This is a genomic window from Paraburkholderia sp. MM6662-R1 (genome assembly GCF_050436245.1).
Classification (GTDB): domain Bacteria; phylum Pseudomonadota; class Gammaproteobacteria; order Burkholderiales; family Burkholderiaceae; genus Paraburkholderia; species Paraburkholderia tuberum.
Genome location: NZ_JBNDLV010000001.1, coordinates 3,197,935 through 3,652,627 on the forward strand (window position 1 = coordinate 3,197,935; position 454,693 = coordinate 3,652,627).

Genomic DNA, 454,693 nt, shown 5'->3' on the forward strand with positions numbered 1-454,693 from the left:
AAAATACTATTAATAGTACTATTTGCCACATAGTGGTGAGATCTGCCGACTTACCGCCGCGTTGCGCGACGGGATCATCAACCGCGAGGAGAAAACCATTACGCACGATCTGCACGGGCGAGTCGTCCAACTGCTGGCGACCGCGATTCTGCGCGGCGACTATGCGCCGGAGTCGATCCTGCCTCGTGAAGCCGAGTTAATGGAGATGTTCGGCGTGAGCCGCACGGTGCTGCGCGAGGCGCTGCGCACGTTGACGTCGAAAGGGCTGATCGAATCGCGGCCGCGCGTGGGTACGCGCGTGCGGGTCAAGTCCGCGTGGAATCTGCTCGATGCCGATCTGCTCGACTGGTATTCACGCGTCGCCGAGCCGATGGCGTTCGCGCTCAAGCTGCAGGAAATGCGCGAGATGATCGAGCCTTATGCCGCCGGCCTCGCGGCCGCCGCGCACACCGACGATACGTTGGGTGCGCTTGCGGCCGCGCATACCGCGATGGTGGCGGCGCGCAACGTCGACGAATGGGTGCGCGCGGATCTGCAGTTCCACCTGCGCGTGCTCACCGCGTGCAGCAACGAACTGCTGATCCCGCTTGGCGCGCTGATCGAGCGCACGCTCGAGGCACAATTGCGGCTCAATGCGAAACGCGCCGATGTGTTCAACGCGTCGCTCGCCGAGCACACGGCGGTGTTCGAGGCGATCCGCGCCCGCGATGCCGCCGCGGCGTATGCGGCGATGGCGTCATTGCTCGGCGTGACGCGCGGGCGAATCGAAGGCTGAGGCGGACGTCGGCGCATTCGGTCTCAATCCATCGCCGCATGCGCGATCGACGCATCCGGTGCCTTGTGCGACGGCCGGATCAGCAGCAACAGCGGGATGACCAGCAGCGTCGCCACGAACATCAGCTTGAAGTCGTTCAGATACGCGACCATCGCCGCCTGCTGCGTGATCGACGCGTTCAGCGCCGCGATGTCATAGTTCGAGCCGCTGTTGAGCATCGACTGGAACGCCGGATTGAACGCGGTGACGTTCGCAGCGAGGTCCGCGTGCGAGATCTGCGTGTTGCGCGTCATCAGCGTCTGCACGATCGAAATGCCGATACTGCTGCCGATGTTGCGCATCAGGCTATAAGTCGCGGTGCCGTCCGCGCGCAGCTCCGGCGACAGCGTCGAGAACGTCAGCGTGGACAGCGGCACGAACACGAGGCCGAGTCCGAAGCCCTGGATCACGCCGGGCCACACGATGTCCGATGCCGATAGCACGATCGTGTACTGCATCATCTGCCACAGCGCGAACGCCGATATCAGGAAACCGCAGAGCAGCAACAGCCGCGCATCGACGCGCTTGAGCAGCCGGCCGGCGATCAGCATCGCGACCATCGTGCCGGCGCCGCTCGGTGCGGTGACGAGGCCCGTGGTCGCGACCGGATAGCCCATCAGGTTTTGCAGCATCGGCGGCAGCAGCGCGCGGGTCGCGTACATCACCGCGCCGATCACGAAGATGAACAACGTGCCGGTCGCGAAGTTCGGGTCCTTCAATAACTTGTACTTGAAAAACGAGCGCTCGCCGATCGTCGCCGTGTGCACGAGAAAAAACGCGAAGCTGATTGCCGCGACGAGCGCCTCGATCACGATCTCGGTCGACGAAAACCAGTCGAGCTGCTCGCCGCGATCGAGCATCGCCTGCAATGCGCCGATCGCGAGGCCGAGCGTGATGAAGCCGAACGCGTCGAACTTCACGTCGTGTTTCGGCGCGCGCGTCGGCAGGAAGCTCGCGACGCCGAACAGCGCGATCGCGCCGATCGGCACGTTGATGAAGAACACCCAGCGCCAGTTGTAGCTATCGGTGAGCCAGCCGCCGAGCGTCGGACCGAGGATCGGCCCGACCATCACGCCCATGCCCCACACGGCCATCGCCTGGCCCTGCTTTTCGCGCGGGTTGATGTCGAGCAGGATCGACTGCGACAGCGGCACCAGCGACGCGCCGAAGATCCCTTGCAACAGACGCGACACGACGATCTGCGACAGCGTCTCGGAGAGTCCGCACAACGCGGACGACACGGTGAAGCCGCCGATCGCGATCAGCAGCAGCCGCTTGACGCTGAGGCGATCCGCCAGCCAGCCGGTGAGCGGCGTGGCGATCGCGGCGGCGACGATATAGGAGGTCAGCACCCACGTGATCTCGTCCTGCGACGCGGACAGCGTGCCTTGCATATGCGGCAGCGCCACGTTGGCGATCGTGCTGTCGAGCGTCTGGATCAGCGTCGCAAGCATGATCGAGATCGTGATCATCGGCCGGTTGAGCAGCTCGGTGGCGCTCGCCGACGTGGAGGCGGAAGACATGGACGGTGGGGAGGCTCGATATAGTAAGCATGCTTAGTATATCGACGATACGGGTTGGCGCTATCGGGAGTTGTGCTGAGAATAGAACGCACACGCAGTCGCGCTGTACGCCGAAGTGCTTCCGTATAATCCGCGCATGAAAACCCAATTCGAAGAGCGCTTCGGCTTTCTGATCTACGACGTCGGCCGGCTGGCGGGCAAGCGGTTCGACGATCTCGCGAGGTCGTCGGTCGATCTGACGCGCGCGCAGTGTCGCGTGCTGGCCTATCTCGGCCACTACGGCGACATCAATCAGGCCCGGCTGGCGGATCTGCTCGAGGTCGCGCCGATCTCGGCGGGCCGGCTGCTCGACCGGATGGAGGAGGGCGGCTGGATCGAGCGGACCGCGAATCCGCAGGATCGCCGCGAGCGCCAGGTGCGCATGACGCCGAAGGCTGAGCGCACGCTCGGCAAGGCGCGTAAGGTCGGCGACGAGGTCGCGCTCGAAGCGCTCAATGGTTTCAGCGATGAAGAAGCGGCGCGGTTGATCGCGCTGCTGCAGCGGGTGCGCGGCAATCTGAGCCGGCTCGTGGATCGCTGAAGCGTCGCGGTGTTGGCGCGACGCCGAAGTCTTTCGCGCGAGCCGGGGTTACGTTGAGCTCGCGCTTCAAATCACGTTATCTGGATTCCGACGCCGGCGTGGCGCCGCTCGGCGGTACCAGCTCGTAACAGCCCGGCGCCACCGACGTTTTTGCTTTTGCATCCGGATGCTGCGTATCGATGCATTTGAACGCGCTCTGATCGCGCTGCACGAAGATCGTGTCGGCGGGACCGTTGTTGACCACGGCGACGATCTTGTAGCCGTCCTGCAGCAGCGTCGCGAGCATGGTGGAACTGGCGCGCCATTGACTGTCGGCGGTGCTCGGCGTTTGAGCTTGTGCGATGAGGGCGGCGGTCGTGCCGGCGAGCGTGAGCGCAGCGGTGGTTGCGGCGAGCGCGACGGTGCGGAGCGTCATTAAGGAACCTCTCGAAGTTGCGACGGAATTGCGGAAGGAAGCCGGAGGTGCCAACCAAACCCGCGGCGCTTCACTGCCCATACCCTGCGACGCCGCTGCTCATCGTTCGTTCCATCAGAAACTCGCGCAATGCTCGCTGGCAAGCCATGCTCGCCATCCGCCAAACTCCGAGATATCGGTTCCCGACTGCACGCCATACGGCTCGCAGAGGAAACCGGTAACCCACGAACCGTCGACGAGTTCGACCTTCCCCAGAACCAGCGGAGACGGAACGGTCGAAATAAACGAGCCGAACTCCGCGCTCGGCATTTCCCACACTTCGACAGCAATTTTTGCGCCGCCATCGGTGACGCGCCACAGGCCTGGACGCCTCGTGCCGTCCGCCGACGCAGGCAGCGCCGACAACCGGTATTGCGCGGCAGTCTGAGTGGCCTGCAAGAGCCGCCCGCGTCGGGCAAGCAGATCGCGGTTGAGGGGCAAACCTTGCATGTGTGCGCCGCAGACCGCGATCCGCATGCGATCGTGGCTCGCCGCGCATCGTTCGCCGCGCGGCTCCGGCTCGACGGTTAGACCTCCGACGCAGTGCACGCCGCTCTTTCGTTGCAGCAGGTCGGCCACACCCAACAGATACTGGTCGGTGAACGCGCGGCCAAAGACGGTCACGCCCCAGGGCAGACCATTCTTCGTGAAACCGGTCGGCGTAGCGACGGCGGCATAGTCCAGCAGATTCATGAAATTCGTGTAATAGCCGAGCAGGGAGTTCGGACCAATGGGGTCGCGCTCCAACTCGTCGAGCGTCACGGCACGCGGATACGTCGGCGTCAGAACGAAATCGAGTGAATCGATCGACGCATCGCAGAGGGCCTTCAATTCCTGCAAGCGGTACTGCGCGCGAAACAGTTCGACCGCGCTCGCGCCGGGTGCCTTCGCCAACACATCGCGAATGACGGGCAAAACCGCGGCGGGTTTCTCCGTCATCAACTCGCCCGCCACGCTGTAACGCTCGGCCACCCACGGCCCCTGATAGAGCAGATTGGCGGTTTCGACAAACGGCGTGAAGTCGATTTCGACAGCTTCACCACCTGCTTCTTCGAGCAACGCGCGCACCTTCGCGAACAGCCCGGGGCTCTCGGAACAGCCGGCGAATTCCAGTTGCGCCGGCACGCCGAACTTGAACGCCGTGGGCTCGCCAAACGCGCGTGCCGTATTCCATTGCGGATTCGCGCGGCTGTATGCATCGCGAGGATCGGGGCGCGCGCTCAACGCAAGCAACTCGCTCGCTTCTTGCGCCGTCGCCGTGAAGAACGTGACGCAATCGAGCGTGCGGCACGCGGGCACCACACCCGCGGTGGACAGCAGGCCTTTAGTCGGCTTGAGACCGACGAGATTGTTCAGCGCGGCAGGCACGCGACCGGAACCGGCCGTGTCGGTCCCGAGCGCGAAACTGGCGACGCCGAGCGCGACCGCGAGTGACGACCCCGCGCTCGAGCCGCCCGACGGATAGTCGGGATGCACGCTATTGCGACACTTGCCATACGGCGACCGGGTGCCGTTCAGACCGGTCGCAAACTGGTCGAGATTGGCTTTGCCGAGCGGCACAGCGCCGAGCGCGATCAATTGCGCAACGACACTCGCCGATCGCGACGGCGTGTACGCGAACGCGGGGCACGCGGCGGTCGTCTGAATGCCGGCGAGATCGATGTTGTCCTTGATCACGAACGGAACGCCATAGAGCGGCAGGCTTTCGACGTCCTGGGTGTCGAGCCAGTCGAGGTAGGGCGCGACTTCATCTTCGGTCAGAAGATGGATGAACAGATTGAACGATGGATTGAGCGCCGCAGCTTTTTCGAGCAGTTCAGCGACGAGCCTGCGCGGCGTGAGCGTTCCATCACGGTATGCGGAGCGAAGTGTCGGGAGGCGAAGATCGAATGACGAGAATGAAGACATGGTTTGCGTCCAGATAATTAGTGACGTTCGACGACGGCGACGCGTTGCCCCGCGCGCACGGGCGAACCCGGCGCCACGTAGATCTCGCCGACCGTTCCGGCGCACGGCGCACACACCGGGATTTCCATCTTCATCGACTCGATGATGAGCAGCACGTCGCCCGCGTCGACCGCGTCGCCGGTTTTCACCTTGACTTGCCAGAGGCTGCCGGCGATCTCGCTGTCCACGGCGACTTCGCCGTCGTGAAGCGGAGCTAACTGAGTGTCTTCGGTGACCGGCGTCTCGAACGTGATTTCCGAGGTGCCCGCTTCACGCCACCGCTCGCGCTCGGCCTGGAAGGCCGCCTGCTGCCTTGAACGGAACTGCTCGATGCTGGCGGATTCGCTAGCGAGAAACGCCTGATAGTCCGGCAACGAAAGCTCGGACTCTTCAATCCGCAACGGAAAACGCCCAAGCGGAAAGTCCGCGCGGATGCGCAACAGTTCGTCGGCCGATACTTCGTAGAAACGAATCTGGTCGAAGAAGCGCAGCAAATAATGCTGGCCGGCGAAATCCGCGACTTCGCGGTAGCGATTCCACATCTGCAACGTGCGGCCGACGAATTGATAGCCGCCAGGCCCTTCCATGCCATACACGCACAGATACGCGCCGCCGATGCCGACCGAGTTCTCCGCGGTCCACGTACGGGCCGGGTTGTATTTCGTCGTGACCAGCCGGTGACGAGGGTCGAGCGGTGTCGCGACGGGTGCGCCGAGGTACACGTCGCCGAGGCCCATCACCAGATAGCTCGCATCGAAGACGATTTGCCTGACCGCGTCGATGGAGTCGAGGTCGTTGATGCGGCGAATGAATTCGAGGTTGCTCGGGCACCACGGCGCGTTCTTGCGCACGGTGGTCATATATTTTTCGATCGCGAGCTGGCACGCGGGGTCGTCCCATGACAGCGGCAGATGAACGACGCGCGACGGCACGCGCAGATCCTTCTGCAACAGGACCTCGTCCCACGCCCGCGCGACGATGTCGAGCAACCTGGCGAGCGGCAGATCCTCGGGCCGGTAGTGGATCTGCAGCGAACGGATGCCCGGCGTGAGATCGATGACGCCAGTCAGATGCTGCGCTTCGAGGGACTGCATCAGCGCATGTCCGCGAAACCGTGCCACGAGGTCGAGCTCCGCTGGACCGATTTCGAGCAGCAGATGTGTGTCGCCGGATACACGCGCGACGAGTCTGTCGCGGTCCGCCCCGGTATCGAGCACGATCGGCGACGTCAGCGATGCTCTTGTTTCGCTCGGCGCACCCGGTGCAATCTCGAGGCTCTCCAGTTCCCGACGACGCTCACGCGCAGCCTCACGCGCTTCGTCGACTTCGACGGGCGCGAAGCGGATCTTGTCGCCTGCTTTCAGCTGGCCGATCTGCCAGAGGTCCGCCTCGATGATCGTCACCGGACAGACGAAGCCGCCGAGACTCGGGCCGTCGGGTCCGAGAATCACGGGCATGTCGCCGGTGAAGTCGACGGCGCCGACCGCGTACGGATTATCGTGAATGTTCGACGGATGCAGTCCAGCCTCGCCGCCGTCCTCGCGCGCCCACTCGGGTTTCGGTCCGATCAGGCGCACGCCGGTACGGCTGGAGTTGAAGTGAACCTCCCACTCGGTGTCGAGCAGCTGCGCGATATAGCGGGCGCTGAAGTATTCGGGTGCGCCGTGCGGACCATAGATCACGCGAACGGTGCGCACGCCGTCGAGCGTCGGCGCGTCGACGAGCGCCGCGCCGGCTTGCGCATCGCCGCGCGGATAAAGATGCAGCACGTCGCCCGCGCGGATCGCGCGGCCGCCATGTCCGCCGAACTGGCCGAGCGTAAAGGTGCTGCGGCTGCCGAGATACAGTGCGACGTCGAAGCCGCCGCGCACGCACAGATAAGCGCGCGCGCCCGCGCCGCGTATCGTGCCGAGCGCAAGCGTCGAACCCGCCGGCACATGGAGGCTCGTGTTCAGCGGCTGAGCGACATCGTCGAGCAGCACCGGAATCTGCGCGCCGGTGATGGCGACCACGGCATCCGTGTTGAAGCGCAGCGTCGGCCCGCTCATCGTGACTTCGAGAGCGGCGGCGTCGGCCGCATTGCCGAGCAGGCGATTGCCGAGCCGCATCGCCCGGTCATCCATCGGCCCCGACGGCGGGATGCCGACTGCCCAGTAGCCCAGGCGGCCGGGATAGTCCTGCACCGTCGTCTGCGTGCCGCCGCTGACGACTTCGACCGTGCTGGCCTGATACCTGAGCCCTTCGAGACATCGAGTCCACGGTTCGCCCGACGCGAACGGCCGGTCGCGCAGAATCTGGCGCAGATAGTCGCGATTCGTCTCGACGCCGTAGAGTCGGGTGTTGCGCAGCGCATCGTCGAGCGCATCGCGCGCTTCATCGCGAGTCGGCGACCACGCGATCACTTTCGCGAGCATCGGGTCGAAGTAAGGCGGCACTTCGCAACCGGCCTCGATCCATGTATCGATGCGCAATGCGCGCCCGTCAGCGTGCGGGAACTCGACCTCGGTCAAGAGGCCCGGACTCGGTTTGAAATCACGCCCCGGATCTTCCGCGTAGAGTCGCGCCTGGATCGCGTGCCCTCGCGGCGTTAGACTCGCCGCCAGGTGCTTCAGCGGCGCGAGCGTGCCGGCCGCCAGTTCGATCATCCAACGCACGAGGTCGACGCCCCACACCTGTTCGGTGACGCCGTGCTCGACCTGCAGACGCGTATTGACTTCGAGGAAGTAGAACTGTTCGGCGGCGCTGTCGTACACGAATTCGACGGTGCCGGCGGAGCGATAGTCGACGGCTTTCGCGAGCTTGACCGCTGCCTCGCAGAGCGCGGCCTGAATGCCGTTCGGCAGGCAGGGGGCGGGCGTTTCCTCGAGCACCTTCTGATTGCGCCGCTGCACCGAGCAGTCACGCACGCCAAGCGCGAGCGCGTCGCCTTTGCCGTCGCCGAATACCTGCACTTCCAGATGCCGCGCCCGTTCGATGTACTTCTCCAGAAACACGCCGGCATCGCTGAAATTGTTTTCGCCGAGGCGCTTCACGGCATCGAAATGGGCGCCGAGTTCGTCGGCGTTCCAGCACACCCGCATGCCGATGCCGCCGCCGCCCGCGGTGCTCTTCAGCATCACCGGATAGCCGATGGCCTGTGCCGCCGCGAGCGCCGCCGGCAAGTCCGCGAGCAGCCCGGTGCCTTCGAGCATCGGCACCCCTTCGTTGGCCGCGATTTCGCGGGCCGTGTGCTTGAGGCCGAACGCGCGAAGCTGCGCGGGTGTCGGTCCGATGAACGCGATGCCGGCCGCTTCGCAGGCTTCGCCGAACGCCGCGTTCTCCGATAAGAAGCCGTAGCCGGGATGGATCGCCTGCACGCCTTCGCGACGCGCAATCGCGAGGATCTTGGCCACGTCGAGATAAGTCAGCGCGGCCGGACCCTCGCCGAGCGCATGCGCGACAGGCGCTTCGCTGACGTGGCGGCTCGCTCGGTCGGCTTCCGCATAGATGGCGACGCCGGTGACGTCGAGTTCGCGCAACGTCCTGAGAATGCGGCACGCGATAGCGCCGCGATTGGCGATCAGAATCTTCTCGAACATGGAAGGTGTGTTGATTCGAAGGCGGGCCGTCCCGCCGTGGGAATGGCCGGCCGTGGTCGTCCACGGCCGAAGTCGCGTCAGCGATGCGTCTGGATCAGTTCTTCGCGCGTACGGCTGAAGTACCGGCCCGAGCGAACCAGCATGAGGAGAAAAAGCCAGTGGCGGATGCGCTTCAATTCCATATCAGCAGCTCCGCGGGCGTCGGGTTGTAGGCGTTGCACGGATTGTTCAGCTGCGGGCAGTTGGAGATCAGTACGATCACGTCCATCTCCGCGCGCAATTCGACGTATTTGCCCGGCGCGGAAATGCCGTCTTCGAAGCTGAGCCCGCCCGTGGCCGTGACCGGCACGTTCATGAAGAAGTTGACGTTCGCGCCGATGTCCTGCTTCGACAGGCGGCCGTCATGTGCGCAGGCACGCAGGAAGTTGTCGCGGCAGCTGTGCATGTAGCGCTTCTCCAGTGCGTAGCGCACCGTGTTGCTTTCCTGCGCGCAGGCGCCGCCGAGCGTATCGTGGCGGCCGCACGTGTCGGCGACGATCGTCAGCATCGGCTTGCCGAGGTTCGAGTACAGCACCGAGCCCGTCGTCAGGTAGAGGCTTTTTTGCCGGCGCAACGTGCGTTGCGGGTCGAAGCGCTCGCGCGGATCGGCGAGGCTGTAGAACAGCGTGTCGACCGCCTGGTTGCCTTCGAGATCGACGATGCGCAGCGTTTGCCCGGCCTTCACCTCGTGAAGCCACGGCTCGCCGGCGGCGAGTGTCTCGCGATAGACCGCGGTTTCCGGACGTTTGTCGCTGACGATAAGCGTGCTGGTCATAAGCGTGGCCTTCGCTCAAAGAAAGAAGCGTTCTGTGTTGATGAAACCGCGTGCGTTCTCTTCGCATGCGGTGCGGCAAACTTCGGCGACCTCGGGCCGCGCGTCGCTCAACTCGAGCTTGACGGGCCTCGGCGCGTACTCGGGGTTCGGGTCGAGCGGGTGCTGGATCGCGGTGAGCACGACGAGCGTGTTCATCGGTGCGTAGAGCTCGACGTAGTTGCCCGCTTTTGAGTTTCCTGGCACGAAACTGAGAACGCCGTCGTCGCTGACATCGACACGGCTAAACAGATTGAGCGTCATCAGCAGGTCAGTGATGCCGAGCCCCCACTTGCCCATTTCGACGAGCAGGTTGTCCGTGCCGTTGCGATAGAACGCGTTGCGCAGCTCCTGGTAGCGGCCCGCGCCGTATCGTTCGCGAACCTCGTCGGCATTCGAAGCTCCACCGATGCTGTCGTGCCAGCCACAGGTATCCGCGACGATCGCGGCAAGCACGCGGCCCATGTCGGAGTACAGGCAGTGCCCGACCGTGAGCCTGGCCGTGTGCTGGCACTTCAACGAATCCGGCAGATTGAGCCGTTCGCTCTTTTCCGTCGCGTTGACCATCATCACGCTGACGTTCGCACCGCCACGCAGGTCGGTAATGCGCAGTGATCGACCACGCTTGACGATCAGCGACGTATGGCCGCCGCCTGGGACGGTTTCTTCAAGCAATAAGGTCGTATCTGAGTTCATACCTGAGTTCCCTTCAGTCGGAGACCAGTTCGATATGCGATGCGCCTCGCACGGCAGCCTCGGCGATCTGCACGGCGGACATGGAATCGCGGCTACGGTCGAGCGCAATGTTGTAGGTGATGCGCGCGCCATAGGCGCCCGGCGCCTGCGGGTCGACGCGCACCTTGTCGAAAACCAGCACGCGGCTTCCCAACGTGAAGCCTTCTTTCAGGTCATGCGTGACCATGAAGATCGTGAGCTTCGCTTCGCGCCACAGGTCGGAGAGCAGCTCATGCATGTCCTTGCGGATGCCGGGGTCGAGCGCGCCGAATGGTTCGTCGAGCAGCAGCACGCGAGGCTTCATCATCAGCGCCTGCGCGATCGCGAGGCGTTGCTGCATGCCGCCCGACAGCTGCTGCGGAAACTTGTTCAAGGCCGCGCCCAGCCCGACGCGCTCGAGCATGGCCGCTGCCTCGTCTTGCGCCACGCGCCGACGGACACCGAATAGCCGGCCGGTGAACTTCGCCTGTGGAAGCTCCAGCCCCAGCATCACGTTGCGCAACACACTCAGATGGTCGAACACCGAGTAGCGTTGAAACACGACGCCGCGATGCCGGTCCGGTTCGCCGGGCAGCGGCTTGCCGTCCAGCAGGATCTCGCCGCGCGTCGCGCGCTCCTGACCCAGCAGCAGGCGCAGAAACGTCGACTTGCCGCAGCCGGACGCGCCGACCATCGAACAGAACTCGCCTTCCTTGACGGTCAGATTCAAACGCTCGAGCACGACCTGGTCGCCGTACTCTTTCCAGACGTTGCGGACCTCGATCATCGCGCGCCTCCGTACCACGGGAAGCACCATTGCGTGATCCGGCGCAGCAGCTCGTCGGTGAGCCATGCGAGCAGCGTGATCCACGCGACGTACGGCAGGATCAGATCCATCGACAGATAGCGGCGCACGAGAAAGATGCGGTAGCCGAGGCCATCGGTCGACGCGATCGCTTCGGCTGCGATCAGAAAGAGCCACGCCGCGCCGAGAGAAAGACGCGTCGCCGCCAGCAGACGCGGCAGCAGTTGCGGCAGCACCAGACGCAGAATCAGCGTCCAGCTGGTGGCGCCGAGCGTCTGCGCCTTGACCCACAGCTCGACCGGAATCTCGCGGGCGCGAGCATGCAGATCGCGAATGATCACCGGCGTGATGCCGACGACGATCAGCACGACCTTCGACAACTCGTCGAGCCCGAACACGATGAACAGGACCGGCAGCACCGCCAGCGGCGGCACCATTGAGATCACGGTGATGAAAGGCGACAGCGTCGCGCTGACGAGCGGAAACGAACCGGTCGCGATCGCGGCCACCAGTGCGATCACGGCACTGACGACAAGGCCGATGCCGAGCCGCCGCAAGCTCGACAGCGTGTCGGTCCACAACAGGTACTCGCCGGTGCGCTTGTCCTCGGTGAAGGCGGCCGACTTCACCGCGTCGCTCATTTGCGCCGCGCTCGGCAGCAGCTTGTCATCGGGATTGAGCGAGAGTCGCATCGAGGACCCGGTGAAGTAGACCGCGAACAGCACGACGAACGGCAGCAGAAGCAGCATCAAGCCGCCGATCCGGCTCGGATGTCGATTGATGAGTCGCATGGTGAGCGCCTGGTTGGAAAGCTGGGATGCGAGCCCGCCATGGCGAGCCCCCGGCGAGTGCCTGGACGGTCCGTGTCAGAGCTTGCCCGCGGCCGCCATCGCGACGTAGGTCGGATCGAAACGCAGCTTGACGTTGTTCTTGTTGCCGACCACGACGCCCTTGTCGAACGCCATGCCGACCGCGTCCGCGCTCTTCGCGTCCTGTCCGAGCAGGCCGTGATCGAAAGAGAACTTCGCGACGCGCGTCATGATCTTCGGCATGTCGGCGCTGGTGACGAAGTCGAGCGCGGCTTGCGGCGAATAGAAGAGGGCGGTCGTCGCCAGTTGGCCCTTGAAGTTGGCGAGATCGGTGCCCGAGGCCTTCGCCATCGCGCTCAGCGCGGACGTGCTGGCCGCGGAGTCGGTGTGCATCAGCGCGACCATTTCGAACCATGCACCGGTCAGCGCTTTGCCGAGGGCGGGGTTCTGCTGCAACGTCTTCGTGTTGACGACCATCATGTCCATGATTTCGCCGGGGATCTTGCTGGAGTCGAAGACTTCGCTGACGTTCGGCTGCGACTTCAGATCGGCGAGCATCGGATTCCAGGTGACCGCGTTGTGAACCGTGGGGGTCGCGAATGCGCCCGAGATGTCGGCATCCGAGGTGTTCACGACCTTGAGGTCGCGCTCGCTCATGTGAGCGCTTTCGAGCGCGCGTGCGAGCAGGTAGTGGGAGACGGAAAACTGCACGAGGTTGACCTGCTGCCCCTTCAGGTCGGCGATCTGCTTGCCCTTGCCCTTCATCAGCACGCCGTCGTTGCCGTTCGAATAGTCGCTGACGATCAGTGCCGTCGAATCCACGCCGCCGGAGGCGGGAATCGTGAGCGCGTCCATGTTGGTCATCGCGCAGCCGTCGAACTTGCCGGCCGTGTACTGATTGATGGACTCGACGTAGTCGTTCAGCTGCACGACGTCGACATTGATGCCGTATTTCCTGGCCCATTTGGACACGATGCCCTGGGTTTTCGCCTCACCCCATGGCATCCAGCCGGCGTAGATGGTCCAGCAGACCTTGAAGTCGTTGCGGCCCGCGGCGAACGTGGGGCTCGAGGCGAAGGTGGCGAGGGAGACGGCGGCAATACCAAGACAGCGAACGAGCTTGAACATGGGTTGACCTCGGAGGGGACGGTTAGCGACGGCAGGGAGCAGCGCAAACATCGCGTTCTCTCCCGGGCTTTTGTCCCGCCGTGTAACCTCGCCTGAGGTCGACAGCTCTCGGACCAGCACCTGCGTGAAGCAGGCCGGAACCCTAGCCGTCCATTTCCAGATTGTCTGTCGAACCGGAGGTTGCGCCGGCTCCTTGCGCGCTCTTTAAAGCGGGAAGTGTGCCAGGGGCCATACCGCGGGTTGGTCGCTAGGTTTGTGCGGAGAAGGGCAAGTTTTTGCCCCGGGGCGGGGAAGGTGTGCACTGATGTGTGTCAGGGAGTGCACTCGATTCGGGCGTGAGAGGACGGGTATGCGCATCTTGCTCCAGAGCATTTGCAGGAGGCTAAACGCTTAAATCCCTACGCCAATTGGAAGAAATAGATTGTTGAGAGATATCGCTACGCGAACCTCATGCTTCTCAGTTTCTGGCTGCCCACCCGAACGAAGCCTGAAGTTGACGCAAAACATCAAACGTATCGCGGCTAGCTACGCCAAAATTTCGGCAAACGTTGGGAATTTTTACTTTTGTCGAGTTCTCACTGAATTGCTCATGAGTTGCAATACCCCATCCCATTGTTCTGGCCTTCGCGATGAGCCAAGGATCTGCTCCACCAAGGAAAAGATCTTTATTCGGGCGGCTGTAGCGCGCGACCGATTCAACGTGTTGAACAACCTCACCAAATGCGGCTTGGGTCGGCACATCGGCAACGTCGAGAAACCAACCGGTACCACGTCGGGCTTCTATCCACTGTGCAAGGTGATCGCCACGACCCGCGAGTTCGTCGTACACCTCTCCGATACTCGCGATAACCCCTTGCGCATTAGCGTTATCCAGCCAGTCCCAAAAGCCCGGGCAAATATCGTTTGCATAGTAACGATTTTGCGCCTCAATAAAGATGTTGGTATCCAGCAGGTACATTCTTATTATTCCCCGTACACGCTACTTGCGAGCTTCTTCAAGTTTGCAGGGGCGACTCCGAGCAAGCTGCCCGCATCACGCAGCAGCATTCGGCCCTCAAATGCGGTTTCTAGAACGGCCTTCGTCAGCAGCTTTCCGTTCCTCACCGCCGAAGTTTTATATGGATTTCCACCACTAGATTGCCGCGCAGCGGCCGCAGCCCATGCCTCGCGTTCAGCTTGATAGAAAGCGGCGAACTCATTCCAGGGCGCGAGTCTGAGTTCCACGGCCCGTCTGCCGACAACGACGCCACTAACCTTAAAGGTACGAGCGAGTTCGCGGACTTGCGCCACGAACCCAGCTCGATCGTTCCACCGAGCTCGAAACTCCGCCGCCGGAACCAAAAACTCTGCTGCCGTGGCATTGCACAGCCGCTCGACGTCGCCGCCGTGCTGCTGAGCGATACCAATCCTCTCGTTAGAGACTCCGCTCTCACCAAGCCACAAGTGCGCGATCTCGTGAATCAGCGTGAAAATCTGTGCGGCCTTCGCATCCTTGCCATTAAGAAATACGACCGGAGCATATTGATCTGCGACCACGAAACCCCGAAACTCATCGACCGACAACGGACGATGAGTATTGTTGCCCACGATTCCAGATCGCATTACTAGAATCCCCGCGTCCTCGATCCGAGCGATCAACAGTCGAAGGTAGTCCTCCCAGTTGGCGCAGTTAATGCGGTCCTCTGCCGTGACTTGTAACGTGCGACCAATATCAGCCGCAATGTCGGTTGGCGCACCGCGAACGTTAAATCGTCCGATAAACGCCAACGGCTCTTGGCCCTGCAGCCGTCGATATTCTCTGAACCAAGTTTGCTTCCGCATAACATCGTTGAATATGTCGCGGAAGTCGGCACTCAGCGGACGCACTGGATCGTCCCCCACCGTTCGGAAATCGGCAATCGGTAGGGCTTCCTCGGGCGGCTCAGGGAGGTAGAAGTAGCCGAAGGGAATGTGAGTGATCTCGGCAATGCGCTTAGCCTGGCGGAAGGTTGGCTTCCGTTCGCCAGTTTCCCAAGATACCACCCGCGCAGTGGCTGTTCCCAACTTGTCGGCCAACGCGAGTGCGTCTATACCGGAGCGCTGGAGCGCCCAAGTCAGTATCGCGGGATTGATCTGTGCCTCGGCCATGATTCGTATCGGTCGCTTCGACTCGGTCTTGTTCTCGTCTTGGGCTTGTGCGGGCCAGACGACGCTTCGGGTCCGGTACGAAATCATACCGGACGGCGACTACGAACGGCTTGTGCTCAAAACCCTAGCAGGAGACGAAAACGCCGTTGACACTGTCGTTGACAGAGCGCAGAAATGACAAAGGGTTAGCCGAAGCTAACCCTTTGATTTTACTGGTGGCGAATCAGGGACTCGAACCCCGGACCTGCGGATTATGATTCCGTCGCTCTAACCGACTGAGCTAATTCGCCGAAAGAAGCGAAATTATGCAGGGGCCACCGGAGGCTGTCAACCCCCGGCTCACAACTTTTTCAGATAGCTCCGGCTGTCGGTCCACTCAATCCTTCGCGTAGATATCCGAGTCCTTGGTTTCGCGCACGAACAGCATGCCGATCACGAAGGTGACCACCGCGATGACGATCGGATACCAGAGCCCCGAGTAGATGTTGCCCTTCGCCGCGACGATCGCGAACGCGGTGGCCGGCAGGAAGCCGCCGAACCAGCCATTGCCGACGTGATACGGCAGCGACATCGACGTATAACGGATGCGCGTCGGGAACATCTCGACCAGCATCGCCGCGATCGGCCCGTAGACCATCGTCACGTAGATCACGAGGATCGTCAGGATCACGATGCTCATCGGCCAGTTGATCTGAGCCGGATCGGCCTTCGGCGGGTAGCCGGCGGCCTTCAGCGTCGCGGCGAGCGTCTTCTCGAACGTCTTGGCTTGCTCCTTCGCGTCGCCGGCGCGGCCGTCGAACGTGTTGACGACCGTATCGCCCACGCGGATCTGCGCGATCGTGCCGGCAGGCGCCGCGACGTTGTCGTAGTTCAGGCCGGCTCGCGACAGCGCGCCCTTCGCGATGTCGCATGAGCTCGTGAACTTCGCCGTGCCCACCGGGTTGAACTGGAACGAGCACTCGGCCGGATCGGCGATCACGACGATCGGCGACTTCGCGGTTGCCGCTTCGAGCGCCGGGTTCGTGTAGTGTGTGAGCGCCTTGAACAGCGGGAAGTAGGTGAGTGCGGCGATCAGCAGGCCGGCCATGATGATCGGCTTGCGGCCGATGCGATCCGACAGCGAGCCGAAGAACAGGAAGAACGGCGTGCCGATCAGCAGCGCGAGCGCGATCATGATGTTGGCGCTCGAACCGTCGACCCTCAGCGTCTGCGTGAGGAAGAACAGCGTGTAGAACTGGCCCGTGTACCAGACGACAGCCTGGCCGGCCGTCAGGCCGAGCAGCGCGATAATCACGACCTTCAGGTTCTTCCATTGGCCGAACGCTTCGGAAAGCGGCGCCTTCGAGGTCTTGCCCTCGGCCTTGATGCGCGCGAACACCGGCGACTCATGCAGTTGCAGGCGAATCCACACCGACACCGCGAGCAGCAGGATCGACACGACGAACGGAATGCGCCAGCCCCAGGCGCCGAAGGCGTCTTCGCCCATGAACGTGCGAATGCCGAGAATCACGAGCAGCGACAGAAACAGACCGAGCGTGGCGGTGGTCTGGATCCATGCGGTGTAGAAGCCGCGGCGGTTCGCTGGCGCGTGTTCGGCCACGTAGGTTGCGGCGCCGCCATACTCGCCGCCGAGCGCGAGACCCTGCAGCAGGCGCATCGCGATGAAGAGCACCGGCGAAGCGATGCCGATCGCCGCGTAGCCCGGCAGGAAGCCGACGAGGAACGTCGACAGGCCCATGATGATGATCGTGATCAGGAAAGTGTACTTGCGCCCGACCATGTCGCCGAGCCGCCCGAATACGATCGCGCCGAACGGCCGCACCGCGAAGCCCGCCGCGAAGCTGAGCAGCGTGAAGATGAACGCCGCGGTCGGATTGACGCCGGAAAAGAAGCTCTTGCTGATGAAGGCCGCAAGCGAGCCGGCCAGATAAAAGTCGTACCACTCGAAAACCGTACCCAGCGACGATGCGAAGATCACCCGCTTCTCATCGCGCGTCATCGGCACGTGCGAGATTTGCCCGCCAACGGTAGCCATATTGTCGTCTCCAATATTGATATACACGCGGATCGCCGGCACAGGCGTTCCCGTGCAACCGATTATTGGAGTGGAAACTTACGGCGTTCTGACTCGGCGCTGAACCTGGGGGTAGTCCGGTAAGCCGACGAATAGGCGTTCAATTTCCGTCAATGTGCTGGGATGTTCCCGCAATCCACGCTGAAATATCTCAAAAAACGCTGACCGTCACGCTGACGATAGAGGCGCGTTAGGGTAAGTCCCGCCCCGTTCGAGCACGTGCAAGCTGACGCGCACCAGTGTGCCGGCGAGCCGCGGTGACTCCTGGTAGACGTTGTCGTCGATGGCGAGCTCGCCGCCGTGCATTGCCGCAATCTCGCGCACGATCGCGAGGCCGAGGCCGCTGCCGTCGCCCTCGCGGCCCAGAATCCGGTAAAAGCGCTCGACCACACGAGAGCGCTCGCTGGCCGGAATGCCGAGCCCGGTGTCCTCGACTTCCAGGTGCACGAGCCGCGCGGGGGCGTCGTGCCGCACGCGCACGGTGATGCGGCCGCCCGCCGGCGTATAGCGGATCGCGTTGTCGATCAGGTTCGACAGCATTTCACGCAGCATCACCGGATTGCCGGCGACTTCGACCGGCTCGTCGGGCGCTTCGTAGCCGATGTCCATCTGCTTCGCGAGCGCGGCCTGCACCCATTCGCGCACCGCGCTGCGCGCGAGTTCGCCGAGTTCGAGCGGCGTGAAGATCTGCCCCGACCGACGGTTTTCCGCGCGCGCCAGCGCGAGCAATTGCGTGACGAGCCGCGCGGCCTGCTCGGAGCTCGTCGCGATCTGTTCGAGCGAGCGACGAACCTCGGCCGACGCGTTCTGGCGCAGCGCGAGCTCGGCCTGGGTGCGCAGGCCGGCCAGCGGCGTTTTCATCTGATGCGCGGCGTCGGCGATGAAGCGCTTCTGTAGCTCCATGTTCTGTTCGAGGCGCGTGAGCAGATCGTTGAACGACGTGACGAGCGGCTCGATTTCCGGCGGCGCGCGGCGCGCTTCGAGCGGCGACAGATCGTCCGGCCGGCGCGCGCGGATATGCGCCTGCAGCGCATGCAGCGGCTCGAGCCCGCGCGACAGCCCGAACCACACGAGCAGGATCGCGAGCGGCAGGATCACGAACTGCGGCAGGATCACGCCCTTGATGATGTCGTTGGCGAGCTGGCTGCGCTTGTCGAGCGTTTCGGCGACCTGCACGAGCACGGCCTGCGCGCGCCCGGCGTCTGCGGAAACTCGACGGTCGTGTAGGCGACGCGGATGTCGTTGCCGCGCAGCACGTCGTCGCGGAATTCGACGAGGCCCGGTGGCGGGCGGTCTTCCTCGTGCGGCAGTGGCATGTCACGCTCGCCGGCCACGAGCTCGCCGCGCGTGCCGAGCACCTGAAAGAACACGCTGTCGACGTTGTCGGCACGCAGGAAATCGCGCGTCGACTCGGGCAGCGACAGCTCCGCGACGCCGTTGACCGGATGGATCTGGCGCGCGAGGACGTAGGCATCGGTTTCGAGCGCGCGGTCGAACGGCCCGTTCGCGATCGACTTCGCGACCAGATAGGTGACCGCGAGGCTCATCGGCCACAGCAGCAGCAGCGGCGCGAGCATCCAGTCGAGAATTTCGCCGAACAGCGAGCGCGGACGCGCTTCGGCGGCGGCTTCGGTTTCGTCGGGCGCGGCGAACGGATTGGCGTAGCGCGCGTCGCGCGCCTCGTCGAGGTCCGCAGCGTGCGCCGTGGCGCGATCAGCGCGTGCGGACATCGCTGGCCTCTATTTGTAGTGGTGGCTCGCCGGCATCGCGGTGGACGACGGCGCGGTGGACGATTGTGCCGCTTGTGCCGTCTGCGGCTCGGAGCCGGCCGGGGTGGCGGGCGCGCTCGCATTCGCCGGCGGCGCCGCTTTTTCGAGACAGTAGCCGAGCCCGCGCACGGTGATGATGCGCACGCCGCTCGGTTCGATCTTCTTGCGCAGCCGGTGCACGTAGACTTCGATCGCGTTGTTGCTGACTTCCTCGCCCCATTCGCATAGATGGTCGACGAGCTGCTCTTTCGAGACCAGCCGGCCGATCCGTTGCAGCAGCACTTCGAGCAGCCCGAGTTCGCGCGCGGACAGATCGATCGCCTGGTCGTTGACGTAGGCGATGCGGCCCACCTGATCGAACGACAGCGAGCCATGCCGCACGACGGTCGGGCCGCCGCCCGCGCCGCGCCGTGTCAGCGCGCGCACGCGCGCTTCGAGTTCGTTCAGCGCGAAGGGCTTGGCCATGTAATCGTCGGCGCCGAGGTCGAGGCCTTTGACGCGTTCGTCGACGCTATCGGCGGCGGTCAGGATCAGCACGGGCAGGTTCGAATTGCGCGCGCGCAGGCGGCGCAGCACCTCGAGCCCGGACATGCGCGGCAGGCCCAGATCGAGGATCAATAGGTCGAACGTCTGCATTGACAACGCGGTATCGGCTTCTACGCCGCTTTTCACGTGATCGACCGCATAGGCCGATTGGCGGAGTGATCGAACCAGACCATCCGCGAGTATGCTGTCGTCTTCGGCAATCAGAATTCGCATGATGCGCCAGCCTGGCTTTGCCGGCACCGTGGGGGGGGGCCCCGGCGCGCAGCGGTCTCCGAACATTTTGTGGGTAGTTGGGGCGATGCGACAGTAAAAGATGCGCGTTCGCATCACAATCGCGCTTGCCAAAACTACTGTTTTTTTATACAGTGTCTGCGTTTCGTGTGATGTCCTGGAGACTCCGCTCAATTCGAGTGGAACCGCGGGTGCACACCTGCCTCAGACGCCGTTCATCATAGCAAAGGACGATTCATGGAAGAAAGCAAGAAAGGCTCGGCTGGACTGACTGCTGAAAAGAGCAAGGCTCTCGCCGCCGCGCTCGCGCAGATCGAAAAGCAGTTCGGCAAAGGGTCGGTCATGCGGCTCGGCGCAGGTGAGGCAGTCGAAGACATCCAGGTGGTCTCCACCGGATCGCTCGGCCTCGACATCGCACTGGGCGTAGGCGGTTTGCCGCGCGGCCGCGTGGTCGAAATCTACGGTCCGGAATCGTCCGGTAAAACCACGCTGACGCTGCAGGTCGTCGCCGAAATGCAGAAGCTCGGCGGCACCGCGGCGTTCATCGACGCGGAACACGCGCTGGACATTCAATACGCGGGCAAGCTCGGCGTGAACGTCGCCGACCTGCTGGTCTCGCAGCCGGACACCGGCGAACAGGCGCTCGAAATCGCCGACGCGCTGGTGCGCTCGGGCTCGATCGACATGATCGTGATCGACTCGGTCGCGGCGCTGGTGCCGAAGGCGGAAATCGAAGGCGAAATGGGCGACTCGCTGCCGGGTCTGCAGGCGCGTCTGATGTCGCAGGCGCTGCGCAAGCTGACCGGCACGATCAAGCGCACGAACTGCCTCGTGATCTTCATCAACCAGATCCGCATGAAGATCGGCGTGATGTTCGGCAACCCGGAAACCACCACGGGCGGTAATGCGCTGAAGTTCTACGCGTCGGTGCGTCTGGACATTCGCCGCATCGGCTCGATCAAGAAGAACGACGAAGTGATCGGCAACGAAACCCGCGTGAAGGTCGTCAAGAACAAGGTGGCGCCGCCGTTCCGTGAAGCGATTTTCGACATCCTGTACGGCGAGGGCATCTCGCGTCAGGGCGAAATCATCGACCTCGGCGTGCAGGCGAAGATCGTCGACAAGGCTGGCGCATGGTACAGCTACAGCGGCGAGCGGATCGGTCAGGGCAAGGACAACGCGCGTGAATTCCTGCGCGAAAATCCGGATATCGCTCGCGAAATCGAGAACCGTATCCGCGAATCGCTGGGCGTCACCGCGATGGCGAACGCCGTGACCGGCGCGGACGCTGAAGTCGCGGGCGAAGAAGAGTAAGCATCAAGTGATACGCAAAGGCCGGCCGCTGTCCGGTTTCGACTCCGGACGCTATCCGGACGGCCCGCGCGACGAGGCGGACGGATCGCCTGAGTCCGGCGACCCGTTCGAACCGTTCGACGCACATGACCGCGCCGCGGGCCGCGGCCCGCAGCGTACGCGGTCTGCACCCGCTGCAGCGTCGTCCAGCCGGGATTCCTCCGGACTCGATTCCCCAATCCCCTCCGAAGTCACCTACACCCGCTCGCGTCGCCAACCCGGCGAAGAGAAGCCGGGCCAGTCCGACAAAGACGACAGCAGAAAATCCCAACGCCCCGCCCGTTCGTTGAAAGCGCGCGCGCTCGGCTATCTGTCGCGCCGCGAATATAGCCGCGCCGACCTCGCCCGCAAGCTGAAGCCTTACGTCGAGGAAACCGATTCGCTCGACACGGTGCTCGACGCGCTGCAGGCCGAAAACTGGCTATCCGACTCGCGCTTCGCGGAAAGCCTGATCCATCGGCGCGCATCGCGGCTCGGCACGAGCCGCATTCTCGGCGAACTGAAGCAACACGCGCTCAACCCGGCGCTCGTCGAAGAGGCGAGCGCGCAATTGCGCGAAACCGAACTCGCGCGCGCCCAGGCGGTCTGGCGCAAGAAGTTCGGCCAGTTGCCGCAAACGCCGGCCGAGCGCGCGAAGCAGGCGCGCTTTCTCGCGTCGCGCGGCTTCTCCGGCGCGACGATCGGCAAGATCCTGAAGGGTATCGACGAGATCGGGGACGGCGACTAACACGCCAGTCTCGACGGGTAGGGCAATTACCGCGCCGTAACCTGGCGCCAGGCCGTGCGCAATCGGGGCTGTCCCAAATACCCGTTATGCTAAACTCCAGAAGTTTTCCCAATCCGGCCTTTCCTTCCCGCATGTCGCTCTCCCCGCCAGTGTCCCGTCAGTTGCGCCATCGTCGCGCAATCAGAGCGGAAGCTTACGAGCGAGCCGATGGCCTGTGGGATGTGGAAGCGTGCCTGACCGACGAAAAGCCACGCGATGTGGCGCTTGCGTCGGGTGTCCGGCCCAATGGTCAGCCGATCCATGAACTCTGGCTTCGCATCACCATCGATCGCAAGCTCAATGTCGTCAACGCCGAGGCGTCGTCCGACTGGGTCCCCTATCCAGGGTTGTGCCAGGCCAGCAATCCCGCCTACCGTGCCCTCATCGGGCTCAATCTGTTCCACAACTTCCGTCGCGATGCTGCCCGTTTGCTGGCCGGCACGGCCGGTTGCACGCATCTCACCGAGCTGTGCGCGATCCTGCCGACCGCCGCGATCCAGGCGTTCGCCGGCGACGTATGGAACACCGATGACGGCACGCCGGGCGCGAACGCGGGTTCGGGAGACGAATCGTCCAACGGCACAGGCGAGCATTCCAACGACAAACCGCCATTCCAGCTGGGACGCTGCCACGCGCTGCGTTTCGACGGCGAGGCGGTGAAACAGTTTTATCCGCGCTGGTATGGTCATGCACCGCGTCCGGCGGAACGCGCGGCCTCGTCGGACGGCGCGGCGGCCCGCGAACGAAGCGGCGACGCGTCGGCCTGAACGGCGGCAACGGAATCGAAGTTCTATCCAACTCTCAGACTGAAGGGAATCACGCATGAAGATTCACGAGTACCAGGGTAAGGAAATCCTGCGGAAATTCGGCGTCGCGGTACCGCGCGGCAAGCCGGTCTTCTCGGTGGATGATGCGGTCAAGGCCGCGGAAGAGCTGGGCGGCCCGGTGTGGGTCGTGAAGGCTCAGATCCACGCGGGTGGCCGTGGCAAGGGCGGCGGCGTCAAGGTCGCCAAGTCGCTGGAACAGGTTCGCGAGTACTCGAACCAGATCCTCGGCATGCAGCTCGTCACGCACCAGACCGGTCCGGAAGGCCAGAAGGTGAACCGCCTGCTGATCGAAGAAGGCGCCGACATCAAGAAGGAACTGTATGTCGGTCTCGTGATCGATCGCGTTTCGCAGAAGATCGTCGTGATGGCGTCGAGCGAAGGCGGCATGGACGTCGAAGAAGTCGCGGAAAAGACGCCTGAGCTGATCCACAAGGTTGCCGTCGATCCGTCGACCGGCCTGAAGGACTCGGAAGCAGACGACCTCGCGAAGAAGATCGGCGTGCCCGACGCTTCGATCCCGCAAGCTCGCGCGATCCTGCAAGGCCTGTACAAGGCATTCTGGGAAACCGACGCATCGCTCGCCGAAATCAACCCGCTGATCCTGACCGGCGACGGCAAGGTCATCGCACTCGACGCGAAGTTCAACTTCGACTCGAATGCGCTGTTCCGTCACCCGGAAATCGTCGCGTACCGCGATCTGGACGAGGAAGATCCGGCTGAAATCGAAGCGTCGAAGTTCGACCTCGCGTACATCTCGCTCGACGGCAACATCGGCTGTCTGGTGAACGGCGCCGGCCTCGCAATGGCAACGATGGACACCATCAAGCTGTTCGGCGGCGAACCGGCGAACTTCCTCGACGTCGGCGGAGGAGCTACGACCGAGAAGGTCACCGAAGCGTTCAAGATCATGCTGAAGAACCCGAACCTGACCGCGATTCTGGTCAACATCTTCGGTGGCATCATGCGCTGCGACGTGATCGCGGAAGGCGTGATCGCGGCCTCGAAGGCCGTGTCGCTGAAGGTGCCGCTCGTGGTCCGCATGAAGGGCACGAACGAAGACCTGGGCAAGAAGATGCTCGCCGAATCCGGCCTGCCGATCATCTCGGCGGACAGCATGGAAGAGGCGGCTCAGAAGGTCGTCGCGGCTGCTTCGGGCAAGGCGTAAGCCAGCTGTCCACGGCGCATTTACCAGCTCATTTGCCAGGTTTACGAGTGGCGGCGCGCAAGCGACACAGGCGTGAAGCATCGCGCCGAGTGGCGCTACCGCGCGACGCCAAACGAACAGAGGTCAATACATGTCGATTCTGATCAACAAAGACACCAAGGTCATCACGCAGGGCATCACCGGCAAGACCGGTCAGTTCCACACGCGTGCTTGCCGTGAATACGCAAACGGCCGCGAAGCGTACGTCGCGGGCGTGAACCCGAAGCGCGCCGGCGAAGATTTCGAAGGCATCCCCATCTACGCGAGCGTCGCTGAAGCCAAGGCTGAGACGGGCGCGACCGTGTCGGTGATTTACGTTCCGCCGGCAGGCGCTGCCGCCGCAATCTGGGAAGCAGTCGAAGCCGACCTGGATCTCGCAATCTGTATCACGGAAGGCATTCCCGTCCGCGACATGATCGAGATCAAGGACCGTATGCGTCGCGAAAACCGCAAGACGCTGCTGCTCGGACCGAACTGCCCGGGCACGATCACGCCGGACGAGCTGAAGATCGGCATCATGCCGGGTCACATCCATCGCAAGGGCCGCATCGGCGTCGTGTCGCGTTCGGGCACGCTGACGTATGAAGCAGTCGGCCAGCTGACCGCGATCGGCCTCGGCCAGTCGTCGGCAGTCGGCATCGGCGGCGACCCCATCAACGGTCTGAAGCACATCGACGTGATGAAGATGTTCAACGACGATCCGGATACGGACGCCGTCATCATGATCGGCGAAATCGGCGGTCCGGACGAGGCGAACGCCGCGCACTGGATCAAGGACAACATGAAGAAGCCGGTGGTTGGCTTCATCGCTGGCGTCACGGCGCCTCCGGGCAAGCGCATGGGCCACGCCGGCGCGCTGATCTCGGGCGGTGCGGACACCGCCGAAGCGAAGCTGGAAATCATGGACGCGTGCGGTATCAAGGTCACGAAGAACCCGTCGGAAATGGCGCGTCTTCTGAAGGCGATGCTGTAAATCGAATTCGCGTGCCGTTGGCGCGCGATTTTGATACGCTTACGAACTCCTTTCGTGAGTGGGCGGTCCCGAAAAGCGGGGGAGTGCAGACTCCCCCGCTTTTTTTTGGTGCGCCAGGCATGGCGCGTAGCGCCGTGACTGGCGCTGTCCGACCCGCTGTGGTGGCGAGCCGGATGACTTGGGGGTGAAAGTCCTCTGCACACCCGGCAAGGGGAAGTGCTAGCTGAACGGCAAGGGTGTCCGTCGTAAGGCGGAATCTGAAGGAAGCCGCAGGCAAAATGCTGGCCTGACGAACAGGAAGCGGATATCAGGCGGTGTGGCGGGGTGAGCAGTCCAAGATCTGTAAAGCCCAATACTTGCACGGAACGCCACGACGTAGATCCGACAGGCATAAGCAGGAAGGTCGCGCGCATTACCCTGGGAGCCCCGTCAGTCTGCCTTGTGCTACTGGCATCGCAAGGTGCCGGGATGGGCTGGCGGGAGTCAGCAGAGGCCATAGTAGCGGCTCGGAACCGGAGCAGTGAAGGGCCGAACCTGACGAGAGTGGATAGTCACGCATGCTCTCTGAGCGTTTGGGCACAAGTCTCGGCACAGCCGGGAGCCTGCGATCAAACTTGACGGCCGGAAGCCTGAGAGAGGTTGGGGTGTCCATTGAACGACAGGCGACACGACGAACGAAACGAAGCTCGCTGGAGCAATCCAGTCGTCAGGAAACGCCGGATACGTGATCCGTACGTCCGGTGTTGTGGGAGGACGGCGGGGGCAACCCCGCCTCCTACCCGATTCCGCGCTTGCGCCGCGGTTCTGCCCGCGCGGTCGATTTTTTCTTATGCTTTTTTCCATGCTCGAATTCTTCACGACCCTCCATTGGGGCTCGGTCTTTCAGATCATCGTCATCGACGTTCTGCTCGGCGGCGACAACGCGGTCGTGATCGCGCTCGCCTGCCGCAACCTGCCGCAGTCGCAGCGCGTGCGTGGGATCGTGTGGGGGACCGCCGGCGCGATCGCGCTGCGCGTCGTGCTGATCGCGTTCGCGGTCGTGCTGCTCGACGTGCCGTTCCTGAAGTTCGCGGGCGGCTTGCTGCTGCTGTGGATCGGCGTGCGCCTGCTCGCGCCGGCGCACGACGCTCACGACAACGTGAAGCCGGCCGACAAGCTGATCTCGGCGGTGAAGACGATCATCATCGCGGATGCGGTGATGAGCGTCGACAACGTGATCGCGATCGCGGGCGCGGCCGAAGCCGCGGAGCACGAGCACCGGTTGGCTTTGGTGATCTTTGGCCTCATCGTGAGCATTCCGCTGATCGTGTGGGGCAGCCAGCTGATTCTGAAGCTGCTCGATCGCTTTCCGGGCATCGTACTGTTCGGCGCGGGCCTGCTCGGCTGGATCGCGGGTGGTCTGATGGTCAACGACCCGGCCGGCGACCGCTGGCCGATCCTCGACACGCCAGTCGCCGAATACGGGATGAGCATCGCGGGCGCGCTGTTCGTCGTGATCGTCGGCTATCTGTTGAAGCGCCGTAACGCGAAACGCGCGGCGGTGTGAGCATGGCGTTGACGGTGCATCGCTGCCTGATTCGTGATGCCGTCCGAATGCAAGCCTGGCCATCCGGCTGACTGTGACGCGCGAGCTTCGCTCGCTACGATTGAAACGCCTGTTCCCGATCCACGGGCCAGGCGTTTCTCGTATCAGGAGTCTGCCGATGATCGTTACCCTGCCATATTCCCCTTACTCTCAATCGACGCAATCCCCGCGTAGGTCGCGCCGCGCACGCTGGCGCGCGAGCTGGTTCGCGCGCATCTGCCGCCGCTGCGGCGTCGGCTTCACGCTGATCGAGTTGATGATCGTGCTCGCGATCGTCGGCGTGATCGCGGCCTACGCGATTCCCGCGTATCAGGACTATCTGGCGCGCAGCCGGGTCGGCGAGGGCTTGTCGCTCGCGGCGTCGGCGCGGCTCGCGGTGGCCGAAAACGCCGCGAGCGGCAACGCGTTCAGCGGCGGTTATGCGTCGCCGCCCGCCACGCGCAACGTCGAGTCCATCCAGATCGACGACGACACTGGTCAGATCACGATCACGTACTCGACGCGTGTCGCGCAGGCCGGCGCAAACACCATGACGCTGGTGCCGTCGGTCCCGGACAACGTCGATGCGCCGAGCGCGCGCGTCGCGTTGAGCAAGGACGCGGTGCAGACCGGCGCGCTGACGTGGGAATGCTTTGCGAGCGGCAAGAGCGCGTCGTCGTTGCCGGCGCCGGGTTCGGGGCCGATGCCAGGCGAAGCGCCGACGCTCGCCGCGAATCTGGCGCCGCCCGAATGCCGTTCATAAGGGGCAAATGAGTGAGTGAACGAGACAGCAGCCGAGCGCTGACTGGATGAGTCGAAGCCACAACGTAAAAGGCTGATTTTCAGCCTATTTCGGCCGGACCGGCGCACAGTGCAACGAAATTTTTGTATAGTGCGCCGGTTGCTGACGCCCACCGTTGATTCGATGCCCACCCCTTTCGCACGCTACCTATCTCTCGTACTGCTGGCTCTTGCGTTGATCCTGCCCTACGCGGTTGCCAACCATACGTATCCGATCCCAACCTTCTACGCCGAATTCACCTCGCTCGCGCTGTTTCTGCTGACCGGGGCGGCCGTCGTGCTGCTGGTCGCGACCACCCGGCCGCGCGTGAGCTTCGCGTCGCCCACGGTCGCGCTCGTACCCTTGCTGTTCGGCCTCGTGCTGGTCGTGCAGACGCTGGTGCTGCCGGTCGCGGAGCCATCGATGAACTGGCTCGGCGCGGGCTTCCTGCTCGCTGCGTGGATGGCCGTGCATGTGGGCTACGGCTTCACGCGCGTGAAGCTCGACGAGACCGCGTTGCGCTGGGCGGCGGGGGCGTTGATCGTCGGCGGTCTGTTCGCAGTGTTCAGTCAGGTGATCCAGCTGTTTCACCTCGAGGCGCGCGTGGCTCCGCTCGTCGTCGCGTACAACATAACCGTCGAGCGCCGGCCGTTCGGCAACATGGCGCAGGCGAACCACCTCGCGACGTATATCGCGTTCGCGATGGCGGGCGCACTGTACCTCGTGCAGACGCGACGCATCGCGGTGCCCATCTGGCTGCTCGTGTCGACGATTTTCTCGGTCGGCCTCGCGCTGACCGTGTCGCGGGGTCCATGGCTGCAGATGGGCGTGATCGTCGTGGCCGGCTTCTGGATGGCCTTCGCGCAGACTCGCAACGAAGCGCAATTGCGCCGTAGCAACCGTGAATGGCTGGTGCCGATCGCGCTCGCGGTGCTGTTTTTCGTGGTCAATGCGCTGATCCGCTGGGCCAACGTGCGCTATCACCTCGAACTCGGGCAGTCGGCGGCCGAGCGCTTCCAGGATGCCGGCCAGATCGCGCCGCGCCTCGCGCTGTTGAAATACGGCTGGACGATGTTCAAGCAGCATCCGCTGCTCGGCGTCGGCTGGGGCGAATTTCCGAGCCATCAGTTCGAGCTTGTCAAGCAGCTGGGCGGCGTCGAAATCGCCAACAACTCGCACGACATTTTCGTCGACCTGCTCGCGAAAACCGGTCTGATCGGTCTCGCGATCGTGCTCGTGGGTCTCGTCGCGTGGCTCGTGCGCGTCGTGCGTGCGCCGCAAAGCGCCGCGCGCGTGTTCGGCATCGCGCTGATCGGCGTGCTGACGATGCATGCGCTCGTCGAGTATCCGCAGCAGTACATGTTCTTCCTGTTGCTCGCGATGTTCGTGTTCGGCCTGCTCGAAACGCGGCCGTTGCGCGCGGTGCCGGCGAATCTGTCGCTCGGTGCGTTCGCGGTGGTGGTGTTCGGCGGACTCGCCGCGCTGTATCCGGTGTATCGCGACTATGCGCGCGCCGAGGTGCTCTACTACGGCGCGCGTCCGGCCGAGCAGTACAGCGCCGATCCGTCGTTCCTGTTCGGCGCGTGGGGCGAATACGGTCTTGCGACGCTGCAGCCGATGAATCCGCTGAACCTGCAGCGCAAGCTCGCGATGCACAAGCAGGCGATCGCGCTGTTGCCGGGCGAGACGGTGCTGCGTCGCTACGCGGTGCTGCAGGCGCTGAGCGGCGATACCGCGGCGGCGCTCGATACGGTCGAGCGCTTGCGGATCTTCGCCGAGGAATTGAAAGACTGGCCGGCGCAGCTCGGTTATCTCTACCAGCTCGTCGACGAGCAGAAGTCGCTCGCGGGCTTCAAGCAGCAGTTGGTGAAGCGCTACGGCACACCGGCGGCCGATGCGACGCCGGATGACGACAGCGACGACGATTGATCGGACCGCGGAAGCTTAGGCGTGCTGGCGCCGCGGCTTCCTCCCTTCAAAGTTCAAAGCTCGGAATACTTCGCGGCCGTGCCTTTCGCCTTGTCGACGGGGTAGCGCGCTTCGTTCAGCTTCAGTTTTTCCGCTGCCGCGTCGACGAGATCGAAGCCGGCGGTATGGGCGACCAGCAGCAGATACATGAACACGTCGGCGCACTCGTGCCTGAGGTTCGTCGATTGCGCGGGATCGCCAAGCAGCGCGTCGATCTGCGCATCGGTCTTCCACTGAATCGTCTCCAACAGCTCACCGGCTTCGATGCCGGTGGAGACGATCAGGTTGCGCAGCGTGTGAAACTGCCGCCAGTCGCGCGCGTCGCGAAACGCCAGTAGCTGCTCGAGCAGTTCGTCGATGGTCATGTTGCTATCCGGATAGTTGTCGAACCGCACGTCAAGCTTGCGCCACCCAATCCCCCGATTTCCCGCCATGCTTTTCCATCACCTTCACATCGGTGATGGTCATCCCGCGATCCACCGCCTTGCACATGTCGTACACGGTCAGCAGCCCGATCTGCACGGCGGTAAGCGCCTCCATTTCGACGCCCGTGCGTCCAAACGTCTCGACCTGGACCGTGCAATGCACGCCGGGCATCTGCTCGTCGAGTTCGAAATCGGCCTTCACGCGTGTCAGCGCGAGCGGATGACAGAGCGGAATCAGATCGGCGGTGCGCTTCGAGGCCTGGATCGCCGCGATCCGCGCGATGCCGATCACGTCCCCCTTTTTGGCGTTGCCGTCGCGGATCAGCGCGAACGTGTCGGGCAGCATGCGGATCGAGCCACGCGCGATCGCGATGCGCCTGGTCTCCTGCTTGCCGCCGACGTCCACCATATGCGCGTCACCGGCCGCATCGAAATGAGTGAGTTCAGGCATGGTTGACTCCTTCAGAGGGCGCCTATCATAGCAGTGCGGCGCGGCCTCGAATCGTCGCGGCGACTGATTACATTTGCGCTGTGTCGTGCTCTGAGTTTTGCCTCGTACGCGTCCTGCGACGCCCCTGCCCATTATCTTAGTCCGGGCCACGGGCGGCGTTTTTCGACTTCGTCAGACCGGCTTCGCATTGCATCGAAAACGATTCCTCGCTGCGTCGCTATCCGTCGCGCATCGTCCGAGGCGCCGCTCGTGAGCGGCCCGAGCGACGCGCATGCCGATCCGATCCTGCCGCCCGACATCGCGCGCGGCGTGTTCGGCACCTACGGCGGCGCGCAGAGCCGCTTTTCCAATGGCGGCGGTAGCGGTCGCACTGGAAGCCGCGCGTCTCGCCGAGCTCGCGCAGAAGCGCTGGCCGCAATCGAACGCGGCGATCGACATGCATATCCGCACGCTGTTGACGCTGCATCGCTTCACCGACGCGCAGGCGCTCGCGAAGCAGGAGACCCGGGCGCATCCCGATCAACCCGCGTGGTGGCTCTATCTCGCGCAGGCGAGCGCGGGCAGTGGCGATGCATTGACGCAGCATCGCGCGATGGCGGAGAAGTTCGCGCTGGAGGGCGCGTGGCCATCGGCGATCCGGCAGCTGAAGGACGCGCGCGACCTGAAGACGATCGGCTATTACGACCTCGCGACCGTCGACGCGCGCCTGCACGAGATGGAGAGCCGCTACAAGGAGGAGCGGCTCGACGAGAAAGGGTAGGGTGGACGTGAACGCGCGCCACTGCGCGCGTCAGACCTGCGCCGCCGGGCTCGCAACGAAGCCAAAGCGGGCGGCCACCTGATCGCGTCGCACGCTTTGCAGCGGCAAGGTGCGCTGAACATTCCAGTGGAACGCACCGCTCAATGAGCCATCGTCGGCGAGCGTCGCGTGATCGGAGAAGATCTCGAGGTCGTGGTCGTGCAGCACCGCGATACGTGCTGGCTGCGAGCGATCGGCAAACAGAATGCCGCCGTCTTCATCCGCGAACACCGCCGCCGGCTCGAACGCGCCGCCGCCCTGGTCGTGCAGCGCCAGCGTTCCATCCGCGTGCGCGGACAATCTGACCACCCACGGCGTATAAGCCAGCTCGACATACACGCGCTGTGGTCCGTTCTGAAAAAACCACTGTCCGCGCTCATCGGCCTCATAGTTCCGGTTGATGAAGCCAAGCAGCGCCTCATGCCGGATCGGCACGCCGGGCGTGCCGCTCGCCTGGGCCGCTTCGTCGCGCATGCGCCAGTTGCCGCGCCGGTCGAGCATCAGCCAGCCGGTGCAGCTCGGCACGTTCGGCCATTTGGCGAGCGCCTGTTTGACGATGTCATCCATGATCGACGTGTCGCTCCAGATAGCCGAACACGCGCCGCGACAGCCAGTCGATGCGGCCCGGGAACGGCCCGGTCATGAAGCCCGCGTGGCCGCCGTGCTCAGGCTGATAAAGCTCGACCGCCGCCGACACCTCGTGCCGCGACGGCAGCGCTTCGGCCGGCAGGAACGGGTCGTTGCGCGCGTTGAGCACGAGCGTCGGCACCTGAATGTGCGGCAGCAGCGGGCGGGTGGTTGCGGTGCTCCAGTAGTCGTCGGTATCGCGAAAGCCGTGCAGCGGCGCGGTCACGACGTTGTCGAACTCGTACATCGTGCGGCTCGCGAGCATCGCGTCGCGATCGAACAGGCCCGGGAACTGCTCGAGCTTCTGGTTGGCCTTGTGCTTCAGCGTCTTCAGGAAGCTGCGCGTGTAGACGAGGCCGAAGCCCTGCGACAGCGCACGGCCGCCCGCATGGACGTCGATCGGTGTCGAAATCGCGGCAGCGGCGGCTACCACCCGCGCCGCATCGGCCTGCCGCTCACCGAGCCAGCGCAGCAGCACGTTGCCGCCGAGCGACACGCCCGCCGCGACCACCGGCCCGCGATGCGCGGCGCGCAGGCGGCGCAGGATCCAGTCGACCTCGTTGCTGTCGGCGAGATGGTAGAAGCGCGGCAGCCGGTTCAGCGGGCCGCTGCAACTGCGAAAGTGCGGCACCACGCCGTGCCAGCCGTATTCGCGCGCGGCGGCCATCAGCGCGACCGCGTAGTGCGACGACGAGCTGCCTTCCAGGCCGTGAAACAGCACGAAGAGCGGCGCGGCGTCGGTGGGCGGAGTATCGTGCGCGACCCAGTCGAGATCGATGAAATCGCCGTCCGGGGTGTCCCAGCGCTCACGGCGAAACGATACTGCGGGGCGGCGCGCGAACAGCGACGGGACGATCGTCTGCACATGCCGGTTCGGCAGCCAGAGCGGCGCGCGGTACAGCAGCTCGACGGTCGCCTCGACGGCGGCCGCCACCTTGGCGGGGGCCGTACCGGAGGAAGCGGGTTTATGTGGCGTCGAACTCATACCGGCGGAAGAGCGAGAAAACGTGATTCTGAATCTGTCGTGGTGCCGCGCGTCAGTGCAGCGGGCCCTGGCCATGCCGCATCTTCGTTGCGAACTGGCTGGCGGTCTCGTTCGGCATCGGGCTTGCGTGAATATGCGCAATGCGCCATTCGCCGCGTTCATGGACCATCACGTAGGTGGTGAAAACCATCGCGGGCGTGGCGGTCGGGTCGGCCGGACGATGTGCTTCGGCAATCGCATAGACGACGGTGCCGAGGCTGTCGTAGACGCGGATGTCGAGCGGCTCGATCGACACCGGCAGCGCTTCGAGCTGGACCTGCAAGCCATTGCGGATGCTCTCGAGGCCGTGCAGATGCGAGCCGTCCGCGCAGATGCAGCTGACGAACTCCTCGTCGATCCACAAGCCCATCAAGCTGTCGATATTGACCTCGGCGACGGCCTGATAGTAGGCGTTCAGGGTATCGGCGGCGGCTTCGAAGATATGGGCAAAACGTGGCATGGCTTGTCAGTCTCTTGTGCGCGGCGCGCGGTTGCGGGTCTGCGGTAGCGGGACGGTCCAGAGCGCCGGACCATCGCCCCCGGCGTCAGCTTGCCCGTGCCGCAAGGCGCGAACATGACGCGACGCGCTCGGGGCGTGCGGTGTTGCGTGCAAGTACCAGTCGGCTCAGCGCTGCGCGAGCAGCATGCCGCGCAAATCGCCGAAAACCTGCTCGGCGCTCAGCTGCTTCAGACAGTTCAGATGACCGAGCGGGCACTCGCGCTCAAAACAGGGGCTGCATTCGAGATGAAGCCATTGTACCTTCGCGAGCTCGGACAAGGGCGGGGTGTGGCGCGGATCGGTCGAACCGTAGACGGCCACGAGCGGGCGGCGCAGCGCGGCGGCGACGTGCATCAGTCCGGAGTCGTTGGTGACGACCGCGTTGGCCCGCGAGATCAGCGCGCAAGCCTCGCCCAGTGCGGTCTGGCCGCACAGGTTGCGCACGTTCGGCGCTTTCTCGGCGATCGCCTGCGCGAGCGGCGCGTCTTTCGGCGAGCCGAGCGCGACGATTTGCGTGTACGGGAACGACTGGCCGACCATCTGCGCGAGCGACGCGAAGTGCTCGGGCGGCCAGCGCTTCGCAGGACCGTATTCGGCGCCGGGGCAGAACACCAGCAGCGGCACGCGCGTATCGAGATTGAAGCGCGCCGACACGCGCGAGGCCTCGTTCAGGTCCGTGTCGAGGCGCGGCATCGGCAGATCTTCGGGGACCTTGGCGCCTGGCGCATAGGCGAGGGCGGCGTAGTGGCCGACCATCGGCGGGCGGGCGTCCTTGCGCGGATTCGCGTGACGCACGTTCAGCACGCCGTAGCGACTCTCACCGGTGTAGCCGATGCGCAGCGGAATGCCCGCCAGCCACGGAATCAGCGCCGACTTGAACGAATTCGGCAGCACGTAGGCCGCGTCGTAGCCGACGTCGCGCAGATCGCTCGACAGCTGCCAGCGGCGCAGCATCTGCAGCTTGCCGTGGGCGAGATCGGTCGCGTAGACGTCGCGGATTTCCGGCATGCGTTCAAGCACGGGGGCGACCCAGCTGGGCGCGACCGCGTCGATGACGATGCGCGGATGCAATTTCACGAGGCGCGCAAACAGCGGCTGCGCCATCAATGCGTCACCGATCCAGTTCGGTGCGATAACCAACGCGCGACGCATCAGAGTGAGTGTCCGGTGTCGATAACAAGGGCCGCGCGCGATGCGCGCGGCACTCGGATAGGTAAATGGGGAAAGCGGAGAGCCGCACGGCGCGATGCCGTTTGGCCACACGCGCCGCGATGGCGGCGCGGCGAGCGCGTGATTCAAAACGCGCGCCTCGTGCCGTGCAAGCTGGCTCAGAACCGCTCGATGCGTTGGATCAATGGCCCTTGATCACTTCGCCGTCGCGCAGCTTGTAACGCGTGCTGCAATACGGGCAACGCGCTTCGCCGTGCGACACGTCGATGAAGACGCGCGGATGCGCGCTCCAGCGCGGCATGGCCGGGTTCGGACAATACGCCGGCAGATCTTTTGCCGACAGTTCGACCAGCGGCATTTCCTTGATTTCGCTCATGAGACTTTCTCGTTGTATACGGGGTGCTTGCAGTGCGCCGCCGTTGGGCTGCGCGGGGCGTCTCGAAACGTCGCTCAGATCTTCGTGAGCCAGTGCGCGTATTTCGCGCTCCTGCCGTTCACGACGTCGAAGAAAGCCGACTGCAGCTTTTCGGTGATCGGGCCGCGTGCGCCAGCGCCGATCGTGCGGTTATCGAGCTCGCGGATCGGCGTGACTTCAGCCGCCGTGCCGGTGAAGAACGCTTCGTCGCAGGTATAGACTTCGTCGCGCGTGATGCGCTTTTCGATTACCTGCAGACCCATGTCGCGCGCGAGCGTGATGACGGTGTCGCGCGTGATGCCGTCGAGGCACGACGACAGATCAGGCGTGTACAGCTTGCCGTTGTTGACGAGGAAGAAGTTCTCGCCCGAGCCTTCTGACACGTAGCCGTCGACGTCGAGCAATAGCGCTTCGTCGTAGCCGTCGGTGATCGCTTCCTGGTTCGCGAGGATCGAGTTCACGTACCAGCCCGACGCCTTCGCGCGCACCATCGACACGTTCACGTGATGGCGCGTGAACGACGACGTCTTTACGCGGATGCCCTTGGTGATGCCGTCTTCGCCAAGGTATGCGCCCCACGGCCACGCGGCGATCGCGACGTGAATCGTGTTGCCCTTGGCCGACACGCCGAGCTTTTCCGAGCCGACCCAGATGATCGGGCGCAGATAGCATGAATCGAGCTTGTTCTGGCGGACCACTTCGCGCTGCGCGGCGGCGAGCGTTTCATGGTCGAACGGCACGGCCATCTGGAAGATCTTCGCCGAGTTCAGCAGGCGCTTGGTGTGCTCCTGCAGGCGGAAAATCGCGGTGGCGCCGTCGGCGGTCTTGTAAGCGCGCACGCCCTCGAACACGCCCATGCCGTAGTGCAGCGTATGGGTGAGCACGTGGATTTTGGCATCACGCCACTCGATGAGCTTGCCATCCATCCAGATCTTGCCGTCGCGGTCGGCCATTGACATACGGTTCTCCAGCAGGTGCGTTATGAGGTGCGGCCATGAGCGCAGGACATAGCCGGGAGCGCTATTTTAGCGTCTTTTGCACACACCACGGGCATTTGGGCGCACCCCGGACGCTATAATCCAGCGCACGCATAAATCAAATCCGGATGCGCCAGCGGGTGGTCTCGCAAGCTGGCGCCGACCTGGCCTTCTTGACGGCGTTTCCTGCGCCCGCACCCTTCGCCCGATGCTCGCTCGACTGTCCGACACCGATCGCCGCGCTTTTCGTGAAGGCGCGCGCGCCTACGCCCCCACGCTGATGGCGATTTTTTCCTGGGGCCTCGTGACCGGCATCGCGATGAGCAAGTCCGTGCTCACGCTGCCGCAGGCGCTCACGATGTCGCTGCTGTGCTACGCCGGATCGTCGCAGCTGGCAGTGTTGCCGCTCCTCGCCGCGAAGCTGCCGGTGTGGACGGTGCTGCTGACCGCGGCGATGGTCAACACCCGCTTCGTGATCTTCAGCGCCGGCCTCGCGCCGCACTTCTCGTATCTGTCGATGTGGCGGCGCATCGTGCTGGGCTATTTCAACGGCGACGTGATCTATCTGCTATTCGTCAAGAAGAGCTTTCCGACCGGCTACGTGCCGGGCAAGGAGGCGTACTTCTGGGGCATGGCGGTATCGAGCTGGCTGTCGTGGCAGGTGTCGTCGATCATCGGCATCCTGCTCGCGAGCCTGATTCCGGACAACTGGGGGCTCGCGCTGGCCGGCACGCTCGCGCTGCTGCCGGTGATGGTGTCGGCGATCGCCACCCGCTCGACGCTGGTCGCGGTCAGCGTGGCCGGCATCGTGTCGCTGCTCGCGCTCGATCTGCCGTACCGGCTGGCGTTGCTGCTCGCGGTGATCGCGGCGATCGCGGCCGGCAGCGCGGCCGACCTGATGATCGAGCGCGCCGACCTGCGCCGCATTCGTGGCGTGAACGATCGCGCCGGAGACTCCCGATGACCTCCACGCAAATCTGGCTCGCCATTTTCGGCATGACCTTCGTCACCGCGCTCACGCGCGCGATGTTCCTGATCGGCGGCGAGCGCACGGTACTGCCGGCGCGCGTGCAGAAGATGCTGCGCTACGCGCCGGCCGCCGCGCTCGCCGCGGTGGTGGTGCCCGACGTGCTGACGACGTCCGATGGGCTGTCGTTCGCGCCTTCCAACCATGAGCTTTACGCGACGCTCGCCGGCCTCGGCTGGTTTTTGTGGCGGCGCACCATGCTCGGCACGATCGTGACCGGCATGGTCGTATTCACGCTGATGCGCGTCTTCCTGTGAGGGCCGGGCCCGGGGTGCGGCGATGAATGCTCCGCCGCGGCATCTGCGGCCTTGCGATCAAATGCGCGACATTCGCCGTGTCGCGGATCAGAAGGCCGTTGGGATCAGTTAAAATGCCTTTTCCGGGTTGAGCGCGCCGCGGCAAGGCGCCTGGTGCCGCGGCCGGCCGCCGGCGCCCGATCCCGCGGAGCCGTTGTGCCGAAGCGCTGGAGTTCGCTGCGCCTCGTCCCCGCGCGCTGTCCGTCACCGCCTTCTCATCAACTCGCATACTCAAGCCCATGAACAAGGTATTGCGTCTCTCCGACCTGATCGCCGAAGGCAAGCTGTCCGGCAAACGCGTGTTCATCCGCGCCGATCTGAACGTGCCGCAGGACGATCAAGGCAACATCACCGAAGACACCCGCATCCGCGCTTCCGTGCCGGCCATCAAGGCCGCGCTCGACGCCGGCGCCGCGGTAATGGTCACCTCGCACCTTGGCCGTCCGACCGAAGGCGACTTCAAGCCGGAAGATTCGCTCGCACCGGTGGCGAAGCGTCTCGCGGAGCTGCTCGGCCGCGACGTGCCGCTCGTCGCGAATTGGGTCGAAAACGGCGTGAGCGTCGCGCCGGGCTCGGTCGTGCTGCTCGAAAACTGCCGCGTCAACAAGGGCGAAAAGAAAGATTCCGACGAGCTCGCGCAGAAAATGGCCAAGCTCTGCGATATCTACGTGAACGACGCGTTCGGCACCGCCCACCGCGCCGAAGCGACTACGCACGGCATCGCGAAGTACGCGCCGGTTGCCTGCGCGGGTCCGCTGCTCGCCGCTGAGCTCGAAGCGCTCGGCAAGGCGCTCGGCGCACCGAAGCGTCCGCTCGTGGCGATCGTCGCGGGCTCCAAGGTGTCGACCAAGCTGACCATCCTGAAGTCGTTCGCGGAGAAGGTCGACCAGCTGATCGTCGGCGGCGGCATCGCCAATACGTTCATGCTCGCGGCCGGCCTGAAGATCGGCAAGTCGCTCGCCGAAGCCGATCTGCTCGACGAAGCGAAGGCGATCATCGACGCGGCCAAGGGCCGCGGCGCCTCGGTGCCGATCCCGACCGACGTCGTCACGGCCAAGGAGTTCTCGCCGACCGCGAAGGCAGAAGTAAAGGCCGTCGCCGATGTGCAGGACGACGACATGATCCTCGACATCGGCCCGGAAACGGCCAAGGTGCTCGCCGCGCAACTCGAGAAGGCCGGCACGATCGTGTGGAACGGCCCGGTCGGCGTGTTCGAGTTCGACCAGTTCGGCAACGGCACGAAGACGCTCGCGGACGCGATCGCGCGCTCGGCGGCGTTCTCGATCGCAGGCGGCGGCGATACGCTCGCGGCAATCGCCAAGTACGGCATCCACGACCAGGTGAGCTACATTTCCACGGGCGGCGGCGCATTCCTCGAGTTCCTCGAGGGCAAGAAGCTGCCGGCGGTAGAAGTTCTGGAATCGCGGGCTTAACGTGGCGACGCGCTCCCCGGCGGCGAAGTCGACCAAGGCGCGTGGCGTGAAAGCGCAGCGCGGTAACGCGGCAACGCCGGCAGGGGAGCGCGCGACACGCGCGGCCGCTGCGTCGGCAGCGGCCGGACAGGACGTGGTTGCCGAAGCGCCGATAGCGCCCGCGGCCACCGAACCGGCGCTAGCCGCCGGAGCGCCCGCGGAACCGGTTGCAGCGCAAGCTCCGACCGGCGACGCGGAGCAGCCCCCAACGGCACAGGTCGAAGCTGCTCAACACGATTCGGCCCAGCCGGAACAGCCTTCCGGCAAGCAGGGCAGCAAATCTCAGGCGCGCGAGGCGCCGCTCTCGAATGCCGCATCACCCGCATCACCCGCATCACTCCACAAAGCGACACCGGCCACAACCGGCGCGCGACCCCAGGCAGCATCTTTCGATGCGCGAACTCCGCAGCAGCCCCGCAGCGCTCTTACCAGCGATCCTATCCAGACGAGGAGACTCATGCATCGCGCCACCAAGATTGTCGCTACTATCGGTCCGGCTTCCAGCACGCCGGAAATCCTGCTGCAAATGATTCAGGCGGGATTGGACGTGGTGCGGCTCAATTTCTCACATGGCACCGCGGACGACCATCGCCAGCGCGCCGAATTCGTGCGCGAGGCGGCCCGCCAGGCCGGCCGCGAAGTCGCCATCATGGCTGACCTGCAAGGCCCGAAAATCCGCGTCGGCAAATTCGAGAACGGCCGCACGACGCTCGTCACCGGCAATCCGTTCGTCCTCGATGCCGACTGCGAGCTCGGCAACGACGAGCGCGTCGGCCTCGACTACAAGGATCTGCCGCGCGACCTGAAGCCGGGCGACGTACTGCTGCTCAACGACGGCCTGATCGTGCTGAACGTGCAGCGCCTGATCGGCAACGAGATCCACACGGTCGTGAAGATCGGCGGCGAGCTGTCGAACAACAAGGGCATCAACCGCCAGGGCGGCGGTCTGTCGGCGCCCGCGCTGACCGCGAAAGACATGGAGGACATCCGCACGGCGATGTCGCTCGGCGTCGATTTCGTCGCGGTGTCGTTCCCGAAAAACGCGACCGACATGGAAATGGCCCGCCAGCTCGCGAACATCGCCGGCGCGCCGTACGGCATCAAGCCGAAGATGATCGCGAAGATCGAGCGCGCGGAAGCGATTCCGGCGCTGCAAGGCATCCTCGACGCGTCGGACGGCATCATGGTCGCGCGTGGCGATCTGGCCGTGGAAGTGGGCAATGCCGCGGTGCCGGCGCTGCAAAAGCGCATGATCCGGATGGCGCGCGAATCGAACAAGTTCGTGATCACCGCGACCCAGATGATGGAGTCGATGATCCACGCGCCGGTGCCGACCCGCGCGGAAGTGTCGGACGTCGCCAACGCGGTGCTCGACGGCACGGACGCGGTGATGCTGTCGGCGGAATCGGCGGCGGGCAAGTACCCGGTGCAGACCATCGAGACGATGGCCGCGATTTGCGTCGAAGCGGAAAAGTCCGAGCAGTCGGAGCTCGACAAGGACTTCCTCGACCGCACGTTCACGCGGATCGACCAGTCGATCGCGATGGGCGCGCTGTTCACCGCCTATCACCTGGGCGCCAAGGCCATCGTCGCGCTGACCGAATCGGGCTCGACCGCGCTGTGGATGTCGCGTCACTGGACCCACGTGCCGATCTTCGCGCTGACGCCGCGCGTCGGCAGCGAACGGGCGATGGCGCTGTACCGCAACGTGACTTCGCTGCATCTGGACACCAACACCGACCGCGACACGGCGCTGCAGCAGGCGCTCGAAACGGTGGTCGGCAAGGGCTACGCGTCGCACGGCGACATGGTCGTGCTGACGGTCGGCGAGCCGATGGGTCAGGCGGGCGGCACCAACACGTTGAAGATCGTGCGGGTCGGTGAACCGTACTGATCAGGCAGGACTGCTCGATCGGCACAGGCTCGATTGAGCGAAGCAGCGCGGCGAAACCCGCACGGTCCATGTGCGACGGCGCACCAAAGCGCCGGTGTCATCGCGGGAACGCCGCCTGCTTCGCGATAAAATCGCCGCAAAAGATGCCGACGGCAAAAGAATTCGTTTCAATCTAAGGAGTTTCAGCATGCCTCTCGTATCAATGCGTCAACTGCTGGACCATGCTGCGGAAAACGGCTATGGCCTTCCGGCATTCAACGTGAACAACCTGGAGCAGGTGCAGGCGATCATGGCCGCGGCCGACAAGGTCAACGCCCCGGTCATCATGCAGGCGTCGGCCGGCGCGCGTAAGTACGCGGGCGAGCCGTTCCTGCGTCATCTGATCGAAGCGGCGGTCGAGTCGTATCCGCACATTCCGGTGGTGATGCACCAGGACCACGGTCAGTCGCCGGCGGTGTGCATGGCGGCGATTCGCAGCGGCTTCACCAGCGTGATGATGGACGGTTCGCTCGAAGCCGACGGCAAGACGGTCGCATCGTACGAGTACAACGTCGAAGTGTCGCGCAAGGTCGTCGAGGCGGCGCACTCGATCGGCGTCACCGTGGAAGCGGAGCTGGGCGTGCTCGGTTCGCTCGAAACGATGAAGGGCGACAAGGAAGACGGCCACGGCGCCGAAGGCACGATGACGCGTGAACAACTGCTGACCGATCCGGAGCAGGCCGCCGACTTCGTCAAGCTGACCCAGTGCGACGCGCTGGCCATCGCGATCGGCACCTCGCACGGCGCCTACAAGTTCAGCAAGAAGCCGACGGGCGATATTCTCTCGATCCAGCGCATCAAGGAAATCCATCAGCGCATTCCGAACACGCACCTCGTGATGCACGGCTCGTCGTCGGTGCCGCAGGAGCTGCTCGCGGAAATCCGCGAATTCGGCGGCGACATGAAGGAAACCTACGGCGTGCCGGTCGAAGAAATCCAGGAAGGCATCCGTCACGGCGTGCGCAAGGTCAATATCGATACCGACCTGCGTCTGGCGATCACGGGCGCGATCCGTCGCTACATGGCGACCAACCCGGGCAAGTTCGATCCGCGCGATTACCTGAAGCCGGCGCGCGAAGCGGCGATGAAGATCTGTATCGACCGTTACATGCAATTCGGCTGCGAAGGCCAGGCTGGCAAGATCAAGCCGGTTTCGCTTGATAAAATTGCGGAGAAGTACAAGTCGGGCGAGCTCGCGCAAGTCGTCCGTTAAGCTGTAGTTTTGGCTCCGCGCCTGGCCGTTTGGCCAGGTTGTCGTCCGATCGCCGTTCCCGCATCATCGGGGGAACGGCGTTTCCCTTTTGTTCCGGTCACATTTTTTGCACCACTTTTAGCGAACCACGACGATGTCTACCCTCTACGAATCCACGCTCCGCTCGCTGCCGCTGCTCGGCCGCGGCAAAGTCCGCGACAACTATGCGGTGGGCAACGACCAGTTGCTGATCGTCACGACCGACCGTCTGTCGGCGTTCGACGTGATCATGGGCGAGCCGATTCCGAACAAGGGTCGCGTGCTCAACGCGATGGCGAACTTCTGGTTCGAGAAACTGAAGCACGTGGTGCCGAACCACCTGACGGGCGTCGCGCCGGAGTCGGTGGTCGCGCCGGACGAAGTCGAGCAGGTCAAGGGGCGCGCGGTGGTCGTCAAGCGTCTCGAGCCGATCCTCGTCGAAGCGGTGGTGCGCGGCTATCTGGCCGGCAGTGGCTGGAAAGATTACCAGGCCACCGGTTCGGTCTGCGGCGTGCAACTGCCGCCGGGTCTGCTGAACGCGCAGAAGCTGCCCGAGCCGATCTTCACGCCGGCCGCCAAGGCCGAGATGGGCCACCACGACGAAAACATCACCTACGACGAGATGGAGCGCCGCATCGGCACCGAACTGTCGGCCACGATCCGCGACATTTCGATCCGTCTGTATAAGGAAGCCGCTGATTACGCGGCCACGCGCGGCATCATCATTGCGGACACGAAGTTCGAATTCGGTCTGGACAACCACGGCAAGCTGTATCTGATGGACGAGGCGCTGACCGCCGATTCGTCGCGCTTCTGGCCGGCGGACCAGTACCAGGTCGGCACGAACCCGCCGTCGTTCGACAAGCAGTTCGTGCGCGACTGGCTCGAAACCCAGCCGTGGAAGAAAGAGCCGCCGGCGCCGAAGCTGCCGGACGACGTGGTCGCGAAAACGGGCGAGAAGTACCGGGAAGCGCTTGAGCGTCTGACGGGCCACAAGCTCGACTGATCTGATCGCGCGCGCCGTGTCAGGCGCGCATCGCCGGGAAACAAGGAAGCCGTAAGATGAGTGAAGCACAAACCGCCCATACGCATGATGCGCCGGTCGTCGGCGTATTGATGGGCTCCAGTTCCGACTGGGAAGTGATGAAAAACGCCGTCGCGATTCTGCAGGAATTCGGCGTGCCGTACGAAGCGAAGGTCGTGTCCGCGCACCGCATGCCCGACGAAATGTTCGCCTATGCTGAAAGCGCGCGCGAGCGCGGCATTCGCGCGATCATCGCGGGTGCGGGCGGCGCTGCGCATCTGCCGGGCATGCTGGCCGCGAAGACCACGGTGCCGGTGCTTGGCGTGCCGGTCGCGAGCAAGTATCTGAAGGGCGTCGATTCGCTGCATTCGATCGTGCAGATGCCCAAGGGTGTGCCGGTCGCGACGTTTGCGATCGGCGAGGCGGGTGCCGCGAACGCGGCGCTGTTTGCGGTGTCCCTGCTCTCCGGCACCAGCGCCGAATACGCGGACAAGCTCGCTGCATTCCGTGTGCGCCAGAACGAAGCGGCTCACGCGATGGTATTGCCGGCGCTGTAAGCGCGCTGGTTGTTTTATAAGACGTCTCCTGTCCGACCCCCGGCCGGATGCCCGCCGCTCGATGCATGAGCGCGACGCGTATCCGGCCGCGACCGACCACCAAGATGAACCCTGACAACACACCGGTTTCACCGATTCTGCCCGGCGCATGGCTTGGCATGGTCGGTGGCGGCCAGCTCGGCCGCATGTTCTGTTTTGCCGCCCAGGCGATGGGCTATCGCGTCGCCGTGCTCGACCCGGACGAAACCAGCCCGGCCGGCGCGGTCGCCGACCGCCACCTGCGCGCGGCCTACGGCGACGAAGCGGCGCTGACCGAACTCGCGCGGTTGTGCGCGGCGGTGTCGACCGAATTCGAGAACGTGCCGTCCGCGAGCCTCGACTTTCTCGGCAAGTCCACCTTCGTGAGCCCGGCGGGGCGTTGCGTCGCCGTCGCGCAGGACCGGATCGCCGAGAAGCGCTTTATCGCGTCGTCGGGTGTGACGGTTGCGCCGCACGTCGTAATCGAGTCGTCGGATGCGCTTGCGGCGCTGGGCGATGGCGCGCTCGAAGCGGTGCTGCCCGGCATCCTGAAAACGGCGCGCATGGGTTACGACGGCAAAGGCCAGATCCGCGTGCGCAACGCCGAGGAAGTGCGCGAGGCGCATGCGTCGCTTGGCGGCGTGCCGTGTGTGCTCGAGAAGCGCCTGCCGCTGAAGTTCGAGGTGTCGGCGCTGATCGCGCGCGCGGCGAGCGGGGCGTCGGTCGTCTATCCGCTCGCGCAGAACACCCATCGCGACGGCGTGCTGTCGCACACCATCGTCCCCGCGCCGGACGCGTCGCCGGCGCTCGTGCAGCAGGCTCAACAGGCCGCGCTGCAGATCGCCGAGAAGCTCGGCTACGTCGGCGTGCTGTGCGTCGAATTCTTCATTCTCGAAGACGGCTCGCTGGTCGCCAACGAAATGGCGCCGCGCCCGCATAACTCCGGCCACTACACGGTCGACGCGTGCGCGACGAGCCAGTTCGAGCAGCAGGTGCGCGCGATGACCAGCATGCCGCTCGGCGACACGCGCCAGCATTCGCCGGCGGTGATGCTGAACATCCTCGGCGACGTGTGGTTTCCGGACGGTCCGAAGCGCGCGGCGGTCACGCCGCCCTGGCAGGAAGTCGCCGCGATGCCGTCAGCGCGCCTGCATCTGTACGGCAAGGAAGAGGCGCGTTGCGGCCGCAAGATGGGCCACGTGAACTTCACCGCGCCGACCCTCGAAGAAGCCCGCACCGCGGCGCGCGATTGCGCGCGGCTGCTGCACATCGCTACCAGCTGACGCGCGCGCCATGCCGGATCAACAGAAACCCGCCAAGGACGCTACCAACGCGTTGCCGGTCAGCGCCGCGCAGATCGAGCACGCGGCGGCCTTGCTCGACGCGGGGGGGCTCGTCGCGTTTCCGACGGAAACCGTGTACGGCCTCGGCGGCGATGCCGAGAACCCGGACGCGGTCGCGCGCATTTACGCGGCGAAGGGGCGGCCGGCCAATCATCCGGTGATCGTGCATCTCGCGCCGCATGGCGATCCGAACTACTGGGTCGAGTATTTGCCGGCGGATGCGCAGCGCCTGATCGACGCGTTCTGGCCGGGACCGCTCACGCTGATCCTCAAGCGCGCTGCGCGCATTCCGGCGGCGGTCAGCGGCGGGCAGGACTCGGTGGGACTGCGCTGCCCGTCGCATCCGGTTGCGCAGGCGTTGCTCGATGCATTCAGCGCGTTGCGCGGCGGGCATGGCGGCGTCGCCGCGCCGTCGGCGAACCGCTTCGGGCATGTGAGCCCGACCACCGCGCAGCATGTGCGCGACGAGTTCGGCAGCGCGATTCATGTGCTCGATGGCGGCGCGTCGGATGTCGGTATCGAGTCGACGATTCTCGATCTGTCGCGCGGCTTTCCGGCGCTGCTGAGGCCCGGTCGCGTGACGCCGCAGGATATCGCCGACGTGCTCGGCGAGGCGCCGCGTCTGCCCGACGGGTCGGACGCGACCGCGCCGCGCGCGTCGGGCACGTTGAAAGCGCATTACGCGCCGCGCACGCCGCTCGTGCTGCTGCCGTTCGGCGAGCTCGAGCCGCTGCTCGCGGTGCGCGAGCCGGGCGAGCGGGTCGCGCTGGTCGCGCGCGCGTCGCGTGCGGGACAGTGGGCCGATGTCGACGGCGTGCATTTCGTCGCCGCGCCGGAAGATCCGCACGTCTATGCACGCGAGCTCTACGGCTTGCTGCGCGCGCTCGATCGCGCGAACGTCACGCGGATTCTGATCGAGAAGCTGCCGGACACGATCGAATGGATCGCGGTCAACGATCGGCTCGGGCGCGCGGCGGCGGCATTCGAAGCGCAGCACTGATGCAATCGGCTCGCTGCGCTGCATGGCACGGCCACCGGAAAAGGCAAAGGCCCGGCTCGTTCAACGAGCCGGGCCTTTTGCCATCTAGCCAGCCTTAGCGACGCCGGTTAGCTGTCATGTCAATACCGCTAACCCCACGGCCAACGCCGCGTTACTTGCCAAGCCCGCTAGCAGCGACCTGCGTCTCCACCTGCTGTGCGAACAGCGCTTGCAGATGTGTGGTCGGATGCACGAGGTCGGCGAACATGTAGGTCTGGTCCGCGCCGGCCACCGTGTAGGTTTGCGGCGAGCAGAACAGCGACGACGCAAGCGCGCTGCCGAAGTCCGCCGCCGTCTGGCCGGAGGCGAGCACGCTCGGATTGTTCGTCGCGTACGTGGTCGCGCTTTGGGCCATCGACGTCAGGTTACACGCGGTGCCCGTATTCGACACGGTGAAACCGAGCGACTGATAGTTCTGCAACGTCTGGTCGATCCACGCGAATGCGCTCACGTAGATGACCTGCTTGGTCGACGCGAGGCCTTGCTGCAGCACGCCGTTGTAGGTCTTGACGAGCGCGTTGATGAGCGCCTGGCCTTGCGCGCCCGCGGCGAGACCTTGCGGCGTCTGCGCGATGTCCGGCACGTCCGACACCACCACGTGCGTCGCGCCCGACGCGACGACCTTCTGCACCGTGCCGACGAACGTGGTCGCCGCGGTGGTGATGTCCTGCAGCGCGGCCAGCGTGGCCGTCTGCGACGCGGCGGCTGCCGCCGTCTGCGCGTCGGCCGGGGTACCGCCGTTCAGGAGCGCCTGCGTCGCCGCTGCCGTACCGGCAGCCGAGACCGCTTGGACCGCGACGAAGATGTCGTTCGCGCCGCCGTTCATCAGCACGAGCTGGTTCGAATTGAAGCTGTTATTGTGCCCGGCCAGATACTCGGCGACCTGCGTCGTGACCGGCACCGTCGTCGCGGCCATGTTGTTCGGCGCGTAGCCTTCGCCCGGCTGCAGATCGACACGCGAGCCGCCCTGCGCGTAACCGAGGCCGCCCGTCGCGGTGAGCGGCATGCCGAAGCCGCCGACGTAGGCGGCGGTGAGCGTGCCGCCGTAGTACTCGGCGACCTTCTGCGTCCAGACCTCACCCGGATTCGTCGTGAAGCGGCCGCCGCCCGTGCCAACGTTCGCCTGGACCGCCGGCATGTATGTGCCGACATCCGACAGGCTGTCGCCGAATGACACGACCTGCAGCGTGACGCCCCCCGGCGGCGTGTTGCTGCTGCTCGAACTATTGTTGTCGCTGCCACCGCCGCATGCCGCGAGCGCGGCGAACGCTGCGCTCGCCACTGCGATCTGCGTGACGCGCAACCATTGCGGTTTCTTCGAAGCGGTTTGATTCATGTTGACTGCATCTCCTCGTATGTGTGGCCCTTGATGCCATGTGTTGCAGGCGGCGTCCACCGCGTTTGGCGGCGTGACGACAGCTTACAGAATCTTCTACGGCCTGCGCGATGTCCGAAGCGCGACCGTATGGTTTGAGTTCAAGCCGGCTCCCTGCGCGTGCTGCGCATGATGAGCGGCGGCCCAGGCGGGCGGCGCGAACAGCGCACGCCATTTGTTGCGCCAGCCGCGCACGCTCGCGAAGTCTGCGGCCGTCGATGCCCATTCGTGAAACGTCGCCTTCAGCGGGTTGTACGTGTGCAGCGGCTCGACGATGCCGTACCGCGGCGCCTCGTGCGGATCTTCTTCGACGTAGCTGCCGAGCAGGCGATTCCAGATCACCAGTACACCTGCGTAATTGCGATCGATGTAGCGATCGTTGCGCGCATGATGCACGCGATGGATCGACGGCGTATTGAACACGTATTCGAGCCAGCCGAGCTTGCCGATCGCCTGCGTGTGCACGAAGAACTGGAAGCCGAGATTGATCAGCACGATCGCGACGATCTGCTTCGGAGCAAAGCCAGGAATGACGAGCGGAATCCAGAACACCCACATGCCGGCGATCGGGTACAGCAGGCTCTGGCGGAACGCGGTCGAAAAATTCATCCGCTCCGACGAGTGATGCACGACGTGGGCGGCCCACAGCCAGCGCACGCGATGACTGCAGCGATGAAAGACGTAATAGAGCAGGTCCTGCGCGACGAACAGCACGACGAACGACAGCCACGTCGCCGGCCATGTATGAATGCGGTGATGCTCGTAGAAAAACGCGTAGACAGGGATGATCGCGAGCCACGCGAGCTTGTCGGCGGCCTGCTGCAGCAGCGCGAGCGCGGCGTTGCACAGCGTGTCGCGCCAGCTGTAGAGCCGCTCGGCCGGGCGCGTGCGGCTCACGTGCCACGCCTCCGAGCCGATGCAGGCAAGAAAGACGGGCGCCATGGCGAGCAGCAGCAATTCGGCATCGAATTGCATCTTGTCTCCCTTCCTGGTCCCTGACCGCCTCGCGGTACGCGGCGGGTGGTGTCGTTATCGTTCGTGAGGCCGCGCGGTCTGCACGACCGGCGCCCGACGCGGCAAGCCCGTGATGTCGCGCGCCGCATGCTGCCCGACAGCGTACACGGTTAGGAGCTTGCCGCGCGCGGCATCGCTAGAAGGAATACTCAGTGGCCGCCGCGCTTGCGCGGGTTTTTCCTGGGCTTCTCGCGCGCTTCCTCGATGGGCGCGGAAACCTTCGTAAAGCCCTGCGACGGGCCTTCGTACACCCATTCGAGCAGCGCGTCGTGCGCGGCGCGCGCCGCTTCCGAATGCGGATCGTTGATCAGGCTGACGACGACATAGCTGTTGCCGTCGGCCGACGCGACGTAGCCGGCGATCGCGCGTACGTCGCGCAGCGTGCCGGTCTTGATGTGCGCGTTGCCGCCCGCGCCCTGGCTGGTCAGGCGATTGCGCATCGTGCCGTCGACACCGGCGATCGGCAGCGAGTCGACGAACACCTGCGCGACTGGGCTCGCGTTCGCGCGTTGCAGGACATCGGCGAGCGCGAGCGCGGTGATGTGTTCGTCGCGCGACAGGCCCGAGCCGTTATCGAGCGACAGGTATTCGGTGTTCAGGCTGTCGCGCGTCAGGAAAGCTTCGACCGCGTGCGCGGCTTTCGCGGGCGTGGCGGGCGGCCCTTCCTCGGCGGCGCCGATTGTCAGGAACAGGTTGCGCGCCATCGTGTTGTTGCTGAACTTGTTGATGTCGCGAACGATGTCCGACAGCATCGGCCCCTCGTGCCTGGCGACGAGCTTCGCGCCGGCGGGCACCGCGCCTTCGCGGGTCGCGCCCGTGAATGTGCCGCCGGTTTGCTGCCACAGCGCGAGGAAGCCGCGCGCGAAGAACGTCGAGTGATCGAGCACGGCGACGTTGATCGTGCGCGCGTCGCAGCGCACCGGAAAGTCGCCGATGAACGACGCGACGAGAGTGCCGTCAGGCTCCGGCGTGACGGTCGGCGTCGGCAGCTCGCCCCGGCATGGGCCGCTCGTCGCACGCAGCTGGTTGTCGATGCGCAGTTGCGCGAGCGCGGGCAGCACGTCGATCGCCACCGTGCCATCGGGCGACGGCGTCAGCGTGAACGACAGCGATTTGAACGCGTACAGCAGCGGATCGGGGCCGACGTTGTACGGCGCGTTCACGTCGTCGTCGAACGCGGGCAGGTCGCGAGTCGACGGATCGAAGTAGCGCTTGTCGAGCACCAGCGCGCCGTCGATACCGTTGATGCCCGCCTTGTGAATCTTCTGCACGAGGTCGATCAGTTCTTCGGGCACGAGCTTCGGGTCGCCGGTGCCCTGGATGTACAGATTGCCGTGCAGCACGCCGCTCGCGTCGAGCGGGCCGTCCGCGTACGCGCTGGTGCGCCAGCGGTAACCGGGACCGAGGATCGACAGGCCCGAGTAGGTGGTGACGAGCTTCATCGTCGAGGCGGGCATCATCGGCTTGCCGGCGTTCAGCGCGAGGATCGGCGTGCGATCGCCGACCTTTTCGACGACCACGCTGATCGACGACAACGGCACGTGCGCGCGCTGCAGACCGACCATCACCGGCTGCGGCAGTACCGTCGTGACGTTGACGCTCGGATGCGTGGCCTTGACGCGGGCCTCCCCGGTCAGCGGCAGCAGGGTGCCTGCGCCGAGCGCGGCGGCGCAGAGCCAGACGGCCGCGCGCGGCCCGACACGGTTAGGCATGAAGGCTGCGCGATCGAACATACGGCGCGAGTGCACCGCCATACGGCGTGCGACGGAAGACAGAAAAGGGTGCGTCATGAACGGGTAAACGGGCAAACGGACGAGCAGGATTTCAAGGTGTGCGGCGAGCGGCGAGCGGCGTGCGGCGTGCGCGGGACGATGGAACGGCAAGCTGGGCGCCTTGACGGCGCGGTAGCGCGCCGCGGTCTACCCGACGGCCGTCGCGCGACGCAAAGCGCCCATTGTAGTGACATCCCGCGAGGCTGCGGTGAAAAAAGCGCCACACGCCGCACGGGTCGGAAGCGGGCGCTAGAATGCGGCATCATCAAATGTTTTGGAACGGACAACCATGCGCATCCTGCTAGTCGAAGATGACCGGATGATCGCCGAAGGCGTGCGCAAGGCGCTGCGCGGCGAAGGCTTCGCCGTCGATTGGGTCGAGGACGGCGAAGCGGCGCTGCGAGCGGCTGCGGCCCAGCCTTACGACCTCGCGTTGCTCGACCTCGGTCTGCCCAAGCGCGACGGTCTCGAGGTGCTGCGCGCACTGCGTGCGCGCGGCCATGCGCTGCCGGTGCTGATCGTCACCGCGCGCGACGCGGTCGCCGATCGTGTCAAGGGCCTCGACGCCGGCGCCGACGATTACCTTGTCAAACCTTTCGATCTCGACGAACTCGCTGCGCGGATGCGCGCGCTGATCCGGCGCCAGTCCGGCCGCAGCGATTCGACGATTCGCCACGGCAATTTGACCCTCGATCCCGCGTCGCACCAGGTGACGCTCGATGGCGCCCTGGTCGCGCTATCCGCGCGCGAATTCGCGCTGCTCGAGGCGCTGCTCGCGCGACCCGGTGCGGTGCTGTCCAAGAGCCAGCTAGAGGAAAAGATGTATGGCTGGGGCGAGGAGATCGGCAGCAATACCGTCGAGGTCTATATCCACGCGCTGCGCAAGAAGCTCGGCGCCGATCTGATCCGCAACGTCCGCGGGCTTGGCTACATGATCGCGAAGGACGCCTGAGCCGATGCGCTCGATTCGCCGACAACTGTTGTTCTGGCTGCTCGCGCTCGTGCTGCTCGGCGTCGGCATCGCGGGCTGGCTGATCTACCGGCAGGCACTCGCCGAAGCGAACGAGCTGTTCGACTACCAGCTCGAGCAGATCGCCGCGGCGTTGCCGGCGGAACCGTTCTCGCAGGTGCTCGGCCGCGATACCGGCGACGAGGGCATCGTGCTGCAGATCTGGAACCGCAACGGCATGCTGATGTATTACTCGCGGCCGCGTGCGCCGCTCGCGCCGCGCGCCGAACTCGGTTTTTCGACCGAGCGCACCGACCGCGGCGAATGGCGCGTATATGGCGCGATCGTCGGCGACAACGTCGTGCAGCTCGCGCAGCCGCTGTCGGTGCGCAACCGGCTCGCCGCCGATGTCGCGCTGCGCACGCTGTGGCCGCTGATCGTGCTGCTGCCGCTGCTCGGACTCGCGGTATGGGTGATCGTCGGTCGCGGGCTGCGGCCGCTGCGGCGCGTGACGAGCGCGCTCGACACCCGTCATCCCGAAGCGCTGGATCCATTGCCTGATAAGCGCCTGCCGCTCGAAGTGCGGCCGCTCGTGCGTGCGCTGAACGGGCTGCTGCAGCGGCTCGCGACCGCGCTCGATATCCAGAAGGCGTTCGTCGCCGATGCCGCGCACGAATTGCGCACGCCGCTTGCCGCGGTACAGATTCAGGCGCAACTGGTCGCGCGCGCGAAGGACGACACAGCCCGCAGCGAGGCGCTCGCCGATCTGCAGGCGGGTGTCACGCGCGCGACGCGCCTCGCCGAGCAACTGCTCGCGCTCGCGCGCGCCGAGCCGGACGGCGCCGCCGGCGCAGTGATGCTCGATCTGCGCGAGCTGCTGCAGGAGTGCGTCGCGACCTACGCGCCGCTCGCGATGAATCGCGGCGTCGACCTCGGCATCGAGGCGAGCGAGGCCGCCAGCGTGACCGGCGACGCCGAAGCGCTGCGCGTGATGTTCAACAACCTCGTCGACAACGCGACCAAGTACACGCCGCGTGGCGGCCGCGTCGACGTCAGCCTGCGTGTCGAGGACGGCCGTCCGGTCGTGCGGATCGCCGATAGCGGCCCCGGTATCGATCCCGCCGATCGCGAGCGCGTGTTCGACCGGTTCTATCGCGCGGGAGCGGGCGCGAATCGCGCGCGCACCGACGTGGCGGGCAGCGGCCTCGGTCTCGCGATCGTGCGTCGGATCGCCACCCAACATCATGCGCAAGTGTCGCTCGACGACTCGCCGGCCGGTGGTTTGCAGGTCATCGTACGCTTCTGATCATGGTGATTTACTGTTCGGCCAACGCCGGCGTTCGTGCTGGCGCGGCGGTCCGTAGCGGCCGGTCCAATAAGGTTCCCATGATCTGGCGCTGCTTAAGACTCTTTTAAGTGATGCCCTTTACGCTCGTCGACATCCAAAGTCACTTTCTCCAGTCAGGAGCTCATGATGAACGCGAAAACCTTGTCCCGCGGCGCCGTTGCGGTAGCTGTGGCCGCTGCGCTTTCAGCCGGCTATGTGGCGGGCCATCGCGATGTGCCAGCACCGCAGATCATCTCGCCGGCGCAAGCCGCCGCGATGATGCCAGCCGAAGCAGCCGCCAAAACCGGTATCCCCGATTTCTCCGGTCTCGTCGAGACCTACGGTCCGGCCGTCGTCAACATCAGCGCGAAGCACGTGGTCAAGCAAACCGCGATGCGTGGTAATGGCGGCAACCTCAACGGCAACCAGCTGCCGATCGATCCGAACGATCCGTTCTATCAGTTCTACAAGCGGTTCTTCGGCGGCGTGCCCGGCATGGAGGGCGGCGATGGCGGAGACGCGCCCGACCAGCCGAGCGTGAGCCTCGGCTCGGGCTTCATCATCAGCAACGACGGCTACATTCTGACGAACGCGCACGTGGTCGATGGCGCGAACGTCGTCACCGTGAAGCTCACCGACAAGCGCGAATTCAAGGCGAAGGTGGTCGGTGCCGACAAGCAGTCCGACGTCGCCGTGCTGAAGATCAACGCGAGCGATCTGCCGACGGTGAAGATTGGCGATCCGCGCCAAAGCAAGGTTGGTCAGTGGGTCGTCGCGATCGGTTCACCGTACGGCTTCGACAACACCGTGACCTCGGGCATCATCAGCGCGAAGTCGCGTTCGCTGCCCAATGAGAACTACACGCCGTTCATCCAGACCGATGTGCCGGTGAACCCTGGCAACTCGGGCGGTCCGCTCTTTAATCTGCAAGGCGAAGTGATCGGCATCAACTCGATGATCTACTCGCAGACGGGCGGCTTCCAGGGCCTGTCGTTCGCGATCCCGATCAACGAGGCGATCAAGGTCAAAGACGATCTCGTCAAGACCGGTCACGTGAGCCGCGGCCGCCTCGGCGTCGCGGTACAGGGCTTGAACCAGACGCTCGCCGAGTCGTTCGGCATGCAGAAGCCGCAAGGCGCGCTGGTCAGCTCGGTCGACGCCAACGGGCCGGCGGCCAAGGCTGGCTTGCAGCCGGGCGACGTGATCCTGTCGGTGAATGGCGACGAAGTGAGCGATTCGACGGATCTGCCGGCGAAGATCGCAGGTCTCGCGCCGGGCAGCTCGGCGACGCTGAAAGTGTGGCGTGATAAGGCCAGCAAGGACGTGAAGGTGACGATCGGCTCGTTCTCGGACGCAAAGGTTGCGTCGGCGAACAAGACCGATCAGCAGACCCAGTTGCAAGGCCGTCTCGGCGTCGCGGTGCGGCCGCTGACGCCGGAAGAGAAGAGCAGCGCGTCGGTGTCGCACGGCCTGCTCGTGCAGCAGGCAGGCGGCGCGGCGGCGAGTGCCGGCATCCAGGCGGGCGACGTGATTCTCGCGGTCAATGGCCGTCCCGTCACGAACATCGATCAGCTGAAGCAGATGATTTCGGGTGCAGGCAACAGCATTGCGCTGCTGATCCAGCGGGACAACGCGCAGATTTTCGTGCCCGTAGATCTCGGCTGATCCAGTATCCGGGCGGTTCGAACGGATCGCCCATCCCAGTTTGAGCTGTAGTAGCGATTGCCGGTCCTTTGCATTTACTGCAAGGACCGGTTTTTTTTCGCCTGTCCGCACCGTGCTACGGCGAGCAGCGCGGGCAGGGCGAAACGCGCCACGCGGCTTGGTGCCACGGTCGCGCATGTCTAGTCGACGCAACCGGATGGTTGGCACGCAGGTTGCTTCGGCCTTCATTTGGGCCTGTTCGGGGACTGGGCAAGGACTGCAACAAGGAGAGCGAACCAATGAAAACCCAACGCAATCAGCAAAGGATCGTAGCCGTCGCGCTGTGCGCGGCGCTCGCGCTCGGACTGGCGGGCGGTGCGTACGCGCAGCAGGCGGGCGTGACCGGTGGCTCGACGACCGACAACACCAGCGCGGGCAACACCAACGGCGGCGGTCTGCCGCAAGTCCAGCAGCAGGGCGACGTGTCGTACGTATCGGGCGGCGTCGGCCTCGACGAATCGCGGGCGTTGCGACAAGCGCAAAGCCAGTGGCCACTGACGTTGCGCTTCACCGGACCCAACGCCGAGTTTCTCGCGGATGTGCACGTGCGTATCGTCGATGCCCATAACGGCGAAGTGCTGAACACGACGTCGCGCGGACCGTTCATGCTGGTGCGCTTGAGCCCCGGCCGCTATACGGTGCACGCGAAATACAACGACAGCGAGCAAACCCGCTCGGTTAGCGTGCCGGCGCACGGCAACGTCAAATCCGCGTTCATCTGGAACGCGAAGTAACGGGTCGATCGGTCCGCCGCCGCGCAGCAAGCTTGCGCAATCGGCCGAAGTTTGGCCGATAATGAAGCCACGGGCAGCTCCCGTGGCTTTGCCGTTCCGGCGGCAACAGCCGGCAGTGCAGCACCCACCCCATCACGGAGCCTGGACATGAGCGATGCGTCGACATCTGCGGGACGGCTGGACGGCCATACCATCGTGATCCGCGACAACGGTCACCGCGTGCGCGTGATTCACGGCGGCGTGACGATGGCCGACACCAAGGCCGCGCTGACGCTATCGGAGACCGGCCTCGCCGACGTGTTCTATTTCCCGCGCGAGCACGTGAACATGGCCCGGCTCGAACGCTCGACGCACACGTCGCATTGTCCGTTCAAGGGCGACGCGTCGTACTTCCATCTGCGCACCGAAGATGGCGTGATCGAGAACGCGGTGTGGTGCTACGAGGCGCCGTTCGAGCAGGTCAGTCGCATCAAGGGCTATCTCGCTTTTTACGCATCGCGCGTCGACCGCATCGATCAGACGTCCTGATCCCGCAGTCGGCGCGTTCATCGGGGAGGTTGTCATGGAACTGAACGACGCGTTACGGATTCCGCTGGCGCCGTCCGAGGTCTGGGACGCGTTGCAGGACCTCGCGCTGTTGCGTGCCAGCCTCGACAACTGCGAGTCGTTCGTGCGTCTCGACCACGGCGAATACGCGCTGACGATGACCGTGCCGCTCGGCCCGTTGCGCGCGCATTATCAGGCGCGCGCGCACGTCGCCGGCCAGGATTCCGGCCCGGCGGACGCGCAGCGCCGCACCATCAACTTCAAGGCCCGGGCCGAGGGCATCGGCGCATTGCGCGGTCAGATCGAAGTGCGTTTGCGCGCGGACGAGGGGCGGGAGCCGGGCACGCGCATCGACTACACACTGTGGGCGACGTCGTCGGGACCGCTCGCCGAGCTGCCGACGCGCCAGCTCGAGAACGCCTTGCGTCAGATCGCCGACGATTTTTTCGCCGAGTTCGACGCCGTCGTGCGCGCCAAGCACGGCAAAGGGCCGAACCGCGCGCGTGGCACGGCGCCGCGTCGCCAGTACGTGTTTTTGCGGCCGATCACGCTCGGCGGCATCGCGCGGCGAGCGCGCATCGAGCACAGCCATGCGCTGTCGGGGCGCGCGGCGAGCGCGTCGCATAGCTGGTCGCATCACGAGCCCGGTCAGCATGTCGTGCCGTACTGGGCGTGGGCCGGGATGATCTTTCTGGTCGCACTATTGTTGTATGTCGCGCGCTGGTTCAGCGAGCATTGAGGCCGCGAGCCGCGCGCAGCCCCTGATGGAACGCGCGACAAACATCCCGCGCGACTACGAAATCCCGGTGACGCACTACGAAATAGCGGTGCTCCCGCCGCCTTCATCTAATCCCCGCGAAACTCCCGCCGCCACGCGCTCGGCGACGTGCGAAACGCGTCCGCGAAATGCTGCCGCAGCGATGCGGCCGAGCCGAATCCGGCGCTCGCCGCGATCGCTTCGACCGACCCGTCGGTGCTTTCCAGCAGCTGTTGCGCACGCGCGAGCCGCTGCGCGAGGAGCCACGCGCCGAGGGTGGTGCCGGTCGCGAGCCGGAAGCGCCGCGTGAAGGTGCGGCGGCTCATCAACGCGCGCGCGGCGAGCGTGTCGAGCGTATGCGGCGTGGCCAGGTTGCCGCTCACCCAGTCGAGCAGGCCGGACAGGCGATCGCCGCGCGGGTTCGGCGGCATCGGCTGCTGCACGTATTGCGCCTGGCCGCCCTGGCGATGCGGCGACACGACGAGCCGGCGCGCGACGTGGTTCGCCACCCGCGCGCCGCAGATCTTGCGCAGCACGTGCAGGCAGCAGTCGAGGCCGGCGGCGGTGCCGGCCGAGGTCAGCACGTTGCCGTCGTCGACGTACAGCACGTCGGCGTCGAGCCGCACGCGCGGGTAGCGGCGCGCGAACTCGTCGGCCCAGGCCCAGTGCGTCGAGGCGGGCCGTCCATCGAGGATGCCCGCGGCGGCCAGCACGAAAGCGCCGAGGCACAGGCCGACGAGCAGCGCGCCGCGCGCATGCGCGGCCCTCAGCGCGTCGAGCAGCGCGGCGGGCGGGGTTTCGGCGGGATCGCGCCAGCTCGGCACGATGATCGTCTGCGCGTCGGCAAGCGCTTCGAGTCCGTGTATGACCGCGATCGAGAAGCCCGCGGTCGTCGCCAGCGCGCCTGTCTCCGCGGCGCAGACGCGGAAGTCGAAGTCGGGAACACCGCCGGCGCGACGGTCCTCGCCGAACACGACGCACGGCACCGACAGATGGAACGGGCTAATGCGGTCGAACGCGACGACGGCGACGATGTGGCGCGGCGCCTGATCGGAGACGTCGTCGGAAGATGCGAGGGTGGTCATGCCGGGCGCCTCATGAAAGCCATAAGTATGGCCCGATTCTAGCGAAGGTTGTCATTCGGGCCGCTGTCGACGGGCGGGCAGCGGAGCAACAATGCCGTCATTGCCGTTGCGCCGCGGCCACCGCGCTGGGCGCGCGCCATCGACCGCTTTTTCTGACCAGGAGCCTTGCCATGAGCACACCCGCGCCGCGCCGTGCGCTGATCGTCATCGACGTGCAGAACGAATACGTGAGCGGCGACCTGCCGATCGAATTTCCGGACGTGCGCACGTCGCTCGCCAACATCGGTCGCGCGATCGATGCAGCGCGCGCCGCCAGCGTGCCGGTCGTGATCGTGAAGAACGTCGCGCCCGCCACCTCGCCGCTGTTCGCGCGCGGCAGCGCGGGCGCGGAACTGCACACGGTCGTGAGCTCGCGCGCTCATGATCATTTCGTCGAGAAGTCTCTGCCGAGCGCATTCGCTGGGACCGATCTGGCCGACTGGCTCGCCGCCCGGCAGATCGATACGCTGAGCGTCACCGGCTACATGACCCACAATTGCGATGCCTCGACGATCAACCACGCGGTGCATGCTGGCCTCGCCGTCGAGTTCCTGCACGACGCAACCGGCTCGGTGCCGTATGAAAACAGCGCGGGCTTCGCGAGCGCGGAGGAGATTCATCGCGTGTTCAGCGTGGTGCTGCAGTCGCGCTTCGCGGCGGTCGCGAGCACCGATCAATGGATCGCGGCGCTAAAGAGCGGCGCGCCGCTCGAGCGCGGCAACATCTATGCGTCGAATCAGGCGGCGCGAGCGCGCCGGGCGGTTGCCTGAACCCGGCGCAGGGGCGGTGGTCCGGTCCAAAAACAGAAACGGGCGGTCCACCGAACCGCCCGCTGTTCCAATCCGTCACCCTGGCGCGCCTTCTACGCCGCCTTCCTGCGCAACGCCGGACTCAGGCGCAAGCCGTCGAACATCGCTTCCACCATCTGCTGCGCTTGCGCGCCGAAGTCGGTCGCGTCGGGCAAAAACAGCATGTCGCGCAAAGAACCGCCGACGAACGCGTGGACCATCGCCGCGGCAAGCTTCGTGTCGAGGTCGGCGGGCATCTGGCCTTTGGAGATCGCATTGCGCAGACCGCCCTCGATCTTCGCGAGCCCCTCGCGCATATTGGTCTGATACCGTTCCATCACCGGCCCCATATCTTCGACCAGCTCGCACTTCAGAAACAGAATGTCGAACACGCGGCGGCGGCGGGGATCGTTGGCAGTGTCGCGCAGGCAGACCACGCAGATTTCAATCAGGCGCCCGAGCGGATCAGCTTCGTTGGGATCGAGCGACGCCGCCTTCAGTTCGTCGAGCGGCAGCAGCACGCGGTCGAACATTTCGGTGAACAGCTCGCTCTTATGCGCGAAATGCCAATAAATGGCGCCGCGCGTGACGCCCGCGGCCTGGGCGATATCGGCCAGCGACGTGCGCGATACACCCTTCTCGAAGAAGACCTGTTCGGCCGCGTCGAGAATCCGGTTGCGCGTCTCCAGCGCCTCTTCTTTGGTTCTTCTGACCATATTGGTGTAGCCTGCGCTGATCCTGGGGTTTATGCGGACAGTTTTAAGTCAGTCTGATGACGCTTTGACTACTTGCTGAAGCGAATTGCGACGCGAATCTGCGGTACCCCAGCCTCGGAAGATATAAATGCACTTTTACATGCATTCATGAATGTATATATAATAGCACCCCACGATCGCATAGCCCCAGCCGTGACGAGCAGTTAATATCCGTCACTGTTGCCTTTCGAAAGCGCTTTCGCGGCCGCCAAACGGCGGCGCTGCGCGGCATTCCCCGGTATGGCGCATTCGTAGCAGGGTGCCCTGCAGGCGCAGGTTTGCATCCATGGGCTTCCGGTCGAGCGTCGCGAGACGCTTGTGTGCGCTGTCGTCCCCGGGGTAGGGATGCGCGCACTTTTTCATTACTCAGTCTTTGACAGAGGTCGCTCCATGCGCGTCGAACGGGTTCCATTCCGCTTAATCAGTGCCGCGACGGCTGCCATCTTGCTGGCGGCGTGCGGACCAAAACAATCTGCCCCGCCGCCACAGACGCCCGAAGTCGGCGTCGTCACCCTCCAGCCGACGACCGTGCCCGTCGTCACCGAACTTCCCGGCCGTACCAGTGCCTTCCTCGTCGCGCAGGTGCGCGCGCGGGTCGACGGCATCGTGCTGCGCCGTGAGTTCACCGAGGGTAGTGAGGTCAAGGCCGGCCAGCGTCTGTACAAGATCGATCCGGCGCCGTACATCGCGTCGTTGAACAACGCGAAGGCATCGCTCGCGAAGGCGCAGGCGAACCTGGTGACGACCACCGCGCAGGCCAATCGCTACAAGGTGCTGGTCGCGGCGAACGCGGTCAGCAAGCAGGATTACGACAACGCGGTCGCCGCCGAAGGCCAGGCCGCCGCCGACGTCGCCGCGGGCAAGGCCGCGGTCGATACCGCGCAGATCAACCTCGGCTATACCGACGTGACCTCGCCCGTGACCGGCCGGATCGGCGTGTCGCAGGTCACGGCGGGCGCATTCGTGCAGCAGAGTGCGGCCACGCTGATGGCCACGGTCCAGCAACTCGATCCAGTCTACGCCGACCTCACGCAATCGAGCCTCGATGGTCTGAAGCTGCGCCGCGAGGTCCAGGAAGGGCGTCTCAAGACGACCGGTCCGGGCGCCGCGCAGGTCACGCTGGTGCTGGAAGACGGCCGCGTCTACTCCGAGAAGGGCAAGCTGCAGTTCACCGACGTGACCGTCGACCAGGGCACCGGCTCGGTCACGGTGCGCGCGATCTTCAAGAACCCGAACCACGTGCTGCTGCCGGGCATGTTCGTGCGCGCGAAGATCGACGAGGGCGTCAACCAGAACGCGCTGATCGTGCCGCAAGTCGGCGTCACGCACGACCAGAAGGGTCAGCCCACCGCGCTCGTCGTCGGCAACGACAACAAGGTCGAGCTGCGTCAGCTCGTCACCTCGGGCACCTTCGGCTCGTACTGGGTGGTCTCGGACGGCCTGAAGGCGGGTGACCGCGTGATCGTCCAGGGCACCGACAAGGCGCATCCCGGCCAGCAGGTCAAGCCCGTGCCGGCGCAGCTGCCCGGCAACCCGGCTTCCGAGGCCGCCGCAAACGGCGCCCAGACAGGTCAACCCGCGGCTCAGCCTGCCTCCGCCGCTTCGGGCGCGTAATAACAGGGAGCCCGCCTCATGGCAAAGTTCTTTATTGATCGCCCGATTTTTGCATGGGTGATCGCCATCATCCTGATGCTCGCGGGTATCGCGTCGGTGTTCACGCTGCCGATCGCGCAATACCCGACCATCGCGCCGCCGTCCATCCAGATCAGCGCAACCTATCCGGGTGCTTCGGCGAAGACGGTGGAAAACACCGTTACGCAGGTGATCGAGCAGCAGATGAGTGGTCTGGACCACCTGCTGTACCTCGCGTCGACCTCGGACGACTCGGGCACGGCCACCATCACGCTGACGTTCGCGGCCGGCACCAACCCTGACATCGCGCAGGTGCAGGTGCAAAACAAGCTGCAGCTCGCCACGCCGCTGCTGCCGCAAGCGGTGCAGCAGCTCGGCACCAAGGTCACGAAGTCGAGCAGCAGCTTCCTGCTGGTGATGGCGTTCGTGTCGACCGACGGCAGCATGAACAAGTACGACCTCGCGAACTACGTCGCGTCGAACATTCAGGATCCGATCAGCCGTATCGACGGCGTGGGCACGGTGACGCTGTTCGGCTCGCAGTACGCGATGCGCATCTGGCTCGACGCGAACAAGCTGAATAACTTCGGTCTGACGCCGCTCGATGTCGAAACCGCGCTGCAGGCGCAGAACGTGCAGGTCGCGGGCGGCTCGCTCGGCGGCACGCCGTCGGTGCCGGGCCAGGTGCTGCAGGCCACGATCACGCAGGCCACGCTGCTCAATACTCCCGAGCAGTTCGGCAACATCCTGCTGAAGGTGAATCAGGACGGCTCGCAGGTGCGTCTGCGCGACGTGTCGCGCGTCGAGCTCGGCGGCGAAAATTACAACTTCGACACCAAGTACAACGGTCAGCCGACGGCAGGCTTCGGTATCCAGCTCGCCACGGGCGCGAACGCGCTCGCCACCGCGAAGGCGGTGCGCACGAAGATCGCCGAACTGTCGAAGTACTTCCCGCACGGCCTGGTGGTGCAGTACCCGTACGACACGACGCCGTTCGTGCGCCTGTCGATCGAGGAAGTGGTCAAGACGCTGCTCGAAGGTATCGTGCTGGTGTTCCTCGTCATGTACCTGTTCCTGCAGAACCTGCGCGCCACGCTGATTCCGACGATCGCGGTGCCGGTGGTGCTGCTCGGTACGTTCGCGATCATGAGCGCGGTCGGTTTCTCGATCAACGTGCTGTCGATGTTCGGTCTCGTGCTCGCAATCGGCCTGCTGGTGGACGACGCGATCGTGGTGGTGGAAAACGTCGAGCGGGTGATGCAGGAGGAGGGCTTATCGCCTCGCGAGGCAACCCGCAAGGCGATGGACCAGATCACCGGCGCGCTCGTCGGCGTGGCGCTCGTGCTGTCGGCGGTGTTCGTGCCGGTGGCATTCTCGGGCGGCTCGGTCGGCGCGATCTACCGGCAGTTCTCGCTGACGATCGTCGCGGCGATGGTGCTGTCCGTGCTCGTCGCGTTGGTTCTGACGCCGGCGCTGTGCGCGACGATCCTGAAGCCGATTCCGAAGGGTCATCACGAAAAAGCGACCGGCTTCTTCGGCTGGTTCAACCGTACCTTCAACACGAGCCGCGACAAGTACCACTCGGGCGTGCACCACGTGATCAAGCGCTCGGGCCGCTGGCTCATCATCTACATGGTGGTGATCTTCGCGGTGGGGCTGCTGTTCGTGCGTCTGCCGAAGTCGTTCCTGCCTGACGAAGACCAGGGCACGATGTTCGTGCTGGTGCAAACGCCGTCGGGTTCCACGCAGGAAACCACCGCGCGCGCCCTCAAGGACGTGTCGGACTACCTGCTGAACGACGAAAAGGCGATCGTCGAATCGACCTTCACGGTGAACGGCTTCAGCTTCGCGGGTCGTGGCCAGAACGCGGGTCTCGTGTTCGTGCGGATGAAGGACTACGCGCAGCGCCAGCACCCGGACCAGAAGGTGCAGGCACTGGTTGGGCGTCTGTTCATGCACTTCAGCAGCTACAAGAACGCGCTCGTGTATCCGGTCAATCCGCCGTCGATTCCTGAACTCGGCACCGCGGCGGGCTTCGACTTCCAGCTGCAGGACCGCGCGGGTATCGGTCACGCGAAGCTGATGGAAGCGCGCAACATGCTGCTTGGCCTGGCGGCGAAAGATCCGACGCTCGCGCAGGTGCGTCCGAACGGCCTGAACGATACGCCGCAGTTCAAGGTGAACATCGACCACGAGAAGGCTTCGGCGCTCGGCGTGTCGCTCGCCTCGATCGACCAGACGTTCTCGATCGCATGGGCCTCGGCGTACGTGAACAACTTCCTCGACACCGACGGCCGGATCAAGAAGGTCTACCTGCAGGGCGACGCGCCGTTCCGGATGAAACCGGAAGACGTGAATGCCTGGTTCGTGCGCAACGGCGCGGGCGCGATGGTGCCGTTCTCGGCCTTCGCGAGCACCGAGTGGACCTACGGTTCGCCGAAGCTCGAGCGCTACAACGGTATTTCGTCGGTGGAAATCCAGGGTGCGGCCGCGCCGGGCAAGTCGACCGGTCAGGCGATGGCGGCGATGGAACAGATCGTCACCAAGCTGCCGGCGGGAGTCGGCTACGAGTGGACGGGTCTGTCGCTGCAAGAGCGTCAGTCGGGTTCGCAGGCGCCAATCCTGTACGGCATCTCGATTCTCGTCGTGTTCCTGTGTCTCGCGGCGCTGTATGAAAGCTGGTCGATCCCGTTCTCGGTGATCATGGTGGTGCCGCTCGGCGTGATCGGCGCACTGCTGGCCGCGACGCTGCGCGGGCTCGAGAACGACGTGTTCTTCCAGGTGGGTCTGCTGACCACCGTGGGTCTGTCGGCGAAGAACGCGATTCTGATCGTGGAATTCGCGCGAGAACTGCAGCAGGGTGGAGGCATGGGACCGATCGAAGCCGCGCTCGAAGCGGCGCGTCTGCGGTTGCGTCCAATCCTGATGACCTCGCTCGCGTTCATTCTCGGCGTGCTGCCGCTCGCGATCAGTAACGGCGCGGGCTCGGCCAGCCAGCACGCGATCGGTACCGGCGTGATCGGCGGCATGTTGACGGCGACCTTCCTCGCGATCTTCATGATCCCGATGTTCTTCGTCGTGATTCGCGCGAAGTTCGGCGGTGAGAAGGAAGACCCGGATGAGGCGCTGCGCCACTATGAACAGCACCATCCGCACGATCCGCAAGGCGGCGCGGCGGGTGGCACGACCGACGGGTCGGATGGCAATGGCTCGGGCAAGGATGGGCATTGAGATGCAAAAACACTCTTTGATTGCAGTGGCGGTCGCGCTGCTCGCCACGGGTTGCACGCTGGCGCCGCACTACCAGCGGCCCGCCGCGCCCGTGACGGCGACTTTCCCGACGGGCGGCGTGTACGACCAGCAGCCGGGCGCGCAAGGCGCGCGCGGCGCGAACGGCCTGGCTGCCGGCGACATCGGCTGGCGCGACTTCTTCGTCGATCCGCGTCTGCAGCAGCTGATCGAAATCGCGCTGAAGAACAACCGTGATCTGCGTGTGTCGGTGCTGAACATGCAGGCGTCGGCGGCGCAGTACCGTATCGTGCGCGCGGGCCTGTTCCCGACGCTCGACGCCGCGGCTTCGCAAAGCCGGCAGCGCACGCCGCGCGATCTGCTGGCGTTGCCCAACGGCCCGACGATTAGCAACACGTATTCGGTGGGCTTGAACGCGTCGTGGGAAATCGACTTCTTCGGGCGCGTGCAGAGCCTGAAGGATCAGGCGTTGGCCACGTACCTCGGCACCGCGCAGGCGCGCAAGTCCGCGGAAATCGCGCTGGTGTCGCAGGTGGCGAACCAGTACATGACGGTGCTCGAACTGGACGATCTGCTGAAGGTCACGCAGAACACGCTGAAGACGGCGCAGGAGTCGTTTCGGATCACCAAGCTGCAGTTCGACAACGGCACCGGTTCGGAACTCGATCTGCGCCAGTCGCAAACGGTTGTCGAAACCGCGAGCGCGGACCTGCAGGCGCAGATGCGTTTGCGGGCTCAGGCTGACAACGCGCTGGTGCTGCTGATCGGCGAGCCGTTGCCGGCTGATCTTGCGCCAGGCCTGCCGCTGAGCGACCAGAGCCTGCTCACGGATATTCCGGCGGGCCTGCCGTCCGATCTGCTGACGCGCCGTCCCGACATCATGGAGGCCGAGGAAAATCTGCTCGCGGCCAACGCGAACATCGGCGCGGCGCGCGCCGCGTTCTTCCCGAAGGTCACGCTGACCGGCAGCGCCGGCACGCTGAGCCCGACGCTCGGCGGGCTGTTCAAGCCGGGTTCGGCGGCGTGGAGCTTCGCGCCGTCGATCACGCTGCCGATCTTCGAGGGCGGTCAGAACATGGCCAACCTCGATCTCGCCAACATCGAGAAGAACGTGCAGATCGCCACGTATGAAAAGGCGATCCAGACGGCCTTCCGTGAAGTGGCGGATGGACTGGCCGCGCGCGGCACGTACGACCAGCAGATCGCGGCGCTCGAGCGGGATGTCGCGGCCGAGCAGCGCCGGCTGGATCTGTCGACCCTCCGTTATACGAGCGGTGTCGACAGCTATCTTTCGGTGCTGACCGCGCAGACCTCGTTGTACGTGGCTCAGCAGGCGCTGGTCACCGCGCGCATGGAACGTCTGCAGAACCTGGTCACGCTGTACCAGGCGCTCGGCGGCGGCTGGATCGAGCACAACGGCGACCAGCCGCGTCCCGCCGACGCGCCGGTCGACTACGGTGCGGCGAGCGCACCGGTCGCGGCTTCGGCGGCGACGGCAGGCTAAGCGCTGCGGCTCGACGAACCGCTGAAGTAAAGCAAAAACGCCACGGCATGCCGTGGCGTTTTTGTTGATTCGCGGCGTTCGGTGCCGCTCGCCGCATCATCGCTGCATCAAAAGCTCAATGCAGATCCGCCGCCCGCAGCATCTCGTTGCTCTGCGGTGCGCCGCCCGCGCTGGCGTCGAGATCGTGCCCGGCGCGGCGAAGCTCGCTCTTCGCCATCTTCTCGCCCTTCACGCCGTTGAAGATCAGGTTCAGCGCGACCGCCGACACCGAGGCGAGCAGAATCCCGCTATGTAGCAGCGGCGACAACGCCGGCGGCAGTTGCGAGAAGAAGTGCGGCGAGACGACCGGCACGAGGCCGAGCCCGATGCTGACCGCGACGATGAAGAGGTTGTGCTGATTCCTCACGAAGTCGACGCGCGACAGCACCTTGATGCCATTCGCCGCGACCATGCCGAACATCACGATGCCCGCGCCGCCGAGCACGAACGCCGGCACCGACGCGACCACCTGCGCCATCTTCGGGAAGAGGCCGAGCAGCACGAGGATCACGCCGCCCATCGCGCAGACGAAGCGGCTCTTCACGCCGGTCACGCCGATCAACCCGACGTTCTGCGAGAACGACGTATGCGGGAACGAGTTGAAGATGCCACCGATCAGCGTGCCGAGACCGTCGACGCGCAAGCCACGCACCAGCGTTTTCTGATCGACCGGACGATCGACCATGTCGCCGACCGCGAGAAACATGCCGGTCGATTCGATGAACGTGACGAACATCACGGTGACCATCGTCGCGATCGACAGCGCATCGAAGTGTGGCAGACCGAAGTGGAACGGCATCACGAAGCCGACCCACGGCGCGTGCATGACGCCGTCCAGGTTGACGCGGCCGAGCATCAGCGCGATCGCGAAGCCCGCGACGATGCCGAGCAGCACCGAGATATTGGCGACGAACCCCCTGGCAAACTTGTTGATCAGCAGGATCAGCGTCAGCACGAGCAGCGCCAGGCCGAGATATATCGGATTGCCGTAGTCGGGATTGCCGACACCGCCGGCCGCCCAGTTGATGCCGACCTCCATCAGCGACAGGCCGATCACCGAAATCACGACGCCGATCACGACCGGCGGGAAGAACCGCAACAGCTTGCCGACCGCGGGCGCGAGCAGAATGCCGATCACGCCGGCCGCGATCGTCGAGCCGAAGATGTCGAGGATGCCGAGCGAAGGATTGGTGCCGATGGCGACCATCGGGCCGACGGCCGCGAATGTGCAGCCCATGATGACCGGCAGGCGGATGCCGAAGATCCACAGTCCGAGCGTCTGGATCAGCGTGGCGATGCCGCAGGAAAACAGATCGGCGCTGATCAGGAAGGCGACCTGGTCTTTAGGCAGCTTCAGCGCCGCGCCGATGATCAGCGGCACCGCGACCGCGCCAGCGTACATGACCAGCACGTGCTGGATGCCGAGAGTGAGCAACTGGCCCGCCGGTAGGCGCTCGTCGCACGGGTGAACCGTGTTCGCTTGCATATCGTCTGTCTCCACCATCTCGTTTTGGGATGACTCCAAGGTATCGGGGACGAAAAGTCGCAACAAGACCATACGTGGCTATTCCGGCATTCCCGGCGGCGATATGCAGAGACCTGTTTTGAAAGGCAAATTAAAGCCACGCGTGGGACGGATCGGCCGTCGGACGCCAGAGAACCCTGTGCAGTGGGGGCCGCGGGCGGTGCATGGCGTGCGCGGCGCGGGTTCGTCGCGCGAGGGGATATGTGTGAGAATCAATGACGTATATCACGCTTCACGCATAGTCCTGTTTTGATGACGCTCGCAGCACGGCGGGGTTAACCCGCGAATGGTTTTTTTTCGCGTGTTTTCCGAGCTGTTTGTTCAACGTTCGCGGCGTCTGTGCAGCTTCGCCTTTGAGCTTCGCTTTCCCACTTCGTCGCCAGTCTCGCTGGCTCCTTCGTCACCTCGTTTCAACGTCCCTGCGCTCATGAGTTTTCTCGGCATCGACCTCGGCACCGGCTCCCTGAAAGCGGCAATCGTCGACGAACATGGACGCGAGCAGGCGGTATCGAGCGTCGCTTATGCGCTCGTTACGCCGCACGCGGGTTGGGCCGAAATCGACGTCGAGACCTGGTGGAACGCGCTCGTCCATGCAATGGCGGGCCTGCCGCGCGAGCTGCGTGACGGCGTGCGCGCGATTGGCTTCTCTGGTCAGATGCACGGCGTCGTGCTGCTCGATGCAAACGGCGCAGCGGTGCGGCGCGCCATGCTGTGGCCCGACTCGCGCGCGCTCGCCATGCTCGACGCGTGGCCCGAGCCGCAACCGAATCCGGTCGCGCCCGGCATGGCCGGACCGCTGCTGCGCTGGTTCGTGCTGCAAGAACCGGATGCCGCGCGCCGCACGCGCTGGGCGCTGCAGCCGAAGGACTGGCTGCGCGTCGCGCTCGGCGGCGCGTGCATGACCGATGCGTCCGACGCATGCGCGACCGCGCTCGCCGATCCCGCCGGCGCGTGGGACACGGCGCTGCTGCAACGCCTCGAGATTCCGTCTGAGTGGTTCGCGCCTGTGGCGCTGTCGTATGCGGCGGCGGGCGCGCTGTCGCCGCAGGCCGCGCAGGCACTTGGCTTACGGGCCGGTATCGTGCTCGCAACCGGCGCCGCGGATACGCCGTGCGCGGCGCTCGGCAGCGGACTCGTGCGTGACGGCGACGCGCTGCTGACGACCGGCACCGGCGGACAGATCGTCGTGCTCGCGAACGACGAGCCTGCGCCGCTGAAGGGCTTGCATCGCTATCGCGCGGCGAGCGATCACTGGTATCGGATGGCGGCGATGCAGAACGTCGGCATCGCGCTGGAGCGGGTGCGCGGGTGGCTGTCGTTTCGGTGGGCGGAGGCTTACCGAGAGGCATTTGACGATGCGGCTGATGCAAGCGCTCATGCCGCCGCCGATGCGGCGTCGACGCTGAGCTTCCTGCCGTACCTGACGGGCGAGCGCACACCGTGGCTGAACCCGCAGGCGCGCGGCGGCTGGCTCGGTTTGTCGCTCGAGCATACGCGCGGCGCGATGATGCGTGCCGCGTTCGAGGGCGTCGCGTTCTCGTTGCGCGCGGGGCTCGACGCGATTCGCGCGAGCGGCGCGCCGGTGACGGCGCTCAAGCTCGCGGGCGGCGGCTCCGTCGATGCGCGCTGGCGACAACTGCTCGCCGATGCGCTCGACGTCGACCTGCATGCGGTCGATTGCCCGAACGCGGCGCCGCGCGGCGCGGCGATCCTCGGCGGCCTCGCGTGCGGCCACTGGCAGACGCGCGATCTCGCCGCGCTCGCGCCGGGCGCGACGCGCGTCGCGGGTCCACGAGGCGATGCGGCGCTTGCTGAACGCTATGCGCGCTTCGTCGATCTGTATGGCCGGGTCGAGCCGTGGTTCGGTGGTCGCGCGCCGGGCGAAGCGAAGTGACAGCGACGGCGTTGAACACGGTGCCGAGCGCAGCCATCGGCGAGGCAACCTTCACGCACTATGCAATACCATGACGCTTTTCGCGCGCCACCTAGTCGCCGGCACGCGATGCCATTTCGCATTCACGCACTCACGGACTCACGCACTCACGGACTCACAGGAGCATTGACGATGAAGACCAAAGCAGCAATCGCATGGAAAGCCGGCGCCCCGTTGACGATCGAGGAAGTCGATCTCGAAGGTCCGCGCGCCGGTGAAGTCCTGATCGAAGTGAAGGCGACGGGCATCTGCCACACCGACTACTACACGCTGTCGGGCGCCGATCCCGAAGGCATCTTCCCGGCGATTCTCGGCCACGAAGGCGCGGGCGTGATCGTCGATGTCGGGCCGGGCGTCGGCACGCTGAAGAAGGGCGATCACGTGATTCCGCTCTACACGCCCGAATGCCGTCAGTGCAAGTTCTGCCTGTCGCGCAAAACGAATCTCTGCCAGGCGATCCGCGCGACGCAGGGCAAAGGCCTGATGCCCGACGCGACCTCGCGCTTCTCGCTCGATGGCAAGCCGCTGTTCCACTACATGGGCACGTCGACGTTCTCGAACTACATCGTCGTGCCGGAGATCGCGGTCGCGAAGGTGCGTGAAGACGCGCCGTTCGACAAGATCTGCTACATCGGCTGCGGCGTGACGACCGGCGTCGGCGCGGTCGTGTATTCGGCGAAGGTCGAGGCGGGTGCGAACGTGGTGGTGTTCGGGCTCGGCGGTATCGGGCTGAACGTGATTCAAGGCGCGAAGATGGTCGGCGCGGACAAGATCATCGGTGTCGATCTCAACCCGGGCCGCGTCGAACTCGCGAAGAAGTTCGGCATGACGCACTTCATCAACCCGAACGAAGTCGAGAACGTCGTCGATCACATCGTGCAGTTGACCGACGGCGGCGCCGACTACTCGTTCGAATGCATCGGCAACGTGAAGGTGATGCGCCAGGCGCTCGAATGCACGCACAAGGGTTGGGGGCAGTCGTTCATCATCGGCGTCGCGGCGGCGGGCGAGGAGATCAGCACGCGGCCGTTCCAGCTGGTGACGGGCCGCGAGTGGAAGGGCTCGGCATTCGGCGGCGCGCGAGGCCGCACCGACGTGCCGAAGATCGTCGACTGGTACATGGAAGGCAAGATCAATATCGACGATCTGATTACGCACCGTCTGCCGCTCGAGCGCATCAACGAGGGCTTCGACCTGATGAAGAAGGGCGAGTCGATCCGCTCGGTCGTGCTCTACTAAGCGAGGAGCGTCGCGATGCTCGAACTACTATCGTCGCACGCCTGCCACGGCGGCGAGCAGCGCTTTTACCGGCACGAGTCGCGCACCATCGGTCTGCCGATGCGCTTCTCGGTCTATCTGCCGCCGCAGGCGTTGCGGGGCAATGCGAAGGTGCCCGCGCTGTTCTACCTCGCGGGGCTGACCTGCACAGAAGAGACGTTCGCGATCAAGGCCGGCGCGCAGCGCTTCGCGGCCCGGCACGGCATCGCGCTGATCGCGCCGGATACGAGCCCTCGCGGCGCGGGCGTGCCAGGCGAGAGCGATGCGTGGGACTTCGGCGTCGGCGCGGGCTTTTATGTCGACGCGACCGCGGAGCCGTGGGCGCGGAACTACCGCATGTACTCGTACGTGCGCGACGAGCTGCGCGAAACGGCGCTTGCGAACCTGCCGATCGATGGCGCGCGTCTCGGCATCTTCGGTCATTCGATGGGCGGGCACGGCGCGCTGATGCTCGCGCTGCGCAATCCGGACATTTATCGGTCGGTGTCGGCGTTCGCGCCGATCGCGGCGCCGATGCGTTGTCCCTGGGGCGAGAAGGCGTTTAGCGGTTATCTCGGCGAGAACCGTGAAGCGTGGAAGCAGTACGACGCGAGCGAGCTGGTTTCGCACGCGACGCACAAGTTCGCGGAAGGGATTCTCGTCGATCAGGGGCTCGCGGATCAGTTCCTGCCCAGGCAGCTCAATCCCGACGTGTTCGAAGCGGCGTGCAAGGCCGCGGGTCAGCCACTGACGTTGCGCCGGCATGCGGGTTACGACCACGGCTACTACTTCATCTCGACGTTCGTCGAGGATCATCTCGCGCATCACGCGAAGGCGTTGCTCGGCTGAACAACGTTGTAAAACGCGGGGCAAAAAAAACGGCGGCACTTCATGTGCCGCCGTTTTTTCATTTGATCGGCGTAAGCGCCGCTCAATGCCGCTTCAACAGACTCCCGCCATACACCACCGCCGACAACGCGGTGATCCAGAAGCTCGTCGGGCAATCGGTATAGAACGCGAGCGTCAGCCCGAGCCACGCCTGCGCGAGCGCGAACACGGCCGCGAGCACGAGACCCGTCGACAGCCGCGTGCTCAGGTTCTGCGCGGCGGCGGCCGGCCCCACCATCAGCGTGAACACGAGCAGCACGCCGACGATCTGCGTGCAAGCGGCGACGGCCAGCGCGGCGATCGCGAGAAACAGCACCGACACGCGGCGCAGCGACACGCCCTTCGCTTCGGCCAGTTCCGGTTGCAGCGACGCGAACAGCAGCGGCCGCATGATGGCCGCGAGCGCGGCCAGACTGACGACGCCCAACGCCGCGAGCACACCGAGCGTCGCTGCATTGACGCCTAGCACGTTGCCGAACAGCAGCGCCGTCACCTGCGTCGCGTAGGCGGTGAAGAAATGCAGAAACAGCAGCCCAAAGCCGAGCGACAAGGAAAGGATTACGCCGATCGCGACGTCGCGGCCGGCGAGCCGCTCGCCGAGCGCGCCCATGCCCACACCGGCCGCGAGCGTGAAGCCGATCATCCCCCAGATAGGCGGGATGCCGATCAGCACCGCGCCGGTCGCGCCGGTGAAGCCGACGTGCGACAGCGCGTGGCCCGCGAACGTCTGTCCGCGCATCACGAGAAAATAGCCGACCACGCCGGCCAGCACCGCGACGATCCCCGAGGCCGCGAATGCGTTCACCATGAAATCGTATTCAAACATCGTGCGTGTGTCCGTCGCGTGAGTCGTGCGGGTCTGGGTGACTGTGTGAGTGGCTGTGCGAATGCGTATGTCCGCCGTCCTCGTCGTGTTCGTGCCCGTGATCGTGCTTCTCGACTTCGACGCCGCCCGACATCACGAAGATGCGGCCGTTCACGCGCATCACGTCGATCGGCGAACCGTACAGACGCGACAGCACCGGCCGCGTGATCACTTCGTCGACGGTGCCGAGCGCCGCGACGCCGCTGCCGAGATACAGCACGCGATCGATCGAGTTCAGCAGCGGATTGAGTTCGTGCGCGGAGAACAGCACCGCGATGCCGAGCTCCTGCTGCACGCGCCGCACCAGTTCGACGACGCTCTTCTGGTGATGCGGATCGAGACTGATCAACGGTTCATCGAGCAGCAGCAGTTTCGGATTGCCGAGCAGGCATTGCGCGAGCAGGAGCCGCTGCCGTTCGCCGCCCGACAACTCCGACAGTGGCCGCTTCGACAGAGTCGTCCCGCCGACGAGCTCGAGCACCCGATCGACGTCCGCGCGCGTTTTTGCATCCGCATGCGGCAAGCCCCAGCGATGACCATCGGCTGCCATCGCGACCAGATCGCGGCCGCGCACGCGACGGCCGGCGAGCGCGCTGCGCGTCTGCGGCATATAGCCGATCGACGCGTTGCCGCGCTCGACCGTCTGCCCGAGCACGCGGATCGCGCCGCCCACGGCCGGCACGAGGCCGAGCACCGCGCGCATCAGCGTCGTCTTGCCCGCGCCGTTGGGCCCGAGTACGCCGATGAACTCGCCCTGGTTCACGACGAAGCTGGTGTCGCGCAGGATCGTGCGGCCGCCCAGATCGAGCGTCACGTTGTCGAGTTCGAGCACGGGCCGGTCGCCGCGCGCGGTGGGTGCGCCTGATTGCGCACCTGCTGGCGTTTGATGGCCAGTCGGAATCATGGAGCCTTGCCTTTCGCGCTCGCGCTGGTCGCGCCGATCGCGCCGTTCGTGTCACCCGCCGCGAGCGCTTTCTGCAACGCATCGAGCTGCGTCAGCATCCACGTCTGATAGGTCTTGCCGGCCGGCAGGGTTTCGGTGACGCTCATCGTCGGTACCTTCGATTGTTGCGCGAGCTTCAGCATGCGTTTGGTCAGCGCCTCGGTGGCCTGGCTGTTATAGATCAGCACGCGCACGCGCCGCTCGCGCAGATCGCGTTCGAACGCGGCGATATCGGCCGCGCTCGCTTCGGTGTCGTTCATCGTGGCGAGCTGGAAGCGCTGGTTGCGCATGGCGAGGCCAATCGCGTCAGACATATAGCCGAACACCGGCTCCGTCGCCGTGACCGGCAAGCCCGCATAGCGGCCGTGCAGCTCGGCGACCTTCGCGTCGATCGGCTTCAGCGAATCGAGAAACTTCGCGAGGTTCGCATCGTACGCCGGCTTGTGCGCCGGGTCAGCAGCGCTGAGTGCGTCGCAGACCGCGCGCGCGACTTTCGGCATCGTCGCCGGGTCGTACCACAGGTGCGGATTGTCGCCGCCTTTTTTGCCGACGAGGTCGGCCGCGATGATCACCGTGCGATGCGCGCCTTTCGACGCGGCCAGCAGCTTCACCATCCACGGATCGTAGTCGGCGCCGTTGTAGACGACGAGGCTCGCATGCTGCAACGCGCGCGCGGTGGCCGGGCTCGCTTCGAACAGATGCGGGTCCTGGTCCGGGTTGCTGAGGATGCTGGTCACGTCGACGCGATCGCCGCCGAGTTGCCGGACCACGTCGCCATAAAAGTTCTCCGCGGCGACGACCGGAATTTTCGCGTCGGCGGCGAACGCGTTGTGGCCGAAGCCGAGCGCCGCGATCGCGAGCAGGCAGGTGCACAGATGGGTGCGCACAGACGTCGAACGCTTCAGCGCGCGGTGCGCTCTGGACAACATCGAACCGATTGTTTTCATCGTTGTTTCCTGCTGGGTGAGAGTTGAATCAGCCACTCGCGGTGGCAAGGCCAAATACGGGGTGGCACGGGGTGGCGCTTAGCGCGGCGCCGCGCATCTGATCACGACGAATTGCCTGCTGCGCCGCCGGCGCCGTCAGGCTTCGCCGCTCGCGCACATGGCCCGCACAGTCCACTTAGCTCGATCACCTGACGATGCTCCTCGAAGCCATGCGCGGGTGCGCTGTGCGACAGGCGGTCGGCGAGCTCGTCGCCGGGAATCTCGACGGTCGCGCCGCAACCGTCGCACATCAGGAACTGGCTGCGATGCGGCACGCCGATTTCGCAGCAGGCGACGAACGCGTTCTTCGATTCGATCCGGTGCACGAAGCCGTGCGCGACGAGGAAGTCGAGCGCGCGATAGACGGTGGTCGGCGGCATGCGACCGCGCTCGGGGGCGAGCGCGTCGAGCAACTCGTACGCGCCGACCGGCCGCTCGCTCGCGACGATCGCCGCGTACACCTGGCGGCGCAGCGGCGTCAGCGCGAGCCCCTGCGCCGCGGCGTGCGCGTCCGCATGCGCGAGCCGCATGGCGTGCTGTTCGGCGAGCGAGGTAGTCATCGGCGTGAATCTCCTGACATGGCGGCCCCCGAGCGGGCTGCAAGGTCGAAATGATATAACGTAGCGCGATTTTTTGTCAGCGGTGCGAATCTTTGCACGGCGGCACGCAGCGAACGCGTCGTGGCGACCCATGGCGCAATGGGCTTGCTCCTGCCGCGCTGCACCATCGAAATTCGTCCGCGTGCCTTGACATGATCCGGTCCGTATCCGATCATTCGATCACCAGCCGAGCAATTGTTCGCGTGACGAGCGTTCGCTCACCGCGCGCCAAAATGTAAAAACGAAGCGGAGACAGGCAGTGGCACGATTGCAGGACAAAGTCGCCATTCTGACGGGCGCGGCCAGCGGTATCGGTGAAGCGGTAGCCCTGCGCTATCTCGACGAGGGCGCGCGCTGCGTGCTGGTCGACGTGAAGCCGACCGACAGCATCGGCGGCGCGCTGCGCGGCATCTACGGCGAGCGCGTGTTGAGCGTCAGCGCCGACGTCCGGCGCCGCGAGGACATCGAGCGCATCGTCACGAGCACGCTCGGCTGCTTCGGCCAGATCGACATCCTGTTCAATAATGCGGCGCTGTTCGACATGCGTCCGCTCCTCGACGAATCCTGGGACGTGTTCGACCGCCTGTTCGCGGTCAACGTGAAGGGCATGTTCTTCCTGATGCAGGCGGTCGCGCGGCAGATGGTCGAGCAGGGCCGCGGCGGCAAGATCATCAATATGTCGTCGCAGGCCGGGCGGCGCGGCGAGGCGCTCGTGTCGCACTACTGCGCGACCAAGGCGGCGGTGTTGAGCTATACGCAGTCCGCGGCGCTCGCGCTCGCGCCGCATAAGATCAATGTGAACGGCATCGCGCCGGGCGTCGTCGACACGCCGATGTGGAACGAGGTCGACGCGCTGTTCGCGCGCTACGAGAACCGGCCGCTCGGCGAGAAGAAGCGCCTCGTCGGCGAGGCCGTGCCGCTCGGCCGCATGGGCGTGCCCGACGACCTGACCGGCGCCGCGCTGTTCCTCGCGTCGGCCGATGCCGACTACATCACCGCGCAGACGCTGAACGTCGACGGCGGCAACTGGATGAGCTGAATAAAGAGCAGGGAGCGGGCACGTTGACTGCTCTGAGCGGCGCGTCATTCCGTCAAACGAACGCAGCATCACATAACGTACGAGAAAGGAGACAACGATGAAACCAGCTTTCAAATTCGCGCTGAAGGCGGCCGGTGCCGGCGCTGCCACCTGCTTCGCGCTGAGCGCATCGGCGGCGACGGTGACGATCGCGACGCTGAACAATCCGGACATGATCGAGTTGAAGAAGCTGTCGCCCGCGTTCGAAAAAGCGAATCCGGACATCAAGCTGAACTGGGTGATCCTCGAGGAAAACGTGCTGCGTCAGCGCGCGACGACCGACATCACGACCGGCAGCGGCCAGTTCGACGTAATGACGATCGGCGCGTATGAAACCCCGCAATGGGGCAAGCGCGGCTGGCTCGCGCCGATCACCAACCTGCCGGCGAGCTATGACCTCAACGACGTCGTGAAGACGGCCCGCGACGGCCTGTCCGCGAACGGCCAGCTGTACGCGCTGCCGTTCTACGTCGAAAGCTCGATGACCTATTACCGCAAGGATCTGTTCGACAAGGCCGGTCTGAAGATGCCCGACCAGCCGACCTACGACCAGATCGCCCAATTCGCCGACAAGCTCACCGACAAGTCCAAGGAGCAATACGGCATCTGCCTGCGCGGCAAGGCGGGCTGGGGCGAGAACATGGCGTACGCCACGACGGTCGTGAACACCTTCGGCGGCCGCTGGTTCGACGAGAAGTGGCACGCGCAGCTGACGTCGCCGGAATGGAAGAAGGCGATAACGTTCTACGTCGATCTGCTGAGGAAGGACGGTCCTCCGGGAGCGAGCTCGAACGGCTTCAACGAAAACCTGACGCTGATGTCGTCGGGCAAGTGCGCGATGTGGATCGACGCGACGGTCGCGGCCGGCATGCTGTACAACAAGCAGCAGTCGCAGATCGCCGACAAGGTCGGCTTCGCGGCCGCGCCGATCGAGGTCACGCCGAAGGGCTCGCACTGGCTGTGGGCGTGGGCGCTCGCGATTCCGAAGTCGTCGAAGCAGCAAGATGCGGCGAAGAAGTTCATCGAGTGGTCGACCTCGAAGGAGTACATTGAAATGGTCGCGAAGGATGAGGGCTGGGCCTCGGTGCCGCCGGGCACGCGCGAGTCCACCTACGCGCGCCCCGAGTACAAGCAGGCCGCGCCGTTCGGCGACTTCGTGCTAAAGGCGATCCAGACCGCCGACCCGGATCATCCGACCTTGAAGCCGGTCCCGTACACGGGTGTGCAGTTCGTCGGAATTCCCGAATTCCAGTCGTTCGGCACGGTGGTCGGGCAGAGCATCTCCGGCGCGATCGCCGGTCAGATGACGGTCGACCAGGCACTCGAGGCCGGCAACGCGGCCGCGAATCGCGCGGTCAAGCAGGCGGGTTATCAGAAGTAACCCGGCAGGCCCGCCGCATCGACCGATGCGGCTCATGCAGCGGGGCGGCCGTTCGTCTGCGCCCGATGCGATGCGGCGCGTGTCGTGCGCCATTCAGGCACGGCACGCCGCGTCGCACATACGCGGCTCCGGCGAACGCTCCGCGCGTTACCGAACAGGTGGTCCATCATGCGTCCTTTGCGCCTACCTCTGATGCAAACCCATCCCCAGACAGAAAAAGAACGCGAGGAGCGTAAGGCCAATTCGGCCCGCTGGCTCGTGGCGCCGTCGGTCGGCGTGCTCGTGCTGTGGATGGTCATTCCGCTCGCGATGACGATCTGGTTCTCGTTCTCGCACTACAACCTGCTCAATCCCGATCTGCGCGGCTTCGCAGGTCTCGACAACTACCGCTATCTCGCGACCGATCCGTCGTTCGGTCCGTCGATCGCGCATACGATCGAGCTGATCGTATGGGTGCTCGTGATCACCGTGGGCGGCGGCGTGCTGATGGCGATCCTGTTCGACCGCAAGTTCTACGGGCAGGGTGTGGCCCGCCTGCTCGCGATCGGCCCGTTCTTCGTGATGCCGACGGTCAGTGCGCTGATCTGGAAGAACATGATCCTGCACCCGGTGTACGGGCTCGTCGCGCAGGGCATGCGCGCGCTCGGCATGCAGCCGATCGACTGGTTCGCCGACTATCCGCTCACCGCGGTGATCATGATCGTCGCGTGGCAGTGGCTGCCGTTCGCGTTCCTGATCCTGTTCACGTCGATCCAGTCGCTCGATCAGGAGCAGAAGGAAGCCGCGAAGATCGACGGCGCCGGTCCGTTCTCGATGTTCTTCTACATCACGCTGCCGCACCTGCGACGTGCGATCGCGGTCGTCGTGATGATGGAGACGATTTTCCTGCTGTCGATCTTCGCCGAGATCTATACGACCACGGGCGGCGGTCCGGGCAACGCGACCACCACCCTGTCGTACCTGATCTTTGCGCTGGGCCTGCAACAGTTCGACGTCGGTCTCGCCTCGGCGGGCGGTATTCTCGCGGTCGTGCTGGCCAATATCGTGTCGATCTTCCTCGTGCGGATGCTCGCGAAGAACCTGAAAGGGGAGTACGAAAAATGAGCCACGTTGCCTCCACTACGGCATCGACGACGCAGCCGGTCGCGGTGCCGACCAAATCGCCGTTCGACACGATTCGTCGCGGCATTCCCGGCGTGATCGCGTGGCTCGTCGCGCTGCTGCTGTTCTTCCCGATCTTCTGGATGACGATCACCGCGTTCAAGACCGAGCAGCAGGCCTATGCGTCGTCGCTGTTTTTCGTGCCGACGCTCGACAGCTTCCGCGAGGTGTTCGCGCGCAGCAATTACTTCGCGTTCGCGTGGAACTCGATACTGATCTCGGTCGGCGTCACACTGCTGTGCCTGATCCTCGCGGTGCCGTGCGCGTACGCGATGGCGTTCTTCCCGACGCGCCGCACGCAGAAGGTGCTGCTATGGATGCTGTCGACGAAGATGATGCCGTCGGTCGGCGTGCTGGTGCCGATCTATCTGCTGTGGAAAAACACCGGCCTTCTGGATACCGTGTCGGGCCTGATCATTGTCTACACGCTGATCAATCTGCCGATCGCGGTCTGGATGGCGTTCACCTACTTCGCCGAGATTCCGCGCGACATTCTCGAAGCCGGGCGCATCGACGGCGCGGCGACGTGGCAGGAGATCGTCTATCTGCTGATGCCGATGGCGCTGCCCGGGCTCGCGTCGACCGCGCTGCTGCTCGTGATCCTGTCGTGGAACGAGGCGTTCTGGAGCATCAACCTGTCGAGCTCGAACGCGGCGCCGCTGACCGTGTTCATCGCGTCGTATTCGAGTCCTGAAGGTTTGTTCTGGGCCAAGTTGTCGGCCGCTTCGTTGCTGGCGGTCGCGCCGATTCTGATCGTCGGCTGGCTGTCGCAGAAGCAGTTGGTGCGCGGGCTCACGTTCGGGGCCGTCAAATGACGGCTGGCCCGGGCATCGTGCGCTATGCGTTGATCTGCGATTGCGACGGCGTGCTGATCGACAGCGAAGCGGTGGCCGCGCGCATGCTGGTGCGCGAACTCGAGGCGCGCTGGCCCGGCATCGATGCCGCGCCGGTCGTGCTGCCGCTGCTCGGGCTGCGCATCGAGCGCGTGTTGCAGGACACCGCGACTCAGCTCGGCAAACAACTCGGCGCCGACGATATCGATGCGATCCGCCGCGCGGTCGAAGCGGCGGCGATCGAGGCGCCCGCCGTCGACGGCATCGAGATGGCGCTGACCCAGGTGCCGCTCGTCAAAGGCTGCGCGAGCAATAGCTTCCGGCCCTACGTCGAGACGGTGCTGGCGCGCACGGGCCTGAAGCGTTTCTTCGGCGAGCGGCTGTTCTGCGCCGACGCGGTGCCGAATCCGAAGCCCGCGCCGGACGTGTATCTGGCGGCGGCGCAAGGCTTCGGGCTCGCGCCGGGTGCGTGCCTCGTCGTCGAGGACAGCGTGACCGGCGTCACGGCGGCGGCCACGGCGGGCATGGCGGTGCTGGGGTTTATCGGCGGCGGTCATGCGAGCGATGCGCAGATCGATCGATTGCACGCGGCGGGCGCGCGTCATGTGTTCGAGGACATGCGGCAGTTGCCCGACCTCGTCGCGCAATGGACGCTCTCCGCGACGGCCGCGGCGCCATGAGCGCACGAATGCACGCGACGTGACACGGCATCAGGTAGCAGCATGAAGTAATGAGCAGCATCGAACAGCATTACACGGAGACACATCATGGCAAGCGTAACCTTGCGCAACATCAGAAAGGCCTACGACGAAAACGAAGTGATGCGCGACATCAATCTCGACATCGCCGATGGCGAGTTCGTCGTGTTCGTCGGGCCGAGCGGTTGCGGCAAATCGACCCTGATGCGGATGATCGCGGGCCTCGAGGACATCACGGGCGGCGATCTGAACATCGACGCCGTGCGCATGAACGACGTGCCGCCGGCCAAGCGCGGCATCGCAATGGTGTTCCAGTCGTACGCGCTGTATCCGCACATGACGCTGTACGACAACATGGCGTTCGGCCTGAAGCTCGCCGGCGCGAAGAAGCCGGAGATCGACTCAGCCGTGCGCAACGCGGCGAAGATCCTGCACATCGACCATCTGCTCGATCGCAAGCCGAAGCAGCTGTCGGGCGGGCAGCGTCAGCGCGTCGCGATCGGCCGCGCGATCACGCGCAAGCCGAAGGTGTTTCTGTTCGACGAGCCGCTGTCGAATCTCGACGCCGCGCTGCGCGTGAAGATGCGCCTCGAGTTCGCGCGCCTGCACGACGAGCTGAAGACGACGATGATCTACGTGACGCACGACCAGGTCGAGGCGATGACTTTGGCCGACAAGATCGTCGTGTTGTCGGCGGGCAATCTGGAGCAGGTCGGCAGTCCGACGATGCTGTATCACGCGCCGGCGAATCGCTTCGTCGCCGGCTTCATCGGCTCGCCGAAGATGAACTTCATGGAAGGCGTCGTGCAGTCGGTGTCGCATGACGGCGTCTCGGTGCGTTACGAGACCGGCGAGACGCAGCGCGTGTTGGTCGAGCCGGGCGCGGCCAAGCAGGGCGACAAGGTGACGGTCGGCATCCGCCCCGAGCATCTGCACGTCAGCACGACCGAGGATGGTATCGAGGCACGCACGATGACGGTCGAATCGCTCGGCGATGCCGCGTATCTGTACGCGGAGTCGAGCGTCGCGCCCGAGGGTTTGATCGCGCGGATTCCGCCGCTCGAACGGCATGCGAAGGGCAATACGCAGAAGCTGGGCGCGACGCCCGAGCATTGCCATCTGTTTGATAGCGAAGGCAAGGCGTTCCAGCGCAAGATTGTTGAGGTGCTGGCGGCGTGATCGCGCGATGACGGATTGCATAAGCAGGCGGCGCACGCGCCGTCTGTTGCGGGCAAGGTTTGCCCTTTCAGGATGGCGGGCGGCGAGCCCGCACGCGCGTTGGCGCGCCTTGGCGGTGCGCGAGGCGCACGCAAAGCGCTGTCGCTAGAGGGCGTTACGCGCTTTGGGTTGCCAGGTGAAATGAAAGCGCGGAAAACCTACCGGACGGCGGGGAGCCCTCCGGTGCGAGGAAGCGCAGGCTACTCACTCAGAAGAAGACGCTTAAGCTTGTCAAGGAAAGCCTCAGTGGTCCGCTCCCACGCCGTCGGATCGCACTGGTAGCCAAATTCCTCCTCGAAGGCCGCGTCAAGATTTCCCGCATGATCGCTCTTGAACCGGTCTATGTCGGCCACCGTCGCGTTGATCATGTCTGGCGTGCATCCGCTTGCACAAGCCCGGACCAACTCTTCAATTGTGTTTCCCCAGTAGTCGAAATCTTCATTGAAGTAGCCAAGGATCAATTGCCCCAGATCGTAATATTTCATGCATCAATACCCACCAATCACTTATCGAGCATAGCTGTGAGGATGTAGTACGGCATCCCGTTATACGCCCCGTACTTCAAAACAACCTCCACTTTACTGCTATCTACCAACCTGTCGGTCTTCCTGACCAATGCGTATCCAACTTTTCTTGCAACGTCCTTTCTCAGCGTCAAAACCCGGTTTGGTGCTGCTTTTGTCCATGTGTGAATCTGCAAGGCATTTGCGCGCATTGTTTCCGATATAGCCCACTCCGCCTCCTCAAGATTTACGAAAGACGAAACTACTTTCTTTTCCGGCTCCAGCCTGAGCCTCTCCCGCAACTGCGCTTCAGTCCTCCCGACATGTTTCAAAAGCGTATGTCCACCGATCCGGCTGCCCGCTTTTGCCTCGTGCATTTGCAGGTTAACCCGGCCCATCGTGACGCGCGCAGCGCGTGCCGCCCTGATCGAGCCAGCAAAGCCGAATGGCACGGCGATATCGAGGGACAGGCCGATATTGTTCGCCATGTCGGGGCTCGCCTTCATCGCTTCAGCGAGTTTCGTCGCGCCCTGCTGGGTCAGCGTGACCGTGTCCTGACCAGTCCAGACCTGCCGCAGGCCCGCCGCCGCCGAGTCCGAACCATGTACCCCGAACACGACACACCCGGCTTTGCTCGCCATCGTCGGGTCGGGCAAGACGCATAGCGCACCCGCACCAACCATTTCCAGCACGCCGCCGACGACCTGCAACCCGCCCCAAAGCCGGTTGGAAAGCATCTCGGTCTGGCTGATCGACTGGCGGGATAGCACGGCCGCGAGTTGCGGAGCACTCAGTACAACCTTCACTCCTTCGGCGTTATCGGCACCGGGCATATCGAAACCCTCTTATGTTTTTATGGGGTTCCGATGCTGCCGTGCTGACCGTCTCTCAAGATTCGGACGACTCCGAATTTTCCGTAGCCCGATGCACGGTGCCTGTTCTGCATCGGGCCGGACCAGGCGCAACATCACGCACGCCGCGATTTTCCGGTCATATCCTGTCCTGCATCACTCCAGCGGGCCGCTACACCAGACTTTCCCCTTCTCTCCGAATCATCCTTCGCCCATAGCCGGACAGTGAATCCACCGGTTAATGTGAAAGTCCGAGAAAAAAGAGAAGGGGACTTTTTGCATGTCACAGGTGAATGAGTCAGACGGCGTCCGCGTCGTACTGAGCGCCCCGCAAATGGCGGCCGTTCTGGTTCGTCAGTCGATTAGCCAGACTGAGATGCTTTCGAACCGTTTAGGGGGCGGTTTGCAGGTTGTCGGCGGAGTATTGGAAATGGTCGGCGCGGGTGCGTTATGCGTGCTGCCAGAGCCGACGATGGCAAGCAAGGCCGGGTGCATTGTGTTTGGCGTGCATGGCTCGGATACCGCAGCAGCAGGTCTGCGACAGGTTTGGACCGGGCGAGATTCCTCCACGCTGATCCAACGCGGTACGGCGAAGTTGGCCGAAACTATGAAGGCCAGCCCCGACATGGCCAACAATATCGGCCTGTCGCTCGATATCGCAGTGTCGGCAGGCGTGGCGGGATCGATCAAGGCAGTGCGGGCGTCCGAGATCACATTGGGCCGGATCAACTTGATGATGCACGAAGCGAAGGCGGGCAGCGGGATTGGCGGGCACACGCTGCTGAAACATGTGGGGCGCACTGAGGCACAATTGTCAGAGAGATTGTTGAAGGAACCGTGGCGAGATCGGGTCTCGTCATTTGCGAATATTGCTGCGGCGGAATGGGCCATCTCGGAGACGATGCAGGCGAACGCCATTGCGATAAAGTCGTGGGTTGCTTCACCATCACGAGATTTGGCTTTAAAGAAAGATGTCGGGAAAAATGTCGGCTACACCTTGTTCAAAAAATCAGAAAACTTGATAAGTTCGAGCAAGGTCACTGTTATTCTTCGGCATCAGGCATACAATGGAATGCCATACTATATTCTCACCGCTTATCTGGATGCCTAATTTGGGAGGTGAAAATGAGTTTAATCGCGGATATCCTCGCGGCGAGAGGCCCAACGATGGTTAGAATTTCCAATGTACTGGACTATTCAAATGACCTGTCCCTGGTACTGTCCAAATTCGGCCTGACTCAAGATGAGGCGATGCTTGTGCGCCATGATAGAGCCGGGGCCATTGCTATTCTCACGAACCTGCTATGGAAAGGGCAGGCTTATGATTGTGAATGCATGGGCAGGAGTAAAGCGGAAGAGCTTGCTGAAAAAATAATTTCTGAAAATGAATCTAAAGAAAGTAGGTATTTTTCAAACAAGGAATCACCGTCATCGGATTCGTGGAATGGTCTTACGGGCTCGACCTTTGACTCAGGTATTGTGATAAGTAGTGGGGATGGGCGATATTTCTGTATCTGGCTTGAAGATGAAGATTAATTTGACGTCTTCAGTTAAGTCATGAAACCAGTCAACTTATCCACTGCGGGCACCGTTTCACGCCTCCAACGCCGCCCGCGCACACACCTCGTCGGTCACGAGCCCCGACAACCACCCCCCCTTGAGCACCGCGATCAGCGCCTCGCGCTTGCGCAGCCCGCCCGCGAAGCCGATGGTCGGCCGGCGTGGCGGCGTGTCGAGCGCGATGCTCGTCACGCGTCGGCCGGTCGGCGATTCGACGTGCGCGCCGGCCGCATCGATCGGCAGGCCGAGCATTTCGGCGACCGCGCCGTTCTGCATCAACTCCTTCACCTCGCCTTCCGTGATGAAGCCGTCCTCGTGCAACGGACAGGTCATCCCAATGTTGCCGATGCCGACGAACGCGACATCGGCCTGCGCCGACAGCGATTCGACGATCCGATAGAGACGGTGATTGCACCACTGCGCGCGCTCGGCCTCGCTGTCGGCGAGCAGCGGCGCGGGCAGCAGAAAATACTTGCCCCCGGTCTTTTCCGAAATGTGCAGCGCGACGTCGTAACGGTTCGAGGAGCCGTCCTGCGCGATCGCGCCGACCATCGATACCAGCCGATGCTGCGGACGGTCTAGCTGCGCGATCTGATCGACCGCGGCCTTCAGGGTGCGGCCGCTGCTGACCGCGACGACCATCGGCTTTTCCTCGCTCAGATAGCGTTCCATTACCTGCGCGCCGGCCACCGCAAGCTTGCGGTCGACTTCCTCGGGCGTATCGCCGTCGATCGGCACGATCTCGCATAGGCTGAGGCCATAGCGCTTCGACAACTGATCGGCGAGCGACAGGCAATCAGCGAGCTTGTGATCGACCCGCACGCGGATCAGGTTCTTTTCGACCGCGAACGCGACGAGCCGCTGCGCGACCGGCCGCGATACCTGCAGCTTCTCGGCGATTTCGTTCTGGGTATTGCCCGCGACGTAATAGAGCCACGCGGCGCGTGTGGCGAGATCGAGTTTTTCTGTGGACCTGGGCACGATGAGGTTTCGGTTGAAGTGCGCCGATGATAGCGGCCGGCGGCGCGTCTGTCGCGCGGGCCGGCCGCGGTTGACGCTCAGGCGAGCGGTGCGCGCGCGGGATCGAACAGCGGCCGTACGTGGCGATACAGCGCGCGATACGCTTCGAGCCGCGTGCGCAATTGCGCGTGGCGGCGCGGATTCGGTGTGAACTCCTTTTCGACAGGCGGCTTGGTCAGCACGGTGGCCGGCTCGCCACCGGCGGCGAGCCAGCCGAGACGCGCCGCGCCGAGCGCCGCGCCGGTTTCGCCGCCGCCGTGCTTGACGGTGACGGTGTCGAGCGCATCGGCGAGCAACTGGGCCCAGTAGTCGCTGCGTGCGCCGCCGCCGAGCAGCGACAACACCTTCGCCTCGGTGCCGGCCGCGCGCAGCGCGTCGAGGCCGTCGGTCAGCGCGAGCGTCACGCCTTCGAGCACCGCGTAGCCGAGCAGCGCGCGGTCGGTTGCGTGAGTCATGCCGAAGAATACGCCTTGCGCATAGGGGTCGTTGTGCGGCGTGCGCTCGCCCGACAGATACGGCAAAAAGAGCGGCGCGGTGGTCAAGGCCTCGGCGGGCAGCGCCTCGATTTCGGCGAGCAGCGTCGGCTCGTCGGTCGACGTCAGCTTGCAGACCCAGCGCAAACAGCTCGCCGCCGACAGCACCACGCTCATCTGATGCCAGCGGTCCGGGATCGCATGACAGAACGCGTGCACGGCGGAGGCCGGGTTCGGGCGGAAGCTGTCGCCGACCACGCACAGCACGCCCGAGGTGCCCAACGACACGAAGCCGTCGCCCGGTTGCGTCGCGCCGATGCCGATCGCGCTGGTCGCGTTGTCGCCGCCGCCGGCCGCGACGATCACGTCGTCGCGCAGGCCGAATTCGCGCGCGAGTTCCGGCAGCAGCGTGCCGGCCGGCGCGCTGCCTTCGCGCAGCGCCGGCATCTGCGCGCGCGTCATGTTGCAGGCAGCGAGCAGCGAATCGGACCAATCGCGTTTCGCGACGTCGAGCCACAATGTGCCGGCCGCGTCCGATGGATCGGACACCTTGCCGCCCGTCAGTTGCAGGCGCAGATAGTCTTTCGGCAGCAGCACGCAGGCAGTCCTCGCGAAAATCTCCGGCTCGTGACGCGCGACCCACAGCAGCTTCGGCGCCGTGAAACCGGGCATCGCCAGATTGCCGGCGACGCTGTGCAGTTCCGGCGCGCGCTCGGTCAGCTCCGCGCACTCCTTGTCGCTGCGCATGTCGTTCCACAGGATCGCGGGCCGCAGCACGCGGTTTTCCGCGTCGAGCAGCACCGCGCCGTGCATCTGCCCCGACAGGCCGATGCCGCGAATCTGCGCGAATTCGTCGGGATGACGCGCGCGCAACGCGGCGAGCGCCGTGCGCGTGCCGGCCCACCAGTCTTCGGGATTCTGCTCGGCCCAGCGCTGGTGCGGACGCGAAACGGTGAACGGCGAGCCTGCGGTGCCGATCACGCGGCCGTCGGAGGCGAGCAGCAGAACTTTCACTTCGGACGTGCCGAGGTCGATGCCTAGGTACATGGGAGCGAAACCTTCGTCGTTGGGGATGCGCTACTTTAGCGGTTCATCGCGCGCGCTGTCATGCGCATTAAGCCTGGCTAGTCGCGCCGCGTTCGACGAGCCATGCGTCGACCCGCGCGAGCGCGCCCGCGAGCGCCGCTTCGAGCTCGCGCGTCTGCGCCATGCCGCCCCACAGCAGCCGGTCGGCCGCGAACGCGCGCAGCGGATCGGGTGCCGTGAAAAAGGCGTGCGCGACGCGCTCTTCCATCACGCCGTCCTGATACGCGTAGGGCAGCTTGCCCGTGTGCCAGCGTTCCAGAAAGCGGAAGAACAACGCGGGCAGCATCGCGCTCGCCGCCGGCGTGACGCCGCGCTCGAAGCATTCGGCGAGTGTCGGCGCGATGAAGCCGGGCAACTTCGAGAAGCCATCGGCGGCGACGCGCTGGTTCGTGTCGAGGATATGCGGGTTGCTGAAGCGCTCGAGCACGACGTCGCGATAGCGTTCGAGATCGAGCGGACTCGGTGTCAGACACGGGATCACGTCCTCGGTCACGTAGTCGTACGCGAACTGGCGGATGTCGGCGTCGAGCGTGCCTTCGTGGATGTAGTTCAGGCCGACCAGCGTGCCCGCCCACGCGATGCAGCTATGCGTCGCGTTGAGAATGCGGATCTTCGCTTCCTCGTACGGCAGCACCGAATCGACGAGTTCCGCGCCGACCTTCTCCCAGGCGGGCCGTCCCGCGATGAAGCGGTCTTCGATCACCCACTGGATGAACGCCTCGCCCATCACCGGACTCGCATCGTCGACGCCGGTCGCGGCCTTCACGCGCTCGCGCACGTCGGGCGTCGGACGCGGCGTGATGCGATCGACCATCGAACACGGGCATGACGTGTTGTCGTCGAACCATTGCGCCAGTTCGTTCGCGCCGCGTCGTTCGAGAAACTCGCTCATGCCCGCATGAAAGCGCTCGCCGTTGCTGCGCAGGTTGTCGCAGGTCTGCAGCGTGACGGGTCCCGCGCCGCGCTTCACGCGCGCGTCGAGAATCGCCGCGAGCGCGCCGTAGATCGTCGTGTGGCCGCCGGCCAGGTCGGCGGCGAGATCGGCATTCGCGGTGTCGAGCCGGTCGTGTTCGTCGAGGTAATAGCCGCCTTCGGTCACGGTGAACGCGATGATCTTGCAAGCCGGATCGGCGCCCGCTTCGATCAGTCCGTCGAGGCTTTCGCTCCATGGCAGCACGCGCTCGATCGAGCGGATCGTCTCGTAGGCGCGCTCGCCTTGCGGCGTGACGGTTTCGAGCGTGTAGACGCCGTTCTGCGCGGCGAGCGCTTCGAGCACCGGGTTCATGTCGCCGCGGATATTGCCCACGCTCAGCGACCAGCGCGGCTCGCCGGCCGTGCTCGCTTCGTTCAGCCGGTGCAGATACCACGCCTGATGCGCGCGATGAAACGATCCCGCGCCGATGTGCAGGATCACGTGTGCGGCCGCGCCGCTGCCTTGCCCGCTGTTCATGTTGTGTCTCCAAAAACTTGTCCGCGGCGCTCGCGGCGCGCGTTCTGTGCGTGCAGAGCATTTGCTCCGTATGTGAGCGAATGATCGTACCCGGAGAAACGAAAGTCAAGGCAAGGGGGCGGGCTTTTGATGGCGCAGCGCGGCATGGGCGATGCGCCGGCGGCAGCGACGAGCACCGAGGCGAGAAAACGAGTCGCGCCGCTCATATTGCATTGCATCAAATTTGACCGCGCACGCGTCGGGGCTAACCCGAATACAAAAAAGTATCGGTCCGCGGTTTCTTTTAAAGTGGTTGCCAACGCGTTTGGCGGTTACTTTTCGCTTTACAAGATCAAGATCGGCGGCGTCTCCCGCGCGCCGCTTCATGGAGGCAGACAGTGCAACCTGATCTCGAAATCGTGGCCGTACGCCACGACGAATCGTTCAAAGTGTGGTCGCATGGCTATCCGTATCGCACGGTGCGCTGGCACTTTCATCCGGAGTACGAAATCCATCTGATCGTCGCGACGACCGGCAAGATGTTCGTCGGCGATCACATCGGCAGCTTCGCGCCCGGCAACCTCGTGCTGATGGGGCCGAACCTGCCGCACAACTGGGTCAGCGACGTGCCCGAAGGCGAGAGCGTCGCGCAGCGCAATCTGGTCGTGCAATTCGGCCAGGAGTTCGTATCGAACTGTCTCGAGAGTTTTCCGGAGTGGCGTCAGGTCGAGGCGCTGCTCGCCGATGCGCGTCGCGGCCTGTCGTTCGGTCTGGAGACGTCCGCGCAGATCAAGCCGCTCTTTCTCGAACTGCTCGCGGCGCGCGGGCTGCGCCGGCTCGTGCTGTTCATGTCGATGCTCGAGATCCTGATCAACGCGCCGGATCGCGACACGCTCGCGAGTCCCGCTTATCAGGCCGATCCGACCAGCTTCGCGGCGACCCGCATCAATCACGTGCTCGCGTATATCGGCAAGAACCTCGCGAACGAGTTGCGCGAGTCGGAGCTTGCGCAACTCGCCGGCCAGAGCGTCAGCGCGTTTTCGCGTTATTTCCGTCGCCATACCGGGCTGCCGTTCGTGCAGTACGTGAACCGCATGCGCATCAATCTCGCGTGCCAGTTGCTGACCGATGGCGAACTGAGCGTGACCGACATCTGCTTCAAGGCGGGCTTCAACAACCTGTCGAATTTCAACCGGCAGTTTCTTGCGATGAAGGGCATGGCGCCGTCGACGTTTCGCCGTTATCAGCAACTGAACGATGCGAGCCGCGATGCTTCCGAGCAGGCGGCCGCGCATGGCAGGGGCATCGACAACGCGCCGGCGATCGTGCTCGCGCCGGGCTTGTCGCGTAGCGGTGTTGCGTACCCGGTCACATAGTGCCCATCCGGTAGTTCACAGCTTTATTCCACTCGCGTTTCAACACGCATCGATCGCGCTGTGCGCCCACAGCGCGAGGGGGCGTGCTCACTTCAAAAAATGGAGACAACCATGAAGCCGTCTACTCTTTCACTTAACCCTTCGATGATGTTCGCGCGCCGTGTCGCCGCGCTCGCGTTCGGTCTGTCGCTAGTCGCTGTGTCGGCCGCGCAGACCGCGCAGGCCGCGCCGCTCAAAATCGGCATGACGTTCCAGGAACTGAACAACCCGTACTTCGTGACGATGCAGAAAGCGCTGAACGACGCGGCCGCGTCGACCGGCGCGACGGTCCTCGTCACCGACGCGCATCACGACGTCAGCAAGCAGGTCAGCGACGTCGAAGACATGCTGCAAAAGAAGATCGACATCCTGCTCGTCAATCCGACCGACTCGACCGGCATCCAGTCGGCGGTCATGTCGGCGAAGAAGGCGGGCGTCGTCGTGGTCGCGGTCGATGCGAACGCGAACGGTCCGGTCGATTCGTTCGTCGGCTCGAAGAACTACGACGCGGGCGTGATGGCGTGCGACTACCTCGCGAAGTCGATCGGCGGCAGCGGCGAAGTGGCGATTCTCGACGGCATTCCGGTCGTGCCGATTCTCGAACGCGTGCGCGGCTGCAAGGCGGCGCTCGCGAAATCGCCGGGCGTGAAGCTCGTCGATACGCAGAACGGTAAGCAGGAACGCGCGACCGCGTTGTCCGTCACCGAGAACATGATCCAGGCGCACCCGAACCTGAAGGGCGTGTTCAGCGTGAACGACGGCGGCTCGATGGGCGCGCTGTCGGCGATCGAATCGTCGGGCAAGGACATCAAGCTGACGAGCGTCGACGGCGCACCGGAAGCGATCGCCGCGATCCAGAAGCCGAATTCGAAATTCGTCGAGACGTCCGCGCAATTCCCGGCCGACCAGGTGCGCATCGCGCTCGGCATCGCGCTCGCGAAGAAGTGGGGCGCCAATGTGCCGAAAGCGATTCCGGTCGACGTGAAGATGATCGACAAGAGCAACGCTAAGGGCTTCAGCTGGTAACGCAAGCGCAGGCTGCCGCGCGTGCGGATCATGCGCGGCGGCGCGCGGCACAGGAACATGCGATGGACACGATTCTGAAGCTCGACAACATCAGCAAGAGCTTTCCCGGCGTGAAGGCGCTGCAAGGCATTCACCTCGAGATCGCGCGCGGCGAGATTCACGCGCTGCTCGGCGAGAACGGCGCGGGCAAGTCGACGCTGATGAAGATTCTGTGCGGTATCTACCAGCCCGACGAAGGCACGATCACGCTCGACGGCGAGCAACGCCACTTCGCGAACTATCACGACGCGGTGGCCGCGGGCGTCGGTATCGTGTTTCAGGAGTTCAGCCTGATTCCGTATCTGAACGCGGTGGAGAACATGTTTCTCGGCCGTGAATTGCGCAACCGCTTCGGTCTGCTCGAACGCGGCAGCATGCGGCGCGCGGCGGCGCGGATTTTCGAGCGGCTTGGCGTAGCGATCGATCTGTCGGTGCAGATCCGGGAACTGTCGGTAGCGCAGCAGCAGTTCGTCGAAATCGGCAAGGCGTTGTCGCTCGATGCGCGCGTGCTGATTCTCGACGAACCGACCGCGACGCTGACGCCCGCCGAGGCCGCGCATCTGTTCGCGATCATGCGCGAGCTGAAGCAGCAGGGCGTCGCGATGATCTTCATCTCGCACCACCTCGAAGAGATTTTCGAGGTGTGCGACCGCATCACGGTGCTGCGCGACGGCCAGTACGTCGGCACGACCGAGGTCGCGCAATCCGACGTGAGCCGGCTCGTGCAGATGATGGTGGGACGCCGCATCGAAAGCAGCTTTCCGCCGAAGCCGACGCCGCGCGCCGACGCGAAGGTCGTGCTCGACGTCGTGCGCTTGCAGCTGTTCAAAGACAGCCCCGAGCTGAGCTTCACGCTGCGCGAGGGCGAGATTCTCGGCTTCGCGGGACTCGTCGGTTCGGGGCGCACCGAGACCGCCCTCGCGGTGATCGGCGCGGACCGTGCATACGCGAAGGAAATTCGCGTCAACGGCGCGGCCGCGAAGCTCGCCGACCCGGCCGATGCGCTGCGCGCGGGCGTCGGCATTCTGCCCGAGAGCCGCAAGACCGAAGGGCTCATTACCGAGTTCTCGATCAAGCAGAACATCTCGATCAACAACCTCGGCAAGTACCGGTCGCTACGTTTCTTCATCGACCAACGTAGCGAAGCGCGCGCGACCGCCGACATCATGAAGCGCGTCGGCGTGAAGGCCCCAACGATGCACACCGAAGTCGCGACGCTGTCGGGCGGCAATCAGCAGAAGGTCGTGATCGCGCGCTGGCTCAATCACCACACCAACATCCTGATCTTCGACGAACCGACACGCGGCATCGACGTCGGCGCGAAGGCCGAAATCTATCTGCTGATGCGCGAACTGACCGCGCGCGGCTACTCGATCATCATGATCTCGTCCGAGTTGCCGGAGATCGTCGGCATGTGCGACCGCGTCGCCGTATTCCGGCAGGGCCGCATCGAAGCGCTGCTCGAAGGCGACGCGATCGAATCGAACGCCGTGATGACCTATGCGACCGCCGGTTCGCTCGGAGCCTCTCATGAACATGCCTAATCCTTCCTCTTCGCCGAAAACATCGAGTGTCAACAGCGACACGCCGGGCGCGCCGGTGCGCTTCACGTGGGCCGCGCTTAAGCGCTCGACGCTGTTCTATCCGTTCATCGGCCTGCTGGTCGTCTGCATCGTAATGGTGTTCGCGAGCGACAGCTTTCTCTCGGCCGCGAACATCGAGAACGTCCTGCGCCAGGTGTCGATCAACGCGATCATCGCGGTCGGCATGACCTGCGTGATCCTGACGGGCGGCATCGATCTGTCGGTCGGCTCGGTGATGGCGCTCTCGGGCACGCTGTCGGCCGGGCTGATGGTCGCCGGCATGAATGGGGTGGCCGCGCTTGCGGTCGGCCTCGCGGTCGGTCTCGGCTTCGGCGCGGCCAACGGCTTTTTCGTCGCGTTCGCCGGCATGCCGCCGATCATCGTCACACTCGCAACGATGGGTATCGCGCGCGGCCTCGCACTGATCTACACGGGCGGCTACCCGATCGACGGTCTGCCCGACTGGGTCAGCTTCTTCGGCAGCGGCAAGATTCTCGGCGTCCAGGCGCCGGTCGTGATCATGGCGGTGATCTATCTGATCGCGTGGGTGCTGCTCGAACGGATGCCGTTTGGCCGCTATGTGTATGCGATCGGCGGTAACGAGCAGGCGACGCGACTGTCCGGCGTGCGCGTCGCGCGCGTGAAGCTGATCGTCTACACGATCGCGGGTTTGACGTCCGCGTTTGCCGCGATCGTGCTGACCGCGCGCCTGATGAGCGGCCAGCCGAACGCGGGCGTCGGTTTCGAACTCGACGCGATCGCCGCCGTCGTGATGGGCGGCACGTCGATCTCCGGTGGGCGCGGCTCGATCATCGGCACGCTGATCGGCGCGCTGTTACTCGGCGTCCTGAATAACGGCCTGAACATGGTCGGCGTGAATCCGTACGTGCAGAACGTGATCAAGGGCGGAATCATTCTGCTCGCAATCTATATCAGCCGCGACCGCAGAAAGTAACGCTCGCTTCCCCACATCCCTCTTTTCGCAGGACCATGCAATGACGACTCAATCCGACCAGCAGAACATGACCGCCATCGTCTGTCATGCACCGAAAGACTATCGAGTCGAGCAGGTACAGAAACCACGCGCGCGCGCGCACGAACTCGTGATCCGCATCGCCGCGTGCGGCATCTGCGCGAGCGACTGCAAATGCCATTCGGGCGCGAAGATGTTCTGGGGCGGCCCGAGCCCATGGGTCAAGGCACCGGTGATTCCGGGCCACGAGTTCTTCGGCTATGTCGAGGAACTGGGCGAGGGCGCGGCCGAGCATTTCGGCGTGCAGAAGGGCGAGCGCGTGATCGCCGAGCAGATCGTGCCGTGCGGCAAGTGCCGCTACTGCAAATCCGGCCAGTACTGGATGTGCGAAGTGCACAACATCTTCGGCTTTCAGCGCGAGGTGGCGGACGGCGGCATGGCCGAGTACATGCGCATTCCGCCGACCGCGATCGTCCACAAGATTCCCGACGGCATCTCGCTCGAAGACGCCGCGATCATCGAGCCGCTCGCGTGTGCGATTCACACGGTCAATCGCGGCGATCTGCAACTCGACGACGTGGTCGTGATCGCGGGCGCGGGGCCGCTCGGTCTGATGATGACGCAGGTCGCGCATCTGAAGACGCCGAAGCGGCTCGTCGTGATCGATCTCGTCGAAGAACGGCTCGCACTCGCGCGCGAATATGGCGCGGACGTGACGATCAATCCTCGGAAGGACGACGCGCTCGCGATCATCCATTCACTGACGGACGGCTACGGCTGCGACGTCTATATCGAAACGACGGGTGCGCCGATTGGGGTGAATCAGGGGATGGACCTGATCCGCAAGCTCGGGCGCTTCGTCGAATTCTCGGTGTTCGGCGCGGATACGACGCTCGACTGGTCGGTGATCGGCGATCGCAAGGAACTCGACGTGCGCGGCGCGCATCTTGGGCCCTATTGCTATCCGATCGCAATCGATCTGCTCGCGCGCGGACTCGTTACGTCGAAGGGCATCGTCACGCACGGCTTTTCGTTGGAAGAATGGGACGAAGCGATCAGGATCGCGAACTCGCTCGATTCGATCAAGGTGCTGATGAAGCCGCGCGCGTGAATCTGGGGCGCGGCGTTTCAACGGAGACTCTATGAACTACGTCATCGGCGTCGATATCGGCACGCAGAGCACGAAGGCGCTGCTGGTCGACGAGCACGGCGCGATCGTCGCGCAGCATGCGTCGAGCTATCAGCCCGATACGCCGAAGCCATTGTGGGCCGAGCAGTGGCCCGCGGTGTGGCTGAAGGCCGCGGTCGAATGCGTGGCCGCGTGCGTCAGCGAGGCGAAGGCGGCCGGCATCGCGCCGGGCGCGATCAAGGCACTGTGCGTGAGTAGCCTGTACGGCGGCTCGGGCATTGCGGTCGACAACGACATGCGGCCGCTCGCGCCGTGCCTGATCTGGATGGACCGGCGCGCGACCGCTCAGGTCGACTGGGTGCGCGAGAACGTCGATCTCGAACGGCTCTACACGATCACCGGCAACGGCGTCGATAGCTACTACGGTTACACGAAGATGTTGTGGCTGCGCGAAAACGAGCCGGACGTGTGGGCGCATACGCGCTATTTTTTGCCGCCGAACGCATACGTGATCTACATGCTGACCGGCGAGGTCGCCGTCGATCACAGCTCGGCCGGCAATATCGGCGGCGTCTACGATATCGCGCGGCGCGACTGGTCGGACGAAGCGCTCGACATGCTCGGCATTCCCGCGACGATGATGCCGGAGCGGCTGGTCGAATCGTCGGAGGTGGTGGGCGGGCTGTTGTCGCAATGGACCGCGCAGCTCGGGCTCGACGCGGGCACGGCGATCGTCGCGGGTGGCGTCGATGCGGCGACGGCGACGTTCGCGGCCGGCGTCACGCGCGCGGGGCAGCACGTCGCGATGATCGGCACCAGCATGTGCTGGGGTTACCTCAATCAGCGTGTCGACGCACGGCACGGTTTGATCAGCATGCCGCACGTTTTCAACGGGCAGCACGACATCTACGTATTCGGCGGCGCGATTACCGCGGGCGCGTCGGTCACCTGGTATCGCGAGCAGTTCTGTCACGCGGAGATCGAGGCCGCGCGCGCGACACCGCATGGCGATCCGCATCGGCTGCTCGAAGAGAGCGCCGCGCAAGTGCCGGCCGGCGCCGACGGCGTGCTGTTCCTGCCGTATCTGATGGGCGAGCGCAGCCCGGTGTGGGATGCGAAGGCGAGCGGCGCGTTCGTCGGGCTGTCGCTGTTTCATACGCGCGCGCATCTGTATCGCGCCGTGCTCGAAGGCGTGTCGTTCGCGCTGAAGCACAACATCGAGGCGGGGCGCAAAGGCGCGCAATCGCTCGATGACAAGCTGATCGTGGTCGGCGGCGCCGCGCATTCGGACCTGTGGATGCAGATCATCGCCGACGTCACCGGCTATCCGGTCTACACGATCGAGCAGGACGTCGAAGCCGCGATGGGCGCCGCGCTGCTCGCCGCGCTCGGCGTCGGCCTCGTGTCGCGCGAAGCGGCGCAAGGCGGCTGGGTCACGCTGATCGAGCGCGCGCAGCCCGAGGCACGGCGCATGGCGCTATACAAAGAGCGCTTCGGCGTGTACACGGACCTCTATCCGGCGTTGAAGCCGGTCATGCATCGCTTGCAATCATCATGAACGCTACTTTCGATTTTTCCGGCCGCTCGATTCTGGTGACGGGCGCCTCCAGCGGCATCGGCCGCGCGACGGTCGAGGCGCTGTGCGCGAGCGGCGCGTCGGTCATCGCGGCCGCGCGCAACGTGAATGAGCTCGCGCGGCTCGCCGAGGAAACCGGCTGCGAGCCGTTGAGGCTCGACATCAGCGACGAAGCCGTGATCGACGAAGCAATGGCCTCGCTCGAACCGTTCGACGGTCTGGTGAATTGCGCGGGCATCGCGTTGCTCGAACGCGCGGTGGAAACGACGGCCGCAAGCTTCGATCGCGTGATGGCGGTGAATGCGCGCGGGGCGGTGCTGGTCGCGAAGCACGTCGCGCGTGGCATGCTCGACGCGGGGCGCGCGGGCAGCATCGTCAACGTGTCGAGCCAGGCCGCGCTCGTCGCGCTCGACGATCATCTGAGCTATTCGGCGTCGAAGGCCGCGCTCGATGCGGTCACGCGCGCGTTGTGCATCGAACTGGGGCCGTACGGAATTCGCGTGAACAGCGTGAACCCGACGGTCACGCTGACGCCGATGGCGGTGCTGGCGTGGAGCGATCCTGTCAAACGCGATCCCGCTTTGCAGGCGATTCCGCTCAGGCGCTTTGCCGAATCCGACGAAGTTGCCGCGCCGATTCTGTTTCTGTTGAGCGACGCGGCGTCGATGATCAGCGGGGTGTGTTTGCCGATCGATGGTGGTTACACGGCGCGCTAGCGGGTGTCAGGCATTGTCGGTTGCCGGGTGAAATGGAAGTAGGCGGAGGCCCTACCAGACGGTGTGGGGCCGTCCGGTGGTTGGAAGTGCGGGCTACTCGCTCAGAAGAAGACGCTTAAGCTTGTCGAGAAAAGCCTCGGTGGTCTGCTCCCACACGGTCGGATTGCACTGGTAGCCAAAATTTTCCTCAAATGCTGCGTCAAGGTTCCCCGCATGATCGCTCTTGAATCGGTCTATCTCGGCCACCGTCGCGTTTATCTCTTCCGGTGTGCATTCGCATGTAAAAGACAAAACCAATTCCTCAATTGTGTTTCCGAACAAGTCGAAATCTTCATGGAAGCGGCCACCAATCAATTGATACAAATTTTCGTATCTCAGATTGATCGACTGGCCGGATAGCACAGCCGCGAGTTGCTGAGCACTCAGTACAACCTTCAGTCCTTCGTCGTCATCGGCACCGGGCATATCGAAACCCTCTGATGTTTTTATGGGGTTCCGATGCTGCCATGCTGACCATCTCTCAAGATTCGGATAACTCCGAACTTGCGTAATAGTGTTGGCTTGCTCTTTGTTCTCCGCCAGGATCCCAGGTTTGCCCGGGAAGTGCCTTACGCGCGCTAACCGCTACAGCATCGTCCGCACGTGCCACAGCTCGGGAAACAGCACCACGTCGAGCATCTTGCGCAGATACTGCGCGCCGCTCGTGCCGCCGGTGCCCTGCTTGAAGCCGATGATGCGCTCGACCGTCGTCACGTGGCGGAAGCGCCACTGGCGAAACGCATCCTCCAGATCGACGAGTTCCTCGGCCATCTCGTACAGCTCCCAATGCTCGGACGGATTGCGATACACCTCGAGCCACGCCGCTTCGACCGATGCATCATGTTCGGTCGGCCTCGTCCAGTCGCGTTCGAGCCGCGCGGGCGAAATCCTGAAGCCGCGGCGCGCGAGCAGCCTCACCACTTCGTCGTAGAACGACGGCGCTTCGAGTGATGCCTTCACTTGCGCGTACACGTCGGCGCGATGCTCGTGCGGCTTCAGCATCTGCTCGTTCTTGTTGCCGAGCAGGAATTCGATCTGCCGGTACTGATACGACTGAAAGCCCGACGAACTGCCGAGGTACGGCCGCATCGCCGTGTATTCGGACGGCGTCATCGTCGCGAGCACGCTCCACGCCTGCACCAGCTGCTCCATGATTCGCGACACGCGCGCAAGCATCTTGAACGCGGGCGGCAGGTCGTCGCGATGCACGGCCGCGAGCGCCGCGCGCAGTTCGTACAGCGCGAGCTTCATCCATAGCTCGCTCGTCTGATGCTGGATGATGAACAGCATCTCGTTGTGATCCGGCGACAACGGATGCTGCGCGTCCAGCACCGTGCCGAGCGACAGATAATCGCCGTAGCTCATCGAGTCCGAGAAGTCGAGCTGCGCGTCGTGCCAGCCGCTGTCGGCCGCGCTCGCGGACGGCGCCGACGCCGTCCGTCCGTGCCCGAACGGGCAGCCTTGTGCCGCCGGTTCTTCTGGCAAGCCCGGCGTGTGCATGTGATCGGTCATTCTGTCGTCCTCAGGTAACGGCGCCGCGCTGGGCGAATTCAGGGGCCCGCCAGGCCTCGCGGGTGAGCACGTCGCGCAAGATTTCGACGGCGTCCCATACGTCGACGAAGCGCGTGTACAGCGGCGTGAAGCCGAAGCGCAGCACGTGCGGCTCGCGATAGTCGCCGATCACGCCGTGCGAGATCAGCGCCTGCATCACCTCGTAGCCGTGCGGATGTTCGAAGCTCGCGTGCGAGCCGCGCTGCGCATGCTCACGCGGCGTCACGAGCTTCAGTGGAAATTCGCTGCAACGTGTCTCGACGAGTTCGATGAACAGATCGGTCAGCGCGAGCGACTTCTGGCGGACCGCCTGCATCGACGTTTGCAGGAACACGTCGAGCCCGCATTCGACGAGCGCCATCGACACCATCGGCTGCGTGCCGCACAGGTAGCGGCCCACGCCGTTGTCGGGCTGATACGTCGGGTTCATCTCGAACGGCGCGCGATGCCCCCACCAGCCCGACAGCGGTTGCGCAAACCCGTTCTGGTGACGCCTGGGCACCCACACGAACGCGGGCGAACCGGGACCGCCGTTCAGGTACTTGTACGTGCAGCCGACCGCGTAGTCGGCACCGACGCCGTTCAGATCGACCTGCACCGCGCCCGCCGAATGCGCGAGATCCCACAGCGCGAGCGCGCCCCTGTCGTGTATCAGCTTCGTCAGCGCGGCCATGTCGTGCATGTAGCCGGTGCGGTAGTTCACGTGCGTGATCATCGCGATCGCGGTGTCCTCGCCGATCGCGCCGGGCAGTTCGGATGGATCGTCGACGAGGCGCAGCTCGTAGCCGCGATCGAGCTGCTCGATCAGGCCCTGCGCGATATACAGATCGCTCGGGAAGTTCGAGCGCTCGGACACGATCACGCGACGCTTCGGATCGCGCGCATTGGCGAGCCGCACGGCGGCCGACAGCAGCTTGAACAGGTTGATCGAGATCGTGTCGGTAATCACGACTTCGTCTTCGGCCGCGCCGATCAGCGGCGCGAGCTTGTTGCCGAGTCGGCGCGGCAGCGCAAACCAGCCGGCATTGTTCCAGCTGCGGATCAGTCCTTCGCCCCATTCGGCGGCGATCACGGTCTGCGCGCGCTGCGCGGCGGCGGCCGGCGGCACGCCGAGCGAGTTGCCGTCGAGATAGATGGTCGTCGGCGACAGCGCGAACTGTTCGCGCAGCGCTGCGAGCGGGTCGGCGCTGTCGAGCGCCACGGCTTCATCACGATGGTTCATGGTGGTTCGATGGGTTGGGTTGTCGGGTTGATCGCTCGCCGGGGAGCGTGGCTGAGCGCGAGCCGGGCAGTGCACGCAGCACCGCGCGCACCGGGCTCGCGTCGAGCGTGGTCAGCTTCAGCGGCAGCGCGATCAGCTCGTAGTCGCCGGGTTCGACCGCGTCGAGCACGATGCCCTCGAGAATCGCCATCCGGTGCGCGCGAATGCGGTGATGCGCATCCATCGTCTTCGATTCCTGCGGATCGAGCGACGGCGTATCGATGCCGAGCAGCGTCACGCCGCGCGCGGCCAGCAGGTCGACGGTCTCGGGCGCGACCGCGCAGAACGCACTATCCCACTCGCGCGTCGGCGCTTTTCTGTAAGTGCGCAGTAAGACTCGCGGCGGCAAGTCGTCGAGCGAGCCGGCCAGATGTTGTGGCGTCACAACAGGCGACGCGCCGATACAGTCAATCACTCTGCATAAACCGAGATATGCGTCGAGCGGCACGTTGCCGATCGCGGCGCCGTCGACGTCGTAGTGCAGCGGCGCATCGGTATGCGCGCCGGTGTGCGGCGAGATCGTCAGACGCGCGACATTGACCGGCGAGCCAGCCTCCATGCGCCAGACGCGCTCGATGCCGACCGGCGTGTCGCCCGGCCAGACGGGCGTGGCGGTATCGACGGCGGGGGTGATGTCCCAGAGTGCTCGCATGGCGGTGTCGGCGGTTGGTAGCGATCTCTAAATGATAGAGGTCAAGCTGTGAAATGTGATTGCGAAAAAATCTCCTTACCAGCCGTGTCTTGGAACATAATTTGAGTCAAACAGGAAAGGGAGACCGAATATGAACGCGATCTCGCTCGACGCCACCGATTGCCGTATCTTGACGGTGCTTCAGCAGGAAGGACGGATCAGCAATCTCGACCTGGCGGAGCGCATCTCGCTCTCGCCATCGGCCTGTCTGCGACGCCTGCGTCTGCTGGAAGAGCAGGGCGTCATCGAACACTACCGAGCGTGCCTGAACCGCGAAGTTTTGGGGTTCGAGCTGGAAGCGTTCGTGCAGGTATCGATGCGCAACGATCAGCAGAACTGGCACGAGAGTTTTGCCGAAGCGCTGCGCGACTGGCCCGAAGTGGTCGGCGCTTTCGTCGTGACCGGCGAAACCCACTATCTGCTGCGCGTGCTCGCGCACAACCTCAAGCACTATTCGGACTTCGTGCTCAATCGCCTGTACAAGGCGCCGGGGGTGATGGACATCCGCTCGAACATCGTGCTCGAAACGCTGAAGGAAGATTCGGGCGTGCCGGTGTCGCTCGTGAAGAAGAACAGCGGGCACGGAGCCACGCATAGCGACCGTTCAGGATGATGAGGGCGGGGCGCGCCGTTTTCGACGCGTCCGAGCGACAGGCGCTACAGACGCCAGGGAAGCGCCGCGCCGCTCAAAGCGGCTTCAGGCCGTGGAACTGCGCGCTCTGGAACACGAGCGGCAGCATGTCCGCGGCATTTTCGTGCACACCGCAGCGCTCCACTTCGCCGACGAAAATCACGTGGTCGCCTTCCTCGTAGCGGCTGCGGTTATGGCATTCGAACCACGCGAGTGCGCCGTCGAGCACCGGCATGCCGCTGTCGCCCGCCGCGTGCGACACGCCCTCGAAGCGGTCGCCCTTCACGGTCGCGAAGCGCTTGCACAGATCGAGCTGGGTCGAGGCCAACACATTGATCACGTAGTGACTGTTGGCGCGGAACACCGGCATCGACGCGGAGCGCGTCGCCAGACTCCACAGCACGAGCGGCGGAGAAAGCGACACCGAGTTGAACGAACTGGCCGTGATGCCGATCAGTTGGCCGGACGCGGCGCGCGTCGTGATCACGGTGACGCCGGTCGCGAACTGGCTGAGCGCCTGTTTGAACGCGGACGGGTCGAAGTTGGGTGGGCTCGCGCGCTTCATCGGGGCGAGGCCCCCGTCGCGCGCCGTGTGAAAGACCGACTGCAGCGCGAATCAAGGCGCGAATTGAAGCGCGAATTGAAGCGTATACCCGCGCGGCGGGAAGCGGATGTTTCGAAAGTCATGGTGAAAATCGTTGATTTCCGCCAATTTTAACTGCAATCGCCGCGCGCGCCGCACCACGATGCGTGCGGCGCGTGGCAGCCGGGCGGTTGCAGCGACGATCGCCTCGAAAGGCTGCACCCGAAAATTTGCCGATCGTGCTGGATCGAGGCGCGGGTGCGGCGCTTGCGTGTGTGAGGCACGGTTATTCACACGTCGCGTGCCGGCGTTTCTATACTCGATATCTGCACGGCCGGATTTGCGGTCATTGCGCGACGGGTGCCTGACTCGTGCCTGACTGCGCCTTTCAGAACGCGTGTTCGGCCATATATTCGGATGCGGTGGCAGATACGGCGGCGCTACGCAGGCCGGCTGCCGATCATTGTGTGAATCTGATCCTGGGGTGAAGCTTATGAACGAGATAGCAACGCTCGGCGGTGGATGTTTCTGGTGCCTCGAAGCGGTGTATCTGGGCGTCGAGGGCGTCAATGCGGTGGAGTCGGGTTATGCGGGCGGTCACGCGCGCCATCCGAGCTACGAGCAGGTCTGCGACGGCGACACCGGTCACGCGGAAGTGGTCAAGGTCGACTTCGATCCGGCCAAGATCAGCTATCGCGAGATTCTCGACATCTTTTTCGCGATCCACGATCCGACCCAGCTGAACAGGCAGGGCAACGACGTCGGCACGCAATACCGCTCGGTGATCTTCACGCATTCCGACGCGCAGCACGAAACCGCGCTGCAGGCGATTCGCGAGATCGGCGAACAGCGCATCTACGACGGCAAGCTCGTGACCGAGGTGCTGCCGCTCGGCGACAACTACTGGCCCGCCGAGGCTTATCACCAGAACTATTTCGCGCAGCATCCGAATCAGGGTTACTGCTCGTTCGTGGTAGCGCCGAAAGTCGCGAAATTCCGCCAGAAGTTCGCGCATCGGATCAAGGGGGGGTAGCGGCGCAGCGCGGGGATTGGAGTCGGCAACGGGCGGATGCGTAAGACCGCCCGCTGCTGTTCGTCACTGCGGTTCCTGTGCTCGCGATGGCACCTCGTCGCCGTTATCGCCGCGTCCCTGCGTGACACGCACGCAGGCTTCGACGATTTCTTCGGCCAGTTTCACGCAGCTGAGCGGCGCCGATCCCTCCGCCTTGTTGTTGACCGCGATCACGACCGGCTGACCAGCGAGCGCGTAGCGCGCGGCCAGTTCGGCGAGCGACGCGCGCGTCGCCGGATCTTCGTCGACGAGCCGGTTGAACGGCTCGTACTTCGCCTTCGCCTGTTCGTACTTGAAACCGCCGTGCAGGCTCCAGCGCACGATCAGCGGACCGGCCGGCTCGCCATCGAGCAGCGCGAGCGCCGCGGCCTGGCGCAGCGGATCGGGCATCCGCGCATGAACGCCGACGCAGTAGCGCACGCGAGCCGTCTTCAGCATGCGGATGAAGCGCGGCGTGAGCAGGCTCGCGTCGCGAATCTCGACCGCGTAGCAACTGCCGTCGGGCAGCCCGGGCAGCGCGTCGAAAAACTCTCCCAGTCGTTCGATGAATACCGCCGGCTGCGCGAGCATCTGGTCCGGCAGCGGCGAGAACTGGAACACCAGCGCGCCGGCCTTTGCGCCGAGGCCTTCGAGGCAGGGCGTGACGAAATCGTCGATCGCCATCCGCGCGTTCAGGAAGCACGGGTTCAGCGACACCGGCTCGCCGCGCTCGGCGCGCACGGTGGCGTCGGTGATCGTCATCGGCGCCTTGACGATGAAGCGGAAGTGCTCGGGCACCTGCTGCGCGTAGCGCAGGTATTCGGTGACCGTCAACGCCTGGTAGAACGAGCGGTCGATGCTGACCGTCTTCAGCAGCGGATGTGCGCCGTACGCACTCAAGCCCTCGCGCGACAGTTTGCTGTTGCTGTAGTCGTCGCCGTAGACGATGCCTGTCCAACCCGGGAACGACCATGTCGACGTGCCGAGGTGGATCTGCGGCGGCAATTGCGCCGCTAGCGCGAGCAGCTCCGGCGACGGCGGTGCAGCGAGCACCTCGCGGCTGCGGCGCTTTTTCGGAGCGTCGGCGGAGGCCGGGGCGCAGTCTGGTTCAGGAGCGGGGCTGTCGGGCGGGGTGTCGTCTTCGAACAGCGACGCGGGGGTGTTGGAAATTGCGGTCTTCGGCGTGGTGCGCTTGTGCTCTGGCTGCGCGGCAGCGCTTGCGGCCGAATCGGCTTCACGTGCGGACATGGCCGGCGCTTCTGCCGCGGCCTCCACCGGCATCCCGAACAGATCGAACTGCTGCGCGGCCTGATGCGTCGCATCGTCCGCGCTGCCGTCCTTGCCGTTCAACGGCTCTTCAACGTCACTCGTCCTGCTCTGGTCCATCAATGTCCGGCCTGCTGTTCATCAGAATTGCGCCGCGGCGCGCGCTCCATGCACGCCGCCGCGGCGCGACCGGTCACAAACCGGGTCACAAACCGGGTCACAGCCGGGTCACAGCGGTTTTTCGTACATGTAGCGGCGCGACCACAGCAGGGTTTTCGCGCTGCGGCCGGCTTTGCGGCACACCACCTGGAAAATCGACACGTCGTCGTTTTCGAACGCATACGCGCAGCCGGCCAGATACACGCGCCAGATGCGGAATTTTTCGTCGTCGACGAGCTTGCGCGCCTGGTCTGCGTGGGCTTCGAAATTTTCCGCCCAGATGTCGAGCGTGTGCGCATAGTGACGGCGCAGGCTTTCGACGTCAACCGGTTCGAGCCCGCCGCGCTGCATCGATTCGAGCGCGAGGCTGATGTGAGGCAGCTCGCCGTCCGGGAACACGAAGCGGTCGATGAACTCACCGCCGCCGAGCGCGGTTTCGCCGCTATCGGCGTCGCTCGACGTGATGCCGTGGTTCATCGCGATGCCGTCGTCGGCGAGCAGGTCGTGCATCTTCTGGAAATAGCCGGGCAGGTTTTTGCGGCCGACGTGCTCGAACATGCCGACGCTCGTGATGCGGTCGAACTGCCCCTTGACGTCGCGATAGTCCTGCAGGCGGATATCGATCTGGTTTTCGAGGCCCGCCGCTTTCACGCGCGCGGTGGCGAGATCGAACTGGTTCTGCGACAGCGTGACGCCGACGCACTTCGCGCCGAACTTCTGCGCGGCGCGCAGCACGAGCGCGCCCCAGCCGCAGCCGATGTCGAGCAGACGCTGCCCGGGCTGCAGCTGGATTTTGGTGAGAATGTGATCGATTTTCTTCAGTTGCGCGGTCGCGAGGTCTTCGGTGCCGGTCTCGAAGTACGCGCACGAGTAGACCATGTTCTCGTCGAGCCACAACCTGTAGAACTCGTTCGACACGTCGTAGTGATACTGGATCGCTTTCTTATCCGACGTCTTCGAGTGATTGAAGTAGCGCCGCACGCGCGCGAGCTTGCCGGCGCTCGTCACGGTGCTGCGCGCGAGCTGATAGCCGATATTGATGATGTCCGACAGCTTGCCCTCGATGTCGATCTTGCCTTTGACATAGGCTTCGCCAAGATTGTCGAGGCTCGGTTCGAGCAGATAGGGCAGCGCGGTTGCGCTCTTCACGTGTAGCGTGACCCGGGGCGCGGCGAACTGCCCGAAGTCGTGTTGCTGACCGTCCCACAGCACGAGGCGTGCGGGCAGGTTAGCTGTGGTTTTGACATCTTCAACCCACTGCGCCAGCTTTTTCTCCCAGAACATGTGATCTCTCCGTGTTCGTTGATTTAAAGCAAAGCTATGTGGATCGCGACATGGTGCGGCGCATTCCGCGGGCCGCGCAACGCAATCCCGCCGACGCGCGCCGCTACGTTGGCGCCGCCGCCGGCCTCATTCGTCCGGTCATCGACCGGTCAGGGCGACAGGCGTGCGATCAGCCAGTTGGCGCTTTCTTCCGCGCGCGTGTAAAGCAGACGATCGTGCAGCCGAGACGGCCGCCCCTGCCAGAATTCGATCGCGTCGGGCACCAGACGGTAGCCACCCCAGTGCGGCGGACGCGGAGGATTTTCGCCGTATTGCAGGCTGATTTCGCGTTCGCGTACTTCGAGCTGCGAACGGCTTTCAATCACCTGACTCTGATTCGATGCCCATGCGCCGATCCGCGAGCCGAGCGGACGAGACGCGAAATACGCGTCACTGTCTGCCTCGCTCGTTTTGACGACGCGGCCCTCGATGCGCACCTGCCGTTCCAGTTCGATCCAGTGAAACAGCAGGCTCGCGTAGGGGTTCACGTTCAGTTCGCGGCCCTTGCGGCTTTCATAGTTGGTGAAGAATACGAAACCGCGCTCGTCGACGCCCTTGATGAGCACGATGCGTGCCGAAGGCCGGCCGCGCGCGTCGACCGTGGCCAGCGTCATTGCATTCGGCTCGGGCAGCTTGGCGTCGATGGCCTGCTGGAACCACGTGTCGAATTGACGGAACGGATCGTGGTTGACGTCGGCAACGTCCAGTGAGCCCAGCGAGTAGTTTTTTCGAAGCTCGGCGAGTGAGATCATTTTCTTATGCGAACGCTACAGTGTGGGCCAAGTATAGCTAAGGCGTCAGGTTTTTGCGCGCGAGCGGAGCAACGTATGGCGCGGCGCATGTTGCGCCGGCGCAAGCCTGCAACATTGCGTCGCTGCTCGTGGTCCTGCGCGGCTGTTTTCACGTGTTCAGGCAAAATACGGGCTGCGCGCCCAATTTGCCAAAGCAATTTGCCCAGGCGATTTCCCAAAGCGCCGCCGCCTGCTTTGTTCCGCCTGTGTTTTCGAGCCCTGCCATCATGTCCAGCACCGCCGCGCAATCCGATCTTACTACCAGCCTCGACGCGAACGAAACCGCCGACCGCGCGCGCCGTTTCGGCGGCATCGCCCGTCTGTATGGCGCGCCCGCGCTCGCCGCATTCGAGGGTGCGCACGTCGCGGTGATCGGCATCGGCGGGGTGGGGTCGTGGGTCGCGGAGGCGCTTGCGCGTAGCGCGCTCGGCACGCTGACGCTGATCGATCTCGACAACGTCGCGGAAAGCAACACGAACCGGCAGATTCACGCGCTCGACGGCAACTACGGAAAACCGAAGGTCGAAGCGATGGCCGAACGCATCGCGGCAATCAATCCGTGCTGCGAGGTGCGGCTGATCGAGGACTTCGTCGAGCCGGACAATTTCGCGGCCACGCTCGGCGGCGGCTTCGACTATGTGATCGACGCGATCGACAGCGTGCGCACGAAGACCGCGCTGATCGCATGGTGCGTCGAGCGCAAGCAGCCGCTGATCACGGTCGGCGGCGCGGGCGGTCAGCTTGACCCGACGCGGATCCGCATCGACGATCTCGCGCTGACGATCCAGGACCCGCTGCTGTCGAAGGTGCGCGGGCAGTTGCGCAAGCAGCATGGCTTTCCGCGCGGGCCGAAGGCGAAGTTCAAGGTGAACGCCGTGTATTCCGACGAGCCGCTGATCTATCCGGAAGCGGCCGTCTGCGATATCGATGAAGAAGCCGAGCACGTGAGCACGTCGCCGGGGCATACGGGGCCGGTCGGCTTGAACTGCGCGGGGTTTGGCTCCAGCGTGTGCGTGACCGCGAGCTTTGGTTTTGCGGCCGCGGCGTACGTGTTGCGGGAGTTGGCGAAGAAGGCGACGGTTTAGGTGGCAGCCCGGGCGGCGGTTTCAACCGCGCTGACCCAGGCTGCCATCGGGCAAAACATCACAATCGATCAATACAACGACGCGCTCAGCCTGCGCCGCCACTGCGACACCAGCTCCGGCTGATGCGCGGCCAGATCGAACACCGACAACATCGTCTTGCGGCCGATATCGTCGCGGAACGCGCGGTCGCGTTGCACGATCGCGAGCAGATGTTCGAGCGCCTGCGCGTATTTGCGTCGCGCGATAAACGCATTCGCGAGATCGAAGCGTGCTTCGAGATCGTCGGGGTGGCCGGCGACGCGCGCTTCGAGCGCATCGGTGGGCGGCAGGTCCGCGGCGGCGTCCACCGCGTCGAGCCGCGTCTTGATCGCGTTGAAACGCGCGTCGATGCCTTGCGTGGTTTTCGGCGACAGCAGATCGACTTCGTTGCGGGCCTCATCGATGCGGTTGTCTTCGAGCAGTAACTCGATGCGGTCCATGCGCGCGTCGTCGAAGCCCGGGTCGTAAGCGAGCGCCGCTTGCAGCAGGTCGTAGGCGTCGTCGCGGCGGCCTTCGGCGAGCGCGGTCTGCGCTTCGATGCGCGCGGCCGGCGCCCCTTGCGGCACCAGCCGGTCGAGGAACTCGCGCAGCTGTCCTTCCGTCAGCACGCCGACGAACTGATCGACGGCCTGGCCGTCGGCGAACGCGATCACGTGCGGAATGCTGCGCACCTGGAAGTGCGCGGCCAGCTCGTGGTTCTCGTCCACGTTGACCTTCACGAGCTTCCATTTGCCGGCGGCTTCGGCTTCGAGCTTTTCGAGCATCGGGCCGAGACTCTTGCAGGGGCCGCACCACGGCGCCCAGAAATCGACCAGCACGGGGGCCAGCATCGACGCCTTGATGACGTCCTGTTCGAAAGTGGCCAGAGTGGTGTCCATTGCGTCCTCGTCGATAGAAACGGTTTGTGAACAGGCGCTAGGTGGGGCCGAATCGCGCGAATTCAATGCGGTGATTCGCGCCCGGCCCAGCGCCGTCACTTGCGCTGCGGCAGCGGAATCCATTCGGTTTCGCCGGGCACGTGGCCCATTTCCTGATTGGTCCACGCGAGCTTCGCGGCTTCGATTTTCTCGCGCGAGCTCGCGACGAAATTCCATTCGATGAAGCGCTCGCCGTCGAGCTTCTCGCCGCCGAGCAGCATCGCGCGCGCGCCGTGCGTGCTCGCGAGCGTGACGGTTTCGTCGAGCGCGAGCACGGCCATCTGGCCCGCTTCGAGCGGCGCGCCGTCGATCTCCAGATCGCCCTCCACCAGATATACACCGCGCTCCTCGTGCTCCGGTTCGAGCGCGAACGCGCTGCCCGGCGTGAAGTCGGCGGCGACGTACAGCGTGCCCGAAAACGTCGCGACCGGCGACACCGCGCCGAACGCGGTGCCCGCGATCACGCGCAGCGTCACGCCGTTGCGCTCGACGACCGGCAAGGTCGCCGCCGCATGATGCGCGAACGACGGCTCGGCGTCTTCATCGGCGAGCGGCAGCGCGACCCAGGTCTGGATGCCGTGAATCGTCTGGCCACGCGCGCGGTCTTCCGGCGGCGTTCGCTCCGAATGGACGATGCCGCGCCCGGCCGTCATCCAGTTGACGTCGCCGGGGACGATCTTCTGCTCGGAGCCGAGGCTGTCGCGATGCATGATCGCGCCGTCGAACAGATAGGTGACGGTCGCGAGGCCGATATGCGGATGCGGGCGCACGTCGAGGCCGCTGCCGGGTTCGAGGGTCGCGGGGCCCATGTGGTCGAAGAAAATGAACGGGCCGACGAGGCGCGCCGCCATCGCGGGCAGGACACGCCGCACGGTCAGATTGCCGATGTCGCGTAAGTGCGGTTTGAGGACGGCTTTGATCGAGGAAGTCATGGGCAGGCTCGACGGGAAAGTGGAAGGAGAAGACTCGAATGGTCGATTCTACTGCGCGTCGCGCGCTGCCGACGGCATCGGCGCACGCTCGCCATGAGCGGGCGCACCGAAGCGAATTTGCGGCCTCCGTTACACTGCCAGATCGAACCATTTCTTTGGAGACCCGGATGTCGCCCAGGGACTTGCTGCTCGCGCTGATCGTCGTGCTCGCGTGGGGCGTCAATTTCGTCGTGATCAAGGTCGGCCTGCACGGCGTGCCGCCGATGCTGCTCGGCGCGCTGCGCTTTACGCTCGCTGCGGTGCCGGCGGTGTTTTTCGTCAAGCGGCCGCAGATGCCGTGGCGGTGGCTGTTCGCCTACGGCGCGACGATCTCGTTCGGGCAATTCGCGTTCCTGTTCTCGGCGATGTACGTCGGCATGCCGGCGGGGCTTGCATCGCTGGTGCTTCAGGCGCAGGCGTTTTTCACGCTGATCTTCGCGGCGCTGTTTCTGCACGAGCGCTTCCGTTTGCCGAACGTCGCGGGTCTGCTGGTCGCCGCGGCGGGGCTCGCGGTGATCGGCCTGCAAGGCGGCCACACGATGTCCGTCGCTGGTTTCCTGCTGACGCTGTGCGCCGCGTGCATGTGGGCACTCGGCAACATCGTTACGAAGAAGGTCGGCAAGGTCGATCTGGTCGGACTCGTCGTGTGGGGGAGCCTGATTCCGCCGCTGCCGTTTTTCGCGGCGTCGTTCGTGTTCGAAGGGCCGCGCGAGATCGCCGCCGCGCTGACCGGTATCAGCGCGCTGTCGATCTTCGCGATCGTCTATCTGGCGTTTATCGCGACGCTGCTCGGCTATGGCTTGTGGAGCCGTCTGCTGTCGCGCTATCCGGCGAGCCAGGTCGCGCCGTTCTCGCTGCTGGTGCCAATCGTCGGACTCGCGTCGGCGTCGCTGCTGCTCGGCGAGCAACTGTCTGCGATGCAGGTGGCGGGCGCGTTGCTCGTGATGGCGGGGCTCGCGGTCAACGTGTTCGGCGGCTGGGTCGTGCAGCGCTTGATACCGGCACGCTGAGCAACCGTTGCGCCACGGGTTGCGAGCGTGAATAACAAAACGGCCGGAGGGCCGTTTTGTGATTGCTTCGCGTGTGCCGACATCACGTCATGCGGCTCTTTGCGAGCGGCGGATTCGCCGCGAAATAGCGCTTGATGCCGGTCAGGATCGCGCTGGCCATCTTGTCGCGATACGCGTCGTCGTTCAGGCGGCGCTCTTCGTCCGGATTGCTGATGAACGCGGTCTCGACGAGGATCGACGGAATGTCCGGCGCCTTCAGCACCGCGAAGCCGGCCTGCTCGACCGAGCCCTTGTGCAGCTTGTTGATGTCGCCGATCTCTTTGAGCACGAAGTTGCCGTAGCGCATCGAGTCGCGAATCTGCGCGGTGGTCGACATGTCGAACAGTGCGCGGTTCACGGTGGCGTCGTCGGACTTGATGTTGATGCCGCCGATCAGATCCGACGAGTTCTCCTTGTTCGCCATCCAGCGCGCGGCCGCGCTCGACGCGCCGTGCTCCGACAGCGCGAACACCGAGGAGCCCTTCGCCTCGGGCGTCGTGAACGCGTCCGCGTGGATCGACACGAACAGGTCCGCGCCGACGCGGCGCGCTTTCTGCACGCGCACGTTCAGCGGCACGAAGAAGTCGGCGTCGCGCGTCATCATCGCGCGCATGTTCGGCTGCGCGTCGATCTTCGCGCGCAGCTTCTTCGCGATGTCGAGCGCGACGTGCTTCTCGTAGGTGCCTGCGCCGCCGATCGCGCCCGGGTCCTCGCCGCCATGACCCGGATCGATTGCGACGGTGAGCAGTCGCACGGTGTTGCTGCGGCTCGACTTCGGAGTGGTAAATGCGTAGGTGTCGCCGCTGTCGCCGAGGTTGTCGTCGTTGCTGTCGAGACCGCGTGCGGTGCTGTTGCTGTTGGCGTTGCCACCCTTGTTGCGCGCCAGTGCGGCAGGCGGCGCGGAGGGCGCGGACGGCGCCGCCTGCCTGCCGGCAATGACCGGCGCGGACGGCGCCGTCGTGCCATGCGTGGGCGGATGCGGTACGCCCGCGGCGCCATTGCCGGCGCCACCATTCTGCGCGTAGTGCTCGAAGAACGCTTCGCTGTTGTCGACCGGCGGCGCCGTGCCGGGCCCGGCAAGCGTCGCGGGCGGCGCGCTGTTTTCTTCGTTGAGCGCCTGCTGCTTGCGCTCGGTCTGCGCGAGCAGGTCCATCAACGGATCGGGCGCGACAGCCGGATACAGGTCGAACACGAGCCGGTACTTGTACGCGCCGACCGGCGGCAGCGCGAACACCTGCGGCTTCACCGAGCCCTTCAGGTCGAACACCATGCGCACCACGTGCGGCTGATACTGCCCGACCCGCACCGACGAAATCTGCGGATCGTTCGGCGTGATCTTCGAGACCAGCTCCTTCAGCGCCTGATCGAGGTCGAGGCCGTTCAGATCGACGACGAGCCGGTCCGGTCCCTGCAGCAGTTGCTGCGTGTTCTGCAGCGGCTGATCGGATTCGATCGTCACGCGCGTGTAGTCGCGCGCGGGCCACACGCGCACGCCGAGCACCGAGCTCGCAAACGCGAGACGCGGAGCGACGAGGCCGAGCACCAGCGTCGACGCACCGGCGCGCAGGATCTGCCGGCGCCGCCAGTTATGCGTTGCGCCCGCCGCCGATTCGATCGAATGGAATGGTTTGATTAACATCTTTCGAGACATGCCTTTCCTGATTCGCTATAAGCGCGTGCGACTAGTACGCGTGCGTCCGCGTTTGCGTCTGTGTTGCCGACGAGCCCGAGCGAGAAGACGAGATCCGGCACGCCGAGCAGCGCTCCCGCGCGTTGCGGCCATTCGACGAGGCAGACCGCGCCGCTGTCGAAATATTCGCGAAAGCCCGCGTCGGCCCATTCGGCCGGATCGGTGAATCTGTACAGATCGAAGTGATAGAGCGCGAGTTCCCCGGCGGGCCGCTCGAGCACATACGGTTCGACGAGCGTGTAGGTCGGACTGCGCACGCGGCCGGTGTGGCCGAGGCCGCGCAAGGTCGCGCGCACGAGCGTGGTTTTGCCGGCGCCGAGGTCGCCGACCAGTTGGACTTGCAGGCCGTGGAACGCGGGGCCGCTTGCGGTGCCAGGCTGGGCTGGCTGTGCCTGATGCGAGGCCGCGCGCACGCTTTCGATCGCCTGTGCGAAGCGCGCGCCGAACGCCTGCGTGGCGGCTTCGTCCGCGAGCGCGACAGAGCGTTCGAGCAGCACGGGAGCGGACGGTAGGGGCGCGTGATCGGGATTGACAGGCATTCTCGTAAAATGGCGTGATGAACCGAAGTCCGAAGTCCCCTGTTTTCTGCACGCCCGCATCGGCCGATGATGCCGCGCGAGCTTCTGGCGCAACGTCCCGTTTCGACGAGGCGGCGCTTCGTGCGCTCGCGCTCGACGTCAAGACGTGGGGCCGTGAACTCGGTTTCGGGGCGATCGGCATTAGCGATACCGATCTGTCGGCCGCCGAAGCGCCGCTTGCAGCGTGGCTCGAAGCGGGTTGCCACGGCGAGATGGATTATATGGCCAAACACGGCATGAAACGCGCGCGGCCGGCCGAGCTTGTGGCTGGCACGCGACGTGTGATCACCGCGCGCATCGCCTATTTGCCTGCGCAGACGCTGGAAGCAGAGGCGGCTGAAGGGGCGCATGAAGAGGGACATGAAAGCGCGCCTGAAAGCATGCCGCAAGACGTAACGCAACCCGCCTCACGCGCGACACCCCGCGCGCGCGACTGGCGCGCGGCCGAGCACGCGCGGCTCGCGGACCCGTCGACGGCGGTCGTGTCGATCTATGCGCGCGGCCGCGACTATCACAAGGTGATGCGTCAGCGCCTGCAACAACTGGCCGACCGGATCGAAGCGGCGATCGGGCCGTTCGGCTATCGCGTGTTCACCGATTCGGCGCCGGTGCTCGAAGTCGAGCTTGCGCAGAAGGCCGGCATCGGCTGGCGCGGCAAGCACACATTGCTGCTGCAGCGCGACGCCGGCTCGCTGTTTTTCCTCGGCGAGATCTATGTCGACGTGCCGCTGCCGACCGACGCCGAAACCTCACCCGAGGCCGCGCCCGAAACGCCGGGCTCGCATTGCGGCAGCTGCGCGCGCTGCATCGGCGCCTGTCCGACCGGCGCGATCGTCGCGCCGTACAAGGTCGACGCGCGGCGTTGCATCTCGTATCTGACGATCGAGCTGAAGGGCAGTATTCCGCTCGACCTGCGGCCGCTGATCGGCAATCGGGTGTACGGCTGTGACGATTGCCAGCTCGTGTGTCCCTGGAACAAATTCGCGCAGGCCGCACCGGTCGCCGATTTCGACGTGCGGCACGGGCTCGATCGCGCGTCGCTGGTCGAACTGTTCGCGTGGAGCGCCGAGGAGTTCGATACGCGCATGCAGGGCAGCGCGATTCGCCGCATCGGCTACGAGAGCTGGCTGCGCAATCTCGCGGTCGGCATGGGTAACGCGTTGCGCGCCGCGCCCGGAAGTCTGGACCTCGATGCCCGTGGCGCGATCGTGCTGGCTTTGAGGCAGCGAGCCGACGATCCGTCGGCGGTCGTGCGCGAGCATGTGGAGTGGGCGCTCGAAGCGGCGTAAAGTCGTGGCAATTCGGTGCCGGCGATCTGGCACGCTAGAGGAGCAGGCAATCATGTTCAACGCAGTGATCGATGCGCCGTTCGGCAAGATCGGCATCCGGCTCGAAGGCGAAGCCGTGCGCGAGATCGTCTATCTGCCCGACTCGACGCCCAACGTTGCGCCCGACACGCCGCTCGCACGCGAGGTGGCCGAACAGATCGAGCGTTATTTCGAGCACGCGTCAGCGAAATTCGAGCTGCCGCTCGCCGAGTGCGGCACCGCGTTCCAGCGGCGCGTGTGGCAGGCGATCAGCGACATCCCGCCCGGCGTCGTGCTGACTTACGGACAACTCGCCAAGCAGCTCGGCAGCGTGCCGCGCGCGGTCGGCCAGGCGTGCGGCGCCAATTTCTTTCCGATCGTGATTCCGTGCCACCGCGTGGTGAGTTCGAGCGGCATCGGCGGCTTCGCGCATGATGGCGGCGACGGCTTCTTCCGCAACGTGAAGCGCTGGTTGCTCGCGCATGAAGGTGTGCCGTACGTATGAGCACCAGCACCACCACCAATACCGCTGTACACGTCGAAGACACGGCCGCCGCATCACCGCTGCTGCTGACCAGCTCCGCATCGATCGACGCCTTCTGCGACGCGCTGTGGCTCGAGCATGGCCTGTCGCGCAACACGCTCGACGCGTATGGCCGCGACTTGCGGCTCTTCTGCGAATGGCTCGCGCACGCGCGCAATGCTTCCCTCGACACCGCGAGCGAAGCCGACCTGAGCGCCTACAGCGCGGCGCGGCAAAAGGACAAGGCGACCTCGGCGAACCGCCGGCTGTCGGTGTTTCGCCGCTATTACGCATGGGCGGTGCGCGAGCATCGCGCGGCCGCCGATCCGACCTTGCGCATCCGCTCGGCGAAGCAGCCCCCGCGATTTCCTTCGACGTTGAGCGAGGTCCAGGTCGAAGCGTTGCTCGGCGCACCCGACATCGACACGCCGCTCGGCTTGCGCGATCGCACGATGCTCGAGTTGATGTACGCGAGCGGCTTGCGCGTGACCGAACTGGTCACACTGAAAACCGTCGAGGTGGGACTCAACGAAGGCGTCGTGCGCGTCACTGGCAAGGGCTCGAAGGAGCGGCTGGTTCCGTTCGGCGAAGAGGCGCACGCGTGGATCGAGCGCTATCTGCGCGAGGCGCGCCCGGCGCTCCTCGGCCCGCGCGCGGCCGATGCGCTATTCGTGACGACACGCGCGGAAGGCATGACGCGCCAGCAGTTCTGGAACATCATCAAGCGACACGCGCAGGCCGCGGGCGTCCATGCGCCGTTGTCGCCGCACACGCTGCGGCACGCGTTCGCGACCCATCTGCTCAATCACGGCGCGGATCTGCGCGTCGTGCAATTGCTGCTCGGTCACACCGATATTTCGACGACGCAGATCTACACGCACGTCGCGCGAGAGCGGCTGAAATCGCTGCATGCGCAGCATCATCCGCGCGGGTGAGCACGACGTGAAGCGCGCGGGTGCCCGCGCGCTTCACACGAACTCGCGTAACCGGTGCTTGAGAATCTTGCCGGTCGATGCGGCCGGCAGCGTCGCGAGCACCTTCAGCTCGGCTGGCCGCTTATACGGCGCGAGCCGCTCGCCGCACCACGCGATCAACGCCGCGGGCGTGACCGTCGCGCCGGAAACCAGTTCGACGAACGCGATCACCTCCTCGTTGCCCTCGACCGCGCGTCCGATCACCGCCGACTGCACGACCTGCGGATGCGCGTTCAGCACGTGCTCGACCTCGGCCGGATACACGTTGAAGCCCGAGCGGATGATCAGTTCCTTGCTGCGCCCGACGATATGCAACGCGCCGTCCGCGGCCTGCCGCGCGAGGTCGCCGGTCTTCAGCCAACCATCCTCGGTGACGCTCGCGCGGGTCTGCTCGGGGTTGCGGTAATAGCCGAGCATCACGTTCGGCCCGCGCACCCATAGCTCGCCGATCTCGCCCGGCGCGGCTTCGGCGCCGTCGAGCCCGACGAACTTCACTTCGACGCCTGGAATGACTTCGCCGACCGAGCAATCGGCGCGCGGTGCGTCGACCATCGTCTGCGACACGGTCGGGCTGCTTTCGGTCATGCCGTAGCCGTTGTGCAGCGGCAGACCGTACACGGCTTCGACCTGCGCCTTCAGCGCGGCGTCGAGCGGCGAGCCGCCCGAGTACGCGAAGCGCAGTCGCGGCGCGGACCATGCGTGGCCGTGCGTGTGCAGATGTTCGAGCAGCTTCGCGTGCATCGCCGGCACGCCCTGGAAGATCGAGACGTGCTCGGTGGCGAGGGCGAGGCGCACCGCTTCCGGCACGAAGCGCGGCGCGAGCCGCAACGTCGCGCCCGCATGCAGGCTGCCGAGACACACCGACGCGAAGCCGTACACATGCGAGATCGGCAGCACCGCATAGACGACGTCGTCGGGCCCGACCTGGCGCAGCCGGCTCGACACGGCCGCGATGTACAGCAAATTGCGATGCGACAGCATCACGCCTTTCGGCGTGCCGGTGGTGCCGGTCGTGTAGATCAGCGCCGCGCATTGGCGGTCGCTGGCGGCTTCGACGGCTTCGGCTTGCACGCTGCTGTCCACCGCATACGACCATGCGCCGATGTCCGGCGACAGCGTGGGTGCGTGCGTCGCTCGATGCCGCTCAGCATGCTGGCGTGCGTCGGGCGAGCTTTCGAGCGCATACGCGACGACGCGCGGTTGCGCATGCGCGCGGATCGAATCGAGTTCGGCGGCCGACAGTCGGGCGTTCGACACGAGCGCCCACGCATCGAGCTTCGCGGTCGCGAACAGCAGCACGATTTGCGCGATGCTGTTCTCCGCGACGATCATCACGCGATCGCCGCCGCGCACGCCCCAGTCGCGCAGCAGCGCGGCGGCCGCATCGACGGCCTCGCGCAGTTGCGCGTTGGTCAGGCGGCGCGCATCTTCGATCAGCGCGACATGCCGCGGATCGCGTGCGGCGGCGAGCGCCGGAATGTCGCCGATGCGCGCGGGCAGGGCGGCGAGCAGCGCGGGGATATCGATCGTGGAACGGATGGATGAAGCCTGCTTCAACACTGTCTCCTCTTTACCAATTCGTGGCCCTGCGCGCAGTATCTCGCACCGCGCCGGCATATTTTCGAACGATCGTGCCACAAGTGTCGAACCCGCACAATTGGCCATCCGGCAAATAGCCGTTGTGCAAACTCGCCATTACAATGCGCCGATGAGCAAATCCAGATATGTGTCGGAAACACCCGCCACGCAGCTGCTGCGCCGTCACGGCGTCACGTTCGGCGAGCATCCTTACGACTACGTCGAGCATGGCGGCACCGCGGAATCGTCGTGCCAGCTCGGCGTCGACGAGCATCACGTCGTGAAGACGCTGGTGATGGAAGACGAGCACGCGAAGCCGTTGATCGTGCTGATGCACGGCGATCGCACCGTCAGCACCAAGAACCTCGCGCGGCAGATCGGCGCGAAGCGCGTCGAGCCGTGTAAGCCCGAGGTCGCGAACCGGCATTCGGGTTATCTGATCGGCGGCACGTCGCCGTTCGGCACGCGCAAGCAGATGCCGGTGTATGTCGAGTCGACCATTCTCGAAATGGACAAAATCTGGTTGAACGGCGGCCGGCGCGGCTTTCTCGTCAGCATCGAGCCGAAGGTGCTCACCGATCTGCTCGCGGCAAAGCCGGTGCAATGCGCGAGCGTGGACTGACGCCGATGAGCGGGTTGACGTTTGCCTGAATGTTTTTCGCGCGGACGCGTTCGGTAAAATGTGCGCCGCCCTGATTCGGGGGGGGTGCCCTGTTGCGGTTGGGGTATCGAATGTCAGACCGCGATCCTTATAAGAGTCCCAGATGCAAAACCTAATCGTCGCTGTCGTTGCCTATCTGATCGGTTCGTTGTCGTTTGCCGTGATCGTGAGCGCCGCGATGGGTCTCGACGACCCGCGCTCGTACGGCTCGGGCAACCCGGGCGCCACCAACGTGCTGCGCAGCGGCAGCAAGAAGGCCGCGATTCTGACGCTGATCGGCGACGCCTTCAAGGGCTGGCTGCCCGTATGGCTGGTCGTGCATTTCGGCGCGCGTTACGGGCTCGACGAGCGCGCGATCGCGATCGCGTCGCTTGCGGTGTTTCTCGGTCACCTGTATCCGATTTTCTTCCGCTTCAAGGGCGGCAAAGGCGTCGCGACCGCGGCGGGCGTGCTGCTCGCGATCAACCCGACGCTCGGCGTCGCGACCTTGCTAACCTGGCTGATCGTCGCGTTCTTTACGCGCTACTCGTCGCTCGCGGCGCTGTGCTCGGCGCTGTTCGCGCCGCTGTTCTACGTGTTTCTGTTCGGGCCGCGCATCGTCGCGCTCGCGGTTCTGGTGATGAGCCTGCTGCTCGTGTGGCGGCATCGCGGCAATATTGCGAAGCTGATGCGGGGGCAGGAGAGCCGTATCGGCGACAAAAAGAAGGCAGCCGGTCCGGCGGCGGGCAACGATCTTTGAAGTGGGCTGAGCGCTTCGCCCGGCCCGATGGCCCGATGCGAAGCGCTTCCGGGTCCGGCGGCAGGCTCGTTGCAAGCCAGGCGCGCCGTGCCGCTTAGTCGCGGAAGTTGTTGAAGTCGAGCGGCGTGTCGGTCACGTCCTTGCGCAGCATCGCCATCACGCTTTGCAGATCATCGCGCTTCGCACCGGTGATGCGCACCGCATCGCCCTGAATGCTCGCCTGCACCTTGATCTTGCTGTCCTTCACCAGACGCACGATTTTCTTCGACAGATCGCCCGAGACGCCCTTCTTGATCTTGATGACCTGCTTGACCTTGTCGCCGCCAATCTTCTCGATCTTGCCGTAGTCGAGGAAGCGCACGTCGACGTTGCGCTTGGCCATTTTCGACAGCAGCACGTCCTTCACCTGGCCGAGCTTGAAGTCGTCGTCGGCGTACGCGGTGATTTCGTTTTCCTTGTGTTCGACGCGCGCGTCGGACCCCTTGAAGTCGAAACGCGTCGAAATTTCCTTGTTGGACTGCTCGATCGCGTTCTTGACTTCGATCATGTTCGCTTCGCAGACGACGTCAAACGATGGCATTGCTTTCTCCCAATAGTGCGGCAGTGCGCGACACAGCCGGTCGGCTGAGCGCGAGGCACTCGCTATAATCACGGACCGGACGTCATTTTACCGACGCCGCTCTCTTTTGCCCAAGGCCGCCGCGCGGCGTCGCGACGGCGGGCGATCCCGCGTCGGGCGGCGCCGCTCGTGTCGTTAGGCGCGTCGTTGGTTGTTTTTCGTCGATTCCTGTTGCTTCCCGTCGTTGCCCTGTTGCCATTCCGATGTCCCAATCCGCTCTTGCCGCTCCCGCCGTCGCGTCCCTCATGGCCGGCTATCCGCTGAAGGTCCACAACACCTTCGGCTTCGACGTGCGCGCGCAGTTCGCGTGCCTGATCGAGCGTGAGGAACAGTTGCTCGCCGCGGTGCGCGATCCGCGCGTCGAGGGCCTGCCGCGCCTCGTGCTGGGCGGTGGTAGCAACGTCATGCTGACCGGCGACTTCGCCGGGCTCGTGCTGCTGGTGGCGCTGCGCGGGCGCCGCGTGGTGCGCGAGGATCAGGATGCGTGGTATGTCGAGGCGGCTGGCGGCGAGCCGTGGCACGAGTTCGTCGCGTGGACGTTGGCGCAGGGCATGCCCGGCCTCGAGAATCTCGCGCTGATACCTGGCACGGTCGGCGCGGCGCCAATCCAGAACATCGGCGCGTACGGGCTCGAAATGTGCGAACGCTTCGCGTCGCTGCGGGCGATCGAGCTCGTGACCGGCGAGGCCGTCGAACTCGACGGCGATGCGTGCCGGTTCGGCTATCGCGACAGCCTTTTCAAGCGGGAAGGGCGCGAGCGCTTCGTGATTGCGTCGGTGACGTTCCGTTTGCCGAAGGCGTGGCAGCCGCGCGCGGGCTACGCGGATCTCGCGCGCGAGCTGGCGGCGCGCGGTCCTGCGGCGAGCGCTGGCCAAGCCGAGGGTGCGGCCACGCAGCCGACCGCGCAAGCCATTTTCGATGCGGTCGTCGCCGTGCGGCGTGCGAAGCTGCCCGATCCGCTCGAACTGGGCAACGCGGGGAGCTTCTTCAAGAATCCGGTAATCGATGCCGCCCAGTTCGAGGCGCTGAAGCGTCGCGAGCCGGAAGTCGTGTCGTATGTGCAAGCGGATGGGCGGGTGAAGCTGGCGGCCGGCTGGCTGATCGACCGATGCGGCTGGAAGGGCCGCGCGATGGGCGCGGCGGCCGTGCATGAGCGACAGGCGCTGGTGCTGGTGAATCGCGGTGGCGCGAGCGGCACGGAAGTGTTGGCGCTGGCACGGGCGATCCAGCACGACGTGTTCGAGCGATTCGGCGTGGAACTGGAGGCGGAGCCAGTTTGCCTGTGAGCGACAGTTCTCTCTTTTCGCGCTGAGTTGCCCCGCGGAGCGTCGCCGCCGACGAATGCAAAAGGCGCCGGGAGTTTCCTCCCGGCGCCTTTTTTGTGCCCGCGGTTCCGGCGCGTGTATGGACCAGCGGCTCGCTCAGTGATTGAGCTTGCCGAGCAGCAGGTATTCCATCAACGCCTTCTGCACGTGCAGACGGTTTTCCGCCTCATCCCACACGACGCTCTGCGGTCCGTCGATCACTTCCGCGCTGACTTCTTCGCCGCGATGCGCGGGCAGGCAGTGCATGAAGAGCGCGTCGGGATTCGCGCGCGCCATCATGTCGGCGTCGACGCACCAGTCTGCGAAGGCCTTCTTGCGCGCTTCGTTCTCGGCCTCGAAGCCCATGCTGGTCCACACGTCGGTGGTGACGAGATCGGCGCCCGTGCAGGCTTCGTTCGGGTCGTCGAATTCCTCGTAGAACGACGCGCTTTGCGCCGCGACGAGCGCGCGGTCGAGCTTGTAGCCGGGCGGCGTGGACAGGCGCAGCCTGAACCCGAGAATCTGCGCGGCTTCGATCCACGTGTACAGCATGTTATTCGCGTCGCCGACCCACGCGACCGTCTTGTCGCGAATTGGACCGCGATGCTCGAAGTACGTGAAGATGTCTGCGAGCACCTGACACGGGTGGTATTCGTTCGTGAGCCCGTTGATCACCGGCACGCGCGAATTCTCGGCGAAGCGCTGGATGATGTCCTGGCCGAACGTGCGGATCATGATGATGTCGACCATGCGCGAGATGACCTGCGCGGCGTCTTCGATCGGCTCGCCGCGGCCGAGCTGCGTGTCGCGCGTGCTCATGAACACGGCGTGGCCGCCCAGCTGGAAGATGCCGGCTTCGAACGACAGGCGCGTGCGTGTCGAATTCTTTTCGAAGATCATCGCCAGCGTGCGGTCATGCAGCGGGTGATAGGTCTCGTAGTTCTTGAATTTGCGTTTCAGGATGCGCGCGCGCTCCAGCACGTACTCGTAGTCTTCCAGCGAGAAGTCCTTGAACTGCAGGTAGTGGCGAATTTTCTTGGCGGTCATGAAACAAATACGGCGGTCTCACCCGGCAGGGTTGCCGGACTGCGCCGCCGTCGGTATGGTGGAAACTCCATGCAGCATAAAGGATTTCGCCTCGTTTGACGAGTCGGCGGGAGGGCGCCGAAAGCGATTCGAAAGCGTCGTATCGCGCTTCGCGGGGTCATCGGAAGGCGCTTGTGTGCGCTGCGGAAAAGGGCCCGCTGCGCTATAATCTGCGGGTTATCCCAAAGCCCAGCAGGCCGGCGTTTCGCATGAAGAAACGCGGCTCGTGCGGCGCGGAAAGCCTGTCAAGGCATGGCCGTCATGACAGACGCCAGAGCGGTTCAGCCGGTTCGCCGCAGCGGTTCTCGTGGTGCGGTTCGTCATTGTTGCGTTAGCGCCAGATCCCACGCACGTCGCAGGTGGCTGCAAGCGCTTGCCGTACATGCCGCTTGCGGTGAGTTCGCGCGTACAACTGGCGTCGCCGGTTGGTCGTCATTCCGCTGGGCAGTCACACAGGTATTTCTACATGGCCGAAGCAGCTCCAATCGAATATTTCATTCAGGGCATTACGTCGACCGGAAAAAAATTTCGGCCGAGCGACTGGTCGGAGCGGCTCGCGGGCGTCATGTCGTCGTTCGGGCCCGGCGTGAGGAAGGGGCCGAACGCCTATATGCAGTACTCGCTGTACGTGCGGCCGACCATGATCGGCGACCTCAAATGCGTGATTCTCGATTCGCGGCTGCGCGACATCGAACCAATGGCCTTCGATTTCGTTATGAACTTCGCGAAAGACAACGACCTGCTGGTCACCGAGGCGTGTGAGCTGGAACTCGACCATGCGCCTGCGCCGCAAGCCAAACGGCAGGTCATCTGATGTAAGTCGACCGGATCGGCAAAAGCAAAAAAAACAAAAACCCGCAAGCAGCGGGTTTTTTTGTGGCTGGCAATTCAACCGAAACAAAAAAGCCCGCCAAAGCGGGCTTCTTGTGCAGCGGAAACAGGAGGTGGCCCGCCGAAGCGGGCCGACCGGAATTACTGCGCTGCGGGCGCTTGCAGACCCTTGACGGCTGCAGCGAGGCGGCTCTTGTTGCGAGCTGCCTTGTTCTTGTGAACGATGTTCTTGTCGGCGATGATGTCGATGGTCTTCGACGATGCCTTGAAGATTTCGGCGGCCTTAGCGTGATCGCCTGCATCGATTGCCTTGCGGACAGCCTTGATAGCCGTGCGGAACTTCGAGCGCAGTGCCGAGTTGTGCGAGTTTGCCTTCGCGGCCTGGCGGGCGCGCTTGCGTGCTTGTGCGGAGTTAGCCATGACGGTTCCTTATCCTGTTCCTGTTTCCAGTACCCGGCCTTCAATGATGAGGCGAGGTGCTGCTTCTCGATCCGAACCCTTGGAAGCGATTGCCCAAGGGCGCAAAAGTGTCGAAAAAATCGATCGAACTACGCGAAGGCGGGCCCGTGTTTCAAGGCATCCGGATGTATTGACAGGCGGCGCTGCGCCAACCTGAGAACCGCGTCCGAAGACCATTCGAAAACTGAGCAAGCTTCGAAACCGACGATTATAGCAACAAAATCAGGCACGTGACAACGGAAAACACGCGCTGGCGCCACAATGACCGGAGCGGCGTCATGTCGGCGCGTATGTGCTGGCCCTCCTGCGAGGGCGCCGATGGAAGGCGGGGGCGCTGCCGGGAAGACCGCAGAAAACACAAGAAATCGCGCTTTCCAGCCGATCGCGGCGAACGTCCGCGTGGCAAATCGGTCCGAATCGCGTTCTGGCTCGTCGCCCGCATTGGCGGGACCCGTATAATAAGCGCCCCATGAATCTATTACGAGCCCTGCTGACGGTCAGCGGCTTCACGCTGCTGTCGCGCGTGACCGGACTGGCCCGTGAAACGTTGATCGCCCGTGCGTTCGGCGCCAGTCAATACACCGACGCTTTCTACGTCGCCTTTCGCATTCCGAACCTGCTGCGTCGCATTTCCGCCGAAGGCGCGTTCTCGCAGGCCTTCGTGCCGATCCTCGCGGAGTTCAAGAACCAGCAAGGCCACGACGCCACCAAGGCGCTCGTCGACGCGACCTCGACCGTGCTCGCGTGGGCGCTCGCCGTGCTGTCAGTGATCGGCGTGGTCGGCGCGTCGGGCGTCGTGTTCGTCGTCGCGTCGGGCCTCGCCCACGAGGGCCACGCGTACCAGCTCGCGGTCGCGATGACGCGCATCATGTTCCCATACATCATTTTCATCTCGCTGACGTCGCTGGCGTCGGGCGTGCTGAATACGTACAAGAACTTTTCGTTGCCCGCGTTTGCGCCCGTGCTGTTGAACGTCGCGTTCATCGCCTCCGCCGTATTCCTCGCGCCGCGCCTGCAAACGCCGGTCTATGCGCTCGCCTGGGCAGTGATCGTCGGCGGCGTGCTGCAATTCGTCGTGCAGCTGCCGGGCCTCAAGAAGATCGACATGGTGCCGCTCATCGGCCTGAACCCGCTGCGCGCGCTCGCGCATCGCGGCGTAAAGCGGGTGCTCGCGAAGATGGTGCCGGCGATGTTCGCGGTGTCGGTCGCGCAGATCAGCCTGATCATCAACACCAACATCGCGTCGCACATCGGCCCCGGCGCGGTGTCGTGGATCAACTACGCCGACCGGCTGATGGAGTTTCCGACCGCGCTGCTCGGCGTCGCGCTGGGCACGATCCTGCTGCCGAGCCTGTCGAAGGCGCACGTCGATGCCGACTCGCATGAGTATTCGTCGCTGCTCGACTGGGGACTGCGCGTCACGTTCCTGCTCGCCGCGCCGAGCGCGATCGCGCTGTTCTTTTTCGCCCAGCCGCTGACAGCGGTGCTGTTCAACTACGGCAAGTTCGACGGCAATGCGGTCGTGATGGTGAGCCGCGCGCTCGCCGCCTACGGAGTCGGCCTGATCGGCCTGATCCTGATCAAGATCCTCGCGCCGGGCTTTTACGCGAAGCAGGACATCAAGACGCCAGTGAAGATCGGCATCGGCGTGCTGGTCGTCACGCAGTTGAGCAACTACGTGTTCGTGCCGGTGCTTGCGCATGCGGGTCTCACGCTGAGCGTCGGGCTCGGCGCTTGCGTCAATGCGTTGCTGCTATTCATTGGTCTGCGCAAACGTGGCATTTATATGCCGTCGAGCGGCTGGCTCAAGTTTTTCGTGCAGTTGCTCGGGGCGTGCCTCGTGCTCGCCGGCGTGATGCGCTGGCTCGCGATCAGCTTCGACTGGATCGGCATGCATACCCAGCCGGTCAGCCGCATGGTGTTGCTCGGTGCGTGTCTCGTGCTGTTCGCCGCGCTGTATTTCGGTATGCTTTGGCTGATGGGCTTCAAGTACGCGTATTTCAGAAGGCGAGTGAAGTGATCACCATGTCGCGGGTTCTCGATTATTTCAGTACGCTCGTCGCCGAAGACGAGAGCCTGCCGCTGACCGAGACGGCGCTCTCGATCGCGCAGGATGCCTATCCCGACCTCGATCTGCAGTCGGTGCTCGCCGAGATCGACGAGCTGGTGCTGCGGCTGCGGCGCCGCATGCCCGACGATGCCGACATCCGTCAGAAGGTTGGCATCCTCAACCGTTTCTTTTTCCGCGAACTCGGTTTCGCGAGCAACCTGAACGATTACTACGACCCCGACAACAGCCATCTGAACGTCGTACTCAAACGTCGCCGCGGCATTCCGATTTCGCTCGCGGTGCTCTATCTGGAGATGGCCGAGCAATTCGGCGTTCCGGTGCGAGGGGTGTCGTTTCCAGGCCACTTCCTGCTGCGCGTGACGATGCCCGACGGCGACGTGATGCTCGATCCGACCACCGGTCATTCGCTGTCCGAAGCGCAGATGGTCGAGATGCTCGAGCCGTACGTCGCGTCGGCTGGCGATTCGGTCGGGCGCGCGCTACGCATGCTGCTGCAACCGGCCACGCATCGCGAGATCGTCGCGCGGATGTTGCGCAACCTGAAGGCGATCTATCTGCAGACCGAGCGTTGGCAACGTCTGCTCGCGGTGCAGCAACGGCTCGTCATTCTGCTGCCGGACAATATCGAGGAAGTGCGGGATCGCGGTTTCGCGTATGCGCGGCTCGATTATCTGCGGCCCGCGCTCGAGGACCTCGAAAGCTATCTCGGCGATCGCCCCGATGCGGAAGATGCCACCGTGGTCGAGTCGCAGTTGCATGAATTGCGGCAGCGCACGCGGCATGATGACGGCGAATAGCGACGCGCGTTTTCACGCTGCATAAAACACAAACGCCTGCACATGTCGCACATGCACAGGCGTTTTTTTATCGCCGTATGCAGGCCTTGGCCTAGCATCGGCGACCAGATCGATCGCTAAGCGATCCTCACTTCGGCTGCATGCGGATCGCGCCGTCCAGCCGGATCACCTCGCCGTTCAGCATCGGATTGTCGAAGATCTGCTTGGCGAGCATCGCGTATTCGGCCGGTTTGCCGAGGCGCGGCGGGAACGGCACCATCGCACCGAGCGCGTCCTGCACTTCCTGCGGCATGCCGAGCAGCATCGGCGTTTCGAAGAGGCCGGGGGCGATCGTCATCACGCGGATCGCGTTGCGCGACAGGTCTCGCGCGATCGGCAGCGTCATACCGACCACGCCAGCCTTCGAGGCGGAGTAGGCCGCCTGGCCGATCTGGCCGTCGAACGCGGCGACCGATGCGGTGTTGATGATCACGCCGCGCTCGCCGTTGGGGTTCGGCTCGTTCTTCGACATTTGCACCGCGGCGAGCCGGATCATGTTGAACGTGCCGATCAGATTGATCGAGATCGTGCGCGTGAACAGATCGAGCGAATGGGGGCCATCCTTGCCGACGGTCTTCGCGGCCGGCGCGACGCCCGCGCAGTTGACGAGACCGCGCAGCGTACCGAGCTTCGTCGCGGCTTCGACGGCCTGTTGCGCGTCCTCTTCCCGGCTCACGTCGCATTTGACGAAAGCGCCGCCGAGTTCCTTTGCGAGCGCCTCGCCCGCGTCCAGATTCAGGTCGGCGAGGACGACTTTGCCGCCGTTCTCGACGAGCAGGCGCGCGGTGGCAGCGCCGAGCCCTGATGCGCCGCCGGTGATCAGGAACACGTTGTCACGAATTTCCATGTCTTCTCCTTTGCTACGGTTGTTCAGTGCGGTCTCGAGCGAAGCATTTTTCGACGACGATCGATTGTAGCGGCTGTGCTGCGCTGCGGAAAGCGAAGCGGGCGGCGGCATGCAAGCGCTATGGAAACCTAACTGGTTCCGCTGGGCGTTCCCCACCGCTTGCCGCTTTTGGTTTGCGCACCGAGCCAAATAAAAAACCCGCCCAACGTGGGCGGGTTTTGGTCAAACGAAAACAGCGGTAATGTTTGGACCAAGCCGGCTTACTTCAGCGCGTCGAACGCGCGGGCGCGAATTTCATCGACGCTGCCAAGGCCCGAAATGCGGCGATATTGGGGCGCCTTCACCGAGCTCGACGTATCGCCGTTCTTCGCCCAGCCGTTGTAGTACTCGATCAGCGGCTTGGTTTGCGATTCGTACACTTCCAGACGCTTCTTGACCGTTTCTTCCTTGTCGTCGTCGCGCTGGATCAGCGGCTCGCCGGTCACGTCGTCGATGCCCTCGACCTTCGGCGGATTGAACGTCACGTGATAGGTGCGGCCCGACGCGGGGTGCGAGCGACGGCCGCTCATGCGCACGATGATCTCGTCGAACGGCACGTCGATTTCGAGCACGTAGTCGATCGCGACACCGGCCTGCTTCATTGCTTCGGCTTGCGGAATCGTGCGCGGGAAGCCGTCGAACAGATAGCCGTTCGCGCAGTCCGGCTGCTGCAGACGTTCCTTCACGAGGTTGATGATCAGCTCATCCGTGACGAGCTCGCCGGCGTCCATGAAGCGCTTTGCTTCGAGGCCGAGCGGCGTGCCAGCCTTGACGGCCGCGCGCAGCATGTCGCCGGTCGAAATTTGCGGGATGCCGAACTTTTCCTTGATGAAGTTGGCCTGAGTGCCTTTGCCGGCACCCGGTGCACCCAACAGGATCAAACGCATGGATATCTCCAGATCTATGTGAATTCTTTGTTGACGCGGCATGCTTCCCGGCGATTCTCGCAGGTTGCGCATCGGCTACCGTTGGCTACCTCGCGCTGCACGTCGAATACGACGGCGCTGCAAGATCCGCACGGCGCGACCGGGATAACCCGAGTGTCGCCTGCGCTGGGAGGCGCGCATAACCGTTCGATTATGCCACGGCTTCCCGCGCTCAAGACCCGAATAAGGCCCGTACGCGCGCGAGATCGGCGGGGGTATCGACCCCCGCCAACGGTACGTCTTGCGTGACGAGGACCGCGATGCGCTCGCCATGCCACATCGCGCGCAGTTGTTCGAGCGCTTCGACCTGCTCGATCGGCGAGATCGCGAGGCTCGGGTACGTGCGCAGAAATTTCGCGCGATACGCGTACAGGCCGATGTGCCGGTATACGACGGCGGGCGCGGCCGGCGTCGGCATCGACGCGACGTTGGGCCAGTGCGGTTGCCATGCGTCGCGCGCCCACGGGATCGGCGCGCGCGAGAAATACAGCGCGACGCCGCGCGCATCGGGCACGACCTTGACGACGTTCGGATTGAAAATTTCGGCGGGATCGGTGATCGGATGCGCGGCCGTCGCGATCGCGCAGTCGCTCGTCGTTGCCAGATGCGCGGCGACGCCGCGCACGAGCGCCGGGTCGATCAGCGGCTCGTCGCCCTGCACGTTGACGACGATCGTGTCGTCGCTCCAGCCGAAACGCGTCGCCACTTCCGCGAGACGGTCGGTGCCCGACGGATGGTCGGCGCGCGTGAGTACCGCGTCGAAGCCGTGGTCTCGCGCCGCGTCGAGCACTTCCAGCGCGTCCGACGCGACCAGCACCTGTTGCGCGCCCGATTCGCGCGCGCGCTCCGCGACGCGCACGACCATCGGTTTGCCGCCGATGTCCGCGAGCGGCTTGTTGGGCAGACGCGTCGACGCGAGGCGGGCCGGCACGACGGCGATAAACGGATGAGGGGTGGTGTGGATCATCGGATCAGGAACGGTCGGCGATCAGGCCGGAGGAAGAGGCTGCGCGCGCGACGCTCACGCAGAGTCGGACATGAGCCGGAGCGGCGAAAACGGCTGCGGATCGATTTTGGAGCGCATGCGGGGAGGGGGCGGTGGCATCGATGAAGCCTGCCTTGACCCGCGCGCGAGCGAGACGACGCGACGCCTCGCGCTGCAGTGGCGCTGCGGGTCAGGCGACCGAGCCGGGATTCAGATCGACCGGCGTGCCTTCGACGGTCTGCCTCGCTTCGTCGACGAGCATCACGGGAATGCCGTCGCGGATCGGATAGGCGAGCTTGTCCGCGTTGCAGATCAGTTCCTGCGCGGCGCGGTCGTAGCTGAGCGGGCCCTTGCAGATCGGGCAGACGAGGATTTCAAGCAGGCGAGCGTCCACGGACTTTCTCCACAACTAATGCAGTGAGGCGGTGATCAAGCGCGGCTTCGACCGGGACTACCCAGATGCGCGCGTCGTGCCAGGCCCCCAATTTTACCGCATCCTTTTCCGTAATCAGGATCGCGTCGGCGTCGACGTCGGTGAACGGATTGCGCTCGAACGCGTAGTGGTCGGGCAGCGCGCGCGTCGTGGGCGCGAGGCCGGCCGCGCGCACTGTCGCGAAAAAGCGTTCCGGCGCGCCGATGCCGGCCGCGGCCAGCACGCGTTGACCGGCGAATTGCGCAAGCGGGCGGCGCAGTGCGGGATTGTCGAGATGCCACGCGTCGGCAGGGGCGAGCTGCAGTGCGAACGTGTTCGGCCACGCGGGCAGCATGCGCGCATACGGATCGTTGATCAGCGTCGCGTCGCGGCGGCGCGACAGCGGCTCGCGCAGCGGCCCGGCCGGTAGCAGGAAACCGTTGCCGCCGAGCCGGTGATCGAACACGACGAGTTCGACATCGCGCGCGAGGCGATAGTGCTGCAAGCCGTCGTCGGTGACGATCACGTCGACATCGCGATGCGCGGCGCACAACGCCTGCGCGGCGGCGACGCGGTCCGGACAGACCCACACGGGTGCGCCGGTGCGGCGCGCGATCAGCAACGGCTCGTCTCCGCCGACCCGTGCCGACGAACCGGGCGTGACCCGGGTCGGCGTGCTCACGCGCGCGCCGTAGCCGCGCGACACGATGCCGGGCGTTAAGCCCGCGGCGCGCAACGCTTCGACGAGCGCGATGACGGTCGGCGTCTTGCCGGTGCCCCCGACCGTCACGTTGCCGACCACCACCACCGGCACGCCGACGCGCACCGATTTCAGCCAGCCGAGCGAAAACGCGGCGCGGCGCGCGGCCGCGACTGCGCCGAACACGCAGGCGAGCGGCGTCAGCGCCCAGGCGAGCGGTCCACGTTGCTGCCATTCGCGCGAGAGGCGCGCTCCGAGACGGTCGCTGAGTTCGCTCATGGGCGGGTTGCGAGCACGGACTGCGCGCCGTGCGCACTACGCGGGGTCAACATCAACGCGGTTCTCCGGGCAATCGAATGCGAATACGGGTCAAAAAATGAGGTGCGAGCGGCGCGGCGAAAGGGCCCGCGGCCAGTGGCCTCGGGCCGGGCAAGCTCTCCGCCGCGCTGCGCGATCGACATGCCGTCGAACCCGGCACTGTAGCGCGCGGGCGTCCCGCCCGGCAAGTCGCGTAAGGTCCAACGCACGCCGCTCCACGCTATGTGCGGTTGCGCACAGTCTGTGGATAACTTTGTGGAGAACCTGCCGTCCGATCGTCCCGAAGGGCCATTCCGTGCGCTTTGGATCGTAGTACTCGCTCGCTATCGAGATGCAAACGCCATATAAATCAAGGCTCTGCCAGGAATTTATTGACGTTGGCGGGCGTTCTGGCGGAATTCGTCAGGCGGTTCCCGCCATGTGGACACTTTTAACAATCCTGCGATTCCGGCTGGACGCGGCTCTTCACTCGGTCTATCGTCTGTCCGGCCAGCGCTATTTATTCCTTGCATGAACCCCGAAAATCCTTTTGCTTCTGCGGCCACACCTGGCGGTGAGGTCGTCGTTCCCGTCTCCGCGCTCAATCGCGCGATCGGCACGATGCTCGAACGCTCGTTTCCACTTGTTTGGGTCGCGGGTGAAGTGTCGAACTTCACGCGCGCCGCGAGCGGCCATTGGTACTTCTCGATCAAGGACGCGCAGGCGCAGATGCGCTGCGTGATGTTCCGCGGTCGAGCTCAGTACGCCGAATTCATGCCGCGCGAAGGCGATCGCATCGAAGTGCGCGCCCTCGTCACGATGTACGAGCCGCGCGGCGAACTGCAGCTTAATGTCGAAGCGGTGCGCCGCACCGGCCAGGGGCGTTTGTACGAAGCGTTTCTGCGGTTGAAGGCGCAACTCGAGGCCGAGGGGCTGTTCGCCGCCGAGCGCAAGCGCGCGCTGCCGACGCATCCGCGCGCGATCGGTATCGTCACGTCGTTGCAGGCTGCCGCATTGCGCGATGTGCTGACGACGCTGTCGCGTCGCGCGCCGCATATTCCGGTGATCGTTTATCCGGCGCCGGTGCAGGGCGCGGGCGTCAGCGCGAAGCTCGCGGCGATGGTCGAGGCGGCTGGCGCGCGCCGCGAGGTCGACGTGCTGATCGTGTGTCGCGGCGGCGGCTCGATCGAAGATCTGTGGGCGTTCAACGAAGAAGTGCTCGCGCGCGCGATTGCGGAAAGCGTCATACCCGTGGTGAGCGGCGTCGGTCACGAGACCGATTTCACGATTGCCGATTTCGCCGCCGACGTACGTGCACCGACGCCGACCGCTGCCGCCGAACTCGTCAGTCCACAGCGCGTCATGCTGCTGCGCGAACTTGATCATCGGCACGCGACGCTCGCGCGCGCGTTCGGCCGCATGATGGAGCGGCGCGCGCAGCAGCTCGACTGGCTGGCGCGCCGGCTCGTGTCGCCCGCCGAGCGGCTCGCGCGGCAGCGCACGCATCTGCAGCAGTTGCGCGTTCGGCTCGCGTCGGCGGGCGCCCGGCCGGTGCGCGACGCTCGTGCGCGATTTTCGCTGCTGCAGATGCGCTGGCAACGCTGGCGTCCGGATCTCGCGGCCGAGCGCACGCGCGTCAACGTGTTGGCGCAGCGTCTGAATGCGGCGCTATCGCGCCGGCATGAACGACAGGTCGCGCGCATCGACATGCTCAGCGCGCGACTCGAAGTGCTGAGTCCACAGCGCACGCTCGAACGCGGTTATGCGGCCGTGCTCGATGCGCAAAGCGGTCGGGCGATTCGCACGCCGTCGTCGCTGAAACCTGGACGTCGTCTGACGATGCATCTCGCCGAAGGCTCGGCCGATGTCGCGCTCGCCGACGTGCAGGCGCGTCTGACCGACGGTTTCTGACGTTTCACCGGTGGGCGCGTGATGCCCTGTTTACTGTCTTCCGACGAGCCGGGCACGCGCCATGCGCGCCCTTCTCATGGGCCTTGCGCACGGCGTGTTCGACATGCCGGACACAAAGGCCGTTGGTTTGCGGGGTTATTCCAACTCGCCTACAATCGAGTGCTCGATAGCGTCATCCGCAGACTCCCCACAACAGATACAGAGAAGGAAAGCACCATGGAACATACGCTCCCGCCGCTGCCGTTTGCGAAAAACGCGCTCGCTCCGCACATGTCGGAAGAGACGCTCGAGTTTCACTATGGCAAGCATCACCAGACCTATGTGACCAACCTGAACAATCTGATCAAGGGCACCGAGTTCGAGAACCTGTCGCTGGAAGAGATCGTCAAGAAGTCGTCGGGCGGTATCTTCAACAATTCGGCTCAGGTGTGGAATCACACGTTCTTCTGGAACAGCCTGTCGCCGCAAGGTGGCGGCGCACCGACCGGCGCGCTGGCTGACGCCATCAACGCGAAGTGGGGTTCGTTCGACAAGTTCAAGGAAGAGTTTGCGAAGACCGCGGTCGGCACGTTCGGCTCGGGCTGGGCATGGCTCGTGAAGAAGGCTGATGGTTCGCTCGACCTCGTGTCGACGAGCAACGCCGCCACGCCGCTCACCACCGACGCGAAGGCTCTGCTGACGATCGACGTGTGGGAGCACGCTTACTACATCGACTATCGCAATGCGCGTCCGAAGTTCGTCGAGGCGTACTGGAACATCGTCAACTGGGACTTCGCAGCGAAAAACTTCGCTTGAGATTGCCGGTTGCGGCTCGCCGTCTGATGTCGTGATCCTTGCGGTCGCGTTTGAAGATGGTAGCCAGAGACGAAAGCCCTCCATCGCGAGGGCTTTTTCTTTCTGGAGGCGATTGGAAGGGGAGGAATTGATATTGCTTACCACCGAGGGATGCCCTTCTTACGCGCTTCTGAAAGAAGTTTGTCACAGTTGGTAACTGCGGTTTGGCGGGGCGCGGCGCTAAGTGAAATTGCCCTGCGGCTAATCGTCGGGGCCAGAATTCGTGGACATCTGTCGATGCCGATGAGCCCGGTCCCCGCCCGTCGACTTCGCCGAACTGGCGAGGGCGGGCGCTGGCGGCGGATGGTTCATATACCGGAAGTTCTGCGCGGTCGCGGCGCTCGGGAAGGTCGTCGCGCCCGGTTGCTGGAGTACGACGTTCGGCGCGGCCGGCGTCGTGTCAATCGATTGCCAGCTCATCTACAAGCATGACTTGATATAACGTACCAATCGCCGCAGCGACTCGCAGCAAGGTCGAGGCCAGCCAGCCGGGCAAAAAACTTTCTGTAACTGAGCCGTAACCACGGAATTTCGCGACTAGCCTAACGTTTGAATTCCAATCCTCCGAAGTGCACCGCCATGATTCCCAGCAATAAAACGATCAGCCTGGCGATTCCCGCCGCCGTCATCGCGCTCGCGTTAGGCGGTTGCGCAGTGGCGCCACCGAGCGGCCCGAGCATAGCCGCGATGCCGCGCAGCGGCGAGCCGCTCAGCCAGTTCCAGCAGAACGACTACGCGTGCCGCGACTACGCGAATCAATCAACGAATCCGTCCGGCGCTGCGCAGGCGGCCACCACGAACAGCGTGAACAGCGCGGCGCTCGGCACGCTCGGCGGCGCGGCGATCGGCGCGCTGTTCGGCGCCGCGGCGGGCAACGCCGGCGCGGGCGCGGCGATCGGCGCCGGCAGCGGTCTGCTGATCGGGGGCGCGAACGGCGCGAATGGCGCCCAGTATTCGGCGGCCGGCATGCAGGCGCGCTACGACACCGCCTACGCCCAGTGCATGACCTCGAAGGGTGAGACGATCGTTCAGCCGCAGCCTTACTATTCGACGCAGCCGGTGTACGTCGCGCCCCGTCCTTATTACGCGCCGCCTCCGCCCGTCATGTATGCGCCTTATCCGGCTTACTGAGCGGCGATAGCTGAGGCCGGCCGGCTTGCTTGTCTTGCATTGTCGGCCGGTACTGCATTTCAAGTCCGAAGGACGGTTGGGCGGTAGCTTTTAGCGACGATCGTCGAATCCGTGCCGCTCCTTATTCCGCGCTGTCGGTCGATGCCGCTTTGCGCGGGCGACGGCTCCGGGACGCCGTTTTACGGGCTGCCTTCCTCGCGGCCTCAGACCCTTCTTCCGAGTTGATTGCTGGAGCAGGGGGCGCGGCCGGCGCTGCGATCTCAGGTACTTCCTCGATCGTGCCTGGCGTGCTTTTCTTCACTTTCTTCGCGGCCGTTTTGCGCGATGCGCGCTTTTTGGCGCTTTGACGCTGCGCGGGTTGGTCGCTGTCGGTGGAATGGTCGGTTCCTTGGCCGAATACGACTTGTTCAGCGGCTGTATCCGCTTGCGCTGTTACAGCGCGAGCTTTGGACTCTTCAGCTATCGGTTCAGTGACGAACTCATGTGGGAGCGGCGCGTGTTCACGCGGTTCCTGCCGCTCGACCTCTTCGGCGGGTTCCGCGTGTTCGGTGAGAGCCGCAGCGGTAGCCGCATGCTCTTCATCAGCCGTTTCGTGGTGACCGCGCTTGCCGTGCGCGGCCTCCTGCTGACCCCGCCCCAGCTTGCGGTTGTTGCGCTCCTTGCGCCGCGACTTGTGCTTGCCGCCCGACTCGGACGCGGCCGCTTGCGCCGCCTGCGCTTCATACGAATGTTCGGCCGCCTGTTCGGCCGATACCGCTTCAGCCGACCCCGTTTCGGCAGACTCCGCCGCGGTTTCGCCGATGGTTTCACTTGCCGCTTCACTCGCAACGTTCACGGCTGTACTTCGATAGACGTACGCGCCTGACTTTTCATCGCGGCCGAATTCGAGCAGCCCGCGCGCCTGCGCTTCTTCCAGCAGATTGCCGAAAGCGCGAAACCCGTAATACGTCTCGTTGAAATCCGGTTTGCGCCGTTTGATCGCGTTCTTCAGCACGGACGCCCAGATCTTGCCGCTGTCGCCACGTTCGGAAGCGAGCGCGTCGAATGTCTTCACCGCAATTTCAACGGCCTTGCTGCGGCGCTTCTCCAGATCTTCCTTGGGCGGAGCCTTCTCTTCATCAGGCGCACGTTTGGCTGCCTGCTGGGTGTTCTGCTGCTGACGCGACGATTCGGGCCTTGCGACTGCGCGCTGACTTTCGCGTACAAGATCGTCGTAAAAGAAGAACTCGTCGCAATTCGCAATCAGCAGATCCGAGGTGGACTGTTGCACACCGACGCCGATCACCTGTTTGGCGTTCTCGCGCAGCTTCGACACGAGCGGCGAGAAATCCGAATCACCACTGATGATGACGAACGTATTGACGTGCGATTTCGTGTAACAAAGATCGAGCGCATCGACGACGAGCCGGATGTCGGCGGAATTCTTGCCCGATTGGCGCACGTGCGGAATTTCGATCAACTCGAAATTGGCCTCGTGCATCGCGCCTTTGAAGCTCTTGTAACGGTCCCAGTCGCAATACGCTTTCTTGACGACGATGCTGCCCTTCAGCAGCAGGCGCTCGAGCACCAGCTTGATGTCGAACTTGTCGTACTTCGCGTCGCGCACGCCAAGCGCGACATTCTCGAAGTCGCAGAACAGCGCCATGCTGACGTTTTCGTTGGATGACGCCATGTGTATCTCCATTGAAGCGGTCGTCGAAGTCGACGAATCGCGACATGATAGCGATTCCAGCGAAGGTGAGCAGCTTTTGTGGTGCGCTCGCACCGATCGGTAGGTGCGAATTTGCAGCCTGCGGTCCAACCGGTGGTCCAGCGGGCGGCTCGATGTCAGTTCCGTTACAGGGTGTCGCGACGGCCTGCGTTGTTCCATGTCGCGCGAGCTTCCAGCACGTCATCGATCAATCCGTATTCCCTCGCTTCGAGCGCCGACATGAAGTTGTCGCGGTCGGTGTCGCGCGCGATTTCTTCGATGCTGCGTCCGGTGCGCTCGGCCATCATCGCATTGAGACGCGCTCGTACATACAGCACCTCCTTGGCCTGGATTTCAATGTCCGCCGCGGTGCCCTGACCGCCGCCCGACGGCTGGTGAATCATGATGCGCGCATTGGGTAGCGCATACCGTTTGCCGCATTGACCCGCGGTGAGCAGAAAGGTGCCCATGCTCGCGGCAAAACCCGTGCACAAGGTCGAGACCTCCGGCTTGATGAACTGCAGGGTGTCGTAAATCGCGAGGCCGTCGTACACGGAGCCGCCGGGCGAGTTGATGTAAAAAGAAATATCCTTGTCGGGGTTCTCCGATTCGAGAAACAGCAATTGCGCGACGATCAGACTGGCTGACTGCTCGTTCACGGGCCCGACAAGAAAGACGATGCGCTCGCGCAGCAGGCGGGAGTAGATGTCATAGGCACGTTCGCCCCGGCCGGATTGTTCGATCACCGTGGGCACAAGGCCGAGGCCGGAGACAGACGGGTAACTGGAAGGCATGGATTCCTCGTTCAGATGGATGGCGCGGGCATTCCGGGATGCGCAGGCCGCCGCGGATCAGAAGCCGCGTGACATGCGCCGGTTGTTGCTCATTTGACGAAGCAGCCGCTGGCGTTGTGACAGGTTGTGACAGCGAATTTTTTTGCGCCGCGCTGTCACATCACCGGTTGCCCATGCGTCAAGCTCAGGAATACCGAGCATGACGCGCGCCTGAGCCATGCCGCCGGTATGCAGCCGCTTCTTCACCACGCACCATCGGGAGGTCTACGCATGACGGAACAGGGAATCGACAAGGCATCCAGTTTCGAGGCCGCGCGCGCCCGTCTGCTGGCACTCGCATATCGGATGCTCGGCAGTCGCGCGGAGGCCGAAGACGTGGTGCAGGATGTCTGGCTCAAATGGCACCTGGCCGATACGCAGGCGGTGCAAACGCCGGTCGCGTGGCTCACCACGCTCACCACGCGCACGGCGATCGACCGTCTGCGGCATGCACAGCGCGAGCGTGCGTCACAGGCTAGTGGCTGGTTGCCGGAGCCGTGGCTCGACGAGGTCGCACCATCGGCGGAGGAGTTGGCGTTGCGAGCGGCAGATATGTCGTACGGCGTGATGCTGCTTCTCGAACATCTGAAACCAGACGAACGTGCGGCGCTCGTCCTGCATGAAGCGTTCGAGTGCGGTTATGCGGAAATCGCCTCGATTCTCGAGCGCACACCGGCCGCTTGCCGGCAAATGGTTCATCGCGCCAAGGAGCGTCTGAGACGTGCGGGGGCGCCGTTGGAGCGGCCCGATCCGGCGGTGCATGGGCGAATCGTCGAGCGTTTGCGCGCGGCGCTCGAAGCGCAGGACCGGGCGGGCCTGCTAGAGCTTTTCAGCGATGCGCCGCAACTGATCAGCGACGTGCCTTTGTACGCTCCGCCGCCTCCGTTCCCCACAGCCAACCCGGCCCTTCGAGCACAAGGGCCAAGGCCTGAAACCGAAGCGCAACGCGACCGCGAACCGGGTTCAGGTCCGAAGTGGATGGCTGTAGTCACATCGCTCGCGCAACAGGCGAGCCATGCGGAGGTGGTGTCGATGGCGGGTGCGGTGTGCATCGCACTGTTCTGCGACGGCGAGATCGTCGGGTTAATCGACGTGGTGACGGATGGCAAAACGGACCTTTCGGCGAAAATCGTCTCGCTGCGCATCCTGACCAGCGCCGCGCATCTGCAGGCGGCCAACCGGATGCTGGGCCGTGATGCGGTCATGGAACTGCTTGCCCGCATCAAGGACCATCCGGGGGCGTCAGTTACGGTGAGCCGCGACTTCCCAGTTGATGTCGACGCATAGCACCTGCGTACCATGCGACGTGTGCGCGGCAATCGAGGCGGTCACGCACAGATGCGCTTCGTTGATCGACAGATACGGCGGCGTCAGATTAACCCGCCCCGGTTGACGCATCGCCTGAATGAAGTACGGGCGGCGCTCCCAACTCGCGCCTTCGGAATGCAGCAGCGGGCTGAAGCGCTTTGCGCGTTGCGATGTGCGCCCCGGCGGCAGCACGTTGTCGCCGATCTGCCGCCCCGAACCGTCCAAAACAAAGCAGCGCGCCGTTTCTCCGAGCGCGAGCAGAGGTGCGGTCGCCTGCATGATCGATTCCCCGGCAACCAGCTGCGCGGCGGCTGCCTCGAGCGCCGTGACATACGGCGCGAGCCGCGCGGATTGCGCTTTCTCTCGAGCGGCAACGCGTTCGCGCAGCGAAGCGGAGAGCGAATCCATCAGGCCAGCGGCAACTTGCGGCTTGACGGGTTCGACGCTCGGACCCGCGAAAAATGCGCCCTGGACGAAGTCGACATTGCATTCGAGCGCGATCAGCGCATCACGTTCGGTGCTCAGACCGCCCATCAGCACCAGTTGCCCAGACTCGTGCAACAGAGAGACGAGGCCCGGCAACACGCGCTCGATATGCGAGTGTTCACTCGCTTGCGCGAGGATGCAGCGGTCGAGCGTGACGATGTCCGGCCGCAGATTCCACACCCGGTCGATGTTCGAATGCTTGGCGCCAAAGCCGTCGAGCGCGATCAGGAAACCGGACTTGCGCAGCGAATCGACGATTTCGGCGAAGCGCGTGGTTTCGCCGCCAGCCTGTTCGGATACTTCGAGTACCACGCGCTGCGGCGGCAGGCCGAGCGCCTTCAGGCTGGCAAGCAGCGCGTCGCCGTAGCTGGTGTCCATCAGTGCGGCCGGATGCAGGCTGAGGAAGAGCCATTCGTCGTGGCTGTCGAATGCGTTGAAGTTGCCGAGGTGCAGCGATTCGGCCAGCCGTCCGAGTTCCAGCAGATCGCCGCGTCGCGCGGCCTGCGTAAAGACTTCGTGCGAGGGCACTTGCCGCTCATGCTCGTCGTGCACGCGCAGCGACGCGTGATACCCGATCGCGCGCCGGTGCGATACCGAAAAGACCGGCTGAAACACGCTGAAAACGGTGTAGCCGCCATAGAGAACGGTACGCCGGGAGCCTTCGTCGCCGGCCATCGGGCGTGGTGGCTGGAAGCCGGGAGGATCGAGTTCGATCATGCTCATCGTGTCAGTCGTGTGGAAATGGCGGGGCTTGCTGGGCCAGGCAGGAGTTCGCGCGCGCAGACCAAGAGTTTACAGGATAGACGAGCAAGAACTATGCGCGTGTTCGAACAAAGCTCGAGCGTCCACCAGCAATGCTCCGAGGAAATCGTTGTGCGCCCGCCGCGGTACGAAGGCGATAACGCGCACTTCGCTGGTGCGGGACGCGCCCTGTTGCGGGTCGGCGACGCTGTGCAAGCGTGCTGCGTGCTGCGTGCTGCGTGCGGCGCGCGGCGCGCGCGGAGCGATGCCCGGAAATCCGTTCGCGAGTGCACGAGGATGCGTCGTCCTGGCTACTGCGGCTTTCAAGTACGCTCCGAAGGATCGGTCTTTTTCGCGGGCGTGCGAATCTCCGGCGACAACTGCGCAAAGATCCATGACGAGCATGCGGTGATGATGCCGACACACAGGAACGTCGCATGAAACGCGGGCAGCGAATTGGCGCCAGTCGCGCGTTGCATGATGCCGGTAAAGGTTGTCAGCAACGCACCGGCCACCGTCACGCCGAGACTCATCGAAAGCATCTGCACGAGCGAAAACAGGCTATTGCCGCTGCTGGCGCCGCCGGTGCCGAGGTCCTTCAACGTCAACGTGTTCATCGCGGTGAACTGCATCGAGTTCACGCCGCCGAAGATCGCCAGTTGCACGAGCCGCAGCCACAGCGGCTGATGCGTGCTCGTGAGCGCGAAACTCGCCATCATCAGGCCGACCAGAATCGTGTTCGCCATCAGCACGCGCCGGTAGCTGTACTTCAGAATCAGCTTCGTCACGAGGCGCTTCGTCGCCATGCCCGCGGCCGCCACGGGCAGCATCATCAGCCCGGCTTCGAATGCGCTATAGCCGAGGCTCACCTGCAACAGCAGAGGAATCAGGTAGGGCATCGAGCCGCTGCCGATCCGCGCGAACAGATTACCGAGCAGCCCAACGCTAAACGTGTGGATCTTGAACAGATCGAGCGGGAAGATCGGCGCGGGCACGCGCACCGCGTGCAGCCCATACGCAACGAAGCACGCCATGCTCAGAATCAGCAGCACCAGCACCGTCGCATGTTGAATGCCGAACTCGGTGCGGCCGTCGAGCGCGAACGAAATCGCCACCATGCCCACCACCAGCAACAGGTAGCCGCCAAGGTCGAATTTGCTCGTGTGTTCGTTGCGGCTATCCGGCATGAAGATAAACCTAAAAACGGCGATCACCCCGAGGCAACAAGCAGATCATGAGTAATCCGAGGCAATTTCGAAGGGACGATCTGTGCGCAGATGTAGCGCAGCAGCGCGCGCCAGCGATCGAGTTTCGGTGATTGCTCCGCGAGCTGTCTGACATGCTGCAGTGCCTTGCGGATATTGCCCACCAGCGCACGGATGGTCTGCGTCATCGCATGCAACGGCGTGAGATAGAGCCGGGTGCCGCCAGCGTGGCTGGCGCTCGTACCGACGGCGGCCAGCAGCAGCGGCCGGCTCGTCACCGCTTCGAGCCGACCTTGCGGATGAGCGGCGCGGCAGTACCACGACCACCAGTTGTAGACCAGCGCGCCGATCCGGGCCGTCGTCTGGCAGCGCGTGATGTCCTGCGTCGTGAAGCCGCCCAGGCCCCACTGGTTCTTCAGTTCGTCGAAGCCGTTCTCGCAATCGCCGCGGTCGCGGTACAACTGCGCGATCGAGTCCAGCGGATACGGTGCGTTGGTGACGAGGATCGTGTACTCCCACATCTGATGGGCGTCGAGCACCGCCACGTCGGCGATCGGCAGCCGAAGCTGTTGCTGATCCTTGCGCGGCGCGTTCACCACGTCGTCACGAATCCGGCGGCGCACGACGACCACGCGGCGTGTGCGCGACCAGCCGTCCAGCCGCAGTTCGCTTTCGATCGCCTGGCATCCCTGGGCATCCGCCTGCCCCCAGCTGCTGCGCCCCGCCAGCCGGGTAATCAGACGCTTCGCATTCCTGGTCTGGCGCAAACGAAGCAGGTAGGGCTGCGCCCGTTGCTCCAGCACGGCCAGAACACCTTCGTTTCCATAGCCGCAGTCGCCTCGTACCAGCACCGGGCGACACCCATCCAGTTCGTCGAGCAGTCGACCGAGCCCCTCCCTGGCGTGCAGCGACGCATGCTGGTTGCCCGGGCTCACCTGCACGTCCAGCACCAGCCGCAGGGTGCTGACCCAGAAGGTGTGCAGCACGTGGCTCGGACGCCCCGGCTTGTGCGGGTTGTAGCCCAGTTCCGCGCCTTCCTGACGTCCGTACAGCGGCTTGATGCTCGCGTCGATGTCCATGATCCACGGCGTCGCGAGCGCCTCGCGTACGCTGTTCATCAGCGCCGGGCGCATCCACGCCTCGCTGGCCACCGCATCGATCTGCAACAGCGAGCGTCGCACGGTGTCCTCGCTGACGGTGCGCTTCATACCCAGCGCCTGCGCCGCTACCGCGTCACCGCGCAGTGCCGTCACGTGAGCATAGCGGCGGTGGCCAGCAAGGACCGCGAGCACCAGCGTGCCCAGCACGTCACGTTTGTCCGACGTATTGCCGCCGCGATGCACGAGCGGACAAGCATCGACCCACGCATCGAACACGCCGGCGGTCGCGAGAAACTCGGCAAAGAACACCAGCTGGCCGTTTGGCGTCGCGTGCGCGGCCTCGTCCCAATGCACGTGCATGCGCCCGCCCATCGTGTCGACAATCATCGGTTCGGCGTCCGGTGCCGCCGCAATATCCCGGTCTGTCTTTTCACCCATCGGGTGAGTTTGCCAGACTTCCGAAGACCGTTGCCCGCATTGCCTTGGCGCCTGATTTCAAACCTTCAACTGCCGTTTCTAGGATAAACGTCGCGATGCAGCCCACGATGCCCACCGGCACGTTGATCAGAAAGATCCAGTGCCACGACGCGATCTTGACGAGCCAGCCACCGAGCGTCGGTCCGATCAACGGTCCGATCAGCCCCGGAATCGCCACGAACGACAACGCCGGCAGATAGCGCTCAGCCGGAAAGGTTCGCAGCACCGCGAGCCGCCCAACGGGCAGAAGCATCGCGCCGCCCACGCCTTGCAGAACGCGAAACAGCACCAGTTGGTTCAGCGTATGCGCGTTCGCGCACAGCAACGAGCCCACCGCGAACACGAGGATCGCACTGAAGAACACGCGCCGCGTGCCGAGTCTGTCGGCGAGCCAGCCGGACACGGGGATCATCACCGCCATCGTCAGCGAGTAGCCGATCACCACCGATTGCATGCGCAGCGGCAGTTCGCCGAGGCTTGTCGCCATCGCGGGCAGCGCGGTGTTGACGATCGTCGAATCGAGCGTCTGCATGAAGAAGCCGGTGGCGACCAGCCACAGCATCACGGTCAGCGAGCGGGGCGAAGGACCCGAGGGGATATCGGGAGCGAGGGCGGGCGGAGGCGTCGTCGTGGACATATGAGGTGGCTAGGCGCGCTCGGTCGGGTTGGGACTCGCTATTCTAGGGAAAAGCGGGTCCCGGCGCAGCGGGCGGCGCAGCGTTGCGCGGGTGTCGGTGCTGCGTCACGGCCGCGCTCCGCGCCGTGTTCACGCATCAGGCGGCAACTGCGCCGCCGCATGAAAAAACGCCTGCGCACGTGGCTCGTTGCCAAACGCCACATGAATTCTGATCCACGGGCTCACCTCCCGGTTCGGCCTGAAGTGTTGTCCAGGCAGCACCGTCACTCCGAGGGGCACGCCGCATTCAACGAGCCGCTCGGCGTCCGCGACATGCGGCACGCGTGCCCACACGAACTTGCCGCCCGCTGGTTCTTCGAAGATCTCCCAGCCGGCATCTTCGAGTGTCTGGACGGTCGAGCCGAGCGCGCCGCGCATCTGGCGGCGCAGTCGCTCCAGATATTTGCGATATGCGCCGCGCTCCAGCATCGACACCGCCACCGCTTCGGCAAAGCGCGAACAGCCGATGCTCGTCAGCATCTTGATGTCGACCAGGTCCTTGATGATCGCGTGACTCGCAACCACGCAGCCGACCCGTAGCGAAGACGACAGCGTTTTCGACAATCCGCCGATGTAGATCACTTGTTCGAGTTGGTCGAGGGTGGCCAGGCGGTCGGTGAGCTCGGTCTGAAAATCCGCGTAGATATCGTCCTCGATGATCTGGAAGCCATGCTCTCGCGCCATTTGCAGCAAACGGAATGCGACCTGCGGTGCGACCGTGGTGCCGGTCGGATTGTGGAACACGGTGTTGATGAGCAGCAATCTGGGCCGGTGCAGCTTCAGTTGCGCCTGCATCGCGTCGAGGTCGGGACCATTGCCGGTGCGTGGAATGCCGATCAGCTTCATGCCGTGCAGGCGCAACAGGCCGTACAGGTTGTAGTAACCGGGGTCCTCGACAAAGATCGTGTCGCCTGGCTTGAGCATGTAGCGCACCAGCAGATCGAACGCCTGGCTCGCGCCATTGGTGATCAGAATCTGCGATGCGTCTGCCTGGATGCCCAACTGGCCAATGCGGCCGCGCAACTGTTCGCGCAAGACCGGGTTGCCGAGCGGCGTCGCGTACTCGACCATGCTAGCCGGATCGGTTCGCGACACGTGGCGGATCGCCTGCGCAATGCCATCGATGTCGCGCCAGCTTTCGGGGATGAAACCGGTGCTGAGCTTCAGCGTCTCGCCCGGAAAGTTGAATTGCTCGAGCAGATGGTCCGACTCGACATCGGCGCGGCGCGGGTCCGAAGTGCCCTGGCAGCGCATGTCGGTCGGTTGGCGATCGGCGACGTAAAAGCCGGAGCCGTGGCGCGAGTCGACATAGCCGAGCGACACCAACCGGTCGTATGCCTCGATCACCGGAAAGCGGCTTACGCCGAAGTCGGCGGCGAACTGGCGGATCGACGGCAGCTTTGAGCCAGGATGCGCATTGCGCGAGCTGATCCACGCCGAGACGCCCGCGACGATCTGCTCGGTCAGCGGCACGCCGTTGTCCCGATCGAGCTGGATTTCGAGTTTCATACGCTTGCCTTCTGTCGCCGGCCTGCGAACGCGAAAGTTTTAAACCTGCGCCGCGCGAGCGATGCCAACTGTTCGGTTTTTTGACTGAACAGTTCTGATGAAAGTGTTCGGAACTGTGCATGGGTCTCCGATCATCGCACGTCAATAATCGGTACAACAGAAAGTTCATCGAGGAGAACGGCGATGCGAGAAGTGCGAGTTTTCGAGCTGGAACATGGCGAGCCTGTCACGGCCTGGCGGGTTGCGCGTCCGACGATTTTCAAGGTGATCAGCGGCAACGTCTGGCTGACCGTCGAGGGCGAGCACGAGGATCACTGGCTGGCGGCGGGGCAGTCGATCGAGTTGGCGCGTGGATCGGTGGCATGGATCAGCGCCGGGCGGGCCGGGGCGCGTTTTGCGCTGGCGAGCGGCTCGGAACGCAGGTTGCCGACGCTGCTATTCGGCTGGCCGATGCCGGCTTGGCTGGCGCGTCGGCCGGGCGTGGTCTGATGCAGGGCGAACGGCGAGCCGCCTCTTCCTGGTCCCTAAGCAGCACCTCCCGCCTCATACTCCCCGATATACCGCGCCCGCGGCCGGATCAACCGGCCATCGCGCGCCTGCTCCATCGCGTGCGCGATCCAGCCGACCACCCGCCCGAGCGCGAACAGCATGAACGCGGCCCCGCTCGGCAAGCCGAGCACGCGCTCGATCGCGGCAAGCGCGAAATCCACCGTCGGCTCCGCGCCGGTCGTGTCGCGCACCGCTCGCGCGACCTGCAGCACCTCGTTGAGCGGCGAGCGGGCTGGCGCGCAGTCGGCGAGCATCGTCAGCAATAGCCGCGCGCGCGGATCACCGTCCGGATAGAGCGGATGACCGAAGCCCGACAGCAGCGGCCCTTGCGCGCCGTGCTCGTGGCGCGCGAGACGGTTCGCCAGATAGCGGTCCAGCTCGGGCGAGCGCGACGTCTCATCGAGCAGCGCGGCGATGCGCACGGTTTCGCCGCCGTGACGCGGCCCGGAAAGCGCCGCGAGCCCGCCCGCGACCGCACCGAACAGGTGCGTGCCCGTCGACGTGATACAACGGACCGTGAACGTCGACGCGTTCAGCTCGTGATCCGCGCAGGCGACCAAGGCCGCGCGCAGCAATCCGCTTTGCTGACGGCTGCTCACCCGCCAGGCCGTCGCGATCTGCCGATGCAGCGGTTCGTTCGACGGCGCCGCCGGCAGCATCGCGGCGGCCAGCAGCCGCATCACGGCGCACGCGGTGTCGAGCTGCGCATCGCGGCCGAGCGCCCACACGCGCGGCATCTGCGCGGCGGCGGCCGGCAGCAGCACCAGCGCGCGATCGAGCGGCGTGCTGTCACTCCACAGCTTGAGCCACGCGGCCCATTGCGCGGGGGCGAGCGGCACGACCGGCGCATCGGCGATGCGCCGCGCGCTGCATTCCCACAACAGCGCCGCGACGTCTTCGAGTGACGCACTGCGCGCGAGCTCGATCGCATCGTGCCCGCGATACAGCAGCCGACCGTCCGCGACCAGCGTGATCGACGATTCGAGCACCGGTACGCCCCAGTCGAGCACCTTCTGCGCGACCTTGCCGGCGCGTTTGCCGTCCGCCTTGCGACGCGCGAGGCGGCGCACCTCAGCGGCATCGTAGAGCCGATGCCTGCCTTGCGCATCCGGCGACGAGCCGAGCATGCCTCGGCTTACATACGCGTACAGCGTCGGCAAGCTGACGCCGAGCGTTGCGGCCGCTTCGGCGGCGCTCAGGTAAATCGGGGCTGGCATAAAAGTGGGTATAAACCGAAGAAATCAATATATGTTGATTATCATAATCAACATTGATTGCGGCAAGGTGCAAATTTAGACTCGGTGTACCTGCTTCCTGTCCGCGCGGCCAGCGCGCCCGATCCCATGACGCCCGAACTCGCCCTCAAGCACATCTGGACCCTCGCCGGCTGCGATCCGGTCGCGCTGCACGCCGTGTCGCTCGCCGGCGCGGATCCCGGCTTGCCGTCGGTCTACCGTGTCGGCAGCCTCGCGGCGTCGACCATCGCCGCGACGGGCCTCGCCGCCGCCGAATACTGGCGCTTGCGCAGCGCTCGCCTGCAACAGGTGTCGGTGCAGATGCGTCGCGCGCTGGCGGCGTTTCGCAGCGAACGCTATTTGCGGATCGACGGTGGGCCGCCGCCCGCGCTGCGCGATCCGGTCACCGGCTTCTATGAAACGGGCGACGGCCGCTGGATCCAGCTGCATACGAATTTTGCGCATCACCTGAAGGGCGTGCTCGAGGTGCTCGGCTGTGACAATGGGCGGCCCTCGGTGGCGGCCGCGATTCGCGGCTGGGAGGGCGCGACGCTCGATCAAACGCTCGCCGACGCGGGCCTGTGCGCCGCCTTGATTCGCACGCCCGACGAATGGGCTGCGCTCGAGCAGGCCAAAGCGATCGCGCGCTTGCCGCTGTTCGAGATCGAGCGCATCGGTGACGCCCCAGCCGAGCCGCCGCGCCACGCCGCCGCTGGCGCTGACCCCGGTATCGACCGCCCGCTCGCAGGTGTGCGGGTGCTGGATCTGTCGCGGATCATCGCGGGACCGGTGGCCGGCCGCGCGCTCGCGCATCATGGCGCGGACGTGTTGACGATCAACGGGCCGCATCTGCCGAACATCGCGCCGCTCGTGATCGACAACGGCCGCGGCAAGCGTTCGGCAATCGTCGATCTGCGCGAGGCGGCAGGCTGCGACACGTTGCGCGGACTCGCGCGCGACGCCGACGTGTTCCTGCAGGCCTATCGTCCGGGCGCGCTCGAGGCGCGCGGCTTCGGGCCGGACGAGCTGGCACGGCTGCGGCCCGGCATCGTCTATGTCTCGGTGTGCGCGTACGGGCACACAGGGCCGTGGGCGCAGCGACGCGGCTTCGATAGTCTGGTGCAGTCGGCGAGCGGCATCGCGTGGACCGAGCGCGCGGCGGCGGGTTCAGCCGAGCCGCGGCATCTGCCGTGTCAGGCGCTCGATCACGCGACCGGCTATCTGGCCGCGTTCGGCGCGATGGTCGCGCTCGCGCGGCGCGCTCGCGAGGGCGGCAGCTGGCATGTGAAGGTGTCTCTTGCGCAGACGGGGCGTTGGCTGCAGTCGTTCGGGCTGCTGGCCGATGGGCAGCAGGCGCCCGAGGTGTCGCTCGACGATGTGCGCGATTGCGTCGCGAGCGTGCAATCGGAGTTCGGGCGTGTGCTTGGCGTGCTGCCGGCGGAGGAACTGGAGCAGACGCCTGCGTTTTATGCGCTGCCGCCGGCGCGCATCGGCGCGCACGAAGCCCGGTGGCCGTGACGGTTGGAGCGGGCGGCGCGTTCAGGTTGGGAACGCGGCGTACCTAACCGCCCACCGCGTCGCAGCTTACTTTCGCAACTCCGCCACGAAGTCGTAGTAATCGTTGCGGCAGTACGTGTCCGTCAGTTCGATCGCGCGTTGATCCGCCGTATAACCCACGCGCGTGATCAACAGCAACGCCTCGTTCGGCGCGATGCTCATCTGCTGCGCGATCTCGTCGCTCGCGTTCACCGCGCGGAAGTGCTGCAACGCGCGCACGATCGTCAGTCCGCGATTCTCCAGATACGTGTACAGCGAGTCGCCGATTGCCTGTGGATCGGGAATCACCGCGGCCGGGAACGTCGAATTCTCGACCGCCATCACGATGCCGTCGGCGAGCCGCAGCCGCCGCAGCCGCGTGACCGCTGCGGCGGGCGACAGACCCAGCTGGATCACCTCGTCGCGATTGGCCGGCGAGATTTCGCGCGACAGCCACTTCGAACTCGGCGTGAAGCCGCGCCGCCGCAGCATTTCGCTGAAGCTCGACAGACGCGACAACGGATCTTCGTAGCGCGGCGTGATGAAGCTGCCCGCGCCTTGAGTGCGGCGGATCAAACCCTGCTCCACGAGCAGCGCGATCGCCTTGCGCGACGTGATGCGCGACACGCCGAGCGCCTCCGACAGCACGCGCTCCGAAGGCAGCGCCTCGCCGGCGTTCCAGCGGTTTTCGTGGATCGCGCTGCCGAGCTTGCGGGCAAGTTGCAGATAGAGCGGCGTGTCGTTTTCCGGGTCCGGGCGCAGGTCGCGCCAGCGGTCTTCCGAGGCAGAGGTCATGGGGCTCACGCAAGATGGGCAAGCGGCAATTTTAAAACATCGGCGCGTCCTGTTATAGCTGGCTTTTGCCAGGCGCGCCGTTGTGAGGCCGCGGAGCCGCTAAACTCGTCGCCAGGTTTTTAGTAGCATGCGTTGCGTGATGAGGCGGCGGGCCAGCGCATCGCATCTGGATGGAGCCACTTTCGAGGAGTCAGCATGACGAGCGAGATCGCAAGCGTGAGCCTGCCGGGCGGCGAGCGCATGCCAGCACTGGGGCAGGGCACGTGGGAAATGGGCGAGCAGCGGGCACGACGCGCGGCGGAAATCGATGCGCTGCGCTGCGGCATCGAATTCGGCATGACGCTGATCGATACCGCCGAAATGTACGGCGACGGCGCGACCGAGTCGCTGCTCGGCGAAGCGCTCGCGGGTTTGCGCGACAAGGTGTTTCTGGTCAGCAAGGTGTATCCGCACAACGCCAGCCGGCGCGGCGTGATCGCCGCGTGCGAGCAGAGCCTGAAGCGTCTGAAAACGGACCGGCTCGATCTGTATCTGCTGCACTGGCGTGGCTCGGTGCCGCTCGCGGACACCGTCGACGGCTTCGAGGCGCTGCGGCGCGCGGGCAAGATCCGTCACTGGGGCGTCAGCAACTGCGATACCGACGACATGGAAGAACTCGTCGCGACACCAGGCGGCGACGCGTGCGCGACCAACCAGATTCTGTACAACGTGGCGCGGCGCGGGCCGGAGTTCGATCTGTTGCCGTGGCTCGCCGCGCGCGGCATGCCGGCGATGGCGTACAGCCCGGTCGATCATGCGCGGCTGCCGAAACGCTCGCCGCTCGACGATATCGCCGACGCGCGCGGCGTCTCGGTGTTTCAGGTGGCGCTCGCGTGGGTGCTGGGCAAGCCCAATGTGTGCGCGATTCCGAAGGCGGCGCGCGTCGAGCATGTGCGCGACAACCATCGCGCGTCGCAACTGGTGCTGGAAGCCGCCGAACTCGCCGCGCTCGACGCGTACTTCAAGCCGCCGCGCGGCAAGCGTGCGCTGGAGATGTTGTAAGCGCCGGCGCGGCCGCCGTCCGTTGCGCAACGGCGGCGCGCGAGGCTCGAAGCGCTGTGGGCGTCGATGACGCCGCTCGCGCTGACGCGGCGCTCAGGTGCAGGGATGGTGCTGATGCACGGAGCCGAGCACGGCGACTTCGGCGGGGGTGTGCTGCAGCGCGTCGTCCGGCACCTGGGCGGCATCGGCGAGGAAGTCGTCGACGATCGACGACACCGCCACGTCGCGCAGGCATAGCGACACGCGCTGCGTTTCGTTGGCGGGGAGGGTTGCTCGTTGCGAGAGGAACAGCACGCCGTATTGATAACCGTGGATGATGCCGCGGATCGCGCCGACGCATTGCCCTTGCGCGACGTTGTCGTGGCGCTGTTTGCAGCTCTGGACGAGCGAGTAGGCGGAGAAGCTCGGATCGACCGGTGGTGCCGCTTGCGACAAGGTTTGCGCCATTGGCTGCGCGGGTGTTTGCGCATTGGCGAGCGATGCGAGGCCCAGGGCGGCAGCGGTCAGCACGGCGGCTGCCGTACGGGTCGCGGAGGGGGGGACGCTTCTATGCATGTTGTGGGCCCTCATATCGAACGATGAATTTGATATGAGGCGGTCGTCTCGGATTGGTTCCATAACACTCGCACGCAATGGAGGTTGTGTTCCCGCCGCTCGCGGTGCGGTTCGCGCGATGGCGCGAGGCGCGGCGCGCGCGCGCTCCGAGCCATTCCGTCAGCGCGCGCCGAAGGCGGGCGGGCCGCTCCGACCGGCCTCCGGCGGTGACGCCCGACCGGGGGATCGGGACATCACCGCCGTTGCCAGCGGATAGCGGACAGTATGCCGGGACATGTCGCCGGCGGGTAGGGCGCGGGGGCTCCCTACCTGGGGCAACGGGCGACGCCTAGTGCCCGTTCCCGCCACCGTTGCCACTGCCGCCGCTGCCGCCCACCCTTGCCTCCGTCACCGCCGCCGAAGCCTCCGCCAAAGCCTCCGCCGAACCCGCCACCGAAGCCACCACCGAAGCCACCACCATTCGCACCGCCGAAACCACCGCTAGGGCCACCGCTGGAGCCTCCGCAACCGCAGCCGCCGCTCCCGCTGCCGCCGCTGCTTCCGCCTCCGCCGCTGCCGCTGCCTCCACCGCCTCCACCGCCTCCGCCGCCTCCGCCGCCTCCGCCGCCTCCGCCGCCTCCGCCGCCTCCGCCGCCTCCGCCGCCTCCGCTTCCACCGCCACCACCACCACCGCCACCGCCACCGCCACCACCGCCACCACCGCCACCACCGCCACCACCACCGCTATTTCCCTTACCGCCCGTGCCCGCACCGCCACTCCCACTTCCGCTCCCTGAACCCGCCGCCCCGGCGCCGCTGTTGCCGCTTGCGCCAGCACCGCTATTGCTCGAACCCGCCGCGCCGCCATTACCGCCGCCGTTGCCACTGCCGCCGCCGAGCCGCCCGCAGCCCGGACCGCCGAGCCCGCCGCAGCCGGCCGGCGCGAACACCGAGGCGGCATCGTCGGCGGCTGTGGCCGTGCCAGCCTCGGCGCCGGTTGCCGCGCCGTCGTTCCGCGCGAGCAGCAGCGGCGTTGAATCGCCGGGTTGCGCCCGCAACGCGTCGGCCAGCACAATCCAGCGAGGGATCACGTCCGTAGATGCCCCGTACGCGGTCCCGCCCGCCAACACCGCGACCCCCGCGAGGACCACCGCGCTGCGCATCATTGCACAGTAGTACTGATCTGATTTTCCGGTCTTCATCGCGCGTCTCCAGAGCGAAGGACGGTACCTCGCTGCCGCCTTCGCGAACTGCTCCAGCGGCGGCCGACCTGTCTGCACGCGGGTCTTGTCGAACCCCCGGTCCGTTGTGTCGAAGTTGTCCGTGCGTCGCTGCCGTGCTGATCGCGCGAGGTCGCGCCATCGCGTGGTGACGCTCGTCGTGCGGATATGCGCGGCGTTGCGCGCCCGGTTTGGCTTCGAATCTCTGGCCGCTAATTTAGCGATATCCATGCCACGCGTCGCAAAGCCTTGAAGCGACACGGGCGATATCGGGATGTGCGATGCGCACGCCGGAAAAACGCCTCAAAACGTTGCGACGATGAAACGCGCAGACGCAAAAGCGTGTTCCGACGCGGGATTCGTTAAGAGGGGCGGTGTGCGTCGATGAGGTTCGAGTCGACGCTAGCTGGCGTTTTCCGACGCATCGTCGGAGGTGCCGCCATTCGTTGGGTCGCTCGCGTTGTCGTCGCGCGGCTCGCTTTGCAGCTCGCGAAGTGTGGCGACCGGAATATGGCAGCGAATCCGGTGCGCGCAAGACGGATCGGCGGCGTCGTCCGCGTCGAGAAACGGCGGGTCCTGCTGCTCGCAGATCGCGCCGAGCTTGCGTGGACAGCGCGTGTGAAACACGCAGCCCGACGGCATCGCGCCGGGCCCGGGCAACTCGCCGGTGAGACGGATACGCGTACGTTGATGCACCTCGCCGGACGCGCCGTCGCCCGGCAGCGTCGGCACGGCGGACAGCAGCGCTTCGGTATAGGGATGCTGCGGTCCATCGAACACGGCCGCCGCCGGGCCGATTTCGAGCAGCCGGCCGAGGTAGAGCACCGCGATGCGATCCGACACATAGCGGACCACGTGCAGATCGTGCGAGATGAATACGTAGCTGACGCCGCGCTCGCGCTGCAGATCGGCGAGCAGGTTCAGAATCGCGGCCTGCACCGACACGTCGAGCGACGAAGTCGGCTCATCGCACACGACGACGCGTGGTTCGCCGGCGAACGCGCGCGCAATCGCGACGCGCTGTTTGAGTCCGCCCGAAAGCTGGCGCGAACGTGCATCCAGATAGCGCTCGGGCAGCCGCACGGCGTCCGTCAGCGTGGCGAGCCGTGCGTCGATCTCGGGCCCGCGCAGCGCGGTGAAGCGCGCGAGCGCACGGCCGATCAGCCGCTTGACGGAATGCGCGCGATTGAGCGCCGAGTCCGGATTCTGGAACACGATCTGCAGCGATTTCAGCTGCTCGTCGCTGCGTCGCGTGACGCGCGCGGCGAGCGGGGCGCCGTCGAGTTCGAGCACGCTGCCGGCATCGGGTGCGAGCAGGCCGAGCAGTAGTCGCGCGAGCGTTGTCTTGCCGCTGCCCGATTCGCCGACGAGGCCGAGCGTCTCGCCGCTCGCGAGTTCGAGCGACACGTCGTCGACCGCGCGCAGCGGGACGCCCGATACGTGGAATGTTTTCGACAGGTTCCGGGCGCGCAAGACCGGCCCAGAGGGCGCGCGCGGCGCCGCGTTGGATGATGCGGCCGCCACCGGCGCCGCGCTCGATGTCGCACGCGGCAGTTCGATCGCACGCTCGTGATAGTGGCAGCGCGCCATCTGATCGCCATGCCGGGCGCCGAGGCGATAGGGCGGCGGCGCGTCGCGGCGGCAGCGCTCGTCGGCGAGACGGCAGCGCTCCGCATAGATGCAGCCCTGCGTGACCGAGCCCGGCAGAGGCAGGCCGCCCGCGATCGTATCGAGCCGCTCGCTGTCCTTGCTGCGTCCGGCCGTCGGCAGGCAGCGCAGCAACCCGACCGTGTACGGATGACGCGGCCGTGCGAACACGTCCTGGGTCGCGCCTTCCTCGACCAGCTTGCCCGCGTACAGCACGCCGACGCGTTCGCACATGCGGCCGATCACCGCGAGGTTGTGGCTGATGAACAGCACCGCGGTGCCGAGTTCCTCGCGCAACCGTGCGACGAGGTCGAGCACTTCCGCTTCGACGGTCGCATCGAGGCCGGTAGTCGGTTCGTCGAGAATCAGCAGCGCGGGGTTCGACGCGAGCGCCATCGCGATCACGACGCGCTGCTGCATGCCGCCCGACAATTGATGCGGATAGCTGTTCATCACGCGCTCGGGTGCCGCGATGCGGACGCGGTTGAGTATCTCGAGCGTGCGTTGCAGCGCCTCGTCGCGCGTGACGCCGGCCGCCTCGAATGCTTCGGAAACCTGACGGGCGATCGTCAGCGATGGATTCAGTGCGCGCCCCGGGTCCTGGTAGACCATCGAGACGGTCGTCGCACGCATGCTGCGCAGCGCGTCGGCACCCAGCTTCTGCACGTCCTCACCGGCGATTACGATCTTGCCGGCCTTCACCTTGCCGTTGCGCGGCAGATAGCGCAGCGTCGCCATTGCCACGGTCGACTTGCCGCAACCGGATTCGCCGACGAGCCCATACGCCTCGCCGCGTCGCACGCGAAACGATACGTCCTGCAGCACTTCGCGATCGCGTCCGCGGATCCGGTAGGTGACCGTCAGGCCGACCACGGTCAGCGCATCGGTGCGATCGCTTTTCGACACGTCGAACGCCGCGAACGAGGAGGGCGGTGGGCCGTTCATTGGTCGAGCACTCCCTGCACGCCGTCGGCGATCAGATTGACGCCGACCACCAGTGACGCGATCGCGCCCGCCGCAAACACGACGGTCCACCACGCGCCGCCCGCCATCAACGTGTACGACTCGGACAGCGCGAGCCCCCAGTCGGCCGACGGCGGCTGGATGCCGAAGCCGAGAAACGACAGCGTCGCGACCGCGAAGATCGCATAGCCGAGCCGCACCGTTGCTTCGACGACGATCGGCGGCAGCACGTTCGGCAGGATCTCCGCGAACATGATGTACGGCGCGCGTTCGCCGCGCAGCTGCGCGGCGGCCACATAGTCGAGATGCCGCTCTGCGAACACGGCGGCGCGCACGGTGCGGGCTGTTATCGGCGTGAAGGTGGTGCCGATCACGAGAATCACCGTGAAGTTCGACGCACCGACCGCGGCGAGCGCGAGCAGCGCGACGATCACGAGCGGCAGCGCGAGCACCGCGTCGATCATGCGGCCGATGACGTCGTCGACCCAGCCGTCGAAGTAGCCGACCACCAGGCCGAGCGCGGTGCCCGCCGCGGTGCCGAGCAGTGTCGCGAGCGGCGCGATCGTCAGGATGTCGCGCGCGCCGACGATCACGCGCGAGAATACGTCGCGGCCGAGCTGATCGGTGCCGAACCAGTGCGTGCGATCGGGCGGCGTCAGCGAATTGAGCGGATCGGACGCGTACGGATCGAGATGCACGAACCACGGCCCGGCGATCGCGCAGACGATCCACCACGCGACGATCAGTGCGCCCACGATGAAGGTCGGCGAACCGAGCAGCAGGAGGAGGCGCGGGAAACGCGGCTCGGAGCCCGGTGCGCCGGGCGCGGGCGAGCCTGGTGGCGTCGATGAAGCCGGCGGCACGGTCGTATTCATTCGGCGGTCCTCACCCGCAGTCGCGGATTGAGCAGCACGTGCAGCGCATCGGCGACCAGATTCGCGAGCGTATAGACGACGCCGATCGTCAGTACGCCCGCTTCGAGCATTGGAAAGTCCTTCGCCTTGGCGGCGTTGTAGATCAGCGAGCCGATGCCCTGGTAGCGGAACAGCGTCTCGACCACCGCGAGTCCGCCGATCATGTAGCCGAGTTGGGTGGCGGCGACGGTGATCGTCGGCAGCAGTGCATTGCGCAGCACGTGCCGCCAGATCACGACGTGGCGCGGCAGGCCCTTGAGGATGGCGGTGCGCGTGTAGTCGGCGTCGAGCGCTTCGACGGTGCCCGCGCGTGCCATTCGCGCGATGTAGCCGAAGAACACGAGGACGAGCGGCAGCACCGGCAGCACCAGATGGCGCAGCTGTTCGAGCACGCTCGCATCGGGCGGAGATGAGGCCTCGATGGGCAGCCAGCGCAGCCACACGCCGAACACGAGAATCAGCACGATCGACGACACGAACTCCGGCACCACGGTCGCCGACAAACCGGCGATGCTGATCGTGCGATCGAGCCAGCGCCCCGCATGCATCGCCGACCACACGCCGCCCGCGATGCCGAGCGGCACGACGACGATGAACGCGAGCAGACCGAGCTTCGCCGAATGCCCGAGCGCATCGGCGATGAACGGCCTGACCGGTTCGCGATACGCGTACGACAGCCCCATGTTGCCGCGCACGAAATGCGTGATCCAGTCGATGTATTGCGTGAGCAGCGGCCGGTCGGCGCCGAGCTGATGATCGAGCGCGGCGACCGCGCGCGCATCGGCGAGCGGCCCGAGCACCGCGCGGCCGATATCGCCGGGCAGCAGCTGGCCGCCCGCGAACACGATCACCGACAGCAGCCACAGCGTGATCAGCGAAAGACCCGCGCGCGTCGCGAGAAAACGCGCGACGCGGCCCGCGTTGCCGTTCCTCGCGCGCGGCGGACGCGATGTATTCGAGGCGGGAGAGGGCGCCGGAGCCGACATCGTGAGTTCTCCTGCGAAAAGCGAGACGGACAGCGCGCTGCTTACGCGCTGAGCGTCGCGCGATCGAAATACAGTTGCGCGAGCGCAGTGAAGCGCACGCCGTTCACACCCTTGCGCATCGCGATCAGCTGATCGTAGAAGAACGGGATGATCAGCGGCGTTTCGTCGAGCAATAGCGTCTGGATCTGCCCGGAGATTTTCTTTTGCGTGGCGAGATCGATCGCCGCGACGAACTGCGCGACCAGTTGATCGTATTGCGGATTCTTGAAGTGCGCGGCGTTCCATGTGCCGTTGCTCGTCAGCGTCGCGGTGAGGAATACGTTCGGCACGCCGCGATGGCCGTAATCGGTGATGCCGAGCGGCGAGTCGAGCCAGTCGGATTTGCCCGGCGTGCCCGCGCCGTAGTAGAGCGATTGGCTCTCGACCTTCAGATTGATGCGCACGCCGATCGCCTTCGCGGCGTTCTGCACGACGACTGCGAGGTCGGGGATCTCCATGTATTTTTCGGTGGTCAGCGTGACGTCGAAACCATTCGGCACGCCAGCCTGCGCGAGCAGCTGCTTCGCCTTCGCGACGTCGATCTTGCGTTGCGGCACGCCCGCATCCGACGATGGAAACACCGGCGCGAACGGGCTGTCGTTGCCGAGTTGTGCGCGACCCTTGAAGAGACCGCGCACGATCACGTCGCGATCGAGCGACAACGCGAGTGCCTGACGCACGCGCTTGTCCTTGAAGAGCGGGCTGTCGTTGCGCATGTGAATCTGGCGGTGCGCGCTCGACTTGACGCCGACCGCCTTGTAGTCCGGATTGTTCAGGATGGCCGCGCCGCCCTGCACGGTGAACGTGCCCATCACGTCGGCCTGATGGCCTTGCAACGCGAGCAGTTGAGCCTGCTCGTCGGCGTAGAACGAAAACTGTACGCGTTGCGGTAACGCTTTTTCGCCCCAGTAGTCGGGATTGCGCACGAACGACGCGCCAACCTTCGGCTGATACTTTTCGAATTTGAACGGACCCGTGCCGATGAAACTCTTTTCGTAGTTGCCCGCGAAGTTCGCGGGCAGGATCACCGCGTTGTAATTATCCGAGGAAACGTAGTACGGGAAATTGCCGGTCGGCGCGTCGAGATGAAACTCCACCGTGTGTTCGTCGACGACCTTCGCTCCGCCTTTCGACAGCACGCCCTTTAGTACCGATAGCGCGGCCGAGCCGCTCGCGGGATCGGCGAGACGGTCGAAGGTCGCGACCACATCTTTCGCGCCGAAGCTCTGGCCGTCGTGGAATTTCACGTTCTGGCGCAGTTTGAAGGTCCACACGTCGCCCTTGTCGTTCGGCTTCCACGACAGCGCGAGCGCGGGCTTCAGCATCAGCTTCTCGCCGTCGTCGTCGATCAGGAATTCGCCGGTCTGGTTCAGCAGCGCGAGACTCGCGGCGTCAGTCACCGTCAGCGGATCGACGGCGCCCGCCGGCGTCAGATGCGCGACGCGGATCGTCTGGTTCGACGTGGGCGGTGCACCTTGCGCCCGCGCTCGCGGCGCGCCGAGCAGGCCGCCACCCGCGAGCGACAGACCGATCACGCTCGCATGTCGTAGCAGCTCGCGGCGCGTGATGCGGCCGGCGACAAACTCGTCGAGGGCGTGGTTGCCGTAGGCGTCGGCTGTGAGGCGGGCTGCGTCCAATGCGTCAGGTGCGAGAAATCGGTCCGCTGGCGTTTTCATCGATGGCGTGTCCAACCCGTTCTATTGCTGGTTCGGAGGCGTCGCGCGAGCCGCGCGACGGCGCGAGGGGCAGCAGCGCGCCTTCCGATGGGCGATGGGATGCGGTGGGGCCGCTATCGCGAAAGGGCAACGCTGTGCAGAGCGATCTCAGTGTAAGCGATTGCTTGCGGCTCTGGCGCACCGGGGGCGCGCCGCGCTAGTCGATCGGCCGATAAATGACGCGCGGTGTGTCGTCGTCACAACGGTTACCGGACGCGTGCTCGCGAGGGGCGGCCGCGATTGCGGACGGATTGGCGGAGCAACACGGTGCGAAATGCGGTTTCGAACTCCACAAGGTGGAACGCTCAAAGAAACCTACGGTGTAGATCGGTTTCCCGGTAGGCCAGGCCACTTATCGTGCCGCCGTATCCGGCCGTCTCCAGCGATGAAACAGCACCGAGCCGATCCAGCACGCCATGAAGGCCGCGACGATCGCATAGCCGAGCGCGCCGAAATGATCGTTGATTCCGACGATCGCATCCGACACCCCGCCGCTCCAGCCGAAGCGATCCGACAGCAGCCCCAGCGCCTCGACGCCGCCAATCACGATCGCGACCATCGCCGACACGAACGTGATGCTCGCGTTGTAGTAAAGCTTGCGCTTCGGGTCGTCCATCGCCCAGCCGTACGCGTGCACCATCAGCACGTTGTCGGTCGAATCGACAAGCGTCATGCCGGCCGTGAAGAGCGCCGGGAACACGAGGATCGAATAGAGCGGCAGGCCAGTGCTGGCCTGCGACGCAGCGATCGCGAGCAGGCCGATCTCGGTCGCGGTGTCGAAGCCGAGACCGAACAGCACGCCGACCGGATACATGTGCCAGCTTTTCGTGACCAGCCGAAACAGCGGCCGCAATGCGCGCGACAGCAGCCCGGCTGGGGCGAGCGCATCGGCTGACGCTGTGCTCGCAACGTCGCCACGTTGCGTGTGCCGGTAGCGGCGCCACACGTCGCGCAGGACCACGAGATTGACCGCCGCGAGCACCAGCAGGAACGACGCGGAAACCAGTGTCCCGAGCGTGCCACCTACTTCCTTGAAGCTCTCGAAGCGCCCATTCAGCGAATGCGTGGTCCAGGCGATGCCGATCGTCGCCGCGATCACGATCGTCGAATGGCCGAGCGAAAACGCGAGCCCGATCCCGACCGGTCGCATGCCGGTTTGCATCAGCTTGCGCGTAACGGCGTCGATCGCCGCGATGTGGTCGGCGTCGACCGCATGACGCAGACCGAAGCCATACGCGAGCAGCGCGGTGCCGAGCAGCAGCGGGTAGTGGCGAAACGCGATTAGCGCCCACAGCCATGCGCCGAGGTTGGCGGCGAGCAGCATCGCGTAGAGCGCGACTAGGCGAGGGCGCAGCGAGGCGTTAGGCGTCATGTGGCACGAGCGGATGAATGGATAGGTTGATGAGCGGCTTAGTGATCGTGCGGATGCTTGTGGATCGGATCGACCCAGTAGACCGTTTCCGGCTGCTCCACCGCGTCGATGTTCAAATTGACGACGACCGCTTCGTTGTCGCTGCGCACGAGCACGCATTCGAGCGGCTCGTCGGTGCTCGCGTTGATCTCCTGATGCGGCACATAGGGCGGCACGAAGATGAAGTCGCCGGGACCGGCCTCGGCGGTGAATTCCAGATGCTCGCCCCAGCGCATGCGCGCCTGGCCGCGCACAACGTAGATCACGCTTTCGAGCGCGCCATGATGATGCGCGCCGGTCTTCGCATTCGGATGGATCGTCACGGTGCCGGCCCAGATTTTCTGCGCGCCGACGCGAGCCGCGTTGATCGCGGCCGCGCGGTTCATGCCCGGCGTTTGCGCGGTGTTGGTGTCGAGCTGATCGCCGCGGATGACCTTCACGCCGTGTTCGCGCCAGTCGATCTGCTGGCTGGCTTCGGTGGCGTCGTGCTCGGCCCGGTAATGCGGATGTTCGTGATCGTGGCTCATCGTGTCTCCTCCTCGGCTGGCGTGCCGCGTTCGAGTCGTGCGCTTCGGTCTTACGATTCAGGCGCGTGCCGCATGGCTGATCAACATTCTGGCACGTTCAAAAAACGGGTGCGTGGCTCGACGATGCAAACGGCGCCATAAAAAAAGCCCGCTCACAGGGAGCGGGCTTCGGCTTGTCGCGCTCAACGCCGCCGCGTCAGCGTCATTGTTTCTTCGTGTTGATCACGGCCTCGGCGACATTGCTCGGCGTCTCGGCGTAATGCTTGAACTCCATCGTGTAGGTCGCGCGGCCCTGGGTGGCCGAGCGCAGCGACGTCGAATAGCCGAACATCTCGGCGAGCGGCACCTCCGCGCGCACCAGCTTGCCGCCGCCGCCCGCGATGTCTTCCATGCCCTGCACCATGCCGCGTCGGCTCGACAGGTCGCCCATCACGTTGCCCATGAAGTCCTCGGGCGTTTCCACCTCGACGGCCATCATCGGTTCGAGCAGGATGGGCTTCGCCTTGCGCATCGCTTCCTTGAACGCTATCGAGCCGGCCATGCGGAACGCGTTTTCGTTCGAGTCGACGTCGTGGTACGAACCGAAAGTCAGCGTGACCTTCACGTCGACGACCGGATAGCCCGCCAGCACGCCGGCTTTCAGCGTTTCCACGATGCCCTTGTCGACTGCGGGGATGAATTCGCGCGGAATCACGCCGCCCTTGATCGCGTCTACGAATTCGTAGCCCTTGCCCTGCTCGGACGGCTCCAGCGTAATCACCGCGTGGCCATACTGACCGCGGCCGCCCGACTGCTTGACGAACTTGCCTTCGACGTCCTCGACCTTGTTGCGCACGGTTTCGCGATACGCGACCTGCGGCTTGCCGACGGTCGCTTCCACGCCGAACTCGCGCTTCATCCGGTCGACCAGGATTTCGAGGTGCAGCTCGCCCATGCCGGAGATGATCGTCTGTCCGGATTCCTCATCGGTCTGCACACGGAACGACGGGTCTTCCTGCGCGAGACGGTTCAGCGCGATGCCCATCTTTTCCTGGTCGGCCTTGGTCTTCGGTTCGACGGCCTGCGAGATCACCGGGTCCGGGAAGATCATCTTTTCGAGGATGATTACATGGTTAGGATCGCAGAGCGTGTCGCCGGTGGTCGCTTCCTTCAGGCCGACGGCCGCGGCGATGTCGCCCGCGTAGACCTCCTTGATTTCCTTGCGCTCGTTCGCGTGCATCTGCAGGATCCGGCCGAGGCGTTCCTTCTTTTCCTTGACCGCGTTGTAGACCGTGTCGCCCGAGTTGACGACGCCCGAGTACACGCGGAAGAAGATCAGCTGACCGACGAACGGGTCGGTCATGATCTTGAAGGCGAGCGCCGAGAACGGATCGTCGTCGTTGGGATGACGCTCGATTTCCTTGTCGTGCTCGTCGTGACCGGTGATCGCGGGCACGTCGACCGGCGACGGCAGATAGTCGATCACCGCGTCGAGCATCGCCTGCACGCCCTTGTTCTTGAACGCGCTGCCGCACAACATCGGCACGATCTGGTTGGCGATCGTGCGCGCGCGGATGCCGTGCTTGATTTCGGCTTCGCTCAGCGGTTCGCCGCCGAGGTACTTCTCGAGCAGTTCCTCGTTCGCCTCGGCCGCGGCCTCGACCATCTTGTCGTGCCATTCCTTCGCGGTGGCCGCGAGTTCAGCCGGGATGTCGCGGTACTCGAACTTGATGCCCTGGCTGTCGTCGTCCCAATAGATCGCCTTCATCTTGACGAGGTCGACCACGCCCTGGAAGTGCTCTTCCGCGCCGATCGGAATCTGGATCGGCACGGCGACCCCCTTCAGACGATCGCCGATCTGCCGCTGCACGCGGAAGAAGTCCGCGCCGACGCGGTCCATCTTGTTGACGAATGCGATGCGCGGCACCTTGTACTTGTTCGCCTGGCGCCACACGGTTTCCGATTGCGGCTGCACGCCGCCGACCGAGTCGTACACCATGCAGGCGCCGTCGAGCACGCGCATCGAGCGCTCGACTTCGATCGTGAAGTCGACGTGCCCGGGGGTGTCGATGATGTTGATCCGATGCTCGGGATAGTTGCCGGCCATGCCCTTCCAGAACGCGGTCGTGGCCGCCGACGTGATCGTGATGCCGCGCTCCTGCTCCTGTTCCATCCAGTCCATCGTCGCCGCACCGTCGTGAACCTCGCCGATCTTGTGGGTCACGCCGGTGTAGAACAGGATCCGTTCGGTGGTGGTGGTTTTGCCGGCATCGATGTGAGCGCTGATGCCGATATTCCGGTAGCGCTCGATGGGAGTCTTGCGGGGCACGTGAATCTCCTTGTAATGGCGCGCCTGAAACGCATGCCGGGCGACCGCGTGGGCCGCCCGGGGAGTCTGAGTGGTGCTTTATCTGGCGTTACCTTGTCGAGATTACAAGGATAGCGCGTCGATTGGTCTTTTGCATGAATCCTGCCAGCCGGCGCGAAGGCTGGTGGCGCGGGGCTGAGCGGGCGAAAAAAAGCCGGCGCCTCGGGTCGAGACGCCGGCTTTTCGCGGGATAGCGTGGCGGGACGGTGCCCCCGCTCAGAGGCCGCTCCGGGGCCATTTACGGGGCTGCACGGACACGCGGACCGGCGGTGAGAGGGTCTTACTGCGTGATACCCGGCACCGGCGGTAAGCCCTGGACCTGCATGCCCGGCTTGATGCCCTTCGCCGAGAACCAGCCCTTGGGCATTTCCAGCGCGAACACGCCGTTGTGCGTTGGGCAGTGGTTGTTGGTGGTCTCGGCCTGCATCTCGTCGATGTCGGTGATCGTGCCGTCGGCGCGCATGAATGCGATCGACAGCGGGATCAGCGTGTTCTTCATCCAGAAGCAGTGGCCCGCGTTCTCGTTGAACACGAACAGCATCCCTTCGTTCGGCGCGAGCTTCGTGCGATACATCAAGCCCTGTTCGCGGTCCGCGTCGTTGGCGGCGACGGCCGCGTCGATCACGAACATGCCAGCGGTCAGCTTGACGCGCGGAAACTCGCTCGGCTGCTTGGCGCCCGGCGGCATCTGCTGCGCCTGGGCGGGAGCCGTGGTGACGACGAACGACAGCGCCGCGAGCGGCAGTGCTACGGCAATGGCGAAACGCGCCATCGACGAGCGCATGGAAAATCGCACGGCAAGACTCCTTGCTGAAATTGACTCGCGCATGTTACGCGAGCGCGTCAAAAACAAAAAGGCAGATCGCCTTGCGGTGATCTGCCTTACAACGCCGTAAGAACGGCAATGAAGCTGGTTCTTTACTGCGTTTTTACAAGCAACTTACTCCGAAGCTGCCGAAGCTGCAGCTGCTGCCTTCTTGTGCGACTTCTTGTGAGCGTGCTTGGTGGTCTTCTTTGCCGACGAAGCTGCTGCCGGAGCTGCCGGAGCTGCTTCCGGTGCCGATGCTTGTGCGAATGCTGCCGTTGCGAAGAGGCCAGCGACCAGAGCGGCGATCAGTTTGTTCATTTTGTGAATCCTCAGCTTGAGTTAATTAACCAAATGACCCGGCATATGTAGAGTCATGTCGGTAAACGTGCCATCCACCTTTCGGTTGACAGCCGCATCGAACAAATTTTTCGACGCGTCTGCTAGCGTTCGGACCTTCGTACTCGCCGCGAAAACGGCGTATGCAAATGTCTTTAAGGCTGAATGCCGGATAGCTTCGGCGGCATCTGCGTCGGATAACGCGTGGAGTTGTACGGCGGTTGACGCGAATTGCGCGGAAATTTTGATCGTGATGACACGCGCTCAAACCGCGTGGCGCAGGCTCGCGGCGAGCCCACTTGTTTCACGCATTTCGGCCCTGCGTTTCACGCATTATTTTGCGTGCTGCTACAACGAGTTAGCTTGATTGTCACAGCCGTGAAACGGGTTTGGAGTGAGCACGTGCAGGCTGATTCGCGCGTGCGTGAGTTCGGCACGCGGTGTTGCGGCGATGAACGAACAATCGTCAAATCATGTTCAGGCGACGCCATCCCATGGCGCGTTCGCTCGCAACTCGGTGCTCTGTCCGGGTTGCAGTCCGAGTGAAAAAATGTCAAGCGCACCGATGCCGACGCGCACGAGACGCAGCGTCGGAAAACCCACCGCCGCCGTCATGCGACGCACCTGACGGTTCTTGCCTTCGGTGATCGACAGCTCGATCCATGTGGTCGGGATCGCGGCGCGATAGCGGATCGGCGGCGTGCGCGCCCACAGCGAGCTGGACGGTTCAACATAGGTCGCCTGACATGGGCGTGTCACGTAGTCGTCGAGATCGACGCCGCGCGCGAGCTTTTTCAACGCGGCGTCGTCGAGCGCGCCTTCGACTTGCGCCCAATAGCGTTTGACGAGCTTGTGACGCGGCTCGGCGATGCGCGCCTGCAGCGCGCCGTCGTCGGTGAGCAGCAGCAGGCCTTCGCTATCGGAGTCGAGCCGGCCGGCCGGATAGACGCCGGGTAGCCTGACCCAGTCGGCAAGCGACGTCCGCGTCTCGTGTGGCGAAAATTGACAGATGGTGCCGAACGGCTTGTTGAGGGCGAGAAGGCGCATAGGAGAGCGATACGGCAGAGCGATACGGCGCGATGATAATGCATAAACCGGGACGCAGATTCTTCTATCTTATAGAGGAGCGTGGCGCGTTCGAGAGGCCGTCTATGTTGGAAAACCCGGAGCGAGGGGCGGCCGCGTCGCGCGTGGGACGTGGGCTAGAATAGCGGCCAGGCCGCTCGCGGCGGTTCGGCATTGCGCGGCGAGGGCGTCTCTTTCGCAGTCTCCCATCAGCTTTTGCACAGCTTTCACTGGAGTCCGATCATGCCGTATCAGCACATCAAGATTCCGACAGGTGGCGATAAGATCACCGTCAACGCCGACTTCTCGCTCAACGTTTCCGACGAGCCGATCATCCCGTACATCGAAGGCGACGGCACTGGTCTGGACATCACGCCGGTCATGCTCAAGGTCGTGGATGCGGCGGTCGAAAAGGCGTACGGCGGCAAGAAGAAAATCCACTGGATGGAAATCTACGCGGGCGAGAAGGCGACCCGGGTGTACGGCCCGGATGTATGGCTGCCGGACGAAACACTGCAGGCGGTCAAGGAATACATCGTGTCGATCAAGGGGCCGCTCACCACGCCAGTCGGGGGCGGCATCCGCTCGCTGAACGTCGCGTTGCGCCAGGAACTGGACCTCTATGTGTGCCTGCGCCCGGTGCGATATTTGAAGGGCGTGCCGTCGCCGGTGCGCGAGCCCGAGAAGACCAACATGGTGATCTTCCGCGAGAACTCGGAAGACATCTACGCGGGCATCGAATGGCCAGCTGAATCCGAACAGGCGAAGAAGATCATCAAGTTCTTGCGCGAAGAAATGGGCGTGAAGAAGATCCGCTTTCCGGATTCGTCGGGTATCGGCATCAAGCCGGTGTCGCGCGAAGGTACCGAGCGTCTGGTGCGCAAGGCGATCCAGTACGCGATCGACAATGAACGCCGCTCGGTCACACTGGTGCACAAGGGCAACATCATGAAGTACACCGAAGGCGCGTTTCGCGACTACGGCTACGCGCTCGCGCAGAAGGAGTTCAACGCGGAGCTGATCGACGGCGGTCCCTGGATGAAAGTCAGGAATCCGAAGACCGGCGGCGACGTCGTCGTGAAGGACGTGATTGCCGACGCGTTCCTGCAGCAGATCCTGCTGCGCCCGGCCGAATACGACGTGATCGCCACGCTGAACCTGAACGGCGACTACATCTCGGACGCGCTCGCCGCGCAGGTCGGCGGCATCGGAATCGCGCCGGGCGCGAACCTGTCGGATTCGGTTGCGATGTTCGAAGCGACGCACGGCACGGCGCCGAAATACGCGGGCAAGGATTACGTGAATCCCGGCTCGGAAATCCTGTCAGCGGAAATGATGCTGCGCCACCTGGGCTGGTTCGAGGCGGCGGATCTGATAATCAGCTCGATGGAAAAATCGATCCTGCAAAAGCGCGTTACTTACGATTTTGCCCGCCTGATGGAAGGCGCGACCCAGGTGTCGTGCTCGGCATTTGGGCAAGTGATGATCGAAAATATGTAATTGACGCGCCGGGATTATCCGTTTCGCATAAAACCTCCGGCGCCAGCAAACGGCCGGGGTATTTTTATACCCGGAATTTTCGGGCGGCTTTCCGGCCGGAAAATCCGTTGCAATAGAAAGCTGCCGCAAAAAAGAAACCCGGCGCGGAGCCGGGTTTCAAAAAGGACGGGTATCGAAACGTTTCAGGCTGGCGCCTGAATGTTCGATGCCTGCTTGCCTTTCGGGCCTTGCACGACTTCGAAGGTGACCTTCTGGCCTTCCTTCAGCGTCTTGAAGCCATTCATCTGGATGGCCGAGAAGTGTGCAAACAGATCCTCGCCGCCCTCGTCAGGCGTGATGAATCCGAAACCCTTTGCGTCGTTAAACCATTTGACCGTACCAGTTGCCATTCCAACTTCCCCTGTAACTCATGTCACTACCACGAGCCCTCGAAAAGCCACGACCACGCGAGGCAGTCGTTCCCTCCTCACAAGCTCACCATCGGCATTTTTTCGAGATTATGGCTTGGTGAAAAAAGTGCCAGCTTGATTGTTGGGGCTCTTTATTCGAGTGTCAAGAAAATTTTGAGACGTCGTTGTCGCGTTGCAAACAGGCCGCTTTCCAGGGTTTTTACCGCTTCCGTATGTGCGGTGGCGCAAGCGGCGTGGCTTGAAAAGTCGCATAATCCACTCACATGCTGACTGTGCCCGCGGCGCCGACGCCCAGCGCGGCGAGCGCTCGCAGCCAGTACCGGCAGGTTGTGCGATACTCGATCCGACCGCGGTGCAGCACGCGCCGCGCATGACAGGATCGGGGCCGGCACCGCAATCGGCCCGTCGAAAACGCGCAGGCCAGGCCGAACATGACAGCGTCGTGACCGCCGGGTGGCAGCGAACGGGCTCATCGGCCGGGCGGCCGGGTTCTGACAGGATTGCGGGCCTGTCCTAGTTGTTTAGAATGGGTGTATGGCGATTATCCCGGACAAGCAGGACGGCACCGTACTGGAGCGGCAGGAGCAGAAACTCAAGCCGCCATCCATGTACAAGGTGGTGCTGCTGAATGACGACTTCACGCCGATGGAATTTGTCGTGATGATCGTGCAGGAATATTTCAATAAGGATCGTGAAACCGCAACGCAGGTTATGTTGAAGGTGCATCGCGAGGGCAGGGGAGTTTGTGGGGTCTATACGCGGGACATCGCGTCGACCAAAGTCGAGCAAGTCGTTACCCACGCACGGCAGGCCGGGCATCCGCTGCAGTGTGTGATGGAGGAAGCATGATTGCCCAGGAACTGGAAGTCAGCCTGCATATGGCGTTCATGGAAGCGCGCCAGGCAAGGCACGAGTTCATAACGGTCGAGCATCTTTTGCTCGCGCTGTTGGATAACCCGACGGCGGCAGAGGTACTGCGCGCATGCGCGGCCAATATCGAGGATCTGCGCCAGAACCTGCGCAACTTCATTCATGACAACACGCCGACCGTGCCGGGCACGGACGACGTCGACACGCAGCCCACGCTCGGTTTCCAGCGTGTGATCCAGCGCGCGATCATGCATGTGCAGTCCACCTCGAACGGCAAGAAGGAAGTGACCGGCGCGAACGTGCTGGTCGCGATCTTCGGCGAGAAGGACTCGCATGCGGTGTACTACCTGCAGCAGCAGGGCGTCACGCGTCTGGACGTAGTCAATTTCATCTCGCACGGCATCGCCAAGACGAGCAGTTCGGACGCCGCGAAGGCGAGCGATGCGAATGCCGAGTCCGACGAAGCAGCCGCGCAGAAGGAAACGCCGCTCGCCCAGTTCACGCAGAACCTGAACCAGATGGCGAAGGACGGCCGCATCGATCCACTGATCGGACGTGAGTCGGAAGTCGAGCGTGTGGTGCAGGTGCTGTGTCGCCGCCGCAAGAACAATCCGCTGCTGGTCGGCGAGGCCGGTGTCGGCAAGACCGCGATCGCCGAAGGGCTCGCATGGCGCATCACGCGCGGCGAAGTGCCGGACATCCTGGCCGATGCCCAGGTGTATTCGCTCGACATGGGCGCGCTGCTCGCGGGCACCAAGTATCGCGGCGACTTCGAGCAGCGTCTGAAGACGGTGCTGAAGGAACTGAAGGAGCGTCCGCACGCCATTCTCTTCATCGACGAAATCCATACGCTGATCGGCGCGGGCGCCGCGTCGGGCGGCACGCTGGACGCGTCGAACCTGCTGAAACCGGCGCTCTCGTCGGGCACGCTGAAGTGCATCGGGGCAACCACCTTCACCGAATATCGCGGCATCTTCGAAAAGGACGCGGCGCTGTCGCGTCGTTTCCAGAAGATCGACGTGACCGAGCCGACCGTCGAGCAGACGGTCGCGATCCTGCGCGGGCTGAAATCGCGCTTCGAAGAGCACCACGGCGTCAAGTATTCGTCGGGTGCGCTGTCGGCGGCGGCTGAGCTGTCGGCGCGCTTCATCACCGATCGTCATTTGCCGGACAAGGCGATCGACGTGATCGACGAAGCGGGCGCGGCGCAGCGCATTCTGCCGAAGTCGAAGCAGAAGAAGACGATCGGCAAGAACGAGATCGAGGAAATCATCTCGAAGATCGCGCGCGTGCCGGCGCAAAGCGTGTCGCAGGACGATCGCAGCAAGCTGCAGACGCTCGACCGCGATCTGAAGAGCGTCGTGTTCGGTCAAGATCCGGCTATCGATGCGCTGTCGGCCGCGATCAAGATGGCGCGCGCGGGCCTCGGCAAGCTCGACAAGCCGATCGGCGCATTCCTGTTCTCGGGTCCGACCGGCGTCGGCAAGACCGAGGTCGCGAAGCAGCTCGCGTTCACGCTCGGCATCGAGCTGATCCGCTTCGACATGTCGGAGTACATGGAGCGTCACGCGGTGAGCCGGCTGATCGGCGCGCCGCCGGGCTACGTCGGTTTCGACCAGGGTGGCCTGCTGACCGAGGCGATCACGAAGAAGCCGCACTGCGTGCTGCTGCTCGACGAAATCGAAAAGGCGCATCCGGACATCTTCAACGTGCTGCTGCAGGTGATGGACCACGGCACGCTGACGGACAACAACGGGCGGAAGGCGGACTTCCGCAACGTCATCATCATCATGACGACGAACGCGGGCGCCGAGGCGATGGGCAAGTCGGTGATCGGCTTCACGAACCGCCGCGAGGCGGGCGACGAGATGGTCGACATCAAGCGCATGTTCACGCCGGAGTTCCGCAACCGTCTGGACGCGACGATCAGCTTCCGTTCGCTCGATGAGGAAATCATCATGCGCGTGGTCGACAAATTCCTGATGCAGCTGGAAGATCAGCTGCATGAGAAGAAGGTCGATGCGCTGTTCACCGATGCGCTGCGCAAGCATCTGGCGAAGCACGGTTTCGATCCGCTGATGGGCGCGCGGCCAATGCAGCGCCTGATCCAGGACACGATCCGTCGCGCACTCGCCGACGAGCTGCTGTTCGGCAAGCTGATGAACGGCGGCCGCGTGACGGTCGACGTCGATGCCGACGACAAGGTGCAGTTGACCTTCGACGAGCATCCGGCGCCGCGCAATCCGAATCCGGAGGCGGTGGAAGTCGAGTGATGTCAGTCAGGCCGACGTGGCGTTGAGCTGGCCGGACACCAAAGGCAGAACGGCGCGGGTTTTATCCCGCGCCGTTTTTTTATGCTCTGGTTTTTTCTCACGGCGCTCGCCGAAGGCGCCAGCCGCCGCGTCGCAGCAATCGATCAATGCTTGCCGGTGCTACCAAACCCGCCCGCGCCGCGCACGCTTTCCTCGAAGTCATCGACGATATTGAACCCGGCCTGCACGACGGGCACGATCACCAGTTGAGCGAGGCGTTCCATCGGATTCAGCACGAATGTCGTCTCGCCGCGATTCCACGTCGAGATCATCAGTTGGCCCTGGTAATCGGAATCGATCAGGCCGACCAGATTGCCGAGCACGATCCCATGCTTATGGCCGAGACCCGAGCGCGGCAGAATCAACGCCGCATAACCGGGGTCGCCGACGTGGATCGCGAGTCCGGTCGGCACCAGCGCGGTTTCGCCGGGTTTCAGCGTCAGCGGTTCGTTGAGGCAGGCGCGCAGATCGAGGCCGGCGCTACCGGTCGTCGCGTAAGCGGGGAGCTGTTCGCGCATGCGCTGATCGAGAATCTTCAGGTCGAGTTTCATTCAGGTTCGATAGTTGGGGGTGAGATTGGTGAAGGGGCACGCGGCTGACTGGCAACGCCTTTGCGATCAAGCCGCCTGGTTCGAGCCGAGCTGAAACGCGTCGGCGAGCAGTTCGTAGGAGCGCAAGCGCGCACGATAGCTGCCGGCGACGGTCAGCACCATCAGCTCGTCGGCCTGGAACTGCTGCTGTAAATCCGTGAGCCGTTCGGTCACGCGCTCAGGCGTGCCGATGATGCTGCGCGGCTTTTCGCGGTCGATCACGAGCTGTTCGCGCTCGCCATATTCCTGCGCGATGCCTTGCTCGATCGAGGGTATCGGTTCGTTCAGACCATACGCCATCTGCACGCGACGTAGATCAACGGCTTTTTCGAGGTCCGCGGCTTCCTGCTCGGTATCCGCGCAGATCACGAAGACCGCGGCCGCCAGATACGGCCGCGACGCGTCTTTGCCAGGCTGGAAGCGCTCGCGATACGCCAGCGCGACCTGTTTGCCGAAATGCGCGTTGATGAAATGCGCGAACGAAAAGCGGATGCCGAGCTGCGCCGCGAGCAAACCGCCGAAGTCGCTCGAGCCTAGCATCCACAGCTGCGGGCGCGTATCGATCTGCGGCTGCAGCAGCACGCCCTGCGCGAGATGATCGTCGGGCAGCGCGCCGTGCATGAGGCCGAGCAACTCGGCGACCTGCTGCGGAAAATGCTCGCCGCGATTGTAAGCGCCGGCGGCGACTGCCTGCGCGGTGCGCATGTCGCCGCCCGGCGCGCGTCCGACGCCGAGATCGACGCGATTCGGAAACAGCGCCTCGAGCATCATGAACTGCTCGGCGACCTTGAACGGGCTGTAGTACGGCAGCATGATGCCGCCCGAGCCGATGCGAATGCGTTTGGTCACGCTGCCGAGGCGCGCCAGCATCACTTCAGGGCAGGGATTCGACACGCCGCGCAGGCCGTGGTGCTCGGCGCACCAGTAGCGCGTGTAGCCGAGGTCGTCGGCGAGTTGCGCGAGTTCGACGGTCGCGGCGATCGCGTCCGCCACCGAATGGCCGGCGATCACCGGTGTTTGATCGAGCACGGAGAGTAGCGTCATGGCAGTAGTGCTCCAGGTGATTCCGGTCGGCTAACCGGGCAAAGATGGCAGGGCCACACGGGCCCACTGCTGCTCGCTCGTTCAGCCAACCGGACTGATGCCGGGCGGCAGACGCTTCGCGATTTCCGCGATCAGCGCGCGCGCCAGCGTCTGCTTGTCGGCGCGTGGCAGCTTCGTCGCGCGGCCTGCTTCGAACAGAATCACTTCGTTGTCGTCGAGCCCGAACGTTTGCGGCCCCAGATTGCCGATCAGCAGCGGCACGTTCTTGCGCGCGCGCTTTTCCTCGCCGTGGACTTCGAGGTTGTCGCTTTCGGCGGCGAAGCCGACCGCGAACGGCGGCTTCGGCAGCCCGGCGACCGCGGCGAGGATGTCTGGATTCTCGACGAATGAAAAGCTCGGCAGCGCGTGCTCGGCGGTCTTCTTGATCTTCTGATCGCTGACGTGGTCGACGCGCCAGTCGGCCACCGCCGCGACGCCGATGAAAATGTCCGCCTCCGCGACCGCGCGCATCACCGCGTCGTGCATCTGCTGCGCGGTCTGCACGTCCTCGCGCAAGACGCCCCACGGCGTTTCCAGCGCGACCGGACCGGCCACCAGATGCACGTCGGCGCCGGCCTGCTGCGCGGCGCGCGCGAGCGCGAAGCCCATCTTGCCGCTCGAACGATTGGTGATGCCGCGCACCGGGTCGAGCGGTTCGAAGGTCGGCCCGGCGGTCAGCAGCACGCGCCGGCCGGACAGGATTTTCGGCGCGAAGAACGACGCGACCGCCTCGTAGGTCGCGGCCGCTTCGAGCATGCGCCCATCGCCGATTTCGCCGCAGGCCTGCGGGCCCGAATCGGGGCCGAGCACCTCGACGCCGTCCGCGCGCAGTTGCGCGACGTTGCGTTGCGTGGCCGGGTTCTGCCACATCTGCCGGTTCATCGCCGGCACGACGAGCAGCGGGCAGTCGCGTGCGATGCACAGCGTCGACAGCAGATCGTCGGCCATGCCGTGCGCGAGCTTGGCGAGGAAGTCGGTCGACGCCGGCGCGATCACGATCGCATCGGCTTCGCGCGATAGATCGATGTGCGCCATGTTGTTCGGCACGCGACCGTCCCACTGGCTCGTGAAGACCGGCCGCCCCGACAGCGCCTGCATCGTGACGGGGGTGATGAACTGGGTGGCCGCTTCGGTCATGACGACCTGCACGGTCGCGCCTGCCTTGGTCAGCAGACGCGTGAGTTCGGCGATCTTGTAGCAGGCGATGCCGCCCGTCATGCCGAGGACGAGGTGTTTGCCTGCGAGTTCTGCGGTTGCCAACGAAAGCCTCCGACAAAGCGTGATCGCGCGGCGGCGCGAGGGCGTTGCCCGTCGTCGCCGCGCGCTTCGAACCGGACCTGAGGCACGGCTCGCGCAGCCGCGACCGTGCATCACGTCGGCGACGTTAGCGTGTGCCGCGTACCCGTCGCAGCTCGTCGATCAGGAGCAGGATCGCGCCGATCGTGATCGCGCTGTCGGCGAGATTGAACGCCGGCCAGTGCCAGCCGCCCACGTGGAAATCGAGGAAGTCGATCACGTGGCCGTACGCGAGCCGGTCGATCACATTGCCGAGCGCGCCGCCGAGAATCAGCGCGAGCGCCGTGCAGAACATTTTCTGCCCGCTATGCCGCTTGAGCAGATAGCAGATCACGAGCGCCGCGACCACGCCGAGCGCGGTGAACGCCCAGCGCTGCCAGCCGCCCGCCATCGCGAGGAAGCTGAACGCGGCGCCGCGGTTGAACACGAGAATCAGGTTGAAGAACGGCGTGACCTCGTGCGGCACACCGTAGGCGAACACCTTGCGCACGGCGATTTTCGTCAGCTGGTCGAACAGGATGACGATCAGCGCGATGCCGAGCCAGGGTGCGAGCGAACTGCTTCCGGTGCGCGTTTTCGACATGGTTCTCGCCATTATGCCGCGCTCCTCGATTCGCCACTGCCGAACAGGTTGCTGAAGCAGCGGCCGCACAGCGACGGATGCTCGGCGTTCGCGCCGACGTCCGCGCGATAGTGCCAGCAGCGCTCGCACTTCAGGTACTTCGACGCGATCACTTCGACGCCTTCATCGGCTTCGCTGTCGACCTTGACGACGTTCGCCGCCGACGTGATCAGCACGAACTTCAGGTCGTCGCCGAGGCTCGCGAGTGCGTCGTAACGCGCGCCGCTCGCGCGGATTTCGACTTCCGCCTGCAGCGACGAGCCGATCAGGTCCGCGACCCGCGCCTCTTCGAGCGCCTTGGTCACGTCGCCGCGCACCGCGCGCAGCAACGTCCACTTGTCGAGCAGCGCGCCCGCGTCCGGCACGGCCGGGTACGCGTGGTACGTCTCGGTGAAGATCGTTTCGCTATTGGGCTGGAACACCTTCCACGCTTCTTCCGCGGTGAACGACAGGAACGGGGCCATCACGCGCAGCAGCCCGTGCGCGATGTGGTAGAGCGCGGTCTGCGCCGAGCGGCGGGCGACCGAATCCGCCGCGCTCGTGTAGAGGCGGTCCTTCAGCACGTCGAGGTAGAAGCCGCCCAGGTCTTCCGAGCAGAACGTCTGCAACTTGGCGACGACCGGGTGGAACTCGTACTTCTCGTAGTGCGCGAGGATGTCGTTCTGCAGATTCGCCGACAGCGTCACCGCGTAACGGTCGATTTCGAGCCAGTCTTCGACCGGACGCGCGTGCTGCGCGAAGTCGAAGTCCGACAGGTTCGCGAGCAGGAAGCGCAGCGTATTGCGGATGCGGCGATAGCCTTCCGTCACGCGCTTCAGGATTTCCTCGGAGATCGCGAGCTCGCCCGAGTAGTCGGTCGACGCGATCCACAGGCGGATGATTTCCGCGCCGAGGCGGTTTGCGACTTCATGCGGATCGATGCCGTTGCCGAGCGACTTGCTCATCTTGCGGCCTTCGCCGTCGACGGTGAAGCCGTGCGTGAGCAGCGCGTTGTAGGGCGGGCGGCCGTCGAGCATCGACGCGGTCAACAGCGACGAATGGAACCAGCCGCGATGCTGGTCCGAGCCTTCGAGGTACAGGTCGGCCGGAAACTGCAGCTCGTCCTTGTGCGAGCCGCGCAGCACGTGCCAGTGCGTGGTGCCTGAATCGAACCACACGTCGAGCGTGTCGCGGTTCTTTTCGTACAGGTTGGCGTCCTCGCCGATCAGCTCTCGCGGATCGACCGTCTGCCATGCCTCGATGCCTTCCTTCTCGATGCGCTGCGCGACCTGTTCGAGCAACTCCAGCGTGCGCGGATGCAGCTCGCCGGTTTCCTTGTGCACGAAGAACGCCATCGGCACGCCCCACTGGCGCTGCCGCGACAGCGTCCAGTCCGGGCGGTTCGCGATCATGCTGAAGAGGCGCTGCTTGCCCCACGACGGATAGAACGCCGTGTTCTCGATGCCTTCGAGTGCGGTCTCGCGCAGCGTCCTGTCGCCGTCGTTCGGCTTCACGTCCATGCCGGCGAACCACTGCGAAGTGGCGCGGTAGATGATCGGCGTCTTGTGGCGCCAGCAGTGCATGTAGCTGTGCGTGTACTTCTCGGTGCGCAGCAGCGAGCCGGCGCCTTGCAGCGCCTCGACGATCTGCGGATTGGCAGCCCAGATCGACAGGCCGCCGAACAGCGCGAGCGATTCGATGTAGCGGCCGTCGCCCATCACCGGGTTGATGATGTCCGAGTCGGCCATGCCGTGCGCCTTGCACGACACGAAGTCTTCCACGCCGTACGCCGGCGACGAGTGCACGATGCCGGTGCCGGTTTCGGTCGTCACGTAGTCGCCGAGGTAGACCGGCGCGGTGCGCTTGTAGCCCGGATGCGCGGACGCGAGCGGGTGGTTGAAGCGCAGGTTCACGAGCTTTTCGCCCGGCGTCGTCGCGACGACCGTGCCTTCGAGGCCGTACAGCTTCAGGCACGCCTCGACGCGTTTCTCAGCGAGGATCAGCAGGCCGCGCGGCGTGTCGACGAGCGCGTAGACGAGTTCCGGATGCAGGTTCAGCGCCTGGTTGGCGGGGATGGTCCACGGCGTAGTGGTCCAGATCACGATGCCGCCTTCGTTGCGCGGCAGCGCGGCGAGGCCGAACGCCTGCGCGGTCTTCTCTGGTTCGGCGAAGCTGAACAGCACGTCGATGGTCGGATCGGTCTTGTCCTTGTACTCGACTTCCGCTTCGGCGAGGGCCGAGCCGCAGTCGAAACACCAGTTGACCGGCTTCAGGCCGCGGAATACGTAGCCCTTTTCCATGATCTTCGCGAGCGCGCGGATTTCGCCGGCTTCATTCGCGAAGTTCATTGTCTTGTACGGATTGTCCCAGTCGCCGAGCACGCCCAGACGGCGGAAGCCCGCCTTCTGCTTCTCGATCTGCTCGGTCGCGTAGGCGCGCGCCTTCTGCATCACTTCGGCCGCCGGCAGCGACTTGCCGAACTGCTTTTCGATCTGGATTTCGATCGGCATGCCGTGACAGTCCCAGCCCGGCACGTAGACCGCGTCGAAGCCCGCCAGATTGCGCGCCTTGACGATCATGTCCTTCAGGATTTTGTTCACCGCGTGACCGAGGTGGATGTCGCCGTTCGCATACGGCGGGCCGTCGTGCAGGATGAACTTCGTGCGGCCCCTAGAGGCGGCGCGGATCTTGTCGTACACCTTGCGTTCCTGCCAGTCCTTGACCCATTGCGGCTCGCGCTTGGGCAGGTCGCCGCGCATCGGGAACGGTGTGTCGAGCAGGTTGACCGGGTAGCGGGACTGCGGTTTCGAATCAGCTTTTTTGTTGCTCATGATGTGGGTGGCGGTGAATTCGTTTCTATGCGTAGCGGCGCGCGGATTGCGCGCTGCGCGAGGAGCGTGGGACGCGCCCGGCAGGCGGCTCCGCGTGAAGCACGGACGCCCTTCGATGCGCGCGGCGACGGTTCGTGCGGCGCGGCGCACCGGCCCGAACCGCGGTGGTTATCTAATTCGGTCGGTGGCCGAGGTGGCGAAACCGGTGGAACGGCTGCCCGGCGTGCCGGCGCCGACCGCAGCGAACCATGCGCGGGCATTGGCGACGTCGCGCGCGATCGCGGCGGTCAGCGTTTCGAGATCGACGAACTTCTCCTCGTCGCGCAGCTTCTTCAGAAATTCGACGCGCACGAGTTTGCCATACGCGTCGCCGTGCCAATCGAGCAGGTGCACTTCGAGCAGCACACGGCCGGAATCGTCGACGGTGGGGCGCAGGCCGAGGCTCGCGACGCCGGGCAGCGGTTGCTCGGCGATGCCGTGCACCTGTACGACGAAGATGCCGGCCAGTGCCGGACGCTTGTGCGCGATCGGCAGATTGAGCGTCGGAAAGCCGAGATCGCGGCCGAGCTTCATGCCATGGGTGACGTGGCCGCTGATCAGATAGTCGCGGCCGAGCGCTGCGCGCGCCGAGTCGAGGTCGCCCGCGACCAGCGCCGCGCGCACGCCCGAGCTCGAGATGCGCGCGCCCGACGGATCGGCGACCGTCGCCATCTGTTCGACTTCGAAACCGTACTGCTTGCCGGCCGTGCGCAGCGACGCGAAATCGCCGGCGCGCTTCGCGCCGTAGCGGAAGTCGTCGCCGATCATGATCCAGCGCGCGTGCAAGCCGTTGACGATGATCCGCTCGACGAACGCATCTGGCGACTGGCTCGCGAACGTGTGATTGAAGTGCTCGACGACGACCCGGTCGACCCCGTTGGTGCGCAGCGCCTCGAGCTTGTCGCGCAGCATCGCGATGCGCGGCGGCGCGCCGGCCGGGTTGAAGAACTCGCGCGGGTGCGGCTCGAAGGTCATCACGCAGACGGGCAGGCCACGCGCGTTCGCGGCCGCGCGCACGTGGGCGAGCAGAGCCTGGTGGCCGCGGTGGACACCGTCGAAGTTGCCGATGGTCAGCGCGCACGGCGCGCGGCTCTCGGCATTGGGAAGGCCGCGGAAGACTCTCACGATAGCGGGTTGCAGGCGTTGCTGCGATTGCAATAGGGGCGCGGGCGGGGTGCCGCAAAACAATCGATTATAAACGCTTGGCGCAACAGACGGCTGCGCGGTCGCGGTCCGGCGATTGCCGAATGATAAAATCCGCGCATGAAAAAACTCGTCATCCTGATTTCCGGGCGGGGTAGCAACATGGAAGCCATCGTGCGCGCCTGCGCGAGCGAGGGCTGGCCGGCGCGGGTCGCCGCCGTGATTGCTAACCGTCCCGATGCCGCGGGGCTCGCGTTCGCGGCGTCGCATGGCATCGCCACGGTGGTGGTCGACCACCGCCAGTTTCCGGATCGCGACAGCTTCGACGCGGCACTCGCCGAGCAGATCGACGCCATCGCGCCGGACCTCGTCGTGCTCGCGGGCTTCATGCGCGTGCTGACCGAGCGCTTCGTCGACCACTACGCAGCGCGCATGCTGAACGTGCACCCGTCATTGCTGCCGAGCTTTCCTGGTCTGAAGACCCATCAGCAGGCGCTCGACGCCGGCGTGCGGTTCCACGGCGCGTCGGTGCATTTTGTCACATCAAAGCTGGATCACGGGCCGATCGTCTTGCAGTCGGCGGTGCCTGTCGAGGCGGGCGATACCGCACAGACGCTCGCCGCACGCGTGCTCGCCACCGAGCACATCATTTATCCACGCGCGGTGCGCTGGTTCGTCGAAGGGCGTCTCGCTCTGGACGGCTCGCGCGTCACGCTTACGCCGTCGGAGCCGCAATGGCTCTTTGCCGGTCACACCGCCGGAGAGGGCGCATGAGATTGCATGGTTTCCTGATTGGACAAACTGAAACGCTGCTGGCCGAAGTGCTGCGGCTGAACGGCCCCGCCGACGCCGCCACGAGCCGCTTCTTCCGCGCGCATCCGAAGCTCGGGCACGCCGAGCGCGGCGTGATCGCCGAGGCGGTGTTCGCCGTGCTGCGCCGCCGGATGGAGTTCGCGCATCTGGCCGAAAGCGGCACTGGCAGCCCCGCGCGCCGCATGGCGCTGCTGGGCCTGATGCAGACGGCCGGACGCTCGGCGCTCAAGCCGTTCGTCACCGAGGCCGAGGCGACCTGGCTCGAACACGTGGCGAAGATCGACCCGGAAAGCCTGCCACTGCGGATTCGCCTGAACCTGCCCGACTGGATCAGCCAGGCGCTCAGCTCGCGCTTCGAGGCCGCCGAGCTCGCGCAGCTGGCCGCCGCGCTGAACTACCCGGCGCCGCTCGATCTGCGCGCGAACCCGATCAAGGCGAGCCGCGACGACGTGCTGGGTGCGCTGTCGAAGGCTGGCATCGAGGCGGGCGCGACGCCGTTCGCGCCGCTCGGGGTGCGCGTGGTCGGCAAGCCGGCGCTCACCAAGCTCGACGCGTTCCAGCAGGGCTGGCTCGAAGTGCAGGACGAGGGCAGCCAGCTGCTGTGCTCGCTGGTCGCGCCTCGGCGCGGCGAGATGATCGTCGATTTCTGTGCGGGCGCGGGCGGCAAGACGCTGGCGCTCGGCGCGGCAATGCGCTCGACCGGCCGGCTCTACGCGTTCGATATCTCCGAGCGGCGTCTCGCGAAGCTGAAGCCGCGTCTCGCGCGCAGCGGCCTGTCGAACGTGAACCCGGTGCTGATCGACAGCGAACACGACGCGAAGATCAAGCGTCTGGCTGGCAAGATCGACCGCGTGCTCGTCGATGCACCGTGCAGCGGCCTCGGCACGCTGCGCCGCAACCCGGATCTGAAGTGGCGCCAGTCGCCGGAGTCGGTCGCCGAGCTGGCGCCGAAGCAGGCGTCGATTCTCACGAGCGCGGCGCGTCTCGTGAAGAAGGGCGGCCGGCTCGTCTATGCTACGTGCTCGATTCTCGAAGCCGAAAACGAGGCGGTCGTGCAGCAGTTCCTCGCCGATCACCCTGATTTCGCGCTGGTGCCGGCGCGCGACGTCCTTGCCGAGCAGCGTATCGAGCTGGAGATGGGCGACTACCTGTCGCTGTGGCCGCACCGCCACGCGACCGACGGCTTTTTCGCCGCCGTGCTCGAGCGCCAGAGCTAGGCAACCGGCTGCAGGCCGGCGCGCGGATTGGCGGATGAATCCGCGCGCGCCGGCCATTCCGGCGACATCCATGCATACGACTTTACCCACATGTTCAGCGACATCGCGCGCGACTTCGGTCAGCGCGTGATGCTGTGGCAGGTCGCGATCCTGCTTGCGGCGCTGCTCGTCGCGTGGCTGCTCGCGCGGACGCTGCGCCGCCGCATCAAGCGGCCGCAATCGACGCGCGACGAGAGCCTGAGATTCGGCATGGAAAGCCTCGACCGGGCGGCTTTTCCGCTGATCGGAGCGGCACCGGTGTGGCTCGCGCGGGCGATCGCCGGCCAGTTCATGGACACCACGCTGCTCGATCTGGCGCTGGTGCCGCTCGCCGGCATCGGGCTGATCTACATCGTGTTCTTCTTCGGCGGGTGTTCAACCGCGAAGGTGGCGAGCATCGGTGGCTGTTTCTCGTCGAGAAGATCGTGTCGGTAGTCGTATGGATCGGCATGGTACTCAGGCTGTTGGGCATTCAGAACGCCGTGATCGCGTGGATGGACAGCGTGAGCTTTGGCGTCGGTAATGCGCATATGACGCTGCTCGCCCAGGCCGCCGCCGACGTGCCGCGGGTGCTACGCGAACCGGCGCCGGCGCCATTTCTGGTCGGCTTTGGCCGGGACGGCATCAATCTCGAGTTGGGTTTCCGGATCGAAGACGCGGCGAGCGGCACGCGTGGCGTGCTCTCGACCGTCAACTGCAATATCTGGCGTCTCTTTTCCGAGCACGGCATCACTATTGCGCTCCCGCAACGCGAGGTGCGCATCGTCGGTCAGGCAAGCGGCGCAATGCCGCACCCGGTGGCGATGACCGATCCGGTTTCCGACACCACCCCGATCCGGCGCTCAGGCCCGCCGACCGTGCCGCCAACGACGGCCGTTAAGCCCCGTTTCGCGCCGCGCCAAGGCATGTGCCAGTGCCCAGGCAATCGCTATCGACTTGATAGCGCACAAAAAATCCCTATTTGTTACAAACACTTGGAACCCTTCAAGTAGAATATCGTCCTATCCCGCTGTATGCTTTCACTTTCATGACACGCGCGCCGCGTGTGCTTCGTATCTCTCGTTCTGCAGGTAACTTACCTTGTTGAATTCTTTGCTCGATTTCCTTGCCCACGGGCTGCTGCGTTTCTCGTGGTGGCAACTCGTCGTGTACACGCTGATCGTGACGCACATCACGATTATCGGCGTGACCGTCTATCTGCATCGCTGCCAGGCGCATCGCGCGCTGGATCTGCACCCGATCGCCAGTCATTTTTTCCGCTTCTGGTTGTGGATGACCACCGGCATGCTGACCGGCCAGTGGGCCGCGATTCACCGCAAGCACCACGCGAAATGCGAGACCGAAGAGGATCCGCACAGCCCGCAGACGCGCGGCATCTGGAAGGTGCTGCTCGAAGGCGCCGAGCTCTATCGCACCGAAGCGAAAAACGAAGAAACGATGCGCAAGTTCAGTCACGGCACGCCGAACGACTGGATGGAGCGCAACGTCTACACGAAATACCCGATTCTTGGCGTAAGCCTCATGATGGTGATCAACGTCGCGCTGTTCGGCGTCGTCGGCCTGACCATCTGGGCCGTGCAGATGGTGTGGATCCCTTTCTGGGCCGCGGGCGTGGTCAATGGCCTCGCGCACTTCTGGGGCTATCGCAACTTCAATTCGTCGGATGCGAGCACCAACATTTTCCCGTGGGGCATCATCATCGGTGGCGAAGAGCTGCATAACAATCACCACACGTATGCGACGTCGGCGAAGCTGTCGAACAAGTGGTACGAGTTCGACATTGGCTGGATGTACATCCGCATCATGCAGGCGTTTCGTCTGGCCAAAGTGAAGAAGGTCGCACCGACGCCGCGCCTGACCACCGGCAAGCTCGTGCTCGATCAGGACACGCTGCAGGCCGTGCTCGCGAACCGCTACGAAGTGATGGCGCGTTACGCGAAAGCGATCAAGCGCGCATACCGCCAGGAGCTCGCGCATCTGAAGGAAGTCGGCGCGCGCGAAAAGTATCAGGTGATGCGTGGTGCGCGCAGTTGGTTCCACAAGGAAGAGGCGGGCCTGAACGAGCCGCAGAAGCTCCAGCTGCCGCAGATTTTCGCGAACAGCCAGAAGCTGAAGACCTACATCGACATGCGCAACGAACTGGCGGCGATGTGGGAGCGCTCCAACGCGTCGCGCGAGCAATTGCTGGTGCAATTGCAGGACTGGTGCCATCGCGCAGAGCAGAGCGGTATCAAGGCGCTGCAAGACTTCGCGATGCGACTGCGTCGCTATGCCTGAAATCCATTAAAATTTCAGAACGTCACAAAACCCCGCGTTGGCGGGGTTTTGCGTTTTTGGGCCGTGGAAAAGCATCGCATGTGTAGCGCGAGCGGCAAGCCGCGGCGGCCAGGTGAGGGCAGAGGACATGATGGAGCAGCAGGCGATCAAGACCGTCGAATACGATCGGCCACAGGCGCAGGGCACGACCTGCGGGATCGGGCAGGCGTGGGCGAAGGTGCCCGAGACGCCGTCGGCGGAAGAAAAGCGGGCGTTGAAGGCGCGCATTCGCGAATTACTCAAGCGCGAGAAAGCGGTGCTGGTCGCGCACTATTATGTCGACGCCGAATTGCAGGAACTCGCCGACGAAACCGGCGGTTGCGTGGCCGATTCGCTGGAAATGGCGCGCTTCGGCCGCGATCACGAGGCGCAGACGCTGGTGGTCGCGGGCGTGCGCTTCATGGGCGAGACCGCAAAAATCCTCAGTCCAGACAAGCGCATTCTGATGCCGGATCTGGATGCGACCTGTTCGCTCGACCTCGGTTGTCCGGTCGACGAGTTCTCGGCGTTCTGCGACGCACACCCGGACCGCACGGTGGTCGTGTACGCGAACACGAGCGCGGCCGTGAAGGCGCGCGCGGACTGGATGGTGACGTCGTCGATCGGGTTGGAGATCGTCGCCGATCTGCATGCGCGCGGCGAGAAGATCATCTGGGCGCCGGACCGTCATCTCGGCAGCTACATCCAGGGCAAGACCGGCGCGGACATGCTGATGTGGCAGGGCTCGTGCCTCGTGCACGACGAATTCAAGGGCATCGAACTCGATCTGCTGCGCGCCGATTATCCGCACGCGAAGGTGCTCGTGCATCCGGAGTCGCCGGCCAACGTGATCGCCCAGGCGGACGTGGTCGGCTCGACCACGCAGTTGATCGACGCCGCGCAGAAGCTCGACGCGACGCACTTCATCGTCGCGACCGACCTCGGCATCCTGCACAAGATGCAACTCGCCGCGCCCGGCAAGACGCTGATTGCCGCGCCGACGGCCGGCAACAGCGCGACCTGCAAGAGCTGCGCGCATTGCCCGTGGATGGCGATGAACGGACTCGCCAATCTGGCCGATGTGCTCGAGCGCGGCCACAACGAAATCTTCGTCGAGCGTGGGATCGGCGAGCGTGCGCGTCTGCCGATCGATCGCATGCTCGATTTCGCGGCGCGTCACAAGAAGCGCGTGCAGGCGAGCGGCGATCTCGCGCGCGACGCGCAACTGTATTCGAATGTGGGGGCAGCGTAATGAAGGTGGTGGAGAAGGCGCCTGAGCAGGTAGTGGCGCGCGAAGGGGCCGACGCAGTGTCGCCGCTTTTCGCGGCGATTCACGCGCAATATGGCGTGGCGTTCGACGCGGCGCTCGCACGCAATGTCGCCGATGCACTCGCCGAAGATATCGGCACCGGCGATCAGACCGGCCGCCTCGTGCCTGCCGATGACGTTCGCGACGCGCGCATCATCGTGCGCGAGGAAGCGGTACTGTGCGGCGTGCCGTGGTTCGACGCGGTGATGCGCGCGGTCGATCCTCGCATCGTAGTTCAATGGCGTTACCGCGAGGGCGACCGCATGAGCGCCGATACGACGGTCTGCGATCTTCGCGGGCCGGTGCGAGCGCTGCTGACCGCCGAGCGCAACGCGGTGAATTTCCTGCAGCTGCTGTCGGGCGTGGCGAGCGCGACGCGCCGCTATGTCGACGCGATTGCTCACACGCACGCGCGCGTTCTCGATACGCGCAAGACGCTCCCGGGCTTGCGGCTCGCGCAGAAGTACGCGGTGCGCATCGGCGGCGGTGCGAACCAGCGGCTCGCGCTGTACGACGGCATTCTGATCAAGGAAAACCATATCGCCGCGGCCGGCGGCTTGGGCGCGGCGATGGACGCGGCGCTCGCGTTGAATGCGGGCGTGCCGATCCAGATCGAAGTCGAAACGCTTGAACAACTGGAAACTGCGCTCGCGCATGGCGCGCAGTCGATCCTGCTCGACAACTTCTCGTTCGACATGATGCGCGACGCGGTTCGCATCACGGCCGGGCGCGCGGTGCTCGAAGTGTCCGGCGGCGTGAATTTCGAGACCGTGGGCACGATCGCGGAGACTGGCGTGGATCGCGTGTCGATTGGCGCACTGACCAAAGACGTGCGCGCGACCGACTACTCGATGCGGATCGTTTGAGCGCCGCGCGTTCTAGCGCGACAGTCGACGCTCGTGACGACTTAACAAGGCCATTGCCAGAGCTTACCGGCAATGGCCTTGTCGTTTGTGGCGTCGTTTCAGCGTGTATTTCGGCCCAAGGCTGTCAGGTATTCGGCCTGCGTACATACTCCGGCGTGAGCACCGTCGGTAGCGCCTTGGGTAATGTGGACGGCCAGTCGCGGCTGAAATGCAGGCCGCGGCTTTCGCGCCGCGAGCGCGCGCTGTCCACGATCAGCGACGCCACATCGACCAGATTGCGCAGTTCCAGCAGATCGCGGCTCACCTTGAAGTTCGCGTAGTACTCGTGGATCTCGTCGCGCAGCAACGCGAGCCGATGCTTCGCGCGCTCGAGTCGCTTGTCGGTGCGCACGATACCGACGTAGTTCCACATCAGCCGGCGCAGTTCGTCCCAGTTGTGCGCGACCACGACCTCCTCGTCCGGATCGGACACGCGGCTTTCGTCCCAGGCCGGCAGCGGCGCGTGAACGGCGGCAGCGAAGCCTTCTGCTTCGATCGCCTTGGCGGCGGAGCGGCCGGTCACGAGGCATTCGAGCAGCGAATTGCTGGCAAGTCGGTTCGCGCCGTGCAGGCCGGTGCAGGACGTTTCGCCGACTGCGTAGAGACCCGCGAGATCGGTGCGGCCCGCCAGATCGGTGACGACGCCGCCGCACGTGTAATGCGCGGCCGGTACCACTGGAATCGGCTCCTTCGTGATGTCGATGCCGAACTCGAGGCAGCGCGCCAGGATCGTCGGGAAATGCTCGTGCAGGAACGCGGCCGGCTGGTGGCTGATGTCGAGGTACACGCAATCAATGCCGCGTTTCTTGATCTCGAAGTCGATCGCCCGCGCGACGATGTCGCGCGGCGCAAGCTCCGCGCGCTCGTCGTGATTGGGCATGAAGCGCGTGCCATCCGGCAGTTTCAGAATGCCGCCTTCGCCGCGCACTGCTTCCGAAATCAGGAACGACTTCGCGTACGGGTGAAACAGGCACGTCGGGTGGAACTGGATGAATTCCATGTTCGACACGCGGCAGCCGGCGCGCCATGCCATCGCGATGCCGTCGCCGGTCGCGGTGTCGGGGTTGGTCGTGTACAGGTAGACCTTGCCGGCGCCGCCGGTCGCGAGCACCGTATGCGGCGCTTCGATCGTAACGGTGCGGCCGCTTTGCAGATCGAGCGCATACAGACCATGGCAGCGGCGGCCGGGCAGGCCGAGGCGTTCGGACGTGATCAGGTCGATTGCGTGATGGTCTTCGAACAGCGTGATGTTCGGATGCTGGCGCACCTGCTCGCTGAGCGTGGCGACGACCGCATGGCCGGTCGCGTCGGCCGCGTGAATGATCCGGCGATGGCTATGGCCGCCTTCGCGCGTCAAATGAAAGCCCAGTTCGGCGGCCTCGTCTTTCGTGAACGGCACGCCCTGTCCGATCAGCCATTCGATCGCGGCGCGCCCATGCTCGACGATAAAGCGTGTCGCCGCCTCGTCGCACAGGCCGCCGCCTGCGGTCAGCGTATCGCGCACGTGATTCTCGACGCTGTCCGCCGAATCGAGCACCGCGGCGATGCCGCCTTGCGCCCAGTCGCTCGCGCCTTCGGTCAGCGATCGCTTGGCGATCACAGCAACGCGCCGTGTCTGCGCGAGATTGAGCGCGACGCTCAAACCAGCCAGACCGCTACCGACAATCGCCACATCGAATTCCATTGCCCACATCTCCGTCTTTCGTTTTGCGATGACGGCGCGCGAACCGCACGCCGCGAAAACGACAAAGGATACGCGCCGCATCGCCCTGGCGAAAGCTGGCCAAACGGAATAGGGCGATTCGCGCGCGCCTTGCGGAGCTATCGCGAGGTCCGCGCAAAAACAAAAAAGCCTCGCACGAATGCGAGGCTTTTCATGTTTTTGCCTTCGTCAGGCTGGAGAGCCAAGATTACTTGATCTTGGTTTCCTTGTAGTCAACGTGCTTGCGGATGACCGGATCAAATTTCTTGATCAGCATCTTTTCCGGCATGTTGCGTTTGTTCTTCGTGGTCGTGTAGAAGTGACCCGTGCCTGCGGTCGATTCCAGCTTGATCTTGTCGCGTGCGCCTTTCGCCATGATTTACTCCTTAGGCTTCACCGCGTGCGCGCAAATCTGCGAGCACAGCGTCGATACCGTTCTTGTCGATCAGGCGCAGGCCGGCGTTCGAAACGCGCAGACGCACCCAACGGTTTTCGCTTTCCACCCAGATACGGCGGTTTTGCAGGTTCGGCAGGAACCGGCGCTTGGTCTTGTTGTTCGCGTGGGAAACGTTGTTGCCGCTCATCGGCGCTTTCCCAGTTACTTGGCATACGCGTGCCATGAGAGCACTCCTAATACGCTAATTCTGAGTTCGAACGCCGTGAAAGTTTCCCGAAAAGAGCCGCGCTGAAAGTATGCGAAGTTGCGCCGAATTTGCATCGAGACACTTCGCTACCACAGCTGCCTGACCTTTGCGGAACGCCTTGATGGCTTCGGAACAGGGGGTTGGAAATAGGCAAACCGGAATTCTAGCAGAAAAAAAGCCGCAAAATCAAACCTTATTTGCGATGCGGGACGCTGCGCCGTACGGCGGCCATTCCGCTTCCCGCGCTCGAGCGGGCTTGCGCGCGAGCCCCGGCCAGCCGGAGCGGGCGAACGAATATACGGTGTCCGCGCCGATCACCAGATGATCGATCAACTGCACATCGACGAGCGCGAGCGCGTCGCGCAGCGTCTGCGTGAGGCGGCAGTCGCTGGCACTCGGCTCGACGGCGCCGGACGGATGATTATGCGCGACGATCAGGCTGGCCGCGTTCGCGGCGAGCGCCCGCCGCACGATCTCGCGCGGATACACGGCCATGCGCGTGAGCGAGCCGCGCGCGCTTTCCTCGCAGCGGATCAGCCGATGCCGGGCGTCGAGAAACAGCGACACGAACACCTCCTGCGGCTGTCCGCCGATCAGAAGGCGCAGATAACTTTCGACCGCTTCGGGCGAATTCATTAGCGGGCGCTTGCGCATTTTGTCGACCAGCGAGCGACGCGCCATTTCCATGATCGCGAGTAATTGCGCTTTTTTCGCGGGGCCGATGCCGCGAATCCCGTCGAAGTCCGCATAAGTCGCGTCTAGCATCGCGCGCAGGGAGCCGAAGCGATCCAGCAGCGCCCGCGCGACGCTGAACACGTCGTGACCGGGCAGGCCGGAGCCGAGCACGAGCGCGATCATTTCGGTGTCCGACAGCACGTCGGGGCCCTGCTCGATCAGTCGCTCGCGCGGCATGTCGCGCCGGAGCCATTTACCCCGAAACAGTTGCCGCCGGCAGCGGGCGGTGGAGTCGGCGGCTTCTGACGGGGCCTCGGCCGACCGATTCGCGGGGGCTTTCACGCCGCCTCCGGCGCGTGCCGGCGCCTTCGGTCGTCGCAGCGTTGGCGCAGGTGTTTCGTCGATTGTGCTGGCGAAATCAGCCATATATATAGAGTCCTCCGCGTAAGGTTGACGGCGCACGCGGCGCAATGCGCCGCCGGGCCGTGCCGCCCTCGCGCGCGACGGACTCAAGCCGGCGCCCGCTAGGTGGCTTACAATAGACACTTTGCGCACGGCACGCCGACGGTTTGCCACACGCGTCGACTGCCCCGCGGCGCACGCGTGCAGCGCTTCGACTGAGCGAGCATTGCATGAGCATCATCGATATTTCCGAGGTGAAACCCGGTTCACACGTCACGCTGCATTACCGGCTTTCCCTTGCCGATGGCGCCGAAGTGATCAACACGTTCAACGACAAGCCTGCCACGCTGCTGCTCGGCGCCGGTCAACTGGCGCCGCCGCTGGAAGATATTTTGCTGGGTTTGAAGGTGGGCCGCCATTCGACCTTTCAGCTAGCGCCGGGCCAGGCGTTCGGCCCACGCAATCCGGATCTGATCCAGCGCGTGTCCCTCGCCACGCTGCGGGAGAACAGCATGATCGGCGAGGATTTTTCCCCGGGTGACCTGGTCGAATTCAACGCGCCGGGCGGCGGGCGCTATGCCGGCGTACTGAAGGAAGTTGGCGAAACGTCGGCCCTATTCGATTTCAATCACCCGCTTGCCGGCCAGGCGCTGGCGTTTGAAGTGAAAATTATCGGGATTCTGTAAACATGAGCATCACGGATACGACTCTTGCCGAAGCGGAGATCCTGCTGGCCCAGCCACGCGGGTTCTGCGCCGGCGTCGACCGGGCGATCGAGATCGTCGAGCGGGCCATCAAGCTGTATGGCTCGCCGATCTACGTGCGTCACGAAATCGTCCATAACGCCTATGTGGTCGAAGACCTGCGCAAGAAGGGAGCGATCTTCATCGAGAACCTGGACGAAGTGCCGGCGGGCAACACGGTGATCTTCAGCGCGCATGGCGTGTCGAAGGCCGTGCGCTCGGAGGCGGAGTCGCGCGGGCTGCGGGTGTACGACGCCACATGTCCGCTCGTGACCAAGGTGCATATCGAAGTCGCGAAGATGCGCCAGGACGGTTTCGACATCGTGATGATCGGCCACAAGGGCCACCCGGAAGTCGAAGGCACGATGGGCCAGGCGGCCGAGGGCATGCATCTGGTCGAGGACATCGAGGATGTGCAGGCGTTGCAGCTCGCCGATCCGGAGCGGATCGCCTTCGTCACGCAAACCACGCTGTCGGTCGACGACGCCGCCGAAATCATCGGCGCGCTGAAGGCCAGGTACCCGTCCATCCGTGAGCCGAAGAAGCAGGACATCTGCTACGCCACGCAGAATCGCCAGGACGCAGTGAAGTTCATGGCGCCGCAGTGCGACGTCGTGATCGTCGTCGGCAGTCCGAACAGCTCGAATTCGAACCGCTTGCGCGAGCTCGCCGAGAAGCTCGGCGTGCCAGCCTATATGGTCGATTCGCCCGATCAGATCGATCCGGTTTGGGTCGAGGGCAAGCGCCGCATTGGCGTGACCGCCGGTGCGTCGGCGCCGGAGGTGTTGGCGCAGGCGGTGATCGCGCGTTTGCGCGAACTGGGTGTGCGCAACGTGCGCGCGCTCGAGGGCATCGAGGAAAACATCGCGTTTCCGCTGCCACGCGGGCTCGGTCTGCCAGCCTGACAATCCGTTAGCTACACTGAAAGGAAAGCGCGCCCGTGGGCGCGCTTTTTTTATGCCCGTGCCCGACGAACCTCTGATTAAATTAAGTGCCACATCGAATGACCGGTCAGCTTTCGGTGGTCTCGCGCACAAATTATTTTGAATTGTGATCGTGGCTTTTATCGATTTTGGCGCGATGCGTCCCCGTTTTAAGCTCGCAAAAGCCTTAAGACGGATTGATCAAGCACTGAATTGGTGCAATTCACCGGGCGCGCGCTAAATGGTCATGCCCGACGCAAAGCCCCGGCCTATCCGGGATTCGCGCAGATCGCCCGCAACACTTGATGCCAGCGGGTTCGGCGCCGGTGCAACTGGTGCACGAAAACGGATCGCAACCAGGTTGCGCCTTTTAACGGATTTCCCTCTCAAAATCAGGTTGCAATGCAGGAAAACCCCACCGGTTCAACAATATTGCCACCCGCATAATTGGAGTTACAATGCGCGCGTTCTCAAGGCCTTGAGGTCCTGGACAGTGGATTTTGCAAGGCGCAGGAGACCTTACTTGATGCGAGTCAAATTTGCTTACGCCGTGTCCATCGCGGCCACGGTTGCGATGCTGACCGCGTGCGGCAAGAAACAGGATGGCGAAGCGGGAACGGGCGCATCGGTGGCCTCGGCCGCGGCGGTTGCCGCCACGAGCGAAGCGACTATCGTGAAGATCGGTCATGCGGCTCCGTTGACGGGCGGCATCGCGCACCTGGGCAAGGACAACGAAAATGGGGCGCGCCTCGCGGTCGAAGAAATCAATGCGCAGGGTCTGACGATCGACGGTCGCAAGATCCAGCTGCAACTCGACGCGCAGGACGATGCGGCGGACCCGAAAACCGGCACCGCCGTCGCGCAGAAGCTGGTCGACGATCACGTGGTCGCGGTGATCGGACACCTGAACTCCGGGGTCTCGATTCCGGCGTCGAAGATCTATAGCGACGCGAGCATCGTCGAGATCTCGCCGTCGTCGACGAATCCGGCCTATACGCAGCAAGGGTTCAAGACGACCTATCGGGTGGTCGCGACCGACGCGCAGCAGGGTCCGGCGCTCGCCAATTACGCGACGAAGGCGCTGGGCGCCAAACGCATCGCGGTCGTGGACGACGCGACCGCCTACGGCAAAGGTCTCGCGGACGAGTTCACGAAGACCGCCGAGGCGAGCGGCGCGAAGATCGTCGCGCGGGAGGCGACGAGCGACAAGGCCACGGATTTCCGGGCCATTCTCACGAAGATCAAGAGTGTTCAGCCGGACGCCATCATGTTCGGCGGCATGGACGCGACGGGCGGGCCGTTTACGAAGCAGGCGGCGGCGCTCGGTATCAGGGCAAAAATCCTTGGCGGCGACGGTGTGTGTACCGACAAGGTAGGTGAACTGGCGGGTACCGCCGTGCAAAACCTGGTCTGTTCGGAAGCAGGACTCGCGCTTTCGAAAATGACCCATGGAGCGGACTTCGAAAAGAAGTACGAGGACCGCTTCCACACGCCGGTGCAGATTTACGCGCCGTTCACGTATGACGCGGTGTACGTGATCGTCGATGCAATGAAGCGCGCTAATTCTATCGAGGCGCCCAAGGTGCTGGCTGCGATGCCTTCGACCGATTACAACGGGGTAATCGGCCACATCGCGTTCGACGACAAGGGTGATTTGAAAGAGGGCGCCATTACGCTTTACGACTTCAAGGACGGCAAGAAAGCAGTGCTCGACGTCGTAAAGATGTGATGACGGGAAGTTCGGCCTGACGGCACCGACACCATCCAACGGTGCCGTTTTTGCATCCGCCCAAGGTGAGCTCGCGACCGCATCACGGTCGTCAGGGCCAGCCGGCAACGGATAACCCTTACCGGTCTTTTACATCAGTACCCGCAGTGCCGTTGAGATTCGTAGCGCATCACCGCCCACCGGCAGATGAAAAACGCGAATCCAGTCGCACGGGCTAAGGAGCATTAAATGGATATCTTCATCCAGCAGATCATCAATGGACTGGTACTTGGCAGTGTCTATGCCATCATCGCACTGGGCTATACGATGGTTTACGGCATTCTGGGCATCATCAACTTCGCCCACGGCGACGTGTTGATGGTGGGCGCGATGGTTGCGCTCTCCGCCATAGGAGTGCTGCAGAACCACTTCCCCGGCCTCGGCAATGTGCTGACGCTCGTGATCGCGTTGATCATCGCGGCGGCGGTCTGCGCGGTGGTCGGCTACACGATCGAGCGGGTCGCCTACCGGCCGTTGCGGCGTGCGCCGCGTCTCGCGCCGCTGATCACCGCGATCGGTGTATCGATTCTGCTGCAGACGCTCGCGATGATGATCTGGTCGCGCAATCCGCTGCCGTTCCCGCAGTTGTTGCCCACCGACCCGCTCAACGTGATCAAGGCCACCGACACGACGCCCGGCGCCGTGATCTCGATGACTGAAATCGTGATCATCGTAACGGCGTTCCTCGTGATGGGCGGCCTCCTACTGCTCGTGCACAAGACCAGGCTCGGCCGCGCCATGCGCGCGATCGCCGAGAACCCGAACGTCGCGAGTCTGATGGGTGTGAACCCGAACTTCGTGATTTCGGCGACCTTCATGATCGGCTCGGCGCTGGCTGCGCTCGCCGGCGTGATGATCGCGTCCGAATACGGCAACGCGCACTTCTACATGGGCTTCATCCCTGGCCTGAAGGCCTTTACCGCGGCGGTGCTCGGCGGTATCGGCAATCTCGGCGGCGCGATGGTCGGCGGCGTGCTCCTCGGCCTGATCGAGCAGTTGGGTGCCGGCTATATCGGCGACCTCACGGGCGGCGTGTTCGGCAGTAACTACCAGGACGTGTTCGCGTTCATCGTGCTGATCGTCGTGCTGGTGTTCCGTCCGTCGGGTCTGCTCGGCGAACGTGTCGCGGATCGCGCCTGATCCCGGGCCACAAGGAGTCAACAATCATGACCTCAATTCAACCGATCGAGCCGTCCACGACGCTCATCCCCGAAAAGAACCGCACGAAGACGCTGACTATCGGTATTCTCACGGCGTTCTTCGTGATCGCGGCGCCGATGGTCATCGGTGCCGCGGGCGGCAACTACTGGGTCCGCGTGCTCGACTTCGCGATGCTGTACGTGATGCTCGCGCTGGGCCTGAACGTGGTGGTCGGCTTTGCCGGCCTGCTGGACCTGGGCTACATCGCGTTCTACGCGATCGGCGCCTACACGGCCGCGCTGCTGAGCTCGCCGCACCTCGCGACGCAATTCGAGTGGATCGCGCATCTCGCGCCGAACGGCATCCACGTGCCGATCTGGATCATCGCGCCGATCGCGATGGCGCTCGCCGCGATGTTCGGGATTCTGCTCGGTGCGCCGACACTGCGTCTGCGTGGCGACTACCTCGCGATCGTGACCCTCGGCTTCGGGGAAATCGTGCGGATCTTCATGAACAACCTCGACCGTCCGGTGAACATCACCAACGGCCCGAAGGGGATCACCGGGATCGATCCGGTGTCCGTCGGCGGCTTCAGCCTCGCGCAGACACACTCGCTGTTGGGCATGCAGTTTCCGTCGGTGTACCTGTACTACTACCTGTTCGTGCTGTGCGCGCTGTTCGTGATCTGGACCTGTACGCGTCTGCAGCATTCGCGGATCGGCCGCGCGTGGGCCGCGATCCGCGAAGACGAAATCGCCGCCAAGGCGATGGGCATCAATACCCGTAACGTGAAGCTGCTCGCGTTCGCGATGGGCGCGTCGTTCGGCGGCCTGTCGGGCGCCATGTTCGGCTCGTTCCAGGGTTTCGTGTCGCCGGAATCGTTCACGTTCTGGGAATCGGTCGTGGTGCTCGCCTGCGTGGTGCTCGGCGGCATGGGCCACATTCCGGGCGTGATCCTCGGCGCGGTGCTGCTCGCGGTGTTCCCCGAGTTCCTGCGCTCGACGATGGGTCCGCTGCAGAACATGATCTTCGGCCATGAAATCGTCGATACCGAAGTGATCCGTCAGTTGCTGTACGGCCTCGCGATGGTTGTGATCATGCTGTACCGCTCGGAAGGCCTGTGGCCCGCGCCGAAGCACGAAGACAGGATTGCGAAGCTGGCGAAGCGTGGCGGCAAGAAGCCGGTGCGCGCATAAGGTCCGGTGGAGAAAAAGACATGAGCGATAACGTAAGCAACAACGCAGCGATCCGGCTGTCGGTGAAGGGCGTCAACAAGCGCTTCGGCGGGCTGCAAGCGCTTTCCGAGGTCGGCCTGCAGATCCGCGCGGGCGAGATCTACGGCCTGATCGGCCCGAACGGCGCCGGCAAGACCACCTTCTTCAATGTGATCACGGGTCTGTACACGCCGGATTCAGGCGAGTTCAAGCTCGACGGCGAGAGCTACACGCCGACCGCGGTCTATCAGGTCGCGAAGGCGGGCATTGCGCGCACGTTCCAGAACATCCGTCTGTTCGGCGGCATGACCGCGCTCGAAAACGTGATGGTCGGCCGTCACGTGCGCACCAAGCACGGTCTGCTCGGCGCGGTGTTCCAGACGCCGGCCGAACGCCAGGAAGAGCGCGAGATCAAGGAGCGCGCGCTCGAACTGCTCGACTACGTCGGCATTACGCAGTACGCGGACTATACGTCGCGCAACCTGTCATATGGCCACCAGCGGCGGCTCGAAATCGCGCGTGCGCTGGCGACCGATCCGAAGCTGCTCGCGCTCGACGAACCGGCGGCCGGCATGAACGCCACCGAGAAGGTCGAGCTGACCAGGCTGCTCGACAAGATCCGTGCGGACGGCAAGACGATTCTGCTGATCGAACACGACGTGAAGCTCGTGATGGGTCTGTGCAATCAGATGACGGTGCTCGACTACGGCAAGGTGATTGCGCAAGGTCTGCCGCAGGACGTGCAGAAGGATGCGAAGGTGATCGAAGCTTATCTGGGTGCGGGGGTCCACTGATGTCCACGACGCAAGCAATGTTGAAAATCAAGGGCCTGCAGGTCAACTACGGTGGCATCCAGGCGGTCAAGGGTGTCGACCTCGAGGTCGGGCAGGGCGAACTCGTCACGCTGATCGGCGCGAACGGCGCGGGCAAAACCACGACGATGAAGGCGATCACCGGCCTGAAGCCGTATGCGGCCGGCGACATCGAGTACATGGGTCAGTCGATCAAGGGCCTCCCCGCGCATGAGCTTCTGAAGCGCGGTCTCGCGATGGTGCCGGAAGGGCGCGGCATTTTCGCGCGCATGTCGATCGTCGAGAACATGCAGATGGGTGCGTATCTGCGCAACGATGACGATGGCATCAAGTCGGACGTCGAGCGCATGTTCGGCTTCTTTCCGCGTCTGAAGGAGCGTGCATCGCAATACGCGGGCACGCTGTCGGGCGGCGAGCAGCAGATGCTCGCGATGGCACGCGCGATCATCTCGCGGCCCAAACTGCTGCTGCTCGACGAACCGTCGATGGGTCTGTCGCCGATCATGGTCGAGAAGATCTTCGAAGTGGTGCGCCTGATTTCCTCTGAAGGCATGACCGTGCTGCTCGTCGAGCAGAACGCGCGGCTCGCGCTGCAGGCGGCGAATCGCGGCTACGTGATGGACTCCGGTTTGATCACGATGTCGGGCGACGCGAAGCAGATGCTCGACGATCCGAAGGTTCGGGCCGCCTATCTGGGTGAATGAGTGGGTGAATGAGTGGGTGAATAGTTGGACGTCTGCCCTTTGCGCATACGTCCGGCTTGCAACGCGCCCCGCGATGCAATGTCGCGGGGCGCGTTTTATTTTTCTGGTTGGGACGTGAATTAAGGGAGTCGCCCGATAACCGAACTGATTTCGTCTTTTGTGAACGCACGCAGCGTTTGCGAGCGGACATTGCCGGCCGAGCCGAGTGCGAAGCCGAAGGCGAGGAAGCTCTGCTCGTCTGCCGCTTCGACGACCGAGACAACGTCGTATGCCCCTAACGTCCAGTAGATCTGCTTCATTTCGCAGCCAAAAGATTTCGCCATTTCCGCCGCCTGCCCGGCTCGCTCTGCACTGTTCTTGATCGTGCGGATACCCTGATCCGTAAATTGCAGGAGCACCACATAAGTCGCCATGAAGATTCCCCTTAGGATTCCAACGCGTTGGGACTCAGACGCATGAGCCGCCCCCGGGGGGAAGGGTCGCGATTCGTCGCAAACCTGTCTTTCCAGCGCCGGCGTCGTCTCGTGCGTAAACGATTTTAGGCAATCCAACTGCTCGCCATCTGCTATTTGTCCGAATCCGCCGATATGTGCGCTGCTTGCGGGAGAACCATTGAAAAAGCCGCATGCGTCAAGCAACGCATGCGGCTTTCTTTAATCAGGCGTACGACGCGAATCAACTGGCCGGGGCCGCGTCGGCGTATTGGCCGAGCCGCTTGCCGAGGCTGATCACCGCATCGGTGCGATACCCGAGCGCATCGTAGAACGCCCGTATTTCAGCCGTTGCCGACGACAGTACCTGCAGGTTCAGCTTCGGACAACCAAGCTTCGTCAACTCGCTCTCGACGTGCGCGACGAGCCGCGTGCCGATGCCATGACGTCGCAGCGATGCGTCGACCGCGAGCGAATACAACCAGCCGCGGTGTCCATCATAGCCGCCCATTACGGTGCCGACGATGCGTCCATCGAGCACCGCGACGAAGAACAGCTCCGGTTGCGTCGCGAGCTTATTGGCGATCGACAGACGCGGGTTGCGCTGCGGTCGCGTCACGTCGCGATACTCGGGAAACACGTCCTGCCATAGCGCAATCACGGCTTCGGTATCGGTCGCGTCGAAGCGGCGGATCGACAGCGTCGTGTTCGTCGTCATTGGTGCGCTCCGTGGTTGATTACAGCGAGTCGAGAACCGAGCGCAGCATCGCCAGCATCTGGTCGATTTCTCCGGTCGTCACGTTAAGCGCCGGCATGAAGCGCAGCAGGTTCGGACGCGCGGCGTTCAGCAGCACGCCGTCGGGTTGCATGTCGCGCGCCTTCTCGACAATCTGGTAGCCGATGTCCTTGCGGAGCAGCAGCGCGCGCAGCAGACCCTCGCCGCGCTCGCCCTTGAAGCCGCGCTCCTCGGACAGCTCGAGCAGCTTCGTGCGCAGATATTCGCCGCGCGAGCGCACGCCTTCGAGGAAGCCCGGCGCCGTCAGCTGCGAGATCACCGAGTAGCCGACCGCGGTCATCAGCGGATTGCCGTTGTAGGTGCCGCCCTGATCGCCAGCTTCGAACACGGCGATTTCCGCCTTCGACAGCAGCGCCGCGAGCGGCACGCCGCCGCCGATGCCTTTGCCGAGCGTCATGATGTCCGGCTCGATGCCCGACAGCTGATACGCGAACAGCGTGCCGGCGCGACCACAGCCGCTTTGCACTTCGTCGACGATCAGCAAGATGTTGTGTTGTTTCGTCAGCTCGCGCAGTTGCTGCATGAACTCGCGGGTTGCGGGGATCACGCCGCCTTCGCCCTGGATCGGCTCGAGCATCACCGCGACGGTCTTCGCGTTGATCAGCTTTTCCACCGACGCGATGTCGTTCAGGTCCGCCTTCGGGAAGCCCGGTACCTGCGGCGCGTAGATCGTGTCCCAGCCCGGCTTGCCGCTGGCCGACATCGTCGCGAGCGTGCGGCCGTGGAAGCTGTGGTCGAACGTGATGATCTCGAACGCGCCGTCCTTGAACTTCCTGCCCCACTTGCGCGCGAGCTTGATCGCGCCTTCGTTCGCCTCGGCGCCGCTATTCGCGAAGAACACCTTGTCGAAGCAGCTGTGCTGCGTGAGCAGGCCCGCGAGCTTCGCCATCGGCTCGTTGTAGAACGCCGGCGACGGGTTGATCAGCAACTTGGCCTGCTGGTTCAGCGCTTCGATCATGCCGTCGTTGCAGTGGCCGAGGCAATTGACCGCCCAGCCCTGAATGAAATCCAGGTAGCGCTTGCCGTTGTTGTCGTAAAGCCACGAGCCTTTGCCGTGCGTGAAAACGATTTCAGGTCGGTTCGTGATGTACATCAGCGAATCGATTGGATACTCATTGAAATTCATGACGGCAGGCTCCAGGCAAAAGGGTAAGAGCGGGGTGAAGAAACGGTGACGGTTCGGCCAATAAAAACGGCGGCCGGAAAAACAGAAAAGCCACGGCATGCCGTGGCTTTCATGATTCGAACAGCTTGCGCCCAGGTTTTGTGTGGCGCGAGTCCGTGACGAAGCCAGCGGCGTCCCTAAGGGAGCGGCGAGCGGCGACGTCGGAATTCGGACTGGATGCGGTTCATGCGCGAAAGAATACGATAAGAAAAGCGCTGGTGTAAACCATGAATTTGCACTGGCGCTGCATCGGGGGGGAATTTGCCGCCGTGCAATCAGACCGCGTTCGCGAGATCGGCCGCGCTGGTGAACGAGTCCGCGTAGAACTCGTCTTCCGGCAACTGGTGATGCTGCGTGAAGTCGCGCAGCGCCGATTCGACCATCACCGGCGCGCCGCATGCATATACCTGGTAGGCCGACAGATCGGGCAGATCCTCGATCACCGCCCGATGCACGAAGCCCGTGCGGCCCGTCCATGCGTCGCCCGCATCGGGTTCGGAGAGCACCGGCACGAACTTGAAGTTCGGAATCTCGCGCGCCCATTGCTCGGCGAGTTCGAGCAGATACAGGTCTTTCTTGCGGCGCGCGCCCCAGTAGAGCGTCATGGGGCGCGTCATGTTCTTGAACACCGCATGCTCGACGATCGCCTTCAGCGGCGCGAAGCCGGTGCCCGACGCGAGCAGCACAATCGGCTTGTCCGAGTCTTCGCGCAGGAAGAACGTCCCGAGCGGCGCTTCGAAGCGCAGGATGTCGCGCTCCTTCATCGTGTTGAACACATGGTCGGTGAACGCACCGCCGGGCATGTGGCGGATGTGCAGCTCGACCGGGCCTTCGACGTGCGGCGCGCTCGCCATCGAATAGCTGCGGCGCTTGCCGTCCTTCAGGATGAATTCGAGGTACTGGCCGGCCAGATATTGCAGACGTTCGTTGGCGGGCAGTTGCAGCTTCACGACGATCACGTCGTCGGCCTTGCGCTCGATCGCGTTCACGCGGCACGGCAGCTTCTTGACCTGCACATCGCCGACGCCGGCCACTTCGCGGATGTCGACTTCGAGATCGGAGCACGCGCTCGCGCAGCACAGAAGCGCCATGCCGCGCGTCTTTTCGTCGTTCGACAGCGCCGACGACGAGTGCGCGCGCTGTTCGACCTCGCCGCTCACGACCGTGCCTTTGCACGAACCGCACGCGCCGTTCTTGCAGCCGTACGGCAGGCCGACGCCTTGACGCAGCGCTGCGGAGAGCACCGGTTCGTCCTGTTCTACCTGAAACTGCCGGCCGGTTTGCCGGAGCGTGACGTTAAATGCCATAAAGTGTTCGGAATCGAAAATTCGGAATCGTAATGGGACCCGCCGGATCAACTGCGGTACCTGTTGCGTGTGACCGCTACAATGCGCCCACCATGAAAGCGACACGAAACTTCCGCCGGCCGCGCGTGCTGATCGTAGGATGCGGCGACGTCGGCATGCGCTGCGTGCCCCTGTTGCGGCCGCGCGCGCGTATCTTCGCGTTGACGAGCCATGCCGCGCGCTGCGATGAGTTGCGCGCCGCGGGCGTGATGCCGCTCGTCGGCGATCTCGACGCGCGCGGCAGCCTCAAACGGCTCGCGCGCCTCGCGCCGACGGTGCTGCATCTCGCGCCGCCGCAGAAGTCCGGCGACGACGATCGACGCACTCGCGCGCTGCTTGCGACGTTAGGTGCCGCGGGCCGCATGAACGCTTGCGCGGCGAGGTCGTCCGTCGCGCCGATCGCGCGGTTGCGCCGTGCGCGCGCTTCAGGTCTGGACGCTGAAACACCCGATATTGTACCCGACGGGGTGCGCCGGACCGGCGCTTCGCGCGTACCGATGCGCATCGTTTACGCGAGCACGACGGGGGTCTACGGCGATTGCGGCGGCGCGTGGATCGATGAAACGCGCGCGCCGCGGCCCGCGAATGCGCGCGCCAAACGTCGCGTGTCGGCCGAGCGGCAGTTGCGGCGCGCGACGGCGCGCGGCAGCGTCGCCACGAGCATCGCGCGGATCCCGGGCATCTATGCGCGCAACCGTCTGCCGCTCGCGCGGCTCGAAAGAGGCACGCCGGCGCTCGTCGATGCCGACGACGTCTACACGAATCACATCCACGCCGACGACCTCGCCGCGATCCTCGTGCGTCTCGCCACGCATGGCCGGCCCGCGCGCGCACTGCACGCGTCCGACGATTCGTCGCTGAAAATGGGGGAGTATTTCGACGCGGTCGCCGATGCGTTCGGGCTCGCGCGCCCGCCGCGCATCACGAGAGAGCAGGCGGAGCAGCAGATCGATCCGCTGCTGCTGTCGTTCATGCGCGAGTCGCGCCGGCTCGTGAACCGGCGTCTGAAGGAGGAATTGCGGGTACGTCTGCGCTATCCGAGCGTCGAGGATTTTTTGCGCGAGGCGAACGGGAAACGCGGCTAGGGCGGCAGCAGAAACAAAATGTCGCCTCGCGAGGGCGGAGTTGCCCCGCAAAGCGTATCCGCCGCACCGCATCAATGCGCCGCGCAACACGAGCTGCGCGGTCCAACCGGCATCAGGTCAGCGCAGGCAGCACTTCCAGCAACAGGAAGCACAGCATGCCGCCGATCAATGCGCCGATCAGATTCGGATGGTACTTATGGCGCAGCCGCATGATGACCAGCAATCCGCCGACCAGCAGCAGCGCAAGGCAGATAAACGAGATCATCGCGTGCGAAAACGCCATCGTGCCGTCGATTTGCATGGCGCCCCTCCTTGAAACCTTTGTAGTCGTTTGTTTAGACGAGTATAGGGCGATATGTAAGCAACGGCATGCTGCAACGCAACGGCCTATGTTCGGTGCACCGCAATGCGCGCGGGCTTTCTCCGGCGCATCAAGGGCTTAGGCGGGCCCTCATTGCGGCTAGTCGTTTACCCGGCCCGCAGCGCGGCAAGACCCGCTGCGTCGAGCCATTGCCATGCGCCGGGCGCGAGCGCCGCGGGAAGCGCGAGCGCACCGATCCGTTCGCGATGCAGCGCCTCGCAGCGGTTGCCCGAGGCCGCGATCATCCGCTTGACCTGGTGGTATTTGCCTTCGAGCACGGTGAGCGCGAGCGTGTGAGTGTCGCGCGCCTGGGCGTCGAGCGCGGCGCTGGGTTTCGTTTCGCCGTGCAGCAGCACGCCGTCGCGCAGCGCGGCGAGCTGCGCGTCGTCGAGCGGATGGCGCGTGGTCGCGACGTAGAGCTTCGGCACCTTGCGTTTCGGCGACGTGAACTGATGCACGAACTTGCCGTCGTCGGAGAGCAGCAGGAGGCCCGTGGTGTCCTGATCGAGACGGCCGACGCACTGCACGCCGCGCTCGGCGAACTGCGGCGGCAGCAGGCTGAACACGCTCAGATGATGCTGCGGATCGCGCGAGCATTCGTAGCCGATGGGCTTGTTCAGCAGCAGATACGCGTGCTCGCGATACGGCCATTCGACGCCGTCGACGCTAAAGCGCAACGCGCCGCCATCAACAGCGAAATCGGCGTCGGCATCGGTGCAAATCGCACCGTCGACGCTGACGCGGCCGTCGCCGATCAGCGCACGGCATTGGCGGCGCGAACCGAAACCTTGAGTGAAGAGGATGCTTTCGAGATTCATGGCGAGCGAAGAATAACACCGCAAGAACCGGAGCGCCCCGCGGGCCCTGAGCGCCGACGATGAATGCCTCACGTCAAACCTCGGGAGTGCATCGATGTCCGCCACGTCTTCCTCTTCGTCGTCTTCGCCGTCCAATGCGCAACGTCTGCCCCGCGCATTCCAGCGCCTCGCCTGGTCGAACCTGTGCGCGCAATCGGCGGAGCAGATCAGCCTCGCCGCCGCGCCGCTCGTCGCGGTGTTCGCGCTCGGCGCCGACGCGCGCGATACTGGTCTGCTGCAAACCGCGCAGACGCTGCCGTTCCTGTTGCTGTCGATGCCGCTCGGCGTCTGGGCCGACCGCCGCTCGCGCCGCGTGCTGATGACGCTCGCCGAGAGCGTGCGGGTCTGCGCGATGCTGTGCGTGCTGCTGCTGGTGCTCACGCATGCGCTGAACCTGCCGCTGCTCGCCGCGCTCGGCTTCGTCGCCGCGACGGGTACGGTCGCCTACAACGTTGCGGCGCCGTCGCTGGTGCCGTCGATCGTGCCGCGCGACGCCTATGCGAGCGCGAACGGCCGGCTCGAACTCGCACGCAGCGTCGCGTATTCGGCGGGGCCGGCGCTGGGCGGCGTGCTGGTCGGCTGGATCGGCGCGGGCTGGGCGTATGGCGGCGCGGCGATGTTGTCGGCGTTCGCGGTCGCGTTGCTCGCGGGATTGCGCGAGCCGCCGCGCGCGGCCGCGCCGCGGCGGCACTTCATGCTGGAGCTGCGCGACGGCACGCGCTTCGTGCTGCGCGATCCGTTGCTGCTGCCGATGCTGCTGACCGCCGTGTTCTTCAATCTCGGCTTCTTCATCCTGCAGGCGATCTATGTGCCTTACGCGGTGCATCGGCTGGGGCTCAATGCCTCTGCGGTCGGCGTGACGCTCGGCGCGTACGGGGTCGGCATGGTCTGCGGCGCGCTCGCCGCGCCCGCGGTCGCGCGGCGTCTCGCATTCGGCCGTCTGCTGATCGTCGGACCGTCGTGCGGGCTGCTCGCGTCGCTCGTGATGGTGGCGACGCTGATCGTCCCATCGTTCTGGCTCGCGCTCGCGAGCTTCTTCCTGCTCGGCGCGGGACCAATCCTGTGGGTCGTCGGCTCGACCACGCTGCGTCAGGCGATCACGCCCGAACGGATGATCGGCCGCGTGTCCGCGCTGATCAGCACCGCCACCTACGGCGCGCGGCCGGTGGGCGCGCTGCTCGGCGCCGCGCTCAGCGCGCGCTGGAGCATCGACGTGTGTCTGGTCGCGGCGTCGCTCGCGTTCGTCGTGCAGGCGCTGATCATCGTGATGTCGCCGGCGGCGCGGCTGCTGGGCATTCCCGAACAGAGCGCGGCGGCGTGCTGAGCGGCGGAGCGCGGCACGCGGTGAAGCCACCCATCGCCCCGATGAAAATGGATTTTCATCGGGGTGCGGCATGGCGTCGATGCTGAACTCGATTGTCTGAAGACCTTCGGTCGGTGAAAACCCTCGAAATAATGAAAATGAATTTTTTTCGACGCGTGTTTCATGTAAATATAATTTCATCCTGTTCACATAGAACAACCGCGCCTTTCCGCTCGCATGATCCATCACCCGTCCGCCGTGTCGAACTCCGCCGAGCAGGCCATTGCCGCGCGCATCACCGCCGCGATGCCGACGCTCACGCCAATCCACCAGCGCATGGGCGAGTACGTGCTGGCCCATCTGTTCCGCGCGGCGACGATGCGTATCGACGAGCTCGCGAGCGTGGTCGGCGCGTCGGTCGCGAGCGCGAATCGCTTTGCGCGCGCGCTCGGCTTCGACGGTTATCCGCAGTTTCGCGAGGCGCTCGTGCGTGGCTTCGAGGCGACGCTCGCGCCGGTCGAGCGGCTGCGCAGCGCGCAGGAAACGCTCGCGGCCGGTGACGATCTGATCGACGCGTCGCTCGAGCAGGCCGCCAACAATCTGCACGCAACGCGTACGTCGATCGATCGCGCGACCGCCGACGCCGCCGTCGACGCGATCATCGCCGCGCGTCGCGTATTCGTGATCGGCTTCGGCGCCAGCGCGTTTCTCGCGAGCCTGATGGAGCACGGACTGCTGCCGTATCACGACAACGTGCATTCGCTGGCGCTGAGCGGCGGGCCGTCGCATGCGGCGCGGCACCTCGTGGGTTCGGGCCCGGGCGATCTCGTGATCGGCATCGCGTTTCCGCGCTATGTCGATGACACGATCGAGCTCGCGCGCCGCGCCTCCGAACGCGGCGCGCGCGTGCTCGCGCTCACCGACGGTCCGCGCTCGCCGCTCGTGCGGTTCGCGGACCTGGCGCTGTATGTCCGCACCGACCGGCGTCTCGCGTCGAATGCCGATTCGGCCGTGCTCGCGGTCATCGAGGCGTTGTGCGACGCGGTGGCGTATCGCGCGCAACGCTCGGTCAAGGCGGCCGCCGAGGTCAGCGAGTTCGTGCTGCCGTGGCTGTTCGATCCGCAGTCGGGCGCGGCCGGCGCCGCGCAGGAGCCGGCGCGCGCCCTGAGCAAAGCCGCGCGCGCGAAGGCTGCAAGGCTAAAACACAGCGACGGCGCAAAGGCCGACAGCACCCAAGCCGGAAGCACGAAAGCCAGGGATGCCGAAGCAAAAGCCATCACAGCACCCCGCACTCCCCGAACCACCCGCACTCCACGATCCAAACGATGAACTCCAACGCAGTCATTGCCATTCACGGCGGGGCCGGGACGATCCTGCGCACGTCGATGTCGGCCAGCGCCGAAACCGGATATCATGCGGCGCTCAACGCGGTGCTGAGCGCTGGCCAGCGCGTGCTCGCCGACGGCGGCAGCGCGCTCGACGCGGTCAGCGAAGCGGTGCGGCTGCTCGAAGACTGCGCGCTCTTCAATGCGGGGCACGGCGCGGTCTACACGGCGGCCGGCACGCACGAGCTCGACGCCGCGATCATGGACGGCCGCACGCTCGACGCGGGCGCGATCTGTTGCGTGAAGCGCGTGCGCAATCCGATTCTCGCCGCGCGCCGCGTGCTCGAGCGCAGCGACCACGTGCTGTTCACCGGTGACGGCGCGGAAGCGTTCGCGGCCGCGCAGGGGCTCGAGTTCGTCGACAACAGCTACTTCGATACCGACGCGCGCTATCGCCAATGGCAACTGGCGCGTGAGCAGCAGCGTCCGATGCTCGATCACGACGCCGCGACGCTCGCGTCCACGGCTTCGAGCAGCGACGACCCGACGCCGCACGAGCCGATCGATCCGAATCGCAAGTTCGGCACCGTCGGCGCAGTCGCGCTCGACCGCCACGGGCATCTCGCCGCGGCGACCTCGACGGGCGGCGTGACCAACAAGCAGGTGGGCCGCGTCGGCGATACGCCGCTGATCGGCGCGGGCTGCTACGCGGACGACGCGACCTGCGCGGTATCGACCACCGGCGCGGGCGAAATGTTCATGCGCATGGTCGCCGCCTACGACGTCGCCGCGCAGATGGCCTATCGCCAGGTCTCGCTCGAAGAAGCCGCGCACGACGTCGTGATGAACCGCTTGCCGAAGATCGACGGACGCGGCGGCCTCGTCGCCGTCGACGCGCGGGGCAATGTCACGCTGCCGTTCAATACCGAGGGTATGTACCGCGGTTTCGCGCGGCTCGGCGAAGCGCCGGTGACGGCGATCTATCGCTAGCCGCTGGCGCGTGTCGCCACATGCCTGAGGCCCCGTTAGCCGCGTTCGAATTCAAAGCAAAGGAACCACCGTGCCGACTTCCTCGCACACCGCCAGCCCGCGTATCGAAACCCTGCCGCCGCAGCGCGTGCTCGCGGTCGACGATCTGACGGTCGCGTTCCGCCGCGGCGACTCGACCTTCAACGCGGTGCGCAATCTGTCGTTCACGGTCGAGCGCGGCGAGACGCTCGCGATCGTCGGCGAATCGGGCTCGGGCAAGTCGGTCACGTCGCTGGCGCTGATGGCGGCTGATCGAGCATGGCGGCGGCCGTCTTGCCGGCGGCAGCATCGCCTTCCGGCGGCGCGACGGCAGCGTGCTCGATCTCGCGAAGGCGTCGTCCGGCACGATGCGCACGGTGCGCGGCGCCGACATCGCGATGATCTTCCAGGAGCCGATGACCTCGCTCAATCCGGTCTTCACGGTCGGCGATCAGATCAGCGAGGCGATCGCGCTGCACCAGGGCAAGAGCCGCGAGGCCGCGCGCGCCGAAACCTTGCGTCTGCTCGAGATCGTGCGGATTCCCGAGGCAAGGCGCGTCGCGGCGCGTTACCCGCATCAGCTGTCGGGCGGCATGCGCCAGCGCGTGATGATTGCGATGGCGTTGTCGTGCAAGCCCGCGCTGCTGATCGCCGATGAACCGACCACCGCGCTCGACGTCACGATCCAGGCGCAGATCCTGCAACTGATTCGCGGCTTGCAGGACGAGATGAACATGGGCGTGATCTTCATCACGCACGACATGGGCGTGGTTGCCGAAGTGGCCGACCGCGTGCTCGTCATGTATCGCGGCGAGAAGGTCGAGGAGGGCGCGTCGGACACGCTGTTCGCCGCACCGTCGCATCCGTACACGAAGGCGCTGCTCGCGGCGGTGCCTCGTCTCGGCTCGATGCACGGCACCGATCAGCCCGCGCGCTTTCCGATCCTGAGCGTCGAGCAGGCCGGTGCGAACGGCGCCGATGCCGCGGTGCAGCCGGCGGCGGCTGTCGCCGAAGAAGCGCAGCCGCTGGTGCGCGACGACACGCCGCCGATCCTGCGCGTGCGCGATCTGGTCACGCGCTTTGCGGTCCGTAGCGGCCTGTTCGGCCGTATGACGGGCCGTGTGCATGCGGTCGAAAAAGTCAGCTTCGATCTGCGGCCCGGCGAAACGCTCGCGCTGGTCGGCGAGTCGGGCTGCGGCAAGTCGACCACGGGCCGCTCGCTGCTGAGGCTCGTCGAAAGTCAGAGTGGCTCGATCGAATTCGCTGGCAAGGAAATCAGCTCGCTGACCGGGCCTGCGTTGCAGGCGCTGCGTCGCGATATCCAGTTTATTTTCCAGGACCCGTTCGCGTCGTTGAATCCGCGCTTGACCGTCGGCTTCTCGATCATGGAGCCGCTGCTCGTGCATGGCGTCGCGCAGGGTGGACAAGCGCAGGCGCGCGTCGCGTGGCTGCTCGAGAAAGTCGGTTTGCCGGCCGAGGCCGCGCGCCGCTATCCGCATGAGTTTTCGGGTGGGCAGCGTCAGCGTATCGCGATTGCTCGCGCGCTCGCGCTGAATCCGAAGGTCGTGATCGCCGACGAATCGGTGTCCGCGCTCGACGTCTCCGTGCAGGCGCAGATCGTCAATCTGATGCTCGACCTGCAGCGCGAGCTCGGCGTCGCGTATCTGTTCATTTCGCACGACATGGCGGTGGTCGAGCGGGTCAGCCATCGCGTCGCGGTGATGTATCTCGGCCAGATCGTCGAGATCGGTCCGCGTCGCGCGGTGTTCGAGGCGCCGCAGCATCCGTACACGAAGAAGCTGATGAGCGCGGTGCCGGTCGCCGATCCCGCGCGCCGTCACGCGCAACGCATTCTCGCCGCCGACGATATTCCGAGCCCGATCCGCGCGCTGCACGACGAGCCGGTCGTCGCGCCGCTCGTCGCGGTGGGACCGGATCATTTCGTCGCGCAGCATCGCGTCGGCGGCGCTTATTGAGCGAAGCGCCGCATCGCGTTAAAGCAAAAAGATCCGAAGCAAAACCCGCAAAACCCGCAGCACCCGCAGCCGAAGCACAAGCCAACCATAACGACCCTGTCACACCCTTAACTCGCAGCCTGGAGCAATCTCATGAACCTGCTGTTCCCGTCCTCTCCGTTTCGTTTGCGCGCGCTCGTCAGCGGCGGCGCGGTGGTGTTCGCGACGCTCGCGGGCAATCTGGCGCACGCCGAAACGACGGCCGTGATGGCCGTCGCGTCGACCTTCACGTCGCTCGATCCGTACGACGCGAACGACACGCTGTCGCAGGCGGTCGCGAAATCGTTCTATCAGGGGCTGTTCGGCTTCGACAAGGACATGAAGCTCGTCAACGTGCTCGCCGACAGCTATGAGGCGAGCCCCGACGCGCGCGTCTATACGATCAAGCTGCGCCATGGCGTGAAGTTCCAGGACGGCACCGACTTCAATGCGGCCGCCGTGAAGGCGAACTTCGACCGCGTGACCGATCCGGCCAACAAGCTGAAGCGCTACAACATGTTCAGCCGCATCGAGAAAACGGAAGTGGTCGATCCGTACACGGTGCGCGTCACGCTGAAAACGCCGTTCTCGGCGTTCATCAACGTGCTCGCGCATCCGTCTGCGGTGATGATCTCGCCGGACGCGCTGAAGAAGTACGGCAAGGACATCGCGTTTCATCCGGTCGGCACGGGCCCGTTCGAACTCGTGAAGTGGGACCCGGCCGGCGACCTGACCGTGAAGAAGTTCGCCGGCTACTGGAAGAAGGGTTATCCGAAGATCGATGCGATCGACTGGAAGCCGGTCGTCGACAACAACACGCGTGCCGCGCTGATCCGCACCGGCGAAGCGGACTTCGCGTTCCAGGTGCCGTTCGAGCAGGCCGCGCAACTGCAGTCGAGCCCGAAGGTCGATCTGATCGCGGCGCCGTCGATCATCGAGCGCTACATCAGCATGAACATGAACCAGAAGCCGTTCGACAACCCGAAGGTGCGTGAGGCGCTGAATTACGCGGTCAACAAGGAAGCGCTGACGAAGGTCGCGTTCGCCGGGTACGCGACGCCGGCCGACGGCGTCGTGCCGCAGGGCGTCGACTATGCGGTCAAGCTCGGACCCTGGCCGTACGATCCCGCGAAGGCGCGCGAACTGCTGAAGGAAGCGGGCTATCCGAACGGCTTCGAAACGACGCTGTGGTCCGCGTATAACTACTCGACTGCGCAGAAGGTGATCCAGTTCGTGCAGCAGCAGCTCGCGCAGGTCGGCATCAAGGCCAGCGTCGAGGCGCTCGAAGCGGGTCAGCGCGTCGCCAAGGTTGAAAGCGCGCAGGATCCGGCGACCGCGCCGGTGCGGATGTACTACGCGGGCTGGTCGTCGTCGACCGGCGAGGCGGACTGGGCGATCAGCCCGCTGCTCGCGGGCTACTCGATTCCGCCGAAGATGGTCAACACGTCGTACTACAAGAACGACGCGGTCGACAACGATCTGAAGCAGGCGCTCGAAACGACCGACCGCACGCAGAAGGCCGCGCTCTACACCGACGCGCAGAAGCGCATCTGGGCCGACGCGCCGTGGATCTTCCTCGTCAAGGAGAAGGTCGTGTATGCGCGCAGCAAGCGTCTGTCGGGCGCTTACGTCGCGCCGGACGGCTCGTTCAACTTCGACGAGATCGCGATCAAGTGATGAGCTGACGAGGCGGCATGCGCAGGCGGCGGTTCACCCAGCCCGCCGCCGCACACGAGTCCTCGTTGCCCGCCTGATTTGCCGCTCAATTGCCGCTCATTTGCCGGACTGGTTTCATGCTGAACTTCCTCGTCAAACGTCTGCTAGGTCTGCTGCCGACGCTCTTCATCGTCGCCGTGCTGGTGTTCCTGTTCGTGCATCTGCTGCCCGGCGATCCGGCGCGGCTCGCCGCCGGTCCTGAAGCGGACGAGGCGACCGTGGCGCTCGTGCGCTCCGACCTCGGGCTCGACAAGCCGCTGCCGCAGCAGTTCGTCCGTTTCTTCTGGCGGATGGCGCATGGCGACTTCGGCGTTTCGACGCGCAGCAAGCGGCCGGTGAGCCAGGAGATTGCGGAACGCTTCTTCCCGACGTTGTGGCTGACGATCGCGAGCATGGTGTGGGCGGTCGTGATCGGCATGGCGATCGGCATCGCCTCGGCGGTGTGGCGCAACCGCTGGCCGGACCGCCTGGGCATGACGCTCGCGGTGTCGGGCATTTCGTTTCCGGCGTTCGCGCTCGGCATGCTGCTGATGCAGATTTTCTCGGTGCAACTCGGCTGGCTGCCGATCGTCGGCGACGGTTCGTGGCGCAGCTACGTGCTGCCGTCGCTGACGCTCGGCGCGGCGGTCGCGGCCGTGATGGCGCGCTTCACGCGGGCCTCGTTCGTCGAAGTGCTGCACGAGGACTTCGTGCGCACCGCGCGTGCGAAGGGCGTGCCCGAGCGGCTCGTGATCATCAAGCACTGCCTGCGCAACGCGCTGATTCCCGTCGTCACGATGATGGGGTTGCAGTTCGGCTTCCTGCTCGGCGGCTCGATCGTCGTCGAAGTGGTGTTCAACTGGCCGGGCCTCGGCCGTTTGCTCGTCGATGCGGTGTCGATGCGCGACTATCCGATCATTCAGGCCGAGGTGCTGTTGTTCTCGCTCGAATTCATCATCATCAACCTGATCGTCGACGTGCTGTACGCGGTGATCAACCCGACCATCCGTTTCAAGTGAGGCCCGCATGAGCACCACCGCCACCGGGCCGAATGCGGCCACTCCCGTTGCCTCCGAACGTGCGATCCGCACACCGTGGAGCGAGTTCTGGCGCAAGTTCCGCAAGCAGCATGTCGCGCTGGCCGCCGGCGTGTTCGTGCTGCTGCTGATCGTGGTCGCGATCATCGCGCCGCATATCGTGCCGTACGACCCCGAGAATTTCTTCGACTACGACGCGCTGAACGCGGGGCCGTCGGCCGCGCACTGGTTCGGCGTCGATTCGCTGGGCCGCGATATCTTCAGCCGCATCCTCGTCGGCTCGCGCATTTCGCTCGAGGCAGGCTTTCTGTCCGTGGCGATCGGCGCGGTGATCGGCACGTTCTTCGGCCTGCTTGCCGGTTACTACGAGGGCTGGTGGGATCGCATCACAATGCGCGTGGCCGACGTGCTGTTCGCGTTCCCCGGCATTCTGCTCGCGATCGGCGTGGTCGCGATTCTCGGCAACGGCATGATCAACGTGATCTGCGCCGTGGCGATCTTCAGCATTCCGGCGTTCGCCCGGCTCGTGCGCGGCAATACGCTGATGCTCAAGCAGCTCACCTATGTCGAGGCGGCGCGCAGCATCGGCGCGTCGGACTGGACGATCATGGCGCGGCACATTCTGCCGGGCACGATTTCGTCGGTCGTCGTGTATCTGACGATGCGCATCGGCACGTCGATCATCACGGCGGCGAGCCTGTCGTTTCTCGGCTTGGGCGCGCAGCCGCCGACGCCCGAGTGGGGTGCGATGCTCAACGAAGCTCGCGCCGATATGGTGACCGCGCCGCATATCGCGCTGTTTCCGAGCCTCGCTATCTTCCTGACCGTGCTCGCGTTCAACCTGCTCGGCGACGGTCTGCGCGATGCGCTCGATCCGAAGCTGGATCGGCCATGAGCATGAGCAACCATCATTCGGCTGAGCGCGCGCCGCATCTCGGCACGTTGCCGGCCGGAACGCTCGGCACGATCGCCGACGTGGACGGCGTCAGCGTCGGTCATTGCACGCTTGCCGAAGGCGCGCTGCAAACCGGCGTGACCGTGATCCGGCCGCATCGCGGCGATCCGTTCGTCGACAAGGTGCCGGCCGCCGCGTCGGTGATCAACGGCTTCGGCAAGAGCATCGGGCTCGTGCAGCTCGACGAACTCGGCACGCTGGAGACGCCGATCGCGCTGACCAACACCTTCGGCGTCGGTACGGTCGCGCAGGCACAGATCCGCGCGGCGATTCGCGCGAATCCGCGCATCGGCCGCGAATGGTCGACGGCCAATCCGCTCGTGTTCGAATGCAACGACGGCTACCTGAACGACATTCAGGCGCTTGCCGTGACCGAACGGCATTTCACCGAAGCATTCGACGCGGCAAGCGCCGCTGTCGCGAGCGGTGCGCTCGGCGCGGGGCGCGGCATGTCGTGTTTCGATCTGAAGGGCGGCATCGGCACTGCGTCGCGCCTGTTCAGTGCGGCGGGCCGCGACTACACCGTTGGCGCGCTCGTGCTGGCCAACTTCGGCCGTCTGCCGATGCTGACGATCGACGGCACGCCGCTCGGGCGCATGCTGGCCGAACGCGCGGCCGTCGCTGAGGCGGCGAATGCTGCCAGTGCCGCTGCTCACGCGACCCCCGAGCAACCCGAGCAAGGCTCGATCATCATGATCGTCGCGACCGATGCGCCGCTCGACGCGCGCCAGCTGAAACGCCTGTCGTTGCGCGCGGCGGCCGGTCTCGCGCGCACCGGCTCGGTGTACGGCCACGGCAGCGGCGATATCGCGCTGGCGTTTTCGACCGCGTACACGGTGCCGCACGGCGCGGACTTCGTCGCGCTGCCGCCGCTGGTCGCGGATCACTGGATGGACCCGCTGTTTCGCGCCTGCGCCGACAGCGTCGAGCAGGCGATCGTCGATGCATTGTGGAGCGCCGAGACCGTCACCGGTCGCGACGGTCATCGGCGGCTGTCGCTGCGCGACAGCGTGCCGGACCTTGCCCACTTGCTGAGGAATTCCGTGCGATGAAAGTCCTGATCTCCACCGACATCGAAGGCATCGCCGGCGTGTTCCATGCCGAGCAGACCCGCGCGGGCAACGGCGAATACGAAGCCGCGCGACGCTGGATGACGCTCGAAGCCAACGCGGCCATCGAAGGCGCGTTCGCGGGCGGCGCGACCGACGTGTGGGTCAATGATTCGCACGGCGGCTTTCGCAACCTGCTGCCCGATCTGCTCGATCCGCGCGCCCAGCTCGTGCTCGGCAAGCCGCGCACGCTCGGCATGATGGCCGGGCTCGAATACGGTGCAGCGCTGGTCTTCATGATCGGCTATCACGCGAAGGCGCAAGCGCGCGGCATCCTCGCGCACACGATCAACAGCTTCGCGTTCGCGCGCGTGGCGTTCAACGGCGTGGAGCTGGGCGAAGCGGGGCTGTACGGTGCGCTCGCCGAAGAATATGGCGCGCGTGTGGTGCTTTTATCGGGTGACGACGTGTTCGCCGAGGAAACCGCGCCGCGTTTTCCCGGCGCGCGTTTCGTCGTCACGAAGACCGCGACCGGGCAAGCAAGCGGCGTCACGCAGTCGCCTGCGAGCGTGCGCGAGGCGCTGTGGGCCGCCGCGCGCGACGTGGTCCGTCAGCATGTCGAAGCGGGCCGCGCGCCTGCCGCGACGCGCGCGGAGCCGCGAACGATCGACTGCGAACTGCGCGTGCAAACGAGCGGGCTCGCCGATCTGTTCTGCCAATGGCCGACGCTTACGCGCGTCGATGGCGTGACGTTGCGCTTCAGTGCGGCGTCGGCCGAGCATGCGGTGCGGATGCTGAACTGTCTGTCGGCGATGTCGTTCATGCTGCGCTGAGCCGCGCGGCGTCGAGCCGCCGGCTTACTGCTGCTGCCGGCTCAACTCGCGCGCCGCGTGATCGATCGCCTCCGCTACCGCCCCGGCGTGCGACACCGGCGCGAGATGGCTCGACGCGATCGGCACCACCTTCGCGCCGATGCGCGCGGCGATCATTCTCTGCAGATCGGGCGACACCGCGTGGTCTTTCGTCGTCAGCACGTACCACGATGGTTTGTCCTTCCAGCCGACCTGATCGACCGGTTCGTCGAATGCGCTCGCGGCGATCGGCACCTGCGCGGCGGCGAGCACGCGTGTGACGGTCTCGGGCACGTCGGCGGCGAGATCGGCGTGATAGCGTGCGCGGTCGATCCACAAGAACCCGTTCGCGTCCTTGCTGATGCTCTGGCCGGCCGGCATCGGCCCGCCGGCCTTCATCACGTCCATCGCCGATTCGTGCAGTTGCGGCGCAAGCGCGGCGACATACACGAGCCCGGCGACGTTCGGCGCGTTCGCGGCGACCTCGGTGATCACGACGCCGCCCCACGAGTGCCCGACCAGCAGCACCGGACCGTTCTCGCGATCGAGCACGCGGCGGGTCGCGGCAACGTCGTCGGCGAGCGAGGTCAGCGGGTTCTGCACCGAGCTCACGTGATAACCCTTTTGCTGCAGCTTCGCGACCACGCCGTTCCAGCTCGATCCGTCGACGAACGCGCCATGCACGAGCACGATGTTGCGCACCGGGCCGCCGAGCGCGGCGGCAGGCGGCTTGCTGGCAGTAGCGGGGGCAGGCGCTGGCGCAGGCTGGCCGCTTGCCTGCGACGCGGCGTCATCGGCCGGTTGCTGGGCGGCGGGCACCGTCTGCGCGAGCGCGGACGGACTGACGCCCGCGAAACTGAGGCACAACACGGCGGCGCAAAGCAGACGTTTGGCCAACATAGTGAAGCTCCGCAGCGTGAAAAGTGGACTTCGGCAACATACCCGGGCGCAATCCCCGTGACAATCACAATCCGCGCGCTTAAGTGCGGCGCAGAACGAAGCGGGCGGCTCCGGAATGTCAGAGGAATATCGGTCGGGTAAAGTTAGCGGTTTTGCCAGACCGGACCGTACGGTCCAGCCGTGCAATCTGCCACAGCGCTGCCTTCGACAGCGTTCAACGTCCAGCGGCGACATGCGGCGAACACAGGGGCGCTGACGCCGGGCTTGTCGATCTCGGTGTGGCTGGTGCCGGCATGGCTCGTGCTGATGTAGGGCGGCTACGTGATCAAGCGACGCCGCGAGGTTGCGCGCGCTGGCATGGGGGGCCGCGAGCCGATAAGCGCCGATCGGCGCGACGCGTGGTATTCCGCGGCGAACACGGCGATTCGCCGCCGACGAACGATCTTCGCGCGCCGAAGTTCCCGACATTGGTCGGTCTCGTGTGGGCGAGCGCACAGATCGATTTTTGCGAATCGGTAATCTCTGTCCGGTCGTCCGGCACGAAGCCGGCATGGCTGGCCATGCCGGCCATCCCCGGACCGTACCGGCGACATGGTCTGCTGGTACGCCCCCGCTAGCGCGGGTCTCAAGGGCGCAGCAACTCCCACGTTGATTGACATACCGCGGAGAGACACCATGTTCAACGCAGGCGCCGTACGGACCAGGTCGAACTTCGGCGCGGGTGCCGCGCTCCTTTTGCTGATTGCGGTAGCCTGCCTCGCGCTGCGTATCCTTCACGTCGTCGCGAAGTTTCGTGGCAACGTCCCTGACGCCTTCGGCGATTTCAATTTCTACCTGTACGCCTTCAACGTCGTGCTGCATGACCCGGCGCGCCTGTACGATCACGACGCGCTCATCGCGTTTTTGCAGGGCATCGGCGCGCGCTCGACGGGCGACGACATCTTCTACGCCTACCCGCCGCAGTTCGCGCTGGTGTTTGCGCCGCTCGCGCTGCTGACGCCGCTCGCCGCGAAAATCGTCTGGGCGAGTGCGTCGATCGTGTTGTTCTCGGTGGCTTTGTATCTCGTCGTCACGATGGCGTACCGCGGCACGGAGCGCAGCGTGAATCTGCTGCTGGTGGCGGTCGCGCTGCTGAGCTTTCCGCTCGTCGAAGATACCTACGACGGCCAATCGAACGAACTGCTGTTCTTCCTGTTGATTGCGACCTTCGCGCTGATCGAGCGTGGCAAAGGTTATGCCGCTGGACTCTTTCTTGGCTTTGCGATCGCGATCAAGCTCACGCCCGTGGCCGTCGCCGGCCTGCTGTTGCTGCGTCGCGAATGGCGGACGTTCGTGATGGCGAGCGTCGTTGCGATTGCGTTGACGTTGATCACCGGAGCGCGCCTCGGCTTCGACGTTTTGTGGCACTACTTCGTGTCGGACATGCCGCGCCTGAACGGCATGGCACTGGCGATGAGCGGTGGCGGCGCGCCGATGAACAATGCCGTGAGGGGCGCGCTGCAGACGCTATCGGCGACGATCGGCATGCCGGTGTCCGGTACGTTGCTGTCGATTGCTTCGCATGCGGTGGTGCTGGCTGCTTGCCTGCTGTCCGCGTATCTGGTGTTTCGCCGCCATCGGGACAGCCGCATCGACTACGCGCTCGCGTCGATGACGATGCTCGTGGCTTATCCGATCCTCGAGCCGATCCACATGGTGCTCGCGTTGATCCCGTTGCTGATTTTGCTGGAGACCGCCTTCGAAGCGCGCGGCGGGCAACTGTCGGCGCTCGGTCCGAGACTGGAAATGCTGCTGGCCGCGATCGTCGTAGTCTTGCTGTTCTTTGCGGCGCGATTCGTGTCCTACACGGTCGCGGCGCTGATCATTTACGGGCTCTGTGTCGCAAGGTACTTTCCACCGTCGGGAGTGAGGCGGCGAGGGCGTGCTTACCAGCCTGGATGAATGATCCCGGTGTGGCTAAAGGGTTCGTGATGGGAGATGCGACTGGCGATGTCTTCCTGACGATTGGGAATCGGGAAGATTGTTTGAGCAGGGCCGGAATGAAAAACCCCCTGCTATCGCTTTGCTTGAGCGGGTTTGAGGAATTTTGCCGGTACGGATACCACCAAAAATACCACCGGGCGTGCGTATTTGCCGGAATGAGCGAGCGAAAGCTTATCGGCGAACCGGGCATATTACAGTCGGGCGAGTTCGACCCGTTCCAGCCCTTCGGCGAATTTTTGAGAACGTCTTCATCCCATTCAAAAGCGGCCGTTCCGGCTCGCTCAAAGGGGCGAGGCCCGACTTGGGCCGATCAATGGTCGGTCCCGCCCGGACGATCCGTGGCCGAGTGTGGCGAGGATGGCATTAGTGAGTTCGAGCATCGCCGAATGATATTCCGCGGGCAAGCATTTGAGTGCGGAAGAACGCGCGGCGATCATGATCGAACATCGAAAGGGCGGCAGCATAAGAACTATTGCGGGGCTGCTGGTGCGCAGCGCTTCGACGTCGTCGGCGCTGCGTACGGCCGCGCAAGTTGATCGAAGGCAGCGCGCTTTATCGGCATGTGCATGATCACCTGGTCTACTGGCGCTGGTCGCCGCAGCAAATCGCTGCCAAACTGCGGGCCATGTATCCGGACGACCCAAGTCAGCACGTCAGCCACGAGACGGTCTACGCTGCCATTTACACCTATGCACGTGGCTCGCTGAAACCGGCCATGATCGCAGCCTTGCGCCAGGAAAAACCGGCGCGCGGAAATCGGCGCACGACGCTTGCTGGCGGCAGCTATGTTCCCGAGGATTTGCGCATCCAATATCGCCCCGAGCAGATCGAGCAACGGTTGTTGCCGGGGCACTGGGAGGGCGACTTCATCGAGGGTGCGTTTAATCGTTCCGCCGTGGGCACGCTGGTCGAACGCAAGACGCGCTTCGTGATTCTGTGCCGCATGGATGGCTGTACGGCCAAGGATGCGCTGGAAGGCTTCTCGCGGCAAATGAAGAAGTTGCCGGCCTTTCTTCGCGAGAGCCCGCCCTACGATCGGGGAATGGAAATGGCCTGCCATGTCGAGCCTCTCCAGGCGGCTCAATATCGATATCTGGTTTGCTGATCCGCACGCGCCCTGGCAGCGCGGCAGCAATGAGAACAGCAACGGCTTGCTGCGTCAGTTTCTGCCAAAGGGCACGGGCCTTTCGACGCTCTCGCAGACCCAACTCAATGACATCGCCAAATTGCTCAACGGGCGGCCTCGCCAGACGCTCGGCTGGGACTCCCCCGAGGAAGCAATGGCTAAAGAGTTAGAGAAAGCTGGATTAGCTAAACGTTGCACTTGACTCTTGAGACCGCCAAGAGTCCTGCCGTAGCAAGGCTCACCAGTGCGTCCGTCATGGCGATCGCGAAACGTTCAGAAACTCTTAAGTATTGTGCAGTTCAGTCGATAACCGGTAAACGAATGTTGCATGAACGTTATTCTATGCAACATATGATGTCAACCAGTCCTACGGAGAAAAACATGGGAGTACGGACACTGAACGCCAATCTGCGGGCCATGATGGCCTTATTGATTCTTGGCCTTCTGGCGGTCGCAGGTACCGAGTCAGGGCTCAACAGGATGTCACTAATGGAGGGACGCAAAGTCGCCCTGCAACAAGAGGTCGAGACTGCAATGAGTGCCGCTGAGCGCTGGAAGCAGCTAGCTGATTCAGGCGCCATCTCGCAGTCGGACGCGAAATCCAATGCAATTTCGGAGCTTAGGGCGATGCGATATGGTGCCGATGGCAGCGGTTATTTTGGAATCTACGACTCGAACGCGGTCAGAATCCTGAATCCGACAAACCCAAAACTCGAGAATCAGAGCGCCGCCGGCTCGACTGATCCGAACGGGAAGCACGTCGCACTCGAGGTCATAAGAAGCAATGACCCAGGAGCGAATCACCTGACGCAGTATCAATGGCCACATCCCGGGCAGACGAAACCGGTTGATAAGCTGGTGTACAGCGCCTATCTGCCGACGTGGGACTGGCATGTATATACAGGTGCCTACGTTGACGATATTGACACAACGTTTGAACGCGACCTGATAAAAGGCTTGGCTTCCGTAATTTTAGTTGGTTTCTTGCTGTCGGGAGTCATGCTGCTACTCATCCGCAGCGTGAGTCGCTCACTTGGTGGAGACCCCGCAGTTGCAGCGGCTGTCGCACAGGAAATTGCGAGAGGTAATCTCCTGGTCGACGTCAAGGTACCGTTCTCGGGTGGCGTTAGTCTCATGAGCTCGCTCGCTGAAATGCGGGACAGGCTGACGGCCATCGTGCAGGGCATCAAGACCTCCAGCGAGTCGATCTCGGTCGCCGCAGGCGAAATCGCGCAGGGCACCACCGATCTGTCGCAGCGCACGGAAGAGCAGGCCGCATCCCTCGAGGAAACCGCCTCGAGCATGGAAGAGCTGACGGCAACGGTCCGCCAGAACGCCGACAACGCGAAGCAGGCGACCGCGCTGGCCAGTACGGCGTCGGGTATCGCGCAACGCGGCGGGGAAGTGATCGGACGCGTGGTCGAGACGATGCACGGGATCTCCGACAGCTCAGCCAAGGTGACCGAGATCATCAGCGTGATTGAAGGCATCGCGTTCCAGACCAACATCCTCGCGCTCAATGCCGCGGTCGAGGCGGCCCGCGCCGGCGAACAGGGGCGGGGTTTTGCCGTCGTGGCCGGCGAGGTCCGCACGCTCGCTCAGCGCAGCGCCACGGCGGCCAAAGAGATTAAGGAGTTGATCGGCGAATCGGTGACCCGGGTAGATGCCGGCTCGAAGCTCGTTGAGGAAGCTGGTAGCACGATTAAGGAAATTGTTCAGTCGGTGCAGCGCGTGACCGACATCATGAGCGAGATCGCGGCAGCATCGGAAGAACAGAGCACCGGCATCGGGCAGGTCAATACGGCCGTCACCCAGATGGACGAGGCGACCCAGCAGAACGCCGCGCTGGTCGAGGAAGCCTCGGCAGCGGCGCAATCGATGGCCCAGCAGGCCCAAGGGTTGCGTGACGCAGTGGCCGTCTTCAAGGTCGACGACGGGAGGGCATCCGCGTCACGAGTGATTGCCCCGCCGAGCGAACCGCGTCGGCCGGCACCGAAGGTTCGCACGTCCCATCCTGCCGCGTTGACAAGGCGAGAGACGGCGCCCCTCACTACCCCGAAGAGGAACACACTGGCTTCGTCCGGCACCAGTGCTGAGGACTGGCAGGCATTCTGAGCGGATCTGAAAATTGGACCATGCGAACGACGCATTCGAACGAATCAGCAGGCTCGTGACCGCCAACACGAAGACAGTGAGCGCGCTTGTCGCGCGGGCGATGGTCCTGGGCAGGTTTCTCGATGCAGCCTTGCCCCACCTGACGACGTTACAGCGCGCCGGGATCGCCGGGTCATTCTGGCAGGGCATTGAAGAGGCCATGTCACTGATGGACGATGTGCCCCTGCCCGCCGACTCCTCTCAAGTTCCGGCGTGGCCCTCTGAAGCCGGAATCTTTAGCCGACCCTAACCCGGTCGACTTTTTTCGACCGCATCGGTCCGCATGAGCGCATGCACACGAGCGAACCGCGCGTTGGTGTGAGAAGCGATAACCATTTTTGTCTGGAAGTGACTTCCAGCGATACCCAAACCGCTTTAGCGGCTAACTCGCCATTGCGGAAGCACTGGCATGGCGAGAAGCACAGGGACGGCTGTTCCAGCGGACGGCGCTATCGGCCAGAATGGCCATCGAAATCTGAGCCGCCGCGCACAGTGCTTGAAAATGAAGCCGGCTCGTCCGACGAATCGTCAGTCGCCTTTGCTTCGCCAAGTGGCGACTCGTCGCTCATCAGCAGACGTTCGCCATTCGACTGCGAAGGAGCGTTCGTGGCCGAACCTTGCCAATCGTTGTGCGATCGACAAGTGCCGTGTCATCACCGGCAGCACGCGACCCGTAAGCGACAGAGGTAAATCGCGAAAGTGGCTGCACAAAGGCTGTGCCGCCACGCGGTTCGATGCGTGCGGTTGTTGGCTCTCGGCCCACATGTTCTAATGGGGTCATCTATTTCCGGTGCCCCGCCCCCGTCATGCCATTATTCGAGCCCGTCACGCTGACTACCCCACGCCTCGTTCTGCGGCCGCTTCGTCATGAAGACGCGCAACCACTGTTCGCGATCTGGTCGGACGCGGATGCCCCCCGGCGTCAGACTACTTGTCGTGTTATCTGAATCTTATAGACATGGTCCGGGGGCGGTAAAATCAGGGTGAATGAAAGCCTACTCAGCAGAAAGAAAAGAAGCGCTGGTGCGTCGCATGATGCCGCCGGAAAACGCGTTGGTCTCAGCGCTGGCCAGAGAAACGGGAATTACCGAACAGACGTTGTACACGTGGCGCCGACAGGCGAAAGGACAAGGGCTGGCCGTGCCGGGCGATGGGAAGAATCCCGAGGGATGGTCTTCGGAAGACAAGTTTGCAGTAGTGCTGGAAGCCGCCCCGCTCAACGCAGCGGAGCTGGCCGAGTACTGCCGGCGCAAAGGACTCTATCCCGAACAGATCGCGGCGTGGCGAGCGGCCTGCCAGGCAGCCAACGCGAATGCCACCGAGCAGGCACGCGAGCAGCGCCACCAGTCGAAAGACGACAAGCAGCGCATCCGGCAGCTCGAGAAGGAATTGCAGCGCAAGGAGAAGGCGCTAGCGGAAGCGGCGGCGCTGCTGATTCTGAGAAAAAAAGTCCAGGCGATCTGGGGAGACAAAGAGGACGATTGATCAACGTCCCGGATCGCCTGTTATGTATATCGTTGATACGCGAGGCGGCGCAGTCAGGCTGCCGGCTGGAGAAGGCTTGCGACGAGTTGGGCGTGAGCCTGCGCACGTTTCAGCGCTGGGTCGGTGACGGTGACACGGTACGTGCTGATGGTCGTACCACGACCGAACGGCCGCCGCCGGGCAACCAGTTGAGTGAGGCTGAACGGCAACAGATTCTTGAGGTAGCCAATAGTGCGGAGTTTGCCAGTCTGCCGCCCAGCCAGATCGTGCCGAGGCTGGCCGATCGCGGCGTGTATGTCGCATCGGAATCGAGCTTTTACCGCGTGCTGCGCAGCGCCTCGCAGCAGCACCATCGTGGTCGTGCGCGCAAGCCCTCGACCCGGGTAGTGACCAGTCATTGCGCGACGGCGCCCAATCAGGTCTGGTCGTGGGACATCACCTGGGTACCTGCGGCGGTCAAAGGACAGTATTACTACTGGTACATGATGCTGGACGTGTTCAGCCGCAAGATTGTCGGTCACGAAGTGCATGAGGCCGAATCGGCAGAACTGGCCGCGTTGCTGATGCGGCGTGCCAGTCTGGCAGAGGGCCTGGCAGGACGTCCCCTGGTGCTGCACTCGGATAATGGCAGCCCGATGAAAGGTGCGACGATGCTTGCCACCCTGGAGAACCTGGGGGTCGTGGCCTCGTTTAGCCGACCACGCGTGAGTAACGACAACCCGTACGCAGAGTCGCTGTTCCGGACCTGCAAGTATCGGCCCGACTACCCGCGCAAGCCGTTCGGCAGCGTTGATGAGGCGCGGGCCTGGACGCAGCAGTTCGTGCGCTGGTACAACCATGAGCACAAACACAGCGGCCTCAAATTCGTCACGCCGGCCCAGTGTCATAACGGCGTGGCGAATGCAGTTCTTGCGCAACGTGAGATCGTTTATGCGGAGGCCAGGCAGCGCAATCCACGGCGTTGGTCCCGATCGACGCGCAACTGGAAATTGAAGGATGAAGTCTGGCTCAATCCGGAGCGCATGCAACCGGAAGAACTAAAGCAGTGCGCATGAGGTGACGCGACAAGTACGTTGACAACCGCCGATGCGATGCGCTATTTTTCGTTTCCGGCGATGACGTCCCTGGATCAGGCAACGGATCGAGTCGCACGTAAATTGAAGACGTCAGCTGGCGGCCAGGACTTCATCTGTGCAGTCGAGTTGCAGACAACCGGCGAAGTGCTCGGTGATTGCGCTCTCTTTCATGCAGACGAGCAATGCCGACGCGCGGAGATAGGCTTTGGTCTGCAACGCAAGCATTGGGGAAACGGATATATGAGTGAGGCGGTTTCCGCGCTGATCGAGCACGCGTTCGGCACGCTGAATTTACGCCGGATTGAGGCGGATATCGACCCACGAAATGTAGCCTCGGCGCTTCTTCTCGAACGGCTCGGATTTGTCCGCGAAGGGTTGTTGCGTGATCGCTGGATAGTTGGCGATGAGGTGTCGGATAGCGCGCTGTACGGGCTGCTCGAAAGTGATCGTCGGGCGTAGATGGCCACTGGCTGACGCAAGGATGTGAACTTGACGCTGCGCCGTGAGCGACCGGAATTCTCTCTGATTGTCGCGAATTTACGCAGCGGCTCGTAACCTGCGTGCTCGAACGATAAACGCACCCGAGACTACAGCGTGGTCCCTTTATGAAGAATTACTTCGACAGCCCCTTCAAGGGGAAGCCGCTTTCAGAGCAGGTAACCAATCCCAACATCATCGTGGGGCGTTACAGCTACTACTCTGGCTACTATCACGGACACTCCTTTGATGACTGTGCACGCTACCTGTTGCCAGACCGCACAGGTGTCGACCGGCTGATCATCGGTAGCTTCTGCTCTATCGGAAGTGGTGCGACGTTCATGATGGCGGGCAAGCAGGGGCACCGGAACGATTGGGTAACCACATTTCCCTTCTTCTACATGACGGAAGAACCGGCGTTTGCTGACGCCTGCGATGCATTCGAACCCGCCGGCGATACGGTTGTCGGGAATGACGTCTGGATCGGTTCCGAAGCGATGATCATGCCAGGTGTTCACATCGGTCACGGTGCCGTGATCGGGAGTTGCGCCGTTGTCACGAAGGACGTTGAACCCTATACGATCATCGGCGGGAATCCGGCAAAGCCGATCCGGAAGCGCTTTTCGGACGATGAGATCGGGATGCTCCTCGAGATGAACTGGTGGGACTGGCCGCTGGACGAGATCGGCAAGTCGATGAAGTTGCTATGTGCCACGGATATCGCAGCATTGTATGAACGCTGGAGCAGTTCATCGTTATCGGGTCGCTAATACTCGCGTCGACCGACACGCATGCAGTTGACGATCTGGGCGTTGACCTTGACTGACCGATCTTGCCCGACGGAAGCCAGTCCACAGGCAGAATCGCCTATACCTCGCTTGCGACTGGCTGGCGAGGAATTCTGTAAACCACAGACTTGTACTTTGGCGTCGCGCGGCTTTCCACAATGACGCCACCGAGCGATTCGGCGATGCGCCGGCTGGGACGGTTCTTTTCGGCAACCGGATAGGTAAAGCTTTCACAACCAATGGTTCGCGTTGCCCAGTGTGCAACAAGGGTCACAGCTTCACAACCAAACCCATTTCGATGACGATCTTCACGAATCCAGATACCGAGTTCCGGGCTCTCGGTGCGGACGCGGTGAAGCCCGGCTAACCCAAGGAAACTCCCGTCGGCGCGTTGACGTATCGCGAACACATAGTCTGACCCATCGTCAATCGACGGCACCCAGGACCGCCAAACACCATCAAAATCCTGCCGGGATGCAGGCGGCTCCCACGCCATGTGACGGGTGAGCGAAGGGGTGATGAACGAGAACGCAGCATCCGCGTCGTTGGCCGAGAACGGTTTGATCAAGAGCCGGGTTGATTCAATTTGGATTTCTGTCGGCCGCAGCATCATCTCAAGTCTTCCGTCGAGGTTTGTCTATATTCACCGATTGTCGACGAATCAGAAACGTGTGTCGAATGTCTCATCCTGACCGGACAGCGTGCGTGTATTCGCCCCGGGACCAGGAAATCTGAAGGACACAGAACTGCTGCCTTGATCCAGCTTCCCACGCTATGCCGCGTTTGCTCGGTGATCTCGAATTGCACCGGCCGCTGCGTTTTCTGTTGCATAACGGTCGCCCGGAGCGCTACGTGTGCCCAGACAGACATCGCGGACTCGAAGTTTTGTCAGGTCGCACGCTCGAAGTTTGCTGTCGATCGCCAGATTGCACATCGCCAGATCACGGGTTTTCGCCCCCAATTGCAGGCGAATCCGAATGGCCCAAATCTTCTTGAGCTTCAGCGGCGACTTCTGCCCGGGTTAGCTTGTCTTTGTTCCACGGCACGCGCGGCACGTTGCCGACGATGATCGCGTCCATTTCGACTCTCCTTTCAAGTGAAGAGAAAATCAGTCTGCGCCAACCTCGATGGGCGATACCCGACCCGCAAGGGTCGTTCAATTTTCTCCATAACGGCCGTTCGTTCAGGAACGCAGTCGTGGCATTGGCGTTCACTAATCGAATGCTTTTTTATTGTTCCCTGTAGAATTTCTTGCGGTTTTTGACTTGCTCCAGTCTTCACTGACCTTCGAATCAAAGGACGGTAGATGCTAAGCGATCTGGGCGATTTCGACGATTACATAGAAGCACAGGTGCATGAATGGAATGCACCCGGCATAGGCGTCTGTATTGTGAAAGACGAAAAAGTCATCTTCACGAGAGGCTACGGTTATCGTGACTATGCAAACAGACTGCCGTTTTTATCGTCAACTTTGTTTCCTATCGCATCGAACACCAAGTTATTTACGGCCATTGCCGCCGGAATTCTAGTCGAAAAGGGCGTGCTGACCTTCGATCAGCCGATCCGCGATGTTGTCCCGAGTTTGCGCTTTTACGACAAGTCGCTCGATGCCGCGGTGACACTAGGCGATATGCTCGGTCATCGTACCGGCGTGCCCCGGTACGACATGATCCTGCATAGAGCCGAGTTCTCAAAGAAGGAACTATTCGACCGGATCCGATTCATGAAGCCTATCGCTCCATTTCGATCGAAGCTTATCTACAACAATATGATGTACGAGGCTGTGGGCCACATCATCGAGTTGCTAAGCGGCAAGTCGTGGGATCAATTCGTCCGCGACGAGGTTCTGAGTCCTGTGGGTATGCCCCAGACTGCTTTCACCATTGCCGACATGCTGGCTCATCCGAATCACGCGGTACCGTTCACGGAGAGGCGCGATAGTGAGGCGCTCTGGCAGACACCGTATCCGGAGTTGAACTGGTCGAGTCCAGCGGGGAGCATCGTCTCTAGCCTCGATGATATGAGTCGCTGGCTGGCCGTGTTGATAAACAACGGGGTGATGGCCGGAAAGAAGGTGATTCCGGAGCAGATACTGCAGGCTACTTTGGCGCCTGGGCTCGCATTTCCGGACCCGCTGGGCGACGTCCTTGGTTTTGAGCCGGAGATTAATTCAATCTATGGGATGGGCCGGCAAACCTCTTCGTATCGGGGACATCTGCTTGCGAGTCATGGCGGCGATCTCCGCGCCTTCCATTCGCAGGTCTCGTATTTACCGCGCGAGAAATTGGGCGTAGTCGTGTTCGTGATCGGGGACCACTGCTCGATGCTGCGAAATGCCGTCGGCTACAACGTCTACGACCGCCTGCTGGGACTGGGTGAGTCGAGTTCGATGGACGCATTGCGCGAGTTCCATTTGAAAGCAAAGCAGAACATGCGCGAGTCGCGCGAACGGGTAAGGCCAAGCGCAATTCCAGACACGCGGCCCTCACACGATCTCGCAGACTACGTGGGTCGCTACGAGCATCCTGCCTACGGGCAACTACATATCTCACTCAACGATTTTCAGCTTCAGTTTCGTTTCCGTCAAACGAAGCTGCCATTGCATCATTACCACTACGACCGGTTCGATACCGACGATGACGAGGCCGAAGGTGCGTGGTCCATGTCGTTTCTGACCAGTCCACTCGGCGATATCGACCGCGTCAGTTTGTGGCTCGACGCGACGGATGCCGTGTTCGTCCGGATTCCGGACGCGCCTGCGCCAGGTGTGCTCAAGCAGCTTACCGGCACGTACCAGGCTGCTTTCGGCGCCAGGTGCGCGATCAAGCTGCGGCGCGACAACCAGCTCATGCTGCACTTTCCAGAGGCTCCTGCGGAAGTTTTAACTCCGCTCAAGGGTCTTCAGTTTCGCAACCCGAAATGGCCACAAAGGACATTCGAGTTCGTGATGGAAAACGGGCGCGTGGCCGCATTGAGGCACTGGAACTCGGTCGCCGAGTTCGTTTTGACTCGGGTCGAGAATGCTGATTCCGCCGATACGATGGAGCATGAAGAGCCGATCGCCGATTAAACCGCGCGGCCCATCATCATCGACAGGAGCTGTATTGGGGAATGCACTGGCGGGTGAGATCGGGAGGGCGCGTTCGAGCTGACTTCCGCTTAAGGCATCCGGCTCACGTCGACCCACAAGGGAAGGTCGCGTTGATTGGACCCAGACACCCAACCAAATGCATCACGCAGAACCCTGCCGCCTGTCCGACCGTCATAAATGCTTGGTCAACGATTCGTAACGTTCGCCGCCAGAGTGATGGAGCCCACACGATGACAATAGCTGCAAGTCCGATTGATCCGATCGCCGCTATTCTTGACGCTTTCAAATCCCACGATGTCGTCGCGCTTTGCGACGGCGGCCACGGCTGTGAGCAAGCATATGCTTTTCGGGTTTCGCTGATCCGGGACCCGCGATTTGCGTACATCGTGAACGACATCGTAGTTGAAAGTGGCAATTCTCTTTATCAGGAGATGATGGACCGGTTCGTTGCGGGGGATGACGTACCCGAAAATCAACTCCGCCAAGCTTGGCAAAACACTACGCAGCCCCACGATGTGTGGGATCGTCCTGTCTTTGAAGGGCTTTTTCGTGAAGTCCGCGATGTGAATGCCTCGCTCCCTAAAGACCGTCAGATTCGCGTCTTGTTAGGGGATCCGCCGATAGATTGGTCGAAAATCAATAGCGCCGACGATCTCGATAAGGCTTGGAACGCCATGGGCGACCGCAACACCTGTGCGGTTGAAATTATCCAACGTGAAGTGCTGGCCAGGCAGCGCCGCGCTTTGGTCGTCTATGGCGGCATGCACCTTTTGCGCAAGAACCTGTACTGGCAATTGAAATTCCCAGAGAAGGCAGAGCAACGATTCAACCCGTTGCCGAATACCATCGTTTCGTTGCTGGAAAGCCAAGGCGTCAAAGTCCATTCTGTTTGGACCCCGGTGTTTGGTGATCCGGCGACTTTACAGTCCGACGTCAGCTCCTGGCTGACGCCAAGTCTTGCGCTCATTTTCGGCACTCCGCTCGGAGAGGCGAGCTTTCGATCGTATTATCCGCACGCCATGTTCACTAGGCACGACGACGTCATGGTGGAGATATATGTCGATCCTGTCCGCTCTCCTGTGATGCAGGAGCAGTTCGACGCCATCCTTTATCTTGGGCCGCCTTCCGAGTTAACCTGGAGTGAACTCTCTCCCGCGCTGTCCTCTGATCCGGCATACATCAAAATGCGGTCAGACAGGCTCGCCTGGGCCCGCATTGGCGACGGTCGCTAACGCGCCGATGGCTGTTAGCCGACCCACTGTCCATATCACGCCCCGAGTCAGCTTTTTGAGTACAGCGGCCGTTCGACGCACGGGACCGACTCGGCGAGCGATCTGGAATGGCATGACGAAGCGCAACAAGCTCCGGCGTGAAACTCCGGGGCGCAAGGCCGTTCCGGTCAGAGCACGTGCGACGGAAAACGGGGGATCTGGACCGTGAAGGTCGTCCTGCCGTCTTTCGACCGGGCCTGTATGGTGCCGTTGTGCGCATGTGCGATGCACCGGCTGATGTAAAGGCCCAGGCCCATACTCGAGGAGGGTCCGCTTTGCCTCGGCGGGCGGCTGGCCCATGTCAATGGATCAAAGAGCGTCGGCAGGGCGGCCGCTGGTATCGGGTTGCCTTCGTTCGACACGACGAGAGTCAACTGCCCACCATGACCGAGAGCATCCACGCTTATATTCCCTGCACCGTGCTGGACTGCGTTCACAAGCAGGTTAATCAGCAGTTGGCCGATGCGGGCGCGGTCCCACTTGCCGGCAGTCTCGCCCGTCACGCGCACGTCGATCCGTGCATCCGGATACGAAGCGCGTACCTCATCTGCCGCATCGTTGCAGATACGCCCGATGTCCCGCGACGTGAAGTCACTGGAAGCGCGTCACCCAGGCGGGTACGCGTGAAGAAGAGAAGATCGTCAATCATCCGCCTTCATGCGCACGGCGCCGTGTTGCGCGATCGCCACTGACATGGACGGATTTGCGGTGGCGCGGCAACCGAACGCGACGCTCGGTCCAGCGACGGAAACTGGCCGAACTCGACTATTCTGACGGTGCGCAACCGGTTCCCGGTGCAACATTCGTCGAAGACCTTGTTTCGGGGCACCTTTCGGGGTACATCGAGCACGGGTTATCAGTTCGCGCTCAGTTCCTGCTGTCGCCGCACTCGCGCGTCTTCGTCAAGACGTGTCTCTTCGAGTTCCTGCAGCACGCTGTCGAGGTCGACTGGTCGCGTGTCGAGCTCGATGCGGCCGGTCAGTTTGACATCGACTTTCAGCTCGCCTGCTTCGAACAGCGCCCAGATCTCCGTTCCGTAATCCGCGCCGAGAATTTGCGGTGCAAACCGTCCGAAGTACGCAGCGAGGTTGTCGACGTCACGCTTGAGCATCGAGGCGGCTTCGTTGTTGGCGGCGGCGTCGATGGCCTGAGGCAGATCGATGATCACCGGTCCATCAGCCGCCAGCAGGATGTTGTATTCGGACAGATCGCCGTGAATCACACCCGCGCAGAGCATGCGGACAACCTGGTTGAGCAGCAGGGCGTGCAGTTCAAGGGCGCGCGCTTCAGTCAGATGGACGTCGTTGAGGCGTGGCGCGACGTCACCCGTTGCGTCGACCACCAGTTCCATCAGTAACACCCCATCGGTACAGATATAGGGTTGCGGCACTCGCACGCCCCCGTCGGCAAGTCGGAACAGTGCGTCGACTTCGGCGTTTTGCCACAACTCCTCCTGCATCTGGCGCCCATAGCGAGTACCTTTTTCCATCGCACGCGCCTGCCGGCTATTCTTGACCTTGCGGCCGTCCCGATACGATGCGGCTTGCCGGAAACTGCGCTGCTTCGCGTCCTTGTAGACCTTTGCACACCGCATCGAGTCGCCGCTGCGCACGACGTAGACGGTTGCTTCCTTGCCGCTCATCAACTGGCCGATCACTTCGTCGATGAGTCCTTCGTCAAGAAGCGGTGCAAGCCGTTTGGGTATTTTCATACGACCGACCAGTGCGGCTCGTGGCGCGTGCGTTCGAAATGCGTGGAAGGCGAATGGGTCGCCGAGGTGTGCGGAATCGGCGAACCGATGAATCGCGTGGGCGGTTCCGCTCGTCGGGTTGCTGCGTGGGGAGTGGAGGGAGTCATGCCGGATTATAAAGGGAGCGAGGGGGAGGCGACTCAAATCAAATTTCCTGGCGACTGCGCAGATGCATTGTCGCCGCTCCTGGCCGCTGGCTACTTGCCACGAAGGGCAGCGCCCGACCCACAACAAGCATTCGACTTTCTCCAAAGCGGCAACGGTTGCGCAGGTGTCGATTTTTGGTCTCTTCGAGGATGCGCTCGCGGACGTACGCGCCGTATTGGCGCGAACAGCGGCTTCGGGCGAATGATCTGCTGCGCGAGTGCCGCCAGCGGCTGGAAAGGTCATAGACCAGCGGTACGGTCGCTGCCCGCGAGCATCCGCGCTACGGGCGCGAAAAACCGCAATGTTCCTGCGGGCGCTTTTTTCCGTTTCATCGAGAGCCGTGGAGATTTTGGGCTGTCGCCCATGTACGGACTGCCTGTCGCACGGTAATTATCTGACTGCTGTCAACCCCGGCAGCGACTTCAGATAGACCATCGACACACCTATGTCCCTGTCCGTATTTGAAATGCACTCCGTGGAGCTGTTCTGCCAGCGGCCACCGGGTGCCTGTTATGTCATCTGCGACGAATGGCACTATAAAGCGTGCCTCGGCAAGGCCGCAGACCTTCAGAGGGCCAGTGCGGAGACCCGGGAATTTCTTGACATTGCCGAACTGAATCACAGGAAGTGGGAGGAGGACCGGAAGCTGGTCAGGAATCTCACTGGCCGCAACTGGCTGTTTTTTCATAGGGTCCGGGACCGCGATCCTGACGCCGATGGCTGGTGGGTCATCGTTGCGCTTCTCGAAGAGGTTCGCCGGGGCAAACTGCTTGCCGTTAAAGGTCCGCGTCACGGCCTGTTTCCGTCACCGTACAGCAGCACGCCGTTAATGAATCCCGTAGCGAAGGCCGGCAGTCAGCCGAACGGCGAACCCATTCTGTCTGTGCAGTACGATCCGGCCACCTGGCAAACCCAACTGAACGCTGCCCGCGCAGCCAGAGCTAGCGATAGAGGCGCATCAACGCTGCTCGGCGACGCGCAGCCATTTGAGTATGTGCCTGACGCGTTGAGCGGCGATGTCGTTGAACTCGCCGCGAGCACGAACAACCCAAACTACGCGGCGAAGATGCTGGGGTATGACCGCAAGACGTTTGGGGCTATCTTGCACAGGTTCAAGCCAGGCAATGGCTTGGGGCCAGCCGATAACGTCATCTGGCATGACAACGGCGACGTGTACTTTAATGGTAACCACATCGGAAATTTTCATGACTGGGCAAACTGAGGCCGCTCCAATGGCAGATCACCAACTTGCGCACGCGACCTTTTACATATCTGGCGACTCATTGGAGCCAGCCTTTTGGACGGCGTATTTCGACATCAAGCCGGATACAGCGATTACCAAGGGACAGCCGTTCACCACACCGTCTGGGCGACCGAGCAGCGCGCCGGGCCGCGTTGGCCTTTGGGGCGTGCGCAGTGAGGGCGCAGTTCGTAGCGATTCACTTGAGCCGCATTTGCGTTACCTGATTGGGCGCCTGAATCTGCCGAGAGCGGAACTTGGCCAACTGCTCGCAGACAAGGGACTTCGGATGCGCTTCTTCTGTTACTGGTACAACGAGAGCGGCGACCGCGTGCCTGATGTGCCCGACGATATTCGCACCATGATGGAAGCCATGGGCGGCACGGTTGAGATTGATGAATATCGATAGAGCCTCGCTCGAATGCACAAGCCGATCCTCGCGAGTCGGCTTTTTTGTGCGAGCTTGTAAGGCACAGCGCGAGTGTTATGGGCCGCACTTCTGAACTAATCCTCTATGCCGCAAACATACACGGCCCACGCTTCCATCATCGGGCGGCGCTGTTCCAAATGGTTGTCCCGCTGAGGTAGTAAGGCGACCGTCCCGCCTTTGATCGGAATGACTTCGGCCCCGGCCTTGATCCGGTCAAGGTAATCGGCCCAGCGATATCGACCCGCTTTCAACGGACTGACCGCGCTCTTCCATCCAGGCGAGCGCAACGGCTTTGAATGAATTGGCAGCAGCAAGGCGGGCGGCGCGTTTCCGGCCTTTTTGGCTTCCCCGGGATCAATGTTTTGCTGCCAGTTTTTCGCGGGCGTCGTCCCGACGCTTGCGGGCATCGGCAAGCGGCACGTCTGGATAGACGCCAAGTGCGAGGCTCTTTTCCTTTCCGGCGAAACGGTACTTGAAAATCCATCGCTTGCTGCCCGTTGGCGTGACAAGCAGCAGGCCGCCACCGTTGTACAGCTTCTGCTGTTTTTTACCCGGCTTCGTGTTACGGATCGTGACATCGGTCAGCGCCATGTTTGCGTCTCCGGTTGTCGCGCCGCTGCTGGGGGCGTTTTCCATCCGACGGGCGCTTGAATCTTGGCAACCCCCGAAATGACCCCCTGGTGGGGGTTGTAATCGCTGGTGAACCCTTGGAGACTGCAGCAAACAAAAGCCCCGCTCAGCGATAGCTGTCGGGGCTTCGTGATGAACCGTTGAAACCGGTTGAAGAGTGTTTGGTGCCCAGGGCCGGAATCGAACCGGCACGCCTTGCGGCGGGGGATTTTGAGTCCCCTGCGTCTACCAATTTCACCACCTGGGCAGATACTGCAGCGCGCTGCATCGGGAGTTCAGCGCGCGAGGAAGACGCAGATTATGGCCGAAAATCGGTAGACGGGCAAGTCGATTGCCTTCACCCGCCACAGCGCGTTCGCGGCGAGCGGTGCTCAGACCGTGCGCGAGAATCGTGTGAGCGTCTGCTCGCCCAGATAGCGGTCAAATACCATCGCGAGATTGCGCACGAGCATGCGGCCGGCCATTCGCACTTCGAGCTTGCGTGCGCCGAGCGAGATCAGCCCGTCGTCCTCGAATGAACGCAGACGCGCGAGTTCCGGCGCGAACGTGTCGGCGAAGTGGATGCCGTACGCCGCTTCGAATTCGTCGAAGCGCAGTTCGAGGTTGCACATCAGCTGCGTGATCACGTCGCGCCGCAGACGGTCGTCGGCGGACAGGCGGATGCCGCGCGCGATCGCGAGCCGGCCCGCATCGATCGAGTCGGTGTAAGCGGGCAGCTCTCGCGCGTTCTGCGCGTACACGTCGCCGACCTTGCCGATCGACGAGGCGCCAAAACCGATCAGATCGCACTCGGCCCGCGTGCTATAGCCCTGGAAATTGCGATGCAGCGTGCGCTGCGCCTGCGCGCGAGCGAGCTCGTCGGTGGGCAGCGCGAAGTGATCCATGCCGATGTACACATAACCCGCTTCAGTCAGCCGTTCGACGACCCGTTGCAGCAGAGCCAGCCGCTCCTCGCTCGACGGCAGCGTCGCGGGATCCATCTGGCGCTGCATCTTGAAGAGCTGCGGCATGTGCGCATACGCGAACACCGACAGCCGGTCCGGCGCCAGTTCGAGCATCGTGTCGAGCGTGCGGCTGAAGCTCACGACGGTTTGATGCGGCAGCCCGTAAATCAGATCGACGCCGATCGAATGAAAACCGTACGCGCGCGCCGCCTGCATCACCGATGCGGTCATCTCGAACGGCTGGATGCGATTGATCGCCTGCTGCACGCGCGGATCGAAGTCCTGCACGCCGAGGCTCAGCCGGTTGAAGCCGAGGCGGCGCAGAAGCGCGACCGTGTCGGGCGACGCCTCGCGCGGATCGACCTCGATCGAATATTCGGCTCGATCGTCGGGCAGAAGTTTGAAGTGCTCGCGCGTCGCGGCCATCAGCTCGGCCATCTCGTCATGCGACAAAAACGTCGGCGTGCCGCCGCCCCAATGCAATTGCGAGACGGGCCGCTGTGTATCGAAACACGCCGCCTGCAAGCCGATTTCGCGTTTGAGCCGCTCAAGGTACGGCCGCGCATGCGCGCGATTTCTCGTCACGACCTTGTTGCAGCCGCAGTAGAAGCACACGGTGTCGCAAAACGGAATGTGGAAGTACAGAGACAGATCGGTCGACGCGGCACCCGGGTCGGCGGCGGCGCGGTGATAGTCGGCGGTGTCGAACGATTCGCGGAACTGCGGCGCGGTCGGATAGGACGTATACCGGGGACCGTTCGCGCTGTAGCGCGCGAGCAGGTCGGGGCGGAACAGGGCGTCGGTTTGGGACATGAGCGGTGTCGGACGGTGGGCGGCTCTCGCAGCGTGCCGCGTGTCATGGTCAGTCAGCAGCTTCGAGTTTACGTGCGTGCCCGCGGCACCCGATTGTGTAAAAAGGTCACACGGACAGGCAGTGGCACAATGCGGGTCTGGCAATACGTTGCCAAGGTTTGAGTTCAGGAAAGATGACGTGGATCAAAGGTTGAACAGTGCATGGGTGGACGCTCACGCGTGCCGTCCCGATTGCGGCGCGTGCTGTATCGCGCCGTCGATTTCGAGCCCGATTCCAGGCATGCCGAACGGCAAGCCGGCGGGCGTGCGCTGCGTGCAACTCGGCGACGATCTGCGCTGCGCGATCTTCGGCCGGCCGGAGCGGCCCGCATGCTGCTCGGGTCTGCAGCCGCAACTCGAGATGTGCGGCGCGAATCGCGGCGAAGCGCTCGCGTGGCTCACGCAACTCGAGGCGCAAACACAACCGGCATCCCATCCATGACGCACGGCATGTGGTAAACGCCGTCGCTGACCACACCCGTCAACGCAAGCCGATGTCCGCAAGGGCTTCCACAGGAGATTTCGCATGACTCGACCCGCAGCGCCGGCCCGGCGCCGCTTTCTGCGCGCTGCGCTGACCGGCTGCAGCGTGCTTGGCATCACTGTGTCGCTCGCGGCTTGCGCGAGCCCGACGTTTCCGTTCATGCCGTCGCACTACACGTTCTCGCAGAAGCAGGTGCAGGAGGCCGTGCAGCGCAAGTTCCCGTATCAGCGCACGGTGTCGCAGGTGTTCGATGTCGCGCTGAGCAATCCGGTGGTGGGCATGCTGCCCGATGCGAACCGCGTGCAGGTGAAGCTCGACGCGCGTTTCGCGAGTCCGTTCCTGCAGCAGCCGGTCGATGGCGTGTTCACGCTGTCGAGTGAACTTGCATACGACGCGGCGAGCCGTTCGGTGATCCTCAAGTCGCCGAGTGTCGACAACGTCAGCGTGAGCGGCGAGGCGCAGATGTACACGCAGCAGATCAACGCGGCCGCGGCGCTGCTCGCGACCCAATTGCTGACCAACTATCCGATCTACACGTTCAAGCCCGAGCAACTGCAATTTGCCGGCGTCAACTACGAACCCGGTACAATCACGATCCTTACAAACGGCATACGCGTGCAGATCGTCGAAAGATGACTGGCACGCGCGGCCACGTGGGCCGCGCATGCCAGTCATGACCGTGCGGGCCCATTTCGTTGTGACAACCTACCGCGATAAGGGGCACGGATGGATTGGTTACTGGCTTGCAAGGCGCTGATTCTCGGCGTGGTCGAGGGTTTGACGGAGTTCTTGCCGGTGTCGAGCACCGGGCATCTGATCGTCGTCGGCAGTCTGCTGGATTTCTCCGACGAGCACGCGAAGACCTTCGATGTCGTGATCCAGCTCGGCGCGATTCTCGCCGTGTGCTGGGAGTTTCGCCGCCGCATCGGCAACGTGATCGTGGGGCTGCCGAGCCGGCCCGAGGCGCGCCGCTTCGCGCTGAACGTGATCATTGCGACGATTCCGGCAGTCGTGCTCGGGCTGCTGTTCGAGAAGTCGATCAAGGAGGCGCTGTTTTCACCGGTGCCGGTCGCGTTTGCGCTGGTCGCGGGTGGCGTCGTGATCCTGTGGGCGGAGGCGCGCCAGCGCGCGCGCGGCGACGCGGCGGTGCGGGTGCGCAGCATCGACGATCTGAGCCCGCTCGATGCGTTGAGAGTCGGCCTCGCACAGTGCTTCGCGCTGATTCCGGGGACCTCGCGCTCGGGCTCGACGATCATCGGCGGCATGCTGTTCGGCATCGAGCGCCGCGCCGCGACCGAGTTTTCATTCTTTCTCGCGATTCCGATCATCTTCGGCGCGACGGCCTACGAGCTGTACAAGGACTGGCACCTGCTCACCACCGATGCGCTCGGCAGCTTCGCGCTCGGCTTCGCGGCCGCGTTCGTCAGTGCGTTCGTCTGCATCCGCTGGCTGCTGCGCTATGTCGCGTCGCACGACTTCACGGTGTTCGCGTGGTATCGGATCGGCTTTGGCCTGCTGATCCTGCTGATCGGTTATAGCGGCGGGTTGAGCTGGGCCGATTGAGATTTGCCGTGCGATGAAAAAAGGTCCGCGTATGTGCGGACCTTTTTTCGTTGGCTTGCCGTCTCGTCGCGTTACGCGGCGCCGCGCTTGCGGAACACGAGGTCCCACACGCCGTGGCCGAGCCGCAGGCCGCGCCGTTCGAACTTCGTCACCGGACGATAGTCGGGCCGCGGCGCGTAGGTGTCGGCGGTGTTTTCGAGCCGCGGATCGGCGCCGAGCACTTCGAGCATCTGTTCGGCGTAGTTCTGCCAGTCGGTCGCGCAATGCAGATACGCATCCGGCTTCAGACGCGACACGAGCAGGGCGACGAACTTCGGCTGGATCAGCCGGCGCTTGTGATGGCGCGCCTTGTGCCACGGGTCGGGGAAAAAGATGTGCACGCCGTCGAGGCTGTCGGGCGCGATCATGTGCTCGAGCACTTCGACCGCGTCGTGCTGGATGATGCGGATGTTCGTCAGCGACTGCTCGCCGATCAGCTTCAGCAACGCGCCGACGCCGGGCTCGTGGACTTCGACGCCCAGGAAGTCGTCGGAGGGACGGTGCGCGGCGATCTCCGCGGTGGTGGCGCCCATGCCGAAGCCGATCTCCAGCACGCGCGGCGCTTCGCGGCCGAACACGCCGGTCCAGTCGGGTTGTTGTGGTGCATAGGGCACGACGAAGCGCGGGCCGAACTCATCGAGCGCGCGGCGCTGGCCGGTCGACACGCGACCCGCGCGCGTGACGAAGCTGCGGATGCGGCGGTGATGAAGCGTGTCTGCCGGCGTTGCACCCGGCGTGCCGTCGACGTCGTTCGTCTCGTTGCCGGCGGGCTGGTCGGCTGCGCTCGTGGGGGTCGGGGCGTCGTCCGGGAGACCGGAGTCGTTTGGATCGTGGATCATCGTCGATGCTGCTGCAAGGGTGGGGGCTGCGCGGCTTGCGCGCTGTGCCGGGCCGTTGCTACTACAAAAAAGCCGCCTTCAGGGAGGCGGCTCTTGCTGGATTCCGCTGAACACTCAGCGGGAAAGTGGAGCGGGCGATGGGAATCGAACCCACGGCTCTAGCTTGGGAAGCTAGGGTATTACCATTATACGACGCCCGCAGAACTCGCGATTTTACAGGCTTTTGGGCCGTTTGGGCAGGGGTATGGCTCGCGCGCACGAGCAGCCGACCCGTCTTTTCGCTTCTGCGGTTCGAACGGCGCGAGCCTTCAGACTTTGTCTGCGCCTGCCGTTAATCCGAATACTGCCCAACACCGTGCGCTTGCGCTCCCGCAAGCCGGCACAAACCCGGCGCTTCCCATCCCGATCAAGAGATCTTCCCAAGATGCAGTGGCTTTCCAATCTGAAACTGAGCCAGAAGCTTGTCGGCTCCTTGATGCTGTGCGCGTTCGTAACGGCCATCGTCGGCACGGTCGGTGTGCTGAAGGTGCGCGAAGTCGCGACGATGCAAACCGAAATGTACGACCGCGAATTCGTGCCTGTGCGCGACGACGGCACCGCCGCGTGGCAGGCGGCTTCGCACTTCCGGCGCCTCTATTCGTACATCCTGAATCCGGAGCCGGCAGGCCGCGCCGATACGGTGCGCCTGAATCACGGCGGTGAAGCGGCGATCCTGTCGGCATTCGACTACGAGCGCAAGCATGCGACCACCGACGCGCAGAAGCAATTGCTGAGCGACTTCGACGCCGCCTATCCGGCCTATATGAGTTCGGTCGCGAAGGTGATGGCGCTGGCCGATCAGGGCGATCAGACCGGCGCGCTCGCCGAGCTCAAATCGACCACCGACCCGCTGCACGTCAAGCTGCGCACGCTGATGATCAAGCTGTCCGACGTGCGGGACGAGTTGGCCAGGCAGCGTGTCGCGAACGGCGTCGAGATGGTTCGCTCGGTGACGTGGTGGATCGCGAGCTGCGCGGTCGTCGGCGTCGCGGTTGCGATCGGCCTGGGGCTGCTGGTGACGCGCGCGGTCGTGCGGCAGATCGGCGGCGAACCGGCCGAAGTCGCGAAGGTCGTCGAGCAGATCGCGGGCGGCGACTTGAGCCAGCGACTGCACGCCGGCGCCGCCGACGACGGCAGCATCTTGCGCGCGGTCGCGCACATGCAGGAGCGTCTCGCGGCGACGATCGGTTCGATTCGCGAAAGCGCCGAGTCGGTCAGCATCGCTTCGCAGCAGATCGCGAGCGGCAACATCGATCTGTCCGCTCGCACCGAAGAGCAGGCCGCTTCGCTCGAACAGACCGCGGCGAGCATGTCGGAATTGACGCAGACCGTCACCCGCAACAGCGACAGCGCGCGCAACGCGAGCGCGCTCGCGACTGAGGCGGCACAGGTCGCGAACACCGGCAACACTGCTGTCGAGGGCATGGTGCGCACCATCGGTGATATCAGCGGCAGTTCGACGAAAATCTCGGAGATCACCGGCGTGATCGAGGGCATTGCGTTCCAAACCAATATTCTCGCGTTGAACGCGGCGGTCGAGGCCGCGCGCGCGGGCGAGCAGGGGCGCGGTTTCGCGGTGGTCGCGAGCGAGGTGCGCAACCTCGCGCAGCGCTCGGCGAGCGCGGCCAAGGAGATCAAGGAGATGATCACGACGTCGGTCGCGATCATCGAAGGCGGCACGCAGCAGGCAGCCGAAGTCAGCACGACGATGGCGGATATCAAGGCCGCGATTCATCGCGTGTCGGATATCGTCAGCGAGATCGCAACGGCCTCCGAAGAGCAGAACCGCAGCATTCACCAGGTCGGCCAGGCCGTCACGCAGATGGACGAGACCACGCAGCGGAACGCGGCGCTCGTCGAACAGGCCGCGGCGGCCGCGCAATCGCTCGAGACGCAGGCGCGCAAGATGAAGCAGACGGTGTCGGTGTTCCGGACGGGGGAGAGCCGCGGTTTCGCGGCAGCCGTGTAGAAGCCGCGCCGACTCAAGTGGCCGCCGCGCGTCAGCCCAACTTTCCCGCGCAATCAGCTCAGATCACAATATAAGTCAGCTGAACCGCCGCGCGCGTGACGACCATCTGCAGCACCTGCACGATCACGAACAGCAGGATCGGCGACAGATCGATACCGCCGAATTTCGGCAGCACGCGACGCAACGGATTCAGAAACGGCGCGGTCAACTGATACAGAATCGGCATCGCGGGCGAACGCGGATTGAGCCACGACAGCAGCGCCATCAGGATCGTCATCCAGATGATCAGATTGAGCGCCCACTTGATCGCGGTGAGCACCGCGACGATCAGCAGCGTCGGCACGAGCGTCAGCGGATCCGCGCCCGTCAGCACGATCATCAGGACGACGTAGATGATCGCGGCGATCAGCGTTGCGACCACGCTCGCCCAGTCGATGTTGCGCGTGCTCGGCAGGATGCGCCGCAGCGGCAGCACGATCCAGTTGGTCGCCTGCAGCACGGCGTTCGAGACCGGGTTGTACGGCGGCAGGCGCACAACCTGCAGCCACGCGCGCAACAGCAGCGCGGCGCCAAACAGCGTGAAAACGGTATTGAGCAGAAAACGGGCGATATCGCCAAACATCTCGTGTCCTTATGCTTCTGATGACGGCCGCCGACGGGCCGCGGGCTGCCGGCGTCGCCCGATCGGTGCGTGCCGGCGGTTTTCTGGATTTACCCGGTTAGCCAACCGGAGGTTCGACGTCATTGCGCGCCGCCTCCCGATGGCTGTCTGTCCGGCATCACACGGAAATCCGGACCTCGCTGATCAGGATTGTGCCGTTGCCGCCGTCGGTGTAGTTCGGGATATCCGCTAATAGTTGCTCGGACGCGGGCTTGAACACTTTATAGAAGTCGTCCGCGCTATCGAACAGGAAGTGTCCCGCGGCCACGTAAGGCGGTGGCGTGCCGGGCGGCCCGGCGTTCAGGCCCGCGTCGACCGACCAGCCTTTCAGCGCCGGCCCGAACAGCTTCGCCGCGAGCGGCATATGGGTCGCGCAGTAGTAGTCCATGTCGAAACGGCCGTTTTCCCGGTACGGGTAGAGGATGCTGACCTTGATCATTGTGCGTTCTCGTCTGTTGGTCCCGAAGCGCGGCGCGGGTCGTCGCGTGGTTCGCCCGGCGTGCCGGACGTCACATTATCACGGCTTACTTGACGCTTGCACCTGCCGCGGCCTGATTCAGCGAGCGGCCTAGCGATTCCTCCACAGCTTCGGAGATCGCTTCAATCGTCGCGGCCGGCGTTGCGCGACGTCGGGCGAGGTTGACCGCGCGGCGCGTCAGCAGACCATACAGCGCGGCATGGTCGCCGCCGAAGCCTTCGAGCAGCGCGAGCTGCTTCTCGACGACACCCGTGTCGCCGCGCGATACCGGCCCCGCGAGCGCGTTCGGCAGGCCTTTGTCGCGCGCGGTTTCGATCGTGCCGGCGAGCATCGGCAGCAGCGCGCGCAGCGCGTCGTCTTCGGCGAAGCCGAGCGTGCGCCACAACGCCACGCATTCGGCGAGGCTGCAGAGCGCGAAGCTCGCCGCGTAATGCGCGGCGGCGTGATACAGCATGCGGCCGCCCGGCGGAATCGACAGCGGATGGCAGCGCAGCGCGAGCGCGAGCGCGGTCAGCGTCTCCTTCAGTTCGCCGTCGGCTTCGATCGTCACCGAGCAGCCGACGATACGCTCGAGATCGGCGAGCTCGCCGCTAAATAGATACAACGGATGAAAGCCGCCGATCGCCGCGCCCTGATCGCGCGCTGGCGCCAGCAGTTCGACCGGCGAGGCGCCGCTGCAGTGCACGAGCGCTTTGCCGGGGCGGCTGGCCGCATTGCCTCCAAAGCGGAGTGTGTGCGCTGTCGTACCGATGCTGTCGTCAGGAACGGCTAAAAAAACGATATCGGCGGCGTCGACGGCCTGTTGCGGGTCGTCAGTGGCCGCGCAGTGTGCGATCTGGGCGGCGAGCCGGCGCGCGGAATCGGCCGAGCGGCTCGCCACCGCGGTGACCGGATAGCCGGCGCGCGCAAACGCGAGCGCGAGACAACGCGCGAGCCGCCCCGCGCCGATGAAGCCGACGCGCGGCAAGGAAGACTGGGACATGGTCACCTGCTCCAGACGGATCGTGTGAACGGGAAAGCAGCAGTATCTCGCATCCGGCGAAGCGCGGCCGCGATCCGGCCCCTTGCACGGTTCGACAGCAGTCGTCGGATAAGTTTGCGGGCGATATGGCGCCAACGGTCGGTCATCGGGTGGCGTGACGCCCACGGTTGTGAAAACTGTTCACAATCGTGACAGGAACAGTGGTCGACCAGCCGGTTTGGCGGTCGTATTTTCCGTACTTCGTTCGCAGTCAGAAATTCGGGAGGGTCGAGATGAGTATTTTTTCTTACCGAAAGCACTTGCGGTTCCTGACGCGCGCCCAGCGCCGTCGCTGGTGGGATCAGAAAAAGCGCCTTACGCCGCGCGTGCGGATCAGCGGCGCATACGTGCCGCCCAACGTGTCCCGCGAATTCGTGTACGTGAAGGTCGGCTAGTCGCGCGGTCTTCGCAGGTGACAAAATGCCCGGCCTCGAGCAATTGAGCCGGGCATTTTTTGTTGGGAATTTTCTTCCGGCTGTCAGGATTGAAGCGAATTTGTAATTAAAGATTACCGATGCGCGAACTCAAACCCGCGCGCTCGATCAGACCTGTGACGCGCGGCCCGTCGCCCGCGTGCAACCCCTTGATTCCCGGCTGATTTCGCTCAGGTCGCGGCGGCGCGTAGGCGCGCTCGCGCCGCGCTCGGCAAAACGCTTCGGCTCGCCCTTGCAATTTGCAACAAATGCGAACATTTCGGCTGGGGCTTTTTAGATACATTGTTTAGATACATTGATTTCGCAGCATGCGAGGCATGCGCAGTCGGCGACCTTGGCAGGCCGCTAGGAGAATAGAAGTGAAAAAGATCGTTCCGTTTGTCGTTGCAGCCGCACTCGGCTTGGGACTTGCCGGGACCGCTGAGGCAGGTGTTTCCGTCGGTATCGGCCTTGGGGTGCCGATCGCGCCGGCCTATCCGGTCTATGCGGCGCCGCCGCCTGTCTATTACGCCCCGCCTGCGCCGGTGTACGCGCCGCCGGTTGTGTTCGCACCGGCTCCGGTGGTGGTCGGAGGCTATTACGGCTATGGCCGCCCTTACTATCGTGGCTACTACCACGGCTACTATCGCGGCTACGGGCACTCGTACTATCGTCATTAAGAAGGGCGGGCGCGCCTGACGCGCGTGGGAACGTCGACGGCGTAACGCCGGCTTGTGCCGGGTTACGTCGTTTCTTTTTGAGTCGCTGGTTTTTGCTTTCCGCAGTGTTCCTGGCTGGTGTCGTGCGCTCGCGCGAGCGCCGTTCCAAAGCATCGAGGAAGCTGGGAGAATGGCTGCTTCGCCACCGCCCCAAGAGAGTTTCGCCGATGCAAGCGCTTCCCGCTCCCACCTTCGATGACGTCCTCGACGCCGCCGCGCGTCTCGAAGGCGTCGCGCACCGCACCCCCGTTCTGACGTCGAGCACGTTCGACGAGCGCACTGGCGCGTCGGTGTTCTTCAAGTGCGAAAACTTCCAGCGCATGGGCGCGTTCAAGTTCCGCGGCGCGTACAACGCGATTTCGCATTTCGACGCGGAGCAGCGCAAGGCGGGCGTGCTGACCTATTCGTCGGGCAATCACGCGCAGGCGATCGCGCTGTCGGCGCGCCTCGCCGGCATTCACGCGACGATCGTGATGCCGCACGACGCACCCGAGGCCAAGGTCGCCGCGACCAAAGGCTACGGCGGCGAAGTGATCAGCTACGACCGCTACAAGGAAAATCGCGAGGAAATCGGCCGCCGGCTCGCCGAAGAGCGCGGCATGACGCTGATCCCGCCGTACGATCATCCGCACGTGATCGCCGGCCAGGGCACCGCGGTCAAAGAACTGATCGACGAAACCGGCCCGCTCGACATGTTGTTCGTGTGCCTCGGCGGTGGCGGGTTGATCAGCGGCAGTGCATTGTCGGCGGCCGCGCTGAGCCCGGCCTGCACGGTGATCGGCATCGAGCCCGAGGCGGGCAACGACGGCCAGCAGTCGCTCGCACGCGGCGAGATCGTTCATATCGACGCGCCGCGCACGATTGCCGATGGCGCCGCCTCGACGCATCTGGGCCACTACACGTTCGCGGTCATCCGCCAGCTGGTCGCGCGAATCGAAACGGTCAGCGATGCGCAACTGATCGAGACGATGCGCTTTTTCGCGCAGCGCATGAAGATCGTCGTCGAACCGACTGGTTGTCTCGCGGCGGCGGCGGTGCTGAACGGCGTCGTGCCGGTGAAGGGCAAGCGCGTCGGCGTGGTGGTGAGCGGTGGCAATGTCGATCTGCCGAAGCTCGCGCAGTACCTCGCATGAGCGGCTCACGTCGAGTCGCATGAAGAAAAACGGCTCGCCGATGCGAGCCTTTTTTTGTTCGCGAGCCGCTTCAGCTTGCCACTTGCGCGGTGCTCTGCACGATCAGATCGCGATACCCGTTGACGATCACGCTGTACGAGAAATAGGCGAACAGCAGCGCCGACAGAACGTGACACGCGCGCAGCAGACCGGCGCCCGCGCGCTTGCGTCCGTGGCTGCCGAGCCCGCAGATGAAAAGCGTCCAGCACAGGCCGCCCAGAAAGAATCCGCCGAGGAAGATCAGCGCGGTTGTCGGGCTCGTTGCGCCGGCCTTCGCGATCAGCGCGCCGCCGACCGCTGCGAACCACAGGATCGCCGACGGCGACGACACCGCGAGCAGCACGCCGCGCACAAACCCGCGCCATGCCGACTGATGCGGCGCAGCCGCGTCGCCTTCGCCGGCAACAGCTTGCGCCGTGGCCGGGAAGATCGCTTCACGCGCCATCTTCCAGGTGAGAAACAGGAGGATCGCCGCGCCGCCGATCCATACGACCCAGCGCACCGATTCGAACTGCAGCAGCGCGGCCATGCCCGCGAGCGCGAGCGTCGCGTAAATGAGATCGCCGACGCACGAGCCGAGGCCGAGCCAGAAGCCCGGCCGAAAGCCGTGCGACAGCGTCAGCGAAATGATCGCGACGTTGACGAGACCGATATCGAGGCACAGCGACAAGGACAGAAAAAAGCCGTCCGACATCATTGAAAAAGCGTGCATCCGCGCGAGCGCTCCATCCGTTATTGATTGTGTTGTCCCGCGCGCGCTACAGGCCGAGGCCCAACTCGTTCCACAAGCTATCGATACGCTGTTTGACCGCGTCGTCCATCACGATCGGGCGGCCCCATTCGCGGTCGGTTTCGCCCGGCCACTTGTTGGTTGCGTCGAGCCCCATCTTCGAGCCGAGGCCGGCTACCGGCGACGCGAAATCGAGATAGTCGATCGGCGTGCGGTCGACGAGCACCGTGTCGCGCGTCGGGTCCACTCGCGTGGTGATCGCCCAGATCACTTCCTTCCAGTCCCGGATATTGACGTCCTCATCGACGACGACGATGAACTTCGTATACATGAACTGCCGCAGGAAGCTCCACACGCCGAACATCACGCGTTTCGCGTGGCCGGGGTAGCTCTTCTTCATTTGCACGATCGCCATGCGGTAACTGCAGCCTTCGGGCGGCAGATAGAAGTCCGTGATCTCGGTGAACTGCTTCTGCAGCAGCGGTACGAACACTTCGTTCAGCGCGACGCCGAGCACCGCCGGCTCGTCGGGCGGTCTGCCGGTGTAGGTGGAGTGATAGATCGCGTCGCGGCGCATCGTGATGCGCTCGACCGTGAAGACCGGGAACCACTCCTGTTCGTTGTAGTAGCCGGTGTGATCGCCATACGGGCCTTCGAGCGCGTGTTCGTACGTGGCCGACGCACCCTTCGACGGACGCGGCGGTGCGCCGGCCGGGGCGGGCGAGGGTGCGCCTTCCTGCGGATAGATGAAGCCCTCGAGCACGATCTCGGCGCGCGCGGGGACCTGCAGACCGTCGACGCCCGGTGTGACGCATTTCGCGAGCTCGGTGCGCCCGCCGCGCAGCAGGCCGGCGAACTGGTATTCGGACAGCGTGTCGGGTACCGGCGTGACCGCGCCGAGAATCGTCGCCGGGTCCGCACCGAGCACGACGGCCACCGGATACGGCTTGCCGGGATTTTTCAGCGCGAACTCACGAAAATCGAGCGCGCCGCCGCGATGCGCCAGCCAGCGCATGATCAGCTTGTTACGCCCGATCAGTTGCTGGCGATAGATACCCAGGTTTTGTCGACTCTTGTTCGGCCCTTTCGTGACGGTCAGACCCCAGGTGATCAACGGCCCGGCATCGCCGGGCCAGCAGGTCTGAATGGGCAATTTGGCAAGGTCGACGTCATTGCCTTCCCAGACGATTTCCTGGCAGGGCGGTGCGTTGACCGTCTTCGGCGCCATGTCCCACACGGCCTTCGCTAGCGACAGCAGCTTGCCGGCGTCCTTGAGCCCTTTCGGCGGCTCGGGTTCCTTCAACGCGGAGAGTAGCCGACCGACATCGCGCAGCGATTCGAGCGCCGCCTGGTCGCCCGCGCCTGCTTCGGCATCGATGCCCATGCCAAGCGCGACGCGGCGCGGCGTGCCGAACAGATTGCCAAGCACCGGGAACGCGTGCCGCTCGGTGTTCTCGAACAACAGAGCCGGGCCGCCCGCGCGGAGCACACGGTCGCAAAGTTCGGTCATTTCGAGATTCGGCGACACTTTTTGCGAAATTCGGCGCAATTCACCGATCGCCTCGAGGCGGCCGATGAAATCGCGTAAGTCTTTGTATTTCATCTGTGACGGTTCAGGGCCGCATGCACGGCGCATAGGACGGGGAGGCAGGAGGAACGGCGTTGGTACCTATCCGGCGCAAAAAACGATTGTCGATTTTACCTGCGTTAGCCGCCGCACGTAGATCGACCAAAGGGTCTAGTCCAAACAGCCAGGGTCGGATCGCCCGAAACGCGCATTGAGCGCGGTTCTCGGATGACTGAACACTGTTCATAATTACGAAAAGTTATCATTCTTGAATTCTATAGTGTTGACGATCTATAAAACCGTGCATAGAATCCGTCCACATTGGTTGCAGGGCGTTAACCTTTTTACCGTCGCCCCCGGTCCTCAGACGCAACGCGTCACCGTTTTGCTTCCCTGCAGGGTAGAACGGCATTATTGAAGTCCCTCACCAGCGTCCACCAACGCTGGTTTTTCGCGTGGGAGCCAAGCCCAATACACATCGAGTATGTGTGGGCTGTTTTTGAGATGGCTCCCCAAACGGTATTTGTTGCCGTTTTCCCGACGTCGCTGCTGCCCAACCAGAGAGCACGCGATGTCTTGACTCTGCGAGCGCGCCGTACCGCCTGATTTGTCCCGGCGGAGTTCGCGGATCATGCAAGATGGGAGATCTGAATGAACGCCTGGTTATCGTGGCGTCCCGATGAGCGTATTGCGCAGATTGTGCGCGGTGCGCTGCGCAGCGGGACGCGACTGAGTCATCACCTATTCAGCATTGTCGGCGGGATCGCCGTGGTGCTGGCTCTCGCACTGTGGCTGATGCCGACCTGGCGCGGCGCGCTCGCCGCGCGTCTGATGCCGGTCATTTCCGCCGCCGTGCAAGCGGGCCCCGCCCGCCTGCTGCAAGGCAATCCGCTGCCCGCCATCGGACCGACCAGAAACGCCGACGCATCCTCCGACGAATCGCTGTCGGCCAATTCGCCGAACATGCTGACCACGCCGAGTCCCACCGATGGCTCGAACGACGGCAGCATGACCCTCACCGCGGCCACCACCGGCTTCGACGGCGCGTTCGACGGCGCCGGCACGTCGGGCACGAGCGCCGCCGCGCTCAACGGCCTCGATCCGCGCACGATGCAGGGCGTCAGCGCGCTCGCACGTCTGATTCCGCAGCAGCGCGTGTCCGCCGATGCACGCGATGACCGCGTGCTCGTGTCGAGCCACGAGCAGGACCTGGTCGCGTCGTACCTCGCGCGGCGTTATCGCGTCGCTCAGGAGCCCGTCGGCGAGCTCGTAAAAGCCGCGTTCGACACCGGCCGCGAAGTCGGCCTCGATCCGCTGCTGCTGCTGTCAGTGATGGCGATCGAATCGGGCTTCAATCCGTACGCCGAGAGCGGCGTCGGCGCGCAGGGCCTGATGCAGGTGATGTCGAAGGTGCATTCGGACAAATTCCAGTATTTCGGCGGCCAAAGCGCGGCGCTCCAACCGCTCGCGAACATCAAGGTCGGCGCGCTCGTGCTGAAGGATTGCATCGCGCGTGGCGGCTCGCTGCCGGGCGGCCTGCGTCTGTACGTCGGCTCCACCACGCCGGATGACGGCGGGTACGGCGCGAAGGTGATGGCCGAGCGCGGTCGTCTGCGCGACGTCGCGCGCGGCCGTAAGGTGCCGATCAATGCGCCGCAAGCTCCGGTGCTGACCGCGTCGGCCACGCCGGCGCCAGCCGCGGCGACGAGTGGTGGCAACGGCAAACGCGTTCAGGTGACGCTGCAAGGCGGTCACGCGCTGAGCCAGGCGACGTCGGCGGTGCACACGCAGCCGGCCGATCAGGACGACGCGAGCGCCAATTCGACGACGCGCCACGTGGCGTCGGCGTCGGAGCTGGGGGCTTGAGTTAGACGTTGCCGTGCCGCATGAAAACAACAAGGACACCCTCGGGTGTCCTTTTTTGCGTCTGGCACGGTTGCTGCCGAATCAATCCCGATGCGTCAATGCCGCCCGAACAGCTTTGCCAGCCGCTCGACCGCCTCTTCGAGCTTTGGATAGGCGGTCGCATACGACAGCCGGATGTAGTCCTTCGGCGCGTGCGTGCCGAAGTCCATGCCCGGCACCAGCACGACCCCGGCATCGTGCAGCATCGCCTTCGTGAGCGCCGCGCTGTCGCCGGCCGCCGGATGCGCGACGCCTCGGCAGTCCGCGTACACGTAGAACGCGCCGTCCGGCATCACCGGCACGGAGAAGCCGAGCGATTCGAGCGCCGGCGCGATGAAGTCGCGGCGTCGCTTGAATTCGAGGCGCCGCGCTTCGTAGATCGCGATCGTCTCCGGCTCGAAACAGGCGAGCGCCGCGTGCTGCGCGAGCGCCGACGCGCAGATGAACAGGTTCTGCGCGAGCTTTTCGAACGCGCTGACCATCGCGGGCGGCACGACGAGCCAGCCGAGCCGCCAGCCGGTCATGTTGAAGTACTTCGAGAAGCTGTTGACGGTGACCACGTCGTCGCCGAACGACAGCGCCGACACCGGCTTGGCGTCGTAGCTGAGGCCCTGGTAGATCTCGTCGACGATCGAGAAGCCGCCGCGCGCGCGCACGGCCTTGACGATGCGCTCGAGTTCGGCCGGCTCGATCGACGTGCCGGTCGGATTCGACGGCGACGCGAGCAGCACGCCGCGGGTGCGCTCGCCCCACAGGCGTTCGACGTCGGCGGCGGTCAGCTGGAAGCGCTCGGCCGGCCCGCTCGGCACCATCACCGGCTTGCCTTCGGCGGCGATTACGAAATGGCGGTTGCACGGATAGCACGGGTCGGGCATCAATACTTCGTCGTCGCGATCGACGAGCGCCGCGCACGCCAGCAAGAGCGCGGCCGATGCGCCCGCGGTCACCACGATCCGCGCCGGATCGACGTCGATGCCGTAGAACTCGGCGTAATGCGCGGAAATCGCATCGCGCAGCGCGTGCACGCCGAGCGCGCTGGTGTACTGCGTGACGCCGCGGCGCAGCGCGCTCGCGGCCGCCTCGATGACCGGCTCGGGCGCCGTGAAATCCGGCTCGCCGATGCCCATGTGAATGATGTCGCGCCCCGCGCGTTCGAGCAGCACGGCCTCCTTGGCCAGTTCCATCACGTAGAAAGGCTGGATGGCATCGACGCGCGCGGCAAGCCGCACGAGAGGTTCGGTCACGGAGTTCATACGGTCAGTCCAGTTCAGAAGCAGGACGGCGCCTACCCATCAAATGATGCGTTCATCGATGCGCGCAGCGCCGTCCTTGCGGGCGATCGAGGTGCTTCGCCCTGTGCAGTGCGACGTGGCAGGGAGCCGATGCGCGGCATGGCCCCACCGGCGCCGCGCTCAGCTCTTGCGAGCCGCCTGCGTCTCGGTGGCGCGCAGTTGCGCCGAGAGCTTGTCGAGCACGCCGTTCACGTACTTGTAGCCGTCCGAGCCGCCGAACGTCTTGGTCAGCTCGACCGCTTCGTTGATGACCACGCGATACGGAATGTCGACGTGATTCTTCAGTTCGAACGCGGCGACCAGCAGCACCGCGCGTTCGACCGGCGACAGTTGATCGATCGGACGGTCGAGGCACGGCGCGATCGCGGCGGAAAGTGCTTCGGAATCGCGCATCACGCCATGCAGGATCGCGTCCAGGTGCTCGTGATCGGCCTTGTCGTAACCTTGCGCGCCGCGTAGTTGCGCGTCGATCTCACCGCCGGGCGAGCCCGACAGCAGCCACTGGTAAAGCCCCTGCGTGGCCAGTTCGCGGGAGCGTCGGCGTGCGCTCTTCATGCCTCTTCCTCGTCGTCTTCGTCTTCATCTTCGTCATCGCCGCCGAGCTGCTCGAGCGCGACCGCGAGGTTCGCCATTTCGACAGCCACGCGCGCGGCGTCGCGACCCTTCTCGGTCATGCGCGCGACGGCTTGCTCGTCGTTCTCGGTGGTCAGCACCGCGTTCGCGACCGGAATGCCGAAGTCGAGGCCGATGCGCGTGATGCCCGCGCCGCTTTCGTTCGAAACCAGCTCGAAGTGATAGGTCTCGCCGCGGATCACCGCGCCGAGCGCGATCAGCGCGTCGAATTGCGCGCTTTCCGCGAGCTTTTGCAGCGCGAGCGGGATTTCCAGCGCGCCCGGCACCGTGACGAGCAGCACGTCTTCGCCGGTCACGCCGAGGCGTTCGAGTTCTTCGATGCAGGAGTCGGCGAGGCCGTTGCAGACGGGTTCGTTAAAGCGCGCCTGGACGATGCCGATGCGCAGTCCGTCGCCGTCGAGATTCGGTTGGTATTGTCCGATTTCCATATGAATTCCGTAGTGTTTGAGTGGGCGCGAGGCGCGTGAGTGGTCGGATCAGAGTTGCGGGGCTTGCGTTTTGCTGCCGGGCATCGGAATGAAGCCCGTGACTTCGAGACCATAACCCGACATGCTGCCGAGCTTGCGTGGGTTCGACAGCACCTGCATCTTGCCGACGCCGAGTTCGCGCAGAATCTGCGCGCCGATGCCGTAGGTCTTGAAGTCGACCGGCCGGCGCTTCAGCGCGTCCGCTTTTTCCTTCGAGTCGAACGCCTTGAAGACGTCGATCAGATGGTCTTTCGAGTCGCCGCAGTTCAGCAGTACGACCACGCCGAGATCGCGTTCTGCGATTTCTTTGATGGCCGCGTCCAGCGTCCAAGAATGGGTGGATTCGCCGACTTCGAGCAGATCCAGCACCGACAGCGGCTCGTGCACGCGCACCGGCGTGTCGCGATCGGGCATCGGCGTGCCGCGCACCAGCGCGATGTGCGGCTGGCCGCTCGGCTGATCGAGATACATGACCGCGCGGAACGCGCCGTGCGCGGTTTGCATCGTACGTTCGCAGACACGCTCGACGATCGACTCGGTGCGGCTGCGATAGTGAATCAGATCGGCGATCGTGCCGGTCTTCAGGCCGTGCTCCTTGCCGAACTCGAGCAGGTCCGGCAGACGCGCCATCGTACCGTCGTCCTTGATCACTTCGCAGATCACCGCGGCAGGCGTGAGGCCCGCGAGCCTCGTGAAGTCGCAGCCGGCCTCGGTATGGCCGGCACGCACCAGCACGCCGCCCGGCTGCGCCATGATCGGGAAGATATGGCCCGGCTGCACGATGTGCTCGGCTTTCGCGTCCGGCGCGACCGCGGCCGCGATCGTGCGGGCCCGGTCGGCCGCCGAGATGCCGGTCGTCACGCCTTCGGCCGCTTCGATGCTGACCGTGAACGCGGTGCCGTACTGCGTGCCGTTGCGGTAGGTCATCAGCGGCAGGTTCAGCTGCTGGCAGCGATCCTGGGTCAGCGTCAGGCAGATCAGGCCGCGGCCGTAGCGAGCCATGAAATTGATCGCTTCCGGAGTGACAAACTCGGCGGCGATCACGAGGTCGCCCTCGTTCTCGCGGTCTTCTTCGTCGACGAGGATCACCATCCGGCCGGCTTTCAGTTCGGCAATGATCTCTTGGGTGGAGGCGAGCGTCATGTTGGCGAGTTTTTCGGGAAAGCGCGTATTTTACGCCACGCGCGAGCCCAAGTCGCCTCCGCCAGACGACATAGGCCGTTCGGCCGACCGTGACGAGCCGGGCGGGGTTGCCATGCTCGTCGAAACGGTGGGCGCGCGCGCGAGTGGCGTTGGCGGCAACGCGAAGTGTGCTCCAGCGCGGCCCGCTTTACGGATTGCAATAGTGCGGAACGGTACTTGCGACGCAGCAGGCAGCTTCGTCTCACTACCACCTGGAGACCGGAATGTCGGGGACCGTCGGCTGTTGCATCAATGAAGGGCGTCACGCGCGCGCGCAAGGAGCGCGTCGATGAAGCGCGGCGCCACGAGCGGGGGCTCGTCGCAAGCGCCCGTGAGCGCGCTGCGCGCGAGCGCGTACCGCATTCCGACCGACGCGCCGGAGGCCGACGGCACGTTCGCGTGGGACGCGACCACGCTGGTCGTCGTCGAGGTCGACGCGGGCGGCGACACCGGCATCGGCTACACGTACAGCGATGCGTGCATCGTCGCGCTGATCCAGGGCGCGCTCGCCGCCTGCGTGCTGAATCACGACGGATTGGACGTCGGCGCGCATTGGCAACGGTTGCAACGCCAGGTGCGCAATCTCGGCCGCGCGGGACTGGCCGCGACAGCCATTTCGGCAATCGACTGCGCGCTGTGGGACCTGAAGGCGAAGCTGCTCGGCGTGCCGCTCGTCGGGCTGCTCGGCGCGTTGCGCCCGGCCGTGCCGGCTTACGGCAGCGGCGGCTTCACCACGTATACGAACCAGCGCTTGCAGCAGCAGTTCGCCGGCTGGGTCGCGCAGGACGGCTGCCGGTGGGTAAAGATGAAAATCGGCAGCGAGCCGGACAAGGACCCGGCGCGCGTCGCGGCGGCGCGCGCGGCGATCGGCGGCGCGGGCCTGTTCGTCGACGCGAACGGCGCGTTCACGCCGCAACGGGCGCTGTACTACGCGCAACGTTTCGCCGAGCACCAGGTGAGCTGGTTCGAGGAGCCCGTGTCTTCGGACGACGAAGCGGGCCTGCGCGGCGTACGCGAGCGCGTGCCGGCCGGCATGGAGATCGCCGCCGGCGAATACGGCTACACGCTCGACGACTTCCGCCACCTGCTCGCGGCGGGGGCCGTCGATGTGCTGCAGGCCGACGCGAGCCGTTGCGGCGGCATCACCGGTTTTCTGCAGGCCGCCGCGCTGTGCGACGCGTATCACGTGCCGCTGTCCGCGCATTGCGCACCGGCGTTGCATCTGCACGTCGCGTGCGCGGCGCCGCGCTTGCGCCATCAGGAGTGGTTCCATGACCACGTCCGGATCGAAGCCATGCTGTTCGACGGTGCGCCGCGTTTGCGCGACGGCCAGATGGAGCCGGATCTGTCGCGGCCCGGTTGCGGGCTCGAGTTCAAGCATGGTGACGCCGAGCGCTACCTCATCAAATAAAGCAAGGCCACGACAAGGAAGCGATATCGATGGGCTCTTCACGCGTACCCGGATTGCTGTACACGGCGGCGGCGGTGACGGCCGTCGCGGCCTTGGCCGCGCGCGGCGTGGGAAGACCTGAGTCGCATCGCGAACGGCGTGAGAGCGGCCCGCAACACCACGAGCGTCGGGCATCCGTGACGTTCCCGACGTGTGCCGCCCGCAGCCACCAGCGCGCGCCGGCGCGCGTGCACGCGAGCGAACCCACCGCCGAGGTTGAGGCACACGTCGAAGCGGCCCGCACCTTCAACCACAGCTCCGCGCTGCTCGCGCTGTCGGTGCTCGCCGACAGCGCGATGGAGCACTACCGCGGCTCGTTCGACAACCCCGCGATGTTCACGCCACTCGTCAGCGCGAGTCTGTCGCTCGCCGCGGGCCTGCATGGTGGCGCGGATCGTCGCGGCCAGACGCATCGCGCGCGCCATGCGATCTATCTGGCCGCGGCGGCGACGGGCATCGCCGGCACGGGCTTCCATTTCTACAACGTGATGAAGCGGCCGGGCGGCTGGAGCTGGAACAACCTGTTTCACGCGGCACCGCTCGGCGCGCCGAGCGCGTTGCTGCTGTCAGGCGCGCTCGGTGCCGTCGCCGAACGCTTGCGCGACGAGCCCGCAGACGACCCGCAACTGCTCGGCATGCCGGCCGGTCAGGCGCTCGGTCTGCTGGTCGCGGCGGGTCTCGTCGGCACGGTGGGGGAGGCCGCGCTGCTGCATTTTCGTGGCGCGTTTCAGCATCGCGCGATGTACGCGCCGGTCAGCATTCCGCCCATCACCGCCGCGCTGCTCGCGCATGCCGCGCTGTCCGCTCCGCGCGAGCGCTGGTACACGCGGCTCTGGTTACGCGTCACGACCGTGCTCGGCTTTGTCGGCGCGGGTTTTCACGCGCGCGGGATCGCGCGTCGTCAGGGCGGCTGGCGCAACTGGAGCCAGAATCTGTTCGACGGGCCGCCGCTGCCCGCGCCGCCGAGCTTTTCCGCGCTGGCGCTCGCCGGGCTCGCCGCACTGCGTCTGCGGGAGACTGAAAAATGACCAACCGACCACGCTCGACCCGAGTTACCCGCTATCCCGGCTACGACGTGCTCGACAAACGCACGACGCCGTCGTGGGACGCGCACACCCGCGCGGTGATCGCCGAACGCCTCGCGACACCGCTCGAGCCGCGCTTTTTCAAGGCGGTCGAATGGCTCGCGGTCACGTCGCTGTGCGCCCGCATCGTGCCGCAAGCGAATGCGCAACCAGTGGTGCCGCTCGCCGCGTTGCTCGACGCGCGGCTCGCCGGCAATGGCAACGACGGCTACCGCGACGCCCGTTTGCCGCCGATGCGCGACGCCTGGCGCATCGGCCTTGCCGCGCTCGATGCCGAGTGCCGCGAGCGCCGCGGCCTGCCGTTCGCGAGCCTCGCGGAGGACACGCAGATCGCGCTGCTCGGCGAGATGCAGCGCGGCGAACTGACGAACCCCGCGTGGCGCGGCATGCCGTCGAAGCTGTTCTTCGGCGAGCGCGTGCTGCACGACATCTGCGGGCTCTACTACTCGCACCCGCACGCGTGGAGCGAGATCGGCTTCGGCGGCCCGGCGAATCCGCGCGGCTATGTGCGCATGTACCTGAACCGGCGCGATCCGTGGGAGGCGGTCGAAGCGACGCCCGACACCCATGAGCAGGCCGCGAAGGAGAACCGCCGTGTCCGATGACGCGCAGCAACGGCCACGCGGCAAGGACGGCCGCGCACCCGATGTGTTCCAGCGCGGCGGCTGGGTGCCGATGCGCACGTACCCTGACGGCGAGGAGGTCGATTTCGCGATCGTCGGCACCGGCGCCGGCGGTGGCACGCTCGCGTGCCGGCTTGCGGAAAAAGGCTTCAAGATCGTCGCGTTCGATGCCGGCGCGTGGTGGCGTCCGCTCGAAGAGTTCGCGTCTGACGAAGCGCATCAGGAAAAACTGTTCTGGACCGACGAGCGCATCTGCGACGGCGACAATCCGTTGAAGCTCGGCAACAACAACAGCGGCAAGGCGGTGGGCGGCAGCACGGTCCATTTCGCGATGGTGTCGCTGCGCTTTCGGCCCGAGTGGTTCAAGTCGCGCAGCGTGCTCGGCTATGGCGCCGACTGGCCGCTCGACTGGCGCGAGATGTGGCACTACTACGGCGAGGTCGAGGACGCGCTGAAAATCTCCGGACCGGTGAACTATCCGTGGGGGCCGAGGCGGCCGCGCTATCCGTATCGCGCGCATGAGCTGAACGCGGCGGCGCTGGTGCTCGCGCGCGGCGCCGAGGCGCTAGGCATCGGCTGGAGCCCGACGCCGCTCGCGACCCTCTCCGCGCCGCGCGGCCGCGCGCATCCGTGCGTGTACCGCGGCTTTTGCGTGTCCGGCTGCGCGACCAACGCGAAGCAAAGCGCGCTCGTCACGTGGATCCCGCGTGCGCTGCGAGCCGGCGCCGAGGTGCGCGATCTGGCGATGGTCGGCCGCGTCGTCACCAACGACGCGGGGCTCGCCACCGGCGTCGAATATCTGCGCGAAGGACGCTGGCGATTCCAGCGCGCGAAGCACGTGGTGGTGGCCGGCTACGCGATCGAAACGCCGCGCCTGTTGCTGATGTCGGCCAACAGCCGCTTTCCCGACGGACTTGCGAACAGTTCGGGACTCGTGGGCAAAAACCTGATGGCGCAGTCGAATCAGGGCGTCTACGGCACCTTCGATGAAGACATCCGCTGGTACAAGGGGCCGCCGTCGCTCGCGCTCACCGAGCACTGGAACTACGAAGACAAGGGCAAAGATTTTTTCGGCGGCTACTGCTACATGAGCCAGGGGCCGCTGCCGAACGGATGGGTCGCGGTGCAGAATGGCCGCGGCTTGTGGGGCGACGCGCTCGGCGCGGAGATGCTCAAGTACAACCACCAGGCGGGGCTGAAGATCGTCGGCGAGATGCTGCCGCAGCAGCGCAACCGCGTGACGCTTGCCGACGAGAAGGACCAGTACGGGCTGCCGATCGCGCGCGTCACCTATTCATGGTGCGACAACGACAAGCGGCTCATCGCGCATTCGCTCGACTTCATGGAGCAGGCGCTCGCGGCCGCCGGCGGCAAGGAGATCTGGCGCGAGACCGACGACACCTGCCACCTGAACGGCACCGCGCGCATGGGTGACGATCCGTCGACGAGCGTCGTCGACGCGGACTGCCGCAGTTGGGACATCCGCAACCTGTGGGTGTGCGACGGCTCGGTGTTTCCGACGGTGGGCGGCGTGAATCCGTCGCTGACGATTCAGGCGATCGCGTGTCGCACCGCCGAGCGCATCGCCGCGCTAGCCGCGCGCGGCGAGTTGTAGGGGCAGTGTTGCCCGCGCGCATGAACCGCAGTCCGAAACGACGGAGTACTCACTGGGCGATCCGGGTGGTTACACAACATGCTCTCCATGCATCGAACATTGACTTACGTCATGTTTGAGGCGCAAAAACGGGCCTCATTTTCGATGCCCCACCTGCATGGTGCAATGCAAAATCCATAGAAAGGCCGGGCTTGCTGGCCTCACCATACCCTGCAGGTATGAAAAAGGACAGGAAAAGTATTGGACGGGCCAAACGGGCGAAGGGTATAAAAACATCCAATGAACTCACTTCCCGCCGCAGCCGCCATGACCCAAGCGACCATCGAACGTATCGAAACCCGCCTCGTCGATCTGCCGACGATCCGTCCTCACAAGCTGTCGGTCGCCACGATGTACGGGCAGACGCTGATGCTGGTCAAGGTCTACTGCAGCGACGGCATCGTCGGGATTGGCGAAGGCACCACGATCGCCGGCATGGCCTACGGCCCGGAAAGCCCCGAAGCAATGAAGCTCGCGATCGACGCCTACTTCGCCCCGGCGATGATCGGCAAGGACGCGACGCAGATCCAGGCGCTGATGGCGCACCTCGGCAAGCTGGTCAAGGTCAATCATTTCTCGAAGAGCGCGCTCGAAACGGCGCTGCTCGACGCGCAAGGCAAACGTCTCGGCGTGCCGGTGAGCGAACTGCTCGGCGGCCGTCGCCGTGAGCGCGTGCCGGTTGCGTGGACGCTCGCGTCGGGCGATACCGCGAAGGACATCGCCGAAGCCGAGCACATGCTCGACGTGCGCCGCCACAAGGTCTTCAAGCTGAAGATCGGCGCGAAGGAACTGAAGACCGACATCAAGCACGTCACCGAGATCAAGAAAGCGGTCGGCGAGCGCGCCGCGGTGCGCGTCGACGTGAACATGGCGTGGAGCGAGACCCAGGCCGCCTGGGCGATTCCGGCGCTGGCCGACGCGGGCTGCGATCTGGTCGAGCAGCCGGTCGCGACCGCCGCGGCGCTCGCGCGACTGATGCGCCGCTTCCCGGTCGCGCTGATGGCCGACGAAGTCTTGCAAGGCCCGGACAGCGCGTTCGAGATCGCGAAGAACGGCGGCGCCGATGTATTCGCGATCAAGATCGAGCAGAGCGGTGGTCTGTTCGCCGCGCAGCGCGTGGCCGCGATCGCAGATGCCGCCGGCATCGAGCTGTACGGCGGCACGATGCTCGAAGGCGCGTTCAGCACGGTGGCGTCGGCGCATCTGTTCGCGAGCTTCGCGAATCTGCAATGGGGCACCGAGCTGTTCGGGCCGTTGCTGATCACCGAAGAAATTCTGACCACGCCGCTCGACTACAGCGACTTCGAACTGACCGTGCCGAACGGCCCGGGTCTCGGCATCGAACTCGACGAGGCGAAGGTCGAACGATTCACGCGAGACGGGCTGATGAAGGTCACCCGCTAAACGGATTTAGATCAAGAGGATTCAACGATGCTTTTCCATGTGCGAATGGACGTGCACCTGCCGGTCGACATGCCGGCCGAAGTGGCGAACGAAATCAAGACCCGCGAGAAGGCTTACTCGCAGGAGCTCCAGCGTAGCGGCAAGTGGCGTCATATCTGGCGCCTCGTTGGCGAGTACGCGAATTACAGCATCTTCGATGTAGAGAGCAATGCCGAACTTCACGACGTTCTGTCCGGCTTGCCTCTGTTCCCGTACATGAAGATTTCGGTGACGCCTCTGTGTCGTCACCCGTCGTCGATTCGGGACGACGACATCTGAGCCCAGGGGCCAGGCGCTTTTGACGGCGAGCGCATCCAAAGCCATCTTTTCCCCCTATACCAACTGGAGACAGTCATCGTGAGCGTCAAAGTATTTGAAACCAAAGAAGTGCAGGATCTGCTGAAAGCCGCTTCCAACGTCGATGCCGGGAATGGCAACGCGCGTTTCCAGCAGATCGTTTTCCGGCTGCTGGGCGACCTGTTCAAGGCAATCGATGACCTCGACATCACGCCCGACGAAGTCTGGGCCGGCGTCAACTATCTGAACAAGCTCGGTCAGGACGGCGAAGCGGCGCTGCTCGCGGCCGGCCTCGGTCTCGAGAAGTATCTCGACATCCGCATGGACGCCGAGGACAAGAAGATCGGTCTCGAAGGCGGCACGCCGCGTACGATCGAAGGCCCGCTGTACGTCGCCGGCGCGACGGTGCGCGAGGGCGTCTCGAAGATCGACATCAACCCGGACGAAGACGCGGGCCCGCTGGTGATTCGCGGCACGGTCAAGGATCTGGACGGCAAGCCGGTCGCCGGCGCGGTCGTCGAGTGCTGGCACGCGAACTCGAAGGGCTTCTACTCGCACTTCGATCCGACCGGCGCGCAGAGTGACTTCAACCTGCGCGGCGCGGTGAAGACCGGCGCCGACGGCAAGTACGAGGTCCGCACGCTGATGCCGGTAGGCTACGGCTGCCCGCCGCACGGCTCGACGCAGCAGCTGCTGAACGTGCTGGGCCGTCACGGCAACCGTCCGGCGCACGTGCACTTCTTCGTCAGCAGCGACGGCCATCGCAAGCTGACCACGCAGTTCAACATCGAAGGCGATCCGCTGATTTGGGACGACTTCGCGTATGCAACGCGCGAAGAGCTGATTCCGCCGGTCGTCGAGAAAAGCGGTGGCGCGGCGCTGGGCCTGAAGGCCGATACGTACAAGGAGATCGAGTTCAACTTCACGATCACGCCGCTGGTCCAGGGTAAGGACAACCAGCTCGTCCATCGTCCGCGCGCTTCGGCCGAAGCGTAATCGCACGAGGCGGCGCCGTGGCGACACGGCCGCTGCCTTTCGTTGCCAACGGCCGGTGGTCTTGCCGGCCGAATCCCTGAAGCGTCGTGCTGCCGTTGCTTGGCGTTCTGGGCGAGTCGTCGCAAGGGGCGCTCGCAAGGCTCGAGCAACAGCGAAGAACCGATCGCGCCCGCGGGAGAAGACGGCGGTCGCGGGGAGTCCGCGTTGCTCGCGGCCGCCGCGACGCCTGCGCCGGAGTGAGCCGTATCGCCACTCGCGTGCGGTAGATTGAAAACGAAATTCGTTTCGACCGCCACAGGCTGATTGTCCATGCCCGTGAGCGCGCTGCACTGGGCACGCCGCGATGCCTGAAGGGCGAGGTTGTCGAACGCTGGATTGCCGGACGAGACTTCGACGACCGCGTCGCTGATCTGTCCACGTTCGTCGACCCATGCACGCACGATCGCATGGGGACGCGGCGCGTGCGCGACCGCAGCGCCGGAGCAGGTGCGGCTCTTTCATTGTGATTGTCAGCTTCGGATCGTGCACGCGCGCTGGGTCACGACCCCGGATTCGCCTCGCTCAAACCGGCTTGCTGCGCGGATCGATCGCTGTCCCGATACGCACCGAGCATGCGCTCCTGGTATCGCGTAACGGTCTCGAGGGAAGTGGCCAGGTTACGTCGAGGACGGATCGCCATCGCGCGGCGCATTGAGCATCCGCTCCACATAGCGCGCAATCAGATCGATCTCCAGATTCACTTTTACCCCGTCGTGCAGATGCTTGAGCGCCGTCACCTGCACGGTATGCGGAATCAGATTGATCGAGAACTCGCAGCCGTCGTCGCGATCAACGACGGAGTTCACGGTCAGGCTCACGCCATTGACCGTAATCGATCCCTTGTACGCGAGATAACGACCGATGTCGCGCGGCGCGAGAATGCGCAGCTCGTGCGATTCGCCGACCGGGGCGAAACGCGTGACGACACCGAGCCCGTCGACGTGTCCGGACACGATATGTCCACCGAGCCGGTCATGTGCGCGCAGCGCTTTCTCGAGATTGACCTCGCCGGGTTCGCCGAGACCGGCCGTGCGGTTCAGGCTCTCGCGCGACACGTCGACCTCGAACGAATGAGCGGTCTTCGCGACCACCGTCATGCAGGCGCCCTGGATCGTGATGCTGTCGCCGAGCTGCACATCGGCGAGGTCGAGCCCGCCCGCCTCGACGTTCAGGCGCACGCCCGCGTCGCCGCCCGTGCCGAGCGGCTTGACTGATTCGATGCGGCCCACTGCCGCGACGATTCCTGTAAACATCGTGCTAGTCCTTGATCATTTCGAAACGGTGGGAGACACGGTGTCGGTCCCGGGTAAGGCTGTCGGCGCGAAACGCGCGAGGATCCGCAGATCGTCGCCGATCCGCTCGACCGTGTGGAAATTCAGCTTCACGCGGTCTTCGAGCTGGTCGGGCGCGTCCAGATTGAACATGCTCATCGAGTCCACGCCGAGCAGGCTCGGCGCGAGATAGACCAGCAGTTCATCGACGCAGCCTTCGCGCAGCAGCGAACCGTTCAGCTTGTAGCCGGCTTCGACGTGCAGCTCGTTGACGTGACGCTCGCCGAGCACGCTCAGCATGCGCGGGAGATCCACCTTGCCGAACGCGTTCGGCAGCGGCACGATCTCGGCGCCGCGCTCGCGCAGCGCGCTCGCGCGTTCTTCGAGACGCGCGTCGAGCTCGCCGCAGAAGATCAGGGTCGGCGCGCCGGCCAGGATCAGCGCGTCGAGCGGCACGTCGAGCTGGCTGTCGATCAGCACGCGGTGCGGTTGGCGCGGTGTATCGACCGCGCGCACGGTCATGCGCGGATTGTCCTCGCGCACAGTGCCGATGCCGGTCAGGATCGCCGACGCGCGCGCACGCCACGCATGACCGTCGGCCCGCGCGGCCGCGCTCGTGATCCACTGGCTCTCACCCGACGGCAAGCCGGTGCGGCCATCGAGCGACGCCGCCACTTTCATGCGCACCCACGGACGGCCGCGCGTCATGCGCGATACGAAGCCGATGTTCAGCTCCCGCGCTTCGTTCGCGAGCAGCCCGCAGCGTACTTCGATACCGGCTTCGCGCAGCATCGCGAGACCGCGGCCGGAGACCTGCGGGTTGGGATCTTCCATCGCCGCGATCACGCGGCCGATCTGCGCTTCGATCAGCGCGTTCGCGCACGGCGGCGTGCGGCCGAAATGGCTGCACGGTTCGAGCGTCACGTAGGCGGTCGCGCCGCGCAGGTCGTGGCCGCGCGAGCGCGCGTCCTTCAGCGCGCGAATTTCGGCGTGATCCTGGCCGGCCGGCTGCGTGAAGCCTTCGCCGATCACCTCGCCGTTTCTGACGAGCACGCAACCGACCCGCGGATTCGGGTCGGCCGTGTACATGCCGCGCTTCGCGAGCGCGAGCGCGCGTTCCATGTGGACGAAATCGGTTTGCGAGAACATCGGTGTCCGTTGTGGTGCGGTGTCTGGGTCGTGCGAGTTGCGGCCTTTGCTTCGGGCCCGGCTTCAGCCTTTCAACGCTGCGAACGCGCCGCGCGCGGCGTCGATCGTCGCGTCGATCACCGCGTCGTCGTGCGCGCTCGACACGAAGCCGGCCTCATACGCGGACGGCGCGAAGTACACGCCCGCGTCGAGCATCTTGTGGAAGAACGCGTTGAAGCGCGGCACATCGCTCTTCGTGACGTCGGCGAAGCTCGTCGGGATCGATTCGCGAAAGTAGATGCCGAACATGCCGCCGAGCGCATCGGCCGCGAACGGCACGTCCGCTTCGCGTGCCGCCCGCGCGAGCCCTTGCGCGAGACGCGTGGTGCGCGCGGCGAGCGTGTCGTAGAAGCCGGGCGCCTGGATCAGCTGCAGCGTCTTCAGGCCGGCCGCGACCGCGATCGGATTGCCCGACAGCGTGCCCGCCTGATAGACGCCGCCGAGCGGCGCGAGGTGAGCCATGATGTCGCGCCGGCCGCCGAACGCCGCCGCCGGCATGCCGCCGCCGATTACCTTGCCGAGGCAGGTGAGGTCCGGCGTGATGCCGTAGCGTTGCTGCGCGCCGCCGAGCGCGACGCGGAAGCCGCACATCACTTCGTCGAAAATCAGCACCGCGCCGTACTCGGTGCACAGGCGCCGCAGCGCCTGCAGGAATTCAGGGGTCGCGCGCACGAGGTTCATGTTGCCAGCGACCGGCTCGACGATCACCGAGGCGATCTCGTTGCCGAACGCCTTGAACGCTTCTTCGAGCTCGGCGACGTTGTTGTATTCGAGCACGGTGGTGTGCTTCGCGATATCGACCGGCACGCCCGCCGAGGTCGGATTGCCGAAGGTCAGGAGGCCCGAGCCGGCCTTCACGAGCAGGCTGTCCGCGTGGCCGTGATAGCAGCCTTCGAACTTGACGATGCGGCTGCGGTTCGTGAAGCCGCGCGCGAGACGCAGCGCGCTCATCGTCGCCTCGGTGCCGCTCGACACCATGCGCACCTGTTCGATCGACGGCACCAGCTTGCAGATTTCCTCGGCGATCTCGACTTCCGACTCGGTCGGCGCGCCGAACGAAAAGCCATTCACGAGCGCGCGCTGCACGGCTTCCAGCACTTCGGGATGAACGTGGCCGAGGATCATGGGGCCCCACGAGCCGATGTAGTCGGTATAGCGCTGGCCGTCCGCGTCCCAGAAGTACGGGCCTTGCGCGCGCTCGATGAAACGCGGTGTGCCGCCGACGGAACGGAAAGCGCGCACCGGCGAATTCACGCCGCCGGGGATCGTGCGTTGCGCGCGTTCGAAGAGGGTTTCGTTTCTGGACATGGCGATGGCTGGAATAGGGAACAGGGGTTGCGCAGCGGCGCAAAGGGCCTCGGACGATTCCCGCGGACCCTTCGCGCGATGCTGGGGTGGATCGAGAAATTGTACCGGAGTCGGCGCCGGCGGGCTGTGCGGGCGGGCGGTCGCGGCGGCGCGTGTTTCGCCTAGCTGCCCGGTGCGGGTATCGTCGGCGGCTTGCGCCTGCCGGTCAATTCGGCCCAGCGCTTCTCCAGCGCGCCTTCGGCGATCGGCTTGATGATCGTGCCCGAGCTTTGCGCATCCCACGTCTGCACCGAGAGCGGATGCACACGCAGCTGATCGCGCGTGATGACCGGCGCGTGATGCGCATCGACGAGCCAGTCGTAGACGAAATCGATGCACAGCCGGTAGCCGCGTTTGGTCGCCGCGTCGGGGACTTCGTAGGGCGCGCGCGTCACGTAGCCCGAACCGAAGATGCCCTTCGGCTCCTGCGCGACGCGATGCAGGAACACGCGATCGCCGGGCAGGATGCCGCGCGCAAAGCCGCAGCCCCACACGTCGGCCACCGCGTCGCCGGCCGCCACGCGTTTCGCGATGTCGGGCAACTCGGGCCACGGCCATTTTTTGGGGCTCCAGATGAGCAGGAAGGCGGTCATCGCGGGTTCGAACGGGATCAAGGGAAGGGTGTTGCGCGACGTCGAGCTTTTATGTCGGGCCGTCAAGCTGCGCATACGGAAGCGCGTTGGGCATGCTGGCGGCAGCTTAACCGATCGAGGCTGATTGCGCCGCGCCGCGCCGCGCCGCGCGGTGCTGTCGCGCAACGTCCACGCAGCGGGCCACGAGCGCCGTCAGCGGATTAACCGTCACGTACAATCGAGCCGGTCAACTGATGGCCGTTCCCGCTTCACCCGTTCCGCTGCCGATGCCGGCGCGGCGTTCCATCCGGATTTCCCATGTCTCACGTCGTCAGACGCCGGCCCGATGGCCGGCTGATCCTGTTGCTCGGCGCGCTGGCCGCGTGCGGGCCGATTTCCATCGACATGTATCTGCCGAGCCTGCCGACCATCGCGCAGGCCTTCGCGGTCGGCACGGGCGCCGCGCAATCGACGCTCACGAGCTTCATGTTCGGCTTTTCGATCGGCATGCTGCTGTACGGTCCGCTGTCCGATACGTATGGCCGACGGCCGATCCTGCTTGGCGGCATCATCATGTATGCGCTCGCGAGCATCGCCTGCTCGCTGTCGGTCTCGATCGGCTCGCTGGTGGGTTTCCGCTTCGTGCAGGCGTTGGGCGCGGGCGCGGCGTCGGTGCTGGCTCGCGCGATCGCGCGCGACGCGCACGAGCCGGGCGACGCGGCGCGCGTCCTGTCGATGATCGCGATCGTCACGGCGATCGGTCCACTGCTCGCGCCGCTGATCGGCGGACAGTTGCTGCTGCTGGGCGGCTGGCGCGCCGTGTTCGTCGCGCTGACGCTGTTCGGTTCCGTGTGCGCGGTGACCGCATTCCTGAAGGTGCCGGAGACGTGGCCGCGCGAGATGCGCGCGCAGTCGGCGCTGCTGAAGTCGTTCGGCGCGTATGGCACGCTGCTGCGCGATCCGGTCGCGTGGGGACACATGTTGTGCGGCGGCATGGCGTTCGCGTCGATGTTCGCGTACATCACGGCGACGCCGTTCGTATACATCGAGTATTTCCACGTGTCCGCGCAGCACTATGGATTCCTGTTCGCGCTGAACATCGTCGGCATCATGTTCGGCAATTACCTGAACACGCGGCTCGTCGGCCGGCTCGGGCCGGTGCCGATCATCTCGTTCGCGGCGACCGTGAGCTTCGTCGCGTCGCTGTTCGTGTCCGTCGTGTCGCTGACGGGGTGGGGCGGCTTATGGTCGATCGTGTTCGGGCTGTTCTTTGTCGTCAGCGTGGTGGGCGTGTTGTCCGCCAACTGCACGACCGATCTGATGCATCGCTATCCCGCCAACGCGGGCGCCGCGGCGGCCGTGTTCGGCGCGGTGCAGCTCGCGCTCGGCGCACTGTCGAGCCTCGCGGTCGGACTGTGGCAGGACGGCACGCCGAAGGGCATGGGTATCGTGGTCGGCGTGGCGGGCTGTCTGTGCTTTGTCGGACGCATGCTCGTGATGCGTTGGCACGGGACGAAGTCGCCGGTTGCGGCTGTGTGAGCGTGTTGTTCGGATATCGAGGGTGAGCGCTGCGCGAGCGCTGTGAAAACGGCGTGAAAACTGGATGGCGATCGTGCTATTGCGGCTGTGGGCATCGGCCGACGCGTGAGTTCATCGGACGCGTCTCCGGAAAACACCTGGTGTTGCGCGCGCACCACCGTGCGTTGCGGTTTGCATTGCTATGATGAAGTCACTGTTCCTCGGAGCGGCACTCATGGCGATCAAAGACCTGATGAACGGCGAACGGCAATTTGCGGCATTCGCCGAAGCGCAACGGCTGGCCGACAGCGGCGCTTATTACGATTACACCGACATCGAATACGTGTTGCGCTTTGATCACGGGTTGACGGATGTATCGGCTCTGCTCGATAGCCAGTTGATGCATCGCGATCTGAATCGTCGTTGCGCGGATGCGCGCGAAAAGCTCGAGATGGCGGACGCGTGATGCGTGATGCGTGTTGCGTCGTGCGCGGGTTCGTGCTGAATGAAGCACGGCGATGAATCGCTCCGAGATTTTCACTTCTGGAGTGGTTAATGACCGATAGCACGCACGCCTTACGTTTGCCCCATACCGACAATCCGGCCGCGCTGGCGAAACCTGGCGGCCACTACAGTCATGTCGCGGTCGCGAATGGCTTCGTCTTCGTGTCGGGGCAGTTGCCGATCAACGCGCAAGGCGAAAAGCTCGCCGATGCGTCGTTCGACGCGCAGGCCGAACAGGTTCTGGCCAATGTGAAGGCGGCGCTCGAAAGCGTCGGCAGCAGCGTCGCGCAACTGGTGCAGGTGCGCGTGTATGTCGTCGATGTCGAACATTGGGCGAGCTTCAATCAGATCTATGCGGGCTGGGCCGGCGAGGCAAGGCCGGCGCGCGCGGTCGTGCCGGTGCCGCAGTTGCACTATGGGTTCAAGATCGAGGTTGAGGCGGTGGCGGTGGTTTAGGTCGTGATGGTGGGTACGGGGGCCGTGCATGTTTGCGACATAGAGGATTAGTTCAGAAGTGCGGCCCATAACACTCGCGCTGTGCCTTACAAGGTCGCACAAAAAAGCCGACTCGCGAGGATCGGCTTGTGAATTCGAGCGAGGCTCTATCGATATTCATCGATCTCAGCGGTGCCGCCCATGGTTTCCATCATGGTGCGAATATCGTCGGGCACATCAGGCACGCGGTCGCCGCTCTCGTTGTCCCAATAACAGAAGAAACGCATCTGTGCGCCCTTGTCTGCGAGTAGCTGGCGCAAGTCATCTCGCGGCAAGTTCAGGCGATCAATAAGATAGCGGAGATGCGGTTCCAGGGAGTCGCTACGAACGGCGGCTTTGCTTCTCACCCCCCATACGCCGGTACGCCCCGGAACGCTGCTCAGTCGCCCCGACGGAGTCATAAACCGCTCCCCTTTGACTATCGCCGTATCCGGTGTAACGCTGAAATATCGGGTCCAGACTTCGGGATCTAAATCATCCCCGGCTATCGAAAATGATGCATGTGCGAGTTGATGTGCGTTCATCGTATGAAGATCAGTTTGCATAGTCCTGCATATTGCCGATGATGTTTTTCTAGATTCGTCGCCGAGCAGCGTTGACGCGCCTCTATTGCCAGCCCTGGCTGCGCGCGCAGCGCCCGCAATCCGCGAGCGCATCCTCGAAGAGACCAAAATCGACAATTGCGCAGCCTATGAAGGCGAACAGCAACACGCCGGGGCGCACGGCGACATTGCACGGCTTCCGTTCAAGCTCCCGCGATTGGGCCAGCGAACAGGGCTATGCGCGCGACCTTGCCGAGCGGGCGCTTGCCCATACCGTGTCGAACAAGATTTAGGCGGCTTATCACCGCACCGATTTGATGGAACAGCGCCGGCCGATGATGGAAGTGTGGGCCGTGCCTGTTTGCAGCATAGAGGATTAATTCAGAAGTGCGGCCCATAACACTCGCGCTGTGCCTTGCAGGGTTGCAAAAAAAGCCAATTCCCGAGCATCGGCTTGTGCATTCGAGCGAGGCTCTATCGATATTCATCGATCTCGACCGTGCCGCCCATGGCTTCCATCATGGTGCGAATATCGTCGGGCACGTCAGGCACGCGGTCGCCGCTCTCGTTGTCCCAATAGCAGAAGAAGCGCATCTGCGCGCAAGTGCGCTCGATGAGTTCTCGCAAATCGGCACGGGGTAGCCCGAGGTGGCCCACCAGATAGCGAAGATGAGGCGTCAGATCGTCGCTCATTATTGCCTCCGCGCTCGAAACGATCCATGTGCCTTGCCGCCAAGGAATGCTGCTCATCATGCCGGACGGCATTAACCTGGGCTGCCCTTTGGCTCCCGCGCGAGATGGTGATACGCCAAAATAGTTCGTCCAGAATTCGGGCGGCTCGGTGTCCTGATAGATCGTGAACGCTGCGTGGGCGAGTTTGTGTTCGGGTGCCATCTCTGTTTCTCTCAGGGTGCCCAGCTATGCATGTTGTCGATGATCGCGCCTCTGAACTCGACATTCCCATCGTCGTGCCAAATAACGTTGTCGTCCCCGCGCATTCGATTGTCTTCTTTCATCATATGGATCATCCTGCCGAAGGTCTTGCGGTCATACCCCAGCATCTTCGCCGCGTAGTTTGGGTTGTTCGTGCTCTCGGCGAGTTCAACCACATCGCCGCTCAACGCATCAGGCACATACTCAAACGGCTGCGCGTCGCCGAGCAGCGTTGATGAGCCTCTATCGCCAGCCCTGGCTGCCCGCGCAGCGTTCAACCGGGTTTGCCAGGTGGCCGGATCATACTGGACGGACAAAATGGGTTCGCCGTCCGGGTGACTGCCTGTCCTCGCTATGGGATTCATTAACGGCGTGCTGCTGTACGGTGACGGAAACAGGCCATTACGCGGACCTTTAACGGCAAGCAGTTTGCCCCGGCGAATCTCTTCGAGAAGAGCAACGATCACCCACCAGCCATCGGTATCAGGGTTGCGGTCCCGTACATCATGAAAAAACAGCCAGTGACTGCCAATGAGATTCCTAATCAGTTTCCGGTCCTCCTCCCACTTCCTGCGATTCAGTGCGGCGATAGCAAGAAATTCCCGGGTCTCCGCCCTAGCCCTCTGAAGGTCTGCGGCCTTGCCGAGGCACGCCTTATAGTGCCATTCGTCGCAGATGACATAACAGGCACCCGGTGGCCGCTGGCAGAACAGCTCCACGGAGTGCATTTCAAATACGGACAGGGACATGGGTGTGTCGATGGTCTATCTGAAGTCGCTGCCGGAGTTGACAGCAGTCAGATAATTACTGTGCGACAGGCAGTCCGTACATGGGCGACCGCCCAAAATCTCGACGGCTCTCGACGAAACGGAAAAAAGCGCCCGCACGAACATTGCGGCTTTTCGCGCCCGTAGCGCGGATGCTCGCGGGCAGCGACCGTACCGCTGGTCTATCAGAGCGGAGAACTGCTCCACCTCGGGCCAGAAAAACAAAAACCCCGTAAGTCACTGAACTTACGGGGTTTTTCTTGAAAGCCTGGCGGAGGCGGTGTCCGCCAATAATTCAGCATTGGCGCGGCTTTCCAGAGTAATTTATCGATCAGTCCACCATCCAGACCACCATCCGGCGATAAACAAAACGCCCGCGCGGATCGCTCCAGCGGGCGCTTCCTGTAAAGATGGCGCGCTATCGACATTCGCCGAGCGATGCCCACCCCTCGGCCAGACTCGTGCCGATAGCGATCAACGAGAAAAGGGCGGCCGTGAGAAAGTAGACGCTCCATGCGGCCACGGATGGCCGGTTGGGTCTGAGGTCGTTGCTCGTCATGCCGCGTGCGGTTTCGGTCGACCAGCGACGCACCGTTGATCGATGTTGGCGCGCACTACTGGGTTGCCTAGCAACTGGCGAGCATCGAGCACGCCATAGCGGGCACGAAGCACTTTTTCGACCGCTTGCCAGTCGCGGCATACCTGCCGCTGTCGGCAAGGCTGTACGCGGCTCGCCGTATGGCCTCGCGCCGCCCAGCCCCTAGCGCATCCCGGCTCGTCATGGCTTGCCTCTGACGTAAGGGTGTCGCTTACATCATAGGTCGCACGTCGAGGCGTGCTTGTACGCTATCAATTGCTATCAATCGCGCGGCTGGCGCCCAAGCGGCTGGCGTGCTCGCGCTGCACCGACAAAAAGGACGGGCCGAGGCGACCGACGCATCGAGGGGCTACCCCATGGGGGCCTGCCATTCGGAATTCGAGGATGTTCGCTAGAACAGAATTCATACGTCAAGGCTGACCGGAGTTTTGTGGAATATTCGCGTTTTTGTATCCCCACCAGTACCTCTAAAATTGGTCTCCTGAGCAAGTACCCGGTGCGATTCCCGCGTTGCCTCGATGCATCACGCTGTTCCGAAGAGCACCCGAAAAGTCCGAGGAAAACGCAGCGTGACTGAAATCGGGCAGGTGTTACTAAAAAGTAACACTTTGTTGCGAATTGTCGCGTGCCGAGCGACTCAAACTTCTTGGGACGAACACGGAGTCCCCACGGGGGGGGGCGACAGAGGAGATGCCTGTTTCTGGTTTGATTCTTGCATCTATTTTGGAAAACTTACCCATCGTTGCCTGTGCCGCGTACATTCGCGGAAGGCATCGAGATTTCGTGGTACGCCGCCAGAAGTCGGGATAAACTTTTGTTACACTGCGTCGTGGTTGAGGCCGTGGACAAGCAACATGAAGGAGAGCGCGATGTTTGATTTTCGCATGTCAGTTGGCGAAAACTTCGCATCGTTCCGCGACGATGCAACGGGGCAATTCGTCTTTGTTGATTCGTTCGACAACCGCGAGTTCAACGTTCATATCGGTACGCTTCGCGAAAGCCGATTCATCGGTACATTGGTCGCCGATTCGAACGAAGTGCTGAACGCCAAACTTCAAGAATTGGTCGCGCCCGGGACAAAGTAATCAATCATGCCAATAACGATACAAGAATTGGCAGGGCTGGAAACACGGATGAACGCGACGCTTGTGACGCACAACGCCAAATTTGTGCTGACGGGTCACTTTGCTCTGTACCGGGTGAATGATCCGCGTAATGTTCCGCCGATCACGATAGCGGAGCTTGAATCGATCCTTGATCGGCTAGTCCAAAAGTACGTCACAAAAGTTTTGGCACTGAGCGATCAGACCACCTTCAACGTTCGATGCAGCAATTCACACATCAACATTCCTTGCGGGTTCCACCATACCGCGTCCGGAAACGGTAAGACGACATATGAAATATCGGCCATTACGGTGATGCGTAAGAAGAATTTCCACTCGAAAGATCCCGTCGACTATATCGTCTGAAGCCCCGCCAAGAGCGGGGATTTTCATATCTGCTTCGTCCCAATGCAGCCCGTATTCAGCAGGCTTGCCGTTTCCATGCGGTCTTTTGACCCATGGGTTTACGCGGTCGTAAAACCCGACATGATTCAGCGCTGCTAGGGGACGTCCACGTCGAGTCAATGCTGCCCGCATTAAACAGCATCCAGACCTGCCTCGGCCCCGCAATGATCCATGCAAACGCGGCGCGGCAGCGAACACAAATGAAGCGCTGCTCGGCGCGATCCGCAACTGCACTGGAACCCTGCAGCGTCAGATTCTCGTGCGGCTGAACCGTCGACGGCTGCCCGTCCAGATCGGCGCATGGGGCGCGGGGTTGCATCCATAGCTCCATCGGCTCATTGAGCGACCAGTTGCCCGACCATCAGGTATGAGAGTGGCTCGGCGCTGGCCCCGCTGTCGCGGTTGGACCCGGGCATCAGAGCGAGCGTCAAGCGGGGTTCAATTTTCCGCGAAACTTGCAACTCTTGCGCGCGACTTGTTAGCGACTCCGAAAACGTCGATCCCCACTATATCGCTCGGCCCGTTCAGACGAGCATGAGCACTCCTTTGTCAATGGAGTGCAATCATGGATCGAACCCTTTCTGTAGGAGATATGGTGCGGCTGATTGGCAGCGAGAAAGTTATGGTCGTCACGGATCAAATGGACGACCAAGGCGCGCCATACTGCCGATGTGAGTGGCACGACGTTAGCGGACAACCGTGCGAGCGGTGGTATGCGGCGGCGGCCCTTGTCCGCGTTGAATAGCTTTCGCCGCTGCGGCGCCGCAATCGACACACCTTACGGATAGCGGTCTGCCGCAGCTACGAGTGTTCGTGGGTCGCGCGAGAAGCAAGTACTGCGTCGATCTGCACGATCGGAATCATCGCGCACTGTTCAGCTGCAGCGTGCTGAATTTCAGTAGCTTATGAACCGAGCGCGCTGACGCCAAGCATCTCGGCAGCCTGTTTCTGGTTGACCTGAGTCTCCCGCGTGTCACTTAGATAATAAATCTGACGGCCCCCGTTAAGATCTGGATCACACGGCTTGTTGCCGTCAACCTATTCCAGGACTTGACATGTTTTTCCCAGTTGTCCGTTTATCTTGCCGAATTTCCGAATATCCCGGAACGTGCCGTTACTCAATGAGGATTGCCGCGCTTCGGGAGTTTCGTGCGGGGGATGATGTGTTCATGCAATTCCGCTCCTTCGAGGGCTTGATTGAATTCACGCGCCAATTGGGCATTTTTCTTGAACTGATGGGGGCGATCAGCGGTTTCATCCAGTGCCGCGCAGATATGTCTGTGGATCGCCTGTTGTTCAGTTGTCAAATCGGCTCGGGATTTATAGAAGTCGTTCACTCCGAAATCGGCAAAAATATCCACGTACGCCGGACCGTCTTCTGCGCGTTGCACATGTGTCCTGAGAAAGCTCGATAAGCGGGAGGCCGGCATCTCCCGGCACTTCTTCTCAATATGCTGCCACACGGAGTTTTGCATGATGACACGCGGACTATCGGCGTGGGCTGATTCGAACTGATATGCAGCGACGAAGGCGGGCCCAAATACCATGGGCGGCGCACTGGAGTCCTCAGGATCCCTTTGGCGGTGGTAGAGGTCACCCATCGCGATCCCGCCGCGGCTTGCAAAGCCTTGCGAGAGAAGCTCTCGGCAGATCTTGAACACTGCATAAATCAGCAGTCCGATTGCACAAATGTCCCGCTTGACCGACATCACGATGAAATCCGAAAACGAATGGAATCGCTCGTCAAAGTCGGACGGCGACATTTGCAGATCTACCATCGGAGCGAACGCCTGTGCGTATCCGTCGATGCGAATGTCGAGTGCAGCGTGAATCCGGCGAAGCAGTTCCCGGCCGCTCTCATTCTTATGAGCTGATCGCTGGATAGCCTCCTTGAAGCCGAGCAGGTCGACGAATGCAACGACGCGTTCTTCGTACTCAACGCCCTTTGGAGAATCGGTCTTCTGACTGGCGGATTCAAACTTTCCGCTTTGCGGAATAATCTTGATTGCGGACAGATCGGGCTCGGCGGTAGGCTTGCGCGAACGGCCGCTTGTCGTTTTCTTCGCTACCAATTTCGCTCACGCCGGTTGTCTTGCACGATGTTGTGCACGTTGCTGTGCGGGTTGCTGTGCGGGTTGCTGTGCGATCTGGCGGAAATAGTCGCGAATAGCTTCGTTGCTAATCCGCGCATCTTGCCCTTCTTCCTGCCAGACCGTTTCCCATGGACCTTCGCTGCTGTGGGACATAGCTACCAACTGCGCGGGTGACTGGCGACCATAGACCTCCAATATCCGATCGATCAGCGCAGCAGTCCATTGCTCGCGCGGCGGTAGGGTGGGCTGGCTCAGCACGAGGGGATGGTTCGCCGGAATCGGATTAGACGAAAAAACCTTCAGCGTGTGATACAGGCCCGGAAGCACCGGTCCAAATCTCCACGCCTCAAACTGCTCGTTGACGAGCGGTTCGTTAGCGAGCGCGAGGTGCCACCCGTGGCAAAAGTAAGCGAGCTTCTGGATCGAGAGATTGGTCTGAGTCCAGTTGCGGGTTGCGGACCGGCGAATTAACTCTCCGGCCAGTTGGAGCGCAGAGATTGTCATAAACTTTTCCTCCAAGTCACCGACGGCTTGCGAGCCGTTACAGGACAAGAATAGACGAACCTTCGAAACACGTTTTGTTACCGTCCGCACTCAGCATGTCAGACATGCCCGCACGTGTCCATTGGTGTGGGGCCGCTGCGAAGTTTAGCACCGGCTGGCTACATCCCCGTCAATCCTTGGCCGTTCCCACCAGCATTGCGGCGCTCGGCCGCGGGCCAGATGGAACGGAACGATGGCCGTCGGGAATGCCGAGATGCCTGGCGACGTTTAGCGGCCGGATTCATCTGTCGATTGGCCTCCGAATTTTTCGCCAAATCGAATTGCTAACAAAAACCTTACATTCCGCTGGCGGCGCAGCGCATCAAAGGCTTCCGGACAGCGGCGGGGTTAATCAGCGGATTCGCACGGCATTTTTGGCGTCGTAGAACCGATCTCTGGGACGCAAAGGGCGCGCCCGCCGATCACAAGTCAGTCAAACTGATAGCCTCCTTTTGTGGCAAAAATCGACCCCTCCAGCATGCAGGGAAGCGCTGCAAGCCTTACCCACAAAGCCTTTCGAATGGTCATGAGAAAATCTCATGAAGGCGATTGTGACTGTGACTGCGCCCCTTTTGGAACCGAAAATTACTTAAAGACCGCGCGTCGCAGCATTCCCCGCGATGCGCCGGGCCTCCGGAAGGACCCGCGACCCCGCCGGGCTTGAAAAGGAGCCTCCCAATCCCCCCGGACGCCGGTCGCGCGCCCATCGCGGCGGGCCGGGCCCGACCCGCCCGGCCCGGCGAGATAGCGGCCATGCCCCACCTTTACGGAAACGCCCTCGGCTGCAAGGCGTGCGGTCTGCTCAACCGATCCGAGCGGGCCAAACTGCGTGAGCCAGTGTGCAGAGACCTCAAGGTCAGGCTCTGCCGTTTTGGGATTGCGTGCCATGCAGTTGGAATTCCTTCAATGTGTTGTCGATATCAACGGGACGCAACCGGCGGTAAATCCACCATCGCAACGACAGGCGTAAACTGTTCGCGGGATTACTGCGCGAGTGCCCGTTACCTCATGCAAAAACCCGCAGAGTCTGCGGCCGTAGTTTCGACTCACGGCGCGGCAGGCACAAAGCCCCGGCATTTGCCGGGGCTTTTTCATTGGTGCGCCGATCGTCGGGACCTCACCTGTCAATCGTCATCCTGTGCAGGGCCGCCGGTCGCCGCTTGCCCCGCGCCGTGTCTGTTCCACAGCGCGCGGGCGTGCGCGGAGAAAGCCGACTCGCAGCGGGAGGCCGGCTGCTCGGGTTCCATCTCCGCGGGCGCGCCGCTCTCCGCTTCCTGAGCCCTGCCGTGCTTCTCCCACAGTGCCGCCGCACGATTGGCAAACTCCTGTCCTTTCGCCGCTAGGATCGTCGCCGCCGCCTGTGGCGAAAGGCAGGGCGTAAAGGCAAGCTCCCGCGCCGTGTCCGGCTGGGCTGCGGCGTGCGGATGATTAAGGATCGCGAAGATTCGTTCGCGTTCGGCGCGTGCTCCCGGGTGCTCTGACGGCGCGTAGTGGGACGGCCCGCCCGTCAGCTCCAGCTGTGTCGGCGCTGTCCTCGCGGCGGCGCCCGACAGGCCGCGTGGTCGAGAAAGTGGATGTCCAATACTCATGATTTCTTCCTTTCAATGTTCAGGCGTAGGTGAGCTCGCCAACACGGCCGTTCGTTACTGTCAGCGCCTGCGCGTCAATGATGCGAACGACGCGGAGGCAATACCAAGGGCGGTCGATGGCAGGGCCGCCCTCGGGTCACATCTGGAGGCGTTAGCCTTCCTGCACCATTCCCGGATCGAGATTCAGCCGGATCGTTCGCGGCTCGCCCTCGGGCGGTGCATTCGGATCGCCGAACGCGTGGATCACTGTCGACTCCCGTCGGTTGCGTTCGTTCTTCGCCCGCGACGCCTCCTCCATTTCGGCCATTCGTCGCTGCGCGTACGTGGGCCCACGCGGAGCCGGTCGGACGACCGCGCCGACCGCCTCAAGCTCGCTGAAAAGCGCGTCGTAGTGCGACAGGACAGCCTTGTTGCCATAGGAGCCGAAATAGACTTCCGATTGAGCGCCCACTGCCGATCCGATCTTCAACTTTTTCGCGAACCGTTCGATCGAATAGTCGCTACCGTTGTTCGCTTCATCAAACTGGCGGAGCAACCGCGCCGCCGCGGCGCACCGAAACACCGCATCGGAAAGACTTTCTATCGCCGCGTTGACCTCCTGTTCGCACGCCGACATTTCGCCCTTGAGCGCCTCGTAGGCGGCGCGGTCGCGGGCATTCACAAGTTGGTCACGTTTTGCCCCCAAGGCGGTCAGCCGTTGTTCAATCAGTTCAGTCGCGCCCGTCGCAGCCTCGAGATTCAAGGCTTCGGCCTTGCCCGTTCGTTCGAGGCGCTTCAATTCTTCGTCAATGTCTGCCGTGTCCGGCGTCTGTTCATCAATGAACGCCTGAGCTGTAATCTGGCTACGCTGCGCCCGCAGTTCTTCAACGCGAGCCTTGTGCGCAGTTGCTGTCGCGATCGTCTCCTGCGCCCGCGTGAGCTTCGCCTTCGTGGTGGAAATTTCAACCGTGTTTTGTTGAATGGCCGCTTGTGCGGCCTGTACTGCACTCGTGTCCATACGTTTTCTCCAGTTAGTAGTGCTTACGGGGTACGTTATACGCCGGTTGGTCATCATCCGCGTGTGTGCGAATGGCTGAATTTCTAGTTCAAAGCGGACGCTATATCCTGTTCAGGTTGGCATCGGTTGACGCGCCGCCGCAGTTCCAGCGCACGCCTCTGCGAGCATCCGAGATACCGCCGGATATCCGAGACGGTTGCGCGTACGCGGCCGGTTGCGATTGCCTCGGCAAGGCGCGTCACGTCTGTTTCCGTCTCTTCCTGCACGGCGAGCGGCGTGACTGCATCCGTTACCGGCTCGTGACCGGACGTTACTGCCGGGTGGTCGTCCGCTGTCGACCCGGCGCGCCTGCCCGAAACACACGCGACCAGTAGCGTGGTACGCGCGGGAATCACGAGCATCCACAGCAGGCACGCGACACCTTCCAGCACCGCCGCGAATCCCAACCCAGCTATCAGGTCGACGCGCGCCGCCGGTACGCCCAGCAATGCCGCCATGCGCAGTGAGACTGGATCGGCTCGCATCGAATCCCGCCGCTCCGCCTGGCGGTCGGCCTGCTCTGTCCGCCGGTCGTCCGCCACCTGTGCACGCCGCGCTTCGTCGGCCTCCGTAGTCAGCGCGTCGAGCCGGGCCGTCAGCGTGACCCGTTGCACCCGCGCCGCCGGACAGTCGCCTGTGCAGCGCCGTGCCTCCACCGCGGCAAGTTTCGCGATGACGCCCGCCCGGTCGTGCGCAATCTCAGTCAGGCCGCGCCCCGATGGTGCGAGAGGGACGACAGCGGGCGAGGTGACCGCCTCCGCACGGCTTTCACCGGCATGCGCTTGCGCCATCAGGAAGAACGTGGCGTGACCGTAGCAGGCCGCCGCAATGCAAGCGACCCACAGCGCGCCGCCGGCACAGCGCACGACCAGCGATGCACCCCGGCACAGTGCAGGCAACAGGTGAGCGGCCATTACCAGCACCACGCCGATTGCGACCCATAGCACGCGCTCTGACAGCCAGCCGCCGCGCTGCCAGCCCGCGACGATCGACAGGCACGCGGCTGTCGTCGTTGCGGCCACGGCGAGTAACGTTGACACTGCTTTCGCACTCGTCGCGTCAATCGTCATCGCGAGCACCTCGCGTATAGCCGGACTCTCCGGTCCAGAGTGTCTTGCCTGGATCGATAAACGGCTTCTCGGGCGGCTCGTAACTCAGCATCAGCACGGCGAAGACGCGCTCCCCGTAATTCTCGCGGGCGTGTCGCGGGGCGGCGTACACATAGTGGCGCATGTAGTCCTGAACGCCTGGATGCCACACGAACGACAGCGGATCGCGTGCACTGAGGGAGGCGCTAGCCGATCGCGCGAAGTGCGCAAGCGCGATCTCGTGAAAAGCCGCGATCCGGTCGACCATCGGCATGCTTTCGTCCCGAACGCGCCCGGACGCCTCCTGCTTACGCGCCTCACGTTCTTCGTACGCCCATAGCGGTGCCCCAGGATGCAGCGCCCCGAACAGTTGATAGAGCGCTTTCAGTGCGCGCACCATTTGACAGTCGCCGGGTTCCCGGGGCTCGTAGGTATAGCCTGTTTCCGGATCAAAAGCGCACGTCCCTAAATCCGGCGTGCTTTCGGACAGGGAAATGCCCTCCGCCATGTGGCGCAATGCGGGCCGCGCCAGAGCGGTTGCGCTGGCCTGGGTGACGTTTGCCGGTACCGTGATATCGAGCATCGTGAGCGCAAGCGCCAGTTGCTCCCGTGTGTAGTTCATTACATTGTCCTTTCGTTCAGTCCTTCGCCGCACCAGTTCCGCTTTGCGATCGCCTCGCGCGCCACCGCTGAGGCTCGTGCTTCGCGCAGTCGTTCGTGGAAATAGGCAAGATCCGGATGTAGTGTGCTGGCCCGCTGTTGCTCGATGCAGATCAACACCCGGTCGCGGTCTGCTTGCGGCCAGCCCTCCAGCTTTGCCAGATCGTCTACCGCGTCCGAAAGCTCCCGCTGCCACTCGTGCAGGCGTTCGGGGCTCAGATACGGACCCCACGGCCAATAGGGCCCGTCAGCAACCAGCGCGCCGTCGAGCGCCGTCACGCACGCCAGCAGCCCCTCGCGGTGTGCCTTCATCGTGGGGAGCATCGATTCGACGGCCTCGGACGCGCCGTCGTAATGCAGGCGTTCGCCGTTGAGGCTCAGAGTCACCGCGCGCCGCCGGCACTCGTGCCAGATATCAAGTGCATTCATCGCGCTTGCTCCTGTCGGGCGCGCGAGTGTGCGCGATAGCTGGCAATGACACCCCAAAACCCAGCAGCGAACAGACGGCGGAACCGGACTGGCAGCGGCCCGCACTCGATACACAGCCACTCCCAGCCCTGCTTGAACGCCCGGTCGTCTGTGTTGATTCCAGGGTCCCCAATATGGCCCATCGCTTCGAGCGTGCCGCGCTGCACTGCGATCCGCTCTGCGCGATTGTTGATCCGCGTGCAACGAACAACGTCGTCGCAAATGCGGTCGAGGTATTCCGACTCGGTCATAGATCACCCCCGACGTGACCGTCGTCAAGTCCGCAATCTTTTGATTCAAGTCCGCAATGGTTTTCGGATTGCGGACTTGATTGCGGACTTGAATCCCTTGCTGGTCGGGTGTTTCCGGTCAAGTCCGCAAGTCCGCAATGGTTTTCAGAACCCCCCCGCGTGCGCGTGTGCGCGCACGCGTGCGCACGCGGGGCGTTAGAAATTGATTGCGGAGTTGCGGACTTGGCTTGTATCCCTTGCTGGGCTTGGTTCTCAACTCCGCAATCGTCTTTGCGGACTTGAATTGATTGCGGAGTTGACGGTTGCGGAGTTGAATCCGCGTTGGTCGCGTCGTCGACGGCCGTCAATTGACCTTCATTGTTACCAAAGTCAGCGTAATAGACAGTGGCCGGCTTGACCTCGTCCGGATAGTTCGCGCCATGGGTGTCCCATATCCAACCCCAATCCTTGCCTTGCCTCACCGCCCGGATTTTGGCGCCCGATGCGAGTTCAGTCTTCTTCGCGGCCTCAACCGTGCGCCAGCTGATTCCTTCCGCCGCCGCAGCCGCTTTCAACTCGCGAGTCGATGCGAAGGGGCGCAGCAGTTCATAAATCATGCTGCGGGCACGGTCGAACTTCGAAGCCTGCTCGGCTGCGTCCTCCTGGCTATCTTCGTCGGCTTCGATCTCGCGCAGAATGTCCCCGGCCGAGCCGGTAAGCGGCTCACCCCACTGGACGCGGCTCGATGCCAGGTCGCCTATGTCCAAAACATCGATTGAGTACTCAAAGCCGCCCGCGTCGTCCGTAATGTTGGCCTTGCTCTTCATGAAGACCCGCCGGCCGCTCGTCTCGTCCTTGCCCGCAATCAGGATCACGCGCGCCGAAGCACCGAACGCCTGAGAGCCGATAAGGCGGTCGTTTGTTGCCGCCCCCTTGGACCCCTTGGAGAAGTGCGTGATACCCAGCAGCGCGCAGTTATGAGCGGCGGCGAGGTCGAGCAACGGCTGGAGCGAGATCCGCACGTCGCCGGCCTTGTGACTGTCACCCCGCACAGCGCTGATGATCGGGTCGACAATCAGCAGCCGCGCACCGCCGATCTCCGTCAGCTTTTCCGACAGGATCGGCACGTCGCGGCTGGGGTCGAACGGTGCAAGTTTGTCGTCGTCATCGATTACCGACTCGATGAACCGGACGCGCGTCAGGTCAGCACCGGCCGCCATCAGCCGCGGAACGAGGGTATCGGCCAAACCATCCTCGCCGGTCCAGATCACGACATTGCCGGGTTCGGGGCACTGCGTACCGTCCGGCCACGCCCCGCCGTTTGATACTGTCGCAGCCAGCGCAATGGCGATCGTCGTCTTGCCGCAGCCGGCCGGACCCGCGAACGCCGTGAATTTCCCAGCGGGCAGGTATCCGGGCCATAGCCAGTAGATCGGCTCAGGCACGATGTCACATGCACGAGTCAGCACAACAGAGGGGCCGGAGCGCTTGCGGGGCGCTGTAGCGGCCTTCTCTGCTTCGGGTAAGGCGGTGGCCTCCTGCTCGTCGCCGGGGGGCGTCGCAGCCTCTATGCACGCGCGCACGGCCTCCAGCCCGCCCAGTGCATGCAGGTCGTTAAAATCGGTGGCGCCGTTCGGTCGGTCAGGGCCGAAAGCCGGAATCGCCAACAAGCCGCCCACCGAGCGCGCGGCCGCTCGCGCTTTCGTCCAGCCCGGATTTCCCGCCGTTCCTGCATCGTCGTCGGCACAGAGGATCAGTTCGCATTCAGGGAGCTTGTTCCGCAGCTGCCGCGCAACAGACGCCAGGTTCCCGCAATCGAAACTCACGGCCACGGGCATCCCGGTTGCCTCGTGCAGGCTTGCCGCTGTCGCGAAGCCTTCCGCGATCAGAATGCGCTCATTGGACGACCGGCCGAACAGATACGAACAGCCGGCCTTTTCGCCACCCGTCAGGAAGCGCTTCGAGCCATCTTCGTAGATGAATTGCAGACTCACCAGCTCGCGCGCCGAGTTGCGCACCGGCACAATCAGCGTGCGCCGGTCATGAAACTCTTTCAGGCCGTAGGGCTTGACCTTCTTCTTCTGGCAGTAGGGGTTATCTGCGGTGGCATCGCGTGCGCCGGCCCATATCTTCCTGGCCTTCGCGGCCGCCCGCTTTTGCTGTCGTTGTTTCTCGGCTTTGACCTCGGCGCGAATCCGGTCCATATGCGCCCGCCATGCAGCCCTCTGCTCTGGGGTGAGCGTGTTTTCGCTCCTGCTCGACCAGTACGACCGCATCCCGGTCTTCCAGTCACCGAGCGCGCCGCCAGCCATGTCACCGTCAACATGCAGCACGTACCACGCGCTCTTTTTGTTGCGCTTGTCTTCCGGCCCGTCGAAACGATGGATCTTGCCATCCGCGACGATATCGGGCGCGGTGAACCCCGCCGCGGTGAGTGCGTCCGCGAACTGCGATTCGATGTTCATTACTTCGCTCATTGAACCTCCTGCTGTGAGGAGTCCTCATAGCTATGTTTACGCAAAGACGCGCGCAGGTTCGTGGTCGCCGCCGGGAATTCGGTATCGGGCGACTCCAGCCAGCACAGCAGCGTCCTCGCGACTTTGATTGCTGCGGCGCGTGAGTGGTCGAAGCGCCCCTCGAAAGTGACGTGATAGATCCCGTTCGCGGCTGTCTCGATTACGACGCGTCCCGGCTCCCTTGCGCGCTGCTCGGCCACACCTCGCTCGCGACGAATGGTGAACAGGTTCGGGATGCACTTTGGACGGCGGCCGGGGCCGCGTGTCTGCCTCACCGGCTCCCGGTGGATATTCGGGTAGCGATCGGCGAGCATCAAAACCCTGGCGTGCTGTGTAGAGAGGTCAGGAGCCATGGCGTTCCGCCTCCATGCTGTAGCGCTCGCGCAGCAATTCGAGGTGAGCCGCGTTTTCGTCGGCGAGCCTCGCGCCAAGGTTCGCCAGACCGCGCTCCGTGGACCAGTTCTGCGTCCGTCCGGCGATCGCTTCGAGCACATGGCCTAGTTCGTAGAACTGTTCGACTGCACATTGAAACTGCGTGGCGGCGTCAGATACGAGAGCCCGGAGTTCGGTCGTGTCTTGCGGTTCGGCCTCGATGGAAACAGGGCGCTTAGCCATGCGTCGCCTCCCCTGGATGCTCGATCTGATAGATCAGCCTCTCCGCGTCAGCGGCCAGTGTCTTTGCGGTTACTGCGCAAAATTCCTGAATGATCCCTGCGTCACAAACAGAAATCACGCGCGGACCGTCCCGCGTGTCGGCCAGTTCGTCGTTCATCAGAATGCGGGTAAGGCTCTCGATTCCGTAGCCGACAGCGCGTGCGCGGTCGATAAGCGTCAGCATCTCGCCGACCGGCAACGGGAACATGCCTGCCTGTGAGGTGTGGTACGTGTCACTGGTGAGCGGCGACAGTGACGCGCTGAGCTCGAACGCAGGCCGGGTTCGCTGCGGGGCATTCTTCCTTGTGGTGGCGCTCACGGCTGCACCTCCATCCAGCGAACCAGCGTTGCACGAACGTCGCCCAGGCTATCTTCGAACAGGCCGAAAAGCGCGACTTGCGCGGTGGTTGACATGCCGGCGAATTGCTCAGCGACTTCCTCCAAACTCAACAGGCTGGCCAACGCCTGCAACTGGTCGACGCGGATAATGGCCTTGTCAGTCGCGTACGTGCTGCATGCGTCGTGTTTTGTGGTGAGTTCAGACATTACCGACCTCCGCGCGCTTGAGCTGCTTTTGCAGGATGCTGCGGGCGAGCGCGACAAAACGCGGGGCGTCCTCGGCGTCGATTCGAAGTTCGCCGTAGCTCGTCTGAATCGTGAAACCTCGTTCCATGTCTGAAACCTGCTTTGCCAGTGCGTAGCCGATGCGGTCGATTTCCGCATTCGTGGACTCGACTGTTGCTGTCGTGTTCTTACGCATGACGCACCTCCTCGCGCGAGAGTGCAGCCACGGCAGCAAGCGCGCCGCCGGCAGGCATCGGCTGAATATTCAGCCGATCCGCCTCCAAGCTGTAGCGCTCGTGGGCGAGTTCGGCCAGGCGGGCCAATGCAGCGCCGGTTATGTCGAGCGCTTCGCGATCTGTCTGTGCGAGGGTGGCGCGACGAAGTGCATCGCTGACCAAGGATTCGATGGGGGAGCGGTGCGCCCGGCGAACGCGAGCGCAGGGGATATCGCGCGATAGTACGGTTACTTCGGGTCGTCCAGTTCGATCGTAGCTCCTAGCGAGCGCATTCGATTCAAGACGCGTTCGAGCGTTTCCGGCGGTAGCTCCAAGCGCGCCAATGCAAAGAACAAGATTTGTGGACTCATTCCAGACGGCTCCGCGCCGCCTGTGTACTTGCGCCAGTGCCTCCCTCCGGATAAGCCAAATAGATCCGACATTTGGGCGCTCGATAGTCCAAGCTCTTCCTTGAACTGCGCGAGCGCTTCTGGTGGTGGTGGGTGATAGAGCATAGGAATTTTGGGCATGGCGCAGCGCGCCGCATAAATTAGGCATGGTGGTTTTCCTCTCGGGTATGGGCCGCACGGGTATGCAGCCACTAATGCCCATGCTAGGCCGAATAGGCCTATGTGTCAATCGACTTGCGCCAGCAGAGCGCATCAGTTGCCTCCCTGCGGCAGTTCGCGGCCGGCAAGCGTCAGCCCGCGCACAACCTCGGCGAGTTGTTCCGGTCGAATGCTCACGCCGCTGCGCGATGGCTGATAGTCGCCGTTCTGGTCGGCGTACCAGATCCGAAGGTCGATGTACGGCTTGCCCTTATAGGTGCTGTGCATGATTCGCAAGCGCTCGCGGGCGTTTTTCTGCAGGTCCAGCACCGGCAGATCGGATGCGCTCATGCCGCACCTCCTGTCAGCTCCGTGCCGCCCAGCGAAAGTTGCGCCGGCACGCCGCCGAGCCTCAAGCGGTGACGCTCGATCCGCGCGAAGTCTTCGGATGTCGTGCTACCCGCCAGCAGGCGCTCACCGAATGCGGCTGCATCCGCGACCTGGGCACACGTCATTTGCCGCGCGTGATTTACGCCGACATACAGGTTGAGCGATTCGTAGACCGTGTTGAACAGCAGGCCGTGACGCGCGACGATGGCGGCCACAATGGAAAGCAGCCCTTCGCGGTCGGGCGTCTCGCTACGCGCCTCTGGCGGTTTGTTCCAAGCCGTGGCACCGCCCCGCAGAATCCGGTTGATCGTTGCATCACACCAAACGGCAAAGCGGGTGTTCAACCAGCGAGCGAACGATACGGCGAGCTCTGGGCACAACCAGGTGCCGCTGTTACGCACGGCCCGAATAAGTGGGATTTCCTCACTTATTCCCAGCACCTCGCGGAGTACTCGCATGTACTCAACCGTTGAAGACAGACGCAGCCAGTCCGTCGGGCGCTTGCTATATCGCTTCGCCGCATGGGTAGCGTTGAACCATCCGGAACTGTCGAAAGACACGGCCCGGCCGTCGAAGTCCGCGACGATGACGCGCGCGCCGCCTGGCGCATCGGTCCGCACCGTGTTAACCTTGGTCCTGACCTCTGTTGTTTTTTTCGAGCTGCGCTTCGGCGTGGCTTTTTTTTCGTCCATCGCTCAAGCCTCCACAGTCGTGCTTGATGCCGATGTGGTCGACGCACCGCCGCATGCACCAATCAGTAATGCGCGCAGCTCGCCCACGTTCCAGCGCGCATTGCCGCCAATCTTGATAGGTTTAGGGAGGTCGCCTCGCTTCGCTCGCTCCCAGACCGTCGAAACGCTGCACGCGCATAGAGCTGCAACGGTCTTTACGGGGACGCCTGCCGCGTTCGGGAGGTCATCAAAGTCTTTGAGGGCGTTTGCCGGTTTCATCTGTATCCACTCGAAAGGCGTCCGGATTGGACGTTCGAATGGATTCTTAACTTCGAGCGCGGGCGGAAATAGATCGTCTGCGCGCCGCGGCCCGATCTTGCGGGCTGAGTCTCCGCACTGCACGCAAGAGGGGCCTATTGCATGCTACGACCCCTCTGCGCGCGCTAGCCGTCTTGACTTCCGCCAATCTATGACGTAGCGCTTTCGCGTGCTGAACTCCATAGGAACCAAAGCACCTAGACTTTCCGCTGCACGGTCAATTGTTAATTTATCTTTGATGTAGTTGTTGTCGAGCCACTCGAAGGCTGCGTCCTTAATGGCACGATTTTCTACATGCGCAGCATTGGCCGCGATTCGGGCGCGTTCCGAGATTGTCCGGCGTACGGCAAGGTCTATTTGATCGTCAATCTCCCCCAAGCCGCTATTTTCATCCACGTAGAGGTCATATGCCATGACAATGCCTACAAGATGTGACGCAGCAGACAAACTTCTCAAAGCGTCATCAACATCGCCGTCGATTTCACTTCGAATAGCGGCGCAAATTTGATCACATGCGACTCCTGAGAACCGCCAAAACGTCAATTGGTCGTCTTGCGAATAACTTCTGTTATTTTCTTGATTTACGTAGTGCTGAATTTCTTTAATGACGAAGCCCTCTAATCGCAATTCATTTACTTTTAAAGTTGATGCCATTTCCGAATCGAATTTCGGCAGCACCATGACGTTTATGAACTCCGTCATAGAGGGGAATAGACCCCTAGTTACCATGACGCCGGCCAACAAATCGGCAATATTCAGCGCGTGGCGGGCAATTAATGGCGCATTTCGCGAAGCGTCGCTATACCACTTCCACCAAATCGGGTCGTCTACATTTTCAGGCTTTGTCATACGATATCCTGTCTCTCTACGCAGTCTTATTGAAGGGGATAACGGCACCCGATTTCAGCGGCTGGGCGCAAAATTCCGACCAGTCCGTCATCATCCGCCGCCGCTTTTCCAGTACGTCCCCGCGCCAGTACGCCGCTTCGGTCGCATCGCCTTTGATGTGCGCGAGCGCCACCTCGGCCAGCTCGCGCGGATAGTTGGTGTACTCGCTGGCCCAGTCCCGGAAGGTCGAGCGGAAACCGTGCGGCGTCGCCTCAAGGCTCTGTCGACGCATCAGCTCCAGCAGCGACATGTCCGACAGCGCGCGGCCCGATCGCGGGCTCGGGAATACCAGGTCAACGTCTTTCTTCCGTTCGATTGATTCCAGCAAGCGCACGGCGGCCGGCGAGAGCGGGACGCGGTGCTCTTTCTTCGCTTTCATTTTCTCGGCGGGCACGGCCCAGACCTTTTTCTCCAGATCGATTTCGGTCCACTCGGCAAACCGCGCTTCGCCGGATCGCGCGGCGGTCAATATCGAGAATTCGAGGCAGCGGGCGCTTACGCCCTCGGTCGCGCGCAGCGTGACCATGAACGTGCCCATCTGCACGATCGGCAGGGCGGGGTGATTGCGTACGCGCTTGGTCTTCTTCGGAGCGGACAGCAACTTGTCGAGGTTGCCGCGCCACGCGGCCGGGTTTACGCCTTCATCGCGGAAGCCTTTCACGCGCGACCAGTCGAGAATCGCCTCGATGCGGCCGCGCAGACGCGATGCGGTCTCCGTTTTGGTTGTCCAGATCGGCTCAAGAATCTCTGTCACGTGCGCACGTGTGACGTGCCGGACCATCATCTTGCCGATGAGAGGGTATGCGTATTCCTCGAGTGTGTAGGTCCACTGGGCGCCATGCTTGGAATTTCGCCATTCCGGCTCTTTCACTGTGATGAAACGCTTCGCCGCTTGCTCGAACGTCATTTCGAGCGCTTGGCTCGCGCGCAGACGGCTTTTGGCCTCTTTCTTCTGCATAACCGGATCGATGCCGCGGGCGATGTCCTCACGCACGGCCAGCGCCTTTACTCGCGCTGCCGCGACACCCATGCCGGATTCGGCGTATGCGCCCAAGCCAATTTCACGGCGCTGACCCGCGACGGCGACACGGAGCACCCATGAGCGCGCATGTTCGCTGACGACTTTGAGATACAAGCCGGCCACGCCGCCAACGGGATGTTTTCCCGGTGTCGTCAGTCGCTTGACGGCCAGCGGCCCGAGTTCCTTGGCTTTCTTTGGCATCGTTGCTCGTTATCGATCGGCGCGCCGGCAGTCCACCATCTGGTCCACCAACGCTAGTCCACCATCCAGTCCACCATAAAATTTACGACTGAACGCGATTAATTGCAACGAAACCGGACAACTACATTTGGGAGTTTTGCGCTGAGAGCCTTAGCTGGTAAGGCTTTGCGCGATTGAATCGGATTGATCCGGACGGATTAAAACAAGCGTCCTGGCGGAGGCGGTGAGATTCGAACTCACGGAAGGATTGCTCCTTCGCCGGTTTTCAAGACCGGTGCCTTAAACCACTCGGCCACACCTCCAAGCCGCAAATTGTAACCTGAAAAGACTTCGCTGCCGAGTCTAGGTGACCCGCCATCACTGCGGATCTTTCAGAAACAGCGCCTGCAAGTCGTTCAGGAACGCCTGCCCAAGCGGCGTCGGCGCGATCCGTTCGTGGTCGCGTGTGATCAGCTTGCGCTGTTCCGCTTCCTGCAACGCCGGCTCGATCGTCGTGATCGACAGGCCCGTGCGCTCGATGAACCGATGCACCGGAAATCCTTCTACCAGGCGCAGCGCGTTCAGCATGAACTCGAACGGCAGATCGCGCGGCCCGACCTCATGCTCTTCCTGCACGCTTGCACCAGCCCTGGCCTGCTCGATGAACGTGGTCGGATGTTTGTAGCGCGCTTGGCGCACGATGCGATTAGGAAACGACAGCTTCGTATGCGCGCCCGCGCCGATGCCGAGATAGTCGCCGAAGCGCCAGTAGTTCAGATTGTGTTTGCTCTGCCGATGCGGCTGCGCATACGCGGACACCTCGTAGCGCCCGTAGCCGGCCTCGGCGGTGCGTTGATGAATCCAGTCCTGCATGTCTGCGGACGCGTCGTCGTCGGGCAACGCGGGCGGAAACTTGGCGAATAGCGTGTTCGGTTCGAGCGTCAGGTGATACAGCGACAGATGCGGCGGGGCAAACGACAACGCCGTTTCCACGTCGGCCTGACATTCGGCGAGCGTTTGCCTGGGCAGCGCGAACATCAGGTCGAGGTTGAAGTTGTCGAACGTGGTCGCGGCGACTTCGACCGCGTGGCGTGCCTGCGCCGCGTCGTGAATGCGGCCGAGCGCCTTCAGATGCGTTTCGTTGAAACTCTGGATGCCCACCGACAGCCGGTTCACGCCGCTCGCGCGAAACTGCGCGAACTTGTCGGCTTCGAACGTGCCGGGGTTCGCTTCGAGCGTGATTTCCGCGTCGGCGTCGAGCGGCAGCAGCGCGCGAATATCCGACAGCATGCGATCGAGCCCCGCCGCCGACAGCAAACTAGGCGTCCCGCCGCCGATGAACACCGTATGCACCTGGCGGCCCCAGATCAGTGGCAAGGCCATTTCCAGGTCGGCGCGCAACGCGTCGAGGTAGTCGTTCTCCGGGAACGTCTCGCCTTTCCACTCGTGCGAATTGAAGTCGCAGTAGGGGCACTTGCGCACGCACCACGGGAAATGCACGTACAGCGCAAGTGGCGGCAGCGACGTCAAACGGATGCTGCCCGGCGACGTGAACGCACTGACGACACCCTTGCCGATGTCCGCCGGCGTCGATCGGATCGGAATCACGCTTCCCCCGACAGACGCGCGAGCAGTTGCCGCAGCGCGATCGCGCGATGGCTGCTCGCGTTCTTGACCGCCGGCTCGAGTTCGGCGGCGCTCGCGTTCAGCGACGGCAGATAGAAGTACGGGTCGTAACCGAAGCCATGCTCGCCGCGCGGCGCGTCCAGGATTTCGCCATGCCAGCGGCCTTCGGCGATCAGCGGTTCGGGATCGTCCGCGTGACGCACGAGTGCGAGCACACAGTAGTAATAGCCGCGGCGGTCGCTCACGTCCCGCAGTTCGTCGACGAGGCGCGCGTTGTTCGCCGCGTCGCATTTCTCGCCGCCGGCGAGTTGCGCGAAGCGGGCCGAGTAGACGCCCGGCGCGCCGCGCAGCGCGCGCACGCAAAGGCCCGAGTCGTCGGCGAGCGCGGGCAGGCCGGTGAGCCGCGCAGCGTGACGGGCCTTCGTCAGCGCGTTTTCAACGAAGGTGGGATGCGGTTCTTCCGCTTCCGGCACGTTGAGCTCGCCTTGCGCGATCAACTCGATGCCGGCCGCGCCGAGCAGCGCCGCAAATTCGCGCAGCTTGCCCGCGTTGTTCGACGCGAGCACGACCTTTTTCAGCGGCATTCCCGACGTTACGCCGTGAGCATTGTTCCCGCCACCGTCCTGACGAACCTCATTCACTGCTGCACTCCCAGCGCCTCTTTCTGCTTTGCGATCAGCGTGCTGATGCCGTCGCTCGCGAGATCGAGCAGCGCATTCATTTCTTCGCGCGAGAACGGCACGCCTTCCGCGGTGCCCTGAATTTCGACGAAGCCGCCCGCCCCCGTCATTACGACGTTCATGTCGGTGTCGCACTGCGAGTCTTCGTCGTAGTCGAGGTCGAGCACCGGCACGCCGTCGTACACGCCGACCGAAATCGCGGCGACGTAATCCAGGATCGGCGAGCTTTCGATGCGCCCCGTGGCAAGCAATCTGGCGACCGCATCATGCGCGGCGACGAACGCGCCGGTGATGCTCGCGGTGCGTGTGCCGCCATCGGCCTGGATAACGTCGCAGTCGAGATTGAGCGTGCGCGCGCCGAGCTTCTCGAGATCGAACACCGAGCGCAGCGCGCGGCCGATCAGCCGCTGGATTTCCTGCGTGCGGCCGGTTTGTTTGCCGCGCGCGGCTTCACGGTCGCTGCGGGTATGGGTGGCGCGCGGCAGCATGCCGTATTCGGCGGTGAGCCAGCCCTGGCCGCGATCGCGCAGAAACGGCGGTACGCTCTCGCTGACGCTCGCGGTGCAGATCACCTTGGTGTCGCCGAATTCGACCAGCACCGAGCCCTCCGCATGCTTCGTGTAGTGACGCGTGATGCGCACGTCGCGCAACTGGTGGGGCTGGCGGCCGCTGGGGCGTTGGGTGTCGTTGCTCATGTCGGGATGGGTCGGGATGGGCTGGAGGAGGGCGGAGGAAAAACCCTAATTTTACCGCCGATCGGATAGGGCGGTTGCCCATACGGATGGCTGCGACAAAAATGGGATAATGCCGATTCCCCGCCCCGCGTCTCGTACACGCCGGGCGATCCGCTTCTCAGGCCATCGTCTACCGCATGGCCCCAATCGCGAGAAATACGATGATCTACAGCATGACTGGCTATGCGAGCGCCACGCGCGAACTCGTGGCAGCCTCGGGCACGGGTGGCGTCAGCGTGTCGGTCGAATTGCGCACGGTGAACTCGCGCTTTCTCGATCTGAACTTCCGCATGCCGGAAGACGTGCGCGTCGTCGAACCGACGCTGCGCGAGATGCTGATGAACAAGCTGTCGCGCGGCAAAGTCGACATTCGCGTGAATCTGCAGCGCAGCGAGCAGTCGGCGAACGCGGGCGCGATCAACCGCGATGCGCTCGCGCAACTCGCGCAGCTGGAACGCACGGTGCTCGGCACGTTTCCTGAAGCCGGCCGTCTGCGCACCGGCGAAATTCTGCGCTGGCCGGGCGTGCTCGCCGAAAGTGGCATCGCGCCCGAGACGCTGCGCGAAGCGGTGCTCGGATGCGGCAAGCAGGCGATCGCGGACCTGATCGACGTGCGCGCGCGTGAAGGCGCGCAACTCGCGACGATGCTGCTTGCCAACGTCACCGAAATGGAGACGATCGTCGTGAAGATCACCCCGCTCGTGCCCGAGCTGATTGCGCGACATCAGCAGAAAATCGTCGAGCGTCTGCAGGAAGCGCTCGGCATCGCCGCGCCGGATGCGGCCGTGACGATCGTATCGCGCGAAGAGATCAACGAGCGGATTCGCCAGGAAGTGACGATGTACGGCATTCGCATCGACATCGCCGAAGAGCTGTCGCGCCTCACCGCGCACCTGAACGAAACGCGTCACGTGATCGAGAAGGGCGGCAAGGTCGGCAAGCGGCTCGACTTCATGATGCAGGAGCTGAACCGCGAAGCGAACACGCTCGGTTCGAAGGCGGCGGCGAAGGAACTCGCGGATTCGTCGATGACGCTGAAGCTCTTGATCGAACAGATGCGCGAGCAGGTACAGAATCTCGAATAAGGCTGGAGCACGACACATCATGACCGACCACCATCCACGCGAAACCGGCGCGGCGCGCCATTCGTACGCCGGCGCGTATCCCGGCAACCTGTTCATGGTCGTCGCGCCGTCGGGCGCGGGCAAGTCGACGCTCGTGAACGCGTTGCTCGCGAGCGACGACGCGATCCGTCTGTCGATCTCCTACACGACGCGCCCGCCGCGTCCGAAGGAGCAGGACGGCGAGCACTATCACTTCACGAGCGTCGAAGATTTCATGCAGCGTCACGACGCGGGCGAGTTTCTCGAAAGCGCGGAAGTGCACGGCAACTATTACGGCACGTCGCGCGTGTGGATCGAGGAGCAGATGAAAAACGGCCATGACGTGCTGCTCGAAATCGACTGGCAGGGTGCGCAGCAGGTGAAGAAGCAATTCAACAACGCGGTGGAGATTTTCATTCTGCCGCCGTCGCTCGAAGCGCTCGAAGAGCGTCTGAAAAAGCGCGGCCAGGACGAGCCGAACGTAATCACGCGACGCTTGCTCGCGGCGGGCGGCGAGATCGCGCACGCGGCCGAAGCGGAGTACGTCGTGATCAACGAGAACTTCGATCGCGCGCTGGCGGAGTTGCAGTGCCTCGTCGGCGCGACGCGCTCGCGCTTCGCGTCGCAGTACGCGCGTCACACGCAGCTTTTCATGCAGCTCGGCATCCACCTGCCGCACGCGTGAGCGCGGCGTGGTGTCAAGCACATAAGGTAGAATAAGCAACATACTGAGAAGGAACCCAACATGGCCCGCATTACCGTCGAAGACTGCCTCAAACAGATCCCGAACCGTTTCGAACTCGCGCTTGCCGCAACCTATCGCGCGCGTCAGCTCGCTCAAGGCCACACGCCGAAAATCGAAAGCCGCGACAAGCCCACCGTCCTCGCGCTGCGTGAAATCGCATCGGGTCAGGTCGGCGTCGAAATGCTGAAGAAGGTGCCGGTCTAAGGCGCAAGGATTTTCGTTTTCGACTTGCCGGTATTCGCCACACCGGATTGCTCAACGTGCAGAACTGCGTCCAACCCTGACCGCTACCGGAGGCGACCATGAGTGCTACCCCGCCCACCGCCACGGAAGCGGAGCACGACACCGACTCGCCGTCCTCTGCACGCAAGTACATCGACGCGGTCCTCGAGCAATCGTTTCGCCATCTGTTCGGGCCGACCGCCACGCCGGAGCAGCCGCGCCGGCATGATGTCGTCTCCATCGCCAATCTGACGTCTGCGCTGTCCGGCTATCTGCAGCCGGAAGAGATCAAGGACATCAAGGCGGCGTTCCACTTCAGCGACGAAGCCCACCTCGGCCAGTATCGCCAGAGCGGCGAGCCCTACATCACGCATCCGGTCGCCGTCGCGGAAATCTGCGCGGGCTGGAATCTCGACGCCCAGGCGATCATGGCGGCGCTGCTGCACGACGTGATGGAAGACCAGGGCGTGACCAAGGCAGAGCTCGCCGAGCGCTTCGGCGCGAAGGTCGCGGAACTGGTCGACGGGTTGTCCAAGCTGGACAAGATGGAGTTTCGCAATCGCGAGGAAGCGCAAGCGGAGAATTTCCGCAAGATGCTGCTCGCGATGGCGCGCGACGTGCGCGTAATCCTCGTGAAGCTCGCCGACCGGCTGCACAACATGCGCACGCTCGGCGCGGTGCCGTCGGAGAAACGTCGCCGTGTCGCGCGCGAAACGCTAGACATTTACGCGCCGATCGCTCACCGGCTCGGCCTGAATAATACCTATCGCGAGCTGCAGGACCTGAGTTTCGCGAACTTCAACCCGCACCGTTACGCGACACTCGAAAAAGCCGTGAAGGCGGCGCGCGGCAATCGTCGCGAGGTGGTCGGCAAGATTCTCGAATCGGTGCAGCGCGCGATTGCGGACGCGAAGCTCGACGCCGAAGTCACCGGTCGCGAGAAAACCATCTTCAGCATTTACAAGAAGATGCGCGACAAGCAGCTGTCGTTTTCGCAGGTGCTCGACGTGTATGGTTTTCGCGTGGTCGTCGAGAGCGCGCTCGAGTGTTATACCTGCATCGGCGCGTTGCATGCGCTTTTCAAGCCTGTTCCGGGCAAGTTCAAGGATTACATCGCGATCCCGAAGGTGAACGGCTATCAGTCGCTGCACACCACGCTCGTCGGCCCGTTCGGCGCACCGATCGAGTTTCAGGTGCGCACACGCAAGATGCACGAGATCGCCGAGGCGGGCGTTGCCGCGCACTGGCTGTACAAGAACGGCAGCGCGGATCTGAACGACGTGCAGAAGCGTGCGCACCAGTGGCTGAAGTCGCTGCTCGACATTCAGAGCGAAGCGGGCGATTCGAGCGAATTCCTCGAGCACGTGAAGATCGACCTGTTCCCGGATGCGGTCTACGTGTTCACGCCGAAGTCGAAGATCATGGCGCTGCCGCGCGGCGCCACCGCGCTCGACTTCGCGTACTCGATCCACAGCGACCTCGGCAACCAGTGCGTCGCGGTGAAGATCAACAACGAGCTGTTGCCGTTGCGTACCGAGCTGAAGAGCGGCGACATCGTCGAAGTCATCACGGCGCCGTATTCGAAGCCGAACCCCGCATGGCTCGGCTTCGTGCGCAGCGGCAAGGCGCGCTCGGCGATCCGTCATTATCTGAAGACGATGCGTCTGAACGAGTCGGTGCAGCTCGGCGAGCGTCTCGTCGATCAGGCGTTGAAGGGCTATGGCCTTGCGCTATCGGACGTGACGCCGGAGGCGTGGGAAAAGCTCGTGCAGTGGACGGGCAACAAGAACCGTCAGGAAATTTTCGCGGACATCGGTCTCGGCCGGCGAGTCGCCGCGGTGATGGCCAAGCGCATCGAAGTGCTGATGAGCGGGCGCGACGCCGACGACGACGGCTCGCGCTCCGAGTCCGGTTCGACGCCGCACGCGCCGCCGGTCGTCATCACCGGTACCGAGGGCATGTCGGTGCAGCTGTCCGCGTGTTGCCGTCCGATTCCGGGCGACGACATCATGGGCTATATCGGCATCGGTCTCGGCATGGCGATTCATACCACCGACTGCCGCGTCGCGCAGCGTATCCACCGGCGCGATCCGGGCCGCTGGATCGACGTCGCGTGGGCGCCGCAGCCGGGGCGGCTGTTCGATGTCGCGGTCAAGGTACTGGTCAAGAACACCAAGGGCGTGTTCGCCCGCGTAGCGGCCGACATCACATCGGCGGACGCGAACATCGTCCATATCGCGATGGACGAAGATCTGTCGCAGGAATCCACGATTCTGCGCTTCGTGATCCAGGTCAGCGACCGGGTGCATCTGGCCAATGTGATGCGGCGCGTGCGCACGAATCCCGATGTGATGCGCATCACGCGTGAGCGGCCGAGCGAAGAGGGGCATCACCGCCACGACGGCGGCATGCGCATCGACCGCGAGCGCGCGGATTACTGAACGGCTTCCGGCTGGGCGTCGGCGCGGCTTGGACTGGCGCTTCACGCCAGTCAGGCATCTTTCGTGCGGCGGCTCAGGATACAACTCAAGGCTGGTCTCACCTGAACTCCAGGGGGAACGCAGATGAACGTGTCCGACCTCGCTGACGTGGCGCTCGATTACTGGGTGGCGCGCAGCCTGCACGACTTCGTGCGCGAAATCTACTTTACCGATAGTGGCGAGACTGTTGCGATCCGCGGCAACGATCGTGGTCGTCCGTGGGACGGGCGTTTCACGCCTTCCGCATCATGGGAGGCGGCTGCCGTTGTGCTCGAGCGCGCGATGCGGCTCGACGTGCGCGAGCAGAGCGATAAAGGGGCGGTATGCGTCGCTGAGTTCAAGGGCGGGCAGCGAGCCTCGGAGGGAATGGGCGACTCGCTGCGCATTGCTTTGCTGCGGGCGTTTGTCGTGAGCCGTTTCGGCGATACCGTCGACGACGTGCTGCGCGAGCGCCAAGCACTGACCGGCATGCGGACCGACACGATCAGCGAGCAAACGGTGGGCGGGGTCGTCGAGGACTTGCCGCACCCGGATGGGCAAATTGGGGATATCCAGTCGCCGCCGCGATGAGTTGCTGGCGCACGGGCACGGCATGGTGCGCCAGAAAAAACAAAGGGCCTTCCGGTTGGAAGGCCCTTCACAGGTGGTGCGGCTGGCAGGATTCGAACCCACGACCCCTTGGTTCGTAGCCAAGTACTCTATCCAACTGAGCTACAGCCGCACGCAAAACGGTGATGCTTACTATAAAAACTGATGAAACCTGAGAGCTCCCTGTAAGGGCGCTCTCGAATAAGGTGGCGCGGCTGGCAGGATTCGAACCCACGACCCCTTGGTTCGTAGCCAAGTACTCTATCCAACTGAGCTACAGCCGCACACAGAAACGAGATTATAGCCAACAGATCTGAAAAACGGAAGCCCATCACGGCGATTTGTGTCCCCGGCCCGATCGTGTAACCTTTTATGAGATTGTTGCTAGTTGCTGTTAATGGATGATTATGAACAAGGCCTTTGTCAAAGAGTCGAGCGAAGACAACGATGACGATCTCGACATCGCCCAGCCCGACGTGCCCGCAGGCACCAAAAATTACATGACTCCCGCCGGTCATCGGCGTATGCGTGATGAATTGCTGCATCTGATCGATGTCGAGAGGCCCGAGGTTGTCAAGCTCGTGTCGTGGGCGGCGTCGAACGGCGACCGCTCGGAGAATGGCGACTACATCTACGGCAAACGCCGTCTGCGGGAAATCGACCGGCGCATCCGTTTTCTGACCAAGCGGCTCGATCTAGCCGAGGTCGTCGATAGCAGCCGGCAGGAAAACGTCGACCAGGTGTTTTTCGGCGCGAGGGTCGACTATGCGACCGAGGACGGCGAAGAGCATCAGGTGACGATCGTCGGTGTCGACGAGGTCGACCTGGACATCGGGCACGTAAGCTGGATTTCGCCCATTGCGCGTGCGCTGCTAAAGGCTAAAGTCGGCGATACGGTCACGCTGTTCACGCCGGCCGGTCCGCAGTCGATCGACATTCTCGACGTCAAGTATCCGCTGCCTGATAGCGGCCGCTAGGCCTCTGGCGAGGACGTGGGCTCACGTGCACGCACGCAGGCCTGCGCACAAAGCGGCAAAAACCCACGTCGGCACGGACATAAAAAAAGGCGCCGCGAACGGCGCCTTCTCTACTGCCAGTCCTTGCGCAGTGCTTAGAAGCGGTGACGCAGACCTGCGGTCACAGCGACTTGCTTGTTGTTGCCCGAAGCACCGCCCACGCCATTGATGTAGGCGTTAACGATCGAGTCTTCGTTTGCTGCCTGATACACGCCTTGCAGATACACGTCGGTACGCTTGGACAATGCGTACGCGGTTTGCAGGTTGACCTGGTTCCAGTGCACGTGCGAGCTCGACAGGTTGGCGCGGGTGTACGTGTACGCGCCAGCGATGCTGATTGCCGGCGTCAGCGCGTAACGGGCGTTGGCTTCAAAGTTCTGGAACTGAGCGCTGTTGGTCGGGAAGCCGATGCCGCTCGTTATGCCCGATGCGGCCGCGCTGATACCTGCCAAGCCATGCAGGTTCGTCTGCGAGTACACGAGGCCGACCGTTGCCGGGCCGAACGCGTAGTTGGCGCCTGCGCCCCACGTTTGCTGACGCTGAGCGAAGAACGTGTTGTCGCCCGACACCGCGCCACCCGAGTTGAACGCAGCGGCTGCGCTGTTCGCGCCATTGCTGTTCAGTTGCATGTACGCAGCGGCAACGTTCAGGCCGCCCCAGTTATACGACGCGCCCGCACTGTAAGCGCGGTTGTTGGCGAAGCCGGCAGCCTGGTTCGAGAAGCCGTACAAGCCGCCAAACTTGAAGCCGCCGTAGTTCGCGCTCTGGAATTTGGCCGAATTGTTGATACGGAACGAGTTGTTCAAGTTGTCGTTGTCGAACGGGTGCGCGAACTGCGTGCCGCCGTACTGCGTGCCGGTCAGTGCCAGCGGGCCGACGTAGTCGACCATGCTGTCGTATTGACGGCCGAGGGTCACGGCACCGAACTGGTCGCTCGACAGACCGACGAAGGCCTGACGGCCGAACAGACGGCTGTTCTGCTTGAGCGTGCCGTCATTGATGCCGAAGCCGTTCTCCAACGTGAAGATGGCCTTCAGACCGCCGCCCAGATCTTCAGCGCCACGCAGGCCGAAACGGCTGCCGTTCACCGAGCCGCTCGTCATCGCCACGTTGGCGCCGTGCTGGTTACTACTCGGATTCGGATGCTGGTTGTTCGTATAAGTGATTCCGGCGTCGATCAGGCCATACAGGGTGACGCTACTTTGCGCGTGCGCTGCCGTTACGAAAACGCCCGACAGGGCAGCGACCATGAGTGTCTTCTTCATTGATATAACTCCAAGAGCGAGAGAGGTATAAAACCCTGGCTTAGGAGACCTTCACGCGAGCGCTGCGAGAAGCGGAATCCGCGTGAGAAGCGCGTTGACCATATCCGCGCCGGTTTCCGATTAGGCAGAGTTTAGAGAGACACTTCCGGGAGTTGGCGTTCCGATTCGCGCAATAAAGTATTACGCGAGGAGAAACGATCGCTAATCGCCATTCAAGCCTTATGGATAAAGGCTTTGCGTCGACTGGGCGGATTCGGCGTCTGAATTTTCCTAAAGCGCGTTGCTGATTCGCGACACCGAACGATGCGGAAAAACAACGGGAAGAAATGCGGGAAAACGATTGTTGTTGTGGCGGCAATAGACGATTGTTAATTATGTGAATAATCGAACTTGCATATGACCGCTATACTGTTATTTCTGCTTTTCGAAGCAGACTTTTTCGTTGACGAAAAAGCTCTCCAAACCTTTGTCAGCGCGACCTTCCAGTCGCGCTTTTTTTATGGCGGACGAGTTTCGCGAATGTCTCTAATGAGCGGGCGCAGTACCTTCCGCGTCGTCCCAGTCCGCCTGCGCGGGCACGCTCCAGTCTTCCATCACATAACGGCGCGCATCCATTGGCGAGGAGAGCAGGTTCTGCCAGTGGTCTCCGTGCCACATCGGATCGAAGTCGAAAACGGTGCATGAATCCCCGATCTGTGCGGGCTGGTCTGATATGACCTTTGCGTGCGAATGAGTGAGCCAGGTGAAGAGACGGTGAATTTCCTTGGACAGCATGGCAACCTCCTGAAGCGCATCGCTACAACTGACTTCCATCATGCGAGTGAGGCGGCGCCGCAACAAGTCGGACAAACACTTACGCAAAGATAGACTTTGTTACATTTGTATTGCATATTTTCGCAAATTTTCCCGTTTGCGGACTCGGATTATTTTCGTTCAGGTAAATTTGACGCGCCGATCTATATCCCTGTAGTTTGAAGCCTTACCTTTTTATACGCTAAACGCATATGAAAAGTTTACTTGACGGTCATTCTCTGTTCCCCGTATAACGGCAAAGCCGAATTTGATTGGCTGTTTCTGCCTTGACCAGATATAGGCAATTGAATCGGGGTTGGATCGATTCAAGGGCAACGCCCGCTTTTGGATAAATCACAGAGGGAAAACAGCAAATGGAAACTGGTATCGTCAAATGGTTCAACGATGCTAAGGGTTTTGGCTTCATCACGTCGGACGTGGGTGGCGAGGATCTGTTCGCGCACTTTTCGGAGATCCGCAGCGAGGGCTTCAAGTCGTTGAAGGAAAATCAGCGCGTGTCTTTTGAAGTCAAGACCAGCCCGAAGGGCAAGCAGGCGGCCAACATTCAGCCGCTGTAAATGCGCTGGGCTGGGCGCGCCGCCCGCGCAGTCGGGAGCGAAAAACCCTCGCCGTCGCGCGAGGGTTTTTATTTTTATCTAGATGTCTCCAGGTCGGATCTTCGGTAACTGCGTGGTTCAACAATACGCGTTTTTGTCGGAAGATAATCCATCGAAGCGAATTGACTACGTCTGGATTAATGGTCTGGTTTAAGCGTCTGCGGGATTTCAGCGCAAAATCGACGGCCCATGCCGACGCAGCTTCCAGCTGCGCACGCGGCGCGGTCTGGATGCGCAACGTCCAACTGGTGCATACTTCCCGCAAATTCATGCGCCCGAATCCCTTGTCCCATGTCTGAACTGCTTTCGCCGGAACCGGCACTCGACTCACCCATCGTTTTCGTAGATCTCGAAACGACCGGCGGCTCCACGAGCGAGCACCGCATTACTGAGGTTGGCGTCGTCGAAGTCGGGCTGGCCGGCGTCTCGCGCTGGAGCAGCCTGATCGACCCGCAGCAGCCGATTCCGTCGTTCATCCAACAGCTGACCGGCATCACGAACGACATGGTGCGCGGCGCACCGACGTTCGAGTCGATCGCGCCCGCGTTGTTCGAGCGTTTGAACGGCAAGCTGTTCGTCGCGCACAACGCGAGTTTCGATCGCGGATTTTTACGCAGCGAATTTCGTCGCGCGGCAATCGCGTTCGATCCGGACGTGCTGTGCACGGTGCGGCTGTCGCGCGCGCTGTTTCCCGGCGAAAAGCGCCACGGTCTCGATGCGCTGGTCGAACGCCATGCGCTGGTGCCGTCCGACCGCCACCGCGCGCTCGCCGACGCCGATCTGATCTGGCAGTTCTGGCAGCGTCTGCCGACGCTCGTGCCGCTGGAAGCGCTGCGCGCGCAGATCGAGCGCACGACGCGTCGCTACCGGCTCGCGGGCGACATCACCGAAGATTTGCTCGACACCGCGCCGGCTGGCTGTGGCGTGTATGCGTTTTATGGCGAAGACGATGCGCCGCTGTATGTCGGTCGCAGCGTGCGCGTGCGTCAGCGGCTGCGCTCGCATCTGACTGGCGAGCGGCGTTCGTCGAAGGATATGCGGCTAGCGCAGCTCGTGCGACGCGTCGAATGGCACGCGACTGGCGGAGAACTCGGCGCGATGCTCGCGGAGGCGCAGTGGATCGCAACGCTGCGGCCGGGCCACAACCGCTTGCCGCGCGTGACGAAGAGCGATCCCGCGAACGCGCCGTGGCCGTTCGAGGGGCCCATCGTGTTCGAGGAGCGTGAGGACGCGCAGGGTATCTTCCACGTGGTCGATCGCTGGCGCTACCTCGGACACGCGTCCTCGCTCGTCGCGGCGGCGCAGCTGCATGCGTCGACGCTGGCTGGGTCGTTCGAACTCTCGACGTACCGTATCCTGCAAAGCCATCTGGCGCGAGGCCTGCGCGTGATGCCGTTGAGCGTGTCGCGTGACAGCCCTGAGTCGAGCATCGTCGCGTGACGCTTATGCGACGTGCGCGCGCCGTGGCGTTACCGGAATCAGCCGGTGGCGCCGACTCCGCCCGTCTCGCACACGTGACCTAGTGCGTGCGTCAACGCGCTCGAATGCGCAGAGTCATAGCGCGTCAGCGCCTTCCAGTTAGCCAGCGATTGCGCGACCCGCGACGGACAATCGTCCGCCGCGCGCAGCGGCTGCACGCGCGCCAGACTCGCCATCAACGACTGTGTCAGCTTGTCGAGCTGCGGTCGGGTGCTGGTTGCGAGATCGGGTGCGGGACCTTGCGGTGGCTGGGTGCGACGCCAGTTCGCGAAGAGCGCGTTCTGCACGTCTTTGCTCGCATCGATCTGATCCTGGAAGAACGCGCGGGCGAACGCCGGGTCGACGTTTGCCGCCGCGGCGCGCTTTTCCACCTCGGCGAGCAGCGCGTTTTCACGCGGCGTATCGGTGATCGGCTGGTGGTTCGCCCACTTCCAGCGTGCGACCGGTTCCGCGAGTGCAAGGCGCTGCGAAACCAGCGCGATCAGGCTCGTGAGCGCGGTGTCGTCACCGTCGGCGAGGGCGGGGGCGGGCGAGAAGGCGAAGGCGGCGGCGATGACGAGTGCGCATGACGCGCCGAAGCGATGCAAATGGTTCATGAGGTGGACGTGGCCGGGCGGCCGTTGACGGAAAAACCAGAAGAATAAATGATGCGCCGCAACCTGCGAGCACCGGGTCGATTCACACGGATCGTCGGGGCGAAGTGGGCGAGAGAAGGACGCGCGTACACGCTCGAGCCGCGTGGCCCAGTGCAACTGCTGTGCTCAGGCGAGCTGATCCAACGTCATGACGGAGATGTCGGACGCGTAATGAGGACGCGAGTATTCGCTGCGCGTGAAATCGACGAGAGCGAATGCTGCGCCGCGCCAAGGAACCGTTACTTCGGATCGCACGACTTGCGTTGTTCGTCAAAGAAAGCGCGAACATGCTCGGGCAGCTCGGCTCCCAAAAACTCGACGGCCACAGGTTCCGGATCCGGGTAAAGAACTTTGTCCGGGGTCGGAATCTTCGGTGGTTTGGCATCCATGATCTTTCTCCTTTGCGAATCGATTATCGGCCTCGTTCCCTGCATCGCACCAGTGTCCGATGCGAGTCATACACACTCTGTTGCTTTAACGGCACAAGCCGACACACCAGCGGAGGGATTGAATAAAATTTATCGTCCGACTATTGCCTGCGTTTCGCGGTCTGTTTGATCCGCTTAATTGCCAGCGCGAAATCATTTCTTTCCCGCTCCTTCTGCCAGTCCCTCTCGAGCCTTGCCAGCCTATGTTTCGGCACGACCGATCGATATTTTCGCCGCGCTGCATCTAACGTTGTTGCATGACTAAAACGTGACAAACTTGTGCATTGCCGCATCGACAGGTTTTTCGCTTTTCCTGAACTGAACGTACGCAATTTGCCGATTGCATAACCTGCAGTCTAATTCTTTGTAAACGACCCATTCCCCATCGCGTTGACCGCGCAAAACACTATTTAAAGATTTGGTCATTAATCAACTGACTGACAGGGGTTGGCAAACACCTTCCCGCATTGCTGTGACAAAAGGACCTCATTTGGTGACAAGTCATGCGCAGCGCACCGGGCCACCTATGATTGAAGCGACTACTGATGGCTCGACGTGCGCTGGCAGACGGACACGCGAGGCGCAGCGCGGATGATGACGTTCTTCATGTTCGGGAGAGGTCGCGATGGAAAACGCTGTCTACTGGAACGGACGTCAGGTTGGCCTGGAATGCACCGGCAGGATCTTGTGGTTCGCGTCGGCACCCGCGCAAGCGATAGCCGCATACGGCGCGCCACGCCAGCAGCCGAGCGCACAGGCCGATACCGTCGTTGCGCGCAACCTCGCGATGCCACGGTCGTACGACCCGCTCCACGTTCCCGACCAGGCTGGCCATGCGTTGCGCCACGACATCGCGCCGGACGCGGCGCAACGCTGACCGCAAACGGCTGTATCAGGCCCGAAGCGACTCGTCGGCGCACCCTCGAGACCTTACCGATCAAGTGGGGTGTTAGCGCACACACCGCGTTGCGGCGAACTTATACGATGCAATTGCCGGGCTGCCGTCGGCCTCTCACCCGTTGTCGGGTGAACCGGCAACCACACCCGCATCAGTCTGCAAACAGCCGATACCGAAGGCCGGCTGCGCGAGGAGGGTAGGCCTGTCTCGCAACATCGTTGCATCAACACTATTTGCCGCTGGGAGCCGCGCATCGCGTGGCCGCACCTCTTTTACCTGGCGCTGCGTCGTGCTCACTTGCGTGATCGCCGGGCAATTCAATGGGAAAGATCTACGGCCTGACTGGACCGCGTGCGTTCGCGGCGTTGCTCGCCGTCGTTCATCACTTTGCCGACAACGAAGGGGGCTGCCACTGGGCATTGTGCAACTCATCGATAACTGGGTCTGGGGCGTTGACATCTTTTTCATGCTGCGCGGCTTCATCCTTGCCTATACGTATCTTCCTTCGCGAGCGACCGCGTTCGGCTGGGTCGACTATCGATCGTTTATCGTCAAGCGGTTTGCGCGCGTGTATCCGCTGTATCTGGTGACGTTTCTGGTGTTCGTCGGCCGATGTTTCGTCGCGAAGCGAGCTGGAACTTCGTGTCGTGGTCGATCAGCGCCGAATGGTTTGCCGTTCTGTTTCTGTTTTCGCTGTGCGCGAGAGTGCTGAGCCGGCTGTCGCGCGTGACTTTCGGTGTGATCGTGCTGGTGTGCTGGCTGACGTTGTGCGTGTACTGCTTCCCCTATAACGACGGCGATGTCGGGCTGACCACGTTCGGTGTGCTACGGATCGTGTTGCAGGCGTGGCGGGACATCTGGGATGACTTGCCCGACGAAATGGCGCTCCCAGTGTGCGATGCGAAACTACCCACCGAGGCTGGTGAACCGGCGAATCGGGATAACTGGCAAACGGCGGCGCAGCGGATAGCGGATGAGTTTTTCGAGCGCGATACCGCAAATGGTTGTCGTGACTCGCCCGCTGGCTATTCGCAACGGGTGGTAGAGGAAATGAAGGAGCGCTGGCGGTGTTTCAACGCATATTTGCGCACGAACTGGCCACTGCGCTCCGCGATGCCAATGCGGCGGTTTCGGCAAATCTCGTACGTGGGCCGCATATGCGTGCATTGATGCGTCGGACCGCGAAGCGCAGGACGGGGCGCGATGAGGCGCCTGAAATCTATTTCCACGTCACGCATACCATGCACTAGTACTTGCGTGGCCTCGCGCGAGCAGGGAGAGGAACTTCTGGTTTCGGCCCAGTTTGGGTCGTTCAACAAACAAGAGTTGAGTCCTGATCTCATTGTCAACGAGCGAATCCAACATCCATCAGCGGCTCTTTTAGCGGTCGCGGTTTAAGCGCGTACAGCACCGCATCTACAGCTCGTTCCCAGATGACCAGCGCGTTCCTCCTTGCCCGTCCGCTCAGGCGACGAAGTGTAGTTGAACGAGCCAGTTTCAGCGCTACGCCGGTTGAGCACCTTTCCTTACCGGCTTCACCTGAGCGGAGCGAAAGGCCTGGTCGCGAGTGGCGCGCTGGATTGCGCCATACCTATCAATGCGCGGATCTTTGCGGCAGGCCTTTCGGTGCGCTCAAGAATCGGTATAAGCGGATACCGCACCACTCCGAATACTCCACCAAATAAGATGTGACTGGCTTGAATTCAACCGGCCTTAACTCACGATGCACCACTGGCAGCGAGCTTGACAAATAGTCTGGCTGCTTCGTTGCCATGGGACAAAGCGCGCAGTGCAAGGGAGAGCGCTAGCTGTGCGTCGTGGGAGGCCGCGCTACGATCCTGATCGAAGAGCTTGACGGCGTGGCGCATATGTTGCGCCGCCTGCATGTGAAGCTCCACGGCCGCCGCATGATGTTTTGCCACGTCCGCGGCACTTGCGCCTGAGCCGGTCGATGGAGGCGTTATTGATGGCGTATTGGCGCTGTGCGCGCCAGCGTCGTGTGCCTGATCGATCGCATGCAACGTGTGGCCATGGGCCATCATCGCCTGATGTGCGGCGTGGGCAAAGTCTTGACCGTCATCGAAATGCCGCGACGCCTCGCGGTGATGTCGCGCGGCCTGCTCGTGGTGTGACGCCGCGGCTTCGAGATGCCCTTTCTTGCTGTGCTTCGTGTTCATGCCGGCTCCTGTGCAACTTCAGGACTGGTTCGGATGGCGACCGATTCGAAGACACAGTGGTGGGTCGCAACAAGATCCTAATCTACACGCCCTTGCGCCTTCTGTGGCATTTGCGTCTCGCGGAGAATCGTCGCGCTGTGGCGATCACCGCGCGGTCAGCATCCGGAGGATTTTCTGCACGATGCGCTCATGCTGCTCCAGCGCCTCATCGAGCGTACGTGCTCCGTAGCTCGTGTTGTCTCGCGCTTCCATTCCGGCGATGCGCGTCACGAACAGCGAAACCTCCCCGGTTTTCGGTTCGGACACACCGCGGAAGCGGGTCGTGACCGTCACGCCGGATTCGTCCAGCAGCGAGCGGCGGAAGATCAGTTCGTTCTCAGTCATCCAGCGCGACCACTCGCCGCGGTCGAACACCTCGACAGGCCTGCTCTTCGCATCGAGGACATAGAAGCGTTTCCAGCTCGACGGGACGGAGCGTGCTTTCATATTTCAATGCGAAGGCGTGAGCAGGAAGCCGATCGCCTCCCGCCACCAGGTTTCGTCGACGCGGCCCATCCGGTCGTTATGTTCAGCCGCCTCACCACCATCAGCTGTCTCGGTTCGGCCAGCGAGTTGTAGAGCGCTTCGCCGAAGCGCGGGACTGCCGCGCGCTTGCCGCTATACTTCCTCCTCCACCAACGGACACGTAGCCGGCACACATGGCCACGTTCGTGCAATTCGTCTTGCAACTGGACCAGGACCTCGAAGCGCTGCTGGTCCGGCATGGGCCGTTGGCCTACGCAATCCTCGGGGCGATCGTCTTCTGCAGTGTCGGCGTACTGCCGCTCGTCATTCTGCCCGCGGACATGCTCCTGTTCCTGTCCGGCGCGCTCGCTGCCGTCGGCGTGCTGCAGCCTGTGTGGCTCGCGCCGTTGCTGGTCGCGGCCGCGGTTGCAGGAAAAGTGTTCAACTATGCGCTGGCACGTGCCGTCGCGTCGGTATGGAACCCGAAGCGCAGCGGCTGGATCGACAAGGTGACTGCGCGAACGCGCGCGCTCTACGTACGTCACGGCGCCGCGCTGCTGCTGTACTCTCCGTTCATCGCAATCGTCCGGGCGGTCGCGCCCGCGCTCGCCGGCGCGACGAAGATGCCGTTTCGCCGCTTCGTGCGCTTCGCGACCGGCGGCGCGGTGATCTGGATATGCTCACTTGCGGGTCCCGGGTATTTTTTCGGCAACGTGCCGTGGGTCCGCTCGCACCTGCCGGCTGCGATGGCGATCGTGATCGGCGCGGGTGTCGTCGCGCTCGTCGTCAGCCTGCTGTGGCGAGGACGGCGCAAGCGCCGCACCGCCGACCCGACGCTACCCGACGAAAAGTCCCCCTGCGACTGACGCGGCGGCCCACAACCCGCCAGGCAGCGCTGCTCGCGAGGAAACGCATGAACCCGGGCCTGCTGAAATGCACATGTGCGGCCGTGCTCGCCACACTGCCCGGGTGGGGACTGTATGTCGGCCGCCCCGTGCTGGTGCCAGTTGCGTTTGGCATCATCGCGACGTACGTGGTCTTCGGTCTCGCCAACCTGCTGCGCCGCGTTCCCTACCTCGGTGCACGCCTGCGGGACGGCCTGCGCCACGCGATCGCTGCGACGCTGATGCTCTTCACGGTCTACCTGTCGGTCGACCTGCTGCTGTCCGACAGGGACCGGCTGATGGCCGTCGCGCCGAAGTACGAGGCGACGCTGCTCGTACTGTTTACGAAGTTCGCCGCGCTGCTGCACATCGAAACGGAGGCCAACTGGGCTGCGATCCGCCGCGACCTGTTAGCGAGCGTCAACGTGCAGGCGATCATAACCGCCACGCTGTCGTCGGTGTCGTCGCTGCTCGCGGCGATCATCGTCGTGCTGCTTTATGCGACGTTCTTTCTCATCGAGCACGCGAAATACCGCCGCAAGCTCGTGAACTTCGCGGGCGACTCCACGCGGATCGTGTCGGTAATCGACGAGATCAACTCGAAGATCGGCGTCTATCTCGCGATGAAGACCCTGCTCGGCGCGATCCTTGGCATCGCGAGCTGGACCTGCATGCGGCTCGTCGGACTCGAATTCGCGGAGCTTTGGGCGGTGCTGGCCGGCCTACTGAACTTCGTCCCGTATGCGTGCTCGTGGATCTCGGTCGCGGTGCCGACGCTGCTCGCCGCGCTGCAGTTCGGTCAGTGGAACGCGGCGATCGTGCTGTTCATCTCGCTCACGCTCGCGAACTTCGTGGTCGGCCATCTCCTCGACCCGTGGCTGATGGGCGGCTCACTGAACCTGAGCCCCGAGGTGATCCTGATCAGTCTGGCGGTGTGGTCGTCGATCCGGGGCATCGCGGGCGCCTTCCTCGCAGTGCCGATCACCGTCGGCCTGGTCATTGCGTTTTCCACGTTCGAATCGACACGTCGTTTCGCAGTTTTCCTGACGAACGATGACTAACGTTGTTCGCCTGTCGGTGACGTCCGTTGATTTCAGGGATACTTCGTGCGCGTGGCGCGCGCCTCATCACTCTCATAAAGGGATGCGATACCGGCGAACCGAGGACGTATGTCCGCTGGACCTTTAGATGGGGACGCTGGCGCCCGTTATGCGATGGCCAACCGCTTCGGGGCGGGAGCGGGTGTTCCCTTCGCGCTACAGCTGTAGGCCGCCGCCTCGAAGGGGTTGGGCGTCGCGGGCAATCGGTGCCTCGAGGAGACAACCAAACTCGCGGGCAAAGTCGACAGAGACGCGCGCGTGGACGGCGCCCTGCTTGTCAAAGAACCGCTGGGTTCCTTCGAGAGTGAACACACCTTCATGCCAGATGTTTGGATGGATGTAGAGGCCCTGCTGTCCATCAAAGCGAAAGCACACGAACTTCTCTGGCGCTATGTCGTCCCCGGGCAGCGCCAAGGGAACGTAGAACGGGCGATGGTCGAGAGGAAAGAACAGTTGTCCACCGTCTGGGTGGTAGTTCGCGTGCCAAAGCAACATGCGCTCCGGTACATTGGTGTCGTCGTCACGGGCTGCTTCAGGCTCCACTGCGTACGCAAGGATGTAGTTGCCGCCCACAGCCTCGTTTCGACCGTACAGAATGTCCCCGCGCCATTCGCTCACAAATGTGCCTTCGGTCGTGCCTGCCTCATCACCGGTTCCGGGGTCAACGGGCCTTGCACCCAGTGCCGGCCACTGCACAATCTCGATCGAACACTCGCTCGGGTCTGCTACAAGCCTGCCGAATCCATCAAGCGTTGTGGGGGTCGCATCGACCACGGGCATTGACACGCGCCGAAGGCCAGAAGGAAGGCTGGGATTGAGGTAATCGATTTCTTGGGTCATTGCGGCAGTCTACAGGAGTAGAACGTACCGACCGCCGATGGTCGAACAAAGAGTTTGACCGCCGCTTGTCCACGTGGAAACGGCCACTGGCACAACGTCGGACCTGACGTCGGACGTGGGTCGGCTACGGAAGTTGGCGGCGATGCTGCGGCGCAACCGCAGCAACACAGGTCGACCGTCCGGGCCCGGCCCTTTCGGCCGTTCGACACAGCGGGCTGGATTGTCAACAATGCGTTCTGGAACGCATTAGCGAGGCGATCTATTACTCTGTCCAAATCGTGCATGCCGTCGAATGTGAAAAGAATTTTCGACGGCGCGAATTGCTTGATTATCCGCTCAACCTCTTCAAACTGGATCGCGCTCGAATGTGGGTCGTAGCGTTGCGTCGTGCGCGTCGACGCGTGAGTTTCCGCGCTTGCAACGTCATCAGGCGTCTGTTCGCGCGAAGCGTTTGCGAACAACGAGGCTAAAACTTTCCTATGACGTCATAGTTGACGAATACATCAATATTGGGTGTAATATCACAATACGTCCCAGACAGGTCGACTGACGACATAGCTGGCTGGCCGTTGGCAGCCGGCGATACCTGAAAGGTTCCCTTGTAGCCTAAGGCGCCTGGTGGCTGTAGTTTCCCGACTCCTCGTTGGCTCTCGTTTAAATGGATTGAACGCAAAAATGAAGAAGATTTTGATCGCCGCCGCAGTTGTTTTCAGCACTAGCGTGTTTGCAGGCGAAGCCCTCGTACCGCAGGTCTATCGCGAAATCGCCGTGGCGCCGACGAATCAGCGCGAAGCTGAAATCGCGTCGCTGTTCGATCGGTGGAATGAGGCGCTCGCAACGGGCGACGCCGACTCCGTTGCCAGGCTGTACGCACCCGATGCCGTACTGGAGCCAACGGTTTCCAATGAAGTCCGCACGACTCCCGCCAGCATCAAGGACTATTTCGTGAAGTTTCTGAAGCTGAAACCGCACGGTACGATCAACCTCCGCGAGATCCGTTTGCTGAGCGACGATTCGGCGCTGGACACGGGCGTCTATACGTTCGACACGGTGAAGAACGGCAAGCATCAGAAGGTGCATGCGCGCTATACATTCGTGTACAAGAAGGTTGATGGGGAGTGGAAGATCCTCAATCACCATTCGTCGGCGATGCCGGAGTAACACTCCATTGAACAAAGGGTCCGTGCCAGGCGATCAGATGTGAATGGCTGAGCGCGTTAGACGCCTCACGCCAATTGCTGCCGCGCATGCTTCACGCGCAGAATCGAGGGGAATTTCGGCCGCCAACCCTCATAGATCAAATGAAACTGTCAACTGGCCATTGAGTCCGGCTAGCCCCTCGATAAGAATTTAAGTTCAACGAATTCCAGGCGCCGCTCGGCCCTGTCGCCAGAATTCTGGATTGACACAATTAATTTGCACTACAAACCTCATGGCGGCCTCCGGAAACTTTCTCGAAGTCGACGCGCTCAGGATCGGCCTCCACACGGTCAGGCTGCTTGCCCGCGTCGATACCGATACGCGGCACGATGTCGTGGCTACGCTGAGAGCTGCCTAAAAGCGAGGCCAGCGATTCGGCCGGCGGCAACACCAACCGCGTGCGTTCCAGAGTCCGTTCCATCGCCATTCAAAGCGAACACATGCCACATTCAGTTGAAATCGCCGGCACAGTCATCTTCGGACTGGCCCTGCTCCATACGCTCCTCGCGAAACGCTTCGAGGTTCTGGCCCACCGGCACCCGCACCACGCGGGCCTGTTTCACTTTCTCGGCGAAGTGGAAGTCGTCTTCGGCCTCTGGGCCCTGATCCTGTGTCTGGCTATCGTCGCGCTGGCCGGTTCTGCGCAGGCCGTGGCCTATGCTGAATCGCGCTCCTTCACCGAAGCCCTGTTTGTCTTCGTGATCATGGTGATCGCCGCGAGCCGGCCCATTCTCGACGCGGTCACGACGCTCGTGTCGCACATCGCGCGGGTCCTTCCCGTCAAGACGGAAACAGGCGTCATCTGGCTTTCCCTGACCCTCGTTCCGTTGCTCGGCTCGTTCATCACGGAGCCGGCCGCAATGACGCTGGCAGCGCTGATCCTGCGAGACCGGCTTTTCAGGTCGCCGATCGCCGAACACTGGAAATATCTGACGCTCGCGGTGCTGTTTGTCAACGTGTCGGTCGGCGGCTTGCTGACCGCCTATGCCGCGCCTCCGGTGCTGATGGTTGCCGCCGCCTGGGGATGGGACAGCGCGTTTATGGCGGCGCAGTTTGGCTGGAAGGCGGCCATTGCCGTGCTGGTCAACGCAACAGGCCTGCTGCTATTCATGCACCGCAAGCTCCCGAAGCACGCAGAGCGCAACGACGCGCCCGCCGCCGCGGTTCCCGTTCCGACGGGCGTCACGCTGATACACACCGGCTTTCTCGTCGCGGTGGTGCTGTCGGCCCATCACCCGGTTATCTTCATCGGCCTCCTGCTTTTCTTTTTGGGCTTCACGCAGGCATACGAGCAGTACCAGTCGCCGCTGATGTTGCGCGAGAGCCTGCTGGTAGCGTTCTTTCTCGGCGGCCTGGTCGTGCTCGGGGGGTTGCAGCGATGGTGGCTGCAGCCGGTCGTCGCATCGCTCGATGCTTACGCACTTTACGCCGGCGCGCTTGGCCTGACGGCGATCATGGACAACGCGGCGATTACCTATCTCGGCTCGCTGATCGCGGGCCTTCCGGACCAGGCGAAGTACATGCTGCTGGCCGGCGCAGTGGCTGGAGGCGGTCTCACGGTGATCGCCAACGCGCCGAATCCCGCAGGACTCGCCATCGTGCACAAGGGATTCCATGATGAGTCAGTCAGCCTGCTCGGCCTGTTGCTCGCTGCCGTCGTGCCGACGTGCGTCGTCTCGGCAACGCTGCTTTTGCTGTAGGCTGGCGCACCGCTGTCCGGCAGTGCGCCCAACTGGGTGCGATTCGATGGCGCGCAGTCGCAGGACGCCGGGCCACGATGAATAACGTCTTGCGGCGATAACCAACACCGGCCTGGATTTTGCACGAGACCACCACGACTGCGCAGGTCGCGGCCAGCGGCCTGACGAACGCGCGTGACGGCAGCCTGTACTTAGCCGCGCAGACCGGCATTCCATCCCCCTTCCAGTATTAGCGACAGTTTCATTGCATTCTTGCGCCGGGGCGAATTCGTTTCGCTCCGGCGTTTCGTCGTTTGTAATTGCTTTGCGCCGCGAGGTACCCCGATGACGTTGCAGATGCGGAAAGTATCTGTTGGGTGAAAGGTGATTGTAATCGTGCGGTAAACCGATAAACTGGCTTCAACGACTAAGCACACAGGTTTCCGCCCCAGCGGTCGTTGTTTCGCTAACCCAGTATTTTCTGTTTCTGAAATTAAATTGGAGAATTAACCATGGCTAAAACATTCATTCCGGTTATCGCACTCGTTTCGGTCCTCGCTCTGCCGACGATGGCATCCGCTAACAGCAACGGCCCCCTCACCCGTGAGCAAGTGCGCGCGGAGCTGGCCCAGCTGCGGCAAGCGGGCTACGACGGCAACCACGGTGACGCGCACTACCCCACGCACCTCCAGGCCGCGCTGAAAAGCGTGGCGGCTCAGCCGGCACTCAGTGGCCACGGTGGCGTGAAATCGGGCTCGGCCGCTTCCGGCGCACCGACCCAGGTGGCCTCGGATCATTCGATCTACAAAGGAAGTTAATGGGCTATCAGCCGGATGGCCGGGCGCTTTCAACTGCCCGGCCCGGTGATCTCCGGCGAGCGGCATCGTCGCCGCTTCATCGTCTGCAACCGGGCCTGCATTCAGCCGCGCAGACCGGCATTCCATCCCCTTCCAGTATTAGCGTTTCATTGCATTTTTGCGCCGGCGCGAATTCGTCATTCGCTCCGGCGTTTCGTCGTTTGTAATTGCTTTGCGCCCACTGGGGTGACGTTGCAGACGCGACAAGTATTTATTGGGTGAAAGGTGATTGTAATGGCGCGTTAAACCGATAAACTGGCTTCAACGACTAAGCACACAGGCTTCCGCCCCGGCGGTCGTTGTTTCGCTAACCCGTCTTTTCTTTCTGTTTCTGATGGAGGTCTCATGCAAGTCCTGTTCAAGTCCTGCGACATTGAAGCTGCACGCTTGCGCAGCTTTGCGCGCCAACGCACCCAGTTTGTGTTCCGCCGGATGGCCTGGCTGGTTTCCCGGGCCACCGTCAATCTCTCCGACGTCAACGGCCCGCGCCGCGGACTCGATAAGCGTTGCCAGGTGCAGGTGCAGGTGCCCGGTGCGAATCCGGTCGTGGTGACGTCGATTGCGAAAGACTGGCGCGGCGCCCTCGATCTCGCGCTTGCCCGCGCCGTTTCTTCGATCGTCCGCAGGCGCCAGGCGCGCGTCGCGAGGCGCCGCGCGAGTCAACGCGAGTGCACCTGGAGCGCTGAGCCTGATGCCGTCTAAGCAAGCCATGCTTGCACGGCTACGGTGGCATCGTACGAGCGGTATTGCTCGCTATTTGCGGTCCGCGATGGAAAGACGCGTTCGGGCGACCTTCGCGAGTTTCTGTCCTACACGAAAGAGATTCTTATGTATTCGCACACAATCAATCAGTTGCGACGCCTTGCGAGTGTCGTGACGCGTGGTGCAGCTGTCCTGGCCATGGCGCTAGTGCTCGTCGCGGGCACTGTCGCATCCAACCATGCCGAAGCGAAGCGTATTGGCGGTGGTAGTAGTGTCGGCCGCCAGTCGCAGACGGCGTCGCCGTCCGGGCAAGGCCAACGGAGCCAGCAAGCTCAACCGGCGCAGCAGGCCGCACCGGCGGCCGCTGCCGCGAAGCCAGCCAACCGCTGGATGGGCCCGCTCGCCGGCCTGGCCGCTGGACTCGGCATTGCCGCGCTGATGTCGTCGTTGGGGCTGGGTGAAGGGCTGGCCCAGATGCTGTCGAGCGTAGTGGTGATCGGCCTCGTGATTGTCGCCGGCATGATGCTGTTCCGCTTCCTTGCCAACCGGCGCCGTCCGGATCTCGCTTATGGGCACGACGCGGCGAACGGGCAGCGCATGAACGGCTCCTTGCTCATGAATCAGAGCGGGCAGGCGGCGCCTGAGACGAATTTCGGTGCCTGGCCGCGCACAGCGATGAATTCCGCCGCAGCGGCACAAACAACGACAGTGCCGGGGCTGCCTGTCGGGCTCGATCAGGCGGTCTTGCTGGCATCGGCCAAGACCTTGTTCCTGCGTCTGCAACGCGCCTGGGACCAGAACGAACAAGGCGACCTTTTCGAGCTGACAACCCCGGAAATGTTCGCGGTGATCAAGCGGGACCTGGAAGATCGGGGCAACCAGCCGAGCCATACGGAAATCACGCAGCTGGACGTGGAATTGTTGAGCACGGAACACAATGGCAGCGAAACACTGGTTAGCCTTCGCTTTCACGGCCAGATGCGGGAAGACGAGGACGCGCAGACGGCGCAACCGTTTGAGGAGGTTTGGAACATCGTGGGCCACGAGCATGGCGACCCCGCCTGGCGACTGGCGGGGATACAGCAGATTGGCCGTTAGCATCGAGCGCGGTCGGAACCGGCAGCGGCTCGCTGCCGGTTAGCCCACAAGCGCTATTGCGCGACTCGCAAACGGCAAAAAGACCAAAATCCGACGTCACACAAATCCGGGACTCATTTTATGCGCCGAGACTACTTTTCTCTTTACCTGGCCACTGTCACGATGACATGCTTGCTAAGCGCTTGCGCGGCCTCGCCGCCCAGCAGCCCGTCACCCGTTGTCGGTGCAGATCGCGATGCACATGGTTGTATTGGTTCGGCTGGGTATTCCTGGTGTGAATCCACGCACCAATGCGAACGTCCTTGGGAACTCGCCAAGCAGAAGGGTTTCGCGCTCTCGGCAGAACAGTTTGCTCACTACTGCACGACTGGTTCAGCCGATTGATCAATGACTTCAATGCGCGGGCGCGTCAACAATGGCCTCGGGCGAGCAGCGTGCATGCTCGAGGGAATCGGCTTGGCCCCACTTGTCGGCACTGGCAGATTTCCTGATTATGCCGGCAGGAGGCTGTGTCGCATCCCATCTCAAGGCGGCCATTCGGCCGACGGACAAGCAAACGGCAGGGCAGGGTCGCTATGCAGAGGTTTACATAGCGACCCACAACGGCCTGTTATCTTGATCCGAAACGGACGCTCACGCTGGCCGGATTTTCGCTTTCCAGAAATACCTTGCAACCGGTGAGGTTGAACCGGTTCGCCGCAGCCTCGGCTCCCCTTGCCAAGGACGTTGCCGGTATAAATCACTGCACAACGCGGGCTGCGAATCGTGGCTTGATGAGTTGGCGCTTGCCCGAACACATGGCACGCGAATGTTGCGCCGATTCCGACGCTTCGTTGGAGGAAACGCGTTGGGACCACTCGCGCGCCTGATCGGGCGACTTAGACAGCGTCAAGCAGCACGGCCGGTCGGCCAACTTGATTGGCGCCGTCCACGACTATTCTGTCATCGGTTCATCCGCACGCACGCACGTGGAGACCATGTTGTTCGCATACGAGGCCGCGCTAATGCCGTACGGTTCATCCCCACGCACGTGGGGACCACACCAAGGACACAACGGCAAGGGTAGCGACAAGGTCAGACCGGCAGCGGGCGAACTCGAGCTACAACCTGGCCTTCTCACAGGTTATCCACCGCGACACCCGCCCGGGCCAGAGAAGGGCCGCGGGTGAGCCGTTGAACGAAACCGGTGCATCGGCCGACGGCAGAACGGACAGGGAACCTTTCTGCATACCCCATAATATTCGTCGCCCCCTCCGTCAACCTGACAGTACCCAAGCTCGCACAGCCGGTACTCGATCTTCGGACTAACTACCTCGCCAGCCATCGCCGGAACTCTTCCCCGCATCAGCTCGCGGACCCCGCTTCCATAAGCTTGCTGACGAGCTTCTTAAAGCTTGGCAACAGAAGCCTGTTCGCATAGCCGCTGAGGTGATCGCCATCGAAGACGAGCGGCCGGCCGTCGGCGGTGTGCGTTGAGCAGACCGAATCTGGGCACAGTCGTGGCAACGGGTCCCATACGCTAACTTCGGGGACCGCCTGCACGATGTGCGCATAGGATTCGAGCACCGGCGCCCGCAAGGCTTCCAGATCCGCACGGGCGATGCGGTCGCCGCCGGAACAGATGGGATTGTCGCGATTGAACCAGTCCGAACATCGGAACGGCTGGCTCCGAAACTCGGGTGTCGGCCCCTCCAGGATGACCTTCGCCCCTTTGGCTGCCAGTTTCTGCAAGATTGGAATGGCCTCTCGCACGCCGTCTACCCGGCTTTGCACGGCCTCTGGACCAAACATGTAGCCCCAGGCGCTCGAGTCGTCGAAGCGGGCCCACTCGTCGGAGAAACGTGGCAGCCGCAGCGAAGGCAGGAAGACCACGTCGCCGGGCCTGACCTGCGCCTCGATTTGAGCGATTGCCGCATCCGTCCCCGGCGCACAGCTCGCCACCTCATCTTGTTTGCGCGGCAGCAAAGCAATGAACGGACAGCCTCCATTGTTGTACGCGAAGACCTTCACGCCAGTATCCCGGGCGAATTCGCGCAACATCCTGTTGTAGGCCATCGCGTGCGAATCGCCGATCACGTACAGGCGCCCGCGATAGGTCGCCGGAAGCGAACATCCCGCACGTGAATATGTCCATACGGGCCCCCCGTTGAGCTTCGTCCTATTCCACGTGTCCAGACATCCGTCATTGCTGGGCTCAAGGGGGCGGCTCGGATACCAGTCGTCGGCACGTTGTGACACCACGCTCAGCGACAGATTCAGTTTCAGTTGGGCTGCCTGAATGCCGACCCACAACAGCGCTGCGCACGTCAACGTAGCTAAGCCCGCACCTACGAGAGCGGGACGCCGCATGCCTTTCAGGACCGCCGAGCGCCGCACAGGATTCTCGACGTAGTACCACGACGCCGTCGCCAGCGCGAAGCTCAGTACGGCCGCAAGCACGCGCCAGACAGGCGCATCGATCCCCGTCGTCCACCGCAGCAGCACGATCACAGGCCAGTGCCAGAGATAAAGCGAATATGAGATCTTGCCGACGAAAGTCACCGCTGGTGAAATGAGCAGCCTGTGCAGCCAATCCCGCGGCGCTCTTCCGTGCAGCGCGTACAGTACGCCAAGCGTGCCGGCAACCGGCAGCAGCGCTCCCGGAAAAGGAAGCTGCTCCGGGCGCAAGACCTTGAAACCAGCCGCAAGCAGCACCAGCGAACCAACGAGCAACGCCATCGAACCCAGCGTCCCATTGCGGTCGATCACGCCGAGCGGGCGCTTCGCGAGCGCGAGGAACTGGTATAGCAGGATACCGGATGCCAATTCCCAGAAACGCCCTGGAATCAGGTAAAAGTTTAGCCCCTCATTTCGCCTCGAAAGCCACCATGCGCTCAACACGGACAGAGCGAGCCCGCCGGCGAACAGAACAACGCAAAGCGTCTTTCTCGGACGTTTGCTCACCCACATGAAGAAAAGCAATGGAAAGATCAGATAAAACTGCTCTTCTACCCCAAGCGACCAGGTATGCAGGTACGGGTTGAATTCGGCGCGTGGCGAAAAATAGTCATCACCGATGAACGCGAGCACCACATTGCTCAACCCAAAGAAAGCAAAGAAGCCGGTGTATTTGTTGGTATCGCTCAGCCACGCGTTTGGAATGAACAGTGCTGAAAACAAGCCGGTCACCAGCAGGCACACCACGAGCGCTGGCACGATCCGCTGCACTCGACGCGAATAGAAATAGAACACGAAGCGCGACAACTGCATCGATTCGAGGTTTCCAACGGATGCGCTGACAACAAACCCGGAAACCACGAAAAAGATATCGACCCCTGCAAGCCCGCCGGGTAACCACTGCGCGTACAGGTGATAAACGATGACCGACAACACTGCGACCGCACGCAAACCGTCGATGTATGCCGCGTGCGCAGGACGGGCGAGTTGCGGCGCAGTAGTAGCGTTATGGCGTGGATTCATGGCATGAGAGTTAATGAGGCCGGTCGGAATCCGTGGACGCCAACGGGTTTAGCAGCGATCTTGTTCAAGTAGAAACGCTGCGTGAAAACCGCGGGAGACAGATAGTCAAGCTGCGCTTGTGTCCGCTGCCGGTTATAAGGGATCTCGATGTATTCCGTGATCTCTTGCTGCGCCCGCTGCCGACTGGCGAACCGCCGACGATAGGCCAACTCGCTCTTCAGCGTTCCCCAAAATGATTCGATCGATGCATTGTCAAAGCAGTTTCCTCGTCTGCTCATTGAGGCTTGCATGCCGAACTGGCTGACAAGATTCTGGTAAGCATGCGCGCAATATTGGCTGCCGCCCGCCGCAGGGTTGCCGGAACGTCTGCTCGCGCGGGGTTCAGACCTGCTCCGCTGATTCCGCGGCGATCATTGCATATTTCATCTCGATAAATAACCAGAAAAAGCCAAGGTGCCGTTGCCCTTTCTCTCGTTTGCTTTTACGGACGATTGTGACGTAAAAAGTTTAGGGAAATGTATAGGCCAGCGATGTATTTCGTGCGCTCCCCCACAGAAGCGATAAGAAATGTCGACTTCATCGTCGAGGAACTTCATCGGCGCGAACCGGAGGATCCATCGCGCATCGGTGCGACGCGCGTTGCCCTGCGGAACCAGCGTAACAATCTGCTTGCCTTCGCTGGCGTGCTGGACTAGAAGCTCGGCGCCATGGACCGCGCGAGCGGCGTTTCGGACCACCTCGTGCGGGCGACTTGTCTGCTGCACCGCAAGCCGGACACCTCCGTCACGTTCTGGCAGGCGTGGAACCGGCTGCACGCCGCCATCGGCCACAAGTTCCACGATCTCTACAGGGCCGTGTCGCAGGCTCGACGATGAGGACAGCGCTGACTGCCAGCGTGAAACACGCAACGGCCCGATCAATACCGACCCAGACTCCGACGGCGAATGCAAGCATGACACCGAGCGTCGAAACGAAGCGCAAGCGGAAGGTCCCTTCGCGCACGAACGTCGCCCCACCGGCGTGGCTCGCCAGTTTGTCCAGCTGCGCGATCGCGTCCTTTGGACAGAGGGTTGGTGTCGTCGCGCTGACGGGAAATGCCTACACCATGCCTACATGGAGCCCGAAAAGCAAAAAGCCCAGTCGCAATGACTGGGCTAAGTGCTTGAATCTGTTGGTGCCGGAAAGAGGAATCGAACCCCCGACCTTCGCATTACGAATGCGCTGCTCTACCGTCTGAGCTATTCCGGCATCAGGAGAAACGAAATTATAGGGACTACTTTAGTGCCTTGACAAGCCCCTTGAGGCATTTTTTTCTTTCGAGATCACTTCTTCGCTTCGAGGTGATAGCGGGTCACGCGATCGACCTCGTTCTTCGAGCCGAGGAACACCGCGACGCGCTCGTGCAGGCTCTTCGGCTGGACGTCGAGAATGCGCTTCTCGCCGTTGGTTGCGGCGCCGCCCGCCTGCTCGACGATGAACGCCATCGGATTCGCTTCGTACATCAGACGCAGCTTGCCCGGCTTGTCCGGCGTGCGCTTGTCGGCCGGGTACATGAAGATGCCGCCGCGATTCAGGATGCGATGCACGTCGGAGACCATCGACGCGATCCAGCGCATGTTGAAGTCGGCCTGACGCGAGCCGTCCTTACCCGCCTTCAGCTCGCCGATGTATTGCTGAACCGGCGGATACCAGTGGCGTTCGTTCGACGCGTTGATCGCGTACTCGCGCGTTTCGACGGGAATGCGCATGTCGCTTTGCGTGAGCACCCACGAGCCGAGCTCGCGATCGAGCGTGAAGCAGTTCACGCCGTTACCGGTGGTCAGCACGAGCACCGTTTGCGGGCCGTACACAGCATAGCCCGCGGCGACCTGCTGCGTGCCCGGCTGCAGGAATGATTGCTCGGTGGCCTGATGGCCGTCCGGGCAGCGCAGCACCGAGAAGATCGTACCGATCGACACGTTCACGTCGATGTTCGACGAGCCGTCGAGCGGATCGAACACGAGCAGATATTCGCCCTTCGGATAGTTGGCCGGAATCGGGAAGAATTGTTCCATCTCCTCGGAGGCCATGCCCGCGAGGTTGCCGCCCCATTCGTTCGCCTCGAGCAGAATTTCGTTCGAGAGGATGTCGAGCTTCTTCTGCACTTCTCCCTGGACGTTTTCGCTGCCCGCCGAGCCGAGCGCATCGCCGAGCGCGCCCTTGCTGACGTGGTAGCTGATCGCCTTGCACGCGCGCGCGACGACTTCGATCAGCAGGCGCAGGTCGGCGGGCAGGTTGTTGGTTTCGCGCTGCTGCTCGATCAGGTACTTCGTGAGAGTGGTACGACGTTGCAAAGACATTGCTGTACTCCGGAAGGCTAGAAGAATGATGGGATTTTAACCGCTCGTTTGTGTCGGCTCCGTGCTTTTGATCGCACGGCCGGCTTCAGGTCTTGCGGCGCGCCTTGGCCGAGACGGTGCCGCTGACGCTGGCCGCGAGGGCCGCGGCCCGGGCGTGTCCGGCCGGCACGCGGGGCAGTTTCGGGCGCTCGGCGCGCGGCATCGGTTCGATTTCCCGTTCGATCTGCTCGCCGGCGGCGGCGGTGGCGACGCGCAGGTCGTAGGCGATTTGCAGATTGAGCCAGAACTGCGCGCTGGCGCCGAAGTAGCGCTCGAGCCGCAGCGCGGTATCGGCGGAGATTGCGCGGCGGCCGCGCACGACGTCGTTGATGCGCGGCGCCGGCACCCGCAGCGCGAGCGCGAGCGCGTTGACGGACATGCCGAGCGGCTCGAGGAACTCGCTGCGCAGAATTTCGCCCGGATGGATCTCGGCAATGGCCGCGCCCGTGTCGATGTCGGAGAAATCGATGCTGTTGAGCGCGGAGCGTTTGATGACCATGTCGGTCTCCCAGTAGTCAGTGATAGTCGATGATCTCGACATTCAGCGCGTCCTCGCCGACGAAGTGAAAACAGATGCGCCACTGCGCATTGATGCGGATGCTCCATTGCCCGCTGCGCTGGCCTTGCAAGGCTTCGAGCCGGTTTCCGGGCGGCGCGTGCAAATTCGAGACGGAGCTCGCGGCGTCGATCATCAGCAACTTGCGATGCGCTAGCGCCTGGATCGAGCGTGGCAACGAATGCACGAACCTGCCCTGGAAAATTCTTGCGGTGGCCTTGTCTGCGAATGTCGTGATCATCGAATAGTATAACGTATCGCGTTAAATGTAAACCATCAAACCTGTACGTATACTTTCTGCCCGGCGAGGTCCGATGAACAGTCGGCCAAACGGCTAACGGCGCGACACGAGCGCGTGAACGCAGCTGAAAACAACGCGAAAAAAAAGCCGGCAACGCGTGCCGGCTTTCCGATGTGACTCGGGAACTCAGAGAGGCATCACGCCAACGCCTTCTCGACGATCTCGCGCACGTCGCGCGACTTGACCTGTGCGGCCACTTTCTCGAGCGCCGCGCGCATGCTGTCGCGCAGCGCCGGCGTGAAGCGTCGCCAGAGTTCGAGCGAGCGCGCGAGGCGCGCGGCCACCTGCGGATTGAGCGCGTCGAGCGCGATCACCTGCTCGGCCCAGAATGCGTAGCCGGAGCCATCTGCCGCGTGGAACTGCGCGGGGTTCGCCGCGCAGAAGCTGAAAATCAGCGAACGCGCCCGGTTCGGGTTCTTCAGGTTGAAGGCCGGATGCGTCATCAGCTTGCGCACCGTAGCGATCACCGGATGTCGTGCGCCGCCGCGCTGGGTGGCCTGCAACGCGAACCATTTGTCGATGACGAGCGGCTCCTTCTCGAAGCGTCGATAGAAGTCGTCGAGCGCGTGCTGCGCCTCGGGGCTGCCGCCTTGCGGCGCGGCCGCGTTGAGCAGTGCCGACAGCGCGGCCGCGCGGTCGGTCATGTTGTTCGCGGTTTCATATTGCGCGGCCGCGACACGCACGGCGTCCGCGGAGTCGTCGAGTTCGGTCAGATACGACAGCGCCAGATTCTTCAGCGCGCGATGACCGGCGGCCTCGGGCGTCGTTTCATAGGCGCCCGGCGTGCGATGCTGCTCGTAGACCTTCAGCCAGTTGTCACGCAGCGCATTCGCGAGGCGCTTGCGCACGAACTGCCGTGCCGCGTGCACCGCGGCCGGATTCGATTCGGCCATCTGCTCGGCCAGATACGCTTCGGACGGCAGCATCAGTGCGAGCTCGCGGAACGCCGGCGACAGCGTCTCGTCGGTCAAAACGCGCGCGAATGCGGCGACCACCGAGTCGTCGAACTGCAGCGCCGCGCCCGTGGCCGCGCGCGCGGCCAGCGCGAGCAACTCGCGCGTGGCAAGCCGCTGGCCGGCTTCCCAGCGGTTGAACGGATCGCTGTCGTGCGCGAGCAGGAACGCGAGCTGTTCGCCCGTGTAGTCGTATTCGACGATCACCGGCGCCGAGAAATTGCGCAGCAGCGACGGCAGCGGTTCCTGCCCGACGTTGACGAACGTGAAGGTCTGCTCGGTCTGCGTGAATTCGAGCACGCGCGTGGTCGACCCCGACGCCTTCGGCTCGCCGTCGAGCTGCAGCGGCAGATCGCGGCCGTCCTTGCCGATCAGACCGATCGCGAACGGAATCAGCAGCGGCCCCTTCTGCGTTTCGCGCGCGGCCGGCACGGCATCGCCGTAGCCCTGGCGCAGTGTCACGCTGTAGCGCTGCTGCGCGGCGTCGTAGCGCGTGCGCACCGACACGCGCGGCGTGCCGGCCTGGCTATACCAGCGCTCGAACTGCGCGAGGTCGCGGCCGTTCGCGTCGGCGAGCGCGTGACGGAAGTCGTCGCAGGTCACGGCCTGGCCGTCGTGACGCTTGAAGTACAGGTCCATGCCGTTGCGAAAGCCGTCGCGGCCGAACAGCGTCTGATACATCCGCACGACTTCCGAGCCTTTCTCGTAGACGGTCATCGTGTAGAAGTTGTTGATCTCGACGTAGCTTTCCGGGCGCACCGGATGCGCCATCGGGCCCGCGTCCTCGGCGAACTGCATCTGGCGCAGCACCCGCACGTCCTCGATGCGCTTGGTCGCGCGCGCGGCTTCGTCGGTGGCGCCGCCCGCCATGTCGGCCGAGAACTCCTGGTCGCGGAACACCGTCAGGCCTTCCTTCAGGCTCAGCTGGAACCAGTCGCGGCAGGTCACGCGATTACCGGTCCAGTTGTGGAAGTACTCGTGGCCGACCACCGCCTCGATGTTCGAGAAGTCGGTGTCGGTGGCCGTTTCCGGGTTCGCGAGCACGTACTTCGTGTTGAAGATGTTGAGCCCCTTGTTCTCCATCGCGCCCATGTTGAAGTCGCTGACCGCGACGATCATGAAGCGGTCCAGATCGAGCTCGAGCCCGAAGCGCTGTTCGTCCCAGCGGATCGAGTGGATCAGCGAATCCATCGCGTGACGGGTCTTGTCGAGATCGTGCGGCTCGACCCAGACCTGCAGCAGCTTTTCCTTGCCTGAGCCGGTCTTCACGCGTTCTTCGAGCGCGACGAGCTTGCCCGCGACGAGCGCGAACAGATAGCTCGGCTTCCTGAACGGGTCTTCCCAGCGCGCGAAATGGCGGCCGTCGGGCAACTCGCCTTGTTCGAGAAGATTGCCGTTCGACAGCAGCACCGGATAGTCGGCCTTGCTCGCGCGCAGCGTGACCGTGAAGCTCGCCATCACGTCGGGGCGGTCGAGGAAATAGGTGATGCGGCGAAAGCCCTCGGCTTCGCACTGCGTGAAGAAGTTGCCGCTCGACACGTACAGCCCCGACAGCGTGGTGTTTTCCGCGGGATTGCAGATGCTGGTGAGGGTCAGCTCGAAGCTGTCCGGCACGTCGTCGAGCAGCAGGCCGTGCTCGTGGGGGTGCGCGTTCGGGAATGGCTTGCCGTCGATCGCGGCGCTGACGAACTCCAGTTGCTCGCCCATCAGTTCGAGATGCGCGGCGCGCGACGCATCCGGGTTGCGGCGAACACGCATCCTGTTCCTGACGACCGTGCGTTCGGGGACCAGATCGAACTCCAGCGCGACGGTGTCGATCAAGAAGGCGGGCGGCGCGTAATCGGCGCGGCGGATCAGATTGGGCGTTGCGGTATCGGCCATGGCGTTCTGTGGTGGTGTACTCGAGCGGTCGGGCGCGCAAACGGCGCGCGAGCCGGGCTTGGTCGACTCATTGTACAAAGCCTCGGGCAATCGTGCGGAAGGGAAGGGGGCCGAGTCTCGGCGCCGGGTAGCGCTGCCGCTTTCGACGGACAGGGGAAGAACCTTTTACCGGCTGGCGAGGTCAGCGTATTATCGGGCGCCGCGCGTGGCGGAGCGCCGGCATCGTCCGCCGGGCAGCGGATCGCGCGACGGAATAATCTCGACCGAAGCAGAGTTTTAACTGAAGCAGAATAGATGCAATCAGAGGCATCACGAGGCAGACCATGAACATCGATCGATGGACCCGCCGCGTCGCGCTGCTGTTCGTCGCGCTGACGGCGCTGCTGTCCGGCTGTACGACCTACGTGACCACGCAGGTCACGGCGTTCTCGGACTGGAGCGGAAGCGACGCGACGCGCACCTATGCGTTCACGCGGCACGAGGATCAGAAGAACAATCTCGAACTGAGCGCGTACGAGCGGATCGTCGCGAACGAGCTCGCCTTGCACGCGTTCCGCGAAGTCTCGCACGACGACGCGCGCTATCTGGTCGAGCTCGCCTATGGCATCCGCTCGGACATCGTGACCGTCGCGCAGCCGGTCTACTACAACCCGTGGCCCGGTCCTTACTGGGGCCGGCCGTTCGATATGTGGGGACCGTGGGGGCCTTTCCCGGCGACGTACGTGAACCAGAGCTATCCGGTGTTCACGCATCTGCTCGGCATCCGGATCACCGAGCGCGCGAGCGGCCGGGAAGTCTACAACGTCACGGCGCGCAATGTCGGCGAGGAGTCGTCGCTGGTGCGGGCAATGCCATATCTGGCGCGTAGCGCGCTGGCTGATTTCCCGCTGGCCAACGGCGCGGTGCGCACCGTGAAGATTCCGCTCGGCGGCGGTGGCGGCGCGGACGCCAACGAAGTGTCGCTGCCGGCGGCCACGCCCCCCGCGGGCGCGGCGTCGGCGCCGAAGGCCGCGCAGTAGCTCAGACCCCGACCCCGAACAACGCCATCGCGCCCAGCACGACGAACATCACCGCGGCGATGCCGTGCACGAGCCTGGTCGGCAGGCGATGCGCGAAGCGGTCGCCGAGCAGGATCGCCGGCACGTTCGCGATCATCATGCCGAGCGTCGTGCCGCCCACCACGCCGAAGAAATCGTGAAAGCGCGCGGCGAGGGCGACCGTCGCAATCTGCGTCTTGTCGCCCATCTCCGCGAGGAAGAACGTGACGACCGTCGCGCCGAACACCCCGAAGTGCGTGCGGTTCGTGTTGGCTTCCTCTTCGTCGAGCTTGTCGGGCACGAGAATCCACAGCCCCATGCCGATAAACGACGCCGCCAGCGCCCAGCGCATGATGGTCGGCGTCAGCATCGAGCCGAGCCACGCGCCGAGCGCGCCGGCTCCCGCGTGATTGACTAGCGTCGCCGCGAGCACGCCGAGAATGATCGGCACGGGCTTGCGATAGCGCGCGGCCAGCACGAGCGACAGCAGTTGCGTCTTGTCGCCGATCTCGGCGAGCGCGACCGCTCCGGTCGAAATCAGAAAAGCTTGATTCACGTTGAACGGATTCCTCGGGCCGAAGATGAACGAGCGACGACCCACGACACGCCGGGCCCTGTTGCGGCGCGTGTGGATCATCGGTCTCGCCAGGCCAGAGGCTGCGACTGCCATGGCCGTGCAGGCCAAGTCTGTTGACAGGCGCCCCCGCGAACCACACGTGCGACGCACCGGCGAAGCGGTGCGGACGTGCCGCGGGGCGGCTACTCCCCAATGAGGGCCGGAGTATAGCAGGCGCGGGCGCATCGTTGCCACGAATGTTGTTTGCACGGACGACGCGGCGTCGGTGTTTTCGCTCTGCGGCTTATTCGAAGAAAGACGAATGAAAGGTTTTTCGTCGGTTCCGGCGGCGTTGTCGCGCCAGCGCCGACGCACGAGATCGCCTTTCCGGTGCGTCGGCGCGGCCGGTCTTGTCAAATCGTCTAACAATGTGTTGCGTGACAGGCGCGGATACAGATGGATACGTCTTTCCTCGCCGATCTGATTCAAAATACCCGGTACTATTCGGCCACAAAAGGAGCCTGAGCCGCTATCCACTACACCGATTGTCAGGGGCGCCTGACAAATCGGGCCCGATCGCCGGTGCTGCATTCCCTGACTGGCAGACTGGTCGGTCCCGGGCTGGAACTTCCCGATCCGCGCGGCGGCGCTCGCCGTGACGGCTGTGTATTCCGTCAGGCGCTTGAGCCCCTTCCCCGTTTCCACGCGCGAACACCAATATGCCCGATCTGCACTGGACCATTCCGGTCGGTCGCTGGTCTAGCTGGCCGGCTACCTCGTCTGCCGCACCCGATATCGGCTTCATCGAGCCGATCGTGCGGCGGCGTCTCAGCACGCTGTCCAAGCTGGCGCTCAAGGTCGCGCACGACTGCGTCGCGCAGGAACCCGCGCGCGTGGTGTTCGCTTCGCGGCACGGGGAGTTGCGGCGTACCACCGACATCCTGCGCAGCATCAGCGCCGGCGAGCCGGTATCGCCGACCGCCTTCAGCCTGTCGGTGTTGAACGCGATGACCGGCGTGTTCGGGATTGCGCGCGGCGACCGCTCGGCCGCGAGCGCGGTATCGGCTGGAGCGCAGACGCTCGGCTATGCGCTGCTCGAAGCGTACGCGCAATACGCGACGCAACCGGATGCGCCGGTGCTGCTCGTGTATGCCGACGAACCGGCCGATCTCGCGTACGGGACGATCGAAGACGAAGTGCACGGCGGTGCGATCGCGGTGTTGCTCGACAAAGATGCGTCGGCTGGGCAGGTTGTTTGCTCTTTGACCCGCGCTGACGAGGAGGTAGCCGAGCAACGCGGCGACCCGCGATCCGCGTTGAGCGACGCCCCGAGCTTTCCGACCCAGAGCCAGGCGCTGCTGCACTGCCTCGAAACCGGCGAGCCCGCGCGCTGGCAGCGCGCCGGTGCGCTGTGGCACTGGAGGTGGGATGAGCGCGCGGCTTGATTACGCGTGGCGTTTTTGCGCGACTGGCCTCGCTTTCGTCGCGTTCGGCGTGTGCGGCATGCTGTTTTCGGTGCTCGTGTTTCCGCTCGCGTGGCTGTGGCCGCATCGCGCGTCGCGGCAGCGCGCGGTGACCGTCGTGATTCACCGGTTTTTCCGCGCGCTCGTTGCCGTGCTGCGCGGTCTCGGCGTGATGGAACTCGAAGTGTCCGGCGCCGAGGCGTTGTGCGCGGGCGGGCCGGCGATCGTCGTCGCGAATCACCCGACTTACCTCGACGTGATGGTTCTGCTGTCGTTGACGCCGCGCGCGTGCTGCGTCGTGAAGCACGCGCACTGGCACAACCCGTGTTTCTGGGGCATCGTGCGCGCGGCCGAATACGTGAGCAACGCGGACGCGATCGCGCTCGTCGAGGCCGGCGCGAAGCAGCTCGCGGCCGGCTATACGATGATCATTTTTCCGGAAGGCACGCGCAGTCCGGCGCCGAACCGGCTGCACGCGTTCTCGCGCGGATTCGCACACATGGCGCTGAAGGCCGGCGCGCCGATCGTGCCGGTATTGATGGATTGCGATCCGCCCGCGTTCACGCGGCAGATGCGCTGGTACGACGTGCCGGCGCGCGCTTTCCGGATGCGCGTGAACGTGCTCGCGCCGCTTGGCGTCGACGAGCTGGCCGCGCACGACACCACCGCGGCCATTGCGGCGCGCAGCGTGACGAATGCCGTAGAAGCCCACATTACCCAGCACCTGTTCGACTATGGATTCTTTAAAACTGGAAATTAAAAAGCTTCTGATCGAAGCCCTCGATCTCGAAGACCTGAGCCCCGCCGATATCGACGACGACGCCCCGTTGTTCGGTTCCGACGGCATCGGTCTCGATTCGATCGACGCGCTCGAAATCGGCATCGTGCTGCGCAAACAATACCAATTGACCATCGTGGCGAACGACGAACGTACGCGCGAGCACTTTCGCTCGATCAACACGCTTGCCGCGTTGGTCGAGAGTCAGCGCGAAGCGGCGCACGCTGCGAACGAAACCGCAAGGAAGGGAGTTTAATCGTGACCGAGACTGAGATTCTTGAGCGCATCCGCGCGATCTTTCAGGAAAACTTCGCGATCGAGCCGCAGCGTGTGACGCCCGACGCTCACCTGTTCGAAGACCTCGATCTCGACAGCATCGACGCGGTCGATCTCGCGATCAAGCTGCAGGAGATGACCGGCCGCCGCATCAAGCCGGAGAACTTCAAATCCGTGCGCACGGTCGGCGACGTGATCGGCGCGGTCGAATCGCTGCTCGCGGCGCAAGGCTGATGCCGGTCGCGCACCCGCGCACGCAGATGTCGCAGCCACGTCCCGCCGCAAGCGAATCCGGCGCGCGGCCTCACTGGAGCAGGACCGTCCTGCAGGTGCTGCTGAAACTCGCTTACCCCGCGCTGATCTTGTGCGCATGGCGCTGGGACGCGCCGCGTCTCGTCGGCGGCATGCTGCTGGTGACTTTATGGCTGCAGCGCTGGGCCGGTGGCGGTCCGGTTGCGATGTCGCTGCGGCAGCTTTCCACGCTCGACTGGAGCGTGGTGGCGATGCTGAGCTGCGCATCGGCGACGATCGTCGTCACCGATAGCGAGCTGCTGCTGCGCTTCTATCCGTCGCTCGTCAATCTCGGTTTGCTGATCGCGTTCGGCGCGACGCTCGTGCGCGGGCCGTCGATGATCGAAAAATTTGCGCGCCTCGGCAGTCCCGATCTGCCGCCGGGTGCGGTGCGCTATACGCGGCGCGTGACCCAGGTCTGGTGCGTTTTCTTCGTGCTGAACGGCGCGTTTTCCGTCTACACCGCGCTCTATTGGAGCCGCGCGGCCTGGTCGCTGTACAACGGCGCGATCGCCTATGCACTGATCGGCGCGCTGCTGGCGGGCGAATACGTATGGCGACGTCTGTTCGTGCTGCCGCGCGCCGCGCGAGCGGATTCGGAGGCCGCCTGATGCTCGCGTTGCACGATCTGTTGTCGGCCGATGCCGCGCTTGCGACGTCCGCCGCACCGGTGTGCCGCGATGGCGCCGTGCTGCTCGATCGCGCGGCGTTTCGCGCGCGCGTCGAGGGCTTGATCGAGCTCGTGCGAACGCCCGACGTGCGGCGCTGCGCGCTCTGCATCGACGATCCGTTCGAGTTCGCCTGCGCATTGTTCGCGCTGTTCGCGTGCGGCAAGGAGCCGGTGATTCCGGCCAATGCAACGCCGGGCTATCTCGCCGATCTCACGCACGCTTACGACTTCCTGCTGACGGATGCGGATCTGCCGCCGTTCGTCGCAGCGACGCATCGCACGGCTCACACCGCCCACCCGATCGACGCCCATGCGCCGATGACGCTCTACACATCCGGCAGCAGCGGCACGCCGAAGCCGATCCGCAAGACGCTCGCGCAATTCAACGCCGAAGTCCACACGCTCGAACGGCAATGGGGCGCATTGCTCGGCGACGCGACGATGCTCGCGAGCGTGCCGCATCACCACATCTACGGTTTGCTGTTTCGCGTGTTGTGGCCGCTCGCGGCCGGCCGCGCGTTCGATCGCGCGATCGGCGGCGAGCCGCTGCAACTGCAGGCGCGCATCGCGCAATGCGGCGCGACGGCGGTGGTGTCGACGCCCGCGCAGCTGTCGCGTTGGCCCGCGTTGCCGGGCTTCGCCGCGCTTACTCCCGCGCCGCGCGCGTTCTTTTCGTCGGGTGGCCCGCTCGCGGCCGACGCCGCGCTGGCCTATGCGGCGAGCTACGGCGCGGCGCCGCTCGAAATCTACGGCAGCACGGAAACCGGCGGGATCGCGTGGCGGCGTCAGGATCAGGGCGACGCGTGGCAGCCGGTCGCCGGCGCCGAGGTGCGCCGCGACGACGACGGCGCGCTGTGCGTGCGCTCGCCGCATCTCGACCACGACGGCTGGCATCGCACCAGCGATCGCATCGCGTTCGATGCCGACGGGCGCTTCCGCTTGCAAGGGCGCCTCGACCGCGTGCTCAAGCTCGGCGGCAAGCGCGTCTCGCTGCCGGAACTCGAGGCGCGTCTCGCGCTGCATCCGTATGTCGCGCAGGCGGCGCTGGTGCCGCTCATAGGCGCGTCGCGCGAACGCGTCGGTGCGGTGGTCGCGCTGACCGAAGCGGGCGGCGCTGCGTTGTGCGACGAAGGCCGCGTCGCGCTGGCGAAAACGCTGCGTTGGCATCTGGCCGATTACTTCGATGCGGTCGTGCTGCCGCGTCATTGGCGTTTTCGCGTGAGCCTGCCATTCGACGCGCGCGGCAAGCTGCCCGCGAGCGCGGTTGCGGCCGCGTTCGCGCCGCTCGCCGAGGGCATGGAAGTGCTCGCCGAAACGCGCGTCGGCGACATGCGCGTCGGCGACATGCGCGTCGGCGACACGCTGCACTACGTGCTGCGCGTGCCGCAGTCACTCCAGCATTTCGCCGGCCACTTTCCGGGTCTGCCGATTCTGCCGGGCGTCGTGCAGGTCGACTGGGCAGCGCGGCTCGCGGCCGGGCATTGGCCGCGCGTGCGAGCGGTGGCATCGGTCGACCGCCTGAAGTTCATGGCGCCGGTGTCGCCCGGTGCGGTGCTCGAGCTCACGCTCGCCTATGATGCCGCGCGCCGGCGTGTGCAGTTCGCGTACCGGCTCGACGGACGCGAATGCGCGTCGGGCTTGCTCGTGCATCGGGAGGACGCGTGATGACGTTCGCGCCCTGCATCGTCATTCCGATCTACAACCACAAGGACGCGATCGGAGCGAGCGTCGCGCATCTCGCGGTGCACGGCCTGCCGATCTTCGTCGTCGACGACGGCAGCGACGCGCCGACCCAGCTGGTACTCACCGCGCTCGCGTTGCAATACGCGCAGCAGATGACGCTGCTGCGTCTGCCCGCAAACGGCGGCAAGGGCGCGGCAGTAATGGCGGGCCTGCGCGCGGCGCGCGCCGCGGGCTACACGCACGCGCTGCAGATCGACGCCGACGGCCAGCACGATGCGACCGACGTGCCGCGCTTCATCGATGCCGCGCGCGCCGAACCCGGCGCGGTGATTCTCGGCCGTCCGGTCTACGACGACAGCGTGCCGAAGGCACGTCTGTACGGCCGCTATCTGACCCACGTGTGGGTGTGGATCGAGACGCTGTCGCTGACGATTCGCGATTCGATGTGCGGCTTTCGTCTGTATCCGCTCGCGCTCGCGTGCGAGCTGATCGACAGCGTGCGACTACCCACGCGCATGGACTTCGACATCGAGATCCTCGTGCGTCTCTACTGGCGCCGCGCCGCGTTCCGCTCGATCCCGACGCGCGTGACCTACGCGGCCGACGGCGTGTCGCATTTCGACGTGCTGTGGGACAACGTCCGAATCAGCCGCAGCCATACGCGGCTCGTGTTCGGGATGCTGTGGCGTCTGCCGATGCTGCTCGCGCACAAGCTGATGCCGCGCCGCGGCGCGCTGGCCGCCGCCGCCGATGAAGCCCGGCCCGAAGCCTGGTGGCGCATCGCCGAACGCGGCAGCCGCCTCGGCATGAGCCTGCTCGCGCTGAGCTGCAAGCTGTTCGGCCGCCGCTTCACCGCGCTGTGGCTGCATCCGGTCGTCGCGTATTTTCTGCTGACGGGCCGCGCGGCGCGCGCCGCGTCGGACAACTACTTCGCGCATCTGAGCGCGGTCGCGCCGTCGGCGGATACGCCGCGCCCGGGCTGGCTGTCCGCGTATCGCCATATGCTCGCGTTCGCGCAATCGGGCTTCGACAAGCTCGCCGCATGGACCGGTCGCGTCGACGACACCGACGTCACGTTCGACGATCCTGCGGCGTTCGAAGCACTGATCGCGAGCGGCAAGGGCGCGCTCGTGATCGGCGCGCACCTCGGCAATCTGGAGATGATGCGCGCGCTCGCCATCCGCGGCGAACACGCGAAGGTCACGGCGGTCGTCTACACCGGGCACGCGCGCCGCTTCAATGAGGTGCTGGCGTCGTCGAATCGCGACTTCGCGCGGCATCTGCTCGAAGTCGGCGACTTCGGTCCCGAGACGGCGGTGCTGATGCAGCAGCGCATCGATGCGGGCGAACTGCTGGTGATCGTCGGCGATCGGGTGCCGGCGCGCGAGGCGGGACGCACCACCGACGCGCAATTTCTGGGCGCGAGCGCGCCGTTCGCGCAAGGACCCTACGTGCTCGCGCATGCGCTCGGCTGTCCGGTCTACCTGTTCTTCTGCCTGAAGGAACGCGACGGTTACCGCATGTATTTCGAGCCGTTCGCCGAGCGCATCGAGCTGCCGCGCCGCGAACGCGCGCAGCATCTGGCAGCGTGGGCGCAACGCTACGCGCTGCGCCTCGAACACTATTGCCGCAAGGCCCCTTACCAATGGTTCAATTTCTTCGATTTCTGGGCCAGCCCCGAGCGAGGCGCAAATGGCCGACCATGATCTGAACGATGTACGGCACCTACGCGCTGTTACGAGTGCCGCGGCGCATGTGGATGCCGGTGCCGCTGCCGATCGCCAAGGAGTCAACGCATGAGCGAGCCCGCGAAAACGCAGCACGTGCTCGCCGCGAGCGCGACCGTCGAAGTGCCGTTTCACGACGTCGACGCGATGAACGTGTGCTGGCATGGCAATTATCTGAAGTACTTCGAGTTGGGCCGCGCGGCCCTGTTGCGCGCGTTCGACTACGACTATCGCGAGATGCGATCGTCCGGCTATCTGTGGCCGATCGTCGAGGCGCATCTGAAGTACGTGCGGGCCGCCGTGTACGGACAGAAGATCGAGGTGCGCGCGCAACTGCTCGAATACGAAAACCGCCTGAAAATAGGCTATGAAATCGTCGATTGCGCATCGGGCGCGCGGCTCACGAAGGGCTATACGGTCCAGGTCGCCGTCGATGCCGCCACCGAGGAATTGCAGTTCGTGTCGCCGCCGGTCGTATTCGAAAAGCTGGAGCGCGTATGGGGACGGTGAACCGGTGCGCGCTGGGAGCGCTCGTGTTGCGGCTGGCGGGGGCGATCGTCGCAATAGGGGCGCTTGCCTTGGCAGCGGCGTCGGCCGATGCGGCCACCGCCAGCAATACGGCTCCAGCCGCCAACGCCGCCAACGCCGCCAGCAACGCCAACGCCGCCAGCAACGCCAACGCCGCGCTCGTCTCGCAGATCGCCGCGCATCTCGCGCAGCCCAAGGGCGTGCGCGCGCAATTCACGCAGACGCAGACGCTTGCCGCGATGAAGCAGCCGCTCGTCAGCAACGGCACCTTGCTGTGCTTCCGCGAGCGCGGCGTGATCTGGCGGATCGACACGCCGTACAAGGCCACCTACGTGATCACCGACGCAGGCGTCGCGCAGCTCGACGCCAGCGGCCGCCGCGTGAGCACGCATAGCGCGCAGGGCAGCCGCGGCGTCGCGCAAGTGTCGAAGATGATGCGCGCGATGCTCGGCGGCGATCTGTCGGCGCTGTACTCGCAGTTCGACGTGAGCGCCGAAGGCAGCGCCGCGCAATGGCGCATGCGACTCACGCCGAATCAACCGCAGCTCGCGCAATCGATCAAGGGCCTCGACATGAGCGGCGGCGATTATCTGCAAAACCTGCGCATCACGCTCGCGAACGGCGATGTGACGAAGCTCGAGTTCGCGAACAGCACGGCCGTTGCCGAGCCGACGCCGGACGAGCGCAGCCTGTTCGGAGCGCCGTGATGGACATGCCGCAGCAGCGAACCGCGAAACATGCGTGGGGCGTGCGCGCCGCATGGCTCGTGCTCGCGCTGCTGGCGGCGCTGTATTGCGGTTGGCGCTTCACCGGAGCGTCGCCGCTCGAAACCGATCTGCTCGCGCTGCTGCCCGCGACCGAAGCGGACCCGGTCGCCGAGAAAGCGGTCGACACGCTCGCGAGCGCGCTCGGCGATCGCACCGTGCTGCTCGTCACGAGCCGCGACGATGCGCACGCGAAAGCGGCCGCGAAGCAGATGGGCGCGTCGTTGCAAAAGAGCGGCGCATTCGCCTCGGTGACGGCCGAACTGCCGCCGTTCGACCTGTCGCAGATCTCGGCGCTGTATCTGCCTTACCGCTTCGGCCTGCTCGCGCCGGCCGATCGCACCGCGCTCGCGACCGCGCGCGCGACGACGCTGCACGACATGCTCGCGCAGCGCATCTACAGCCCGCTGCAAGGCGGCCTCAGTACGCAACTCGCCGACGATCCGTTCGGCTGGCTCGAACGCTGGCTCGGCAATCTGCCGCTCGCGACGTCGAATCTCGAAGTCGAGGACAACCTGCTGGTGTCGCATCGTCACGACGCGCATGGCGACATGACCAGCGTGCTGGTCATCGCGACGCTGCCGGGCTCCGCCTACGAAACGAAGACGCAGCGCGCGGTACACGCGGCGCTCGCCGAGGCGGAAAGCGCGTTGCGTCAGACGTTCCCCGACGTATCGGTTGCACGCACGGGCGCCGTGTTCTACGCCGAGGCCGCGCGCAGCGCTTCCGAACGCGAGGTGCACGTGATCGGCATCGCGTCGCTCGCCGGCATCGCGCTGCTGATGATGTGGGTGTTCCGCTCGCCGCGTCTGTTGCTGCTCGGCTTCGTATCGACCGCGCTCGGCATCGTCTGCGCGCTCGCGGCGACGCTGCTCATCTTCGGCAAGCTGCATCTGTTGACGCTCGTGTTCGGCGCGAGCCTGATCGGCGAGGCCGTCGATTACTCGATCCAGTATTTCGTCGTCTATCTCGGCGCGGGCCGCGACTGGAATGCGCGGCTCGGCGCGCGGAGGGTACGGCCCGCGCTGGGCGTTGCGCTGGCGACGAGCCTGCTCGGCTACGCGATCCTGATGTGGGTGCCGTTCCCCGCGTTGAAGCAGATCGCGTGCTTCGCGATGGTGGGCATTACGACCGCGTTCGCGTCGGTACTGTGGCTGCTGCCCGCGCTGCTCACACGCGCGCCGAAGCACAGCCCTCGGCGCCTGTTCTCGGGCGCGGCGCGGCTGCTCGCGCGCTGGCAGCATGCGCTCGGCGGCAAGCGCGCCTGGCTGGTCGCCGCGCTGCTGCTGATCGCGTCGGTGCCCGGCTGGCTGCGTCTGAGCAGCGACGACGACATCCATCTGCTGATCCAGCGCGATGCGTCGCTGGCCGCGCAGGAAGACACGGTGCGCGAGGCGGTCGGCGTCGATAACAGCGCGCAGTTTTTCGTCGTGCGCGGCGCGACCCAGGAAGCGGTGCTGCAACGCGCCGAAGCGCTCGGTGCGAAGCTCGATGCGCTGAACGGCAGCGCCGATAGCGTCGGCGGCTACCAGTCGGTCGCGCAGTTCGTGCCGTCCGCGCAACGTCAGCGCGAAGATCGCGCGCTGCTCGCGCAGCATGTGTTCGGCGACTTCGCCGCGTTGCGTGCGACGCTGCTGCAAGCAGGCTTCAAGGACGAAGTCGCCGATGCGTGGCTCGCCGGCTTCGCCAAGCCGCCCGCGCCGCTCACCGTCGAGCGCTGGCTCGCGGCGCCGTGGTCGCAGCCGTATCGGCATCTGTGGCTCGGCGCGGTGGGATCGAACGACAAGAATCGGGCTCATCAACCTGGCTACGCGGCCGTCGTGATCCCGCAAGGCGTGACGCCGCGCAACGAGCCCGCGCTGATCGCGCTCGCGCGCGGCCTGCCCGGCGTCGTGTTCGTCGATAAGGCCGCGAGCGTGTCGAGGCTGTTCGGCGCGTATCGCGTGGATAGCGGCTGGTGGCTCGGCGGCGCGCTCGTGCTCGTGTGCGTGCTGCTGATGCTGCGCTACGGGGCGCGCGGGGGTATCGCCACGACCTTGCCCGTGCTGTTCGCGGTCGGCGTCGCGCTGGCGGTATTCGGCTACGCGGGCGTGCCGCTCAATCTGTTCAACTGGCTCGCGCTAATGCTGGTGCTTGGCGTCGGCGCAAACTATGCGGTGTTCCTGCGCGAAGGCTGCGCGCGCGCAGAGGCGGATCTCGGCGCGGTGTGGACCGGCGTGCTGCTGTCGGCGGCGACCACGTTGTTGTCGTTCGGCATGCTCGGCGTGAGCGCGATGCCCGCGCTCAAAAGCTTCGGCACCACGCTCGCGCTCGGCATCGCGGTGGCGGTGCTGCTCGCGCCTCTCGGCATGCCATCGGCAGCGCGCTCGGGGAAGTCATCGGAACCACGGAGGGCGGCATGAAAGCGCCAACAGTTTATTTGCACGCGCTGGGCATGATCAACGCGCTCGGCGGCGACGTCGACGAGATCGTGCCGGCGCTCGCCGCCGCGCGCTCGCCCGGCATGGGCAATGTGCATACCGGCATCGGCGACGCGTTCGTCGGCAGCGTGCTCGCGCCGCTCGATCTCGCGCCGCGCGCCGACCTCGCGCGCTACGACTGCCGCAACAACCGGCTGCTGCTCGCGGCGCTCGCGCAGATCGCGCCGGCGCTCGAAGCCGCGCGCGAGCGCTACGGCCCGCAGCGCATCGGCGTCGTGCTCGGCACCAGCACGTCGGGCATCGAAGCGGCCGAAACCGCGTTCGTCTATCACGCACGAGCCGGCGCGTTGCCGGCCAACTTCAACTATCGGCAAATGGAAATCGGCACCGCCGCGCCGTTCGCTGCCGCCGCGCTCGGCGTGCGCGGGCCGGCGTTTACGATTTCGACCGCGTGTACGTCGAGCGCGAAGGCGTTCGCGTCGGCGCGTCGGCTGCTGCAATTGCAGCTATGCGATGCGGTTGTCGTCGGTGGTGTCGATTCGCTATGCGAATTGACGGTGCAGGGCTTTGCGTCGCTCGAATCGACCAGCAGCGCGCGCACCAATCCGATGAGCCGCAATCGCCGCGGCATCAACGTCGGCGAGGGCGCGGCCGTGTTCCTGATGAGCCGCGACGAAGCGGTGGTGCGGCTCGCCGGCCTCGGCGAATCGAGCGACGCGCATCATATTTCGGCGCCGGACCCGCAGGGCGTCGGTGGCGAACTCGCGCTTCGCGAAGCGCTCGCGGCCGCGGGCATCGCGGCCTCGGCGGTCGGCTATGTGAATCTGCACGCGACCGCCACGCAGAAGAACGACGAAATGGAAGCGCATCTGATGGCGCGCGTGTTCCCCGGCGGCGTCGCCGCGAGCGGCACCAAGCCGTTGACCGGCCACCAGCTCGGCGCGGCCGGCGCGACCGAACTCGGCTTCGCGTGGCTCACGCTCGCGCGCGAGAACGCGACGCTGCCGCCGCATCTATGGGACGGCGAGGCCGATCCCGCGCTGCCCGCGCTCGATCTCGTCGCGGGCGCGCGCCATCTGCCGCGCGGCACGGGCACGCAGTACGCGATGAGCAATTCGTTCGCGTTCGGCGGCAGCAATGTCAGCCTGATTCTCGCCCGGTAAAGCGCATGACGACTCCGCCACTCACTGTCGAGCAACTCGTGCGTCAGCCGATCGAGGCGATCATTCCGCATCGCGGCAGCATGCTGCTGCTCGATGCGATCGACACGTTCGCCGACACCACGCTGAGCGCCTTCGCCAAGGTCGACCCGCACGCATGGTATGCCGACGCCGCCGGCGCGATGCCCGCGTGGATCGGCATCGAGCTGATGGCGCAGGCGATCGCCGCGCACATCGCGCTCGTCGCGATGCGCGGCCGCGGCCATGCGCGTCCCGGCGTGCTGCTCGGCTCGCGCAGCTATCAGGCGTTGCAGCCGGTGTTCCAAAGCGGCGCGCGTTTGCGCGTTCACGTGAGCGAGCTGCTGCGCAGCGACGCAGGCCACAGTGCCTACGAATGCACGATCGACGACGGCGACGCGCGCTGTGCCGAAGCGGTGATCAAGGTGTTTCAACCGCCCGATTTCCAGTCATTCATCGAAGGGAGTATCAGTTCATGAGCCGGCGAGTTCTCGTTACCGGCGCAAGCCGCGGCATCGGCCGCGCGATTGCGTACAAGTTGGCCGCCGACGGTTTCGCCGTGACCGTGCATTGCCGCACCGGACGCAGCGAAGCCGACGCGGTCGCGACGGGCATCGCCGCGCAGGGCGGCACGGCGCGCGTGCTGCAATTCGACGTGCGCGAGCGCGCGGTGTGCCGCGAGGCGCTCGAAGCCGACGTCGCCGCGCACGGTCCTTACTACGGCATCGTGTGCAGCGCGGGTGTCACGCGCGACGCGGCGTTTCCGGCGCTCACCGAAGAAGACTGGGACGTCGTGATCGAAACCGGCCTCGATGCTTTCTACAACGTCGTGCATCCGCTGACGATGCCGATGGTGCGCGCGCGCCAGGGCGGCCGTATCGTCACGATCGCGTCGGTGTCGGGCGTGATGGGCAATCGCGGCCAGGTCAATTACAGCGCCGCGAAAGCGGGACTGATCGGCGCGACCAAGGCGCTCGCGGTCGAACTCGCGTCGCGCAACATCACCGTCAATTGCGTCGCGCCGGGGTTGATCGAAACCGGCATGCTCGAACAGGTGACGCTCGATCATGCGCTGAAGACCGTGCCGATGAACCGCGTCGGCCAGCCGGCGGAGGTCGCGTCGGTGGTGAGCTTTCTGATGTCGGATGGCGCGTCGTATGTGACGCGCCAGGTGATCGGCGTGAACGGCGGGATGGTCTGATGAAGCGCGTCGTCATCACCGGCATGGGCGGCGTGACCGCGTTCGGCGATAGCTGGGATGCGGTTCAAGCGCGCCTGAAGCGCGGCGAGAACGCGGTGCGGCGCATGTCCGAGTGGGATTACTTCGAGTCGCTGCATACGCGGCTCGCATGTCCGCTGCCCGGGTTCACGATCCCCGCGCATTACCCGCGCAAGAGAGTGCGTTCGATGGGCCCGGTGTCGCTGTACTCGGTGCGCGCGAGCGAACTCGCGCTCGCCGACGCGGGCCTCGCCGACGACACGAGCATCGCGGATGGCCGCATGGGCGTCGCGTACGGTTCGTCGTCGGGCTCGGTGCAGCCGATCCGCGCGTTCGGCACGATGCTCGAAACCGGCTTGATGAGCAACGTCACGTCGAACAGCTACGTGCAGATGATGCCGCACACGACGGCCGTCAACGTGAGCCTGTTCTGGGACCTCAAAGGCCGCATCATCCCGACCTCGTGCGCGTGCGCTTCGGGCAGCCAGGCGATCGGCTATGCGTACGAGGCGATCCAGTCCGGCAAACAGACGCTGATGCTCGCGGGCGGCGCGGAAGAGCTGTCGGGTCCCGCGGTCGCCGTGTTCGACACGCTGTACGCGACCAGCACGCGCAACGACGAGCCGCATCTGACGCCGCGTCCGTTCGATGCCGCGCGCGACGGCCTCGTGGTCGGCGAGGGCGCGGCGACGCTCGTCCTCGAAGAATACGAGCATGCGCTGGGGCGCGGCGCGCGGATTCACGCGGAAGTGGTCGGCTTCGGCTGCAACTCGGACGGCGCGCACATGACGCAACCCACCGCCGACACGATGGCGCTCGCGATGCAACTCGCGCTGCGCGACGCGCAATTGCCGCCCGAAGCGATTGCCTACGTGAACGCGCACGGTACGTCGACCGATCGCGGCGACATCGCCGAAAGCCACGCGACCGCGCAGACCTTCGGCGCTCGCATGCCGATCAGCTCGCTAAAAAGCTATGTGGGCCATACGCTAGGCGCGTGCGGCGCGATCGAGGCGTGGTGGACGATCGAGATGATGAAGCGCAACTGGTACGTGCCCACCCTGAATCTCGACCACCTCGATCCGGCTTGCGCGCCGCTGGATTACATCGTCGGCGGCGCGCGCGAGATCGACGCCGAGTACGTGATGAGCAACAACTTCGCGTTCGGCGGCATCAACACGTCGCTGATTTTCCGGCGCGTTCGATGAGCACAGGCCTGCAACGCGTGGTCGTGACCGGCATGGGCATCGTGTCGTGTCTCGGCAATACGCTCGACCAGGTCTGCGCGGCGTTGCGCGCGGGGCACTCGCGAATCGAGCGTATCGATGCGTGGCGCGAGCGCGGATTTGCATCGCAAGTCGCGGGCGTGGCGTCGGTCGCGCACGAGGTGCCGTTCGAGCGCAAGCTCGAACGCTTTATGGGCGACACCGCGCGCTTTGCGTGCCACGCGGCGCGACGCGCGATCGACGATGCAAGGCTCGACCTCGCTTCATTGCAGTCGCCGCGCGCGGGTGTCGTGATCGGCTCGGGCGTCGGCACGATGGCGAGCTACGACGCGGCGCTCGCGATCGCGCACACGCGCGGCGTCGACAAGGTGCCGCCGTTCACGGTGCCGCATACGATGAGCAGCACCGCGTCGGCGAACGTCGCGCAGATGTTCGGGCTCGAAGGCGTCAGCTATTCGCCGTCATCGGCATGCACGACGTCGGCGCTCGCGATCGGGCAGGCGATGCAGCTGATCCAGACCGGCCGCCAGCAGATCGTGCTCGCGGGCGGCAGCGAAGCGCTGCACGACAACACGACGCTGATGTTCGACGCGATGGGCGCACTGTCGCGCCGCTTCAACGACACGCCCCGGAGCGCATCGCGACCGTACGACACGCAGCGCGATGGCTTCGTGACCGCGTCGGGCGGCGGCGTGCTCGTGCTCGAAGCGCTCGACCATGCGCTCGCGCGCGGCGCGCGCATCTACGCGGAGCTGAGCGGCTTCGGCGATTGCACCGATCGCGCGGGCATGGTCGCGCCGCGTGTGGCCGGCATCGCGCGCGCGATGCGCGGCGCGCTCGAGCAGGCGGGCCGGCGTCCCGACTACGTGAACACGCATGCGCCGTCCACACCGCTCGGCGATCTCGAAGAGCTGCACGCGTTGCGCGACGTGTTCGGTGCATCGGCGCAAGGGTTGCCCGCGTTTTCGTCGACCAAGGGCATGACCGGGCATTCGCTCGGCGCGTGCGGCGCGCACGAAGCGATCTATACGCTGTTGATGATGCGCGACGGCTTCATCGCGGCGACCGCGCTGGTCGGTACGCCGGAGCCGCAAGTGCGGGACATGCCGCTCGTGCGCTTGCCGCGCGACGCGCGCATCGACACGGCGATGTCGGTTTCTTTCGGGTTCGGCGGGAGTTGCGCGAGCCTGATGTTCGAAGCGTGGCGAGGCTCGCATACGGCGCGGCAACGCACGCAAACCGTTGGAGGAGTGATTTGAACAGCGATTCTTCAAAGCGGACCGTGGTCGACGTCGCGATCATCGGCGCGGGTCCCGCCGGCGCGGTGGCCGCCGCGCTGCTGCGTAAGGCGGGCCGCTCGGTGCTGGTGCTGGAGCGTCAGCACTTTCCGCGCTTCTCGATCGGCGAGAGCCTGTTGCCGCAAAGCATGGCGTACCTCGAAGAGGCCGGCATGCTGCAGGCCGTCGTCGAGGCGGGCTTCCAGTACAAGAACGGCGCGCACTTCGTATATCGCGACCAGAGCTCGTCGTTCGACTTTCGCGACAAGCATTCGCCGGGCTGGGGCACCACGTACCAGGTCGAGCGCGCGCTGTTCGACGACGTGCTGATTCGCTGCGCGGCCGCGCAGGGTGCCGACGTGCGGTTCGGCCACACGGTGAGCGCGGTGCGCACGGGCGCGGCACCGGTGCTCGACGTCGTCGATGAAAGTGCCGGCGCGTATCGGGTCGAAGCGCGTTTCGTGCTCGATGCGAGCGGCTTCGGGCGCGTGCTGCCGCGCCTGCTGAAGCTGGAGGCGCCGACGCGCATGCCGACGCGCGCCGCATTGTTCACGCACGTGCGCGACGGGCTCGCGCTCGACGACATCGATCGCAACAAGATCTGCATCGCGACGCATCCCGAGCGTCGCGACGTGTGGTTCTGGATGATTCCGCTCGCGGGCGGCCGTTGTTCGGTGGGATGTGTCGCCGAGGCGAGTTTTCTCGAGGTGCCCGAAACACAGCGCGAGGCGACGCTGCGCGCGCTGATCCAGCAGGAGCCGACGCTGAACCGGCTGATCGGGCAGGCGCCATTCCTGATGCCGGTGCGGCAGATCGGCGGCTACGCAGCGAATGTCGCGAGTCTGCATGGGCCGGGGTATGCGCTGCTCGGCAATGCGGGCGAGTTTCTCGATCCGGTGTTTTCCTCGGGCGTGACGATCGCGCTGCGCTCCGCGCATCTGGCGGCGCGCGCGCTGAACCGGCAGCTCGACGGCGCGACGGTCGACTGGTCAGCCGATTACGACGTGCCGTTGCGCAAGGGCATCGATACGTTCCGCGCATTCGTCGAGCGCTGGTACACGGGCGAGCTGCAGGACATCATCTACTACCCGGAACAGGTGACGCCGATCCGCCGCATGATCTGCGCGGTGCTCGCCGGTTACGCGTGGGACGAGTCGAATCCGTATGTCGCGGATCCGGTGCGGCGCCTCAACGCGTTGCACGAGGTGTGCAAGGCGGGCTGAGGCGGGCCGGCGCTTTGGGCGTGTCCCAGGGGATCGAGGGCAGTTGAGGTTTTGGGCTGTCGCCCATATACGGACGACCCCGAGCACGGTATCTATCTGGATGCTGCCAATCCGGGCAGCAACTTCAAATAGATCGTCGACACGCCCATGTCCTTGTCCGTATTTGAAATGCACTCCGTGGAGCTGCGCTGTCAAAGGCCCCTCGGTGCATGTTATGTCATCTGCGATGAGCGGCACTACAAGGCGTGCCTCGGAAGGGCCGCAGACCTTCAGAAGGCCAAGGCGGAGACCCAGGAATTTCTCAGTATTGCCAGATTGAATCAGCGAAAGTGGGAGGAGGACCTAACGCTGGTCAGGCGTCTCATTGATCGTCAGTTGCTGGCGTTTGATGGTGTGCGAAACTGGAACCGCAACACCGATGGCTGGTGGATCATTAATGCGCTTCTCGACGATCTGCGCAGAGGTGCTCGTCTTGCCATTAAAGGCCCTCGGGCTGACCTGTTTCCATCCCCCCACAGCACGCCGTTGAGCAATCTCGCGGCGAGGGCCGTCGGTCTCCCGAACGGGGAACCCATGCTGTCCGGCCGGGCTGATCCAGCCACCCGGCAAACCGGGCTGATCGCTCCACGCGCGGCCACGGCAGCCAGCAGCAGCGACGGCGATCTGGCCCACGATGCGGGCGCCTCAACGCTGCTCGGCGATGCCCAGCCGTTTGCATACTACGCTAACGACTTGTCGGGGGATTCGACGGAACTGGCTGGAATCCCGTTTGAGGGTATGCCCAACACGTGGGTTGAGAACGCGCCGGGGAAAAAGAAGCAATGGCGGATGTACGGTTCACAAGGCACCCCGACCGTTGATATTGACTTCGACAACCATCATGGCCAGCCAAATCCGCACGCCCACAACTGGGACGACCAGGGCCGCGATCACGGCTGGCCGGTCTCCATACTTCCATAGGACAAGCCACCATGACCATCACAGATGCACTAGAACAGTTCGGCGGTTTTCATGACTGGTACCTGGATGCGATTGCGACCAGCAAGGAAGGTGGCGCCGATACACCAAACGTACTAACACTTGGGTTGTACGATGAGAGCCGGCGCGCGACCGTTACCTTTCTTGGAGTGACGCGAGCAAGCATCGTTGATGGTGGATTGTTGAACATCGTCAATTCGATTGAGGTGTTGAAACCCGGTGATGAGGCATACGCCGCGGCAATCGAGGTACTCAAGAAATCCGCGCATTTTGGAAAGCGCCGTGCCGACCATATCGCATACGTTTTCTCAACAGTTGGCGCTGAGATTGCCGTCGAATTTGAGACGCTCGAAATTGACACTGAATAGCCAATTTGTGAGCACTCGCGGACCAGGACGCGCACTAGCGTTTCTTCTGCAACTGGGGCGTCTCAACCGAAGCTGGTGTCAAGCCGCGATCTTCGCGCGCCCCGGCACGCGCTGGCGCGCGTCGTCGCGGCGATGCACGCACTTGCCGGCCGCATACGTTTCATACACGGCGCGATCGTCGCCGAGCAGCGCGAATGCGAACAGCAGCTCCTCGAGCGATTCGCGCCGCGCGGTGCGGCGCGCGAGCAGCGGCGTCGCCTGCGGATCGAGCACGACGAAGTCTGCTTCCGAGCCGTCCCTCAGCGTGCCGATCTTGTCGCCGAGATCGAGCGCTTCGGCCGCGCCGGCGGTCGCGAGATAGAACATGCGCGTCGCCGTCAGATGATGGCCGCCGAGGCGCGCAACCTTGTGCGCTTCGTTCATCGTCTGCAGCATCGAGAACGACGTGCCGCCGCCGACGTCGGTCGCGAGCGCGATCGGCATGCCGGCCGAGTCGGCCTTGTCGAAGTCGAACAGGCCGCTGCCGAGGAACAGGTTCGAGGTCGGACAGTGCGAGGCGAGCGCGCCGGTTTGCGCCATGCGCTTGCGGTCCTCGTCGTCGAGGTAGATGCAATGGCCGTACACCGCGCGACGGCGCAAGAGCCCATAGTGATCGTAGATGTCGAGATAGCTGCGGTGGCCGGGGAACAGCTCGGCGACCCATTTCACCTCGTCGGTGTTCTCGGCCACGTGGCTCTGAATGAACACGTCCGGATGCAGCCGCGCGAGCGCGCCGCATGCTTCGAGCTGCGCCTCGGTCGAGGTCGGCGCGAAGCGCGGCGTCAGCGCGTACATCTGGCGGCCGCGATCGTGCCAGCGGCCGATCAGCTTGGCGCTGTCGTCGTAGCCCGATTGCGCGGTGTCGCGCAGGAACGCGGGGCAGTGGCGGTCCATCAGCACCTTGCCCGCGACCATGCGCAAATTGCGCGCTTCGCTCTCGGCGAAGAGGGCGTCGGCGGATTCCTTGTGCACCGTGCAGTACACGAGCGCGGTCGTCGTGCCGCAGGCGAGCAGTTCGTCGAGGAAAAAGCTCGCCGTGTCGCGGGCGTGCGCGATGTCGGCGAAGCGGCGCTCGGTTGGGAACGTGTACGTGTCGAGCCACGGCAGCAGACCCGGCGCCGGCGACGCAATCATGTCGGTCTGCGGATAGTGGATGTGGGTATCGATGAAGCCCGGCACGATCAGCTTGTCGCGCCGCTCCACGACCTGCGTGCCGGGCGCGAGCCGCGACGCGAGCGCCGCATACGCGTCCGCCGCGACGACGCGGCCGTCTTCCACGATCAGGAGACCGTCCTCGTGGAACACCACGGCGTTCGGCGCGTGCGCCGGATCGCCGTTGAAGGTCAGCAGAGGGGCGCGGAATGCCGCTTGCGCCACTTGCGCGGTATGAGCCGATTCAGTCATGGAAAAGCTGTCTCCGAATGTTGAAAGCTGGGCGGCGCAGGCAGCGGCAGCGGCTTCCCGGTTCGGGTCGTTGCCGTTTGCACGAACGAAGCGAAGCCGCCGGCCGCCGACGTCGGTCGAGGCCCGTCAGTTGAAATCCGTCGGCGCGCGGCTCAGTGCTGCCACTCAGTGCCGCCAATACGCGTCGAGCTTACCGATCAGCATGGCGCGTTCCTCGGGCGTCACGAACGACGCCTCGAAGCCGTTGCGGATGATCGTGTAGACCTCGGCGTCGTCGAGCTTCAGCGCGTCGATCGTCGCCAGATAGTTCGCGTTCACGTAGCCGCCGAAATAGGCCGGATCGTCGGAATTGACGGTCACCGCGACGCCGCGATCGAGCAGGTCTTTCAGCGTGTGCCTGGTCAGGTCGTCGAACACGCACAGCTTCAGGTTCGATAGCGGGCACACGGTCAGCGCGACGCGCGTATCGGCGAGACGCGTAACGAGCGCGGGGTCCTCGATGCTGCGCACGCCGTGATCGACGCGATCGACCTTCAGCACGTCGAGCGCCTCGTAGATGTAGGACGGCGGGCCTTCCTCGCCCGCATGCGCGACGAGCTTCAGACCGAGCGCGCGCGCCTTCGCGAACACGCGCTCGAACTTCGACGGCGGATGACCGCGTTCCGACGAATCGAGCCCCACGCCGATCAGCCGATGCTCGTACTGCTCGAACAGCGGCAGCGCTTCGTCGAAGGTGGCGAGCGCATCGTCCTCGGACAGATGGCGCAGGAAACACAGGATCAGCTTGCTCGACATGCCGCGCTTCTCCGCGTCGGCGAGCGCGCGTTCGATGCCGGCCACGACGGTCGCGATCCGCACGCCGCGCTCGGTATGCGTCTGCGGGTCGAAAAAGATTTCGCTATGCACGACGTTGTCGGCGAGACAGCGCTCGACGTAGGCCATCGTCATGTCGTAGAAGTCCTGCTCGTGCAGCAGCACGCTCGCGCCCGCGTAGTAGATGTCGAGGAACGATTGCAGGTCGGTGAACGCATAGGCGGCGCGCAAGGCTTCCACCGAGTCGTAGGCGAGCTTCACGCCGTTGCGTTGCGCGAGCGCGAAAATCAGCTCGGGTTCGAGCGAGCCTTCGATGTGGATATGCAGCTCGGCCTTCGGTGCGCGCGCGGTTTTGTCGGCGAGCGTAACGGGGGAAACAGGGGTAGCGGTTGTCGGGTTCATCGTGGTTTGGAATTGTGTGTTGGGTAACGAGTGGCGCCGGCCGCGTATCAAACCGCCTGCGTCGGGTGGCGCGCACCCGCGTTCGCCTCGACGGCCTGCAACACCTGCGCGGCCGCCGAGATCGCGATGACCTCGGGCGACTTGTCGACGATGCCGTCGACGCCGAGCGGACATTTCATCCGCGCGATCCGCGCCGGATCGATGCCGCGAGCCGCGAGCCGATGCTCGAACTGCTTGCGCTTGGTATGCGAGCCGATCATGCCGAAGAACGCGAAGTCGCCGCGCCGCAGGATGCGTTCGGCCAGTTCGAGATCGCGCGCGTGGTTGTGCGTCATCACGACGAAGTACGTGTTCGGCGCGGCCTGATCGATCGCCTCGTCGGGTGCGTCGTTCGCGTCGATCCTCACGTTCGGCGCGTGCAGCGCATCGAGCGACGGAAACTGCGCGTCGCGCTCGTCGACCCAGCGCACCGTGCAAGGCAGTGTCGCCAGCACGCGCACGAGCGCCGCGCCGACGTGACCGGCGCCGAACAGCACGACGGCGAATTCGCCCGGCGCGATGGTTTCGGTCAGGAGCGCGCTGCTGTCGTCGAAACCGGCGCCGTCCCACAGCAGACAGTCGGCGCCGTCGATGCCGGGCTCGGGTTCGGACAGCATCACCGCATCCGGCGCGGGGCCGAATGATACGCTACGCACCGTCGATTGCCCCGCCGCGAGGCGCTTGGCGAGCGACGTGAGCCAGCCGAGATCGCCGACGTCGAGCCGCTCGAACGCGAGGATCACGGCGCCGCCGCAGCACTGGCCGAGGCTCGGCCCCAGCGCGAAGCGTTCGAGCCGCCGCATGTGGGGCGCGCGCATGCCGTCGCGCAGCACCTGGCGCGCGGTCTCGATCGCCTTCCATTCGAGGTGGCCGCCGCCAATCGTATGCCTGGCCGCCTCGCGCGTGACGATCATCTTCGTGCCGGCTTCGCGCGGCGCCGAACCTTCGACGCGCGCGACCGTCACCAGCACGGCGGCGTCGCCATGCGCGAGCAGATGTTGCAGGTCAGTGAGCCAGGCTTGCATCCGGCGATTCTCCGTGGGGGGCCGCGTCAGGTGTTGGCGCGGCGGGTGGCGTGTGGGGGGCGGCGCTGTCGGGGTGCGTGGCGGGTTCGACCGGGTTTGCGTTCTGCGACGCGTCCGACGCGTTCAAAGCGTCCAGCGCATCGAGTATCGCCTCGGGCGTCGCCGGCGCGCGCAACGGCGGAGCATGTCGCGCGCCCGGCACTGCGGCCGCGATTGCGTCGCGAATCGCGAGAAACACCGAAAACGGCAGCAGCAACGGCGGCTCGCCGACCGCCTTCGAGCGGAACACGGTCGGCTCGGCGTTGCTGTTGTCGTAGAGCCGAACGTGGAACGCGGCGGGCGTGTCGCTGACCGCGGGAATCTTGTACGTCGACGGCGCGTGCGTCATCAGGCGGCCGTCGCGGCTCCACCATAGCTCTTCAGTGGTGAGCCAGCCCATGCCCTGAATGAAGCCGCCTTCGATCTGGCCGAGATCGATCGCCGGATTGATCGACTGGCCCGCGTCGTGCAGCAAGTCCGCGCGCAGGAGCTTCCACTCGCCGGTCAGCGTATCGACGACGACCTCCGACACCGCCGCACCATACGCGAAGTAATAGAACGGATGACCGGTCAGCGACTTCGCATCCCAATGCACTTTCGGCGTCGCGTAGAAACCGTCCGACCACAACTGCACGCGCGCGAGATACGCGGCGTTGACGAGCTGTTCGAACGGCAGCGCGCCGCCGTTCACCGACACGCTGCCGCGCGCGAACTGCACGTCGTTCGCGTCGCCACCGAGCTGGCGCGCCGCGAGTTCGGCGAGCCGCGCGCGGATCGTCCGCGCGGCGGCTTCGGCGGCCATGCCGTTCAGGTCGCTGCCGGTCGAGGCCGCGGTCGCCGACGTGTTGGCGATCTTCGAGGTATCGGTCGCGGTCACCCGGACGCGCGATAACGGCAAGCCGAACTGATTCGCGACCACCTGCGCGACTTTCGTGTTGAGCCCCTGGCCCATCTCGGTGCCGCCGTGATTGACGAGCACGGAGCCGTCCTTGTACACGTGCACGAGCGCGCCGGCCTGATTCAGGAACGGCACGTTGAACGAGATGCCGAACTTGACCGGCGAAAACGCGAGGCCGCGTTTGAGCACGGGACTCTTCGCATTGAATTCGGCGAGTGCCGCGCGACGCGCGCGGTAGTCACTCGAATCTAGCAGCGCGTCGGTCAGCGGCGCGATGATGTTGTCTTCGACGCGTTGTCCGTACGGCGTCGTATCGCGTTCGCCGACGCCGTAGTAATTCGCGAGCCGCACGTCGAGCGGATCGAGCCGCAGCTTGCGCGCGATGCCGTCGAGCAGCACCTCCATCACGAGCGCGCCCTGCGGTCCGCCGAAGCCGCGAAACGCGGTGTTCGACTGCGTATTGGTCTTGCAGCACAGCGCGACGATATCGACGTCGGACAGGTAGTACGCGTTGTCGACGTGGCACACCGCGCGCGTCGCGACCGCGCCGGACAGATCCGCGGAATAGCCGGCGCGCAATGCGATTTCGACGCGCACGCCAAGCAGGCGGCCTTGCTCGTCAAAGCCCGCTTCGTACTCGTAGACTGCATCGTGGCGCTTGCCGGTGATCAGAAAGTCGTCGTCGCGATCGGCGCGCAGCTTGACCGGGCGACGCAGGCGTTGCGCCGCAAGCGCGGCCACGCACGCGAACAGCGCCGATTGCGATTCCTTGCCGCCGAAGCCGCCGCCCATGCGCCGGCATTCGCAGACGACGTTATGCGCGGGCCAGTCGAGCATGTGCGCGACGACCTGCTGCATCTCGCTCGGATGCTGCGTCGAGCTGTAGACGAGCATGCCGTCCATTTCCTTCGGCACCGCATAGGCGATCTGGCCTTCGAGATAGAACTGCTCCTGGCCGCCGACCTCGAACCTGCCGGCCAGTCGATGCGGCGCGGCGGCGATCTTCGCGTCGGGGTCGCCGCGCCGCAGATGCAGTGGCGGCAGCACGAACTGCTTCGCGGCTTTCGCATCGGCGGCGGTGAGGATCGCGTCGAGCGGCTCGTAGCGGATCACGTCGTCGCTTTTCGCGAGCGCGGCGGCGCGACGTGCGAGTTCGTGGCTCTCGGCGATCACCGCGAAGACCGGCTGGCCCAGATAGAGCACTTCGCCGTCGGCGAGGATCGGATCGTCGTGCAGCACCGGGCCGCAATTGTTTTCGCCGGGGATATCGTCGGCACTCAGCACCGCGATCACGCCGGGCGCGTTTCTCACCGCGTCGAGATCCATCGACACGATGCGCGCATGCGCATGGCGCGACAGGCCGAGCGCCGCGTGCAGCGTGCCGTGCAGCTCGGCGATGTCGTCCGTGTAGGTCGCTTCGCCGCTCACGTGCAGCGCGGCGGATTCGTGCGGCAGCGGTACGCCGATCGACGCGTCCTCGCGTTGATCGGCACGCGCGCCCGCGGGTTCGATAAAGGCATCGGTCCGGTTCATCACGGCGACTCCTTCACGACGATTGCGTTGGCCTCGAACGCGAACGCGTTCACGTCGCAGAGCGCGAGCGGCGCGTCGTCGCGCGTTTCGAGGTAGAAGCGCCACAGCAGATTGCGCGCGACCCTCAGCCGATACGCGCTCGACGCGCGCATGTCGGTGAGCGGCTGGTAGTCGGCGGCGAGCGCGTCCATCGCGCGACGGGCCGTCGGTTCGTTCCACGCCGCGCCGTTGAGCGCGGCTTCGGTATGCGCGGCCCGCTTCGGCGTCGCCGCCATGCCGCCGAACGCGACCCGCGCCGCGCGGATCGTGCCATCTTCCGCGACGTGCAGCGCAAACGCCGCGCACACCGCCGAGATGTCCTGGTCGTAACGCTTCGCCACCTTGTAGGTGCGAAACCGCAGCGCGTCAGCCGGGCGAGGCACGCGCAGCGCGCTGACGAATTCGCCTTCCGCGAGCGTGGTCTTCTGATAGCCGAGGTAGAACGCGTCGAGCGGCACGTTGCGGGTCGTGTGATCGCGGCGCAACTCGACGTCGGCGCCGAGCGCGAGCAGCGCCGGCATCGAATCGCCGATCGGCGAGCCGTTCGCGACGTTGCCGCCGAGCGTGCCCGCATTGCGGATCGGCAGCGATGCGAAACGCGTCCATAGTTCGGCGAGTTCGGGGTAGTCGGCGGTGAGCGCCGCGTACGCGTCTTCGAGCGTGACCGCCGCACCGATGGTCAGCGTTTGCGCGTCGCGCGCGATCGTCTTCAGTTCCGCGACGTTGCCGGTGTACAGCAAGTCGCCGAGATCGCGGAACTGCTTGGTGACCCACAAGCCGACGTCGGTGCTGCCCGCGACGATGCGCGCGTCCGGGTGCTGCGCGCGCAGCGTCGCGAACGCGTCGAGCGTGAGCGGGGCGTGGAAGGTGGGCGAGCCGAAGGCGGCGCCGCGGATGCCGGGCGCGCTGTATTCGAACGTGTCTTCGCGTTGCAGCGTGCGCAGCGTGGTCGCGATGGCCTCGCGGTCGAGCGCGACGCGCGGATGCTGCGCGTAGTCGAACATCTTCTGCGCGGCGTCGATGATCGGCCGGTAGCCCGTGCAGCGGCACAGATTGCCGGACAGCGCGGCGTCGATTTCATCGCGGGTCGGCAGGCCGGCGCTGACGGGCTGGTTCTCGTAGAGCGCCCACATCGACATGACGAAGCCGGGTGTGCAGAAGCCGCATTGCGAACCGTGGCAGTCGACCAGCGCCTGCTGCACCGGATGCAGCGCGCCGTTCGCGGCGCGCAGGTCTTCGACGGTGAAGAGGGCGCGGCCGTCGAGTGTCGGCAGGAACTGGATGCAGGCGTTGACCGCCTTCAACGTGAGGTCGCCGCGCGCATCGAGTTCGCCGATCACGACCGTGCATGCGCCGCAGTCGCCTTCCGCGCAGCCTTCCTTGGTGCCGGTGCAGCGCAAGTCCTCGCGCAGGTGCTGCAGCACGGTGCGCGTCGCCGGCACGCCTGCGACCTCGCGGACGGACCCCTGGTGGTAGAAGCGGATGGTTTGCGTTGTCATGGCGAATCGGAAGACAGTGCGGACCGGGCGCGCGTTACGCATGGGGTCGCAAAAAGCCGGCCTCGCGCACGTAGATCGCCATCCATACCCGAAGATAGCACTACCCCGGCCCGAAAATATTTCCCGTGTCGCATGAAGCTCATGCGGCGGCGGTCATGATCCGGGTACGATTCGCGCCGAGGCGGGAACGTCGCGCAGAAAAAACGCCGGACTTCGGTGCCCGGCATGGGCAACACGAAGTCCGGCGTCATTGGCGATGCGAATCGGTAAGCGCCCTGGCGGCGAGTTCGGCGCTTCAGACGGCGTTCGAAGCTCGCTCGACCAGGTTTCACCGCCGTCAGGCCACCCGACGGCGATTGCGCACGAGGCTCAGCACCAGCGCGACGAACGCGACGATAAACGCGACGCCCGACCACATCGGCAGCGTCAGCCCGAGAATCGGCGGATAGGCGGTTTCGCACAGGCCCGCGACCTTGAACACGCTCGGCAGCCAGTGCGCGGGGGGCAGGCTGTCGACCACCGGTTGCAGTGCGTCGAAGCCGCAGCTGAAGCCAGGATTCGCCTGGATGTACACATGGCGCGCCGCGGTCGCGATGCCGGCCAGCGCCGACAGCGCCGCCATCACTTCGAGCAGGCGCACGCCGCGCCAGCGCCTGAAGCTCGCGCCGAGGAACGCGAAGATCGCGATCAGCAGGAAGAAATAGCGCTGGATGATGCACAGCGGGCACGGGTCTTCGCGCAGGCCGAACTGCAGATACAACGCACCGCCCACGAGGGCGAGGCAGATCAGGCCGAGCAGAACCAGCAGGGTGCGCTCGCGGCGCAGCATTGCGGAGTCGTTAGTCATGGATCATCGATTGGTCTGGAGACGAAAGGGCGGGTGCCCGCGATTCTAGCGCGAACCCCGGCCGCGCCACTTATTGCCTGAACATTGGCGCGGCGGCGACCGCGCCGGGCAGCCAACCCCGGCCCTCTTTACCGGATCGCTTTCAGCACTGCCTCGGCCGCGCGGCCGATCGCGAGCAGCGCGTCGTCGGCGTGCGGTGCGCCCGCCAGCATCAGGCCGACCGGCGCGTCGCCGCGCAGATGGCACGGCAGCGACAGCGCGCAGCTATCGAGGAAGTTGAACGCGCTCGGATTGCGCAGGATCAGCGCATTGGTGCGGCCGAACGCGTCGTCGTCGTCGAGCAGGTCGGCGAGGCGCGGCGGCACGACCGGCACGGTCGGCGCGACGACCGCGTCGAAACGCTGCCACAGCGTGCGCGCGGCTTCGTCGAGCATCGCGTCGCGCTCGGCGACGAGGTCCAGATAATCGACCGCGCTGGCCGGCTGCCCCTTCATGATGCGCACGAGCACGCGCGGATCGTACTGCTCGCGATGCTTGTCGAGCAGCGGACGATGCCACGCATACGCCTCGATCGACGAAAAGCCGAAGCGGTTGATCTCCGGCAGCCGGTCGAGCGGCGCGAAGCGCACCTCGCTGACGATCGCGCCGGCCGCCTCCAGATGCTTGAGCGCGGTATCGATCGCGCGCGCGACTTCGGGCTCGACGCCGTCGGTCACGAAATTGGTCAGCACGCCGAGGCGCACGCCTTCGAGCGGCCGCGCGGCCGGGATGCGCGGCTCGAGCCCGGCGAGCATCCGGTCGACCAGCGCGCAGCATGCGACCGACACGCCGATCGGCCCGAACGAATCGAGCGTCGACGACAGCGGCACGCCGCCCTGCTTCGGGATGCGCGCGGCGGTCGGCTTGAAGCCGGTCAGCCCGCACAAGGCGGCCGGGATGCGGATCGAGCCGCCGGTGTCGGTGCCGAGCGCGACCGCGGCCATGCCGTCGGCGACCGATGCGGCCGCGCCCGACGACGAGCCGCCCGAAATCCGCTCGTCGCCCTTCACGCCGCGCCGGTACGGCGACAGCGGATGGCCGTAGTGCGGATTCAGGCCGAGTCCGGAAAACGCGAACTCGCTCATGTTGGTCCGCCCGACGATCACGGCGCCGGCCCGCTTCAGACGCGCGACCGCGACCGCGTCGGCCTTCGCGGCGGGCGCGTCGGCGAGCACGACGGAGCCCGCGCGGGTCGGCTGGCCTTCGATGTCGAACAGGTCCTTGACCGACACGGGAATCCCGGCGAGCGGCGAGAGCACGGTGCCGGCCGCGCGCAGGCGGTCGTGCGCGTCGGCGGCGGCGCGCGCGGCGTCGGTGTCGACGTGCATGAAGACGGCGGCGCCCTGGCCAGCCGGATCGGCGATCCGGTCCAGCGCGGTTTCGACGAGCGCGCGGCTCGTCGTGCGGCCGGCGGCGAGATCGGCGGCAAGCTGGGCAAGCGGCGGGAAAGGGGCGAATTCAGTGGCCATGATGTCGGTAGAAATCCGGTTGAGCGCAGCGCGGGCGCATGAGCGAGGCAGTGCGGAGCCAAAGGGAAAGGTCCGTCCGCATTGTAGAGCAAGGTTTTGCGGCCGCGCGGCCTGCTACTGGCGGCGCGGCGCGGCGCGCGAATTCGCCAAAAAGCTGGCCGGTTCGTTTGCTACACTGCGCTTTCCGAGATTACTGTTTGTAAGGAAGGCGCTCATGCACCATGGTATCGGCTTCATCCAGGATCTGGCCGTCGTGATGGCGCTGGCCGGCGTCGTCACCGTGCTGTTCCATCGGCTGAAGCAGCCGGTGGTGCTCGGCTATATCGCGGCCGGCGTGATCATCGGACCGTACACGCCGCCGTTCCAATTGATCCACGACGAACAGACGATCCAGACGCTCGGCGAGCTGGGCGTCGTGTTCCTGATGTTTTCGCTGGGCCTCGAATTCAGCCTGCGCAAGCTGTTCGAGGTCGGCGCGACGGCGATCGTCGCCGCGCTGTCCGAAATCGTGCTGATGCTGTGGATCGGCTACGAGATCGGCAGCGCGTTCGGCTGGACTCCGATGGACTCGCTGTTCCTCGGCGCGATCCTCGCGATCTCGTCCACGACGATCATCGTGAAGGCGCTGTCCGATCTCGGACTCAAACGTGAAAGCTTCGCGCAGCTCGTGTTCGGCATTCTGATCGTCGAGGACATTCTCGGTATCGCGATGCTCGTGCTGCTGACCGGCATCGCGCAGACCGGGCAACTGTCGGCCGGGCTCGCGGCCGTCACGCTCGGCAAGCTGCTGCTGTTCATGACGGTGTCGCTGCTGGTCGGCGTGCTGTTCGTGCCGCGCGCGCTGAACTACGTCGCGCGCACGGGCAGCGACGAGATGATGCTCGTGTCCGTGCTCGGCTTCTGCTTCGGCTTCTGTCTGCTGGTCGTCAAGCTCGATTACAGCATCGCGCTCGGCGCGTTCCTGATCGGCGCGATCATGGCCGAGTCGCGCCATCTGCATCGGATCGAGCATCTGATCGCGCCGCTGCGCGACGCGTTTTCCGCGATCTTCTTCGTGACGATCGGACTGATGCTGAACCCAGCCGTGATGCTCGACTACGCGTGGCCGATCGCCGTGATCACGCTCGCGGTGATCGTCGGCAAGATCGTGTCGTGCGGGCTCGGCACGTTTCTGTCGGGGCAGGACGCGCGCACCTCGATGCGCGTCGGCATGACCGTGTCGCAGATCGGCGAGTTCTCGTTCATCATCGCGACGCTCGGTCTGACGTTGAAGGTGACGAGCGGGTTTCTGTATCCGATCGCGGTCGCCGTGTCGGCATTGACGACGCTGACGACGCCATATCTGATCCGCGTCGCCGATCCGCTCACGCGCCGCATCGGGCAGGCGATGCCCGCCACGTTGTCCAACGTGTTCGGCATGTACGGGCAATGGCTGCGCAGTTTGATCACGGCGCGCGGCGAGCCGACGCTCATCGGCATGACGCGGCGGATCGTATTGCAGATCGCGGTGAATCTCGCGCTCGTCGTGGCCATTTTCCTCGCCGTGTCGTATAGCGCGCCGCATAGCGGCCGGCTGCTCGCGCACTGGCTCGACGACGAGCCGCTGCAACGCGTCGTGCAGTGGAGCGTCGCGCTCGTCGTTTCGCTGCCGTTTCTCGTGGCCGTGTATCGCAAGACCAAGTCGCTCGCGCTGCTGCTTGCCGAAGTCGGCGTGCAGCCGACCACCGCGGGACGCTTCACGAGCGCGCTGCGTCACGCGATCGCCGATCTTGTGCCGATCGTGTCGATGATCGGCGTGTTTCTGCTGGTGGCGGCGCTGTCGGGCAGCATCCTGCCGCCGACTGGCCTGCTCGTCGCGGTGCTCGTGTGCGCCGCGCTGCTGCTCGCGCTCGTGTGGCGCTGGTGCGTGAAAATTCATGCGTCGATGCAGATCGCGTTGCGGGAAACCTTCGAAGAGCGGCCGGATCCTTGAGTCATCGGGGTCGGTGTAACGCTTCGCAACAATGTGAGCAATTGTGTGCGGGTTTGCGGGGCCTGCAGCACTGACGGATAATCAGGGCATATTCATTCGTTCGCGTGTAAGGCGCCCGTCCGACAGTCATGAGCGAAAACAAACCCGAAAACGCCGGCACGACCGGCAGTCCGCAGCCGGTCTCCCCCGCGCCGAGCAGTGCGCCGGCCGAACCGGCCGCCTCGCTTCCTCCGTCGCATGAAGATGCCATCCGGTCGGCCGCCAAAGACACGAGCCCGACGGCCGAGGAGGCGACCGCGAGGTCGTCGACCGACGATCCGCTCAGCGCATCGTCGGTCACGCCCGAAGATCCGCGCACGGCGCGGCTGCGCGACGCGGCCGAGGCGCGCAGCGCCGCCGCCGAATCGACCGCGCGGCAGGAAGCCAAGGTGCACGAGCGCGAAGTGCGGCGCGCTGGTACGTACGCCGGCGGCGCGACCATGGTGAAACCCGAGCCGCTCGCGAAACCGACGGTGGCCGCCGGCGAGCCGCGCGCGGCTGGCGGCAGCGCGGCGGACCTCGCCACCGAAGACGAAATCGCCACCGAGGCAGCCGCCGCACCCGCGGCGCGCGCGCCCGGCTCGCCGCCGCCCGGTTTCGGCGCGGCACCCGATTTCAGCGCCACGAACCCGCCGCCACCCAACGCGCTGCCGCCGTCGCCACCGCGCTATCTGAAGCAGAGCGACTCCGCGTGGAGCGTGTTCGGCCGCATCATCGCGGCGCGCGCGCGGCAGCTGTTCGATCGCGCGGGGCAGCGGATCACGCAGCGCACGCTGCGCATCGGCGTGTCGGCGCGCATCTTCCACCCGGAACCGGGCGCGAAGGGCTTGCGCGGCAAGACGCTGCAGTATCTGGAGGAGTCGGTCGCGCACTGGGTGATGTCGCGCGACGTGCTGGTGTTCATGATCCCGACCGTTGGTCATCAGGGCATGCTGCACCCGAGCAACATCCGTCTGCGCGACTATGCGAAGCATCTCGATGGCCTGCTGCTGCAAGGCGGCGCCGACGTGTCGCCGCAGACGTATGCGGAATCGGCGGCCAGCCACGAATGGCCCGGTGACCGCGTGCGCGACATGTACGAGCTCGAACTGCTGCACGAGTTCGTCGAATCGGGCAAGCCGGTGCTCGGCGTGTGTCGCGGCTGTCAGCTGATCAATGTCGCGTTCGGCGGCACGCTATATCAGGACATCGCGACCGAAGTGCCCACCGCGAACGCCCACGTCAACGAAAACTACGATCAGCACCGGCACGGCGTGCATTTTCCGGATGGCTCGACGCTGCTGAACATGTTCCCCGGACGGCACGACGCGATCGTCAACTCGATCCACCATCAGGCGGTAAAGACGCTGGGCCGCGATCTCAATATCGAGGCGGTGTCGGCGTCGGACGGCATCATCGAGGCCGTGCGCTACCGGCGCGCGCCGTTCGTGATGGGCGTGCAGTGGCACCCGGAGTTTCATCGCGCGGGCGGCCCGGAGCTGCTCGATTGCACGCCGTTGCTCGATACGTTCCTGCGGGTCGCGCGGGAGACGCGGTTTTAAGCAAGGCGGGTTTGCGTTGGCGCGGCGTGCGCGGTCGAGGTTGAGTCCGCGGCGTGGTTGCGCATCGGTCCCGCGCTTTCGCTGTTTTCCGCAGCCCGACGGAGCCATTCCATCCATCTGACGCGCTGTCACGTTATGTGGCAGTGCGTTTTCTTCTCTCGAAATAGTCAGGAGTGCGAGCTGGGTGGCGTCTTTATTTTGCGACTGTGATTTTGGGATGGAGTGGTTCGCTGCGCCAACCGTCTATCTCGATTTCGAGCGTGTCCATACAGTGCCCACGAGCTTCGCGTCGCGATAAATCCGCGCGATAATCCAACGTCATTCTCGATCGGCGTGGAGCAGGCATATGAAGTACTCCTTGGTTATCCGGCGCGCTATGTTGCTCGCCGGTGTCTATGCGTTGTGGCATACGGGTGTTGCGGTGGCACAGCAGGACAGCGTGAGCGCGCCGCTGGCGGGCACGCGGCCGGCTCCAGGGGAGTTGGCGCCGCGAGAGGCTGGCCCCCAGTCCGTCGCTGAGCCCGAGGTGTCCGCGAATACGCCCGCTGCCGCGCGCGGCGACGTCGCCGATTTGATCCAGTTGATCCACGACGCGAACCTCAGCGAACTGCGCACGACCTACAACGGCAGCTACGGTGCGAGCCTGTTCTTCCATCCGCCGCGGATGACGTACTACGTCGCGTTGTTTCAGAACAAGCATTTCTGGCGCGTGATCAGGAGCGATTCGGCAGAGCGCGCGGAAGCGATCTACGCCGGTTTCGCGCAGCAGACGCAGCAACTCGCGGACGCCGAGATTCATCGCACGCGGTTGCAGGCGCAGAATGCATATCTGCAGGGCAGCATCGCGATATCGCAGCAGCAGGCGCAACGGCTGCAGACCGATCTCGACGTCGCCCGCACGCAGCAGGCGAAGGTCGACGACCGGCAGCGGCAGACGCGCGACGAGGCGCTCGCGCTGCGCGCGGAGCGCGACAACGCGCAGGCGCAATTGCGTCAGCTTCAGAGCGCGATCACGCGCTTGCAGCAGCAGACGGAAGCGGGTTTGCCTGCGTCGAAGTAACGGCAGCGCTCATTGCGCGAATTGTTCCGGGATTTCGGTGACGCGACGCTGCGATATGTGGTTCATCCACTCGGTGCTATTTGCCGGCAGATTGTTCGACACGGTGGAGCGCGGCAGCGGCGCGACGTCGCGCAAAGACATCATGGCGAACGTCGTTACATCAGCGTATCCGTCTTCGCCGAACCGGGTACGAACGCGCGCTTCATGCGATGGGTCATTCGCGGCATGCCGATTTACCGGAAGCGGATGCGTTTGCACGCGAAGCGCACGACGCGGAGGCGATGAGCGAATCGCGTCACGCGGCGTGGGCGCATGTCGCGTGGCGGTGCGCTGAGGCAAAGCCGCGATGCGCGCGGGTGCGGCGGCGGCCACGTCGGCAGGTAATGGCGGAAGCACAGGAGCCGGTGTGACGGCCTTCGCAATCACCGGTGCCTCGGGACTCGCAACCAGATGCTGCGCACGACGCTTTTCTACCGGCGCCGGCGCATCACGACGGGGCTTCAGAGCTTGCGCCGATTTCAGCATGTCGGAGGCCATATGCCGCGGCGCCAGAGGCTGATCGACGATCCACCACGCCAGCACTGCGACGCAGCCGATTACGCCGGCACTCGCCGCGACCGTTCGCCGATGCCGCACAGTGCGCCGCTGCGCGATTCGCGGCGAGCGGGCCTTGAGCGCGATTCGCATTGGACCCTGAGGCACCTTCCGTTGCATAGCGGGATGCGCCGCCGTCGCGGTATTCGACGGTTCCCCGGCAGGCTGCGTGGCGTCCGCGACGGGCGTCTCTGCCGGCCGCTTCATGTCAGTTAGCACGCCGGTCAGCACGCCGTCGATCGACACCCACTGCCCATACGACAGCAACTGCTGATCTCTGACGCACACGGTGCGCAGCAGCGCGGCATACAGCGAATCGAGCCCGGTTCGCCAGGACAGCAACGCCCAGTCGCGGCCGAACGGTTCGGGCAGGTGGTCGAGCGTACGGAAAGGGGGAAGCGCGAATGCGCCTTCGATCAGGATGAGTGGCGTGCTGGTCATCGGTTTCTTCCGGTGTCTCGGACAGGCTCACCGGTGTGGCAGTGACGGAATCTGTAGGGGGCCGATGAAGCCATCGGCAACAGAAAATCATGCCTCGAAACTACGTCGTCCACCGTTCAGATGACTCCGAAAACAGGAATACCGCCGGCGCGCGCCGTCCCCGCGACGCCACGCGCATCACGCACACTCAACCACGGCGTTCAAGCCTTCAACCGGTACACGTAGCGCAACGCGGTGATATCCACGCCGCCCATCTGATCGGGCTCCGCGCCGACCAACTGCCAGCCGTGTCGCTCGTAAAAGCCGATCGCCGCCGTATTGCCCTCGAGCACGTATAGGTACAGCTGTGCCTCGCCTTGCGCGCGCGTCCAGTCTACGGCTGCGTGCATCAGTGTTTTGCCGACGCCGATGCCCTGATAACCGGGCAGCGCATGCAGGTTGTCGAGCAGCACGCCCCACGCGGACTCGGGCTGGCGCTCGACGCACACGAAGCCGGCCGGCTCGCCGGCCAGCTCGGCGATCAGCACGATGCGGCGCTCGCCGCCCGGCGCGCCGAGACGTGCTTCCCAATAGGCGGCGCGTTCGCGCGTGACTTCGCCGTCGAGGAACGCGTCGGGCAACAGACCGCGATAGGTCGCCTGCCAACTGGCGCTGTGGATCGACGCAATCAGCGCGGCGTCCTCGAGCGTGGCGGGGCGCAGGGAAAGAGCAGGGGTGGTTCGCATCGGCGTAATCGACTGAATGGCCTCGCGCGGACAGTCTACCGCTGCCCGCGGGTGTCGCGCGTAAGCAAACTGTATGCGTTTCGCGTCGACCCTATCAGCAGTAACATTACGTGGCATCGGCCCGACATCGAGCTCAGCGTTTACCCTCATATCGAATGAGCGCCGTGAGCAGCAAAATGCGGCGCCCCCGGGCGCACTTGCTTATACCTGTGCGTTCGCCTGCAGCATCCGCTTGCCAAGCAGTGGATCGTTTCAACTGCCCGCTCGTCACCGTCCGCGTCGATCCGTCCGACAGGGCGGCGGGCCTATCCGAGAGTGTCATGTCTACAGCGACCCACGCCGCTTCCACCACCGAAGAATCCAAGGTCAAGACAGTGTTCCGCGTTGTCAGCGGCAACTTTCTTGAAATGTACGACTTCATGGTCTATGGCTACTACGCTTCCGCGATCGCCAAGACCTACTTTCCTGGCGGCAGCGATTTCGCGTCGCTGATGCTGTCGCTGTCCGTGTTCGGCGCGGGCTTCCTGATGCGTCCGCTCGGCGCGATCGTGCTCGGCGCCTACATCGACCATCACGGTCGTCGCAAAGGCCTGATCCTCACACTGAGCCTGATGGCGCTCGGCACGCTGACGGTCGCGACGATACCGGGCTACGCGACCATCGGGCTCGTGGCGCCCGTGCTGGTGCTGCTCGGCCGGCTGCTGCAAGGCTTCTCCGCCGGCGCTGAGCTCGGCGGCGTGTCGGTGTATCTGTCGGAGATCGCGACGAAGGGCAACAAGGGCTTCTATTGCTCGTGGCAATCGGGCAGCCAGCAGGTCGCGGTGGTATTCGCCGCGCTGATCGGCGTGGGGCTCAACAAGATTCTGCCCGCCGAGCAGATGTTCGCGTGGGGCTGGCGCGTGCCGTTCCTGATCGGCTGTCTGATCGTGCCGTTCCTGTTCATCATCCGCCGCTCGCTGCAGGAAACCGAGGAGTTCACGGCGCGCAAGCATCGTCCGAGCGTGGGCGAGATCCTGAAGTCGATGCTCGCGAACTACCCGATCGTGCTGGGCGGCATGGGCATGGTCGTCATGACGACCGTGTCGTTCTACATGATCACCGCTTACACGCCGACCTTCGGCAAGGAAGTGCTGAAGCTGTCGGCGATCGACGCGCTCGTCGTCACCGTCTGCGTCGGTATCTCGAATCTGATCTGGCTGCCGTTGTCCGGCGCGTTGTCGGACCGGGTCGGCCGCCGTCCGGTGCTGCTCGCGTTCACGATCCTGACGATCCTCACCGCGTATCCGGCGCTGCAATGGCTCGTCGCCGAACCGTCGTTCGCGCGTCTGCTCGCCGTGCAGCTATGGTTGTCGTTCCTGTACGGCTGCTACAACGGCGCGATGGTCGTCGCGCTGACCGAAGTGATGCCGGTCGAAGTGCGTACCGCTGGCTTCTCGCTCGCGTACAGTCTCGCGACGACGATCGGCGGCTTCACGCCGGCCATCGCCACGCTGCTGATCCATGTGACCAGCAACAAGGCGGCGCCGGGCCTGGTCCTCGGCGTGGCGGCAATCTGCGGTCTGCTCGCGACGCTGTTCCTGTATCGCACGCCGGAGTCACGCAGTCAGTATCGGGCGGCCTGACGGTTCACTTCATGTTCTGAAAACAAAAGACCCCGCGCTAGCGGGGTCTTTTGTTTGCGACGCGTGGTCTGTGGCTACCCGTGCCGCAATTCGTCAGCGACCACCTCGACGACTTCATCCCACGCGCCCGGCCGTGGCTGACGCACGAGCGTCGCACCGGGATACCACGGGCTGCGCGTGTCGCCGTCGAACCAGCGCCAGTCGGCGGCGAACGGCAGCATCAGCCACAGCGGCTTGCGCAGCGCGCCCGCGAGGTGCGCGATCGACGTGTCGATCGACACCACCGCGTCGAGCCGCTCGACGATCGCCGCGGTATCCGCGAAGTCGCCGATGCGGTGGTCGAAGCGATGGATCGCGGCCGCGCGCGGATGCGCGTCGAGCGCCGCGCGGTCGTCCTCGGACAGATCGGGCTGCAACACGATCCAGTCGATGCCATCCAGTGCGAACAGCGGCTCCAGCGCGGCGAGCGGCATCGTGCGGGTTTCGTTGCGCTGGATGCGCCCCGACCATGCGAGCCCGATCTTGCGCTTCGCCTGACCGCCGAGCGAGCCGCGCCATTTGCGGCCGTAGGCCGGCGGCACGCTCAGATAGGGCGTGCGCGCGTCAATCGTGTCGTAGCGCGTGCCGAGCGCTAGCGGCAGGCTCAAGAGCGGAATCTGCAGATCGGCGGCGGGGCGCGGCTGGCCCTGCGCGATCAGCGAGACGCGCCATGCCTGCGCGACGGGCGCGAAGAGCGGCACCAACTGCGGCTGCACTTCCAGCACGACGCGCGCGGCGCGAAGCGCTGCGCGCGGTACGAAGCGCACGAACTGCAGCGTGTCGCCGAAACCCTGTTCGGCATAGATCAGCAGCGTGTGTTTTTCGATCGACTCGCCGTGCCAGCGCGGCAACGTCTGGATCACCGGTTGCGCGATGGTTTGCAAGCGCCATTCGTATTCGGGCAGCCCGCGCTCGAAGTCGCGCATCGCGAGCCACGCGAGCGCACGGTTCATATGCGCGGACGCGAGATCCGGGCGCAGCCGCAACGCCTGATCGAGCGCGCGCACCGCGGCCGCGTGCGCGCCGAGCGCCTGGTGCGCGGTGCCGAGCGCAAGCCACGCGAGCGCGAATTGCGGATCGAGCCCGACCGCGCGCTCCAGATACGGCAGCGCCTGTTCGGCACGGCCGAGCGACGCGAGCGCGTTGCCCATGCCATAGATCGCCGGCGGCAGGTTCGGCTGCAGACGCAGCGCCGCTTCAAATGACGCGACTGCCCGCGCATGGCGGCCGGTCGCATCGAACGTATTCGCGAGATTGAAGTGCGCGGCGACGAAGCGCGGCTCGGCGGCGAGCGCGGCCTCGAAGCAGGGCACTGCCTCGTTCGGTCGATCGAGCGCGTTCAGTGACATGCCCATGTTGTTCAGCGCGCCCGCGTGACCGGGGCGCAGCTCGAGCGCGCGCCGGAACGACGCGATCGCGTCCGCGTGACGGCCGAGCGCGTGCAGCGCGTTGCCGAGATTGTTGTGCGACGACGCGTCGTTCGGCTGCAGGCGCAGCGAACGTTCGAACGCATCGGCGGCGTCTTCGTGACGGCCTTGCGACGCGTACGCGTTGCCGAGGTTGTAGTGCGCCATCGGGAAGGTCGGCGCGAGCGTCAGCGCGTTGCGGAACTGCTCGATCGCGGCGTCGATCTGGCCGAGCGCCTTCAGCGCATTGCCGAGGTTCAGCTGCAGCGCCGCGTCTTCGGGGCGCAGATCGACCGCGCGCCGCACCAGCGCCGCGGCTTCGGCGTGCTGGCCCTGCTGGTGACGCAGCACGCCGAGCAGATGCAGCGCGTCGACATGGCTGGGGTCGTGGTCGAGCGTGGCGCGGTAGCCGCGTTCGGCGTCGTCGAGGCGGCCGTCACGATGCGCCGCGAACGCGCGGTCAAATACAGGTTGCATGACGGGGAGGGCTTTTGGATCAATCAGACTGAGGGCGCATTTTCCCATACTTGCGCAAGCGGCCCGGATTTGCGCGGAGCGTGAGTTCATGGGCAACGACGGATGGAACCCCCGCGCAACCCGTCTTGCCGACGCGCGATTGATGCAGCGCACCCGTGTGCGCAAGAGTGGCGGCGTACACTAGAACGCATTGTTGCCTCCGGAGTTCCGCATGGACGCTGCCGCCTACGACGCGTCGCCGGTGCTGATCGTCGGGGCCGGTCCCACCGGACTTGCCGCAGCGATGAGTCTCGCGCGCGCCCACGTCCCCGTGCGCCTGATCGACAAGGCGCCGCAGCCGAATCCTTACTCGCGCGCGATCGGCATTCAGGCACGTACGCTCGAACTGCTCGAGCAGCATCGGCTGGTCGAACCGTTTCTCGAGCTCGGCCATCGCGCGCGCGTGGCGAATCTGTTTTCGAACGGCATGCGGCTTGCGCAGCTCGATTTCGACCCGTTGCACACGCGCTATCCCTATCTGCTATTTCTCGACCAGTCGGTGACCGAGCGGCTCCTGACCGAGCATCTGGCGACGCTCGGCGTGAAGGTCGAGCGCGGCGTCGAGCTCGTGGCGTTCATGCAAGGCTCCGCGAGCGTTCAGGCGACCTTGCGCCGCGCGGACGGCCGCACGGAAGCCATGCGCCCGTCATATCTGATTGCGGCCGATGGCGCGCACAGTTCGATTCGCCATCGCCTCGACCTGAGCTTCGAGGGCAAGACCTTCGACCAGACCTTTCTGCTCGCCGACCTGCATGCCGAAACCGACTGGCCCGACGACGAGTTCCATATCTTCGCGTCGGGCGACGGTCTCGTCGCGCTGTTTCCGATGGGCCACGGCCGCCATCGTCTGATCGCCGATCATGCGGTCGAGCCGTCCGGCAGCGCCGCGCCGCCGGCCCCCGCGGTGTTCGGCGAGCCGCCGCTGGAGCGGGCGCCGGCGCCGTCGCTCGAACAATGCAAGGCGCTGATCGCGCGACGCGTGCGCGAGCGCGTCGACGTGTCGGATCTGGCGTGGTCGGCGTACTTCCACGTGAACAGCCGGATGGTCGATCGGCTGCGCGTGGGCCGCATCTTCCTCGCCGGCGATGCCGCGCACGTACACAGCCCCGCGGCCGCACAAGGCATGAACACCGGCATCCAGGAAGCGCTCAATCTCGGCTGGAAGCTCGCGCGCGTGATCGGCGGCGCGGCGCCGGATCGTCTGCTCGACACGTATCACGCCGAGCGACATCCGATCGAGCGCGAGGTGCTGCGGCAGACCGGTTTCATCACGCAGATGGCCGAGGCCGATCACGGACCGATGAAGCTGCTGCGCGAGCGCGTGATGCCGGTGCTGGCCACGCTCGGTCCGCTGCGCGATGCCGCACGCGCGACGATCAGCGAGCTGTCGATCCAGTACCGGCGCAGTCCGCTGACGCTCGAACGCATGCTCGACGGCGGCCCGCGCGCGGGCGAGCGCGCACCCGATGCGCTCGTGCACGTCGTCGACGGTCCGCTCGGGCGCGCGCCGGGCGTCGGCTGCATTTTCGATCTGCACGATCCGGCGTTCTTCTCGCTGTTTCTGCTGTTGCCGCCGCTGCCCGTCGATGGCACGCCGCTCGATCCCGCCGCGAAACATGCACCGCCGCCGGACCCCGAAGTAGAAAAGCTCGCCGCCGAGGTCGAGCGGCTGCTGCCGAACGCGGTGCGAATCTGGCGCGTCACCGATACGAGCGGCGACGGCGGCCCGGCGTTGTCCGAATCGTATGGGCGCACGCGGCCGTCGTTTTATCTGGTGCGGCCCGACGGCTACATCAGCGCGCGCGGACGCACCGGCTCGGACCTGCACGGTCTCGTACGGCACTGCGAAGCGTGGTTTACGGTCGGGGGAGAGATATCGGAACAGGCGACGTTGTGATCGGCGCCGCCGGTTGCGTGGCATGGGCACGCACGCGGCAGCGGATCGCGCCGCCGCGCCTGGTTGATTGGGGAAACCGCCCGAGCCTAAGCCGCCGGCGCCTGGGCCGGCGCCGGCGTCAACTTCTCGCGATACCTGACGATCGCCTCGCGCGTGAAGTCCGATAGCGCGATGTCATACGTGTCCGGCGCTTCGTCGAGCGTCGCGAGCAGCGCGCGACGCATGCGCGGCTCCCAGAAGCGGCGGATGTGTTCGGCGACGCCGGTCAGCGCTTCCTCGTGGTCGGGCATCGACTCGAAGAAGTCGCCGATCCGGTTCGCCATGTCGATCAGATTCCGATTGTCCATGGCTCGCCTCACTTGCCCGCGGTGACGGCCGCGGCCGCATTGGCCAGCTCGCGCTGCTTCAGCAGTTCGAGCTGTTCGCTATTGAAGCGTGAATAGTCCTTCTGCCATTGCGACGGCTGCTCGACCGGCATCACCTGCACCGCGGTCACCTTGTATTCGGGGCAGTTGGTCGCCCAGTCGGAGCTGTCGGTCGTGATCACGTTCGCGCCCGATTCGGGGAAGTGGAACGTCGTATAGACGACGCCCGGCTGCATCCGCTCCGTCACCTTCGCGCGCAACACGGTCTGCCCCGCGCGCGATTCGATGCCGACCCAGTCGCCGGTTTTGATGCCGCGTTCCTCGGCATCGTGCGGATGCAGTTCGAGCCGGTCTTCGTCATGCCAGCGCGAATTCTCGGTGCGGCGCGTCTGCGCGCCGACGTTGTACTGCGACAGAATGCGCCCGGTCGTCAGCAGCAACGGATACTTGCGCGTGACCTTCTCCGGCGATGCGATGAACTTCGTGATCACGAACCTGCCCTTGCCGCGCACGAAGGTGTCGACGTGCATCGTCGGCGTGCCGTCGGGCGCGTCCTCGTTGCATGGCCACTGGATGCTGCCCATTTCGTCGATCTTCTGGTACGACACGCCGTGGAAGGTCGGTGTGAGCCGCGCGATTTCGTCCATGATCTCGGACGGATGCGTGTAGTCCATCTCGTAGCCGAGCGCGCGCGACAGCAGCAGCGTGACTTCCCAGTCCGCGTAGCCGCCGAGCGGCGGCATCACCTTGCGCACGCGCGAGATGCGGCGCTCGGCATTGGTGAACGTGCCGTCCTTTTCGAGGAACGACGAGCCGGGCAGCAGCACGTGTGCATACTTGGCGGTCTCGTTCAGGAAGATGTCCTGCACGACGATGCATTCCATCGACGACAGCGCCGCCGCCACATGATGCGTGTTCGGGTCCGACTGCACGATGTCCTCGCCCTGGCAGTAGAGGCCCATGAAGCTGCCGTCAAGCGCGGCGTCGAACATGTTGGGAATGCGCAGGCCCGGTTCCGGTTGCAGCGCGACGTTCCAGGCGTTTTCGAACTGAGTGCGAACGAGCGGATCGCTGATGTGGCGATAGCCCGGCAGCTCGTGCGGGAACGAGCCCATGTCGCACGAGCCTTGCACGTTGTTCTGGCCGCGCAGCGGATTCACGCCGACACCTTCGCGGCCGATGTTGCCGGTCGCCATCGCCAGGTTCGCGATGCCGATCACCATCGTCGAGCCTTGCGCGTGTTCGGTGACGCCGAGGCCGTAGTAGATCGCGGCGTTGCCGGCGCTCGCGTAGATGCGCGCGGCTTCGCGTACCTGTTGCGCGGGCACGCCGGTCGCCGCTTCGGTCGCTTCCGGCGAGTTCTCCGGCAGCGCGACGAAATCGCGCCACTGTTCGAACGCGCGGGTTTCGCAGCGCTCGGCCACAAACGCTTCGTCGAGCAGGCCTTCGGTGACGATCACGTGCGCGAGCGCGTTGACGATCGCGACGTTGGTGCCGGGCCGCAATTGCAGGTGATGCGACGCCTTCACGTGCGGCGTATCGACGATGTCGATCCGGCGCGGATCGACGACGATCAGCTTCGCACCCTCGCGCACGCGTCGCTTCAGACGCGAGGCGAACACCGGGTGGCCATCGGTCGGATTCGCGCCGATCACCATGATCACGTCGGCCTTATCGACCGATGCGAACGTCTGGGTGCCCGCCGATTCGCCGAGCGTCGTCTTCAGACCATAGCCTGTCGGCGAGTGGCAGACGCGCGCGCAGGTGTCGACGTTGTTGTTACCGAACGCGGCGCGCACGAGCTTCTGCACGAGGTAGGTTTCCTCGTTCGTACAGCGCGACGACGTGATGCCGCCGATCGAATCGCGGCCATGCTTCGCCTGGATGCGGCGGAATTCCGATGCCGCATACGAGATCGCTTCGTCCCAACTGACTTCGCGCCACGGGTCGGTGATCGTCGCGCGGATCATCGGCTTTTTGATGCGGTCCTTGTGGGTCGCGTAGCCCCACGCGAAGCGGCCCTTCACGCACGCATGGCCTTCGTTGGCCTGGCCGTTCTTGTGCGGCACCATCCGCACGACCTGGTTGCCCTTCATCTCTGCCTTGAACGAGCAGCCGACGCCGCAATACGCACAGGTGGTGACGACCGAGTGCTCGGGCTGGCCGAGCATCACGACGGTCTTTTCCTGCAAGGTCGCGGTCGGGCACGCGGCCACGCAGGCGCCGCACGACACGCACTCCGATTCCATGAACGGCTGGTTCTCGCTGGCCGCGACGCGAGATTCGAAGCCGCGTCCGGTGATCGTCAGCGCGTACGTGCCTTGGGTTTCCTCGCACGCGCGCACGCAGCGATTGCAGACGATGCACTTCGCCGGGTCGTACGTGAAGTACGGATTCGATTCGTCCTTCTGGTCCTTCAGATGATTCGCGCCGTCGAAGCCGTAGCGCACTTCGCGCAGGCCGGTCACGCCCGCCATGTCCTGCAGTTCGCAGTCGCCGTTGGCGGGGCAGGTCAGGCAATCGAGCGGGTGGTCGGAGATGTACAGCTCCATCACGTTGCGACGCAGCGACTGCAGACGGTCGGTCTGCGTGCGCACCTTCATGCCGGCTTCGACCGGTGTCGTGCACGAGGCCGGATAGCCGCGCCGTCCTTCGATTTCGACGAGACACAGGCGGCATGAGCCGAACGGCTCGAGCGAATCGGTCGCGCACAGCTTCGGCACGTTGACACCAGCTTCAGCCGCCGCGCGCATCACCGACGTGCCCGCCGGTACGGTCACCGCCTGGCCGTCGATGTCGAGCGTCACGTCGACGTCCGAGTGGCGGGCGGGGGTGCCGTAGTCGGTGTCGTCGGCGAACGCGTTGGCGGCGCGTGCCAGGGCTTGCGACTTGCACGCGCAGTTGCCTGAGCCGCAGCCGCCCCCCAGGGGGGCTTCCTTCGGGGCGCCGGCAGGGGAGTTGAACTGGTCGGACATGGTGAACTCCTGGAGTCAGGCCGCGGCCGCTTTGGTGGCGTGGTCGGCAGTGGGATCGGCGGCGAGACCGAAGTCTTCAGGGAAATGATCGAGCGCGGACAGCACCGGATACGGCGTCATGCCGCCCATCGCGCACAGCGAGCCGGCTACCATCGTGTCGCACAGATCGCGCAGCAATTGCACCTGACGCGTCGACGTGTCGCCGTTGCGAATCCGCGCGATCACCTCGACGCCGCGCGTCGAGCCGATCCGGCACGGTGTGCATTTGCCGCACGATTCGAGCGCGCAGAAGTGCATCGCGTATTGCGCGAGCTCGGCAAGATTCGAGGTGTCGTCATGCACGACGAGACCGCCGTGGCCGATCACCGCGCCGACTGCCGCATACGCCTCGTAGTCCATCGGAATGTCCCACTGGCTTGGCGGCAGATAGGTGCCAAGCGGACCGCCGACCTGCACCGCGCGCGCCGGCCGGCCGCTCGCGGTGCCGCCGCCGAAGTCGTCGAGCAGTTGGCGCAAGGTCACGCCGAACGCGAGTTCGACGAGGCCGCCTCGCTTGATGTTGCCGGCCAGTTGGAACGGCAGCGTGCCACGCGAGCGGCCCATGCCGAAGTCTTTATAGAACGCGGCGCCGCGCGCGAAGATGATCGGCACGGTGGCGAGCGTGATCGCGTTGTTGATCACGGTGGGCTGGCCATAGAGACCCACGAGTGCGGGCACCGGCGGCTTTGCGCGGACGATGCCGCGCTTGCCTTCGAGCGATTCCAGCATCGCGGTTTCCTCGCCGCACACATACGAGCCCGCGCCTTTCGCGACGAACAGCTCGAAACGCTGCCCGCTCGAGAGCACGCTGTCGCCGAGCCAGCCGGCTGTGCGCGCACGGGCGATGGCAGCTTCGAGCGTCGCGATCGAGTGCGGGTATTCGCTGCGCACATAGATGTAGCCGACGGTCGCGCCGGTCACGACGCCGGCGATGATCATGCCTTCGATGAGCACGTACGGATCGCTTTCCATCACGAGACGATCGGAGAAGGTGCCGGAATCGCCTTCGTCGGCATTGCAGACGACGTACTTCTGCGCGGCTTTCGCGCCGCGCACCGTGCGCCACTTGATGCCGGCCGGGAAGGCCGCGCCGCCGCGGCCGCGCAGACCGGATTCGATCAGCGCTTCGCAGGCGGCATCGCCGTCGGTTTGCAGGGCGTTGCGTAGGCCTTCGAGGCCGCCGTGCGCGACGTAATCGTCGATGGACAGCGGGTCGGTGATGCCGATCCGCGCGAAGGTCAGGCGCTGCTGCTTCTTCAGATACGGAATCTCGTCGACCACGCCGACGCGCCGCGCATGCTCGCCGCCCTCGACAAAGCCCGCGTCGAACAACGCGGCGACGTCTTCCACGTCGACATTCGCATAGCCGATGCGGCCTTCGGGCGTCGCAACTTCGACGAGCGGTTCGAGCCACAGCAACCCGCGCGAGCCGTTGCGGATCAGTTCGATCGCAATGCCGCGGCGCGCGGCTTCGCTGGCGATGGCTTCGGCCAGCGCATCGGCGCCGAGCGCGAGCGCCGACGAATCTCGCGGAACATAGATGCGCGTCATGCCGGCACCTCCACGCATTTGCGGGCAGCGGCGAACAGCGCGTCGAATTTTTGCGGCGACACGCGCGCGTGCAGCGTGCCGTTGAGCATCATCGCCGGCGACAGCGCGCATTGGCCGAGGCAGTACACCGATTCGAGTTCCACCGTTGCGCCGTCATCGTGACCGGCGTCGAAGCGGCATCCGGTGTGCGCCTCGATGTGCTGGGCAAGCGCCTCGGTGCCCATGCTGCGGCACGCTTCGGCGCGGCAAAGCTGCACCGTGACGGGCGCTGCAGGCGAGGTGCGAAAGTGATGGTAGTAAGTGATGACGCCGTGCACTTCCGCTCGCGACAGGTTCAGCGCGCGGGCGAGCGGTCCGATCGCCGCGGGTGGCACAAAGCCGAGTTCGTCCTGGATCGCGTGCAGGATCGTGATGAGTGTGCGGCCCGGCTGCGCGTGACGTTGCACGAGCTGATCCGGCGCCGTGGCGAGAGAATCGTCCAAAGGGGGGCTCCTCCGAAGCGATATATGCACTTGTTATTCATAATGCATGCACGTATGCTTCGCTTATTCGATATGGTATAGCCGAAAGATAGGCGGGCCGACCGGCGCGCGCAATAGGAAACGGTCAAGCATATATGGTCAGGATCGAATGTCAGGTCGAGCTGGTGGTGAAGGGCGCGGATGGCCGCGAGGCCAGCCTGTCTGACGTGGTGCCGCTGCTCGCGCTCGTCGATGAATCTGGCAGCATTGCGCAGGCCGCGGCGCTTAAGGGTTTGTCCTATCGGCACGCATGGGGCTTGCTGCGCAGCATCGAGGAGCGGTTTGGTGGTCCTCTGATCGCGAAAGAGCGTGGGCGCGGCTCGGTGTTGTCCGACCTCGGTCACGCGGTGCTGCGCGGGCAGCGGCTCTGCGGCGAGCGGCTCGACGGCAATTTGCAGGCGCTCGCGAGCGAAGTGGCGAGCGATCTGAACCGCTGGCTTGCGCCCCCCGCCGATGACGTGCGCATCCACGCGTCGCACGGTTACGCGGTGGCCGCGCTTGTCACGGCGCTGGTCGCCAACGATCTGCCGGTCGAGATCAAGTACCGCGACAGCGCCGAGGCGGTTAGTGCGCTCGCGCGCGGCGAGTGCGATCTGGCGGGCTTTCATCTGCCGCTCGGCGAGTTCCGCGCGGTGTGCGCCGATACCTACCGGCGCTGGCTCGATCCGCAACGCCATGTGCTCGTGCATCTGACCCGACGCAAGCAGGGTCTGTTCATCGGCAAGAGCAATCCGAAGCGGATCGGCGGGCTCGGCGATCTGGCGCGCGACGACATCCGTTTCGTCAACCGCCAGCCGGGCTCGGGTACGCGGATGCTGCTCGATCTCGCGCTGCGACAGGTCGGTGTGGACCCGGACCGCGTCAACGGCTATGCGTCGACCGAGCTGACGCACTCGGCGATCGCGGCGTTCGTCGCGAGCGGCATGGCGGACATAGGCTTCGGCGTCGAACCGGCCGCGCATCATTTCGGGCTCGACTTCATTCCGATCGTCGACGAGGACTATTACTTCGCGTGCGATCGCGCGCACCTCTCTCGCGCGCCGCTCGCGACGGTGATCAACCTGTTGCGCGGCAGCGCGTTTCATCAACGCGTCGAGCAGCTCGCCGGCTACGATCCGTGCGACTGCGGCAGGCTCGTCGATCTGGACGAGGGGCTCGGCGGCGCGCTCGCGTAACGGCGGAGTAAGAGCCTGTAACCAGAAAAGCGGTGGCGCTCGGCGTGCGCGGCTGCGCAGCGCGCCGGTTTCGGCTACTCTCTTGGCTTCGTATCCGCCTTTACCGCGCGCCAAGCCGCGCTGAACCGACATGAAAGCTCTTCTCCATGCATGTGCCGCCGCTGCCGCGGCTGGTGTGCTCTGTGCCACCGTCTCCGTCGCTTACGCGCAAAATTCGCCTGGCGTGCCGGGTGGCATCCTGACCGACGAATTCCGCATTAACGAGCATCCGCAGATGCCCTTCGCCGCGTCCGCCCCGTCGGACAAGTATCAGCACGGCCGACGTTCGCAAGCGCGCAAGCGCGGCGACATGGGAGACCCGAATGGCTGCAATCTGCAGTGCCCGAAAGACGAATAAGAATTGGCTCGGGCTTCGCTCGAGCTTCGAGGTTTTACGCAACGCCGGCCCTTGGGTCGGCGTTGTGCTTTGTGGCGGGGGCGATGGCCGCCCAGTTGCCGGCCGGAGTGGCTTCTTATGGCCTGGCGATGTGCCAGATTTCCTTGAAGCCGTCCCCCTTTGCATCGCCCGCCTGCTTGTCGGTCGGCGCCGCCGTGGCCGCCGGCCAGTTGCTCATGCAGCCGCCGGTGCAGGCGCTGACGCCGGGCGTGGTGTCCTTGTCGAACGTGTAGAGCGTCATGCCGTCAGCGGTGACGAAGCGGCCGTCGGACAGTTTGGGCGGATCGGCGAAGGCACCGGCGTATAGCACGGCGAGTGCGAGCGGGGCCAGCAGAGCGATGGTCTTGCGCATGACGCAGGCTTCTGTTTTGGCGACGTGGTTGACGAGTGACGACTCGCTTCGAGCTACGAGTATAGGCAGCGGCCGCGGATTTACCGGGGCGTGTTGTGCGTCCCCGCTGAGTGAAGGGGAGACGTGTGGCCGGCCCGCAAAGCGTCGCGGACGGTGCCGAAAATAAAAAACCCCGGCAGCGTTACGCTACCGGGGTTTTTTGGGGCCGTTCATCGCGAACGTTCCAGGTATTTGGTGGAGGCGGCGGGAATCGAACCCGCGTCCAGAAGTCCTCTACGACCAGTTCTACATGTTTAGTTCTGTCTTTTGATTTAACCGCAGCGACGCGGACGAACACGCTGCGCTACGGCGATTCACTAAATTTTCGACCCGGACGTCGTGACGCCGCCAAGGCTTAACTGACGTATATGACCTCTGTCGGTATTGCTACCGGTCTTGCGACACTAGCCCGTCAGTGAACTAGGCAGAGGACGGCGGCCCTTAGGCTGCCAGTGCGAACGTATCGTCGTTTGCAGTTACGTTTTTCCCATTGATTAACGAGGTGACGGGTCCTCGACATGCCCTAGCCGCTTCGCAACCCCTGTCGAAACCAGGTCGCCCCCGCGGTTCGTTGCTCACATATGTGAGCCAAAGGAGATTTTACAATAGATCGAGGGCCGCGTCGTGCGTCTTTGGTGGCTGCTGAATGGTGCAACATGGCTAACAGGAGTGGGGGACGGGCCCTTCAGCCGATCTGTCTGACTTTGTCAGCCGATGTCGCGCAGCAGGGTTTGCAACTCGGCCGTCGATTCTACGACGTGTTGCGCGTGCCACCGGGTCGGCGGAATGTCGTTGCCGCAATAGCCGTACGCCGCGGCGACGGTCTTCATGCCGGCGGCAAAACCGGCCTGCACGTCGCGCAGATCGTCGCCGATATAGACGACGCGCTCCGGCGCGATGTCCAGCTCACGCGCCGCGTGCAGCAACGGCGCGGGGTGCGGCTTCGAATGCGGGGTCGTGTCGCCGCTCACCACGCAGCCGGCGCGCTCCTCGAGCCCGAGTTGCGCGACGAGCGGCTCGGTGAGCCGCGCGACCTTGTTCGTGACGATGCCCCAGCGCACGCCGCGCGCGTCGAGTTCGTCGAGCACTTCCGCGATACCCGGAAAGAGCGTCGTCTCGATGCACAGATCTGCTTCGTAGTTCGCGAGAAACTCCTCGCGCATCGATGCGAATTCGTGATGATCGGGCCCGATGCCGAACGCCCCGCAGATTAGTCCGCGCGCTCCGGCTGAAGCCAGCGGGCGCAGCTTCTCGAGCGGCACCATCTTGAGCCCCCGGTCGTGGCGCATCTTGTTGACGGCGGCCGCGAGGTCGGGCGCCGTGTCGGCAAGCGTGCCGTCGAGGTCGAAAAGCACGGCGAGGCAAAAGCCGAGCGTGTCGTCGTTGTCTTCGCGTTGCGGCAGGGGAGTCGGGTCGCTCATTGTTCGTTTTGGATACGGCGGATCGGGGCGGTTCGGGTAATTCAGGCGTCGCGGCGACAGGCGAGCATATAGTTGACGCTCGTGTCGGACGACAGCGCGAAAAGCTTGCTGAGCGGGTTGTACACGATGCCCTTGATGTCCGCCGTGCGCAGTTCGGCGGCGCGCACGAAGCCGGCGAGCTCCGACGGGCGGATGAAGCGCGCGTAGTCGTGCGTGCCCATCGGCAGCATTCGCGCGATGTATTCGGCGCCGATCACCGCGAACAGATACGACTTGACATTGCGGTTCAGCGTGGAGAAAAACACCCAGCCCGCCCGGCTTCACAAGATTCTTGCAGGCCTCGACGATCGCGGCCGGCCTGGGCACGTGCTCGAGCATTTCCATGCAGGTGACCACGTCATAGGTGCCCGGTTCGCGTGCGGCCAGCGCCTCAGCCGCGATTTCTTCGTAATCGACGGTTACACCGCTTTCAAGACTGTGAAGATCGGCGACACCGAGTGCCTGCGTCGACAGATCGATGCCCTTCACATGAGCGCCCAAACCTGCCATCGATTCCGACAGGATGCCGCCGCCGCAGCCGATATCGAGCACATTTTTGCCGGCGAGATGGGCGTGGGCGTCGATCCAGCTTAGACGAATCGGATTCAGTTCGTGCAGCGGCTTGAATTCGGCGTTCGGGTCCCACCAACGATGCGCGAGGTCGCTGAATTTCTGTAGTTCGTGAGGATCGGCGTTGGTCATGGTGAAGGCTGCCTCGATGAAAGCGGTGAGCGGACGCTCGAGGATAAACCCTGAGTATATAGGGCGAGAGAAAGAGCGGCAAAAGCGCGTCGGGTAGCGGGCGCTGATGCAAGCTGCGAGCCGCTGGTAGCTGAGCGGGACCCTCCTGCGTCGCGCATCACGCCAGGCCGCGGTACCCGCGCATAAAAAAAGCCCCGTCGAAGCGGGGCTTTCGATACTGCGGTAATTTTCCAGCTTACTGCTTCGGCGTACCGACAACTTCGACTTCCACGCGGCGGTCCGGTGCGAGGCAGGCGATGAGTTGCTTGCGGTTCTTCTGGTTGCAACCGGTGGTAACCGGGTTGCGCGGACCCTTGCCTTCCGTGTAGATACGGTTGGCTTCGACGCCCTTGCTGACCAGGAAGGCCTTCACAGCTTGAGCACGACGCAGCGACAGACGGTCGTTGTAGGCGACGGAACCGATACGGTCGGTGTGGCCCGTAGCGACGACGACTTCGAGGTTGATGCCCTGGATCTTCGATGCCAGTTCGCTCAGACGTTCCTTGCCGGCCGGCTTCAGGATTGCCTTGTCGAAGTCGAACAGCGCATCAGCTTGATACGTAATCTTTTCGCTGGAGATAGCCGGAGGCGGAGGGACCGGTGCCGGCGGGGTCGGAGCCTGAGCAACCAGAGCGCCGTCGCACTTGGCGTTAGCCGTTGCGGGCGTCCAGAATGCATCGCGCCAGCAAAGCTCGTTCGTGCCGTTCATCCACACGTATTCGCCAGTACCATTCACCCAGTTGTCGTTGGTAGCTTGTCGCGACGCCGGCACCGACTGCGCCATGGCGGATGCAGCCATAACTGCGGTAGCTGCAATGAACGCGAGCTTTGAAAGTTTATTCATATTTCTCCTCTCGAAATTGAGATTACCGCAGGTTTACTGCGAGCCTGTTGACGAAGACCAGTCATACATTGCTCGAAGTATAACATTGGTGCGGAACAAAAACCGTTTGTGTAGACTTCGAGCAGTGTCTGACTCTTTGTGCGTTGGCATTTTGCCATATCGTTCCCTTCCGACGAAAAAAAAATCCGTCCCCGATCAAATCCCCCTCCAATTGTGGTGCATGCGCAACAAATGTTTTCGTCTGAGCGGTCCGCCGGCTCTGGCTGAGCGGCGAATTGGTCCCATGCAGGAATCGAGCCTGATGAGACTGAAATTGTGCGATCGGCGAGGTGTTGGCCGGTGGCCCTCTAATATGTATACGTACCTTCGTCGGGCGTGGATTCGTGGCATGTTAGAATCGCGTGATGCGTTGCGCCTGCAATGCTTACGCGAAGAAGCGGCGAAACCCCGCCTTCGCACGTAAAAGATACGGATAATGGATCAATTCGCCAAAGAGACTCTGCCAATCTCCCTTGAGGAGGAAATGCGCCGTTCGTATCTCGATTACGCGATGAGCGTGATCGTAGGGCGAGCGCTTCCCGATGTCCGCGATGGCCTGAAGCCGGTGCACCGGCGCGTGCTGTTCGCGATGCACGAGCTGAACAACGACTGGAACCGCGCCTACAAGAAGTCGGCGCGTATCGTCGGCGACGTCATCGGTAAATACCATCCGCACGGCGACACCGCTGTCTACGACACGATCGTACGGATGGCGCAGGACTTCTCGCTGCGCTACATGCTCGTCGACGGCCAGGGGAACTTCGGTTCCGTCGACGGCGACAATGCCGCGGCGATGCGTTACACCGAAATCCGCATGGCGAAGATCGGCCACGAACTGCTGGCCGACATCGACAAGGAAACGGTCGACTTCGTGCCGAACTACGACGGCAGCGAGAACGAGCCGGCCATCCTGCCCGCGCGCATCCCTAATCTGCTGATCAATGGTTCGTCCGGCATCGCGGTCGGCATGGCGACCAATATCCCGCCGCACAACCTCAATGAAGTCGTCGACGCGTGTCAGCATCTGCTGAAAAACCCGGAAGCGACGATCGACGAGCTGATCGAGATCATCCCCGCGCCCGACTTCCCCACCGCCGGCATCATCTACGGCGTGGCCGGCGTGCGCGACGGCTATCGCACCGGCCGCGGCCGCGTCGTGATGCGCGCGCTGACGCACTTCGAGGAAATCGACCGTGGCCAGCGCATGGCGATCATTGTCGACGAGCTGCCCTATCAGGTGAACAAGCGCTCGCTGCTCGAGCGCATCGCCGAGCTCGTCAACGAGAAGAAGCTCGAAGGCATTTCCGACATCCGCGACGAATCCGACAAGAGCGGGATGCGCGTCGTGATCGAGCTGAAGCGCGGCGAAGTGCCCGAGGTTGTGCTGAACAATCTGTACAAGGCGACCCAGCTTCAGGACACGTTCGGTATGAACATGGTCGCGCTCGTCGACGGCCAGCCGAAGCTCCTGAATGTGAAGGAAATGCTGACGTGCTTCCTGTCGCATCGCCGGGAAGTGCTGACGCGGCGCACCGTCTACGAACTGCGCAAGGCGCGCGAACGTGGTCACGTGCTCGAAGGTCTCGCGGTTGCGCTCGCGAACATCGACGAATTCATCGCGCTCATCAAGGCCGCGCCGACACCGCCGATCGCCAAGCAGGAGCTGATGTCGCGCGCGTGGGATTCGTCGCTCGTGCGCGAAATGCTGTCACGCGCCGAGTCGGAAAACGCGTCGGCGGGCGGTCGCGAAGCTTATCGTCCGGAGGGACTGAACCCGTCGTTCGGCATGCAGACCGACGGCCTTTACCGTCTGTCCGATACGCAGGCGCAGGAAATCCTGCAGATGCGCCTGCAGCGACTGACCGGTCTCGAGCAAGACAAGATCATCGGCGAATACCGCGACGTGATGGCGCAGATCGCTGACCTGCTGGACATTCTGGCTCGCCCGGAACGCATTTCGGCGATCATCGTCGACGAACTCACGTCCATCAAGGCCGAATTCGGCGATGCGCGTCGCTCGAAGATCGAGTTGAACGCGACCGAGCTGAACACCGAAGACCTGATCACGCCGCAGGAAATGGTCGTGACGATGTCGCACGCGGGCTACGTGAAATCGCAACCGTTGTCCGAATATCGAGCCCAGAAGCGCGGTGGTCGTGGCAAGCAGGCCACTTCCATGAAGGAAGACGACTGGATCGACACGCTGTTCATTGCCAATACGCACGACCACATCCTGTGCTTCTCGAACCGCGGCCGTGTGTACTGGGTCAAGGTCTACGAAGTGCCGCAGGGTTCGCGCAATTCGCGCGGCCGGCCGATCGTCAATATGTTCCCGCTGCAAGAAGGCGAAAAGATCACGGTCGTGCTGCCGGTCAAGGAGTTCTCGGCCGACAAGTTCGTGTTCATGGCGACCGCGTTGGGAACGGTAAAAAAGACGCCGCTGGAAGCATTTAGCCGGCCGTTGCGCAAGGGTATTATTGCGGTCGGTCTCGATGAGGGCGATTACCTGATCGGCGCCGCGATCACCGACGGCCAGCACGACGTGATGCTGTTCTCGGATTCGGGCAAGGCAGTGCGCTTCGACGAAAACGACGTGCGTCCAATGGGCCGCGAGGCGCGCGGCGTGCGCGGCATGCAACTCGAGGACGGCCAGAACGTGATCGCGTTGCTGGTGGCCGACGACGAGCAGCAGTCGGTGCTCACCGCAACCGAGAACGGCTACGGCAAGCGCACCCCAATCACCGAGTACACGCGTCACGGCCGCGGCACGAAGGGCATGATCGCAATCCAGACGTCGGAGCGTAACGGCAAGGTCGTTGCCGCGACGCTGGTGGACCCGGAAGCGCAGATCATGCTGATTACCACGACGGGCGTGCTGATTCGCACGCGTGTGTCGGAAATTCGCGAAATGGGACGCGCAACGCAAGGTGTTACACTCATCAGCCTTGACGAAGGGACCAAGCTGTCCGGTCTGCAACAGGTAGCGGAGGCCGAGGGCGAGTCGGAAAGCGATTCCGACGGCTCCGCTGAAGGTGATAACGGCGGTGAGGGCGGCGGCGCGGCTTGATCCGTGCCAGCGGCTTTCAGTCTCAGTTAATACGTTGAAGCTACGCTGCGGGTCACCGCGTATCGGGCCGGTACGCTTTCCCGTGTGGCGTGCAGTTCAAGTTAATTTCTCTTAGGGAGTAGTGATGCAAAAACGATTCAAACAACTGATGTTGCTGGCTGCCATCGTGCCGACCTTCGCCATGGCTCAAGCGCTGCAGAACCAGGCGCCTGCGGCTCCGGCTGCCGCAGCAGCACCGGTTGATCCGGCCAAGCAAGCTGCCATCAAGGAGCTGCTCGACGCCATCGATGCGCAGAAGCTGGTTGGCGCAATCGGCAACAGCGCGCAGATGCAGGCCAAGCAGCTCGTTCCGGCAATCCTGTCGGACGCGCTGACCGAGAACAAGACGATGACGGACAAGCAGAAGCAGGCCGCCGTGCCGACGCTGCAAAAGAACGCAGTGCCGAAGCTGGTGGACAGCGCGGGCCAGGTGTTCGCGACCGACTCTTTCCGTCAGGACGCGATGCAATCTCAGTACGACGCGTACGCAAAGTACTACAGCACGTCGGAAATCAAGGATCTGACCACGTTCTACAAGAGCCCGACCGGTCGCAAGTTCATCCAGGTGCAAGACCAGGTTGGCCGCGACGTCGTGAACGGTCTGATGCAGAAGTACATGCCGGAATCGATCAAGGCAACGCGTGAGCAGGCCGACAAGGAAGTCGCATCGGTCAAGCCGGCTGCCAAGTAAATTCCGCTCGCAGGCTGCGCTGATCAGCCGGCCTGTCGTCGCGCCCACTGGGCCACCCGGCGTGGCGGGTTGGCGGCGACAATGCGATAATGGTCGTTTGCGCACTGGCGCAGACGACCATTTTCTTTTTCGGCGAGCCATTTCGCAGTTCTTTTCGCCGATTCCCGCGCGACTTCGTTATTTCGCGCCCGCTTCCAGGACCTCACATGCGCGTCTTTAATTTCTCCGCCGGCCCAGCGGCCATGCCCGAAGAAGTGCTGCGCCAGGCAGCCGACGAGATGCTGAATTGGCAAGGCAGTGGTATGAGCGTGATGGAAATGAGCCATCGCGGCAAGGAATTCATGTTGATCCACGAGGAAGCGCTGACCGATTTGCGCGAGTTGCTGCAGGTGCCGGCAAGCCACCGCATCCTGTTTCTGCAGGGCGGCGGACTCGGCGAAAACGCGATCGTGCCGATGAACCTGCTCGGCTCGAAACCGCGCGCGGATTTCGTCATCACCGGCTCGTGGTCGGAGAAATCGTTCAAGGAAGCGCAGAAATACGGCAGCGTGCATCTCGCCGCGACCGGCAAGACAGCCGAGGGCTTCACCCGCGCGCCGGCGCGCTCGGAATGGCAGCTGTCGGACGATCCGGCTTACGTGCACTTGTGCACCAACGAGACCATTCACGGCGTCGAAACCTTCGAGATTCCCGACCTCGGCGATACTCCGCTCGTCGCGGATGCGTCGTCGCATATCCTGTCGCGCCCGATGGACATCGCCAAATACGGCGTGCTATTCGGCGGTGCGCAGAAGAACATCGGCATGGCCGGCGTGACGGTCGTGATCGTGCGTGAGGACATGCTCGATCGCGCGATGCCGATCTGCCCGTCGGCGTTCGAATGGAAGACCGTCGCCGAGAACAATTCGATGTACAACACTCCGCCCACCTACGCGATCTATATTGCCGGGCTCGTGTTCAAGTGGTTGAAGAAGCAGGGCGGCCTCCTGGCGATGGAGGCACGCAACCTCGAAAAATCGAAGCTGCTGTACGACACGATCGACTCGAGCAGCTTCTATCTGAACAAGGTCGAGCGTGGCTCGCGCTCCCGGATGAACGTACCGTTCTTCCTCGCCGACGAGTCGCGCAACGAAGATTTCCTGTCCGGCGCGAAAGCGCGGGGATTGGTGCAGCTAAAGGGCCACAAGTCCGTCGGCGGCATGCGGGCGTCGATTTATAACGCCGTCCCGCTCGAAGGCGTCAAAGCGCTTGTCGAATACATGAAGGAATTCGAACAGCGCAGTGCCTGAGTCACACTGACCGGCAGGCGTGCGCCTCTTTTCCAGCAGTTACCCGGCAAAGCCGTTTTACGCATGGACGACGAACTCAATACACGACTCAAACCTCTGCGCGATCGCATCGACGCGCTCGACGCGCAGTTGATCGCGCTCCTGAACCAGCGCGCGTCGGTCGCGCTCGAAGTCGGGGAGGTCAAGAAGCATTTCAACGCACCGGTGTTCCGACCCGAGCGCGAGATGCAGGTGATCGCGCGCCTGCAGGAGATGAGCGCGGGGCCGCTTGCGGACGAACACATCGGCGCGATCTGGCGCGAGATCATGGCCGCAAGCCGCGCGCTCGAAAAGACCATCAAGGCCGCGTACCTCGGGCCCGTCGGCACCTATAGCGAACAGGCGATGCATGAGTACTTCGGTCAGTCGATCGAAGGGCTGCCGTGCCCGTCGATCGATGAAGTGTTCCGCTCGGTCGAGGCGGGCGCCGCCGACTACGGCGTCGTGCCGGTCGAGAATTCGACCGAAGGCGCGGTGTCGCGCACGCTGGATCTGCTGCTGCAAACGCAGCTGACCATCGGCGGCGAACTCGCATTGCCGATTCATCACAACCTGCTCACGCAAAACGGGCTCGCCGGCGTCACGCGCGTGTGCGCGCACGCCCAGGCGCTCGCGCAGTGCCAGCGCTGGCTGTCGACCAACGCGCCGCATCTCGAGCGCCAGGCGGTGTCGAGCAACGCGGAAGCTGCACGGATGGCAGCCGAAGATCCGACGGTCGCGGCCATCGCCGGCGACCGCGCCGCGATCCACTACGGCCTGCAGGTCACCAACGCGCTGATCCAGGACGATCCGCACAACCGCACACGCTTCGTGATGATCGGCAAGCAGCCGACCGGTCCGAGCGGCTACGACCAGACCTCGCTGATTGTGTCGGTCGTGAACGAACCGGGTGCGATGGTCAAGCTGCTCGAGCCGCTGGCGCGCCACGGCGTGTCGATGACGCGTTTCGAATCGCGCCCGGCGCGCGTCGGCACGTGGGAGTACTACTTCTATATCGATGTCGAAGGCCATCGCGACGACCCGGCCGTGGCCGCCGCGCTCGCCGGGCTCGGCGAGAAGGCCGCGTTCCTGAAAATACTCGGCTCGTATCCGCGCGCCCGGTAAGGGCTGGCAGCGCCGTCCGGGCGGCGCCAAGTGCACTGCCCGAACGCATATTTCACTATCCATCGTCGTTCGGAGATTTTCATGACAGCGTCTTTCGGCCCTTCCTATGTGCGTGCGATCGCGCCGTACATCGCCGGCAAGCCGATTTCGGAAGTGGCCCGCGAGTTTGGTCTCGACGAGGCGAGCATCGTGAAGCTGGCATCGAACGAGAATCCGCTCGGCATGCCGGAATCCGCGCAGCGCGCGATGGCGCAGGCGATCGCCGACCTCGGCCGCTATCCGGACTCGAACGGTTTCGAACTGAAGGCGGCGCTCGCCGCGCGCTACGGCGTGCCGGCCGAGTGGATCACGCTCGGCAACGGCAGCAATGACAACCTCGAACTCGCCGCGCACGCGTTCGTCGAGAAGGGCCAGGCGGTAGTGTTCTCGGAGTATTCGTTCGCGGTCTATGCGCTCGCAACGCAAGGCGTCGGCGCGCGCGCGATCGTCGTGCCGGCCGTGCACTATGGTCACGACCTCGACGCGATGCTTGCCGCGATCGACGACGACACGCGTCTCGTGTTCGTCGCCAATCCGAACAATCCGACCGGTACGTTCGTCGACGGTCCTACGCTCGAGGCGTTTCTCGGCAAAGTGCCGCGCCATGTGGTCGTCGTGCTCGACGAGGCGTACACCGAGTATCTGTCGGCGGACAAGCGCTATAACTCGATCGACTGGGTGCGCCGCTATCCGAACCTGCTGGTGTCGCGCACTTTCTCGAAGGCGTTCGGCCTGGCGGGCCTGCGTATCGGCTTCGCGATCGCGCAGCCCGGCTTGACCGATCTGCTGAATCGACTGCGTCAGCCGTTTAACGTCAATACGCTCGCGCAGGCCGCGGCGATTGCGGCACTGAACGACAGCGCATTTCTGGAACAGAGCGCAGCGCTGAACGCGCAGGGCTATAAGCTTCTGACCGAGGCGTTCGACAAGCTCGGTCTCGAATACGTGCCGTCCGAAGGTAACTTCGTGCTCGTGCGCGTCGGCGGTGACGACGAAGCCGGCGCCCGGGTGAATCTCGCGCTGCTGAAACAGGCTGTGATCGTGCGACCGGTCGGCAACTACGGTTTGCCGCAATGGCTACGCATCACGATCGGCCTGCCGGAGGAAAACGGAGCGTTCCTCGCGGCGCTCGAAAAGACGCTTGCCGAGCCTGCCGCTGCGTAAGCATTGCTCCTTGATCCCGCGCGTCGGCCGGCAGGAGCGGCGCGCTTATTGTCCGTATTGTGTGAGCGACGTGGCCGCGTTTTCTTTTAACAAGCTGGTGATTTTCGGTGTCGGCCTGATCGGCGGATCGCTCGCGCGCGCGTTGCGCGAACGCGGCGAGGCCGGCGGGGCACGCACGGTGGTTGGGGTGGGACGGACGTCCGCGTCGAGCGAGCGCGCGTTGGCGCTCGGGGTGATCGACGGCGCTGCGGCGCTCACCGACGACGCCGCGCTGCGCGACGCGCTAGCGGGCGCGGACTTCGTGCTGCTCGCGGCGCCGGTCGCGCAGACACAGCCGCTACTCGAACGCATGGCGCTGCATCTCGACGCCAACACGATCGTCACCGATGCGGGCAGCACCAAGTCCGACGTGGTTGCCGCCGCGCGCGCGGCGCTCGGTGCACGGATCGGCCAGTTCGTGCCGGGCCATCCGATCGCCGGCCGCGAGTCGAGCGGCGTCGACGCCGCGCTGCCCGATCTGTATGTGAACCGCAACGTCGTGCTGTGCCCGCTGCCGGAGAACGCGCCGGAAGCGGTCGAGCGCGTCGCGGCGATGTGGCGCGCCACCGGCGCCTTGGTGCGGGACATGACGCCGCAGCAGCACGACCGCGTGTTCGCGTCGGTCAGTCATCTACCGCACGTGCTGTCGTTCGCGCTCGTCGAACAAATCCTCAGTTCGCCCGACGCCGCTTTGAAGTTCTCGTTCGCGGCGGGCGGATTCCGCGACTTCACGCGCATCGCCGCGTCGAGTCCGGAGATGTGGCGCGACGTCTGCGTCGCCAATCGCGCGGCGCTGCTCGACGAACTCGACGCGTATACCGCGGTGCTCGCGCGCCTGCGCACGGCGATCGAGGCCGGCGACGGCGCCGCGCTCGAAGCGGTGTTCGCGCGCTCGCGCGTCGCGCGCAGTCAGTGGCAGGAGCAGCGCGCGGCTGGCGTGGCCTCCAGCGACGCGTCCAAATAACCGGAAACTGGACACATCATGGAATTCCTCGATCTCGGACCTTTTTCCCGTGCGTCCGGCACGATTCGTCTGCCCGGCTCGAAGAGCATCTCGAACCGCGTGCTGCTGCTCGCCGCGCTCGCCGAAGGCGAGACGACGATCACGAACCTGCTCGATTCCGATGACACCCGCGTGATGCTCGCCGCGCTCGAAAAGCTTGGCGTACGTCTGAAGCGCGACGGTGACACCTGCGTCGTGACCGGCACGCGCGGCGCGTTCACCGCGCGAACGGCCGACCTGTTCCTCGGCAACGCGGGTACGGCGGTGCGTCCGCTGACCGCGGCCCTCTCCGTGAACGGCGGCGACTACCGGATCCACGGCGTGCCGCGCATGCACGAGCGGCCGATCGGCGATCTCGTCGACGGCCTGCGCCAGATCGGCGCGAAGATCGACTACGAACAGAACGAAGGCTATCCGCCGCTACGCATCCGTCCCGCCCAGACCACGGCCGACGCGCCGATCCGCGTGCGCGGCGACGTGTCGAGCCAGTTTCTGACCTCGCTGCTGATGACGCTGCCGCTCTTGCGCACCGCGAGCGGCGTCACCACCGTGCAGGTCGACGGCGAGCTGATCTCGAAGCCGTACATCGAGATCACGATCAAGCTGATGGCGCGCTTCGGCATCAACGTCGAGCGTCACGGCTGGCACCAGTTCGTGGTGCCAGCCGGGCAGCGTTATCAGTCGCCAGGCGCGATCATGGTGGAGGGGGATGCGTCGTCGGCGTCGTATTTCCTCGCCGCGGGAGCGCTCGGCGGCGGCCCGCTGAGAGTGGATGGGGTGGGCCGCTCGAGCATCCAGGGCGACGTCGGCTTTGCCGATGCGCTGATCAAGATGGGCGCGAACCTGCAGATGGGCGAGGACTGGATCGAAGTGCGCGGCGTCGGCAACGACCATGGCAAGCTCGATCCGATCGACATGGACTTCAACCTGATCCCCGACGCGGCGATGACGATCGCGGTCGCTGCGCTGTTCGCGGACGGCACCACCACGCTGCGCAACATCGCAAGCTGGCGCGTCAAGGAAACCGACCGCATCGCCGCGATGGCGACCGAGCTGCGCAAGGTCGGCGCGAAGGTGCAGGAGGGCGAGGATTTCCTCGTCGTCACGCCGCCCGAAAAGCTCATCCCGAATGCCGCGATCGACACCTACGACGACCACCGTATGGCGATGTGCTTCTCGCTCGTGAGCTTGGGCGGTGTGCCGATCCGCATCAACGACCCGAGGTGCGTCGGCAAGACGTTCCCCGATTATTTCGAGCGCTTCACGGCGCTCGCGCAACCCTGATGCAATCCAGATTCGCGTGCGAATCGCCCGATGTGCGACATTTTTAGATGAAACCGATCCGTCCCTTTCACCAGACGCCCGTCATTACGATCGACGGCCCCAGCGCCTCCGGCAAAGGCACTGTGGCCGCGATGGTGGCCGCCAACCTCGGCTTTCACCTGCTCGACAGCGGCGCGCTCTACCGGCTCGCGGCACTCGCGAGCCTGCGCTACGGCATCGCGGCGGACGACGTCGACGCACTTGTCAAACTGATCGACGACCTGCATATCACGTTTCGCGAGGGGCTCGCGCAGCTCGACGGCGTCGATGTATCGACCGAAATTCGTGCCGAGGAAGTGGGCAGCCGCGCCTCGGCGATCGCCGTTCACGCGCCGGTGCGAACCGCGCTGGTGGCGCGTCAGCGGGCGTTTCGCAAGCAGCCGGGGCTCGTCGCCGACGGGCGCGACATGGGCACCGTGATCTTTCAGGATGCCGTGCTGAAGGTGTTCATGACGGCGAGCGTCGAGGCCCGCGCGACGCGCCGGCATAAGCAATTGATCCAAAAAGGATTTTCTGCTAATATAGATGACTTGCTCCGGGATTTGCGTGAGCGCGACGAGCGTGACAGTCAGCGCGCGGCCGCGCCGCTCAAGCCCGCGGCGGATGCAAAACTGCTTGATACCTCCGCATTGTCGGTCGACCAGGCGGTCGAGCAGGTGGTGCAATGGTATGAAGCGCTGGTCCCGCATGCGTAACTGAAACGGTCATGCGGTAGTGGCCAGACAGCGGCAGTCCTGTTGTTGGTAGGTGCTTCGCGATGGTCGCGAAGCGTTGTTTTTTTAACCCTTTAACCCCGCGTGGCGTTCGCGTATTTGCCGCAGTTGCTGACCAGTCCGGTGAGCCAGGCGTTGCGAAGACCATGCAAACTCTGATTTTTATGTCCGACCTGCAAACCTCTACCCCGAATACCGAATCTTTTGCGGCTCTGTTCGAAGAGTCGCTGACCAAGCAGGACATGCGCGCTGGCGAAGTGATCTCCGCGGAAGTCGTGCGTGTCGACCACAACTTCGTGGTCGTGAACGCTGGTCTGAAGTCCGAAGCCTACATCCCGCTCGAAGAATTCCTGAACGACGCGGGCGAGGTAGAAGTGCAGGCGGGCGACTTCGTTTCCGTCGCGATCGACGCGCTGGAAAACGGCTATGGCGACACCATCCTGTCGCGTGACAAGGCGAAGCGTCTGGCTTCGTGGCTGTCGCTGGAAAAGGCGCTGGACAACAACGAACTCGTAACCGGCACGATCACGGGCAAGGTCAAGGGCGGTATGACCGTGATGGTCAACGGCATCCGCGCGTTCCTGCCGGGTTCGCTGGTTGATACGCGTCCGGTCAAGGACACCACCCCGTACGAAGGCAAGACGCTCGAATTCCGCGTCATCAAGCTCGACCGCAAGCGTAACAACGTCGTGCTGTCGCGCCGCGCTGTCATCGAGGCAACGCAAGGCGAAGAGCGCGCGAAGCTGCTCGAAACGCTGAAGGAAGGCGCGATCGTCGAAGGCGTGGTCAAGAACATCACCGACTACGGCGCGTTCGTGGACCTCGGCGGTATCGACGGCCTGCTGCACATCACGGACATCGCATGGCGTCGTGTGCGTCACCCGAGCGAAGTTCTGTCGGTTGGCCAGGAAGTCACCGCGAAGATCCTCAAGTTCGACCAGGAAAAGAACCGCGTTTCGCTCGGTATCAAGCAATTGGGCGACGATCCGTGGGAAGGCATCTCGCGCCGTTATCCGTCGGGCACGCGTCTGTTCGGTAAGGTCACCAACATCACCGACTACGGCGCATTCGTCGAAGTGGAATCGGGCATCGAAGGCCTCGTCCACGTGTCGGAAATGGACTGGACCAACAAGAACGTTGCTCCGTCGAAGGTTGTCCAATTGGGCGACGAAGTCGAAGTCATGGTTCTCGAAATCGACGAAGACCGCCGTCGTATCAGCCTCGGCATGAAGCAGTGCAAGCCGAACCCGTGGGACGACTTCAGCCGCAACTTCAAGAAGGGCGACAAGATCAGCGGCGCCATCAAGTCGATCACCGACTTCGGCGTGTTCATCGGTCTGCCGGGCGGCATCGACGGTCTGGTTCACCTGTCGGATCTGTCGTGGAGCGAAACCGGCGAGGAAGCCGTTCGCAAGTACAAGAAGGGCGACGAAGTGGAAGCGATCGTTCTCGGCATCGACGTCGAGAAGGAACGTATTTCGCTGGGTATCAAGCAGCTCGAAGGCGACCCGTTCAGCAACTACGTTGCAATGAACGACAAGGGTTCGGTCGTTGACGGTACTGTCAAGTCGGTGGACGCGAAGGGTGCTGTGGTCCAGCTGTCGGGTGAAGTCGAAGGCTACCTGCGTGCTTCGGAAATCGCCCAGGACCGCGTGGAAGACGCTCGCAACGTGCTGAAGGAAGGCGACAAGGTCAACGCGATGATCATCAACATCGATCGCAAGTCGCGTGGCATCAACCTGTCGATCAAGGCGAAGGATTCGGCTGAGCAGCAGGAAGCCATCCGCGGTCTCGCTGCTTCGGATTCGAGCGCAGCCGCTACCGGCACGACGAACCTCGGCGCGCTGCTGAAGGCCAAGCTCGACGGCCAGAACCAGTAAGCCTGAGAGGTCTGCTGCAGTATGACCAAATCGGAATTGGTCGCCCAGCTGGCTACGCGGTTTCCGCAACTTGTTCTCAAGGATGCGGATTTCGCGGTGAAGACGATGCTCGATGCGATGTCGGAGGCACTTGCCAAAGGTCATCGCATCGAAATTCGAGGCTTCGGCAGCTTCGGGCTCAACCGCCGTCCCTCCCGCGTTGGACGCAATCCGAAGTCGGGCGAGAAGGTGCTGGTACCTGAGAAGTACGTACCGCACTTCAAGCCGGGCAAGGAATTGCGCGAGCGGGTGGACCGTCGCGCGGGCGAGCCGCTGAAGGCCGAAGAGCCGGATGACGACCTTTAATGACTCCGCTGTGCGTCTTGCAGCGTGGCATAGCTAGCGTCAGCGGCCAAAGCCAGTCGGCAAAAGACCAGGAAAAGCGCCTTCGGGCGCTTTTTTTTCGTCCATCCTTTGAGAAGAGGGCGCCTCCCGGTGCGGTCCTTTGCATTTCGCGAATCACCCGTAAGTGCGCCATCCCGCCACTTGCTGCCCGGCCCCGAGGTCATCCATTACAATACGGGTCACTTCGGCGCGGGCAACACCGTGGCGCGACGCGTCATCGAGCCGGCGTCACCCCGCAACTGCCGTCAAGAGATCTATTCATGAAATTTATCGTCTGGCTGATCCGTGTGCTGGTGTTCGTGCTGCTGCTGGTGCTGGCGCTCTCCAACACGCAACCCGCTACGCTGAATTTCCTCGCCGGCTACGTCTGGTCGGCGCCTCTGATTCTGATCGGTCTCGCGTTTTTCGTGATCGGCTTGCTCGCGGGGCTCGTGTCGGCGGTGCCGGCCGTCGTACGTCTGCGCATGGAGAATGGCCGGCTCAGGCGCGAGTTGCGCGTGGCGCGCGAAACGCCAGCCGTCGTCGAGCAGCCGCCGCTGCCGCCGCTGATCTGAACTCCGTTGCGCCGCGCGCTCTGAGCGCGGCTTTTCGTTTTCGCTTTCCCGCACATTTGCATTAATCGCATGGATCTAGACTTCTGGTGGCTGCTGGTCATACCCGTCGCATTCGCGTTCGGCTGGATGGCGGCGCGCTACGACCTCAAGACGCTGCTGTCCGAGAGCGCGAACCTGCCGCGGTCCTATTTTCGCGGTCTGAACTTCCTGCTCAACGAGCAGCCCGACCAGGCGATCGACGCATTCATCGAGGTCGTCAAGCTCGACCCTGAAACGGTCGAATTGCATTTCGCGCTCGGCAATCTGTTCCGCCGGCGCGGCGAAACGGATCGAGCGATCCGCGTGCATCAAAATCTGCTGAGCCGCGCGGACCTGCCTGTCAGTGAGCGCGATCACGCGCTGTACGAACTCGGCCAGGACTTCCTGAAAGCGGGTCTGCTCGACCGTGCCGAGGAAACCTTCCGCTCGCTGCAGGCGGGCGATTACGCACTCGGCGCTCAACGCGCGCTGTTGACGATCTACGAGATCGAGAAGGACTGGGTCAAGTCGATCGATACCGCGCGTCACCTCGAAACGATGGGCGCACCGTCGCTCGAGAAGGAAATCGCGCAGTTCCATTGCGAACTTGCTCAGGAAGCGCTGCAGCAGAAGAAACCGGACGAAGCGCGTCATCAGCTCGGTCTCGCGCTGAAGGCGAACCCGACCAACGTGCGGGCGACCATCCTGTTCGGCGACGTCGACGCGGCCGGCGGTGCGTCCGAAGCGGCGATCGGTCAATGGCGCGGCGTCGAGGAGCAGAACCCCGCGTATCTGCCGCTCGTCGCAGAGAAAATCATGAAGGCGTATGAAGCGCTCGGTCGCGCGCAGGAGGGCGCCGATCTGCTGACCACGTGGGTCGACCGTCATCCGAGCAACGATCTGCTCGACGTCGCGTATCAGCACGTCGCGTCGCTGCGCGGCGTCGATGCCGCGCATGCGCTCGCGCGCACGCAGATGCAGAAGTCGCCGAATCTGGCCGGCATGACGCGTCTGCTCGAAGCGCAGCAGGCCGTCGCCGAAGAGCCGCGGCGCAGCGAGCTCGAACTGATGCACACACTGATCCGCCAGCGCACCAAGAATCTGCCACGCTATACGTGCCAGAATTGTGGTTTCCGGGCGCGGCTTTTCTACTGGCAGTGCCCCGGATGCAGCGGTTGGGAAACCTATGCACCGCGCCGCGTCGAGCCGATTACCGCGCCGAGTTGACGCCGCACGGGCGGCTTTGGCCGCGTCGGCGTTCATTGCGACGCGACCGCTCCGCGAATTTCGCAACGAGTTTATCGCCGGCCTCATGAGCGGCATTCATTACCGGAACCTTCCACCGGAAAGCGTATGAAAATCACCATTATCGGCACCGGCTATGTGGGCCTTGTCACCGGCGCGTGTCTCGCCGAGATCGGCAATGACGTCTTCTGTCTCGACGTCGATCAGCGCAAGATCGACATCCTCAACAAAGGCGGCGTGCCGATTCACGAACCGGGCTTGCAGGAGATGATCGCCCGCACGCGCGCGGCTGGCCGCATCACGTTCTCGACCGATGTCGCCGCGAGCGTCGCGCACGGCGACGTGCAGTTCATCGCGGTCGGCACGCCGCCCGACGAAGACGGCTCCGCCGATCTGCAATATGTGCTCGAGGCCGCGCGCAACATCGGCCGCACGATGAATGGTTTCAAGGTGATCGTCGACAAATCGACGGTGCCGGTCGGCACCGCGCAGCGCGTGCGCGCGGTGATCAATGAAGAGCTCGCGAAACGCGGGCTCGCCGGCAGCGCGCAGCATCGCTTCTCGGTCGTGTCGAATCCGGAGTTCCTGAAGGAAGGTGCGGCCGTCGACGACTTCATGCGCCCCGACCGTATCGTGATCGGTATCGACGAAGACGAACCGGGCGTGCGGGCGCGCGAAATGATGAAGCGTCTGTACGCGCCGTTCAACCGCAATCACGAACGCACGCTGTACATGGACGTTCGCTCGGCCGAGTTCACCAAGTACGCGGCCAACGCGATGCTCGCGACGCGCATCTCGTTCATGAACGAGATGTCGAATCTCGCGGACAAGGTCGGCGCCGACATCGAAGCGGTGCGCCGCGGCATCGGTTCCGATCCGCGCATCGGCTATCACTTCCTGTATGCGGGCTGCGGCTATGGCGGCTCGTGCTTCCCGAAGGACGTGCAGGCGTTGATTCGCACCGCGAGCGAGAGCGGCCACAACCTGCGGATTCTCGAGGCGGTCGAGGAAGTGAACTACCAGCAGAAGGACGTGCTCGTGAACAAGATCACCGCGAAGCTCGGCGAGGATTTGAGCGGCCGCGCGTTCGCGGTGTGGGGTCTCGCGTTCAAGCCGAATACCGACGACATGCGCGAGGCGCCGAGCCGTCGCGTGATCGGCGAGTTGCTTGCGCGCGGCGCGAACGTGCGTGCGTACGATCCGGTCGCCGTGACCGAGGCGCGTCGCGTATTCGCGATGGATCTGCACGCTGCGCCGGAGCAGCTGGCGCGTCTCACGTTCACGAGCACTCAGGACGAAACGCTGATCGGCGCCGACGCGCTCGTGATCGTGACCGAATGGAAGGAGTTCAAGAGTCCTGATTTCGTGCATCTGAAATCGGTGCTGAAGACACCGCTGATTTTCGACGGCCGCAACCTGTACGAACCGGACGCGATGACCGAGCTCGGTATCGACTACCACGCCATTGGACGCCCCTATGCCCAACCCTCTGAACTTCCGGTCGATGCCTGAGGCCATGCCCGCGGCGCCCGCGTCCACGACGGCGCAGAAGCTCACGGTCGTGCCGCGCGCGCAGCTCAACGCGGCGCGCGTGCTGGTGGTCGGCGACGTGATGCTCGACCGATACTGGTTCGGCGACGTCAACCGCATTTCTCCGGAGGCGCCCGTGCCGGTCGTGCACGTGCAGCGCCAGGAAGATCGGCTGGGCGGCGCGGCGAACGTCGCGCGCAACGCGGTCGCGCTCAGCGCGCAGGCGGGTCTTTTGTGCGTGGTCGGTCATGACGAGCCCGGCGAGCGCATCGTGCAACTGCTCGGCGAAAGCGGCGTCACGCCGCATCTGGAACGCGATCCGGCCTTGCTGACGACGATCAAGCTGCGCGTGCTGTCGCGTCAGCAGCAATTGCTGCGCGTCGATTTCGAAAACTCGCCGGCACACGAGGTGCTGCTCGCGGGCCTCGCGCGTTTCGACGAGCTGCTGCCATCGTACGACGTGATCCTGATGTCCGACTACGCGAAGGGCGGCCTCACGCACGTCACGCAAATGATCGCGAAGGCGCACGCGGCCGGCAAACCGGTGCTCGTCGATCCGAAGGGCGACGACTGGGAGCGCTATCGCGGCGCGACGCTGATCACGCCGAATCGCGCGGAATTGCGCGAGGTCGTCGGACAGTGGAAGTCCGAGGAAGATCTGATCGCGCGCGTCACGAAGCTGCGCGCCGAGCTCCAGTTCAAGGCGCTGCTGCTGACGCGCTCGGAGGAGGGCATGACGCTGTTCTCCGACGATGGCATCCTGCACGCGTCGGCCGTTGCGCGCGAAGTGTATGATGTGTCGGGCGCGGGCGACACCGTGATCGCGACACTCGCCGCGATGCTCGGCGCGGGTCTTTCGCTCGTTGACGCGGTCGGACTCGCGAATCGCGCGGCCGGCATCGTGGTCGGCAAACTGGGCACCGCCACCGTCGACTACGACGAACTCTTTTCCTGATGCAGCCCGCGGGGCGCCGTCGTCCGACGGACCAGCGGACCCCGCGCGGCGTTGACTGAACGAAGCTCACTACCGCAGGATCACCATGACCGTCATCGTCACCGGCGCGGCCGGTTTTATCGGCAGCAATCTCGTGAAGGCGCTCAACGAGCGCGGCGAACAGCGCATCATCGCCGTCGATAACCTCACGCGTGCGGACAAGTTCAGGAATCTGGTCGACTGCGAAATCGACGACTATCTCGACAAAACCGAATTCGTCGAGCGCTTCAGGCGCGGCGACTTCGGCAAGGTGCGCGCGATATTCCACGAAGGCGCCTGCTCGGACACGATGGAAACCGACGGCCGCTACATGATGGACAACAACTACCGCTATAGCCGCGACGTGCTGGACATCTGCCTCGCGCAGAACGTCCAGTTCCTGTACGCGTCGTCGGCGGCTACATATGGAGGCTCGAGCCGCTTCGTCGAGGAGCGCGAGGTCGAGCAGCCGCTGAACGTGTACGGCTATTCGAAGTTCCTGTTCGATCAGGTGATTCGCCGCGTGTTGCCCACCGCGAAGAGCCAGATCGTGGGCTTCCGTTATTTCAACGTCTACGGTCCGCGCGAAACGCACAAGGCGCGCATGGCGTCGGTCGCGTTTCACAACTTCAACCAGTTCCGCGCCGAGGGCAAGGTCAAGCTGTTCGGCGAGTACAACGGCTATGCGGCCGGCGAGCAGACGCGCGATTTCATCTCGGTCGAAGACGTCGTCAAGGTCAACCTGTTCTTCTTCGATCATCCGGAGAAGTCAGGCATTTTCAATCTCGGCACCGGCCGCGCGCAGCCGTTCAACGATATCGCGAGCACCGTGGTCAACACGCTGCGCGCGCTGAACAACGAGCCGGCGCTGTCGCTCGCGGATCAGGTGCAACGCGGGCTGATCGAATACATTTCGTTCCCCGACGCGCTGCGCGGCAAGTACCAGTGCTTCACGCAGGCCGATCAGTCGAAACTGCGCACGGCCGGCTACGACGCGCGGTTTCTGAGCGTGCAGGAAGGTGTCGATCGTTACGTGCGTTGGCTGTTCGGCCAGGTGTGATTCGTACGTCATCCTCTTTAAACTGGAATCTCCTGGCCGGTGATGGTCGCCGGCCAGTGGCAACAGGGAGATTCCAATATGTTTCGAAAAGTACTGGTTACCGCGGCGATGCTCGCCGCTTTCGGCCACGCATATGCGGCGGTCGACGTCAACACGGCTAACGAAGACGCGCTGCGCGGCATCAAGGGCATCGGTCCGGCAAAAGCCAAAGCGATTGTCGAGGAACGTAATGCGCACGGCCCGTTCAAGGACGCGGCGGATTTCGGCAAGCGCGTCAAGGGCATGGGCGGGCACACCATCGAGCGCCTGCAGGCGGAGGGTCTCGCTGTCGGACCGGCTGGTGCGGCTGCTAGCACGCAGGTTGCGGCAGCTGCGGCGGGCAAGGAGCCGGCCGCTACGGCCGCGTCCGCCGCCACGCAGAAGGGCGCCGCCGCAGTGGCGGTGAAGAAGTAAGCGGCTGCGAGCCTTGCGCGTGCCATGCTGACGAGCGGCTTGCGGCGCGCAGGGTTCGCGAACGTTCCATTGCATCGATTGGTACACACGTTTTCCCGCGGCTCGCAGCCGCGGGCTTTTGCGTGGCAACACCATGCATCCATGCGGGCAGAAGGGCTGCAGGGCAGCGCCGGAGATCGTGGTTTAGAATCGATGGATTGAAGACACTCTTTCGCGCATCGATCGCTAGACCCCATATGGCATACCAAACGATTGAAGACACGGTCGGCAATACGCCGCTCGTACAACTCGTCCGGCTTCCCGACGACGAGATCCGTAGCCGCAACAATGTGATCCTCGCGAAGCTCGAGGGCAACAATCCTGCGGGGTCGGTGAAAGACCGGCCGGCGTTGTCCATGATCAAGAAGGCCGAAGCGCGCGGACGCATCAAGCCGGGCGACACGCTGATCGAATCGACGAGCGGCAACACCGGCATCGCGCTCGCGATGGCCGCCGCAGTCCGCGGCTACAAGATGGTGCTGATCATGCCGGAAGATCTGTCGGTCGAGCGCCGCCAGAGCATGGCCGCTTATGGCGCGGAAATCATCCTGACGCCTGTCAAAGGCGGCATGGAGTACGCGCGCGATCTCGCCGAGCAGATGCAGCGCGAAGGCAAGGGCATCATCCTCGATCAGTTCGCGAACCCGGACAATCCGGCCTCGCACATCGAAGGCACGGGCCCGGAAATCTGGCGCGACACGGAAGGGCGCATCACGCACTTCGTGTCGTCGATGGGCACGACCGGCACGATCATGGGCGTGTCGACGTATCTGAAAACGCAGAACCAGCAGATCGAAATCATCGGCGCGCAGCCGGAAGAGGGCTCGCGTATTCCGGGTATTCGCAAATGGCCGGAAGCGTATCTGCCGAAAATCTTCGACCGCAGCCGCGTCGACCGCGTGGAGAACGTCAGCCAATCCGCGGCCGAGGCGATGGCGCGCCGCCTGGCGTCGGTCGAAGGCATCTTCGCGGGCATTTCGTCGGGTGGCGCGTGCGAAGTCGCGCTGCGCATCGCGCGTCAGGTCGAGAACGCGACGATCGTGTTCATCGTCTGCGATCGCGGCGACCGTTACCTGTCCACGGGGGTATTTCCCGCGTAAGCGGGTCGCCGGGCGCCTTCGCGGGTGCACGAACCAATAAAAAGCGCCGGTCGAGCCGGCGCTTTTTTTACGTCCTTCAACGCGAGGCACCCGCGGCGACTCGCGGCGTGACTCACTGCGAATCAGAGTTCGACTGATCCGCCTGGCCTTGCGACGCGCTGCCGTTGTTGGCCGCTTTTGCGGCATTCGCCGCGTCGATCGCTTGCATCTGCGTCTTGACCTTCTGACCCAGCTGATACACCGCGAGCGCATAGAAGAAGCTGCGGTTGTAGCGCGTGAGCACGTAGAAATTCTTCAGGCCGAGCACGAACTCGGTGCCGCGTCCCGGCGTCGGCAGATCGACCACCGTGACCGGGGTGCCCGCTTCGGAAGCAATGTCGACGTTCGGCTCGTTCAGCACGAGGCCGGCACGCAGCAACTGGTCGAGCGGCCAGTGCGGCTCCGGCTGCCCATTGGCCGCGGCCTGCGCGACACCGAGGCTGCCCGCGTCCGAGCCGATTCGCCATACCACCGGCCGCCCGCTTTCCCAGCCGTTCTGGCGCAGATAATTCGCGACGCTGCCGATCGCATCCGCATCGCTCGTGCGCAGATCGATGCGCTTGTTGCCTTCGTAGTCGACCGCGTATTGGACGATGCTGCTCGGCAGGAACTGCGGAATGCCGATCGCGCCGGTGTACGAGCCGAGCACCGTGTTCGGGTCGATCTGCGCGTCGCGCGTCCACACCAGGTAGTCTTCGAGATTCTTGCGGAAGGTCGCCTGGCGGTCCGCGCGATTCGCGGTGTTCGGATAATCGAAGCTCAGCGTGGTCAGCGCATCGAGCACGCGGAAATTACCCATGTAGCGACCGTAGATCGTCTCGACGCCGATGATGCCGACGATCATCTCCGGCGGCACGCCGAACTCCTGATACGCGCGCTGCAGCGTGGCCCGGTTCTCGCGCCAGAACTGCACGCCGGCATTGACGCGCACCGGGTCGAGGAAGCGCGCCTGATACGAGCGCCAGTTCTTGACCGACGGCGTCGGTGACGGGGTGACCAGCTTCACCGCGGTCGCCGAGTAGCTGACGCCGGTGAACAGCGCGTGCAGCGACGCTTCGTCGAAATCGTAGCGCGCGACCATCTCGTTGATGAACGCATCGACGTTCGCGTTGTGCGCATAGCGCTGCGGAATGATCTCTTCCTCGAACGTCTGTCCTTGCGGTACCGGCTGCTGCGGCTGGCTCTGCGCGAGTTGCACCGGCGCTTTCCTCGTGGCGCTTTGCGCGCTCGCGGGACTTGCTGCGATGAACATGCACGATGCGACGATCAGTGAGGCGGCGTGGGTGCCGAGGCGAAGACGGTTGCGTGGGGATCCTGCGGACAGAGCAAGCTTGACGGTCATGGTGAGCAGTGAGCGCGATGCGTGAAAGGCTGGAAGCAGTCGGAAAGCTGCAGGAACGAAACGGCGAATAACGGGTCGGGGAAGTATATCCGACGACTCCCGCAAAACCGTGCTGAATCGGCGACAGCGGCGTCGTGTGGTAACTTGACGAATGGAGGCGCGCGGGGGCGCGCGCCGCTCGACGGAGACACGCCGCGCGCGCAGTTCATGCGTCGCGCCGTAGAAGAGACGCACAACACGAACTATGGCAACAGGCTTCTATTCCCACCCCGACTGTCTGCTGCACGACATGGGGCAGTGGCACCCCGAGTGTCCCGCGCGCCTGCAGGCGATCGAGGATCAACTGATCGCAAGCCGCATCGACGCGCTGATCGAGCGCGAATCGCCGCCGCTCGTCGACGAGGCCGCGCTGCTGCGAGTGCACACGCAGGCGCATGTCGACTACATCCGCGGTCGCTCGCCCGTCGAGGGCGTCGCCGAGATCGATCCCGACACGACGATGAATCCGCACACGTGGCAGGCCGCGCTGCGCGCGGCGGGCGCGGCGGTCGCCGCCACCGACGCGGTGATCGAAGGCCGCTACGACAACGCGTTCTGCAGCGTGCGGCCGCCGGGCCATCACGCGGAACCGGCGCGTGCGATGGGCTTCTGCTTTTTCAACAACATCGCGATCGCCGCGCGCCACGCGCTCGACGTGCATGGTCTCGCGCGCGTCGCCATCATCGACTTCGACGTGCACCACGGCAACGGCACCGAGGCCGCGTTCTCGGGCGACCCGCGCGTGCTGATGTGCAGCATCTTCCAGCACCCGTTCTATCCGTTCACGGGCGCCGACAACCAGGCGGCCAACATGTGCAACGTGCCGATGCCGGCGCGTTCGAACGGCATGGCCGTGCGCGAAGCGGTCGATATGCTGTGGTTGCCGCGCCTGCACGAATTCAGGCCGGAGATGCTGTTCATCTCGGCCGGCTTCGACGCGCATCGCGAGGACGACCTCGGCAACATGGGCCTCGTCGAAGACGATTACGCGTGGATCACCGACCAGATGCGCGAGATCGCGCGGCGTTATGCGCGTGGGCGCATCGTCAGTTGTCTCGAGGGCGGCTACAACCTGTCGGCGCTCGGGCGCAGCGTGGTCGCGCACGTGCGGTCGCTGGCGGAGATCTGAGGTTGCCCGACTGCACGCGGCGACAGTGGCTCGAAAGCCAGCGAGCGAAAATCGACATTCACGTACCGAGGAGCGAGCCATGAACGCCAGTCCCGCCAGCACCGGCGACGCGTCGCTGGTCACGATCGAACACGACGCGTATCGCGTAGCGGGCGTCGTGCGCGTGACGATGAACCGGCCCGATGCGTTCAACGCGCTGTCCGAAGCGTTGCTCGACGGACTGCTGCAAACGCTGACCGGGATCGCGAAGACCGATGCCCGCGTGGTCGTGATCGCCGGCGCTGGCCGCGCGTTCTGCGCGGGGCACGACCTGAAGGAAATGCGCGCGGCGCCATCGCTTGCTTATTACCAGCAGCTGTTCGCGCGCTGCACGAAGCTGATGCTGACGATCCAGCGCATGCCGCAGCCGGTGATCGCGCGCGTGCATGGCATCGCGACCGCCGCCGGCTGCCAGCTGGTCGCAATGTGCGATCTCGCGGTCGCCGCCGATACCGCGCGCTTCGCCGTATCGGGCGTGAACCTCGGATTGTTCTGCGCGACACCGTCGGTGCCGCTGTCGCGCAACCTCTCGCGCAAGGCCGCGCTCGAAATGCTGCTGACCGGCGATTTCATCGACGCCGCCGAAGCGCGCCAGCAGGGGCTGGTGAACCGCGTCGCCCCAGCCGATGCGCTCGACGACGAAGTCGCGCGGCTCGCCGCGAGCATCTGCGCGAAGCCGGTCGAAGCTGTCAGCGCGGGCAAGGGCCTGTTCTACCGGCAGCTCGAAATGGGTATCGAAGCCGCGTACCAGCTCGCGGGGCAGACGATGGCCTGCAACATGATGGACGACTCGGCGCTCGAAGGCGTGCAGGCTTTCATCGACAAACGCGCGCCGGAGTGGAAGCGCTAGTCGACGGCCAGCAAGCGCCGCGTCTTGTCAACTCGGTCCAACCGCCCGCCTTTCGATCCACTCGACCAACGCCTCGATCACCCGATCGCGATCGAGGTCGTTCATCGTCTCGTGGTAGCTACCCTCGTGCAGCGTGAGCGTCTTGTCCGGCGAGCCCGCGTGCTCGCCGAACGCGCGGCTGCCGTCGGGCTCGGTCACTTTGTCGTCGGTGCCATGAAACACGAGCAGCGGCATGCGCAGCCTCGCGCGTCCGCGTTCGATGCGCGCCATCGCGAGCAGCAGCTCGGCGCCCGTGCGCGCCGGAATCGCGTCGTGATGCACGAGCGGATCGTTGAGGTTGGCTTTGACCACCGGCTGAAGGCGCGAGAGCAGCGCAGGGTCGATCTTCATCGCCGGGAAGGTTGGGTAGACGCGGCTGATCACCTGGCTTAGCGCGAGCATCCACTTCGGCACGTCGCGGCCCGGCGCGAGCGCGGGGCTCGACAGGATCAGGCCGGCAAGGCGCCGCCCGCTCGCGTCGAGGCGCTCTATCGCATACAGCGCCGCCACCGCGCCACCCATGCTGTGGCCCATCAGGAATAACGGCGCACAGCTTTGCGCGGCGGCGTCGAGCAGCGCCTGCGCATCGAGCAGGTAGTCGTCGAAGCGTTTCACATAGGCGCGCTTGCCGGGCGCGTGGCCGTGGCCGCGCAGATCGATCGCGACGAGTTCGATGCCCGCCGCGTTGAGCCGGCCCGCAACGGCGGCGTAACGGCCGGCGTGTTCGGCGAGGCCGTGCAGCAGCGCGACCGTCGCGCGTATGGGCCCGTTCGGCCGCCAGCGATACAGCGGCAATTCGATGCCATCGCCGGTCGTCACCGACCCGCGCTGCGGCGCATCTTTATTGAGACTGCCGGCGCTCGCGCGCACGGTGTGGCTCGGAGAAGTCTGCATGGCGGCGGCCTGTGCTGAAGAGGGGTGCCCCGATCATAGTCGTAGCGGCGCGAAGCGCGTGAGCTTCGTGCATAAGGCGCGGCTCTAATGCCCTCAGGTTATGAAAAGATCGAAATTGATTATTAAAGGGCATGTCGTCGCTGCGGTAGAATGACGGCCTCAAATCCCAATAAAAGAAACGGCGGCCGCTTGTCGGGAGCACGATGCTCGCCGGCAGCCTCCGCCGTTTTCGTTTGTCCATGATCGAAATACGCAACGTTTCCCAGCGGTTTGCCGGGCCCCGGGGGTGGGTCGAGGCGCTGCACAACGTCAATCTGACGATTCCGGCGGGCGAGGTGTTCGGCATCATCGGCCGCAGCGGCGCGGGCAAGAGCACGCTCGTGCGCACCATCAACCTGCTGACGCGCCCATCCGAGGGCAACATCCTCGTCAACGGCCGCGATCTGACGACGCTGCCCGCCGCGCAACTGCGCGACGCGCGTCGCGAGATCGGCATGATCTTCCAGCACTTCAATCTGTTGTCGTCGCGCACCGTGTACGAGAACGTCGCGCTGCCGCTCGAACTGGCCGGCCTGAAGCGCGACGAGATCGAGGCGAACGTGCTGCCGCTGCTCGAGCTCGTCGGTCTGTCGGCGCAGAAGGACCGCTATCCGGCGCAGATCAGCGGCGGGCAGAAGCAGCGCGTGGGCATCGCGCGTGCGCTCGCGAGCAAGCCGAAGGTGCTGCTGTCGGACGAGGCGACCTCTGCGCTCGACCCCGAAACCACCCGCGCGATCCTCGATCTGCTCAAGCGCATCAACCGCGAACTGAACCTGACGATCGTGCTGATCACTCACCAGATGGACGTGATCAAGCAGGTCTGCGATCGCGTCGCGGTGCTCGACGCGGGCCGCGTCGTCGAAGAGGGCAAGGTGATCGACGTGTTCCTGCAGCCGCACCACGAAGTCACGCGCGCGCTGATCGGCGACGTGATCGCGCAGGAGCTGCCGCCCGCCATGAAGGCGCGCGTCGCGCAGCGGTTGAAGACCGGCAGCGGCCATCTGCTGCGCCTCGCGTTCACCGGTTCGGGCGTCGATCAGCCGATCCTGTCGGAGACGATTCGCCGCTACGAGCTCGACTTCAACATCCTGCATGGCCAGATCGACGAAATCCAGGGGCAGGCGTTCGGCTCGCTCGCGGTACTCGCGGGCGGCGATCCGGCCAAGGTCGCGCAGGCGATCACGTTTCTGCGCGAGCAGGGTGTCGTAGTGGAGGAGCTCTCGCATGTTGAGTGAAATGTTCGATATGTTCGTCCAGTCGTTCTGGGAGACGCTCATCATGGTGGGCATCTCCGGACTGATTGGCGCTGTGGTCGGCGTGCCGCTCGGCGTGCTGCTGTATTTGACCAACCGCCAGGGCGTGCTCGAAAACGTCGCGTTGAATCGCGTGATGGGCGTGATCGTCAACGCGGTGCGCTCGACGCCGTTCATCATCCTGCTGGTCGCGGTGATTCCGTTTACGCGACTTGTCGTCGGTTCGTCAATCGGCACCGCGGCCGCGATCGTGCCGCTGACGATCGCCGCGGCGCCGTTCATCGCGCGTCTGGTCGAAACGGCGCTGCGCGAGGTCGATCGCGGGCTCATCGAGGCGGCCCAGGCGATGGGCGCGACCACCAGCCAGATCGTCTTCAAGGTGCTGTTGCCGGAATCGCTGCCGGGGGTGGTCGCCGGGTTGACGATCACGTTCGTGTCGCTGGTCGGCTATTCGGCGATGGCCGGCGCGATCGGCGGCGGCGGTCTTGGCGACCTCGGCATCCGCTACGGCTATCAGCGCTTCCTGCCAGAAGTGATGCTCGCGGTCGTGCTGATACTGATCGTGTTCGTGCAACTGGTGCAGTCGTTTGGGGATTGGCTCGTGCGTCGTCTGAGCCACAAATAAACAAGGGCGTTCGGAAGCCCGCTAATAAAGATTCGGAAAAGGTCCATCATGCAACGTCGCTTCATTCTCAAGCTGGCCGCCGCATTCGGCGCGGCAACGCTCTTCGCCACCACCGCGGCGCATGCCGAAGACACGATCAAGGTTGGTGTCACCGGCGGCCCGCACGCGCAGATCATGGACGTCGTGAAGACGGTCGCCGCGAAGAACGGCCTGAACATCAGGATCGTCGAATTCTCCGACTACGTGCAGCCGAACGCGGCGCTCGCGGGCGGCGATCTGGACGCGAACAGCTACCAGCACGACCCGTACTTGCAGGCGCAGGTGAAGGATCGCGGCTACAAGCTGATCCGTATCGCCGATACGGTCACGTACCCGATGGGTATCTACTCGAAGAAGGTGAAGTCGCTCGCCGAACTGCAGCCGGGCGCGAAGATCGCCGTGCCGAACGACCCGACCAACGGCGGCCGCGCGCTGCTGTTGCTGCAGAAGCAGGGCTTGCTGAAGCTGCGCGCCGAGGCGGGCCTGAAGGCGACGCCGCTCGACATCGTCGACAATCCGAAGAAACTGAAGATCGTCGAGCTTGACGCGGCGCAGATTCCGCGTTCGCTGGACGATGTCGATGCCGCCGCGATCAACACCAACTTCGCGATGGAAGCGGGCCTCAAGCCAACGCAGGACGCTATCGCGATCGAGGACCGGAAAGGTCCCTACGTGAACGTGATCGCGATTCGCGAAGCGGACAAGAACAAGCCGTGGGTCGCGAAGCTCGTCGCGGCGTACCACTCGCCCGAAGTGAAGCAGTTTGTCGACAGCAAATTCGGCGGCTCGGTGATCACCTCCTGGTGATGCAATGCCCGCGGACCTCGCAGAACACGACGGCAATGCGAAATTAGAGGTCTGAGTCGGAACCCGGGGTTGTCTCCCGGGTTTTTTGGAGATTAAAATAGAACGATCGTTCGGTATTGCCGTCACGCCGGTGAGGAGCGATATCCTCCCGCAAAGCGCCCGCGACACGGCTGTCATGAGGGCAGTCGCTATAATGTTCATCGGGTTGACGTATTCGTAACTTTGGAGCGTGTGCATGAAAATTCTGGTGCCAGTGAAAAGAGTGGTCGACTACAACGTGAAGGTCCGCGTGAAATCGGACGGTACGGGCGTCGATATCGCGAACGTGAAAATGTCGATGAACCCGTTCGACGAAATCGCGGTTGAAGAAGCGGTGCGTCTGAAGGAAGCGGGCGTCGCGACCGAAGTGATCGCCGTGTCGGCCGGTGTTGCGCAGGCACAGGAAACGCTGCGCACCGCGCTCGCCATCGGCGCGGATCGCGCGATCCTGATCGAATCGAACGAAGAGCTGCAGCCGCTCGCCGTCGCGAAGCTGCTCAAGGCGCTCGTCGACAAGGAGCAGCCGCAACTGGTGATCCTCGGCAAACAGGCCATCGACGACGACTCCAATCAGACCGGCCAGATGCTCGCCGCGCTCGCGAATCTGCCGCAGGCGACGTTCGCGTCGAAGCTTGTCGTGGCGGACGGCAAGGCGACGGTGTCGCGTGAAGTGGACGGCGGCGCGGAAACGCTGTCGCTGACGCTGCCCGCCGTGGTGACGACCGATCTGCGCCTGAACGAGCCGCGCTACGTGACGCTGCCGAACATCATGAAGGCGAAGAAAAAGCCGCTGGAAACGGTCAAGCCCGAAGACCTCGGCGTCGATGTCACGCCGCGTCTGAAGACGCTGAAAGTCGCCGAGCCGCCGAAGCGCTCCGCCGGTGTGAAGGTGCCGGACGTGAAGACGCTGGTCGAGAAGCTGAAGACCGAAGCGAAGGTGCTTTAAGTAGAACGCGGAGACAGAGCAAATGACGAACCTGGTAATTGCAGAACACGACAATGCGTCGATCAAGGCCGCGACGCTGAACACGATCGCAGCGGCACAGAAGATCGGCGGTGATATTCACGTGCTGGTCGCGGGGCATAACGCGCAGGGCGCGGCCGATGCCGCCGCGAAGATCGCTGGTGTCAGCAAGGTGCTGCTCGCCGATGCGCCGCAACTGGCCGCAGGCCTCGCGGAAAACGTCGAAGCGACGGTCCTGACGCTTGTGCAAGATGCGGCGAAGCACTACACGCACATCCTCGCGCCGGCTACCGCCTACGGCAAGAATGTCGCGCCGCGTATCGCCGCGAAGCTCGACGTCGCGCAGATCAGCGACATCACGGCAGTGGATAGCGCCGACACGTTCGAGCGTCCCATCTACGCGGGCAACGCAATCGCGATCGTGCAATCGGCTGATCCGATCAAGGTCATCACCGTGCGCTCGACCGGTTTTGATGCCGTCGCGGCCGAAGGCGGCAGCGCAGCGGTCGAGAGGATCGAAGCGGCAGCCGACGCAGGCCTCGCGCAGTTCGTGAGCCGCGAAGTGACGAAGCTCGATCGTCCGGAACTGACGAGCGCGAAGATCATCGTGTCGGGTGGCCGTGGTCTGGGCAATGGCGAGAACTACATGAAGGTGCTCGAGCCGCTGGCCGACAAGCTCGGCGCGGCACTGGGCGCATCGCGCGCGGCGGTCGACGCGGGGTTCGTGCCGAACGACTATCAGGTCGGCCAAACCGGCAAGATCGTCGCGCCGCAACTGTACGTCGCAGTCGGCATCTCGGGTGCGATCCAGCATCTGGCCGGCATGAAGGACTCGAAAGTCATCGTCGCGATCAACAAGGACGAAGAAGCGCCGATTTTCAGCGTGGCCGATTACGGTTTGGTTGGCGATCTGTTCACCCTCGTGCCGGAACTCGTGAGCGAACTAGGCTAAGCGCCGCGGCGCCTGAAAGAGGCCGCCGAAAACAAGCGAAGGGCGCAGGACCCACCAAGTCCCGCGCCCTTTTTTCATATCAAGGGAGGAGTACCGAAATGAGCTATACGGCACCCATCAAGGACATGCTGTTCGTGATGAAAGAACTGGCCGGACTGGAAGACATCGCGAAGCTGCCCGGCTTCGAGGACGCGAACCTCGACACCGCGAAGGCCGTGCTCGACGAGTCGGCGAAACTATGCGGCGAAGTGCTCGCGCCGCTGAACGTCGACGGCGATCGTAATCCGAGCAGCTGGAAGGATGGCGTGGTCACTGCGACGCCGGGTTTCAGGGAAGCCTTCCGCCAGTTTGCCGAAGGCGGTTGGCAGGGCGTGCAACATCCGCTCGACTACGAAGGCCAGGGCCTGCCGAAGCTGATCGCGACGCCTTGCATCGAAATGCTCAACGCGTCGAACCTCTCTTTTGCGCTGTGTCCGTTGCTGACCGACGGCGCCATCGAAGCGCTGTTAACCGCTGGCAGCGAAGCGCAAAAACAGACCTACGTGCCCAAGCTGATTTCAGGCGAATGGACCGGCACGATGAACCTGACCGAGCCGCAGGCCGGCTCCGATCTCGCGCTCGTACGCACGCGCGCCGAGCCGCAGGCCGACGGTTCGTTCAAGCTGTTCGGCACGAAGATTTTCATCACGTGGGGCGAGCACGACATGGCGAAGAACATCGTGCATCTGGTGCTCGCACGCACGCCGAACGCGCCCGATGGCGTGAAAGGCATTTCGCTGTTCCTTGTGCCGAAGTTTCTCGTCAACGAAGACGGTTCGCTCGGTGAGCGCAACGACGTGCATTGCGTGTCGATCGAGCACAAGCTCGGCATCAAGGCGAGCCCGACCGCCGTGCTGCAGTTCGGCGATCACGGCGGCGCGCTCGGTCAGCTGATCGGCGAAGAGAATCGCGGCCTCGAATACATGTTCATCATGATGAACGCCGCCCGTTTCGCGGTCGGCATGCAAGGTGTCGCGATCTCGGATCGCGCATATCAGAAGGCGGTCGCGTATGCGAAAGAGCGCGTGCAGAGCCGTCCCGTGGACGGCTCCGCGAAGCAGTCGGTCGCGATCATCCAGCACCCGGACGTGCGCCGCATGCTGTCGACGATGCGCAGCCTCACCGAGGCGTCGCGCGCGCTCGCCTACCTCGCGGCCTCGCACTGCGATATCGCGCATCGTCATCCGGACGATGCGACGCGCGCGAAGCATCAGGCGATCTACGAATACCTCGTGCCGATCGTGAAGGGCTGGAGCACGGAGCTGTCGATCGACGTGACGAGCCTCGGCGTGCAGGTGCATGGCGGCATGGGCTTCATCGAGGAAACCGGCGCTGCCCAGTACTACCGCGACGCGCGCATTCTACCGATTTACGAAGGCACGACCGCGATCCAGGCCAACGACCTGATCGGTCGCAAGACGCTGCGCGACGGCGGCAAGGTCGCGAAGGAACTGCTCGCTGGCGTCGCCGAAACGGTTGAAGCGCTTGGCGCGCAGCAGGGCGCGGCGTTCGCATCGATGCGCACACAGCTCGCGCAGGGCCGGCGCGCGCTTGGCGCGGTCGTCGATTTCGTCGTCGCCAATGCGAAGGGCGATCCGAATGCGGTGTTCGCGGGCAGCGTGCCCTATCTGAAGCTCGCGGGCATCGTGCTGGGCGGCTGGCAGATGGCGCGTGCGCAGCTTGCCGCGGCGACGAAGCGCGACGAGGACCCAGCGTTTCATGACGCGAAGATCGCGACCGCGCGGTTTTACGCCGAGCATGTGTTGCCACAGGCGGCGGCGCTCGAAGTGGCGATCGTCAGCGCGAAGGGTGGCGAGGGCGTGCTGGCTTTGTCGGAAGACCAGTTCTGAGCATGCCTCGATGCCGGCCGCGATCGCGGCAGCACATTGAAATGCAAACGGCGCCCCGCGAGGCGCCGTTTGTTTGTACGGCTGCTGTTTGTTGCGGCCTGCGCCGCGGCCAGGGCCGCGTCAGCGCAAGCACTCAAACTCACGCATACGCCGGCCGATGCTCGCCCGCGGTCTCGCCGAGATAGCGATGCACCGACAGATCGTCCGCGCGAATCGCGGGCTGCTTGCCCGACATCAAGTCGGCGAGCAGTTGGCCCGAGCCGCACGACATCGTCCAGCCAAGCGTGCCGTGGCCGGTGTTCAGGAACAGGTTCGGCACCGGCGTGCGGCCGACGATCGGCGTGCCGTCCGGCGTCATCGGCCGCAGACCGCTCCAGAACGTCGCCTTCGACGTGTCGCCGCCGCCCGGGAACAGGTCATTCACAGAAAGCTCGAGCGTCTCGCGGCGCGCCTCGCGCAGCGATTTGTCGAAGCCGACGATCTCGGCCATCCCGCCGACGCGGATCCGGTCGTCGAAGCGCGTGATCGCGATCTTGTAGGTCTCATCGAGCACGGTCGACACCGGCGCGGCAGCCGCGTCGACGATCGGCGCGGTGATCGAATAGCCCTTCAGCGGATAGACCGGAAGCTTCACTATGCCATCGAGGAAGCGCGTCGAATACGAGCCGAGCGCGACCACGAACGAATCCGCGCGCACGAGCTCGCTGCCGCACTGCACGCCGGCGATGCGGCCGCCCGCCATCGCGAGCGCGTCGATCGACGTGTTGTAGCGGAACTTGACGCCCAGTTCCTCGGCGAGCGCCGCGAGGCGCGTCGTGAACATCTGGCAGTCGCCGGTTTCGTCGCCGGGCAGGCGCAGGCCGCCGGTGAGCTTGTGCGACACCGCGGCGAGGGCTGGTTCGGCCTTGGCGAGTTCGTCGGCCGTCAGCAGCTCGTATGGCACGTTGGCTTCCTGCAGCACGGCGATGTCTTTCGCGGCGCCGTCGAACTGCTGTTGCGTGCGAAATACCTGCAGCGTGCCGCCGGTGCGGCCTTCGTACTCGATGCCGGTGTCGGCGCGCAACGCCTGCAGGCAGTCGCGGCTGTATTCGGCCAGCCGCACCATACGGCCCTTGTTCACCGCATAGCGCGGCGCCGTGCAGTTCTGCAGCATCTGCCACATCCATTGCAGTTGGAACGCGGTGCCGTCGACGCGAATCGCTAGCGGCGCGTGCTTCTGGAACATCCACTTGACGGCCTTCAGCGGCACGCCCGGGGCGGCCCACGGCGAAGCGTAGCCCGGCGAGATCTGGCCCGCGTTGGCGAAACTGGTTTCGAGCGCCGGGCCGGCTTCGCGATCGATAACGGTCACTTCGTGACCGGCGCGCGCGAGGTAATACGCACTCGTCACGCCGACGACGCCACTGCCCAAAACGACGACTCGCATAGCTGCTCCAGATATCCAAAAATTGAGTGAGGGCAAGGCGCTCGTCGGAGGTTCGATCTGATTCGATTCAGCGAGCTGCAATGTGAGGTGAAATGCCGTTTGCCCAGTGTTAACCGCTATACTATTGACAGTGAGACAGGTTTTGTTATTGTATTTTCATCATTTTTAGAAAAAACACCATGCGTACCCAGCGCCAGCCCGTGCGGGCTCTCGACAAGCTCGATCACAAGATCCTGCGGCTCCTGCAGCAGGACGGCCGTATGGCGATGAAGGACCTGGCGGAGCAGGTCGGTCTGTCGGTGACGCCGTGCATCGAGCGCGTCAAGCGGATGGAGCGCGACGGCGTGATCACCGGCTACTACGCCCGCGTGAACCCGGCCGAGCTGGGCGCGGCGCTGCTCGTGTTCGTCGAGATCACGCTCGATCACAAGAGTGGCAACATGTTCGATCTGTTCCGGCGCGAGGTGCAGAAGATCCCCGAGGTGCTCGAGTGCCACCTCGTGTCGGGCGATTTCGACTATCTGATCAAGGCGCGCATCGGCGAAATGGCCGATTACCGGAAGTTGCTCGGCGACATCCTGCTGCAGCTGCCGGGCGCGGTGCAGTCGAAGAGCTATGTGGTGATGGAGGAAATCAAGGAGACGCTGACGATCGCGGTGGGCGAGTAGGTGCCGGTTCACTGACGGGGTTGGACGCGCATCAAGCGACCAACGAAGTGCTCGACAAACGGCGTAAACACTGTATATTTATACAGGTGTTTTGCGCCGCTTTCCTTTGGCGCTTCCTGTTTGCGTTTGCTTTGCGTGGCCCGCCGTGGATGACCCCGACACCCCTGACATTCCCGAATTTCCGATCGCGCCGCCGGCGCCTCGCAAGGGGCGCGGCGCGGTCACGAACCTGCAAGGCCGCTACGAAGTCGACCAGCGCGAAGCCGTCCACGACGGCTGGCAGACGGACGACGAAGACGGGGAGCCGAAGGTCCTGCGCACGCAGGTGTTCGAGGAGCGCGCAAAAACCATCCTCACACGCAATGCGTCGCCGGACATTCCGTTCAATGTGTCGCTGAATCCTTACCGGGGCTGCGAACACGGCTGCATCTATTGCTTCGCGCGGCCCACGCACAGCTACCTGGGCTTGTCGCCCGGGCTCGATTTCGAAAGCCGCATCTACGCGAAGATCAACGCGCCCGAACTGCTCGAGCGGGAACTGTCGAAGAAATCCTATGTACCCGAGCCGATCGCGCTCGGCGTCGCCACCGATGCATGGCAGCCGGCCGAACGTGACTTGCGTCTTACGCGTCGTGTGATCGAGGTGCTCAGCGAGCGCAACCACCCGTTCGGGGCGATCACCAAATCATCGCTGATCGAGCGCGACATCGACCTGCTTGCGCCGATGGCCGGGCGCGGGCAATTCATGGCCGCGATCACCATCACCACGCTGGACGCCGACATCGCGCGCACGCTCGAACCGCGCGCGGCCACGCCGTCGCGCCGGCTGCGCACGATCCGTACGCTCAGCGAGGCGGGCATTCCGGTCGGCGTCAGCATCGCGCCGGTGATCCCGTTCGTCACCGAACCGGATATGGAGCGCGTGCTCGAAGCATGCGCAGAAGCGGGCGCCAGCAATGCGAGCTATATCGTGCTGCGGCTGCCGTGGGAGGTCGCGCCGCTGTTCAAGGATTGGCTGGGCGCACATTTCCCGGATCGGGCCGAGCGCGTGATGAGCCGTGTGCGCGACATGCGAGGCGGCAAGGATTACGATTCTTCGTTCTCGACCCGCATGAAGGGAGAGGGCTTATGGGCGGATCTGCTCAGGCAGCGCTTTCACAAGGCCGTGCGCCGGTTAGGGTTGAACGGGCGCGACCGCGGCATTCTCGACATGTCGCATTTCCGCCGGATCGAGCCGCCGCGCGCCGAGCAGGTGAGCGCACCGGCGCGCGACAATCCGCAACTGAGGCTTTTCTAGCGCGCAGGAACGTCTGCGGGTCCCGCCACGGGGCATTACTGCGAAATCGCTTTGGCCGCTTCGACCTGACTTTCGAAGTAGGTCTGGAACGCGAGCGCGAGACCGGTCATCAGCAGAAACGCACCGATCAGCAGCGAAAAGATCACGACGAAAATGACCGCCCAGCCGGAGCGGCTTTTGCGTTGCGTGTGGGTGTTGAATTGCGCATCCCATTTCTGATCAGGACGCAGCCCGTAGACGAGCGCCGCCAGAAACGCGGCAAACAGCGAAACCGCGCCGAACGGCGCGAGCATCCAGCCCAGGATCGACGCGCGCTCGGTCGCGACCAGCAGCATCACGCCGGGAATGCCGATTAGCGTGCCGAGTAGATGCGCCCAGCCGTAGATGTCTCGGGTGCCGTACAGATAGAAGCGGTGGGCGCCGAGGCTGCCGAACAGGAACGCCAACGCGGCGGTGAGCGTCTTGGATCTGAAGCGCGGGGAAGTCGAGGCAGCGGTGGGCATGAACGCGTGGGCAGAGTGACGGGCGGTCGAAAGGAGCGGCGCGCCGCGGGGGCGCGGACCGACGCGCATTCTACGCCTGCGGCGCGCGGGCGGTCACGTGGAGGACGATCGCCCAGGCTGAAAGCGGGGCGGCGAGATGCGCCGGACCTGGCTCAGGGTGTGTGCAGCCGTTCAGCCGGACATGCGTGCATCCGCGTGTTACGGCGCTGAATACGTGATGCGATAGATTGCGCCGGCGGTATCGTCGCTGATCAGTAGCGAACCGTCTGGCAGCGGCAACACGTCGGCGGGGCGGCCCCAGACCGATTCGCCGGGTTGCAGCCAGCCTTCGGCAAAGACCTGCTGGCGTGCGTGGCTGCCGTCAGGGTCGGTGATCACGCGCACGACGCGGTAGCCGACCTTCTTGCTGCGGTTCCACGAGCCGTGCTCGGCGATGAAGATATTGTTGCGGTAGTCGGCGGGAAACATCGGGCCGTCGTAAAAGCGCATGCCAAGCGCCGCCACGTGCGCGCCAAGCTTGACCACTGGCGGCGTGAATTCGCTGCACGGATGATCCTTGCCGAACTCGGGGTCGGGCGTGTCGCCGCCGTGACAGTACGGAAAGCCGAAGTTCATGCCGACATGCGGCGCGCGGTTGAGCTTGTCGCTCGGAATATCGTCGCCGAGCAGGTCGCGACCGTTGTCGGTGAACCACAGTTCGTGGGTGACCGGATGCCACGCGAAGCCGACGGAATTGCGGATGCCGCGCGCGACGACCTCGTAGTGGCTGCCGTCCGGGTTCATGCGGCCAATCATCGCAAAGCGGTCCGGATCTCTCTGGCAAATGTTGCACGGCGCGCCTTGCGGCACGTACAGCTTGCCATCCGGGCCGAACGCGATGAATTTCCAGCCGTGATGCGTGTCCGTTGGCAGCTTGTCGGTGACAACGACCGGTTTCGGCGGATCGTTCAGGTGCGAGTCGATCGCATCGAAGCGCACGATTTTCGACACGGCCGACACATACAGCGCGCCGTCGCGCCACGCGACGCCGGCGGGCATCTGCAGCCCGGACGCGATCACGTGGTGAGCCGTCACGCGGCCGTTCCGCAGCTCGAGCGCATACACATGGCCATCGTCGCTACCCACGTAGAGAATGCCCTTGGGCGACAACGTCATCGCGCGCGCGCTCGGCACCTCGTCCGACAACACTTCGATGTGAAAGCCCGGCGGCAGCTTGATTTTCTCGATGGGCAGCGCGGCGATTGCCGTCAACGCCTGCGCGGCGATAACCGCGGCCGCTACCGCACGTAGAATCCGGCTGCACGAGGTGCGCGAAAGTCCGGCAAAGCGTACGAAAAAGGCACGAAAGGCGAACGGAAACGGGAGTTTCGGCTGGCGTTGCACGGGCGCTCCTTCAGGTAATTCGGGCGTTTGAGCGGGTTCTCGCACCTCTTGTAGAAGGTGGGTGCAGCCCGTTTCCGCAGTTTATCCCGGTAAGTGTTTGTTATGGCGTCGCTTTCCCGCTATAATCGCCTGTTTCAGTCGTTCCGAACCCCGGTTTTCAAGGATTCTAGTATGGTCATCATCCGCTTGGCTCGTGGCGGCTCCAAGAAGCGCCCGTTCTACAACATCGTCGCCACCGACTCGCGCAGCCGTCGTGACGGCCGCTTCATCGAGCGCGTCGGTTTCTACAACCCGGTCGCTACGAAGGGCGAGTCCCTGCGTATCGCTCAGGATCGCCTGACGTACTGGCAAGGTGTTGGCGCGCAACTGTCGCCGACCGTCGAACGTCTCGTGAAGGAAGCGCAAAAGGCGCAGCCGGCTGCTTGATATGGCGGCCCGCAGGCGTATCGTCGTCGGTTCGGCCGGCGGCTCGCGCAACTCGCGTGAGCAGTCCGATGCGCAATTTGTTTTACTGAAGCAGACGCCAAAGCAGGCTGCGAAGTTGTTGTCGAGGTTATTCGATGTCTGAGCGTGATTCCGGCAGTTCTGGTAGCGTCAAGGCAGCTTCGCGCGCAAAGGCGTCTGGTCAGGCGTCGTTCGGTGCATTCGTCCGCAAGCCGGTCGAACGAACCGACGGCAAGGCGAAAGAGGCGCAAGCCGATGCCGCGAACGCCGATTTCGAAGCTGCAGAAATGCGCATCGAAACGGCGGCAAGCTGGCCGGCCGATGCGGTCGAAGTCGGCGCAATCGTCGACGCCTATGGTCTCAAAGGCTGGGTCAAGGTAGCCGCGCATGCGGATGCCGGGCAAGGCGGCGACGTCTTGCTGAGCGCGAAGCGCTGGTGGCTGCTGAAAGGCCAGGAGCGCAAATCGGCGCCGTCCTTGCAGGCCAAAACACATAGCGACAGCGTGGTCGCCCGTCTGGGTGGCGTCGCTGACCGCGATACGGCGTTGGCTTTGCGTGGTTCTCGCGTATACATCGGCCGTAGCGAATTTCCGGCGCTCGAAGCCGACGAATTCTACTGGGTCGATCTGATCGGCCTGGACGTGGTGAATCTCGCCGGGCTCAACCTCGGCAAAGTCGCCAGCATGATCGACAACGGCGCGCAGTCGGTGCTGCGCATCGAATATCCGGCTACCGGCAAAAACGGCAAGCCGGTCGCAGGCGAGCGTTTGATCCCGTTCGTCGGCGTCTTTGTCAAAACGGTGGACCAGGCGGCAAAGCATATCGTCGTCGACTGGGAAGCTGACTATTGAAATCTATCGTTGAGCGGGGAGAGCGATGCAGTTCGATGTCGTGACGCTCTTTCCAGAAATGTTCCGCGCGCTGACTGACTGGGGTATCACCAGCCGGGCCGCGAAGCAGCAGCGCTATGGGTTGCGTACGTGGAATCCGCGCGATTTCACGACCGACAACTACCGCACGATCGACGATCGCCCATACGGCGGCGGCCCCGGCATGGTTATGCTGGCCCGGCCGCTCGAAGACGCGATCAGTGCCGCGAAAGCGGCGCAGTCGGAGCAGGGCATCGGCGCGGCGCGCGTCGTGATGATGTCGCCGCAAGGCGCCACACTGAATCACGAGCGCGTGATGAAGTTCGCGGCCGAACCCGGTCTGATCCTGTTGTGCGGGCGCTACGAAGCGATCGACCAGCGTCTGCTGGACCGTGTCGTCGACGAAGAAGTAAGCCTTGGCGACTTCGTGCTGTCGGGCGGCGAGTTGCCCGCGATGGCGTTGATGGATGCGGTCGTGCGTCAGTTGCCTGGCGTGCTGAACGACTCACAGTCGGCGGTGCAGGATAGCTTCGTCGATGTGCTGCTCGATTGTCCGCACTACACGCGTCCCGAGGAATACGAGGGCGTGCGGGTGCCTGATGTGCTGCTCGGCGGCCATCATGCGGAAATCGAAGCGTGGCGGCGGCGCGAAGCATTGCGCAACACGTTGAACAAGCGGCCCGATCTGATCGTGAAGGCCAGAAAGAACAGAATGCTGAGCCGTGCCGACGAGGCGTGGCTCGCGAGTCTCGCGAAGGAAGAGCCGAAGGCCTGAGGCCCCGGTCTTTCGAGCGGACACAAGGCGGTGCCGTGCATGCGTGTGCGGTGCCAGATGTGAACCCATCCTCTATCGGGGCCGTAGCCCAACGCAGTAAGCGCGTGAGGCAGGTACGAACGCCGACAAGATGGATCTAGGAGTCAGTGATGAATCTGATTGCAAAACTCGAGCAGGAAGAAATCGCGCGCGTTCTCGGCGAAAAGACCATTCCGGATTTTGGTCCGGGCGATACGGTCATCGTCAGCGTGAACGTGGTTGAAGGCACGCGCAAGCGTGTGCAGGCTTACGAAGGCGTCGTGATCGCCAAGCGTAACCGTGGTCTGAATTCGTCGTTCATCGTCCGTAAGATTTCGTCGGGCGAAGGCGTCGAGCGTACGTTCCAGACGTATTCGCCGCTGCTGGCTAGCATCGTCGTCAAGCGTCGCGGCGATGTGCGTCGTGCGAAGCTGTACTATCTGCGCGAGCGTTCGGGCAAGTCGGCTCGAATCAAGGAAAAGCTGGTCTCGAAAGACCGCGCTGCTTCCCAAGCGTAAATGCTGTAAGAAAAAGCACCCCTCGCGGGTGCTTTTTTGTTGGCCAGGTCAAAATAGCGGCATGTCCACGCTCATCAGAGAGACCCGTTGATCCGCCCCGTCTTTGAGCCCGAAACTCTGCCTGTCATCGCGACAGGCGCCGATCTGCCACCGGTCGCGCGCGAGCGTCTGACGCCCGATGCACTGCGGGCGCGCTTTGATCGGCAGCTTGCCTGGACACCCGAGAAAATTGCCGATGCGCCGTGGCGCAATACCGACCTCGATCCGCGCGTGGCCGCGGTGCTGGTGCCGCTCGTCGTGCGCGCGCGCGGTCTTACCGTGTTGCTCACGCAGCGCGCGGACCATCTGAACGATCACGCCGGTCAGGTGAGTTTTCCCGGCGGCCGCCAGGAACCGTTCGACGCTGATGCGACCGCAACGGCTCTGCGCGAAGCGCACGAAGAGGTGGGCCTCGACGCGTCGCGCGTCGAAGTTCTCGGCGCGTTGCCCGACTATCTCACTGGCACCGGCTTTCGCGTGTCGCCGGTCGTCGCTCTTGTGCACCCGCCGTTCTCGCTGGAGATCGATACGCTCGAAGTGGCCGAGGTCTTCGAAGTGCCGCTCGCGTTCCTGATGGACCCGTCCAACCACGAAGAGCGCCTGTTCCGCTACGAGGGCGGAGAGCGCCGCTTCTTCGCGATGCCGTATCCGCGCGGCGAATTGACGGTGGCTCCGGAGGCCGCCGAGCAGCGCGGCGCGCACCAAGCGCAGACGGTCACGCCAGCAGCGGTGCAAGGCGGCCATCATTTCATCTGGGGCGCGACGGCGGCGATGCTGCGCAACCTGTATCGGTTCCTCGCCGCATAAATTACGTGACTCGCATCGCCGCGTCGACGATGCACAGTTGCGCGAACGACGCACTTGTCGGCGCTTTGTCAGCATCCGCGTTCAGACTCATCCGACCCTGTGCTATCGTTATAAAACAATCGTAAAAAACTTAAAAAGCACGGCGCATCGCATGACTTTTTTCTCCGTATTGCTGGCTCTGATCATTGAACAGGTACGCGCGCTGTCGCCGAACAATCCGTTGTCCGCGTTGCTTCAATACCATGCGGAGTCGGCGGCGCACGGATTCGATGCTGGCAAGCAACGTCACGGTCTGCTCGCGTGGCTCGTCGTGGTGGTGCCCTGGACGCTCGCGGTCGCGCTCGTCTACTACGTGCTGTATCACATTCACTTCATGCTCGCGTTCCTGTGGAATGTCGTGGTGCTGTACTTCACGCTCGGCTTCCGGCAGTTCAGCCATTACTTCACCGACATCCATCTCGCGTTGAACAACGACGACGTGCCACGCGCGCGCGAAATTCTCAACGAATGGACCGGGCTCGAGACCGTCGACATGCCGGTCAGCGAGATCGTGCGTCACACGCTGATCCACGCGGTGGTCGCGTCGCATCGTCATGTGTTCGGCGTGTTCTTCTGGTTCCTGATTCCGGTCGGTCCCGCTGGCGCGGTGCTGTACCGTTGCGCGGAATATCTCGCGCGCGCATGGGCGCGGCCGGCCGACGACCGCACCGTCGCGTTTTCGAGCTTCGCGCAGCGCGCGTTCTTCGTGATCGACTGGGTGCCGGCGCGGCTGACGTCGCTGGGCTTTGCGATCGTCGGCAATTTCGAGGATGCGATTTACGCGTGGCGCAATCATGCGCGGCAGTGGCCCGATACGAACGACGGCGTGTTGCTCGCCGCGGGCAGCGGGGCGCTCGGCGCGCGCCTGGCCGGGCCACTCGCGGAGCCGTCGAGCCTCGACGCGCTCGCCACCGGCGACGGCGGTCCGGTGCAGGTCGGCGACGACTGCACGCCGCGCACGCTGCAATCGGCAGTGGGGCTGGTGTGGCGTGCAGTCGTACTGTGGATGATCCTGCTGTTGATGCTGACCATCGCGGTGTGGCTCGCCTGAAGCGGCCAGGCCACGCGCGCAGCACAAGAAGAAGCCGGGCAATGCCCGGCTTCTTCAATTCCCGACTCCGCTTCACCCCTTCAACGGATCGCGCACAGTCCCGCATTGCCAGCACACGGTGAACTGCGCCTCGAGCAGCTCGCCGCACTGCTGACATTGCCATGGAGGCGCGCCCGGTGCCGGTCCTCGCGAGGCCGCTTCGATCAGCCGCCGCGCGATCGCCTCATCGCGTTCATCGACGAGCCACAGCTCCGGCGCGCACTGGTCGGCCGGAATCTCGCCGAGCGCCCCGTTCAGATAGCGGTTGTGCAGCTCGCAAGCGATGCCCGCGGTCTCCAGCACGTTGACCCAATGCTGTCCGATGATCAGGTTCGGCGCGCGCATCAGTTTCATGTCAGCGGACGATCTGGCTCGCCTCGTGCACGAGCTGCGCATAAAGCGCATGCCGTTCGCGGCGGATGCGCCCGTTGGCGACGGCTTCGAGGATCGCGCAGCCAGGCTCGTGCAAATGATGGCAGTTATAGAAACGGCAGTTTGGCAGCAGCGGCCGGAACTCGGGGAACGCGCGTTCGAGCCGGCCTTCGCTCAGGTGATGCAGGCCGAATTCCTGAAAGCCCGGCGAGTCGATCAGCGCGCCGGCCGCGCCGTTGACGCCATTCACGCCGGTCGTGCCCTCCGACCGCGGCAGCGGATAAAGACGCGTGAACGTCGTGGTATGGCGCCCGCTGTTCAACGCGGTCGAGATCTCGCGCGTCGCGACTTCGGCATCGGGAATCAGCAGGTTCACGAGTGTCGATTTGCCCATGCCGGACTGGCCGAGCAGCAGCGTCGCGTGACCATGCAGATGTTCGGTCAGCGTGGCGCGTGCCGCCTCGGGCTGCATCCGGATCGACGCTTCGAGCACCGGATAGCCGAGCGCGCGATACGGCTCGAGCCGCTTGCGCGCGCCGTCCAGAGCATCGGTGACGTCGATCTTGTTCAGCACGATCAGCGGCTTCAATTCGTTCGCCTCGGCGGCGACGAGCGCGCGGCCGAGCAGATCCTCGCTGAAATGCGGCTCGGTGGCGAGCACGATCAGCAACTGGTCGAGGTTCGCGGCGAACAGCTTCGACTTGTACTGATCCGAGCGATACAGCAGATTGCGCCGCTCGCCGATCTCGACGATCACGCCTTGATCCGCCGAGGTCGGCTCATAGATCACGCGATCGCCGACCGCGACCTCGCTGCGCTTGCCGCGTGGGAAACATTGCAGCAACGCGCCGCCGTCTTCAGGAGCGACCAGATAGTGGCGGCCGTGCGCGGCCACCACGACGCCGCCCGTGCGCACGCCGTACATGCCGGATGCGGTGGCCGACGCGCCGCGCGACGCCTTCTTCGGAGCGCGGCCGCTCATGCGTGCTGCAGCAGTCGGTCGATCCGCTGCGAGGCCGGCGGATGCGAATAGTAGAACGCGGTGTAGATCGGATCGGGCGTCAGCGTCGACGCGTTGTCCTCGTACAGCTTGACGAGCGCGTTGACGAGATCGTGCGCGTCGGTTTGCGTCGCCGCGAACGCGTCGGCTTCGAACTCGTGCTTGCGCGAGCTGAGGCTGCCAAGCGGCGTGACGAAGAACATGAACACGGGCAGCGCGAGGAAGAACAGCACGAGCGCGAGTCCGCTATTGCCGCCGACGAGCGACGGCCGCACGCCGAGCCCTTCGTAGAACCACACGCATTGCGTCAGCCAGCCGAGCAGCGCGAGCATCGCGAGGCTGATCGCGAACGTGACCAGCATGCGCTTCATCACGTGACGACGCTTGAAGTGGCCGAGCTCGTGCGCGAGCACCGCTTCGATCTCGCGGCCCGACAGGCGCGCGAGCAGCGTGTCGAAAAACACGATGCGCTTGCTCGCGCCGAAGCCGGTGAAGTACGCGTTGCCGTGCGCCGAACGGCGGCTGCCGTCCATCACGAACAGGCCCTTCGCGGCAAAGCCGCAGCGCTTCATCAGCGCCTCGATGCGGGTCACGAGCGCTTCATCCTTCAGCGGCTCGAACTTGTTGAAGAGCGGCGCGATGAAGGTCGGGAAAATCAGCAGGCCGAACATCTGGAACGCGACCCACACGACCCATGCCCACAGCCACCACAGGTTGCCCGCACGGTTCATCAGCCACAGCACGACGAACAACAACGGCAGGCCGAACGCGATGCCGAGCAGCGCGCCCTTCAGACGGTCGAAAAAGAACAGGCTTTTGCTCATGCGATTGAAGCCGAAGCGTTGCTCGATGACGAACTGCCGGTAGTAATCGAACGGCAGGTCGATCGCGCTCGTGATCGCGATCACAGCGGCAACCAGCGCGATCTGACCGACGTAGCCGCGGCCGAGCCAGTCGGAGATCGCGAGATCGAGCATCTGCACGCCGCCAAGCAGCGTGAGCCAGATCAGCACGGCCGCGCCGACGACGATCTCGACCATCGCGAGCCGCGTGCGCTCGACCGTGTAGTCGGCCGCGCGCTGATGCGCGGTGAGCGCGATGGTGTTCGCGAACTGGCTCGGCACCTGTTCGCGATGCGCGACGACGAAGCGGATCTGCCGCGACGCGAGCCAGAGTTTGGTGCCGACCATCGCGACGACGGCGAGGACGAACAGGGCGGTGAAGTACAGGGTAGGCATCCGGGGATTCCGTGGTATCTATGCGAGAATTATATGTTTCTTCCCGCCTCGCGGCGGAGATACGGTTTAAAGCGACGGTTCAACGCAAGAGTTCCGGGAGCAGTTCAGGGCGGCGCTTTGGCGCGGCCGGCCCGGCTCGAACCGCGCGAATCGATTTCAAACGAACACATGCCGCGCCGTGCGGGTTTCCAGCGAAGCCCGCCGCGCGGCCCTCAGGGTTGCCTTCATGACTGACATCCTCGCATCCACCGAACAGCCGCCGCTCGTGCGCAGCGACATGAACCTCGTCTGGCTGGACATGGAAATGACCGGGCTCGAGCCCGACACCGACCGCATCATCGAAATCGCGGTGGTGGTGACGAATTCGACGCTCGACAGGATGGTCGAAGGTCCGGTGCTCGCGATTCATCAGAGCGATGAAACGCTCGCGAAGATGGACGCGTGGAACCAGAACACGCATGGCCGCTCGGGGCTGATCGATCGCGTGAAGGCGTCGACTGTCAGCGAGGCCGATGCGACCGCGCAGATCCGCGAGTTCCTCGGCCAGTACGTGCCGCCGGGCAAGTCGCCGATGTGCGGCAACTCGATCTGCCAGGACCGCCGCTTCATGGCGCGCTGGATGCCGGATCTGGAGAGCTTCTTCCACTACCGCAACCTCGACGTGAGTACGCTGAAGGAGCTGTGCCGGCGCTGGCAGCCGGTCATCTACAAGGGCTTCCAGAAGCGCGCGATGCACACGGCGCTGGCCGATATCCACGAGTCGATCGACGAGCTGAAGTACTACCGCGAGCATTTCCTTGTGCCGTCGGCGCCGGACGCCGCCGCGAGCGCTCAGTAAAGCGCGGGCCTGCACGGGCAGGCCACGAACCTCGAACCTCAGTCTTGCCGCGGCGCGCGTTGCGCACTTTTCGGCCGGAACGCCTTGACCACGTCGACGTTCGTTTCTACGTAAGGGCCGCCGATCAGGTCGATGCAGTACGGCACCGCCGCGAAAATCCCTGGTACCTTGACCATGCCGTCATCGCGCAGGCCTTCCAGCGTTTCCCTGATGGATTTCGGCTGGCCGGGCAGGTTGATGATCAGCGCGGCGTGTCGTTCGGTTTCGCGGATCACCGCGACCTGGCGCGACAGGATCGCGGTCGGCACGAAATTCAGGCTGATCTGCCGCATCTGCTCGCCGAAGCCGGGCATCTCCCTGGTCGCGACAGCGAGCGTCGCCTCGGGCGTCACGTCGCGGCGCGACGGTCCGGTGCCCCCGGTCGTCAGCACCAGATCGCAGCCCACTTCGTCGACCAGCTCGATCAGCGTCGCCGAGATGGTCGGCGCGTCGTCGGCGATCAGCCGCGTGACCACCTGCCATGGCGAGCTCAAGGCCGCGCCGAGCCACTCCTGCAGCGCCGGAATGCCCTTGTCCTCGTAAACGCCCGTCGACGCGCGGTCGCTGATCGACACGAGGCCGATCACGATTTCGTCGGGGTGCTGACGCTGCTTACGTCGATCAGGCGTCGCGGTCGTCATCGTCGTCTTCCGCGGCGAGGTTGGGGGCGTGCGCGTCTTCCGCTTCGTCGTCGGTGCCGGCCGCGCTCTTGATCCACTGGAACAACTCGCGGAAGTAGCGCGGCGGCTTGCTCTGCTCCGCTTCCTTGCGCGCGTTGCGGATCAGCGTGCGGCCCTGCTGCGGGTCGACGCTCGGGTGCTGGCGGATGAACTCGGTCAGCGCGGCGTCGTCGGCCAGCAGCTTTTCGCGGGTGCGCTCGATCCAATGGAGCTTCGCCGTCTCCGACTTGTTGATGCCCTTGTAGGTGTCGAGCGCGGTGCGCAGCGCGGCGGTTTCGGTGTCGAGCAGCGAGCGCATCACGCGGCCGACGTACTGGATCTGGCGGCGCTTGCCTTCGTGGTCGGTGATGCGGCGCGCTTCGCGCACGGCTTCGTCGAGCTTTTCGGGCATCGGCATGCGCTTGAGCGCGTCTTTCGGCAGCGCGACGAGTTCCAAGCCCAGATCCTGCAACGCCTGCATTTCGCGTTTGACCTGGGACTTGCTCGGACGATCGTAGCCGTTTTCGTCGACTTCCGTGACGACGGATTCGATCGGTTGAATGCGGGTTTTGCGTGTCATGCCGGTATTGTAACTTGCCGCGCCGGCCCGACCCGCGGCGGCGCGTACCTTGCTATGATCGCGGGATGCATTTATCCCGCACCCGCGCGCCTGCCCCGAATACGGTGTGCATACCCAGGGCCGCGCGGCCCCAACAGGACGGCAACCACAATGGCAGCAGACATGGACGTCAAGCAGCGCTTTTTTCCGCATACCCAGGATGAGCTGAAGGAAATCGCCTCGGACATCCTTCGTCACGCGAAGGCGCTCGGCGGCACCGACGCCGCGACCGAAATCTCCGAAGGCGACGGCCTGTCCGTCTCGGTACGGCGCGGCGAAGTCGAGACGATTGAGCACAACCGCGACAAGATGGTCGGCGTGACGGTGTTTATCGGCAACAAACGCGGTAACGCGAGCACCTCGGACTTCTCGCGGCAGGCATTGAAGGACACGGTCGCGGCCGCCTACAACATCGCGCGCTTCACCGCCGAAGACAATTGCGCGGGCCTCGCCGAAGCGGAGCTGCTCGAAACCGCGCCGCGCGACCTCGATCTGTACCACCCGTGGAATCTGTCCGCCGACGAAGCGGTCGAAATCGCGCGCCGCGCCGAAGACGCCGCGTTCGCGACCGATCCGCAGATCAAGAACTCGGAAGGCGCGAGCGTGTCGGCACAGCACTCGCAGTTCGTGCTGGCGACCTCGCGCGGCTTCCTCGCCGGCTATCCGTATTCGCGCCACTACGTCGCGTGCGCGCCGATCGCCGGCAGCGGCCGCAACATGCAGCGCGACGACTGGTACACGTCGACGCGCAGCGCCGACGAACTCGCCGATCCCGAAGCGGTCGGTCGTTACGCGGCGCAGCGCGCGCTCGCGCGCATCGGCGCGCGCGGCCTCGACACGCGCAAGGTGCCGGTGCTGTTCGAGGCGCCGCTCGCGGCGGGCCTGCTCGGCGCATTCGTGCAGGCGACGAGCGGCGGCGCGCTGTATCGCAAGACTTCGTTTCTGGTCGACAGCCTCGGCAAGCCGGTGTTCGCGCCGCACGTGCAGGTGGTCGAAGACCCGCACGTCGCGCGCGCGATGGGCAGCGCGCCGTTCGACGAGGAAGGCGTGCGCACGCGCCAGCGCTCGGTCGTGAAGGACGGCGTCGTCGAGGGCTACTTCCTGTCCACCTACTCGGCGCGCAAGCTCGGCATGAAGACCACCGGCAACGCGGGCGGCTCGCACAACCTGTCGCTGCTCAGTTCGAACACGCGCCCCGAGGACGACTTCGAGGCGATGCTGAAGAAGCTCGGCACCGGTCTGCTGCTAACCGAGCTGATGGGGCAGGGCGTCAATTACGTGACCGGCGACTACTCGCGCGGCGCGTCGGGTTTCTGGGTCGAGAACGGCAAGATCCAGTATCCGGTCGAGGAAATCACGGTCGCGAGCACGCTGCAGGAGATGTTCCGCCATATCGTCGCGGTCGGCGCTGATACGATCACGCGCGGCACCAAGCAGACCGGCTCGGTGCTGATCGAGCGGATGACGATCGCGGGGCAGTAAGCCGCACGGCGCGTTCCAGCGCAGCCCCGTATCAAACGAAAACGCCACGCAACTGAACGTTGCGTGGCGTTTTTTATCGCTTGCGCGGCGCGCGCCGTCAGACGTCCTTGCGCTGATACGTGACGAATGCGTAATCGAAGTCGTTGGGCGCATTCGAGTGATGCGCTTCGCGCGCGATTTCTTCCCACACCTGCGGGTCGATTGCGGGGAAGGTCGCGTCGCCGTCGAAGTCGGCGGCGATTTCGGTGACGATCAGCTTGTCCGCATGGCGCAGCCCTTCGTCGTAGAGCTCTGCGCCGCCGATCAGAAACGCCTGCGGCGCCTGGTCCTGCGCGGCGAGCACGAGCGCTTCGTCGAGATTGGTCGCGGTGTCGCAGCCCTGAAAGCGTCGCGAGGCATCGCGCGTGACGACTATGTTGCGGCGTCCCGGCAGTGGCCGGCCGATCGATTCATGCGTTTTGCGGCCCATGATGATGGGCGCGCCCATCGTCGTGCGCTTGAAGAATTTGAGGTCTTCGGGCAGTCGCCAGGGTAACTGGTTGTCTCGGCCGATCACGCCGTTGCTGGCGCGAGCGACGATCAGGGTGAGCGTCGTCATCGAATGGAAAGAGGAGGGTAACCGGGCGATTCTACCCGAGCCGTCGATCCACACCGACGCGTACCCGCCGCTCACTCCCGCGCCGGCCCGTCTGCGGGGAGTGCTCCCTTGTCGTCGGCGCTGCCCGGTTCGCGCAAGCCGTGCACGCCCATCAGCCGATACAGCGTCACTCGGGAAACGTTCAGATCCACCGCCGCCTCGTTCAACCGGTGCCGATGGCGCAGCAGCGCGGCCTCGATCGCGCGCTTCTCGGCAGCCTCGCGCGCCTGCGTGAGCGTCATGCTTTCCTGCTCCGTGTAGCCCGCGAGGTCGAGGTCGTCGGCCGAGATCAGCTTGTTCTCGGCCATCACGATCGCGCGGCGTACGCGGTTGATCAGCTCGCGCACGTTGCCGGGCCAGTTGTAGTTGTAGAGCGCCTCGATCGCCGACGGCGTGAAGCCCCGAATCTTGCGCGCGTTGTCGGTCTTGAACTTGTGCAGCATGTGGTACGCGAGAATCTCGATGTCCCGCCCCCGCGCGCGCAGCGGCGGCTCATCGACGCGCAGCACGCACAGGCGATGAAACAGATCCGCACGGAACTGGCCCTCGCGCATCGCGCCGTCGAGATCGACGTGGGTCGCCGAGATGATGCGCACGTCGACCGGAATCGATTCGCGTCCGCCGAGCCGCTCGATCTTGCCTTCCTGCAGAAAGCGCAGCAGGCTCGCCTGGCTTTCGAGCGGCAGATCGCCGATCTCGTCGAGAAACAGCGTGCCGCCGTCTGCCGCCTCGACGCGGCCGATCTTGCGCTGATTCGCGCCGGTAAAGGCACCGCGCTCGTAGCCGAACAGTTCGGATTGAAGAAGATGAGGCGGGATCGCGCCGCAGTTGATCGGCGTGAAAGGCGCCTTGCGGCGCGGCGAGCGCTCGTGGATCGCGAGCGCGGTCAGCTCCTTGCCAGTGCCCGATTCGCCCGCGATGAACACGCTCGCGTCGGTGTTCGCGACCTTGCGGATCGTGCGAAAAAGCTGTTGCATCGCCTCGCAGGTGCCGACCATTTCCTCGTCGCCCGCTTCGCTGACGGGCGGCGGAAGTTCCGGGTCGCACAGCGCGACCATGCCGAACGCGTGGCCGGCCAGATAGTCGATCGTGGCGTGCGCGACGGGCAGCTTCACGAAGTCGAAGCAGTAGTGGCGCACGAGGCGTCGCACGAGCGGATCGTCGAGCCGCTCGTTGGTCGCCAGCGCGATCCAGCCGATCTGCTGCTGACGCAGGCTCGCCTCGAGCCCGCCGATGTCGCGCGGCGCGAAGCTCGCCAGATCGACGACTCCCGCGCATGCGATGTCAGGTTTCGCGAGCCGCCCGAGTTCGTGCGCCGAGCGCGCCGCCGCGACCTGCCAGCCGCGGCTTTTCAGATGCGCGATCAGCGTTTCGTCGGGCGTGCGCGCGACGTACAGCAGCTGTCGCGCGACGGCGGCGCGCTGCTTCGGCACCGCGAGCGACAGATGCGATCCCGCTGCCGCGACGGAAGCCACACTGGTCAGATGAGGTGAGTCACGCACGTTCGACCTCGTATCGTTGGCACGTCAGAAGGTGTACGGAAAGCGCATGCCGACCACGAAGTTCGGCGCGTCGGGTGTGAGTCCGATCGATACCGAGCCGTTGATGGTCAGATGCTTGTTCACGACGTGGTTCAGGCCAAAATTCATCGCCGCGGCCGTGGTTTCGCTGCCCGGCACCTTCTGATAGCTGCCGCCCGGCGACTTGGTCTGCGACGCGGGTTCGAGCGCCATCGTGAACGACACGCTGGCCGAATCCTTGTCGGAGAACGCGAGCGCGACGCCTCCACCGAACTGCACGATGTCGCCGAGCTTGACCGTCGCCGGTTCGGTTTGTCCCTGCACCGACGAGATGTCCGCGAACGAACGCGCAAGGTTGTAGGTATAGGAAACGCTGCCGAACAGCACGACCGGGTCGTAGGTCTTCAGCACCGACAGACCCGCCGTGATGTTCCAGAAGCCGGTGCCGGTCGGCAGTCTGGTCGGCGCGACGAGGTTGGTGTTGTCCGCGTCGACCTGCACGACTTTTTCGCCGAACGGCGAGCTGCCGGTCGGCGCCTTCACGCGCAGACTGCCGACCACGTCCGGCAAGGCATTGGTTTCCCTGACGAACTGGTAGTAGATGCCGAAGTTCACGTCGCCGATGTCGTGACTCGACACCGTCGCGTCCGACAGCGTGCTCGCCGCGCCGCCCGCGCCGCCGACGATGAAGGTGCTGCGCCGATACAGGTACGGCACGTCGACGTCGACATTGATGCGGTCGGACACGCCGTAGCGCGTGTCGAGGTCCGCCATTACCTGGTGCGACTTGGTCTGGCCGAGGTTGATGTTGCCGAGGAAAATCGCGTCGAGCGCGAGGAAGCCCGACAACTGCAACTGGCGACGGTCGTAGTAGGTGTCGCTGATGCCGAAGTCCATCGTCAGCTTGTGGTCGAAGAGCGGCGCATGCTCGCGTTGCACGACCGCCTGCTCGGCCTGCGTGCGCACCGGTTCGTTCGCGCGCTGGGTCCGGCCGACCGCGCCGCTGCCGTCGGTGGCGGCGGGCAGGCCGCCGGCGCTGGCGTTGCCTGCATTGCTGCCGTCCGGCGTCGGCGGATTGACCGGCACGCCGGTCGCGGTGCCGGTGGTGCCCGCCGGCGCGGGCGCGCCGGGCGCGATCTGCGCGAGCGGCGGCAGCGGCACCGGCAGGCCGTCGGCGCCCGGCTGCTCGGCCACCGTGTCGCTGCCCGCGGGGGCGTCGGCGCGCGGCACGCCGCGTCCGCGCTGCGCCATCTCGAGTTCGGTGACCTGCCGTTCGAGCGAATGGATCTGCCGCTGCTGCTCGTCGACGACGCGCATCAGCGTGTTCAGACGGTCCTCCACGGATTGACCGGCGAGCGCCTGCGCGCTCGCCAACTGAGAAAGAGCCCACAGCATCACGGCGGCCGGAATGGCCGCGAGAGCCATGCGCGGTGCCCTGGGCGATGACACTTTTTTCATTTTTGCTCCCCCGGTGGTCCGGCCGCGCGGTGCTGACTGCGCGGCCGTTTCTTTACTGCTTTTGCTGCAACGGGCAGGTGGCGGCCCGCTTCGTCATCTCCTGTTTTGCAGTGCCTGCAGTACGCCTAACTGACGAAGCATCGAAGCCGACATCTGCTGGGTTTGCAGATGCAGTTGCAGGGCGTTGGCGACTTGCTGGTTATTGCCTGCAATCTGCAGCAACTGGGCGATCTGCCCGTTGCTCGGCGCGATGGTCTGGGTGGCGAGCCCAGCGGGTGTCTGCAGCGCCACGTTCACGCCGTTGCTGCCGAACGAAATGCCGGCTTTCACGGAGCCGGTCGAATTGCTGGCCGATGCCGACGGCGAGTTGGCGGAGCTCGTCAGCGTCACGGCGCTGTTGTTGAAGTCAATTAGCGCGGTGTTGGTGCCGCTGTTGCGATCGCCCGCGACCTGGGTGATCTGCGACACGCCATTGACACCGATGCTCTGGCCGCCGCGCGCCTGGGCATTCGGGTTGGCGCCCGAATCGCCTGGTTGGCCGTGCGCGCCGCCGCTCACGCTGGCGAACGTGCTGACGGAGTTCGTGAGCTGGCCGCCGCCGTTCTGCACCGCGCTCAGCGATCCCTGGGCGAGCGCGCTCGCGCCGTTGGGCAACTGCCATTGCGAAATGACGTTCAGCACGAAGCCGGAGATCATCGTCGCGCCGGCGTATTTGCCGGTCTGGGTCGCGAGCACGTCGTCGCCGACGAGTTGCACCCGCAGGGGCGCGGCGCCTGGCTCGGGTGGTATCGAAAGTTCGGGAGCCGGTGGCGAGGCGGCGCCCTCCGAAGCGTGGGCAAGGCCGCCTGCGCCGCAGGCGACGGCGCAGAGCACGAACCCAAGCTGTGTGAAGTGTGACTTCATGGCGGGATCAGAACATGTCTGCCTTGTTCAAGCCGTACTCGAAAAAGGGAGTCGCGGCGGTGCCGGCTGCCAGCGCAGCGGCGCGCAGCTTCAGCGCGAGCGACTCGTTGTCCTGCAACAGTGGTGAATCCTCCCTGAAGGGTTTGCCGAGGACCGCGAACACGAGACCGTTCCAGGTCTTCGCGAAGTCCTCTTCGAGCACGATGCGATTGCCGAGCGCCGGGTCCGCGATGAACACGCGGCCGTCCTGCGCATGCTTGACGATCACGAAATGCTCGTAGCCGTCGATGTTCATCAGGACCATCACGGGGATCTGAAGATGGTGGAGCGCTTCGACGTTGACGCGAAAGCCGCGGCCGCGCAGTCCGATGGTCTCGACGAAGTGCTTCATGTCGAGCATCGAGAAGCCGTTCTTGACGACGACTTCGGGGGTTGAAAAGACCATCATCCGGCGAATCAGTTCGGTTTCCGGAATATCGATGCCGTAGCCGTACTTGAGGAGGGTGGCGAGCGCCGCCGCGCCGCAGCTGTAATCGAATTGCTGATTGACGATGTGGTTGTAACGCAGGTCCTTCATCGAACGGACCGTCTTCGTCAACGGCACGCCGACGAACGTGGACGTGTCGATGCTCGACTGTGCGGCGGCGTGATCCGCGCACAGCACGCACCCTGCCAGCGCTACGGCGAACGGTAGCGCCGGGAACCCCTTGAACCCGGTCATGCTGGTCTCCTGCCCGATCCGCGCCGGCAGCTTCGATGGCTGCCGGCGCGTCCCTCCGACTGCTTTGTGCTTCTTCTGCTTGCCCGCGCTCGCCGCGTCGTCGGCTTACTTGCCGCTGTTCAGCGCCGCGATGGCGAGGCCGTTGTGCTGCAAGTTGCCCGCGCCGCCGGCGATGTTCACGCCGATGTTTCCGGAGGCGCCTTTCAGTGTATCGGCACCCAGACTCGCGTTGCCCTGGAATTGCCCGTGGACGGTCATCGTCGCGGATTGCGAGTTGTCGTCCGTCGCATCCATCGCGGTGGTCAGCGCCTTGCCCGGCGAGGTCGTCGTCACGGCGCCGGCAAGCGCGTTGTCCTGCGCGTTGCCGATACCGGAAGCGATGTTCACACCGACGTTGCCCGTCACACCCGACAGCGACCCGTTGCCGACCGACGCGTTCAGATTGAAGTTATGGATCGTCGCGCTGCCGCCCGAGGACTGCACGTTGAAGGCCTGCGCGTTGCCGAACACGTTGCCGACGTCGACCGAGGCGAGCGACACGTCGTTGCTCTGCGCGTTGTCGATGCCTTCCGCGATGTTGATGCCGAGGTTGCCCGACACGTTGCTGGCTGCGTTGGTGCCGGTGGTTGCATTCAGCGTGGCGGCAGCTTCGTTGTTGATGTGCTGCGTGATCGAGCCGCGCGTCGTCACGTCGGTCGTCGACATGCCTGCGTCGATGCCCCAGGCGGCGCCATACGAGTCGCTCGACGACGAGCGGCTGCGCGAGTAGCCCGACGATTGCTCGCCGACCATCGCATAGCCGGAGCCTTCGCTCGCCCTGAAGCCCCATGAACGGCTTTGCCCGGACGCTTCGCTCGCTTCGAAGCCGCCGGCGACGCCCGACGAGTTCGCGTAGCTCGATTCGCGATAACCGGCCTGCAGGCCGCCGCGGGCGCTGAACGAGCCGCTGCCGTGCGAGAACGTGTTGTGGTCCTGATAGCTGTAGCTGCCGCCGATCGAGCCGCCGGCCGACAGCTGGCCGCCCGAGTTCTGACTTGTGTGCGAGAAGCTGCCCGCAATGCCGGCTGCCTGCTGGCTGGTTTCATAGCCGCTGCTCGTCACGCTCGCGCTCTGGCTGCCGTACGCATAGCCGCCGGAGGCTTCGAAGCCCTGCGAGCCCGAGCTCGACGACGTATGGTTTTGCGTCGTGAACGCGAATGCCGAGCCGCCGCCCCTGACCGACGTTGTGCTGTTGTTCAGGGTCGTGGTCACGTTGCCGCTGGTGTAGGTCTGGGCCTGCGGATCGAGCGTCGCATTCACGTTGACGGTCTGATTGTTGTTGATCACAGCGTTAGCCGTGCTGGAGACATGCACGCAGCCAAACAGTCCGACCAGACCTTCGACGCCGACCATCTCGCCGACGACCGTCGTATTGAACAGGTAGGCCTTCTGCGGCGCGGCAAGCACGCTGCCGGACGCGGCAACGAGGACGGCCGTGGCAATGAGAGTGCGCTTCATGATTCGCTCCGATACTTAAGTGTGGTCAGTTAAAAAAAGTGCCCGCCGGGGGACGGAGCACAAAACTGTTTGCCGTGGCATTACCGGCGCCGGCTGCCTGGTTGACCTGCACGATTCCGTTCGCGTTGCGCAAGGCGTCGCTGGAAATGCTTGCCTCGCGCACGCCGTGAATCGCGTTCGACTGCCCCGGACTGCCGTTTTTCGGGGCCGTCGCGGATAGCTCCCCATCCGAGACGGTCTCGACTCCGAGCGCCGCAGTCCCGATCTGGGTGCTGTTGCGCTGCAGATTCCCTGCTCCGGCCGACTGGTTCACCAGCACCGCGCCGGATGTGTTCGAAAACGCATTGGCTTCGATCGACGCCTGCGCGCGCGGCACGTTCGCGGCCACCGACGCGCTTTGCACGCTCGCGTTCGCGTTGCCGACCGCGGCGCCGTTCGTCACCGTGATCTGGTTGGCCTGCGCGTTGTCGAGGCCAGCCGTTTCGTTGACCGTGAGCGCGCCCGTCGCGCCCATGCCCGCGCCGGGGCCGATCGTCGCGATGGCGCCGACGATGGGCACCGCTTGCGCCTGCGCGTGAGCCGCGCCGGCGACGAACGCAGCGACGCCCATGCACAGGCACGCGCAGACGCGCAGGGCCGGGCGCGCCGCAGCGATTTGCCGCGAGCGCAGCGAGGGGCGCAGGCATGTGCTCATTTCAGACCTCCGAGCGCGCCGCCGAGCACGTTCGATAGCGGTGCGAGCGCGCCCGTCACCGACGAGCTGATCGTGCCGCCGACGCCCGTAGCCGGTCCGCCGATGCCGCCCGAGTTCAGCGGGATCGTGTTGCCGGTCGCCTTGCCGGAGAGGATCTGCGTGACGGCCTGCAAGCCGGTGCCACCGAGTACGCCGCCGGCGGCGACGCCGTTCGAGCCGTGCGCGTTCGTCAGATCGGTGTCGCCGACGAGCGTCGCGATCGTCGGCTCGAACGAGTTGGCCGGGAACGTGGTGGCGCGCACGGCGACCGGGTCCTGGTCGCGCGGCACGGAGACGAACGCGTCGCGCGGCGTGACGCTGCGCTCGACGACGAGGTCGCCCGGATTGGCAACCTGCTCGGCATAGGCATGGCTCGTGAAGCAGGCGGTGACGAGGACGCTGGCGAGAAGGGCGGTGCCGGCCGAAGCGGCGCGCGGCAAGACGGGAGCGTTGCTGAACGACGCCGCCGGCAGCCCGAGGGCGTGCGGCGTCTGTTGGTTCGTACTCATGTCCCGGTCCCTTCTCTCTTGTTGCCTGTGTCCCGCCGTCGTGGGGCGCGTCACTGCTCGCGCGGCCACCGGTCCTGCATTGCCTGGTTATTTGCCGTCTGTTCGTGGCTTCGTCGTGCTTACTTGCGCTGGTATGTCGCGACGTTGCCCTGGGCGACGCGCGCGGCATCGACGGGCACCGGCAGCGGCGAGGGTGGCGCGATCTCGTCCCACAACGTCACCTGGTTGCCGCCGCTTTGCATCAACCGGGGCGTCGCGGCGACCATCAACATGCCGAGCGCGCCGCCGCGTTGCCGCGACAGCATCTGGTCGTCGAGCGAAATATCGTTCATGGATGCAGCATCGGCAGCCGGGGTCGACGGGTTGGTGGCAATCTGGCTGTTGTCCTCCGCGGCAACCGGCGCGGTGGCTTGCAGGCTGGCGGAGGCGGGGTCGGCGGCATCGCCGGAATCCGTCAGCGTGGCGAATCGCGCCGGGGCGGCTTGCGCTGTCGGAGTGCCGGCACTCGCCGGCAGGGCGCTGAACGCGAGAGCTGCGCAGATCGCGAAGTATGGTGCGCGGCGGCTTATCAGATCGATGCGGAATGCGAGTCGCATGATGTGTCTCCTTGGTGCACGCCAATTAGCGAAACGTGTGCCATCGTTCGCAATCCATTGATACGTCTGGCGCCAACCGGCGCAAACACGACTAATGCGTTCCAAATCGGGAAAAAACGTTGCAGCCCTGAAACGGATCAGCAGAAAATACCTATAATTCGTTAATCCGCGAGGTACGAAATACTGTCGCGAGAACGCCACGAAAAGCGCTTCCACTAATGTTTTATTTGTCGGCTGAATAAATCGCGATCGGCCGCTAAGCCTTGATGGGCAATGGGTCAATCGATTAAATTCGCATAATTGTTTTCGAAGCGGCGCGCGTATAGTAAGCTCCCGAAAACAGCTTCAGATTTAAAAAAGGCCCATATCGGGCCGTCTCGAACACACACACGCCGCTTTCTTGGGGATCAGCTGTCCGCACGGAATGGAATGGCCGTTCGGGTTTTGCGATTCGCGAATCCTGGACGAGTCAGCGTGTCTGAACCGCAATTTCAGGTGCATGCGTCGTCCTTAACGTTCGTTGGCGAGAGGATCTGAATAATGGAACCCGCAACGCGGCAACTGATTTACGTTTCGCGTGACCCGAGCGCGGAACTGAATACGCGTTTTATGCAGCGTGGCTGGCATGTCGAAGTCGTGGGATCGGCGCGCGATGCGCGCCGGGCAGTGCGCACCGGCTCGGCTGCTGGCGGCCTGCTCGATCTGTCCAGTGATTTCCAGCCGCACGAAATCGCCGCTTTTGAATCCTGTTTGACCATGCCGAACGTCGGCTGGGTCGCTGCCACTACGCCTGGCCAACTCCAGGACGCCGCGTTGCGCCGGCTCGTGCGCGACTACTGTTTTGATTATGTGACGGTGCCGTCTTCTGGCGACCGTATTGTCGACTCGGTCGGTCATGCGTACGGCATGATCTCGCTGAGCGAAACGGCGTCGCACGACGGCTCGCAAGGCGCCGAGGGCGAGATGGTCGGCTCGTGCGACGCGATGCTCGCGCTGTTCCGCTCGATCCGCAAGGTCGCGATGACCGACGCGCCGGTGTTCATCTCCGGCGAATCGGGTACCGGCAAGGAGCTGACGGCAGTCGCCATTCATGAACGCTCGGCGCGGCGCAACGCGCCGTTCGTGCCGATCAATTGCGGTGCGATCCCGCCGCATCTTCTGCAATCGGAGCTGTTCGGCTATGAGCGCGGTGCGTTCACCGGCGCGAACCAGCGCAAGATCGGCCGGGTCGAGGCGGCCAACGGCGGCACGCTGTTTCTCGACGAAATCGGTGATCTGCCGCTCGAAAGCCAGGCGAGCCTGTTGCGCTTCCTGCAGGAGCGCAAGGTCGAGCGGCTCGGCGGCCATAGCGCGATCGACGTCGACGTGCGCATCATTTCGGCCACGCACGTGGACATGACCGCGGCGATGATCGAAGGGCGCTTCCGTTCCGACCTCTATCACCGCCTCTGCGTGCTGCAGATCGACGAGCCGCCGCTGCGCGCGCGCGGCAAGGACATCGAACTGCTCGCGCGGCACATGCTCGAACGTTTCAAGAAGGATGCGAGCCGCCGCCTGCGTGGCTTCGCGCCCGACGCGATCGCCGCGCTGCATAACTACGGCTGGCCCGGCAACGTGCGCGAACTGATCAATCGGGTGCGGCGCGCGATCGTGATGTCGGAGGGACGCGCGATCACCGCGCGCGACCTCGAACTTGCCGAATACGTCGAGATCGTGCCGGTGTCGCTCGCGCAGGCGCGCGAAGCGGCCGAGCGTCAGGCGATCGAGCTTGCGTTGCTGCGGCATCGCGGGCGGCTCGGAGACGCGGCGCAGGAACTTGGCATCTCGCGAGTAACGCTGTACCGGCTGCTGTGCTCGCACGGCATGCGTCATATGGAAGGTGAGCCGATGGCGCCGCCGCACGGCGATTTGCCGGCGTCGGTGCAGCATCTGTAGGCGGCGGGCGAGCGGTGAGACGGGCGACGTGGCATGTGAAGGTCTGGCGCGTCGCCGTGGGTCTCGGGCTGTGCCGGTTCGGACGGATTGACTGTGCCTTCCGGGCGCAGCGACGCCAGCCGGCAAGCGTCGCGTCGAAGCACTTTTGCATGCACGTGTTTGCCGCCCGTATATCGCGTACCGCGATGTTTTCCTTTCCGTCTGGTATTTCCCTCGATATTCCCCATGCGGCGCGCCATGCCCCGGCGGCGTGCGGTCGCGCTTGTTAGAATCGGGTTTTGCTCAATTCCGTGTGCGCGCCTGATCGGGTTCGCGCCGCGCCGAAGGAAACTGCATGAAACAATACCTGGACCTCGTCCGTACGATTCTCGACACCGGCACGTGGCAGGAAAACCGCACCGGCATCCGCACCATCAGCATGCCCGGCGCGATGCTGCGCTTCGATCTGCAACAAGGCTTTCCAGCGGTCACGACGAAGAAGCTCGCGTTCAAGTCGGCGATCGGCGAGCTGGTCGGGTTTCTGCGTGCTTCGCGCAGCGCCGCGGATTTCCGCGAGCTCGGCTGCAAGGTGTGGGACGGGAACGCGAATCAGAATGCGCAGTGGCTCGCCAATCCGTATCGCGAGGGTCCGGATGATCTCGGTGACGTCTACGGCGTGCAATGGCGCAAGTGGCCCGCCTACAAGGTGCTCGACGCCAGCGCAAGTGCACAACTCGCTGACGCGCAGGCGCGCGGTTTTCGCGTGATCACACAGTTCGACGAAGAAGGCCGCTCGAAGGTGCTGCTTTACAAGGCGATCGACCAGCTGCGCCAGTGTCTCGACACGATCATGCAGAACCCCGCCGATCGACGCATTCTGTTCCATGCCTGGAACCCAGCCGTGCTCGACCAGATCGCTCTACCGGCTTGCCATCTGCTGTACCAGTTTCTGCCGAACGTTACGCGCCGCGAAATTTCGCTGTGCCTGTATATCCGCAGCAACGACGTCGGGCTTGGCACGCCCTTCAATCTGACCGAGGGCGCGGCGCTGCTCCATCTGGTCGGACGGCTGACGGGCTATACGCCGCGCTGGTTCAGCTATTTCATCGGCGATGCGCATATCTACGAGAATCAGCTCGATATGCTGCACCAGCAGCTCGAGCGCGAGCCGTACGAGAGTCCGCGGCTCGCGATTTCCGATCGCGTGCCCGACTACGCGGAGACCGGCGTGTACGAGCCGGAATGGCTCGAGACGATCGAGCCTGCGGATTTCTCTCTGGTCGGCTATCGGCATCACGAGCCGCTGACGGCGCCGATGGCGGTCTGATGTCGGTGGGAGCGGGGCGGTAGCGCTCGCCCTCGTCGTCGTCGAATAACAGAAGCCCCGCGATGGTTTGCATCGCGGGGCTTTATTGTTGCCGGGACGGCAGGCGTCCTGCTCAGCTCTTGTGATGCTCGTCACGGTTGCCGCCGCCCTGGTGCTGCTCGGCATGTTGCGGTTGCGGCTGGGGTTGCGGACGTGGCTGCTGCACCTGCTGGGGCCGCGGTTCGGGGCGTGGCTGCTGCATCTGCGGACGCGGCTCGGGCCGGGCTTGCGGCATCGGCTGTGAACGCGGTTCGAAATGCGGCTGCTGCGCGTGCTGGAACTGCGGTTCGGGCCGAGGGGCTTGCGGCATCGGCTGCGGACGCGGTTCGACACGCCGCTGTTGCGCCTGCTGCATTTGTGGTTCGGGACGCGGTTGCTGCGGCGGGAGGGCGTGCGGCGCCTGTTGCGTCACAGGCGGATGCGAGTTTGGCACTCGCGCCTGTTGCTGCGCGGCCGGGTTGTCCGGCGGATGGGGCACACCGGACTGTTGCGCGAAGCTCGGCTGTTGCGCGCCGCCCGGTTGCGCCATGCGCGGTGCCTGCTGCGCCATCGGGGTATGCGGCTGCGTCCATGCCGGCTGAGACCTGCCGACCGCGCCCCATTCCTGCGGCGCGCCGCGCTGCCGTGCGTACGCCGCCGTGTTGGCTGAATTCCCACCGGCTGCATGCGGCGGCCGCGGCACACCATTCGACGGATGGCCCATATTGCCCGCGAGCCCGCTCTCGCCAGACTGCGGCGGACGCGGCTTGCCGACCGTCTGCGGCGGCATGCCCTGACGCGCTTGCGGCGCTTCGCCATGCGGCCCCACGACGCCGGCTTCGCCGGGCCGCTGGCCAGCCTGCTCGACGCCATGCGGGCCGTTACCGCCCATTGCGCTGGGCGCGCCGGGCGCACCGGCGGCCATCCCCGGCGGACGTCCCGGCACATGCGATTGCACGACCCGCACGTTCGCCATCGGCAGCGCGTTCGGTGCGCCGGTCATATGCGCCGGCACCGCGGTGCGCACGACCGGCTGGCCGCCGCCGGGCACCCGACCGCCGCTTTGCGCGAAGCGCTGCGCGAGCTCGTCGTGATAAGCGGCCGGCATGACGGGATTGCGAGTCGCGACGACCGGCCGGCCGACGACGCTCGCCGGTGGCCGGTAGTTCGCGCGCCGCAGATCCGACCCGAAGCTTTCGCGCACCGGCGCGATCCCCGGTGCGCCCGGGTTGATCCGCGCGTTGCGCCACTGCGCCGGATCGACCTTCTGCGAAAAGCGTCGGACTGGCTGACCGTGCACGAACGCTGTCGCCGGCACGGCTGTCACACCGCCCGGCACGCGATAGTTCACGTATGTGTTGTGGATGTTCACGTTGCGGCGGTAGTCGTTGACGATCGCCGTGCGGTTCACGCGGTCGTAGTACCCAGCGCTCCAGCGGTCGTGACCGCCCCAATGCGGATGCCACCGCTCGCCCGGCCCGAGCGGAAACCACGCGACGCCCGCCGCGATGACGCCGCCGACCGCCAGGTTCACACCCCAGTCGACGCCGCCGTCGTCGTCGCCGACGAATGCGACGAGCGCCGGCGCATAGACCGGCGTCGCGTCCGCTTCGAGCGGACCTGGCACCCAGGCCCACGTGCCGTCGAGCTCGGCCCAGCGGCCGTAGTGGTACGGCGCGAAGCCCCAAGGTTGGTCGTCGACCCAGGTCCAGCCCCACGGCGCCTGCCAGACCCAGTGGCCGTCGTGATACGGCGCCCAGCCGGCCGGCGTCGCACTCGGCACCCACACTTCGCCGTACTGCGGCGTCTCGCGCCATGTGCCGTTGGCATCGAGGTCCTCGTAGCCGGGGATGTCGCGCGACACGTAGCGCGCCGACAGCGAGCGGTCTTCGGTGGCGTCGCGGCTGGCGGCCCACTGGTCGAGTTCGTCGAGAGCAGGGGCGCGGTTGTCGGCGAGCTGCTGCAGGCTGGTGCCGGCAAAGCGGATCTGCTGACCCGCCGCGACCGGCACTTGGCCGCCGTCGCCGTATGCGATCGCGCTGCCGCTGCGCACGGTGACGGTCGTACTGCTGCCGTCCGGCGCGACGTCGACACGGTAGTCGCCGGGACCATTTACGCCGAGCGCAAGGTTCGGCGTGTCGATTTCATACGACGAGCCCGGCGCGAGCTCGCGCACGCGCGTCGATAGCGTGCCTTGCGCGACTTTCAGTTGCGCGGTCGTGTCGTCGAGATTGAGCACGTCGAGGCTCGTGTTCTGGCCGAGGCGCACCGCGGTCGAGCCGATGTGCAGCTCGGAGCGTGCGTTCCGGTCGTTCCATAGCTGGTCGCCGGTCGTCAGCGGCCGGTTGATCTGCGCGTACGACCAGTCGGTCGCGCCGGCGGGCTCGGTGGTCACGGCGCCGGCCGTGTAGTTCAGCCGCGCGACGCGCCCCGGCGGATCGCCCCCCGACGGAGCGCCGCCCGACGGATCGCCGCCCGACGGATCGCCGCCCGGCCCGACGGCCGCCGCGGCTTGTGGCGTGGGTGTCGCTTGCTGCGCCAGGGCGCTCTGCGCCGCGAGCGCGACGGCGGCCGCGATCAGCGTATAGCCGCTCATCCGGCGTCGGATCCCGGCATGCTGCACGGGCTGCTTGGCGTGTGTCATGACTGATCTCCGACGGACGTGGCAATGGGCCGGGTCCGTTCAGTCACTGTACTTGCCGCCTATGTTTCAAGAGTCGCTCATTTGTAATGTGGATTCACTGGCGTGTAACAAAAGGTCTCGCGGCGTCGGGCCGCCGGCAGGTGAACGGTCTATCCGGCCAGAAACGCATCGAATTGTTGATGGCCGGCCGGCGTGACGCGCAGCACGCGCGGCCGCTCGGTCCGCTCGACCCAGCCATGCGCCGACCACGCATCGAGCAACGCCGCGCCGAGCGCGCCGCCCAGATGCGGTCGGCGCATGCTCCAGTCGAGGCAGGTGCAAGCGAAGCGCCGCCGTCGGGTCTTCTGCGCGGCCATATCGACGCCCCAGTCGGCGAAGCGGGCGACGCCCTGCGCGGTCGCTTCGAGCGAAGCGCCGTCTTGCGTCAGCAGTCCGCGCTCGAGCATGCGCTCGAACATGCGCACCGACAGCTCGCCTGCCATGTGGTCGTAACAGGTGCGCGCGTAGCGCATTTCTAGCGGCACGGTGCGTGCCGGACGCGGCACGGAGCGCTGTGGCGCGCTGACCTGCGCGACGTTGGCGAGTGCTTCGATCGATGCGGCGATGTCCGCCGACGCGATACGGAAATAGCGATGCCGGCCGCGCACTTCGAGCGCGAGCAGCCCGCCGTCGGTGAGCCGTCCGAGATGGGCGCTCGCCGCCGATGGCGACAGCCCCGCGATCATCGTCAGTTCGCCGGCTGGGCGGGCGCTGCCGTCCATTAGCGCCCACAGCATCGCGGCGCGGCCGGGATCGGCGAGTAGCGCGCCGATGCGGCTCAGGCCCGGGGAAGTGGTTCTGGTCGTCTAAGAGGGGGGCGGTCATGGCGCGTCTCCTGAATGGGCCAAAGGGCAGCGCGGTCCAATCGCAAAGCCCGCCGCCACGATTCCTACTCTACGCGCATCGGGTATTCGATGTTTCAGCTTCGCGTGAACAATCGATGCGACGGACGTGTCCGGCTCGGTCCGCGTTTGCGCGTCGTCGCGAGCCGCCAGGCTAGAATCGAAGCCTGTCCTTGCAGGAAATCGATGTGATGAAAACTCTTCTCGCCGTCGCCGCGGCGGTTCTGCTGTCCAGCGCCTGCGCGGGGGGCGGAGCCGGCTCGGGGTCGGCCGGCAGCGGCAGCATCAACATGTACGGCACCGTCGACACAGGGATCAGCGTCCACAACTAGGCCCACCCTCGGCCCATCGGCGCGCTTCGCGCCGCGTCCCCAATCGACGCCGCGCCGCGCGCAATATTGCGCTCGTATAATCGCCTCCTTTCAATGCATCCGATTGACCGGAGTCAAGATGAGCACTGTTCCCACCGCACCGCTGGACCGTTCGGAAACCACCTTCCGCTTTCTCGCCGAGCCGACCTCGGTCAACTTCGGCGGCAAGGTGCATGGCGGCGCGCTGATGAAGTGGATCGACGAAACCGCCTACGCATGCGCCGCGGTATGGTCTGGGCGCTATTGCGTGACGGTTAGCGTCGGCAATATCCGTTTCCGTCGGCCGATCCTCGTCGGCAATCTGGTCGAGCTGCGCGCGCGCGTCGTCGCGACGGGCCGCACCAGCATGCACATCCACGTGTCGGTGCACGCGGGCGACCCGAAGGGCGGCGAACTGCTGCAGACCACCGACTGTCTCGTCGTCATGGTCGCCGTCAACGAGAACGGCCATCCGGTGCCGGTGCCCGCCTTCCTGCCAGAGACCGACGAACAGAAACGCCTCGCCAGGTACGCGATGGACGTGAAGGAAGCGCTCGACGCGATCGTCGAGCTGAAGCCGGAAGAAGTCGCGCAGGGAAAGATCTAGGCGCGCATCATCATGCGGTGCGTCCGACCATATCCTTCGGTCGCACCCACTCGTCGAACTGCTGCTCGGTGAGATAGCCGAGCGCCAGCGCCGACGCCTTCAGCGTCGTGCCTTCCTTGTGCGCCTTCTTCGCGATCTGCGCGGCCTTGTCGTAGCCGATGTGCGGATTGAGCGCCGTCACCAGCATCAGCGATTCGTTGAGCAAGGTATCGATGCGCTCGTGATTCGGCTCGATGCCGGCCGCGCAGTTGTCGTTGAAGCTGTGCGCGCCGTCGGCGAGCAGGCGCACCGACTGCAGCACGTTGTGCGCGATCATCGGCCGGAACACGTTGAGCTCGAAGTTGCCGCTCGCGCCGCCGATGTTCGCGGCGACGTCGTTGCCGAACACCTGCGCGCACAGCATCGTCAACGCTTCGGACTGGGTCGGATTGACCTTGCCCGGCATGATCGAGCTGCCCGGCTCGTTTTCGGGGATCGACAGCTCGCCGAGACCGCAGCGTGGGCCGCTCGCGAGCCAGCGGATGTCGTTGGCGATCTTGTTCAGGCTCGCGGCCACCGTTTTGAGCGCGCCGTGCGCGAATACCAGCGCGTCGGCGGCTGCCATCACCTCGAACTTGTTCGGCGCCGACACGAACGGCAGACCGGTCAGCTTGCCGATCGCGGCGGCGACGCCGTCGGCGAACTTCGGGTGCGCGTTCAGTCCCGTGCCGACCGCGGTGCCGCCCTGCGCAAGCTCGTACAGATGCGGCAACGCCGACTCGACGTGCCGGATGCCGTGCTCGAGCTGCGCGACATAGCCCGAGAACTCCTGGCCAAGCGTGAGCGGCGTCGCGTCCTGCAGGTGCGTGCGGCCGATCTTGACGACGTCGGTGAACGCTTTCGCCTTGCCGTCGAGCGTGTCGCGCAACGTTTTCAGCGCGGGCAGCAGATGCTTGACGATGGCATCCGCGGCAGCCACGTGCATCGCGGTCGGAAACACGTCGTTCGACGACTGCCCGCGATTCACGTCATCGTTCGGATGCACCTTGCGCGCTTCGCCGCGCTCGCCGCCGAGCAGCTCGCTCGCGCGGTTCGCGATCACCTCGTTCAGGTTCATGTTGGTCTGCGTGCCCGAGCCGGTCTGCCAGACCGCCAGCGGAAATTCGTCCGGATGCTTGCCGTCGATGATCTCGTCGGCCGCCTGCATGATCGCGCGGGCCTTCTGCTCGTCGAGCACACCGAGGCCGAGGTTGACCTCGGCGGCCGCGCGCTTGATCACCGCGAGCGCGGTGATCAGCTCGGGCGACTGCTTTTCCGTCGAAATCTTGAAGTTCTGCAGCGAGCGCTGCGTCTGCGCGCCCCACAGGCGGGCGTTCGGCACCGCGATTTCGCCGAACGTGTCGCGCTCCATCCGTACGTCTTCAGTCATGGTTGACTCCGCTTCTCAAAGTTCCGAGTTGACAGGCAATAACGAGAATAGACCCGTTAGCGCATTCCGGTAAAAACCGGCCTGCGGATCGAAAATGTAGGTGCGCGTCTGGCCGTTCTCGACGTCGGTCCAGACGAGCGGCGACAGGGGCGCGCCGATCGAGCGCAGATAGGCGAGCTGGGCCGCGTCGGCGAGCGTCACGTGGTAGCTGTGATCGGGCTGGATGGCGCGCTCGAAGATGCCGGCGACCTGATTCGCGAGTTCGGGGCTGTGGATCACGAGTGCGAGCTCGGTGTTCAGATTGGCCGAGCGCGGGTCGAGGTTCATCGAGCCGATGACGAGAATCTGGTGGTCGATCACATAAGTCTTCGCATGCAAACTCGCGCGCGAACGCGAGCCGACCAGCCCCACGTTCGGCGTGTCCTGGAATGACCTGAATTCGTACAGTTCGACGCCTGCCTTTAGCAGCGGCACCCGGAACGGGCTGTAGCCGGCCTGCACGGCGACCGCGTCGGTAGCCGCGAGCGAGTTGGTCAGCACTGCGATGCGGATGCCGCGGCGCGTGAGCTCGCCGGCCGCCTGCACGCCCGACGCGTGCGGCACGAAGTAGGGCGACACGATCAGGAAGTCGTGCTGCGCGTCGCGCATCAGTTCGCGCAGCCGCGCGAGCGGCGGGCTCACGTAGTCCGGCGACGGATGCGCGATCTTCTCCGGCAGGTCCGCCCAGAATTCCGCACTTGCCCACGTGAGGCCGAGCTGCTCGCTCGTAATCTGCGCGGCGAGCGGCGTCGCGTTCAGCGGTTTCGCGTTGTACGGATCGGCATTGGTGCGCCAGTGGTGGCGCAGGTCGTCGCGCGTCTGGTCGAGTTCTTTCTGGTCGAATTTCTGCTTGTTCAGCGCACGCAGCGGATAGGCGAGGTCGCTGTTCCAGTAGTCGTCGAAACTCGCTGAGACGTCGGCGACGATCGGGCCCGCCGCGAGCACGTCCATGTCGCGGAACTGCAGCGTTTCGCTGGCGCTGAAGTACTCGTCGCCAAGATTGCGCCCGCCGACGATCGCGAGCTGGTTGTCCGCGATCATCGCCTTGTTGTGCATGCGGCGCGTGAAGTGGCCGATCTGCGTGAATACGTTCGTGGTGCGCTCGAACATGCCTTGCTGGGCGCTGCCGAACGGATTGAAGACGCGGATCTCGATGTTGTCGTGCGAGTTCAGCCCCGCCATGATGCGGTCGATGTCCTTGAAGTTCAGATCGTCGACCAGCATGCGCACGCGCACGCCGTGATCGGCCGCATACAGCGCGGCGCCGAGCAGCAGCTTGCCGGTGGTGTCCTCGTTGGCAATGTAGTACTGCATGTCGAGGGTTTTGGTCGCCGCGCGCGCGAGCGCGATGCGCATCTGCAACGCGTCGGTGCCGTTCGCCAGCACGCGAAAGCCCGACTGCTCCGGATGCTTCGCCTCGAACGGCGCGAGCGCTTCGCGCAGCGGCGTATCCGCGGTGGCGGGGAGTGCGTGCGTGAGCTGGCGGTTGAACGCGGTGGCGGGCGGCTTCGTCGCGCAGGCGGTCACCAACGCCGCCGCGCAAGAGAGCAGGAAAAATTGCCTCGTCGTGCTGACTATCGAGTGGCGGCGCGCGGCCCGCCGATGTTGTTCGAATTGGCCCTGCACGCTGTTTTCCCCTTGTTTTGCAAGCTTTTCGCGTGGCGACAGCGAAGGCCTGCGCACGCTGTCGAGAAAACCATTCTAAGGGAATTGGGGCGCGTGTTCGTCGTTCGTCTGCAAACGCAGCAGCGTGCCGCGCGTCGGTCGGGAGGGCGCCGCGATTCGGTGATCCATCACCCGATGCGAACCGCGGCGCGCCCACGCTCTATCAGACGCGCCCGGCGCGCAGCGCGCGCTCGCCGTCGGGATGGGTCGAGCCTTTCGCCGGGCGACCCGCCCACACTCCCGCGAGCAGCGAGCCCGACAGGTTGTGCCAGACCGAGAACAGCGCGCCCGGCAGCGCGGCGAGGGGCGTGAAGTAGAGCTTGCCGAGCGTCGCGGCGAGACCGGAGTTCTGCATGCCCACTTCGATCGCGAGCGTACGGCAGACGGCTTCGTCGAAACCGAGCAGACGGCCGCCCCAGTAGCCGCCGAGCAGGCCGATGCCGTTGTGCAGGATGACGCCGACCATCACGACGAGGCCCACCGACGCGATGCTCTTCTGCGTGCCGCCCACCACCGCGCCGATGATCAGCACGATCGCGACCATCGACACGAGCGGCAGGATCGGTTCGATCTTGCGCACGAGCTTGCCGAACAGATGATTGACGACGAGACCGACGACGATCGGCAGCGCGACTATCTGCAGGATGCTCATCAGCATGCCGTGCACGTCGACGACGATCGACGCGTCGACGTAAAGGCGCGTGAGCAGCGGGGTCGCGAACACGCCGACGAGCGTCGACAGCGCGCTGATCGTCACCGACAGCGCGACGTCGCCGCGCGCGAGATAAATCATCACGTTCGACGCGGTGCCGCTGGCGACGCTGCCGACCAGCACCATGCCGGCGGTCAGCTCGGGCGGCATGCGCAGCGCCCGGGCGATGACCCACGCGGCGAGCGGCATCACGAGGTAGTGCAGCACGATGCCGGCGATCACCGGCGCGGGCCGCGAAAACACGCGCAGGAAATCGCCGGCCGACAGCGTGACGCCCATCGCCAGCATGATGATCGTGAGGAGCGTGGTGACGTGCGGCGCAACGCCGGAAAACGAGGCCGGCGACAAGTACGCGGCGACCGAGACGAGCACGGCCCAGAGCGGGAACAGGCGGGTGACGCGGGCAAGCATGGCGGGTGGTCCTTGGTTATGTTGTATCGCGGGAAAGCGGGGGCTGCGGCGCGGCCGGGTGTCGGCTGGCGGCTGGCGTTGCGGCGTTTGCCGCGCCAAAACGGGTGAAGCGGCTGCGGCCAAGCGCCGTGGCGAAAGCGCGGCAAAAACGGGCGGCCAATTGAAGCCGCACGCGAAGCGGGCAATGGTGAGCGCGCGAGCGGCGCCAATCCGGCGCCTGCCTTCGTGAGGCGCGCCGTCGTGCGGTTCGTGACGCGTGAGCGCGGGTTAGCGCTCGCGTTCCGCGGCGGCCATTTTACCTTTTACAGGGAGTGCTTCAGGAGTGGAGCGTACGGCTACTTCGCTCAAACCGAGCGCGCGGGCGGCGTGGCCGATGCCGCCGTCGGCGCCTGCCGCCGGCTCAGCCTGTGAAAACGCAGCGTCATCAGCAGCGCGACGCTCGCGAGACCTGCGGCGAGCCCCCACCACAAGCCGCGCGCGCCGAGGCCGGCGTGAAACGCGAGCAGATAGCCGGTCGGAAAACCGATCACCCAGTAGCCGAACGCGGCCGCGATCATCGGCACGCGCGTGTCCTTCAGGCCGCGCAGACAACCGGAGCCCACCGCCTGCATCCCGTCGACGATCTGGAAAATCGCCGCCACGCCGAGCAGCGAACTGGCGAGCGCGATGGTCGGCGCATTGGCCGGGTCGTCCAGATGCAGATACAGACCGACGATCCAGTGCGGCGCGGTGATCAGCACGAGGCCCGACATCGACATGAAGCCGACGCCGAGGGCGAGCGCGACGAAGCCCGCGTGGCGCGCGGCGAGCGGCTGACCGGCGCCGGCCCAGTAGCCGACCCGCACGTTGGCCGCCTGGCCGATCGACAGCGGCACCATGAACGCGACCGACGCGACGTTCAGCGCGATCTGATGCGCGGCCAGTTGCGATTCGCCGAGCAGGCCGACCATCAGGCCAGTGGCGAGGAACAGCGTCGACTCGACGCCGTAGGTGATCGCGACCGGCCAGCCGATGCCGAACAATTCGCCCATCAACGAATTAGTAAGGACTTTCCCGATCTCGTGGCATAGCGATATGCCAGGATGGTTGGTGCTAGACAACTCATCTGGGAAGGGGAAAGTCATGGACAAGATTACTCGTATCGGCGTGGATCTGGCCAAGAACATCATCCAGGTACACGGCGTGGACAGCATGGAACGCGTGGTGGTCAGGAAAGCCATTTCACGGCAGAAGTTTCTCGAATGGTTTGCCAACCTCGAGCCGTGCCTGGTCGCAATGGAAGCGTGCAGCGCAGCCCACTACTGGGGGCGCAAGCTGCGCGCGCTCGGCCACGAGGTTCGGCTGATCGCGCCGCAGCTCGCCGCGCCCTACCGCAAGGGCGGCAAACACGTGAAAAACGACAGGCTCGATGCCGAGGCCATCTGCGAGGCCGCGGGCCGACCGCACATGCGCTTCGTGGCCGTCAAAACGGCAGAGCAGCAAAACGTGCTGCTGCTGCACCGGATGCGGGACGGTTTCGTTGAGGAGCGTACCGCGCTCGTCAACCGGCTGCGCGGTGAGCTGGTCGAGTTCGGCGTGTTCCTGCCGCAAGGCATCAATGCATTTCGTGCCCACTTCGTCGAGGCACTGGAGGACGGGGCCACCGAACTGAACGGTGTCGCGCGCACTGCGCTGCTGCGAGGCTGGGAGCACCTGCAGGGCCTCGACCAGCAAATCGCCTGGTGCGACGCGCAAGTCGCCACGCACGTGAAGCACGACAGCAACGCGCAGCGCGTGATGGCGGTCATCGGCATCGGGCCGCTCACCGCGTCGGCCACGGTGGCTACCGTCGGCGACGCTCGCCTGTTCAAAAACGGCCGCCAATTTGCCGCCTGGATCGGCACGGTGCCCAAACAGAAGAGCAGCGGCGGCAAGACCCACCTGGGCCGCATCACCAAACAGGGCAACACGTATCTGCGCACGCTGCTGTTCCAAGGCGCGCGCTCGGCAGTAACGAGCGCCCATCGACGAACCGACCGGCTCTCGCGCTGGATCGTTCAGCTCCAGGCACGCGTGGGTTGGTATCGAACGCTGGTGGCTGTCGCCAACAAGCACGCGCGCATCCTCTGGGCAATTCTGGCCAAGGGCGAGCGCTTCGATCCCTCGTATGTCTCCACTCCCTCAACACCGGCCCAGCCACGGTAGGACAACAGCATGAACAGGTAAATTCGCAGCGTCACCTAAAAGCGTGACTTCGTAATCCAGGACGCAAAGGCAAGGATAGCGACAGGTCAGACCGGCAGCGGGCGAACTCGAAAAGCTGTGAGGCGCTACACGAAATGTATTCGCCGTCCAACGGATGGAGTCCTGCTGCGCGGTTACTATCCGGGCCCGGGCACCCGCAATGATAGTGCTCAACAAGGCCGTTTATAGGTGTGCAGTCTGTCTCGCCGCTGAATGCCGAATGTGTACCCCGATGACATGGCAATCGAATGGATGGACGAGGATGGATGGATAAATCAACCCCAGCTTGCAAAAAAAGGGAAGTCCTTATAGGCAGCTTCGGCCGCGTCGCGACGACGAAATGGCGGAAGCGCGGCCGCAGATGCAGCAGCGCCATCAGCACGAGCGCGGTCAGCCACACGGTGATCGTGGTCGCGGCTGCCGAGCCGAGAAAACCCAGCCGCGGCAGCCCGTACGCGCCGTGGATGAGCCCGTAGTTCAGGAAGCCGTTCACGCCGACGCTCGCGATCGACACCCACAACAGGCGCCGTGCCGCGCCGATCGCCGGCAGAAACGAGCGCATCAGGCCGACGCCGATCAGGCTCGCGGGTGCGCCCCAGCGCAACACCGCCGCGTATCGGCCGACGTTGTGCGCGAGCAGGCCCGGCTCGCCGACCGCGAGCAGGATCCTCGACGCGAACGACAGCAGGATGAACGCCGGCACCGACAGCAGCACCGACAGCACGAAACCGGTCCAGTAAATATGCGGCACCCGGCCGTCGTCCCGCGCGCCGCGCGCGTGCGCGACGCTGACGCTGACCGAGGTCAGCACGCCCTGCAGCAGCGTGACGACGACGAAAAAGAGGTTCGCGCCGAGGCCGCCGGCGGCGAGCGCATCGGGGCCGAGCGAGCCGAGCAGGATCGTGTCGGTGACGCTCATCGCCATTTGCGACAGTTGCGCGATCGCGAGCGGCGCGGCGAGCCGCGCGGTGTCGGCCGCGTGGCGGGATAGGGTCGGCGGCCGGCTGGCCGCGCGGGCGAAGCTGGGTTGAGTCATCGAATGCCTGACGGCGAAAAGTGGCAGCGGTGGCAACAGCGGTGGCGTCAGCGAAAGGCGGGCGCGAGCGGCGCCGCATTGCATCTCGCCGCGCGCTCCGACGGGCGTTGGAGCGGCCGGGCAGCCGGCGGGAAAAAACCGCGACGCGGCGCCGAGCCGGTCAGCCGACTCCTCGCCCGTGGCGCGGTCCGTCGTTTACCTGTCGAAACCGACAGCTTATTGCCTCCCCCGGCCGCTGTCGATGGACGACGCACAATTCTGGTGCGTGCCGTCCTGCGATTTTCCGGACTGGCGTCAGCCTTCGTGGACCGCGATCCGCGTATCGCCGAGCAGCACGACCTGGCCCGCGCGGATCTTGCAGGTCTTACGCGTCTCGACCCGGCCATCGACCATCACGGCGCCGTCGGCAACCATCATCTTCGCGGCGCCGCCACTATCCGCGAGGCCCGTGATCTTCAGCAGATTGTGGAGTTCGACGTATTCGCCGGTCAGCGTGAAATTGAGGTTGGGCATGGCGTTTGCACCTTTGGGCACGGGGTCGCGTTGGGGTTCGCATCATAAAGCAAGCGCACCCGGAGCGGCGGCGCGGCCATCCGGCGAGCCCTTCGCGCAAGCAAATGAAAGTAGATGTTATTCAGTTGTCGGAAAGTGAAACGTTCCGTAACGCTGGTCGCACCGGACGGATTTCACTCTTAGAGTGCAGTTTCAGCAGCAAAGCCCGCTGGCTTCCGGGATCGCTCCCCGGCCGCCCATCCAGCGACGCACAGACCGGACGAGGCGCGCGCGACGTCCCGTCATCACGACGCCAGAGAGTCCGCCCGTGTCACAACAACTCCAGAGAGGATAACCATGACCCAGATTCGTTCGCTCCTGTTCGGTACCGCCCTCACTGCTTTTGCCGCGACGGCGGCCGTTGCGCAGACCGCGCAGCCGGCAGCAGGCATCGGCGCTCAGCCGCAGATCCAGAGCCAGGGCGCCGCCGACATGGCGCCGCCGCCGGCCCGTTTGACGGCTTCGGGCTCCACCGACCCGCTCGTGCAGAAGCGCGACGCCGACGCGAAGGCCAACGCCGAGTATCGCGCGGCCAGGAAGTCCTCGAAAGCGGAATTGAAGGCGGAGCAGAAGGCCGCGAAGGACCAGTACAAGGAGCAGGTGCGCGGCGCGAAGCTGAACCAGAAGGCGGACAAACAGACCGCCAATAACGAAATGAAGATGAACATGGAAGGGCAGGCTGCCGCGCAGGGCGACGGCGCGGACGTCAAGCACTAAGCCCTGCTGGATGCCGCGGCGCGCGGGTCTGCGAGGCTCGCGCGCCGCGGGCGTCAGGCGAAGGCCGACAAGAAAGCCGCGCTCGCCCAGGCGAAAGCGGACAAGACCACAGCCGACGCGCAGGCCGACGCCGACAAGGCCAGCGCTGCTGCCAACCTGAAGGACGCGAAGAAACAGTAGTGCGCGGCGTAGACCGGCGGATCGGCGCCCGAAAAAAGGGGCGCTTGTCGCATGAGGTTGTATGGATATACAGTGTGCGTCGCATCCTGAAAATCCATCCAACCCGCGAAACCGATCAGTGTCCACCGTCGCCGAATCCGCTCCGTCGTTCGATACCGCCGCCTGGCTAGCGAAGCTCAACGACGCCCAACGCGAAGCCGTCGAATACGGGACCGACACGCCAGACGCGCTGCCCGGCGCGCTGCTCGTGATCGCGGGCGCCGGCTCCGGCAAGACCAGCACGCTCGCGCACCGCGTCGCCAATCTGGTGGTGAAGGGTGCCGATCCGCAGCGCATCCTGCTGTTGACCTTCTCGCGCCGCGCGGCGCTCGAAATGATCCGCCGCGTGACCCGCATCGCGGGCGCCGCGGCCGCTACCGTCGGTCCACGCGCCGCGCTCGCGCAAGGGCTCACGTGGGCGGGTACCTTCCATAGCGTCGGCGCGCGGCTGTTGCGCGAATACGCGGATCTGATCGGCCTCGCGCCCGCGTTCACGATCAACGACCGCGAAGACTCCGCCGACCTGATGAACCTCGTGCGCCACGAGCTTGGACTGTCCGCGAAGGAGAGGCGGTTTCCGGCGAAGGGCACCTGCTTCGCGATCTACTCGCGTGTCGTCAACACCGGCGCATCGCTCGGCCAGGTATTGCACCGCGCGTTTCCGTGGTGTCGCGATTGGGAGGACGATCTGCGCCGGCTGTTCGCCGCATACGTCGACGCCAAACAGAAGCAGAGCGTGCTCGACTACGACGATCTGCTGCTCTACTGGTCGCACATGGCCGCCGAGCCCAGCATCGCGGCCGATCTGTCGGCGCGTTTCGATCATGTTCTGGTCGACGAATACCAGGACACCAACCGCCTGCAGGCGTCGATCCTGCTCGCAATGAAGCCGGACGGCCGTGGCCTGACCGTGGTCGGCGACGACGCTCAGTCGATCTATTCGTTTCGCGGCGCGACGGTGCGCAATATCCTCGACTTTCCCACGCAGTTCGAGCCGCCCGCCAGGCAGGTCACGCTCGAGCGCAACTATCGCTCGACCGAGCCGATTCTCGCCGCGTCGAACGCGGTGATCGAACTCGCGAGCGAGCGCTACACCAAGAATCTGTGGACCGACAAGGCGTCGGCGCAGCGCCCGCGCCTCGTCATGGTCGCCGACGATGCCGCGCAAGCTCGCTACGTCGTCGAGCAGGTGCTCGAGGCGCGCGAGCAGGGCGTGAAGCTGAAGTCGCAGGCGGTTTTGTTTCGCGCCGCGCATCACAGCGCCGCGCTCGAGATCGAGCTCACGCGCCGCAACATTCCATTCGTCAAGTTCGGCGGGCTCAAATTTCTCGACTCGGTGCATGTGAAGGACGTGCTCGCGGTGCTGCGCTGGGCCGAGAATCCGCGCGATCGCGTCGCCGGCTTTCGCGTCGTGCAGCTGCTGCCGGGCGTCGGCCCGGCCACCGCGGCGAAGGTGCTCGACGACATCGTCGTGCGCGCGGACGGCGGCGATCCGGTCGCGACCGCGGGCGGTGTGCTGGCCGCGTTTGCGGCGCCCGCGCGCACGCAGGAAGACTGGCATCCGTTCGTCAAGCTGATGTCGAGCGTGTACGGCCGGCAAACGCCGTGGCCCGCCGAGTTCGAGATGGTGCGGCGCTGGTACGAGCCGCATCTGGAGCGTAATCACGAGGACGCCGCGATCCGTCACGCGGACCTGCTGCAGATGGAAAGCATCGCGGGTACGTATCCGTCGCGTGAACGCTTCCTGACCGAATTGACGCTCGATCCGCCCGACGCGACCAGCGATGAATCCGGCGTGCCGCTGATCGACGAGGACTACCTGATCCTGTCGACGATCCATTCGGCGAAGGGTCAGGAGTGGCGCAACGTGTTCGTGCTGAACGGCGTCGACGGCTGCATTCCTTCCGATCTCGGCACCGGCAGCGACGAGGAAATCGACGAGGAGCGGCGCCTGCTCTACGTGGCGATGACGCGCGCGAAGGAAGACCTGCATATCGTCGTGCCGCAGCGCTTTTACGTGCACAACCAGACGCATCTGGGCGACCGCCATGTGTGGGCGTCGCGCACGCGCTTCATCGCCACGCCGATGCTGCCGCTGTTCGACGCCTATGCATGGCCGCGCATTGCGGTGGCGAGCGCGCCGAGCGCGGCGGGGCTCGCCGCGGCCGCGCAGGCGAAGATCGAGATCGCGGCGAAGCTCAGGACGATGTGGGATTGAGCCGCTAGCACCGCGCGTTGGGATCGACGCGCGGGCAGGGGGCGCGTCGATCCGACGAAGGGACGCGCGCCGCGCGGGTCAGTGGAAGCTCAGCGCGACTGCCGCTGCTGTTGCTGCGCGACCGGAGGCGGCGGCACGAAGAAATTGCGCAGCCATGCCGCGAGCCGCGAGAACACGTCGTACGGCTCCTCGACGAAAATCTCCGGCTTCAAGAGCCGCAGATACTCCATGATCTGCTGCGCTTCCTGCTTCTGGAACGTGCCGTGCGAAATGCCTAGCCGCAACAGCCCACGCAGTTCGCCGAGCTTCTCGCGCGCGGTGCTGCCCACGCTCGTCTCGCACGCGACCTTCGCCTCGTAGACGCGCTGGCGCAGCGATTCGACGAGCCGCCATGCCGGCGTCTGCATCACTTCCTCGAGCGCCTGAATGTCCTGCACCGTGCTCTTGATCTGCGAGGCGAGGGGGTCGACCAGCGTCGCGTCGCCTTCCGCTTCCTTGACGATTGCGGCGGCCCAGTCGCGGCATTGCTTGGTGAGCTCCTCGGGCGTCCATTCCGAGCGCGCCGCGAAACCGAAGCCGAACTCGCCCGCCTGCCGCATCAGGATCGACACGACGTCCGGGAATTCCTTGTCGAGCGTGCGTTTGGCCCACGCGTACTGGCCGCCTTGCAGCATCCGCTGTACCGCGTGCTCGGTGAGCGGCACCATGTTGTCGAGCAGCTTGGCGCGTAAGAAATCCTCGAACGACGGCGTCGCGAACTGCGGATCGAGCTTCAGCGAGACCCGTAAAAAAGCCTCGAAGTCCTTGCGCAGCGACGAGACGGTCTCGTCCTTGAGCTTCAGGGTGATTTGACCCATGTGTTATCCCGTTTAATGCGGCCGCGCGCGGCGCGCCGTCGCAAGATCGCCCGGCCGCTCGCGGACCGAGGCGATGCGACGCCGGTTGCCGACGCGCTTGATTCCAGCCTGTTGCCGCGTAACCAGCGGGACGACTCCCGATGAGCGGACCTCGACTGCATATCGGCGGGGTGGCGGGAAACTTGAGGGCGGCCCGGCGACGCGCGGACGCTTTGGAGGGAGGCTTCGGGCAATGGCCCGCTTGGGAGTCGCTTGAAGGGGAGTGCGCGGCCCGCGACGCGGCGAGGTGTCGACGGGACCGCTGATGAGTCGATGAGCGTAGAGACAGGACGCGCTTACTTCGGCACCACGCACTGCCAGACGAAGAACACGCCTAGACCGACTGCGATCGTCAGCAGCGGCCGGCGCGTCAGCGCGCTAACGACGATCGCGGCGAGCGCGCCGACCAACTGCGGATTGCGCCAGCTCAGCTCGGCGTTGTTGCCGTGCGGCGACACGGCCATCGGGACGATGATCGCGGTCAGCACGGTGACCGGCACGAAGCTAAGCGCGGCGCGCAGAAGCGGCGGGAACACGAGCCGGTCGCCGAGCACGAACACGGCCGCGCGGATCAACCACGTAATCGCGGCCATGCCGACGATCAGAACGACGTAGTTCATCGCGTGGCCTCCACGGGACGGCGCGCGCCACGCAGGTTCAGACGCGACATCGACAGCAGCACGCCGACCGCGACTCCCGCGAACACTGCGCCGAGCAGGCCGAGCTTGTACGGCCACGCCTGCCAGAAAAACGCCAGCGCGCCGGCGGTGACGGCCGCCGCGATATAGCGCAGCGCGACCAGTTGCGGCACGACGATCGCAATGAACGTCGCCACCATCGCAAAGTCGAGACCGAGCGACTGCAGGCCGGGGAAGGCCGCGCCGAACAGCAGGCCGGCGACGGTCCATAGCTGCCAGTTCAGATACATCGCGACGCCGGCGCCGAAGAAGTAGTACGGGCCGACCGTGCCCGGCTCGCGATGCCGGTAATGCTCCCACGTGACCGCGAAGACTTCGTCGGTGAGCAGCGCGCCGAGCGCCCAACGCCAGCGCTTCGGCAGATGCGCGACGTGCGGTGCGAGCGTCGCGCTATACAGCACGTGACGCAGATTGACGACGAGCGTGGTCGCCCAGATCACGGCGAAGCTCGCATGCCCGGCGATCAGGCCGAGCGCGATGAACTGCGCGGAGCCCGCGAAAACGACGAGCGACATCAACTGGCCGTGCCACAGATGCAGCGGGCTGGAGGTCACGAGCGTGCCGAAAATGACGCCGAACGGCGCGGCGCCGACCATCATCGGGATGATGTCGCGCGCGCCGGCGGCGAATTCTTTGAGATGGCCGCCCCGGGTGGGCTGGCCTTGGGTGGAATCGGTCAATCTAAGCCTCCTTGATGTCGGAAGCATAGCGGCTGACCGGCGTTCGGACTTGTACGTTCTTGCGGCGGGTTGCGGATGGGGTGCTCCGGTGTAGCGGGGGGATGGCTGATGACGGGCTGACGGATTGCGGCGGCACGCTCACGGCGCGCGGCGCAGGCGCCGGCGGTGCCGCATCGCGTTACGAACCGCGCTGCGTTCCTTGCCATTGGCCCGGCGGCACGCCGAACATGCGCCGGAAATGCCGCGTGAAATGGCTCTGATCGGTGAAGCCGCTCGCGGCGGCGACGTCGGTCACCGGGACGCCGGCGCGCAACGGCGCGAGCGCGCGCTGCAGGCGCACCTGATTGCGCCACGCGTGGGGCGGCAGGCCGGTCGATTGGGTGAATAGCCGCGCCGCGTGGAACGGCGACAGACCCGCTGCCTTCGCGACCTCGGCGAGCGTCACCGGTTCGACGAGGTCGCCGGTCAGACGCTCCTGCATCAGTGCGACGCGAGTGTCGTCGGTGGCGACGCGCGCGGCGGCGGGGCGCGTCCGCGCATAGCGGACCAGCAACGTGGACAGTGCGTCGAGCATCGCGGTTTCGGCGGCGAGCGCGTCGTCGCCGGCTTCGAGCAGACGGTGGGCGTGCGCGAGCCGCGTCGCGAGATCGGAATCGCGGATCACGCCGGGCGCGAACCACGGTAAGGCCTGCGGCTTGCCGGCGACTTCGTCGGCCAGCGCGCAGAGGAACCCGACCGGCGCATACATCACGCGATACCGCCAGCCCGCCTCGACCGCCTTCGACCCCGTATGCAACTCGCCCGGGTTGATGACCGGCACGCTGCCCGCTTCGGCGACATGGTGCTCGCCGCTATACCGATAGCATTCCGCACCCGCGACGATCACCGGGATCGTGTAGGCGTCGTGCCAATGCGGCGCGAACTCGTGATCGTGATATTCGGCGGTGAGCAGATCCGCGCCGGGCAGTAGCGGCGTGCGCCAGTAGCGGGCGGAATCGCGGAAACGAGGGGTGGCGGTCATGACGAAAGTCTAGCTGGACCGGTCAGTTTAACGCGTCGTTGTCGGGGACGGCGGCGGGTGTGCAGCGCCGCGCCGTGTGCCGCTGGTGCCGTCGATTGCCGGTACTTGTCCTGACTTGCCCTTACTTGACCGGAATCGTCGTGCCAGTGGGCATCGGTACGGCGCTCACGCTGTTTTTCGCGCTGCCGCTGACGACGCGGTCGCTGTAGGTCAGATAGACCAGGGCGTTGCGCTTCGTGTCGACCACGCGCACCACGTGCAGCGACTTGAAGATCAGCGACATGCTGACCGAGAACACGTCGTCCTTCTGCTTGACGGGGCCGGTGAAATGCAACTCCCCGAGCTGGCGGCACGCGATCGACGCCTCGGTCGGATCTTCGGCGATGCCGAGCGTGCCTTTGACGCCGCCCGTCCGCGCCCGCGACACGTAGCAGGTGACGCCTTGCACGATGGGATCGTCATAGGCCTCCACGACCACGCGGTCGGAGCCGGTAACGTGAAAATTCGTATTGACGCTGGCGATTTCTTCGCCGCGCGCCGAAGAAAGCAGCAGGGCGCCGGCGGCCGCGAGCGCGATGCGTAGCGAGGTGGATTTCATGAGCGTGCCGGTTGAGTGTCTGGAGTGGGCCGGCGCCAGAGCGGGGCGAAACGTGCGCCGTGAAGGCGCCATCGTATAACGGCGCGCGGCGCGCGTGAGGCTGTCCATCGTGGCACAAAAACAAAAAGGCCCGCATGGATGCGGGCCTTTCAAATTTTTTGGCTCCTCGACCTGGGCTCGAACCAGGGACCTACGGATTAACAGTCCGGCGCTCTACCGACTGAGCTATCGAGGAACAGCAGTACAACTTGATCTACATAAAAAAACCCGTCTTGATTAACGGGCTTTTGCAATTCTTGGCTCCTCGACCTGGGCTCGAACCAGGGACCTACGGATTAACAGTCCGGCGCTCTACCGACTGAGCTATCGAGGAACAGAACAACAACAGCAGAGAAACGAAATTTTAGAGGCAGCTGAAACGTCTGTCAATACCTCGGCGTTCATCCTGATACTGAACCTGAACGGCCAAGGCAGGTGACAGGCGGCTCGCGCTCAGCGCGCGAGCAGCGCGAGCTTTTCCTTCACATCCTTGAATTCCTCGGCTTCCGGCAGCGGTGCCTTGGTCTTCGTGATGCTCGGCCACGCTTTCGCCAGGTCGGCGTTCAGCGCGATGAAGTCCTGCTGGTCGCCCGGCACGTCTTCTTCGGCATAGATGGCGTTCACCGGGCACTCGGCCACGCACACGGCGCAGTCGATGCATTCATCGGGGTCGATCGCGAGGAAGTTGGGACCTTCGCGAAAGCAGTCCACCGGGCACACATCGACGCAGTCGGTATAGCGGCACTTGATGCAGCTTTCGGTCACAACGTGAGTCATTCAGGCAGCTCCTGCATGCGGAATCGGGGAGGGCGCGGACGCCAAAAGCACTATTGTAACGTAACGTCAACAGGCGCATAAAGCATCGGGCCGTGCGTCTTATATGTTTTCGTGATTAGTTTATGGGGTGCCGCGAGCGGCCGCGCAATGGCGGCGAAGGCCCGGTGGCACGCTGGATGCGGACGCATTCGGGTAACATGCATCAGGTTGGCGCGCCGCTCGGCTCAGCGCGTCCGTTGCAAGGGTGCAGTGAGCCCTTTTCGTTTTTTCAGCGGTCCAGTTCGTACCATCATGATTATTACTTCGCTGCTCGATACCGATCTGTACAAGTTCACGATGATGCAGGTGGTGTTGCATCACTTCCCCGCCGCCAACGTGGAGTACCGCTTCCGCTGCCGCACGCCGAACGTCGATCTGGTGCCGTACATCGACGAGATTCGCGACGAAATGCGCAAGCTCTGCGAACTGCGTTTCACCGACGACGAACTCGACTACCTGCGCCGCATGCGCTTCATCAAGGGCGACTTCATCGAGTTCCTCGCGTTGTTCCATCTGAACGAGAAGTACATTTCGATCACGCCGTCGCCGAAGGGCAATGGCGAAATCGACATCGACATCAAGGGGCCGTGGCTGCATACGATCCTCTTCGAAATTCCGGTGCTCGCGATCGTCAACGAAGTCTATTTCCGCAACACCCAGCAAACGCCCGACTATCACGTAGGCCGTGGCCGTCTGCTCGACAAGATTCAACTGCTCGGCGCTCGTCCGGAGTTCGCCGACTGCAAGATCGCCGATTACGGCACGCGCCGCCGCTTCTCGAAGCAGTGGCACGAGGAAGTGATCCTCACGCTGAAGGACGGTCTCGGCGAGCAGTTCGCCGGCACGAGCAACGTCTTCTACGCGATGAAGCACAGCCTGACACCGCTCGGCACGATGGCGCACGAGTACCTGCAGGCTTGCCAGGCGCTCGGTCCGCGGCTGCGCGACTCGCAGATCTTCGGCTTCGAGATGTGGGCGAAGGAATATCGCGGCGACCTCGGGATCGCGCTCTCCGACGTGTACGGCATGCAGGCGTTCCTGCGCGACTTCGACATGTACTTCTGCAAGCTGTTCGACGGCGCTCGCCACGATTCCGGCGACCCATTCGACTGGGGCGAGCGCCTGCTCAAACACTACGAGGCGAATCGTTGCGACCCGCGCACCAAGGTCCTCGTGTTCTCCGACGCGCTCGACATCCCGAAGGTGCTGCAGCTATACGAGCGCTTCCGCGGCCGCTGCAAGCTCGCGTTCGGCGTGGGCACCAATCTGACCAACGACCTCGGCTACAACCCGCTGCAGATCGTGATCAAGATGGTTCGTTGCAACGGTCAGCCGGTCGCGAAATTGTCGGACTCGCCGGGCAAGAACATGTGCGAGGACAAGGCGTATCTCGCGTATCTGCGCCAGGTGTTCGGCATCGCGCAGCCGGAAGAAGAGGCGGCCAGGTAGCGCGCTGTGCGGACTGCTTTTCGGTTCATCGCCTGACCATGATCTGCTCGCGTTCGGGGGCACGGCGAACAGTGTCGCCGCGCTACCGACTGGCGGCAATATGCCGTTCGGCCAGGGTGTTCGCGCGGAGCGCGGCCGGTATAATCCTCGCCATATCGCACGGCCGTCGACACGAGGATTTCGCCCATGGACACATCGATTGCCCGCCGCAACATCCTGGCGCGCATCCGCGCCGCGCAAGGGCGCGAGCCCGAACCGAGCGCCGCCGAGCGCGAAGCCGCGGCGGACTATCTCGCGCGTCATCCGGCCGGCCCGCGTCCGGACATGCCCACCGATCTGCGCGCGCGCTTCATCGAGGAAGCGCAGAAAATGGCGAGTACTGTCGACACCGTTCAAACCTTCGCCGATGTACCCGCCGCCGCGCATCGCTATCTGACGCAACACGGTTTGCCGTTGCAGGCCATCGCGTGGCAAACGCTGCGCGATCTGCCGTGGGCCGCAGCCGGCCTCGCCGTCGAATATCGCAAACCGCAAGACAATGACGTGGTCGGTCTCACCGGCTGTTTCTGCGCGACCGCGGAGACCGGCACGCTCGTGTTGCTGTCCGGTCCCGAGACGTATGCGTCGGCCGGGCTGCTGCCGGAGACGCACATCGCGATCGTGCCGGGCTCGCGGATCGTCGCGGGTCATGAAGAGGCGTTCGACCTGATCCGCAAGGAACGCGGCGAGCTGCCGCGCGCGGTCAATTTCGTGTCGGGACCATCGCGCACCGGCGACATCGAGCAGACCATCGTGCTGGGCGCGCACGGCCCCTACCGGGTGCATGCGATCGTCGTGCAGGATGCTTGAACGCGTCGCGCGGCGGCGTGCCAGCGCATACGCGACACACGCGTTATCTGTCGTGCGTGCGGTTGCAAGCCGTCGCGCGGCCTGTATCGGCATGAATTCGCAGGCCGGCCGCGCGGGCCGGTGGCTCGCCGTTGCGTCGATGCTTGCGCTGTGCTCGCCGTCCGTGCAGGCTGAGACGCTCCTCGACGGCGCGCGCTTGTCGGCGTTGTGGGGCTTGCCCTTCGCGGGTGTGCTGCTGTCGATCGCGATCCTTCCGCTGATCGCGCCAGCCCTCTGGCATCACCACTTCGGCAAGATCGCCGCGGCGTGGGCGCTCGCGTTCATCGTGCCGCTTGCCGTGAGCTTCGGCGCGAGCGCGGCGCTCGGCGCGCTCGCGCATGCCATGCTCGACGAGTACATCCCGTTCATCATCCTGCTGACCGCGCTCTATACCGTCGCGGGCGGCATCTGCGTGCGCGGCAACCTGCATGGCACACCGCGTCTGAACACCGCGATTCTCGCGCTCGGCACCTTGCTCGCGAGCGTGATGGGTACGACCGGCGCGGCGATGCTGCTGATCCGCCCGTTGCTGCGCGCAAACGACAATCGCCGCCACGTGACCCACGTGGTCGTGTTCTTCATCTTCCTCGTCGCGAACGTCGGTGGCGCGCTGTCGCCGCTCGGCGACCCGCCGCTGTTCCTCGGTTTTCTCGAAGGCGTGAGCTTTTTCTGGACCACCACGCATCTCGCGCGGCCGATGCTGTTCGTGAGCGGCATGCTGCTCGCCGCGTTCTATGCGCTCGACTCGTACTACTTTCACAAGCGCGAGGAGGTGCGTTCAGCTTTCCTCGATCCGACGCCCGACGGCGCGCCGCTCGGCATCGACGGCAAGATCAATTTCGTGCTGCTCGCCGCGCTGATCGCGTTCGTGCTGATGAGCGGACTGTGGCGCCCGCAAATCACATTCGACGTGCTCGGCACGCACGTCGCGTTGCAAAACATCGTGCGCGACGCCGCGCTGATCGTCGTCACGCTGCTATCGCTCGCGTGGACACCGCGCGCGGCCCGCGCGGGCAACGACTTCAATTGGGCGCCGATCGAGGAAGTCGCCAAACTGTTCGCCGGCATCTTCGTGACGATCGTGCCGGTCATCATGATCCTGCGCGCGGGAGAAGCCGGCGCGTTCGCGGGCATCGTCCATCTGGTCAATGATTCGTCAGGCGAGCCGCGCGACATCATGTACTTCTGGGCGACCGGCCTGCTATCTTCGTTTCTCGACAACGCGCCGACCTACCTCGTGTTCTTCAACCTGGCCGGCGGCGATGCGCAGACCTTGATGACCACCGGCGCGACCACGCTCGCGGCGATTTCGGCCGGCGCCGTGTTCATGGGCGCGAACACCTACATCGGCAACGCGCCGAACTTCATGGTGAAGGCGATCGCGCAATCGCGCGGCGTGCGCATGCCGAGCTTTTTTGCGTATCTGGGCTGGTCCGGCGCGGTGCTGCTGCCGTTGTTCGCGCTGACCGGCTGGCTCTTTTTTGAACGCTGACTCTGCAACGCCGAGACAATCCCTCGACGTGCGATACGGAGACTTGCATTGCAGAAAATCCTCGTTGCCCGTTCGATCTTTCCCGACGTGATCGACCGGCTCAAGCAGTACTTCGACGTCGACTGGAACGAGGGCGACGTGTTGCCCGCCGACGAACTGAAGCGCCGTCTCGCGGACAAGGACGGCGCGCTGACGGCCGGCGAGATGATCGACGCGGGCGTGCTCGCCGCGGCGCCGCGTCTGCGCGTCGTGTCGAACATGGCGGTCGGCTACAACAACTTCGACATGGCCGCGTTCAACGCGGCGAACGTACTCGGCACCAACACGCCGGACGTGCTGAACGAATCGACCGCCGATTTCGGCTGGGCGCTGATGATGGCCGCCGCGCGCCGCATCGCCGAATCGGAGCACTGGCTGCGCGCCGGACATTGGCAGAAGTGGAGCTACGATGGCTTCCTCGGCAGCGACCTATACGGTTCGACGCTCGGCGTGATCGGCATGGGCCGCATCGGCCAGGCGCTCGCGCGGCGCGCGCAGGGCTTCAACATGCGGGTCATCTATCACAATCGCTCGCGCGTCGCGCCGCAAATCGAGGCCGAGCTGAACGCGGAGTACGTGTCGAAAGAGGATCTGCTGCGGCGCGCCGACCACGTCGTGCTGGTGCTGCCGTACAACAAAGGCAACCACCATACGATCGGCGCGGCCGAACTGGCGCTGATGAAGCCGCGCGCGACGCTCACCAACATCGCGCGCGGCGGCATCGTCGACGATGCGGCGTTGGCCGACGCGCTGCGTGACAGGCGCATCGCGGCGGCCGGTCTGGACGTGTTCGAAGGCGAGCCGCAGCTGCACCCGGCGCTGCTGAACGTGCCGAACGTCGTGCTGACGCCGCACATCGCGAGCGCGACCGAAACCACGCGCCGCGCCATGGCGAATCTCGCCGCGGACAACCTGATCGCCGGCCTCGGCGCAGGACCGCGCGCCGGTCAGCCGCCGAATCCGATCAACCCCGACGTGATCGGCAAGGCGCGTTCATGACAATGATTCTGGTGGCGGCCGTCGCGGTGCTGGCGGTTGCCCTCGTGATCGCACTCGCCTTGCTGCTACGCGGTCACGACCGCCCGGAGCAGCGCGAACAGTTCGAGATGCTGAACGAACGCGTCGATGCCGTCGTCGACGCGCAGGCGCATACCGCCGAGCGGCTCGAGCGGCAACTGCGCAACGACATCGCCGAGACCGCGCGCGTGTCGCGCACCGAGCAAAGCAGCGGCTTCGCGCATTTTCAGCAGACGCTCGCCGCGCAGTTCAGCAGCATGACGACGGTGCAGGGCGGCAAGATCGACGGCTTCGCGCAACAGCTCGACGCCGTGCGTCACAGCCTGCAGGCACAGGCGCAGCAGGCGCGCGACGAGCAGGGCCGCTCGCTGAAGCAGTTCGGCGACACGCTGAGCCTGCAACTCGGGCAACTAACCGAGGCGAACGACCGGCGCTTCGCCGAAGTGCGCGCGACGATCGAGCAGCGTCTGAAGGACATCGAGGCGAACAACGCGACGCGGCTCGAGGAAATGCGCCGCACCGTGGACGAAAAACTGCACGCAACGCTTGAGCAGCGTCTCGGCGAGTCGTTCAAGCTCGTGTCCGACCGGCTCGAACAGGTGCATCGCGGCCTCGGTGAAATGCAGACGCTGGCGGCCGGCGTCGGCGATCTGAAGCGCGTGCTGACCAACGTGAAGACGCGTGGCACGTGGGGCGAAGTGCAGCTCGAAGCCTTGCTCGAACAACTGCTGACCGTCGATCAATACGCGAAGAACGTCGCGACCGTGCCGAAGAGCGCCGATCGCGTGGAGTTCGCGATTCGTCTGCCGGGGCGGCCGGAGCCCGGCGGCGCGAATACGCCGGTATGGCTGCCGATCGACGCCAAATTCCCGCGCGAGGACTACGAGCGGCTGATCGAAGCGCAGGAGCGCGCCGATCCGGTCGCGGTCGAGGAAGCATCGCGCGCGCTCGAAGTGCGAATTCGCGCGGAGGCGCGCACGATCGCGGAGAAGTACGTGGCGCCGCCGCATACGACCGACTTCGCGCTGCTGTTCCTGCCGACCGAAGGCCTGTACGCGGAAGTGCTGCGCCGACCGGGACTCACGGATCTGCTGCAGCGGGACTATCGCGTGACGATTGCGGGGCCGACCACGCTGACCGCGTTGCTCAATAGTCTGCAGATGGGTTTCCGCACGCTCGCGATCGAAAAGCGTTCGAGCGAGGTGTGGCAGGTACTCGGCGCGGTGAAGACGGAGTTCGGCAAATTCGGCGACGTGCTCGCGAAG

The 454,693-nt window shown here is 64.4% G+C and carries 419 protein-coding genes, 9 tRNA genes, 1 other RNA gene, 15 pseudogenes and 2 riboswitches (1 of these 446 cut by a window edge); of the genes and pseudogenes, 222 read left to right on the plus strand and 222 right to left on the minus strand.

Translation table 11 applies throughout. From position 1 onward, the window contains the following. Positions 1-61 precede the first annotated feature (61 nt). On the plus strand, positions 62-775 hold the full coding sequence (locus tag OKW39_RS15140; RefSeq protein ID WP_429335294.1) for a FadR/GntR family transcriptional regulator: 714 nt from the start codon (positions 62-64) through the stop codon (positions 773-775). 23 nt (positions 776-798) lie between these two features. Here the strand turns inward: OKW39_RS15140 and OKW39_RS15145 are convergent, their stop codons facing one another. Further along, positions 799-2,286 (minus strand): DHA2 family efflux MFS transporter permease subunit, encoded by a 1,488-nt coding sequence (locus tag OKW39_RS15145; protein ID WP_090805458.1) that lies wholly within the window; start codon positions 2,284-2,286, stop codon positions 799-801. 187 nt (positions 2,287-2,473) lie between these two features. Between OKW39_RS15145 and OKW39_RS15150 the strand changes: the two genes are divergently transcribed. Then, positions 2,474-2,917 carry a MarR family winged helix-turn-helix transcriptional regulator gene (locus tag OKW39_RS15150; protein ID WP_090801762.1) on the plus strand — a complete coding sequence of 148 codons (444 nt, stop codon included), beginning with the start codon at positions 2,474-2,476 and terminating at the stop codon, positions 2,915-2,917. Positions 2,918-2,993: 76 nt separating this feature from the next. Here the strand turns inward: OKW39_RS15150 and OKW39_RS15155 are convergent, their stop codons facing one another. The 14 genes and pseudogenes from OKW39_RS15155 to OKW39_RS15220 form a co-directional block, all read right to left on the minus strand. After that, positions 2,994-3,332 (minus strand): hypothetical protein, encoded by a 339-nt coding sequence (locus tag OKW39_RS15155; protein WP_090801761.1) that lies wholly within the window; start codon positions 3,330-3,332, stop codon positions 2,994-2,996. Between the two features lie 114 nt (positions 3,333-3,446). Next, positions 3,447-5,279 (minus strand): allophanate hydrolase, encoded by a 1,833-nt coding sequence (gene atzF / locus OKW39_RS15160; RefSeq protein ID WP_429562954.1) that lies wholly within the window; start codon positions 5,277-5,279, stop codon positions 3,447-3,449. A 17-nt stretch (positions 5,280-5,296) separates the two neighbouring features. Next, the gene (gene uca / locus OKW39_RS15165) at positions 5,297-8,896 is read right to left on the minus strand and encodes an urea carboxylase (protein WP_429562955.1); all 3,600 of its coding nucleotides are present in this window, start codon (positions 8,894-8,896) and stop codon (positions 5,297-5,299) included. A 172-nt stretch (positions 8,897-9,068) separates the two neighbouring features. Next, positions 9,069-9,710, minus strand: coding sequence for an urea amidolyase associated protein UAAP2 (locus tag OKW39_RS15170; protein WP_184022979.1), 642 nt, complete (start codon positions 9,708-9,710; stop codon positions 9,069-9,071). Positions 9,711-9,725: 15 nt separating this feature from the next. Beyond that, positions 9,726-10,442: an urea amidolyase associated protein UAAP1 gene (locus OKW39_RS15175; RefSeq protein WP_184022980.1), complete on the minus strand. Its 717-nt coding sequence runs from the start codon at positions 10,440-10,442 to the stop codon at positions 9,726-9,728. Between the two features lie 13 nt (positions 10,443-10,455). After that, positions 10,456-11,247 carry an ABC transporter ATP-binding protein gene (locus tag OKW39_RS15180; protein WP_429335289.1) on the minus strand — a complete coding sequence of 264 codons (792 nt, stop codon included), beginning with the start codon at positions 11,245-11,247 and terminating at the stop codon, positions 10,456-10,458. Beyond that, a complete protein-coding gene (locus tag OKW39_RS15185) occupies positions 11,244-12,056 on the minus strand; it encodes an ABC transporter permease (RefSeq protein WP_187609933.1) in 813 nt (270 codons plus the stop codon). Before OKW39_RS15185 ends, OKW39_RS15180 begins: the two co-directional genes overlap by 4 nt. Positions 12,057-12,131: 75 nt before the next feature. Beyond that, on the minus strand, positions 12,132-13,202 hold the full coding sequence (locus tag OKW39_RS15190; protein WP_090801749.1) for a putative urea ABC transporter substrate-binding protein: 1,071 nt from the start codon (positions 13,200-13,202) through the stop codon (positions 12,132-12,134). Between the two features lie 57 nt (positions 13,203-13,259). Then, positions 13,260-13,359: riboswitch (guanidine-I (ykkC/yxkD leader) on the minus strand. Positions 13,360-13,659: 300 nt separating this feature from the next. Continuing rightward, positions 13,660-14,160: a DUF4411 family protein gene (locus OKW39_RS15195; RefSeq protein ID WP_429562956.1), complete on the minus strand. Its 501-nt coding sequence runs from the start codon at positions 14,158-14,160 to the stop codon at positions 13,660-13,662. Positions 14,161-14,165: 5 nt separating this feature from the next. Next, positions 14,166-15,329, minus strand: a complete 1,164-nt coding sequence (locus OKW39_RS15200; RefSeq protein ID WP_429363007.1) for an ImmA/IrrE family metallo-endopeptidase — start codon at positions 15,327-15,329, stop codon at positions 14,166-14,168. A gap of 213 nt (positions 15,330-15,542) precedes the next feature. Continuing rightward, positions 15,543-15,619: transfer RNA gene (locus tag OKW39_RS15205), tRNA-Met, on the minus strand. Between the two features lie 86 nt (positions 15,620-15,705). Then, positions 15,706-17,364 (minus strand): MFS transporter, encoded by a 1,659-nt coding sequence (locus tag OKW39_RS15210; RefSeq protein WP_429562957.1) that lies wholly within the window; start codon positions 17,362-17,364, stop codon positions 15,706-15,708. A gap of 207 nt (positions 17,365-17,571) precedes the next feature. Then, positions 17,572-19,133: pseudogene (locus OKW39_RS15215) on the minus strand (sensor histidine kinase N-terminal domain-containing protein). A 9-nt stretch (positions 19,134-19,142) separates the two neighbouring features. Then, positions 19,143-19,931, minus strand: a complete 789-nt coding sequence (locus OKW39_RS15220) for a response regulator transcription factor (RefSeq protein WP_184022986.1) — start codon at positions 19,929-19,931, stop codon at positions 19,143-19,145. 255 nt (positions 19,932-20,186) lie between these two features. On the opposite strand from OKW39_RS15220, the gene recA reads away from it, so the two are divergent. From recA to OKW39_RS15260, 8 genes are all read left to right on the plus strand, one after another. Further along, positions 20,187-21,263, plus strand: a complete 1,077-nt coding sequence (gene recA / locus OKW39_RS15225) for a recombinase RecA (protein ID WP_018421721.1) — start codon at positions 20,187-20,189, stop codon at positions 21,261-21,263. A 7-nt stretch (positions 21,264-21,270) separates the two neighbouring features. Continuing rightward, positions 21,271-22,029, plus strand: a complete 759-nt coding sequence (gene recX / locus OKW39_RS15230; protein WP_429562958.1) for a recombination regulator RecX — start codon at positions 21,271-21,273, stop codon at positions 22,027-22,029. Positions 22,030-22,160: 131 nt separating this feature from the next. Then, the gene (locus OKW39_RS15235) at positions 22,161-22,835 is read left to right on the plus strand and encodes a DUF2889 domain-containing protein (protein WP_429293887.1); all 675 of its coding nucleotides are present in this window, start codon (positions 22,161-22,163) and stop codon (positions 22,833-22,835) included. A 55-nt stretch (positions 22,836-22,890) separates the two neighbouring features. Further along, positions 22,891-24,060 (plus strand): ADP-forming succinate--CoA ligase subunit beta, encoded by a 1,170-nt coding sequence (sucC, locus tag OKW39_RS15240; protein WP_013090442.1) that lies wholly within the window; start codon positions 22,891-22,893, stop codon positions 24,058-24,060. 130 nt (positions 24,061-24,190) lie between these two features. Then, the gene (gene sucD / locus OKW39_RS15245) at positions 24,191-25,072 is read left to right on the plus strand and encodes a succinate--CoA ligase subunit alpha (RefSeq protein ID WP_013090441.1); all 882 of its coding nucleotides are present in this window, start codon (positions 24,191-24,193) and stop codon (positions 25,070-25,072) included. Between the two features lie 841 nt (positions 25,073-25,913). After that, positions 25,914-26,618 carry a TerC family protein gene (locus tag OKW39_RS15250; protein WP_429363795.1) on the plus strand — a complete coding sequence of 235 codons (705 nt, stop codon included), beginning with the start codon at positions 25,914-25,916 and terminating at the stop codon, positions 26,616-26,618. A 157-nt stretch (positions 26,619-26,775) separates the two neighbouring features. Next, the gene (locus OKW39_RS15255) at positions 26,776-27,399 is read left to right on the plus strand and encodes a pilin (RefSeq protein WP_429562959.1); all 624 of its coding nucleotides are present in this window, start codon (positions 26,776-26,778) and stop codon (positions 27,397-27,399) included. 162 nt (positions 27,400-27,561) lie between these two features. Further along, positions 27,562-29,346 carry a PglL family O-oligosaccharyltransferase gene (locus tag OKW39_RS15260; RefSeq protein WP_429562960.1) on the plus strand — a complete coding sequence of 595 codons (1,785 nt, stop codon included), beginning with the start codon at positions 27,562-27,564 and terminating at the stop codon, positions 29,344-29,346. Positions 29,347-29,399: 53 nt separating this feature from the next. Here the strand turns inward: OKW39_RS15260 and OKW39_RS15265 are convergent, their stop codons facing one another. Together OKW39_RS15265 and moaC are read right to left on the minus strand one after the other, a co-directional pair. Continuing rightward, complete coding sequence (locus OKW39_RS15265; protein ID WP_184051401.1) at positions 29,400-29,750, minus strand: nucleotide pyrophosphohydrolase; 351 nt, start codon at positions 29,748-29,750, stop codon at positions 29,400-29,402. A gap of 31 nt (positions 29,751-29,781) precedes the next feature. Next, the gene (gene moaC, locus OKW39_RS15270; RefSeq protein ID WP_018421713.1) at positions 29,782-30,261 is read right to left on the minus strand and encodes a cyclic pyranopterin monophosphate synthase MoaC; all 480 of its coding nucleotides are present in this window, start codon (positions 30,259-30,261) and stop codon (positions 29,782-29,784) included. Positions 30,262-30,634: 373 nt separating this feature from the next. On the opposite strand from moaC, the pseudogene OKW39_RS15275 reads away from it, so the two are divergent. Next, positions 30,635-31,021 (plus strand): annotated as a pseudogene (locus tag OKW39_RS15275) (M48 family peptidase); the annotation flags it as partial. Between the two features lie 30 nt (positions 31,022-31,051). Here the strand turns inward: OKW39_RS15275 and OKW39_RS15280 are convergent. The 6 genes from OKW39_RS15280 to OKW39_RS15305 all read right to left on the minus strand — a co-directional run bounded on the left by OKW39_RS15280 (position 31,052) and on the right by OKW39_RS15305 (position 35,754). Next, entirely contained in the window at positions 31,052-31,627 is a 576-nt protein-coding gene (locus OKW39_RS15280; protein WP_429335281.1) for a DUF2946 family protein, read from the minus strand. Then, the gene (locus OKW39_RS15285) at positions 31,620-32,672 is read right to left on the minus strand and encodes a hydrolase (protein WP_429335280.1); all 1,053 of its coding nucleotides are present in this window, start codon (positions 32,670-32,672) and stop codon (positions 31,620-31,622) included. Before OKW39_RS15285 ends, OKW39_RS15280 begins: the two co-directional genes overlap by 8 nt. Positions 32,673-32,724: 52 nt before the next feature. Then, a complete protein-coding gene (locus OKW39_RS15290) occupies positions 32,725-33,171 on the minus strand; it encodes a nuclear transport factor 2 family protein (protein WP_018421709.1) in 447 nt (148 codons plus the stop codon). Positions 33,172-33,336: 165 nt separating this feature from the next. Next, positions 33,337-34,362 (minus strand): lipopolysaccharide heptosyltransferase II, encoded by a 1,026-nt coding sequence (gene waaF, locus OKW39_RS15295; protein ID WP_018421708.1) that lies wholly within the window; start codon positions 34,360-34,362, stop codon positions 33,337-33,339. Between the two features lie 199 nt (positions 34,363-34,561). Then, positions 34,562-34,756, minus strand: a complete 195-nt coding sequence (locus OKW39_RS15300) for a zinc-finger domain-containing protein (protein ID WP_008920434.1) — start codon at positions 34,754-34,756, stop codon at positions 34,562-34,564. Between the two features lie 74 nt (positions 34,757-34,830). Then, positions 34,831-35,754: a branched-chain amino acid transaminase gene (locus OKW39_RS15305; protein WP_429335279.1), complete on the minus strand. Its 924-nt coding sequence runs from the start codon at positions 35,752-35,754 to the stop codon at positions 34,831-34,833. A gap of 226 nt (positions 35,755-35,980) precedes the next feature. On the opposite strand from OKW39_RS15305, the gene OKW39_RS15310 reads away from it, so the two are divergent. The 9 genes from OKW39_RS15310 (at position 35,981) to OKW39_RS15350 (ending at position 45,673) form a co-directional block, all read left to right on the plus strand. Further along, positions 35,981-36,736, plus strand: coding sequence for an AzlC family ABC transporter permease (locus OKW39_RS15310; protein WP_184051416.1), 756 nt, complete (start codon positions 35,981-35,983; stop codon positions 36,734-36,736). Further along, positions 36,733-37,056, plus strand: coding sequence for an AzlD domain-containing protein (locus tag OKW39_RS15315; RefSeq protein WP_090801726.1), 324 nt, complete (start codon positions 36,733-36,735; stop codon positions 37,054-37,056). Before OKW39_RS15310 ends, OKW39_RS15315 begins: the two co-directional genes overlap by 4 nt. Before the next feature lie 278 nt (positions 37,057-37,334). Further along, positions 37,335-38,528, plus strand: coding sequence for a phosphoglycerate kinase (locus OKW39_RS15320; protein WP_090801724.1), 1,194 nt, complete (start codon positions 37,335-37,337; stop codon positions 38,526-38,528). Positions 38,529-39,024: 496 nt separating this feature from the next. Beyond that, positions 39,025-40,461 (plus strand): pyruvate kinase, encoded by a 1,437-nt coding sequence (gene pyk / locus OKW39_RS15325; RefSeq protein ID WP_018421702.1) that lies wholly within the window; start codon positions 39,025-39,027, stop codon positions 40,459-40,461. Positions 40,462-40,648: 187 nt separating this feature from the next. After that, positions 40,649-41,713 (plus strand): class II fructose-bisphosphate aldolase, encoded by a 1,065-nt coding sequence (gene fba, locus OKW39_RS15330; RefSeq protein ID WP_090801723.1) that lies wholly within the window; start codon positions 40,649-40,651, stop codon positions 41,711-41,713. Between the two features lie 133 nt (positions 41,714-41,846). Further along, complete coding sequence (locus OKW39_RS15335; protein ID WP_090801721.1) at positions 41,847-42,737, plus strand: phosphoribosylaminoimidazolesuccinocarboxamide synthase; 891 nt, start codon at positions 41,847-41,849, stop codon at positions 42,735-42,737. Positions 42,738-42,793: 56 nt separating this feature from the next. Then, positions 42,794-43,312 carry a 5-(carboxyamino)imidazole ribonucleotide mutase gene (gene purE / locus OKW39_RS15340; RefSeq protein ID WP_018421699.1) on the plus strand — a complete coding sequence of 173 codons (519 nt, stop codon included), beginning with the start codon at positions 42,794-42,796 and terminating at the stop codon, positions 43,310-43,312. A gap of 104 nt (positions 43,313-43,416) precedes the next feature. Beyond that, the gene (locus OKW39_RS15345; RefSeq protein ID WP_090805452.1) at positions 43,417-44,613 is read left to right on the plus strand and encodes a 5-(carboxyamino)imidazole ribonucleotide synthase; all 1,197 of its coding nucleotides are present in this window, start codon (positions 43,417-43,419) and stop codon (positions 44,611-44,613) included. Positions 44,614-44,623: 10 nt separating this feature from the next. Beyond that, entirely contained in the window at positions 44,624-45,673 is a 1,050-nt protein-coding gene (locus tag OKW39_RS15350) for an L-threonylcarbamoyladenylate synthase (RefSeq protein WP_429562961.1), read from the plus strand. Positions 45,674-45,824: 151 nt separating this feature from the next. Here OKW39_RS15350 and OKW39_RS15355 read toward each other — a convergent pair whose 3' ends face one another. From OKW39_RS15355 to dacB, 3 genes are all read right to left on the minus strand, one after another. Continuing rightward, the gene (locus tag OKW39_RS15355) at positions 45,825-47,048 is read right to left on the minus strand and encodes an SGNH/GDSL hydrolase family protein (RefSeq protein WP_429562962.1); all 1,224 of its coding nucleotides are present in this window, start codon (positions 47,046-47,048) and stop codon (positions 45,825-45,827) included. 96 nt (positions 47,049-47,144) lie between these two features. Beyond that, positions 47,145-48,062 carry a sterol desaturase family protein gene (locus OKW39_RS15360; RefSeq protein WP_429562963.1) on the minus strand — a complete coding sequence of 306 codons (918 nt, stop codon included), beginning with the start codon at positions 48,060-48,062 and terminating at the stop codon, positions 47,145-47,147. Between the two features lie 188 nt (positions 48,063-48,250). Continuing rightward, entirely contained in the window at positions 48,251-49,891 is a 1,641-nt protein-coding gene (gene dacB, locus OKW39_RS15365) for a D-alanyl-D-alanine carboxypeptidase/D-alanyl-D-alanine endopeptidase (protein WP_429363797.1), read from the minus strand. Between the two features lie 271 nt (positions 49,892-50,162). Here dacB and OKW39_RS15370 point away from each other — a divergent pair, with 271 nt between their 5' ends. The 6 genes from OKW39_RS15370 to OKW39_RS15395 all read left to right on the plus strand — a co-directional run bounded on the left by OKW39_RS15370 (position 50,163) and on the right by OKW39_RS15395 (position 55,872). Next, positions 50,163-50,825, plus strand: coding sequence for a response regulator (locus OKW39_RS15370; protein ID WP_090801714.1), 663 nt, complete (start codon positions 50,163-50,165; stop codon positions 50,823-50,825). Between the two features lie 4 nt (positions 50,826-50,829). Further along, on the plus strand, positions 50,830-52,128 hold the full coding sequence (locus tag OKW39_RS15375; protein ID WP_429363045.1) for an ATP-binding protein: 1,299 nt from the start codon (positions 50,830-50,832) through the stop codon (positions 52,126-52,128). A 168-nt stretch (positions 52,129-52,296) separates the two neighbouring features. Continuing rightward, the gene (locus OKW39_RS15380) at positions 52,297-53,814 is read left to right on the plus strand and encodes a DegQ family serine endoprotease (RefSeq protein ID WP_429563495.1); all 1,518 of its coding nucleotides are present in this window, start codon (positions 52,297-52,299) and stop codon (positions 53,812-53,814) included. A gap of 278 nt (positions 53,815-54,092) precedes the next feature. Next, positions 54,093-54,587 (plus strand): carboxypeptidase regulatory-like domain-containing protein, encoded by a 495-nt coding sequence (locus tag OKW39_RS15385; protein WP_184058311.1) that lies wholly within the window; start codon positions 54,093-54,095, stop codon positions 54,585-54,587. Positions 54,588-54,734: 147 nt separating this feature from the next. Beyond that, positions 54,735-55,115, plus strand: coding sequence for a DUF427 domain-containing protein (locus tag OKW39_RS15390; protein ID WP_090801710.1), 381 nt, complete (start codon positions 54,735-54,737; stop codon positions 55,113-55,115). Between the two features lie 34 nt (positions 55,116-55,149). Continuing rightward, complete coding sequence (locus OKW39_RS15395) at positions 55,150-55,872, plus strand: CoxG family protein (RefSeq protein ID WP_429363047.1); 723 nt, start codon at positions 55,150-55,152, stop codon at positions 55,870-55,872. 107 nt (positions 55,873-55,979) lie between these two features. Here the strand turns inward: OKW39_RS15395 and OKW39_RS15400 are convergent, their stop codons facing one another. Continuing rightward, positions 55,980-56,975 carry a helix-turn-helix domain-containing protein gene (locus tag OKW39_RS15400; RefSeq protein WP_429335271.1) on the minus strand — a complete coding sequence of 332 codons (996 nt, stop codon included), beginning with the start codon at positions 56,973-56,975 and terminating at the stop codon, positions 55,980-55,982. Between the two features lie 170 nt (positions 56,976-57,145). On the opposite strand from OKW39_RS15400, the gene OKW39_RS15405 reads away from it, so the two are divergent. Further along, entirely contained in the window at positions 57,146-57,784 is a 639-nt protein-coding gene (locus OKW39_RS15405) for a cysteine hydrolase family protein (protein WP_429335270.1), read from the plus strand. 92 nt (positions 57,785-57,876) lie between these two features. Here OKW39_RS15405 and OKW39_RS15410 read toward each other — a convergent pair whose 3' ends face one another. After that, positions 57,877-58,518 carry a TetR family transcriptional regulator gene (locus OKW39_RS15410; protein ID WP_090801703.1) on the minus strand — a complete coding sequence of 214 codons (642 nt, stop codon included), beginning with the start codon at positions 58,516-58,518 and terminating at the stop codon, positions 57,877-57,879. 429 nt (positions 58,519-58,947) lie between these two features. Between OKW39_RS15410 and OKW39_RS15415 the strand changes: the two genes are divergently transcribed. Genes OKW39_RS15415 through OKW39_RS15425 form a run of 3 tightly spaced genes read left to right on the plus strand, consistent with a single transcriptional unit; the run spans position 58,948 to position 64,942 of the window. Next, a complete protein-coding gene (locus OKW39_RS15415) occupies positions 58,948-60,171 on the plus strand; it encodes an efflux RND transporter periplasmic adaptor subunit (protein WP_090801700.1) in 1,224 nt (407 codons plus the stop codon). Between the two features lie 18 nt (positions 60,172-60,189). Continuing rightward, entirely contained in the window at positions 60,190-63,420 is a 3,231-nt protein-coding gene (locus OKW39_RS15420) for an efflux RND transporter permease subunit (protein WP_429562964.1), read from the plus strand. Position 63,421: 1 nt separating this feature from the next. After that, positions 63,422-64,942, plus strand: coding sequence for an efflux transporter outer membrane subunit (locus tag OKW39_RS15425; protein WP_429363049.1), 1,521 nt, complete (start codon positions 63,422-63,424; stop codon positions 64,940-64,942). A gap of 115 nt (positions 64,943-65,057) precedes the next feature. On the opposite strand, the gene OKW39_RS15430 is transcribed toward OKW39_RS15425, so the two are convergent. After that, the gene (locus tag OKW39_RS15430; protein WP_090805449.1) at positions 65,058-66,467 is read right to left on the minus strand and encodes a nucleobase:cation symporter-2 family protein; all 1,410 of its coding nucleotides are present in this window, start codon (positions 66,465-66,467) and stop codon (positions 65,058-65,060) included. Between the two features lie 466 nt (positions 66,468-66,933). On the opposite strand from OKW39_RS15430, the gene OKW39_RS15435 reads away from it, so the two are divergent. The 3 genes from OKW39_RS15435 to fghA all read left to right on the plus strand — a co-directional run bounded on the left by OKW39_RS15435 (position 66,934) and on the right by fghA (position 70,545). Then, entirely contained in the window at positions 66,934-68,400 is a 1,467-nt protein-coding gene (locus OKW39_RS15435) for a xylulokinase (protein WP_429562965.1), read from the plus strand. Between the two features lie 171 nt (positions 68,401-68,571). Beyond that, positions 68,572-69,678, plus strand: coding sequence for an S-(hydroxymethyl)glutathione dehydrogenase/class III alcohol dehydrogenase (locus OKW39_RS15440; RefSeq protein ID WP_429469768.1), 1,107 nt, complete (start codon positions 68,572-68,574; stop codon positions 69,676-69,678). A 15-nt stretch (positions 69,679-69,693) separates the two neighbouring features. Further along, entirely contained in the window at positions 69,694-70,545 is an 852-nt protein-coding gene (fghA, locus tag OKW39_RS15445) for an S-formylglutathione hydrolase (protein WP_429562966.1), read from the plus strand. 82 nt (positions 70,546-70,627) lie between these two features. Here the strand turns inward: fghA and OKW39_RS15450 are convergent, their stop codons facing one another. From OKW39_RS15450 to OKW39_RS15465, 4 genes are all read right to left on the minus strand, one after another. After that, positions 70,628-71,410, minus strand: a complete 783-nt coding sequence (locus OKW39_RS15450; RefSeq protein WP_429363053.1) for a metal ABC transporter permease — start codon at positions 71,408-71,410, stop codon at positions 70,628-70,630. Continuing rightward, complete coding sequence (locus OKW39_RS15455) at positions 71,403-72,353, minus strand: ABC transporter ATP-binding protein (RefSeq protein WP_429562967.1); 951 nt, start codon at positions 72,351-72,353, stop codon at positions 71,403-71,405. Before OKW39_RS15455 ends, OKW39_RS15450 begins: the two co-directional genes overlap by 8 nt. Then, a complete protein-coding gene (locus tag OKW39_RS15460; protein WP_090801689.1) occupies positions 72,350-73,339 on the minus strand; it encodes a metal ABC transporter solute-binding protein in 990 nt (329 codons plus the stop codon). Before OKW39_RS15460 ends, OKW39_RS15455 begins: the two co-directional genes overlap by 4 nt. A 101-nt stretch (positions 73,340-73,440) precedes the next feature. Next, positions 73,441-73,938, minus strand: coding sequence for a Fur family transcriptional regulator (locus tag OKW39_RS15465; RefSeq protein WP_429562968.1), 498 nt, complete (start codon positions 73,936-73,938; stop codon positions 73,441-73,443). A gap of 298 nt (positions 73,939-74,236) precedes the next feature. On the opposite strand from OKW39_RS15465, the gene OKW39_RS15470 reads away from it, so the two are divergent. The 6 genes from OKW39_RS15470 to OKW39_RS15495 all read left to right on the plus strand — a co-directional run bounded on the left by OKW39_RS15470 (position 74,237) and on the right by OKW39_RS15495 (position 80,307). Continuing rightward, positions 74,237-75,016: an L-iditol 2-dehydrogenase gene (locus OKW39_RS15470; protein ID WP_090801685.1), complete on the plus strand. Its 780-nt coding sequence runs from the start codon at positions 74,237-74,239 to the stop codon at positions 75,014-75,016. 97 nt (positions 75,017-75,113) lie between these two features. After that, positions 75,114-76,436, plus strand: a complete 1,323-nt coding sequence (locus OKW39_RS15475; protein WP_090801684.1) for an ABC transporter substrate-binding protein — start codon at positions 75,114-75,116, stop codon at positions 76,434-76,436. 168 nt (positions 76,437-76,604) lie between these two features. After that, positions 76,605-77,540 (plus strand): carbohydrate ABC transporter permease, encoded by a 936-nt coding sequence (locus tag OKW39_RS15480; protein ID WP_090801682.1) that lies wholly within the window; start codon positions 76,605-76,607, stop codon positions 77,538-77,540. Continuing rightward, positions 77,537-78,412, plus strand: coding sequence for a carbohydrate ABC transporter permease (locus OKW39_RS15485; protein WP_090801681.1), 876 nt, complete (start codon positions 77,537-77,539; stop codon positions 78,410-78,412). Before OKW39_RS15480 ends, OKW39_RS15485 begins: the two co-directional genes overlap by 4 nt. Continuing rightward, on the plus strand, positions 78,409-79,110 hold the full coding sequence (locus tag OKW39_RS15490; RefSeq protein WP_187609898.1) for an HAD family hydrolase: 702 nt from the start codon (positions 78,409-78,411) through the stop codon (positions 79,108-79,110). The genes OKW39_RS15485 and OKW39_RS15490 overlap by 4 nt, the downstream gene beginning before the upstream one ends. A gap of 87 nt (positions 79,111-79,197) precedes the next feature. Further along, entirely contained in the window at positions 79,198-80,307 is a 1,110-nt protein-coding gene (locus OKW39_RS15495) for an ABC transporter ATP-binding protein (protein WP_090801678.1), read from the plus strand. A gap of 239 nt (positions 80,308-80,546) precedes the next feature. On the opposite strand, the gene OKW39_RS15500 is transcribed toward OKW39_RS15495, so the two are convergent. Then, positions 80,547-80,831 carry a contact-dependent growth inhibition system immunity protein gene (locus tag OKW39_RS15500; protein ID WP_090801677.1) on the minus strand — a complete coding sequence of 95 codons (285 nt, stop codon included), beginning with the start codon at positions 80,829-80,831 and terminating at the stop codon, positions 80,547-80,549. A 17-nt stretch (positions 80,832-80,848) separates the two neighbouring features. Next, positions 80,849-81,682, minus strand: coding sequence for an RNase A-like domain-containing protein (locus OKW39_RS15505; protein WP_429562969.1), 834 nt, complete (start codon positions 81,680-81,682; stop codon positions 80,849-80,851). 298 nt (positions 81,683-81,980) lie between these two features. Between OKW39_RS15505 and OKW39_RS15510 the strand changes: the two genes are divergently transcribed. Continuing rightward, positions 81,981-82,811, plus strand: a complete 831-nt coding sequence (locus tag OKW39_RS15510) for an RNase A-like domain-containing protein (protein ID WP_429562970.1) — start codon at positions 81,981-81,983, stop codon at positions 82,809-82,811. A gap of 14 nt (positions 82,812-82,825) precedes the next feature. Beyond that, entirely contained in the window at positions 82,826-83,236 is a 411-nt protein-coding gene (locus OKW39_RS15515) for a hypothetical protein (RefSeq protein ID WP_143037119.1), read from the plus strand. Between the two features lie 57 nt (positions 83,237-83,293). On the opposite strand, the gene OKW39_RS15520 is transcribed toward OKW39_RS15515, so the two are convergent. From OKW39_RS15520 to dalD, 3 genes are all read right to left on the minus strand, one after another. Further along, complete coding sequence (locus tag OKW39_RS15520; RefSeq protein ID WP_429562971.1) at positions 83,294-84,241, minus strand: sugar-binding transcriptional regulator; 948 nt, start codon at positions 84,239-84,241, stop codon at positions 83,294-83,296. A gap of 77 nt (positions 84,242-84,318) precedes the next feature. Then, complete coding sequence (gene xylB / locus OKW39_RS15525; protein WP_090801671.1) at positions 84,319-85,800, minus strand: xylulokinase; 1,482 nt, start codon at positions 85,798-85,800, stop codon at positions 84,319-84,321. A gap of 67 nt (positions 85,801-85,867) precedes the next feature. Continuing rightward, complete coding sequence (gene dalD / locus OKW39_RS15530; protein WP_429562972.1) at positions 85,868-87,289, minus strand: D-arabinitol 4-dehydrogenase; 1,422 nt, start codon at positions 87,287-87,289, stop codon at positions 85,868-85,870. A 377-nt stretch (positions 87,290-87,666) separates the two neighbouring features. Between dalD and OKW39_RS15535 the strand changes: the two genes are divergently transcribed. From OKW39_RS15535 to OKW39_RS15565, 7 genes are all read left to right on the plus strand, one after another. Next, complete coding sequence (locus tag OKW39_RS15535) at positions 87,667-88,644, plus strand: AraC family transcriptional regulator (protein WP_429562973.1); 978 nt, start codon at positions 87,667-87,669, stop codon at positions 88,642-88,644. Between the two features lie 111 nt (positions 88,645-88,755). After that, the gene (locus OKW39_RS15540; RefSeq protein ID WP_429562974.1) at positions 88,756-89,709 is read left to right on the plus strand and encodes a substrate-binding domain-containing protein; all 954 of its coding nucleotides are present in this window, start codon (positions 88,756-88,758) and stop codon (positions 89,707-89,709) included. A 62-nt stretch (positions 89,710-89,771) separates the two neighbouring features. Then, positions 89,772-91,292, plus strand: coding sequence for a sugar ABC transporter ATP-binding protein (locus OKW39_RS15545; protein ID WP_429363066.1), 1,521 nt, complete (start codon positions 89,772-89,774; stop codon positions 91,290-91,292). Then, positions 91,279-92,286, plus strand: coding sequence for an ABC transporter permease (locus OKW39_RS15550; protein WP_187614003.1), 1,008 nt, complete (start codon positions 91,279-91,281; stop codon positions 92,284-92,286). The genes OKW39_RS15545 and OKW39_RS15550 overlap by 14 nt, the downstream gene beginning before the upstream one ends. Before the next feature lie 40 nt (positions 92,287-92,326). Further along, the gene (locus OKW39_RS15555; RefSeq protein ID WP_090801663.1) at positions 92,327-93,415 is read left to right on the plus strand and encodes an alcohol dehydrogenase catalytic domain-containing protein; all 1,089 of its coding nucleotides are present in this window, start codon (positions 92,327-92,329) and stop codon (positions 93,413-93,415) included. Between the two features lie 31 nt (positions 93,416-93,446). Then, positions 93,447-94,991 carry an FGGY-family carbohydrate kinase gene (locus OKW39_RS15560; protein WP_429562975.1) on the plus strand — a complete coding sequence of 515 codons (1,545 nt, stop codon included), beginning with the start codon at positions 93,447-93,449 and terminating at the stop codon, positions 94,989-94,991. Next, a complete protein-coding gene (locus OKW39_RS15565; protein WP_429562976.1) occupies positions 94,988-95,725 on the plus strand; it encodes an SDR family oxidoreductase in 738 nt (245 codons plus the stop codon). Before OKW39_RS15560 ends, OKW39_RS15565 begins: the two co-directional genes overlap by 4 nt. Positions 95,726-95,818: 93 nt before the next feature. Here OKW39_RS15565 and OKW39_RS15570 read toward each other — a convergent pair whose 3' ends face one another. The 4 genes from OKW39_RS15570 to kynB form a co-directional block, all read right to left on the minus strand. Continuing rightward, positions 95,819-96,190 carry a contact-dependent growth inhibition system immunity protein gene (locus OKW39_RS15570; RefSeq protein WP_244144989.1) on the minus strand — a complete coding sequence of 124 codons (372 nt, stop codon included), beginning with the start codon at positions 96,188-96,190 and terminating at the stop codon, positions 95,819-95,821. Positions 96,191-96,349: 159 nt separating this feature from the next. Continuing rightward, a complete protein-coding gene (gene kynA / locus OKW39_RS15575; protein ID WP_429562977.1) occupies positions 96,350-97,276 on the minus strand; it encodes a tryptophan 2,3-dioxygenase in 927 nt (308 codons plus the stop codon). Positions 97,277-97,286: 10 nt separating this feature from the next. Beyond that, complete coding sequence (gene kynU, locus OKW39_RS15580) at positions 97,287-98,537, minus strand: kynureninase (protein WP_429335247.1); 1,251 nt, start codon at positions 98,535-98,537, stop codon at positions 97,287-97,289. Next, entirely contained in the window at positions 98,524-99,228 is a 705-nt protein-coding gene (gene kynB, locus OKW39_RS15585) for an arylformamidase (protein WP_090801656.1), read from the minus strand. Before kynB ends, kynU begins: the two co-directional genes overlap by 14 nt. A gap of 130 nt (positions 99,229-99,358) precedes the next feature. Between kynB and OKW39_RS15590 the strand changes: the two genes are divergently transcribed. Beyond that, positions 99,359-99,880 (plus strand): Lrp/AsnC family transcriptional regulator, encoded by a 522-nt coding sequence (locus OKW39_RS15590; protein WP_090801655.1) that lies wholly within the window; start codon positions 99,359-99,361, stop codon positions 99,878-99,880. Positions 99,881-99,953: 73 nt separating this feature from the next. Here OKW39_RS15590 and OKW39_RS15595 read toward each other — a convergent pair whose 3' ends face one another. Continuing rightward, entirely contained in the window at positions 99,954-100,463 is a 510-nt protein-coding gene (locus tag OKW39_RS15595) for a flavin reductase family protein (RefSeq protein WP_090801653.1), read from the minus strand. 51 nt (positions 100,464-100,514) lie between these two features. Then, entirely contained in the window at positions 100,515-100,775 is a 261-nt protein-coding gene (locus OKW39_RS15600; protein ID WP_429335246.1) for a hypothetical protein, read from the minus strand. Between the two features lie 199 nt (positions 100,776-100,974). Here OKW39_RS15600 and msrA point away from each other — a divergent pair, with 199 nt between their 5' ends. Next, on the plus strand, positions 100,975-101,514 hold the full coding sequence (gene msrA / locus OKW39_RS15605) for a peptide-methionine (S)-S-oxide reductase MsrA (protein WP_429335245.1): 540 nt from the start codon (positions 100,975-100,977) through the stop codon (positions 101,512-101,514). 63 nt (positions 101,515-101,577) lie between these two features. On the opposite strand, the gene OKW39_RS15610 is transcribed toward msrA, so the two are convergent. From OKW39_RS15610 to pdxH, 3 genes are all read right to left on the minus strand, one after another. Then, positions 101,578-102,918, minus strand: a complete 1,341-nt coding sequence (locus OKW39_RS15610) for a DUF72 domain-containing protein (protein ID WP_429562978.1) — start codon at positions 102,916-102,918, stop codon at positions 101,578-101,580. A 108-nt stretch (positions 102,919-103,026) separates the two neighbouring features. Further along, positions 103,027-104,241 (minus strand): class I SAM-dependent methyltransferase, encoded by a 1,215-nt coding sequence (locus OKW39_RS15615; RefSeq protein ID WP_429562979.1) that lies wholly within the window; start codon positions 104,239-104,241, stop codon positions 103,027-103,029. A 149-nt stretch (positions 104,242-104,390) separates the two neighbouring features. Beyond that, positions 104,391-105,032, minus strand: coding sequence for a pyridoxamine 5'-phosphate oxidase (pdxH, locus tag OKW39_RS15620; protein ID WP_090801646.1), 642 nt, complete (start codon positions 105,030-105,032; stop codon positions 104,391-104,393). A gap of 266 nt (positions 105,033-105,298) precedes the next feature. Here pdxH and tcdA point away from each other — a divergent pair, with 266 nt between their 5' ends. Next, complete coding sequence (gene tcdA / locus OKW39_RS15625) at positions 105,299-106,156, plus strand: tRNA cyclic N6-threonylcarbamoyladenosine(37) synthase TcdA (RefSeq protein WP_429335243.1); 858 nt, start codon at positions 105,299-105,301, stop codon at positions 106,154-106,156. A gap of 68 nt (positions 106,157-106,224) precedes the next feature. On the opposite strand, the gene trxA is transcribed toward tcdA, so the two are convergent. Both trxA and OKW39_RS15635 read right to left on the minus strand, forming a co-directional pair. Beyond that, complete coding sequence (gene trxA / locus OKW39_RS15630) at positions 106,225-107,073, minus strand: thioredoxin (RefSeq protein ID WP_090801643.1); 849 nt, start codon at positions 107,071-107,073, stop codon at positions 106,225-106,227. 95 nt (positions 107,074-107,168) lie between these two features. Then, positions 107,169-108,044 carry a pirin family protein gene (locus OKW39_RS15635; RefSeq protein WP_429562980.1) on the minus strand — a complete coding sequence of 292 codons (876 nt, stop codon included), beginning with the start codon at positions 108,042-108,044 and terminating at the stop codon, positions 107,169-107,171. 167 nt (positions 108,045-108,211) lie between these two features. On the opposite strand from OKW39_RS15635, the gene OKW39_RS15640 reads away from it, so the two are divergent. Beyond that, entirely contained in the window at positions 108,212-109,093 is an 882-nt protein-coding gene (locus tag OKW39_RS15640) for an EamA family transporter (protein ID WP_090801640.1), read from the plus strand. Positions 109,094-109,175: 82 nt separating this feature from the next. Here OKW39_RS15640 and OKW39_RS15645 read toward each other — a convergent pair whose 3' ends face one another. After that, on the minus strand, positions 109,176-110,783 hold the full coding sequence (locus tag OKW39_RS15645) for an N-acetylmuramoyl-L-alanine amidase (protein ID WP_429335241.1): 1,608 nt from the start codon (positions 110,781-110,783) through the stop codon (positions 109,176-109,178). Continuing rightward, positions 110,765-111,361: a tRNA (adenosine(37)-N6)-threonylcarbamoyltransferase complex ATPase subunit type 1 TsaE gene (gene tsaE / locus OKW39_RS15650; RefSeq protein ID WP_090801637.1), complete on the minus strand. Its 597-nt coding sequence runs from the start codon at positions 111,359-111,361 to the stop codon at positions 110,765-110,767. The genes OKW39_RS15645 and tsaE overlap by 19 nt, the downstream gene beginning before the upstream one ends. Positions 111,362-111,378: 17 nt before the next feature. Here tsaE and queG point away from each other — a divergent pair, with 17 nt between their 5' ends. Genes queG through xerD form a run of 3 tightly spaced genes read left to right on the plus strand, consistent with a single transcriptional unit; the run spans position 111,379 to position 114,165 of the window. Continuing rightward, positions 111,379-112,689, plus strand: a complete 1,311-nt coding sequence (queG, locus tag OKW39_RS15655) for a tRNA epoxyqueuosine(34) reductase QueG (protein ID WP_429363091.1) — start codon at positions 111,379-111,381, stop codon at positions 112,687-112,689. A gap of 52 nt (positions 112,690-112,741) precedes the next feature. Next, on the plus strand, positions 112,742-113,212 hold the full coding sequence (locus OKW39_RS15660; protein WP_090801634.1) for a methylated-DNA--[protein]-cysteine S-methyltransferase: 471 nt from the start codon (positions 112,742-112,744) through the stop codon (positions 113,210-113,212). Further along, on the plus strand, positions 113,209-114,165 hold the full coding sequence (gene xerD, locus OKW39_RS15665; RefSeq protein ID WP_429335238.1) for a site-specific tyrosine recombinase XerD: 957 nt from the start codon (positions 113,209-113,211) through the stop codon (positions 114,163-114,165). Before OKW39_RS15660 ends, xerD begins: the two co-directional genes overlap by 4 nt. A 33-nt stretch (positions 114,166-114,198) precedes the next feature. Here the strand turns inward: xerD and OKW39_RS15670 are convergent, their stop codons facing one another. After that, positions 114,199-115,761, minus strand: a complete 1,563-nt coding sequence (locus tag OKW39_RS15670) for a class I adenylate-forming enzyme family protein (RefSeq protein ID WP_429562981.1) — start codon at positions 115,759-115,761, stop codon at positions 114,199-114,201. A gap of 151 nt (positions 115,762-115,912) precedes the next feature. Here OKW39_RS15670 and ybaK point away from each other — a divergent pair, with 151 nt between their 5' ends. Then, positions 115,913-116,404, plus strand: a complete 492-nt coding sequence (ybaK, locus tag OKW39_RS15675) for a Cys-tRNA(Pro) deacylase (RefSeq protein ID WP_429562982.1) — start codon at positions 115,913-115,915, stop codon at positions 116,402-116,404. A 142-nt stretch (positions 116,405-116,546) separates the two neighbouring features. Continuing rightward, positions 116,547-117,182, plus strand: a complete 636-nt coding sequence (gene plsY / locus OKW39_RS15680; protein ID WP_184023064.1) for a glycerol-3-phosphate 1-O-acyltransferase PlsY — start codon at positions 116,547-116,549, stop codon at positions 117,180-117,182. 94 nt (positions 117,183-117,276) lie between these two features. Here plsY and OKW39_RS15685 read toward each other — a convergent pair whose 3' ends face one another. Beyond that, positions 117,277-117,762: a YajQ family cyclic di-GMP-binding protein gene (locus OKW39_RS15685; protein ID WP_090801627.1), complete on the minus strand. Its 486-nt coding sequence runs from the start codon at positions 117,760-117,762 to the stop codon at positions 117,277-117,279. Positions 117,763-118,004: 242 nt separating this feature from the next. Here OKW39_RS15685 and murB point away from each other — a divergent pair, with 242 nt between their 5' ends. Next, entirely contained in the window at positions 118,005-119,087 is a 1,083-nt protein-coding gene (gene murB / locus OKW39_RS15690) for a UDP-N-acetylmuramate dehydrogenase (RefSeq protein WP_429562983.1), read from the plus strand. Between the two features lie 135 nt (positions 119,088-119,222). Here murB and argF read toward each other — a convergent pair whose 3' ends face one another. Further along, complete coding sequence (gene argF / locus OKW39_RS15695) at positions 119,223-120,152, minus strand: ornithine carbamoyltransferase (protein WP_090801624.1); 930 nt, start codon at positions 120,150-120,152, stop codon at positions 119,223-119,225. A 505-nt stretch (positions 120,153-120,657) separates the two neighbouring features. Between argF and OKW39_RS15700 the strand changes: the two genes are divergently transcribed. Then, positions 120,658-121,005 (plus strand): DUF3579 domain-containing protein, encoded by a 348-nt coding sequence (locus OKW39_RS15700; protein WP_090801622.1) that lies wholly within the window; start codon positions 120,658-120,660, stop codon positions 121,003-121,005. A 158-nt stretch (positions 121,006-121,163) separates the two neighbouring features. Here the strand turns inward: OKW39_RS15700 and rpsT are convergent, their stop codons facing one another. Beyond that, positions 121,164-121,442, minus strand: coding sequence for a 30S ribosomal protein S20 (gene rpsT / locus OKW39_RS15705; protein ID WP_027198671.1), 279 nt, complete (start codon positions 121,440-121,442; stop codon positions 121,164-121,166). A gap of 508 nt (positions 121,443-121,950) precedes the next feature. Between rpsT and murJ the strand changes: the two genes are divergently transcribed. Both murJ and OKW39_RS15715 read left to right on the plus strand, forming a co-directional pair. Continuing rightward, positions 121,951-123,501 (plus strand): murein biosynthesis integral membrane protein MurJ, encoded by a 1,551-nt coding sequence (gene murJ, locus OKW39_RS15710; protein WP_090801620.1) that lies wholly within the window; start codon positions 121,951-121,953, stop codon positions 123,499-123,501. 5 nt (positions 123,502-123,506) lie between these two features. Next, a complete protein-coding gene (locus OKW39_RS15715; protein ID WP_090805444.1) occupies positions 123,507-124,349 on the plus strand; it encodes a SirB1 family protein in 843 nt (280 codons plus the stop codon). Between the two features lie 127 nt (positions 124,350-124,476). Here the strand turns inward: OKW39_RS15715 and OKW39_RS15720 are convergent, their stop codons facing one another. The 5 genes from OKW39_RS15720 to lpxK all read right to left on the minus strand — a co-directional run bounded on the left by OKW39_RS15720 (position 124,477) and on the right by lpxK (position 128,576). Next, a complete protein-coding gene (locus tag OKW39_RS15720; RefSeq protein WP_429363095.1) occupies positions 124,477-125,235 on the minus strand; it encodes a 3-hydroxyacyl-CoA dehydrogenase in 759 nt (252 codons plus the stop codon). Positions 125,236-125,495: 260 nt separating this feature from the next. Beyond that, a complete protein-coding gene (adk, locus tag OKW39_RS15725) occupies positions 125,496-126,161 on the minus strand; it encodes an adenylate kinase (protein WP_090801619.1) in 666 nt (221 codons plus the stop codon). A 211-nt stretch (positions 126,162-126,372) separates the two neighbouring features. Continuing rightward, positions 126,373-127,167, minus strand: coding sequence for a 3-deoxy-manno-octulosonate cytidylyltransferase (kdsB, locus tag OKW39_RS15730; protein WP_429562984.1), 795 nt, complete (start codon positions 127,165-127,167; stop codon positions 126,373-126,375). Positions 127,168-127,375: 208 nt separating this feature from the next. Continuing rightward, entirely contained in the window at positions 127,376-127,579 is a 204-nt protein-coding gene (locus tag OKW39_RS15735; protein WP_007180583.1) for a Trm112 family protein, read from the minus strand. Continuing rightward, the gene (gene lpxK, locus OKW39_RS15740) at positions 127,560-128,576 is read right to left on the minus strand and encodes a tetraacyldisaccharide 4'-kinase (protein ID WP_429562985.1); all 1,017 of its coding nucleotides are present in this window, start codon (positions 128,574-128,576) and stop codon (positions 127,560-127,562) included. The genes OKW39_RS15735 and lpxK overlap by 20 nt, the downstream gene beginning before the upstream one ends. 549 nt (positions 128,577-129,125) lie before the next feature. On the opposite strand from lpxK, the gene xseA reads away from it, so the two are divergent. From xseA to OKW39_RS15755, 3 genes are all read left to right on the plus strand, one after another. Then, a complete protein-coding gene (gene xseA, locus OKW39_RS15745; protein WP_429562986.1) occupies positions 129,126-130,505 on the plus strand; it encodes an exodeoxyribonuclease VII large subunit in 1,380 nt (459 codons plus the stop codon). Positions 130,506-130,721: 216 nt separating this feature from the next. Then, positions 130,722-131,300, plus strand: coding sequence for a superoxide dismutase [Fe] (gene sodB / locus OKW39_RS15750; protein WP_013090345.1), 579 nt, complete (start codon positions 130,722-130,724; stop codon positions 131,298-131,300). 618 nt (positions 131,301-131,918) lie between these two features. Beyond that, on the plus strand, positions 131,919-132,470 hold the full coding sequence (locus OKW39_RS15755; RefSeq protein ID WP_090801611.1) for a glycine zipper family protein: 552 nt from the start codon (positions 131,919-131,921) through the stop codon (positions 132,468-132,470). 121 nt (positions 132,471-132,591) lie between these two features. Here the strand turns inward: OKW39_RS15755 and OKW39_RS15760 are convergent, their stop codons facing one another. The 3 genes from OKW39_RS15760 to OKW39_RS15770 all read right to left on the minus strand — a co-directional run bounded on the left by OKW39_RS15760 (position 132,592) and on the right by OKW39_RS15770 (position 135,200). Beyond that, positions 132,592-134,142 carry an NYN domain-containing protein gene (locus OKW39_RS15760; protein WP_429562987.1) on the minus strand — a complete coding sequence of 517 codons (1,551 nt, stop codon included), beginning with the start codon at positions 134,140-134,142 and terminating at the stop codon, positions 132,592-132,594. Positions 134,143-134,306: 164 nt separating this feature from the next. After that, positions 134,307-134,954, minus strand: coding sequence for an ATP-dependent Clp endopeptidase proteolytic subunit ClpP (gene clpP, locus OKW39_RS15765; protein WP_429335231.1), 648 nt, complete (start codon positions 134,952-134,954; stop codon positions 134,307-134,309). Between the two features lie 57 nt (positions 134,955-135,011). Further along, the gene (locus OKW39_RS15770) at positions 135,012-135,200 is read right to left on the minus strand and encodes a hypothetical protein (protein ID WP_184058213.1); all 189 of its coding nucleotides are present in this window, start codon (positions 135,198-135,200) and stop codon (positions 135,012-135,014) included. A 24-nt stretch (positions 135,201-135,224) separates the two neighbouring features. Between OKW39_RS15770 and OKW39_RS15775 the strand changes: the two genes are divergently transcribed. After that, positions 135,225-136,280: a sigma-70 family RNA polymerase sigma factor gene (locus tag OKW39_RS15775; RefSeq protein ID WP_429562988.1), complete on the plus strand. Its 1,056-nt coding sequence runs from the start codon at positions 135,225-135,227 to the stop codon at positions 136,278-136,280. Here OKW39_RS15775 and OKW39_RS15780 read toward each other — a convergent pair. The 5 genes and pseudogenes from OKW39_RS15780 to OKW39_RS15800 form a co-directional block, all read right to left on the minus strand. Next, on the minus strand, positions 136,236-137,510 hold the full coding sequence (locus OKW39_RS15780) for an EAL domain-containing protein (protein WP_187614144.1): 1,275 nt from the start codon (positions 137,508-137,510) through the stop codon (positions 136,236-136,238). The genes OKW39_RS15775 and OKW39_RS15780 overlap by 45 nt on opposite strands. Positions 137,511-137,851: 341 nt before the next feature. Further along, a pseudogene (locus OKW39_RS15785) lies at positions 137,852-138,748 on the minus strand (MFS transporter); the annotation flags it as partial. Then, complete coding sequence (locus OKW39_RS15790; protein ID WP_429562411.1) at positions 138,739-140,271, minus strand: transposase; 1,533 nt, start codon at positions 140,269-140,271, stop codon at positions 138,739-138,741. The gene OKW39_RS15790 and the pseudogene OKW39_RS15785, both read right to left, overlap by 10 nt. Next, a complete protein-coding gene (locus OKW39_RS15795) occupies positions 140,264-140,947 on the minus strand; it encodes an MFS transporter (RefSeq protein WP_429562989.1) in 684 nt (227 codons plus the stop codon). Before OKW39_RS15795 ends, OKW39_RS15790 begins: the two co-directional genes overlap by 8 nt. A gap of 129 nt (positions 140,948-141,076) precedes the next feature. Beyond that, positions 141,077-142,495, minus strand: coding sequence for a PLP-dependent aminotransferase family protein (locus tag OKW39_RS15800; protein ID WP_429562990.1), 1,419 nt, complete (start codon positions 142,493-142,495; stop codon positions 141,077-141,079). Positions 142,496-142,678: 183 nt separating this feature from the next. Here OKW39_RS15800 and OKW39_RS15805 point away from each other — a divergent pair, with 183 nt between their 5' ends. Continuing rightward, positions 142,679-142,984, plus strand: coding sequence for a DUF2917 domain-containing protein (locus OKW39_RS15805; RefSeq protein WP_184023083.1), 306 nt, complete (start codon positions 142,679-142,681; stop codon positions 142,982-142,984). Between the two features lie 35 nt (positions 142,985-143,019). On the opposite strand, the gene OKW39_RS15810 is transcribed toward OKW39_RS15805, so the two are convergent. After that, positions 143,020-144,261 carry a citrate/2-methylcitrate synthase gene (locus tag OKW39_RS15810; RefSeq protein ID WP_429562991.1) on the minus strand — a complete coding sequence of 414 codons (1,242 nt, stop codon included), beginning with the start codon at positions 144,259-144,261 and terminating at the stop codon, positions 143,020-143,022. A 126-nt stretch (positions 144,262-144,387) separates the two neighbouring features. On the opposite strand from OKW39_RS15810, the gene OKW39_RS15815 reads away from it, so the two are divergent. After that, positions 144,388-145,797, plus strand: coding sequence for a CoA transferase (locus tag OKW39_RS15815; protein ID WP_429562992.1), 1,410 nt, complete (start codon positions 144,388-144,390; stop codon positions 145,795-145,797). 66 nt (positions 145,798-145,863) lie between these two features. On the opposite strand, the gene OKW39_RS15820 is transcribed toward OKW39_RS15815, so the two are convergent. Then, positions 145,864-146,610, minus strand: a complete 747-nt coding sequence (locus OKW39_RS15820; protein WP_013090333.1) for a GntR family transcriptional regulator — start codon at positions 146,608-146,610, stop codon at positions 145,864-145,866. 195 nt (positions 146,611-146,805) lie between these two features. Between OKW39_RS15820 and OKW39_RS15825 the strand changes: the two genes are divergently transcribed. Further along, a complete protein-coding gene (locus tag OKW39_RS15825; protein ID WP_429363111.1) occupies positions 146,806-147,651 on the plus strand; it encodes an aldo/keto reductase in 846 nt (281 codons plus the stop codon). A 93-nt stretch (positions 147,652-147,744) separates the two neighbouring features. Here the strand turns inward: OKW39_RS15825 and OKW39_RS15830 are convergent, their stop codons facing one another. Beyond that, complete coding sequence (locus OKW39_RS15830) at positions 147,745-148,206, minus strand: Rap1a/Tai family immunity protein (protein ID WP_184023091.1); 462 nt, start codon at positions 148,204-148,206, stop codon at positions 147,745-147,747. Between the two features lie 328 nt (positions 148,207-148,534). Next, positions 148,535-148,927: a hypothetical protein gene (locus OKW39_RS15835; RefSeq protein WP_429562993.1), complete on the minus strand. Its 393-nt coding sequence runs from the start codon at positions 148,925-148,927 to the stop codon at positions 148,535-148,537. Positions 148,928-149,004: 77 nt separating this feature from the next. Between OKW39_RS15835 and OKW39_RS15840 the strand changes: the two genes are divergently transcribed. Continuing rightward, on the plus strand, positions 149,005-149,361 hold the full coding sequence (locus tag OKW39_RS15840; RefSeq protein WP_429562994.1) for a hypothetical protein: 357 nt from the start codon (positions 149,005-149,007) through the stop codon (positions 149,359-149,361). A 446-nt stretch (positions 149,362-149,807) separates the two neighbouring features. Here the strand turns inward: OKW39_RS15840 and OKW39_RS15845 are convergent, their stop codons facing one another. The 10 genes from OKW39_RS15845 to OKW39_RS15890 all read right to left on the minus strand — a co-directional run bounded on the left by OKW39_RS15845 (position 149,808) and on the right by OKW39_RS15890 (position 162,145). Then, complete coding sequence (locus OKW39_RS15845; RefSeq protein WP_429562995.1) at positions 149,808-151,997, minus strand: ABC transporter ATP-binding protein; 2,190 nt, start codon at positions 151,995-151,997, stop codon at positions 149,808-149,810. Beyond that, positions 151,994-152,890, minus strand: a complete 897-nt coding sequence (locus OKW39_RS15850; protein WP_184051565.1) for an ABC transporter permease — start codon at positions 152,888-152,890, stop codon at positions 151,994-151,996. Before OKW39_RS15850 ends, OKW39_RS15845 begins: the two co-directional genes overlap by 4 nt. Next, entirely contained in the window at positions 152,887-153,915 is a 1,029-nt protein-coding gene (locus OKW39_RS15855; protein ID WP_429562996.1) for an ABC transporter permease, read from the minus strand. Before OKW39_RS15855 ends, OKW39_RS15850 begins: the two co-directional genes overlap by 4 nt. A gap of 41 nt (positions 153,916-153,956) precedes the next feature. Beyond that, positions 153,957-155,630, minus strand: coding sequence for an ABC transporter substrate-binding protein (locus tag OKW39_RS15860; RefSeq protein WP_429335221.1), 1,674 nt, complete (start codon positions 155,628-155,630; stop codon positions 153,957-153,959). A gap of 391 nt (positions 155,631-156,021) precedes the next feature. Further along, complete coding sequence (locus tag OKW39_RS15865; RefSeq protein WP_429363116.1) at positions 156,022-157,041, minus strand: HoxN/HupN/NixA family nickel/cobalt transporter; 1,020 nt, start codon at positions 157,039-157,041, stop codon at positions 156,022-156,024. A gap of 38 nt (positions 157,042-157,079) precedes the next feature. Beyond that, positions 157,080-157,607: a cupin domain-containing protein gene (locus OKW39_RS15870; RefSeq protein ID WP_184006381.1), complete on the minus strand. Its 528-nt coding sequence runs from the start codon at positions 157,605-157,607 to the stop codon at positions 157,080-157,082. Positions 157,608-157,809: 202 nt separating this feature from the next. Further along, on the minus strand, positions 157,810-159,915 hold the full coding sequence (fusA, locus tag OKW39_RS15875) for an elongation factor G (protein WP_090801583.1): 2,106 nt from the start codon (positions 159,913-159,915) through the stop codon (positions 157,810-157,812). Between the two features lie 319 nt (positions 159,916-160,234). Beyond that, positions 160,235-160,750, minus strand: a complete 516-nt coding sequence (locus OKW39_RS15880) for a DUF192 domain-containing protein (protein ID WP_176078905.1) — start codon at positions 160,748-160,750, stop codon at positions 160,235-160,237. 144 nt (positions 160,751-160,894) lie between these two features. Beyond that, positions 160,895-161,080 (minus strand): hypothetical protein, encoded by a 186-nt coding sequence (locus tag OKW39_RS15885; RefSeq protein WP_090801582.1) that lies wholly within the window; start codon positions 161,078-161,080, stop codon positions 160,895-160,897. Positions 161,081-161,575: 495 nt separating this feature from the next. Next, the gene (locus tag OKW39_RS15890; protein ID WP_090801580.1) at positions 161,576-162,145 is read right to left on the minus strand and encodes a pseudouridine synthase; all 570 of its coding nucleotides are present in this window, start codon (positions 162,143-162,145) and stop codon (positions 161,576-161,578) included. Between the two features lie 261 nt (positions 162,146-162,406). Here OKW39_RS15890 and icd point away from each other — a divergent pair, with 261 nt between their 5' ends. Then, entirely contained in the window at positions 162,407-163,663 is a 1,257-nt protein-coding gene (gene icd, locus OKW39_RS15895) for an NADP-dependent isocitrate dehydrogenase (protein WP_090801579.1), read from the plus strand. A 182-nt stretch (positions 163,664-163,845) separates the two neighbouring features. Here icd and OKW39_RS15900 read toward each other — a convergent pair whose 3' ends face one another. Then, on the minus strand, positions 163,846-164,052 hold the full coding sequence (locus tag OKW39_RS15900; RefSeq protein ID WP_007180614.1) for a cold-shock protein: 207 nt from the start codon (positions 164,050-164,052) through the stop codon (positions 163,846-163,848). 555 nt (positions 164,053-164,607) lie between these two features. Between OKW39_RS15900 and clpS the strand changes: the two genes are divergently transcribed. Both clpS and clpA read left to right on the plus strand, forming a co-directional pair. After that, the gene (gene clpS, locus OKW39_RS15905) at positions 164,608-164,922 is read left to right on the plus strand and encodes an ATP-dependent Clp protease adapter ClpS (RefSeq protein WP_008919570.1); all 315 of its coding nucleotides are present in this window, start codon (positions 164,608-164,610) and stop codon (positions 164,920-164,922) included. After that, positions 164,919-167,216 (plus strand): ATP-dependent Clp protease ATP-binding subunit ClpA, encoded by a 2,298-nt coding sequence (gene clpA / locus OKW39_RS15910; protein WP_090801577.1) that lies wholly within the window; start codon positions 164,919-164,921, stop codon positions 167,214-167,216. Before clpS ends, clpA begins: the two co-directional genes overlap by 4 nt. 143 nt (positions 167,217-167,359) lie before the next feature. Here clpA and dut read toward each other — a convergent pair whose 3' ends face one another. From dut to OKW39_RS15940, 6 genes are all read right to left on the minus strand, one after another. Then, complete coding sequence (gene dut / locus OKW39_RS15915) at positions 167,360-167,806, minus strand: dUTP diphosphatase (RefSeq protein ID WP_429335217.1); 447 nt, start codon at positions 167,804-167,806, stop codon at positions 167,360-167,362. Positions 167,807-167,872: 66 nt separating this feature from the next. Continuing rightward, positions 167,873-168,889: an LLM class flavin-dependent oxidoreductase gene (locus OKW39_RS15920; protein ID WP_090801576.1), complete on the minus strand. Its 1,017-nt coding sequence runs from the start codon at positions 168,887-168,889 to the stop codon at positions 167,873-167,875. An 81-nt stretch (positions 168,890-168,970) separates the two neighbouring features. Further along, positions 168,971-170,188 carry a bifunctional phosphopantothenoylcysteine decarboxylase/phosphopantothenate--cysteine ligase CoaBC gene (gene coaBC, locus OKW39_RS15925; RefSeq protein WP_429335215.1) on the minus strand — a complete coding sequence of 406 codons (1,218 nt, stop codon included), beginning with the start codon at positions 170,186-170,188 and terminating at the stop codon, positions 168,971-168,973. A 124-nt stretch (positions 170,189-170,312) separates the two neighbouring features. Beyond that, entirely contained in the window at positions 170,313-170,819 is a 507-nt protein-coding gene (gene lspA, locus OKW39_RS15930; protein WP_429335214.1) for a signal peptidase II, read from the minus strand. Next, on the minus strand, positions 170,819-173,656 hold the full coding sequence (gene ileS / locus OKW39_RS15935) for an isoleucine--tRNA ligase (RefSeq protein WP_429562997.1): 2,838 nt from the start codon (positions 173,654-173,656) through the stop codon (positions 170,819-170,821). Before ileS ends, lspA begins: the two co-directional genes overlap by 1 nt. 168 nt (positions 173,657-173,824) lie before the next feature. Then, on the minus strand, positions 173,825-174,820 hold the full coding sequence (locus tag OKW39_RS15940; protein ID WP_184051586.1) for a bifunctional riboflavin kinase/FAD synthetase: 996 nt from the start codon (positions 174,818-174,820) through the stop codon (positions 173,825-173,827). 138 nt (positions 174,821-174,958) lie between these two features. Between OKW39_RS15940 and purN the strand changes: the two genes are divergently transcribed. The 6 genes and pseudogenes from purN (at position 174,959) to nadC (ending at position 181,377) form a co-directional block, all read left to right on the plus strand. Next, positions 174,959-175,612 (plus strand): phosphoribosylglycinamide formyltransferase, encoded by a 654-nt coding sequence (purN, locus tag OKW39_RS15945; RefSeq protein ID WP_429562998.1) that lies wholly within the window; start codon positions 174,959-174,961, stop codon positions 175,610-175,612. Next, on the plus strand, positions 175,609-176,868 hold the full coding sequence (locus tag OKW39_RS15950; protein WP_090801569.1) for an RsmB/NOP family class I SAM-dependent RNA methyltransferase: 1,260 nt from the start codon (positions 175,609-175,611) through the stop codon (positions 176,866-176,868). The genes purN and OKW39_RS15950 overlap by 4 nt, the downstream gene beginning before the upstream one ends. Before the next feature lie 90 nt (positions 176,869-176,958). After that, positions 176,959-177,698 (plus strand): annotated as a pseudogene (locus OKW39_RS15955) (hypothetical protein); the annotation flags it as partial. Positions 177,699-177,987: 289 nt separating this feature from the next. Then, positions 177,988-179,184, plus strand: coding sequence for a DesA family fatty acid desaturase (locus OKW39_RS15960; RefSeq protein ID WP_090801568.1), 1,197 nt, complete (start codon positions 177,988-177,990; stop codon positions 179,182-179,184). 130 nt (positions 179,185-179,314) lie between these two features. Then, complete coding sequence (gene nadA, locus OKW39_RS15965; protein WP_429563496.1) at positions 179,315-180,454, plus strand: quinolinate synthase NadA; 1,140 nt, start codon at positions 179,315-179,317, stop codon at positions 180,452-180,454. Next, complete coding sequence (gene nadC / locus OKW39_RS15970) at positions 180,454-181,377, plus strand: carboxylating nicotinate-nucleotide diphosphorylase (protein ID WP_429363127.1); 924 nt, start codon at positions 180,454-180,456, stop codon at positions 181,375-181,377. Before nadA ends, nadC begins: the two co-directional genes overlap by 1 nt. Positions 181,378-181,501: 124 nt before the next feature. Here nadC and nadB read toward each other — a convergent pair whose 3' ends face one another. From nadB to radC, 4 genes are all read right to left on the minus strand, one after another. Then, positions 181,502-183,100 (minus strand): L-aspartate oxidase, encoded by a 1,599-nt coding sequence (nadB, locus tag OKW39_RS15975; protein WP_090801563.1) that lies wholly within the window; start codon positions 183,098-183,100, stop codon positions 181,502-181,504. A 226-nt stretch (positions 183,101-183,326) separates the two neighbouring features. Then, complete coding sequence (gene rpmG / locus OKW39_RS15980; RefSeq protein ID WP_008919555.1) at positions 183,327-183,494, minus strand: 50S ribosomal protein L33; 168 nt, start codon at positions 183,492-183,494, stop codon at positions 183,327-183,329. 10 nt (positions 183,495-183,504) lie between these two features. After that, on the minus strand, positions 183,505-183,738 hold the full coding sequence (rpmB, locus tag OKW39_RS15985; protein ID WP_007180631.1) for a 50S ribosomal protein L28: 234 nt from the start codon (positions 183,736-183,738) through the stop codon (positions 183,505-183,507). 210 nt (positions 183,739-183,948) lie between these two features. Then, positions 183,949-184,863, minus strand: a complete 915-nt coding sequence (radC, locus tag OKW39_RS15990; RefSeq protein WP_429562999.1) for a RadC family protein — start codon at positions 184,861-184,863, stop codon at positions 183,949-183,951. Between the two features lie 206 nt (positions 184,864-185,069). On the opposite strand from radC, the gene OKW39_RS15995 reads away from it, so the two are divergent. The 7 genes from OKW39_RS15995 to OKW39_RS16025 all read left to right on the plus strand — a co-directional run bounded on the left by OKW39_RS15995 (position 185,070) and on the right by OKW39_RS16025 (position 192,143). After that, positions 185,070-185,525 (plus strand): FKBP-type peptidyl-prolyl cis-trans isomerase, encoded by a 456-nt coding sequence (locus OKW39_RS15995; protein WP_090801560.1) that lies wholly within the window; start codon positions 185,070-185,072, stop codon positions 185,523-185,525. Positions 185,526-185,527: 2 nt separating this feature from the next. Then, a complete protein-coding gene (gene ispH / locus OKW39_RS16000) occupies positions 185,528-186,487 on the plus strand; it encodes a 4-hydroxy-3-methylbut-2-enyl diphosphate reductase (RefSeq protein ID WP_018421578.1) in 960 nt (319 codons plus the stop codon). 544 nt (positions 186,488-187,031) lie between these two features. Then, a complete protein-coding gene (locus OKW39_RS16005; RefSeq protein ID WP_429363799.1) occupies positions 187,032-188,234 on the plus strand; it encodes a branched-chain amino acid ABC transporter substrate-binding protein in 1,203 nt (400 codons plus the stop codon). 228 nt (positions 188,235-188,462) lie between these two features. Beyond that, on the plus strand, positions 188,463-189,413 hold the full coding sequence (locus OKW39_RS16010) for a branched-chain amino acid ABC transporter permease (RefSeq protein ID WP_090801557.1): 951 nt from the start codon (positions 188,463-188,465) through the stop codon (positions 189,411-189,413). Positions 189,414-189,439: 26 nt separating this feature from the next. Then, positions 189,440-190,609 (plus strand): ABC transporter permease subunit, encoded by a 1,170-nt coding sequence (locus tag OKW39_RS16015; protein WP_429335209.1) that lies wholly within the window; start codon positions 189,440-189,442, stop codon positions 190,607-190,609. Between the two features lie 20 nt (positions 190,610-190,629). Then, complete coding sequence (locus OKW39_RS16020) at positions 190,630-191,421, plus strand: ABC transporter ATP-binding protein (RefSeq protein WP_090801554.1); 792 nt, start codon at positions 190,630-190,632, stop codon at positions 191,419-191,421. Between the two features lie 17 nt (positions 191,422-191,438). Then, positions 191,439-192,143, plus strand: coding sequence for an ABC transporter ATP-binding protein (locus OKW39_RS16025; protein ID WP_090805434.1), 705 nt, complete (start codon positions 191,439-191,441; stop codon positions 192,141-192,143). Positions 192,144-192,262: 119 nt separating this feature from the next. Here OKW39_RS16025 and OKW39_RS16030 read toward each other — a convergent pair whose 3' ends face one another. The 4 genes from OKW39_RS16030 to OKW39_RS16045 all read right to left on the minus strand — a co-directional run bounded on the left by OKW39_RS16030 (position 192,263) and on the right by OKW39_RS16045 (position 195,842). Further along, positions 192,263-192,556 (minus strand): GYD domain-containing protein, encoded by a 294-nt coding sequence (locus tag OKW39_RS16030; RefSeq protein ID WP_018421572.1) that lies wholly within the window; start codon positions 192,554-192,556, stop codon positions 192,263-192,265. Between the two features lie 262 nt (positions 192,557-192,818). Then, the gene (locus OKW39_RS16035) at positions 192,819-193,292 is read right to left on the minus strand and encodes a GNAT family acetyltransferase (protein WP_090801553.1); all 474 of its coding nucleotides are present in this window, start codon (positions 193,290-193,292) and stop codon (positions 192,819-192,821) included. Between the two features lie 19 nt (positions 193,293-193,311). Then, entirely contained in the window at positions 193,312-194,496 is a 1,185-nt protein-coding gene (locus OKW39_RS16040; RefSeq protein WP_429563000.1) for an acetylornithine transaminase, read from the minus strand. Between the two features lie 314 nt (positions 194,497-194,810). Then, a complete protein-coding gene (locus tag OKW39_RS16045; protein ID WP_429563001.1) occupies positions 194,811-195,842 on the minus strand; it encodes a CDP-6-deoxy-delta-3,4-glucoseen reductase in 1,032 nt (343 codons plus the stop codon). Positions 195,843-195,934: 92 nt separating this feature from the next. On the opposite strand from OKW39_RS16045, the gene OKW39_RS16050 reads away from it, so the two are divergent. Then, positions 195,935-196,966, plus strand: coding sequence for an SDR family NAD(P)-dependent oxidoreductase (locus OKW39_RS16050; protein WP_429563002.1), 1,032 nt, complete (start codon positions 195,935-195,937; stop codon positions 196,964-196,966). A 112-nt stretch (positions 196,967-197,078) separates the two neighbouring features. Here OKW39_RS16050 and OKW39_RS16055 read toward each other — a convergent pair whose 3' ends face one another. Both OKW39_RS16055 and OKW39_RS16060 read right to left on the minus strand, forming a co-directional pair. Then, entirely contained in the window at positions 197,079-197,267 is a 189-nt protein-coding gene (locus tag OKW39_RS16055) for a hypothetical protein (RefSeq protein WP_090801547.1), read from the minus strand. A gap of 167 nt (positions 197,268-197,434) precedes the next feature. Then, entirely contained in the window at positions 197,435-198,145 is a 711-nt protein-coding gene (locus OKW39_RS16060; RefSeq protein WP_429563003.1) for a pseudouridine synthase, read from the minus strand. 94 nt (positions 198,146-198,239) lie between these two features. Here OKW39_RS16060 and OKW39_RS16065 point away from each other — a divergent pair, with 94 nt between their 5' ends. The 9 genes and pseudogenes from OKW39_RS16065 (at position 198,240) to OKW39_RS16105 (ending at position 209,383) form a co-directional block, all read left to right on the plus strand. Further along, on the plus strand, positions 198,240-199,508 hold the full coding sequence (locus OKW39_RS16065) for an MFS transporter (RefSeq protein ID WP_429563004.1): 1,269 nt from the start codon (positions 198,240-198,242) through the stop codon (positions 199,506-199,508). 216 nt (positions 199,509-199,724) lie between these two features. After that, positions 199,725-200,816, plus strand: a complete 1,092-nt coding sequence (locus tag OKW39_RS16070; RefSeq protein ID WP_429563005.1) for a MurR/RpiR family transcriptional regulator — start codon at positions 199,725-199,727, stop codon at positions 200,814-200,816. Next, positions 200,813-201,802: an isoaspartyl peptidase/L-asparaginase family protein gene (locus OKW39_RS16075; RefSeq protein WP_429563006.1), complete on the plus strand. Its 990-nt coding sequence runs from the start codon at positions 200,813-200,815 to the stop codon at positions 201,800-201,802. Before OKW39_RS16070 ends, OKW39_RS16075 begins: the two co-directional genes overlap by 4 nt. Before the next feature lie 70 nt (positions 201,803-201,872). Continuing rightward, positions 201,873-203,796 (plus strand): annotated as a pseudogene (locus OKW39_RS16080) (dipeptide ABC transporter ATP-binding protein). A 132-nt stretch (positions 203,797-203,928) separates the two neighbouring features. Next, the gene (gene gsiB / locus OKW39_RS16085; RefSeq protein WP_090801538.1) at positions 203,929-205,491 is read left to right on the plus strand and encodes a glutathione ABC transporter substrate-binding protein GsiB; all 1,563 of its coding nucleotides are present in this window, start codon (positions 203,929-203,931) and stop codon (positions 205,489-205,491) included. Positions 205,492-205,607: 116 nt separating this feature from the next. Beyond that, on the plus strand, positions 205,608-206,528 hold the full coding sequence (gene gsiC, locus OKW39_RS16090) for a glutathione ABC transporter permease GsiC (RefSeq protein WP_090801536.1): 921 nt from the start codon (positions 205,608-205,610) through the stop codon (positions 206,526-206,528). Positions 206,529-206,535: 7 nt separating this feature from the next. Continuing rightward, on the plus strand, positions 206,536-207,441 hold the full coding sequence (gsiD, locus tag OKW39_RS16095) for a glutathione ABC transporter permease GsiD (RefSeq protein ID WP_184051631.1): 906 nt from the start codon (positions 206,536-206,538) through the stop codon (positions 207,439-207,441). Beyond that, positions 207,438-208,553: a P1 family peptidase gene (locus tag OKW39_RS16100; RefSeq protein ID WP_429563007.1), complete on the plus strand. Its 1,116-nt coding sequence runs from the start codon at positions 207,438-207,440 to the stop codon at positions 208,551-208,553. The genes gsiD and OKW39_RS16100 overlap by 4 nt, the downstream gene beginning before the upstream one ends. After that, positions 208,550-209,383 carry a M55 family metallopeptidase gene (locus OKW39_RS16105; RefSeq protein ID WP_429563008.1) on the plus strand — a complete coding sequence of 278 codons (834 nt, stop codon included), beginning with the start codon at positions 208,550-208,552 and terminating at the stop codon, positions 209,381-209,383. The genes OKW39_RS16100 and OKW39_RS16105 overlap by 4 nt, the downstream gene beginning before the upstream one ends. Positions 209,384-209,407: 24 nt before the next feature. Here the strand turns inward: OKW39_RS16105 and OKW39_RS16110 are convergent, their stop codons facing one another. Beyond that, positions 209,408-210,301: an alpha/beta fold hydrolase gene (locus tag OKW39_RS16110; RefSeq protein WP_429563009.1), complete on the minus strand. Its 894-nt coding sequence runs from the start codon at positions 210,299-210,301 to the stop codon at positions 209,408-209,410. A gap of 180 nt (positions 210,302-210,481) precedes the next feature. Between OKW39_RS16110 and OKW39_RS16115 the strand changes: the two genes are divergently transcribed. The 9 genes and pseudogenes from OKW39_RS16115 to catB all read left to right on the plus strand — a co-directional run bounded on the left by OKW39_RS16115 (position 210,482) and on the right by catB (position 219,372). Continuing rightward, a complete protein-coding gene (locus tag OKW39_RS16115) occupies positions 210,482-210,613 on the plus strand; it encodes a hypothetical protein (RefSeq protein WP_429563010.1) in 132 nt (43 codons plus the stop codon). A 363-nt stretch (positions 210,614-210,976) separates the two neighbouring features. Continuing rightward, positions 210,977-212,242 (plus strand): glycosyltransferase family 87 protein, encoded by a 1,266-nt coding sequence (locus OKW39_RS16120; RefSeq protein WP_429563011.1) that lies wholly within the window; start codon positions 210,977-210,979, stop codon positions 212,240-212,242. 477 nt (positions 212,243-212,719) lie between these two features. After that, positions 212,720-213,612: pseudogene (locus tag OKW39_RS16125) on the plus strand (IS30 family transposase). A gap of 53 nt (positions 213,613-213,665) precedes the next feature. Continuing rightward, on the plus strand, positions 213,666-215,525 hold the full coding sequence (locus OKW39_RS16130) for a methyl-accepting chemotaxis protein (RefSeq protein WP_429563012.1): 1,860 nt from the start codon (positions 213,666-213,668) through the stop codon (positions 215,523-215,525). Positions 215,526-215,538: 13 nt separating this feature from the next. Next, positions 215,539-215,814, plus strand: coding sequence for a hypothetical protein (locus OKW39_RS16135; protein WP_090801524.1), 276 nt, complete (start codon positions 215,539-215,541; stop codon positions 215,812-215,814). Positions 215,815-216,370: 556 nt separating this feature from the next. Then, positions 216,371-216,484, plus strand: a pseudogene (locus tag OKW39_RS16140) (GNAT family N-acetyltransferase); the annotation flags it as partial. Positions 216,485-216,551: 67 nt separating this feature from the next. Further along, positions 216,552-218,104 (plus strand): IS3 family transposase gene (locus tag OKW39_RS16145; protein ID WP_244168772.1). Its coding sequence is split into 2 segments (ribosomal slippage): positions 216,552-217,014 and positions 217,014-218,104, totalling 1,554 coding nucleotides; the frame shifts between segments, so codons are not numbered across the junction. An 18-nt stretch (positions 218,105-218,122) separates the two neighbouring features. Continuing rightward, the gene (locus tag OKW39_RS16150) at positions 218,123-218,584 is read left to right on the plus strand and encodes a GNAT family N-acetyltransferase (protein ID WP_429563013.1); all 462 of its coding nucleotides are present in this window, start codon (positions 218,123-218,125) and stop codon (positions 218,582-218,584) included. A gap of 146 nt (positions 218,585-218,730) precedes the next feature. Beyond that, the gene (gene catB, locus OKW39_RS16155; RefSeq protein ID WP_429563014.1) at positions 218,731-219,372 is read left to right on the plus strand and encodes a type B chloramphenicol O-acetyltransferase; all 642 of its coding nucleotides are present in this window, start codon (positions 218,731-218,733) and stop codon (positions 219,370-219,372) included. Positions 219,373-219,469: 97 nt separating this feature from the next. Here catB and OKW39_RS16160 read toward each other — a convergent pair whose 3' ends face one another. Together OKW39_RS16160 and OKW39_RS16165 are read right to left on the minus strand one after the other, a co-directional pair. Then, positions 219,470-220,003: a GNAT family N-acetyltransferase gene (locus OKW39_RS16160; protein WP_429563015.1), complete on the minus strand. Its 534-nt coding sequence runs from the start codon at positions 220,001-220,003 to the stop codon at positions 219,470-219,472. Between the two features lie 92 nt (positions 220,004-220,095). Next, a pseudogene (locus tag OKW39_RS16165) lies at positions 220,096-220,469 on the minus strand (integrase); the annotation flags it as partial. A gap of 227 nt (positions 220,470-220,696) precedes the next feature. Between OKW39_RS16165 and OKW39_RS16170 the strand changes: the two are divergent. Both OKW39_RS16170 and OKW39_RS16175 read left to right on the plus strand, forming a co-directional pair. After that, positions 220,697-222,460 (plus strand): serine hydrolase, encoded by a 1,764-nt coding sequence (locus tag OKW39_RS16170; protein WP_429563016.1) that lies wholly within the window; start codon positions 220,697-220,699, stop codon positions 222,458-222,460. A gap of 251 nt (positions 222,461-222,711) precedes the next feature. Further along, the gene (locus tag OKW39_RS16175; RefSeq protein WP_429563017.1) at positions 222,712-223,713 is read left to right on the plus strand and encodes a hypothetical protein; all 1,002 of its coding nucleotides are present in this window, start codon (positions 222,712-222,714) and stop codon (positions 223,711-223,713) included. Between the two features lie 167 nt (positions 223,714-223,880). Here OKW39_RS16175 and OKW39_RS16180 read toward each other — a convergent pair whose 3' ends face one another. Beyond that, positions 223,881-224,255 carry a sensor histidine kinase gene (locus tag OKW39_RS16180; protein WP_429563018.1) on the minus strand — a complete coding sequence of 125 codons (375 nt, stop codon included), beginning with the start codon at positions 224,253-224,255 and terminating at the stop codon, positions 223,881-223,883. Here OKW39_RS16180 and OKW39_RS16185 point away from each other — a divergent pair. After that, complete coding sequence (locus OKW39_RS16185) at positions 224,136-224,444, plus strand: hypothetical protein (protein ID WP_429336649.1); 309 nt, start codon at positions 224,136-224,138, stop codon at positions 224,442-224,444. The genes OKW39_RS16180 and OKW39_RS16185 overlap by 120 nt on opposite strands. A gap of 164 nt (positions 224,445-224,608) precedes the next feature. Here the strand turns inward: OKW39_RS16185 and OKW39_RS16190 are convergent, their stop codons facing one another. Beyond that, on the minus strand, positions 224,609-225,463 hold the full coding sequence (locus tag OKW39_RS16190; RefSeq protein ID WP_184051664.1) for a PA4780 family RIO1-like protein kinase: 855 nt from the start codon (positions 225,461-225,463) through the stop codon (positions 224,609-224,611). A gap of 631 nt (positions 225,464-226,094) precedes the next feature. On the opposite strand from OKW39_RS16190, the gene OKW39_RS16195 reads away from it, so the two are divergent. After that, entirely contained in the window at positions 226,095-226,871 is a 777-nt protein-coding gene (locus OKW39_RS16195) for a hypothetical protein (protein WP_429563019.1), read from the plus strand. A gap of 10 nt (positions 226,872-226,881) precedes the next feature. Further along, a complete protein-coding gene (locus OKW39_RS16200; RefSeq protein WP_090801512.1) occupies positions 226,882-227,298 on the plus strand; it encodes a DUF4279 domain-containing protein in 417 nt (138 codons plus the stop codon). A gap of 279 nt (positions 227,299-227,577) precedes the next feature. Here the strand turns inward: OKW39_RS16200 and OKW39_RS16205 are convergent. The 3 genes and pseudogenes from OKW39_RS16205 to hemN all read right to left on the minus strand — a co-directional run. Further along, positions 227,578-227,910, minus strand: a pseudogene (locus OKW39_RS16205) (Arm DNA-binding domain-containing protein); the annotation flags it as partial. Between the two features lie 201 nt (positions 227,911-228,111). Further along, a tRNA-Leu gene (locus tag OKW39_RS16210) sits at positions 228,112-228,196 on the minus strand. Between the two features lie 124 nt (positions 228,197-228,320). Continuing rightward, a complete protein-coding gene (gene hemN, locus OKW39_RS16215) occupies positions 228,321-229,706 on the minus strand; it encodes an oxygen-independent coproporphyrinogen III oxidase (protein WP_429563020.1) in 1,386 nt (461 codons plus the stop codon). A 178-nt stretch (positions 229,707-229,884) separates the two neighbouring features. Here hemN and OKW39_RS16220 point away from each other — a divergent pair, with 178 nt between their 5' ends. The 3 genes from OKW39_RS16220 (at position 229,885) to OKW39_RS16230 (ending at position 231,792) form a co-directional block, all read left to right on the plus strand. Next, entirely contained in the window at positions 229,885-230,187 is a 303-nt protein-coding gene (locus OKW39_RS16220; protein ID WP_429293770.1) for a YkgJ family cysteine cluster protein, read from the plus strand. A gap of 84 nt (positions 230,188-230,271) precedes the next feature. Next, entirely contained in the window at positions 230,272-230,865 is a 594-nt protein-coding gene (locus OKW39_RS16225) for a DUF1439 domain-containing protein (RefSeq protein WP_184053297.1), read from the plus strand. A 90-nt stretch (positions 230,866-230,955) separates the two neighbouring features. Further along, positions 230,956-231,792 carry an undecaprenyl-diphosphate phosphatase gene (locus OKW39_RS16230; protein WP_090801505.1) on the plus strand — a complete coding sequence of 279 codons (837 nt, stop codon included), beginning with the start codon at positions 230,956-230,958 and terminating at the stop codon, positions 231,790-231,792. Between the two features lie 71 nt (positions 231,793-231,863). On the opposite strand, the gene trmB is transcribed toward OKW39_RS16230, so the two are convergent. Both trmB and OKW39_RS16240 read right to left on the minus strand, forming a co-directional pair. Further along, positions 231,864-232,670: a tRNA (guanosine(46)-N7)-methyltransferase TrmB gene (trmB, locus tag OKW39_RS16235; RefSeq protein ID WP_429335188.1), complete on the minus strand. Its 807-nt coding sequence runs from the start codon at positions 232,668-232,670 to the stop codon at positions 231,864-231,866. A 126-nt stretch (positions 232,671-232,796) separates the two neighbouring features. Continuing rightward, a tRNA-Gly gene (locus tag OKW39_RS16240) sits at positions 232,797-232,870 on the minus strand. 224 nt (positions 232,871-233,094) lie between these two features. On the opposite strand from OKW39_RS16240, the gene OKW39_RS16245 reads away from it, so the two are divergent. Then, the gene (locus tag OKW39_RS16245) at positions 233,095-234,678 is read left to right on the plus strand and encodes a methyl-accepting chemotaxis protein (protein WP_429563021.1); all 1,584 of its coding nucleotides are present in this window, start codon (positions 233,095-233,097) and stop codon (positions 234,676-234,678) included. A 58-nt stretch (positions 234,679-234,736) separates the two neighbouring features. On the opposite strand, the gene OKW39_RS16250 is transcribed toward OKW39_RS16245, so the two are convergent. From OKW39_RS16250 to OKW39_RS16260, 3 genes are all read right to left on the minus strand, one after another. Continuing rightward, positions 234,737-235,300, minus strand: a complete 564-nt coding sequence (locus tag OKW39_RS16250) for a YggT family protein (protein WP_090801501.1) — start codon at positions 235,298-235,300, stop codon at positions 234,737-234,739. Positions 235,301-235,457: 157 nt separating this feature from the next. Continuing rightward, positions 235,458-235,778, minus strand: a complete 321-nt coding sequence (locus OKW39_RS16255; RefSeq protein ID WP_090801500.1) for an EthD family reductase — start codon at positions 235,776-235,778, stop codon at positions 235,458-235,460. Positions 235,779-235,863: 85 nt separating this feature from the next. After that, positions 235,864-236,799, minus strand: a complete 936-nt coding sequence (locus tag OKW39_RS16260; RefSeq protein WP_429335185.1) for a Rossmann-like and DUF2520 domain-containing protein — start codon at positions 236,797-236,799, stop codon at positions 235,864-235,866. 272 nt (positions 236,800-237,071) lie between these two features. Between OKW39_RS16260 and OKW39_RS16265 the strand changes: the two genes are divergently transcribed. The 3 genes from OKW39_RS16265 (at position 237,072) to OKW39_RS16275 (ending at position 239,103) form a co-directional block, all read left to right on the plus strand. Then, positions 237,072-237,233 (plus strand): hypothetical protein, encoded by a 162-nt coding sequence (locus OKW39_RS16265; RefSeq protein ID WP_167368604.1) that lies wholly within the window; start codon positions 237,072-237,074, stop codon positions 237,231-237,233. A 398-nt stretch (positions 237,234-237,631) separates the two neighbouring features. Continuing rightward, positions 237,632-237,931: a hypothetical protein gene (locus tag OKW39_RS16270; protein WP_429563022.1), complete on the plus strand. Its 300-nt coding sequence runs from the start codon at positions 237,632-237,634 to the stop codon at positions 237,929-237,931. Positions 237,932-238,137: 206 nt separating this feature from the next. Next, positions 238,138-239,103 carry a threo-3-hydroxy-L-aspartate ammonia-lyase gene (locus tag OKW39_RS16275; RefSeq protein ID WP_090801497.1) on the plus strand — a complete coding sequence of 322 codons (966 nt, stop codon included), beginning with the start codon at positions 238,138-238,140 and terminating at the stop codon, positions 239,101-239,103. Between the two features lie 70 nt (positions 239,104-239,173). Here OKW39_RS16275 and OKW39_RS16280 read toward each other — a convergent pair whose 3' ends face one another. Together OKW39_RS16280 and OKW39_RS16285 are read right to left on the minus strand one after the other, a co-directional pair. Then, positions 239,174-239,854: a LysE family translocator gene (locus OKW39_RS16280; RefSeq protein ID WP_429563023.1), complete on the minus strand. Its 681-nt coding sequence runs from the start codon at positions 239,852-239,854 to the stop codon at positions 239,174-239,176. A 46-nt stretch (positions 239,855-239,900) separates the two neighbouring features. Continuing rightward, positions 239,901-241,475, minus strand: a complete 1,575-nt coding sequence (locus tag OKW39_RS16285) for a UbiD family decarboxylase (protein WP_429489954.1) — start codon at positions 241,473-241,475, stop codon at positions 239,901-239,903. A 615-nt stretch (positions 241,476-242,090) separates the two neighbouring features. On the opposite strand from OKW39_RS16285, the gene OKW39_RS16290 reads away from it, so the two are divergent. Then, positions 242,091-243,305, plus strand: a complete 1,215-nt coding sequence (locus OKW39_RS16290; protein ID WP_187614107.1) for a transglycosylase SLT domain-containing protein — start codon at positions 242,091-242,093, stop codon at positions 243,303-243,305. A 95-nt stretch (positions 243,306-243,400) separates the two neighbouring features. Here the strand turns inward: OKW39_RS16290 and OKW39_RS16295 are convergent, their stop codons facing one another. The 4 genes from OKW39_RS16295 to ribBA all read right to left on the minus strand — a co-directional run bounded on the left by OKW39_RS16295 (position 243,401) and on the right by ribBA (position 246,879). Further along, positions 243,401-244,597 (minus strand): pyridoxal phosphate-dependent aminotransferase, encoded by a 1,197-nt coding sequence (locus OKW39_RS16295; protein ID WP_090801491.1) that lies wholly within the window; start codon positions 244,595-244,597, stop codon positions 243,401-243,403. A 159-nt stretch (positions 244,598-244,756) separates the two neighbouring features. After that, positions 244,757-245,191, minus strand: coding sequence for a transcription antitermination factor NusB (nusB, locus tag OKW39_RS16300; RefSeq protein WP_090801489.1), 435 nt, complete (start codon positions 245,189-245,191; stop codon positions 244,757-244,759). Then, positions 245,188-245,697, minus strand: coding sequence for a 6,7-dimethyl-8-ribityllumazine synthase (gene ribH, locus OKW39_RS16305; RefSeq protein ID WP_090801488.1), 510 nt, complete (start codon positions 245,695-245,697; stop codon positions 245,188-245,190). Before ribH ends, nusB begins: the two co-directional genes overlap by 4 nt. A gap of 48 nt (positions 245,698-245,745) precedes the next feature. After that, positions 245,746-246,879, minus strand: a complete 1,134-nt coding sequence (ribBA, locus tag OKW39_RS16310) for a bifunctional 3,4-dihydroxy-2-butanone-4-phosphate synthase/GTP cyclohydrolase II (protein ID WP_184058094.1) — start codon at positions 246,877-246,879, stop codon at positions 245,746-245,748. Between the two features lie 328 nt (positions 246,880-247,207). Here ribBA and OKW39_RS16315 point away from each other — a divergent pair, with 328 nt between their 5' ends. From OKW39_RS16315 to catA, 7 genes are all read left to right on the plus strand, one after another. Next, a complete protein-coding gene (locus OKW39_RS16315) occupies positions 247,208-248,329 on the plus strand; it encodes an enolase C-terminal domain-like protein (protein WP_429335178.1) in 1,122 nt (373 codons plus the stop codon). 29 nt (positions 248,330-248,358) lie between these two features. After that, a complete protein-coding gene (locus OKW39_RS16320) occupies positions 248,359-249,396 on the plus strand; it encodes a hypothetical protein (protein WP_429563024.1) in 1,038 nt (345 codons plus the stop codon). Then, positions 249,393-250,058 carry a gluconate 2-dehydrogenase subunit 3 family protein gene (locus OKW39_RS16325; RefSeq protein WP_429563025.1) on the plus strand — a complete coding sequence of 222 codons (666 nt, stop codon included), beginning with the start codon at positions 249,393-249,395 and terminating at the stop codon, positions 250,056-250,058. Before OKW39_RS16320 ends, OKW39_RS16325 begins: the two co-directional genes overlap by 4 nt. Then, positions 250,048-251,691, plus strand: a complete 1,644-nt coding sequence (locus OKW39_RS16330) for a GMC family oxidoreductase (protein WP_429563026.1) — start codon at positions 250,048-250,050, stop codon at positions 251,689-251,691. Before OKW39_RS16325 ends, OKW39_RS16330 begins: the two co-directional genes overlap by 11 nt. A gap of 306 nt (positions 251,692-251,997) precedes the next feature. Further along, positions 251,998-253,134, plus strand: a complete 1,137-nt coding sequence (locus OKW39_RS16335) for a muconate/chloromuconate family cycloisomerase (protein WP_429563027.1) — start codon at positions 251,998-252,000, stop codon at positions 253,132-253,134. Positions 253,135-253,161: 27 nt separating this feature from the next. Further along, complete coding sequence (gene catC / locus OKW39_RS16340) at positions 253,162-253,452, plus strand: muconolactone Delta-isomerase (protein ID WP_429335176.1); 291 nt, start codon at positions 253,162-253,164, stop codon at positions 253,450-253,452. 78 nt (positions 253,453-253,530) lie between these two features. Continuing rightward, positions 253,531-254,466 (plus strand): catechol 1,2-dioxygenase, encoded by a 936-nt coding sequence (gene catA, locus OKW39_RS16345; protein ID WP_429335175.1) that lies wholly within the window; start codon positions 253,531-253,533, stop codon positions 254,464-254,466. 323 nt (positions 254,467-254,789) lie between these two features. Here catA and OKW39_RS16350 read toward each other — a convergent pair. From OKW39_RS16350 to OKW39_RS16370, 5 genes and pseudogenes are all read right to left on the minus strand, one after another. Next, a pseudogene (locus tag OKW39_RS16350) lies at positions 254,790-254,906 on the minus strand (energy transducer TonB family protein); the annotation flags it as partial. Between the two features lie 216 nt (positions 254,907-255,122). Beyond that, entirely contained in the window at positions 255,123-255,758 is a 636-nt protein-coding gene (locus OKW39_RS16355; protein WP_429563028.1) for a riboflavin synthase, read from the minus strand. Between the two features lie 15 nt (positions 255,759-255,773). Continuing rightward, positions 255,774-256,925, minus strand: coding sequence for a bifunctional diaminohydroxyphosphoribosylaminopyrimidine deaminase/5-amino-6-(5-phosphoribosylamino)uracil reductase RibD (gene ribD / locus OKW39_RS16360; RefSeq protein WP_090801471.1), 1,152 nt, complete (start codon positions 256,923-256,925; stop codon positions 255,774-255,776). A gap of 63 nt (positions 256,926-256,988) precedes the next feature. Then, positions 256,989-258,272, minus strand: a complete 1,284-nt coding sequence (gene hemL / locus OKW39_RS16365; protein WP_429563029.1) for a glutamate-1-semialdehyde 2,1-aminomutase — start codon at positions 258,270-258,272, stop codon at positions 256,989-256,991. Positions 258,273-258,433: 161 nt separating this feature from the next. Next, a complete protein-coding gene (locus tag OKW39_RS16370) occupies positions 258,434-258,904 on the minus strand; it encodes a hypothetical protein (protein ID WP_429563030.1) in 471 nt (156 codons plus the stop codon). A 297-nt stretch (positions 258,905-259,201) separates the two neighbouring features. Here OKW39_RS16370 and OKW39_RS16375 point away from each other — a divergent pair, with 297 nt between their 5' ends. The 3 genes from OKW39_RS16375 (at position 259,202) to OKW39_RS16385 (ending at position 261,361) form a co-directional block, all read left to right on the plus strand. Further along, positions 259,202-260,422: a Bcr/CflA family multidrug efflux MFS transporter gene (locus OKW39_RS16375; protein ID WP_090801465.1), complete on the plus strand. Its 1,221-nt coding sequence runs from the start codon at positions 259,202-259,204 to the stop codon at positions 260,420-260,422. Between the two features lie 214 nt (positions 260,423-260,636). After that, a complete protein-coding gene (locus OKW39_RS16380; RefSeq protein ID WP_090805429.1) occupies positions 260,637-260,867 on the plus strand; it encodes a hypothetical protein in 231 nt (76 codons plus the stop codon). An 89-nt stretch (positions 260,868-260,956) separates the two neighbouring features. Beyond that, the gene (locus OKW39_RS16385; protein ID WP_429356002.1) at positions 260,957-261,361 is read left to right on the plus strand and encodes a RidA family protein; all 405 of its coding nucleotides are present in this window, start codon (positions 260,957-260,959) and stop codon (positions 261,359-261,361) included. Between the two features lie 146 nt (positions 261,362-261,507). Here the strand turns inward: OKW39_RS16385 and OKW39_RS16390 are convergent, their stop codons facing one another. Beyond that, complete coding sequence (locus OKW39_RS16390) at positions 261,508-261,945, minus strand: DUF4279 domain-containing protein (protein ID WP_244144925.1); 438 nt, start codon at positions 261,943-261,945, stop codon at positions 261,508-261,510. Between the two features lie 50 nt (positions 261,946-261,995). Here OKW39_RS16390 and OKW39_RS16395 point away from each other — a divergent pair, with 50 nt between their 5' ends. Then, a complete protein-coding gene (locus OKW39_RS16395; RefSeq protein WP_208524317.1) occupies positions 261,996-262,235 on the plus strand; it encodes a hypothetical protein in 240 nt (79 codons plus the stop codon). Positions 262,236-262,416: 181 nt separating this feature from the next. Here the strand turns inward: OKW39_RS16395 and OKW39_RS16400 are convergent, their stop codons facing one another. Beyond that, positions 262,417-262,836, minus strand: a complete 420-nt coding sequence (locus OKW39_RS16400; RefSeq protein ID WP_090801462.1) for a DUF4279 domain-containing protein — start codon at positions 262,834-262,836, stop codon at positions 262,417-262,419. 11 nt (positions 262,837-262,847) lie between these two features. Further along, a complete protein-coding gene (locus tag OKW39_RS16405) occupies positions 262,848-263,624 on the minus strand; it encodes a hypothetical protein (protein ID WP_090801461.1) in 777 nt (258 codons plus the stop codon). A 1,470-nt stretch (positions 263,625-265,094) separates the two neighbouring features. Here OKW39_RS16405 and OKW39_RS16410 point away from each other — a divergent pair. After that, positions 265,095-265,325: a hypothetical protein gene (locus OKW39_RS16410; protein WP_429563031.1), complete on the plus strand. Its 231-nt coding sequence runs from the start codon at positions 265,095-265,097 to the stop codon at positions 265,323-265,325. Between the two features lie 48 nt (positions 265,326-265,373). Continuing rightward, on the plus strand, positions 265,374-265,709 hold the full coding sequence (locus tag OKW39_RS16415; protein WP_429563032.1) for a hypothetical protein: 336 nt from the start codon (positions 265,374-265,376) through the stop codon (positions 265,707-265,709). A gap of 1,157 nt (positions 265,710-266,866) precedes the next feature. Here the strand turns inward: OKW39_RS16415 and OKW39_RS16420 are convergent. The 24 genes from OKW39_RS16420 to rph all read right to left on the minus strand — a co-directional run bounded on the left by OKW39_RS16420 (position 266,867) and on the right by rph (position 284,421). After that, positions 266,867-267,820, minus strand: a complete 954-nt coding sequence (locus tag OKW39_RS16420; protein ID WP_429563033.1) for a hypothetical protein — start codon at positions 267,818-267,820, stop codon at positions 266,867-266,869. A gap of 6 nt (positions 267,821-267,826) precedes the next feature. Continuing rightward, positions 267,827-268,345, minus strand: coding sequence for a Panacea domain-containing protein (locus OKW39_RS16425; protein WP_429563034.1), 519 nt, complete (start codon positions 268,343-268,345; stop codon positions 267,827-267,829). A 1,163-nt stretch (positions 268,346-269,508) separates the two neighbouring features. Next, positions 269,509-269,973: a hypothetical protein gene (locus tag OKW39_RS16430; protein WP_429563035.1), complete on the minus strand. Its 465-nt coding sequence runs from the start codon at positions 269,971-269,973 to the stop codon at positions 269,509-269,511. Positions 269,974-270,124: 151 nt separating this feature from the next. Beyond that, positions 270,125-270,970 carry a hypothetical protein gene (locus tag OKW39_RS16435; protein WP_184053189.1) on the minus strand — a complete coding sequence of 282 codons (846 nt, stop codon included), beginning with the start codon at positions 270,968-270,970 and terminating at the stop codon, positions 270,125-270,127. Between the two features lie 83 nt (positions 270,971-271,053). Next, on the minus strand, positions 271,054-272,049 hold the full coding sequence (locus OKW39_RS16440; RefSeq protein ID WP_429563036.1) for a hypothetical protein: 996 nt from the start codon (positions 272,047-272,049) through the stop codon (positions 271,054-271,056). 19 nt (positions 272,050-272,068) lie between these two features. Next, a complete protein-coding gene (locus OKW39_RS16445) occupies positions 272,069-272,719 on the minus strand; it encodes a hypothetical protein (RefSeq protein WP_429563037.1) in 651 nt (216 codons plus the stop codon). After that, complete coding sequence (locus OKW39_RS16450; protein ID WP_429563038.1) at positions 272,719-273,186, minus strand: hypothetical protein; 468 nt, start codon at positions 273,184-273,186, stop codon at positions 272,719-272,721. Before OKW39_RS16450 ends, OKW39_RS16445 begins: the two co-directional genes overlap by 1 nt. Beyond that, entirely contained in the window at positions 273,183-273,476 is a 294-nt protein-coding gene (locus OKW39_RS16455; RefSeq protein ID WP_429563039.1) for a hypothetical protein, read from the minus strand. The genes OKW39_RS16450 and OKW39_RS16455 overlap by 4 nt, the downstream gene beginning before the upstream one ends. Then, complete coding sequence (locus tag OKW39_RS16460; RefSeq protein ID WP_429563040.1) at positions 273,473-275,932, minus strand: AAA family ATPase; 2,460 nt, start codon at positions 275,930-275,932, stop codon at positions 273,473-273,475. Before OKW39_RS16460 ends, OKW39_RS16455 begins: the two co-directional genes overlap by 4 nt. Next, entirely contained in the window at positions 275,929-276,324 is a 396-nt protein-coding gene (locus tag OKW39_RS16465; protein WP_429563041.1) for a hypothetical protein, read from the minus strand. The genes OKW39_RS16460 and OKW39_RS16465 overlap by 4 nt, the downstream gene beginning before the upstream one ends. After that, positions 276,314-276,586 carry a hypothetical protein gene (locus OKW39_RS16470; RefSeq protein WP_429563042.1) on the minus strand — a complete coding sequence of 91 codons (273 nt, stop codon included), beginning with the start codon at positions 276,584-276,586 and terminating at the stop codon, positions 276,314-276,316. The genes OKW39_RS16465 and OKW39_RS16470 overlap by 11 nt, the downstream gene beginning before the upstream one ends. Next, positions 276,579-276,944, minus strand: a complete 366-nt coding sequence (locus tag OKW39_RS16475; protein WP_429563043.1) for a hypothetical protein — start codon at positions 276,942-276,944, stop codon at positions 276,579-276,581. Before OKW39_RS16475 ends, OKW39_RS16470 begins: the two co-directional genes overlap by 8 nt. After that, positions 276,941-277,171, minus strand: coding sequence for a hypothetical protein (locus tag OKW39_RS16480; RefSeq protein ID WP_429563044.1), 231 nt, complete (start codon positions 277,169-277,171; stop codon positions 276,941-276,943). The genes OKW39_RS16475 and OKW39_RS16480 overlap by 4 nt, the downstream gene beginning before the upstream one ends. Continuing rightward, positions 277,164-277,385, minus strand: coding sequence for a hypothetical protein (locus OKW39_RS16485; protein ID WP_429563045.1), 222 nt, complete (start codon positions 277,383-277,385; stop codon positions 277,164-277,166). Before OKW39_RS16485 ends, OKW39_RS16480 begins: the two co-directional genes overlap by 8 nt. Then, a complete protein-coding gene (locus OKW39_RS16490) occupies positions 277,378-277,587 on the minus strand; it encodes a hypothetical protein (protein WP_429563046.1) in 210 nt (69 codons plus the stop codon). Before OKW39_RS16490 ends, OKW39_RS16485 begins: the two co-directional genes overlap by 8 nt. 65 nt (positions 277,588-277,652) lie before the next feature. Beyond that, entirely contained in the window at positions 277,653-277,934 is a 282-nt protein-coding gene (locus OKW39_RS16495; protein ID WP_429563047.1) for an XRE family transcriptional regulator, read from the minus strand. Positions 277,935-278,066: 132 nt separating this feature from the next. Beyond that, entirely contained in the window at positions 278,067-278,303 is a 237-nt protein-coding gene (locus tag OKW39_RS16500; RefSeq protein ID WP_429563048.1) for a transcriptional coactivator p15/PC4 family protein, read from the minus strand. Beyond that, positions 278,300-279,034 carry a KilA-N domain-containing protein gene (locus tag OKW39_RS16505; RefSeq protein WP_429563049.1) on the minus strand — a complete coding sequence of 245 codons (735 nt, stop codon included), beginning with the start codon at positions 279,032-279,034 and terminating at the stop codon, positions 278,300-278,302. The genes OKW39_RS16500 and OKW39_RS16505 overlap by 4 nt, the downstream gene beginning before the upstream one ends. A 402-nt stretch (positions 279,035-279,436) precedes the next feature. Beyond that, positions 279,437-280,180 carry a hypothetical protein gene (locus OKW39_RS16510; RefSeq protein WP_429563050.1) on the minus strand — a complete coding sequence of 248 codons (744 nt, stop codon included), beginning with the start codon at positions 280,178-280,180 and terminating at the stop codon, positions 279,437-279,439. A 16-nt stretch (positions 280,181-280,196) separates the two neighbouring features. Continuing rightward, entirely contained in the window at positions 280,197-281,441 is a 1,245-nt protein-coding gene (locus tag OKW39_RS16515; RefSeq protein ID WP_429563051.1) for a tyrosine-type recombinase/integrase, read from the minus strand. Between the two features lie 212 nt (positions 281,442-281,653). Beyond that, positions 281,654-281,743: transfer RNA gene (locus OKW39_RS16520), tRNA-Ser, on the minus strand. A gap of 55 nt (positions 281,744-281,798) precedes the next feature. After that, positions 281,799-283,028 (minus strand): radical SAM family heme chaperone HemW, encoded by a 1,230-nt coding sequence (gene hemW / locus OKW39_RS16525; protein WP_429335171.1) that lies wholly within the window; start codon positions 283,026-283,028, stop codon positions 281,799-281,801. After that, entirely contained in the window at positions 283,025-283,687 is a 663-nt protein-coding gene (gene rdgB / locus OKW39_RS16530) for an RdgB/HAM1 family non-canonical purine NTP pyrophosphatase (protein WP_429563052.1), read from the minus strand. Before rdgB ends, hemW begins: the two co-directional genes overlap by 4 nt. After that, complete coding sequence (gene rph / locus OKW39_RS16535; RefSeq protein ID WP_090801456.1) at positions 283,684-284,421, minus strand: ribonuclease PH; 738 nt, start codon at positions 284,419-284,421, stop codon at positions 283,684-283,686. The genes rdgB and rph overlap by 4 nt, the downstream gene beginning before the upstream one ends. Positions 284,422-284,621: 200 nt before the next feature. Between rph and OKW39_RS16540 the strand changes: the two genes are divergently transcribed. The 5 genes from OKW39_RS16540 (at position 284,622) to OKW39_RS16560 (ending at position 289,580) form a co-directional block, all read left to right on the plus strand. After that, positions 284,622-285,545: a YicC/YloC family endoribonuclease gene (locus OKW39_RS16540; protein ID WP_090801455.1), complete on the plus strand. Its 924-nt coding sequence runs from the start codon at positions 284,622-284,624 to the stop codon at positions 285,543-285,545. 19 nt (positions 285,546-285,564) lie between these two features. Then, positions 285,565-286,248: a guanylate kinase gene (gmk, locus tag OKW39_RS16545; protein WP_090801453.1), complete on the plus strand. Its 684-nt coding sequence runs from the start codon at positions 285,565-285,567 to the stop codon at positions 286,246-286,248. A 60-nt stretch (positions 286,249-286,308) separates the two neighbouring features. Then, positions 286,309-286,512, plus strand: a complete 204-nt coding sequence (rpoZ, locus tag OKW39_RS16550; RefSeq protein WP_008921215.1) for a DNA-directed RNA polymerase subunit omega — start codon at positions 286,309-286,311, stop codon at positions 286,510-286,512. A 98-nt stretch (positions 286,513-286,610) separates the two neighbouring features. Further along, a complete protein-coding gene (locus tag OKW39_RS16555) occupies positions 286,611-288,971 on the plus strand; it encodes a RelA/SpoT family protein (RefSeq protein ID WP_090801451.1) in 2,361 nt (786 codons plus the stop codon). Between the two features lie 123 nt (positions 288,972-289,094). After that, positions 289,095-289,580, plus strand: coding sequence for a phage protein NinX family protein (locus OKW39_RS16560; RefSeq protein WP_090801449.1), 486 nt, complete (start codon positions 289,095-289,097; stop codon positions 289,578-289,580). A gap of 74 nt (positions 289,581-289,654) precedes the next feature. Here the strand turns inward: OKW39_RS16560 and OKW39_RS16565 are convergent. Next, a tRNA-Arg gene (locus OKW39_RS16565) sits at positions 289,655-289,731 on the minus strand. A gap of 74 nt (positions 289,732-289,805) precedes the next feature. After that, a tRNA-Arg gene (locus OKW39_RS16570) sits at positions 289,806-289,882 on the minus strand. A 123-nt stretch (positions 289,883-290,005) separates the two neighbouring features. Between OKW39_RS16570 and greB the strand changes: the two genes are divergently transcribed. Next, positions 290,006-290,575, plus strand: a complete 570-nt coding sequence (gene greB, locus OKW39_RS16575; protein ID WP_429335170.1) for a transcription elongation factor GreB — start codon at positions 290,006-290,008, stop codon at positions 290,573-290,575. A gap of 134 nt (positions 290,576-290,709) precedes the next feature. Here the strand turns inward: greB and OKW39_RS16580 are convergent, their stop codons facing one another. Together OKW39_RS16580 and OKW39_RS16585 are read right to left on the minus strand one after the other, a co-directional pair. Continuing rightward, positions 290,710-291,879, minus strand: coding sequence for a porin (locus OKW39_RS16580; RefSeq protein ID WP_090801447.1), 1,170 nt, complete (start codon positions 291,877-291,879; stop codon positions 290,710-290,712). Positions 291,880-292,404: 525 nt separating this feature from the next. Next, positions 292,405-292,653 (minus strand): hypothetical protein, encoded by a 249-nt coding sequence (locus tag OKW39_RS16585; RefSeq protein WP_090805424.1) that lies wholly within the window; start codon positions 292,651-292,653, stop codon positions 292,405-292,407. A 392-nt stretch (positions 292,654-293,045) separates the two neighbouring features. On the opposite strand from OKW39_RS16585, the gene OKW39_RS16590 reads away from it, so the two are divergent. Together OKW39_RS16590 and OKW39_RS16595 are read left to right on the plus strand one after the other, a co-directional pair. After that, complete coding sequence (locus OKW39_RS16590) at positions 293,046-293,249, plus strand: cold-shock protein (protein ID WP_090801445.1); 204 nt, start codon at positions 293,046-293,048, stop codon at positions 293,247-293,249. Positions 293,250-293,579: 330 nt separating this feature from the next. After that, positions 293,580-294,728, plus strand: a complete 1,149-nt coding sequence (locus OKW39_RS16595) for an exonuclease domain-containing protein (RefSeq protein WP_429563053.1) — start codon at positions 293,580-293,582, stop codon at positions 294,726-294,728. 38 nt (positions 294,729-294,766) lie between these two features. On the opposite strand, the gene OKW39_RS16600 is transcribed toward OKW39_RS16595, so the two are convergent. Both OKW39_RS16600 and OKW39_RS16605 read right to left on the minus strand, forming a co-directional pair. Further along, positions 294,767-295,363 (minus strand): chorismate mutase, encoded by a 597-nt coding sequence (locus OKW39_RS16600; RefSeq protein ID WP_184023301.1) that lies wholly within the window; start codon positions 295,361-295,363, stop codon positions 294,767-294,769. 278 nt (positions 295,364-295,641) lie between these two features. Continuing rightward, entirely contained in the window at positions 295,642-295,791 is a 150-nt protein-coding gene (locus tag OKW39_RS16605) for a hypothetical protein (RefSeq protein ID WP_018421453.1), read from the minus strand. Between the two features lie 664 nt (positions 295,792-296,455). On the opposite strand from OKW39_RS16605, the gene OKW39_RS16610 reads away from it, so the two are divergent. Continuing rightward, positions 296,456-296,707: a hypothetical protein gene (locus OKW39_RS16610; protein ID WP_090801440.1), complete on the plus strand. Its 252-nt coding sequence runs from the start codon at positions 296,456-296,458 to the stop codon at positions 296,705-296,707. 633 nt (positions 296,708-297,340) lie between these two features. Continuing rightward, positions 297,341-297,898 (plus strand): hypothetical protein, encoded by a 558-nt coding sequence (locus OKW39_RS16615; RefSeq protein ID WP_429563054.1) that lies wholly within the window; start codon positions 297,341-297,343, stop codon positions 297,896-297,898. A gap of 548 nt (positions 297,899-298,446) precedes the next feature. Here the strand turns inward: OKW39_RS16615 and OKW39_RS16620 are convergent. Together OKW39_RS16620 and OKW39_RS16625 are read right to left on the minus strand one after the other, a co-directional pair. Further along, a complete protein-coding gene (locus OKW39_RS16620; RefSeq protein ID WP_167368584.1) occupies positions 298,447-298,905 on the minus strand; it encodes a hypothetical protein in 459 nt (152 codons plus the stop codon). Between the two features lie 144 nt (positions 298,906-299,049). Further along, entirely contained in the window at positions 299,050-299,391 is a 342-nt protein-coding gene (locus OKW39_RS16625; RefSeq protein ID WP_429563055.1) for a hypothetical protein, read from the minus strand. A 212-nt stretch (positions 299,392-299,603) separates the two neighbouring features. Here OKW39_RS16625 and OKW39_RS16630 point away from each other — a divergent pair, with 212 nt between their 5' ends. Both OKW39_RS16630 and OKW39_RS16635 read left to right on the plus strand, forming a co-directional pair. After that, the gene (locus OKW39_RS16630; RefSeq protein ID WP_187613216.1) at positions 299,604-300,275 is read left to right on the plus strand and encodes a VTT domain-containing protein; all 672 of its coding nucleotides are present in this window, start codon (positions 299,604-299,606) and stop codon (positions 300,273-300,275) included. Positions 300,276-300,322: 47 nt separating this feature from the next. After that, positions 300,323-301,354, plus strand: coding sequence for an AI-2E family transporter (locus OKW39_RS16635; protein WP_429563056.1), 1,032 nt, complete (start codon positions 300,323-300,325; stop codon positions 301,352-301,354). 195 nt (positions 301,355-301,549) lie between these two features. Here OKW39_RS16635 and OKW39_RS16640 read toward each other — a convergent pair whose 3' ends face one another. Next, entirely contained in the window at positions 301,550-302,233 is a 684-nt protein-coding gene (locus OKW39_RS16640; RefSeq protein WP_429563057.1) for an ureidoglycolate lyase, read from the minus strand. Positions 302,234-302,908: 675 nt separating this feature from the next. On the opposite strand from OKW39_RS16640, the gene OKW39_RS16645 reads away from it, so the two are divergent. The 7 genes from OKW39_RS16645 (at position 302,909) to OKW39_RS16675 (ending at position 308,153) form a co-directional block, all read left to right on the plus strand. After that, a complete protein-coding gene (locus OKW39_RS16645; protein WP_429335162.1) occupies positions 302,909-303,394 on the plus strand; it encodes an SgcJ/EcaC family oxidoreductase in 486 nt (161 codons plus the stop codon). Between the two features lie 271 nt (positions 303,395-303,665). Beyond that, positions 303,666-303,791 (plus strand): PliI family lysozyme inhibitor of I-type lysozyme, encoded by a 126-nt coding sequence (locus OKW39_RS16650; protein ID WP_143037115.1) that lies wholly within the window; start codon positions 303,666-303,668, stop codon positions 303,789-303,791. Positions 303,792-303,873: 82 nt separating this feature from the next. Continuing rightward, the gene (locus OKW39_RS16655; RefSeq protein WP_429336593.1) at positions 303,874-305,133 is read left to right on the plus strand and encodes a putative Na+/H+ antiporter; all 1,260 of its coding nucleotides are present in this window, start codon (positions 303,874-303,876) and stop codon (positions 305,131-305,133) included. A gap of 491 nt (positions 305,134-305,624) precedes the next feature. Further along, complete coding sequence (locus OKW39_RS16660) at positions 305,625-305,930, plus strand: DUF4148 domain-containing protein (protein WP_429335161.1); 306 nt, start codon at positions 305,625-305,627, stop codon at positions 305,928-305,930. 384 nt (positions 305,931-306,314) lie between these two features. Further along, positions 306,315-306,671, plus strand: coding sequence for a hypothetical protein (locus tag OKW39_RS16665; protein WP_090801418.1), 357 nt, complete (start codon positions 306,315-306,317; stop codon positions 306,669-306,671). Between the two features lie 126 nt (positions 306,672-306,797). Then, on the plus strand, positions 306,798-307,769 hold the full coding sequence (locus OKW39_RS16670) for a Tim44 domain-containing protein (RefSeq protein ID WP_429335160.1): 972 nt from the start codon (positions 306,798-306,800) through the stop codon (positions 307,767-307,769). Between the two features lie 120 nt (positions 307,770-307,889). After that, a complete protein-coding gene (locus OKW39_RS16675; protein ID WP_429335159.1) occupies positions 307,890-308,153 on the plus strand; it encodes a hypothetical protein in 264 nt (87 codons plus the stop codon). Positions 308,154-309,113: 960 nt separating this feature from the next. Here OKW39_RS16675 and OKW39_RS16680 read toward each other — a convergent pair. The 8 genes and pseudogenes from OKW39_RS16680 to pepN form a co-directional block, all read right to left on the minus strand. Next, the gene (locus tag OKW39_RS16680) at positions 309,114-311,228 is read right to left on the minus strand and encodes an acyltransferase family protein (RefSeq protein WP_429563058.1); all 2,115 of its coding nucleotides are present in this window, start codon (positions 311,226-311,228) and stop codon (positions 309,114-309,116) included. After that, positions 311,225-311,569: pseudogene (locus tag OKW39_RS16685) on the minus strand (IS3 family transposase); the annotation flags it as partial. The pseudogene OKW39_RS16685 and the gene OKW39_RS16680, both read right to left, overlap by 4 nt. 81 nt (positions 311,570-311,650) lie before the next feature. Beyond that, positions 311,651-312,067 carry a hypothetical protein gene (locus tag OKW39_RS16690; protein WP_429563059.1) on the minus strand — a complete coding sequence of 139 codons (417 nt, stop codon included), beginning with the start codon at positions 312,065-312,067 and terminating at the stop codon, positions 311,651-311,653. Between the two features lie 333 nt (positions 312,068-312,400). Then, positions 312,401-312,476, minus strand: a tRNA-Thr gene (locus tag OKW39_RS16695). A 74-nt stretch (positions 312,477-312,550) separates the two neighbouring features. Further along, positions 312,551-313,567: a class 1 fructose-bisphosphatase gene (locus OKW39_RS16700; RefSeq protein WP_184053084.1), complete on the minus strand. Its 1,017-nt coding sequence runs from the start codon at positions 313,565-313,567 to the stop codon at positions 312,551-312,553. A gap of 85 nt (positions 313,568-313,652) precedes the next feature. After that, entirely contained in the window at positions 313,653-314,105 is a 453-nt protein-coding gene (locus OKW39_RS16705) for a HigA family addiction module antitoxin (protein ID WP_090801406.1), read from the minus strand. 16 nt (positions 314,106-314,121) lie between these two features. Next, the gene (locus OKW39_RS16710) at positions 314,122-314,403 is read right to left on the minus strand and encodes a type II toxin-antitoxin system RelE/ParE family toxin (protein WP_090801404.1); all 282 of its coding nucleotides are present in this window, start codon (positions 314,401-314,403) and stop codon (positions 314,122-314,124) included. A 197-nt stretch (positions 314,404-314,600) separates the two neighbouring features. Continuing rightward, entirely contained in the window at positions 314,601-317,297 is a 2,697-nt protein-coding gene (pepN, locus tag OKW39_RS16715; RefSeq protein ID WP_429563060.1) for an aminopeptidase N, read from the minus strand. A gap of 323 nt (positions 317,298-317,620) precedes the next feature. Between pepN and OKW39_RS16720 the strand changes: the two genes are divergently transcribed. Beyond that, positions 317,621-318,316, plus strand: a complete 696-nt coding sequence (locus OKW39_RS16720; RefSeq protein WP_187613225.1) for a DUF4136 domain-containing protein — start codon at positions 317,621-317,623, stop codon at positions 318,314-318,316. Position 318,317: 1 nt separating this feature from the next. Here OKW39_RS16720 and OKW39_RS16725 read toward each other — a convergent pair whose 3' ends face one another. Then, on the minus strand, positions 318,318-318,890 hold the full coding sequence (locus tag OKW39_RS16725) for a TMEM165/GDT1 family protein (protein ID WP_429563061.1): 573 nt from the start codon (positions 318,888-318,890) through the stop codon (positions 318,318-318,320). Positions 318,891-318,900: 10 nt separating this feature from the next. Further along, positions 318,901-319,114: riboswitch (yybP-ykoY riboswitch) on the minus strand. Positions 319,115-319,609: 495 nt separating this feature from the next. On the opposite strand from OKW39_RS16725, the gene OKW39_RS16730 reads away from it, so the two are divergent. From OKW39_RS16730 to OKW39_RS16815, 18 genes are all read left to right on the plus strand, one after another. After that, positions 319,610-320,335: a beta-ketoacyl synthase chain length factor gene (locus OKW39_RS16730; RefSeq protein WP_429563062.1), complete on the plus strand. Its 726-nt coding sequence runs from the start codon at positions 319,610-319,612 to the stop codon at positions 320,333-320,335. Then, on the plus strand, positions 320,319-321,113 hold the full coding sequence (locus OKW39_RS16735) for a lysophospholipid acyltransferase family protein (protein WP_429563063.1): 795 nt from the start codon (positions 320,319-320,321) through the stop codon (positions 321,111-321,113). Before OKW39_RS16730 ends, OKW39_RS16735 begins: the two co-directional genes overlap by 17 nt. After that, the gene (locus OKW39_RS16740; protein WP_090801395.1) at positions 321,088-321,387 is read left to right on the plus strand and encodes a phosphopantetheine-binding protein; all 300 of its coding nucleotides are present in this window, start codon (positions 321,088-321,090) and stop codon (positions 321,385-321,387) included. The genes OKW39_RS16735 and OKW39_RS16740 overlap by 26 nt, the downstream gene beginning before the upstream one ends. A 2-nt stretch (positions 321,388-321,389) precedes the next feature. Beyond that, positions 321,390-321,641 (plus strand): acyl carrier protein, encoded by a 252-nt coding sequence (locus tag OKW39_RS16745; protein WP_013090186.1) that lies wholly within the window; start codon positions 321,390-321,392, stop codon positions 321,639-321,641. Beyond that, the gene (locus tag OKW39_RS16750) at positions 321,641-322,309 is read left to right on the plus strand and encodes a hypothetical protein (protein ID WP_429451227.1); all 669 of its coding nucleotides are present in this window, start codon (positions 321,641-321,643) and stop codon (positions 322,307-322,309) included. Before OKW39_RS16745 ends, OKW39_RS16750 begins: the two co-directional genes overlap by 1 nt. After that, positions 322,309-324,033, plus strand: coding sequence for an AMP-binding protein (locus OKW39_RS16755; RefSeq protein ID WP_429563497.1), 1,725 nt, complete (start codon positions 322,309-322,311; stop codon positions 324,031-324,033). The genes OKW39_RS16750 and OKW39_RS16755 overlap by 1 nt, the downstream gene beginning before the upstream one ends. After that, positions 324,033-325,757, plus strand: coding sequence for a glycosyltransferase family 2 protein (locus OKW39_RS16760; protein ID WP_429563064.1), 1,725 nt, complete (start codon positions 324,033-324,035; stop codon positions 325,755-325,757). Before OKW39_RS16755 ends, OKW39_RS16760 begins: the two co-directional genes overlap by 1 nt. Before the next feature lie 90 nt (positions 325,758-325,847). After that, a complete protein-coding gene (locus OKW39_RS16765; RefSeq protein WP_429563065.1) occupies positions 325,848-326,288 on the plus strand; it encodes an acyl-CoA thioesterase in 441 nt (146 codons plus the stop codon). Continuing rightward, positions 326,276-327,013 (plus strand): LolA family protein, encoded by a 738-nt coding sequence (locus OKW39_RS16770; protein WP_429563066.1) that lies wholly within the window; start codon positions 326,276-326,278, stop codon positions 327,011-327,013. Before OKW39_RS16765 ends, OKW39_RS16770 begins: the two co-directional genes overlap by 13 nt. Further along, complete coding sequence (locus OKW39_RS16775; RefSeq protein ID WP_429563067.1) at positions 327,013-329,472, plus strand: MMPL family transporter; 2,460 nt, start codon at positions 327,013-327,015, stop codon at positions 329,470-329,472. The genes OKW39_RS16770 and OKW39_RS16775 overlap by 1 nt, the downstream gene beginning before the upstream one ends. Then, positions 329,469-330,653, plus strand: coding sequence for a beta-ketoacyl-ACP synthase (locus tag OKW39_RS16780; RefSeq protein WP_429563068.1), 1,185 nt, complete (start codon positions 329,469-329,471; stop codon positions 330,651-330,653). Before OKW39_RS16775 ends, OKW39_RS16780 begins: the two co-directional genes overlap by 4 nt. 5 nt (positions 330,654-330,658) lie before the next feature. After that, complete coding sequence (locus OKW39_RS16785) at positions 330,659-331,147, plus strand: hotdog family protein (protein ID WP_429563069.1); 489 nt, start codon at positions 330,659-330,661, stop codon at positions 331,145-331,147. Beyond that, on the plus strand, positions 331,144-331,869 hold the full coding sequence (locus OKW39_RS16790; protein WP_184070780.1) for a 3-ketoacyl-ACP reductase FabG2: 726 nt from the start codon (positions 331,144-331,146) through the stop codon (positions 331,867-331,869). The genes OKW39_RS16785 and OKW39_RS16790 overlap by 4 nt, the downstream gene beginning before the upstream one ends. Next, on the plus strand, positions 331,869-333,095 hold the full coding sequence (locus tag OKW39_RS16795) for a beta-ketoacyl-ACP synthase (protein WP_429563070.1): 1,227 nt from the start codon (positions 331,869-331,871) through the stop codon (positions 333,093-333,095). The genes OKW39_RS16790 and OKW39_RS16795 overlap by 1 nt, the downstream gene beginning before the upstream one ends. Continuing rightward, positions 333,092-334,372 carry a beta-ketoacyl-[acyl-carrier-protein] synthase family protein gene (locus OKW39_RS16800; protein ID WP_429563071.1) on the plus strand — a complete coding sequence of 427 codons (1,281 nt, stop codon included), beginning with the start codon at positions 333,092-333,094 and terminating at the stop codon, positions 334,370-334,372. The genes OKW39_RS16795 and OKW39_RS16800 overlap by 4 nt, the downstream gene beginning before the upstream one ends. Next, a complete protein-coding gene (locus tag OKW39_RS16805; RefSeq protein WP_429563072.1) occupies positions 334,369-335,613 on the plus strand; it encodes an NAD(P)/FAD-dependent oxidoreductase in 1,245 nt (414 codons plus the stop codon). Before OKW39_RS16800 ends, OKW39_RS16805 begins: the two co-directional genes overlap by 4 nt. A 147-nt stretch (positions 335,614-335,760) precedes the next feature. After that, positions 335,761-336,573, plus strand: coding sequence for a hypothetical protein (locus OKW39_RS16810; protein ID WP_429563073.1), 813 nt, complete (start codon positions 335,761-335,763; stop codon positions 336,571-336,573). An 11-nt stretch (positions 336,574-336,584) separates the two neighbouring features. Further along, positions 336,585-336,959, plus strand: a complete 375-nt coding sequence (locus tag OKW39_RS16815; protein ID WP_187613239.1) for a hypothetical protein — start codon at positions 336,585-336,587, stop codon at positions 336,957-336,959. Positions 336,960-337,037: 78 nt separating this feature from the next. On the opposite strand, the gene guaD is transcribed toward OKW39_RS16815, so the two are convergent. The 7 genes from guaD to OKW39_RS16850 form a co-directional block, all read right to left on the minus strand. Continuing rightward, a complete protein-coding gene (gene guaD / locus OKW39_RS16820; protein WP_429563074.1) occupies positions 337,038-338,402 on the minus strand; it encodes a guanine deaminase in 1,365 nt (454 codons plus the stop codon). 165 nt (positions 338,403-338,567) lie between these two features. Next, the gene (locus tag OKW39_RS16825; RefSeq protein ID WP_184070767.1) at positions 338,568-339,617 is read right to left on the minus strand and encodes an adenosine deaminase; all 1,050 of its coding nucleotides are present in this window, start codon (positions 339,615-339,617) and stop codon (positions 338,568-338,570) included. Positions 339,618-339,664: 47 nt separating this feature from the next. Further along, complete coding sequence (gene xdhC, locus OKW39_RS16830; RefSeq protein WP_429489786.1) at positions 339,665-340,681, minus strand: xanthine dehydrogenase accessory protein XdhC; 1,017 nt, start codon at positions 340,679-340,681, stop codon at positions 339,665-339,667. Next, complete coding sequence (gene xdhB, locus OKW39_RS16835; RefSeq protein WP_429563075.1) at positions 340,662-343,151, minus strand: xanthine dehydrogenase molybdopterin binding subunit; 2,490 nt, start codon at positions 343,149-343,151, stop codon at positions 340,662-340,664. Before xdhB ends, xdhC begins: the two co-directional genes overlap by 20 nt. Next, positions 343,151-344,689: a xanthine dehydrogenase small subunit gene (xdhA, locus tag OKW39_RS16840; RefSeq protein WP_090801359.1), complete on the minus strand. Its 1,539-nt coding sequence runs from the start codon at positions 344,687-344,689 to the stop codon at positions 343,151-343,153. Before xdhA ends, xdhB begins: the two co-directional genes overlap by 1 nt. Before the next feature lie 337 nt (positions 344,690-345,026). Further along, a complete protein-coding gene (locus tag OKW39_RS16845; protein WP_090801357.1) occupies positions 345,027-345,536 on the minus strand; it encodes a disulfide bond formation protein B in 510 nt (169 codons plus the stop codon). Between the two features lie 128 nt (positions 345,537-345,664). Then, positions 345,665-347,044 (minus strand): amidase, encoded by a 1,380-nt coding sequence (locus OKW39_RS16850; protein ID WP_429335134.1) that lies wholly within the window; start codon positions 347,042-347,044, stop codon positions 345,665-345,667. Between the two features lie 214 nt (positions 347,045-347,258). Here OKW39_RS16850 and OKW39_RS16855 point away from each other — a divergent pair, with 214 nt between their 5' ends. The 3 genes from OKW39_RS16855 to OKW39_RS16865 all read left to right on the plus strand — a co-directional run bounded on the left by OKW39_RS16855 (position 347,259) and on the right by OKW39_RS16865 (position 351,656). After that, positions 347,259-349,016: a cation:proton antiporter gene (locus tag OKW39_RS16855; RefSeq protein WP_429335133.1), complete on the plus strand. Its 1,758-nt coding sequence runs from the start codon at positions 347,259-347,261 to the stop codon at positions 349,014-349,016. Between the two features lie 128 nt (positions 349,017-349,144). Continuing rightward, positions 349,145-350,596, plus strand: a complete 1,452-nt coding sequence (locus tag OKW39_RS16860) for a gamma-glutamyl-gamma-aminobutyrate hydrolase family protein (RefSeq protein WP_429563076.1) — start codon at positions 349,145-349,147, stop codon at positions 350,594-350,596. A 346-nt stretch (positions 350,597-350,942) separates the two neighbouring features. Then, complete coding sequence (locus OKW39_RS16865) at positions 350,943-351,656, plus strand: DUF2968 domain-containing protein (RefSeq protein WP_167368603.1); 714 nt, start codon at positions 350,943-350,945, stop codon at positions 351,654-351,656. A 9-nt stretch (positions 351,657-351,665) separates the two neighbouring features. On the opposite strand, the gene OKW39_RS16870 is transcribed toward OKW39_RS16865, so the two are convergent. Both OKW39_RS16870 and OKW39_RS16875 read right to left on the minus strand, forming a co-directional pair. Next, the gene (locus OKW39_RS16870; RefSeq protein ID WP_429563077.1) at positions 351,666-352,691 is read right to left on the minus strand and encodes a hypothetical protein; all 1,026 of its coding nucleotides are present in this window, start codon (positions 352,689-352,691) and stop codon (positions 351,666-351,668) included. 200 nt (positions 352,692-352,891) lie between these two features. Continuing rightward, complete coding sequence (locus OKW39_RS16875) at positions 352,892-353,416, minus strand: GNAT family N-acetyltransferase (protein WP_018421404.1); 525 nt, start codon at positions 353,414-353,416, stop codon at positions 352,892-352,894. Positions 353,417-353,736: 320 nt separating this feature from the next. On the opposite strand from OKW39_RS16875, the gene OKW39_RS16880 reads away from it, so the two are divergent. Next, positions 353,737-355,038, plus strand: coding sequence for an MFS transporter (locus tag OKW39_RS16880; protein ID WP_429363266.1), 1,302 nt, complete (start codon positions 353,737-353,739; stop codon positions 355,036-355,038). Between the two features lie 74 nt (positions 355,039-355,112). Here the strand turns inward: OKW39_RS16880 and OKW39_RS16885 are convergent, their stop codons facing one another. After that, positions 355,113-356,960, minus strand: coding sequence for a tetratricopeptide repeat protein (locus OKW39_RS16885; protein ID WP_429563078.1), 1,848 nt, complete (start codon positions 356,958-356,960; stop codon positions 355,113-355,115). 211 nt (positions 356,961-357,171) lie between these two features. Between OKW39_RS16885 and OKW39_RS16890 the strand changes: the two genes are divergently transcribed. Next, the gene (locus OKW39_RS16890) at positions 357,172-358,896 is read left to right on the plus strand and encodes an FAD-dependent monooxygenase (protein ID WP_429563079.1); all 1,725 of its coding nucleotides are present in this window, start codon (positions 357,172-357,174) and stop codon (positions 358,894-358,896) included. An 86-nt stretch (positions 358,897-358,982) separates the two neighbouring features. Here OKW39_RS16890 and OKW39_RS16895 read toward each other — a convergent pair whose 3' ends face one another. The 4 genes from OKW39_RS16895 to OKW39_RS16910 are packed head-to-tail and all read right to left on the minus strand — an operon-like array spanning position 358,983 to position 364,308. After that, positions 358,983-359,243 (minus strand): formate dehydrogenase subunit delta, encoded by a 261-nt coding sequence (locus OKW39_RS16895; RefSeq protein ID WP_184027626.1) that lies wholly within the window; start codon positions 359,241-359,243, stop codon positions 358,983-358,985. An 8-nt stretch (positions 359,244-359,251) separates the two neighbouring features. Further along, positions 359,252-362,236 (minus strand): formate dehydrogenase subunit alpha, encoded by a 2,985-nt coding sequence (gene fdhF, locus OKW39_RS16900; RefSeq protein ID WP_429563080.1) that lies wholly within the window; start codon positions 362,234-362,236, stop codon positions 359,252-359,254. A 15-nt stretch (positions 362,237-362,251) separates the two neighbouring features. Further along, positions 362,252-363,826 carry a formate dehydrogenase beta subunit gene (locus tag OKW39_RS16905; protein ID WP_429363274.1) on the minus strand — a complete coding sequence of 525 codons (1,575 nt, stop codon included), beginning with the start codon at positions 363,824-363,826 and terminating at the stop codon, positions 362,252-362,254. Continuing rightward, positions 363,823-364,308, minus strand: a complete 486-nt coding sequence (locus OKW39_RS16910; protein WP_429563081.1) for an NAD(P)H-dependent oxidoreductase subunit E — start codon at positions 364,306-364,308, stop codon at positions 363,823-363,825. The genes OKW39_RS16905 and OKW39_RS16910 overlap by 4 nt, the downstream gene beginning before the upstream one ends. A 134-nt stretch (positions 364,309-364,442) precedes the next feature. Here OKW39_RS16910 and OKW39_RS16915 point away from each other — a divergent pair, with 134 nt between their 5' ends. Together OKW39_RS16915 and OKW39_RS16920 are read left to right on the plus strand one after the other, a co-directional pair. Beyond that, complete coding sequence (locus tag OKW39_RS16915) at positions 364,443-365,522, plus strand: substrate-binding domain-containing protein (protein ID WP_429563082.1); 1,080 nt, start codon at positions 364,443-364,445, stop codon at positions 365,520-365,522. A 130-nt stretch (positions 365,523-365,652) separates the two neighbouring features. Beyond that, on the plus strand, positions 365,653-365,919 hold the full coding sequence (locus OKW39_RS16920) for a hypothetical protein (RefSeq protein ID WP_018421395.1): 267 nt from the start codon (positions 365,653-365,655) through the stop codon (positions 365,917-365,919). A 115-nt stretch (positions 365,920-366,034) separates the two neighbouring features. Here OKW39_RS16920 and OKW39_RS16925 read toward each other — a convergent pair whose 3' ends face one another. From OKW39_RS16925 to ompA, 5 genes and pseudogenes are all read right to left on the minus strand, one after another. Beyond that, positions 366,035-366,310 carry a hypothetical protein gene (locus OKW39_RS16925; RefSeq protein ID WP_187614510.1) on the minus strand — a complete coding sequence of 92 codons (276 nt, stop codon included), beginning with the start codon at positions 366,308-366,310 and terminating at the stop codon, positions 366,035-366,037. 232 nt (positions 366,311-366,542) lie between these two features. Then, positions 366,543-366,912, minus strand: a transfer-messenger RNA (tmRNA) gene (ssrA, locus tag OKW39_RS16930). Positions 366,913-367,056: 144 nt separating this feature from the next. Continuing rightward, complete coding sequence (gene gph / locus OKW39_RS16935; protein WP_090801335.1) at positions 367,057-367,770, minus strand: phosphoglycolate phosphatase; 714 nt, start codon at positions 367,768-367,770, stop codon at positions 367,057-367,059. 41 nt (positions 367,771-367,811) lie between these two features. Continuing rightward, positions 367,812-368,511, minus strand: a pseudogene (gene ubiG / locus OKW39_RS16940) (bifunctional 2-polyprenyl-6-hydroxyphenol methylase/3-demethylubiquinol 3-O-methyltransferase UbiG). Positions 368,512-368,746: 235 nt separating this feature from the next. Beyond that, complete coding sequence (gene ompA, locus OKW39_RS16945) at positions 368,747-369,394, minus strand: outer membrane protein OmpA (protein WP_090801331.1); 648 nt, start codon at positions 369,392-369,394, stop codon at positions 368,747-368,749. Between the two features lie 475 nt (positions 369,395-369,869). Between ompA and gyrA the strand changes: the two genes are divergently transcribed. From gyrA to cysM, 17 genes are all read left to right on the plus strand, one after another. Then, entirely contained in the window at positions 369,870-372,500 is a 2,631-nt protein-coding gene (gene gyrA / locus OKW39_RS16950) for a DNA gyrase subunit A (protein ID WP_429335123.1), read from the plus strand. Positions 372,501-372,624: 124 nt separating this feature from the next. Then, positions 372,625-373,230: a DUF2059 domain-containing protein gene (locus OKW39_RS16955; RefSeq protein ID WP_090801328.1), complete on the plus strand. Its 606-nt coding sequence runs from the start codon at positions 372,625-372,627 to the stop codon at positions 373,228-373,230. A 206-nt stretch (positions 373,231-373,436) separates the two neighbouring features. Then, entirely contained in the window at positions 373,437-374,519 is a 1,083-nt protein-coding gene (gene serC / locus OKW39_RS16960) for a 3-phosphoserine/phosphohydroxythreonine transaminase (RefSeq protein ID WP_184070725.1), read from the plus strand. A gap of 63 nt (positions 374,520-374,582) precedes the next feature. Beyond that, positions 374,583-375,662: a prephenate dehydratase gene (gene pheA, locus OKW39_RS16965; RefSeq protein WP_090801324.1), complete on the plus strand. Its 1,080-nt coding sequence runs from the start codon at positions 374,583-374,585 to the stop codon at positions 375,660-375,662. A gap of 81 nt (positions 375,663-375,743) precedes the next feature. Continuing rightward, positions 375,744-376,865, plus strand: a complete 1,122-nt coding sequence (gene hisC, locus OKW39_RS16970) for a histidinol-phosphate transaminase (protein WP_429563083.1) — start codon at positions 375,744-375,746, stop codon at positions 376,863-376,865. A gap of 61 nt (positions 376,866-376,926) precedes the next feature. After that, the gene (locus OKW39_RS16975) at positions 376,927-377,868 is read left to right on the plus strand and encodes a prephenate dehydrogenase (protein ID WP_429363807.1); all 942 of its coding nucleotides are present in this window, start codon (positions 376,927-376,929) and stop codon (positions 377,866-377,868) included. Between the two features lie 18 nt (positions 377,869-377,886). After that, on the plus strand, positions 377,887-379,191 hold the full coding sequence (gene aroA / locus OKW39_RS16980; protein ID WP_429563084.1) for a 3-phosphoshikimate 1-carboxyvinyltransferase: 1,305 nt from the start codon (positions 377,887-377,889) through the stop codon (positions 379,189-379,191). Positions 379,192-379,238: 47 nt separating this feature from the next. Continuing rightward, positions 379,239-379,925: a (d)CMP kinase gene (gene cmk / locus OKW39_RS16985; protein WP_090801320.1), complete on the plus strand. Its 687-nt coding sequence runs from the start codon at positions 379,239-379,241 to the stop codon at positions 379,923-379,925. Between the two features lie 164 nt (positions 379,926-380,089). Continuing rightward, entirely contained in the window at positions 380,090-381,823 is a 1,734-nt protein-coding gene (gene rpsA / locus OKW39_RS16990; RefSeq protein WP_008921410.1) for a 30S ribosomal protein S1, read from the plus strand. A 21-nt stretch (positions 381,824-381,844) separates the two neighbouring features. Next, positions 381,845-382,168, plus strand: coding sequence for an integration host factor subunit beta (locus tag OKW39_RS16995; RefSeq protein ID WP_006050255.1), 324 nt, complete (start codon positions 381,845-381,847; stop codon positions 382,166-382,168). 299 nt (positions 382,169-382,467) lie between these two features. After that, positions 382,468-382,761: a LapA family protein gene (locus OKW39_RS17000; RefSeq protein WP_090801318.1), complete on the plus strand. Its 294-nt coding sequence runs from the start codon at positions 382,468-382,470 to the stop codon at positions 382,759-382,761. Positions 382,762-382,830: 69 nt separating this feature from the next. Continuing rightward, positions 382,831-384,006: a lipopolysaccharide assembly protein LapB gene (gene lapB, locus OKW39_RS17005; protein ID WP_429335120.1), complete on the plus strand. Its 1,176-nt coding sequence runs from the start codon at positions 382,831-382,833 to the stop codon at positions 384,004-384,006. A 126-nt stretch (positions 384,007-384,132) separates the two neighbouring features. Beyond that, positions 384,133-385,536 carry a UDP-glucose dehydrogenase family protein gene (locus OKW39_RS17010; RefSeq protein WP_090801314.1) on the plus strand — a complete coding sequence of 468 codons (1,404 nt, stop codon included), beginning with the start codon at positions 384,133-384,135 and terminating at the stop codon, positions 385,534-385,536. Beyond that, positions 385,502-386,509, plus strand: a complete 1,008-nt coding sequence (gene rfaE1, locus OKW39_RS17015) for a D-glycero-beta-D-manno-heptose-7-phosphate kinase (RefSeq protein WP_090801312.1) — start codon at positions 385,502-385,504, stop codon at positions 386,507-386,509. The genes OKW39_RS17010 and rfaE1 overlap by 35 nt, the downstream gene beginning before the upstream one ends. An 85-nt stretch (positions 386,510-386,594) precedes the next feature. Continuing rightward, on the plus strand, positions 386,595-387,587 hold the full coding sequence (gene rfaD, locus OKW39_RS17020; protein ID WP_429563085.1) for an ADP-glyceromanno-heptose 6-epimerase: 993 nt from the start codon (positions 386,595-386,597) through the stop codon (positions 387,585-387,587). A 78-nt stretch (positions 387,588-387,665) separates the two neighbouring features. After that, on the plus strand, positions 387,666-388,040 hold the full coding sequence (locus OKW39_RS17025; RefSeq protein WP_090805416.1) for a ComEA family DNA-binding protein: 375 nt from the start codon (positions 387,666-387,668) through the stop codon (positions 388,038-388,040). A gap of 236 nt (positions 388,041-388,276) precedes the next feature. Further along, a complete protein-coding gene (gene cysM / locus OKW39_RS17030; RefSeq protein WP_090801307.1) occupies positions 388,277-389,179 on the plus strand; it encodes a cysteine synthase CysM in 903 nt (300 codons plus the stop codon). Positions 389,180-389,291: 112 nt separating this feature from the next. Here the strand turns inward: cysM and mltB are convergent, their stop codons facing one another. Then, positions 389,292-390,470, minus strand: coding sequence for a lytic murein transglycosylase B (gene mltB, locus OKW39_RS17035; RefSeq protein ID WP_429563086.1), 1,179 nt, complete (start codon positions 390,468-390,470; stop codon positions 389,292-389,294). A gap of 334 nt (positions 390,471-390,804) precedes the next feature. On the opposite strand from mltB, the gene OKW39_RS17040 reads away from it, so the two are divergent. Both OKW39_RS17040 and OKW39_RS17045 read left to right on the plus strand, forming a co-directional pair. After that, the gene (locus OKW39_RS17040) at positions 390,805-391,728 is read left to right on the plus strand and encodes a histone deacetylase family protein (protein WP_429563087.1); all 924 of its coding nucleotides are present in this window, start codon (positions 390,805-390,807) and stop codon (positions 391,726-391,728) included. Positions 391,729-391,807: 79 nt separating this feature from the next. Further along, the gene (locus OKW39_RS17045; protein WP_429563088.1) at positions 391,808-392,617 is read left to right on the plus strand and encodes an enoyl-CoA hydratase; all 810 of its coding nucleotides are present in this window, start codon (positions 391,808-391,810) and stop codon (positions 392,615-392,617) included. A gap of 27 nt (positions 392,618-392,644) precedes the next feature. Here the strand turns inward: OKW39_RS17045 and OKW39_RS17050 are convergent, their stop codons facing one another. After that, on the minus strand, positions 392,645-393,550 hold the full coding sequence (locus OKW39_RS17050) for an alpha/beta hydrolase (RefSeq protein ID WP_090801301.1): 906 nt from the start codon (positions 393,548-393,550) through the stop codon (positions 392,645-392,647). A 239-nt stretch (positions 393,551-393,789) separates the two neighbouring features. Here OKW39_RS17050 and OKW39_RS17055 point away from each other — a divergent pair, with 239 nt between their 5' ends. The 6 genes from OKW39_RS17055 to OKW39_RS17080 all read left to right on the plus strand — a co-directional run bounded on the left by OKW39_RS17055 (position 393,790) and on the right by OKW39_RS17080 (position 400,157). Further along, the gene (locus OKW39_RS17055; protein ID WP_090801299.1) at positions 393,790-394,824 is read left to right on the plus strand and encodes a methionine ABC transporter ATP-binding protein; all 1,035 of its coding nucleotides are present in this window, start codon (positions 393,790-393,792) and stop codon (positions 394,822-394,824) included. After that, entirely contained in the window at positions 394,814-395,467 is a 654-nt protein-coding gene (locus tag OKW39_RS17060) for a methionine ABC transporter permease (protein WP_184061353.1), read from the plus strand. Before OKW39_RS17055 ends, OKW39_RS17060 begins: the two co-directional genes overlap by 11 nt. Before the next feature lie 48 nt (positions 395,468-395,515). Continuing rightward, positions 395,516-396,313, plus strand: coding sequence for a MetQ/NlpA family ABC transporter substrate-binding protein (locus tag OKW39_RS17065; RefSeq protein WP_429563089.1), 798 nt, complete (start codon positions 395,516-395,518; stop codon positions 396,311-396,313). Between the two features lie 235 nt (positions 396,314-396,548). Further along, positions 396,549-397,298, plus strand: a complete 750-nt coding sequence (locus tag OKW39_RS17070; protein WP_429335114.1) for an electron transfer flavoprotein subunit beta/FixA family protein — start codon at positions 396,549-396,551, stop codon at positions 397,296-397,298. Positions 397,299-397,320: 22 nt separating this feature from the next. Further along, a complete protein-coding gene (locus OKW39_RS17075; protein WP_429335113.1) occupies positions 397,321-398,268 on the plus strand; it encodes an electron transfer flavoprotein subunit alpha/FixB family protein in 948 nt (315 codons plus the stop codon). A gap of 98 nt (positions 398,269-398,366) precedes the next feature. Then, positions 398,367-400,157: an acyl-CoA dehydrogenase gene (locus OKW39_RS17080; protein WP_429563090.1), complete on the plus strand. Its 1,791-nt coding sequence runs from the start codon at positions 398,367-398,369 to the stop codon at positions 400,155-400,157. Between the two features lie 139 nt (positions 400,158-400,296). On the opposite strand, the gene OKW39_RS17085 is transcribed toward OKW39_RS17080, so the two are convergent. Beyond that, positions 400,297-401,583, minus strand: a complete 1,287-nt coding sequence (locus tag OKW39_RS17085) for a D-amino acid dehydrogenase (RefSeq protein WP_429563091.1) — start codon at positions 401,581-401,583, stop codon at positions 400,297-400,299. Positions 401,584-401,762: 179 nt separating this feature from the next. Between OKW39_RS17085 and OKW39_RS17090 the strand changes: the two genes are divergently transcribed. Further along, positions 401,763-402,251, plus strand: coding sequence for an Lrp/AsnC ligand binding domain-containing protein (locus OKW39_RS17090; RefSeq protein ID WP_090801287.1), 489 nt, complete (start codon positions 401,763-401,765; stop codon positions 402,249-402,251). Positions 402,252-402,396: 145 nt separating this feature from the next. Next, positions 402,397-403,548, plus strand: coding sequence for a PA0069 family radical SAM protein (locus OKW39_RS17095; protein ID WP_429563092.1), 1,152 nt, complete (start codon positions 402,397-402,399; stop codon positions 403,546-403,548). A gap of 35 nt (positions 403,549-403,583) precedes the next feature. On the opposite strand, the gene OKW39_RS17100 is transcribed toward OKW39_RS17095, so the two are convergent. Together OKW39_RS17100 and OKW39_RS17105 are read right to left on the minus strand one after the other, a co-directional pair. Continuing rightward, positions 403,584-404,051, minus strand: a complete 468-nt coding sequence (locus OKW39_RS17100; protein WP_429563093.1) for an NINE protein — start codon at positions 404,049-404,051, stop codon at positions 403,584-403,586. Positions 404,052-404,249: 198 nt separating this feature from the next. Then, positions 404,250-405,344 (minus strand): PQQ-dependent sugar dehydrogenase, encoded by a 1,095-nt coding sequence (locus OKW39_RS17105; protein WP_425199390.1) that lies wholly within the window; start codon positions 405,342-405,344, stop codon positions 404,250-404,252. 261 nt (positions 405,345-405,605) lie between these two features. Between OKW39_RS17105 and rpsP the strand changes: the two genes are divergently transcribed. The 6 genes from rpsP (at position 405,606) to OKW39_RS17135 (ending at position 409,994) form a co-directional block, all read left to right on the plus strand. Then, positions 405,606-405,860, plus strand: a complete 255-nt coding sequence (gene rpsP / locus OKW39_RS17110; RefSeq protein WP_013090118.1) for a 30S ribosomal protein S16 — start codon at positions 405,606-405,608, stop codon at positions 405,858-405,860. A 134-nt stretch (positions 405,861-405,994) separates the two neighbouring features. Next, positions 405,995-406,729, plus strand: coding sequence for a ribosome maturation factor RimM (gene rimM, locus OKW39_RS17115; protein WP_090801278.1), 735 nt, complete (start codon positions 405,995-405,997; stop codon positions 406,727-406,729). 25 nt (positions 406,730-406,754) lie between these two features. Beyond that, on the plus strand, positions 406,755-407,522 hold the full coding sequence (gene trmD, locus OKW39_RS17120; protein WP_184027806.1) for a tRNA (guanosine(37)-N1)-methyltransferase TrmD: 768 nt from the start codon (positions 406,755-406,757) through the stop codon (positions 407,520-407,522). A 149-nt stretch (positions 407,523-407,671) separates the two neighbouring features. Then, positions 407,672-408,058 carry a 50S ribosomal protein L19 gene (gene rplS, locus OKW39_RS17125; protein ID WP_013090115.1) on the plus strand — a complete coding sequence of 129 codons (387 nt, stop codon included), beginning with the start codon at positions 407,672-407,674 and terminating at the stop codon, positions 408,056-408,058. A gap of 87 nt (positions 408,059-408,145) precedes the next feature. Continuing rightward, complete coding sequence (locus tag OKW39_RS17130) at positions 408,146-408,904, plus strand: NUDIX hydrolase (protein ID WP_090801275.1); 759 nt, start codon at positions 408,146-408,148, stop codon at positions 408,902-408,904. Between the two features lie 151 nt (positions 408,905-409,055). Then, complete coding sequence (locus OKW39_RS17135; protein WP_429363292.1) at positions 409,056-409,994, plus strand: CobD/CbiB family protein; 939 nt, start codon at positions 409,056-409,058, stop codon at positions 409,992-409,994. 72 nt (positions 409,995-410,066) lie between these two features. Here OKW39_RS17135 and OKW39_RS17140 read toward each other — a convergent pair whose 3' ends face one another. Genes OKW39_RS17140 through OKW39_RS17150 form a run of 3 tightly spaced genes read right to left on the minus strand, consistent with a single transcriptional unit; the run spans position 410,067 to position 412,643 of the window. Then, positions 410,067-410,387 (minus strand): DUF2007 domain-containing protein, encoded by a 321-nt coding sequence (locus OKW39_RS17140; protein ID WP_090801271.1) that lies wholly within the window; start codon positions 410,385-410,387, stop codon positions 410,067-410,069. 1 nt (position 410,388) lies between these two features. Then, on the minus strand, positions 410,389-411,387 hold the full coding sequence (gene rsgA, locus OKW39_RS17145; RefSeq protein WP_429563094.1) for a ribosome small subunit-dependent GTPase A: 999 nt from the start codon (positions 411,385-411,387) through the stop codon (positions 410,389-410,391). Further along, complete coding sequence (locus tag OKW39_RS17150; RefSeq protein WP_429563095.1) at positions 411,384-412,643, minus strand: M48 family metallopeptidase; 1,260 nt, start codon at positions 412,641-412,643, stop codon at positions 411,384-411,386. Before OKW39_RS17150 ends, rsgA begins: the two co-directional genes overlap by 4 nt. 226 nt (positions 412,644-412,869) lie before the next feature. Here OKW39_RS17150 and orn point away from each other — a divergent pair, with 226 nt between their 5' ends. Then, on the plus strand, positions 412,870-413,481 hold the full coding sequence (orn, locus tag OKW39_RS17155) for an oligoribonuclease (protein WP_090801266.1): 612 nt from the start codon (positions 412,870-412,872) through the stop codon (positions 413,479-413,481). A 38-nt stretch (positions 413,482-413,519) separates the two neighbouring features. Here orn and mog read toward each other — a convergent pair whose 3' ends face one another. Both mog and yjgA read right to left on the minus strand, forming a co-directional pair. After that, a complete protein-coding gene (gene mog, locus OKW39_RS17160) occupies positions 413,520-414,161 on the minus strand; it encodes a molybdopterin adenylyltransferase (RefSeq protein ID WP_090801264.1) in 642 nt (213 codons plus the stop codon). After that, complete coding sequence (yjgA, locus tag OKW39_RS17165; RefSeq protein WP_429363297.1) at positions 414,142-414,759, minus strand: ribosome biogenesis factor YjgA; 618 nt, start codon at positions 414,757-414,759, stop codon at positions 414,142-414,144. Before yjgA ends, mog begins: the two co-directional genes overlap by 20 nt. A gap of 150 nt (positions 414,760-414,909) precedes the next feature. Between yjgA and pmbA the strand changes: the two genes are divergently transcribed. Beyond that, positions 414,910-416,280, plus strand: coding sequence for a metalloprotease PmbA (pmbA, locus tag OKW39_RS17170; RefSeq protein WP_090801260.1), 1,371 nt, complete (start codon positions 414,910-414,912; stop codon positions 416,278-416,280). Between the two features lie 97 nt (positions 416,281-416,377). Here pmbA and OKW39_RS17175 read toward each other — a convergent pair whose 3' ends face one another. From OKW39_RS17175 to OKW39_RS17215, 9 genes are all read right to left on the minus strand, one after another. After that, a complete protein-coding gene (locus OKW39_RS17175) occupies positions 416,378-416,878 on the minus strand; it encodes a dihydrofolate reductase (protein WP_429363300.1) in 501 nt (166 codons plus the stop codon). A gap of 71 nt (positions 416,879-416,949) precedes the next feature. After that, positions 416,950-418,419 (minus strand): sigma 54-interacting transcriptional regulator, encoded by a 1,470-nt coding sequence (locus tag OKW39_RS17180; protein ID WP_429363302.1) that lies wholly within the window; start codon positions 418,417-418,419, stop codon positions 416,950-416,952. A 24-nt stretch (positions 418,420-418,443) separates the two neighbouring features. Next, a complete protein-coding gene (locus tag OKW39_RS17185; RefSeq protein ID WP_429563096.1) occupies positions 418,444-419,895 on the minus strand; it encodes a hypothetical protein in 1,452 nt (483 codons plus the stop codon). 93 nt (positions 419,896-419,988) lie between these two features. After that, complete coding sequence (locus tag OKW39_RS17190; protein WP_429563097.1) at positions 419,989-420,798, minus strand: peptidase C39; 810 nt, start codon at positions 420,796-420,798, stop codon at positions 419,989-419,991. A 7-nt stretch (positions 420,799-420,805) separates the two neighbouring features. Then, entirely contained in the window at positions 420,806-421,519 is a 714-nt protein-coding gene (locus OKW39_RS17195; RefSeq protein ID WP_090801251.1) for a C39 family peptidase, read from the minus strand. Between the two features lie 105 nt (positions 421,520-421,624). Next, positions 421,625-423,016: a hypothetical protein gene (locus OKW39_RS17200; RefSeq protein ID WP_429563098.1), complete on the minus strand. Its 1,392-nt coding sequence runs from the start codon at positions 423,014-423,016 to the stop codon at positions 421,625-421,627. A gap of 25 nt (positions 423,017-423,041) precedes the next feature. Continuing rightward, positions 423,042-423,710, minus strand: a complete 669-nt coding sequence (locus OKW39_RS17205) for a hypothetical protein (protein ID WP_429563099.1) — start codon at positions 423,708-423,710, stop codon at positions 423,042-423,044. Beyond that, positions 423,707-424,258 carry a hypothetical protein gene (locus OKW39_RS17210; RefSeq protein WP_429563100.1) on the minus strand — a complete coding sequence of 184 codons (552 nt, stop codon included), beginning with the start codon at positions 424,256-424,258 and terminating at the stop codon, positions 423,707-423,709. The genes OKW39_RS17205 and OKW39_RS17210 overlap by 4 nt, the downstream gene beginning before the upstream one ends. A gap of 119 nt (positions 424,259-424,377) precedes the next feature. Beyond that, the gene (locus OKW39_RS17215) at positions 424,378-424,854 is read right to left on the minus strand and encodes a hypothetical protein (protein ID WP_429563101.1); all 477 of its coding nucleotides are present in this window, start codon (positions 424,852-424,854) and stop codon (positions 424,378-424,380) included. A 540-nt stretch (positions 424,855-425,394) separates the two neighbouring features. Here OKW39_RS17215 and OKW39_RS17220 point away from each other — a divergent pair. Next, the gene (locus OKW39_RS17220; RefSeq protein WP_090801240.1) at positions 425,395-426,789 is read left to right on the plus strand and encodes a sigma-54 dependent transcriptional regulator; all 1,395 of its coding nucleotides are present in this window, start codon (positions 425,395-425,397) and stop codon (positions 426,787-426,789) included. Between the two features lie 334 nt (positions 426,790-427,123). Next, positions 427,124-428,095, plus strand: a complete 972-nt coding sequence (locus OKW39_RS17225) for a thymidylate synthase (protein ID WP_429563102.1) — start codon at positions 427,124-427,126, stop codon at positions 428,093-428,095. 112 nt (positions 428,096-428,207) lie between these two features. Here OKW39_RS17225 and OKW39_RS17230 read toward each other — a convergent pair whose 3' ends face one another. Both OKW39_RS17230 and OKW39_RS17235 read right to left on the minus strand, forming a co-directional pair. Beyond that, complete coding sequence (locus OKW39_RS17230; RefSeq protein WP_429563103.1) at positions 428,208-430,757, minus strand: DUF6600 domain-containing protein; 2,550 nt, start codon at positions 430,755-430,757, stop codon at positions 428,208-428,210. Positions 430,758-430,906: 149 nt separating this feature from the next. After that, positions 430,907-431,621, minus strand: a pseudogene (locus tag OKW39_RS17235) (ArsR/SmtB family transcription factor). 208 nt (positions 431,622-431,829) lie between these two features. Here OKW39_RS17235 and OKW39_RS17240 point away from each other — a divergent pair. Together OKW39_RS17240 and OKW39_RS17245 are read left to right on the plus strand one after the other, a co-directional pair. Continuing rightward, positions 431,830-431,970, plus strand: coding sequence for a hypothetical protein (locus OKW39_RS17240; protein WP_167368602.1), 141 nt, complete (start codon positions 431,830-431,832; stop codon positions 431,968-431,970). A gap of 118 nt (positions 431,971-432,088) precedes the next feature. Continuing rightward, positions 432,089-432,595, plus strand: coding sequence for an acyl-CoA thioesterase (locus OKW39_RS17245; protein WP_090801232.1), 507 nt, complete (start codon positions 432,089-432,091; stop codon positions 432,593-432,595). A 10-nt stretch (positions 432,596-432,605) separates the two neighbouring features. Here OKW39_RS17245 and fumC read toward each other — a convergent pair whose 3' ends face one another. From fumC to OKW39_RS17265, 4 genes and pseudogenes are all read right to left on the minus strand, one after another. Next, entirely contained in the window at positions 432,606-434,003 is a 1,398-nt protein-coding gene (fumC, locus tag OKW39_RS17250; protein WP_429563104.1) for a class II fumarate hydratase, read from the minus strand. 15 nt (positions 434,004-434,018) lie between these two features. Further along, positions 434,019-435,620, minus strand: a complete 1,602-nt coding sequence (locus OKW39_RS17255; protein ID WP_429563498.1) for a phospholipase D family protein — start codon at positions 435,618-435,620, stop codon at positions 434,019-434,021. Between the two features lie 250 nt (positions 435,621-435,870). Further along, positions 435,871-436,830 carry a ketopantoate/pantoate/pantothenate transporter PanS gene (panS, locus tag OKW39_RS17260; protein WP_429563105.1) on the minus strand — a complete coding sequence of 320 codons (960 nt, stop codon included), beginning with the start codon at positions 436,828-436,830 and terminating at the stop codon, positions 435,871-435,873. 344 nt (positions 436,831-437,174) lie between these two features. After that, positions 437,175-437,864: pseudogene (locus tag OKW39_RS17265) on the minus strand (MATE family efflux transporter); the annotation flags it as partial. A gap of 88 nt (positions 437,865-437,952) precedes the next feature. On the opposite strand from OKW39_RS17265, the gene OKW39_RS17270 reads away from it, so the two are divergent. After that, positions 437,953-439,014, plus strand: coding sequence for an IS110 family transposase (locus OKW39_RS17270; protein WP_090812806.1), 1,062 nt, complete (start codon positions 437,953-437,955; stop codon positions 439,012-439,014). A gap of 331 nt (positions 439,015-439,345) precedes the next feature. Here OKW39_RS17270 and OKW39_RS17275 read toward each other — a convergent pair. Next, positions 439,346-440,089: pseudogene (locus OKW39_RS17275) on the minus strand (MATE family efflux transporter); the annotation flags it as partial. 294 nt (positions 440,090-440,383) lie between these two features. Next, positions 440,384-440,602 carry an RNA-binding S4 domain-containing protein gene (locus tag OKW39_RS17280; RefSeq protein ID WP_187612393.1) on the minus strand — a complete coding sequence of 73 codons (219 nt, stop codon included), beginning with the start codon at positions 440,600-440,602 and terminating at the stop codon, positions 440,384-440,386. Positions 440,603-440,938: 336 nt separating this feature from the next. Between OKW39_RS17280 and OKW39_RS17285 the strand changes: the two genes are divergently transcribed. Further along, positions 440,939-441,358, plus strand: coding sequence for a hypothetical protein (locus OKW39_RS17285; RefSeq protein ID WP_429335092.1), 420 nt, complete (start codon positions 440,939-440,941; stop codon positions 441,356-441,358). A gap of 241 nt (positions 441,359-441,599) precedes the next feature. Beyond that, positions 441,600-443,795, plus strand: a complete 2,196-nt coding sequence (locus tag OKW39_RS17290) for an ATP-dependent helicase (protein ID WP_429563106.1) — start codon at positions 441,600-441,602, stop codon at positions 443,793-443,795. Between the two features lie 89 nt (positions 443,796-443,884). On the opposite strand, the gene OKW39_RS17295 is transcribed toward OKW39_RS17290, so the two are convergent. The 8 genes from OKW39_RS17295 to fdxA all read right to left on the minus strand — a co-directional run bounded on the left by OKW39_RS17295 (position 443,885) and on the right by fdxA (position 448,504). After that, positions 443,885-444,652, minus strand: a complete 768-nt coding sequence (locus tag OKW39_RS17295) for a DUF4088 family protein (RefSeq protein ID WP_429563107.1) — start codon at positions 444,650-444,652, stop codon at positions 443,885-443,887. 335 nt (positions 444,653-444,987) lie between these two features. Further along, entirely contained in the window at positions 444,988-445,311 is a 324-nt protein-coding gene (locus OKW39_RS17300) for an AzlD domain-containing protein (RefSeq protein ID WP_429563108.1), read from the minus strand. After that, the gene (locus OKW39_RS17305; RefSeq protein WP_429563109.1) at positions 445,308-446,069 is read right to left on the minus strand and encodes an AzlC family ABC transporter permease; all 762 of its coding nucleotides are present in this window, start codon (positions 446,067-446,069) and stop codon (positions 445,308-445,310) included. The genes OKW39_RS17300 and OKW39_RS17305 overlap by 4 nt, the downstream gene beginning before the upstream one ends. A gap of 178 nt (positions 446,070-446,247) precedes the next feature. Continuing rightward, a complete protein-coding gene (locus OKW39_RS17310) occupies positions 446,248-447,090 on the minus strand; it encodes a helix-turn-helix transcriptional regulator (RefSeq protein ID WP_090801211.1) in 843 nt (280 codons plus the stop codon). Positions 447,091-447,211: 121 nt separating this feature from the next. Continuing rightward, positions 447,212-447,688: a CreA family protein gene (locus OKW39_RS17315; RefSeq protein WP_090805411.1), complete on the minus strand. Its 477-nt coding sequence runs from the start codon at positions 447,686-447,688 to the stop codon at positions 447,212-447,214. Between the two features lie 159 nt (positions 447,689-447,847). Continuing rightward, positions 447,848-447,923: transfer RNA gene (locus tag OKW39_RS17320), tRNA-Asn, on the minus strand. Positions 447,924-447,985: 62 nt separating this feature from the next. Further along, a tRNA-Asn gene (locus tag OKW39_RS17325) sits at positions 447,986-448,061 on the minus strand. A gap of 119 nt (positions 448,062-448,180) precedes the next feature. Next, positions 448,181-448,504, minus strand: coding sequence for a ferredoxin FdxA (gene fdxA / locus OKW39_RS17330; protein WP_090801209.1), 324 nt, complete (start codon positions 448,502-448,504; stop codon positions 448,181-448,183). 291 nt (positions 448,505-448,795) lie between these two features. Between fdxA and pncB the strand changes: the two genes are divergently transcribed. The 5 genes from pncB to OKW39_RS17355 all read left to right on the plus strand — a co-directional run. Next, a complete protein-coding gene (pncB, locus tag OKW39_RS17335) occupies positions 448,796-449,992 on the plus strand; it encodes a nicotinate phosphoribosyltransferase (RefSeq protein WP_090801208.1) in 1,197 nt (398 codons plus the stop codon). A gap of 186 nt (positions 449,993-450,178) precedes the next feature. Then, complete coding sequence (locus tag OKW39_RS17340) at positions 450,179-450,841, plus strand: LutC/YkgG family protein (protein ID WP_184073768.1); 663 nt, start codon at positions 450,179-450,181, stop codon at positions 450,839-450,841. Positions 450,842-450,980: 139 nt separating this feature from the next. Continuing rightward, positions 450,981-452,372: a sodium:proton antiporter gene (locus OKW39_RS17345; protein WP_429336587.1), complete on the plus strand. Its 1,392-nt coding sequence runs from the start codon at positions 450,981-450,983 to the stop codon at positions 452,370-452,372. A 48-nt stretch (positions 452,373-452,420) separates the two neighbouring features. Then, positions 452,421-453,410 carry a 2-hydroxyacid dehydrogenase gene (locus OKW39_RS17350; RefSeq protein WP_429363326.1) on the plus strand — a complete coding sequence of 330 codons (990 nt, stop codon included), beginning with the start codon at positions 452,421-452,423 and terminating at the stop codon, positions 453,408-453,410. Continuing rightward, on the plus strand, positions 453,407-454,693 hold the 5' portion of the coding sequence (locus tag OKW39_RS17355; RefSeq protein ID WP_429563110.1) for a DNA recombination protein RmuC. 162 nt of this gene lie beyond the right edge of the window; 1,287 of the gene's 1,449 nt are visible here — the first part of the coding sequence; the start codon lies at positions 453,407-453,409; the stop codon falls past the right edge of the window. Before OKW39_RS17350 ends, OKW39_RS17355 begins: the two co-directional genes overlap by 4 nt.

Coding starts and splice junctions, on each gene's coding strand:
- OKW39_RS16425 (WP_429563034.1), bottom strand. CDS start 268,345: ATGACAATCTCTGCGCTCCAACTGGCCGGAGAGTTAATTCGCCGGTCC.
- OKW39_RS15395 (WP_429363047.1), top strand. CDS start 55,150: ATGGAACTGAACGACGCGTTACGGATTCCGCTGGCGCCGTCCGAGGTC.
- OKW39_RS15145 (WP_090805458.1), bottom strand. CDS start 2,286: ATGATCACGATCTCGATCATGCTTGCGACGCTGATCCAGACGCTCGAC.
- OKW39_RS15175 (WP_184022980.1), bottom strand. CDS start 10,442: ATGAACTCAGATACGACCTTATTGCTTGAAGAAACCGTCCCAGGCGGC.
- OKW39_RS16885 (WP_429563078.1), bottom strand. CDS start 356,960: ATGCAACCTGTATTTGACCGCGCGTTCGCGGCGCATCGTGACGGCCGC.
- murJ (WP_090801620.1), top strand. CDS start 121,951: ATGAATCTATTACGAGCCCTGCTGACGGTCAGCGGCTTCACGCTGCTG.
- OKW39_RS16260 (WP_429335185.1), bottom strand. CDS start 236,799: ATGTCCCAGTCTTCCTTGCCGCGCGTCGGCTTCATCGGCGCGGGGCGG.
- atzF (WP_429562954.1), bottom strand. CDS start 5,279: ATGTCTTCATTCTCGTCATTCGATCTTCGCCTCCCGACACTTCGCTCC.
- rimM (WP_090801278.1), top strand. CDS start 405,995: ATGTCTGAGCGTGATTCCGGCAGTTCTGGTAGCGTCAAGGCAGCTTCG.
- OKW39_RS16675 (WP_429335159.1), top strand. CDS start 307,890: ATGCGCCGAGACTACTTTTCTCTTTACCTGGCCACTGTCACGATGACA.
- OKW39_RS16320 (WP_429563024.1), top strand. CDS start 248,359: ATGGGCTCTTCACGCGTACCCGGATTGCTGTACACGGCGGCGGCGGTG.
- catC (WP_429335176.1), top strand. CDS start 253,162: ATGCTTTTCCATGTGCGAATGGACGTGCACCTGCCGGTCGACATGCCG.
- OKW39_RS15565 (WP_429562976.1), top strand. CDS start 94,988: ATGAACGCTACTTTCGATTTTTCCGGCCGCTCGATTCTGGTGACGGGC.
- rpoZ (WP_008921215.1), top strand. CDS start 286,309: ATGGCCCGCATTACCGTCGAAGACTGCCTCAAACAGATCCCGAACCGT.
- OKW39_RS16225 (WP_184053297.1), top strand. CDS start 230,272: ATGACTCGACCCGCAGCGCCGGCCCGGCGCCGCTTTCTGCGCGCTGCG.
- OKW39_RS17195 (WP_090801251.1), bottom strand. CDS start 421,519: ATGACCGGGTTCAAGGGGTTCCCGGCGCTACCGTTCGCCGTAGCGCTG.
- OKW39_RS15195 (WP_429562956.1), bottom strand. CDS start 14,160: ATGTACCTGCTGGATACCAACATCTTTATTGAGGCGCAAAATCGTTAC.
- OKW39_RS16610 (WP_090801440.1), top strand. CDS start 296,456: ATGGAAAACGCTGTCTACTGGAACGGACGTCAGGTTGGCCTGGAATGC.
- OKW39_RS16280 (WP_429563023.1), bottom strand. CDS start 239,854: ATGCACGCTTTTTCAATGATGTCGGACGGCTTTTTTCTGTCCTTGTCG.
- OKW39_RS15350 (WP_429562961.1), top strand. CDS start 44,624: ATGCCGGATCAACAGAAACCCGCCAAGGACGCTACCAACGCGTTGCCG.
- OKW39_RS16480 (WP_429563044.1), bottom strand. CDS start 277,171: ATGTCTGAACTCACCACAAAACACGACGCATGCAGCACGTACGCGACT.
- sucD (WP_013090441.1), top strand. CDS start 24,191: ATGTCGATTCTGATCAACAAAGACACCAAGGTCATCACGCAGGGCATC.
- OKW39_RS17315 (WP_090805411.1), bottom strand. CDS start 447,688: ATGAAATCCACCTCGCTACGCATCGCGCTCGCGGCCGCCGGCGCCCTG.
- trxA (WP_090801643.1), bottom strand. CDS start 107,073: ATGGACACCACTCTGGCCACTTTCGAACAGGACGTCATCAAGGCGTCG.
- OKW39_RS16650 (WP_143037115.1), top strand. CDS start 303,666: ATGGCGGCCTCCGGAAACTTTCTCGAAGTCGACGCGCTCAGGATCGGC.
- OKW39_RS16250 (WP_090801501.1), bottom strand. CDS start 235,300: ATGTTTGGCGATATCGCCCGTTTTCTGCTCAATACCGTTTTCACGCTG.
- OKW39_RS16510 (WP_429563050.1), bottom strand. CDS start 280,180: ATGACAAAGCCTGAAAATGTAGACGACCCGATTTGGTGGAAGTGGTAT.
- OKW39_RS15890 (WP_090801580.1), bottom strand. CDS start 162,145: ATGCGCCTTCTCGCCCTCAACAAGCCGTTCGGCACCATCTGTCAATTT.
- OKW39_RS16070 (WP_429563005.1), top strand. CDS start 199,725: ATGATCCATCACCCGTCCGCCGTGTCGAACTCCGCCGAGCAGGCCATT.
- OKW39_RS15455 (WP_429562967.1), bottom strand. CDS start 72,353: ATGATTCCGACTGGCCATCAAACGCCAGCAGGTGCGCAATCAGGCGCA.
- dut (WP_429335217.1), bottom strand. CDS start 167,806: ATGAAACTCGACCTGAAGATTCTCGATCAGCGCATGCGCGAACAGCTC.
- OKW39_RS16640 (WP_429563057.1), bottom strand. CDS start 302,233: ATGACCCAAGAAATCGATTACCTCAATCCCAGCCTTCCTTCTGGCCTT.
- OKW39_RS16925 (WP_187614510.1), bottom strand. CDS start 366,310: ATGCGCAAGACCATCGCTCTGCTGGCCCCGCTCGCACTCGCCGTGCTA.
- OKW39_RS15920 (WP_090801576.1), bottom strand. CDS start 168,889: ATGACGCTACTCTCCGTGCTCGATCAAACACCGGTGATCGCCGGCCAT.
- pmbA (WP_090801260.1), top strand. CDS start 414,910: ATGGCAGCAGACATGGACGTCAAGCAGCGCTTTTTTCCGCATACCCAG.
- OKW39_RS15180 (WP_429335289.1), bottom strand. CDS start 11,247: ATGATCGAGGTCCGCAACGTCTGGAAAGAGTACGGCGACCAGGTCGTG.
- OKW39_RS16780 (WP_429563068.1), top strand. CDS start 329,469: ATGAAAGCGCCAACAGTTTATTTGCACGCGCTGGGCATGATCAACGCG.
- hemN (WP_429563020.1), bottom strand. CDS start 229,706: ATGTCCCAAACCGACGCCCTGTTCCGCCCCGACCTGCTCGCGCGCTAC.
- OKW39_RS16825 (WP_184070767.1), bottom strand. CDS start 339,617: ATGAACCCGACAACCGCTACCCCTGTTTCCCCCGTTACGCTCGCCGAC.
- dalD (WP_429562972.1), bottom strand. CDS start 87,289: ATGAACAGCGGGCAAGGCAGCGGCGCGGCCGCACACGTGATCCTGCAC.
- OKW39_RS17135 (WP_429363292.1), top strand. CDS start 409,056: ATGACTTTTTTCTCCGTATTGCTGGCTCTGATCATTGAACAGGTACGC.
- OKW39_RS16560 (WP_090801449.1), top strand. CDS start 289,095: ATGAACGTGTCCGACCTCGCTGACGTGGCGCTCGATTACTGGGTGGCG.
- OKW39_RS15800 (WP_429562990.1), bottom strand. CDS start 142,495: ATGAAACTCGAAATCCAGCTCGATCGGGACAACGGCGTGCCGCTGACC.
- fdhF (WP_429563080.1), bottom strand. CDS start 362,236: ATGTCCGACCAGTTCAACTCCCCTGCCGGCGCCCCGAAGGAAGCCCCC.
- OKW39_RS16495 (WP_429563047.1), bottom strand. CDS start 277,934: ATGCCCAAAATTCCTATGCTCTATCACCCACCACCACCAGAAGCGCTC.
- moaC (WP_018421713.1), bottom strand. CDS start 30,261: ATGCCTGAACTCACTCATTTCGATGCGGCCGGTGACGCGCATATGGTG.
- pheA (WP_090801324.1), top strand. CDS start 374,583: ATGGACGACGAACTCAATACACGACTCAAACCTCTGCGCGATCGCATC.
- OKW39_RS16735 (WP_429563063.1), top strand. CDS start 320,319: ATGAGCGCGCGGCTTGATTACGCGTGGCGTTTTTGCGCGACTGGCCTC.
- OKW39_RS16020 (WP_090801554.1), top strand. CDS start 190,630: ATGAGCGATAACGTAAGCAACAACGCAGCGATCCGGCTGTCGGTGAAG.
- OKW39_RS16040 (WP_429563000.1), bottom strand. CDS start 194,496: ATGAATTTCAATGAGTATCCAATCGATTCGCTGATGTACATCACGAAC.
- trmD (WP_184027806.1), top strand. CDS start 406,755: ATGCAGTTCGATGTCGTGACGCTCTTTCCAGAAATGTTCCGCGCGCTG.
- OKW39_RS16580 (WP_090801447.1), bottom strand. CDS start 291,879: ATGAAGAAGACACTCATGGTCGCTGCCCTGTCGGGCGTTTTCGTAACG.
- OKW39_RS15480 (WP_090801682.1), top strand. CDS start 76,605: ATGCGTCCTTTGCGCCTACCTCTGATGCAAACCCATCCCCAGACAGAA.
- OKW39_RS16915 (WP_429563082.1), top strand. CDS start 364,443: ATGGTCAGGATCGAATGTCAGGTCGAGCTGGTGGTGAAGGGCGCGGAT.
- OKW39_RS15950 (WP_090801569.1), top strand. CDS start 175,609: ATGAGATTGCATGGTTTCCTGATTGGACAAACTGAAACGCTGCTGGCC.
- OKW39_RS16785 (WP_429563069.1), top strand. CDS start 330,659: ATGACGACTCCGCCACTCACTGTCGAGCAACTCGTGCGTCAGCCGATC.
- OKW39_RS15485 (WP_090801681.1), top strand. CDS start 77,537: ATGAGCCACGTTGCCTCCACTACGGCATCGACGACGCAGCCGGTCGCG.
- OKW39_RS15855 (WP_429562996.1), bottom strand. CDS start 153,915: ATGTCGGCTCCGGCGCCCTCTCCCGCCTCGAATACATCGCGTCCGCCG.
- OKW39_RS15260 (WP_429562960.1), top strand. CDS start 27,562: ATGCCCACCCCTTTCGCACGCTACCTATCTCTCGTACTGCTGGCTCTT.
- mltB (WP_429563086.1), bottom strand. CDS start 390,470: ATGTTCATCGCAGCAAGTCCCGCGAGCGCGCAAAGCGCCACGAGGAAA.
- OKW39_RS15220 (WP_184022986.1), bottom strand. CDS start 19,931: ATGCGAATTCTGATTGCCGAAGACGACAGCATACTCGCGGATGGTCTG.
- OKW39_RS16055 (WP_090801547.1), bottom strand. CDS start 197,267: ATGCAAATCGACGGCACGATGGCGTTTTCGCACGCGATGATCTCGTTT.
- OKW39_RS15360 (WP_429562963.1), bottom strand. CDS start 48,062: ATGCAATTCGATGCCGAATTGCTGCTGCTCGCCATGGCGCCCGTCTTT.
- OKW39_RS15850 (WP_184051565.1), bottom strand. CDS start 152,890: ATGAATACGACCGTGCCGCCGGCTTCATCGACGCCACCAGGCTCGCCC.
- OKW39_RS15590 (WP_090801655.1), top strand. CDS start 99,359: ATGAACGCGATCTCGCTCGACGCCACCGATTGCCGTATCTTGACGGTG.
- OKW39_RS15545 (WP_429363066.1), top strand. CDS start 89,772: ATGGACACGATTCTGAAGCTCGACAACATCAGCAAGAGCTTTCCCGGC.
- OKW39_RS16060 (WP_429563003.1), bottom strand. CDS start 198,145: ATGAATCTCGAAAGCATCCTCTTCACTCAAGGTTTCGGTTCGCGCCGC.
- OKW39_RS16710 (WP_090801404.1), bottom strand. CDS start 314,403: ATGATCACGACATTCGCAGACAAGGCCACCGCAAGAATTTTCCAGGGC.
- gyrA (WP_429335123.1), top strand. CDS start 369,870: ATGGATCAATTCGCCAAAGAGACTCTGCCAATCTCCCTTGAGGAGGAA.
- OKW39_RS17070 (WP_429335114.1), top strand. CDS start 396,549: ATGAAAATTCTGGTGCCAGTGAAAAGAGTGGTCGACTACAACGTGAAG.
- OKW39_RS17065 (WP_429563089.1), top strand. CDS start 395,516: ATGCAACGTCGCTTCATTCTCAAGCTGGCCGCCGCATTCGGCGCGGCA.
- OKW39_RS16315 (WP_429335178.1), top strand. CDS start 247,208: ATGAAGCGCGGCGCCACGAGCGGGGGCTCGTCGCAAGCGCCCGTGAGC.
- OKW39_RS16760 (WP_429563064.1), top strand. CDS start 324,033: ATGACGTTCGCGCCCTGCATCGTCATTCCGATCTACAACCACAAGGAC.
- OKW39_RS15490 (WP_187609898.1), top strand. CDS start 78,409: ATGACGGCTGGCCCGGGCATCGTGCGCTATGCGTTGATCTGCGATTGC.
- OKW39_RS16790 (WP_184070780.1), top strand. CDS start 331,144: ATGAGCCGGCGAGTTCTCGTTACCGGCGCAAGCCGCGGCATCGGCCGC.
- OKW39_RS16540 (WP_090801455.1), top strand. CDS start 284,622: ATGATCTACAGCATGACTGGCTATGCGAGCGCCACGCGCGAACTCGTG.
- OKW39_RS17280 (WP_187612393.1), bottom strand. CDS start 440,602: ATGCCCAACCTCAATTTCACGCTGACCGGCGAATACGTCGAACTCCAC.
- OKW39_RS16035 (WP_090801553.1), bottom strand. CDS start 193,292: ATGACGACGAACACGACGCTGTCGATCCGCCGCTTCGACGCGACCGAT.
- rfaE1 (WP_090801312.1), top strand. CDS start 385,502: ATGCCCAACCCTCTGAACTTCCGGTCGATGCCTGAGGCCATGCCCGCG.
- OKW39_RS17000 (WP_090801318.1), top strand. CDS start 382,468: ATGAAATTTATCGTCTGGCTGATCCGTGTGCTGGTGTTCGTGCTGCTG.
- OKW39_RS16660 (WP_429335161.1), top strand. CDS start 305,625: ATGGCTAAAACATTCATTCCGGTTATCGCACTCGTTTCGGTCCTCGCT.
- OKW39_RS16170 (WP_429563016.1), top strand. CDS start 220,697: ATGCTAAGCGATCTGGGCGATTTCGACGATTACATAGAAGCACAGGTG.
- recA (WP_018421721.1), top strand. CDS start 20,187: ATGGAAGAAAGCAAGAAAGGCTCGGCTGGACTGACTGCTGAAAAGAGC.
- queG (WP_429363091.1), top strand. CDS start 111,379: ATGAACCGAAGTCCGAAGTCCCCTGTTTTCTGCACGCCCGCATCGGCC.
- trmB (WP_429335188.1), bottom strand. CDS start 232,670: ATGATCCACGATCCAAACGACTCCGGTCTCCCGGACGACGCCCCGACC.
- xseA (WP_429562986.1), top strand. CDS start 129,126: ATGAACCCCGAAAATCCTTTTGCTTCTGCGGCCACACCTGGCGGTGAG.
- OKW39_RS16800 (WP_429563071.1), top strand. CDS start 333,092: ATGAGCACAGGCCTGCAACGCGTGGTCGTGACCGGCATGGGCATCGTG.
- OKW39_RS15315 (WP_090801726.1), top strand. CDS start 36,733: ATGACCTCCACGCAAATCTGGCTCGCCATTTTCGGCATGACCTTCGTC.
- OKW39_RS16010 (WP_090801557.1), top strand. CDS start 188,463: ATGGATATCTTCATCCAGCAGATCATCAATGGACTGGTACTTGGCAGT.
- OKW39_RS16120 (WP_429563011.1), top strand. CDS start 210,977: ATGTTCAACGCAGGCGCCGTACGGACCAGGTCGAACTTCGGCGCGGGT.
- dacB (WP_429363797.1), bottom strand. CDS start 49,891: ATGACGCACCCTTTTCTGTCTTCCGTCGCACGCCGTATGGCGGTGCAC.
- OKW39_RS16740 (WP_090801395.1), top strand. CDS start 321,088: ATGGATTCTTTAAAACTGGAAATTAAAAAGCTTCTGATCGAAGCCCTC.
- OKW39_RS16875 (WP_018421404.1), bottom strand. CDS start 353,416: ATGCGAACCACCCCTGCTCTTTCCCTGCGCCCCGCCACGCTCGAGGAC.
- OKW39_RS17205 (WP_429563099.1), bottom strand. CDS start 423,710: ATGAGCACATGCCTGCGCCCCTCGCTGCGCTCGCGGCAAATCGCTGCG.
- OKW39_RS17220 (WP_090801240.1), top strand. CDS start 425,395: ATGGAACCCGCAACGCGGCAACTGATTTACGTTTCGCGTGACCCGAGC.
- OKW39_RS15450 (WP_429363053.1), bottom strand. CDS start 71,410: ATGTTTGAATACGATTTCATGGTGAACGCATTCGCGGCCTCGGGGATC.
- OKW39_RS15815 (WP_429562992.1), top strand. CDS start 144,388: ATGACGCCCGAACTCGCCCTCAAGCACATCTGGACCCTCGCCGGCTGC.
- OKW39_RS16460 (WP_429563040.1), bottom strand. CDS start 275,932: ATGAGCGAAGTAATGAACATCGAATCGCAGTTCGCGGACGCACTCACC.
- OKW39_RS15495 (WP_090801678.1), top strand. CDS start 79,198: ATGGCAAGCGTAACCTTGCGCAACATCAGAAAGGCCTACGACGAAAAC.
- OKW39_RS16765 (WP_429563065.1), top strand. CDS start 325,848: ATGAGCGAGCCCGCGAAAACGCAGCACGTGCTCGCCGCGAGCGCGACC.
- OKW39_RS15250 (WP_429363795.1), top strand. CDS start 25,914: ATGCTCGAATTCTTCACGACCCTCCATTGGGGCTCGGTCTTTCAGATC.
- kdsB (WP_429562984.1), bottom strand. CDS start 127,167: ATGATCCACACCACCCCTCATCCGTTTATCGCCGTCGTGCCGGCCCGC.
- ispH (WP_018421578.1), top strand. CDS start 185,528: ATGAGCATCACGGATACGACTCTTGCCGAAGCGGAGATCCTGCTGGCC.
- fghA (WP_429562966.1), top strand. CDS start 69,694: ATGCTCGAACTACTATCGTCGCACGCCTGCCACGGCGGCGAGCAGCGC.
- OKW39_RS16160 (WP_429563015.1), bottom strand. CDS start 220,003: ATGATGCTGCGGCCGACAGAAATCCAAATTGAATCAACCCGGCTCTTG.
- kynU (WP_429335247.1), bottom strand. CDS start 98,537: ATGAACCATCGTGATGAAGCCGTGGCGCTCGACAGCGCCGACCCGCTC.
- OKW39_RS16630 (WP_187613216.1), top strand. CDS start 299,604: ATGGCCACGTTCGTGCAATTCGTCTTGCAACTGGACCAGGACCTCGAA.
- OKW39_RS17290 (WP_429563106.1), top strand. CDS start 441,600: ATGGATATACAGTGTGCGTCGCATCCTGAAAATCCATCCAACCCGCGA.
- OKW39_RS17080 (WP_429563090.1), top strand. CDS start 398,367: ATGAGCTATACGGCACCCATCAAGGACATGCTGTTCGTGATGAAAGAA.
- OKW39_RS15185 (WP_187609933.1), bottom strand. CDS start 12,056: ATGCGACTCATCAATCGACATCCGAGCCGGATCGGCGGCTTGATGCTG.
- OKW39_RS17200 (WP_429563098.1), bottom strand. CDS start 423,016: ATGAAGCGCACTCTCATTGCCACGGCCGTCCTCGTTGCCGCGTCCGGC.
- sodB (WP_013090345.1), top strand. CDS start 130,722: ATGGAACATACGCTCCCGCCGCTGCCGTTTGCGAAAAACGCGCTCGCT.
- OKW39_RS16075 (WP_429563006.1), top strand. CDS start 200,813: ATGAACTCCAACGCAGTCATTGCCATTCACGGCGGGGCCGGGACGATC.
- OKW39_RS16390 (WP_244144925.1), bottom strand. CDS start 261,945: ATGCAAACTGATCTTCATACGATGAACGCACATCAACTCGCACATGCA.
- OKW39_RS16255 (WP_090801500.1), bottom strand. CDS start 235,778: ATGATCAAGGTCAGCATCCTCTACCCGTACCGGGAAAACGGCCGTTTC.
- OKW39_RS15795 (WP_429562989.1), bottom strand. CDS start 140,947: ATGTCCACGACGACGCCTCCGCCCGCCCTCGCTCCCGATATCCCCTCG.
- OKW39_RS16450 (WP_429563038.1), bottom strand. CDS start 273,186: ATGAATGCACTTGATATCTGGCACGAGTGCCGGCGGCGCGCGGTGACT.
- gph (WP_090801335.1), bottom strand. CDS start 367,770: ATGAGCGACCCGACTCCCCTGCCGCAACGCGAAGACAACGACGACACG.
- rph (WP_090801456.1), bottom strand. CDS start 284,421: ATGAGCAACGACACCCAACGCCCCAGCGGCCGCCAGCCCCACCAGTTG.
- OKW39_RS16585 (WP_090805424.1), bottom strand. CDS start 292,653: ATGCTGTCCAAGGAAATTCACCGTCTCTTCACCTGGCTCACTCATTCG.
- OKW39_RS16415 (WP_429563032.1), top strand. CDS start 265,374: ATGAACGCGACGCTTGTGACGCACAACGCCAAATTTGTGCTGACGGGT.
- OKW39_RS15355 (WP_429562962.1), bottom strand. CDS start 47,048: ATGAATCAAACCGCTTCGAAGAAACCGCAATGGTTGCGCGTCACGCAG.
- OKW39_RS16005 (WP_429363799.1), top strand. CDS start 187,032: ATGCGAGTCAAATTTGCTTACGCCGTGTCCATCGCGGCCACGGTTGCG.
- OKW39_RS16705 (WP_090801406.1), bottom strand. CDS start 314,105: ATGGTCATCAAACGCTCCGCGCTCAACAGCATCGATTTCTCCGACATC.
- OKW39_RS16860 (WP_429563076.1), top strand. CDS start 349,145: ATGAGCGAAAACAAACCCGAAAACGCCGGCACGACCGGCAGTCCGCAG.
- OKW39_RS16325 (WP_429563025.1), top strand. CDS start 249,393: ATGACCAACCGACCACGCTCGACCCGAGTTACCCGCTATCCCGGCTAC.
- ribH (WP_090801488.1), bottom strand. CDS start 245,697: ATGGAAATCGGACAATACCAACCGAATCTCGACGGCGACGGACTGCGC.
- OKW39_RS15635 (WP_429562980.1), bottom strand. CDS start 108,044: ATGACTTCCTCGATCAAAGCCGTCCTCAAACCGCACTTACGCGACATC.
- OKW39_RS15310 (WP_184051416.1), top strand. CDS start 35,981: ATGCTCGCTCGACTGTCCGACACCGATCGCCGCGCTTTTCGTGAAGGC.
- OKW39_RS15685 (WP_090801627.1), bottom strand. CDS start 117,762: ATGCCATCGTTTGACGTCGTCTGCGAAGCGAACATGATCGAAGTCAAG.
- OKW39_RS16870 (WP_429563077.1), bottom strand. CDS start 352,691: ATGACCAGCACGCCACTCATCCTGATCGAAGGCGCATTCGCGCTTCCC.
- OKW39_RS17010 (WP_090801314.1), top strand. CDS start 384,133: ATGAAAATCACCATTATCGGCACCGGCTATGTGGGCCTTGTCACCGGC.
- OKW39_RS16465 (WP_429563041.1), bottom strand. CDS start 276,324: ATGGCTCCTGACCTCTCTACACAGCACGCCAGGGTTTTGATGCTCGCC.
- OKW39_RS16290 (WP_187614107.1), top strand. CDS start 242,091: ATGAACGCCTGGTTATCGTGGCGTCCCGATGAGCGTATTGCGCAGATT.
- orn (WP_090801266.1), top strand. CDS start 412,870: ATGACTGACATCCTCGCATCCACCGAACAGCCGCCGCTCGTGCGCAGC.
- OKW39_RS16380 (WP_090805429.1), top strand. CDS start 260,637: ATGGCGATCAAAGACCTGATGAACGGCGAACGGCAATTTGCGGCATTC.
- OKW39_RS15300 (WP_008920434.1), bottom strand. CDS start 34,756: ATGAGCGAAATCAAGGAAATGCCGCTGGTCGAACTGTCGGCAAAAGAT.
- OKW39_RS15660 (WP_090801634.1), top strand. CDS start 112,742: ATGTTCAACGCAGTGATCGATGCGCCGTTCGGCAAGATCGGCATCCGG.
- OKW39_RS16815 (WP_187613239.1), top strand. CDS start 336,585: ATGACCATCACAGATGCACTAGAACAGTTCGGCGGTTTTCATGACTGG.
- OKW39_RS16600 (WP_184023301.1), bottom strand. CDS start 295,363: ATGAACCATTTGCATCGCTTCGGCGCGTCATGCGCACTCGTCATCGCC.
- OKW39_RS16405 (WP_090801461.1), bottom strand. CDS start 263,624: ATGTCCCTGTCCGTATTTGAAATGCACTCCGTGGAGCTGTTCTGCCAG.
- OKW39_RS15645 (WP_429335241.1), bottom strand. CDS start 110,783: ATGTCTCGAAAGATGTTAATCAAACCATTCCATTCGATCGAATCGGCG.
- adk (WP_090801619.1), bottom strand. CDS start 126,161: ATGCGTTTGATCCTGTTGGGTGCACCGGGTGCCGGCAAAGGCACTCAG.
- OKW39_RS16645 (WP_429335162.1), top strand. CDS start 302,909: ATGAAGAAGATTTTGATCGCCGCCGCAGTTGTTTTCAGCACTAGCGTG.
- OKW39_RS17190 (WP_429563097.1), bottom strand. CDS start 420,798: ATGAAGTCACACTTCACACAGCTTGGGTTCGTGCTCTGCGCCGTCGCC.
- OKW39_RS16385 (WP_429356002.1), top strand. CDS start 260,957: ATGACCGATAGCACGCACGCCTTACGTTTGCCCCATACCGACAATCCG.
- OKW39_RS17345 (WP_429336587.1), top strand. CDS start 450,981: ATGCTTGCGCTGTGCTCGCCGTCCGTGCAGGCTGAGACGCTCCTCGAC.
- hemL (WP_429563029.1), bottom strand. CDS start 258,272: ATGTCCAGAAACGAAACCCTCTTCGAACGCGCGCAACGCACGATCCCC.
- mog (WP_090801264.1), bottom strand. CDS start 414,161: ATGACGACCGCGACGCCTGATCGACGTAAGCAGCGTCAGCACCCCGAC.
- OKW39_RS16410 (WP_429563031.1), top strand. CDS start 265,095: ATGAAGGAGAGCGCGATGTTTGATTTTCGCATGTCAGTTGGCGAAAAC.
- OKW39_RS15860 (WP_429335221.1), bottom strand. CDS start 155,630: ATGAAAACGCCAGCGGACCGATTTCTCGCACCTGACGCATTGGACGCA.
- OKW39_RS16670 (WP_429335160.1), top strand. CDS start 306,798: ATGTATTCGCACACAATCAATCAGTTGCGACGCCTTGCGAGTGTCGTG.
- OKW39_RS17295 (WP_429563107.1), bottom strand. CDS start 444,652: ATGGGTCAAATCACCCTGAAGCTCAAGGACGAGACCGTCTCGTCGCTG.
- OKW39_RS15280 (WP_429335281.1), bottom strand. CDS start 31,627: ATGGATGACATCGTCAAACAGGCGCTCGCCAAATGGCCGAACGTGCCG.
- OKW39_RS17055 (WP_090801299.1), top strand. CDS start 393,790: ATGATCGAAATACGCAACGTTTCCCAGCGGTTTGCCGGGCCCCGGGGG.
- OKW39_RS16470 (WP_429563042.1), bottom strand. CDS start 276,586: ATGGCTAAGCGCCCTGTTTCCATCGAGGCCGAACCGCAAGACACGACC.
- gsiC (WP_090801536.1), top strand. CDS start 205,608: ATGCTGAACTTCCTCGTCAAACGTCTGCTAGGTCTGCTGCCGACGCTC.
- OKW39_RS15780 (WP_187614144.1), bottom strand. CDS start 137,510: ATGAGCATGATCGAACTCGATCCTCCCGGCTTCCAGCCACCACGCCCG.
- OKW39_RS15150 (WP_090801762.1), top strand. CDS start 2,474: ATGAAAACCCAATTCGAAGAGCGCTTCGGCTTTCTGATCTACGACGTC.
- gsiB (WP_090801538.1), top strand. CDS start 203,929: ATGAACCTGCTGTTCCCGTCCTCTCCGTTTCGTTTGCGCGCGCTCGTC.
- OKW39_RS16105 (WP_429563008.1), top strand. CDS start 208,550: ATGAAAGTCCTGATCTCCACCGACATCGAAGGCATCGCCGGCGTGTTC.
- OKW39_RS15550 (WP_187614003.1), top strand. CDS start 91,279: ATGAACATGCCTAATCCTTCCTCTTCGCCGAAAACATCGAGTGTCAAC.
- OKW39_RS16700 (WP_184053084.1), bottom strand. CDS start 313,567: ATGTCTTTGCAACGTCGTACCACTCTCACGAAGTACCTGATCGAGCAG.
- OKW39_RS15475 (WP_090801684.1), top strand. CDS start 75,114: ATGAAACCAGCTTTCAAATTCGCGCTGAAGGCGGCCGGTGCCGGCGCT.
- rpmG (WP_008919555.1), bottom strand. CDS start 183,494: ATGGCGAAAGGCGCACGCGACAAGATCAAGCTGGAATCGACCGCAGGC.
- OKW39_RS16750 (WP_429451227.1), top strand. CDS start 321,641: ATGCCGGTCGCGCACCCGCGCACGCAGATGTCGCAGCCACGTCCCGCC.
- OKW39_RS15400 (WP_429335271.1), bottom strand. CDS start 56,975: ATGACCACCCTCGCATCTTCCGACGACGTCTCCGATCAGGCGCCGCGC.
- OKW39_RS16355 (WP_429563028.1), bottom strand. CDS start 255,758: ATGTTTACAGGAATCGTCGCGGCAGTGGGCCGCATCGAATCAGTCAAG.
- OKW39_RS15790 (WP_429562411.1), bottom strand. CDS start 140,271: ATGGGTGAAAAGACAGACCGGGATATTGCGGCGGCACCGGACGCCGAA.
- xdhC (WP_429489786.1), bottom strand. CDS start 340,681: ATGCAAGCCTGGCTCACTGACCTGCAACATCTGCTCGCGCATGGCGAC.
- OKW39_RS15390 (WP_090801710.1), top strand. CDS start 54,735: ATGAGCGATGCGTCGACATCTGCGGGACGGCTGGACGGCCATACCATC.
- OKW39_RS16720 (WP_187613225.1), top strand. CDS start 317,621: ATGAACATCGATCGATGGACCCGCCGCGTCGCGCTGCTGTTCGTCGCG.
- lapB (WP_429335120.1), top strand. CDS start 382,831: ATGGATCTAGACTTCTGGTGGCTGCTGGTCATACCCGTCGCATTCGCG.
- catB (WP_429563014.1), top strand. CDS start 218,731: ATGAAGAATTACTTCGACAGCCCCTTCAAGGGGAAGCCGCTTTCAGAG.
- OKW39_RS16130 (WP_429563012.1), top strand. CDS start 213,666: ATGGCGATCGCGAAACGTTCAGAAACTCTTAAGTATTGTGCAGTTCAG.
- OKW39_RS15805 (WP_184023083.1), top strand. CDS start 142,679: ATGCGAGAAGTGCGAGTTTTCGAGCTGGAACATGGCGAGCCTGTCACG.
- OKW39_RS15410 (WP_090801703.1), bottom strand. CDS start 58,518: ATGGTCAGAAGAACCAAAGAAGAGGCGCTGGAGACGCGCAACCGGATT.
- OKW39_RS17240 (WP_167368602.1), top strand. CDS start 431,830: ATGAAAACTCTTCTCGCCGTCGCCGCGGCGGTTCTGCTGTCCAGCGCC.
- OKW39_RS16335 (WP_429563027.1), top strand. CDS start 251,998: ATGACCCAAGCGACCATCGAACGTATCGAAACCCGCCTCGTCGATCTG.
- xdhA (WP_090801359.1), bottom strand. CDS start 344,689: ATGACAACGCAAACCATCCGCTTCTACCACCAGGGGTCCGTCCGCGAG.
- OKW39_RS16200 (WP_090801512.1), top strand. CDS start 226,882: ATGGCAGATCACCAACTTGCGCACGCGACCTTTTACATATCTGGCGAC.
- yjgA (WP_429363297.1), bottom strand. CDS start 414,759: ATGACACGCAAAACCCGCATTCAACCGATCGAATCCGTCGTCACGGAA.
- OKW39_RS15500 (WP_090801677.1), bottom strand. CDS start 80,831: ATGAAATATTACGATCTGGGGCAATTGATCCTTGGCTACTTCAATGAA.
- fba (WP_090801723.1), top strand. CDS start 40,649: ATGCCTCTCGTATCAATGCGTCAACTGCTGGACCATGCTGCGGAAAAC.
- OKW39_RS15255 (WP_429562959.1), top strand. CDS start 26,776: ATGATCGTTACCCTGCCATATTCCCCTTACTCTCAATCGACGCAATCC.
- rplS (WP_013090115.1), top strand. CDS start 407,672: ATGAATCTGATTGCAAAACTCGAGCAGGAAGAAATCGCGCGCGTTCTC.
- waaF (WP_018421708.1), bottom strand. CDS start 34,362: ATGCGTCGCGCGTTGGTTATCGCACCGAACTGGATCGGTGACGCATTG.
- hisC (WP_429563083.1), top strand. CDS start 375,744: ATGACAGCGTCTTTCGGCCCTTCCTATGTGCGTGCGATCGCGCCGTAC.
- xerD (WP_429335238.1), top strand. CDS start 113,209: ATGAGCACCAGCACCACCACCAATACCGCTGTACACGTCGAAGACACG.
- OKW39_RS16400 (WP_090801462.1), bottom strand. CDS start 262,836: ATGGCACCCGAACACAAACTCGCCCACGCAGCGTTCACGATCTATCAG.
- OKW39_RS15640 (WP_090801640.1), top strand. CDS start 108,212: ATGTCGCCCAGGGACTTGCTGCTCGCGCTGATCGTCGTGCTCGCGTGG.
- pncB (WP_090801208.1), top strand. CDS start 448,796: ATGATTATTACTTCGCTGCTCGATACCGATCTGTACAAGTTCACGATG.
- OKW39_RS15380 (WP_429563495.1), top strand. CDS start 52,297: ATGAACGCGAAAACCTTGTCCCGCGGCGCCGTTGCGGTAGCTGTGGCC.
- OKW39_RS16295 (WP_090801491.1), bottom strand. CDS start 244,597: ATGAACTCCGTGACCGAACCTCTCGTGCGGCTTGCCGCGCGCGTCGAT.
- OKW39_RS17285 (WP_429335092.1), top strand. CDS start 440,939: ATGACCCAGATTCGTTCGCTCCTGTTCGGTACCGCCCTCACTGCTTTT.
- OKW39_RS17045 (WP_429563088.1), top strand. CDS start 391,808: ATGAACGCCAGTCCCGCCAGCACCGGCGACGCGTCGCTGGTCACGATC.
- OKW39_RS17140 (WP_090801271.1), bottom strand. CDS start 410,387: ATGAAACTGATGCGCGCGCCGAACCTGATCATCGGACAGCATTGGGTC.
- OKW39_RS15865 (WP_429363116.1), bottom strand. CDS start 157,041: ATGACGCCTAACGCCTCGCTGCGCCCTCGCCTAGTCGCGCTCTACGCG.
- OKW39_RS16185 (WP_429336649.1), top strand. CDS start 224,136: ATGACCGAGAGCATCCACGCTTATATTCCCTGCACCGTGCTGGACTGC.
- fdxA (WP_090801209.1), bottom strand. CDS start 448,504: ATGACTCACGTTGTGACCGAAAGCTGCATCAAGTGCCGCTATACCGAC.
- OKW39_RS16285 (WP_429489954.1), bottom strand. CDS start 241,475: ATGAAATACAAAGACTTACGCGATTTCATCGGCCGCCTCGAGGCGATC.
- OKW39_RS15285 (WP_429335280.1), bottom strand. CDS start 32,672: ATGAGTTCGACGCCACATAAACCCGCTTCCTCCGGTACGGCCCCCGCC.
- nadC (WP_429363127.1), top strand. CDS start 180,454: ATGAAGGTGGTGGAGAAGGCGCCTGAGCAGGTAGTGGCGCGCGAAGGG.
- rfaD (WP_429563085.1), top strand. CDS start 386,595: ATGACCGTCATCGTCACCGGCGCGGCCGGTTTTATCGGCAGCAATCTC.
- OKW39_RS15435 (WP_429562965.1), top strand. CDS start 66,934: ATGAGTTTTCTCGGCATCGACCTCGGCACCGGCTCCCTGAAAGCGGCA.
- OKW39_RS16810 (WP_429563073.1), top strand. CDS start 335,761: ATGTCCTTGTCCGTATTTGAAATGCACTCCGTGGAGCTGCGCTGTCAA.
- OKW39_RS16795 (WP_429563070.1), top strand. CDS start 331,869: ATGAAGCGCGTCGTCATCACCGGCATGGGCGGCGTGACCGCGTTCGGC.
- OKW39_RS15760 (WP_429562987.1), bottom strand. CDS start 134,142: ATGGCGTCATCCAACGAAAACGTCAGCATGGCGCTGTTCTGCGACTTC.
- OKW39_RS16865 (WP_167368603.1), top strand. CDS start 350,943: ATGAAGTACTCCTTGGTTATCCGGCGCGCTATGTTGCTCGCCGGTGTC.
- sucC (WP_013090442.1), top strand. CDS start 22,891: ATGAAGATTCACGAGTACCAGGGTAAGGAAATCCTGCGGAAATTCGGC.
- OKW39_RS16050 (WP_429563002.1), top strand. CDS start 195,935: ATGAAAGCGACACGAAACTTCCGCCGGCCGCGCGTGCTGATCGTAGGA.
- OKW39_RS17025 (WP_090805416.1), top strand. CDS start 387,666: ATGTTTCGAAAAGTACTGGTTACCGCGGCGATGCTCGCCGCTTTCGGC.
- OKW39_RS15290 (WP_018421709.1), bottom strand. CDS start 33,171: ATGCCACGTTTTGCCCATATCTTCGAAGCCGCCGCCGATACCCTGAAC.
- OKW39_RS16430 (WP_429563035.1), bottom strand. CDS start 269,973: ATGAGTATTGGACATCCACTTTCTCGACCACGCGGCCTGTCGGGCGCC.
- OKW39_RS16045 (WP_429563001.1), bottom strand. CDS start 195,842: ATGGCATTTAACGTCACGCTCCGGCAAACCGGCCGGCAGTTTCAGGTA.
- OKW39_RS17230 (WP_429563103.1), bottom strand. CDS start 430,757: ATGACACACGCCAAGCAGCCCGTGCAGCATGCCGGGATCCGACGCCGG.
- OKW39_RS17085 (WP_429563091.1), bottom strand. CDS start 401,583: ATGCGAGTCGTCGTTTTGGGCAGTGGCGTCGTCGGCGTGACGAGTGCG.
- ompA (WP_090801331.1), bottom strand. CDS start 369,394: ATGAATAAACTTTCAAAGCTCGCGTTCATTGCAGCTACCGCAGTTATG.
- OKW39_RS16620 (WP_167368584.1), bottom strand. CDS start 298,905: ATGAACACGAAGCACAGCAAGAAAGGGCATCTCGAAGCCGCGGCGTCA.
- OKW39_RS15845 (WP_429562995.1), bottom strand. CDS start 151,997: ATGAACGGCCCACCGCCCTCCTCGTTCGCGGCGTTCGACGTGTCGAAA.
- OKW39_RS15830 (WP_184023091.1), bottom strand. CDS start 148,206: ATGCATAGAAGCGTCCCCCCCTCCGCGACCCGTACGGCAGCCGCCGTG.
- pdxH (WP_090801646.1), bottom strand. CDS start 105,032: ATGATCTCACTCGCCGAGCTTCGAAAAAACTACTCGCTGGGCTCACTG.
- OKW39_RS16605 (WP_018421453.1), bottom strand. CDS start 295,791: ATGGATGCCAAACCACCGAAGATTCCGACCCCGGACAAAGTTCTTTAC.
- OKW39_RS15885 (WP_090801582.1), bottom strand. CDS start 161,080: ATGAACAAACTGATCGCCGCTCTGGTCGCTGGCCTCTTCGCAACGGCA.
- OKW39_RS16730 (WP_429563062.1), top strand. CDS start 319,610: ATGCCCGATCTGCACTGGACCATTCCGGTCGGTCGCTGGTCTAGCTGG.
- OKW39_RS16015 (WP_429335209.1), top strand. CDS start 189,440: ATGACCTCAATTCAACCGATCGAGCCGTCCACGACGCTCATCCCCGAA.
- OKW39_RS15810 (WP_429562991.1), bottom strand. CDS start 144,261: ATGCCAGCCCCGATTTACCTGAGCGCCGCCGAAGCGGCCGCAACGCTC.
- OKW39_RS16595 (WP_429563053.1), top strand. CDS start 293,580: ATGTCTGAACTGCTTTCGCCGGAACCGGCACTCGACTCACCCATCGTT.
- OKW39_RS17040 (WP_429563087.1), top strand. CDS start 390,805: ATGGCAACAGGCTTCTATTCCCACCCCGACTGTCTGCTGCACGACATG.
- OKW39_RS15510 (WP_429562970.1), top strand. CDS start 81,981: ATGTCACAGGTGAATGAGTCAGACGGCGTCCGCGTCGTACTGAGCGCC.
- guaD (WP_429563074.1), bottom strand. CDS start 338,402: ATGACTGAATCGGCTCATACCGCGCAAGTGGCGCAAGCGGCATTCCGC.
- OKW39_RS15265 (WP_184051401.1), bottom strand. CDS start 29,750: ATGACCATCGACGAACTGCTCGAGCAGCTACTGGCGTTTCGCGACGCG.
- OKW39_RS16370 (WP_429563030.1), bottom strand. CDS start 258,904: ATGACCGCCTTCCTGCTCATCTGGAGCCCCAAAAAATGGCCGTGGCCC.
- OKW39_RS16775 (WP_429563067.1), top strand. CDS start 327,013: ATGGACATGCCGCAGCAGCGAACCGCGAAACATGCGTGGGGCGTGCGC.
- OKW39_RS16025 (WP_090805434.1), top strand. CDS start 191,439: ATGTTGAAAATCAAGGGCCTGCAGGTCAACTACGGTGGCATCCAGGCG.
- OKW39_RS16245 (WP_429563021.1), top strand. CDS start 233,095: ATGCAGTGGCTTTCCAATCTGAAACTGAGCCAGAAGCTTGTCGGCTCC.
- OKW39_RS15505 (WP_429562969.1), bottom strand. CDS start 81,682: ATGCCCGGTGCCGATAACGCCGAAGGAGTGAAGGTTGTACTGAGTGCT.
- fumC (WP_429563104.1), bottom strand. CDS start 434,003: ATGACTGAAGACGTACGGATGGAGCGCGACACGTTCGGCGAAATCGCG.
- OKW39_RS15595 (WP_090801653.1), bottom strand. CDS start 100,463: ATGAAGCGCGCGAGCCCACCCAACTTCGACCCGTCCGCGTTCAAACAG.
- OKW39_RS15870 (WP_184006381.1), bottom strand. CDS start 157,607: ATGAGCCACGATCACGAACATCCGCATTACCGGGCCGAGCACGACGCC.
- OKW39_RS16680 (WP_429563058.1), bottom strand. CDS start 311,228: ATGAATCCACGCCATAACGCTACTACTGCGCCGCAACTCGCCCGTCCT.
- OKW39_RS16375 (WP_090801465.1), top strand. CDS start 259,202: ATGTCTCACGTCGTCAGACGCCGGCCCGATGGCCGGCTGATCCTGTTG.
- pyk (WP_018421702.1), top strand. CDS start 39,025: ATGCATCGCGCCACCAAGATTGTCGCTACTATCGGTCCGGCTTCCAGC.
- purE (WP_018421699.1), top strand. CDS start 42,794: ATGAGTGAAGCACAAACCGCCCATACGCATGATGCGCCGGTCGTCGGC.
- OKW39_RS15430 (WP_090805449.1), bottom strand. CDS start 66,467: ATGCAAGCGAACACGGTTCACCCGTGCGACGAGCGCCTACCGGCGGGC.
- OKW39_RS15425 (WP_429363049.1), top strand. CDS start 63,422: ATGCAAAAACACTCTTTGATTGCAGTGGCGGTCGCGCTGCTCGCCACG.
- OKW39_RS15560 (WP_429562975.1), top strand. CDS start 93,447: ATGAACTACGTCATCGGCGTCGATATCGGCACGCAGAGCACGAAGGCG.
- plsY (WP_184023064.1), top strand. CDS start 116,547: ATGCAAAACCTAATCGTCGCTGTCGTTGCCTATCTGATCGGTTCGTTG.
- OKW39_RS15385 (WP_184058311.1), top strand. CDS start 54,093: ATGAAAACCCAACGCAATCAGCAAAGGATCGTAGCCGTCGCGCTGTGC.
- OKW39_RS15700 (WP_090801622.1), top strand. CDS start 120,658: ATGGCCGAAGCAGCTCCAATCGAATATTTCATTCAGGGCATTACGTCG.
- OKW39_RS16455 (WP_429563039.1), bottom strand. CDS start 273,476: ATGACCGAGTCGGAATACCTCGACCGCATTTGCGACGACGTTGTTCGT.
- OKW39_RS16655 (WP_429336593.1), top strand. CDS start 303,874: ATGCCACATTCAGTTGAAATCGCCGGCACAGTCATCTTCGGACTGGCC.
- OKW39_RS16265 (WP_167368604.1), top strand. CDS start 237,072: ATGAGTATTTTTTCTTACCGAAAGCACTTGCGGTTCCTGACGCGCGCC.
- msrA (WP_429335245.1), top strand. CDS start 100,975: ATGAACGAGATAGCAACGCTCGGCGGTGGATGTTTCTGGTGCCTCGAA.
- kynB (WP_090801656.1), bottom strand. CDS start 99,228: ATGCGAGCACTCTGGGACATCACCCCCGCCGTCGATACCGCCACGCCC.
- OKW39_RS15305 (WP_429335279.1), bottom strand. CDS start 35,754: ATGTCAATGGCCGACCGCGACGGCAAGATCTGGATGGATGGCAAGCTC.
- OKW39_RS15615 (WP_429562979.1), bottom strand. CDS start 104,241: ATGTTCTGGGAGAAAAAGCTGGCGCAGTGGGTTGAAGATGTCAAAACC.
- OKW39_RS17075 (WP_429335113.1), top strand. CDS start 397,321: ATGACGAACCTGGTAATTGCAGAACACGACAATGCGTCGATCAAGGCC.
- icd (WP_090801579.1), top strand. CDS start 162,407: ATGCCGTATCAGCACATCAAGATTCCGACAGGTGGCGATAAGATCACC.
- OKW39_RS17340 (WP_184073768.1), top strand. CDS start 450,179: ATGGACACATCGATTGCCCGCCGCAACATCCTGGCGCGCATCCGCGCC.
- OKW39_RS16065 (WP_429563004.1), top strand. CDS start 198,240: ATGTCCGCCACGTCTTCCTCTTCGTCGTCTTCGCCGTCCAATGCGCAA.
- rpsP (WP_013090118.1), top strand. CDS start 405,606: ATGGTCATCATCCGCTTGGCTCGTGGCGGCTCCAAGAAGCGCCCGTTC.
- xylB (WP_090801671.1), bottom strand. CDS start 85,800: ATGTACCTAGGCATCGACCTCGGCACGTCCGAAGTGAAAGTTCTGCTG.
- OKW39_RS16195 (WP_429563019.1), top strand. CDS start 226,095: ATGTCCCTGTCCGTATTTGAAATGCACTCCGTGGAGCTGTTCTGCCAG.
- kynA (WP_429562977.1), bottom strand. CDS start 97,276: ATGACCGATCACATGCACACGCCGGGCTTGCCAGAAGAACCGGCGGCA.
- tsaE (WP_090801637.1), bottom strand. CDS start 111,361: ATGCCTGTCAATCCCGATCACGCGCCCCTACCGTCCGCTCCCGTGCTG.
- OKW39_RS15540 (WP_429562974.1), top strand. CDS start 88,756: ATGAAGCCGTCTACTCTTTCACTTAACCCTTCGATGATGTTCGCGCGC.
- purN (WP_429562998.1), top strand. CDS start 174,959: ATGAAAAAACTCGTCATCCTGATTTCCGGGCGGGGTAGCAACATGGAA.
- ribD (WP_090801471.1), bottom strand. CDS start 256,925: ATGTTCTCGCAAACCGATTTCGTCCACATGGAACGCGCGCTCGCGCTC.
- OKW39_RS15720 (WP_429363095.1), bottom strand. CDS start 125,235: ATGGAAATTCGTGACAACGTGTTCCTGATCACCGGCGGCGCATCAGGG.
- OKW39_RS15235 (WP_429293887.1), top strand. CDS start 22,161: ATGTCGCTCTCCCCGCCAGTGTCCCGTCAGTTGCGCCATCGTCGCGCA.
- OKW39_RS15210 (WP_429562957.1), bottom strand. CDS start 17,364: ATGGCTACCGTTGGCGGGCAAATCTCGCACGTGCCGATGACGCGCGAT.
- uca (WP_429562955.1), bottom strand. CDS start 8,896: ATGTTCGAGAAGATTCTGATCGCCAATCGCGGCGCTATCGCGTGCCGC.
- OKW39_RS15820 (WP_013090333.1), bottom strand. CDS start 146,610: ATGACCTCTGCCTCGGAAGACCGCTGGCGCGACCTGCGCCCGGACCCG.
- OKW39_RS16625 (WP_429563055.1), bottom strand. CDS start 299,391: ATGAAAGCACGCTCCGTCCCGTCGAGCTGGAAACGCTTCTATGTCCTC.
- OKW39_RS17100 (WP_429563093.1), bottom strand. CDS start 404,051: ATGCCCACCGCTGCCTCGACTTCCCCGCGCTTCAGATCCAAGACGCTC.
- OKW39_RS16190 (WP_184051664.1), bottom strand. CDS start 225,463: ATGAAAATACCCAAACGGCTTGCACCGCTTCTTGACGAAGGACTCATC.
- OKW39_RS15155 (WP_090801761.1), bottom strand. CDS start 3,332: ATGACGCTCCGCACCGTCGCGCTCGCCGCAACCACCGCTGCGCTCACG.
- OKW39_RS15335 (WP_090801721.1), top strand. CDS start 41,847: ATGTCTACCCTCTACGAATCCACGCTCCGCTCGCTGCCGCTGCTCGGC.
- OKW39_RS17210 (WP_429563100.1), bottom strand. CDS start 424,258: ATGAGTACGAACCAACAGACGCCGCACGCCCTCGGGCTGCCGGCGGCG.
- OKW39_RS15200 (WP_429363007.1), bottom strand. CDS start 15,329: ATGGCCGAGGCACAGATCAATCCCGCGATACTGACTTGGGCGCTCCAG.
- OKW39_RS16110 (WP_429563009.1), bottom strand. CDS start 210,301: ATGTTGGCCAAACGTCTGCTTTGCGCCGCCGTGTTGTGCCTCAGTTTC.
- panS (WP_429563105.1), bottom strand. CDS start 436,830: ATGCTTGCCCGCGTCACCCGCCTGTTCCCGCTCTGGGCCGTGCTCGTC.
- clpS (WP_008919570.1), top strand. CDS start 164,608: ATGGCGATTATCCCGGACAAGCAGGACGGCACCGTACTGGAGCGGCAG.
- OKW39_RS15370 (WP_090801714.1), top strand. CDS start 50,163: ATGCGCATCCTGCTAGTCGAAGATGACCGGATGATCGCCGAAGGCGTG.
- OKW39_RS16890 (WP_429563079.1), top strand. CDS start 357,172: ATGGACGCTGCCGCCTACGACGCGTCGCCGGTGCTGATCGTCGGGGCC.
- xdhB (WP_429563075.1), bottom strand. CDS start 343,151: ATGAACCGGACCGATGCCTTTATCGAACCCGCGGGCGCGCGTGCCGAT.
- OKW39_RS17245 (WP_090801232.1), top strand. CDS start 432,089: ATGAGCACTGTTCCCACCGCACCGCTGGACCGTTCGGAAACCACCTTC.
- radC (WP_429562999.1), bottom strand. CDS start 184,863: ATGGCTGATTTCGCCAGCACAATCGACGAAACACCTGCGCCAACGCTG.
- OKW39_RS15515 (WP_143037119.1), top strand. CDS start 82,826: ATGAGTTTAATCGCGGATATCCTCGCGGCGAGAGGCCCAACGATGGTT.
- OKW39_RS16515 (WP_429563051.1), bottom strand. CDS start 281,441: ATGCCAAAGAAAGCCAAGGAACTCGGGCCGCTGGCCGTCAAGCGACTG.
- cysM (WP_090801307.1), top strand. CDS start 388,277: ATGGCATACCAAACGATTGAAGACACGGTCGGCAATACGCCGCTCGTA.
- pepN (WP_429563060.1), bottom strand. CDS start 317,297: ATGGCCGATACCGCAACGCCCAATCTGATCCGCCGCGCCGATTACGCG.
- OKW39_RS17060 (WP_184061353.1), top strand. CDS start 394,814: ATGTTGAGTGAAATGTTCGATATGTTCGTCCAGTCGTTCTGGGAGACG.
- aroA (WP_429563084.1), top strand. CDS start 377,887: ATGGAATTCCTCGATCTCGGACCTTTTTCCCGTGCGTCCGGCACGATT.
- nadA (WP_429563496.1), top strand. CDS start 179,315: ATGGAGCAGCAGGCGATCAAGACCGTCGAATACGATCGGCCACAGGCG.
- OKW39_RS17225 (WP_429563102.1), top strand. CDS start 427,124: ATGAAACAATACCTGGACCTCGTCCGTACGATTCTCGACACCGGCACG.
- OKW39_RS15415 (WP_090801700.1), top strand. CDS start 58,948: ATGCGCGTCGAACGGGTTCCATTCCGCTTAATCAGTGCCGCGACGGCT.
- OKW39_RS16030 (WP_018421572.1), bottom strand. CDS start 192,556: ATGGCGACTTATGTGGTGCTCCTGCAATTTACGGATCAGGGTATCCGC.
- OKW39_RS15440 (WP_429469768.1), top strand. CDS start 68,572: ATGAAGACCAAAGCAGCAATCGCATGGAAAGCCGGCGCCCCGTTGACG.
- OKW39_RS15610 (WP_429562978.1), bottom strand. CDS start 102,918: ATGGACCAGAGCAGGACGAGTGACGTTGAAGAGCCGTTGAACGGCAAG.
- cmk (WP_090801320.1), top strand. CDS start 379,239: ATGAAACCGATCCGTCCCTTTCACCAGACGCCCGTCATTACGATCGAC.
- OKW39_RS16855 (WP_429335133.1), top strand. CDS start 347,259: ATGCACCATGGTATCGGCTTCATCCAGGATCTGGCCGTCGTGATGGCG.
- OKW39_RS16615 (WP_429563054.1), top strand. CDS start 297,341: ATGTTTCGTCGCGAAGCGAGCTGGAACTTCGTGTCGTGGTCGATCAGC.
- OKW39_RS15995 (WP_090801560.1), top strand. CDS start 185,070: ATGAGCATCATCGATATTTCCGAGGTGAAACCCGGTTCACACGTCACG.
- OKW39_RS15460 (WP_090801689.1), bottom strand. CDS start 73,339: ATGAAAACAATCGGTTCGATGTTGTCCAGAGCGCACCGCGCGCTGAAG.
- OKW39_RS16435 (WP_184053189.1), bottom strand. CDS start 270,970: ATGGACACGAGTGCAGTACAGGCCGCACAAGCGGCCATTCAACAAAAC.
- OKW39_RS15375 (WP_429363045.1), top strand. CDS start 50,830: ATGCGCTCGATTCGCCGACAACTGTTGTTCTGGCTGCTCGCGCTCGTG.
- OKW39_RS16590 (WP_090801445.1), top strand. CDS start 293,046: ATGGAAACTGGTATCGTCAAATGGTTCAACGATGCTAAGGGTTTTGGC.
- ileS (WP_429562997.1), bottom strand. CDS start 173,656: ATGAGCAACAAAAAAGCTGATTCGAAACCGCAGTCCCGCTACCCGGTC.
- rpmB (WP_007180631.1), bottom strand. CDS start 183,738: ATGGCACGCGTATGCCAAGTAACTGGGAAAGCGCCGATGAGCGGCAAC.
- OKW39_RS16895 (WP_184027626.1), bottom strand. CDS start 359,243: ATGGACAATCGGAATCTGATCGACATGGCGAACCGGATCGGCGACTTC.
- OKW39_RS17050 (WP_090801301.1), bottom strand. CDS start 393,550: ATGCAGACTTCTCCGAGCCACACCGTGCGCGCGAGCGCCGGCAGTCTC.
- OKW39_RS15170 (WP_184022979.1), bottom strand. CDS start 9,710: ATGACCAGCACGCTTATCGTCAGCGACAAACGTCCGGAAACCGCGGTC.
- OKW39_RS15900 (WP_007180614.1), bottom strand. CDS start 164,052: ATGGCAACTGGTACGGTCAAATGGTTTAACGACGCAAAGGGTTTCGGA.
- OKW39_RS16175 (WP_429563017.1), top strand. CDS start 222,712: ATGACAATAGCTGCAAGTCCGATTGATCCGATCGCCGCTATTCTTGAC.
- OKW39_RS16845 (WP_090801357.1), bottom strand. CDS start 345,536: ATGACTAACGACTCCGCAATGCTGCGCCGCGAGCGCACCCTGCTGGTT.
- OKW39_RS15715 (WP_090805444.1), top strand. CDS start 123,507: ATGTCGCGGGTTCTCGATTATTTCAGTACGCTCGTCGCCGAAGACGAG.
- OKW39_RS16635 (WP_429563056.1), top strand. CDS start 300,323: ATGAACCCGGGCCTGCTGAAATGCACATGTGCGGCCGTGCTCGCCACA.
- OKW39_RS16445 (WP_429563037.1), bottom strand. CDS start 272,719: ATGAACTACACACGGGAGCAACTGGCGCTTGCGCTCACGATGCTCGAT.
- argF (WP_090801624.1), bottom strand. CDS start 120,152: ATGACCGCCAAGAAAATTCGCCACTACCTGCAGTTCAAGGACTTCTCG.
- gmk (WP_090801453.1), top strand. CDS start 285,565: ATGACCGACCACCATCCACGCGAAACCGGCGCGGCGCGCCATTCGTAC.
- OKW39_RS16995 (WP_006050255.1), top strand. CDS start 381,845: ATGACCAAATCGGAATTGGTCGCCCAGCTGGCTACGCGGTTTCCGCAA.
- OKW39_RS16905 (WP_429363274.1), bottom strand. CDS start 363,826: ATGACGCGCATCTATGTTCCGCGAGATTCGTCGGCGCTCGCGCTCGGC.
- OKW39_RS16275 (WP_090801497.1), top strand. CDS start 238,138: ATGCAAGCGCTTCCCGCTCCCACCTTCGATGACGTCCTCGACGCCGCC.
- OKW39_RS16230 (WP_090801505.1), top strand. CDS start 230,956: ATGGATTGGTTACTGGCTTGCAAGGCGCTGATTCTCGGCGTGGTCGAG.
- nadB (WP_090801563.1), bottom strand. CDS start 183,100: ATGGAATTCGATGTGGCGATTGTCGGTAGCGGTCTGGCTGGTTTGAGC.
- OKW39_RS16880 (WP_429363266.1), top strand. CDS start 353,737: ATGTCTACAGCGACCCACGCCGCTTCCACCACCGAAGAATCCAAGGTC.
- serC (WP_184070725.1), top strand. CDS start 373,437: ATGCGCGTCTTTAATTTCTCCGCCGGCCCAGCGGCCATGCCCGAAGAA.
- OKW39_RS15405 (WP_429335270.1), top strand. CDS start 57,146: ATGAGCACACCCGCGCCGCGCCGTGCGCTGATCGTCATCGACGTGCAG.
- OKW39_RS16665 (WP_090801418.1), top strand. CDS start 306,315: ATGCAAGTCCTGTTCAAGTCCTGCGACATTGAAGCTGCACGCTTGCGC.
- OKW39_RS16850 (WP_429335134.1), bottom strand. CDS start 347,044: ATGGCCACTGAATTCGCCCCTTTCCCGCCGCTTGCCCAGCTTGCCGCC.
- OKW39_RS16770 (WP_429563066.1), top strand. CDS start 326,276: ATGGGGACGGTGAACCGGTGCGCGCTGGGAGCGCTCGTGTTGCGGCTG.
- OKW39_RS17175 (WP_429363300.1), bottom strand. CDS start 416,878: ATGACGACGCTCACCCTGATCGTCGCTCGCGCCAGCAACGGCGTGATC.
- OKW39_RS16505 (WP_429563049.1), bottom strand. CDS start 279,034: ATGGACGAAAAAAAAGCCACGCCGAAGCGCAGCTCGAAAAAAACAACA.
- OKW39_RS17090 (WP_090801287.1), top strand. CDS start 401,763: ATGCGTACCCAGCGCCAGCCCGTGCGGGCTCTCGACAAGCTCGATCAC.
- rsgA (WP_429563094.1), bottom strand. CDS start 411,387: ATGAGCGGCCGCGCTCCGAAGAAGGCGTCGCGCGGCGCGTCGGCCACC.
- OKW39_RS16500 (WP_429563048.1), bottom strand. CDS start 278,303: ATGAGCGCATCCGATCTGCCGGTGCTGGACCTGCAGAAAAACGCCCGC.
- OKW39_RS15420 (WP_429562964.1), top strand. CDS start 60,190: ATGGCAAAGTTCTTTATTGATCGCCCGATTTTTGCATGGGTGATCGCC.
- OKW39_RS17300 (WP_429563108.1), bottom strand. CDS start 445,311: ATGAACTACGTCGTTCTGATCGTCGGCATGGCCGCGATTACGTGGTTG.
- nusB (WP_090801489.1), bottom strand. CDS start 245,191: ATGAAGAGCGCACGCCGACGCTCCCGCGAACTGGCCACGCAGGGGCTT.
- lspA (WP_429335214.1), bottom strand. CDS start 170,819: ATGGCGAGAACCATGTCGAAAACGCGCACCGGAAGCAGTTCGCTCGCA.
- OKW39_RS17185 (WP_429563096.1), bottom strand. CDS start 419,895: ATGAAAAAAGTGTCATCGCCCAGGGCACCGCGCATGGCTCTCGCGGCC.
- OKW39_RS16755 (WP_429563497.1), top strand. CDS start 322,309: ATGCTCGCGTTGCACGATCTGTTGTCGGCCGATGCCGCGCTTGCGACG.
- OKW39_RS15320 (WP_090801724.1), top strand. CDS start 37,335: ATGAACAAGGTATTGCGTCTCTCCGACCTGATCGCCGAAGGCAAGCTG.
- OKW39_RS16485 (WP_429563045.1), bottom strand. CDS start 277,385: ATGCGTAAGAACACGACAGCAACAGTCGAGTCCACGAATGCGGAAATC.
- OKW39_RS15345 (WP_090805452.1), top strand. CDS start 43,417: ATGAACCCTGACAACACACCGGTTTCACCGATTCTGCCCGGCGCATGG.
- lpxK (WP_429562985.1), bottom strand. CDS start 128,576: ATGAGCGAACTCAGCGACCGTCTCGGAGCGCGCCTCTCGCGCGAATGG.
- OKW39_RS15190 (WP_090801749.1), bottom strand. CDS start 13,202: ATGTTCAAGCTCGTTCGCTGTCTTGGTATTGCCGCCGTCTCCCTCGCC.
- clpA (WP_090801577.1), top strand. CDS start 164,919: ATGATTGCCCAGGAACTGGAAGTCAGCCTGCATATGGCGTTCATGGAA.
- ybaK (WP_429562982.1), top strand. CDS start 115,913: ATGAGCAAATCCAGATATGTGTCGGAAACACCCGCCACGCAGCTGCTG.
- rpsA (WP_008921410.1), top strand. CDS start 380,090: ATGCAAACTCTGATTTTTATGTCCGACCTGCAAACCTCTACCCCGAAT.
- OKW39_RS15825 (WP_429363111.1), top strand. CDS start 146,806: ATGACGAGCGAGATCGCAAGCGTGAGCCTGCCGGGCGGCGAGCGCATG.
- OKW39_RS17150 (WP_429563095.1), bottom strand. CDS start 412,643: ATGCCTACCCTGTACTTCACCGCCCTGTTCGTCCTCGCCGTCGTCGCG.
- ribBA (WP_184058094.1), bottom strand. CDS start 246,879: ATGACGCTCGCCTCCACCCAAGAGATCATTGCCGAACTGAAAGCCGGC.
- murB (WP_429562983.1), top strand. CDS start 118,005: ATGTCCCAATCCGCTCTTGCCGCTCCCGCCGTCGCGTCCCTCATGGCC.
- OKW39_RS15555 (WP_090801663.1), top strand. CDS start 92,327: ATGACGACTCAATCCGACCAGCAGAACATGACCGCCATCGTCTGTCAT.
- gsiD (WP_184051631.1), top strand. CDS start 206,536: ATGAGCACCACCGCCACCGGGCCGAATGCGGCCACTCCCGTTGCCTCC.
- clpP (WP_429335231.1), bottom strand. CDS start 134,954: ATGCCTTCCAGTTACCCGTCTGTCTCCGGCCTCGGCCTTGTGCCCACG.
- OKW39_RS15755 (WP_090801611.1), top strand. CDS start 131,919: ATGATTCCCAGCAATAAAACGATCAGCCTGGCGATTCCCGCCGCCGTC.
- rpsT (WP_027198671.1), bottom strand. CDS start 121,442: ATGGCTAACTCCGCACAAGCACGCAAGCGCGCCCGCCAGGCCGCGAAG.
- OKW39_RS17215 (WP_429563101.1), bottom strand. CDS start 424,854: ATGCGACTCGCATTCCGCATCGATCTGATAAGCCGCCGCGCACCATAC.
- OKW39_RS15570 (WP_244144989.1), bottom strand. CDS start 96,190: ATGCCCGGTGCCGATGACGACGAAGGACTGAAGGTTGTACTGAGTGCT.
- OKW39_RS15775 (WP_429562988.1), top strand. CDS start 135,225: ATGACGGAACAGGGAATCGACAAGGCATCCAGTTTCGAGGCCGCGCGC.
- tcdA (WP_429335243.1), top strand. CDS start 105,299: ATGTCCAGCACCGCCGCGCAATCCGATCTTACTACCAGCCTCGACGCG.
- greB (WP_429335170.1), top strand. CDS start 290,006: ATGAACAAGGCCTTTGTCAAAGAGTCGAGCGAAGACAACGATGACGAT.
- OKW39_RS17310 (WP_090801211.1), bottom strand. CDS start 447,090: ATGACCGCCACCCCTCGTTTCCGCGATTCCGCCCGCTACTGGCGCACG.
- OKW39_RS16955 (WP_090801328.1), top strand. CDS start 372,625: ATGCAAAAACGATTCAAACAACTGATGTTGCTGGCTGCCATCGTGCCG.
- OKW39_RS16100 (WP_429563007.1), top strand. CDS start 207,438: ATGAGCATGAGCAACCATCATTCGGCTGAGCGCGCGCCGCATCTCGGC.
- OKW39_RS16920 (WP_018421395.1), top strand. CDS start 365,653: ATGAAAGCTCTTCTCCATGCATGTGCCGCCGCTGCCGCGGCTGGTGTG.
- OKW39_RS15465 (WP_429562968.1), bottom strand. CDS start 73,938: ATGACTACCTCGCTCGCCGAACAGCACGCCATGCGGCTCGCGCATGCG.
- OKW39_RS16555 (WP_090801451.1), top strand. CDS start 286,611: ATGAGTGCTACCCCGCCCACCGCCACGGAAGCGGAGCACGACACCGAC.
- OKW39_RS17270 (WP_090812806.1), top strand. CDS start 437,953: ATGGACAAGATTACTCGTATCGGCGTGGATCTGGCCAAGAACATCATC.